The organism is Phaeacidiphilus oryzae TH49 (genome assembly GCF_000744815.1).
GTDB classification, from domain to species: domain Bacteria; phylum Actinomycetota; class Actinomycetes; order Streptomycetales; family Streptomycetaceae; genus Phaeacidiphilus; species Phaeacidiphilus oryzae.
This window is the reverse complement of sequence record NZ_JQMQ01000004.1, coordinates 1-455,379: the sequence shown is the minus strand read 5'-3', so window position 1 is coordinate 455,379 and position 455,379 is coordinate 1. Positions and strand designations below refer to the sequence as shown.

Sequence of the window (455,379 nt, the reverse complement as noted above, 5' to 3'; positions counted from 1 at the left end):
GCAAGCGGCTCCCCTCCGCCTACGACAACAACCTCTCCTCGTGGACGATGAGCCACGAGTACGTGCTGAAGCTGGAGCGCGACCGGCGCTACAGCCTGGGGCAGTTCGTCTGGACCGGCACCGACTACATCGGCGAGCCCACCCCGTACGGGCAGTTCCCGGTGAAGACCTCGGCCTTCGGCTTCGTGGACACGGCCGGCTTCGCCAAGGACGCCTACTACGCCTTCCAGTCCCAGTGGACCTCGCCGCCGATGGTCCACCTGGTGCCGATGAAGTGGACCGGCCACCGCAGCGGCGAGGAGGTCCAGGTCTGGGCGTACTCCAACGTCCGCAGCGTCGAACTGCAGCTCAACGGCCGCTCGTTGGGCGTCAAGCGGTACGACGTCAAGGTCGGCACCGACGGCACCCGCTATCTGGAGACCACCGAGCCGACCGGGGACGACAAGAACTTCCCCTCCGGCAGCTACACCAGCCCGAACGGCAGCACCGGCAAGCTCCATCTGACCTGGAACGTGCCGTTCGAGCCGGGCACCCTGGTGGCGATCGCCCGGGACGGCAGCGGCCGGGTGGTGGCACGGGACCGGATCAGCACCGCCGGGCAGCCGCACGCGCTGCGGCTCACCCCCGACCGGCCGCTGCTGGCCGCGGACGGCAGGGCGCTGTGCTACGTCACCGTGGAGATGGTCGACCGGAACGGCGTGGTCGTACCGGACGCCGCCGACGCGATCACCTTCCGGGTCTCCGGCGCCGGACGGTTCGCCGGGGCCGACAACGGCAAGGAGGACGACGGCGAAGGCTACCAGTCCGCCACCCACAGCGCCTTCAACGGCAAGGCGGTGGCCATCGTCCAGGCCGGCTCGGCCGGCGGGCCGATCCGCATCACCGCGACCGCCCCCGGTCTCGCCCCCGGGGCCACCGCCGTCTTCGCCGTCGACGCCTCGGCCCGCGGGCTGGTGGGGGCGCAGCCGGTGTACCTCCGCACCCCCGCCGGACAGCGGCCCGCCCTGCCCTCGACGGTGACCGGCGTCTACGCGGACGGCTCGACCAAGGAGCTGGCCGTCCGCTGGGGGCGGGCGGGGGCCGCCGGCACCGGCAGCCGCACGGTCAGCGGCAGCGTGCCCGGCACCTCGGTCACCGCGGTGGCCACCGTCAGCGGCTACACCGCGGCGGGCGCCGAGCCCTTCGCGACGGTGACCCCGACCGGCGCCCCGCCGTATCTCCCCGCCGTGGCCACCGTCCACGACACGGACGGGGTGACCCGCCTCGAACCCGTGAGCTGGGAGTCCTTCCCCGCGAGCCGCTACGCCTCGGCCGGGACGTTCACCGTCCGGGGCACGGCCGCCGGGCAGGCGGTCACGGCCACCGTCCGGGTCACCGACGCGTTCACCCCGAACCGGAACATCGCCCTGGCCACCAGCCCGGCCAAGCCGACCGCGGACGCCGGCTACTCCGGCGGCCCGGACGAGGTGCCGGCCGGGATGCTGGACGGCGACACCGGCTCCGGCGGCTGGTCGAACTACTACGACAAGTCGGCCACCAACGTCCTCCCGGCGGTGAGCAAGGCGCACGCCTCCGAGTGGGTCTCGGTGAGCTGGCCGGACGGCCAGCGGGTGGACACCGTGGTCGCCTACTTCACCATCGGCTCCGCGCGGGTGCTGCCCAAGACGCTGACCGTCTCGTACTGGGACGGGACGCGCTGGACCGCGGCCGCCGGACAGCAGGTGGCCTGGGCGACCCGGTCCAACCAGCCGACCACCGTCACCTTCCGGCCGGTCAGCACCACGGCGATCCGGCTGGACATGACCAGCCCGGCGCCGGACACCTCGACCGGCTTCCTCCAGATCACCCAACTCCAGGTGCCGGCACCGGAGATCAGCGTCTGAACGGAACGGCCGGTCAGCCCGGCGCCCGGTCCGGCCGGCCGCCCTCCCCCTCCGCGGGCGGGCGGTCGGGCGGCGGCTCCCACCGGGCACCGGTCTCCGCCCGGTAGGCCGCGACCGCGGCCTCGACGGTCGGATGGAACCGGTCCGGGGGAAGGCGGCGGGTCATCCCGTAGTGCTCGATCTTCTCCCGAACCAGGTGCTTGAGCTCCGCGAACTCCAACCGCACGCCCTGGGCGGCGAGTTCCTCGTCCAGGTCCTGGAGGACGTCGGCGGCGGTGGTGTCGATGTCCGTGACCGGCTCGGCGGCGATCACCACCCGCCGGGCCGCCGGCCCGGTCCGGGTGCTGCGCAGCACCTCGCCGCGGAAGGACTTGGCGTTGGCGAAGAAGAGCGGGGCGTCGAAGCGCAGCAGCACCAGGCCCGGCAGCCGCTCCGCGTTCGGGTGGATCCGCACGTCGTGGTAACCCTGCACCCCCGGAACCCGCCCGAGCACCGTGCTGTACGGCCACCAGGCGCGGCGGAAGACGTTGAGGATGGACAGCCCCACGGCCACCGCGATCCCGGGCAGCACCCCGAGGACGGCCACGCCGACGAAGGCGGTCATGGTGAGGACGAACTCGGCCCTCCGCCGGCGCCACAGCCGTGCCGCGCCCACCGGATCGGCCAGCGAGAAGGCCGCGGTGACGACCACCGCGGCCAGTGCCGGCTGCGGCAGCGAGCGGAACAGGCCCGGCAGCAGCACCAGCATCAGCACGATCAGCACCGCCCCCACCACCCCGGTGAGCTGGGACTTGGCGCCGGCCCGCTCGGCCACCGCGGTCCGGGTCCCGCTGGTGCTCATCGGGAACCCCTGGAAGAGCCCGGCGGCCAGGCCGGCCGCGCCGATCGCGATCATCTCCTCGTTCCCCCGCACCTGGTCGCCGGTCCGGGCGGCGAAGGCGGTGGCGTTCGAGATGCTGTCGGCCAGCGAGACGACGGCGATGCCCAGGGCCCCGGCGATCAGCGGCCCGAAGTCCTTCAGCTCCACCTGCGGCAGGGTGAGCGGGGGGAACCCGCGGGGCAGGGTGCCCACCGTCTTGACGCCGTGCTGGTCGAGGTGGAAGACCGAGGAGACGGTGATCGCCAGCACCACCATGATCAGGACGGCCGGCACCTTCGGCAGGAAGGCCTGCAGCAGGAGGATCAGCGCGATGCACCCGAGGCCGACCCCGAGGGCGGCCGGGACGGTCTTCCCGTCGGCCAGCCCCTTGACGAACGCCTCGGTCTCCTGGATCAGGCCGCTGGCCTCGGTGGAGAAGCCGAAGAGCTTGGGCAGTTGGCCGACGAGGATGGTCAGGGCGAGGCCGTTGAGATAGCCGATCATGGTGGGCTTGGAGATCAGATCGGCGATGAAGCCGAGCCGGGCCACGCCGGCCAGCAGGGTGATCGCCCCGACCAGCAAAGCCAGCATGGACGCCAGCGCGACCGCCCGCTCGGGGTCGCCGCCCGCCCCGGCCAGCGGCAGGATGGTGGCCGCGATCATCGGCCCGAGCGAGGAGTCGGGCCCCAGCACCAGATACCGGGACGGCCCGAAGACGGCATAGGCGAGGAGGCACAGCACCGAGGTGTAGAGCCCGGTGATGGCCGGCAGCCCGGCCAGTTCCGCGTAGGCCATGCCCTGCGGCACCAGGAGGGTGCTCAGCACGAAGCCGGCGATCAGGTCCTTGGCGAGCCAGGAGCGCCGGTAGTCGCGCAGCCTCCGCAGACCGGGGAGGAAGCGGAGCACCGCCGCCACGCGCGGGCGGGCGAGTCGGCGGCCACCGTGCTCCGGGCCCGCCGCCTCGTCCGCCGTCCGCGCGCCGTCAGTCACCGCGGCGGCTAGGGCATGTCATCCCGACGGACCACGCACAGGCCCCAGATGATCAAGGCGTCCAGGGCGATCACGGTGATCGACCAGAACGGGTAGTACGGGATCGACAGGAAGTTGGCGATGATCAGCAGCCCGGCGATGATGATCGCCAGGATCCGCGCCCACTTCATCCCGGCCAGCAGGCCGGCGCCGACCACGACCCCGATCACCCCCAGGATCAGATGGATCCAGCCCCACGCGGTCAGGTCGAACTCGAACGCATAGCCGCGCGTGGTCAGGAAGACCTTGTCCTCGAGAATCCCCATCAGGCCCCGGAAGAAGTCCAAGGTTCCAGAGATGAAGAGCATGATCGCCGCGAAGAGCGTCAGGCCGACGGCTGCCGTCTGGGCGCCTTCCGAGCGGCCACCGGTAGAGATCATGACAGGACCTCCTAGCTCGGTCGGGGTGCCGTTGCACCACCGCGTAGCTGAGTCTGGTCCGGCGGGGAGGGGTGCGGTCGTCACCCTCCTAGGGTGACGCCGGTGGCGGCGCCGGTCGGAAGGCTGTTCTCGCCCAGGCCGTCGATCGGAGGCGAAGCGATGACCCCACCGTCCACTCCGGCCGGAGGAGACGCGCGGCACGGCGGCGTCCCGCATCGGCGGCGGGTGCTGCTGCCCCTCGCCCTCGCCCAGTTCATCTGCAGCTTCGCCGGCTCCAACATGAACGTGATGATCGACGACATCAGCAAGGACCTCCACACCACCGTGCAGGGGGTGCAGACCGCCATCACCGTGTTCCTGCTGGTGATGGCGGCACTGATGATCCCGGGCGGCATCCTGAGCGACCGCTACGGGCGGAAGCGCTGCCTGGTCGCCGGCCTGTCGGTGTACGGCGTCGGCGCGCTGCTGAGCGCCGCGGCGCCCGGGCTCGGCGTCCTGATCCTGGGCAACTCGATCCTGGAGGGCATCGGCACCGCCCTCCTCATCCCGCCGGTCTACATCCTCACCACCCTCCTCTTCACCGAGGTCACCGACCGCGCCCGGGCCTTCGGGGCGATCATGGCGATGGGCGGCATCGGGGCCGCCGCCGGCCCGCTGCTGGGCGGGCTGATCACCTCGGCGCTCAGCTGGCGGGCGGCCTTCGTCTTCCAGGCCCTGGTCGTCCTGGCGATCGTGCTGCTCAGCCGGCAGCTGGTGGACCCGCTGCCGGCCGACCCCGAGCAGGAGTTCGACACGGTGGGCGCGGTCCTCTCCGCCTGCGGGCTCACACTGGTGGTGCTGGGCATCCTGGCGGCCGACAACAACCTGTGGCTGATGCTGGCACTGCTGGTCGCCGGCGTGCTGGTACTGGTCTGGTTCTTCGCCTGGGTGCGCGCCCGGGAGCGCTCCGGCGCCCGGCCGCTGCTGACCACCTCGCTGTTCCGCAACCGGACGTCCAACCTCGGGCTGATCACCCAGCACGTCCAGTGGCTCGTGCTGATGGGGCTGTCCTTCGTGGTGGCGGCGTACCTCCAGGTGGTGCGGCACTACGACGCCATCAAGACCGGGGTGATCTTCAGCGCGTCCACCTTCGGGCTGCTGGTCACCTCGCTGGGCGCACGGCGCTTCGCCGAGCGGCGCTCGCCGCGGACGCTGATCATGGCCGGCTTCGCCACCACCGTCGGCGGCCTGGCGATCCTGATCGGCTTCGCCCACGCCTCGCCGAGCGTGTGGAGCTTCGTGCCCGGTCTGCTGCTGATCGGCCTGGGCATCGGGGTGATGCTCACCCCGGCGGTGAACGTGGTGCAGTCCAGCTTCGGCGAGGAGCTCCAGGGGGAGATCTCCGGGCTCTCGCGCAGCGTCTCCAACCTGGGCTCCTCGGTGGGTACGGCGATCGCGGGGACCATCCTGGTGGCCGATCCGGCGATCGGGCCGTACGGGGTGGCGCTGGTCGTCCTCGGAGCGATCGGCCTCGGCGGTCTGGTCGCCGCGTCCCGGCTGCCACGGGGCCACCCGGGGCAGCGCAGCTGACCCGGGGGCGGGGTGGGCGCGGGCCGGGGCCGTCAGCGGCGGTCGTAGCGCACCTCACTGCGGACCAGGAGGTCCTGCAACGAGGCCCGGCGGCGGCTGAACGGACTCCACAGCAGGCCCATCGGGAACGACACGCACAGCCCGGCGCGAAGCAGGGCGCGCAGCACGGGCAGCCGCTCCCCCCGCCTGCCGGTGACCCGCAGGCCCATGAACCGCCCTCCCACCGAGTACCCGGCCCCGGCCCAGCACCCGCCGAGATAGCCCACGGCGACCGCCCAGCCACCGAGTCCGGCCACCCAGCCGGGCAACTCGGGCGCCCGGAACGGCGGGCCGTCGACCACCATCCGCACATACCCCGCCACCGCCTGGAGGAGCAGCGCGCTCCCGGAGAGCACCAGACTGTCCAGCACCGCGGCCACCACCCGGCTGACCACCCCGGCGACCTCCCCCTCGGCCCGCGCCCCCACGAACCCGCCGCCGCCCCCCGCCCTCACCGCACGAACCCAGCCGCGCCCCCGGGCCCAGCCCCAAACGAGGCCACGCCCGAGCCCCTGCCGCCGAGCCCGGGCGGGGGCCCGCCCGGGGGCCCTGCCGAGTACGCGGGTCTGGGCACGGGGGCGGGCGCGGCCGCGGGGCCAGGCGTGGGCATGGACCCGGGCGCAGGCCCGTCCGCGGGCTTGGCGGACAACCCCGGCGGCGAGCCGGTCGGGGGGCCGGGCGTGGGCTCGGGGGCGGGTGGGGGTGTGGGGTGGGTTCGGTGGAGGAGGCGGTCGGTGAGGCGGTTTACGGTGCGGTCGCCTCGGGCGGCGAGGAGGCGGACGCTGTCCGCGGTATCGATCGCCATGCCGCCGCTGGTGTCGCGGACGATCCGGCCCAGGTCGATCTCGACCAGCACCTCGCGGGTGAGGCCGACCAGGTCGATCCGGTCGATCACGGCGTCGATGCCCACCCGCTCGGCGATCCGGTCCACGTCCACCCGGTCGGCGATCCCGTTGACGTCCACCCGGTCCGCGATGCGGTGGACGTCGACCCGCTCGGCGATCCGGTTGACGTCCACCCGGTCGGCGATCCGGTCCAGGTCCAGCCGGTCGGCGAGGGCGTTCAGGTCCAGCCGGTCGACGACCGCCGAGACCAGCCCGCGGACCAGCGCGCCCGCCGCGTCGTCCAGGGCTCCGGCCACCGCTCGCGCCGGCCGGGTGACGAGGCCGGCCATTCTGCCCGCCACGCTTGCTGCCGTCATTCGTCGACCGCAGCACCACCCGGGGCCCGCGCGCCTCATCCCCCCGGGGTGAACGGCCGGTCCTGCCGTCACCCGGCATGGGCGACGTGGGCCGGCCCGCGGCGGCCGACGCTGCCGGGAGGACGCCGAGCGCCAGGGAGGGACCCCGCCATGTCGATCGCCGATACGGCCCGGCTGCTCGCGGGCCGCATCGCCCAGCAGCTGGTCCGCGTCAGCCTGCTGGAGATGGCGACCCGGCTGGCCGCCCAGGCCTTCCTCGCCGTGCTGCCGATGCTCATCGCCATCGCCTCGTTCAGCCCTGAGGCCATCCGCCGCCAGCTGCTGAGCTCCCTCCACACCCTGATCGGGACCGGCGGCCCGGTGGTGTCGGAGACCGACCGGCTGACCGCCGGCGGGGACGCGGCGCTCCACCAGTGGGGGGCCGCAGGCGTACTGGTCGCGGTCCTCTCCGCGACCGCCTTCACCCGCGCGCTGCAGCGGATGTGCGAGCGGGCCTGGGAGCTGCCGCACGCCAGCCTGCTGAAGGCGGCCTGGCGGTGGGCGGTGTGGCTGGTGGTCTGGATCACCGTGCTCATCCTCCAGGGCATCCTCCACCGGGCCTTCGGCGCGGGCCCCGGGCTGGGGGTGCCGCTGCAACTGGCAGCGGCGGTGCTGATGTGGTGGTGGACCCAGCACCTGCTGCTCATCGCCCGGGTGGGATGGCGGCCACTGCTCCCCGGGGCGCTGCTGACCGGCAGTGGCGTGATCGGCTTCTGCTCCCTCTCGGCGGTCTGGCTGCCCCGGACGCTGCGGATGAGCCAGGCCCGGTACGGGGCGCTCGGCTCGGTGTTCAGCCTGCTCTCCTGGCTCATCCTGCTGTTCACGGTGGTGGTCTTCGGGATCGCCGTGGGGCGGGTGCTGGTCAAGGGCGGCGTTCCGGGCGGCGCTCGGGCCGATGTTCCGGGCGACGCCGGGAAGGAGTCCGAGTGATCCGCCGCCTCGGCGGGGGCGGACGTCACTCCGACTTCGCGGCCACCCGCCCGGTCCGCACCGCCTCGGCCAGCGTCCGGTGGTCCCGCTCGTTCTGGTCCGCGTAGGCCTCCGCGAAGCGGGCCACCGCCCGGTCGAAGGGATCGGAGCGGCCCAGGTAGGCGGCGATGGCGATGCGGTCGCCGGAGCGCGCGTGGGCGCGGGCCAGGGTCACTCCGCAGAGCTCGCCGAAGAGCCGCATCACGCCGGGCGTCATCAGCTCCGGCTGCGGGATCGCCTTCCAGTCGTACAACTGCCGGATGTAGAAGTCCCGTTCGCGCCCGTCGAGTCCCGTGGCGCGCTCCCAGCCGAGGAAGACGTCGCTGGTGGCCTGCATCAGCCGCTGCCCGACGACCACCCGCTCCCCCTGGTTCTGCTGGGCGGCGGCCCCCGCGTACTCCTCCAGCACGGAGGGCTCGGCCTGCTTGGCCTGGAGCACCAGCGGGTCGGCGTCGTCCCGGCCGAGGAGCAGCAGGACCCAGCAGCGGGTGCCCACACTGCCCACGCCGACCACCTTGCGGGCCATGTCCACCACCCGGTACTGGTCGAGGAGGGCCCGGCGGTCCGCCGGCAGCGAGCGGGCGTAGCCGTCGATCAGCACGGTCAACTGCTTCTCCAGGTAGTCCTGGTGGCTGCCCGGCTCCAGGTCCCCGAGCGGCGTCAGCAGCGGGGGGTCGGGGACCAGCCGCAGCCCGCCGTCCCCCACCCGGGCCAGTTTGCGCACGGCCCGCAGGTGGTCGCGGCTGCGGGCCTTCTTCATGGCCTTGGTGAAGCGCCGCCTGGCCCCCGGCTCCAGCCGGGCGGAGAGCGCCGCGTACGCCTCGTCGGCGTCGATCCGCAGGTACCAGACGTCGAGGGTGCGCATCGCGGCCAGCCGGGCCATCGTCTCCCGGTAGGAGCGGACGGTCGCGGCAACGACGGCGGACCGCTCCTGGCGGTCGAAGCCGTTGCCGCGGCCCGCGACCACCAGGCTCACCGCCAGCCGCTTGACGTCCCACTCCCACGGACCGGGAAGGGTCTCGTCGAAGTCGTTGACGTCGAACATCAGATGCCGCTCCGGGGAGGCCAGCAGCCGGAAGTTCATCATGTGGGCGTCCCCGCACAGCTGGGCCCGGATGCCGCTGTCCGGGGTCGCGGCCAGGTCCCCGGCCATGATCGCGGCCGCGCCCCGGTAGAAGCGGAAGGGGGATTCGAGCATTCGGCCGTAGCGGATCGGCACCAGTTCCGGCAGCCGGGTGCCGGACTGGCGCTCGATCACGTCGACCGGGTCCGGGCGGTCGGCGCCGGGCGCGAACTCGGCATGGCTGGACCGCGGCACCCGGGAGCGGGCTTCCCTGCCCCGCTCCGCCCGCTCCCGGGGCGTGAGGTGGCGGCTGCTGGTCTCGATCATGGCGCACTCCCTCCGTCCTCTGCGGACAGTGCGGGCGGGCGGGCGGTCCTGCGTCACCCGGCCGGTGTGAACCGCCGGCCGGCCGGGCCGGACGGGATCGGTCGCGGAGCGGACGGGGGGCAGCACGCAGGTCGGGGCAACGGGCCTGGCGGGAACCGGCGTTCACGGGCGGCCGGTGCGCCACCCCGGCCGCCCGGGGAGGCCACCGGGAGCCCGCCCGGGTCCCGTCCGGCGGGTGAGGCCGGCTGTCCGGTCCGAGGACCAGACTGAGCCGCATGGAACCGATGACGCGAAGCCGACTGCGGCAGGAGCGGTGGCTGGCGCGGGGAGCGCTGCTCGCCGCCGCCGCGGCCGCCGCGGTCCTCGGTGTGTTCGCCGGGCCGCGGACGTTCGCCCTCCTCGCGATCGGGCTCGGCGGCCTGGCGGTGACCGCCGCCGCGATGTGGTGGGTGCTGAGCCGGCGCGGGCTGGTCCGCCTGCTGACCGCCGTGCTGGCGGTGGCGGTGCCGGTCACGGTGATCGTGGTGTTCGCCTGGGCCCATCTGTTCTGGGTCGTCGTGACGGCGTGGGTGCTGTGGCTGCTGGCGGCCCTTGCCGGGCGCACGGCCCTGGCCCTGCGGACGCCCGAGGCCGCCATGCCGGAGTTCCCCCGGACGCCGTGCGCCCACCCCGTCCTGATCATGAACCCGCGCTCCGGCGGCGGAAAGGTGGGCCGCTTCGGCCTCCGCGAGCGGGCAGAGGAGCTGGGCGCCCGGGTGGTGCTGCTGGAGCCGGCCGGCGGGGCCGCGATCGACGTGGCCGCGCTGGCCCGCGCGGAGGCCGGGGCCGGGCCGACCTCCTCGGCGTCGCGGGCGGCGACGGCACCCAGGCACTGGTCGCGGACGTGGCCGCGGAACTGGGGCTGCCGTTCCTGGTGATACCGGCCGGCACCCGCAACCACTTCGCCCTCGACCTCGGGCTGGACCGCGCGGATCCGGCGAAGGCGCTGGAGGCGCTGCGGGACGGGGTCGAGCTGCGGGTCGACCTCGGCCGGGCGGGCGGGCGGCCGTTCGTCAACAACGTCTCCTTCGGCGCCTACGCCGCGGTGGTGCAGAGCCCCGCCTACCGGGACGGCAAGACCAGGACCGTGCTGGAGCTGCTGCCGGACTTCCTGGTCGGCCACCGGGGGCCCCGGTTGACCGCCCGGGCCGGCGAGCGGGTCTTCGATGAGCCGCAGGCCCTGCTGGTGAGCAACAACCCCTACGGCTACCGCGACATCGTCGGCCTGGGACGGCGGTCGAGGCTCGACGGCGGTGTCCTCGGCTGCGTCGGGGTGACCGTCGACAGCGCCGCCCAGGCCGCCGGGCTGCTCCGGGGGCGGCACTCCACGGGCCTGGCCCGGGCGGCCGCCCCCAGTGTGCGGGTCGATGCCGACCAGGAGACGGTCCCGGCCGGTATCGACGGCGAGGCGGTGCGGCTGCCGGTACCGGTGCACTGCGAGGTACTGCCGGGAGCGCTCCGGGTGCTCGTGCCGCGGCTGCGGCCGGGGATGTACCGGGAGCGCCCGGAGCTGGACTGGCGGCTGCTGTTCCGGCTGGGGCTGACCTCGGCGCACTGAGGCCCGGGGCCCGGGGCCCCGGCCGCCCGGCTATCTCAGCGGGGCACCGTAGACCTTGTGCGCCTCCCGGTGCCCGTACACCGCCAGCGACCAGATCACCACGATGTCCAGGACGATCAGGATCGCCGACCACACCGGGTAGTAGGGCGTGAAGAAGAAGTTCTCCAGCGCGCTCACCACCGCGGCCGCCATGCCGACCGCCCGGGCCCAGGTCTTGCCGCTGAAGATGTTGAACGCCGCCGCCGCCACCACGATGCCGGTGACCAGCTCCACCCAGCCGCGGGCGGTGACGCTGAAGTCGAAGGCGTAGTCCCCCTGCGCCCGTGAGTAGTTGTGGTTGAGGATGGTGGCCAGCCCCGCGATCGCGTGGAAGCCGCCGACGATCGCCAGCACGAACACGGCGAAGACCACGCCGCCGATGGAGAGCGGGCGGACGTGCGGCTCCGGCTCGGGCCCTCCGGGGCGGCCGGGAACGGCGCCGGGTGAACTCTGCTCGGCCATTCTGGGAACCTCCTGATCTGCGGATTCATCAGGATGGCGGGGGGCGCTCGGCGCCGGTTCACCCACCGGGGATGAAACCCCGGCCGGGCCGCCGACCGCCGACCCCCACCCACTGCCCATCGACCGCCGCCCGCCCGCCGCTCACCCGCCCGAGGTGATGCCGCCGCCACCGGTCCGGCCGCGAGAATGAGCGCGATGTGCCAGGCGGTCGCAGAGGAGGTGCCGTCATGGGTGGACCGCAGGCGGGCTCCCCGGAGCGCGAGCCGGCCGGTTCCCCGACCGGCGATGCCGACTTCGAGATCCGGATCCGGGGCAGAATGGGCGAGTCCTACCAGTCGGCCTTCGCGGAGCTGACGGTGGTCACCCGTCCCGCCGAGACCGCTCTCCTCGGCCGCGGCCTGGACCAGGCCGCCCTGTACGCCGTCATCGACCGCATCCAGGCCCTCGGCCTTGAGCTCCTCGAGGTGCGCAGACTCACCAGCCCCTCCGACGCCGGGAGTTGACGGGTCCAGGCCGCTGGGAGGCCGTTGGGCCCCTTCCTCCGCCCCCCGCCCGCGTCCCACTGTGGACGCGGGACGGGACGCGCGGGGGAAGGAGACGCGTTGACCGCAACACTGTGCATCGAGCCGGACACCGGCGACGCGCGCACCGGCGAGGTGTCCGTCCTGTACGACCGGCTCCGCAGGCTGGACAGCGCGACCGCCGACGCGGCGCTCACCAGCTGCCTGGTGGGGCTCGCCGACGCCCTGATGCGGATCGCCCAGGAGATGGCGGATCCGCGTTGCACGGGCGCGCTGGTCGAGGAGGCCTCGGCGGTGCTGGCCCGCCTGCCGGAGCCGGCGGACCGGCAGCGGCCGGGATCGTCCGGCGGGGGCCGCGTCCGGCTGACGGACCGCCAGCTGGCCGTACTGCGCCGGCTGCCGGAGGAGCTGTCGCTGCGCCAGATCGCCAACGGGATGTACGTCTCGCACAACACCGTCAAGAGCCACACCCGGGCGGTGTACCGCAAGCTCGGGGCCGGTTCCCGGACCGAGGCCGTGGACCGGGCCCGGGAGCTGGGCCTGGTCTGAGCCCGGGAGCCGGCCGGGTCCGAGGCCGACCGCCTCGGCCGCGCGGCCGCACGGCCTCACAGGAGGTTCAGCGAGCGCGCCCGGCGGACGGCGGCCGAGCGCCGGGAGACCGCCAGCTTCCGGTAGACGCTCTTCAGATGCGTCTTCACGGTGTTGACGGAGAGGCACAGCTCCTCGGCGATCTCCTCGGTGGTCATCATCTGGGCCAGCCGGTCCAGCACGTCCTGCTCCCGGGGGCTGAGCCGCTCCGCGAACGGCGGCTGCTCCGCCTCCGGCCGCGGCTCCCCGGCCGCCGTCCCCGCCTGGACGCCCCCGGCGCCGCCGCCCTCCGCGCCCTGGGGCCGGCGGGCGAGGAGCGCGGCGGAGACCGCCTGCGCCGTCTGGAGCACCGCTCCGGGCAGCCGCCGACCGGCCGCCGGCCCGCCGCCGGGTCCCGCCTCCCCGCCGCGGACCGCCATCCGGGCAACCTCCCCGACCAGTGCGCCCACGTCCGAGAGGAACGGGTCGGGCCGGGCGGCGAGCACCGCCTCGGCCCGGGCCAGCTCGCGCCGGGCGGCCGGCGGGACACCGTGCGCCAGAGCGAGCCAGGCCCGTACCAGATGGAGGGACGCCCGAGCCGGGCCGCCCGCCGGGCCGGACGGCAGTGGCGGCTGTGCGGCGTGCGAGACCAGTTCCTCGGCGGCCCGGAAGCGCCCGCGCAGCGCCTCCACCAGTGCCAGCTCGATCAGGCTGTCGCGGCGCAGCGCGGGGCTCCCGGCGGCCACCGCGGCCTTGAGCGCCTTGGTCAGGGAGGTCTCGGCGGCCTTGAGGCCGCCCGCCCGCAGCTCGCCCCCGCCGCGCAGGGCGAGGGTGAGCGCCGCGATCTCGGGGCGTTCCGCCGTCGCCCCCGGCGGCAGCTGGGCGGCGGCCCGCTCGGCGTCGGCCGCGGCGGCCCTGGCCTCCTCCGGGGCGCGCAGCCGCAGCCGCTCCATGCGGATCACCGCATGGGCCAGCCGGCAGCGGGCGATCCGGTCGCGCTCCTCCTCCGCGGGCGACTCGTCGAGGAGCCCCTCGGCGGCCGCCAGGTCCCGGACGACCGCTTGCTCCTCCCCTCTGGCGTGCGCCGCCGCGGCGGCGAGCAGCAGCCCCTCCGGGCTCTCGGCGCTGGGCTCGACCGCGGAACGCGGGGTCGGCTCGGCGGGCAGCCGGGCCGGGCCGAGGCCCAGGACCTGGCCGATCGCCAGCCGGTGGACGATCAGCCGGGCGGCCCGGTCGTGCTCCCCGGCGGCGAGGAGGTGCCGGACCGCGTCGGCGAGCAGCCCATGCGCGCCGAGCCAGGCCGCGGCCCGGTCGTGGAGCGGACCGACGAGGCCCGGGGCCTCGTGGCGGAGGCACATCCGCAGGACGTCGGCGAACATCTGGTGGCAGCGATACCAGCCCTGTCCCACCGGCTGGAGGAAGGAGTTCTCCCGGACCAGCGCGCCGAAGTGCGCCCCGGCCTCCTCCCCGGCCAGCTCGGCGGCGAGCTCGGCGTTCATCCGCTCCAGCACGCTCGTCCTCAGCAGCAGCCGGCGCATCCCCGGCGGCTGGACGTCCAGCACCTCCTCGATCAGATAGCTGGCGATCGCCTCGTCGTCCCCGGCGAACTGGGCCACGAACCCGGCCGGGTCGCTCTGCCGCTCCATGGACATCGCGGCCAGCCGCAGCCCGGCGGCCCAGCCGTCGGTCCGTCGGCGAAGGGTGCTCACCGCCTGCCGGGGCAGCTCGATGCCGTGCTGCGCGAGGAGCGCCGCGGCCTCCTGGTCGTCGAAGGCGAGGTCGGCGGTGCGGAGTTCGGCCAGGCCGCTGGTGAGGCGCTCCCGGTGGAGATGGAGCGGGGGGTCCCGGCGGGCCAGCACGACCAGCCGCAGCACATCGGGTGCGGTGTGCCGGAGGAGGCAGGAGACCCCCTCGGCGAGCGGCGAGCCGGGCGCGGGCTGGAAGTCGTCCAGGACCAGCACCACCGGTCCACCGTGCCGGTCCAGGTCGGCGGCCAGCCCGGCCACCAGGAGCTGGGCGGGACCGGCCGGGTCGGCGTCCGAGACCGCCACTCCGGCCTGCCGCAGTGCGGCGGTGAGCCGGCCCCAGAAGACGGCCGGGTCCTCCACCCGTCCGTCGCAGGCCACCCAGGCCACCGGGCCCGGCAGCCGTCCGGTGTGCACCCAGTCCAGGGCCAGTGCGGTCTTCCCGGCGCCCACCGGGCCGACCACCACGGTCAGCGGCCCGAGGGCGCCCCGGGCCAGACGCTCCGTCAGACGTGGCCGCGGGACCAGCCAGGAGGGCAGTCCGGGCGGATGACCGGCGGGCGCCCCCGGCGGACCCGCGGACCGCGGATTCGATGCCTCGGCCATGAGCGGCACCTCGCTCTCGGGGAACGGGAGTGGTGCTGCGCAGCCAAGTATGGACGCCCGGGCACGGCGGAGGCGCGGCCTCCGCCGGTCTCACCCGGGTGAATTCCGCTCCCGGGCGGGGGCCCGCTCAGGACCGCCCGCCCGACCTGCCGGGCTCACCCGCCCTGCAGCGCCTGGACCAGTTCCTCTTCGCGGTCCTTGGTGAGCGAGGTGCGGATGACGGAGGGACCGAACGGCCGCAGCGCCTCCCGCACACGGTCCGGGGTGCTCCGCCGGACCAGAGCGAAGACGGCGGCGCGGCCCGGCTCAAGGGCGGCCGCGGTCTCCTTCACGAAGGCGTCGTTGACGCCCACGTCGGTGAGCCGGCCGGCGACCGCGCCGGTGGCCGCCCCCACCGCCGCACCGAAGACCGGCATCAGGAACAGCATGCCGAAGAGCGTCCCCCACAGCGCGCCGCCGACCGCTCCCGTCTTGGTGGTGCTGAAGGTCTGCCGGACATGCAGCTTGCCGTCCATGGTCCGCCAGGCGAGCGCCGAGTCCTCCAGGTCGAGCAGCTCCTGGCGGGACAGGTCCTTGGCGAGCCGCAGCACGGCCTCCGCCTTCTCCTTGTCGGAGAATCCGAGCACAACCAGATCGGCCATCAGTGCCTCCTCTTCCGCTTGTCGCCGGTCTCCCGGCCCTTCTCCGGTCCTTCGCGCCGCACGGCCGCCGCGGCGACCTCTGCGAGCACCGGCTCCAGCGCCTCACGCGTCAGGAAGCCCTCGGCGACCGGCACGCCTCCGGTGTCCCGGATCGCGGAGCGCAGCCTGCGCGCCCAGACGTGCTCCAGCAGGACGTACGCCGCCGAGGTCCCCTCGTCGAGGGAGTCGGCCATCGCCCTGATCGCCTCGATGCCCAGCCCGAAGGCGTGGCCCTCGGCCAGGCTCGGCACCTCCGCCTCGGCGGCCCGGACTCGCTCCCTGGGGATCCCGAGCAGTGCCGCCACCGTGTCGCCCATCCCCTCGGCCTGGTAGTCCAGGGTGTAGAGCTCACCGGCTCGGCCCTTGCCGACGAAGAGGATGTCGAGGACGAGGAGCTGCCTGCTCTCCTCCAGCGCCACCAGCTCGTCGATGACCCGGCCCTCGAACTTGGCGTCCGGGCCGAATCCCACGACCAGCAGCTGCACCGGTCCGATCTCTGTCATCGCGCCTCCCATCGACGGTCGCCCCGCCCCCTGGCGTGATTCCAGCAGGAGGCCGCCGGCGGCACGTCACCCGCCGGAGGTGAGGGAGGCCGGCGCGGTCGCGGCCACAGTGGCCGCGGAGGTGGAACTCCCATGGGCGAAGAGGACACTCCCCTGCCGGCCGGCGGCGCTCCGGAACCCGCCGAGTCGACCGACGCAGAGGTCCTGAGGCTGCGGGCGGAGGTCGCCGAGCTGCGCGCCCGGGCCGGGACCGCGCAGCGCCGCCGGTTGCGGCTGCTGACCGCCCGGCGGATCATCGCGGCGGTGCTGATCGCGCTGGTGGCGGTCCTCTCGGTGACCTCGGTGGTCGGGGTGTGGGGGGCCAGGACCACCTTCGACACCGACCGCTGGGTGGCCACGGTGGGCCCGCTGCCGAAGGACCCCGCGGTGAACACGGCGGTCTCCAGCTATCTCGCGGACCAGATCTACGACCGGCTGAACGTGGAGCAGCGGCTCGCCCAGTCCCTGCCCCCGAAGGCCTCCTTCCTGGCCGGCCCGGCGTCCGACCAGGTGCACACCCTGCTGCGGACCTCGCTCTCCAGGCTGCTCGCGACCGAGCGGTTCCAGTCCCTGTGGCGGGCGGCCAACCGGTTCACCCAGGAGCGGATCGTCGCCGTGCTGGAGAACCGCTCGGAGGGGGTGACGGTGCAGGGCGGCACGGTCACGCTGAACCTGCTGCCGCTGGTGAACAACGCGCTCAACGCGCTGCAGGAGCAACTCCCCACCCTGTTCGGCAAGAAGATCGACCTGCCCACCCTCACCTCGGGCGAGGTCCCGCCGGGCCTCCACGACCGGATCCAGCAGGCCCTCGGGGTCAGCCTGCCGCAGGACTTCGGGCAGATCACCCTCTACAACCGGCACCGACTCGGGCAGTTGCAGGACGCCGTGCTGCTCTTCAAGCGCGCCCTGGTCGGGCTGCTGATCGCCGTGGTGGTGCTCCTCGGGGTGGCGCTGTGGGTCTCCCCCGGACGCCGGAGAACGCTGCTCCAGCTCGGACTGTGGCTGATCGTCTCGGTCACGGTGCTCAGCAGCGTGCTCCGGGCGGTGCGGGGCGAACTGCTGGGGCAGGTGCCGGCCGGGATCTACCGGGACGGCATGCGGGCGGCCATGTCGATCGTCTTCACCACCCTGCGGGACCGCGGCGACCAGCTGCTGTGGCTGGGCATCGCGCTGGCCGTGATCGCCTATCTGGTGGGCCCTGGACGCCTGCCGAAGTGGCTGCGCCGCCAGGCCGGCTCCGGCCTGCGGTGGGCCGGGGCCCGCGGGTCCCGGATCGGCGACCGCCTCTTCCGGGAACACGGGCTGCGCCCCTGGCTGTCCCGCCACGCGGACGTCCTGCGGGTCGGCGGCGCCGTCCTCGCGGCGCTGATCGCCCTGCTGCTCTCGTCCTGGACCTCGCTCATCGTCATCGCGGTGCTGCTGGCCTGCTACGAGATCGCGATCACCGCCGCGGGGGGCCGGCGGCCCTCACCCCCCGCAGGTGAGGTGCCCACGGAGGCCGCGGCCGAGACTGACGTCCCCACCGGGCAAGGCCGGTGAGCAGGCCCGGAAGACGGGTCGGCACGGTGGCCTGCCGCCAGAACGAGGAGGATCCGGATGAACACGCGGACGCGCTCCGGGCGGGTCGGCCCGACGGCCGACGGAAGCCCACGGTCCCGGCTGTGGGGCCCGTACCTGAGCGAACGGCAGTGGGGGACGGTCCGCGAGGACTACAGCCCCGGCGGCGACGCCTGGAGCTACTTCCCCCACGACCACGCGCGCTCCCGGGCCTACCGCTGGGGCGAGGACGGCCTCGGCGGCATCTGCGACGACAGGCAGCGGCTGTGCCTCGCGGTCGCGCTGTGGAACGGTCGCGACCCGATCCTCAAGGAGCGCGCCTTCGGCCTGACCAACTTCGAGGGCAACCACGGCGAGGACGTCAAGGAGTACTACTTCTACCTGGACAGCACCCCCAGCCACTCCTACCTGCGCTACCTCTACAAGTACCCGCAGGCCGAGTTCCCGTACAACGACCTGGTGGCGGTCAACGGCCGGCGCTCCCGGCAGGAGTTCGAGTACGAGCTCCTGGACACCGGCGTCTTCGAGGAGAGCCGGTACTTCGACGTGACGGTGGAGTACGCCAAGGCCGACCACGACGACATCCTGATGCGGATCACGGTGGGCAACCGCGGTCCCGAGGAGGCCACCCTCCACGTCCTGCCGACCCTGTGGTTCCGCAACACCTGGTCCTGGGACGGCGCCCACGACGCCGAGAGGCCCCGGCTGTCGGCGGTCGGCGGGGCCGGCTCGACCACCTCGGTCCGGGCCGAGCACCCCGCGCTCGGCAGCTACGAACTCCACCTGGCCGACCGGGTGCCGGTCCTCTTCACCGAGAACGAGACCAACAACGAGCGGCTGTTCGGCACCCCCAACGCCTCCCCCTACGTCAAGGACGGCATCGGCCGGTACGTCGTCGACGGCGAGGAGGGGGCCGTCAACCCGGCGCGGGAGGGCACCAAGGCGGCCGCCCACTACACCCTCACACTGCCCCCCGGCGGTTCCGCCGCACTGCGGCTGCGACTGGCGCCGGTCGGCTCCCGGCACTCCTGGACCCGGGGCTTCGACTCGGTCTTCGAGACGCGCGCCGCCGAGGCCGACGAGTTCTACCGGCAGCTGACCCCGGAGGGGGCGAGCGAGGACGAGGCCCGGGTGCTCCGCCAGGCGCTGGCCGGGATGCTCTGGTCGAAGCAGTACTACGCCTTCGACCTGGAGGCCTGGCTGGCCGAGCACGGCATGAGCCCGTGGAGCCCGCCCCGGCCCGGGGTGCGCAACCGCGACTGGTTCCACATGTACAGCGACGACGTCATCTCGATGCCGGACACCTGGGAGTATCCCTGGTTCGCCGCCTGGGACCTGGCCTTCCACGCGGTGGCGCTGGCGGCCGTGGACATCGACTTCGCCAAGCAGCAGCTGGAGCTGCTGCTCCGGGACACCTTCGAGCACCCCAACGGGCAGATCCCGGCCTACGAGTGGAACTTCTCGGACGTCAACCCGCCGGTGCACGCCTGGGCGGTCTACTTCGTCCACCTGCTGGAGCAGCGCACCACCGGACGCACCGACCACGAGTTCCTGGCCCGCAGCTTCCAGAAGCTGCTGGCCAACTTCACCTGGTGGGTCAACCGCAAGGACCCGGACGGCCGGAACGTCTTTCAGGGCGGCTTCCTCGGCCTGGACAACATCGGCGTCTTCGACCGCAGCGCCCCGCTGCCCACCGGGGGCACCCTGGAGCAGGCCGACGGCACCGCCTGGATGGCCCTCTACTGCCAGTCGATGCTGCAGATCGCGCTGGAGCTGGTGGTCCACGACCCCTCGTACGAGGAGATGGTGCTGAAGTTCGTCGAGCACTACCTGTGGATCGCCGCCTCCCTGGACCGGCTCGGCGATCTCGACGACGAGCTGTGGGACGAGGAGGACGGCTTCTTCTACGACGTGCTGAAGCTCCCCGACGGGCGTTCGGTGCGGCTGAAGGTGCGCTCCATGGTGGGCCTGCTGCCGCTCTGCGCGTCCACCGTCTTCCGGCCCGAGCAGCTGGAGGTGCTGCCGCATCTGGCCGACCGGGTGCGCCGGTTCGCGGACCGCCACCCCTCGCTCTCGGTGGCGCTGACCTCGCTGCAGGCCGGCTCGGCCGGCGGCCCCAGGCTGCTCTCCGTGGTGGACGAGAAGAAGCTGGTGCGGGTGCTCGCCCGGCTGCTGTCCGAGGACGAGTTCCTGAGCCCGTACGGGATCAGGGCGCTCTCCCGCTTCCACGCCGAGCACCCCTACACGTTCTGGGTGGACGGCCAGGAGTACCGGGTCGGCTACCAGCCCGCGGAGTCCGACTCCGGCATGTTCGGCGGCAACTCCAACTGGCGCGGCCCCGTGTGGCTGCCGATGAACGCCCTGATCATCCGGGCACTGATGAACCTCTACGGGTTCTACGGCGACGACCTGACCGTCGAGTGCCCGACCGGCTCCGGCGTCCGGATGACCCTCTTCGAGGTGGCCCGGGACATCTCCGACCGGCTGACCAGGATCTTCCTGCGTGACGAGGACGGCAGGCGGCCGGTCTACGGAGGCCAGACCATCTTCCGAGACGACCCCCACTGGCGGGACCTGATCTCCTTCCACGAGTACTTCCACGGCGACGACGGCGCCGGCCTTGGGGCCTCCCACCAGACCGGGTGGACCGGCCTGGTGGCCGTCATGATGGAGCTCTTCGGCCGGCTCGGGCCGACCGACTTCCGCCCCACCCCCCGGAGGGAGCACCGATGACCGGCATTCCCGCCCAGCCTGTCGTCCACGAGGTGAACACCCGGGTGTGGCTGCGCGAACTGGCCCGCCGCACCGGCCGCCCCACCGGGCTCGGGGACGTGCCCAAGGACGCCTGGGACGAGATCGCGGTGCCGGGCGTGGACGCGGTGTGGCTGATGGGGGTGTGGGACCGCAGCCCGGAGGGGCGGTCCATCGCCCTGCGGGACAGCGCGCTGCGCGCCTCCTTCGCCGCGGCCCTGCCGGACGTCCGGGAGGAGGACATCGCCGGCTCCCCGTACTGCATCCGGCGCTACGAGGTGGACGAGGGGATCGGCGGGGCCGCCGGTCTGGCCGCCGCCCGGGCCGAGCTGGACGGCCGGGGCGTCGGGCTGCTGCTCGACTACGTGCCCAACCACGTGGCCCCGGACAGCCCCTGGGTGAGCGAGCACCCCGAGTACTTCGTCCACGGCGACGCCGACGACCTCCGGCGCGATCCGGCGGCCTTCCTGGACACCGGGAGCGCCGTGCTGGCCCGCGGCCGGGACCCGTTCTTCCCGCCCTGGCCGGACGTGGTGCAGCTGAACGCCTTCGCCCCCGAGCTGCGGGCGGCGACCGCGGCGGTGCTGCGGGACATCGGGCGGATCTGCGACGGGGTGCGCTGCGACATGGCGATGCTGCTGCTCAACGACGTCTTCGCGCGGACCTGGGGCGCGCGGGCGGGGCAGCCGCCCGCAGCGGACTTCTGGTCCGAGGTGGTCGCGGCCGTCCGGGCCGAGCGCCCGCGGATGCTCTTCATGGCCGAGGCGTACTGGGACCTCGAATGGGCGCTCCAGCAGCAGGGCTTCGACTTCTGCTACGACAAGCGCCTCTACGACCGGATCCTCCACGAGGGAGCCGACTCGGTCCGGGCGCACCTCGGCGCCGACGAGCAGTACCAGCGGCGGCTGGTCCGCTTCCTGGAGAACCACGACGAGCCGCGGGCGGCCGCGACCATGCCGCAGGACAAGGAGCGGGCCGCGGCCGTCCTGATCGCCACCCTGCCCGGGGCGACGCTGTGGCACGAGGGGCAGTTCACCGGACGGCGGGTGCATCTGCCGGTCTTCCTGGACCGGCGTCCGGACGAGCCGGCCGACGCCGGGCTGCGGGAGTTCCACGAGGGGCTGCTGGCGAAGGTCCACCGTAGCGGGATGCGGACCGGCGGCTGGCGGCGGCTGGACTGCACCGGCTGGCCGGACAACCAGAGCTGCCGGAACCTGGTGGCCTCCTGCTGGTCCGGCGACGCGGGCCGGTTCCTCACCGTGGTGAACCTCTCGGAGCGCCCGGCGCAGGGCAGGGTCCGGCTGCCCTGGAGCGAACTCGGGCGCGGTGACTGGGAGTTGACCGGAGTCCTGGACGGCGTCCGGTACCGGCGCGCGGGCGGGGAGGCGCTGGAGAGCGGGCTGTTCGTGGACCTGCCGGCCTGGGGCGCCCACGTCTTCGCGGTCGGCGCGGCCGGCTGAGCCGCTCGGGCTCAGCCGCTCGGGCTCAGCCGCGGCCGATGAAGTGGCCGAAGGCGAAGACCAGCACCGCCGCACCGCCTCCCACCAGGAGCTGACGGGCGCCCGAGCGGACCACCGGGCGCCCGTTGACCAGCCCCAGCGCGGCCCCGACGGTGAACAGCGCCAGCGCGGTCAGCAGCACCGCGGCGACCAGTGCGGGAGCCCCGCCGCCGAACAGGAACGGCAGGACGACCACCACCGCGCCGAGGGCGAAGGAGACCAGGCTGGAGAGGGCCGCGGCCCACGGGGAGCCCAGCTCGTCCGGGTCGAGGCCGAGCTCCTCGCGGGCCATCGTCCGCAGCGCGGTGTCGTGGTTCCCCATGATGGTCGCCGCGACCTCCCCCGCCTGGTCCGGGGTCAGCCCCTTGGCCCGGTAGATGAGCGCCAGCTCCTCCGCCTCGGCCTCCGGGTCCTCGACCAGCTCGGCCTCCTCCAGGGCGAGTTCGCGCTCGTAGGCCTCGCGCTGGCTGCGCATGGAGACGTACTCCCCGGCCGCCATCGAGAAGGCGCCGGCGAGGAGGCCGGCCAGGCCGGCGAAGAGCACCGTGGAGGCCGCCGCGCCCGAACCGGCGAAGCCCATCACCAGCGAGCCGTTGGAGACCAGCCCGTCGTTGACGCCGAAGACGGCGGCCCGCAGGGCGCCCGAGCGGTCGCTGCGGTGCCAGCGCTCGCCGTGGAGGATGCCGAGCACGCCGGCCGCCTCGGGCGCGGCGCGGTCCTCGCGCAGACGGGTCAGCACCCGGGCGTGGGAGCGCTCGTCGGCGGCCATCCCGGGGGCCGCGTCCGGGTCGCCCCGGTAGAGGCCGGAGTCGGCCCGCTCGGCGCGCTCGACGAGCGGCAGCACCAGGTCCACCGAGAACCGGCGCGCCAGCCAGGAGAGGGTGCGGACGCGCAGCCCGGAGCGGCTGCCGCCGGGCACCTCGGCGCCGAGCTCGGAGAGCTTCCGCTCCCAGTGGGCGGCGTGCCGCTGCTCGATCCTGGACAGCTCCAGCAGGATCTCCCGGCGCTCGCCCTCGGCGCCGTCCGCGAGGGCGCGGTAGAGCTGGGCGCTGCGGCGTTCGGACTCGAGGGCGGAGCGGAAGCGGGCGACGGCGGCCCGCCGGGCGGCGGGGTCGAGGGGGCGGGTCGGAGGGGCCGCCTCGGCGGCCATGACCTCGGGGTTCTCCGGCTGCATGGCTAGATTGGACATAGTCCAAGTATAGACCTTGTCTCCAGAAATGGGGGCGGAGGAGGCGTCTCATTGACACCCGGCAGGCCGCCGCGCAGGCTCGGAGCGTCGAGCGAACCGTCCCGGCCGCCCGGCCGCCCGGTTCCCGGCCGGCCCGAAGGAGGACGCATGGCACGGTCCAACCCCGAGTTCCAGCTCGGCGGCATCAACCACCTCGCCCTGGTCTGCTCGGACATGCGGCGCACCATCGACTTCTACTCGGGCGTGCTGGGGATGCCGCTGATCAAGACCATCGAGCTGGCCGGCGGCCTGGGCCAGCACTTCTTCTTCGACTGCGGCAACGGCGACTGCCTCGCCTTCTTCTGGTTCACCGACACCCCCGACGGCGTGCCGGGCGTCTCGGCGCCCCGGGGGCTGCCCGGCAGCGGCGAGCTGCTCAGCGCCGTCGGCTCGATGAACCACGTGGCCTTCGACGTCCCCGCTGAGCGCTTCGACGAGTACCGGCAGCGGCTGATCGACAAGGGCATCGCGGTCAGCCCGGTGATGAACCACGACGACAGCCCGCTCGGCGTGGCCCCCAAGCTGCAGGACGGCGTCTTCGTCCGCTCGGTCTACTTCCAGGACCCGGACGGGATCCTGCTGGAGTTCGCCTGCTGGACGCGCGAGATGACCGAGGACGACGTCCGCCACGAGCCGCGCACCGGCGCCGACCGCCGGGCCGCCGCCACTCCGGCCTGACCCCGCGCCGGCCTGACTCCCCCCGCGGTACGAGCTCCCCCAGCCCCGCCCGCCCGGGATGCGATCATTGATCCGCAGCAGGCAGCAGGCAGCAACGAGGACGCCGATCGGGAGGGGACCGCGGGTGGCGACTCCCCCGGGCCGGGTACGGGCCGTGCGGCCGGACGCGCTGGCGTCCGAGACCGCCGAGCGGATCGCCGCCCTGGCCGCGGGCGCCGACGGCGGCGCCCGGATCCGGGTGGCGGTGGACGGGGCCGACGCCGCCGAGCCCTGGCGGCTCGCGGACGCGCTGGTGGACCCGCTGCGCACGCTGGGCCGCCCGGTACTGCGGGCCTCCGCCCGGGACTTCCTCCAACCCGCCTCGCAGCGCTACGAGTTCGGGCGCCGGGAGCCGGACTCCTACCTCGGGCGCTGGCTCAACACCGGCGCCCTGTTCCGCGAGGTCTTCGACCCGCTGGAGCCGGGCGGAAGCGGCCTGGTGCTGCCCGCCCTCTGGGACCCGGCGACCGACCGGGCCGTCCGCGCCGACCGCGTCCCGCTGCCGCCCGGCGGCGTACTGCTGCTGGACGGCCCCCTGCTGCTCGGCCGGTGGTTCCCCCTGGACCTGACGGTCCATCTGCATCTCTCCCCCGGCGCCCTGGCCCGCCGCACGCCCGAGGAGGAGCGCTGGACGCTGCCCGCGGTGGCCTGCTACGAGTCGGAGACCCGCCCGGACGACGCCGCCGATCTGGTCGTCCGGGCCGACGATCCGCGCCGCCCGGCGATCGTCGCGGCAGACGGCGACTGACAGCGGCTGACGGCGGCTGACAGCGACTGACCCCCGCGGGTGACGGCGACCGGCGTTCGGCCCACTCCCGCCTGCGCCGAACGGGCTGCTCGTTTCTGCTCGCAGGTGTGTCGCTTCACGCAGCATTGACAAGGCCCTCGGGCGGTGGTCTAGTCCCTTCTGCACGTTCCGGCTCCATGCCCCCTCGGGTCCCTCCAGGAGGTTCCATGCCGCACGCGTCAGTACTCCGCCGTACCGCGGCGGCCATCGCCGTCTCCGCCGGGCTGGTCGCCGGCGCCCTCACCACCACCGGAGCGGCCTCCGCCACCGCACCCGCCGGCGGCCCGCGGCCCGCCGCGCAGCAGCTCCCGCAGATCTTCCCGACGCCCCGTCAGATCACCGCCGGGGGCGACCGCCTGACGGTCACCCCCGAGGTGGCCGTGGTGGCCGGCTCCGACGCCGACGCCTCCGCGCTGTCGGTCGCCGAGGCCGCACTGAAGGCCTCCGGCGCGCAGCGCTTCGTCCGCACCACCGCCGACCGCGCCCGGGCACTCCCCGGCGACCTCGCGCTCTTCCTCGGCGGCGCCGACCAGGACGGCGCGCTGTCCGCGATCGGCCTCCCCGGCACCGGCGGCCTGCCCGCCCAGGGCTACGAGCTGGGCGCGGCCCGGAACCGGGTCGTGCTGGCCGGCTCCGACCCGGACGGGCAGTTCTACGCCGCCCAGACGCTCCGTCAGGTCCTGCACAGCAGCCGCGAGTTCGCCGGTCTCTCGGTGCGGGACTGGCCGTCCACGCCGCTGCGCGGCACCATCGAGGGCTTCTACGGCACCCCGTGGTCCGACCAGGCCCGGCTCGACCAGCTGGACTTCTACGCCGCGCACAAGATGAACGTCTACGTGTACTCCCCCAAGGACGACCCGTATCTGCGCGCGCAGTGGCGGGACCCGTACCCGGCGGACAAGCTGGCCGCCATCAAGAAGCTGGTGGACCGGGCCACCGCGGACCACGTCGCGTTCACCTACGCCCTCTCCCCCGGTCTCTCGGTCTGCTACAGCTCCGCCGCCGACGAGCAGGCGCTCACCGGCAAGCTCCAGTCGCTGTGGGACATCGGCGTGCGCTCCTTCGCCATCCCGCTGGACGACATCTCGTACACCACCTGGAACTGCGACGCCGACAAGGCCAGGTGGGGCACCGGCGGCGGGGCGGCCGGCCAGGCCCAGGCCTATCTCCTCAACCAGGTGCAGAAGGACTTCATCGACACCCACCCGGGGGCGCAGCCGCTGGAGATGGTGCCGACGGAGTACTCCAACACCACCCCGAGCCCCTACAAGTCGGCGATCGCCGGGCAGCTCGACCCCCGGGTGCTGGTGGAGTGGACCGGCGAGGCCGTGGTGCCGGGCAGCATCACCACCGCGCAGACCCAGCAGGCCGCGCAGGTCTTCGGGCACCGCATCCTGATCTGGGACAACTACCCGGTCAACGACTACACCACCAGCCGGCTGCTGCTCGCCCCGTACACCGGGCGGGAGCCGGGGGTGACCGGGGCGATCGCCGGGCTGACGGCCAATCCGATGATCCAGCCCTACGCCTCGAAGATCGCCCTCTTCACCGCCGCCGACTATCTGTGGAACTCCACCGGCTACGACCCGCAGCGCTCCTGGACCGCCTCGCTCTCCGAGCTGGCCGGCGGCGACCCGGCGACCACGGCGGCCCTGCGCACCTTCGCCGACCTGGAGTACACCTCCGTCCTCGACCGGCGCCAGGCGCCGGAACTGGCCGCCGCCATCGCCCGGTTCTGGGCGGACTGGCAGAGCAGGCCCGCGCAGGCCGTGGCCGCGCTGTACCCGCACCTCGCCGCGGTGGCGCAGGCGCCGGCGCGGCTGCGGGCCGGGCTGCCGAAGGCCGGCGAGAGCGGCTTCCTGACCGACGCCGCGCCCTGGCTGGACGCCACCCGGGACTGGGGCAACGCCCTCACCACGGCGCTGGACCTCCTCGCCCGGCAGCGGGCCGGCGACACCCGCGGCGCCTGGGCGGACCGCCAGCGGCTCCCGGGGCTGGTCTCCGCGGCCCGCTCGCACACCTACACCGGGCTCTCCGGCAGCAGCGTCAAGGTGGAGGTCGGCGACGGGGTGGTGGACGCCTTCGTCGACCGGGCGATATCCGGCTACGACTCGTCCCTCGGCGTGGTGCCGCAGCAGGCGCTGCCGACCACCTCGCTCTCCCCGTACCAGACCTATGCCGCCGCGAACTACACCGACGGCGACCCCGCCACCTACTTCTGGTCCGACGCGGCCCCGGCCGTGGGCGACTACGTCGGTGTGGACCTGGGCACCGCCCGGCCGATCAGCGACGTGGACGTCACCATGGCGAAGTCGGGCAGCCCGAACGACTACATCCACCACGGCACCCTGGAGTACTCCGCCGACGGCACCGGCTGGCACCCGCTGGGCGACTTCACCGACGCGCCCGAGGTCAAGGCGACCGCCCCGGCCGGCACCACCGCCCGCTACGTCCGGCTGCGGGTGACCGCGGCCCAGGACTACTGGGTGGTGGTGGACGAGTTCGCGGTGCACTCCACCCTCGCGGCGCCCGTGGTCTCCGGATCCCCGGCAGCGGCCGCCGGCTCCTCCCTGGCGGCGGCCGGGGACGGCGACCTGGACACCGCCTACCGAGCCGCCTCGGCGCCCGCGCCCGGTGACGCGCTGACCATGACCCTCCCCCAGGGCCGGCCGCTGGACTCGCTGACGGTCCTGCAGCCGGGGAACGGGGGCGCGCGGGCCGCCGTGGAGATCCAGCTCGCCGACGGCGGCTGGCGGACCGTCGGGCAGCTGGGCGGCCCGGTCAGCACCCTGCCCGCGGGCGGCGCCGCCGCCACCGCGGTGCGGCTGGTCTGGGACGCGGGCAGCCCGGCGCCGTCCGTCTCCGAGATCCTTCCGCGGTATCAGGGCTGAGGCCAGGAGGCCAGGAGGCCGGGCAGCGGGCCTGCGCCTTCCCGCCTACGCCTCCCCGCCTCCCGTGACGACGGCGTGGGCGGTGGCCGCCGCCGCGACGTCCAGGGCGGCGTGGCCGGTGGACTTGAAGACGGTGAGCCGCTCCGGATCCGTGCGGCCCGGGCGGCCGCCGTCCAGCACCTCGCCCAGGAGGGTGATCCGCTCGGCCGGGACGCCCTGCAGCTCATGGGCGCCGGCCGGCGGCGGGGAGGCGGCGGCCCCCGGCCACTCGGCGAACAGATCCGCCGCGCGGACGGTCGCCGGGTCGAGTTCGGGGCCCTCGGAGCCGCCCACCGAGCCGACATGGGTGCCGGGCGCCAGCCACTCCCGCCGCAGCAGGGGCTCGCTGGCGCCGGTGCAGCACAGGACCGCGTCGGCGGCCCGGACCGCCGCCTCGATGGAGGGCGCCGCCGCCGCGCCGTGCCGCTCGGCCAGGGCGCGGACCCGCCGCTCGTCGCGACCGGCGACGGTGACCGAGAGGCCGTCCCCGGCCTGGGTGTTCAGCAGGGCGAGATGGGCGTCGGCCTGGGCGCCGGTGCCGAGGACGGCGATCCGGCGGGCGTCCGGACGGGCCAGGGCGCGCAGCGCCAGCACCGAGACGGCGGCGGTGCGCGCGGCGGTCAGCGGCTCGGCGTCCAGCAGCGCCAGCAGCCTGCCGGTCCGCTCGTCGAAGTGGGCGACCAGGCCCCGGTGGGCGCTGCGGCCCGGGCGCGCCGGGTCCGCGAAGACGGTGATCAGCTTGGCGGCCAGGCCCAGGCCGGGGACGTGGCCGGGCATCGCGCCGAGCAGTCCGTGCGGGCTGCGGGCGGCTATCCGGGGCGGGCTGGAGACCGCGTCCCGGGCTATCGCGATCAGCGCGCGCTCGACCGACCGGATCAGGCGGCCGGGCTCCAGGGCGGCCTCGGTGCCGGCCCGGTCCAGGATCAGCGCTTCGGCCAGGGCGTCCTCACTCATGTGCCGCTCCCAGGGGTGTGGTGGGGCCGCCGCGGGTTCGGCCGCCCGCGGTCCATTCGGCCAGTACGCCGCGGAGTTCGTCGGCGGCCAGGCGCAACTCCCGCTCCAGGTCCGGCAGTCGCTCGTCGCCGAACTCGGCCGCCGGGCCGACCAGGGTCAGCGCGCAGACCGGCGGGGCGCCCTCGGCCGGGAGCACCGCGCGGCTGAGCGAGCCGACCAGCTGCTGGATCCGGCCGCGCTGGAGGGCGAAGCCGGTACGGGCGGTGCGGTCGAGCGCGGCCCGCAGGCCGTCCGGGCCGTCCAGCGGACGGCCGTCCGCCTCGGCGGGGCGCAGATACGGGGCGCGGGCCTCCGCGTCGAGGGCGGCGACCAGGGCGAGCGGGCCGGAGAAGCGGTGGACGGGCAGCAGTTCGTCCCGCAGGTCGCTGATCATCGCCAGCCGCTCGGGGCGGACCACGTCCACCACCCGGGCCCGGTCGGCGGCCAGGGTCTGGAGGTTGACCATCATCGCGGTCCTGGCGGAGAGGGCCTCCAGCACCGGGCGGGCGATTCCGGCCAGTGAGACGGCGGCCGCCGTCCGGGACAGCCGCAGGACGGCGGCGCCCGGCAGGTAGTGGTCGCCCAGGCGCAGCACCCAGCCGCGCCGGACCAGGTCGGCCAGCACCCGGTAGGCCGTGGCGCGGTGCATGCCGAGCCGCTCGGCGAGCTCGGTGAGCCGCAGCGGCCGGTCGGAGCCGGCCACCGCCTCGATCAGGTCCAGCGCCTTGTCGACGGCGGAGGTAGCGGATGCGGGCACGTGATCCTCGATGGTCCCGGACGAGGGTGGACAGGACGGCGGGCTGGGCTAGGGTTGTCTCACTCATTGAAGCATGTGTTGCAACAGTTGTAACAGAGTGTCGACTGTTGCCGCGCACCCGGTCTCCGAAGGGGAGGATCTGCCGATGGCGGTGCCGATGGCGGTGGCGTACCGAGGAGCGACGCTGATCGACGGGACGGGCGGGCCGCCGCGCCCGCGGACCACCGTGCTGGTCGAGGGCGAGCGGATCGCCCGCGTGCTGCCCGACGCCGAGCTGTCCTCGGCCGAGCTCTCCGAGTCCGGCGTCGAGGAGATCGATCTGACGGGCTGTCACCTGATACCCGGTCTGATCGACGCCCACCAGCACATCGCCACCCCGCCGGACCGCCGGCTGGCCGAGACCACCCTGCGCCGGGACCTCTACGGCGGCGTCACCGCCACCCGGGACATGGCCGACGACCTGCGCCAGGTCTCCGACATCGCCAGGGCCGCCCTGGTCGGCGAGATCGAGGCGCCGGACGTCCACTACGCGGCCCTGATGGCCGGGCCGACCTTCTTCGACGACCCGCGCACCTGGCAGGTCTCGCAGGGCGCGACGCCGGGCGAGGTGCCCTGGATGCAGGCGATCCGGGAGGACACCGACCTGCCGCTCGCCGTCGCCATGGCCCGCGGCACCTTCGCCACCGCGATCAAGATCTACGCCGACCTCCCGGGCCGCACGGTGGCCGCGATCACCGAGGAGGCGCACCGCCAGGGGATCGCCGCCTGGGCGCACGCCGCCGTCTTCCCGGCCTCGCCCGGGGAGGTGATCGCCGCCGGGGTGGACTCGGTCTCGCACGTCCAGCTGATGGCCCACCAGCTCGCCGAGCGGCCGCTGACCACCTACCGGGACAAGCCGCCGATCGACTACCCGCGGCTGACGGCAGGTCAGGACCCGGAGCTGGCGCGGCTCTTCGAGGAGATGCGGGAGCGCGGCACGGTACTGGACGCGACGGCCTCCCTGTGGGGCCGGATCGCCCGCGAGCTGGCGGAGGACCCGGCAGCGGACGCCGAGGCGCTGAGCCGGGCCCGGGCCAATGACGCCCTCTCCGCGGCGCTCACCGCCCAGGCCCACCGGGCCGGAGTCACCGTCTGCGCGGGCACCGACCGCGATCCGGAGCCGGCGGAGCCCTGGCCGGCCGTCTTCGACGAGCTGGAGTTCCTGGTCGAGCGCTGCGGGCTGAGCCCCGTCGAGGCGCTGCGCTGCGCGAGCTGGGCGGGCGCGGTGAGCATCGGCGCCCAGGAGCGGATGGGCACCGTCGAGCCGGGGAAGCTGGCCAACCTGGTCGTCCTCGCCGAGGACCCGACCGCCGACATCCGGCGGCTGCGCAGCGTCCGACTGGTCGTCAAGCGCGGCCGGCGGCACGAGCGCTCGGAGTTCCGGGCCATGGCCGGGGCGAACGGGGAGGTCGGGGCATGAGCGCCCGGAGCACCCCGGCCCTCCCCTACCCGGTGGTCAACGCCCTCGGCTGCCTGGACAACCCGAACCCGGCCGGGGACGCCCTCGGCAACCTCGACCAGACCAGCGAGGAGATGGTGATCGACGCCCGCGCCCTGGCCGACGCCAGGGCGGCCGGCCTCACCGCGGTCAACATCACCCTGGGCTACACCCTGGGCGACCACCCGCCGTTCGAGCACACGCTGCACGAACTGGACGTCTGGGACGGCCATCTGGCCCGCAACCCCGAGGCGCTGCTGCACGTGCGCGGCGCGGGGGACATCCGGCGGGCCCACGCGGAGGGCCGGATCGGCGTCGTCTACGGGTTCCAGAACGCCGTCGCGCTCGGCGAGGACGCCGCCACCGCCACCGAGCGGACCGCGCTCTTCGCCGAACGCGGCGTCCGGGTCGTGCAGTTGACCTACAACCCGGCCAACGCGCTGGGCGACGGCGCGATGGCCCCGGAGAACCGGGGCTGACCGGCCTCGGCCGGGAGGTGGTGGGGCTGCTCAACGAGCACCGCCTGATGGTCGACCTCTCGCACAGCGGCGAGCGCACCTGCCTGGAGGCCGCCCGGGTCTCCGCGCGGCCGGTCTCCGTCAACCACACCGGCTGCCGGGCGCTGACCGACCTTCCGCGCAACAAGACGGACGAGGAGCTGCGGCTGGTCGCCGAGCGCGGCGGCTTCGTCGGCATCTACTTCATGCCGTTCCTCAGCGCCTCCGGGCACGCCACCCCGGCGGACGTGGTCGAGCACATCGCCCACGCGGTCGACGTCTGCGGCGAGGACGCCGTCGGCATCGGCACCGACGGCACCGTCACCCCCATCGACGACCTGGACGCCTACCGCGCCCAGATCGCCCGGCAGGTCGCCGAGCGGGCGCGGACCGGGACCGGGGCGACGGGCGAGCGCGCCGACACCCTCCCCTTCGTCCTGGAGCTGCGCGGGGTCGACCAGTTCCGGGAACTGGCCCGGCTGCTGGAGCGCCGGGGCTTCGGCGAGGAGCAGATCGCCAAGATCATGGGCGGCAACTTCATCGCCTACGCGGAACGGATCTGGGGCTGACGGCGCTGCCGGCCGGGGTGCCGGCGGCAGCCGCGGCGGCGGCCCGGCGGGCGGCTCCTCCGGCGGCCCGTAGCCCCCGCCGCCGGGCGTCTCGACCACCAGGACGTCGCCCGGGCCGACCTCTGCCGAGGCGGAGCCGGCCAGCTGCTCGGTGCCGCCGCCGGCGCGTTCGACGCGGTTGGCGCCCAGGGCGCCCGGCTCCCCGCCGGCCATCCCGTAGGGCGGGACGCGGCGGTGGCCGGAGAGGATGCTGACCCGCATCGGCTCGCGGAAGCGGATCCGGCGGACGGCGCCGTCGCCGCCGCGCCACCGGCCCGCGCCGCCGCTTCCGGCCCGCACCCGGAACTCCTCGACCAGCACCGGGAAGCGCCACTCCAGCACCTCGGGGTCGGTGAGCCGGGAGTTGGTCATATGGGTCTGCACGACCGGCGCTCCGTCGAAGCCGGGACCGGCCCCGGAGCCCGAGGCGACCGTCTCGTAGTACTGGTGGCGGGCGTTGCCGAAGGTGACGTTGTTCATCGTGCCGGACCCCTCGGCCTGGGCGCCGAGGGCGGCGTAGAGGGCGCCCGTGACGGCCTGCGAGGTCTCGACGTTGCCCGCGACCACCGCGGCCGGATGCCGGGGGGCGAGCATCGAACCGGCCGGGACGAGGATCCGCAGCGGTCGCAGGCAGCCGTCGTTCAGCGGGATGTCCTCGGCGACCAGGGTCCGGAAGACGTAGAGGACGGCGGCGGTGACCACCGAGGAGGGGGCGTTGAAGTTGGAGGGCAGCTGGGCGGAGCTGCCGGTGAAGTCCAGGGTGGCGGTGCGCCCGGCGCGGTCGGCGGCGACTCGGACGGCGATCACGGCACCGGAGTCGGTCCGGTAGCGGTACTCGCCGTCGGCGAGGGAGTCCACCACTCGGCGCACCGCCTCCTCGGCGTTGTCCTGCACGTGCCGCATATAGGCGTGCACCACGTCCAGTCCGAACTCCTCGACCAGCCGCCCCACCTCGTCGACGCCCTTGCGGTTGGCGGCGATCTGGGCGCGGAGGTCGGCCAGGTTGGTGTCCGGGGCGCGGGACGGGTAGCGGCCCGAGGTCAGCAGGGCGCGGGTGGCCGCCTCCCGGAAGCGGCCGTTCTCCACCAGCAGCCAGTCGTCGAAGAGGACGCCCTCCTCCTCGATGCGGCGGCTGTCCGCGGGCATCGAGCCGGGGGCGATGCCGCCGATCTCGGCGTGGTGGCCGCGGGAGGCGACCAGGAAGAGCAGTTCCCTCCCCGGCTCGTCGAAGACCGGGGTGACCACGGTGACGTCGGGCAGGTGGGTGCCGCCGTGGTAGGGGTCGTTGACGGCGTAGGCGTCGCCGGGGCGCAGCCGGCCGGCCGCGCGCCGGACGACCTCCTTGACCGCCGAGCCCATCGAGCCCAGGTGGACGGGCATGTGCGGGGCGTTGGCGATCAGGTTGCCGGCCGGGTCGTAGAGGGCGCAGGAGAAGTCCAGCCGCTCCTTGATGTTGACCGACTGCGCGGTCGCCGCGAGCCGGGCGCCCATCTGCTCGGCGACCGACATGAAGGCGTTGTTGAAGACCTCGAGCAGCACCGGGTCGGCCTCGGTGCCGACGGCGGCGTCCGGGCGGGCGGCGACCCGGTTGATCCGCAGCTGCCCGGCCGGGTCCAGGACGGCCCGCCAGCCCTCGTCCACCACGGTGGTGGCGTTCGCCTCGGTGATCACGGCGGGGCCGGTCACCTCGCGGCCGCCGGGGAGGAGTTCGCGGCGGAGCAGGGGGACCTCGCGCCAGGCGCCGCCGCTGTACAACCGGGCGGTGCCGGCCTCCCCGGGGGCGCGGTCCCCCGGCGCCGGGGCGGGCGGGGCCAGCGCCGAGAGGTCGACCGCCGAGGCGGTGCCGACCGCCTCCACGGCGACGGCCTCGACCACGATCGCCCGGTCCAGCACGAAGGAGTACAGCCTGCGGTGCCCGTCCTCGAAGGCCGCCCGCATGGACTCAGGGTCGGCGAGCTCCACCGGGACGGCGGTGTCGGTGCCGTCGTAGCGCAGATGCGCGCGGCGCAGCACCCGGATCCTCTCCTCCGGCACCTCCTCCGCCAGGAGTTCGGCGCGCGCGGACTCGGCCAGCCGGTCGGCGGCCGCCACCACTTGCCGGATCGCCTCGGGGCCGCCGTCCAGCGGCGCCTCCACCGACTGCTCGCGCAGCGCGGTGGTGTCGGCGAGCCCCATCCCGAGCGCGGAGAGCACCCCGGCCAGCGGCGGGACCAGGACCGTACGGATGCCGAGCGAGTCGGCGACCGCGCAGGCGTGCTGCCCGCCCGCGCCGCCGAAGCAGGTCAGCGCGTAGCGGGTGATGTCGTGCCCGCGCTGGACCGAGATCCGCTTCACCGCGTTGGCGATGTTGGCGACGGCGATCCGCAGATAGCCCTCGGCGACATCCTCCGGAGTGCGGTCGTCCCCGGTCCGCTCGCGGATCCCGGCGGCCAGCTCGGCGAAGCGGCGGCGGACCAGCCCGGCGTCCAGCGGCTGGTCGCCGCCGGGCCCGAACACCCGGGGGAAGTGGGCCGGTTGGACCCGTCCGAGGAGGAGGTTGGCGTCCGTGACGGTGAGCGGCCCGCCCGCGCGGTAGCAGGCGGGGCCGGGCGAGGCGCCGGCCGAGTCGGGGCCGACCCGGTAGCGGCTGCCGTCGAAGTGCAGCACCGAGCCGCCGCCGGCGGCCACGGTGTGGATGTCCAGCATGGGCGCGCGCAGCCGGACGCCGGCGACCTGGTTGTCGTAGCTGCGCTGGTAGCTCCCGGCGAAGTGGGAGACATCGGTGGAGGTCCCGCCCATGTCGAAGCCGATCACCCGCTCGAAGCCGGCCAGCCGGGACATCCGGGCCATCCCGACGATGCCCCCGGCCGGCCCGGACAGCACCGCGTCCTTGCCGCGGAACCGGCCGGCTTCCGTGAGCCCGCCGTTGGACTGCATGAACATCAGCCGCACGCCCGGCAGCCGGTCGGCGACCCCGGCGACGTAGCGGCGGAGGATCGGCGAGAGGTACGCGTCCACCACGGCGGTGTCCCCGCGCGGCACCAGCTTCTGCAGCGGGCTGGCCTCGCTGGAGAGCGAGACCTGCGAGAACCCGGCCTCGGCGGCCAGCTCGCCGACCGCCTCCTCGTGGCCCGGATGGAGGTAACTGTGCATCAGGACCACGGCCACCGAGTCGAATCCGTCCGCCCGCAGCCGCCGCAGGTCGGCGGCCAGCCGGTCGCGGTCCAGCGGGCGGAGGACGGCGCCGTCCGCGGCGATCCGCTCGTCCACCTCGACGACGCGGGAGTACAGCTGCTCGGGGAGGACGATCTCCCGGGCGAAGATCCGCGGCCGGTTCTGGTAGCCGATCCGCAGGGCGTCCGCGAAGCCGCGGGTGATCAGCAGCGCGGTGCGCTCGCCGGTGCGCTCCAGCAGGGCGTTGGTGGCCACCGTGGTGCCCATCCGGACCGAGTCGATCTCGCCGGGCTCCTCCGCCAGCAGGGCGCAGATCCCCGCCACCGCGGAGTCCTCGTACCGCTCCGGGTCCTCGGAGAGCAGCTTGCGGGTGCGGATCCGCCCGTCCGGTGCGCGGCCGACCACGTCGGTGAAGGTGCCGCCCCGATCCACCCAGAACTGCCAGCCCCCACCCGTGCCTTCGCGCGCGCCCGGCCTACGAGACATACGATCGGTTCTACCACGGAGCCGGTCCCGGCCAGTGCCGGTCGGCCGGACGACGAACTAGGGAAGGATCGCCTCAAGTGCCTGAAGCAAGCGGCGGGGACGTGGAGTTCAGCCCGACCGAGTGGGTGCGCGAGCAGACGCAGAAGGTGCTGGCCACCGGCACCACCGAGGGCATCGAGATCCAGGGCTCGCCGATCGTCCTGCTCACCCTGCGCGGGGCGCGGACCGGGAAGCGGCGGTACACGCCCGTGATGCGCGTGGAGCACGGCGGCCGGTACGCCGTGGTCGCCTCCAAGGGCGGCGCGGACGAGCACCCCGTCTGGTACCACAACATCGTGGCCCACCCCGAGATCTCCCTCCAGGACGGCGAGGTCACCCGGGACTTCACCGCCCGCATCGCCGAGGGCGCCGAACGCGAGGAGTGGTGGGAGCGAGCCGTCGCCGCCTTCCCCGCCTACGCCGAGTACCAGAAGAAGACCACCCGCACCATCCCCCTCTTCGTCCTCGACCCCCGCTAGCGCCCGCCGTCGGCCGGCCCGCCCGGAGCCCCGGCTCCGGGCGGGCCCGGGGCGGGGGCGGGACGGAGTCACTCCTTGACGGCGCCAGCGAGCATGCCGTTGATGAAGTGGCGCTGCAGGAAGAGGTAGAGGAGGACCACCGGGAGGGCCACGATGATGGCCGCCGCGGCGAGGAGGGAGAACTGGGTGGTGTGGGCGCCCTGGAAGAAGGCCAGGCCGAGGGGCGCGGTGCGGAGGTCCTCGGACTGCACCATCACCAGGGGGATCAGGAAGGCGTTCCAGGTCCACATGAAGACCAGCATGGCCAGCGTGGTCAGGGCCGGCCGGGTGGTCGGGACCAGGATCCGCCACAGCACCCGCCAGTCCCCCGCACCGTCGATCCGCGCCGCCTCGACCACGCTGCGCGGTACCGCCCGGAACGCGTTCCGCAGCCAGAAGACCGCGAACCCCAGCGACTGGGCGACCTGGGGCAGGATCAGCGCCGCGTAGGTGTCGGTGAGTCCGTCGTTCCGCAGGTCGAAGTAGAGCGGGATGACGAAGGCCTCCTCCGGCACCATCAGGCCGATCAGCATCAGGTAGAAGAGCGCCGACCGCCCCGGGAAGTCGAACGCGGCGAAGGCGAACCCGGCCAGGATGCCGAGCACCGAGCTGAGCAGCACGGTGCTGACCGCGACCACGGCGGAGGCGAGGAGGTAGTGGGAGAAGTGCCCCCGGCTCCACGCCTCGGCGAAGTTCGACCAGTGGAGGGAGTCCGGCCAGCTGAAGGTGGCGCTGCCGGTGCTGCCCCCGGAGAGCGCCGAGACCGCCACCCCGGCCAGCGGGAACACCGACAGGGCGGCGAACAGCCACAGCACGGCGTAGTTGACGGCCTTCTCACGGCGGGTGATCACGCGCGGTCATCCTCCTTCGGCTGCAGCCGGGCGATCAGCACCGTGACGCCCAGGATCAGCAGGGTCATCACCACACCGAGGGCGCAGGCGTCGCCCACCTGCCCGGTGTTGAAGGCCCGGTCGTAGATCTCGTACGAGGGGACGGCGGTGGCGTTGCCCGGGCCGCCCCGGGTGGCGACGTAGACCAGGTCGAAGGCCTTCAGGGCGGCGATCACGGTGAGGGTCAGCGCCACCGCGATCTGCCCGCGCAGACCGGGCAGGGTGACCGCGAAGAACTCCCGTACCGCGCCCGCGCCGTCGACCTTGGCCGCCTCGTACAGCTCGCGCGGGATCTGCCCGATCCCGGCCAGGAAGAGCACCAGGCAGAGGCCGAGCTCCAGCCAGCTGCCGATCAGCCCGACCGCGGGCAGCGCGGTGGAGAAGTCGCCCAGCCAGGGCCGGGTGACCGCGTGCAGTCCCACCGCGTCCAGCACCGAGTTGAGCACCCCGTCCGGGGCGTACACGGCGGTCCACGCGGTGGCCACCACCACCGTGGCGACCACCTGCGGCAGGAAGAGGAGGACGCGGAGGACGGTGGCCCCGCGCAGCCGCGCCGCCCGGGTCATCGCCCCCGCCAGCACCAGCGCGACCCCCACCGGGATCACCGCGTAGAAGCCGATCAGCACCAGCGCGTGGAGGAAGCCGGAACGCAGCACCGGATCGCGGCCGAGGTCGAGGTAGTCGCCGAAGCCGGCCCAGGTGGACGGGGAGAGGCCGTCCCAGCGGTACAGCGAGATCTGCACCGCTTGGCCGAGCGGCACCAGCAGCAGGACGGCGACCACCGCGAGCGCCGGCAGCAGATACAGATAGGCCCGCCAGGGCACGCGGCGGAGGCGGGACCGCCCAGGCCGGGCGGGGGCCGGGGCTCCGCCGCCGGCCTGGCGCGCGCCGGCGCGGCCGCCGGTGCCGGGCGTGACGAGGGTCATCGCGCTCCTCCCCTTCCGCTACCGGCTCTGCTGGAACGCGGAGTCGTCGGTCTGCAGGGACCGGGTGAACTGCTGCGGGGTCTGCCGCCCGCCCAGCAGCTCCTGGAGTCCCGCGGTGAGGGTGTCGTAGAAGGTGGGCGTGGTGTAGTCGAGGTAGGGCAGCAGACCGTCCCGGGTGCTGACGGAGTGCCAGGCGGTCAGCACGTCGGCGGCGACCGTGCCGGCGGCCGGGCGGAAGGAGGGCGGCGGCAGCGCGGGGAGCCCGCCTGCGGAGGCCAGCTTCGCCATTCCGCCCTCGTCGTTGAGGAAGTTCAGATACGCGGCGGCCACGTCCGGGTGCCTGGACTTGCTGGTGATCGACCAGGCCAGTCCCTCGCCGCCCTCGGTGAGGGGGCTCGCGCCGGGGCTCGGGGAGAGCGCGGTGAAGCCGGCCCTGCCGGCGCCCATCGCCGAGGCGATCCGCTGCGCCTCCCAGGTGCCGTCCAGATAGAAGACGGACTTCCCGGCGCCGAACTCGGTGGCGGCCTGGTCGCTGGTCTGCCCGGCCCAGCCCGGGGAGAGGTAGCCGGCCTTGGCCCAGTCGCCGATGGTGGTGGCGGCGCGGACGGTGCCGCTGTCGGTCCAGCTCGCGCCCTTGGCGCCGAAGACCAGGTGGCGGACGTCCACCTTGCCCGCGGTCAGCGCCTGCACCACGCCGAAGAGGTGGATGGCGCCGGTCTTGTCCGAGTCGCCGAAGGAGAGCGGCAGCTTTCCGGCCGCCTTGGCCTTGGCCAGATCGGCGCCCAGGTCGGCGAGCGTCCTCGGCGGCTGGAGCCCGAGGGCGGCCAGCTCCGTCTTGTCGTAGTAGACGCCGACCACCTCGCCGGTCTGCGAGATGCCGTAGAGGCTTCCGGTGGTCCAGCTGCGGCCGTCGGTGGAGAACCGGTTGAGGTCGAGCAGTTGCTTCGGGTACGCGGTCCGCCAGCCGTAGGCGTCGGCGTACCGGTCCAGCGGGGTGAGCATCCCGGCCTTCACGAAGGCCCCCATGTCCGGGTAGCCCTGGTTGGCCTGCACGACGTCCGGCGGGTTGGCGGAGGAGAGCGCGAGTTTGAGGGTGGTCTTGAGGTCGTTGAAGGAGCGGGAGACCCGGACGATGCGGACGTTGGGGTACCTCCGCTCGAAGGCCGCGTTCAGGGCCCGGGTGGAGGCGTCGGTGGCCGGGTCGGTGTTCTGGTCCCACTCGGTGAGGGTGACCTTGCCGGCGGTGGCCGGGTCGGTGGAGACCGGCCCACTGGGCCGGGCCGTGGCGGCGGAGGGGGCACTGCCGCCGGGGGCGCCGCAGCCGGCGAGGGCGGGCAGCGCCAGGAGGCCGGCGGCGACGGCGACAGTGGTGGTCACCGGGCGGGACGTCCGGCGGACGGGCCTGTCGGGGCCGGGCGTCCGGGGTCGCGGTCTGCGGATCAGCACGGGTGGTCCTTTCCGGAGGGAAGGGCGGAGGGGGCGGCCGGGGGGACGACGGCGTCGGCCGCGGCCGTACCGCTCAGGAAGCCGTAGCCCTCGGGTCGGGCGGAGTCCAGGTAGGCGCGGATCGCCTGCCAGGTGGGCGCGGAGGAGCTGCCGCCGAGGCGGCACACCGAGAGACCCGCGCAGAGCACGGCGAAGCGCAGCCGCTCGGTCAGCGACCACTCCTCGCGCAGCGCGGCGTAGAGGAAGGAGGCGATGAAGACGTCGCCGGCCCCGGTGGGGTCGACGGCCGGCATCCGCAGTCCGTCGACCTCGGCCCGCTCGCCGGCCGCCGAGTCGATCGCCAGCACTCCGCGCTCGCCCCTGGTGACCAGCACCAGGGGGACGCGGGCGGCGAGGGCGCGGGCCGCCTCCTCGGCGCTGCCGGTGCGGGTGTACCGCATCGCCTCCCCCTCGTTCGGGCAGAAGGCGTCGATCTCGGCGAGCCGCTCCAGCACCTCGGCCGACCAGCGGCCGCTGGCGTCCCAGCCCACCCCGCCGACCAGCCTGGTGCCGCGGGCGCGCACCGCCGCGGCCCAGTTCGGCAGCCGGTCGGCGATGCCGAGGTGGCACAGCCGGGCGTCGGGCAGGGGCGGGGCGTCCGGGCACTCGCTGCCGCAGGGCGAGCCGTCGTGGTAGCTGATGAAGCTGCGGTCGTCCCGGTCCGTGACGGCCACCGTGATCGGGGTGTGCCGGCGCGGGTCGCGGCGGAGCCAGCGGAGGTCGAGACGGGGCTCGGCGCCGAGGTCGCGGTGCAGCCGCTCGCCGAACATGTCGGTGCCGACACTGGCCAGCACCGCGGTGGGGGCGCCCAGCCGGGCCGCCGCGACGCAGCGGGTGGCGGTGCCGCCGGGGACGGCGGCGAAGCTCTCCGCGAAGACCTCGCGGCCGGGGGCGGGGAGCCCCGGCAGCCCGGCGAAGACCAGGTCGTAGTAGAGCTCGCCGGCGAAGAGGAGGTCGACGCGCGGGCGCGTGGCCGCGGGCGCCGGCGGCGGGGTCGCGGACGGGCCTTCGGAAGCGGACATGGGCGGTGACTCCGGGCACTGGATCGATCAGCTCGCTGCGCTGCTGCGCGGGAGATCGCATCACTATGGCCAACTTCAGCCACGGGTGGCAATAGTCAGTCAGATGACGGTGGAACTCGGTCAACCGCGTGCTAGTGTCCCGGCCGTGACCACCCCCACCCGTCATGAGCGCATCGTCGCCGCCCTCCGCGACCTGGGCGCGGCGTCCGTCCGGGAGTTGTCCGAGCGGCTCGGGGTCAGCGAGTCCACCGTCCGCCGCGACCTCAAGGCGCTGGACCGGGACGGGGCCCTGGTGCGCACCTACGGCGGCGCCGCCCCGGCGCCCGCGGCGGCGAGCGCGGCGGCCCACGAGCACCCCTTCGCCGTCGAGGCCGACGTGGACGCCGAGGCCAAGGAGGCGATGGCGGAGGCCGCCGCGGCACTGGTTCCGGACCACGGCGTGGTGCTGCTCGACATCGGCACCACCACCATGCGGATCGCCCGCCGCCTGCGCGGCCGCCCGGTCACCGTCCTCACCAGCAGCCTCGCGGTCCTGGACGTGCTGCGCGAGGACCCGGAGGTGCGGCTGGTGCTGCTGGGCGGAGCGGTGCGGCGGAACTACGAGTCGCTGGTGGGCTCACTGACCCTCAACGCCCTCCAGCAGGTCAGTGCCGACCTCGCCTTCATCGGCTGTACGGGGGTGCGGCCGAACGGGCACGTACTGGACGACATGGCGGTGGAGGCGCCGATCAAGCAGGCGATGATCGAGTCGGCGCAGCACGCCGTGCTCCTCGCGCCGCCGTCCAAGTTCCCCGGCACCGGCTCGCTTCGGGTGTGCACCCTGGAGCGGGTGGACACCGTGGTCACCACGGCCGCTGCCCCCGAAGAGACCCTGCGACTGTGCGAGAGCACCGGCGGAAAGGTGATCCTGGCATGAAACTCTGCATCCTCGGCGGCGGCGGATTCCGCGTCCCGTACGTCTACCGCGCCCTGCTGGGCGACGGAGGCGAGCCCCGGGTCGACGACGTCTGGCTCTACGACACCGACTCCGAGCGGCTGGAGGCGGTGCAGCGGATCCTGGCCGAGCTGGCCGAGGGGCACCCGGACGCCCCCCGGGTCTCCGCCACCACCGTCCTCGACGACGCCCTGGAGGGCGCGGACTTCGTCTTCTGCGCGGTCCGGGTCGGCGGCCTGGCCGGGCGCACCCAGGACGAGCGGGTCGCGCTGGAACTCGGCGTCCTCGGCCAGGAGACCACCGGCCCGGGCGGGCTGGCGTACGGGCTGCGCACCCTCCCGGTGATGCGCCGGTTCGCCGAGCGGGTGCGGGCGGTGGCGCCGGGGGCCTTCGTCATCAACTTCACCAACCCGGCCGGAATGATCACCGAGGCGATGCAGTCGGTACTCGGCGACCGGGTGGTCGGCATCTGCGACACGCCGTCCGGCCTGGGCCGCCGGGTGGCCCGGGCGCTCGGCGCCGACCCGGCCGCCGCCCGGCTGGACTACATCGGCCTCAACCACCTCGGCTGGCTGCGCCGGCTGGAGCTGGACGGCCGCGACCGGCTGCCCGAACTCCTCGCCGACGACGAGAAGTTGGGCTCGCTGGAGGAGACCGAGGTGTTCGGCCCGGAGTGGATCAGGACGATGGGGCTACTGCCCAACGAGTATCTGTACTACTACTACTTCAACCGGGACGCGGTGCGCGCCATCCTGGACGCCCCGCGCACCCGGGGCGAGTTCCTGGTCGAGCAGCAGACCGCGTTCTTCCGGCAGGCCCGCGGGCTCTCCTGCGGCGCCGAGCGGCTGTGGCGGCGGACCATCGCCGAGCGCAGCGCGAGCTACATGGCCGAGGCCAAGGACGGTGTGGAGCACGGCGAGGCGCCGGCGGCGGGCGCCGGATCGCCCACCGACGAGGCCCCCGAGCCGGAGATCGACGGCTACGCCGGGGTCGCCCTCGCCCTGATGAACGCGATCGCCCGGGACGAACCGGCCTCCATGGTGCTCAACGTCCGCAACGGCCCGATCGTCCCCTCGCTGCCCGCGGACGCGGTCATCGAGGTGCCCTGCACGGTGGACGCCAAGGGCCCGCGCCCCCAGCCGGTGACCGCCCCCGACCTCTCCCAACTCGGCCTGATGCAGCAGGTGAAGGCCTGCGAGCGGCTCACCGTCCGGGCCGCCTTCGAGCAGGACCCGGACGCCGCTCTGCAGGCCTTCGCCCTCCACCCGCTGGTGGACTCGGTGAGCGTCGCCCGGCGGCTGCTGGACGGCTATCGCACCCGCATCCCGGAGGTGGCCGAGGCGCTGGGCGGGCGCTGAGCCGCCGGCCGCCGGGTGCGCAGCAGCACGGCGCATCCGGCGGCCGCCGCGACGACCGCGGCGGCCAGCAGGAGGGCCTGGTGGTAGCCGTGCCGCAGCAGCGGCGCGGCGGCCAGCGGGCCGACGATCTGGCCGACCGAGTAACCCGCCGTCAGAACCGCCACCGCGCGCGGGAACCGCAGCCGGGTTCCGGCCTCCAGGCTGAGGGTGGAGACGCCGACGAAGGTGCCGCCGAAGAGCACCGCGGAGGCCAGCGCGGCCGCCACCCCGCCGAACAGCGCGGGCAGCGCGACGCCGACCGCCTGCACCAGCAGCGCGGCGGGCAGCATCAGCGCGGCGGACCACCGCACGGCCAGTCGTCCCCAGAGCGCCGCGGAGGGCACGACCGCGAGGCCGACCAGCACCCAGGCGCCGCTGCCGACCCATCCGGGCGAGCTCTGCCCGACCGCCGCGACCAGGAAGGTGCCGGCGATGATGTAGCCGACGCCCTCCAGGGTGTAGGAGGCGAACAGGGCGGCGAAGGCGCGGCGGGCGGGGGCCGGCGTCCGGGGCGGAGCGGGGGCGGCGTCCGCAGCGGCGGCCCCGGCAGGGGCGGTCTCCGCAGGGGCGGTCTCCGCGGGGGCGGTCTCCGTGCCGCCGGCGCGCGGCTCGGGCGGCGCCGAGCGCAGGCCCCAGGCCGGGACGGTGAGGACGGCGGCGAGCGCGGCGGAGGCCCACCAGGCCACCCGCCAGTCGGCGATCCCGCGGAGCGCCAGCACCAGCAGCCCGGAGAGGGCGATACCGGCCCCGACCCCGCCGAACCCCCAGCCGGTGAGCCGGGCCGAGGGCCCGCGCAGCCGCCCGAGCAGCGCGTTCACCGCGACGACGAAGGCCAGCGCGCTGGCCGCGCCGGCCAGCAGCCGCAGCACCAGCCACAGCGGGTAGGAGCGGGTCTCCGGCATCGCCGCCAGGTCCGCCACCAGCAGCACCAGGCAGCAGCGCAGCACCGGCCCGGAGCCGGCCGCGCGCGGCAGCAGCATCCCGGCCACCGCGCCGACCAGGTAGCCCGCGTAGTTCGCGGTGGCCAGCGCGGCCCCGGCACCGTCGGAGAGCCCCGCCTGGGTGTGCATCAGGGGCAGGATCGGCGTGTAGACGAACCGGCCGATCCCCATCGCCACCGCCAGCGCGGCGGCCACCTGGGCGACCAGCACCCAGGGGGCGCGATCCCCGGGGGGTGCCGCGGGCACGGTGCTCCGCGTCGGGACGAGGGTGTCGGGTGCGCCTGCTGCGACGCTGCGATCGGACATACGCCCAGCCTGCGCCCACCGCCCGCGCGGACTCCACGACCGCCTCCCTCCCATCTGGGAGGCTGCGGCTAACAGCGCCGGCGGGGCGTCAGTCGCGGGGGCTCCAGGCATCGGCGCCGGGGCCGTCGAGGGCGAGGTCACCGACGTCCGCGGTGAGGGCCTGGACGGCGTCCAGGACGGCGGGGCGGGTCTCCGTCCGGCGCCAGACGAGGAGCCAGGGCCAGTAGACCCGCGGCTCTGCCACCGCGTAGCGGGCCAGGTCCGGTGGGACCGGAGTGCGCCGGCCCTTGGGCGAGTTGAGGATCGGCCGGCGCAGCCGTCGGACGTGGTCGAAGAAGGCCGGGCCGGTGATCCCGCCGTCGTGGAAGCGGGCCGTCCTGGCCCCGGTGTCCTGCGCCAGCCGCTCGGCGTAGGCGTTCCAGGCGGACCAGGCGGTGACGTCGTCGTCCAGCGGGACCACCGTCTCGCGGGCGCGCACCACCCCCGCCTCGCCCGTCTCGCCCCGTCTCCGGCTCTCGGGAGCCGGGCCGACGGCGTGGAGGCGGTCGGCGCCGAGCAGCCGGCCGCGCAGTCCCCGTTCGGCCAGCTCGGCGCGCGGGATCCAGCAGATGGCCAGGTCCAGGCCGCCGTCGGCGACCCGGGCGGCCTGGGTGTGCGAGGGGGCGACCCAGGCGTCGACGTGCACCAGGGCGGCGCCGGAGGTGCGCGCGGACAGGTCGGGCGGCAGCCAGTCGACGTAGCCGAGCCGGACCGGTTCCGAGCCGCCGATCCTGGCCGCCCGGTCGCGCAGGCTCTGCGCGCGCTCCAGCAGGTCCCGGGCGAGTGGGAGGAGGTCGGCCCCGGCCGGGGTGAGCCGCACCGAGCGGCGGTCGCGGTCGAAGAGCCGGACGCCGAGGTCGCGCTCCAGCACCTTGATCTGCTGGGAGAGCGACGGTCCGGCGATCAGCAGCCGCTCGGCCGCCCGGCCGAAGTTCAGCTCCTCGGCGACCGCGACGAAGTACCGCAGCTGGCGAAGGTCCACGGGGCCGATGCTACCCGCGCTGGGAGGCTGGGCCTCCCAGCCGGTTTCAGCGGGCGACGGTGGTGGCGGGCTCCTCTCCGCCGCCCGCCGCCCCGGCTCCGGGGGCCGGAGCGTCCCCGTCCCCGGGGAGTCCCACCCGGCCGCGCAGCAGCACGTAGTACAGGACTGCGGAGACGGCCAGGCCGAGCAGCCAGGAGACGTCGGCGCCGCCGAGCCTGGCCACCATCGGCCCGGTGTAGAAGGAGGTGCTCACGAAGGGGACCTCCACCAGCACACCGATCGCGTAGGCGGCCAGCGCCCGCAGGTTGACCCGCCCGTAGACGCCCCGCGGGTCGAAGAGCGCCGGGACGTCGTAGCGCTCCTTGCGGAGGGCGTAGAAGTCCACCAGGTTGATCGAGGTCCAGGGCACCAGGAAGTAGGTGAGGAGCAGGATGAAGTTCTCGAAGGTGGTGAGGAAGCCGTCCCGGCCGAGGAGGGCCAGCGCGCTGCCCGCCGCGGCAGCGCAGACGATGAAGACGGCCCGGGACACGCCGCCGACCCGCAGCCTGAGCAGGGCGGAGACGGTGGTGGTCGCGGACATGAAGGCGCCGTAGAGGTTGAGGACGTTGATCGCCAGCACGCCGAGGACGACGACCAGGAAGAACACCGCGGAGGCGGAGGCCGGTCCGAGGTGGACGACATAGGCGACCGGGTCGGCCTCGAAGCCCTTGGGCGAGATCGCGGCGGCGAGGCAGCCGAAGCACATCATCCAGCTGCCGGCGACCACCGATCCGGCGTAGGTCCACCAGAAGGGCGCGGCGGTGGAGGTCCGGGTCGGCAGATAGCGCGAGTAGTCGGCGACATAGGGCGCGTAGGTGATCTGCCAGGTGCCGGCGATGGAGAGGGCGAGGAGGAAGGTGCCCGGCTGGAAGGGGCCGGCGTGCAGCAGCCCGGCCGGGTGGGCGCCGGTGAGGAGCCGGTAGCTGAGGTAGAGGAAGACCGCCCCGCCGGCCACGCTGATCCACCGCTCGACCTGGTGGATCAGCCGGTAGCCGATCACCGCGAGCACCGTGCACACCACGGCGATCAGCACGATGCCGCCGCCCGAGGGCATCCCCGTCCAGGCCGACAGAGCCGAGCCGCCGAGCGCCGCGCTGCTGGCGAAGAAGCCCAGGTACATCGCGATGACCAGGAGCAGTGGCAGGACCGCGCCGAGGAAGCCGAACTGCGCCCGGCTCTGGATCATCTGCGGGACGCCGAGCTTGGGCCCCTGGGCGGAGTGGAGGGCCATGAACACTCCCCCGACCAGGTTGCCGAGGAGCACCGCCAGGCAGGCCCAGGGCAGGCTCAGGCCGACCACGACGGCGAGGGCCCCGGTCACGATGGTGGTGATCTGGGTGTTGGCGGCGAACCAGACCGCGAAGAGCGAGCGCGCGCTGCCGTGGCGCTCGTTCTCCGGGACGAACTCGAGCGCGTGGCGCTCCATCATCGGCTACCTCGGGCGTTCGTTGACGGTGGGCGCCTCCCATCTTGCTGTATGACTTCAGGCAGAGGTCAAGACCATGAATGATTACATTCACGTTGCGGGGAGGTCGGCTCACCGGCCGTCGAGGTGGGCGGGGAGGCTCTGGTGGCCGTTGGAGATGAAGCTGGCGAGGGGGGTCAGCCGGTCCGGGGGGACGGCCAGGGCCAGGTGGGGGAAGCGGGCGAAGAGCGCGGGCAGGGCGATCTCGGCCTCCAGGCGGGCGAGCGGGGCGCCGAGGCAGAGGTGGACGCCGTAGCCGAAGGCCAGGTGGTCCTTGTCGGGGCGGGTGGCGTCGAACTCCTCGGCCGTGGCGCCGTGGACGCGCGGGTCGCGGCCGGCGGCGTCGTAGACCGCCAGGATGGCCTCGCCGGCGCGGATCACGGCGCCGGCCGCCGCGTCGGTGCGGGGGTCGGCGTGGGCGTCGGCGTGGGCGCCGGCTTCGGTCTCGGCCTCGGCCTCGCGGGCGATGTCGATGTCCTGGACGGCGTAGCGCAGCGGCAGGCTGGCCACCGGGGCCTCCACCCGCAGGGTCTCCTCGATGAAGTCGGCCCAGCCGACGCGCCCGGAGGCGACCAGGGCGAGCTGGTCGGGACGGGCCAGCGCGGTGGTGATGGACTGGTCGAGGAGGTTGACCGTGGTCTCGTAGCCGGCGCTGATCACCAGGACGCAGGTGTCCACCAGCTCCTGCTCGGAGAGCGGGCCGCCACCGGCCTCGTCCCGCCCGGCCAGGAGCCGGCTGACCAGGTCCTCGCCGGGCTCGGCGCGCTTCCGCGCGATCAGTTCGGCGATCAGGTCCTGCATCTCCGCCGCGACGGCCTGCGCCTGGGCAGGGGTGATGGTGGTGTCGAAGAACCCGTCCGCGCAGCGCCCGAGGCCGGCCCGCAACTCCTCGGGGACGCCCATGAGTTCGCAGATCACCCGGATAGGCAGCGGGTAGGCGTAGCGGGCCCGCAGGTCCACCGGCTCGCCGGGCGGGGCCGCCGCGAGATCGTCCAGCAGGGACTTCACGATCCCCTCGATCCCCGGGCGGAGGTCCCTGATCCGGCGGGCGGTGAAGGCCGGCTGGACCAGCCTGCGTAAGCGGGAGTGGTCCGCGCCGTAGGCGGTGAACATGTTCCGCACCGCCACCCACACATAGAGCGGCCATTCCGGGCCGATCCGGCCGTCCTGGAAGGCCGGTCAGTGCCGCGAGGCGTCCTTGGAGACCCGGGGGTCCGTCAGCAGCCGCTTGAGGAGGGCGGTGTCGGTGATCGCCCAGGCGGTCACCCCGCCGGGCAGCTCCACCAGCGCGGCCGGGCCGCGGCGGCGCAGTTCGGCGGAGTCGGCATGGATGGAGCGGCCGTTGACGTCCAGCACGAGGGGCGGGAACCGGTCCATGCGCTCGCGTCCTTTCCTGACGAGGGGGAGGACTCTCGGGAGGTGCGGCTGGTGCGGCGGGGATCCGGCAGGCTGGTCCGAGGATATCGGCCGGCCGGCCCCCGGCAGAGGTCGCGATCCGGACTTCGCGCGGTCATTCCGGCCAGTCGGAGCCCTTGACGACCTCGACGAAGTCGCCGCGTACGAAGCCGGGCAGGAAGTGCGCCAGGACGTCCGCCTTGACGTTGCCGAAGGTGGTCGCGGGGCGGTCCCTGAGGCCCTCGGTGAAGGCCGCCAGGATCCGGTTCTTGAAGTCCGGGCGGGGGTGGGCGGCCAGCACGGCGGCGCGCTGCCCCTCGGTCACCGCGTGGTAGCCGATGCCGAGGACGTCCAGCTCCACGCCCCGGGTGACGAGGGCGATCTCCGGCGCCATGTGCAGCGGGATCTCCGGCGTGGTGTGGAGGGCGATGGCCGTCCAGACCCGGTCCGCCGGCTCCCCCGTGATGCCGTGGGCGCGGAGGAAGCGGCGGGCCTCGTCGGCGCCGTCCAGTTCGAAGCGCTGGTCGGTGCGGCGGTAGTGCTCGGTCAGGCCCAGGTCGTGGAAGAGCGCGCCGACGTAGAGCAGCTCCGGGTCGAAGTCGAGGCCCTCCTCGCGGCCGCGCAGCGCGCCCCAGACGAAGACCCGCCGGGAGTGGTCGAAGAGGAGGGGCGGGGCGGACTCCCGCACCAGCTCGGTGGCCTCGCGCGCCAGGGCGCTGTCCGGGATCCGCACGCCGGCGATCTGCTCGCTCACGCTTCGGCTGGTCATGGCTCCTCCTGCGGGGGTTCGTCGTACCGGACGGCTCCGAGTGGGCCCTGGTGGGGCCCGGGTACGTCCGGGCTGTGACTTCACCGTCCCGCGGAGGCGTAGGGTGGGGCCATGTCCTTGCAGCCAGGAAACCCACAGATCCGGACATGAGGCCGGGCACGGGGTCGGGGGCGAAGCCGGAGCTGGAGTCGGAGTCGGAGTCGGCGGCGGACCGGAGGCGCCGGGTGGGCTTCGTGGTGTTCGACGGCGTCACCATGCTCGACGTCAGCGGCCCCACCGAGGTGCTCCATCTGTCCGGTCGGGTCGCCGCGCCCTACGAACTCGTGCTGGTCTCGCCCGGCGGCCGGCCGGTCGCCACCTCCAGCGGACTGGCCCTGACCGGCGCGGTGCGCCCGGCCGAGGCGGGGCCGCTGCACACCCTCGTGGTGGCCGGCGGAGACCGCCTCGCCGAGCAGCCGATCGAGGCCGAACTCCTGGATGCCGTACGGTCGTTGGCCGCCGGCGCGGATCGGGTCGCGTCCGTCTGCACCGGCGCCTTCGTCCTGGCCGGGCTCGGTCTGCTGGACGGGCGCCGGGCGACCACCCACTGGCGGCACGCCGGGGAGCTGGCCCGCCGCCACCCCCGGGTCCGGGTCGCACCGGACGCCATCCATGTGCGCGACGGGCGCTATCTCAGCTCCGCCGGGATCAGCGCCGGGATCGATCTGGCCCTGGCCCTGGTGGAGGAGGACCACGGAGCGGACGCGGCCCGGGCGGTGGCCCGGGAGCTGGTGGTGTTCATGCAACGGCCCGGCGGGCAGTCGCAGTTCTCCACCGCCACCGCGCCGCCGGCCCGCAGCGGGCCGCTGCGCGCCCTGGTCGCCGCCGTCCTCGCAGACCCGGCCGCCGACCACAGTCTCTCCGCGATGGCGGACCGGTTGGCGGTCAGTCCGCGGCACCTCTCCCGGATCTTCCACGCCGAGCTGGGCACCACCCCGGCCCGGTGGCTGGAACGGGTGCGCCTGGACCGCGCCCAGCGGCTCCTTCTGGAGGGCCGCAGCGTCACCGCGGCCGCCGCGGAGAGCGGCATCGGCAGCGACGAGACCCTCCGCCGGGCCTTCGCCCGCGACCTGGGCACCACCCCGACCGAGTACCGGGCCCGCTTCCGCACCACCGGCCCGCCCCCGGCGGCTACCGCTCCGCGGGGCGGGTGAAGCCGTAGGCCCGCTCGACGACGCCGAGGAACCCCGGCTGGTCGGCGGCGAGCTTCATCATTCGCTCGTCGGTCTCCGCGTAGCCGTCGTCCCCCGGGGTCCGCACCGCCGTGACCACGGCGTAGTACGGCGGGGCAGGCAGCGCGGCGGGCGCGGGTTCGGTCACGGAGGGCCTCCAGGAAGTGGCACCGGCGGGGTGGCAGCGGCGGTTTCCCCCGAACGGTCCCGCATGGCCGGCCGGCACACCACAAGGCCCGCCCCCGGCGGGGTTCCGGCCGCGCCGGTGTTCAGCCGCCCCGGGGGGCGAGGAGGAGGCGGGGGTCGCTGATCACCCGGTCGATGATGTGGGTGGCGGCACCGCGCGCGGCGGCGCTGAAGCCGAGGGCGGAGACGGCCAGTCCGCCGGCCGCGGCGGGCGGCCCGGGGGCGGCGAGGAGCCGGTCGCGGTAGGCGGTCCGGGCGCTGGGCATGATCCAGGGGGCCACCGCGGTGAAGTAGCCGCCGAGGACGATCACCTCGGGGTCGAAGAGGGCGGCGACGTTGGCGCAGCCGGTGCCGATGTCCTCGCCCAGCCGGGACAGCGCGGCCAGGACCGCCGGATCGCCCCGCCCGGCCCGCCGGGCCACCCGGCCGACGCTCTCCTCGGAGGACGAGGCCGCTCCCGCCGGGGGCTCGCCCACCGCCGCCAGCAGCGCCTGCAGGCCGACCAGCGCCTCCCAGCAGCCGCGCCGACCGCAGCCGCAGGCCGGCCCCGCCGGGTCGACGAGCATATGGCCGACCTCGCCGCTGTAGCCGCGGGCGCCGAGCAGCGGGCGGCCGTCGACGATCAGGCCGCCGCCGATGCCCACGTCCCCGGTGATGTACACCAGATGCGGGGTCCCGGCGTGGCTGCCGACCCGGTACTCGGCCAGGGCCGCGCGGTTCGCCTCGTTGCCCACGGTCACCGGGCCGACCCGGTCGCCGAGCCGTGCCGCGAGGAGCCCGGAGAGGAGTTCCGCGACCGGCACCCCGTCCCAGCCGAGGTTGGGGGCGCGGCCGACGATCCCGCGCCGCTCGTCCACCAGCCCGGGGATCGCCACCCCCAGCCCGGCCACCAGCGGATCCCGCCCGGAGCCGGGCGCGGCGGGGAGCGAGTCCAGCCAGGCCGCGCAGGCCTCCGCGAGGGCGCGCAGGGCCGCTTCCGCGCCGGCCCGGGGGGTGTCGAACGGCCGGTGCCATCGGTGCACCTGACGGTTGGCCAGGTCGGCCACCAGCATGGTCAGGTAGTCCACGTTGATCTCGGCGCCGATCGCCAGCACATGCCGGCCGGCCAGCCGCAGCTCGGTGCCCGGCCGGCCGTGGCCGCTGCGGGCGGTGGCGGCTCCGGTCTCCTCGACCAGGCCGAGCCCGATCAGCTCCCCCACCAGCCGGGAGACGGTCGCCCGGGTGAGCCCGGCGCGGGCGGCGAGGCCGGCCCGCGAGTCGGGGCCGGTCGCCCAGAGATGGCGCAGCACCACCTCCAGGTTGTTGCGCCGGATGTCCGTGTGCCCGGCGCGGGCCGGCACCCCGGATGGACGTTCGGAGAGCAAGGAGCCTCCTGGGTCGGCACGGACGGATGGTTCGCGGGGGCTTGACAGGGACATTGGTGAGCCTATGTTTTGGACCGAAGCAAAACCACCGGACCGGCGCCATTGATCCGCGCAACGTCCTTCTCCCGCACACGATGTGACGGTACGTCAGAGTTCGGCACGGTACCTATTCCACCCCACTCCAGGAGGCGATATGGGCTGGAGATCCGCCCATCTCCGCTCCACGGCCCTCGCGGCCGCCTGCTCCCTCGGCATGCTGGGCGCGGGCCTCACCACCGCCGCCGCGCATCCCGTCCATGCGGCCGCGGCCGCCGCCGCGGTCACGACGGCCGGCGGCGGCACCGGCACGACGCCGATCTACCTCGACACCCGGTACTCCTTCCAGGAGCGGGCCGCCGACCTCGTCTCCCGGATGACGCTGGACGAGAAGGTCCAGCAGCTCCACACCAACAACGCCCCGGCGATCCCCCGGCTGGGCCTCCAGCAGTACACCTACTGGAACGAGGGCCAGCACGGCGTCAACACCCTCGGCGCGGACACCGACTCGGGCAGTGCGAGCGGCGGAGTGCACGCCACCAGCTTCCCGACCAACTTCGCCGCCGCCATGACCTGGGACAAGCAGCTGATGTACCGGGAGACCCAGGCCATCTCGGACGAGGCCCGCGGCTTCCTGGACAAGTCGCTGTGGGGCACCGGCCAGAACAACCTGGGGCCCTCGGCGGACGACTACGGCTCGCTGACCTACTGGGCGCCCAATGTGAACCTGGACCGGGACCCCCGCTGGGGCCGCACCGACGAGGCCTTCGGCGAGGACCCCTACCTGGTCTCGCAGATGGCCGGGGCGTTCGTGGACGGCTACCAGGGCCAGAACCCGGACGGCAGCCGGCAGACCAGGTATCTGAAGGTGGCCGCCACTGCCAAGCACTACGCGCTCAACAATGTGGAGCAGAACCGCACCGGGATCAGCTCCCAGGTCACCGACACCGACCTGTACGACTACTACACCGCGCAGTTCAAGAGCCTCATCGAGAAGGCCCACGTCTCCGGCCTGATGACCTCCTACAACGCGATCAACGGGACCCCGTCGGTGGCCGACACCTACACCACCGACCAGATCGCCCAGCGCACCTACGGCTTCCAGGGGTACATCACCTCGGACTGCGGGGCGGTCGGCACCACCTACCGCTCCTTCCCGTCCGGCCACGACTGGGCGCCGCCCGGCTGGACCACCGACGGCAAGGACGCCAACGCCACCTGGACCGAGACCGCCACCGGCCGGAAGATCCCGGGCGCGGCCGGCGGCCAGGCGTACGCGCTGCGCGCCGGGACCGACGCCAACTGCACCGGCGCGGAGGCCACCCCGCAGAACCTGGAGGAGGCGATCCAGGCCGGGATCATCAGCGAGGGCGTCATCGACACCGCACTGGTCCACCTCTTCACCGTGCGGATGGAGACCGGCGAGTTCGACCCCGCCTCGGGCAACCCGTACACCAGGATCTCCAAGAGCGTGATCGAGTCCCCCGCCCACCAGGCGCTGGCCACCGAGGTCGCCGACAACGCCCTGGTACTGCTGAAGAACGACCGGCTGGCGGCGACGGGCAAGCCCCTGCTGCCCGCCGACGCCGCCGCCCAGAGCAAGGTGGTGATCCTGGGCGACCAGGCGGGCAGGACCACGCTGGGCGACTACTCGGGCGATCCGACCCACCAGACGGACGCCGTGCAGGGGATCACCGCCGCGGTGAAGGCCGCCAACCCGAACGCGGACGTGGTCTACGACCCGGCCGGCACCTCCACCACCGCCACCGGCGGAGCGGTGCTCAGCGCCCAGACCCAGGCCGACGTCAAGGACGCCGACCTGGTGGTGGTCGCCGTCGGCACCGACACCAGTGTGGCCACCGAGGGCAAGGACCGCAGCACCCTGGCACTGCCCGGCAACTACGCCGACCTGGTGGACCAGGTGGCGGCGCTGGGCAACCCGCGGACGGTGCTGGACATCCAGTCGGACGGCCCGGTGGACATCGAGGGGCTCAAGGACAAGGTGCCCGCGATCGTCTTCGCCGGCTACAACGGGCAGAGCCAGGGAACCGCCCTGGCCGACGTCCTCTTCGGCCGCCAGAACCCCAGCGGGCACCTGGACTTCACCTGGTACAAGGACGACTCGCAGCTGCCGCCCATGGCCGACTACGGTCTCGCGCCGAGCGCCACCGGCGGTCTCGGCAGGACCTACCAGTACTTCACCGGGACGCCCAGCTATCCGTTCGGGTACGGCCTCAGCTACACCTCGTTCCGGTACTCCCACGTCCGGGCCGACAGGAGCGCGGTCGACGCGAACGGCAGCGTGGACGTCTCCTTCGACGTCACCAACACCGGCGGCACCGCCGGGGCGACCGTCGCCCAGCTGTACGCGGCGACGCCGTTCGCCGTCCGCGGCGCCGAGCTCCCCAAGGAGCGCCTGGAGGGCTTCCAGAAGACGCGGGTGCTGAGGCCCGGCGAGACCCAGCACCTCACCCTCCGGGTGAACGTCCCCGACCTGGCCTTCCGGGACGCGGCGGCGGCCAGGTCGGTCGTGTACGACGGGACCTACCGCTTCATGGTCGGACCGGACTCGGCGAGCCCGGCGGGCGCCGCCGAGGTGCGGGTCGGCGGCAGCCTCACCCCGCACGTCCAGTACGTCACCGTGCAGCCGGAGTCGGTGGTCTACCAGGCCGGCGACACCATCGACCTGACCGGCAGCAACCGCTGGATCAAGGACGACACCGACCCGGCCCAGCAGCCCGGCCGGAACATGTCGGTCAAGGCCGACCATGTGGTGGAGGCGGTCGCGGACGACGGCTCCTTCCTCAACCTGGCGCATGCCCGGGTCCGGTACTCCAGCAGCGATCCCGCGGTGGCCACCGTCTCCCCCAAGGGGATCGTCACCGCGGTCGGCAACGGCGCGGCCACCATCCGGGCCACCGTCGACGGGGTCACCGGCAGCGCCGTGGTCCGGGTCGGCCACCCGCTGGCCGTCAGCGGCGGCGGTGTGGACGCGACCGGCGGGGCCGTCACCCTGACCACGACCTACACCAACAGCGGGCCGACCGCCCTGACCGGCGTCCAGGTCTCGTTGACCCCGCCGTCCGGCTGGACCGCGACGGCCACCACCCCGTCCACCTTCGGCACCCTGGCACCGGGGGCCAAGGGCGTTACCAGCTGGCGGCTGGCGCCGGGTTCCGGCTCCGCCGGCACCGGCACCTACCCGGTCGCGGCCTCCGCCACCTACCAGGGCGCGCGCAGCGACGACGAGGCCTCGACCCGGATCCTGGTGCCGTACACCAGCTTCGCCGCGGCCCGGAACAACGTCGCCGTCGCCGACGACTCCTCGCCCGGCTCCGCGAACCTGGACGGCGGTCACGCCGGCCTCTCCCAGCAGGCGCTGGCCGCGGCCGGAATCACCTCCGGCGGGACCGTCAGCAGCGGCGGGCTGACCTACTCCTGGCCGACCACCGGCACCGGCGCCGCGGACAACGTCGCCGCCCTCGGCCAGACCATCCCGCTGACCGGGGTGCCGTCCGGCGCGACCAGGCTGGGACTGCTCGGCACCAGCGCGTACGGGGAGGGCTCCGGCTCCGGGGTGATCACCTACACCGACGGCAGCAGCCAGCAGATCTCGCTGGACTTCCCGGACTGGTGGTCCAACACCCCACCGCCCGGCGGCTCGATCCTGGTCTCCACCCCCTACCTGGACCAGCCGGCCGGGAAGCAGACCCAGCAGGTCAGCGTGTACGCCGAGACCGTGAGCCTGGAACCCGGCAAGACCCCGGCCTATCTCACCCTGCCCGACATGGGAGCGCCGGTGGCGATGAACCAGGTCTCCCTGCACATCTTCGCGGTGGCCACCGGCTGACCCCCGGAGGCCGGGCCGCAGCCGGCTGCCGGTTGCGGCCAATGCCGGGCCGAATCGATTGACAGGCCAAATCGTCCGCTCCTAGGGTCCCTTCGCACCGCCCACGAACCTCCGGTCGGCGCGGCCGGGACCCGAAAGGCAGACGACCACCGCAGCAGGGGCGGAGGCCGCCGAGGAGACCCTCCTCGGCGGCCTCCGCGATCCGGCGCCGCCTCTCCGCCCTCGGCCTCGCGACCCGGCTTCACCGCCGGGCGCGTCTGGCGGGACCGCACCGAGCAGGAAGAGAAGAGCACGCCATGACCGAGAAGCAGGCCCTGGTCGTCCGCGGCGGCTGGGAGGGCCACAGCCCGGTCCGGGCGAGCGACCGGTACGCCGGGGCGCTCAAGGAGGACGGCTACGCGGTGACCGTCTCCGACACCCTGGACAGCTACCTGGACGCCGAACTGCTGGCCGGCACCGACCTGATCGTGCAGTGCTGGACGATGGGCACGATCACCGGCGAGCAGTCCGCCGCCCTGTCCGCCGCGGTCCGGGCCGGCACCGGGCTGGCCGGCTGGCACGGCGGGATCATCGACGCCTTCCGCTCCGACACCCGCTACCAGCTGATGACGGGCGGTCAGTTCGTCCACCACCCGCGCGAGTTCAGCACCTACCGGGTGCGCCCGCGGGCCGAGCGGGCGGACCACCCGGTGCTGGCCGGGATCGGGCCGTTCACCGTGACCAGCGAGCAGTACTACCTCCACCTCGACCCCACCGTGGAGGTCCTCGCCGACTCGGTCTACGAACCCGATCCCGACCACCCCGAACTGGCCGGAACGGTCGTCCCGGTCACCTGGACCCGCCGCTGGGGCGCCGGCCGCGTCTTCGTCACCGCCATCGGCCACCACCTCGCCGACCTCGAGATCCCCGAGGTCGACTCGATGATCCGGAGGGGCATGCGATGGGCGACCCGCTGACTTCCGGTCAGAAACCGCTGCGGATAGGCCTGGTGGGGGCCGGCCAGATCAGCGCCGCCTATCTGGACACCCTCCCCCGGCTGGACGGCCTCGAACTGACCGCCGTGGCCGACCTGGACCCGGAGCGCGCGCGGGCCACCGCGTCCACCGTCCCCGGCGCCCGCGCCCTCACCCTGTCCGAGCTGTACGCCGCGGACGAGGTCGACCTGGTGCTCAACCTGACCGTGCCGGCCGCCCACGCCGAGGTCGCGCACTCCGCCATCGCCGCGGGCAAGCACGTCTACGGCGAGAAGCCGCTGGCCGCCACCGCCGCCGAGGGGCGGGAACTGCTCGCCGCCGCCGAGCGGGCCGGGGTCAGGGTCGGCTGCGCCCCCGACACCGTCCTCGGCACCGGCGTGCAGACCGCGAGGGCGAGCCTGGACGCCGGGGAGATCGGCACACCGGTCGCCGCCACCGCCTTCATGACCACCCCGGGCCACGAACGCTGGCACCCCGCCCCGGAGTTCTACTACCGCCCGGGCGGCGGCCCGCTGCTCGACATGGGCCCGTACTACCTGACCGCACTGGTCACCCTCCTCGGTCCGGTCCGCCGGGTCACCGGCCTCTCCTCCACGGCCCGCGCGACCCGCACCGTCGGCAGCGGACCGCGGGCCGGCACCGAGTTCCCGGTCGAGGTCGCCACCCACGTCACCGGCGTGCTGGAGCACGCGGGCGGCGCCCTCTCCACCCTGGTGATGAGCTTCGAGGTGTGGGCGGCGCAGCTGCCCCGGATCGAGGTCTACGGCACCGGCGGCTCGCTCTCCGTCCCGGACCCCAACGGCTTCGACGGCCGGGTCCGCCTCTTCCGCGCCGGGGAGGAGGGCTGGCGGGACCTGCCGGTGAGCGGCGGCTACCAGGACGCCTCCCGCGGCTACGGGGTCGCCGACCTGGCCGGCGCCCTGGCCGGGGGCACCGCCCACCGCGCCTCCGGCGAACTCGCCCTCCACGTCCTGGAGGTGATGGAGGCCCTGCTCGCCTCCGGCGAGACCGGCCGCGCCGTCGAGACCACCACCGACTGCGCACGCCCGGCGGCCGTCCCGCTCGGCGCCCGCCCCGGGGAGAGCTGACGGCCGCAGGCCTGCCGGAGGCGTTGACCGGGCGGCTGATAACGTCGTATGGCGTTCGCGGCGCGTCCGCCTCGAGCACAGGAATGAGCCGACCGGCCACAGAGAGCTCAGGAAGTGCAGGAAGTGTCAGCAGCCAATCGGACCGCGCTGGTCGAGGACCTGATGGAACGGTTCTCGCACGTGCCGCGGGAAGCCGTGATCAAGGAAGACCTGCTGCGCGGCGGGATCGCCTTCGACGACTCCGCGCTCAGCGGCAACGAGGACGGCGACGTCAAGCCGAAGTCCTACTTCATCTTCTCCTTCGACCACCGCACCCTTCCGGAGCTGGGCGCCGCCGCCCTCAACCGCCCGCCGGAGGAGATCGTGCTGACCGGCGGCCCCTACGGGCTGCGGCGGACGGTGGTGTCGGTGCGGGTCAACCCCGCCTCCCCCTACCTGGTCAAGCCGGGTGAGGACGGGATGCTCGGGCTGTACCTGGACGGGCGGCGGATCGCGGACGTCGGCCTGCCGCCGATGCCGGAGTACTACCGGCACACCCTGGCCAACGGGAAGTCGGTGATGGAGGTCGCCCCGACCATCCAGTGGGGCTACCTCATCTATCTGACCGCCTTCCGGGTCTGCCAGTACTTCGGCGCCAAGGAGGAGTGCCAGTACTGCGACATCAACCACAACTGGCGCCAGCACAAGGCCGCCGGCCGCCCCTACACCGGGGTCAAGCCGGTCGAGGAGGTGCTGGAGGCGCTGGAGATCATCGACCGCTACGACACCGCCAGGACCTCCACCGCGTACACCCTCACCGGCGGCGCGATCACCTCGCACGTGGGCGGCAAGGACGAGGCCGACTTCTACGGCGAGTACGCCCGCGCCATCGAGGAGCGCTTCCCCGGCCGCTGGATCGGCAAGGTCGTCGCCCAGGCCCTGCCCAAGGCCGACGTCCAGCGCTTCAAGGACTACGGGGTGCAGATCTACCACCCCAACTACGAGGTCTGGGACGAGCGGCTGTTCCAGCTCTACTGCCCGGGCAAGGAGCGGTACGTCGGCCGCGCCGAGTGGCACCGCCGGATCCTGGACTCCGCCGAGGTCTTCGGGCCGCGCAACGTCATCCCCAACTTCGTGGCGGGCGTGGAGATGGCCGAGCCCTTCGGCTTCACCACGGTCGACGAGGCGATCGCCTCCACCGCCGAGGGGCTGCACTACTTCATGTCCCGGGGGATCACCCCACGGTTCACCACCTGGTGCCCGGAGCCCACCACCCCGCTGGGCAAGGCCAATCCGCAGGGCGCGCCGCTGGAGTACCACATCCGGCTGCTGGACGTGTACCGCTCGACGCTGGCGGAGCACGGCCTGTCCTCCCCGCCCGGCTACGGCCCGCCCGGTCCGGGCAACGCCGTCTTCTCCGTCAGCTCCTTCATGGACAGCCTTCCGGCGGAGGACGGCGCGGCCGAGGAGGGCGCGGCGGTCAGCGGGGCCTGACACCGCGAGCGGCGCGGTCGCGGACGGCGCGGTCGCGACCGGCGCGGTCGCGGAGGACGAACTTCTGGATCTTGCCGGTGGAGGTCTTCGGGAGCGGGCCGAAGCACACCGACTCGGGTGCCTTGAAGTGGGCGAGCCGCTCGCGGACGAACGCGATCAGCTCGTCCGCGGTGGCCGCCGCGCCCTCGTGGAGGGCCACGTAGGCGACGGGGACCTCCCCCCACTTCTCGTGGGGGGCGGCGACCACGGCGGCCTCCAGGACGGCCGGGTGCTCGGCGAGGGCCTGCTCGACCTCGACGGAGGCGATGTTCTCGCCGCCCGAGACGATGATGTCCTTGCTGCGGTCGCGGAGTTCGATGTACCCGTCGGGATGCCGCACCCCCAGGTCGCCGGTGCGGAACCAGCCGTCGGGGGCCGCCTGCGCGGTGGCCTCCGGGTCCTTGAAGTAGCCGAGCATGACGTTGTTGCCGCGCAGCGCGATCTCGCCGACGGCCGTGCCGTCGGCGGGCACCTCGCCGCCGTCCTTCGCGACCACCCGGGCCTGGCAGGCGATCATGTTGCCCACGCCCTGCCGGGCCTTCAGGCGGGCCTGGGCGCCGGCGTCCAGGCCGTCCCACTCCGGGCGCCAGTCGCAGAGCATGGCGGGCCCGAAGGTCTCGGTCAGGCCGTAGAGGTGGGTGACCTCGAAGCCCAACTCGCCCATCCGGCGCAGGATCGCCGGGGACGGCGGGGCCCCGCCAGTCGCCACCCGCACGGGGTGCGGCAGCGGCCCGGCCTCGGGGGCGTAGGCCAGCATGGAGAGCACCGTCGGCGCGCCGTTGAGGTGGGTGACGCCCTCCTCCCGGATCAGCCGCCACACCTCGGCGGGTTCGACCCTGGGCAGGCAGACGTGGGTGGCGGCCGCCGCGGTCACCGCCCAGGGGAAGCACCAGCCGTTGCAGTGGAACATCGGCAGCGTCCAGAGGTGGACCGCCGAGGGCGAGAGACCCGTGTGCCCGACCATGGCCAGGGCCTGGAGATAGGCCCCGCGGTGGTGGTACATCACGCCCTTGGGGCGGCCGGTGGTGCCGGAGGTGTAGTTGAGGGAGAGCAGCGCCCGCTCGTCGGCGGGGGTGCGCGCGCCCGGCTCGGCTCCGGCGAGCAGCCGCTCGTACCCCTCCCCCGCCCGCACGAGCACCGGCGGGGCGTCGAGCCGGGCCAGGGCGTCCGCGACCACCTCGTCGAAGGCCGGGTCGTGGATCAGGACGGCGGCCTCGGAGTGCTCCAGGATGCGGGCCACCTCGCCGGCCGCCAGCCGGGTGTTGACGGGCACCAGCGGCACCCCCGCCCAGGGCACGCCGAAGTGCGCCTCCAGCATCACATGGGTGTTGGGCGCCAGGACGGCCACCGGCCTGTTCCGCGCCAGCGGGGCCAGTGCGCCGGCCAGGCGGCGGCAGCGGTCGTGGAGTTGGGCGTAGGTCCAGCGCCGGCCGCCGTCCACCACGGCGGTCCGATCGCCGTGCGCGGCGGCCGCGCGGTCCAGGTACGAGACCGGGGTCAGCGGCTCGAAGGAGAGCGAGTCGAGGCGGTCGGGCCCGCCGCTCACCGCTTCTCCTCGCGCGGCCGGGTCTCCCCCCACCGGTTCCAGTGGACGACCTCCTCCACCGGGCGGCGCCTGGGCTGCGCCCAGGCGCCGCGGGCCGGATAGCCCATCGGGATCAGCGCCATGGTCAGCGCGTCCTCCGGCAAGCCGAGGAGGGCGCGGAGCTCGTCCTCGTGGCCGCCGTAGAGGGTGGTGAGGGAGGTGCCGATGCCGCGGACCCGGGCGGCCAGGCAGAGCTGCTGGACGGCGCCGTAGATGGAGGCGCCCACCCGGGGGCTGTCGGCGTCGGCGGCGTGCCGCAGCACCGGGAAGACCCAGACCGGGGCCTCCTGGATGTGCTGCGCCAGGTGCTCGGCGCCGAGGAAGCCGCGCGGGCTCAGACCGCCGGCGTCCGGTGGTGCGTTGAGGATCTCCTCTCGGTGCCGTCCGTACGCGGCCTGCCAGTTCGCCCGGTACCACTCGGCGACCCGGTCCTTGGTCCGCCGGTCGGTGACCACCACCCAGCCCCACTGCTGGCGGTTGCCGCCGGAGGGGCCGCGGATCGCCGCGTCCAGGATCTCCCAGAGGACGGGCTCGGGGATGGGGTCCGGGGCGAGGTAGCGCCGGGCGGGGGTGGAGTGCAGAGCCTCCCAGGCGGTCAGGTCGTCCGGCGCCACTCGTCCTCCAGCTCCGGCCGGGTCGCCGCCCGGCCGATCGGGGTCTTCGCCCGGTCATCATGGCCGCGCGGGCGTGCGCGGGCAACAGCCCCCCGGCCCGGACTCCCCGTGGCGGCGGATCAGCCGCCGTTGCGCTCCCGCAGGGCCGGCATCACCTCGCGGGCGAAGAGGCGGGTCTCCTCCAGGGTGAAGGTCTCCACCAGGAGGCGGCGGGCGCCGGTGCGGTCGACGGTCTGCTGGAGCGCCTCGACGACCTGCTCGGGGGTGCCGGAGACGGCGATCGCCGGGCGGGTGGGGTGCGCGGCGGAGTGGTCCACCTGGAACTCGCCGTCGGTGGCCGGTATCGGCCGCCTGCCGCCGGCGGCGTAGAAGGCGCGGAAGGCGCCGAAGGCCCGGGAGAGGTCGACCAGGTTGCGCTCGGCCTCCTCCTCGGTGGCGGCGACGCCGACGAAGCGCTCCACCATGAGGTTGGCGCCGGAGCGGGTGTGCCCGTGCTCGGCGGCGGTCTTGACGTAGGCGTCCAGGGCGTCCCGGTGCTCCTGGTCGCTGCCGAAGTTGCGCATGATGTTCCAGCCGCGGGCGGCGGCGAAGCCCATCGTCTCGGCGCTGGATCCGCCCAGCCAGACCGGCAGCCGGTCCTGGAGGGGACGGGTGGCGAGGGTGGTGGGCCGGGTGACCGGGAAGAACTCGCCGTCGAAGGTGAACTCCCGCTGGGTCAGCGCGAGGTCCACCAGTTCCAGGCCCTCGATCCAGGCCCGCTTGAGCTCCGCCTCGCCCAGCTCCCGGCCCATGGCGACCTGCGCCTCGCCGGGGATGCCGCGGCCGAGGCCGAGCTCGAAGCGGCCGCCGCTGAGGAGGTCGAGGAGGCCGGCCTCCTCGGCGACGCGGAGCGGGCTGTAGAGCGGCAGCACGGTCACGGCGGTGCCCAGCCGGATGCGGCTGGTCCGGACGGCCGCGGCGGCCAGCAGGAGGTGCGGCGAGGGGCAGGTCATCAGCGGGGCGTGGTGCTCGGTGACGGTCACCCCGTCGAAGCCCAACTCCTCGGCCAGCACGGTGAACTCGATGAAGTCATCGACCTGCCGCCGCTGCCAGCGGGGGTCGTGGACGTCCGGATCCCGCTCCCGGGAGTGGAGGCCGGCTCCGTAGGTGTGGACGAACTTGAGGGTGTCGGTCCCGTCGCTGAGCGCGCCCATGAGCTCTGACCTCCAGCACGAGGAGAGGAAGACCCGGGCCAACCCTAGGGCGAACTCCCCCGCCTGTGACCACCCCTGACGGCCCGTCAGCGTCCGGGCCGGTCAGCCGCGGCTCAGTAGGCCACCGTGAAGCGGGCCTTGTGGTGGGCCGGGCGGTCGATCTCGTCGAGGAAGGCGATGGCGTAGTCGGCCCCGGAGATGAAGGACCGGCCCTCGGCGTCGGCGACCAGCACGTCGTCGCCGAGCCGGAAGGCGCCGGTGCGCTCGCCGGGCACCCAGGCGCCGAACTCGGCGGCCGGGCTGACGTAGAACCAGTCCACGTCGGTGTCGGCGGCCAGCAGGGCGTCCAGCACCTGGGCGTGCGAGCCGGCCTCGGCCTTGTAGGCGTCCGGGAAGTCGGGGGTGTCGATCAGCCGCGGCCCGCCGTCGGCGACCCGCAGGCTGCCGGCCCCGCCGACCACGCCGATCCGGGCGCCGCCCGCGCTCGCGGCCGCCAGCAGCGAGGGCACCAGCGGCAGCAGGAACGGCTTGCCGTCCGCACTGCCGTGGACGGCCACGACCAGCACGTCGGACTTGGCCGCCAGGTCGCGCACCAGCTTCTCGTCGGCCACCGAGCCGGCGACCGGAGTGACGCCGGGCCGGGCCTCGGCGCTGCCGGTGCGGTTGACCGCGATGACCTCGTGGCCGCGGCGGAGGGCCTCGTCGGTGAGGTGACCGCCGGCGTAGCCGGTGGCGCCGAAGACGGTGATGACGGCCATGGGGTACTCCTTCGAAGCAGATGGGGAATTCGCAACTGCGATGGTTACGGATTACCCGGCCAACTGTAACAGCCATGCGCACGGTTTCCGGCGAAGGCCGTAGCATGAGGTCATGGCCCAACCCACGAACACCCGGTTCGCGGTGGCCGTCCATCTGCTCACGCTGCTGGCCGGCTCGCCCGGCGCATGGCTGGACTCGCAGTCCCTGGCCGGCAGTCCCGCGACCAACGCCGCCCATGTCCGGCGGATCCTCGGCCGGCTGCGGTCGGCCGGGCTGGTGCGCTCCCAGCCGGGCCCGCACGGCGGCTGGACGCTGGAGCGCGAGCCCGGCGCGATCGACCTCTCGCTGGTCTGGCTGGCGGTCAACGGCGAGGACCCGGTGCTCGGCGTCCACGTGCCGCAGCCGGACTGCCCGGTCGGCCGGCGGGTGCACCGCAACCTCCTCGCCCTGGACCGCCGCGCCCTCGACGCCCTCCTCACCGATCTCCGCCGCACCACCGTGGCGGACATGCTGGAGGCGGAAGCGGACAGGGACGCGGACGCGGAGCCGGCCCGGGCGGGATGACGGGTCAGGACCAGCTGATCAGGGCGTCCAGCGCCTCGATCACGTCCCCGCGCACCAGCAGCGGGTTCACCTCCAGCGCGGAGAGCCCCGGCCCCAGGGAGGCGGCCGCCTCCCCGATGGCGGTCACGACCTCGGCGAGCCGGTCGAGGTCGGCCGGCTCTCCGCCGCGGACGCCCGTCAGCAGGCGATAGCCGCGGAGTTCCCGGAGGGCCTCGCGGACCTCGGACGGGGTGACCGGGAGGAGGCGCAGGGCGCTGTCCCGCAGGACCTCGACCCAGACGCCGCCGAGGCCCACCGCCAGGGTCAGCCCCCAGGCCGGGTCGCGCACGATGCCCACCAGGAGTTCCACCCCGCCGGTGCGCTGGGGCTGGACCAGCGTCCCGGCGCCTGGGAGTCCGCGGTCGGCCAGGATGGACGCCAACTCCCGGTGGGCGGCCCGGACCTGGTCGGGACCGGCCAGGCCGAGACGGACGCCGCCGATGTCGGACTTGTGGCCGAGGCCGTCGGCCGCCGCCTTGAGGACGACGGGATAGCCGAACTCCTCGGCCGCGCGCACCGCCTCCGCCTCGTCGGCGGCCAGGCGGGACGGGACCACGGGGACGCCGTGCTCGGCCAGCAGGGCGGCCGCCCGGTGCTCGGCCCACAGCTCGCCGGGCGCGCCGGGGGTCACCGCCGCCGGTGACGGCGATGGGCCGGTTCGCGCCTCCGCGCCCGTCCGCGCCTCCGCCGACGCCCGGCCCACCGCCCTCGACCAGCGGACGAGGTGGCCGATCGCGGTCATCCCGTGCTCGATCCCGCCGGCCACGTACGGGAAGCCGGTGCGCGCCTGCACCTGGCGGCCGAACTCGGTGACGTCGGTGAGGACGTTGCCGACCACCATCACCGGCACCCGCGCCCGCCGGATCCGCTCGGCGTTGGCCTCGGCCACCCGGATCGCCGCCTCCGGGGCGGCCGGCGCCGTCCGCGGCAGGTCGGAGAGGAGCAGCACCGCGTCGATGCCGGGATCGTCGGCGACCACGTCCAGCGCCCGGCCGAGGAGCGTGCGGTCCACCACCACGTAGCCGGTGACGTCCAGCGGGTTGGCCGGGGTGGCGAACTCCGGCAGCAGTCCCTTGAGCCGGGCCACCGTCTCCGGGGTGAACTCCGGGAGTTCCAGGCCCTCCTGCTCGGCCCGGTCGGCAATGATCTCGGAGGCGCCGCCGGACGGGGTGACCACGCCGATCCGGCGGCCGTCCACCCGGCCCACCTCGGCCAGCAGTCCGGCCGTGATGATCAGGTCCTCCAGCGAGTGCACCCGGACCACGCCGAGTCGCCGGAAGGCCGCGTCGATCACCCGGTCGTCACCGACCAGTGCCCCGGTGTGCGCCTGGGCGGTGTGCGAGGCGATCGCGCTGGTGCCGATCTTCAGTGCCACCACCGGCTTCCCGGCCCGCGCCGCCGCCCGGCAGACCCGGGCGAACTCCTCGGGATGCCGTACCGACTCCAGGAAGAGCGCGATCACCCGGGTGTCCGGGTCGTCCACCAGGTAGGACATCACGTCCGTGGTGGAGACCAGGGCCTCGTTGCCCATCGAGGTGAGGAGGCTGAGGCCGAGGTTGCGGGCCTGGGCGAAGGCCAGCACCGAGCTGGCCAGTGCCCCGCTCTGCAGCACCACCCCGACCGGCCCGGACCGCAGCGGGGCCGGGATCGGCAGGCCGTACGGGGTGGTCCCGGCGGCGGCGTTGATGTAGCCGTTGCCGTTGGGGCCGAGGAGGGTCAGTCCGTTCTCGGCGGCGAAGCGGCTGATCTCCTCCTCCCGCAGGCGGCCCTCCTCGCCGGTCTCGCCGAAGCCCGCGGTGAGGACGACGTAGTGCCGGACGCCGGCCGCCGCGCCCTCGCGGAGCACCGGCAGCACGGCCGGGGTCGGGACCATCACATACGCCAGGTCCACCGGTTCGCCGATCTCGGCCAGCCCGCGGTGGGCGGGCTCGCCGTGCACCACCTCGGTGCGCGGGTTGACCAGGTGGACCTTGCCGGCGAAGCCGTGCCGGCGGAGGTTGTCGAAGGTGGAGAGGGACCAGCCGGACTTGTCGGTGGCGCCGACCAGCGCGATGGAGCTCGGCCGGAAGAGCGCCCGCAGGTCGTCCGGGGAGGGCACGGTACGTGTGGTGGTCAAGCCCGCTCCTCCCCCGGTCACTCGCCGATGCCGCCGAGCCGGACGTGTCCCTTGAGGAGGTTGCGGGCGATGGTGCGGCGCTGGATCTCGTCGGTGCCCTCAAAGATCCGCAGCAGCCGCAGCTCGCGGTACCAGCGCTCGATCGGCAGCTCCTTGGTGTAGCCCATGCCGCCGTGGATCTGCAGCACCCGGTCCACCACCTGGTTGGCCATCACGGCCCCGTCCAGCTTGGCGAGGGAGGAGGCGTGCCGGGCGTCCAGCCCCTGCTGCACCCGCCAGGCCGCGTACAGGGTCAGCCACTTGGTGGACTCGATGTCGATCGCGGAGTCCGCGATCTGCCACTGGATGGCCTGGTAGTCGGCGATCGGATGGCCCATGGACTGCCGGATCTTGGCGTAGTCGACGGCCATCTGGAGCAGCCGCTCTGCGGAGCCGATCGCGCGGGCCGGGATCATGTACCGGCCCTGGCCGATCCAGCGCATGGCCAGGTTGAAGCCCTGGCCCAGCTCGCCCAGGACGTTGGCCGCCGGCACCCGGACGTCGTCGAAGACCAGCGAGGCCGGTCCCCACTGGCCCATGGTCGGGATGGGCTCGGACTTCCAGCCCATGTCCCGGTCGACCAGGAAGCAGGTCACCCCGCCGTCGGCACCCTTCTCGGGGTCGGTGACCGCGAAGACCATCACGAAGTCGGCCTCGTTGCCGTTGGTGATGAAGGTCTTCTCGCCGTTGATCACCCAGTCCCCGCCGTCCCGGACGGCCCGGGTGCGGATGTTGCGCGCGTCGGAGCCGGCGCCCGGCTCGGTGATGGCGAAGCAGGAGCGGCGCTCGCCCTCGATGGTGGGCAGCAGGTAGCGCTGCTTCTGCTCCTCGTCGCAGCCGTAGAGGATGTTGTCGGCGCTGCCGCCGAAGCTGAACGGCACGAAGGTGCGGCCGGTCTCCATGGCGAGGATCGCGCTCATCACCGCGCCCAGGTTCATCCCGCCGTACTCCTCGGGCGTGTTGACGCCCCAGAAGCCGGCGCCGCGGGCCTTGGCCCGCAGGTCGGCGAGGACGTCCGGCTCCAGCCCCGGGCGGCCGGCGCGCTCGTTGCGCAGCACCTCGGGTTCGAGCGGGACGACCTCGCGGGTGATGAACGTCCGCACGGTGTCGCGGATCTGACGTTCCTCGTCGTTGAGGGAGAAGTCGACCATCGAGGCGGGCCCCCTTGCCAGTTTTAGAATGAAGCTCTAGGAATCAGACTCAGACTGCGGCCCGTCCGGAGCGGTGTCAAGGTGCCGGATTCCAGAATGCCGCTCGGTACACTCCGTGCGAACGGCCCAGCGGCACCCCGGGAGGACCGATGGCGGGCAGGACCGGCAGGACGGGCGGCGCCTGGCAGTGGAGCCGCACCGCGGAGACCCGGCGGGTGCTGCTTGACGCGGCCCGCGAGGTCTTCTGCGAGCAGGGCTTCGCCGAGGCGAGCGTGGCCGAGGTGGTGCGCCGGGCGGGGTCCAGTGTGGGCAGCCTCTACCACCACTTCGGCGGGAAGGCGGAACTCTTCCTCGCCCTGTGGGAGGACCACCAGCAGGCCCTGGAGCACGCCGCCTCGGCGGCCGTGGCCAAGGCCAGGACGGCCGGCGAGGCGGACCCGCTGGCACTCTTCATCCTCGGCGCCCGGGCCTTCCTCGAGGGCTCCTGGCAGCGCCGCGACCTGGCCCGGCTCTTCATGGACGGGGACGGGCCGCCCGGCTTCGAGCTGGTCCGGCGCACCCGGGGGCGGGAATGGGTCCGGCAGAACGCCGTGCTCCTCGGCGTCGGGACCGAGGCGGTCGACCGGATGACGGTCGCCGTGCTGACCACGGTCATCGGCGAGGCGGGCCGGGAGATCGCCACCTCGGCCGGCCGGCGCGAGGCCGACCGGATCGCGGACGCCGCCATCCTCCTCATCCGCCGGCTCGCCCCGGCGGAGGACGACGCGGCACAGGACTGACGGACCGACAGAAGGAGCCGGCGTGGCCCAGACCGAGCAGCAGGACCCGTACTTCACCGTCCGCGACGGCCACGAGCTGATCCCCGCCCCGCACGCCCGCAGCTGGTGGTCCGCGGACATGCTGCACGGCCGGCTGCTCGGCGGCCTGATGGCCCGCGCCATGGAGGCCGGGCACGGCGAGGAGGGGCTGCACTTCACCCGGCTGACCGTGGACCTGTTCCGCAACGCCCCGCTGGAGCCGCTGCGGGTGCGCACCGAGCGGGTGCGGGACGGGCGGCGGATCCGGGTGGTGGACGCGGAGGTGGAGAGCGGCGGCGGGGCGATCGCCCGCGCCTCCGCCGTACTGCTGCGCCGCACCGAGCAGCCGGCCGGGAGGGTGCCGAGCACGCCCCCGTGGGACGCCCCGCCGCCGGAGGAGCTGCCCGGGCCGGCCGGCAGCCTGCTGCCGATCCGGCTCTTCGACGCCGGGAACCGCCCGATCACCCTCTGGCACGAGGCCGGCGACCAGCCGCGCCGGATGTGGCTGCGGGAGGCCCGGCCGCTGGTGGCCGGCGAGTCGCTGAGCCCGTTCGTACGGGCCGCGCTGGCCGCGGACACCGCGAGCCCGCTGGTGCACGCCGGGGAGGACGGGCTGGAGTTCATCAACGCGGACTACACCCTCACCCTCAGCCGGCTGCCGCTCTCCGAGGCGGTGGGGATGGAGTCCGGCGGCCACAGCAGCGAGGACGGCATCGCGGTCGGCTGCTGCACGCTGCACGACGCCACCGGGCCGATCGGCTACTGCGTCACCACGGCGGTCGCCAACCCCCGCTGACTTGGCGGGCCCCAGGCCGTCTCCCGGACCGAACCGGATTCCAGTATTGTCCGCTGCATGCCCGACTCCCCCGCGCCGCCCACCGAGCGGGAGCAGCTGCGGTACGCCTGGCGGGCGCTGTCCGTGGTCGGCCTGGCCAGCATCCTCACCGCACTGGGCAGCAGCTCGCTGAACGTCGCACTGCCCGACGTGGTACGGCACTTCCACGCCGGAGCCGCGGCCGCGGACTGGATGCTGCTCTCCTTCATGCTGGCCAACACCGTGCTGATGGTGGTCTTCGGCCGGCTCGCGGACCTGTTCGGCCGGCGGGCGCTGTACCTCTGGGGCCTCGCCACCTACACCGGGACCAGCATGCTCCTCGGCTTCGCCCCCGGCGCCTGGTGGGTGGTCGGGCTGCGGGTGGTGCAGGCGGCCGGCGGGGCGATGCTGCTGACCAACAGCGCGGCACTGCTCACCGACGCCTTCCCGCGCCGGCATCTGGGCCGCGGGATGGGGATCTACATCGCCTCCTTCTCGGTCGCCCAGCTGGTCGGGCCGACGCTGGGCGGCTTCCTCACCCACCGGTTCGGCTGGCAGTGGGTGTTCTGGTTCAACGTCCCGGTCGGCGTCCTCGCCCTGCTCTGGGGAGCGGTGGTGCTGCGCCGCACCGGCGGCACCGGTCGGCAGCGCGGGATCGATCTGCCGGGGAACCTGCTGGTGCTGGCCTCGCTCGGCGGCCTGCTCTTCGGCCTGACCCAGGTCGGGGAGCGCGGCTGGAGCGACCCGGTGGTCCTGGTCGGGCTGGGGCTCTTCGCGGCACTGCTGCCGGTCTTCGCCGTGGTGGAGCGGCGTACCGCGCATCCGGTGGTGGACGTCCGGCTGTTCGCCGACCGGACCTTCGGGTTCGGCCTGCTGGCGGCGTTCCTGAACGCGGCGGCGCGGATGGCCGTACTGCTGCTGGTCGCGCTCTTCTACCAGGCCGCCCACGGCCAGGACCCGGTCTCCGCCGGGGTGCGGGTGCTGCCGGTCCCGGTGGCCGCGATGACCGCCTCGGCCTGCTCGGGGCCGCTGGCGGCGCGGCTGGGGGCGCGGCGGGTGGCGGCGCTGGGCAGCGCGGCCGCGACCCTCGGCCTGGTCCTGCTGCTGCTCTTCCTCACCCCCGGGTCCGGCTATCCGCCGGTGGGCCTGGCACTGGTGGTGCTGGGCGCCGGTTCCGGCCTCTTCATGCCGGCCAACACCACCGGCATGCTGGACGGGCTGCCGCCGGACCGGGTCGGCATCGTCAACGCGATGCGGCTGATGGTGCAGAACACCGGGGTGGTGGTGAGCAACGCGCTGGCGCTCTCGCTGGTCACCAGCCTGCTGCCGGTGGCGCTGCGCGCGCAGGTGTTCGCCGGCACACTGTCCCGGCTCTCCCCCGCCGCGGTCGGCCGGCTGACCGACGGCTACCGCCTCACCCTCGGCGTGCTGACCGCGATCGCGGTGCTCGGACTGCTGGCCTGCCTGCCGGACCGGGCGGGCGCGGGCGCCCCGGCCGCGGTCAGTCCACCGTCTGCAGGGGCTGCCGCGCCTCGGCCGCCGGCGCCCGCCCCCGGTTCGGCCGCCATGGGCCGCGGAAGAGGAACACCGCGGGCACGAAGGCGGCCAGGCACACCACGCCGATGAACATCCAGCCGTCCCAGCCGATCGCCGACACCGCGCGCGGGACGACGAAGAGCACCACCACCGCCATCCCCTTGGACAGTCCGCCGAAGAGCCCCCAGGCACTGCCCTGCAGCCGCGGGTCGATGTCCTCCGCGTCCTCGGAGAAGTTCGCCATCCACGGGCTGTAGGCGAGGGCGAGGGCGCCGCCCAGCAGTGCACCGGTGACCATCAGCTGGAGGTGGGACACCCGGCCGGGGTCGTGGAGGAGCGAGGCCAGGTACCCGGCGATCCCCAGCCCGAGGACGGTGCCGATCACACAGAGCGGTTTGCGCAGCTGGAGCCGGTCCGACAGCCGTCCGACCACCACCAGCACGATCAGGTCCAGGGACCAGAAGGCGGACATGATGGCGGAGGCGGTCGCCGCCGAGAGGTGGAAGCCCTCGGCCAGCATGGTCTGCCCGAGCAGCGACAGCGTCAGGTAGATCACCAGCCACAGCGCGATGCCGACCACATGCGCCCAGACGTTGCGGTGCCGGAACAGCTCGCGGAAGCGCGCCGGCCGCTCCTGGTCGGCGGTGGCGATGGCGTGCTGCTCGGTCTGCCGGATGCGGGCCCGCAGCTCCGGCGAGAGGTCGGCGATGTTGAACGCGATGACGACGCTGACGACCAGGGAGAAGACGCCCATGATGACGAACTGCGAGCGCCAGGAGTCGTCGAACAACGGCAGGGTGGCCCCGGCGATCGCGGCGGCCAGGAAGTTGGCCCCGACCGGCCCCCAGGTCCAGAAGCCGAAGGCCTGGGCGCGGCCCAGCCGGGGCGAGAAGTCGCGGACCAGTGGGGCCGTCCCGGCCATCGCCATCCCGTCCACGACGGCCAGCACGATGCGGGCCAGCAGCAGCTGGGTGGGGCTGTGCACCAGCACCATCAGGAAGCAGCACAGCGCGGTGCAGCCCATCAGCGGGACCAGCAGCCGGGCCCGGCCGAGGTTGTCGACCAGCCGTCCGCCGACCACCGAGGCCACCGCGCCGGCCAGCACTCCGGTGGCCGAGACCAGTCCGTAGGTGGCCAGCGTCATGTGGAGGTCGGTCAGCATCAGCGGGACGACCGGGGCGATGACGCCCTCGTAGGAGCCGATCAGGATGGCGAGGACGGCCATCGCCAGAATGCGCATCCGGCGGCCGCCGGTCGGATACTCGTGCAGTTCTCGGACCCGGAGCAGTCCCATGGCCTCGACTCCTCTTTGAGTCAGTGCGGGCGTGGTGCGGGAGTGGTGCGGGAGTGGCACGGGGGGCGGAAATCCTAGAATTCTGTTCAGTCATGAGACCGGCGGCGCCAGGGGCTGTCAATACATCGAGCCGATACCGCCGGGTCACCTCCCGGCCCTCGCGGCCCCCTTGACACCGGCCCCGCACGGACCAAGGCTCTTTCCGGAACAGCGTTCTAGAAGTCACCGAACTCAGGGGCGGTACGCGGATGGGTCGCTTGGACGGACGGGTGGCGCTGGTGACCGGGGCCAGCAGGGGGATCGGCACGGCGATCGCGGCGCGCTTCGCCGCCGAGGGCGCGGCGGTGGCGGTGAGCGCCCGTACCGTGGAGCCGGTGGCCGGGCGGCTGCCCGGGACGCTGGGCGAGACGGTGCGCTGCATCCGCGCGGCAGGCGGCACGGCGGAGGCGTTCCCCGCGGACCTGTCCCGCCCCGAGGAGCGGGAGGCGCTCGCGGCCGGGGTGCGGGAGCGGCTGGGCCCGGTCGACGTCCTGGTCAACAACGCGGCCGTGACCTTCTTCTCGCCGGTCCGGGAGTTCACTGCCCGCCGCGCGGCGCTGATGTTCGAGGTGCAGGTCCACGCGCCGATGCAGCTGGCGCAGCTGGTGGTGCCGGAGATGGCGGAGCGCGGACGGGGCTGGATCCTGAACGTCTCCTCCGGGGCGGCCCGCCACCCGGCGCTGCCGCCGACGGCGTTCGCCAGGCGCGGTGGAACGGTCTACGGGATGTGCAAGGCCGCGCTGGAGCGCTTCAGCACCGGGCTGGCCGCCGAGCTGTACGAGGACGGGATCGCCGTCAACGCCCTCGCCCCGAACCGGGTGGTGCCCACCCCGGGGACGGTCTTCCACCACCTCACCACGATGGACGACCCGGACGCCGAGCCGCCCGCGGTGATGGCCGAGGCCGCGCTCGCGCTGTGCTGCGCCCCGGTCGCCGAGCGGCCCGAGCTCTCCGGTCGGATCGCTTACTCCCAGGACCTGCTGACCGAGCTGGGCCTTGCCGTGCCCGCTTCTTGACACTGCGTCAGCCGCTGGGAAATGCTGATTTCAGAGGGACATTCTAATTTTGGAACGGCGGTGGCACCGTGGCCGACATGTCGGCGGAGAAGGTCGCCCAGGTCGAGGAGTCCGATCTCGGCGGGATCCGGGACGTGGACATCGACGACGTCCTGGACTACGTGCACAAGGACCTCAAGAGACTGCCGGACTACGAGGACCTCTACCGCCGCTATCTGCGGCAGCGCTGGGACGTCTACGAGATCGACTTCGGCCCCGACGTCCGGGACTGGAACGAGCGGATGACGCCGGAGGAGCGGGAGGCCTTCATCGCCGTCTCCTCCGGGTTCCACCACGGCGAGCGCCAGGTGGAGGTGGAGCTGCCGGTCTTCATGCTGGGCGGCAGCGAGGAGTCCAAGATCTTCATGTCCAGCCAGATCGAGGACGAGGCCCGGCACACGGTCTTCTTCGACCGCTTCTACCGCGAGGTGGTCGGACTCCCCGGCGAGAGCGTGCAGGACGTGCTGGACAACTCGTTCCAGTACGTCTCGGAGACCTTCGTCGGCCCCTTCGGCCTCCTCGCTTACCAGGCCGACGACCTGCGCGCGGACCCCGAGGACGAGGCGGCCCGGGTGCGCTACGCCACCACCTACTTCCTGTGGATCGAGGGCGTGCTGGCGCTCTCGGTCATGAAGATCACCCTCAGTTACTGCCGCAACCGCGGCCTCCTGCCCGGCTACTACGCCGGTTTCACCGCCACCTGCCGGGACGAGGCCCGGCACGTCCAGGCGGGGATGCGCTACCTGCGGGACGCCGTGCGGCAGGACCCGCGGCTGCTCACCCAGATCCACGACACCCTGCGCACCATCCTCTTCATCAACGGCGCGACCAGCCGCCGCCTCGCCCTGGACGCGCTGGGCTGGACCCCTGAGGAGGTGCGGCAGCTGATGATCCGCCAGCTCACCATGAAGCTCTCCGACGTCGGCATCGGGCTGCCGCCGGACCTCCAGGAGATGATCGCCGCCCTGGAACCCGAGATCGCCGGAGGCTGACCGATGCCCGCCCCCCTCTTCAGCAAGGAGTGGGCCGCCGCGGTCCGCGAGGCCGTCGACCGGCGGCCCGACGAGGAACTGCGCGCCACCAAGCTCCCGATGTACTGGGACTGGATCGAGGCCGTCCGCTCCCGCTACACCGCCTCCTGGGCGCTCGGCGTCCACGACCTGCCCGGCGGGCCCCGCTATCTGCGGCTCGACTGGACCGACGGCGCCTGCACGGACGCGGCGATCGTCGGCCCCGACGAACCGCTCACCGCCACCTACCTCCTGACGGCCGATCAGCAGACCTGGCGGGAGCTGCTGGCCGGAGCCGACCCCGGGAAGACCGTGATGTACCGGCGGCTGCGCCTCCAGGAGGGCGATGTGCTGGCCTTCTTCCGCGGGATCTACTTCTTCGTGGAGGCGGTGGCGGCGCTGGCGCGGGTGCCGGCGGGGGCGGTGGAGCTTCACTGGGCGCCGTAGGCGCGAGTCAGGGGCGCGGGGAACTGCGCGGCCCGCCGCTTACGGTCCGCGCTCGGCAGCGGAGTTCGGGTGGCAACCCGGTGTCCGTTGCCGAGTGCGGCACCGTAGTGGGCTGGGCGCGCAGTTCCCTGCGCCCCTTACTCGCGCCTACGGCGCTGCGCAGGGGACGCGGGATCACGCCGCACCACCTCCAGCAGGCCGTTGGTGGCGTCCAGGCGCAGCCAGTCGCCGGTGGCGATCGCCGCCACCGGGTCGCGGTCCAGGTCGCTCAGCGCCGGGGTGCGGGTGACCACGGCGCCCAGCGCGGCCTTGGTGGTGGTCACGGTGAAGACCATGCCGAGCGGGGCGGTGCCGAGCAGCCGGGTGGTCTGGAAGAACCCTGACCACCCCGAGGAGCCCTTGGCGCCGGGGAAGACCAGGATCCTCCCGGTGAAGCAGACGCCGAAGAGCTCGTGCCGGCGCTCGATGACGGTGCCGGTGGCCGGGTCGATCCCGCCCCAGCCGGAGATCGTCTCGTGCGAGACCAGCGCCTCGCCCTCGACGCAGCCGGGGACGACGGTGCGGCCGCGGAGGACCAGTCGCTCTGCGGAGGCGGTCACCGCAGGTCTCCCTTCCAGCGGCCGGTGACGGCCGCGTCGACGCAGTCCTGGAGCGAGCCGAACCAGGCCTCGATGCCGAGGATGGCCGGCAGGTAGTGCGCCTGCTTGGCCGAGTCGGTGGCGAAGACCCTGGTGCCGGGCGGCGCCGTACGGGACATCGCCGGGCAGGAGTCGGCGAGGATCCGGCCGCCGGCCGCCTCGATCACGGCGGTGTAGCCGCTGCGGTCGGCCACCTCCTTCAGCGCCCTCGGCGCCATGATCCAGAGCTGGGTGCCGGAGTTCAGCCGCCTGCCCTCCAGCGCCCGGGCGGCGGCCCGGATCTGGTCCACCGAGGCGTGCGGGCAGCCGAGGAGGACGAAGTCCACGTCGGTGCTGCGGCCCTGGTCGTTGAGGGTCTCGTAGGCGGCCCGGCGCTCGGCGGCGCCGAAGTGCAGCGCCTCGGGCAGGCGGCGGCCGCCGCCCGGCCCGAACGCGGCCTCGGTGTCCGGGGCCTCCGGGGTGATCCCGGGGAGGTGGTAGAGCTCCACCCCGCCGGAGGAGGCGGCCGCCGCGCCGAAGTGCTTGAGGTCGACCAGGTCGGGGTGGGCGAACTCGCCGACCACCACCGGCCGGCCCTCCTGGACCAGGTCGCCGACGTGGTAGCCGAGCAGCCCCCAGTCCATGAAGTCCCTGACCGGGCCGTCCACCTGGACCAGGTGGGTGCCGTAGCGGTGCTCGGTCAGATGGTTGCCCCAGCAGGGGATCCGACCGGTGAGGCTCGCCGCTCCGGTCGAGGCGCCGCCCTCGCAGTTGGTGCGGGCGCCGAGCACCGAGTTGGCGTAGATCACCGCGGAGGACTCCATCCAGGCCACATGCTCCCCCCGCACCGGCAGGTTGCCGACCTGGTACGGCGTGCAGGTGGCCAGGATGTTGACGCCGCGGCGGCCGTAGAAGGCCTCGGCGTCGGTCTGCAGTTCCACGAACTCCCGCGGGTAGGGGGCGACGCCCACCGAGTCCGGGCCGAAGCCGTGCTGCAACTGGCAGGTCGGCACCCGCATCTCGGGAACGTCCACCACCTCGTCGGAGTCCAGGCTGATCACCGAGAAGGCCTTGTTCCAGCCGCCCTCGGCGACCAGCCTGGCCTTGGCCGGGGAGGGCTGGGTGGTGGTGCCGGCCACGTTCCGGGTCTCGCAGAGCCGTTCGGCGCCCAGCGCCTCCCCGTAGCGGACCAGCAGGTCCATCGCGGCGGCGACGGCCGGGCCCTCGGCGCCGTCCCGCATCGCCTTCTCCTCGTCGGTGAGGTGGAGGGTCATCGAAGGGCTCCCTTCGCCGGTTCCGCGGCCGCCGCCGGTGCCGCCGCCGGGGCGCCGGCGGGGCCGCTGGTCTCCGGGCCACGCCGGACGGCGGCGAACATCAGCAGCCCGCCGAAGGCGATCAGCACCACGGGGGCGGCCTGATAGGGCATCAGGTGGCCGAGCCAGAGCAGCCAGAAGCTGTAGAGGCCGGGCAGGATCAGGCCGAACATATAGCCGATGCCGTAGCCGCTGGCCCGGACCGAGGCCGGGAAGCGCTCGTTGAGATAGGCGAGGATGACGCCGAGCGGCGCGGACGGGATCACCTTCGCGACCACGTAGATCACGCCGATCAGCCAGCTCGGCGCCCCGGCGTGCGCCGCCACCCCGAGCAGCAGGAACGAGGCGGAGACCAGCACCGCGGTGAGCAGCGCCCAGAACATCAGCACCCGGCGCCGTCCGGCCCGCTGGCCCCACGCGGCCACCAGCACGATGGCCACGCAGGTGAGGGCGGCCGAGACCAGCTCCAGGGTGGTCTCCAACCGCGGCTTCTGGCCGAGCACCTGCACCAGCAGGGTGGGCAGGAAGGAGACCGACATCTGCGCGGAGAACCAGTAGCCGCAGGTGAACAGGAAGACCCCGGCGATCAGGCCGCGATGCTCGGTGAACAGCTCGGCCACCGGCTGGCGCCGGCCGCGGGCCCGCCGCTCGGCGTAGACGCTCTCGTCCTCGACGACTCCCCGGTACTGCCAGAGGTAGACCAGGCCGAGGAGGAAGCCGATCAGGAACGGCAGCCGCCAGCCCCAGTGGAGGAAGCCCCCGTCGGGGAGGGTGTCCAGGAGGACCAGCAGCAGCGCGTTGATGACCAGGAAGGCGCCGGGCGCGCCGGCCCCGATCAGTCCCCCGACGCGGCCCCGGCCCCGCTCCCCCGCCTGCTCCAGCGCGAGCGGGATGGGGGCCGCGTAGCCGCCGGCCAGGAAGATCCCGCTGACCAGGCGGAGCAGCGCGAAGACGACCACGGCTCCGTAACCCCAGGCGCCGTAGCCGGGCAGCAGGCCCATCAGCAGGGTGGCGACGGTGAAGCCCCAGCCGCTGATCAGGGTGGTGCGGCGGCGGCCGATCCGGTCGGAGACGTTCCCGAAGATCACGCTGCCGATCGGCCGGGCCAGCAGGCCGATGGTGAAGAGGAGGGTGGTGAGGGTGGCCCGGGTCGCGGCGGGCAGCCCGTCGGGCATGAAGTAGCCCATCGCGGCCGGGAGGACGAGGGCCGGGAGGTAGACGTCGAAGCTGTCGACGAACATCGAGAAGACGCCGCCGCGGGCCGAGCGTCCGGCGTCGGCCTCGGTGGGCGCGCTCGCGGGTCTGCTGGGGGAGAGCGTCATCGCTCGTCTCCTGGTGGTGAGGTGGGAGGGGTGGGATCGCCGGGGGCCGGTCAGGAGCCCGGGCGCAGGACGGCGCCGTCCGCGAGCGGCTGGACGGTACGGCGGTAGACCGAGAGCCAGCCGCGCTCCCCGTACTCCGGCAGGGTGGGCCGCTCGGCCCTGCGGCGCTCCAGTTCGGCGGGCTCGACGTCCAGTTCGCAGCCGCGCCCGGGCACGTCGACGCGAATCCGGTCGCCGTCCCTGACCAGTGCGAGGGGTCCGCCGTCCGCGGCCTCCGGGCGCACCTCCCCCACCACGATGCCGCGGTTGACCAGACCGGAGAGCTGACCGTCCGTCACCACCGCCACCCGGCCGGTGAGTCCGGCCCGGTCCAGGGCGAAGACGATCTGCGAGGCCATCCCCATCCCGGGGCGCCCGCGCGGGCCCAGGCCGCGCAGCACCACCACGTCCCCGGCGCCGATCGCCCCGGCGGCCAGCGCGGCCACCGCGTCCTCCTGGCGCTCGAAGCAGCGGGCCGGGCCGCTGAAGCCGGTCGGGCGCTCGTGGTCGACGGAGAGCTTGACGATCCCGCCCAGCGGGCAGAGGCTGCCGCGCAGGATGACGATCAGCGGCTCGCGGGAGAACGGCCGGTCGGCGGGGCGGATCACCTCGGCGTGGGCGTCGGCCTCGGTGTCGGTGTCGCGGTCGGTGGCCGGGTCGGTGGCCTCCGCGCCCGCGAGGTTCTCCCCCACGATGTGGCCGCTGACGGTCGGTGCGTCCAGGTCGAGCAGCCCGTCCAGCGCCGCCAGTCGGCGCATCACCGCGCGGGCGCCGCCCGCCGCGTCGAACTGCTCGATGGTGTGCGGTCCGTTGGGGCGTACCGCGGAGAGGAGCGGGGTGACGGCACCGTACTCGGCGAACAGCCCGAGGACGTCGAGGTCGACCTCGGCCTCGGCGGCCACCGCCTGGAGGTGCTTGACGGTGTTGATCGAGGCGCCCACCGACAGCGCCACCCGCACCGCGTTGCGGAACGCGGCGGCGGTCAGCACGGCACGCGGCCGCACGTCCTCGCGGACCAGCTCGACGATCCGGGCGGCCGCCCGGTCCGCCTCCCGCCACATGGCCGGGGAGTCGGCGGCAACCGGGGTGCTGCCGGGCAGCGCCATGCCCAGCGCCTCGGCGACGATGTGCATCGAGTTGGCGGTGCCCATCCCCGCGCAGACGCCGGGGCCGCGCACGGCGTCCTCGCTCATCTCGGTGAGCTCGGCGGTGAGTTCGGCACCGGGGGTGCCGCAGGCATGGAGGAAGACGTCCTCGATGTCGCAGTGCTCGCCCCGGTAGCTGCCGCTGGGCTGGTAGCCGCAGGCGAGGAGGAGGGTGGGGATGTCCAGCCGGCCCGCGGCCATCAGCTGGCCGGGGGCCGTCTTGTCGCAGCTGGCCAGGCAGATCATGCCGTCCAGCTGGGCGCCCTCCACCCCCACCTCGATGTCGTTCACGATCAGGTCGCGGGCGGAGAGGATGTAGCCGCCGCCGTGGCCCGCGGAGTGGATGAAGTCGCTGGGCGCGGTGGTGCGCACCTCGAAGGGCAGGCCGCCGGCCGCCCGGACGCCCTCCTTGACCCTGGCCGCCACGCCGTCCAGATGGCTGAAGCAGACGGCCAGTTCGGAGGAGGTGTTCACCACCGCGATCTTGGGCTTGAGCATGTCCTCGTCGCTGAGGCCGAGCGCCCGCCACTGGGACCTGCGGGTGGCCCAGCGGACGGAGCCGGGCGGGTAGTTGCTGCGCAGCATCGATGCTCCTCGGTCGTCCATCGGTCGTCCTCGGTCCTCCTCGGTCGTCCTCAGTCGTCCAGATTGGCGGTGAGCCGGGCGGCCAGCGCCGAGTGGTCGATCCGGTGGAGGCTCTCCTTCGCCTCGGCGGCCAGGTCCAGCGCGTGGGCGGCGGCGAAGCCCATCGCCGCGCACGGGCCCATCACCCGGACGCTGGAGAGCGCCGCCGCGTCCCCGTCCACGCAGCGCCCGGCCGCCAGCAGGTTGTCCGCCTCGGCGGGGAGCATGCTGCGCAGCGGCACGTAGTGGAGGTGGTCGGGGCCGAAGGTCTCCCAGACGTAGCCCTGCTCGGTGTCGTGGAGCTCGATCGGCCAGGCGGTCCTGGCGACCGCGTCCGGGAAGCGGGTCCCGGCCCGTACCTCGTCCACGGTCAGCTGGTGGACGGCCTGCATCCAGCGGGTCTGCCGGCGGCCGGGGAAGCCGTAGCTGCGCACCCGGGCCGAGCCGAAGGCGGCGGGGAACTCGGTGCGCAGGAACTCCACCACCCGGTCGGCCTGCCGCTTGCCCTCGATCTGGGCGCGGGTGGCGGCGAGCGGTTCGAGCGGGGCCTCGATATGCGTCATGTTGAGGACGGCGGTGCCCCGGCGAGGGAAGTAGAAGGCCAGTCCGTCGCGCCGGCGCAGCCCGTACTCCTGGGCCTTCTCCCGGACCCGGGCGGTCAGTTCCTCGATCTCCGGCCGGCCCTCCTCGGCCACCCGCTCGACCACCAGCTGCTGGGAGCCGTAGATCTCGCGGTCCGGGAGCCGGCAGGGCAGTCCGGCCTCCCAGGCGAGGGCGGCGTCGCCGGTGGCGTCCACGAAGCCGGTGGCGGAGACCTCCACAGAGCCGTAGCGGGTGGCGAAGCGCACCGAGTCGAGGCGTTCGCCGTCCCGGTCCACGGCCGTGATCACGGCTCCGGTCAGGGCCTCCACACCGCTGTCGTGGACGGCGTTCTCCACCCACCGGCCGAGCGCCACCTCGTCATAGCCGACGGTGGTGGTGTGGGTGCGCCGGTAGAAGAGGTCGCCGGTGGCTTCGAGGTCGCGGAACATGTCGTCGAAGATGCCGTGGGTGAGCCGGCGGTGCCGCGGGGCGTTGCCGTAGACCCCGCAGAAGAGGCCGATCAGCGAGTTGACCATCTGTCCGCCGAGCACCGGCAGCGAGTCCACCAGGACGACTCTGCGTCCGAGGGCGGCGGACTCCAGGGCGGCGGAGAGGCCGGCGATGCCGGCGCCGACGACGCAGACGTCGGCGGTGATCCGATGGGCCGCGGCCGCCGAGGCTCCGCCGGAGCGGGCGGCCTCGCGGCGGACGGTGTGGACCGGGAGGTCGGTGAGTGGATGGGGCATGCGCCACAAGCTAGGGAGCGGCCTGGTGGCCGGGGAAGAGTCCGGCTGATAGACAAACCACCTGCCAGCCCATCAATCACATTGATAGTCGCAGCTCAGAGCTGCTTCCCCAGCGAGACCAGGAGGTCCTTCAGCCAGCGGTGGCCCTGGTCGGCGTCATGGTCGCCGTGCCACCACAGGCGCTCCGACACCGGCTCGGGCTCCCCCGGGCAGGGCAGCACCGCGAGCCCGAGCGCCGGGGCGAACCGCCTGGCCAGCCGCTCCTGGAGGAGCGCCACCCGGTCGGTGCCGGCCACCAGGTACGGCACCGCGAGATAGCTCTCCACCCGGGTGCGGATCTCCGGTTCGATGCCGAACAGGGCGAGTTGGCGGCCCATCGGCGCGGAGCTGCTCAGCCCGCGGTCCGGCTGGTAGGGCGCGACCCAGTGCATCGCGGCCAGCCGCGCAAGGGTCAACTCCCCCTGCGCGGCGACCGGATTGGCCGCGTCCACCACGCATACCCAGCGGTCGGTGAAGAGCTCCTCCGAGCGCACCCCCGGGAGCTCGTACCGGCCGGCCGGCGGGCTGACGATGCCGTCGATGAAGCGGATGGTGCGGGCCGCGTCGGCGGTGAAGGCCTCCCGGACCATCCGGATGTGGAGGTCCACCCCGGGGGCCTCGGCGGCGACCGCCGCGGAGAGCCGCCGGCCGAGGACGGCGATCGTGTAGTCCGCCATCAGCAGGGTGAACTCCCGCCGCGAGGTGGCCGGGTCGAACCGGTTGTCCGTGTCGAAGAGCCGCTCGATCTCCGCGTACACCGTCTCGACCTGCTCGGCGAGCTGCATGGCCAGCGGGGAGAGGGTGTAGCCGCTGCCGCCGCGCACCAGCAGCTCGTCGTCGAAGTGCCGGCGCAGCCGGGCCAGCGCGGCGGAGGCCGCGGGCTGGGTGACGCCGATCCGGGCGGCGGCCCTGGTCACGTTCCGCTCCCGGATCAGCTCCCGCAGGGCGACCAGCAGATTGAGATCCAGATTCGCCAGATGAACCACCGAGTGCCGCGCCATCCCTGGACGATATGCCCTCCGGCCCGGCGGCGGCGCCGACCCCGGCCGCGGTCCTCGCCGGGCCTGGGCGGCTTCGCCGGGCCCAGGCGGCTCCGCTGGGCCTAGGCGGCTCGCCCGGCGCCGGCGGAGCGGGCGGCCTCGAACAGGTTGACCGTCATAAGACCGCGGGTCAGCGGGCGGAGAGCGCGGAGCGCCAGTCGGCGGCCGGCGGAGAGGCGGCCGCGGATCTCGGCCGGCGGGTCGGTGACCGGGCGGGAGTCCAGCACGGTCAGGCCGAGCGGCCCCAGGGCGCGCGGGTCGTCGCAGGCCCAGGCCCAGCGGGCGGCGATGCCGCGCCGCTCTGCCGCCTTGTGCTGACGCTCCACGGAGGCGCGGGTGTAGGTGTCGAAGGCGATCCGCGCCCCGGGGAAGCGCCGGGCCAGCCGGGCCAGCGCCACCGTCACCTCCGGCTCGGGGAGGTAGACCAGCACGCCGTCGGCGACGAAGAAGTACGGGCCGGGGGCGGCGCCGACCGCCTCCAGCCACTCCTCGTCCAGGAAGGAGGCCGCGACCGTCCGGCGCCGCTCGGTGTCGGCGAAGAAGCGGCGGCGCAGCGCGACGGCGTCCGGCAGGTCCAGGTCGATCCAGTGCACCCGCCCGTCGTCGACCCGCTCGAAGCGGGTGTTGAGGCCGGTTCCGATCTCCACCACCGTGCCGCCAGGGTGCTCGCCCAGGAACTCCCGCACCCAGCCGTCGTAGACGGCGGTGCGCAGCACGGTGAGCGCGCCGCCCCAGTCACGGCCGTAGGTGGCGAGGTCGAAGTCGGCGGACTCCAGGATCTCCACCGCCTTGGGGTCCCGCAGCAGCGGCCGCTTCTCCCGGCTCTCCCGCGCCCGCGCGGCCAGGGGGATGATCAGGGTTCGCTGGACCTCGCCCAGATCCACTTCGCGCTCATCGGCCATGACGCCATTCCTTACCGCCCACCGCCCCCGGGCGCCAGGCGCCAGGCGCCGCAAAGGAAGGAATGCCCGAAGGAGCGCCGTCCGTACACAGGAAGATCGTGGCGTATTAACAGTAGCTTCATGATATAACCGAGCGCGGTCGCACTGCGGGCCCGATGACCACGATCCTTCCGGGGGGAAGATCACGTGAGCGGAACCGGCACCCATGCGGATGAAGCCGACACACCGCCGTTCAAGCGCCGCGCCTCCGTTCCGGCGGATTCCGGGAATTGCCCCGTCCTTCCGAGCAGCCTTCGCCGCGGCACAGCTTCAACGTCACAGACGTCATGTCCGGGCAGCCGACCACTGGCCCGCAGACGGCACCCGCCCCCGCCTGTCCCGCCGGCCCATAGGTGATCTCACCGTCTTCATCGAACCAGGCACACAACGAGAGGAAACCGGTCTTATGCACCCTTCCGCCTACGCCCATATGAAACTCTGCGTCGAGGAGTACCTCCCCGACCACGGCCGGCTCCGCGTCGTCGATCTGGGCGCGCGGATCTCCGACAAGCAGACCCTCACCCACCGCTCACTGCTGGAGGGGCGCGACATCGACTACGTGGGCGTCGACGTGCGCGACGGCCGCAATGTGGACCGCGTGATGACCAAGCCGTATCGCATCCCCCTGAAGTCCGGAAGCGCCGATTTCGTCATCTCGGGACAGGCCTTCGAGCACATTCCCTTCTTCTGGGCGACCATGCTGGAGATCGCCCGGGTCCTGAAGCCGGGCGGCACCGCCTTCGTCACCGCCCCCTCCCGCGGCCATGCCCACGACGTACAGGACTGCTGGCGCTACTACCCGGACGGGATGCGGGCCCTTGCCGCGTACACCGGGCTCGAACTGCGCGAGGTCCACACGGACTTCCCACCCTTCCAGGGCATTCGCCACCACTACGCGGGAATCGACGCCAAGAACGCCTACTGGGGCGACACGGTCGGCGTCTTCCGCCGCCCCCAGAGGTACCCGGCACTGAGGATGCGCCTGGTGCGCGGGGTGACCTGCTGGTGGGCCAACCGCGTCGGCGGAGTGGAGGGCATACCGGTGCCGACTCCGCTGGCCGCCCGCGAGCAGTGCGCGCGGCCCAAGGAGGTGCCGACGCAGAGGGGCTGACCCGAGTGCCGGGGCCGGTCGGGTCCTGCCCGGACGGAGGCTCGACGGCACCGGTTAGCGCATACTCTCCCTGTGGATGGACTTCCGGGGAAAGGCGAGGCGACGCGCGATCAGCAGGAGATCAACCTGGAGGAGCGCGCGGCCCAACTGCAGGAACGCCAGACGGCGCTGAGGCGGAGGGAAGAGGCGCAGGCCGAGCGGGAGCAGAGTGCCGACGAGTGGGAGCTCCTCGCGGCGGCCCGCCAGCAGGCCGCCGATGAGCGTGAACGGATCGCCGACGAGCGGGAGAGCCGCGCCGACGAGCGGGAGAGGATCGCCGACCGGCGGGAGCTGGAGGCCGATGAGCGCGAGCAGAGACTGAACGCTCTGGAGAAACGCCTCGACGAACGCGCCCGGCGCACGAACAATCACGCGGTCCCCCAGCAGGCGCGTGCCTTCCAGGATCTGGATCGGAGCCGTGCCCTCCTCAAGGCGAGCATGGCGCGCCTGGACCGCAGTGCGGCCGCCCTCCACCGGGACAATGCTCGCGCCCGCCGCGAACAGGGGGAGATCAGCCGGGAGCAGGCGCAGGCGGAACGCGTCCAGGGGAAGCAACGACAGGTGGCGGCCGGCGGCCTGCCCATGGATGCGACGCTGGTGAACCTGCGACGGCAACTCGTCAGTGTGGCCTCGCAGCTCGCCGAGGTGGAGGAGGAGTACGCCGGCAACCTGGACGAAGCGGTCAAGCTGCGCCCCAACGGCGACGGGTTGGCAGAGGCCGCGAAGCACGCCCGCGCGACGGCGCAACGCGCGCGGGACATCGCGAACAGGTACCTGACCCCCGAGTTCGACGAGGACGGGATGAAGCCGAGTCAGGGATCCCCGAAGGACGAGGCCGGCACGAGCTGAGCCCGTACCGGCATCGAGGCGCCGTCGTGATCGACCCGTGACGAAACCCGATGCAACCGGGCCACCGGCTCAGGCGTATCTCCTGCGGCAGCGGCGCGGATGACACGCCGCGCTCAACTGACGGACAGCGCGGGGCGGGCGGGCAGGGGGCACGGTGGCGGACGATCCTGGAGACGGGCGCGAGCCCGGACGGGGGCCTGGGCAAGGGCATGGAGACGAGCGGGGGCATGGGCAGGACTTCGACGCCTTCTACGCGGCCGCGTACCGGCGGCTGGTCGGCCAGGTCTACGCGGTCACCGGCAGCCTGGCGGAGGCCGAGGACGCGGTGCAGGAGGCGTTCGCCCGGGCCTGGCAGCGCTGGAGCCGGCTGAACCGGGGTGACGGCGAGCCTGAGGCGTGGGTACGCACGGTCGCCTGCCGGCTGGCGGTCTCCTCCTGGCGGAAGTCGGTGAATCGTTCCTTCGCGCACCAGCGCGACTACCAGCGCTCGGGCGAGGTACCGGGCCTGTCGCCGGACCACCTCGCGCTGGTGGAGGCGCTCCGCCGGATATCCCCCGACCAGCGGCTGGCGATCGTGCTCCATCACTTCGCCGAGCTGTCGGTGGAGGAGATCGCCGCCGAGACGGGAGCGCGGCCGGGATCGGTCAAGTCCCGGCTGGCGCGCGGCCGGCGGGCGCTGGAGCCGTACCTGCGCGAGCAGGCCGACGACCGGGGCGGCGGAGCGAGCGAGGGCGTGAAGGTCAGGGGCAACGGCAGGACGCGAAGGGTGGAGCAGCCGTGAGCAGGGATCTGGACAGCATCCTCGCCGAGGTGGTCGAGCACGCGGCCGCCGCGGCCCGTCCGGCCGGCGCCGCCGCGGCCCGGCGGCGCGGCCGCCGGCGGACGGTCGTGCGTACGGCGGTGGCCGGGGCGACCGCGATGGTGGCGGCGGGCACGGCGACCGCGATCGTCCTCGCCGCGGACCCGGCGCCGGCCGGCCGCGGTTCCACGGTCGTGGTGACCACACCGAACACCTCTCCTTCCGGGGCGCCGCCGCCGTCCGCGAGTCCGTCGGGCTCTCCGTCGTCCGGCGCCTCGGCCTCGTCGACGCCGACGACCGCGAGCGGCGGCACCGGCGGCCGGGCCTCGGTCTCCCTGAGCCTGCCCGCCGCCTTCGCCGCGGGCGCCCCCACCCCGTTCTCCTACACGGTGGCCAACCGGGGCCCCGGCAGGACCGCGCGGGTCACCCTGGATCTGGGGGCGCCCACCTCGAACACCCCCGGCTCCGCACCGAACGAGACCGCGGTACTGGAACGCCGTGCCACGGACGGGAGTTGGCAGCCGGTCACGGTCTCCTACGACGCGGCCCTCGGGCAGGACACCGCCCGTTACGGCCTCCCGCTGCCGGCGCACGGCACCGCCACCGAACAGCTGCGGCTGATCCCCCCGGGCGTCGCGACCGCCACGGTGCGGGTGGCGGTGGACGGCGGCGGATCGGCCTCGGCGTCGGCGCCGCTCAAGACCCCGGCCCTCACCGCGACCGGCCCGGCCTCCGCCTCCCCCGGCAGCGCCCCCGAGTTCGACTTCACCCTCACCGACCCGACGCCCGCCGCCTACTCCGGCATCCGGCTGCACCTGGACGCCTACGGCGCCAGCCCAGCCTGCGCCGTGGCCGTCTTTCCCAGCGCGAGCTGGTCGGTCGGCGGCGGCTGGTCCACCGTCTCCCTCGGCGCCGGAGCCTCGGGCGGCGGCTGGCCACTGCTCGGCACGGTGGCCCTCGCCCCGGGGCAGGACGTCCACCTGCGGGTGCGGCTGCGGATGCCGAGTTCGCCGCCGTCCTGTCTGACCAGGGGCCAGGTGGCGGTGATCGCCGAGCTCCCGGGCGCCTCGGCGGTGCTCTCCGAGGACCGCACCGGGCCGACCCCGGGCTTCGACACCCGGGGGGAATCGCCCTTCTTCGCCATCGGCTGAGCCGGCGTCAGTAGCCGTAACCGCCGCTGCCGCCGCTCCCGCTGCTGCTTCCACTGCCGCCGGCGCTGGTGATCGCCTGGCCGTTCGGGCCCATCACGTACCAGAGGGCGCCGAAGGCGTTCACCGCCTGGCCCTTGGTGTCGCCGGACTTGGCGTCGCCGGAGAAGTAGTAGAGCGGGTGGCCTCCGTAGGTGACCTCGGTCTTACCGTCCGAGCGGGTGGTGGTGCCGAGCATCCCCGCACTGACCCCGCCGGCCTGCGGCTTGCCGTTGGTGGTCAGCGGCGGCCAGGCCTGCGCACAGGCGCCGTTGCAGGTGGAGGTGGTGCCGGTGTCGGCCTTGAAGAGGTAGAGCGTCCGGCCGGACCCGTCCACCAGGATCTGGCCCAGCGACGAGTTCTGCGCCTTGACCACGGCTCCACCGGAGGAGGAGCCGCCCCCGCCGCCCGAAGAGGACGAAGAGGACGAAGAGGAGGAGGACGACGGGCCGGAGGCCGAGGAGGTCGTGCCGGAGCTGCAGCCCGCGGCCAGACCGGCGACCGCGGCCGCGCCGATGACAATCGCAGTGAGACGTTTCATGACGCGCTTCTTCCACTGGCTTCCCACCCGCCCGCAGCGGGCTTCCACCCGCGGTTACGCCGCCGGCCTCCCCCCGGTTCACCTGGAGCCGGCGGTTCTCCCCCGCTCTTCTCGGTTGTCCACAGGTTCCGCGAGGGGCGGCCGGTTCGTCGGTGGGGCCGGATACCCTCGTGTTCGTCCCCGGATTCGTGAGGTCCATGGGGCTGCGGGAGGGGGATGCGGTGAAGCGCCTGCTGATCGTCGTGCTGGCGGTGGTCTGCGCCGCCGCGCTGCTCTGGGGGGCGCGGGCGTACCTCGGTTACTTCCACCGGGTCCAGCGGGTGACCGCGGACGGGGCGGCCTCGCCCTCGGCGTCGCCGTCGGGCCCGCCCTCGCCGTCGGGCCCGGCCTCGCCCTCCGCCTCGCGGGCGCCGAGGGCGGCCGTCACCGCGCGGGCCTCTCCCCCGCCCAGCCGGCCGCCCGCGGACGCCCTCTTCGACGACGAGTTCTCCGGCCCGGCGGGCGCCGCGCCCTCCTCCCGCTGGGACTACGACACGGGGTACGGCTGGGACGACGGCAGGACCCGGCAGACCTACACCTCCTCGCGGCAGAACAGCGCGCTGGACGGCGAGGGCCATCTGGTGATCACCGCCCGCGCCGACGCCTCGGTCCGCGGCGGCCACACCAGCGCCCGCCTGCAGACGGCCGGCACGCCCTTCCGCCGCGGCACCGAGATACAGATACGGGCCAGGACCAGCCCGGTCGAGGTGGGCGCCTGGCCGGCCGCCTGGACGCTGGGCGAGCCGGAGTCCGACTGGCCGGCCGTGGGCGAGGTCGACGTCCTGGAGAACTGGCCGTCCGACCCCGTGCACCCGAGCTTCACCCCGCACTTCGCCTACCACACCGGGAGCTCCAAGGACGGCGGCCAGTACGCGGGCGTCGACCCCACCCGGTGGCACGTCTACCAGGCCCGCTGGACCGGCGGCAGGATGGAGTTCCTGGTGGACGGCCGACCGGTGGCCACCGAGCCGTACGCGGCCACCGCGCGTGCGACGGTGGTGCTGAACGTGGCCGTGGGCTATGTCGGCGGCCCGCCGGCAGTGCCGTGGAAGGACTTCCGGATGGAGGTGGACTACGTCCGGGTGGTCCCGGCGGGCTGACCGGCGCAGACGGGCTGATCGGCGCAGGCGGCCCGCACCGGGCTACCAGATGAAGTCGAGCGGTCGGGCGGCCCGGCCCGCCCTCGGCACCGGGCCGGTGTGCCGGAGGAAGCCCCGGCAGGGGATGCCCACCTCCTCCTCCAGCCAGTTGGCGGTGTCGACCAGGGCGGACAGGTCGATACCGGTACCCACCCCGGAGAGTTCGAGGAGCTGGACGGCGTCCTCCGTGCACAGTCCGCCGCCCTGGCTGCCCGGCATCGCCGGATGCCCGCCGCTGCCCGCGAGGGAGGCGTCGATCCGGCGCACCCCGAGTTCGAGCAGCGGGAGCAGCGCGGCGAGCCCCATCCCGCGGGCGTCGTGGATCTGGACGGTGAGGTTGTCCGCCGGGACGTGCTCCAGCGCCCAGCGGGCCAGCTCCCGGATCTGCGGCGGGGCGGCGTAGCCCGCGGAGTCGGCGAGGATCCAGTGGTCCACGCCGATCTCCAGCAGCCGCCGGGCCAGCGGTTCCAGGTCCGCGGGGCCGCGCGGCGGGCCGCCAGGACCGCCCCAGGCGAAGATCAGGTAGCTGCCGAACCCGATGCCCCTGTCGGCCGCGAGCGCCGCCGTCCGCTCCAGCTCGGCCAGTGACTCTTCGGTGGAGAGACCGGTGTTGGCGCGGGCGAACTCCTCGTCGGCGGAGAGGAGGTAGCAGGCACTGTCCGCGCCTGCGTCCAGGGCCCGCTGGAGCCCCCGGCGGTTGCCCACGCAGCAGCCGAACTCGGCGCCGGGCGGCCGCGGGACGCGGGCGAACAGCTCCTCGGCGTCGGCCAGACCCGGCACCAGGTCGGGCCGGACGAAGGAGGTGAGCTCGAACGAGCGCAGCCCGGCCGCCAGCAGCCGCCGGAGGAACTCGGTCTTCACCTCGGTGGGCACCATATGGTCCTGGAAGGTCAGCCGGGGGGCGACCTCCCGGATGAGCACGCCGTCGGTCATCCTGACACTCCCTCAGACGATCCGGGTGGGCTTGAGGCCGGCGGACTGCGCGTCCCAGGCTTCCCCGCGTCCGCTCTCCCGCAGGGCGGACTTGCGGACCTTGCCGGTCGGGGTCAACGGAAGCGCGTCCACGACCCGGTAGTAGCGGGGCACCATGAAGTGCGGCATGGACCGGTCGCAGTGGGCGAACACCTCGGCGAGGTCCAACCGCCTTCCGGTGTCCGGCTGGAGGACCGCCAGCACCTCGTCCTCGCCGAGCTCGGAGGGGGTGGCCACGGCCGCCGCGGCCACCACCCCGGGGTAGGCGAGGAGCACCGACTCGACCTCGTGGGAGGAGATGTTCTCGCCGCGCCGGCGCAGCGCGTCCTTCTTGCGGTCGACGAAGTAGAAGTAGCCGTCCTCGTCGGTGCGGCCCAGGTCGCCGGTGTGCCACCAGAGGTCCTTCATGGTGGCCAGCGTCGCTTCGGGGTCGCCGCGGTAGCCGGAGAACATGATGTCCGGCCGGCGCGGCCGGTAGACGATCTCGCCCACCCGGCCGGGCTCCACACGGTCGCCCGCCTCGTCGTGGACCTCCAACTCGGTGGAGGGGGTGGGCAGTCCGAGGGAGCCGACCCGGCGGGCGCCGAGCGGGTTGTAGAGGACGTTCTTGATCTCGGTGAGCCCGTACCCCTCGACCAGATGGACGCCGAAGCGCTCCTCGAAGGGGTGGAGCACCTGCGGCGGAGCCGGCGCCGCGAAGGCCTTGCGGGCCCGGTGCTCGCGGTCGCGCGGGGACGGCGGCTGGGCCAGCAGCATGGGCAGGATCGAGCCGAGGGCGTTGAACTGGGTGACCTCGTGGCGGCGCAGCTCGTCCCAGAACCGGCTGGCGCTGAACCGCCGGCCGAGCACCAGGGCGGCCCCGGCGGCGAGGGCGTGGAGGGAGAGGTTGACCTGGGCGGCGCCGTGGAACAGCGGCAGGCAGGTGTAGAGGCGCTCCTCCGGCCCGGTGGCCATCCGCAGGGCCGCCTCGGCGGCGGCCACCACCTGCATCCGGTGGGGGTAGACCACCCCCTTGCTGCGCCCGGTGGTCCCGGAGGTCAGCATCACCGCGACCGGGTCGGCGGGCCCGACCCGCGGGAGTTCCGCGGGCGACCCGCCGGCCAGCATCCTCTCCCAGCCGAGGAGGCGTACCCGCGAGGGCAGCCGACCGCGCCCCCCGGCCGGGCCGCCGCCGGCGGCCTCGCCGTCCAGCAGCACGACCTGCGCCAGCGAGGGCGGGAGCGAGGGCAGCCCGGCCACCAGGTCGAGCAGCGCCGGCTCGGTGACCAGCACCCGCACATCGGCGACGCGCAGCGCGTGGTCCAGGAAGGCGCCCTTGTACGAGGCGTTGACCGGGACCTCGACCAGGCCTGCCCGGGCCGCGCCGAACCAGCTGAGGAGGTATTCGAGACGGTTGGGGAGGAGGATGCCGACCGAGTCCCCGGGGACGGCGCCGAGCGCCGCGAAGCCCCGGGCCACCTCGGTGACCGCCTGGTCGAGCTCGCGGTAGGTCAGCCGCGCGTCCCCGCAGATCAGTGCGGGCCGGTCCGGGTGCGCCGCCGCGCGTGCCGCGATCAGCCCGCCGACCGTGCCGTCGGCCTCGTCCGGACCGGGGCTGCCGAGGCTGCCGGGAGTGTCGTGCGCCGTCATGCCAGCTCCTTCTTCGCCCGGGCCAGGAAGCCCTCCAGGGCGGGGTCCCAGGCCGCCTCGGCGCCGGTGGTGAAGAGGAAGGCGTCCACGCCCAGCTCCCGGTACCTGCCCAGAGCGTCCAGGATGCGCTCCTCGGAGCCGACCAGGGCCTGCGAGTTGGCGAACCCGCCGAGCAGTCTCGTCAGTCCGGTCCAGAAGCAGTCGTCGTGCAGCTCCTCGTCGGTGAGGGCGAGGGCGCGCTGCCGGCCGGTGGAGGTGTCGGTGGACGAGGAGCGGAGGAAGGCGCCGCTGCCGGAGGCCTCGGCGATCCGCCGCTCCACCTCGCGGGCCCGCGCCCAGGCCTCCTCGTCGGTGTCGCCGACGAAGAGCCGCAGGCTGAGGGAGAAGCGCATGGCGCGGCCGTACCGCTCGGCGGCCCGGCTGACCCGCTCGATGCGCTCCTCGGTGCCGGCGAGCGGTTCGCCCCAGAGCATGTAGAGGTCGGCGTGGCGGGCGCCGAAGTCGACGGCCTCGGCGCTCTCCCCGCCCATGAAGATCGGCACCTGCCCCCGCACGGGCCTGGTCTGCAGCCGCACCGCCTCCGCGGTGTAGTACGCGCCGCGGTGGTCGAAGGGCTCGGGTTCGGTCCAGGCCCGGCGGACCAGGTCCAGGTACTCCACCGCCCGGCGGTACCGCTCGGCCTTCGGGAGGCCGTCGGACTCCCTGCGGAGGTCCTTGTCCGAACCGCCGACCACCACGTTGATCGCGAGCCGGCCGCGGGCCAGCACGTCCAGGGTGGCGAAGTAGCGGGCGGCGGCGACCGGGGCCATCACCCCGGGCCGGTGGGCGACGATCGGCGAGAAGCGCTCGCTCGCGGCCAGCGCGAAGGGGGCGGTGGCGTGGTTGTGCGGCCAGGTGGACGAGTAGCCGACGAGTACCCGGTCGATCACCTGGGAGCGGTCCAGCTCGCGGACCCGGTCGAGCAGGGCGTCCGGGGTGGTCTCCCCGGCCTGCAGGGGCTGAAGCCCGGTGAAGAACTCAAGCATGGTGCGATCTCCGTTCACGAGGGCGCCGGCCGCCGCGGCCGGTGCCGGGTCGGCTAGTTGACGAACCGTCAGGGGCCACGGCGGGCGGCGCCGCGGCCGCCTGGTCACGGTCGGCGCCGGAGGGCCGAGACGACCTCCTCCGGCACATCGACGGTGCCGCGGCGGAGCGCCTCGGCGCGGCCGGCCGCGGACCGGTCGAAGGGCACCCGCACCGGCTCGCCGCCCTCCACCGGGCGGGTGGCGCGGACCGCCTCCGCCAGTGCCTCCGTCCGGCGGCGGTAGTCCTCGGCGTCGGTGAGGTGCGCGGGGTCGAAGAGGACGACCAGGAAGCCGCAGTCGGAGATGCCGGGCGGATCGGCCGCCGCGCCGGTCATCATCCCGAGCAGCTGGACGACCAGGGCGAGCCCCGAGCCCTTGTGACCGCCCCAGGCCCCGAGGGCCCCGCCGAGCGCCTCGGCCGGGTCGAGGGTGGGCGCGCCGGAGGCGTCGTACGCCTGGCCCGGGGACAGCTTCCGGCCCAGCCGGGACTTCAGCACCGCCTCGCCGTGCATCACCGCGGAGGTGCCGATGTCCCAGATGACGGGGTGGGGTTCGGCGGGGAAGCCGAAGGCGATCGGGTTGGTGCCGTAGCGGCCCTCGGTGCCGCCGTGCGGGGCGACCACGGCCGGGCCGCTGCCGGCGATCAGGCCGGCCAGTCCGGCCGCGGCGGCCTTCTCCAGGTAGTAGGAGAACATCCCGGTGTACCAGGTGTTGCGGGCGCCCACCAGGGCGATGCCCTGGGCGCGGGCCTTGGCCACGGCGGTCTCCAGGGCGCGCAGGCCGACCAGGTAGCCGACCTGGTCGCCGCCGTCCAGGGTGGCCGACACCGGGGTCTCGGCGACCGTCCGGATCTCCGTTCGCGGGGTGGCGGTCGTCTGGATCCGCTCGGCTATGGAGAGCGCCCGGGCGAGGCCGCCGAAGGGCAGTCCGCGCAGCTCGCAGTCGAGGAGGTGGTCGGCGATGGCGCCGGCCTCGGCGGCGGTGTGCCCGCAGGCGGCCATCGCGTCGGTGACCAGCGCGCGGGCTTCGGAGAGTGGCAGGGTCAGGGTCGTCATCGACCGGCCTCCGGTAGGGGGGTACGGGGTGGGGACAGTGCCCGGCGGCAGCGGCAGTGCCGCGCGGCGGTCGCCGCGACAGCGGCAGCACTCAGGCTGCGACCTGGTGGTAGGCACTGCGGAAGAAGAGGAGGGGGCTGGCGGCGGTGTCGGCGGCCAGTCCGTCCACCCGGCCGAGCACGATGTGGTGGTCGCCGGCGTCGTGCACCGACTCGATGGTGCAGCCGATCCAGGCCACCACCCCGTCCAGCACCGGGTCGCCGTGCGGCCCGGGCCGCCAGTCGAGTCCGGCGAACTTGTCGCCGCCGCGCGCCGACAGCCGCCGGCAGACCTCCTCCTGGCCGTCCGCCAGGACGTTGACGCAGAAGGTGCCGTGCTCGGCGATCAGCGGGAAGGTCGTCGAGCTCCGGCCGGGCAGGAAGGCCACCAGCGGCGGTTCGAGTGAGACGGAGGTGAACGAGGACACCGCCATGCCGACCGGCCGGCCCTCCGGGTCGCGGGCGGTGACCGCCGCGACGCCGCTCGGGAAGTGCCCCAGGACCGACCGGAACCGCAGGGGGTCGGGGCGGGAGTAAGATGTAAGCATGCTGATACCTTATAAGCATGCGAACACAACAGCAAGCATGCTGATGAATTCGCCCCCGCAGGGCCGATACGCTGCGGGAATGACGAGCAACCCCTCCGAGTCCTCCGCGTCCTCCGAGGTGGCGGAGCTGGACGACGCCTCGCTGATGATCGACGCGGTGTTCCGGTTCGAGCGGGCGGTCAGCCGGATCGGCAACCTGCGGCTGCGCCCCTGGAACCTGACCCTCTCCAGCTACACCGCCCTGCGGATCCTGGACCGCGAGCCCAGCCTCACGCTGGCTCAACTGGCCCGCCGCTGCTACGTCCGGCCGCAGACGATGACCCGGATGGTCACCCAGCTCGAGGAGCGCGGCTGGGTGGCGCGCCGCCCGCACCCGGAGAGCGAGCGGGCGCTGTGCCTGGGCCTCACCGGCGAGGGCCGGGCGGCGCTCCGCGAGATGGGCACCGAGGTGCTGCGGATCAGCGACACCCTCAACTCCGTCCTCGGGCCGGAGGACATCACCGGCACCGACCGGCGGCTGCGGCAGGCCGCGCTGGCGGTGGAGCGGGAGCTCCGCGAGGCGGACCGAGGAGAGGACCGATGACCGCGGCGGAGAACGCGCGGGCGGCGGCGGTGCCCGCATGGGTGCTGGGCTTCATGTCGGCCATCGACACCCTGGACTTCGAGCCGGGCTTCGAGGTGCTCACCGAGGACACCGTGATGCACTTCGGCACCGAGCGGGTCGACGGGCGGCGGGCCATCCAGGACTTCTTCGTCAGGATCGACGAGCCGCTGGAGATCAGCCACCGGGTGCTGGAGTACTGGGTCGCCGACGGCGGCGTACGGCTGCTGCGCGGGGAGGCGACGATGGCCCGGAAGGACGCGCCGGAGCGGGTGGTCAGCGCCCCGTTCATCCACATCTTCTACCTGGCCGACGAGGAGCCGGTGCGGGTACGGGAGATCCGGATCACCGCCGGGCCGCTGGAGACCGACGCGGTGATGTGAGCGAAGGCGGCGGGGCCCGCCGCCTCGGCCTCAGATGGGGCGCAGGTCGGAGATCAGCCAACTCCCGTGCACCCGGGTCATGGTGACGCGGATCCGGCTGGAGTCGGTGCTGCTCTTCCGGGTCTTCTGGCTGGTGGTGGTCTGGTCGACGAAGAGGAGGGTGACCACCTGGCTGCGGGTCGCGCTGACCACGCCGGCGGCGGCGACCTTGGCGGTGGTGCTCACCTGGGTCTGGGTCACGGCGGGGCCGATCAGCTGGGAGGCCAGGGTGTCGAAGTCGTCGCGGAAGGCGCCGGTGGTGCCGGCCCTGGCACGGGCCAGCTGGGCGCCGAGCTGGTCGCCGGCGCGATAGGTGAGGAGCTCGGCGGTGCGGGCGCGGGCGGCGGCGACGGCTGCCGTACCGGCGTCGGCGGTGGCGGCCTCGGCCCGCGTCCGCTGGACGGCCAGCAGGCTGCCGGCGATCGCGGCGGCGACCAGCAGGGTGAGCGCGGCCGCCACCGACCAGCGGAGGGGGCGGGACAGCCGGGCGGCGGCGCGGCAGAGCCGCAGTGCGGGGTTCCTCGTGCTCGGCGTGCTCGGCGTGCTCGGCATGGTCGGCTGCTCCTCAGGAGACGAAGTCCATGTCCGACACCAGCCAACGGCCCTGGGAGGGCACGGTGGTGACGGCGATGCGGTAGAGGCGGGTCTCGTTCTTCGCGGCCGTGTTGCTGACCACTGCCTTCGCCGCGACCAGCACCCGGATCGCGCCGGGGGCGGTGGCGGCCACGGCGGCCTGGGTGATCTGGCCCCTGGACTCCACCTGGCCGCTGATCAGCACCGTGCGGAAACCCGCTTCGGTACTGGAGAACTGCTGCCGGAACGAACCGGTGGCCAGGCCGAGGATGGCGTCCACGCCGTCGCCGGCGTGCCGGTAGTCGAGGTCGGTCAGGTTCGCCACCTCCTGCCGGGCGGCCGCCACCGCGGCCCGCTGCCGAGCCTGCGCGGCGTCCGCGCCGCGCGCCTGCAGGTAGTACCGCCCGCCGACGACCAGCGCGGCCACCAGCAGCAGACAGAGCCCGGCGACTCCCCCCGTCCAGAGATGGGCGGTCGGGACGGCGTCCGGTGCCTCCGACCCCGCGACCGGGTCGGCCGCGGCCTCGGGGGCGGGATCGGGGGCGGCCTCGGGGGCGGGATCGGAAGGCGCTTCGGGGGCGGCGCCGGGGCCCGCTTCGGGGCCGGGCGCGGCTCGTCGTCGTGGGCGGTGTTCGGGTTCGTCGCGGTGTCCGGGTGCGGCATGAGGGCGCTCCGTCTCAGATGGGGGTGACCGCGGAGATGAGCCAGCGGGGGCCTACCGGGACCAGGGTCACCAGGGCCCGGGAGGAGTCGAGTCTCGGGGTGGCGCCGCCGCCGTCGGTGGTCGTCTGGTCGATGAAGACCAGCGTCACCACCTGCCGCTCGCTCGCCCGTACCACGGAGGTCCCGACCACGTCCGCGTTGGTCACCACGCCCTCTTTCCTCGCCGCCGGCTCGATCCGCCGGGTGAACAGGTCGTGGTAGCGCGCGGTGAACCCGCCCGTCGTCGCCCCCTCGCCGGTGGCCAGGTCCTGGGCAAGGGTGTGGTAGTTGTACGAGAGGATCTGCGGCACCAGCTGGGAGGCCGCCGAGACCGCCGCCCCCCGCGCCGACTCCACCCGCTCGGCGGCCGCCGCCTGACGGCTCGTCACCACCGTCCAGGCCGCCACCGCGACCAGCAGCACCGCGAGCGCCGCGCTCAGCGCCACCGGCGCGCGGCCGAAGAGGAGGGCGCGGCCGACTCGCCGGGCGTGGGAGAGGACGGCCGACTCTGCGCTCATGACACCATCTCCACCGTGCTGACGAGCCACTTGCCCTGGATCTTCCGAAGGGTCACGGACAGCCGGTAGAGGCGGTTCTCCCCCTTGGCGTTCGTCTTGTTGCTCACCTTCGCCTCCGCGGCGACCAGCACCGTCGCCGAGCCGCCGGACACCGACTTCACGCCGATACCGTCGATCGTTCCGGTGGAGACCACCTTGTCGCCGGAGACCACGCTCTTGAACGCGGCCGCCGAGCTCTGCATCTGGCTCTTGAAGGACCCGGTCGCCCCGGCGATCGCGCGGTCGAGCTGGGACTGCGCGGTCTCGCCGTCCAGGCCGGTGAGCGCCAGCACCTCCTGCCTGGCCGCGGACAGCACCGCCTGGTCGGTCCGCTCCGCCTGCTCCCGCGTCTGCGCGGAATGCCGCTCCCCGAGACCGAGCCGGCCGACGGCCAGCACGGCGAGCATTAGCAGCACGGCCGCCGCGGGCGAGCGAAGCGCCGCGCGCAGCACGGGACGCGACCGGCCAAGAGGCATACAGGCCGCCTGGGTTGACGGTTCGTCAGTGCCCGTTTCGCGGGACGCCGGCGCCTCCTCCGCTTCGGTGGTCGGGTCGGCGGCAGCCGTCTCGGTGTCGCTCACCGCGGCTCCCTTCTACTGGTTCTGGGCGAGGGTGTTCAGCAGCAGGTCCCGCCAGTCCGACGGCGGCGGCCCGAGGATGCCCGGGCCGAGCTGGTAGGTCTTGCCGTCCGGCGAGAACATCAGGCCGGTGGAGGCGTCGTAGGTGGCGGTGGGCGACGCGGAGGAGGAGCCCGCGCTCCCCGTGAAGTCGAGGCCGCAGCCGGCCGCCGTCGCCGAGCGGAGGCTCGGGTCGTTCGGGCAGGGGTTGTTGCGGCTGCCGCGGACGTCGCTGGCGGAGTCGTGGGCGATCTTGCAGTACGAGTCCTGGGGGACGGCGCCCTTGGAGGTGTCGGTGGGGTCGCGCTGCGGGCCGCCGGTGAAGCCGGTGGTGCAGCTCGGCGGCTTGTTGACGCCGGTGAGGAAGTCCATGTGCGACCAGCCCGGCGGGGCGTTGAGGCTGACCGCCGAGATGATGTCGATGTCCGCCGGGAGGATGGACAGGGTGGTGGTGACCGAGGGGATGTAGACGTCCAGCACCTGCCCCAGCGAGGTGAGGTTGGCCAGCAGCGTGGGCAGGGTCGGCGCGAGCCGGCCGATCAGGCCGTCGGCGGCCTGCGCGAAGGCCGGCCCCTGGTCGAGGGTGCCCCGGAGGTCCGCGTCGCTCAGCTTGAGCTGGGTGGTGAACGAGGAGAGGTTGCGGGAGAAGCCGGTGATGTCCGGGGCCGCGTTCTGCTGGGTCCGGAGCACCGGCGCCAGCTCGGCGATCAGCGCCGCCGTCGGGCCGACGTTGGCCTGCGCGTTGTTCAGCAGCGGGCCGAGGGCGTCCAGCATCCGTTGGAGGTCGCCGCTGCTGCCCGCGAACGCCCGGTACGCCTCGTCCACGGTGATCCGCAGCTTGTCGAGGGGTACCGAGGCGGCGAGCTGGGAGGCGCTGCCCAGCACCCGGTCCACCGGGGTCGGCAGGCTGACGGCGCTCTTCGGCACCGTCTGACCCGCCGTCAGATACGGCGGGCCGCTGTGCGCGGGGACGAAGTCCACGTACTGCTCGCCGATCGCCGAGGTGACCCGGATCCGGGCGGTGGAGGAGGCCGGGATCCGCGTCCCGTCGTCGATGGACAGGTCGGCCCGGGCCCCGGTCGGGGTGAGGTGGACGTCGTCCACCCGGCCGATCTGCACCCCGCGCAGGGTGACGATGGCGTTGGCGTAGAGCTGGCCGCTGTCCGGCAGGTCGACGGACATCCGGTACCGGCCGATGCCGACCAGTTGCGGCAGCCGCACGTAGTTCACCGAGGCGAAGACCACGCCGACCACGGTGAGGAGGACGAAGGCGACCAGCTGGAAGCGGACCAGGCGACTGATCAATTGTTCCCCCCTAGTCCGAGGAGCCCGCCGAGGAGGCCGCCGCCGCTGCCGCTGCCCCCGCTCGAACCGCCGCCGGAACCGGTGGAGCCGCCGGAACCGCCGGAACCGGTGGACCCGGTGGCTCCGGTGCCCGTTCCCCCGGAGGAATCCGTCCCCGAGTAGCCCGACCCGGACGAGCCGGCCCCCGTTCCCAGCAGCCCCCCGAGGAGGCCGCCGCCCGGCTTCAGCGGCTGGGTCAGCGGGTTGACCTTCTGCTGCGAGCCCGTCCTGTTCAGCAGGTCGCCCAGCACCGGCAGCCCGGTGAGCCAGTTCCGGCTGAGGGTGCTGGTCCGGAGGTCCAGCTTGACGAACAGGTTCATATAGTCGCCCTTGATCATCCTGGGTACGGCCTCGCCCGGGAACGGGTAGGTCAGCAGCTCGGAGAGGGACTCCGGCAGGTTCTGCCCGGCGTCCGCCAACCTGCCCACCACCGGCTGGAGTTGCTTGAGGTCGAGCTCCAGGTTCTGCCGGCTCCGGTCGATCACCGTGCCCGCCGTCCGGCCGAGTTCGGCGACGTCCCCGAGCATGCCGACCAGCTGCCCGTGCTCCTGGTCCAGCACCGAGATGCCCTGCGGCACCTCCGCGACGGCGCCGGCCAGGGCGCGGTTCTGCCGGGAGAGGGCGCCCCCGAGCTGGTCCAGGCGGTCGATCGAGCTGACGATGTTCGCCCGCTCGCCGTTCAGTGTGCCGACGAAGGTGTCGAGGTGCGCCAGCAGCTGGCGGGTCTGGTCCTCGTGGCCGCCGAGGATGTGGTTCAGCTCGGTGGTGATGGTCCGCAGCTGGTTGAGCCCCCCGCCGTTGAGCAGCAGGGAGAGGGCGCTCAGCAGGTCCTCGGTGGAGGGGTACTGGCCGGTCCGGGAGAGCGGGATGTCGTCGCCGGCCTCCAGCACGCCGGCGGCCGGTGCGTCGGCGGCCGGCGCGTCGGCGGGCCCGGCCAGCTGGATGTACTCCGCGCCCAGCACGCTCTTCTGACCGAGCGTCGCCACCGCGTTGCCCGGCAGGTGGACGCCGTCCTTGAGCGAGAGGGTGAGCCGGGCGTGCCAGTCGTCGAAGGCGATCTTCCGGACCGTGCCCACGGTCACGTCGCCCACCTTGACCTCGGCGTTCGGGACCAGGTTGTCGACGTCGGCCATCTCCGCGGTGACGGTGTAGGAGTGGGCGCCGGTGCCGGCGGAGAGCGGCAGCCGCCAGGAGCCGACCCCGTCGAACTGGCAGCCGCAGAGCGCGAGGAGGCCGCCCACCACCCCGCCGGCCAGCAGCGCACGCCGCCGCGTCGGCCCTGAACCGGCGCCGCCGCCGGCCCCCGTCACTTTCCGCCTCCCAGCAGACCGAGCAGCCCGGACCCCGACCCGCTCCCGGAACCCGAGCCGGAACCCGAGCCGGAGCCCGAGGCCGAGCCGGAGCCCGAAGAACCCGCACCCGACCCCGCACCCGATCCCGATCCCGAGGACAGCGACTTGCTGTTCGGATTTGCCTGGTTCGGGGTCCCGTCCCGGTTCAGCAGGTCCAGGCCGACCGGCAGGTTGTCCATCTTCAGCAGGTCGGCCAGCGGGGCGACCGCCTGCTGGCAGGCCTTCGGCGTGCCGCCGAGGGAGAGGACGGTGGAGCAGATGAAGACCGCCGGGTCCTGCAGCCAGGTGGTGGCGAAGGCGCCGTCCATGCCGCCGTCCACCGGGTTGTAGATGTTCTGGAAGTTCCCCAGCGCGGCCGGCGCCACCTGGAGGATGTCCGCCAGCTGCTGCCGCTTGGCGGACAGCGCGGAGGTCTCGGTGTCCAGGTCCTGGAGGGTCCTGCCGATCCGGTCCTTGTTGCCGTCGATGAACTCCCGTACGGCGGACAGCGACTGGTCGAGGGTGGAGAGGGTGGCCGCCAGGTCGGCCCGGTCGCCGTCCAGCACCCCGGAGACCGAGTCGAGTCGCCTGAGGAAGGCGGCCACCTCGGTGTCGTTCTCGGCCAGCGCCGCGGTCAGCCTCTGCAGGTTGCCGACGGTGGCGAAGAAGTCCCCGCTGCCCTGGGAGAGGGTGCTCACCGCCGCCGACAGCCGCTGGATCGAGCGGTGCAGTTCGGCCCCGTTCCCGTTCAGGTTGCCTGCGGTGGCGTCCAGCAGCCGGCTGACCGAGCCGTCCCGGTTGGCGCCCTTCGGCCCGAGGTCCGTGGCCAGCTTGGTGATCTGCTGCTCGATGTCGTCCCATTCCACCGGTACGGCCGTGCGGGACTCCGGGATGACGGCCCCGTCGGCGAGTTGGGCGCCTCCGGTGTACGCGGGGGTGAGCTGCACATAGCGGCCGGAGACCAGGGTGGGGGCGACGATCACCGCGCGGGCGCCGGGCGGCAGCGGGTCGGCGGCGTGGTAGCTGAGGTCCACCCGGACCCGGTCGCCCTCCGAGGTCACCCGGTCCACCCGGCCGATCGGCACGCCGAGCACCCGCACCCCGTCGCCCGGGTAGAGGCCGATGGTCTGGCTGAAGTACGCGGTGAGGTGCCGCTCCTGCGGCCCGGGCCAGAAGGCGCCGACCAGGGCGGCGACCAGGAGCAGCCCCAGCACGGTGGCGATCACCCGCAGCCGGCGGGGCCCGCGGGCCGGGCGGCCGCCGCCGCGCGGGGCCAGGGAGACCGGTCCGGCCGGCAGCCGGAGTCGGCGCAGGGCGGCCCGGTCGGGCTTCGGGACTCTCACTTGCCGCTCCCCCCGGTGAGTCCCCCGCCCGCGGCGAGCTTTCGGACGACCGGCAGGCCGCTGGTGGGGATGATGTCCTGGATGTAGCCGTAGAAGAACGGCCCCGACCCCACCGCCTCGCCCAGACCGGTGGCGTAGGAGCGGAGACCGTCGATGGCCGCGTCGATGTTGCCCTTGTTGCGGTTGAGCAGCCGGACCACCGAGTCCAGGTGGTCCAGCGCGGGGCCGAGCCGCCGCTGGTTGTCGCTGACGAGCCCGCGCAGCTGCCGGACCATCGCGGTGGCGTTGACCAGTACCGCCTGGATGTCCTGCCGCCGCTGGTAGAGCTCGTCGAGCAGCAGGTTCCCGTCGTCGAAGAGGGCGTTGAGGTTGCCGGTGCGCTGGGCGAGGATGCCGGTCACGCTCCTGGCCCGGGCGAGGAGCCGGCGCAGCGCCTGGTCACGGGTGGCGATGGTGGCGGAGAGCGCGGAGACCCCCTGGAGGGCGGCGCGGGTCTGGGCGGGGGTGTTCTGGAAGGTCTGCGCGGTGGTGTCGAAGGCCTTGGCCAGCTGCCCGGTGTCGATCCTGCCGACGGTGTCTGTGGCGTCGTCGAGCACCTGCTGGATGTCGTACGGCGCGGTGGTCCTGGCCAGCGGTATCTCCCCGCCGGAGGCCAGCACGCCGCCGCCGGCCGAGGTGAGGCCGAGGAACTTGTGGCCGAGCGGGGACTCGGTGCTGATCGCGGCCCGGGTGGCGGCGCCCAGGTGGACGCCGTGGCGGACGGTGAAGGCGACCTCGACGTGGCCGCGGTCCAGGCCGATCCCGGTGACCTCGCCGACCTTGACGCCGGCCACCTCCACGTCGTCGCCCTTGCCGAGGTTCCCGGCCTCGCTGAACTGCGCCCGGTAGCCGTCGCTGGTCAGGTCGCGGTAGATGGTCCCCGACTCCAGGGCGAGCGCCACCACCAGGGCCAGCACGACCAGGCCGACCAGGCCGACCCGCCTCCGGTTCATCTCCTGAAAGCTCTTCATGTCCGCGCCCCGCCCCTCAGCCGTTCGCCTTGCAGCGCGAGATCTCGCTGTTCAGAGCCGGCAGCGTGACCGGCTTCCCGTCCGGTCCCGTGACCATGATCTGGACCTGGCACAGGTAGAAGTTGAAGAACTGCCCGTAGGCGCCGAGCCGGGAGAGCAGTCGGTAGTCGACCGGAAGCCGGGTCAGGTCCTTCTGCAGCAGACCCGAGTTCGCCTCCAGCAGGGCGGCCAGGCGGTCGGTCTGGCCGACCGTCCCGGTGATGTCCGGACGGGTCTCCTGGAGCAGTCCGCCGACCGAGGTGGTGAGCCGGCTGACCCCGGAGAGCGAGTCGCCGATCTGCTTGCGGTCCTGGGAGAGCCCGCTGACCAGGTGCTGCAACCGGCTGATCAGGTCGGAGAGCTGGCCGCGGTGGGCGTCCAGGTTGCCGAGCGCGGAGTCGAACTCGCTCACCAGCTCTCCGATCACCCGGTCCCGGTCGGCCAGCGTGGAGGTGAGCGAGCCGATGTCGCCGAGCAGCTGCTGCACGCTGCCGCCCTCCCCCTGGAGGACCTCGATCAGCTCGCCGGAGAGCTGGTTGACCTGTTGCGGGGCCAGTCCCTGGAGCAGTGGGGTGAAGCCGTTGTAGAGCTCGTCGAGGTCGAGGGCGGGAGCGGTGCGGTCGAGCGGGATGAGGGCGCCGGGGGCCAGCGCGGCCGGGCGGCGGCCGTCCGCCGCCGCGCCCGGGGAGAGCTGCAGATAGCGGTCGCCGACCAGGTTCTGGTAGCGGATGGAGGCCTGGGTGGTGGTGGTCATCGGCACCGTGCGGTCCACGGTGAAGGTGACCTCGGCCCGGTCGTCCGAGCGCAGGGCCACCTTCTCCACCTGGCCGACCGAGACCCCGGCGGCCCGTACGTCCTGCCCGGCGACCAGCCCGGAGGCGCTGCTGAAGACCGCATGGTAGGTGTGGGTGCTCTCCTGCCGGAAGCCGCCGAGGACGGCGGCGATCCCGGCCGTGAGGACGCCCCCGATCACCACGATCACCAGCACCTTCACGCCGACCCCGGCCCGAGGCCCGCTCACTTCGACCCCGCCCCCTTCGCCTTCGCCCTGGCGTCCGCCAGCGACTTGGCGATCGCCCTGCCGGCGTCCTCGCCGAAGAGCTGGACGGCGAGCGGCGGGACGCCGACGGTCTCCGCGTTGCTGGTGTTGTCGTTGACCGACCCCGAGCCGTCGTCGAACTTGATGTGCGGATACGGGAGTTGGGCCTTGGTGATCGGACCGCCGTCGCAGCCGGGCCCGACGTCCACGGTCTTCGGCAGGTCGCCGGGGTAGGTGTACGGGTCGCGACCGGGGAGGATGGTGACGATGCCGTTCAGCCCGGGATTGCCGGTCAGTGAGGGCAGCGACTGGATCCGCAGCTGGTTCGCGGAGGCGAAGAGGCAGGGGAACTCGGAGGAGTAGCGGGCCATGGTGGCGGTGATCGGCTGGACCATGGCGAGGGCGTTGGGCAGCGCCTGCTCGTTGTCGGTGAGGAACCGGTTCGCGTGTCCGGAGAGTCCGCCCATGTCCAGCAGGAAGGCGTCCAGCTGGGCCTGCCGGGTGACCAGGGTGCGGCTGGTGGTGCGGAGGTTGTCCAGGGTGCGGGCCAGGTCGGGGACGGCCTTGGCGTATGCGCCGGCGACCGCCGGGAGCCGGGCCAGGTCGGTGCGGAGCGGGGCCAGGCCGGGGTCGAGGTCGGTGAGGTAGGTGTTCAGCTGGTCGATGTAGCCGCCCAGCCGGTAGCCGCGGCCGTCGAGGGCGCCGGCCAGCGCGCCCAGGGTGGCACTGACCTTGGCCGGCTGGACGGCGGTCAGCAGCTGGTAGAGGTTCTGGAACAGGGTGTTGATCTCGGTGCCCACCCGGGCCGAGGTGAGGACGGCTCCCGCGCTGATCCGCGGACCGCCGCCGGAGCCGCCGGCCGGCGCCTCCAGGTCGACGTACTTGGTGCCGAAGACGGTGGGGGCGACGACCTCGGCGGTGACGTCGGCGGGGATGAACCGGACCTGGCGGGGGCTCAGGGCCAGAGTGAGCCGGGCTCCCCCGTCCACCGCCTGGACCGAGCGCACCTGGCCCACGGTGACCCCGCGCAGGGTGACGTCGGAGCCGGGAGCGGTCAGCAGACCCGAGCGGTCGGCCTCCACCGTCACCCGCACCGCCGGGGTGAAGACCTGGAGGTAGTCGGCGACCACCAGGCCGACCACGCCCAGCACCAGGACCGTGCCGAGCACGCCGAGCAGCCGGTTGCGCAGCCGCAGTGCCCGCTCGGTCCTGGGGGCGGCCCGGCGGGCGGCCCTGGGGCCCGGCCCGGGCGGGCGGGGCGAGCCGGGAGCGACGGTCAGCGCCATGTCACCACCTCACCTGGAGACGTGGAGGGTGTCGGAGTGGCCGTACAGGATCAGGCTCATGGCCAGGGCGACGAACATGATGCCGACCAGGGAGAGCCGCACCGCGCGGCCGACCGCCCGGCCGACCCCGGCCGGGCCGCCGCCGGCCGTGTAGCCGTAGTAGCAGTGCACCCCCATCACCACGACCGACATCACCAGCACTTCCAGGAAGGAGCTGAGGATGTCCCTGGGCACCAGGAAGGTGCCGAAGTAGTGGTCGTAGGAGCCGGAGGACTGGCCGTAGAAGTCGACCACGGTCAGCCGGGTGAGGGCGTAGGACATGAAGAGGGAGACCGCGTACAGCGGGGTGACCGCGACGAAGCCGGCGATCAGCCTGGTGGTGACCAGGTACGGCAGGGTGGGCACCGCCATCACCTCCAGGGCGTCCACCTCGTCGCTGATCCGCATCGCGCCGATCTCGGCGGTGAAGCCCGAGCCCACGGTGGCGATCAGCGCCACGCCGGCGATCAGGGGGGCGGAGATCCGGGTGTTCACATAGGCCGACACGAATCCACTGATCGCCTCCACACCGATGTTGGCGAGCTGCGAGTAGCCCTCCAGTGCGATCTCGACCCCGGCACTGCCGGTGAGGAAGGCGACGATCACCGCAGTGCCGCCGACCATGGCCAGCGCCCCGGTGCCGAAGGTGACGCCGGCCAGCTGGCGGACGATCTCCCGGTGGTAGCGGCCGAGCGCCCGGTACACCCACAGCAGGGACCTGGTGTAGAAGGAGAGTTGGTCGCCGATCGTCTCCAGGGTGCGGAGCACCGCCGAGTCCGCGCCTCGGCGCCGCCGGGGAATCGTGTTCGCCACCGCGCCGCCCCCTATGCCCCGCCGCCGAGTTGCAGATAGACCGCGGTGATCAGCACGTTGAAGACGAACAGCAGGACGATGGCCAGGATGACGGTCTGGTTGACGGAGTCGCCGACGCCCTTGGCGCCGCCCGCGGTGGTGAGCCCGCGGTAGCAGGCGACCAGACCGGCGCAGAGCCCGAAGGACGCCGCCTTGATCTGGCTGACCACGAAGTCGGAGAGGTGGGTGAGGAGGGTCAGGTTGGCCGCGAACTGCCCCGGACTGGCGCCCTGCAGGGCCACAGAGAGGACATAGCCGGTGCCGATGGCGACCGCCGAGACGACGGCGTTCAGCAGCACCGCCACCAGAGTGGAGGCCAGCACCCGGGGCACCACCAGCCGGTGAACGGGGTCCACACCGAGCACCTGGAGGGCGTCGATCTCCTCGCGGATCTTCCGGGAGCCGAGGTCGGCGCAGATCGCCGTGGCCCCGGCTCCGGCCACCACCAGGACGCTGGCCATCGGCCCGATCTCCCGGATCACCGCCAGGCCGACGCCCGCGCCGGCCAGGTCGATCGCGCCGATCTGCATCAGCAGCTGGTTGACCAGGTAGATGACCACCCCGAGGAAGGGCACCGTGAGCATGATCGCCGGGAAGATCGAGACCCCGGCGATGAACACCGTCTGCTCCAGGAACTCCCGCAGCTGGAACGGGCGCCGGAACATCGCCCGGAAGGTGTCCAGGGACATCGCGAAGAAGCCGCCGATGGGCGCCAGCGGCCGGGTGATCAGGTCTCTCTCCGCCATCACACCCGCCTCTGGCGAGCGGACGCATCGCAAGGCATCATGCGGTCCTCCGGTTGGGGCGGAGTCTGGTCCCTGGCAGGCGCGTACTCGGCGATGGCGCAGGTCCTCCCGAGATCGAAGCTCTCGGGACTCTAGTAACCGGAATCTACTGAAACAAGAGTCATGCCGGAGAAATTTGACGACCCGTCAGTAACTCGCCAGAGGGGCTGTGACCTCACAAGACGTCAGAACGGGACTCCGCAGCGGAGCAGGACGTTGGCGTACGGGCGCGCCTCGCCGGTGCGCACCACGAGGCGCGCGCCGGCCGTGCGCGCCTTGAGCTCCGCATGCGGGATCAGCTCCAGCGCCGGACCCGGGAAGGCCGCGGAGAGCCGGCGGAGCACCTCGGGGTTGGCCTCCTCGGCCTCGGCGGCGGCCACCGCCCCCTCGAAGACCAGCTCCGCCAGCAGCCCCTCCAGCACCTCGGCGAAGGACGGCACCCCGAAGCGGAAGGCCAGGTCCACCACCCGCGGTCCGTCCGGGATGGGCAGTCCGGCGTCGCAGACCACCACCTGGTCCGTGTGGCCGAGCGCGGCCAACCGGCCGGCCAGCGCCCGGTTGATGATCCCGGAGCGCTTCACCGGAACTCCCCACCCTCTACACTGTCTGCACTGTCGAGCGCCGTCAGCTCCGCCGGGGTCGGATACGAGGCCTGCGCGCCGGGCTTGGTGACCGCGGCCGCCCCGACCCGGGCGGCGAAGGCCGCCGCCCCGGCGAGGGACTCCCCCGCCCGAGCCGCCAGGCGAGCGCCGCGGTGAAGGCGTCCCCCGCGCCGGTGGTGTCCACCGCCTTCACCCGGGGGCTGGGCACCCGGGTGGTGGCCACCGTACCGCTCCCGTCGGCCTCCGCGATCACCGCGCCCGCCGCGCCCAGGGTCACCACCACCGACCGGCAGCCGGCCTCGCCGACCAGGGCCCGCGCCCAGTCCTCCGGGGCGTCCCGCCGGTCCGGAACCTCCTTCTCCGACGTGTCCGATCCGGCTTCTGACGGGCCGTCACCCAGCAGTACGGCCGCCTCGTGCTCGTTGACCACCAGCGGGTCGCAGACGGCCAGCACCTCGGCGGGCAGCCGGGCCGGCGGCGAGGGGTTGAGGACCACCCGGGTGCCGTTCCGCCGGGCGACGGCCGCGGCCTCGGCGACCGTCTCCAGCGGGATCTCCAGCTGCAGGGAGATCACCCGGGCCCCGGCCAGCAGCGGCTCGGCCGCCCGGACGTCCGCCGGGGTGAGCCGGGCGTTGGCGCCGGGCGAGACCACGATGCTGTTGTCCCCGTCCGGGTCGACGGTGATCAGCGCCACCCCGGTGGCCGCGCCGCCCGTGAGGAGGGCGCCGGTGTCCACCCCGGCGTCCCGCAGCGAGGTGGTGAGCAGCTGCCCGTGGGCGTCCTCGCCGACCCGGCCGAGGAGCGCGGTGGCGGCCCCCAGCCGTGCCGCGGCCACCGCCTGGTTGGCGCCCTTCCCGCCCGGGTGGACGACCAGGTCGGAGCCGAGGACGGTCTCCCCCGCCCCCGGCCGGCGCTCCACCCCGACCACCAGATCGGCGTTGGCCGAGCCCACGACCACCAGTTCCCAGTCGCGCGTGTCCACTCTCTGCCCTTCTGCTTCCTGTGCTGCCACCGGCTCCCCGACTCCCGTCAGGGCTTGAACGCGGCGACGTTCCCCTTGGTGACGACCTCAACCGCCACCTTGACATTCGACGGGACGCTCTGCCCCTTGATCGCCCGAACGGCGTTCAGCACGGCCAGCTGCCCGAGCTGGGAGGGCCGCTGGGCGACGTCCGCCGCCTCGGTGCCGGCCCGCACCGCGGCCAGCCCCTCGGCCTCCCCGTCGAAGCCCACCACCTTGACCTTTCCGGCCTTGGCGCCGAGCGCCTTGATCGCGCCCAGGGCCATCTCGTCGTTGGCGGCGAAGACCCCCGCCACGTCCGGGTGCGCCTGGAGGAGGTTGCTCATCACGTCCAGGCCCTTGGTGCGGTCGAAGTCCGCGGGCTGCTCGGCGACGATCCTGATCCCCGGGTAGGCGGCGATCCCGGCCTTGAAGCCCTGTTCGCGCTCCTGCGCGGCGGAGGTGCCCGCGGTGCCCTGCAGCACCACGATGCTGCCCTGCCCGCCGAGCTGCTCGGCCAGCGCCCGGGCGGCGAGCCGGCCGCCGGTGACGTTGTCCGAGGCGACCAGGCTGGTGATCGGCGCGCCGGTGACGCCCCGGTCCACCGCGATCACCGGCACCTTGGACTTCGCCGCGAGCTTCGCCGAGGGGGCGGCGGCGTTGGAGTCCACCGGGTTGAGGACGACCGCCTGGTCGTTCTGGCTGAGGAAGTTGGAGACCTGGTCGGCCTGGGCCGAGGCGTCGTTGTCCGCGTTGGTGATGGTCAGGTCCACCCCCAGCTTCCTGGCCTCGGCCTGGGCGCCGGAGCGCACCGAGACGAAGAAGGGGTCGTTCAGGGTGGACAGCGTCAGCCCCACCTTGGGCTTCGAACTGCCGCCCGAGCGGTACGCGTTGACCCCGATCACCAGGCCGAGGACGACCACCACGGCGGCCGCGCCGAGCAGCCCGTCCCGCATCCGGCGTCCGCCGCCGGAGCCGCCCGCGACCGCGCCGGCGCCCGCGCTGGTCCCGGCCGCGGAGGCCCGGGCACTGCGCCGCCGCAGCGTGTCCAGCAGCACGGCCAGCGCGATCACCACGCCGATCACCACCTGCTGCCAGAACGAGGAGACGTTCAGCAGGTTGAGCCCGTTCCGCAGGACGGCCAGGATCAGCGCGCCGATGAAGGTGCCGGAGGCCTTGCCCTTGCCGCCGGAGAGGCTGGCCCCGCCGATCACCACGGCGGCGATGGCGTCCAGCTCGTAGCCGTTGGCGGCGTCCGGCTGCGCGGAGGCGAGCCTGGAGGCGAGGACGATGCCGGCGATCGCGGCGAAGAGGCCGGAGAGGCCGTAGATCACCAGCTTCTGCTTCTTGACCCGGATCCCGGAGAGCCGGGCCGCCTCCTCGTTGCCGCCGATCGCGTACATGGTGCGGCCGATGTAGGTGCGGCCCAGGATGACCGCGGTGACCGCGCCCATCACCAGCATCACCAGCACGGGCACCGGCAGCCAGCCGCCGAGGGTCTCGCCGAGGCCGGAGACCGAGGACGGGAAGGCGATCGGGCTGCCCTGGGAGATCACCATGGCGAGGCCGCGGCCGACCGAGAGCATCGCCAGGGTGGCGATGAACGGCGGCAGCTTGCCGAAGGAGATCAGCACGCCGTTGAGCAGTCCACCGGCCACGCCCGTGACCAGCGACACGATCACCGCCAGCCAGACCGGCAGACCGCCGCTGGAGGCCAGCCAGGCGAGGACGATCGCGGAGAGCGCGGCCATCGAGCCGACCGAGAGGTCGATCCCGGCCGAGACGATGACGAAGGTGACGCCGAAGGCGAGCACCGCGTCCACCGCCGCCTGCACACCGACGTTCAGCAGGTTGCTGGTCGTCAGGAAGCTGCCGGAGAGCACCGACAGCACCACCACCAGCAGCAGAAGGGCGACCAGTGCCCCGTTCTCCAGCAGGAGCCGGCGCAGTCCGCCGTCTCTGCCGCGGCCGCCCGCGGCCTGGCGCTCCATCACCTCAGTGGCCATGGGAGATTCCCACCTTTCCCTCCGCCGGCTCCGTTGCCGACGAGCCCGTTTCCCACGATTCGGTTACCGCCAGAGCCATCACGTCGTCCTGGCTCGCCCGCGCGGGGTCCAGTTCCCCCGCGATCCGCCCCTGCGCCATCACCAGCACCCGGTCGCTCATCCCGAGCACCTCGGGCAGGTCGCTGGAGACCATCAGCACCGCGTGCCCCGACGCGGTGAGCTCGTTGACGAGCTGGTAGATCTCGACCTTGGCGCCGACGTCGATGCCGCGGGTCGGCTCGTCCAGGATCAGCACCCGGGAGCCGGCCAGCAGCCACTTGCCGATCACCAGCTTCTGCTGGTTGCCGCCGGAGAGGGTGCCGGCCGGCTGGTCGAGCCCGGCCATCCGGACCCTGAGCCGCTCGGCGATGCCGGCCGCGGAGGCGCGCTGCCCGGAGCGGTCCACGAAGCCGTAGCGGGCCGTGCGGCCCAGCGTCACCAGGCCGAGGTTCTCCTCGATCGGGGCGTCCAGCACCAGGCCCTGCGCCTTGCGGTCCTCCGGGACCAGGCCGATCCCGGCCGCCATCGCCGCGTTGACGTCGCCCGGCCGCACTGGCCGGCCCTCGACCTCGACACTCCCGGAGTCGTAGGGGTCCGCGCCGAACACCGCCCGCACCACCTCGGTGCGGCCGGCGCCGACCAGACCGGCCAGGCCGACCACCTCGCCGGCCCGCACCTCGAAGTCCACGTCCCGGAAGACGCCGGCACTGGTGAGGCCGCGCACCCGGAGCAGCGGTTCGCCCAACTCCGGGCGCTCGCGCGGATACTGGGCCTCGATCTCGCGGCCGACCATCAGCCGCACCAGCTCGTCCTGGTCGGTGTCGGCCGGCACCTGGTCGACGCTGCGGCCGTCCCGCAGGACGGTGACCCGGTCGCCGAGGGCGGCGATCTCCTCCAGGTGGTGGGTGATGAAGACGACGCCGACACCGTCCGCGCGCAGCGCCCGGACGATGGCGAAGAGCTTCTCCACCTCCTCGGTGGTGAGCACCGCGGTCGGCTCGTCCATGATCAGTACCCGGGCGCGAAGGCTGAGCGCCTTGGCGATCTCCACCATCTGCCGCCCGGCTATCCCGAGTTCGGCGACCCGGGTGCGCGGCGGCACGTCCAGGCCGACCCGCTTCAGCAGCTCGGCGGCCTCCTCCTGCATCCGGCGCCGGTCCACGAAGCCGTACCGCCGGGGCTGGCGGCCGAGGAAGATGTTCTCCGCCACGCTGAGCTCGGGCACCAGGTTGAACTCCTGGTAGATGGTGGCGATGCCGAGCCGCTCGGCGTCCTGGGCGCCGTTGATCCGCACCTCCGCGCCGTCCACCAGGACGCGGCCGCGGTCCGGCCGGTGCGCCCCGGAGAGGACCTTGATCAGGGTGCTCTTGCCGGCGCCGTTCTCGCCGAGGAGGACGTGCACCTCGCCCCGGCGGAGGTCGAAGTCCACCCGGTCCAGGGCGACCACACCGGGGAAGGTCTTGCGCACGCCCTCCAGGCGCAGCAGTTCGGCGGAGCCGGCCGGGGGTTCCGGCGGATCCGGCGGGGTGCTCGATGGAGCCACGCTGCTCATCGACTACTCCTTGTCGGGGACACTCTTGGCGGGGTCGGGTTCAGGTTCTCTCGGGCTCTCCGCAGGAGCGGCGGGCGACCAGCCGCGCGGAGAGGGTGACCGAGGAGGCGGTGCGCCCCTCGATCCGGTCGGCCAGCGCACGCACCGCGGCCCGCCCGAGCTCCCGGGTGGGCTGCGCGATCGCGGTGATCGGCGGCGCGGTGTGCGGGAACCAGGGGATGTCGTCGAAGGCGGCCAGCGCGATGTCCTCGGGGACGCGCAGGCCGCGGCCGCGGAACTCGTCCAGGGCGCCCAGCGCCATCAGGTTGTCCGCGGCGAAGACCGCGTCCGGCGGCTCCGGCAGCTCCAGGAAGCCGGCGGCCGAGCGGCGGCCGCTGTCCGCCTGGAAGTCCCCCTGCCCGATGTACTCCTGAGGGAGCGTCAGGCCGAGTTCCGCGAGCGCCGCGCGGAAGGCGCCGATCCGCTCGCGGCCGGTGGTGGTGGCCGCGGGCCCCGCGATGATGGCCAGCCGGCGGCGGCCGAGCGCGTGGAGGTGGCGGACCAGGTCGCGGATCGCGGCGCAGCCGTCGGCGCGGACCACCGGGACGCCGTCCAGGCCGGGGATCCACCGGTCCACGAAGACCAGCGGCACGGAGCCCTCCCGGACGGTCTCCCGCAGCAGCGGGGACGCTCCGTCGGCCGGGCTGAGCAGCAGTCCGTCGATCCGTCGGTCCAGGAGGGTGGCGATGTGGTGGTCCTGGAGCCGCGGCTGCTCGTCGGCGTTGCCGATGACCACGCTGTAGCCGAGCGCCCTGGCCTCGTCCTCGACCGCCCGGGCCAGCTCGGTGAAGAAGGGGTTGAGGACGTCGCTGACGACCAGGCCGATGGTCCGGGTCTGGGCCGTGCGCAGCGAGCGGGCCAGGGCGTTCGGCCGGTACTCCAGCTCGGCGACGGCCGCGAGCACCCGGGCGCGGGTGTCCGGGCTGACCGCGGGGTGCTCGTTGAGCACGCGGGAGACGGTGGCCGCGGAGACGCCCGCGCGGGCGGCGACGTCCTTGATGCTCGCCATCGAGCGCCCTCCTCCGACTGATCCACCCATGGAATCGATTACACGAGAGATTGGAATCGATTCCACACTCCCTTGGCAAGAGCCGAGTCCGGATTGTGATCTACCGCGCCGCCGGGCGACTCGCCGCCGCAGGGATCCGCAGGTTGCACCGGTTCGCGCCAGAATGGTGGGTAGCCGAGCATCAAGAGCCGCCACCCCCCCTTCTGGAGGCGTCGAAGCATGCCGATCGCCACGATCAACCCCGCCACCGCCGAGACCCTGGAGACGTTCGAGCCGTTCACGGACGAGCAGATCGAGGAGCGGATCGCCCGCTCCGAGGCCGCCTTCGCCGGCTACCACGCGATGGACCCGGACTCCCGGGCCAAACTGCTGCGCTCCGCCGCCGACGTCCTGGACGACCAGCTGGACGAGCTGGCCCGCACGGTCACCCTGGAGATGGGCAAGCCGCTCGCCCAGGCCCGGGCCGAGGTCCAGAAGTGCGCCAAGGCGCTCCGCTGGTACGCCGCCCACGCCCGCGCGCTGCTCGCCGACGAGCGCCCCACCCCGGAGGACATCGCCGACACCGGCGCCCGCGACGCCTACGTACGACTGCGCCCGCTCGGCCCGGTGCTGGCCGTGATGCCGTGGAACTTCCCGCTGTGGCAGGTGATCAGGTTCGCCGCCCCCGCCCTGCTGGCCGGGAACACCGCGCTGCTGAAGCACGCCTCCAACGTCCCGCGGACGGCGCTGGCCCTGGAGAAGGTCTTCGACCGGGCGGGCTTCCCGGTCGGCGCCTTCCAGACGCTGCTGGTCCCGTCGAGCGCCATCGAGGGCGTGCTGCGCGACCCGCGGGTGGCCGCGGTGACCCTCACCGGCAGCGAGGGCGCCGGGCGCGCGGTCGCCGAGATCGCCGGCAGCGAGGCCAAGAAGTCGGTGCTCGAACTCGGCGGCAGCGACCCCTTCCTGGTGCTGCCCTCGGCGGACGTGGCGAAGGCGGCCGAGGTGGCGGTGACCGCCCGGGTGCAGAACAACGGGCAGTCCTGCATCGCGGCCAAGCGCTTCATCGTCCACGAGGCCGTCTTCGACGAGTTCTCCCGGGCCTTCGTCGAGGCGATGCGGGCGCTGCGGGTCGGCGACCCGATGGCCGAGGAGACCAAGGTCGGCCCGCTGGCCACCGAGTCCGGGCTGACGGAGGTCGAGGAGCAGGTCGCGGACGCCAGGGAGAAGGGCGCGACGGTGCTCTGCGGCGGCGAGCGGCCGAACGGCCTCGGCGCGGGGTGGTACTACTCCCCCACCGTGGTCACCGACCTCACCCCGGAGACGCGGATGCACACCGAGGAGGTCTTCGGGCCGGTCGCCTCGCTCTACCGGGTGGGCTCCCTGGACGAGGCGATCGCCCTGGCCAACGACACCCGCTACGGCCTCAGCTCCAACGCCTGGACCCAGGACGCCGAGGAGCAGCGCCGGCTGATCGCCGAGCTGCGCGCGGGCGCGGTCTACCTCAACGGCATGACCGCCTCCCACCCGGCGCTTCCCTTCGGCGGCATCAAGCGCTCCGGCTACGGCCGGGAGCTCGCCGGCCACGGCCTGCGCGAGTTCTGCAACGTCACCACGGTGTGGGTCGGCTGACGCCGGCCTTCTCAGCCGGCCGCGGGGGTGGGCTCTGGCTCTGGCCGGACGTTCGATCGTCGAGCAGCTCCGCCCCGCACGATCATCCGGCACCGGCACCGGAGAGGTGAAGAATCTGCGAACCCGTCCGCTTCCGCGGACCGCGCCCCTCCGCTCACTGGAGACTGGTGGGGTGCGAACTCTGTACGGCGGGGGCGCGGCGGGGGCGCCGTTCGCGGGGACCACCGCCACCGCGACCGCGACCGCGACCGCCACGGCCACGGCCACCGGCCGCCTTGAGGTGGCGCGCGTGGCCGGGATATGGCGGGCGCGGCCGGTCTGGCATCCGGGCCTGCGCCCGTACCTCCTCGACTACGCCGGCTACTGGGAGGCCGTGCCGTCCCCGTACCAGGTGCGGATGGTGCCGAGCGCCCGCGCGGTGCTGGTGATCAGCCTCGGGGAGCCGTTCTCCGACGTCCGGCGGCTGGGCGCGACCGGGGCCGGCAGCGGGCGGATCGGCTCCCTGGTAGTGGGGCTGGCCGACGGGCCAGCCCAGTGCGTCCATCCCGGCGGTCAGGAGGCGATCCGGCTGGAGTTCACGCCGCTCGGCGCCTACCGCCTCCTCGGCCTGCCCATGCGGGAGCTGACCGGCCAGGTCATCGAGCTCCGGGACCTGCTGGGCCGGCAGGCCGGCGAGCTGGTGGAGCGGCTGGCGGCCACCAGGGACTGGGAGCGCCGCTTCGACCTGCTGGACGCGGCCCTGCTGGCCCGGCTGGCGGACGGGCCCTCCCCCGCGCCCGAGGTGGTCCGCGCCTGGCAGCTCCTCGCGGGCAGCGCGGGCACCCTGCCGATCGGCCGGATCGCGGCCGAGGTCGGGTGGAGCCAGCGGTATCTGGGCCGGCGCTTCGCCGAGCAGATCGGGCTGACGCCCAAGGTCTCCGCGCGCGTCCTGCGCTTCGGCCGGGCCGTGGCGCTGCTCGACCGCGGTGCGACCGCAACCGAGACCGCGACCGCCGCCGGCTACTTCGACCAGGCCCACCTCACCCGAGAGTTCCGCGCCCTCTCTGGCACCACCCCCCGCCGCATGCTCACCACCCGCCGCAGCGAGGGCGCTTTGGAACTGTGAACGCCGGGCGCGGAAGCGCAGAGCGGGGAAGCGCAGGGCGGGGCCCCACGCGGGCGCGGAACGCGCGGGGTGGCGGGCGCCGCACCCGGCGGTGGCTGCCCGGGGTGGTTCGGGCTTCGTTGCCGGGTGCGGTGGATCTCGCGGCTGGGCGCGGGTTTCCGCGGCCCTCGGGCGCTGGCCGGCCCTGCGGAGCGGTCAGCCCGCCGCGGCGGCGGTCAGTGCCTCCAGGGCGCTGGCCTGGGTGCGCCAGGAGGTGGCGTTGGGGGTGGTGCCGGCCCAGCGCTCACCGAGGTTGTTGAGGGAGTCCCGGTCCGTGGACCAGATGGAGTCGGCCTGGGTCCGGATGTAGTCGCGGTAGGCCGGCGCGCCTGTCGCCCGCGCCAGATCGGCGAAGTTGCGGATGAAGATGCCCTTGAACTGCCGCTGGTTGTCGTCGCAGGAGCCCTGGCCGAGGTCGCAGGACTCGGTGAGGATGCCGTTCACGGTCAGCTGGCCGCTGCTCATCGCGGTGTCCGCGAGGCGGCGCGCGGTGGCCAGCGCGGTCGCGTCGCCGGTGTCCTTCCAGAGCTCGGTCAGGCCGCCGATGGCGAGGCCCTGGTTGTAGCTCCAGACGGTCTGGCCGTTGTTCTGGCAGGTGTCGGTCAGGCCGTCGTTGACCAGCCCCTGGGAGTCGATCAGCCCGCTGGACATGTACCAGGCCCCGGCCGTCCTGGCCCGGTCGAGCCACTGGGTGTCGCCCGGGATCGCCTGGTGCAGCTCAGCCGTGAAGAGCAGGTACAGCCCGCTGGTGACGGCGTTCTTGTAGGTCTTCTCGATGCTCCACCACTCGCCGCCCCCGCAGGTGCCCGGGTCCCAGTACTGGTTGAGGAAGTCCCCGATGGTCTGCGTGGTGGCCAGGTAGCGCGCCTGGTGGGTGTAGTCGTACGCGGTGAGCCAGGCCAGGCCCCACCAGCCCGTGTCGTCGACCGCGCGGGAGATGAAGTTCCCCTGGATCGCGTCCGAGCTGCGCACTCCGGCCGGGAACGCCTGGTGGTTCTCGTCGAAGGTGCGGGCGACCACCCAGTCGTAGTCGTGGGTGCCGGCGGTCCGCTCGTAGTCGATCAGGGCGGTCAGGGTGGCCGCCGAGTTCCACCAACTGCTGGGCCACCAGCCGCTGTAGGGGTCGTAGGACCACATCAGGGCGTCCGCCGCGGCGGCCGCCTTCGAGGGCGCGGGCCGCGACCACTCCGTGCAGCTCGCGGCCGACTGGCCGGCGGGCCGGAGGCAGGCGCGGAGGGCGCCGCCGTAGAGGAGGCCGCGCGGATCGCGGGAGGCGAACATCGAGGTGGCGGCGGTGGACGCACCGGCGCGTGCGGCGGTGAGGCCGAGCTGCCCGCCGTCCGGTGTGCTCGCGCCGCCGTCCCAGGAGCGCTCGATCCAGATCCGGTCGCCGGGGCGGGCGGCGGCCAGGCCGGCCCAGCCCATCCGGTCGCGCTGGTCGGCGTGGAGGGCGAGGGTGCGTCCGTCGACCGCGACCTCGGGCACCGGTACGGCGTCGCCCGCCGCCTGGGAGGAGGGGGTCCCGTCGCAGAGGGTGTCGCAGTCCTTGGGGTACGCCCAGCCGGTGCAGGACTGCCGGCCGGCGGTGGCGGCGCAGGCGCGGACCCAGCCGCGGCGGTGGCCGCGTGGGTCAGTGATGTTGTATAGCGCCGTGGCGGCCGTGCCGCCGGTGCCGGACAGCGCGGTGGTGCCCAGCGTCTCGTGGTCGGTGCCGGCGTTCCAGGTGCGCTCGACCCAGACGGTGTCGGACGCGCTGCCGCCCGCCAGGACTCCCCAGGCCATGTCGTCCTTGGCGGAGACGTGCAGTGTCAGCAGCCCGGCGCCGACGCGGCGGGCGGGAACCGGCGCACTGTCGCCCTGCGCCTGCGCGGCGCCGACACCGTCGCAGGACAGGACGCAGACCGCGGTGCCGTCGGCGGAAGCGGCGCCGGCGGCGGGAGCGGCGCCAGAAGCGGCGGCACCGGCGTCCACCGCCGTCGGCGCGGACGCCCGCGCCTGCGCGGCCGGAGTCGCGAGGGCGAGGCCGACGGCGGTGAGCAGGGCCAGCCCGAAGGCGAGCAGCCGGCCGGCGGCGCCACCGCCGCGGATGCCGGGCGAGAGAGCAGGGGGTCTCACATCAACCTCCACGACAACGTTGTCAGGAGCGCCAACGGCCTTACCGGCGTTGGTTTCTGACGGGTCGCCGGAAGATTACCCGGGGCCGCGGACGGTGTAAACGAGGCGGCAGTCCCCCGCCGGTACGGCAGTCGCGGACGGGAACGGCGGCCGCAGGCGGGGCGGGACCGGCCGAGGGGCCGCCGCCGGCGGCGGCCATCGCGCCGGCGCCGGCGAGCGGGTCCCCTCGGTACCCGGACCCTCCTCCCTCAGGAGAGGCGGTGGCTCTCCGGCGGGCCCAGGTAGGACCAGCGGAGGCCGCCGGTGTCGATGACGAGCTTGTGGAGGATCACCGTCGGGTCGACCATCCAGAACCGCAGGGTGTGGTTGCCGGCCGCGGCGATGCTGTGGCTGGTGGTGGTCGCGTTGACGTTGTTGGACGTGTTGCGGGCCCAGGCGTCGTTCAGGGTGGCGTCCACCGAGCCGGTCGCGGTGACGATGTCCACGCTCTGCGGCGCGGCGCCGTCGAAGGAGACGGCGTAGGCCAGGCTGCCCGAGGCCAGCGCGTGGTTGCGCGGGGAGAGGTAGGCGGTGACCCGCACCTCGCCCGGCGCCAGGAGCACCACGTCGTACTCCAGCCGCGGCGAGTCCGCCGCCCCCGGGGTCTGGCGGGCCGCGGTGACCGGGAAGGGCGTCACCACCGAGCCGTCCCGGCCGAGGTCGGCGAGGGTGGTCCAGTCGATCCCGGCGCTGCCGCCGAACGCGCGCGAGTAGTGCGGCGCGAGGATCGAGACATGGCCGTCGGCCTCGACGTGGCCGCGGGCCCCCGCGGGCAGCGACGGGTTCTCCACCAGCGCCGTGACCACCACCTCGGTGCCCTCGCTTCCGCTCACGGTGAGCGGAACGCGGGTGGTGCCGCGGGGCGCCCGCGCCCAGTCGGCGCGCAGTTCGAGCCGGGTCTCGGTGTCGATCCGTCCGCTCGGAGAGCCGACCGTCAGCCAGGACGCGCCGGAGCGGACGGTGTAGTCGAAGGGCTGCGAGCCGCGGTTGAAGATCTCGATGTACGGCGGCGGAGCGGCCGACCAGCGGCTCAGCGCGGGCAGCACCGCGTCGGCCGCCGGGGACTGCGGCCACCACGCGGTCTCGGTGCCGTCCAGCGCCACCCCCATCTCGGCGCCCGGGGCGAGGGTGATCCGCTGAACCGCCGGGAAGACCATGTCCGGCAGCGGCGGCTGCTGCCAGGAGGCGTCCGAGCCGTATCGGGCGACATCGCCGTAGTCCAGGTGCGGCTGGATCATGAACCCGGCCCACTTGCCGTTCGCCACCTGGGAGTTGTAGGCCTGCTGGAGGTCCTGGTCGGTGGCGAAGCAGGCGGCCGTCCGGTCGGCGAGCGCATTGGTGGCGGCCCGGCCCTGGGCGGCGTAGCGGAGGTTGGTGAACTCGGCCTGGCGGAGCGCGTAGACGTTGGCGGTGGCCCGCACCGGGTAGCCGACGAGCTCGGTGAAGGCGTCCTGGGCGGAGGCCGGGAGGGCGCGGGCGATCCGCTCGGCCTCGTCGGCCAGCTCCTGCCAGTCGGCGGTGACCCGTTCCAGCTCGCGGTAGTTGGCGGGGGCGAAAGGGGTGGCCGCGTCGTCGTTGTGGACGGTGCCGTCGGCGGCGGTGGTGATCCGCCGGTTGAGCAGCTCGGGCTTGCGGCGGGCCTGGAGGACGCCGTACCGGTGGAGCACCGCGCCGATCGCGGCGGCCTGCTCCGCGCCCAGGTTCTGCCGGGCGAACCGGACCTGCCACTCGGTCAGCCGCTCCAGCGGCCAGCGGTCCGGGTTCCAGGAGTAGTCCAGGAAGAACTGGACGGCCGCCTCGTGCTTCTTGAAGACGCCGGCGTTGAGCATCCAGAGGCTGCTGTCGCCGTAGGCGGTGACCTGGTGGAGCTGCTCCCACATGTTGGCCAGGTTGGAGGTCGACAGCCACATGTAGTTGCGGCCGGCGCCCACGTAGTCGTCGTGGTAGTAGATCCCGTAGCCGCCGGAGCGCGCGGGCTCCGCCGGATCCGGGAGCATCCGCATGTTGCCCCAGTTGTCGTCGCAGAGGTTGATGATGACGTCGCTCGGGGCGCGCAGGCCCTCGGCCCAGTAGCGCTGCACCTCCTTGTAGAGGGTCCAGCACTGCGGGGTGAGGGCCGCGTCCTTGCCGGTGACCTCGGCGATGATCTGCCGCTGGGCGTCGATGATCTGCTGCATCAGGTCGATGCCGGCGCCGTCGGTGAGCGCGGTGTCGCCGTTCCCGCGCATGCCGATGGTGACCACGCCCTCGATCTTCTGGTCCACCATCCGCTGGATGCCCTCGCGCCAGTAGGCCTTCAGGGCGTCGGAGTTGTAGCGGAAGGACCATTCGCCTGTGCCGCCGTAGGGGTCGTGGCCCGGGGTGGTGATGTTGCCCTGGGCGTCCCGTACGGCCGGGACGGCGAAGCGGTTCCACTCCTCGATCCCGCGCAGCATCGGCGCCTCGTGGGAGGTGCCCATCACCACTCCGTAGGCGGTGGCGGTGGCGTGGTTCTGCGGGTCGTCCAGGGCGAAGGCGCGGCCCCAGACCGCCGGCCAGAGGTAGTTGGCCTTCAGCCGCAGCATCACCTCGAAGATCCGGGCGTAGAAGAAGTGGTTGAGCCCGCCGGGGTAGCCGGCCGCGAGGCCCTTGCCGAAGTAGGAGACGGCCCAGCTGTCCAGTACAGGGTTGTCGTCGTTGATGAAGAAGCCGCGGTAGCGGACGGCCGGGGTGCCCTGGGTGTGCCGGCCGGGGAGGATCCACAGCTGCTCGCGCGGGGTCGGGGCGGCGTCCGCCCACCAGTACCAGGGAGAGACGCCGATGCCGTAACTCACGTCGTACAGGCCGTAGATGGTGCCGCGCTGGTCGCTGCCGGCGATCACCAGGGCCCGGTCGACGCCGGGCAGCGGGCGGTCCACCACCTGCTGGAGGGAGGTCTCCCAGCGACCTGCGACGCCGCTGGTGTCGATCTTTCCTTCGGCGGCCAGCCGGTCGATGACCGGGCTGCGGCCGAGGGTGCCGATCAGCACGGCGGTGCGGGCCGCGGGCGGGGCCCCGGCGGCGGTGCTGAGCGCGGGGCGGTGCCGGTCACCCGCTTGAGGTCGTCGCGGAGGTCGCCGGCCGCGCGGACCACTCCGGGGTGGTCGGCACTGCCGTCCACCCACAGCGGCACCGGGCTGCCGCCGACGGCGAGCGGGAATCCGCCGGGCACCGGCTGGAAGCGGACGTAGGCGCCGGGGTCGGTCGGCTCGGCGGAGCCGGATCCGCCGCTCGCGCCGGCGCCGGCAGCCGCCGCGTCCGCCCAGGCCGTACCGGGCAGCAGCGCCGGCGCGGCCAGCGCGCCGAGCCCCAGAGCACCCATGGCGACCACCGAGCGGCGGCTCGGGCTGAAGGTGCCCCCGGGGCCGGGGGTCTCGCGTGATTCATCCATGCCGGCGGGTCCTCTTTCGAAAGTTTCTGACACCTACTCGCTTGCCAGCGGAGACCATAAGGTGACCACCGCCCGGCGTCAACGGATCTCGCAGCGTCAACTTCAGGCTCTGTACCTGCGGTTGGTGACCATGGAAAACATCCGCCCCAGTGGATTGACCGCGGCGCGGGGCCGCTCTATGGTCACGCGGCACGGGAAGTTTCGACCTGCCAAGCACAAGTTTCGAAACACCGCCACCCACCCAGAGGGGAACCACTTCGCATGTTCGCCCTGCCTTCGCCCTCGACTCTCTCCAGAGCCGCCCGACGGGCACTCGCCGGCTGCGCGGTCGTCGCGGCGGTCGCCGCGGGCGGCCTGGCCGGCGCCGGGTCCGCCTCCGCGGCCGGCTCCGCCGCCCCCGCGGGCTCGGCCCAGACCACCGGCGCGACCGCGCAGACGCTGCGTCAGCTCGCCGCCGCCGACGGCAAATACGTCGGCACCGCGGTGGACCCGATCTCCTACCTCGACACCGACCAGACCTTCCGGCAGATCACCGGCTCGCAGTTCAGCGCGGTCACCCCCGGGAACGCGATGAAGTGGGAGGTGGTGGAGCCGCAGCGGGGCACCTTCGACTGGAGCGGCGCCGACGAGCTGGTCTCCTTCGCCGAGGCCCACCACCAGCTGGTCCGGGGCCACAACCTGGTCTGGGACAGCCAGCTGCCGACCTGGCTGACCGGCGGGTCCTTCACCGACGCCCAGCTGAAGGCGATCCTCAGGCAGCACATCATCACCGAGGTCAGCCACTTCAAGGGCCGGATCTACGCCTGGGACGTGGTCAACGAGCCGTTCAACGAGGACGGCACCCTCAAGCAGACGATCTGGGAGAAGGCCCTCGGCCCCGGCTACATCGCCGACGCGATCCGCTGGGCCCACGAGGCCGACCCGCACGCCAAGCTGTACGTCAACGACTACAACATCGAGGGCGTCAACGCGAAGAGCGACGCCGCCTACGCGATGGCCAAGCGCTTCAAGGCGGAGGGCGTGCCGCTGGGCGGCATCGGCCTCGAGTCGCACTTCATCCTCGGCGAGCTGCCCACCGACATCAAGGCGAACATGCAGCGGTTCGCCGCGATCGGGGTGGACACCGCCGTCACCGAGCTCGACGACCGGATCCTCCTCCCGGCCACCGACGCCGACCTCCAGCAGCAGGCCGCCGACTTCGGCTCGGTCGCCGACGCCTGCCTGGCCGTCCGGCGCTGCGTCGGGGTCACGGTCTGGGGCTTCGACGACGGCGACTCCTGGATCCCCGGCTTCTTCACCGGCTACGGCGCGGCCACCCCGTACGACGCCGACTACCAGCCGAAGCCGGCGTACTACGCCCTGGCGAACGCCTTCGCCGCGGCGGCCGGCCGGCACTGAGCCGCGGTGCCCGCGCGGCGCGGTGAGGCCCCCGCCTCGCGCGGGCACCGGCTGGTTCCGCCGGGCCGGCCGGTCAGTTGAAGCCGAATCCGGGCGGCAGCGGCTGCTGCAGGAAAAGCCGGTCCGGTACGGCGGCGGCCAGCGCCCCGTATCCGGCCGGGTTCAAATGCAGGTGATCGCCGGAATCGTATTGCGGAAGAATGTTCCGGGGGTTCTGCGGATCCCGCGCAGCCTTGTCGAAATCGACCACCGCGTCGAATCGGCCGCTGTTCCTTATCCAGTCGTTGATCGCCTCGCGGGACTTCTCCCGATATCCCTGCGGATCGTCGTAGCCGGTGTTTCCGCCGAAGGGCGTCAGCGTCGCGCCGTACACCCGGATCCCCTGGGCGTGCGCCCGCCTGATGCTCTGGTCGTACGCGGCGATGACGTCCGCGGTGACCTGCTGCTGCGCCTGCGGGGTGGCGTCGGCGGTGCCGATGTCGTTGACGCCCTCGAAGACCAGCAGCCACTGGACGCCGCTCTGCGCCAGTACGTCGCGGTCCACCCGGGACAGCGCGTTGGGGCCCAGGCCGTCGTTGAGCAGCCGGTTGCCGCCGGCCGCCTGGTTGTCGACGGCGACCCGGGCAGTGCCGGGGTCGCGGCGCAGCCGGGCGGCGAGCTGGTCCGGCCAGCGGTCGTTCTGGTTGGTGGTCGACCCCCGGCCGTCGGAGAGGGAGTCGCCGAGGACGATGGCGGCCGCGCTGTCCCGGCCCGACCAGGACTCCACACCGCTGATGAAGTACCAGTGGTCGGCGGTGGCGGCGCCGCTCAGGTCGGTGTCGTCCAGATGGTCGCCGGCCTCCATGTAGGAGGTGGTCCGGGAGCCCGGGTGGGAGGTGAGGGCGGTCGACGCCTGACCCTGCGCCAGGTACATCGTGACGGTGAGGTTCGCTCCGGCCGGCACATGGAAGCCGACCGGGTCGGAGACCACCTGGGAGCCGGTCGGCACCACGGCGGAGGGCCGGCCGTCGAAGGTCAGCGCGTGCGAGCTGCCCGGCTGGATGCCGCTGACCCCGGCGGCGCCGCCGGCCGGCAGGGCGATCGAGGCGGCGGTGATCGGCAGCGCGGCCCCGCCGAAGGCGTTGGAGAACCGCAGCCGCAGCTGGTCGCCGCCCTGGGTGACGTGCACGGTCTGCCGGACGGTGCTGTTCACGAACACCGAGTCGGTGCCGGTGAAGGGCGCCGGCGGCATGTTCCCGGGCTCGGTCAGCTGCGGCATCGCGGTCCAGGTGTCCACCCAGTGGTCGCCGGACCCGGCCTGGGTGGCTCCCCCCACCGCGGCGACCGGCGAGGAGAAGGCGACCGTTCCGGCCAGCACGGCCGCCACCGCCCAACCCGCATAGGCGGATTTTCGATTCAATCCCACAGTGGGACACCTCCACTGAAATCCGATGGGGAACGCGGGCGACGCTAAACCGGCGGCCAGGGGGTGTCAATATCGGGGGCGAAGCCCGAAAATTTCGGCCCGGGAAGGGCTCGGCCGGTCCGTGATTCGGTATTTCGGGCGGGACTCGGCGAATGCCGGCCAGGACCGTTTTCCTGGCCGGTTCAGGACACGGCTGGGCGGCGCCTCCCATTCGGAGGCGCCGCCCATTCTCTCGGCCGGCGCGCCAGCGCGTCGTCCTCGCGGTGGCGCCGTCGGCGGCCGCTCAGTGGCTGCCCGCGGCCTGCTGGTGCTGCTGCTGCTGCTCGGCGAACTCCTGGAACGCGGCCAGGGCACGCGGACCGTACACCGTGCCCGGGCCGCCGTTCATCAGGATGGCCACGCCCATGGCCTCCGCGACCTCCTGCTCGCCGACCCCGTGCGCCACCGCGGCGTGGGCGTGGGCGGCGATGCAGCCGTCGCACTCCCGGGTGACCGCGATCGCCAGCGCGATCAGCTCCTTGGTCCGCGCGTCCAGTGCCCCCGGGGCCAGCGCGCTGTCGTGGAGTTCGTGGTAGCCCCGGTACACCTCGGGGATCAGATGACGCAGCTCCCGCGACGGGCGCCGCAGTTCCTCGCGGACGGTGGTGCCGTATCCCATGGCCCGCTCCTCCTTCGTCCGGCCTGCCGCCTGATGGCCCGTCCAGTGCAGCCCCGCCCCTGGCGCGGCGGCTAGGGCGGTGCGGGCCGGGGCGGTGGACCGATTGGCCCGGATCCCTGCCGCCGTGGTCAGGAGGCCGTGGCGGCGGCCAGCCGGCGGTGGACCTCGTCCATGTCCAGCGCCCGGGTCTGCTCGACGACCTGCTCTAGCGCCTTCTCCGGGAGTGCGCCGGCCTGCGAGAAGACCACCACCTTGTCCCGGACGACCATCAGGGTGGGAATCGAGGTGATGCCGAAGACCGCCGAGAGCTCCTGCTGCGCCTCGGTGTCGACCTTGGCGAAGGCGAGGTCCGGGTGCCGTTCCGAGACCCGCTCGAAGACCGGGCCGAACATCCGGCAGGGGCCGCACCAGGACGCCCAGAAGTCCACCAGCACGATGTCGTGGTCGGTCACCGTCTGCTCGAAGTTGCCGGCGGTGAGTTCGATGGTCGCCATGTCGCCTCCAGGGCTCGCTCGGGGCTGTCACATACCCCCATGGGTATGTAACCCCGAGGTGGCCGCGGGCATTCCCGACCGTCCGGACGACAGTGGTCCCGTGCGCCTCACCAGATGCGGAAGCCCTCGGTCACCGCGGCCTCCTCCAGGAAGGCGACGAAGCGGTCCCACACCTCGGGCGCCGGATCGTCCTCGTCCTCCCCCGCGGCGGATTGCGGGCGGCGGTTGCGCCAGCGCTTGAGGGCGGCCTGGGTCTCGTCGGCGGTCACCTCCCAGCCGGTGCCGCCGAACTCCAGTGCCTCGGCGGGCAGCACCCGGCGGCCAGGTTCGTCCTGCGGCGCCGTCATCCCGTACCGGTGCGCCCAGTGACGGATCGTCTCCAGGTCGGCCTTGTCCAACTCGATCTGCCCCGGCCGCTCCCGCAGCGGCATCGGATGCAGCGTCATCGCCGTGAACAGCATCGCCTCTCCTCTCGCCGACTCGCCCTGACTCCAGCATGCGGCGGAAGCCGCCGCCCGCGCAGTGCGACGCGCGGGGATCGGCTGGGCCGTTCGGGGGCGATCGCCCCAGCCGCGCCAGGCATCCCTGACGAAACGTCAGCGACTACCCAGACGGCGGCGGTCGAGCCCGACGGCGTCAGGAAAGCGTCAAGAGGGGAGCCGCCGGCGTATACGGACCGTCAAGGGGCCGCCCGCCGGGGGCCGGAGCGAGGGAGGGTGGAATCGACGGCCGCAGGCCGCGGCCGGGCGCAGACGAGCGAACGGAGGACGAGCCGTGTTCCTCCTCGATCCGCGAACCACCCCGAAGCAGCCGTATCGGCCGCCGCAGCCGCAGCGGCCCCCGCGGTCCCGGCGGCCCACTCCGGCGCCGGACACCTTTCTGGCCGACCTGGCCCTGCCGCTGGCGTACGCCTCCGCCGCAGTGCTGTCGGTGGTCCTGCTGCTCGCGCTGGGCCATCGCTACGCCCTGGTGGCGATCGTGCTGTTCGGCTGCCTGGCGGCGATCGCCGCCGTGCCCGCACGGCTCGTCTGGTCGCCGGTGATCGGCCTGGTCTGCTGGCTCTTCGTGGACGGCTTCCTCCTCGGCAGCGGCGGGGCGCTGGCCCTGCGCACCGGGTACGACCGGCTGGCGCTGATCGTCATCCCGGCAGCCTGCGCGGGCTCGGCGGTCGGCGCGCTGCTGCGGCGGCGAAGCCGGCGGTGACCCCGCCGGCCGCGCCACCGCGTCAGCCGAGGGTCTTGAAGCCCGGCCAGAGCGCCGGCCAGGAGGCGCGGCGGCCGGTGCAGATCCACAGCGGCGTGTGCTGCTCGTCGTTGTCGAGGTGCAGCCCGTTCTCCAGCCGGGCCACCTGGCGGCAGTCGCCGAAGGCCCCCCGGAGCAGCCCGGGCTGATGCTGGAAGCCGATCACCACCGCGGTGCGGGCGGAGTCCGGCGGCGGGCCCCAGTCGTAGAAGCCGTTGTGGCCGCTGTAGGCGGGCGGCAGGCCGAGCGCGGGACCGAAGTAGTCCACGGCTCCGGCCTCCCCGTAGTTGCGGGTCAGCACGATCGCCCCGGACCGCTCGGCGACCGGCAGCGCACGGTAGACCGCGGCGACCTGGCGTACGTAGACGGGCCAGCCCACGGTCTCGCCGGCCGGCTCGTCCAGGGCCGTGATCGGGGTGGCGTGCAGCATCGCGGCCGGCACCACCGGCAGCGAGACCACCACGTCGACGAGGCTCAGCAGCACGGCGGCCGCCAGCAGCGCCCGCCGCCGGCCGGCCCGCTCCGGTCGGCGCCGCACCCAGTCCAGCGTGGGCTGGGCGCCCGCCGCCAGCAGCACCGGGTAGAGGGCGACCAGGTAGTACGTCTTGCCGGCCAGCGCCGTGAAGAGCACCACCAGCACCAGGTACGCCCAGCCGAGCGACCGGAAGACGCGCAGCTCGCGGGCGCGCAGCAACCGCACCAGCCCGGCGATCCAGACCGGCGTCAGGAACGCCGAGACCACCACGGCCTGCATCGGCGGGAAGAGCCCGCGCGGCAGCGAGGTCCCGGATCCGCCGGCCGCGATCGACCGGCTGACCGCAAGCTCCGGCCAGCCGTGCCGGGCCTGCCACAGCAGGTACGGCAGCCACAGCCCGGCCGCGACGGCCGCGCCCAGCGCCGGCCAGGGCGACCACAGCACCCGGCGCGGGCCGGAGACCAGGATCCCCACCCCGGCCCCCAGCAGGATCGCGCCCACCAGCGGGTCCGCCATCAGCCCGATCCCCGCGAGCACTCCGATCAGCGGCCACCAGCGGCCGTCCCCGGAGCGGAGCAGCCGGACCAGCATCCAGAGCAGCAGGACCTCGGCGAGCAGCGCGAAGGTGGCCGTCGACAGGGTGTGCCCCAGCGCGAGGACGATCGCGGAGACCGCCGTGCCGCCCGCCGCCAGCGTCTGGCCGCCGCGCCGCGCCCCGAACTCCCGGGCCAGCAGCCCCGTCATCACCACCACGGCCGCCACCGCCGACGCCATCGGGGCGCGCAACGCGACCAGCGAGTGCGGGAAGGCGGCCGACATCGCCCGCGCCACGGCCGGGACCAGCGGCGGCTGGTCCGGGTAGCCCCAAGCCAGGTGCTGCCCGGCGACCAGGAAGTACAGCTCGTCCCGGTGGTAGCCGTAGCGGCCGGAGAAGCCGAGCTCCAGCGCGAGGAGGGCCGCCGCGACGGCCCCCACCGGCAGCGCCGCGAACGGCGCCCGGGCCGGCGGCGGCGAGCCGGCGTCGGGCGCGGCGGCCGGACGGGCGACGGGGCCGGACGGGCCCTCGTCGACCGGCGGACCGGACGGACCGAATCGACCGGACGGACCGGACGCACTGGACGGACCGGATGGACTGCTCATCCTGCGGCACCCCCAACTCACGCGCAGGGCAGGCGAGTTCCCGTCAAGAATAGGCGCCGGGCGGCCGCCGCCCGGTCAGATCCAGTCGCGCCGGCGGAAGACCAGGTAGAGGCCGACCGAGATGCCGACGGTGACCAGGCAGGAGGCCAGGAAGCCCCAGTGGGTGCCGAATCCGGGGTACGGCACGTTCTGGCCGTAGAAGCCGGTCACGGCGGTGGGGACGGCTACGATGGACGCCCAGCCGGCCAGCTTCTTCATGATCAGGTTCATCCGGTTGCCCTGGATGGTGAGGTTGGTCTCCATCACCGAGCCGACCATGTCCCGCAGCGAGTCCGTCCATTCGGCGACCCGCAGCACATGGTCGTAGACGTCCTGGTAGTACGGCACCATCGGGTCCGCGACCAGGTGGAGGTCGCGGCGGATCAGGGTGTTGACCATCTCGCGCATCGGCAGCGCGACCCGGCGCAGCCGCACCAGGCTCTTACGCAGGGCGAAGGAGTGCCGCTGGACGTCCCTGGCCTCCCGGGAGTCCTCGGAGAAGAGGAGGTCCTCCAGGTCCTCTATCCGGTCGTCGAGTTCCCGGACCGCCACGAAGTGGCCGTCGACCAGGACGTCGAGGAGGCCGTGCAGCAGGAAGCCGACGCCGTGCTCGGCGAGCTCGCGGGAGTCGTCCCAGCGGGCGACCACCTCGTCGATGTCGAAGCGGTCGCTGGCGCGGACGGTGATCAGCGCGTTGGGGGTGACGAAGACCGAGAGGGCGCAGGTCTCCAGCCGGTCCTCCACCCCGCAGACGGCGTACATGCTCAGGAAGCAGTGCGTCGGGTAGCGGTCCAGCTTGGGGCGCTGGTGCTGGTGCCTGGCGTCCTCGACGGCCAGCTCGTGCAGCCCGAACTCCTCCTCGATCCTGACGAAGTCCTCGTCGGTGGGATCGCAGAGGTCGAGCCAGACGACCACGTCCGATTGAGGAAGGTATTCCGATATGTCCTCGACGGGGAAGTCCTCCAGGTCGAGCTTCCCCGCGCGGTAGAGCCTTGTCCGAGCCATCGCGCCACCATAGAGGGTCCGCCCCGCCCCTCCGTCCCCGGTTGCCGCGGGCTCCTCACCGAAGTCTCACCTGCGGCGGAGGACGGCGGGGGCGGAGGAGGGCGCCGGGAGCGGCGGCCGGCGCTAGCCCTCGCCCCTCCGCAGCCGGAGGGTGAGGATCTGGAACGGCCGGAGGGAGAGCGGGATCCCGCCGTCCGCGTCGAGCGGCCCCGCGGCCCCGGAGGCGTCCGTCAGCGGGCGCTCCAGCAGGTCGGTCTCCCAGGCGGAGGAGACCGGGAAGCCGGTCGCCAGCACCGCCCGCGCCCGCACGCCGTGCGCCTCGTAGAGGCGGACCACCACGTCGCCCGACCGGTCGTCGGCGAGCTTGACCGCCTCGATCACCACCCCGTCCGGGTCCACCCCCACCAGCGGGCCCACCTCGGCGACCGCCGCCGCGTCGGGGACGGCGACGGTCCGCTCCGGCAGGTTGAGCCGGTAGCCCTCGCGGATCGCGTCCGGCACCTCGGCGCCGACCAGGAAGGTGTAGCGCAGCCGGTGCCGCCCCCGGTCGGTGTCCGGGTCGGGGAAGCGCGGGGCCCGGAGGAGGGACAGCCGGACGGTCGTCGTGGTGCCGCCGTCCGGGCGGACGTCCCGGGTGACGTCGTGGCCGTAGGTGGAGTCGTTGACCAGGGCCGCGCCCCAGTCCTTCTCCCCCACGTGGAGGAAGCGGTGGGCGCAGACCTCGAACTTGGCCGCGTCCCAGCTGGTGTTGGCGTGGGTGGGGCGCTCGATGTGGCCGAACGGGATCTCCGCGGTGGAGTGGGCGGCCCGGACGTCCAGCGGGAAGGCGGCCTTGAGGAGCTTCTCGCACTCCTGCCAGTCGACGGTGGTGTCGACCTCCAGCCCGCGCGACCCCTCGCGCAGCGAGAGCAGCTGCTCGACCCGCGAGTCGCCGAAGCTGCGGACCACCCGTACCGCGTCGCCGTCCTCGGTCGCGGCGACCTCGTCGGCGCCGGTGAGGTCGCGGACGGAGTTGCGGTAGAAGGCGTCGATGTCCCAGGCGTCGTAGGTGTTCGGGTAGTCCTGGTGGAGCTGGAGGAGGTTGGCGGCGGAGCCGGGCGGCAGCGCCTCCCGGCCGGTGGTCAGGTCGCGGGCGGAGACCACCAGTCCGCGCCCGTCGATCACGAACCGGACCAGCTCGTTCTCCAGGACCAGGCCCTCCGGCCGGGACTCGGCGCGGACCGCGGCCGGCTCCTCGCGCCGGGCGGCGCCCAGCGCGGCCACCCCGTGGCGGGCGTGCGGGGCCGCGTTGAAGACCAGTTCGGCGTCGCCGGAGCCGGCGCCCTCGCCGGCCAGCGCCCGCTGCGCCGCGCCGATCAGCTCCTCCAGCTCGGCGGCCACCCGGGCGTGGGTCTCCTCGGCCTCGCGGTGCACCCAGGCGATCGAGGTGCCAGGGAGGATGTCGTGGAACTGGTGGAGCAGCACCGTCTTCCACAACCGGTCCAGCTGCTCGTACGGGTAGTCGGCGCCGGTGCGCACGGCCGCGGTGGCCGCCCACAGCTCGGCCTCGCGCAGCAGGTGCTCGCTCCGGCGGTTGCCCTGCTTGGTGGCCAACTGGCTGGTCAGGGTGCCGCGGTGGAACTCCAGATAGAGCTCGCCGACCCAGACCGGGGCGTCGTTGTACTCGGCCTGGGCGGCGGTGAAGAACTCCGCCGGGCTCTCGATCGCCACCCGGGGCGAGCCCTCCAGGTCGCCCAGTCGGCGGGCCCTGGCGAGCATCTCGCGGGTGGGGCCGCCACCGCCGTCGCCGTAGCCGAACGGCACCAGGGAGCGGCCGGAGAGCTTCTTGTCCTGGAAGTTGCGGACGCTGTGCGCGAGTTCGGCACCGGAGAGCTCGCTGTTGTAGCTGTCCACCGGCGGGAAGTGGCTGAAGATCCGGGTGCCGTCGATCCCCTCCCACCAGAAGGTGTGGTGGGGGAACTTGTTGGTGGTGTTCCAGGAGATCTTCTGGGTGAGGAACCAGCGCACCCCGGCGAGCTTCATCAGCTGCGGGAGGGCGGCGTTGTAACCGAAGGTGTCCGGCAGCCACATCTCCTCGGTCTCGACCCCGAACTCGTCCAGGTAGAAACGCTTTCCGTGGACGAACTGGCGGACCAGCGCCTCGCCGCCGCTGATGTTGGTGTCCGGCTCCACCCACAGGCTGCCGGTCGGCAGGAACTGCCCGGTCTTGGCCTTCTCCTGGGCCCGCGCCCACACCTCCGGACGGTGCTCCTTGAGCCAGGCCAGCTGCTGGGCCTGGGACATCACGAAGCGGAACTCGGGGTGGTCGTCCATCAGCTGGGTGACGTTGGAGACGGTGCGGGCCACCTTGCGCACGGTCTCGCGGAGCGGCCAGAGCCAGGCGGAGTCGATATGGGCGTGGCCGACCGCGGAGATCCGGTGGGCGCTGCCGGCCGCCGGGGAGGCGAGCGCCGGGGCCAGCCGGGCCCGGGCGGCCTCGGCGCTGCCGCCGATGTCCTGGAGGTCGACCGCGTCCAGCGCGAGCTCCACCGCCCGCAGGATCTGCCAGCGGCGCGGGGACTCCTCCGGGAGCTCGTGCATCAGCTGGCCGAGGACCTCCAGGTCCTGCGTCAGCTCCCAGACGGCGGTGTCCAGTACGGCCAGCTCCATCCGGCGCAGCCGGTAGATCGGCTCGCCGGGCCCCTCGCCGCCCTCCCCCAGCCAGGGCGCGACCCCGCCGAGCGCGGTCGGCGCGTGGGGGTCGCTGTCCGGTCCTGAGACCATCACCTTGGGGTTGGCCGCGGCCTCGACGAAGACCGCGAACTCCTCTCCCCCGGCGGCCCGTTCGGTCACCGGCACCCACAGGTTGCGCGGGTTGAGGGCCTTCACCGCGGTGCCGTCCGGCCGGTAGACCAGGCCCTCGGCGGAGAAGCCGGCCCCGTCCCGGTCGAAGCCGAGGTCCAGGACGGCCTCCACCCGGCTGCCCGCCCACTCGGCGGGGACGGTACCGCGGACCCGGAACCAGCTGGTGGTCCAGGGGGGTCCCCACGGCTCGCCGACCGCCGTCGGGCGGTAGTCGGCGGCGAGTCCCTCGCGGACCGGCACCGGCTCGCCGGGGACGGCCCACACCTCCACGTCCAGCGGGACGGACCGGGGGTGCACGGCCGGGCGCAGACGCTGGCTCAATACCCGTTCGAGCCGGCGCTCGGTCAGTTCGCGGTCGCTGTGCATTCTTTCTGTGCCTCTCGCGTCAGTGGGGTGCGGGGGTGCGCTCAGCCCTTGAGCGCGCCGCCCAGGGCGAATCCGCCGCCGAACCGGCGCGCGAGCACCAGGTAGAGGACGACGACGGGGATCGAGTAGAGGATGGAGAACGCCGACAGCTGCCCGTACTGGGTCTGGTCGTGGGCGCTGAGGAAGTTGAAGACGCTGACCGAGGCGGGCAGCTTCTCCGGGGAGAGCAGCAGGATGAAGGGGACGAAGAAGTTCCCCCACATCCCGATGAAGGTGAAGATCGTCACCACCGTCACGCCGGAGCGCATCAGCGGCAGCACCACCCGCCACAGCACCTGGAACCAGCCGGCCCCGTCGATCCGGGCGGCCTCCTCCAGCACCAGCGGCACGCCGTCCATGAAGTTCTTCATCAGCCAGATGCCGAACGGCAGCGCCGAGGCGCCCAGGAAGAGGGTCGTCCCGAGCATCGAGTCGATCAGGTTGACCTGGACGAACATGCTGTACACCGGGATCATCACGGCGGTGATCGGCAGCCCGGTGCTGAACAGCACGGTGTAGAGGAACGGCCGGCGCAGCCGCGAGCGGTAGCGGGAGAGCGGGTACGCGGCCAGGATCGAGCAGACCACGCAGATCAGGGTGCCGCCGCCGCACAGCAGCAGCCCGTTGAGCATCGGCTGGAAGGTGGTCGTGGTGTTCAGCACCGCCCCGAAGTTGTGGAACGTGGGCGGCGAGGGCACCGAGAGGGTGAAGTCGGCGTGGGCGTTGAGCGAGGCCAGCAGCATCCACAGCAGCGGCAGCAGGAAGGCCAGCGAGACCAGCAGCAGCACGCCGTTCACCGCGAGCCGGGAGGCCAGGTGCCTCCGCAGCCCGGAGAGTCCCCCGGTGGCCGCGGGCGACCGGCCGGGCTTGGGCTTGGACCTGGGCTGGCGGAGGCTCAGTCTCCGGGTCGAGTCGGTGAGGGCCATCAGTCGTCCTCCAGCTTCAGCAGCCGGAGGTACACCGCCGAGAAGACGGCGCCCACCAGCAGCAGCACCAGCGCGATCGCGGTCCCGTAGCCGATCAGGCTGTTCTGGAAGGCCTGCTGGTACATGAAGATGGGCAGCGTCTCGGTGCGGTTCCCGGGGCCGCCGTGGGTCATGGTGTAGATCAGCCCGAAGACGGCCAGCGTCTGCAGGGTGATCAGCATCAGGTTGGTGGTGATGGTCCGCCGGATCACCGGCAGGGTGACCCGCCACAGCCGCTGCCACGGCCCGGCGCCGTCCACCATCGCCGCCTCCACCAGCTCCTGCGGCACCTCGTCCAGCGCGGCCGAGTAGACCATCATCGAGAAGGCCGTCCCGCGCCAGACGTTGGCCAGGCAGACCGCCAGGATCGGCATGGTGTACAGCCAGTTCTGCCGCGGCAGGCCGAGCCCGCCGAGGATCGCGTTGAGCGAGCCCTGCTGGAAGAAGAAGGCGTACATCAGGTATCCGGCGACCACCTCGGGCAGCACCCAGGCGGCCACCACCACGCCGGTGGTGATCTGCCGGACCGGCTTGGACGCCTTGGCCATCAGCACGGCCAGGGCGAGGCCGAAGGTGTTCTGCCCGATCACCGCGGAGCCGACCACGAACACCACGGTCAGCACGACCGAGTTGATGAACTGCGGGTCGTGCAGCGCCTTGGTGAAGTTGGCGAGGCCCACGAAGTGGGTCACGGCCGAGCCGGTGAGCTGCATGTCGGTGAAGGCGTAGTAGACGCAGTACGCGATCGGCCCGGCCAGGAAGAGCACCAGCAGCAGGACGGCCGGCAGCAGCGGCATTCCCCGGAAGAGCGCGCGCAGCGGCGCCTGCGCTCTTCCGGCCGTGCCGTTCACCGTGCTCACGGGTTGCCGCCGGTCTCGGTGTTCCCGGCGCCCACGGCGGCCTTGACCGCGCTGTCATAGGTGCTCGCCGCGGCCGCCACCGAGCTCTGGCCGGTGGTCACCGACTCCATGGCGTCCTGGATGGCGGTGGACACCTGGGTGTAGACCGGCAGCGCGGGACGGTAGTAGGTGTGCTTGACCAGACCGGTGAAGAAGGCGTTGGTGGGCACCGACTTCAGGTACTTCGGGTCGGCCGCGACGTCGCTCCGCACCGCGATGGTGTTGTTGACGACGTTCCACTGGGTCGCGGCCTGCTCGGTGTTGAGGTACTGGACGAACTTCCAGGCCAGACTGGAGTTCCGGGCCTTGGCCGGGATCGACCAGGCCCAGCCGCCGGACATGCTGACCTGGCCGGGCGCCTGGCCGTTCTGGGTCGGCATGGGGGCGGTGGCCATCGTCGAGGACCACTGCGGCCACGGCTTGTCGCCGCTGGCTATCCAGTGCTGCGGCATCCAGGAGCCGTCGATGTCCATCGCCAGCTTGCCGGAGGGCAGCAGGTCGTCCGAGATGGTGTTGGAGAAGTTGGCGCTCAGCGCCTGGGACGGGGTGGGGCCCAGGCCCTGGCTGTAGACCGTCTTGACGAACTGCAGCGCGTCCTTGAACTGTTGGCTGCCCACCACCCACTTCTTGGTCCTGGCGTCGTACAGCGAGTTGGAGCCGGCCGGGGTGCCGTAGAGGAGCATCTCCAGGCCCTGCATCGAGGAGGCCTCGCCGCCCGCCTTCCCGGTGTAGATGTTCAGCGGCACCGCGCCGGGGACCTTGGCCTTGATGGCCCGGGCGGCGCTCAGGACGTCCGCCCAGCTCTTGGGCTGCCACGGGACGGGCAGGCCGGCCTTGGCGAAGAGCTGCTTGTTGTACCAGATGCCGCGGGTGTCGGTCTCGTCCGGGACGGCGTAGGTCTTGCCGTCGGTGCCGCGGACCGCGGCCTTCGCGGCGGGGGCGAACTTCTGCCACTCCGACCAGGAGGACAGGTCCTGGTCCAGCGGGGCCAGATAGCCGCTGGCGACGTCGGAGTTGAGGGTGGCGGTGTCCTCGTAGACCAGGTCCGGGGTGGTGGACGGGGCCCGCATCATCAGGTCGATCTTGGTGTAGAAGTCGTTCTCCGAGGCGGTGACCGGGACCAGTTGGACCGAGGTGCCGGGGTTGGCCTTCTCGAAGGCCGCGGCCTGGGTCTTGAGGTAGTTCGCCTGGATCTTGTTGGCGCTGTTGAGCTGCTGCCAGTAGATCACCTTGATCGACTTGCTGCTGCCACCGCCGGCGGTGCCGCCGCAGCCGGCGAGGGTGGCGGACAGTGCCGCGGCGACGGCGGCGGTGGCGAGCAATCTGGTACGCACGTTGGGCCTCCCACAGACGGTGCAGATGAATGCCTGGTTGTGCCGGGGAACGGACGTGGCTTCAGGGGGTCTTGACGAGGCGATAGCTAAATCCATTGGATGGACGAAGTCAATGTTCCGTACGTGTAAACTCCGGGGTCGTTCCGAGGGCCCGGGAGGCGCGCGGTTGCGCTCGGGCGCACGGCAGGAGGAGGTCGAGGCGTGGCTGCGACGGGCGGTACCAACCTCCCCCGGGTGGGGGGCTACAACCAGGCGGTGGTGCTGGACGCGATCCGGGTCCGCGGCCCGGTCAGCCGGGTCGAGCTGGCCGAGCTCACCGGGCTCACCAACCAGACCGTCTCCAACGTGGTGCGGCGGCTGCTGGACGCCGGCCTGGTGTCCGAATCCGGACACGCCCCCTCCAGCGGCGGCAAGCGCCGCACCCTCCTCTCCCCGCGCGCGGACGGCGCCTACGCGGTCGGCATCCACCTGGACCGGGACGCCGGCCAGGTGGTGCTGGTGGACCTCGCGGGGTCCACGGTGGCCGGGCGGCGGTTCGCCGTCTCGGCGCCGGGCGAGCCGTCAGCGGTGGTCGAGCAGGCGGCGCGGACGGCGAGGCGGCTGGTCGGGCGCACCGAGGTGGACCCCGCGCGGCTGCTGGGCGCGGGGATCGCGGCACCCGGGCCGATCGACGGGACGGCGGGCGAGGTGGTCTCGCCGCCGAACCTCTCCGGCTGGGGCCGGGTGCCGCTGCTGTCCATGTTCGGCACCGCGCTGGACATGCCGGTGGCGCTGGACAACGACGCCACCGCGGCGGCCATCGGCGAGCGCTGGATCGGCGGGCAGAAGCGGGCCGGCAGCTTCCTCTTCATCTACTTCGGGGCCGGGATCGGCGGCGGGATCGTCCTCAACGACACGGTGCTGCACGGGGATTCGGGCAACGCCGGGGAGTTCGGCCACATGGCGGTGGAGCCGGGCGACCGGCTCTGCAGCTGCGGCAGCAACCGCTGCGTGGGGCCGTACTGCAGCCCGCGGGCGCTGATCGAGGAGGTCTTCCACCGGCACGGCGAGGCCGCCGCCGAGCGGATCGGGCTGAGCGGCGCGGCCGAGGCGCTGACCGAGGACTGGAAGCGCCTGCGCCGGGCCGCCCGGCGCGGCGACCCGGCCGCCGACGAGGTGGCCCGCCGGGCCGCGCGGCTGCTGGGCCAGGCGGCGCGGGGGGCGGTCGCGCTGCTGGACGTCAGCCGGGTGGTGCTGGGCGGGGAGGGGATGCGCGGCCTCGAGACCATCATGTGCGAGGAGATCGACGCGGCCGTCAACGGCAACTCGATCGCCCGCGCGCTGGACTCCGTCTCCGTCGAGACCAGCGTCATCGGCGACACCGCGGGCGCGGTCGGCGCCGCCGCCCTGATCCTCCACGGCCACTACGCCCCTGGGCTCCGCCTCCTCACCACCGAATCCACCCCGGCCTGACCCGCGAAGGAGAACCCGACCACCCTCAGGCGCGGAGCTCGCGCTCGAACCACAGGCCGGACTTGCCCCCCAGATCCGCCGGACCCGCAGGGCCCACCGCGACGAACCCCGCCTTCGCCAGCACCCGCCGCGACGCCGCGTTCCCGTCCGACACCGCCGCCCGCAGCACCCGCACCCCGTGCCGGGCCGCGGCGATCCCGCACAGCTCCCGCACCGCCCCGGTGGCGACCCCACGCCCGGCGGCCCGCTCGGCGACCCGGTAGCCCAGGTCCGCCGTGCCGTCCGCCAGGCCGTACAGGTTGAACCGCCCCAGCACCGATCCGTCGTCCTCCGCGACCAGCAGATAGCAGGCGCAGCCGCCCGCCTCCTGCTCGGCCAGCAACTCGCCGAACCCCTCCGCGAAGCGCTCGAAGAACTCGTCACCCCGGTCCGAGATGAACCCCGCGAAGTACGCGCGGTTCACCCGCTCGAACTCCAGGACCGCCGAAGCGTGTTCGGCGCACAGCAACTCAAGTCCGGCCACCGGCCCACCCTATCCGCCGGCCGGGGCCGCGACGCACCCTCCGCGCCCCGGCCCCCGCCCTTCGGCCCCGAGGGGCGGCATCCGGCGGCGGGTCAGCTCCCGCTCGGCGGCGGTTCGATGACCTCGTCCGGGCCGAGCCGCGGGGTGGCCTGGCCGACCGGACCGTAGCCGAGCCGGACCAGCATCTGCACATGGCCGGGGCCGGTCGACGGGTCGCGCAGCGCCCAGCGCAGGTCCGGCCACTCCAGCGCCTGGTGGAGCAGCGAACTGCGCAGCCCGCCCATGGTGGCCAGCAGCAGCACCCGCTGCAGCGCCTGCCCGGCGCGCAGCCAGTCCGCCCGGCGGTCGTGGGCGGTGGACAGGACGGCGATGGTCGGGTGCGCCTCGAAGGCGGCGGAGGGCAGCTGCAGCGGAATCCGCAGCGCGGTGAAGTCCCGCACCGGCACCCGCCCGTGGGCGTCCTGCGGGCCGAGGGCGTCCGGCGGCAGGCCGACCCGGCCGTCCTGCGGCGGGCGGATCCAGCGCCGGCTCTCGCCGCGCCGGTCCGGGTCGGCGGTGTTGCGCCGCTCGGCCTCGGCGGTGAGGAGCATCAGTCGGCGGGTCTCCTCCGGGTCGGGGACGATCAGCAGGGCGCCCTCGGCGTGGGCGCCCTCGGTCAGCGCGGTCAGTTCGCCGGGCGGCACGGGCCGGTTGGAGTACGGCAGCCGGCTGGTGTGCCGGAGCCAGATGGCGTCGTAGAGCGCGCCGTCCGGAGTGCGGCCGCCCCGGCTGGGCCCGGCCAGCCGGACGGAGGCCAGCAGGTCGGGCTCGGCGGGCCTGGGCAGCAGTCGGACGACCGGCTCCCAGCCGAAGGCGCGGACGGCGGTGCGGAGGTTGAAGACGGCCGCGCCGACGGAGATGTGGAGGGCGCGCCCGGTCGGGTCGGTGTGCCGCAGGGAGCGCTGCGGGACGGCCCGCACCTCCAGGGTGCGGCTCTCCGGCAGCAGGCGGAAGCGCCACGGCTGGGTGTTGTGGATGGAGGGGGCGGCGACCGCCGCGGAGACCAGTTTCTCCACCGCGGCTGCCGACAGTTCGTCCGACACGTCGGGAAGGCTCGTGGTCCTGTCCATGGCGCACTCCGATCAGCCTGCCCGGTGGGCCGCGGGCTGCCGCCCGCCGGACTGCTACCAGGGTGCACACCGGCCGGGTACCCGAGGCAGGGCCGAAGGGTACCGGCGTCCCGGACGTTGGACTCACCCGCGCGGCGGGCCGCGATCAGGCCGACCCGGGCCCGCCGCCGCCCTCCGGGCGCTGCGGGCGGCCGTTCTCGGCCTCGGCCTTGCGGTGCCACTCCCCGGCCAGCACCGCGGCCTGGATCCGGCGCTCCACGCCCAGCTTGGCGAGCAGCCGGGAGATGTGGTTCTTCACGGTCTTCTCGGCGAGGTAGAGCTGCTTGCCGATCTGCCGGTTGGTCATCCCCTGCTCGACCAGCTCCAGGATCTGGCGCTCGCGCGGGGTGAGGGCGTTCAGCGCGGAGACCGTGCCGTCCTCCTCGACCGGCTCCTCGCGGGCGCGCAGGCTCTGCATCAGCCGGGCGGTGGTGGCCGGGTCCAGCATGGAGCGGCCGGAGGCGACCGTCCGCACGGCGGTGACCAGGTCGCTGCCCTTGATCTGCTTGAGGACGTAACCGGACGCACCGGCCAGGATGGCGTCCAGCAGCGCCTCGTCGTCGTCGAAGGAGGTCAGCATCAGGCAGGCCATCTCGGGCAGCCGGTCGCGCAGTTCGCGGCAGACGGTGACGCCGTTGCCGTCCGGCAGCCGGACGTCGAGCACCGCCACGTCCGGGCGGACGGCGGGTATCCGGGCCAGCGCCTCGGCCGCGCCTGAGCCCTCGCCCACCACGGAGATGTCGTCCTCCGCCTCCAGGAGGTCGCGCACTCCACGGCGGACCACCTCGTGGTCGTCCAGGAGGAAGACCCTGATCTGCTTGCTGTCGCCGTCCTGCGCGCTCAACTCGTCCTCCTGCCGTGTGGCCTGACGCGGTGTCACCGCGGAGCGTTCATCGTTCACCCGTCCAGGATGCACGCCCCGAGGGTCCCGCCCCAGGGGCCGCTGGACCCAAGCCCCACGACGGGTTGACGGGGCCGCCCGGCGGGCGTAGAAACGGTGTTACCCCACAGAAACGGTGTTTCCATGGCGAGGGCGGCGGGGGCGGGTGCCTATCGGAAGGCCCAGGAGGCCGGGCAGGCGGCGCTGCGCACGGCCGTCCTCGACGCGGCCTCCGGGCTGCTCGGGAGCGAGGGCGCGGCGGCGCTGAGCATGCGCCGGGTGGCGGGGAGCGTGGGGGCCTCCACCAAGGTGCTGTACACCATGTTCGGCAGCAAGGAGGGCCTGGTCGAGGCACTCTGCGAGGAGGGCTTCGCCCGCTTCGAGGGCGCGCTGCGGGCGGCCGTGCGGTCCGCGGACCCGCGGACCCGGCTGGTCGAACTCGGCCACGCCTACCGGGACTACGCGCTCTCCGAACCCCACTACTACCAGGTGATGTTCGGCGCCCGGGCCGTCTCCGGCCGCCGGACCGACCCAGGGACCCACCGCTCGCACATCACCTTCGACTTCCCGGTACGGGCCGTCCGCGCCGCCATGGAGGCCGGAGTGCTCAAGCCGGGCGACCCGCAGCAGGTAGCCGAGACGCTGTGGGCCGCGCTGCACGGGCTGGTCAGCCTCGAACTGGCCGGCCATCTCGACCCGGACAACGGCGCCCGGCGCCTGGAGGCGATGCTCAGCGCGCTCAGCGGCGACCTCCTCGCCTGAGCCGCCGGTCGGCCACGGGCGGCGACGTCGCAGCCCACCAAGGGAGGGGACCACCCATGTCCACCGATATCCGCGCCGTGGAAGGCGCCTTCGCACCCGTGCGGGAGGAGGTCACCGCCTTCGACCTGCCGGTGACCGGCCGCATCCCGGACCAGCTGAACGGACGCTACCTGCGCAACGGCCCGAACCCCCTGGGCCTTGAGGACCCCGCCGGCCACCACCTCTTCGTCGGGGACGGCATGGTGCACGGCGTGCGGCTGCGCGACGGCCGGGCCGAGTGGTACCGCAACCGCTGGGTGCGCTCGCAGCGCGTGGCCGAGCGGCTCGGCGAGGTCTGGAAGGGCGGCCCGGTGCACGCGGGGATGGACTTCGCCCCCAACACCCATGTGATCGGGCACGCCGGCCGGACCTTCGCGATCGTGGAGGCCGGCTCCCGGCCGTACGAGCTGGGCTACGAGCTGGACACCCTCGGGCCCTGCGACTTCGACGGCGGGCTCCCCGGCGGCTACACCGCGCACACCAAGCTGGACCCGGTCACCGGCGAACTGCACGCCGTGGCCTACTTCTTCGGCTGGCAGTACCTCCAGCACATCGTGATCGACGCGGCCGGCCGGGTGGTGCGCACCACCGACGTACCGGTGGCGGACGGGCCGATGGTCCACGACTTCGCCCTCACCGAGAGGTACGTGGTCCTCTACGACCTGCCGGTCACCTTCAGCATGGACGCGGCGGCGGCCGGCGAGCGGCTGCCGTACCAGTGGAACGACGACCACCCGCCCCGGGTCGGGCTGCTGCCAAGGGACGGTTCCGCGGCCGACGTCCGCTGGCTGGAGGTGGAGCCCTGCTTCGTCTTCCACACCCTCAACGCCTACGACGAGGGCGGCCGGGTGGTGGTCGACACCGTGCGCTACCCGGGCCGGTTCGACGCCCTGCGGCTGCACTCGGCGGAGCAGCCGGTGCTGGACCGCTGGACGCTGGACCCGGCCGGCGGCTCGGTGCGCACCGACCGGATCGGCGGCGCCTCCGAGGAGTTCCCCCGGGTGGACGAGCGGACCGTGTCCCGCCCGCACCGCTACGGCTACACCGCCCTGATCCCCGACCTGGTCGACCTTTTCACCCCCGGCACCGCCGACGAGGGGCCGAGCGCGCTGGCCACCCCCGACCTCGGCAACGAGCTGGTCAAGTACGACCTCCTGCGCGGCACCCGCGAGGTGCACCGCCTCGGCCGGGAGGCCTATGTGGGCGAGGGGGTCTTCGCGCCGCGGTCACCGGACGCCGCCGAGGACGACGGCTACGTCCTGGCCTTCGCCCACAACCCCGAGCGGGACGCCGCCGACCTGCTGATCCTCTCCGCCCAGGACTTCACCGGCGCCCCGGTCGCCCGGGTCCACCTGCCCCGGCGGATCCCGCTGGGCTTCCACGGCAGCTGGATACCGGACCAGCCGGACGACCGGGCCTGAACCGGCCCGAGCCCGGCCTCCCTGAACATCACCAGGCCGGGCTCACAGCGCGGACAGCGCCGCGCGCAACCGCCGTTCCGCCTCGTCGGCCACCGGCTTCAGCTCCGCCCGCCCGCTGACGGCGACCATCGCCTGCGGGTCCAGGGCCTCGACGACGGTGGCCGAGGAGGACTCCGGGTCGGCGCGGACCACGACGTTGCAGGGCAGCAGCAGGCCGATCCGCCGGTCGGCCTCCAGCGCCCGGTGGGCGAGCGGCGGGTTGCAGGCGCCCAGGATCAGATAGGGCTCGGTGCCGACGTCCAGCTTGGCGCGCAGGGTGGCCTGCACGTCGATCTCGGTGAGGACGCCGAAGCCCTGGTCGGCCAGGGCGGCCCGGACGCGCGGCACGGCCTCCTCGAAGGGCTGGTCGATACGGGCGGCGATGGCGTACTCCATGGTGCGGGGCCTTCCTCTGCCGGCGGGATCTCCACGGTCATGGTGCGTCAGGGCGGGGCGTTCCGCCTCCGCGCGGCGCCGGGCCGGCGGAGGCGGAACCCGGCTCACCACGCGACCTTGGTGTCGGCCGGGCCGGTGCCGATGTCGTCCAGCTCCCAGCGCAGCTGGTCGCGGACGTCGACCACGCCCTCGACCGTCAGCGCCCGCTGCCGCAGCCGCTCGGCCTGGCTGCGCCGGACGGTGCGCCCGTCCAGGATCACCCGGCCGTGCTCGCAGCGGACGTCGAGGGTGGCCGAGATCAGCCCACTGTCCGGGGCCAGCGCCACCTCGCGGACCTCCGCCGCGATCTCCTCGTCGCTCCGGCGCTCCACGTCCAGCAGGTCGCAGAGGCAGACCATGCCGGTCAGCCGGCGCTTCTCGTCGACCACCGGCAGGTGGTGCACCCGGTGCCGGACCGCGACCAGGGCGGCGTCGGCGACCGTGGTGGAGACGCCGACGGTGATCGCCGGACGAGTCATCAACTCCCCGGTCTCCACCGCCCGGGCGCGCCGGCGGATGCCGCGCACATCGCGCGACTCGAAGACCCGCGAGCGCGGCGGCAGCGCCTGCACGGCCAGCTTGGCCAGCAGGTCGGAGGCGCAGACCACGCCCATCACGTGCTGCTGCTCGTCGATCACCGGCAGCACGTCGTGGTGGTGCCGGTGGGCGGCGGCGACCGCGGTGGCGTAGTCCACCCTCGGGTCGACGGCCACCACCGGCTGCTTCATCACCTCGCCGACCGTGGTGTGGTGCGGGCCCGCCGGCCTGCGCGGGGCGGTGTCGGACTCGGGCAGGATGACGCCCGACTCGACCCTCTCCACCTTCTCCGGGCGCGGCCGGTCCGCGGCTGGCTGCTCTTTCCGCACGGGGTCGCCGGGGACGGGTACGGCCATCGTCGGCTCCTCTCCTCGGTCCTCAGGTTCCTGGGACCACCGTCCCGCTCGGCGACCCTGCCGCGCTGGTGCCCACCGGGCACGGGCGGTGGGCCGGTCGGCCCGCACCGCCCGCCCGGGCGGGCGGGCGGACGGGCGGACGGGGGCGGACGGTCGATCGCGCGAACAGCGCTCAGTCGAGGTGGCCCAGCGCCGCCCGGCCGGCCTCGAGACGGGCCACCGGCACCCGCTGCGGGCGGCAGGAGACGTGGTCGACACCGGTGGTGTGGAAGAACCGGATCGAGGCGGCGTCCGAGCCGTGGCTGCCGTAGACCCCGGCCCGCAGCCCCGGGTCGACCCGGCGGGCGGCCCGCAGCGCGCGGCTGATCAGGTGGCCGACCCCGGCCCCGTCCAGCGACTCGAACGGGGAGGCGGCGAGGATGCCGCGCTCCAGGTACTCCGGCAGGATCCCGGCCTCGGCGTCCTCCCGGGACAGGCCCCAGACGGTCTGGGTGAGGTCGTCGGTGCCGAAGGCGAAGAAGTCCGCGGTGCCGGCGATCCGGTCGGCGGTGACGGTGGCCCGCGGCAGTTCCAGCACCGCGCCGATCCGCAGGTCGACGGTGCCGCCCGACTCCCCCGCGGTGGCGTCCAGGATCCGCCGCACCCGGTCCCGGATCAGCTCCGTCTCCACCGACGAGGCGACCAGCGGCACCAGCAGCTCCGGCCTGGGCTCGCCGCCCGCGGCCCGGCACTCGGCGACCGCCCCGGCCAGCGCCCGCACCTGGACCTCCAGCAGCTCCGGCCAGGTCAGCGCGAGACGGGCGCCGCGCAGCCCGAGCATCGGGTTGTGCTCGTGCACCCGATCGGCGGCGGCGAGCTGGGCGACCTCGTGCGGGTCCTGCGGGCTCCCGGCGGCGGCCAGGGTGGCCAGGTGGACGGCGAGGGCGGTGCGGTCCGGCAGGAACCGGCCGAGGGGCGCGTCGAACAGCCGGACGGCCACAGGTCTGCGGTCCATCTCGCCGAGCACACCGGCGAGTTGGGCCCGCTGCACGGGGAGGAGCTCGGCCAGGGCGCGCCGGCGGGCCTCGTCGGAGCCGGCCAGCACGGCCTCCTCGACCAGGGTGCGGGCCGGGCCGCGGAAGGCCCGCTCGGTACGGCAGAGCCCGACCCCGTCGGCGCCGAGCAGCCGGGCCTGGCGGGCCTCGGCGGCGGTGTCGGCGTCGGCGCGGACGCCGAGCCGGCGCACCCGGTCCGCGTGGGTGAGCAGCTGGCTGACCGCGGAGACCAGCGGGACGTCGGCCGGGTGGGTCTCGCCGGTGGCCAGGTAGTGGGCGACCGGGGAGGGCGCCAGCGGTTCGGCGCCGAGCCGCAGCTCCCCCGTTCCGCCGTCCACGGACACCTGGTCGCCCTCCACCAGTACCCGGCCGTCCGGCAGCAGCGCCCGGCGGGCGGCCGGGTCGATCCTCAGGTCGGCGGCGCCGGCCACGCAGGGGGTGCCCAGGCCGCGGGCGAGGGCGGCGGCGGAGCCGGCCAGGCGGTCGGCGCCGGTGATGACCACGGCGTCGGCGACCAGGATGCCCGGCAGGTCGGCCGCGGTGGTCCGGGCCCGGATCAGCACCACCCGCTCGCCGGCGGCGGCCTGGTCGACGGCGGCGACCGGGTCGAAGACCGCGGTGCCGGTGGCCGCCCCGGGCGCGGCCGGGACGCCCCGGGTGAGCAGCGGCCGCCGCCCCCGCCCGGGCTCCGGCGGACCGAAGCGGGGCAGCAGCAGCTCGCCCAGCTGGGCGCCGGTGACCCGGCGGAGGGCGTCGTCCAGGCCGATGGTCTTGGCGTCGACGAGCCCGGCCGCCTTGCGGAAGGCGTCCGCGCTCGTCCCCTGACCGGCGGCGCGGGGTCCCGGAACGGCGGTGCGTACCTGGTACGGGGTGCTGTGGGACATGGCTTGACCAATCGTCAGCAGATGCGGGGAAGCTGCTCGCCGGTCGGCATCTCGACCGTGCGGCGGGAGCCGAGGAGGGTGTGCAGCACCACCCGCCCGGCGTCGGTGACCCGGCCGATCCTGGCCGCGCCGGCACCCGCGCCGCCGGGCGCGGAGCGGAGCGCGGCGAGGGCGTCCGCCGCCCTGTCCGGGCGGACGAAGGCCAGCAGGCAGCCCTCGTTGGCGACGTGGAGCACGTCCAGGCCGAGGATCTCGCAGGCGGCGGCGACCGGGGCGGGCACCGGCAGGGCGGACTCGTCGAGTTCGATGCCGACCGGCCGCCCGGCGGCGGCGCTCGAGTCCCGGGCGATCTCGTTGAGCGAGGCCGCTACTCCCCCGCGGGTGGGGTCGCGGAGGGTGCGGACGGCGTCTGGGACGGCCTCCGCGAGGGCCTTGACCAGGGTGTGGAGGGGGCGGCTGTCGGAGGCGATGTCGGCCTCGAAGCCGAGGCCCTCGCGGGTGCTGAGGACGGTGGTGCCGTGCAGCCCGATCGGTCCGGAGATCAGCACCTCGTCCCCGGGTCGGGCGGCGGCCGCCGAGGGCCGGATCCCGGGCAGCCGTCGGCCCAGGCCGGTGGTGGTGAGGTAGAGGCCGTCCGCGGAGCCGCGGCCGACCACCTTGGTGTCCCCGGTGACCACCCGCACCCCGGCGGCCCGGGCCGCGCGGCCCACGGAGCGGGCCACCCGGTCGAGCACCGGGATCGGCAGCCCCTCCTCCACGATCAGTGCCAGCGCCAGCGCGAACGGCTCGGCGCCCATCATCGCCACGTCGTTGACGGTGCCGTGGACGGCGAGCGAACCGATGTCGCCGCCGGGGAAGAAGAGCGGGTCGACGACGAACGCGTCGGTGCTGAAGACCAGTTCGGCGGGCCCGCCGGGCAGCACGGCGGCGTCCTCCAGGATCGGGGCGGCGGTCGCCGGCTCGCCGCCGTCCGCCATCGCGGGCAGCAGGACGCCCCGCAGCAGCTCCTCGCTGAGCCGCCCGCCGGCGCCGTGCCCGAGGAGCACCACGGCGTCCTCGCCGAGGCCCCGGCGGGCGTCGGCGGGCGCGGGGCAGGCGAGGCCCGCGCCGGGGGCGAGCGCGCCGGGGGTGAGCGCGCCGGAGGCGAGCAGGCCCGGGGTGTCTCCGTCGGTCATCGCGAGGTCCTCTCCTTGCCGGCGGCGTGGTAGGCGGCGCAGGTGCCCTCTCCGGAGACCATCGGCGCCCCCAGCGGGCTGCGCGGGGTGCAGCGGGTGCCGTAGGCGGGGCAGTCGGTGGGGACGCGGGCGCCGGTGAGGATCTGCCCGGCGATGCACTCCGGGTCCTCCCGGGTCGCGGTCTCGGTCGCCTGGAACCGCTCGGCGGCGTCGAACCGGGCGTACGCCGGGGCCAGGACGAGCCCGGAGGCCGGGATCGGGCCGAGACCGCGCCAGGGCCGGTCGGCGACCCGGAAGACCTCGGCCACCGCCCGCTGGGCCGCGGTGTTGCCGTCCCTGCGGACCGCCCGGGTGTACTGGTTCTCCACCTCGGCGCGGCCCTCCTCCAGCTGACGGACCGTCATCAGGATGCCCTCCAGCAGGTCCAGCGGTTCGAAGCCGGTGACCGTGATCGGCACCCGGTAGCGGGCGGCGATCGGCTCGTAGGCCCGCCAGCCCATCACCGCGCAGACGTGCCCGGCGGCCAGGAAGCCCTGCACCTCGCAGTCCGGGTCCTGGAGCAGCGCGGTCATCGCGGGCGGCACCAGCACATGGCTGACCAGCACCGAGAAGTTCTCCAGGCCCAGCCGGCCGGCGAGCTGGACGGCCAGCGCGTTGGCCGGGGCGGTGGTCTCGAAGCCGACGGCGAGGAAGACCACCTGGCGGTCCGGCTCGGCGGCGGCGATCCGCACCGCGTCCATCGGGGAGTAGACGGGGCGGACGTCGGCGCCCCGGGCCCGCAGGGCGAGGAGGTCGGTGTGCGAGCCGGGCACCCGCAGCATGTCGCCGAAGCTGGTGAGGACGGTGCCGGGGCGGGCCGCGATGGCGTGGGCGCGGTCCAGCACCTCGAGCGGGGTGACGCAGACCGGGCAGCCCGGGCCGTGGATCATCCGGATCCCGGCCGGCAGGAGGTCGTCGATGCCCTGGCGGACCAGGGTGTGGGTCTGGCCGCCGCAGACCTCCATGATCCGCCAGGGGCGGGTGGCGGTCGCGGTCAGCTCGGCCAGCAGGCGGCGGGCGAGCCGTGGGTCGCGGTACTCGTCGAGGTACTTCACGCCGCGTCGCCTCCCGCGTCCGCGAGGTCCCGCGGTTCGCGCGGCGGTTCGGCCGGCGGTTCGGCCGGCGGTTCGGCCGCCTCGCCCAGCTCGGTCCGCAGCGAGCCGTCCGTGGCGTCGATGGCCCGCAGCACCTCCAGCGTCCGCCTGGCCTCGGCCTCGTCGACCATGGTGATCGCGAAGCCGACGTGGACGATGACGTAGTCGCCGACCGCCGCCTCCGGGGTGCAGGAGAGGCAGGCCGAACGGCGCAGGCCGCCGAAGTCGACGGTGCCGACCGGCAGTCCGGCCTCCTGGTGGATCTCGGTGATCAAGCCCGGTACACCCAGGCACATGGCGGTCATCCCTTCATCCTGGCCGCGGCCACCGCCGCCTGGCCGTAGCTGATTCCGCCGTCCCCGCAGGGGACCTGACGGGGGCTCAGAACGCGCAGGCCCTCCCGGGCGAGCGAGTCCGAGACGCCCTGGAGGAGGCGGCCGTTGGCGAAGCAGCCGCCGGAGAGGCAGACGGTGTCCAGTCCGGTCTCCCGCACGGCCTCGCCGACCAGGGCGCAGGTGGCCTCGACGAGCGCGGAGTGGAAGGCCGCGGCCAGCGGCCCGGCCGGGCGCCCGGTGGCGACCCCGTCCAGCAGGGCGGCCAGCGTCGGGGCCGGGTCGTACACCCACAGGCCGTCCGGTCTGCCGTCCGGCGCCAGGCCGGTGCGGCTGAGCCGCCAGGGCAGCGCGGCGACGGAGGCCGGCTGGGAGCGGGCGGCCTCCTCGACGGCGATCGCCGCCTCGCCCTCGTAGCCGACGGTCTCCCCGGCCAGTCCGAGGAGGGCGGCGGCCGTGTCGAAGAGCCGGCCCGCGCTGGAGGCCTGGGGGCAGTTGACGCCCCGCCGGATCATCCGCATCAGGGCCGGTCCGGACCCGCCGTCCAGCAGCCGGGCGCCGGCCTCGGCGAGTGCCTCCGGCAGCAGGGCCGGACCGCCGAGCGGTTCCAGGCCGAGGAGGTGGCCCAGCGCGGTCCGGCCCGGACGCCGGACCGCGGACTCGCCGCCGGGCAGCGGCGCCCGGGCGAACCGGCCGAGGCGCCGGTACCCGCCCAGGTCGGCGAGGAGGATCTCCCCGCCCCAGAGCGTCCCGTCGTCCCCGTAGCCCAGGCCGTCGTAGGCCACGCCGATGAAGCGGCCGGTCAGGCCGTGCTCGGCGGCGCAGGCGGCGAGGTGGGCGTGGTGGTGCTGCACGGGGACGCGGGCCGAGGCCGGCCGGCCGGCGACGGCGATCGAGGTGGAGGTGTAGCCGGGGTGGAGGTCGTGGGCGGCGATCCGCGGCGGCGGGCAGCCGAGGAGGGCGCCGAGTCGACGCCGGGTCAGCCGGAACGCCTCCCGGGTGTCCTCGTCGGCGAGGTCGCCCAGATGGGGGGAGAGCACCGCGGCCGGTCCGTGGGCCACCGCGAAGGTGTGCTTGAGCTGCGCGCCCATCGCCAGCACCGGTTCGGCCGCGGGCACCGGGAGCGGCAGCGGGGCGGGGGCGTAGCCGCGGGCCCGGCGGAGCACCGCGGGCGCTCCGGCGGCCAGCTGGACCACCGAGTCGTCGTAGCGGGCGCGGATCGGCCGGTCGTGGCCGAGGAAGCCGTCGGCGATTCCGGAGAGCCGCTCCAGGGCGTCCTGGTCGTCGATCGCGATCGGCTCGTCGGCGCGGTTGCCGCTGGTCACCACGAGCGGCCGGGCGAGGTCGCGGAGGAGGAGGTGGTGCAGCGGGGTGGCCGGGAGGAACAGCCCGACCCGGGAGACCCCCGGGTGGACGCCCGCCGCCAGCGCGGTGCCCGGCCGGCGGGGCACCAGGACGATCGGCCGCGCCGGTGAGGCGAGCAGCGTCCGCGCCTCCGGGGGGAGAAGGGCGGAGAGCGCGGACGCCGCGTCCAGATCGCGGACCATCACCGCGAACGGCTTGGCCGGCCGGTGCTTGAGCGCCCGCAGCCGGCGCACCGCCGCGGGCCGGCCGGCGTCGCAGACCAACTGGTAGCCGCCGAGGCCCTTGAGGGCGACGATCGCCCCGGCCGCGATCGCGTCCTCGGCGGCGGCCAGCGCGGCCTCCCGGTACGCCCGTCCGGCGGGCGCGAAGGGGCCGCCCTCGGCCCGCCACTCCAGGCGGGGGCCGCAGGCCGGGCAGGCGACGGGCTCGGCGTGGAAGCGGCGGTCGGCCGGGTCGGCGTACTCGGCGGCGCAGGCGTCGCAGAGCGGGAAGCCGTGCATGGCGGTGCGCGCCCGGTCGTAGGGCAGGTCGTCGATGATGGTGGCGCGGGGGCCGCAGGCGGTGCAGTTGACGAAGGGGTAGCGGTACCGCCGGTCGGCCGGGTCGAGGAGTTCGCGGAGGCAGTCCGGGCAGGTCGCGGTGTCCGGCGGGATCTCCCGCAGCGCCGGGGCGCCGCCGGGCTGCGGGCGTGCGGCGCGCGGGACGCTGGGCAGCACGCTGAAACCCGCTCCGGCCGTCGAGGGCATCGGGAACCGGCCGCCGGAGCGGGAGCCCGCGCGGGCGGGTTCGGTGCAGTGCACCCGGTCCACCCGGGCCAGCGGCGGCGCCTGGCTGCGCAGCCCGTCCGCGAACCGCCGCACGGCCTCCGGCGGACCGGCCACCAGGCCGACCAGGTGGCCGTCCTCGTTGCGCACCCAGCCGTCCAGTCCGAGCTCGGTGGCCAGCCTGTGGACGAACGGGCGGTAGCCGACGCCCTGCACGGTGCCGAAGACCTCCACCAGCCGTACCGCCCGCTCCTCGCGGGAGACCTCCCGGGAGGGCGGTCGACGGTTCGTCATGACGCCGATCCCCCCGCCCGGCCGGCCCGGTGATGGTCGAGGAGGAGGCGGCGGATCCGGCCGGCGGCCGCCGGAACGGCCGCGGCGACCGGCGGGCTCAGGCCGGGGCCGAGGTCGAAGTCCTGGCCCTCGACGCCGATCACCACCAGTCGCTCGGGCATCAGCCCGAGGGCCGCACCGAGGGCGGCGGCGTCGCCCAGCCCGAGGCCGTGGGTGCCGGCCGCGTTGGCACCGCCGGTTGCGGCCGCACCGGTCGAGGCCGCACCGGTCGAGGCCGCGCCCGTCGAGGCCGCGCCCTCCTGCTCCGGGGCCCAGCCGTTCTCCGCCCCCGGCTGGGGGGTGAAGGCGAGCTGGTGGATCCGGCCGGGCTCGCCGGGGTGGGCGTGGACGGCGTCGACCACGACCGCGAGTCCGGCGTCCTGCCAGGCCTCGATCACCCGGGTCGGCTCGCCGTCGCAGAGCACCACCCGGTCGAAGGCCGGGTCGCCCGGCTCGCCGTCGTCCGTGATCGCGGCCAGTACCGCCATCGCGACCCCGTCGTCCCTGCGGAACTCGCTGCCGATCCCGATCAGCACCGCCTCCGCGCGCTCCGGCCCGGCCACGCCGCTCACCCCCGGTCCACGGTGAGGTCGAGGAAGTGCGCGGCGCAGGAGATGCACGGGTCGTAGTTGCGGATCGCCTGCTCGCACTGCCGGGTCAGCTCGGCGTCGTCGAGATCCAGCCGGGCCTGGACGAAGTCGCGGAGGTCGGACTCGACGGCGCGCTGGTTCTGCGCGGTCGGCGGGACGATCACCGCGGAGCGGACGCCGCCCTCGGCGTCCAGCTCGTAGCGGTGGTAGAGGGTGCCCCGGGGTGCCTCGGTGGCCGCGTACCCGATCCCGGCCCGCGGCGGGACCTCCAGGTGCGGGCGGCTCGGCGGGCGGTAGTCGGCGATGATCCGCAGCGACTCGTCCACCGCCCACAGCACCTCGGCGGCCCTGACCACGATGGAGCGGAAGGGGTTGGTGCAGCGGCCGCCGAGGCCGGCGCCGGCGGCCGCGGCCTGGACGGCCGCCGGCAGTCTGCGGTGGTTGAGGTTCCAGCGGGCGAGCGGCCCGCACAGGTGGCGGCGGCCGTCCAGGTCCGCCTGGAGGGCGGTGGAGTGGGCGACCTGGTGCTCCGTCACATGCCGCTCGAAGTCGCGGACCGGGAAGGCGCCGCCGGGCTCGGCGAGCGGGGTGCCGGTGTCGATCGCGTAGCGGTCCGGCTCGCTGAGGGCGAGCAGCGCGTGTTCGATCTCCAGCTCGGGGAAGTCGAAGCCGCCGACCCACTCCAGGGCCTCCTCGGCGTCCCGCCGGGCCTGCGTCAACTGACGTTCCAAACGGGCGAGTTCGGCACCGGTGGGCAGCCGGTGGAAGCCGCCGAGGCGGACGTTGACCGGGTGGATGGCGCGCCCGCCGAGGGTCTCCAGCAGGTCGTTGCCTGCCTTCTTCAGCCGCAGTCCGCGCTCCACGGTGGCCCGTTCGGTGCGGGCCAGGGTGAGGGCGTCCGGCAGACCGAGGAAGTCGGGGGCGTGCAGCAGGTAGACGTGGAGGGTGTGGCTCTCGATCCATTCGCCGCAGTAGAGCAGCCGGCGCAGGGCGGCGATCCCGGGCTCCTCCCGGTGCACCGCCACCCCGCAGGCGTCCTCGATCGCCGCGCAGGCGGTGAGCTGGTAGGCGACCGGGCAGATGCCGCAGATCCGGGCGGTGATGTCGGGCGGTTCCGTCCAGGCCCGGCCGCGCAGGAAGGCCTCGAAGAAGCGCGGCGGCTCGTAGATGCTCAGCCGCACGTCCTCCACCCGGCCGTCGCGGACGGTGACCCGCATCGCCCCCTCGCCCTCCACCCGCGCCAGTGCGCTGACGCCGAGCAGTCGCTCGCTGCGGTGCGTCATGCGGCTCCGCCCTCCCCTTCGCTCTCCTCGTGCTCCGATGCGCTGTCTTCTTCGCCGGCCCTGTCCCGCTCGCCGGCCCTGTCCCGCTCGCCGGCCTCGTCCTGACCGCCGGCCCGGCGGGCCGCGGCGGCGAAGGCCGGGGCCTCGGCGTTGAAGGTGCGGTAGAACCGGACGATCTCCCGTTCGCCGAGCCCGTCCCGGCGCAGCAGCGGCAGCAGCGCGTCGGTACGCGCGCCGGTCACCGGACCGAAGCAGCCGTAGCAGCCCCGCCCGTACGCCGGGCAGATGGCGCCGCAGCCGGCGTGGGTGACCGGCCCGAGGCAGGGGATCCCGTGGGCGGTGGTGACGCACACCGTGCCGCGCGCCTTGCAGGCGAAGCAGACGCTCTGGTCCGGGATGTCCGGCCGCCGTCCGGCGAGGAACGCGCAGACCACCTCAAGGAGCTGGCCCTTGTCGATCGGACAGCCGCGCAGCTCGAAGTCGACCGGGACGTAGTCGGAGACCGGACGCGAGCGGTCCAGGGTGCGGATGTAGTCCGGCCGGGCGTACACCGTCCGCGCGTACTCCTTCACGTCGGCGAGGTTGCGCAGCGCCTGGATGCCGCCGGCGGTTGCGCAGGCGCCGATCACCACCAGGTACCGGGAGTCGGCGCGGACCCGGCGGATCCGCTCCTCGTCCTCCGGCGTCGCGATCGACCCCTCGACCAGCGACAGGTCGTAGGGCCCCGGCTCCTGGTGCCGGCTCGCCTCCAGGAAGTAGGCGATCTCCACCCGGCCGGCCAGCGGCAGCAGCTCGTCCTCGGCGTCCAGCAGGGTGAGCTGGCAGCCGTCGCAGGAGGAGAACTTCCACACGGCGAGCCGCGGTGCGCGGTGTCCGGCGTCCGGCTCCGGCCGGGGCGCGGTGACAGGGGTGCTGGTGGTCATCTGACGGCTCCTCAGCGTTCCCGTACGGCGAGCAGTCCTGCGGCCTCGTGCCAGTCGAAGACCGGGCCGTCCCGGCAGATCAGCACCTCGCCGAGCTGGCAGTGCCCGCACCAGCCGGTGCCGCAGCGCATGTTGCGCTCCAGCGAGACCCTGATCCGCCCGGCGTCCATCCCGCGCTCCAGCAGCGCCGAGGCGGTGCCGCGCATCATCGGCTCCGGGCCGCAGACGAAGGCCGTGGTGGCGTCGGGCCGCAGCCGCACCGTGTCGAGGAGGGTGGTGACCAGGCCGGTCCGGCCGGTCCACTCCTCCCCCGCCTCGTCGACGGTGACCCGCACCTCGGCCCCGGTGCCCCAGCGCAGCAGTTCCTCGTGGTAGATGAGGCCCCCCGGGTCGCGCGCCCCGAAGAGCACCGCCAGCTGCCCGTAGTGCTCGGGCTCGGCGAGCGCGGCCTCGATCACCGGGCGGACCGGGGCCAGGCCCAGACCCCCGGCGACGACCAGCAGGTCGGCGCCGGGCTCGGTGCCGAGCGGGGTGCGCTCGGCACCGGTGGCGCCGAGCGTCCAGTCGTTGCCGAACGGGCCGCGCACCCCGACCACCGAGCCGGGGCCGGTGGCGCAGAGCGCCCGGCTGACCGCGCCGACCGCCCGCACGGTGTGATGCTGGAGCCCGCCGTCGGTCGGGTCCGGAAGCCCGCTGACGGACATCGCGATCTCGCCGACCCCGAAGGCGTAGAGCATCGCGAACTGGCCGGGCCGGAAGGGCAGCGGCTCGCCGTCGGCCGGCTGCACGCCCAGGGTGACCGTCTCCGCGTTCTCCTCCAGCCGCTCCACCACCTGGAAGGGCGCCGGCACCAGCGCCGGGCGTGCGGCGGGGCCGCGTGCGGCGGTGAGGGTGGCGGCCTGGCTCAGGCCGTACGGCATGGGTCCTCCTCGCTCGGTTCCTTGCTCGCTTCCCCGCTCGGTCGGTCGTGCTCCGCCCTCAGCGCCGCGACCTCGGCGGTGAGGTCGATCCCGGCGGGGCACCAGGCGATGCAGCGGCCGCAGCCGACGCAGCCGGAGGAGCCGAACTGGTCGTGCCAGGTGCCGAGTTTGTGGGTCAGCCACTGGCGGTACCGGCTGCGCACGGAGCCCCGGACCGGTCCGGCGCCGGCCAGGTGGGTGGACTCCAGGTCGAAGCAGGAGTCCCAGCGCTGCCAGCGCTCGGCGTGCTCGCCGGTGAGGTCGGTGACCTCCTCGGTGGTGGTGCAGAAGCAGGTGGGGCAGACCAGGGTGCAGTTGGCGCAGGCCAGGCAGCGGGAGGCGACCTCGTCCCAGTGCGGCGAGTCCAGCGAGCCGGCCAGCAGGCCGCGCAGCCCGTCGGTCTCCATCGCCCGGCCCATCCGCTCGGCCGCGCGGTCCACCGTCTCGGCGGCTGCGGTGAGGGTGGCCTCGGCGGCGGCCCGCCGCTCGCCGATCTCGTCCAGCAGCTCCTGGCCCTCCTCGCTGCCGGCCCGGGCCAGATAGGTCAACTCACCGTCCGGACCGCCGATCTCGGTCAGCGCCAGGTCGTATCCGGCGGCGTCGCCGGGCAGACCGGGGCCGGTGCCCATGGAGGCGCAGAAGCAGACCGCGCCGGGCTCGCCGCACTCCACGACGACCACGAACGCCCCCGAGCGGCGGTCGCGGTAGGACGGCTGCTCGTACCGGCCGCCGACCAGCACCCGGTCCAGTACGGCGATCGCCCGCAGATCGCAGGGGCGGACGCCGAGGAACGCGTACCGCGGGGCCGGCTCCTCGTCCGGACGGACGGTGAACCCGCCGTCCTCCGCCCGGTCCGCGCTCCACAACCGCTCCCGGGCCGGGTGGAGGTAGTTCTTCCAGGACTGCGGTCCCGCGCTGTGGGCGAAGGCCCGCCGGTCCCCCTCCGGCAGCGGCCGCAGCCGGTACCGCCCGGCCTCCACCGCCACCCCGGTACCGAACGGCAGCTCGTCGGCCGAGGCCAGCTCGCCGAGGACGACGGCCCCGTCCCTGACGGTGGGCCCGACCACGGTCAGCCCGCGCTCGCGCAGGGCGGCGACCAGCTGCCGCAGCCCGTCGAGTCCGAACTCCACCGGGGCGTCGTTCATGACTGCGCTTCCTCCGTGCGGTGCCCGCGGGGCTGGTGGCCGAGCACACCGTGGATCGCGGACTGGCCGAGGTCGGCCTTGCTATCGTCGAACTCGAACTCGATCAGGTTGTGGACGGCGACCACGCCGTCCACCGCCCGCACCAGCCGCTCGACGATGCCGACCGTGGACTTCTCCTGGACCTCGCCGCGCAGCGTCACCACGCCCTCCGCGACCTGCACCGCGACCTGCTCCTGGCTGAGGAAGAGGGTCTCGCCGAGCACCTCGCGGACGATCTCCTCGCGGATCCCGGTGTCGGTGCGCAGGAAGATCCGCAGCAGGTCGGCCCGGGAGACGACGCCGACCATCCGGCCCGCCTCGTCCACCACCACCAGCCGCTTCACGCCGCGGCGGACCAGCTCCCTGGTGGCCTGGACGATGTTCCACTCGGGGCGGGCGGTGAAGACCGGCCGGCTCATCACCTCGCCGGCCTCGTCGCCCTCGGCGCGGGCGCGCAGATGGGCGGCCATCCGCACCGGCGGGAGGTGCCCCTCGGGGTCCGCCTTGGCGACCTCCTTGCGCAGCAGGTCGGCCTCGGAGACCAGGCCCACCGGCCGGCCCTGGTCGTCCACCACGGGGACGGCGGAGACGTCGTTGCGCGCGAGCAGCTCGGCGATCTCCTTGAACGGGGTGTCGATGCGGGCGGTGACCACCTCATGGGTCATCACGTCGCCTACGGTGCGGTGTCGCGTCATGGCGCTCGTCACTCCTGACCGGCGCCGTCCGGGGCGCCGTAGTGGGTCGGTTCTTCGGGCGGCTCGGGGAGTTCCCGCAGCCGGCGCAGATAGGGGTCGAAGGGCCGGACCGGCAGCAGCCGCAGCCGGGCGTCCACGCACACCGCCCCGTCGGGGCCGGCGATCACCGGGTTGAGGTCGGCCTCCGCCAGCTGCGGGAGGTCGGTGGCCAGCCGGGACAGCCGGGCCAGCAGATGTTCGAGGGCGGCCAGGTCGGGCTTGGGGGTGCCGCGGTAGCCGAAGAGCAGCGGGGTGGCGTGCACCCCGGTGAGCATCGCGTCGACGTCGGTGTCGGTGAGCGGGGCCAGCCGGGCGGCCCGGTCGTCCAGCAGGTCGGCCGCGGTGCCACCGAGGCCGAAGAGCACCAGCGGGCCGAAGACCCGGTCCTGGGCCACGCCGGCGAAGAGCTCGATGCCGGGGGCGGCGGTCGGCTGCAGCACCACCCCGTCCAGCCGGCCGGCGAAGCGGGTGCGGAAGTCCCGTACCGCGGCCCGGACCTGGGCGATCCCTTCGAGGTCGGTGCGGACCGCACCGAACTCGCTCTTGTGCACCTGGCCCGGCCAGTACGCCTTGGCCACCAGCCGCCCGCGGTGGGCCAGCGGCGTGAGCCGGGCGACCGCGTCGGCGAGGGCGCCGCCGAGCACCGCGCCGTCCTCGGCCTCGCCGAGCTCGTCGGCCCGCAGCCAGACCGAGGGCCCGGTCGGGATGCCGTAGCAGCCCAGCAGGGAGGCGGTGGCCGCCGGGTCGAGGAGGCCGCCCTCCGGGTGGGCGGCCAGGAAGGCGCTCGCCTCGGCCGCCGCCCGTCCGGGCTGGACGTCCGGCAGCTCGGGCTCCACGCCCTCGGGTTCGGCCAGGTGCCGGGCCCGGGCGGCGGCGTGCGCCAGCGCCCGGGCGGCCTGCTGCGGATCGGCGTACACCGGGACGTGGCCGCCGTCGTCGGTGGGCAGCAGCTCGACGGACTCGCTCTGCCCGAGCACCACGGCGGCCACCGGATGCCGCCGCCGGGCCGGTCCGGAGCGCAGCGCCCGCCCGGGGGCCCCGCCGAGGGCGGTGGGGGCCAGGCAGACCAGCACCGAGTCGATCAGCGGGCTGCGGTTCAGCACGGCGAGCGCCGCGTCCAGTTCGGCGGCGTCCGCCTCCGCGGTGATGTCCACCGGGTTGGCCGCGTGGGCGCCCTCGGGCAGCACCGCGAGGAGTTCGCCGACCAGGTCCGGGGGCAGCTCGGGGACGGTCAGTCCGGCCTCCGCGCAGGCGTCGGCGGCCAGCACGGCCACTCCGCCGGCGTTGCTCACGACGGCCACCCGGCCGGAGCCGGCGGGCAGCGGCTGGCTGGCGAACAGGGCCGCGGTCTCGACCAGTTCGGCGATCGAGTCGGTGGCGGTGATCCCGGCCTGGGTGAACAGCGCCCGGCGGGTGACGGTCGCGGTGGCGGCGGCCGCGCTGTGCGAGGCGGCGGCCCGCCGCCCGGCGTTCGAGCGCCCGGCGTCCACGGTCAGCACGGGCATCCTGCGGGAGACCCGGCGGGCGGTACGGGAGAAGGCCCGCGGGTTGCCGAAGGACTCCAGGTGGAGCAGGGCCAGCTTGGTCCGCCCGTCGCTCTCCCACCACTGGAGGAGGTCGTTGCCGGAGACGTCGTACTTGTCGCCGAGCGAGACGAAGCTGGAGACGCCGACGCCGAGCCGGGAGAGCAGCTGGAGGAGGGCGATCCCCACCCCTCCGGACTGCACCGCGATCCCCGCCTCGCCGGCCGCCGGATAGGTACCGGCGAAGTTCGCGGCGAGCCTGACCTCCGGATCGGTCTGCGCGATGCCCAGGCAGTTCGGGCCGACCAGCCGCATGCTGTAACGGCGGCAGATCTGCAGCAGCCGCCGCGCCTGCGCGTCCTCGAGCCCGGCGGTCAGCACCACCAGTGCCCTGGTCCCGGCGCGCCCGCACTCCTCGGCGGCGCTGGGCACCACGACCGGCGGGACGGCCAGCAGTGCGAGGTCGCAGACCACCGGCAGGGTGCCCACCGACGGGTAGGTGTCGGTGTCCGCGATCCGCTCCGCGTAGGGGTTGACCGCGTACAGCGCGCCGGCGAAGCCGCCGTCCCGGATCCGCCGCAGCACGCTCTGCCCCACCGAGCCCGGCCGCCGCGAGGCCCCCACCACCGCCACCGAGCGCGGGCGCAGCAGCGGCATCAGGCTGGCCACGTCGGCCGTCCGGCCGCGCTCGTCCACGGCCCGCCGGTAGTCCTCGTCCTGCTGCTCCTCCAGGTCGACGCTGATCCGCACCTGCCCGTGCTCCCAGCGGCGGTGGACGTGCAAGCCGAGGTCGGCGAAGACCTTGTGGACGGCGTGGTTGTCGGCCAGCGCCTCGGCCTCGATGACCCGCAGCCCGCGCTCCCGGGCGGCGTGCAGCAGATGCTCGATCAGCAGCGTGCCGACGCCCCGGTGGTGCCACTCCTCGGCCACCGCGACGGCCAGTTCGGCGGCCGTGCCGGGGGTCTCGCCGGGACGCAGCGGCGCCGCCTGCCCGTCGTACACCGAGTACTCGACGACCCCCACCAGTTCCTCGCCCACCCAGGCGCCCAGCGCCAGGAAGCCGGGGCGCGGCGGCGCGCACAGCCGGCGGGCGGCCTCCTCGGGGGCGCGCCGGCTGGCGCCGAAGAACCGGAGCCGCCGGCTCTCCTCGGACATGTGGACGGAGTGCAGCTCCCGGACGGCCTCGCGGTCGCCGGAGGCCAGCGGGCGGATCAGCGCGGTGGAGCCGTCGGCGAGCAACGCCTCGACAGGCCTGGGTGCCTCGGGTACAGGGGGCGCCGAAGACATGGACACGCACACTCCTCACACTGCGTATGCCGGGAAGAGGGCCCGGCCCGGGCGGGGACGGCCAGCCGGGAACACGGGGCGCCCGGCTTCGACGGGCCCGGCCCTCCATGCCCAATCTCCCCGCTGCCCCTGCTCCGGCACAGGGCCTATCGGACCCCCGTTCCGGGGCGGGGCGGCCCCTGCTGCCGGGCCCCCGCGCGGGCCCAGCATGGCGACAGCGCAAGCAGAGACCCGCAGGAGGACCGACCCATGACCGCATTCCTGACCGTGCGAGACGTGATGACCACGGAGGTCGTCACGGTGTTCCGCGGCACCACCTTCAAGCAGGCGGTGACGCTGCTCGCCGGCCGCCGGATCAGCGCCGCCCCGGTGCTGGACGGCGAGGGCCGGGTGATCGGCGTGGTCTCGACGGCCGACCTGGTGCCCAAGGAGGCGTACCAGGGCCGGCCCCCGAAGCTGCGGCGGCTGATGCTCCATCCGGAGGCGCTGGCCGAGATCGAGAAGTCGGCGGGCAGCACGGTCGGCGAGCTGATGACCGCACCCGCGGTCACCGTCGGCCCGGAGGCCTCGCTCAGCGAGGCGGCCCGGCTGATGCTCCGTCACCACGTCAAGCGGCTGCCGGTGGTGGCCAGGTCCGGGCGGCCGATCGGGATCGTCAGCCGCAGCGACCTGCTGACCGCCTTCCTGCGCTCGGACGAGGACATCGCCGCCGCGATCGAGGCCGAGCTGGCCGAGCACCTGCCGGTGCTGCGGGAGGGCGAGATCGAGGTCAGCGTCGAGCAGGGGATGGCCGTCCTGGACGGGCGCGCGCCGGACGCCGCCACGGCGGCCATCGCCACCCGGCTGGCCCGCGGGGTGGACGGGGTGGTCTCGGTCGTCGACCACCTCTCCGCCCCGGACCGGCCGGGGGCGCCGCAACCGCCGCAGGTCGGCCCGCAGTTCTGAAGCTCCCTCCGGAAGCCGGAGGGTCCGGAGGTTGGAGCGGAACCGGCGGAGGCCGGGCCCCGGTCGTCGGGGCCCGGCCTCCGGCCGTTCTGCGGCGGTCACCCGCGGGCGAGCACCCGGCCGGCGCCCGCCGCCTCGGCGTGGTCCGCCTGGACGAGCAGCGCGCGGGCGAGCCGGCGGGCCTCACCGGGGGTGAGGCCGGCCCGCAGCACTCCGCCGTGCTCGTCGAGTGCCAGGACCACGTCGAGGAGCACTCCCCCGGGGATGCCGCCCTCGGGGTCGCCGGGGACGTGCCCGACGCCGAGCTCGCGGCCGGCCCGGGTGCGCATCCGCTCCGGCGCCGCGCTGAGCACGGCGGAGAGCGGGGTGGGCGCGGGCGCCGGCGCCGGTGCCTGCCGTGGCACCAGCGGCCGCGGCCGCGGCCGAATCGTTCGGGCGGTCCCCGGCATCCGGGGTCACCTCCTCCTGCTTCGAACGGATCGCTCCCGGTTCAGTCCAGGTGCTCGACCTTGATCGTGCGGGCGGCCTCCTTCGGCTTCACCGGCATCGGCACGGTGAGGGTGAGGATGCCCGCCCGGTACTCGGCCTTGACGCCCTTCTCGGGGATCTGCGCGGGAAGCCTGAGCACCCGCTGGAAGGAGCCGTAGCGGAACTCGGAGCGGCCCTTCTCGGTGCGGCTGTCGGTGTGGGTGGCCCGTATCGCCAGCAGGTCGCCGTCCACCGTGATCTCTATGTCGTGCTGCGGGTCCAGCCCGGGGAGCTCGGCGCGGACCACGAAGGCGCCCGCCTTCTCGTCCTCGTCGACCTCGATCGGGATGGCGTGCGCCTCGGCGCCGCCGCCCGTCACCGGCAGGGTCGGGAAGCCGGGGAACCCGGTCTCCAGCCACTGCATCAGGTCGGGGAAGAGCGTCCGGTGGCGCGGGATCAGCGAATCGGCCATGGCTCTCGCTCCTTGTCCTTCTTCTCGGTTCCACTGGGGTCGGGCCGGCGCGGGGCGCCGGTCCTGGCGCCGGTACTGGCGCCGATCCTGCGGGCGTCCGCCGGGCGGAAGGTGCCCAGCAGCTCGCCGTCCGGTCCGGTGACGTACAGCAGCGCCAGCCCGTGCCTGGCCGCCACCCGGGCGGCGACCGGGACCGCGGTCCCGGGCCGGACGGTGACGGCGGGGCGGGTCATGACGGCGCCGACGGGCTGCCCGGGGGCGGCCAGCGCCTGGGACAGCACCTCGACGACGTGGGCCGTGCCGAGCACCCGCCCGCGCCCGTCCACCACCGGGACGTGCTGCAGCCGGTGCTGGATCATGATCCGCAGGACCGCCGCCGTGGTGGTGCTCTCCAGCACCGGGTGGGCGTCCGGGCGCATCACCTCGCGCACCCGCGGCACCTCCGGCGGGACGGCGTCCCGCCACTCCCCCCGGTCGGCCCCCACTCGGTGTCCATCGCTGCCCCCCTCCGGGGGTGGCCCGCTGCCGGTCCTCGGGCTCAGTGCCAGCTTGGCCAGCGCACCCGGCCCGGGGCAGGGGCCGGGGGGCACCTCGCGGGTCCGACCGGCCCATGGCCGCCGGCCGGGTGGTCTGCGCACGGTGGCTGGAGGGGGAACCGCGGAGCACGGCAGGGCGCCCCAGAGCGCCCCAGAGCGCACGCGGAGCACCGCACAGCGCCACGAGGAGGTCGATGGTCATGCGTTCGGCACCGGTGGTCGCCGGCTTCGACGGGTCTCCGGAGAGCCTCGCGGCCGCCGAACGGGCGGCCCGCGAGGCCCTGGAGCGCGGCACTCCGCTGCGCCTCCTCCACGCCCGGCCGCTGCTGCCCCATCTGCTGCCGGCCTCCGCCTTCCGCCGGGAGGAGGGGGAGCGGGGCCGAGGCCTCCACGAGGTGGTGAGCGAGCTCGTCCGCCGGCACCGCGGCCTGGAGGTGAGCGGCGTGGAGGTGGTGGACACCGCCGGCAGCGCGCTGGTGGCGGCCAGCGAGGAGGCGGAGCTGGTGGTCGTCGGCAGCTCCGTGCGGGCCTCCGCGCCGCCGGGACTGCTGCCCGGACGGGTCGGCCTCCACACCGTCGCCCGTGCCTACAGCCCCGTCCTGCTGGTCCGGCCGCTTCCGCCGGCTCCCGCCCTGCTGAAGGACGACGGGGCCGGGCCGCCGGTGCCGGAGATCGTGGTCGGCGTGGACTCCCGCGCCCCCGCCGAGGCGGCACTGGAGTACGCCTTCGCGGCGGCCGCCCGCCGGCAGGGGACGCTGCGCGCGGTGGACGCCCGGCCGGCCTCGGCGGACCCGGAGGACGATCCGCTGGCCGGGCCGCTGGCGCTGCTCCGCAAGCGCTATCCGGAGGTGCGGGTGGTCAAGGAGGTGCGCTCGGACCGTCCGGGGCGGGCGCTGGTCGCCGCCGCCACCCGGGCCGGCCTGCTGGTCGTCGGCCGCCGGGCGGCGCCCTGCTCCCCGTCCGAGCTCGGCCCGGTGGTCCGCGCCGTCCTGCGCTACTCCCGCACGACGGTGGCCGTGGTCCCGGAGCCGGCCCCGCTGCCCGTCCGGGTGCCCGGCCCCTGGCAGCCTCTGAGCCGACCCTCGTCCGGCGCGGCCTGACCCTCCGGCGCGCCTGACCGGTGGCCCGGCCCGATCCGCGGGCCGGACGGCGGTTCAGCGGCGGCGGGTCCAGGTCGGCTCGACGCGGGACCACTCGCGGGCCCAGGCGTCCGCGGCGCGGCGATCGATGCGGAGGCCGGCCAGGGCCGCCCCGCCCAGCACCGCGGAGCCGGTGATCGCGAAGGTCACGAAGCCGGTCAGCGTCCCGTCGGCGACCACGGTGGAGGCGCTGGTGGGGGCCGGTACGGCGACGCCCCGCCGGTCGGTCCAGACGGTCAGCCGGCTGCCCGCGGCGGTGCCGGAGGGCACCGTGATCCGCCCGGAGTGCCGGCGTCCGTCGGGGCCGGTCCAGACCCCGTACGCCGTCGTGGTGTTCTGGCTCCCGGCATTGCCCCCGTCGGAGATCTCGGTACCGGAGTTGTGCCCGGCACTGCTCACCGAGGTGACAAGCGCGGTGGTGCGCTGCCGCTGAGCCACCTGGCGGTCCGCCAGCCCCTGCTCCAGACGGGAGCCGATCAGCCCGGCGAGCACCCCCGCGGCCACCGCGCCGCACAGCAGTACGGCGGTCAGCAGCGCCAGCGCGCTGCGCCTGCGGTCGAAGGTGCGCAGCAGCGGGTTGTGCTCGGCGCCGGCGAACCGGCGCAGGGTCCGCACGGGACCGGGGCGGGAGCGCGGCATCCGCGGCGAGGACCGGCCGCGGCCCTTGCGGCCGGGCAGGCGGAGCCCGGGGCGGCGCGGCTGGGCGCCGCTCCGGTGGTGGGCACCCCGGTGGTGGGCGCTCCGACGGGACTGGCGGTTCCGGTCTCTGGGGCGATCGGCGGCTTCAGGCATGATGGTGGTGCCTCCCTTCCCGGTCCCATGCTGGACATGGCCACCCGGTCCGATGAGGTGCCGTGCGGGGTCCCGCGGCGGGCCGAAGGGCCCTGATGGGGCCGCTCCTGACTGGCCGTGCGAAACCGGCTAGCGTGTGTCGGGACGAATGTCAGCTGCGTGTGGATCCTGTGGGGGATTCTCGATGGGAAGCGAAGGCGAAGTACCGCTGGCACCGTCCGGCGGACCGTCACAGCTCCGTCTGGACGAGCTTCTGATGGAGCTCCAGGACCGGCTGACGATGGTGCGGGAGACCCGCGACCGGGTGCACACCCTGCTGGAGGCGGTGCTCGGGATCGGTCGCGACCTCGAACTCGGCGAGGTGCTGCGGCATATCGTCGAGGCCGCGGTCAGCCTGGTGGACGCCGAGTACGGGGCGCTCGGGGTGATCGGCGAGGACGGCAAGCGGCTGGCCCAGTTCCTCACCGTCGGGGTGAGCGAGGCCGAGATCGAGCGGATCGGCCCGCTCCCCACCGGCCACGGCCTCCTCGGCGAGCTGATCCGCAACCCGCAGCCGCTGCGGATACCGGAGATCGCCCAGCACCCGGCCTCCTACGGCTTCCCGGCCAACCACCCCCCGATGAAGACCTTCCTCGGCGTCCCGATCCGGGTCCGCGACCAGGTCTTCGGCAACCTCTACCTCACCGACAAGCACGGCGGCGCCGAGTTCGACGCGGAGGACGAGGCGGTGGTCTCCACCCTGGCCGTGGCCGCGGGCATCGCGGTGGACAACGCCCGCCTCTACGCGGCGGCCCGGCTGCGCGAGCGCTGGCTGCGGGCCGGCGCGGAGGTCACCGCGGCCCTCCTCTCCGGGCGGGACGAGGCAGAGGTGCTCACCATGATCCTGGAACGCGGCCGGGTGATCACCTCCGCCGATCTCGCCGTGGTCGCACTGCGGCTTCCGGACGGCGACGAGTTGACCGTCGCCGGAGCCCAGGGCGTCCAGGCCGACACCCACCGCGGGCTGGTACTGCCCTTCGAGGGATCGCTCAGCGGCGCCGCGATCCGCGCCCGCCGGGCGATCATCAGCGGCGATCTGATGAACGACGAGCGGATCACGGCCGGCCCGCCCCGATTCGAGGGGCTGGGCCCGGGGGTGGCGGTGCCGCTCGGCAGCCGGGGGGCGGAGGAGGAGGACGAGCCGCGCGGGGTGCTGCTGCTGGCCCGCCGCCGGGGCGGCGCGGAGTTCACGGCCGAGGAGGTGGAGCCGCTGGTCGGCTACGCCGGCCAGGCCGCGCTGGCGCTCGAACTGGCCGAGCGGCGCCGCGAGGGCGAGCAGATCACGCTGCTGGAGGAGCGCGACCGGATCGCCCGGGACCTCCACGACCTCGCGATCCAGCGGATCTTCGCCTCCGGGATGACCCTCCAGGGGATGGCCCGGCTGGTCGGCAACCCGGGCGCCTCGGAGCGCCTCCAGCAGGTCATCGACGATCTGGACGAGACCGTGCGGATCATCCGCACCACCATCTTCGGGCTGCGCGCCCACGAGGCCACCGGCCGCCGGCCGGGCCTGCGCACCCGGGCCGTGCAGACCGTCGAGCGGATGGTCCCGGCGCTGGGGTTCACCCCGGCGCTGCGTCTGGAGGGGCTGCTGGACAGCGAGGTGCCCGCGGAGATCGCGGAGGAGGCGCTGGCGGCGCTGGGCGAGGCGCTGACCAACATCGCGCGGCACGCCCGGGCCTCCGGCGCCCAGGTGGCGCTCACCGCCGGCGGGGAGCAGCTGCGGCTGACCGTCACCGACAACGGGATCGGCCTGGGCGACCAGGCCCGCCGCAGCGGCCTGCGCAACCTCACCGACCGCGCGGAGCACCTCGGCGGCCGGCTCGACCTCACCGCGGGACAGAACGGCGAGGGCACCCGGCTGGACTGGCGGGTTCCGCTCGACGGCAAGGGCTGAGGCCGGGTGGGCCACCCGGCCCACGAGCGGTCCGGTAGGCCCATGGCGGGGGTTGGGGCACTCGCGCAGGGTGGGAGGCGGACGCGTCCCCGCCGCGCCCGCAGAGCGCTCCCGACAAGGACGTTGAGGAACCGCCATGCCCTGGCCCACCGTTCGCAAGAGCACCCCGCGCGTGCCGCCCAACCTCGCCGACTACGAGGCCGCCCGGTCCACCTTCAGCTGGCGCGAGGCGCGCGCCCGGCTGGCCGGGCTGCCCGAGGGCCGCGGCCTGAACATCGCCCACGAGGCCGCGGACCGCCAGGTCGCCGCCGGGCACGGCGACCGCGTGGCCCTCCGCTTCGTCCCGGCCGGCGAGGCGACCCTCCCCACCGTGGATCTGACGTACGCCCAACTCACCGCGCTGAGCAGCCGGTTCGCCCATGTGCTGGCGGGCCTCGGGGTGGCCCGCGGCGAGCGGGTGGCCACGCTGCTGGGCCGCTGCCCCGAGCTGTACACGGCGGCGCTCGGCACCTGGAAGCGGGCGGCGGTGCTCTGCCCGCTCTTCTCCGCCTTCGGGCCGCGGCCCATCCTCGACCGGCTGCGACTCGGCGACGTGTCGGTCCTGGTCACCACGGCCGAGCTGCACCGGCGCCGGGTGGCCGCGCTGCGGTCGGAACTGCCCGCGCTGCGGCACGTCCTCCTCATCGACCCGCCGGCGGACGCGGATCCGGCCGGCGCGCCCCCGGACACCCTCGGGCTGCCCGCCCTGATGGCCGCCGCGCCGGACCGCCCCTACCCGATCCCGCCGACCGACCCGGAGGACATGGCGCTGCTCCACTTCACCAGCGGCACCACCGGCACCCCGAAGGCCGCCGTCCACGTCCACGCCGCCGTGGTGGCCCATCGCGAGACGGCGGCCAGCGCGCTGGACCTCCACCCCGGCGACGTGTACTGGTGCACCGCCGACCCCGGCTGGGTGACCGGCACCTCCTACGGGGTGATCGCCCCGCTGGCCCACGGCGTCACCAGCGTGGTGGACACCGGGGAGTTCGGTGCCCGCCGCTGGTACCGGATCCTGGCCGAGCAGCGGGTCAGCGTCTGGTACACCGCCCCCACGGCGCTGCGGATGCTGATGCGCACCCCGCCCGCGGTGGCCGACGAGTACGACCTCTCCGCGCTGCGGCACATCGCCTCGGTGGGCGAGCCACTCAACCCGGAGGTGGTGCTGTGGGCCGAGCGGACCCTCGGGGTGCCGGTCCACGACACCTGGTGGCAGACCGAGACCGGGGCGATCATGATCGGCAACCTGGCCTCGGCCGAGATCCGGCCGGGCTCGATGGGCCGGCCGCTGCCCGGGGTGGAGGCCACCGTCCTGCGGCGCGGGCGGGACGGCCGGGCCCGGGTGGACGACCACGGCAAGGTCACACCGGTCCATGTGCCGGGCGCGGAGGGCGAGTTGGCGCTGCGGGCCGGCCGGCCCGCCATCCCCTCGATGTTCCGCGGCTACCTCCACGACGACAAGCGGTACGCGGACTGCTTCGCCGACGGCTGGTACCTCACCGGCGACCTGGTGCGGCGGGACGCGGACGGCTGGTTCTGGTTCGTCGGCCGGGCCGACGACGTGATCAAGACCGCCGGGCACCTGATCGGGCCGTTCGAGGTGGAGAGCGTGCTGATGGAGCACCCGGCGGTGGCCGAGGCCGGAGTGATCGGCAAACCGGACCCGGTGGCCGGGAACATCGTCAAGGCCTTCGTCAGCCTGCGGGACGGGTTCACCCCCGGCCCCGAACTCACCCGCGACCTCACCGCGTTCGCCCGGGCACGGCTCGGCTCCACCGCGGCGCCGCGGGAGTTCGACTACGACCAGCACCTCCCCCACACCCGGAGCGGAAAGGTGATGCGCCGCCTCCTCCGCGCCCGCGAACTCGGCGCGCCGGAGGGCGACGTCTCCACCCTGGAGACCGCTCCCGAGACCGCCCCCGAGGCAGAGAGCACGATCCCATGACCCCGACCCGGAAGTCAGCCGGCTCCCCGCCGCCCCGGAAGGGGCGCGGGCGTACGGACCAGAGCCACGAGGCGAAGGCGTCCGCAGCGCAGCCCGGAGGCGGCGAGGCGGGCAAGCACCGGATGCTGCTGCTCCACGAGATGCTGCGGATCCGCCGGTTCGAGGAGCGCTGCGTGGAGCTCTACAGCGCGGCCGAGATCCGCGGGTTCGTCCACCTCTGCATCGGCGAGGAGGCCGTCGCGGTGGGCGTCGCCCAGGCGCTCACCGAGGACGACGCGATCGTCTCCACCTACCGCGACCACGGCCACGCCCTGGCCCGCGGCACCCCCGCCGAGTCGGTGATGGCCGAGATGTACGGCAGGGCCACCGGCTGCAGCCGGGGCCGGGGCGGCTCGATGCACCTCTTCGACACCTCCCGCCGCTTCTACGGGGGCAACGCCATCGTCGGCGGCGGCCTGCCGCTCGCGGCCGGCCTGGCCCTCGCCGACCGGATGACCGGCCGGCCGCGGGTGACCTGCTGCTTCTTCGGCGACGGTGCCGTGGCGGAGGGCGAGTTCCACGAGACGGCCAACCTGGCCGCGCTGTGGGAGCTGCCGCTCCTCCTCGTCTGCGAGAACAACCTCTACGCCATGGGCACCGCCCTGGACCGCGCCCAGGCCGAGACCGACCTCGCGCTGCGCGCCTCCGGCTACGGCATGGCCGCCTGGAGCGCCGACGGCATGGACGTCCTCGCCGTCGAGCACGCCGCCCGGATGGCGGCCGAGTCCATCCGGGCCGGCTCCGGCCCGCACTTCCTCGAACTCCGTACGTACCGCTTCCGGGCCCACTCGATGTACGACCCGGACCGCTACCGCAGCAAGGAGGAGATCGCCCGCTGGAAGGAGCGCGATCCGATCGACCTGCTGGCCGGCCGGCTGCGCGCCGACGGCCGACTGACCGACGAGGGCTGGACGGACCTCGAACGGGCCGTCGCCGCCGAGCTGGACGCGGCGGTGGCGGCCGCCCGGGAGGCGCCCGCGGAGCCGGTCGGCGACCTGCTGCGGTTCGTCACCACGCCGTCGAACGGAGCGGGGGAAGGGGCCTCCGGATGACCGTCGAGTGCACCTACCGCGAGGCCATGCGCGAGGCGATGCGCGAGGCGCTCCGCGCGGACGAGCGGGTCTTCCTGATGGGCGAGGACGTCGGCCGCTACGGCGGCTGCTTCGGCGTCAGCCTCGGGCTGCTGGAGGAGTTCGGCCCCGAGCGGATCCGGGACACCCCGCTCTCCGAGTCGGCCTTCGTCGGCGCGGGGATCGGCGCGGCGATCAACGGCCTGCGGCCGATCGTCGAGATCATGACGGTCAACTTCAGCCTTCTCGCGCTGGACCAGATCCTCAACAACGCGGCCACTCTCCAGCACATGTCCGGCGGCCAGATCCAGGTGCCGCTGGTGATCCGGATGACCACCGGAGCCGGCCGCCAGCTCGCGGCCCAGCACTCGCACAGCCTGGAGGGGTGGTACGCCCACATCCCCGGGCTGCGGGTGCTGGCGCCGGCGACGCTGCCCGACGCGCGGCACATGCTGGCCGCCGCGCTGGCCGACCCCGATCCGGTCATCGTCTTCGAGCACGGCTCGCTCTACAACACGGCCGGCGCCCTCGACCCGGGCTCGCCCGCCGACTCCGCCGCAGCCGACATCACCCACGCGGCCGTGCGCCGCCCCGGCACGGACGTCTCACTGGTCGCCTACGGCGGCTCGCTGCCCAAGGCACTGGAGGCGGCGGAGCGGCTGGCCGCCGACGGGATCTCGGCGGAGGTGCTGGACCTGCGCACTCTGCGCCCGCTGGACCAGCCGGCGCTGACCGCCACCGTCGGGCGCACCCACCGGGTGGTGGTGGTCGACGAGGGCTGGCGCAGCGTCGGACTCTCGGCGGAGGTGGCGGCGCGGATCGCGGAGTCCGCCTTCTACGAGCTGGACGCGCCGATCGAGCGGGTCTGCACGGCCGAGGTGCCGATCCCCTACGCCCGCGGTCTGGAGGAGGCCGCGCTTCCCCAGGCCGCGGACATCGTCGCGGCGGCGCGGCGGACGGTGGGCTGAGCGATGGCCGAGTTCCGCATGCCGGCGCTGGGCGCGGACATGACCGAGGGGATGGTCACCGAGTGGCTGGCCCGCCCCGGCGAGCGCGTCACCCGCGGCGACGTGATCGCGGTGGTCGACACCGACAAGTCCACCATCGAGGTCGAGTGCTTCACCACCGGCGTCCTCACCCGGATCCTCATCCCGGAGGGCACCCGCGTCCCCGTGGGCACGCCCCTGGCCCTGATCACCGAACCGGCCCCGGCGGACGCGGGGGCCCCGGCGCCTCCTTCGGAGACGCCCACGCCCCCGCCCGCCCCGGTCCCTCCGCAGGAACCGCCGGTCCCCCACCCGCCGTCGGGGGACGGGCAGCGGCGGTACTACTCACCGCTGGTGCGGCGGCTGGCCGAGCAGTACGGGGTCGACCTCTCCGCGCTGGGCGCGGACGGCTCTCCGGTGACCGCGCAGGACGTCGAACGCGCCGCCGGGGTCGGGGAGTTCACCTCAGAACGGGAGGGGCTTCCGCGCCCGCGGATCACGCCGTACGCCCGCCGGCTGGCCGCCGAGCTCGGGGTGCCGCCGGAGGCGGTCGCGCCCGCCGGTCCCGGGCTGCCGGTCCGGGCCACGGACGTCCGCCGCTCGGTCGGTGCCCGCCTGCGGCGGCCCCCGCCGAGCCCGCCCGGCCGCCCGCGGCCCCCAGGCGCCCGTCCCGCCCCGCCGCGCCGGGACCCCAGGCGCGCCGTGGCCGAGCTGATGACCCACTCCTGGCACCAGATCCCCCACTACCACCTCGCCACCACCGTCGACCTGGCCGGCGCACTGGACTGGCTGCACCGCCGCAACCGCGAACTGCCGGTGAGCCGGCGGATGCTGCCCGCAGCGCTGCTGCTCAAGGCCGCGGCGCGGGCCGCCCGCGAGGTGCCCGAGCTCAACGGGCACTGGATCGAGGACCGGTTCTCCCCCGCCCCGCGGGTGGACCTCGGGGTCATCGTCTCGCTGCGCGGCGGCGGCCTCCTGGCCCCCGTCATCCGGGACGCCGACCGGCTGCCCCTCGATCAGCTGATGGAGGCGCTGCGCGGGGTCGTGGAGCGGGCCCGGCGCGGCCGGCTGCGCGGCAGCGAGTCCGCCGGCGCCTCGATCACCGTGACCAACCTCGGCGACAACGGCGTGGAGACCGTCCTCGGCATCATCCATCCGCCCCAGGTCGCCCTGGTCGGCTTCGGCACCATCGGCGAACGGGCGCTCGCCGCGGACGGGCAGGTCTTCGCCCACCCCGCGGTGACCGCCTCGCTCGCCGCCGACCACCGCGCCAGCGACGGCGCCATCGGCGCCCGCTACCTGACCCGCCTCGCGGAACTGCTCCAGCATCCCGAGCAGCTCTGAGCACGGGGCGCCCGCTCCGGCGCGGAGACGACCGAGGCACAGCAGCACAGCGAGCGGCAGAGTGCCAACGCAGAGAGACAACGCAGAGAGACAACGCAGAGAGAGCGGCAGAGAGACAGGAGCCGGCCATGACCCGTGAAGAGGCAACCGCCGCCGTCCGGTCCGCGATCCTCCGGGTGGCCCCGGACGCGGACCTGGACTCCCTCGCCCCGGACGCCCCGTACCGCGAGGCCCTCGATCTGGACTCGCTGGACTTCCTCGGCATCGTCGAGCTCCTCTCCGAGCGGACCGGCGTCCGCCTGGACGAGGACGACTATCCGAAGCTGGCCACCGTGGACTCGGCGGCGACCCTGCTGGCCGAACGCCGCCCGGCGCACCGCGGCTGACCCGGATTCGCCCGCCGAGGCACCGGTGCCCCATAATCCGCGTGTGCACGAGCCCGAGACGCCCCACCCCCCACCGGCGAGGACCTCGTCCTCGCCCTGGAGTGCCTGGTCCGGTACGTCAGGGTGATCGCCACCGCCGGCGGCCTGAGCGCCCCGGCCTCCGCCGCGCTCAGCCGGCTGAGCCGCGAGGGCCCGCTGCGGATCACCGAGCTGGCCCGGGCCGAGCAGTCCACCCAGCCGGGGATGACCCAGCTGATCGCCCGCATGGAGCGGGACGGACTGGTCAGGCGCCGGGCCTGCCGGGCGGACGGCCGCGGCGTCGAGGTCGAGCCCACCGAGGCCGGCCTCGAGGTCTTCCACGCCCGGCGCGCCGAGCGGGTGGCCGAGCTCTACCGGCTGCTGGACCGCCTCGGCCCGGAGGAGCGCCGTGCGGTCGAGACGGCGCTCCCGGCCCTGTCCCGGGCGATCGACGGTTCGGTCAGGGGCGCCTGAGCCTGCCGCGCCCGCTGCGGCTAGGCGCCCGCGCCCGCCCCCGCGGGGACCTCGGCGGATGCGGCGGAGGAGGCGGAGGAGGCGGCAGGCGTCGCCAGCCCGAGGTGGTCGCGGAGGGTCGTGCCCTCGTACTCGGTGCGGAAGACCCCGCGCTCCTGGAGGATCGGGACCACGGTGTCCGCGAACTCGTCCAGACCGCCGGGGGTGATGTGCGGGACCAGGATGAACCCGTCGGCGGCGTCCGCCTGGACGAGCTCGTCGATGGCGTCGGCGACGGTCGCCGCCGAGCCGACGAAGGTCTGCCGCGCGGTCATCGCGATCACCAGCTCACGGATCGTCAGCTTCTCCGCCTCGGCCCGCTCCCGCCAGGCGCGGACGGTGGCCGCCCGGTCCCGGTGCGCCCGGTCGGCGGCGCGGCCCTGGGAGATGGCCGGCGCGCCCTCGGCCGGCTCGACCTCCGGCAGCGGACCGTCCGGGTCGTAGGCGGAGAGGTCGCGGTTCCACACCTGCTCCAGGAAGCGGATCGCGGTCTGCCCGCTGACCTGCTGCCGCCGGACCTCGCGGGCGATCTCCCCGGCCTCGGCGTCGGTGCCGCCCAGGACGAAGGTGGCCGCGGGGAGGATCAGCAGCTGGTCCGGGCGGCGGCCGTAGCGGGCCAGGCGCCGTTTGACGTCGGCGTAGAACGGGCGGCCGGTCTCCAGCGTGCCGTGCCGGCTGAAGATGGCGTCGGCCGAGGAGGCGGCGAACTCCCGGCCCTCCTCCGAGTCCCCGGCCTGGAAGATCACCGGCCGGCCCTGCGGGCTGCGCGGGACGTCGAACCGCCCGGCGATGTCGAACTGCTCGCCGCGGTGGACGAACGCGCCGGCCCGGGCGTCCCGCAGGAAGACGCCGGAGGCGGGGTCGGCGGCGATCTCGTCGCCGCGCCAGGAGTCGAAGAGCTCGTTGGCGGTGGCGAGGAACTCCTTGGCGCGGGAGTAGCGCTGGGACTCCGGGAGGAAGCCGCCGCGGCGGAAGTTCTCGCCGGTGAAGGCGTCCCAGGAGGTGACCACGTTCCAGGCGGCCCGGCCGGCCGAGAGGTGGTCGAGGCTGGCGAACTGCCGGGCCACCTCGTAGGGCTCGTTGAAGGTGGAGTTGATGGTTCCGGCCAGGCCGAGCCGGTCGGTGACGGCGGCCAGCGCGGCCAGGATGCCGAAGGTGTCCGGACGGCCGACCACGTCCAGGTCGTAGATCCGGCCGCCCTGTTCGCGCAGCCGCAGGCCCTCGGCGAGGAAGAGGAAGTCGAACCTGGCGCGCTCGGCGGCGCGGGCGAAGTGGGCGAAGGAGGCGAACTCGATATGGCTGCCGGCCCGCGGATCGCTCCAGACGGTGGTGTTGTTCACCCCTGGGAAGTGCGCCGCGAGATGGATCTGCTTGCGGGGCTTGCCGGTTCGGTCGGTCATGGCTGCTGGACTCCCCATCCGGAGGTCGGAGGTTCGTGGATCTGCTGAGGGGCGGGGGCGGGGGCGGTGGTCACGCGGAGGCCTCGACGGCGTAGCGGTCGGCCGGGCGCGGCAGGCCGAGCAGCCCGCGCAGGGTGTCCGCCTCGTACCGGCGGCGGAAGGCGCCCCTCCGCTGCAGCTCGGGGACCAGGCCCCGGGTGATCGCGGGCAGGTCCTGCGCCAGCGCGGCCGGGCGCAGCCGGAAGCCGCTGAGTCCGGCCTCGCCCCACTCCAGGAGGAGGTCGGCCAGTTGGACCGGTGTCCCGGTGAAGACGCGGGCGTCGCTGCGGTACGCCTCGCCGGCCGTCTCGTCCAGCCGGGCCAGCCGGTCGGCCGCCGCGCCCGGGGTCTCGTCCAGCAGGACGACCAGCTCGCCGAAGAGGTGCAGCGGCTCGGCCGGTGCGTCCGGCGGGGCGGCCTGCTCGCGGAGCGAGCGGACGGTGGTGACCAGTGCGCGCGCCTGGTCGGCGTCGTGCGGGGTCAGATAGCCGACGTCGGCCGAGCGGGCGACCAGCCAGAACGGGTCGACGGTGTGGGCCAGGGCGGTGACCAGTGGCTGCCCCTGCGGCGGGCGGGGGGTGATGGACGGGCCGCGGACCTTGAAGAAGCGGCCCTCGAAGTCGATGTAGTGGAGCTTCTCCCGGTCGACGAAGCGCCCGGTGGCGGCGTCGCGGATCTCCGCGTCGTCCTCCCAGCTGTCCCAGAGCCGGCGCAGCACCTCGATGTAGTCGGCGGCCTCGTCGAGGAGTTCGGTGGGGTCGGCCGGCAGCGTGCGGCGGCCGAAGTGCGCCGCCTCCTGCGGGGAGTTGGAGATCCGGATCCGGACCCCGGCCCGGCCCGAGCTCACGTAGTCCAGGGTGGCGATGGCCTTGGAGAGGTGGAAGGGCTCGGTGTGGGTGGCCACGACGGTCGGCACCAGGCCGATGCGCCGGGTCAGCGGGGCGATCCGGGAGGCGGTGAGCACCGCGTCCAGCCGGCCGCGTACCCGGTCGGTGCGGTCGGCTGTTCCGCCTTTTCCGCCGCCCGGCCCCGGGCCGGACTCAGACTCGGACTCGGACTGCAGGGACAGGCCGTCCTCCAGGGTGACGAAGTCCAGCAGTCCGCGCTCGGCCTCGGCCACCTGGTCGGCCCAGTAGCCGGCGGTGAGCAGCTGGTCGGCGCGGGAACCGGGCTCCCGCCAGGAGGCGGGGTGCCAGCCGGTGCCGTCCAGGGCGACGGCGAGGTGCAGCGGTTCGGTCATCGGTAGCGGTCTCTCCGTGGGAGCGGGTGTGCGGGCGCCGCGGTGGCGGGGCCGGCGGAAGCCGGCGGCGGCTGCGGCCAGTTCGGTGAGCAGGGTCCGGGCAGCGGCGTCGTTCTGCCGGAACGCCGGGGCGTAGGTCCGGGGGCGGGCGAAGGCCGCCACCGCGCGCGAGTCGGTGGGCGCGCCGAGCGCGAAGCGGCGCGGATGGGGCTCGCCGTCCGGGCCGAGCACCGCCCCGTCACCGGGGCGGGTGCGCAGCAGCCCGGACCGGTGGAGGTACGGGGGCAGTCCGGCGAAGGCGTCCGCCCGCACCTCCTCGGTCAACTCCCCCTCCGCGTGGAGGGCGCGGAGCAGCGGGGAGCCGGTGCGGACCAGGGTCGCGCCGGGCAGCCGGGCCTCGATCAGGGTGGTCGCGGCGGTGACCGCGCCGGGGACGGCGGGGCTGGAAGCGAGGAAGCGGCCGCCGCCGTCGGGCGCGATGTCAGTGCCCACGGATATGTTCGGCCCCACGAAGCGGACCAGCCCCGCCTCGGAGAGCGCCAGGAGTTCGCGCAGCCGGCGCCCGGGCGGGCCGCTGGCCAGGAAGGAGAAGAAACCGCGCCACCAGCCGTCCAGGTCCCGGGCGAGCGAGCGGGCGCTCAGCCGGCCGGCGGCGGCCAGCCGCGGCAGCTGGCCGTAGACGGAGAGGAGGGCGTAGAAGGCGCCCAGGTCGGCGGTGTGCGGTGAGTCGGCCGCGGCCCGGCGGTCCAGGTCCGCGCGGATGTGCCGGCGGAGGTGGTCGCGGAGGGCGTCCGGGCCGTCGAAGACGAGTCCGGCCAGCGGGCGGTCCAGCGCCTCGAAGTCGATCCGGTCGGCCGGATCGGGCACGGCCCGGGCGATCACCGCCTCGGACCGCGGGTCGCCCCACGGCCATCGGGCGTACTCGGCGAGGAACTCGGCCCAGGGCAGCGCGGTGCGCTCGGGGTGCCCGTGGAAGAGCTCGTGGTAGTGGCCGTAGCCGACCTCCTTGGCGACCAGCGGCCAGACGTCGGCGCGGAAGTCGAGCGGTCGGGCGTGCGGCGACGGGGAGGCGAGGAGGCCGTCGATCTCCTCCGGCCCGAAGAACCGCGGCAGCGGCGGCACCGGCCCGCGCAGCCGGTAGCCGGTCTTGGCGTGGTACGGCACCCCGCGCCGGGACCCGACGTGGAGCACGGGCTCGCGCCCGGAGGGGAGATAGCGGAGGCTCCCGTCCGGCCGGCTGCTGAAGCGGCCTCCCCGGCCCTCGGTGAGCATCGCCATCAGGTCGACGAAGGCCAGACCGAAGCCGCGCAGCAGCACGTCCTCGCTGGGGGCGATGAGCGCCAACTCGGCGTCCAGGTCCGCGGAGTAGGCCGGCGGGAGGTAGCGCAGCCCGTGCTCTCCGGCGAACCGGGCCAGTTCCGCCTGTTCGGGCTCGGGCTCGGCATCCAGATGGCCGAGGGCCAGCACGACCAGGTCGGCGCTGAGGGTGCGGCCGGAGGCGAGGCCGACCCGCTGCGGGCCGTCCGCCGGCCCGGTGAGGGAGACGGCGGTGTCGGCGTGCACCAGCAGCCGCACGCCGGGCGGGAGCGCCGCCCGGGCGCGGTCGAAGGCCCAGGCGAGGTAGGCGCTCTGGACCCGCCGGGTGGCGAAGTCGGTGGGCCCCAGGGCGCGGATCTCGGCGAGCACCGCCGGGTCGAGGCCGTCCGGCGCGGCCCGGACGCCGTCCCTGATCCCGGCCGCCCAGTCGGCCAGCGAGGGGCCGGTGCGGACGGGGCCCGCCACGGTCGAGGACTCGTCGGTGAAGACGGTGACGTCCTCGGCCATCGAGTTCATCCGCAGCAGCGGCGACTGCCGCTCCCGCCAGACCCGGCCGCCGCCCGGCGGATACGGGTCCACCAGATGGATCGTCAACTCGGCCTGTGGCGGCAGCAGTTCGGGCGCGTTGGCGGCGATCCGCTCCAGCAGCCCGGTACCCCGCGGCCCGGCGCCGACGATCACCAGTGCGGCGGTCATCGGGCGGCCCCCCTGGCGGAGGCGGCCGCCGAGGAGGCGGCCGCCGCCGCAGCGCGCAGCAGGGCGCGCGCCCGCTGCGGCGGCGTCGGCGGCAGCTCGCGCTGCGAGCCGCGGGCGTAGTACCGCTCGACGTAGTACTGACCCGCCGTCAGCACGCTGGTCACCGCCACGTACCAGAGGGTGGCGACCAGCAGCAGCGGAATCACCTGGTAGGTGCGGTTGTAGACGATCTCCACCGAGTAGAGGAGGTCGACGACCGCCAGGACGCTCACGATCGAGGTGCCCTTCAGCGTGCCGATCAGCATGTTCCCGGCGGCCGGCACGATGGTCCGCATGGCCTGCGGCAGGACGATCCGCAGCAGCGTCCGCCGGCGGCCGAGCCCGAGCGCCCCCGCCGCCTCGCTCTGCCCGGCGTCCACGGAGAGGATCCCGCCGCGCACGATCTCGGCCGCGAACGCCGCCTCGTGGAGGGTCAGACCGATCACCGCGGTCGCGGTGCCGCCCAGCAGGTCGACCGTCCGGACCGAGACGAACGCGGGCCCGAACGGCACGCCGAGGCTGAGCGTCGGGTAGAGCAGCCCGATGTTGTACCAGAGCAGCAGCTGCACCAGCAGCGGTGTCGAGCGGAAGATCCAGACGTATCCCCAGGCGAGGGTGCGCAGCACCGGGTTCGGCGACAGCCGGGCGGCGGCCAGCACCGTGCCCAGCACCAGGCTCAGCGCGGTCACCAGCAACGTCAGCCAGACGGTCAGCCCGAGCCCGTCGAGCACCCCGGCACTGCCGAAGTACCGCGAGACGATGCCCCACTGGAAGCGCGGGTTGACCGCCACCGACCGCACCACCCAGGCCAGCGCCAGCAGTGCGAGCACAGCGGTCGCCCACCGCCAGGGGTGCCGGCGCGGATACACCCGCGACGGCGGTGGGGGCGGTGCTGACGCCGCCGCGGCGGAGGGCAGGGCGTGTGCCGGGACACCGTCCGAGACGGGGGTGACGGGGACCAGTTCGGGAGGGACGGGGGCCATGGGGGCTCCAGGACGGGAGGCGCGGCACGGGGTCGGTCTCGTCGATCGCGTCGGTCGACCGCACAGCGCGCGAAGGCGGGAAAGAATTCCGGCGGCGAGCCGGTCGCGGGCCCACGGGGGGCCGGTCGTGCCATCCATCCGTCCGCCACGTCCCTCAACACGGCGGTCGTCCGATCGTACGTTCCCGCAGGTGCCCCGCGTCAAGCAGGCGTCCCGGGCAACGTCCCAGCAGTTGGACACAGTTGACGAACCGGCGTGCCCGCTGCTCAACTGTGCTCGTGAATACCGAGCAGCCTCTGGTGATCCGGGGCCACATCGACTTCGGTCGGGTGTGGTCCGCGGCGTGTTGCCGCTGACCCCAGCTGACTCGGTGGCGGGCCGCTCTGTCCGGCCCCTCCCTCCCTCGGCCCCACTCTCCGTCCGCGGCCCGTCGCGGGCCGGACGCCCTGGGTCGCTCGCTGCCGTTCCCCGCATCCGTGCCATCCGCCTGACCGGCGTCGGCGTCGGCGCCTGACCGCTACGCCGTCGGTCCGCCGGGCCCGCTTCCCGCACCCTGCGTTCCGCAGCCCGCACCCCGCGTCCCGCGTCCCGCGTCCCGCAGCGCATTCCGCACCGCCGATCCGCCGCCGGGCGGTCCGGCCTGCCCGCGTGCGCCCCGGCCGCACTCACCCAAGAGAGGGCGTCAGCCATCATGCCCGTCGAGTTCCTCGGCATCGCCGCCACCCACAACGGCTCAGAGACCACCCCCCGAACCGGCCCGGCGTTCGACAAGGAGTACACCCTCCGCCTCGCCCGGGCCCACGAGGACTTCGGCTGGGACCGGATCCTCTTCGCCTACGGCTCCGGCTCGCCCGAGCCCGGCACCGCCGCCGCGTACGTCGCCGCCCACACCTCCACGCTGGGGCTCCTCCTCGCCCACCGGCCGAACGTCTCCTACCCGACCTTCGCGGCCAAGGAGTTCGCCACCCTGGACCAGATCAGCGACGGCCGCCTCGCCGTCCACTTCATCACCGGCGGCGACGACCGCGAGCAGGCCCGCGAGGGCGACCGGCTGCCCAAGGACGAGCGCTACGCGCGCACCCGGGAGTACATCGAGATCGTCAAGCGGGCCTGGACCGAGGAGCGCCCCTTCGACCACCAGGGCGCCCACTACCGCTTCGAGGACTTCGTCTCCGACGTCCGCCCGGTCCAGCGGCCGCGTCCGAACGTCTCCTTCGGCGGCTCCTCCCCCGCCGCCTACGCCGCCGGCGGCGCGGTGGCCGACATCTACGCGCTGTGGGGCGAGCCGCTGGCGCAGACCGCGGCCCAGATCGAGTCGGTACGGGCGGCGGCCCGCGCCGCCGGGCGCCGCGACCACCCCCGGATCCAGGTGGCCTTCCGCCCGATCATCGCCCCCAGGGAGGACCTCGCCTGGGAGAAGGCCCACCGCACGGTGGAGGCCATCCGCGCCCGGGTGGCGGCGGGGGCGTGGACCCGGCGGCGCACCACCGGCGCCCCGCAGAACGCCGGCTCCCAGCGGCTGATCGCGGTCGCCGAGGCGGGCGAGCGCTACGACCGCGCGCTGTGGACGCCGACCGCCGCCGCCACCGGTGGGGCGGGCAACTCCACCGCCCTGGTCGGCACCCCCGAGACCGTCGCCGAGGCCCTCCTCGACTACTACGACCTCGGCGTGGACATCCTCTCCGCCCGCGGCTACGACCTCCTCGGCGACGCCGTCGACTTCGGCCGGCACGTCATTCCGCTGGTCCGCGCCGGGGTGGCGGAGCGCGACGACCGCCATCCGACTCCGGAGGCCCGCGAGGCGGCCACCGCCGAGGCGCGCCGGCGCGCTCTCGCACGGACGGGGGCGGAAGGGCGGCCGGCCGCCCCCGCCGAGGCGGTCTGAGCCGATGACCACCGCCCCCGGCCTCGAACTCCGCGAGATCCACCTCTCCGACCCGCTGGTACGCCCGCTGCTCGACGAGCTCGCGACCGAGTACCGCACCCGCTACCCGGAGCTCCGCCGAGCCGGCGTGAACGAGCTGGACCGCTACCCCGCCGAGGAGTTCGCGCCCCCGCACGGCGCTCTCCTGCTGCTTCTGGAGCACGGCGAGCCGGTGGCCGGCGGCGCCTACCGCCGCTATGACGCCCACACCGCCGAGCTCAAGCGGATCTGGACGCACTCCGCCCACCGCCGCCGCGGCCTGGCCCGCAGGATCGTCGGCGAGCTGGAGGCGTCCGCCGCGCGGCGCGGCTACACCCGGATCCACCTCACCACCGGTCCGCGCCAGCCGGAGGCCCGGGCGCTCTACCTGGCCGCCGGCTACACCGCGCTCTTCGACCTGGCGGCCGACCCGGAGACCATCGGCCCGCTGCCCTTCGGCAAGTCCCTCACCACCACCGTCCGCAAAGGCTGATCACCGTGCACATCCTCCCCGGCCCGCTCCGCAGAGCCGGCCGCCGTACCGCCGCACTCGGCGCGGCACTGCCGCTGCTCGCCCTGGCACTGACCGGCTGCGGCTCCGGCCCGCGGGCCGGTGGCGGCCCGCCCGCCGCCGCGAACCCGATCGCGAGCGTCCACGAAGTGCCCTCGGTGGCGGCCCTGCTGCCCGCCTCGGTGCGCTCCTCCGGCGTCCTCGACCTGGTCTCCTCGGTCGGCGCACCGCCTTCCGCCTACTACCCGAACGGCGACAGCGGGACGGTGGCAGGCCAGGACATCGACTTCGGCAACGCCGTCGCCGCCGTGCTCGGGCTGCGGGTGCAGCGGCAGGAAGGCGCCTTCGACACCGTGCTGCCCGGCCTCCAGAGCGGCAAGTGGCAGGTGGGCACGGGCAACTTCGGGGTCACCGAGACCCGCGAGAAGACCGTCGACTTCGTCACCTACATCGACGACGGCCAGGGCTTCGCGGTGGCCGGCGGCAGCCCGATCAAGAAGATCACCAAGCTGACCGACCTCTGCGGCCTGACCGTGGGCACCGGCCAGGGCACCACGTTCCAGGCCACCCTGGAGCAGAACGCGGACGTCTGCGCGAAGGCGGGCCGGAAACCGTTCCAGGTGAAGGTCTACTCCGACACGGCCGCCGTGCTCCTCGGCCTCCAGCAGGGCCGGTTCGACGTCCTCTTCAGCACCATCAACGGACTGCGTTACCAGCAGCAGGCGACCGGCGGAGCGGTGCGGTTCCTCAACGGGTTCCACCGGCTGGACGTCGGCTTCGCCTTCGCCAAGGGCTCCCCGCTGACCCGCGCCTTCCAGGCGGCCGTCAACGAACTGATCAAGGACGGCACCTACCAGAGAATCCTCCGGAAGTGGGGCACCACCGCCTCCGCGATCACCCGCTCCCGGATCAGCCCACCCGAACTCACCGACTGAGGACCCCGCCGATGAGCATCGCCGCCGACGACGCCGCGAGACGCGGCCACGCGCCCCCCGGACAACCGGGCCTCCCCACGCCCGCACCTCGGGCCACCACCCCACCGACGCCTCCACCCCGGGCCGCGGCGCCGCAGCCCCCGGCACCGCCGGCCGCCCCGATAACCGGCGACGCCGCCGGGCCGAAGGCCGTGCCCGTCCGGCATCGTGGACGATGGGTGGCTGTGGCCGTCGCACTCGTGCTGGTCGCGCAGTTGGCGCACGCACTGGCCACCAACCCCGGGCTGGACTGGGCCACCTTCGGCCAGTACGTCTTCGATCCGAGTGTGCTGCACGGCCTGTGGGTGACGGTCCAGCTCACCCTCCTCGCCGCCGTCGCCGGCGGCGCCGGCGGACTGCTGCTCGCCGGGATGCGGCTCTCCGGCAGCCCGCCGCTGCGGGCGGTGGCGTACGGCTACGTCTGGGTGGTCCGCTCGGTGCCGCTGCTGGTGCAGGTGCTGTTCTGGTTCAACATCTCCTACCTCTACCAGCGGCTGAGCATCGGCGTCCCGTTCGGCCCCGCGTTCTTCTCCTTCCCGACCAGGGACCTGCTGAGCTCGATGAGCGCCGCGGTGATCGCCCTCTCCGTCCACGAGGCCGCCTTCGCCTCGGAGATCTTCCGGGCGGGGGTGGAGGCGGTGGACCGCGGGCAGTTGGAGGCGGCGGCCTCGCTCGGCATACCGAGGGGGCGTCAGATCCGGCGGATCCTGCTGCCGCAGGCCATGCGGACGATCGCACCCAACGCGGCCAACCAGCTGATCGGCCTCTTCAAGAACACCTCGATCGTCTCCGTGATGGCGATCATGGAGCTCTTCTACACCGTCCAGGTCATCTACGGCCGCACCTCCCGCGTGGTCCCGATGCTCCTCGTCGCCACCGCCTGGTACGTGCTGCTGACCACCCTGCTGTCGGTCCTCCAGCACTACGTAGAGCGTCACTTCCGAAAGGGTGAGCAACGTTGACCACCGCCACGACCGCCGCAGTGGAGGTCCGCGGACTCCACAAGAGCTTCGGCCGGAACGAGGTGCTCAAGGGCGTCGACCTGGACGTCCGCGCCGGAGAGGTGACCGTGGTCCTCGGCCCGTCCGGCTCCGGCAAGTCCACACTGCTCCGCTGCATCAACCACCTGGAGAAGCTGGACCGGGGCACCGTGACCATCGGCGGCGAGCTGATCGGCTACCGCCGCCGCGGCGACCGGCTGCACGAGCTGCGCGAGCGCGAGGTGCTCAGGCAGCGCACCCACATCGGCTTCGTCTTCCAGAACTTCAACCTCTTCCCGCACCTCACGGTCCTGGAGAACATCACCGAGGCCCCGGTCCACGCCCTCGGCCGCAGCCGGGAGGCGGCGCGCGAGCCGGCGCTTCGGCTGCTCGACCGGGTCGGGCTGCGGGAGAAGGCGGACGCGTACCCTCGGCAGCTTTCCGGCGGGCAGCAGCAGCGGATCGCGATCGCCCGGGCCCTCGCCCTGGAGCCGGAGGTGCTCCTCTTCGACGAGCCGACCTCGGCGCTCGACCCCGAGTTGGTGGGCGAGGTGCTGGCGGTGCTCAAGGACCTGGCCAGGTCCGGCCGCACGATGATCGTCGTCACCCACGAGATCGGCTTCGCCCGCGAGGTGGCGGACACCGTCGTCTTCATGGACGAGGGACGCATCGTCGAACAGGGCAGCCCCGCGGACGTCCTGGACCGTCCCGCCCACCCACGCACCCGCGCCTTCCTCTCCAAGGTCCTCTGACCTCCGCCGACCCCCAACCCCCGAAAGGCGGCACCCCGATGCCACGCCCCACCGCCCGCGCCCACCGCCCTCTTCTCGCCCTCGCCGCCGCAGCGGCGGTGGCCCTCCCCCTGGCCGGCTGCGCCTCGGCCGCGAAGAACGCCGGCCAGGCCGCCCCGGCCGCCGACACGGTCCGCTTCAACACCAGCCCGGACCAGCACAGATACACGTCGCCCGAAGTGGCCTCGATAGCCTCCGAGGTACCGGCCGCCATCCGTGCCAAGGGAACCCTCGACATCGTCGACTCCTCCGGCAGCGCGGCCCCGCTGGACTTCTACGCCACCGACGACAGGACCGTGATCGGCGTCGAGCCGGACATCGCCTACGCGGTGGCCGGCGTCCTCGGCCTCAAGCCCGTCTACCACCCGGTGGCCTGGGCGCAGATCTTCGTCGGTCTGGACAGCGGGAAGTACGACGTCGGCTTCTCCAACATCACGGACACCGAACTGCGCAAGCAGAAGTACGACTTCGCCACCTACCGCAAGGACGACATCGCCTTCGAGGCGCTGCGGACCGCCACCTGGCGGGTGCGCGGGCCGAAGGACGTGGCGGGCAGGACCATTGCCGTCGACAGCGGCACCAACCAGGAGAAGCTGCTGGTGGAGTGGAGCGCCGAGGACGTCAAGGCGGGGCTCAAGCCGGTCGACATCAAGTACTACCAGGACAATTCGGCGGTCTACCTGGCCCTGCAGTCCGGCCAGATCGACGCCTATCTGCAGCCCAATCCGACCGCCGCCTACCACGTCTCGACCTCCGGGCAGACCAAGGTGGTGGGCACCCTCTCCGGTGCGGGCGCCCGGCTCCAGGGGCTGATCGCGGCCACCACCAAGAAGGGCGACGGCCTGGTGAAGCCGCTCGGCGACGCCCTCAACGAGCTGATCAGGACCGGCGTCTACGGCGAGATCCTCAAGCGCTGGGGGCTGAGCGACGAGGCCGTGACCGCCTCGCGGATCAACCCGCCCGGGCTGCCCCTGGATGACAGGTGAGCCGGCCGGCGCCGCTCAGCCGCGTGCGGAGGGGAACTCCGGGGGGCGCTTCTCGCGCAGCGCGGTGTACCCCTCGACCACGTCCGGGCCGAGGAAGGTGAGCATCTCGTAGGCCGCGGACTGATCGAAGACCGGGCCGGCCTGGCGCAGCCAGTTGCTGAGCGCCCGCTTGGTGAGGCGGATGGCCGGCTGGGCGCCGGTGGCCAGCGCGTCCGCGATCCGCAGCGCCTCCGGCAGCACCTCGTCCCGGGGCAGGGCCTTGGCCACCATGCCGATCCGCTCGGCCTCCTCGCCGGTGATCATCTCGCCGGTGAGGAGGTGGTAGCGGGCCTTCGCCATCCCCGCCAGCAGCGGCCAGACCAGCGCCGCGTGGTCGCCGGCGGCCACCCCGAGCCGGACGTGGCCGTCACCGATCCGGGCGTCCCGGGCGGCGATCGCGATGTCCGCCAGCAGCGCGACGACCGTGCCGGCGCCGACCGCCACGCCGTTGATCGCGGAGACGATCGGCTTCTCGCAGTCGACCATGTGGTAGACCAGCTCGCTCATCTCGCGGAGCATGTGCTGGACCCGGTCGTAGTCGCCGGCCATCCGCTCGACCATGGCGAGGTCGCCGCCGGCGCTGAAGGCCTTGCCCGCGCCGGTCACCACGGCCACCCGGGTGTCGGGATCGGCGTGGACGTCCCGCCAGACCCGGGCCAGCTCGCCGTGCATCTCCTCGTCGGCCGCGTTGTACTTCTCCGGCCGATCGAGGGTGATCAGCAGAACCCCGTTGCCCCGCCGCTCGAAGGCCAACTGCTTGTAGTCCTCGAATAGCACCGCCCCAGCACACCACAACCCCGCCCCACCGACCAGAGGGCACGCCCCGCCCCCCTCGCAGGTCCGTTGTTGGATGCGGTAGAGGCGGCCGGCTGCTACCGCCGGCCGGCGAGGCCGTCGGCGAGGCGGTCGACCTCGGCGGTGAAGCGCGGGGAGTCCTGGAAGAGGAACGCGTGCCCGGCGTCCGGGTAGAGCTCGACCCGCGACCTGCGCAGGTCCCGCCCGAGGTCGGCGGCGTTGGCCGAGGGGTTCAGCGCGTCCTCGGCGCCGTCCGCCACCAGCGCGGGGACCTGGACCCGCCCGAGTTCCCGGCCGGCGGCGTCCTGGCCGGCCATCCACTCCGCGATGGCGGCGGACTGCTCCGTCCTGACCTCCGCGGGCACCTGGTAGGGGGCCGGGTACTGGGAGAGCTCCGCCACGAAGGCCTTCATGGCGGCGGTCTGGTCGGCCGGGAAGAGGACGGAGAGCACCTCCGCCGGGTTTCCGCTCTCCAGCGCGGCCGCCGCGCCCGGCGGGATCGGCAGCGCCCGGCCGTCCCCGGACTGCGTGGCGGCCAGCACCAGCCGTCCGACGTCCGCCGGATGACGGACCGCCAGCGCCTGGGCGACCATCCCGCCCAGGGACCAGCCCAGGACGGTCGGCCGGTGCAGGCGCAGCGCGCCGACCAGGGCCGCGGTCTGGTCCGCCATCGCGGGGACGGTGAGCGGCGCGGGCAGCGCGCTGGTCTGCCCGATCCCGGCGTTGTCGAAGACGACCACCCGGTGGTGGACGGCGAGGGCGTCCACGAAGTCCGGCGGCCATTCGTCCATCGTCCCGTTGTGCCCCATGATCAGCAGGATCGGGCTGCCGCTGCCGATCTCGCGATAGCCGACCGCGCCGTCCGCGGTCTGCGCGACCCGGGTGGGCGCCGCGAGGATCCCGCCGTCGCCCGCCCCTCCCGCCGTGGCCGCTGCATCCGCCGCGCCGGCCGCGCCCGCCGCCGACGCCGGCCCCGCCGCACCCACCGCGCCCAGCGCAGTGGCGCAGACCGCGGTGGCCACCGCCGCCCCCAGCAGCCGACCGCGCACGCCCGCACGCCCCCTGAAACGCATGTTCCGCCCCCCACTGCCTGTCCGAGAAGTGACTCGACGGGGAGACGGTACCCCCGACCGCCCGGGCGGTACCCGCGTTTCATCCGCCTCCTACCCGGCCCTCCTGAGCCGTTCGGGTCATCCCGCCACTCCCGCGGCGCGTGCCGCCAGGCCCCGCCCGGGCCTCCGGGGTGTACTGATGCCCCGCCACGCCCCGCCCCGCCCGGCGCAGGCCCACCGCACCCAATCGCACCGAATCGCATTGCACCGCGAGAGGACTCCCCAGCCAGATGCCCCAGGCCGACACCCCGCCGCGCGCGGACGCGCTGGTGCTCTTCGGGATCACCGGCGACCTCGCCCGCAAGAGCCTCCTCCCCGCCCTCTACCGGCTGGTGCTGCGCGGCGAGTCGACGGCCAGAGTGGTGGGCGTGACCCGCGGCGGCTGGACCCTGGACCAGCTCCTCCAGCACGCCCACGACGCGGTCGCCGCCCGCGGCCCGGTGGACGAGGAGGCCTTCGCCCGCTTCGTCGACCTCCTCCGGCTGGCCACCGTCGACTACGAGGACCCGGACAGCTTCCGCTCCATCGCCGAGGCCACCGATGGCTGCGGCTACCTCGCCCACTACCTGGCCATCCCCCCGGTCCGCTACGCCACCACCGCCCGGCGGCTGGCCCAGGCGGGGCTGAACCGGGACGCCCGGCTGGTGGTGGAGAAGCCGTTCGGCGACGACCTGCGCTCGGCCCGTGCCCTTCAGGACGAACTCCTCGCGAGCTTCCCCGAGGACCGGCTGCGCCGGGTCGACCACTTCCTCGGCAAGGACGTCATCGAGAACCTCCTCACCGTCCGCAGCGCCAACACCCTGCTGGACGGCATCCTCCACCGCCCGTACGTCCGCAGCGTGCAGATCACCCTCGCCGAGGACTTCGACGTCGCCGACCGCGGCGGCTTCTACGACGCCACCGGCTGCCTCCGCGACGTGGTGCAGAACCATCTGCTGCAGACCCTCGCCTACCTGATCATGGAGGCCCCGCGCGGCGGCAGCGCCGAGGACCTCCTGAACGAGAAGGTCCGGGCCCTGCGCGCGGTCCGCACGGTGCGTCAGGAGGACTACGTCCGAGGCCAGTTCGCCGGCTACCCGGACACCCAGGGGGTCAAGCCGGACTCCCGCACCGAGACCTACTCGGCTCTGCGCACCTATGTGGACACCGACCGCTGGAACGGGGTGCCGTTCACCATCCGGGCGGGCAAGTGCCTGGCGGCGACCGCCACCGAGATCATCGTGGAGCTGGAGCGGCCGGCCCCCGGCTACTTCCACACCCAGTGCGCCCAGGCGGCCTGCCCGGACCTGATCCGGCTGCGGATCAGCCCGCAGGCCGGCCTCACCTTCGACCTCCTCGCCCAGCGCAGCGGCGACCCGACCGCCGTGCGGCAGCTCGCGGCCACCCTCGACTTCACCGAGCTGAGCGGGGACGACGTGGTCGCCTACGAGCACATCCTGGCCGACGCGGTGAGCGGGGATCCGCGCCGGTTCTCCCGGATGGACGTGGTGGAGGAGTGCTGGCGCATCGTCGGCGACATCCTCGACCCCGGCGACCGGCCGCTGCCCTACCCGCGCGGCGGCTGGGGGCCGGAGCAGGCGGATGCCCTGACGCCGGACGGCCGGTGGCTGGCCCTCACCCCGCCCGAGCCGCGCTGAGGCCCCACCACCGAGCCACCGCCGTTCGCCCTGCCTGATTCGGCGTCAACTCCGTTTCTCCGCGCCGTTGACGACCACTCTCGGCCGCAGCGCCGTGAGGTCCCGCCCGCGCAGGACGGAGAGCCAGACCCCGCCGCCGTAGGCGATGTCGTCCAGCCGGCGGGCCACCGCGTAGCGGACCGGGTCGAGGCCGCGCATCCGGCCCGGCCGGTACTCGAGGGCCACGTCGGCGACCGCGGCGAGCGCCGCCGCCCGCCGCACCCGGCGCGAACCGAGGGCGCAGCCGACGGCGGTGGCCGGCCACCAGTGCCTGGTCAGCAGGGCTCCGCCCTGGGCGAGGGCGGACACCGTCCCGGCCGTGGAGAGCCGGACGGCCTCCCGTACGGGGTGGTCGAGCGGGCGCAGCCGCCGGGCGATCCGCCAGGTGGCCACCGCCCACAGGCCGGCCGCGGCCGGGGCGGACCAGCGCCGCTGGGCGAAGAGGGCCAGCACCAGCCCGGCCGTCCAGGGCGACATGGCGGCCGGGGCGATATGCCCGCCGTGCCGGGCGCCCAGCGGCTGGGCGCCGGTCCCGTAGTAGGCCTTGCGGGCGAACCAGGCGGAGAGGGCGGCCCGGTGGTCGTGCCCGGCCCGCGCGGCCGGCTCGTAGCGGATCCGGCCGCCGGCGGCGTCCACCCGCCAGCACAGGTCGACGTCCTCGCCCACCCGCATCTCGGCCGCGAAGCCGCCGAGCCCGCGCAGCGCCTCCACCCGCGCCACCAGGCAGGCGCTCGGCACCCAGGAGACGGGGGTGCCCGGCCGCACGGCGGCCGCGCGCGGCCCCAGGTCGAGCGAGGAGCGGGCCGACTCGTACCGCACCAACCAGCCGCTGTAAGCGGCTTTCCGATGTGGCATCAGTTCGTCCAGCCCGACGATCCGGGGGGCCGCGAGCACCACCTTCGGGTCGGCGAAGTGCCGCAGCAGAATGCCCACGGCGGCGGGATCGAGCACCACGTCCGAGTCGACGAAGGCCGCGTACGGCGTGGCCACCTCGCGCAGCCCGGCGTTGCGGGCGCCCGCAGGGCCGAGGTTGGCCGGCAGCCTGAGCAGCCGCGCCCCGTGCTTCTCGGCCACCGCGGCGAGGAGTTCGGGACGCTCGGAGTCGTCGTCCACCACGATCGCCGGCGCCCCGGGCGGCAGCGAGCCGAGCAGCCGTTCGAGGGAGCGCGACCGGTCGCGGACCGGGACGACCACGGTGCACTCCTCCGGCCCCGGCGCGTCCACGGCCGCGCCGGCCCCGCACACCTCCGGGTTGGCCAGCCCGGAGGCGAGGAGGTGCTCGGCGAGCGCGGCCCCGGCGGCGTCCGCGACCCGCAGCGTCCGGCTGCCCGGCCCGAGCAGCCTCCGCGCCCGCGGCCGCAGCCGGAGCAGCCTGGTGGGCCGCCCCCCGAGCAGCGCGCGGCCGCCGTCGACGAACCGGGTGGACCGGTCGAGGGCGACGGTGAAGCCCGGGGGCAGGCCGGCGGGCAGACCGCGGGACCGGCGGACAGGACTCACCGCTGCGCCCCCGCCCGGCGCCCGGCGCCTTCCGCAACCCGTTCCGCCACCCGCTCCGCCACCCGCTCGGCCATCGCCGCCAGGACCGCCCGGCCCTCCTCCGCCCCGGCCCCCGCCGGATCGCCCAGCACCCCGTTGGCGGTGACCGCGCGCACCCCCTGGGCCCGCAGCAGCGGCAGCAGTTCGCCTATCGGCCGGGTGTCCCCCGCCTCCGCCGCCTCGGTGCGGACCAGTTCGGGTGCCAGATGGAGCATCAGCGAGGTCTCGGTACGGCCGGCATGCGCGTCCGCGCCCGGCAGTTCGCAGCCGGCCCAGTCCACGGCGTGGCCCTCCCCGCGCATCCGGCGCACCACGGCCGCGAGGGTCCCGGTGTTGCCGCCGTGGCCGTTGACGAAGAGCACCCCGCCGGCCCACAGCGCCAGCGAGCGGACCAGCTCCACCAGTACCGCGGCGAGCGCCTCGTGGCCGATGGAGACGGTGCCGGGGAACCCGGCGTGCTCCCCGCTCGCCCCGAAGGGGACGGCGGGGGCGACCAGCACCTCCACCCCAGGCTCCCGCTCGGCCAGCCGGCGGGCGGCCAGCCGCGCGACCGCCTCCGCCACCACCGTGTCGGTGTGGAGGGGCAGATGCGGCCCGTGCTGCTCGGTGGACCCGACCGGAACCAGGACGAGGGCCCCCGCCCCGGGCACCTCCGGCCAGGCCCTCTCACTCAACTCCGCTCCAGCGCGCGGACCCTGACGTCCCGTCACCACGGCCTGGCCGCTCAGCCGTCCGCGCCCAGCCGGCGCGCGAACCCCTCGGGGACGTACAGGTCCTCCGGGCCGAGCTCGTGCACCGAGGAGTGGCCGAGGCCGAGGACCGCGGAGTCCAGCCCGCCGCGCAGGATGTCCAGCACGTTCTCGACCCCCGCCTGGCCGTTGGCCGCCAGCCCCCAGAGGTACGCCCGGCCGATCAGCACCGCCCGGGCGCCCAGCGCGACCGCCTTGGCCACGTCGCCGCCGCGCCGGACCCCGCCGTCGAGCAGCACCTCGATCTGGTCCCCGACGGCCTCCGCGATGCCCGGCAGCACCCGGATGGTGGCGGGGGTGGTGTCCAGGTTGTTGCCGCCGTGGTTGGAGACCGAGACGGCGTCCACCCCGGCGTCCACCGCCCGCCTGGCGTCGTCGATCCGGGTGACGCCCTTGAGGAGGAAGGGGCCGCCCCACTCCTCGCGCAGCCACTTGACGTCCTCCCAGCTGGGCGGCGGGGTCTGCATCCACTCCCCGTAGGCGCCGAAGAAGGTCGGTCCGGCGGCTCCCCGCTCCGGGGCGAGGTTGGGCACCGTGAGGTCGGGCAGCCGCCGGTCCTTGGCGAAGGCCCAGAGCCAGCGCGGGTGCGGCAGCACGTCCGGGGCGAAGCGGACGGCGGTCCGCAGGTCGAGCCGCTCCGGGATGGGCGGGCTGCCCCAGTCCCGGCCGTTGGAGAAGGACCAGTCCAGCGTGGCGATCAGCGCCTTGGCCCCGGCCTCCCGGGCCCGCGCCATCCGCTGGACCATCTGCTCGCGGCTGCCGCTCCAGTACATCTGGAAGAAGGTGTTCCCGTTGGCCTCCACCACCTCCTCCACCGGTTTGGAGGCGAAGGAGCTGAGTCCCATCGGGATCCCCCGGTTGGCCGCCGCCCTGGCCACGGCCACCTCGCCGTCCGGGTGGACGGCCTGCACGCCGGTCGGCGAGATCACCACCGGCATCGCGCAGTCCACGCCGAGGACCGTGGTGGACAGCTCGCGCTGGGCGTGGTGGCCCACCACCCTGGGCGCGAAGCCGAGTTCGGCGAAGGCCTGTTGGTTGTCCGAGACGGTCCGGCCCCGCTCGGACCCGGCCACCAGGGCGCCGTAGACCGAGCCGGGGAGGCGGCGCCTGGCCCGCCGCTGGGCCTCGGCGACCGTCTCGAACCAGGGATTGCGCTTCTGCAGCAGCACGGTCACCTCGTGGGGGTGTTCGATGCGGGGATCGGTGGGGTGAAGCCGGCCAGCGGGCTCTCGTCGCAGTCCGACACCGGTGGCCGGGCCGGCTCCGGCTCCGGCGGCCGTCGGGTCAGCGCGACCGGCACCGGGCCGCCGGCCGGGCCGCCCCGGTGCGAGTGGTCCACCGCGGGACGCGGGACCACCACATCGGCGCGGCCGGCCAGCGCGCGCTCCCCGTGGCCCTGGACGCACTCCGGGTCGGGCCCGTCCAGCGGCAGCCCGGTGAAGAACTTCGCCGCCATGCAGCCGCCCTTGCAGCTGTCGTAGTGGCCGCAGGAGGCGCAGGCCCCGCCGGTCTGCGGCGCGCGCAGCCGCTCGAACAGCGGCGACTCCCGCCACACCCGCGCGAAGCCGCCCGGGTCCCGGACGTTCCCGGCCAGGAACTCCTGGTGGATCGCGAACGGGCAGGCGTAGACCTCGCCCACCGGGTCGATCAGGCAGACCACCCGCCCGGCGCCGCACAGGTTCAGCCCCGGCAGGCTCTGCCCGTAACCGGAGAGGTGGAAGAACGAGTCCCCGGTCAGCACCTCCTCGCCGTGGGCCAGCAGCCAGTCGTAGAGCTGCCGCTGCTGTTCGGCGGTGGGGTGGAGCTCGTCCCAGACGTCCGCCCCGCGGCCGGACGGGCGCAGCCGGGTGAGCCGCAGCTGGGCGCCGTAGCGGTCGGCCAGCGCCTTGAACTCGTCCATCTGCGGGATGTTGTGCCGGGTGCAGACCACGGAGATCTTGAAGTTCCGCATCCCGGCGTCCGAGAGCCGCCGCAGCGCGCGCAGCGCGGTGTCGTACGAACCGGCCCCCCGGACCGCGTCGTTGACCTCGCGGGTGGCGCCGTCCAGGGAGATCTGGACGTCCAGGTAGTCGTTGGCGGCCAGCCGGCGGGCGGCCTCCTCGGTGATCCGCACGCCGTTGGTGGAGAACTTCACCCCGACGTGGTGGCCGGTGGCGTAGTCCAGCAGCTCCCAGAAGTCGGGGCGGACGGTGGGCTCGCCACCGCCGATGTTCACATAGAAGACCTGCATCGCCTCCAGCTCGTCGATGACGGCCTTGGCCTCGGCGGTGGACAGCTCGCGCGGATCGCGCCGTCCGGAGCTGGAGAGGCAGTGGGAGCAGGAGAGGTTGCAGGCGTAGGTGAGCTCCCAGGTGAGGCAGATCGGGGAGTTCAGTCCGCGCTCGAAGAGGTCCACCAGGCGGGTGGCGGAGGCCGTCCCGGTGCCGGCGGTCACGGTGCTTGCGGTCACGGTGCCGAGGTCCTTTCGACGGCCCTCCGGTTGAGCATGTCGGAGTCGGCCAGGGTCGCCAACGCCCGTGCATAGCGCGGGAGTTCGGCTTCGGTGACACCGGCGGCGGCGCACGCCGCCCGTGCCGTCGGGGCTTCGGCCAGCCCCTCCACCACCGACAGCAGCGTCCGGTCCTTGAGGAAGGACAGCCGCCGGGTGCCGAAGTGGTAGAGCAGTGCGCCGAAGGGCTCCGGCCGCACCGAGACCCGCGGGTGCAGGTCCCAGGCGCGGTCCAGGTCGAACGCGGTCACTGCCGGCATGGTCTGCGGGGCCGCCGGCCTAGTAGACGCCGCACATGCCGTCGATGGAGACCTCCTCGACGAGGTCGTCCGATTCGACGAGGTCGGCGACGGGGGCGTCCTGTTGCTCCAACTCGGCCTCGGACTGCGGTACCTGAGCGGCCGTCAGAGTCGCGGAGTCGTTCATCGGCACGTTCCTCCTTCTCGCGCTCGGCTGGGCGCAGGGGCAGACTATTGGCATGGAGTGCCAAAATGAAAGGGTCCCGGACGTCCTCGTCGTCGGCGCCGGAGCGGCCGGATGCGCGCTCGCGGCCCGGCTGAGCGAGGACCCCGGCATCCGGGTGCTCCTGCTGGAGGCCGGGCCGGCGAGGCCCGCCGGCCGTCCCGACCTGCTGGACGCCCGGCTGGTGCCCGGCGCCCGGCCGGACAGCCCGGCGGTGGCCTGGTTCCCGGTGGCGCTGACCGCCTCCCGCCCCTGGTCCGTACCGCGCGGCCGGGCGCTCGGCGGGTCCACCGCCGTCAACGGCGGCTACTTCGTCCGCGCCCGCCGGGCCGACTTCGACCGCTGGTCGGCGGCCGGCAACCCGGCCTGGGCGTATCCGTCGGTGCTCCCCCTCCTCCGCGGGCTGGAGCACGACCAGGACCTGGGCCCGTCCCCACTCCACGGCGGCCACGGCCCCATGACGGTCCGCCGGACCGACCTGGACGCCCACCCCTCCTCCGCCGCCTTCCGCGACGCCGCCCTGGCCGCAGGACACCCGCCGGACCCGGACAAGAACGACCCCGAGGCCCCGCCCGGCATCGGCCCGGTCCCCACCAACACGGCCGACGGCGTCCGGCGCGACGCCGCGCTGAGCTACCTCACCCCGGAGGTCCTGTCCCGCCCCAACCTCACCGTGCTGACCGGCCACCGGGTGGTGCGGGTGCTCGTCGCCCACGGCATCGCCCGCGGCGTCGAGGTCCGGCGGCAGAGCACCGGCGCCGGTCCGCGGAGCGGCGGTCTGCGGATCCCCGCGGGGGAGGTCGTCCTCAGCGCCGGCGCCCTCGCCACCCCCCACCTCCTCCAGCTCTCCGGGATCGGCCCGCGCGAGGTGCTTGAGCCCCTCGGCATCCCGGTGCTGCTCCACTCCCCCGCCGTCGGCGCCCGGCTGGCCGACCATCCGCAGCTCGTCCTCCCCGGCCCGCCCGCCCCGGCCGGCTGCCCGCCGCCGGCCGCCGGCTGGCTCGGCGGCTGCCTCCATCTGGCCGCCCCGGACGGGGAGGTGGAACTCCTCCAGTCGCTGCTGCCGATGGACGCCCTGATGTCCGGACGGGTCCCGCCCGGCGGCTCGGGACCGCTCCCCTACCTCCTCTCCGCCTCCGCGGCCATCCCGCCGAGCGGCGGCCTGGCCGCCGTCTCCGCCGACCCGGACGTCCCGCCGCGCGTCCGCTACGGCTACCTCGCCCACCCCAGGCAGCGCCGCCTCCTCCGGTACGGCGTCCGCGCCGCCGCCGAGGTCCTCGGCAAGCTCGGCCCACCGCCCGCCCCGGCGCCGAACGCCCCGGGCCCGAACGCCCAGGCCCCCGGCACCCCGGGCCCTGAGGTCCTGGCCGACGACGGACTGCTCGACCGCTGGATCGCCGCGCACCTCTCCACCGCCCAGCACACCTGCGGCACCGTTCCGATCGGCCCGGCGGTCGACCAGTACGGCCGCGTCCACGGCCTGCGCGGCCTGCGCGTCGCCGACACCTCGATCCTCCCGGACGTGCCCGCCCGCGGCCCCGCCGCCACCGCCGTGCTGATCGGCGAGCTCATCGCGGAGGCCATCCGGGCCGGCACCCGCTCAGCCCCCGGAACGTAGAGTTGGGCCGTGCCGACCGCCGCCCGGATCACCACCCCCCGGATCGCCGCCCCCCGAACCGGCCGCCCGCGCGCGACCACCCGGGCCGAGCTGGAGCGGATCGGCTTCGCCCGCTTCGCCGAGCAGGGCTTCGAGCAGACCACGGTGGAGGACATCGCCCGCGCGGCCGGCATCGCCCGCCGCACCTTCTTCCGCTACTTCGCCTCCAAGGCCGACCTGGTCTGGGGTGACTTCGAGGCCCAGCTCTCCCGCCTCCGCGAGCTGTTGGAGGGCGCCCCCGCCGAGGTGCCGGCGATGGACGCGCTGCGTACCGCGGTCGTCGAGTTCAACCGCTTCGACGACGCCGACGTCCCCTGGCACCGCCAGCGGATGGACCTGATCCTCAACGTCCCCACGCTGCAGGCCGACGCCACCCTCCGCTACGCCTCCTGGCGCGCCGTGGTCGCCGAGTTCGCCGCCCGCCGGGCAGGCCTGCCGGTGGACAGCCTCCTGCCCCGCCTCGTCGGCAACGCCGCGCTGGGCGCCGCCATGGCCGCCTACGAGCACTGGCTGAGCACCCCGGGCTCCGAACTGGCCGACCTCCTCCACACCGCCCTCGCCCGCCTGGCCCCCGCCTTCCCGGACCTCGACCGCGCGTAGACCTGGCGCAGGCGGGCTCAGGCGGGCGCAGGCAGGCGCAGGCGGACATCCGCCGGGCGGAGGCGAGCGCCCGCCCGGCGCAGGCCGCGCCCGGGCAGAGCCGTCAGCGCCGATGCGCCCTCCGGGCGAGCGCCGTCCCCGCCGCCGCGAGCACCGCGGAGACCAGCACCACCACCGCCATCGGCACCGCGGTCGCCGCCCCGCCCAGGCCGACCAGCGGGGAGACCAGCGCGCCCAGACCGAACTGGGCGGCGCCCATCAGCGCCGAGGCCGTGCCGGCGATCCGCCGGGCCTCGCCCACCGCGAGCGCGCTGGCGTTGCTCATCACCAGCCCGACCCCGAAGAGCATCACCACCAGGGTGCCCTCGACGGTCCACAGCGTCACGGCGCCGCTCAGCACCAGCACCGCCAGCGCGGCGGCGGCGACCAGCACCACCCCCTGCGCGACCACCTCCACGGACCCCGGCTCGAACCGCGACACCAGCCGGTGGTTGACCACACTGGCCAGGATCAGCACGCAGGAGTTCACCGCGAAGGTGACCGAGTACGCCCCGGTGGAGAGCCCGATCACGTTCTGGAAGACCCACGGCGAGGCCGAGATGTACGCCATCAGGCAGCCGAAGGTGAGGGCGAAGGCCAGCCCGTAGCCGACGTACGCCCGGTTGCCGACCAGCGTGCCGAGGTGCCGCCCGGTCGCCGCCAGTCCCCCGCCGTGCCGCCGCTCCGGCGGCAGCGACTCGCCGACCACCAGCAGCGAGCCCAGGAACATCAGGGCCGATATCCCGGTGAGCACCCACATCACCCCGCGCCAGCCGACCGAGCCGGCCAGCGCCCCGCCGATCAGCGGTGCGACCACCGGGGCCACTCCGTTGATGCTCATCAGCACGCTCATCGCCCGGGCCGCCGCCCGACCGCGGGCCCGGTCGGCCACCACCGCCCGCCCGATGACCACCCCGGCGGCCCCCGCGAACCCCTGCACGAAACGGAACCCGATCAGGAACCACACCGAGGGCGCCAGCGCGCAGAGCACCGCGGCCGCCACCGCGAGGGCGGAGAAGAGGAGCAGCGGCCGCCGCCGCCCGAGCCGGTCCGAGACCGGCCCGATCACCAACTGGCCGGCGGCCAGCCCGATCAGAAAGGCCGTCAGGGTCAGCTGGACGTCGGCCGCGGAGGTACGGAAGTCGTGCGCCATCGCCGTGAACGAGGGCAGGTACATGTCCGTGGCGAAGGGTGCCACCGCGGAGAGCAGCGCCAGCACGCTGAGCAGCAGCAGGCTGATCCGGCCCTCGCCGCCGGCGTCCACGCGACCGGCGCGGCCGGCGCCCTCGGCGCCCTCCGCGGCGCCCAGTCCGCCCCGGCTCCGGGTGTCCGACATGGTGACCTGCTCTCCCGCTCTGGGCCGCGGCGCCGCGGCCCGGGCCCTTCATCGCCATTGATCGCCATTCATTTATGGGATCATAAATAAGTTAGCATGGCCGCATGCCGCACAACTCCGAGGGGCTGGCCGGGCTCGCCCCGGCCGTCCAGGCCGCCTCGCGCGCGCTGCACCGGGTCGCCCCCACGTTCCCCGGGGTCCAGCACCTCCCGCCCGGAGAGCGGGACGTGCTGAAGCTCGCCATCCAGGAGCCCGGCGTCGGCGCCGGCCGGGTCGCCCGCGAGCTCACCATGAAGCCGAGCAACGTCAGCGCGGCGGTCCGCGCCCTGGAGGCGCGGGGCCTGCTGCTCCGCCGCTCCGACCCGGCCGACGGCAGGGCCGTCCAGCTCTTCCCCACCGAGCAGGCCGAGGTCAACCTCCGCCGGGTCGAGGAGGGCTGGGCCCGGGTCGTCCGGGAGGCGCTGGCCCAGCTCCCGGAGGCGGACGCGCGGATCCTGGCCGAGGCGGCCCCCGCCCTGGACCGGCTGGCGGCGGCGCTGGCGGCGCTCCGCGGCCGCGCCTGAACACCCGCGCGGATACGCCGGCGGGCGGCCGAGTCCCCCGCGCTCGACCGCCCGCCGGCGCACCGTCCGGGCCCGCGGGCCCGGACTCCGCCGCCCAGCCTCAGGCCAGCGGCCCGGTGACCGCCTCGGCCGCGGCCAGCGCCCGTCCGCTCGCCACGTACTGGACGGCCGCCTCGATCTCCGGCGCCAGGAAGCGGTCGGTGCCGGGGCCGGCCACGCCCGCCGCCCGCAGTCCGGCGACCACCGCGCCGGTGGCCGGCGAGGGCTCCAGCGGAGCCCGCAGGTCCAGGGCCCGGGCGGCGGTGAGGAGTTCGACCGCGACCACGCGGGTCAGCCCGTCCAGCGCCCGGCGCAGCTTGCGGGCCGCGGACCAGCCCATCGAGACGTGGTCCTCCTGCATCGCGCTGGACGGGATGGAGTCCACCGACGCCGGGGCGGCCAGCCGCTTCAGCTCGGAGACGATCGCCGCCTGGGTGTACTGGGCGATCATGTGGCCGGAGTCCACCCCGGGGTCGTCGGCGAGGAAGGCGTTCAGCCCGTGGCTGCGCGCGGTGTCCAGCATCCGGTCGGTGCGCCGCTCGGCGATGGAGGCCACGTCGGCCACCGAGATCGCCAGGAAGTCCAGCACCGCGGCGACCGGGGCGCCGTGGAAGTTGCCGTTGCTCTCCACCGTGCCGTCCAGCGTGACCACCGGGTTGTCGATGGCGCTGGCCAGCTCGCGCTCGGCGACGGTGGCGGCATGCCCGGCGGTGTCCCGCGCGGCGCCGTGCACCTGCGGGGAGCAGCGCAGCGAGTAGGCGTCCTGGACGCGGGTGCAGTCCGGACCGCGGTGGCTGGCCACGATCGGCGAGTCGGCGAGCAGCGCGCGGAGGTTGGCAGCGCTGTCGGCCTGGCCCGGGTGCGGGCGCAGGGCCTGCAGGTGCTCGGCGAAGACCCGGTCGGTGCCGAGCTGGGCCTCGACGCTCATCGCCGCGCTGATGTCCGCGGTGCGGAGCAGCCGGCGGAGGTCGTCCAGCGCCAGCAGCAGCATGCCGAGCATCCCGTCGGTGCCGTTGATCAGCGCGAGGCCCTCCTTCTCGCGCAGCTCGACCGGGGTGATCCCGGCGGCGGCGAGCGCCTCGGCGGCCGGCTTCGCGACGCCGTCGGCGTCCCGCACGGTCCCCTCGCCCATGACGGCCAGCGCGCAGTGCGCCAGCGGGGCCAGGTCGCCGGAGCAGCCGAGCGAGCCGTACTCGTGGACGACCGGGGTGATGCCGGCGTTCAGCACGTCCGCGTAGGCCTGGGCGACCTCGGGGCGGACACCGGTGCGGCCGGTGGCCAGGGTGGAGAGCCGGAGGAGCATGAGGGCGCGGACCACCTCGCGCTCGACCTCCGGTCCCGAGCCGGCCGCGTGCGAGCGGACCAGGCTGCGCTGCAGCTGGGCCCGGAGCTCGGTGGGGATGTGCCGGGTGGCCAGCGCGCCGAAGCCGGTGGACACGCCGTAGTGCGGCTGCACGTCGCCGGCCAGGTCCTCGATGACCTTCCGCCCGCGGGAGATCTCCTCCAGCGCCTCGGGCGCCAGCGCCACCTTCGCGCCCTCCCGGGCGACAGCGACCACATCGGCCGGGGCGAGCGGGCCGACAGAAATCGAAATTTCGCTCATGGCTCTATGGAACACCTGGTCAAAGCTGTTTCTTTCGCATCCCGACGATCATCTGTCTGGGATCCCAGACGTTTCCCCGGCCCCCGTCCGGTATCCCAGACTACGGCCGGCCGGCGCTCAGGACCGCTCGGAACCGGCGATCCGGCGGGTCAACTCCCGTGCGGTGCGCACCACTTCGTCGGCCAGCCGGGTCTGCTCGTCGGCGCTGAGCCGGCCGGTCTCGTAGGTGACGGCGATCCCCGCGGCCGGCAGCCCGTGGTGGTCGCGGGCCGCGGCGGCGACGGAGGAGAAGCCGAGGGTCACCTCGCCCTCCTCCAGGGCGTAGCCGCGCCGCCGGGTGGCGACCAGATCGCCGCGCAGCGCGGTCAGCGAGCGCGGCCCGGCGGCCTCGGTGCGGGCCACGAAGGCGGAGGGGTGCGGATACAGCGCCCGCAGCTGCGGCCCGGGCAGCAGCGCCAGCATCGCCCGGCCGCTGGCCGGCAGATGGGCGGGCAGCCGCACGCCGACCTCGGTCACCAGGGAGGGCCGGCCGGGGGCGCGCTCCTCGATGACGTAGAGCACCTCGCGCCCGTGCAGCACGGTGAGATGGGCGTTGTGGCCGGTGCGGTCGACCAGCCGGGTCAGCGGCCCGCGGGCCAGCCGCTGGAAGGGGGCCTGCCGGGCGTAGCCGGAGCCGAGCTCGAAGGCGCTCACGCCGAGCCCGTACCGCCGCTCCTCGGGCAGGTGGACCACGAAGCCGTCCTCGGCCAGCGTGTTGAGGAGGTGGTACGTGGTCGAGCGGGGCAGCCCGACGTCCCGGCTGATCGCCGCCGCCGGCACCGGGGCGGCCTGGCGGGCCAGATAACGCAGGATGGCCAGCACCTGGGCGGCGGCCGGAACGGTGGTCATGGCCCGAGGGTATGCACAACGTGATCGGTTTCCGGCCGACCGGCCGGTCAGCGCTCCTCGAACTGCTCCGCCTCCGGTGGCCGGCGGGACATCAGACTGGAGCCGATCACCGCGTAGATGACGGCCGCCACGGCTATCGCGGTGAGCACCGCCAGCGCTATCAAGTCCCCCCGCGACACGACCTCCACGCCTGCCACGTCCCGATCACCTCTCGTGCCGCATGTCCCCATACCGTCAGGCCTCGCCTGCCCACGCGGAACGTTTACACACCCCCCACACCGCGATTTCTTTCACGAGTTTTTCGCGGCCCGGTCACGGCGCCTCACCCGGGTCCACCCGCTGCTTGGACGGGCCCCGGGCGCGCGGCGCGTGCCAGTGGTAGTGCAGCGCGAGCAGCCGGACGACCAGCGCGGCCGCGGCCGCGAAGAAGCTCAGCTCCACCCGGTACCAGCCGAAGTGCAGCATCAGCGCCGTCAGCGAGGCCCCGACCAGCGCCGGCACCGCGTACAGGTCGCGGTCCCAGCGCAGCACCCCGGGCTGCTCCCCGGCGAGCATGTCGCGGATCACCCCGCCGCCGATCGCGGTGACCATCCCGAGCAGCGCGGAGGGCACCGCGCCCAGCCCGCTGTGGTACGCCTTCACCGTGCCGGTCACACAGAAGAGGCCTAGGCCGACCGCGTCGGTGATGTCCAGCGGCCAGCCGGTGAGCCGGGTGGGCGGATGCCAGACGAAGATCAGGGCCGCCGCGGCCACCGAGATCCAGAAGTAGCTCTGGTCCACGAAGGCGATCGGCGGCCCCTGGGCGATGATCAGGTCCCGGATCACCCCGCCGCCGACGGCGGCCGCGCAGGCGAGCACGGCCAGGCCGAAGACGTCGTAGTTCTTGCGCACCGCCAGCAGCGCGCCGGAGACCGCGAAGGCGAAGGTGGCGATGTGGTCGACCACCTTCTGGGCAGTGGTGATCGTGTCGGTGGCGAGCTCCATCACCGGGGTCGGGCTCCTCCACTGCCGTGCCTTGCCGTGTTGCCGTGTTGCCGTGTTGCCGTGTTGCCGTGTCGCGGTATCGCCGGGTGGCCGGCACCGCGGGTGCGGCGTGCGCTGCCGCGCCGAAGTCTATCCCCCGTGATCGATCTCCCCGTCGATCTCCCGGGCGAGCTCGACGGCGCGTCCCAGCGTGTCCAGCCGCTGCGCCAGGCTGTCGCCCGCCGGATAGAAGCGGACGGTGTCGACCCCGGCGTCCCGCCACACCCGGAGCCGTTCGCGGACCATCCGCTCGGTCCCGATCAGCGTGGTGGCCAGCACCATCTCGTCGGTGACCAGCGCGGCGGCGCCGTCCCGGTCGCCGGCCTGCCAGCGCTCGCGGACCTCGGCGGCCACCTCGGCCCAGCCCTGGCGGCTGTAGGCCGCGTTGTAGAAGTTGGTCCGGGCCGAGCCCATCCCGCCGAGACTGAAGGCCAGTTCCCTTCTGCGGCCGGCGACCATCGCCGACAGCGCCTCCTCGTCCTCGGCGAAGGCGACCTCGGCGCCCTGGCAGACGTCCAGCTCGGCGCGCTTGCGGCCGGCGGCGGCGAGGCCCGCGTCGAGGTGGTCGAAGTAGGCGGCGCGGGAGCCTTCCGGCACGAAGCTGGTGCCGAGCCAGCCGTCGGCCACCTCACCGGTGAGCCGGAGCATCCTCGGCGAGAGGGCGGCCAGGTAGACCGGGATCGGCTGCTCGGCGCGGGCGGAGAGCCGCATCGGACGGCCCTCCCCGCCCGGGCGGGGGATGGTGAACTCCCGTCCCCGGTAGTCGATCCGCTCTCCCGAGGCGGCCAGCCGGACGATCTCCACGGTCTCCCGCATCCGGGTCAGCGGCCGGTCGAAGGGGACCCCGTGGAGGCCCTCGATCACCTGCGGACCGGAGGGCCCGAGGCCCAGCAGGAACCGCCCGCCGCTCATCGCGGAGAGGGTGATCGCGGCCTGCGCGAGGGCGACCGGGGTGCGGGTGGCGAGCTGGATCGCGGCGGAGCCGAGGAGGATCCGCTCGGTGCGGGCGGCCAGGTAGCCGAGCGGCGAGACCGCGTCGGAGCCCCAGGCCTCGGCCACCCAGCAGACGTCCAGGCCGAGCCGCTCGGCCTCCAGGACGAAGTCGGCGGTCTCCCGCCAGTCACCGCCGGAGGCCTCGACGGTGGTGGAGGTGCGCAGCCGTCCCGGCTGACGGGCCGTCAACGCCCCTCCTCCGCTTCCCGCTTGATGAGGGCCAGGGTGCGGTTGATGGACTCCTCGAACTCCCGCAGCCGAACGAAGACGATCTTCTGCTCCTTCTCCGGCATCCGCTCGATGGCGAGCGAGAGGCCCGAGCGACCGGGCCCGAGCTGGGCCCACTGGACGAGCTCGGTGCCCCCGTCCCCGGTCGGCCGGAGGGTGAACCGCCAGCGGGCGCCGGGCTCTTCACCGTCCCGCTGCACCGCCCAGGCGAAGCAGTGCTCGGGCTCGCAGCTCTCCACCCGGGAGACGGTGGACCACTCCCCCAGGGCCGGATGGGCGCTGCTCCCCTCGAAGCGGGCGCCCGGCGCGGCCTCCCGCGCCCCGTCCAGCCAGCGCACCGCGCGCAGCTCCGCGGACCAGCGGGGCATCGCCGTCGGATCGGAGACCAGCCGCCAGACCCGGCCCGGCGGGGCGTCGACCACGACGGCCGCCTGAACGGTGGGACAGTCCGCGTAACGAGCACCAGTCCATTCCATGACCAGCAGAGTTTCGTATTAGGACTTAGCCGTCAAGAGATCCCTCCCGCGCTTCCTCCGCGAACCGCGCCCGGACCTCGGGACGCTCCGCCAACCGCGGCGGGTAGCCGGGGCCCATCCGGGAGACGGTGTTCTCCGCCGTCATCGGCTTGCCGCAGTGGCCGCAGACCACGGCGGCCTCGGCCTCCTGCCCGCAGGCGGCGTGATAGTGGACGATCGGCGGCCCCTGCTCCCCGCTCAGCCAGCGATCGCCCCACCCGCTCATCGCCAGCAGCACCGGATAGAAGTCCCGGCCCTTCTCGGTGAGGAGGTAGTCGTGCCGCACCGGATCGGTCTGGTACGGGCTCCGCTCCAGCAGCCCCTGCTCCACCAGCCGGGCGAGCCGGTCCGCCAGGGTGTTGCGGGCGATGCCCAGCGACTCCTGGAACCCGTCGAACCGGGTGATCCCGTAGAAGGCCTCCCGCAGCACCAGCGGGGACCACGGATCGCCGAGCAGATCGATGGTGCGCGCGATCGAGCAGGGCCAATGCGCGAAGGAGGTCCGTCTCATGCGCGCCAGGATAGGTCGCCGCCACGTCACTCGACGCAGCGCGCAGCGCTCATCCCGGGCGCCCGGAGCAACCCGCGCGCCTCCCGAAGCGGCCCCGCGAGGACGCCCCGGCGGTGCGGTGTCCCGCGCCCCCGGCCATCCGCGACGCCCCCGCCCGGCGGCGGCCGGCCTGCGGTGGCCCGGAGACCCCGCCGCCCGCGCCCCGCCGGCGGTTGTCCGGGCCGTTCCCTCGCGCCCCCTCAGAGCCCGTGCTTGCGTGCGACCACCCGCAGCACCGCCGCCCGCGGCAGCATCCGCCGCAACGGGAACACCAACCGCGCGTTGCTGCCCACCGCGTACAGCGGGCGCGGCCGTGCCGCCTCCACCGCCCGCAGGATCGTCGAGGCCACCCGCTCCGCGGACACCCCCGCCGCCTCGTTGGCGTTCAGGGCCCGCAGCATCCGCCCGTACTCCTCGGCGAACGGCGATCCCTCCGCCAGGTACTCGGTCCGCCGCTCACTGATCCCGGTGGCGATCGACCCCGGCTCGACCGTGGTCAACCACACGCCCCAGGGCGAGAGTTCGCGCCGCGCCGCGTCCGCGAACCCCTTCACCGCCGCCTTCGAGGCGACGTACGAGGACCGGTACGCCAGCGGGAAGCTGGCCAGCATCGACCCGACCATCACCACCCGGCCCCGGCGCCGCTCCCGCATCCCCGGCGTCAGCAGCTGGGTGAGCCGGACGGCGCCCAGCACGTTGGTCTGGAAGAGCCGCCGCAGCGCCTCCGCCGGCAGCTCCTCCAGCGGCCCGCTCTGGCTCTCCCCGGCGTTGTTGACCAGCACGTCGACGTCCCCGGCCGCGGCCGCGCAGCGCTCGATCGACCGATCGTCCGTCAGGTCGAGCGCCAGGTAGCGGACTCCGGGGATCGGGTCGGCCACCCGCTCCGGACTCCGGCTGGTGCCCAGCACCTCGTACCCGCGCTCCAGCAGCGCCCGCGCGGTGGCCGCCCCGATCCCCGAGGAGGCCCCCGTCACCAGCGCCCGCCCGCGGCCGGCCGCGGCCGCGTCGGCCGCCCCCGGCTCCGCCGCCGTCCCCGTTCCCGTCCCCGTCCCCGTCACGACAGCCTCCCCGCCAGCGCGCGGCCGGCCGCCCGCCCGGAGAAGATGCAGCCGCCGAGGAACGTCCCCTCCAGCGCGTTGTACCCGTGCACCCCGCCGCCGCCGAACCCGGCGACCTCGCCGGCCGCGTAGAGCCCCTCGAAGACGCTCCCGTCCGGCCGCACCACCTGCGAGTCCAGGGTGGTCTCGAGTCCGCCCAGGGTCTTGCGGGTCAGCAGATGCAGCCGCACCGCGATCAGCGGCCCGTGCGCCGGGTCGAGCAGCCGGTGCGGTTTGACCACCCGGGTGATCCGGTCCGGCCAGTACGCCCGCGCGTTGCGGATCGACATCAACTGGAGGTCCTTGCCGTAGCCGTGGTCCACCTGCCGGTCCCGCGCGGTGACCTCGCGCTCGATCCGCTGGTAGGAGAGCTCGGGCCCGTCCGGGGTGAGCGCGTTCATCCCGTCCACGAGCTGACGCAGCGTCGGGCGGACCACGAAGTCCTCGCCGTGGTCGAGGAAGGCCTGGATCGGGCCGGGCGCGCCCTTCTTCACCCGGGAGAGCACCTGCCGCAGGTCCTTCCCGGTGACGTCCGGGTTCTGCTCGGAGCCGGAGAGCGCGAACTCCTTCTCCACGATGGTCCTGGTGAGGAGGAACCAGGTGTGGTCGTGCCCGGTCCCGATGATGTGCCTGAGGGTGCCGAGGGTGTCGTGCCCGGGGAAGTACGGGGCGGGCAGCCGCCGCCCCTCGGCGTCCAGCCAGAGCGAGGACGGGCCCGGGATGATCCGGATGGCGTGGTCCGGCCAGATCGGGTCCCAGTTCTTGATGCCCTCTGTGTAGTGCCACATCCGGTCGCGGTTGACCACGGAGGCGCCCGCCTCCTCGGCGATGCCGAGCATCCGGCCGTCGACGTGCGCCGGCACACCGGTGATCATCGAGCGGGGCGCCGGGCCGAGCCGGTCGGCCGGCCAGTTCTTCCGCACCAGCTCGGGGTTGCCGCCGATGCCGCCGCTGGTCACCACCACCGCCTGGGCCCGGAGCTCGAACTCCCCCGCCTCGCCGCGCGAGGAGGCCACTCCGCGGGCGGCGTCCGAGGGCTCGAGGACCGTGCCCCGCACGCCGACCGCGGCGCCGTTCTCCACGATGACGCCGTCCACCCGGTGCCGGTGCCGGAACTCCACCAGGCCGCGCTCGGCCGCGGCCAGCACCGGCTCCCGGAAGACCCGCACCACCTCGGGACCGGTCCCCCAGGTGATGTGGAAGCGCGGCACCGAGTTGCCGTGCCCGCCGGCCACCCCCGCGCCCCGCTCGGCCCAGCCGACCTGCGGGGTCACCCGGAGCCCCAGCTCGTGGAGGTACGCGCGCTTCTCGCCCGCGGCGAAGGCCACGTACGCCTCCGCCCAGCGGCGCGGCCAGTGGTCCTCGCGCTCCCGGTCGAAGCCGGCCGAGGAGAGCCAGTCGTCGAGGGCGAGCTCGTAGGAGTCGCGGATGCCGACCCGGCGCTGCTCGGGGGTGTCGACCATGAACAGCCCGCCGAGCGACCAGAAGGCCTGGCCGCCGAGGTTGGCCTCGTTCTCCTGGTCGAGGACCAGCACCCGCCGTCCGGCGCGGGTGAGTTCGTAGGTGGCGACCAGGCCGGCCAGGCCGGCCCCCACCACGATGACATCGGCCGTGTCAGACATCCGCTGTGTCCTCACTCGGGTTCGGGTCGGTTTCGAAGAGGGCGCCGCCACCGCCGCCGCCGTCGTCGCCGCCGCGGCTGTAGGCGTAGAGGACGTGGAGGAAGAGCTGCTCGCGGCGCTGCTCGGCGAGTCGCGCCGCCGGCCCGTCGGGCCCGTCCGGCGCCAGCAGCACCTGGCCCATCGTGCCGTCGTGCACGGCGACCAGCGCCTGGCCGAGCGCCTGCCGGTCCGGGACGGTCCGCCCGACCCGCCGCAGCGCGCCGACGACCAGCGGCATCAGCGCGTTGGCGATGGACTCCTCACGGGCGGCGACCACCTCGCGCAGGTCGGGCTGCCGCAGCGCGTGGGCGGTGAACTCGGCGGTGACCCGGTACCAGGGGCCGTCCACCGGGGTGGCCCGCAGGGCGGCCCGGAGCACCTCCAACGGCTCGGCGGAGTCCGGGAGTTCGGACAGTCGCGCGCGCAGCTCCTGGACCATGTGCCGGGAACGCTCGGCCCACATCTCCAGGAAGAGCTCCTCCAGGGAGGTGAAGTTGGAGTAGAAGGCGCCGCGGGTGAAGCCGGCCCGCTCGCAGACCTGCTCGACGGTGGAGCGGCCGAAGCCCTCCTCGGCGAAGACGTGCAGCGCGGCGTCGAGCAGCAGGCGGCGCGTGCGGGCGCGCCGCGCGGTGAGCGTCATCGCTCGCACCTCCCTCGGGCTCCGACGGACCGGCGTTCGATACGCGAACGTATCGGATACACGAATGCATCGACAAGGGGGGCGGGGCCTCCGGACCCCGCCTACCGTGGGGCGCATGAGCACCCTCGCGCATCCGACCCGCTATCTCGTCGAGCTGCTGCCCGAGTACACCGACGGCGACGTCCCCACCCCGATCCGCACCGCCACGGTGGAGGACACCGGCCGACTGGGCGCCTCCGGCTACCCGCGCTACGCCGGCCACGGCGTGGTCGCCGACATCGACCCCGCGACCGGCGCGGTGGAGGCGGTCACCGTCGACGACGCGGAGCTGGAGTACGGGCTCACCGCCCGCGCGCGGCAGGCCGGTTAGCGGACGCAAGAGGCCCCGGCCTGTCGTACCCCCTCGCTAGAGTTGCCGCATGGGGCGACGGGGGACGGTGTCGCGGGCGGTCGCGACGAGATTCGGATGGCCGGGCCTGGCCGGGCTCGGCTGCGCGGCGGGCCTGCTGCCCGCGCTCCTCTGGCGGCTCCCCGCACGGGGCCCGGTCGCGCTGCCCCTGCTCACCCTGCTGCTCACCGCGGTGGGCGGCCTCCTCGCGGCCGGCGCCGCGGGGCTGGCCATGCTGCTGGCACCGCGACTCCGGGCCTGGTGGCAGCGGTTCGGGCGAGCTCGCGTCCGGCGCTCGGCCCGGATCGCGGTTCCCGTCCTGACCGGCCTGCTGATACTGGTGCTGGCCTGCTGGGTCGCGCTGGACAACTGGCCCGGCTCGGCGGCCGCGACCGGGGCCGGCTGGGTGCTGCGCAGCCTGGCCGCCATAGCCGCGGCCTGGGTGCCGGTGCTGGCGGCCCTCTGGCCCGAGCTCCTCGGCCGCCCCCGGCGCCGCCGGGCGGGGCCCGCCTGCGCGGCCGGCGCAACCGCCGGGCCGGGGGTGGCGCCGGCCTGGGGCCGAACCCTGTGGCCGATCCGGCGGCGGGCCCAGGGCCCGGCCGAGGAGTCCGTCAAGGGGCCGCACAATCTGCACAAGCCGCACAAGGAGCAGCTCAGAGGCCTGTTCAAGAGGCCGCCCGAGAGGCCGACCGAGAGGCCGTCCGCGCGGCCGGCCGCCGCCGGATCGCCTGGGTCCTGGCCGCCGTCCCCGCCGGATATCTGACGGCCGCTCTGCTGCTGCTCCTCCTCCCCCGCACCGGCGACGTCGGGCAGCGGCTGACCAGCGGTGCGCTGGTCGTACTGTGCGTGTGGTTCCTGATCCTGCTGATCCCCAGCCGCACCAGCGTCTTCGCCGTGGCCCACGTGGCGGGCGCGATACCGGCGGCCGTCTGGCTGATCCTGCTGATCCAGCTCGGTCGGGACACCCCCGACCGGCTGGCCCAGAACCTCGGCGGTGCCCTCCACTGGCTGGGCGGGACGGCCGCCGCCCTGGTCTTCGCCATCGGCACCGCCCACGGGCTGCGCACCCGCATCGACCGCCTGGCCGCCGCCTCCCCGCAGGCTCTCGCGGTACGCGCCCGCGCCACCATCGAACTCCCCGCGGTGGCCTTCCCGGCGTTCCTCCTCTTCGCCGGCCAGATCCTCGGCGGCGTCTGGGAGGCGCCGCTCTTCCTGCTGATGGTCTGGTACAGCGTCGCGCTCTGGCGCCGACTCGCCGCCTCGGAGCGGGCGGCCCTCTCCGCCGCCGCGGACGTGGTGCTGGCCCTGCTGCTCGGCGCGGTGCTGGTGCTGCTGCTGGTCTGGCTCGGCAACCTGCTGGACCTCGCCCCCGCCGAGATGACCCTGGTGCACGGGGTCGCCGAGCACGCGGCGGCGCTGGCCGACCTGCCCTGGTGGGCCTGGGCGCTCTGCTACGCCCTGCTGGCCGCCGGATATCTGACGGCCCTTCTGCTGCCGGGCCGGGCACTCGGCCGCGCGGCCCTGCGCGCCCTGACCGGCCGCCGCACCCGACGGGTCACCCCCGCGGTCAACGCCCTCCACCGCGGCCTCACCGTGACCCGGATCGCCCTGGTCCTGGTGGTCTTCGTGGGACTGGCCGCGCCGCCGGCCGTCGGCGGGCTCCTCGCCCGCCAGGCCCGCGCCCACTACACGGTCTCCCTGCGCAAGGAGCTCCAGGCCGAGGGCGAGTCCGCGTTCTACCGCTCGGTCATCGCCCGCTTCGCCCCCCGCGCGCCCCGGCCCGCCGTCCTGGCCCAGATGGTGCTGGAGATCCACGAGACGGAGCCGGCCCCCGACCACGGCCGGGACGGCGCCGCCCCGGCCGAGCTGCTGCTCGCCCATCGGCTGGGCCTCCTCGCCGCCCGGGCCGCCGACCCGACGGCGTACGACCAGCTGCCGGAGAGCATCACCAACCGCCCCCCGGCCCCGCAGGAGCCGGCCTCGGACGCCGTCCTCCGCCAGGAGACCGCCCCCTACGCCGACCCCCCGCCCGGCGTCGGCCAGCTGGACACCCGGCTGGCCGGGGACCGGGCCGAGCAGCGCCGGGCCGCACAGCAGGAGCACGAGCGGGACGAACTACGCGACCTCGCCGCCGAGTTGACCGCGACGGCGGTCACCAGCGCGCTGGACTCCCTCCCGCTCGGCCGCAGCGAGGCGCTCGGCGTGGTCCGCGAGTATCTGGACGGGCTGGCCGAGTCGCCGCTGCGGGACCGCTTCCTGGCCTGGACCGCCCGGGTCGAGCGGGCGGTCCGCGCGAGTGGGATCCGCCGCCCGCCGGCCGCGGACACCCTGGTCGATCCCGACCCGACCGCGCTGCGCCTGGCCGCCGACGCCCAGCTGACCGACGACCTGATGGCCGCCCACGACCTGACCGGCACCGACCCCGAGCAGAAGCGCGCCGACGGCGAGGCGCCGCTGGCCGGGGCGGTCCACCTGGCGCAGCAGTCGCAGGGGGTGGAGACCGGCAGCCACCCCTGCACCGGCTGCGTCCACCTCCCGCAGCCCGGCGAGGGGGAGCACGGCGGCATCGGCGGCGAGGAGGGCGGCTTCCACGGCGAGTGACCCGCCGTCAGGGCACTTGTCCGGCGGCTGCTCCCGGGGCAGGGTGGCGGGCATGGTTGAGACGAATGGATCATCCGCCGCTTCCGCCCAGCCCGCCGGTACGCCCTCCGCCCGGCCGCCGTTCCGCGCCGACCACGTCGGCAGCCTGCTGCGACCGGCCGAGCTCAAACGCGCCCGCGAGGAGTACGCCGCGGGCAAGCTGGACGCGGCAGGGCTGCGCGCCGCCGAGGACACCGCCATCCGCGAGGTGGTGGCGATGCAGCGGGAGGCCGGACTGCGCACCGCGACCGACGGCGAGTTCCGGCGCGCCAGCTGGCACATGGACTTCATCTACTCCCTCGGCGGCATCGAACGCGTCGAGGAGGAGGGGCTGCACGTCACCTTCCACAACCCGGAGGGAGACATCGAGTTCAACCCGCCGGCCGCCCACGTCACCGAACGGATCTCGCTGCCGAGGACGGTCTTCGCGGAGGCCTTCGAGTTCCTCCGGGACACCGCGGGCAGCGGCGTCACGCCCAAGCTGACCATCCCCTCGCCGAGCATGGTGCACTACCGCGGCGGACGTACCGCCATCTCCGCCGACGTCTACCCCGAGCTGGAGGGCTTCTGGGCCGACCTGTCCGCCGCCTACGCCGCGCAGATCCAGGGGGTCCACCGCCTCGGCTGCCGCTACCTCCAGCTGGACGACACCAGCCTGGCCTACCTCAACGACCCCGAGCAGCGGCAGTACGTCGCCGGACTGGGCGGCGACGCCGAGCACCAGCACGAGACCTACATCGCCACCATCAACCGCGCGCTGGCCGGCCGGCCCTCGGACCTGACCGTCACCACCCACATGTGCCGGGGCAACTTCGCCTCCTCCTGGGTGGCCAGCGGCGGCTACGACTTCGTCGCCGAGGCCCTCTTCGGCGGGCTGGACGTGGACGGCTTCTTCCTGGAGTACGACGACGAGCGGTCCGGCGACTTCGCCCCGCTGCGGTTCGTGCCCAAGGGCAAGCGGGTGGTGCTGGGCCTGGTCACCACGAAGCGACCGGAGCTGGAGAGCAAGGACGCCCTGAAGCGGCGGATCGACGAGGCCGCCCGCTACGTCGACCTCGACCAGCTGTGCATCTCCCCGCAGTGCGGCTTCTCCTCGACCGTCGAGGGCAACAAGCTCACCGCGGACGACCAGCGCCGCAAGCTGGAGCTGATCGTGGAGACCGCCACGGAGGTCTGGGGCGCGCTCTGAGCACCGTCTGCCCGCCGCGGCCGCCCGCGTTCGGCCCCCGCGCCCCCGCCTCGGAGGTTAGCCTTCCCAGTGGGGGAGCGGCGCGGTGCGGCATGGTGCGGGAGGCGCGCGGCGATGACGGTGCATCAGGTGACCCAGAACGACACCGAGGTGACGGCGGCGGCCGGGGACGAGATCGTGGTGCGGGTTCCGGAGAACTCCGGTACCGGCTACCGCTGGGCGGTCACCTCGGTCGGGCGCGGCCTCGAGGTCCTGGAGGAGTTCTTCACTCCGCCCGCGGCCCTGCCGGGCGGCGGCGCCCCGCGGCCGGGCCCGCCCACCGGTGAGCGGGCGGTCCGGCTGCGGGTGCTGCCGGACAGCCGGGCCCCCTCGGAACTGCTCCTCCAGTACCGCCGCCCCTGGGAGGCCTCCCCCGCCCGCGCCTTCACCCTGCGGGTGGTGCCCGGCTGACGGCGTACGGCGCACCTGACGGCGCGCCAGAAGCGGAGCGGTGCGGGTGGTTCCGCATGATGGGGTGGTGATCTGTGTCGTCTTCGCCCTGCTCACCGCCGTGGCCAACGGGACCGCCTCGGTGCTCCAGCGCCGTGCCGCGGCGAACACACCGAGCTCGGACGCGATGCGGCTGTCGCTGATCCGGGACCTGCTGCGGCAGCGGGTCTGGCTGGGCGGGATCGCGATGACCATCCTGGCCGCGATCTGCCAGGCGGTGGCGCTGGCCACCGGACCGATCGCGGTGGTACAGCCGATCTTCGTGGTGGAACTGCCCGCCACCCTGCTGCTGGCCGGCTTCGTCTTCCACCGCCGCGTCTCCCGGCGCACCTGGACCGGGGTGGTGCTGATCGCCGGCGGACTGGCCGCGGCGATGGCGATGGCGGCGCCCGGCGGCGGCAGCGAGTCGGTGAGCAGCGGGTGGATCTGGATCCCCACCCTGGTGGTCACCCTCGGCTTCGAGTTCCTGGTGGTGTCGGCGGCGATGCGCGGAAGCTCCCGCTCCCGGGCGGCCCTCCTCGCCCTAGGCGCCGCCTGCGGCTACGCCCTGACCGCCGCGCTGATGAAGGACGCGATGGCCCTGCTGGACGAGGGCCGTGGGCCGGCCGCCCTCTTCTCCGCCTGGCAGCTCTACGCCACCGCGGCGGCCGGCGTGGGGGCGCTCTTCCTGCTGCAGAACGCGCTGCAGGCAGGATCGCTGGCGGTCTCCCAGCCGGTGCTCTCCCTGGGCGACCCGGTGATCAGCGTGGCCTACGGCGTCACCCTCTTCGGGGAGACCGTCCGCACCGGCTGGTGGCTGCTGCCGATCGTGGTCGCGCTGGGGGTGATCGCGGTCGGCTGCGTCATCCTCTCCCGCTCCCCGCTCGCCTCGGTGATCTCCCCCGACGCCGACGCGAGCGCCGAGGCCACCACCGACGCGCCCACCGAAGCGAACCCGGGAGCGAGCGCCCGCGCGAAGGCCTCGGGGCCGGACGCTCCGGGGGAGTCCGGCCCCGAGGAGCGCTGGGCGCCCTGACAGCAGACGCCCCGACGCCCCGACGCCTGACGGCCTGACGTCTGACGCCCGGCTGCCTGACGCCTCGCCCCCCGCTACATGTTGATCAGGTGGCCGGCCAGCCCGTGGATGGCCTCCTTCACCGCCTCGCCCAGGGTGGGGTGGGCGTGGATGTTCCGGCCGACCTCGTGGACCGTCAGGTCCCACTGCTGGGCCAGGGTCAACTCCGGCAGCAGCTCGGTGACCTCGGGCCCGATCAGATGGGCGCCCAGCAGCTCGCCGTACTTCCCGTCGGCGATCACCTTGACGAAGCCCACCGTGTCGCCCAGCCCGTTGGACTTGCCGTTGGCGCTGAACGGGAACTTCTGCACCCGGACGTCGTAGCCCGCCTCGCGGGCCTGCGCCTCGGTGAAGCCGAAGGAGGCGATCTGCGGCTGGCAGTAGGTGGCCCGCGGCACCATCCGGTAGTCGATCTCCATGGTCTCGGCGTCGCCGATGGTCTCGGCCGCCACCATGGCCATCGCCTCGGCGGTGTGCGCCAGCATCAGCTTCGCGGTGACGTCACCGATCGCGAAGATGTGCGGGACGCTGGTGCGCATCCGCCCGTCCACGTCGATCGCCCCGCGCTCGGTGAGCCGCACCCCGGTGTTCTCCAGGCCGTAGCCCTCCACCCGGGGCTGGAAGCCGATCGCCTGCAGGACCTTGTCGGCCTCCAGCACCTGCCGCTGCCCGCCGGTGGTGACGTGCACCTGCACCTTCTGCGAGCGGTCCTCCGGGTCGATGATCGACTCGACCCGGGTGGAGGTGAGGACGTCGACCCCGAGCTTGCGGTAGCGCTTGAGGAGCTCGGCGGAGACCTCCTCGTCCTCGGTGGGCACGATCCGGTCGAGGAACTCGACCAGGGTGACCCGCACTCCGTAGTTCCGCAGCACATACGCGAACTCGACGCCGATCGCCCCGGCCCCGGCGATCACGATCGACTCGGGCAGCTCGTCGGAGAGGATCTGCTCCTCGTAGGTGACGACCCGCTCGCTGAGCGAGGTGCCGGGCAGCAGCTTGGTGGTGGCGCCGGCGGCGATGATGCAGTGGTCGAAGGTGACGCTCTGGGTGCCCCCGTCGAGAAGGCTGACGGAGAGGGTGTGGGGGTCGGTGAACGAGCCGCGGCCGTGGATCTCCTGGATCTTGTTCTTCTTCATCAGGTAGTGGATGCCGCGCACCCGCCCGTCGGCCACCTTGCGGCTCCGGGTGAACGCCTCGCGGTAGTCGAAGCCGACCTTGCCCTCGATCCGGATGCCGAAGGTCTCGGCCTCGTGGCCGACCAGATAGGCGAGTTCGGCATTGCGCAGCAGCGCCTTGGACGGGATGCAGCCGACGTTGAGGCAGACCCCTCCCCAGTACTTCTCCTCGACCACGGCGACCGACATCCCCAGCTGGGCGCAGCGTACGGCCGCGGTGTAACCGCCCGGTCCGGCTCCCAGTACGACCACGTCGAAGTGTTCACTCATACCCCGCACGATACGGCCCCCGGGCCGGGCCCGCCGCGAGCGGCACGGCCCCTCCCCGACGCGATCACCGCGCCGCCGGACGTACCGCCGGACGTACCGCCCGACGTGCCGCATGACCTACGGTCCGACGTACCGTCGGACGCACCGCCGAGCTCCCGCCGAGCCACCGCCGACGTACCGTCAACCGGCCTCCTCCGCCGCGCGCTTGAGCAGCGCGAGCCGGGCGTCCCAGGCCTCCGCCCGGGCGGCGAGCCACTGCGCGGAGGCGGTGAGCCGCTCCGGCAGCACCCGGTAGCGGACCTCACGTCCGCTCTTCCGCGCCTCGACCAGACCGGCCGCCTCCAGCGCGACCAGGTGCTTGACCACGGCCTGCCGGGAGACCGGCAGCCGCTCGGCCAGCCGGGTCGCGCTCGCCTCGCCCAGGGTCGCGATGAAGTCGAGCAGCCGGCGCCGGGTCGGATCGGCCAGCGCCGAGAAGACGGCTCCTATCCCGTCCTCGCCGGTCGACTCGGTCACTCCGCGTCCTCCCCCACCCCCGAGAGGGCCCGCTTTCGCAGCACGTCCATCATGATCCGCCAGCCCTCGGCATTGCCCTCGACGGCCTTCCGCCGCTCCTCGTCGGAGAGGTCCAGCTCCTCGAAGCCGGTCTCCAGGACCCGGACGGTGGTGCCCTCGCCGCTCTCCTCCACCCAGAATTCCACGAGGGTTCCCTTGCTCCGGTCCAGCGCCTCGCCGGGCTTGAGGGCCGCCCAGCGGTAGGCGAGGTACCTGGGCGGGTCCGAGGCCTCCAGCCGGCCCCCGAACCGCCCGTAGCGGGGGTCCTCGACGATGTCCAGACCGCCCTCGCGGGAGCGCTTCTGACCGGCGGTGCCGCCGTCCGGCCCGCCGATGAACCAGCCGGGCTGGGAGACCAGCTCCCACACCCGGTCCAGCGGGGCCCCGATCGTGATCTCCCGCTCGATCCCGTCCCGTCGGCCGCCCTGGTCAGCCATCACGACCACACCCCTTCACAGTCAGGTCGTCCATTCGCAACCTCATGGTTGCACATCACCTCGCCGAAACGCAACCCCGAGGTTGCACATCCCTTCTCCCCGACCGCCCCGGCAGAGGGTGCACCCTGGACCGCGCGGCCCCCGGCCGCATAGCCTCCCGGAATGGTCGAGCAAGCGTTCCCCACCCAAGCGCCGCCGGCCTCCGAACCGGAGGCCGGCACCCGATTCGTCCCGGTGGACGGCTGTTTCAACTTCCGTGACCTGGGCGGCTACCAGACCCGCGACGGACGAACCGTCGCCTGGCGCACCCTCTTCCGCTCGGACGGCCTCCACCGGATCACCGACGACGGCGCCCCCTCCTTCCTCTCCCTGGAGATCGCCACCGTCGTCGACCTCCGCAGCGTCGCCGAGGTGGAGCAGCGCGCCTGGTCCCCGCCCCCGGCCTGGACCGGCCGCCGCCACCACCTCCCGGTCTTCACCGTCCTGCCGGACTGGTCGGCCCTCAGCCCCGAGGAGATGGACGGCGAGGACGTCGCCGCCGACCACTACTACGACCTGGTGCACAGCGAGGAGGGCGCGACCGCCTTCCGCTCGGCGATCGAGCTGCTCTCCTCCCCGCACAACCTCCCGGCCCTCTTCCACTGCGCGGCCGGCAAGGACCGCACCGGCATCCTGGCCGCCCTGGTCCTCGGTCTCCTCGGGGTGCCCAACCGGGACCTGATCGAGGACTACGCGCTCAGCGACGAGGCCACCGCCCGCTGGGCCGCGAGCATCCGCGCCGGCCAGTCCGGCGACGACACGGGCGACGACACCGGCAACGGCCACTGGGACCGCATCCCCCGCTCCATCCGCGAGGCCAAACGCCACACCATGACCCGCTTCCTGAACCGACTGGACACCGACTACGGCTCCCTCCACGGATTCGCCGAACGACTCGGCGTCCCCGCGAGCACCGTCGACGACCTCCGCACCCGGCTGCTGGTCTGACGGCCCGCCGGCCCCGAACCTGCGGGCCCGGCGGCCGACCCGACGGCCCGACAGTCCAGCGGTCCAGCGGTCCGGCGCCCCGTCAGTCCGGCGCTCACTCGCCCCCGGCAGGCACCGTCACTCGTCCGAAGCACCGTCGCCCGGTGAGGCGTCGACCTCCTCGGGGATCTCCCGCCCCTGCTCGTCGACCCGCACCCCGCGGCGGCTCAGCCGCTCCCCCACCAGTGCCCCGCCGTACACCACGAAGCCGACTCCGACCAGCCAGGACTGCACCACCAGCAGCACCCCCGCGGCCCCGTACGTCACCGCGTTGGAGACCAGCAGCGGGGAGAAGACCAGTACCGAGAACCCCCGCAGCCCGATCAGCCCCAGCACGGTGGCGACCGCCCCCCACCACAGCGAGCGCCACGGCACCCGGCCGCCCAGCAGGAAGTGCGGCCCCCACCAGAAGAACAGCACCCCCGTGCCCACAGTGGAGAGGAAGCGCAGGCTCTCCTCCCAGTTCGAGTTGCCGAGGAGGTTCCAGCTCTGCGCCGTGGCGTCCAGGTAGAGGGTGACCAGGACCAGCCAGAGCGCCTGCCGCCACACCTTGTGCCAGGGCCCGCTCGGCAGCCCCCAGATCTTCTCGTAGCCGGTCTGCACGCTGCCCGCGAAGGACAGACCGAAGAACCAGAGCACCACCAGCGAGAGGACACTGGTGGTGCCCAGCACCCGGCCCGGGGAGGCGAAGAGGCTCCGGACCGACTCCGCCGGCTGCCCCTCAAGGCCCATTCCGTCGATCAGCCACTGCGCGAAACTGGCGTGCTCGGTGGGGATCGCGTCCGCGACCAGTACCAGCAGCGGCATCATGGTCACCACGCCGAGCGCCGCGAAGCCCATGCCCCGGTGGAGCAGTTCCAGCTGCTGGCCGCGCTGCCACAGCCCGGCGCCCCAGCGCAGGACCGGCCCCATGCGCCCTCCGTCGCGCACTCCGCGCCTCCCGCTTTCGCCGCCTCCCGCTTCGGCCGCCTCCGCACCGAGGCTAACCCCCGGCACCTGGCCGGACCCGCTGCCCCGCGCGGGACCGTACGCCCCGTCACCCGCTGGGCGCAGCCGCAGCCCTCAGCCGGGTGCCCGCCCCCGCCCCGCCCACACCGACGACCCGCCACCCGCCACCCGCCACCCGCACGATCCCCGCCTCGGCCGCCCCACTGGCCGCCGCCCGCCCCTCCGGCGGCGCCGGGGCTGGGCAACGGCCGTCCCGGGTGTTTCCCTGGAGACCTGGACCCGGCGGTGCGGGGAGGCGCCACCGGAGCCCGGGGGGAGGGCGGGGACGGCATGACCGCGCTGGAACCTGAGGATCCGCCGCAACTGGGCGGCTACCGCCTGCTCCGCCGGCTCGGCGCGGGCGGGATGGGCCGGGTCTATCTGGCCCGCTCGCGCGGCGGCCGCGCGGTCGCGCTCAAGGTCATCCGCCCGGACCTGGCCGAGGACGAGTCCTTCCGGGCCCGCTTCGCCCGTGAGGTCGCCGCCGCCCGCGCGGTGAGCGGGGTCTTCACCGCGGCCGTGGTGGACGCCGACCCGAACGGACCGATCCCCTGGCTGGCCACCGAGTACGTGGCCGGCCCCTCGCTCTCCGCCGCGGTCCGCGGGCAGGGTCCGCTGCCCCCGCAGTCGGTGCGGGCACTGGCGGCGGGGCTCGCCGAGGCACTGGCCGCCATCCACCGCGCCGGGGTGATCCACCGCGACCTCAAGCCCTCCAACGTGCTGCTCGCGATGGACGGCCCGCGGGTGATCGACTTCGGGATCTCCCGGGCGGCCGAGGCCACCGCCCTCTCCCAGGGCGTGACCGGCACCGGCATGGTGGTCGGATCCCCCGGCTTCATGTCCCCGGAGCAGATCGAGGGCGGACCGGTCACTCCGGCCACCGATGTCTTCGCGCTGGGCGCGGTGCTCGCCTTCGCGGCCAGTGGCGCCCCGCCGTTCGGCGAGGGCGCCACTCCCGCGATGCTCTACCGGGTGGTCCACAGCGAACCCCGGCTGGAACAGGTGCCACCGGAGTTGCGCCCGCTGATCGAAGCCTGCCTGGCCAAGGACCCGGCCGCGCGCCCCTCCCCCGACGCCCTCCTCGACCATCTGGAGAACGCCGCGGACGCCGCCCGCACCCAGGCCGGCTGGCTCCCGGTGGCCGTCACCGGAATGATCACCCAGGTCGCGGCCGACCTCCCCGGCTCGCTCGCCTACCCCCGCACCCAGACCGCCGGTCCGGCCGGCCCCACCACCGGCACCCCGCCCACCGCCGCACTGCCCCACCCCGCCCCGACCTGGGCGGACCCGAACGCCACCGGCCCGGCCGGCACCCCCGGCCCTCTCCGGGCGGCCCACCCCCGCCCTGGACCGGCGGAGCCGTCCCCACCGCCACCGGCCCCACCACCGGCCCCGCCACCGGCCCAAGCCCGACCGGCCGCCCTCCGACCGGCCCGCCCGCCACCGGCCCGCCGCCACCACCCGGCACCAGAACCGCCGGATCGCGCTGCTGATCCTGGCCGCACTGCTGCTCCTCGGGCTCCTCGGCTACGCGGTCTACGCCCTGGCGAAGTCCTCCGGCGGGCACTCCCCCAGTCGCACCCCGCCGCCGTCCGCCTCCAGCGGCCCGTCCTCCTCGGCCTCCGCCGCGCGGATCACCGTCCCCGACGTCACCGGCGACTCCGAGGCCACCGCCCGGCAGCGGCTGGTCCGCGCCGGCTTCACCGCCTCGGCGATCAGCGTCCACCGCACCTGCTCCGGCTACTCCGCCGGCCGCAGCGGCGTACTGGACCAGTCGCCCGCCGCCGGCGCCGACGTCGCCGGCGGCTCCTCGATCTCCCTCACCGCGGAGGCCACCGACTGCCTGCGCTACCCCGACGAGACCGGCCGCCCGGCCTCCACCGCCCGCTCGGACCTCGCCGGCCTGGGCTTCACCTCGGTCAGCACCCTTACCGCGAGCGGCTGTTCGGGTTCGGACCCGGCCGGCACGGTCGAGTCGCAGTCCCCCGCACCCGGCGGTTACGCCGCCCTGCGCCCCTTCACCCCGATCACCCTCACCGCCCAGCCCTCCGGCTGCTCCGGGGCCGGCACCCCGCCGACCACCGCGCCGACCACACCGAACTCCCCGCCCCCACCACGGCCACCACCCCGCCGCCGACCGCACCCACCACCGGCACCACCGGTGGTTCGACGGGCGGAGGCACCGGCGGCTCCACCGGCGGAACGGGCGGCCTGCCCAGCGGCACCAACCCCACCGGGCAGCAGCCCTCGTCCGGCCGCTGACGCCGGGTCACCACGTCGCCGCGTCACCGGGTCCGCGCATCACCGTGTCAGCCCGTCACCGCGCCAGCGACCGGACGAGAGCAGGCCTCAGGCCGCCGTGCCGCCGGAGTAGTCGGAGGCGAAGGCGTTCTCGATCACCGAGGCTACGCCGCTGTCCGTGAGGATGATCCCCAACTCCCGGTTGTTGTCCAGCGAGTTGCTGGAGACGTTCATCGAGCCCGCCTCCACCTTCTGGGTGCTCAGTCCGTAGTCCGCGACCAGCGCCTTGGCGTGGATGTAGAAGCCGGTGCTGGAGGAGTAGCCGACCACCTTGGCGCCGGCGGCCTTCACCTCGGACACCTCGCTGGAGTAGCTGGACGGCTTCTCCAGCACCACCCGCACGGCCACCCCGGCCTTGGCCCGGGCCGCGATCGCGGAGACCACACTGCTGTCGCCGAACTCCTCCTCCTCGACGTCCAGGGTCTTGGTCGCCCCGTTGATCACCGAGAGCAGCCGGGACCGGGAGTCGGTGGGCGACCACAGCAGGTTGTCGCCGTCCGAGGGGGTGACCGCACTGTGCGCGTAGTCCGCGTCGAAGACCGCCTCTATCGCCTTGACGTCGGCGCTGTCGTCGTCGAAGACGCCGTAGTCCCGGCTGGTCGGGTAGTACTTCGCGGTCAGGTTCCCGGTCAGGACCAGCGACTTGGCGCCGTCCACCGTGATGGTCTTCTGGTGGGTGTAGACGTACGAGGAGGACGACCAGACGATGCCCACCCCGGCCGACTTGAGGTCGTTGTAGTCGGTGTCGTTGACGGTGGTCCGGGTGCCGTCAAGGATCACCCTGACCTTCACGCCCTTGTTCTTCAGTGCGATCAGGTCGTTCACCACGGTGGAGTCGCTCAGCTCGTACATCGTCATGTCGAGCGAGGTGGTGGCCGAATTGATGAAGGAGTAGATCGTGGGCTCGCTGCTGCCGAGGTCGAAGGCGAAGCCCGTGTAGGTGGCGGCGTGGGCGGGGGCCGCGGCGGTGAACACCGCGGCCCCGGCGGCCACCACCGCGGCGGCGGCCCGGCGTATCGAGGGGGAAGTACGCGACATCGGGTTTCTCCTGTGGGAGTCCTGTGAGTCCGGTGGTTCCTGGAAGTTGACGCTCCGTCAGCCGATCGGGCCGACGGCCGAATCCAGCACACCACGCGCGTAGACCCCGAGGAAGAGACTTCCGGTGAACATGTCATGTACGCCACCCCGGACCCCTGACCTGCCTACCGGCGGACATGTAGCAGGATGAACACCATGAGTGTTGTGAAGATCAACGTCCTGACCGTTCCGACCGAGGCGCGCGAGGTGCTGGAGCAGCGGTTCGCCTCCCGGGCCGGGGCCGTGGAGTCCTCCGACGGCTTCGAGTGGTTCGAGCTGCTGCGCCCCGTCGAGGGCACCGACCAGTACCTCGTGTACACCCGCTGGCGTTCCGAGGAGGATTTCCGCACATGGATGGAGGGCCCGATGCAGGCGGCCCACCAGGGCGGGGGCTCCGGACAGGGCGAGGGGGCAGCGCGCCGGCCGGCCGCCTCCAACTCCACTCTCTGGTCCTTCGAGGTGGTCCAGCAGGCCTCGCCCAAGGCCGGCTGAGCCGACGAAGCGCACACACCACGGGCACAATCACCGCGATCTCACCATCATTCGATGGCACAGTGAACTGTGACGTCCGGATGTGCAGGAAGTGAGTTCGAGGCGTTCTAGGATTCACCCCAGAGGGCCTGCCGTTCCCCCGTGCGGCAGGCCCTCTGTTCGTGTGTCGGGCGCGTGTGCGCGTTCCGGCTGCGCGCGTAGCCTGGAGGACGAGGGCAGGAACAGTCAGGGCAGCCCCGGAACGCCGTCAGGGAGCGCCCACCATGGATCTCCAGTTCACCGACCGCACCGATGCAGGCCGCCGACTCGCCGCCCGCCTGGTGGAGTCCTCCTCCCTGCGGGTCGCGGATCCGCGGCGCGGCCCCGCCCCGGTCGTCCTGGGACTCCCCCGCGGCGGGGTCCCGGTGGCCGCCGAGGTCGCCCGGGCGCTGGGCGCCCCGCTCGACGTCGTCCTGGTGCGCAAACTCGGTCTGCCCGCCCAGCCCGAGCTGGCCATGGGCGCCCTGGGCGAGGGCGGGGTCGAGGTGCTCAACCCCGAGGTGCTGGAACAGGGCGGGGTCTCCGACGAGGAGCTCGCCGCCGTGCGTGAGGCGGAAGCCGCCGAGCTGGCCCGGCGCGCCCGCCGCTACCGCGGTGACCGGCCGCGGGTTCCGCTGGCCGGCCGTACGGCCGTGGTGGTGGACGACGGCATCGCCACCGGAGCGACCGCGAACGCGGCCTGCCGGGTGGTGCGCGCGGCCGGCGCCGCCCGGATCGTGCTGGCCGCTCCCGTCGCTCCGAGCGACTGGACCCGCCGCCTCTCCGAGGCGGCCGACGAGCTGGTCTGCGTCCACGTGGCGGACGAGTTCTACGGGATCGGCCAGTTCTACCAGGACTTCCGGCAGACCGGCGACGGCGAGGTGGTCGCCCTCCTGTCCGAGGCCGCCGGAGCGCCCTCAGCCCCCGGGGCCGCCGGGAGCGCCGGGAGCGCCGGGCACCGTAAGGCGGGCTGACCTCCACCCGAGCGCGACACTGGAGGGAGAGCCCTCAGCACTCTTCGCGTTGCGGGAGGCGACCCCGATGACCACCCCCACCCACGGCAGTCACCGCCTCCGCGAGCGGACGCGGCCCCGCACGCCCTCCCGCGCGGAGGGCCGGCGCTGGTCGCGGACCGGCACGGAACCGGTGACGGCGATGAGCGACCTGCCCCTGCGCCGGGCGCTCTCCCGGCTCTTCGCCCCGCTCTTCCTGGCCGGGACGGTGGCGTTCTCCGTTCTCGCCGCCGACGCCGACGCGCACAGCGGCTACGCCCGGACCGCGTACGTCGCCTTCGCCGCGCTCTGCGCCGCCTTCGCCGTGCTGGCGCTGGCCGACCTGGTCCTGGTCGCGCGTCGGATCCGGGAACGCAGCGCCTGGCGGGGCGCCGGCACCGGAGACGACGGCGGCAACAGGAATGACGGCAACGCCCGCAACGCCCGCAACGACGGCGACGACCGCAACCGGTCGAGGAGGGGCGCTCGCCCCCGCTGATCAGGCGTCCGCCGTCGCCTTGGCGTCCTCGTCCCCCGTCTCCGGCGCGGGCTTCGGCTTCGGCGGCTCCGGGCGGTAGAAGGCGCGGAGCAGCCCGCCGGCCGCCGCCGCGCCGATGCCGGCGGCGGCCAGCGCCGCGAGCGGCCCGGAGGCCAGGCGGCCCCTGCGGCCGATCGCGCGGTCCACCGACAGCCGGCCGGGGCCCAGCGCCGCGGCGGCCAGCGCACCCGCGGCGACCATCCCGGTGTACTCCCAGCCGCCCTTGAAGACGAAGAAGCCCTTGCCCCGGTGGTCGGTCCTGGCCGCCACGGCCATCAGGCCCACCGCCGCGGCCGCGGGCAGCGGGTTGCCCAGGCCGAGGGTGAGCCCGGCGCCCGCGGCCATCTCGGTGCCGGCGGCCATCCGGGCGTGCACCGCGCCCGGCCGCAGCCCGAGCGCGTCGAACCACTTGCCGGTGCCCTCCAGGCCGCCCGGCCCGGTGACCTTGTTCCAGCCGTGCACGAAAAGCATCGGTCCCAGAGTTCCGCGCAGTACCAGCGAGGCCGTCTCCGACATGGTGCGCTCCCCTTCCACCGCCCTGACGCCTGCTTGATATCAGCGCGAGCCCGACGGGACAAGGGGCATCCGGCCGAATCTGACGTATCGTCAGTCCGGGGTGAGGGCGTCCACGAGTGGTCGCGGCCGTTGGCGGCGAACAACCGTTTGAGAGGATGGGGCGAGATCATCCGGAGTCCCGCTCCCCGCCCCCGGCGGCGGACGGGACGGGAGACGGGAGAACCGCACACCCATGCGCCTGCTGCTGATCCGACATGGCCAGACCTCGTCGAACGTGAGCCACTCCCTGGACACCGCCGTGCCGGGCGCGCCCCTGACCGAGCTCGGCCAGGGGCAGGCGGAGGCCCTTCTCGGCACCCTGGCCGACGAGCGGATAGCGGCGGTCTACGCCTCCGACCTGATCCGGACCCAGCAGACGATCGCGCCGCTGGCCGCCGAGCGCGGCCTGGAGACGCGGATCCGCGGCGGCCTGCGGGAGATAGCGGCCGGCGACCTGGAGATGGCCGACGACCCCGAGTCCATCCGGATCTACATGCGGACGGTGCTGGCCTGGGCGAGCGGGGACACCGCGGACCGGATGCCGGGCGCCGAGACCGGCGACGAGTTCCTGGCCCGCTACGACGCGGTGGTGGAGGAGGCCGCGGACCGGGCCGGCGCGGAGGGGGCGGGCGACACCGGCGCGGTGGCGCTGGTCAGCCACGGCGCGGCGATCCGCACCTGGACGGCGGCCCGGGCGGAGAACGTGGACCCGGTCTTCATCGCCGAGCACGGTGTCCCCAACACCGGCGTGGTGGTCCTCGAGGGCAGCCCCGGGGCGGGCTGGAAGGCGCTGTCCTGGGCCGGGGAGCAGCTCGGCGGCTGACGAGCGGCCCGAGCTGACGACGGGTCACCCCGTTGGGCCGGTGCGTTGGCGGACGCGTTCCGCGCGCGCTGAGAATCGGGCATGAGCTCTCAACACCAGGCCAGCGATCCCGACCACCGGGCGGACGCCGGAGCGGGCGCCGGAGCCGGCGCCGGCTCCGCCCCCGGTGCGGACACCGGTCCGCAGTACACCCAGGACTTCGCGCGGGACCAGGAGCAGGCTGCCGGACCGGGCCACGCGCAGGGCGCTCCGCACGGCACCGCGCATGGCACTGCGCACGGCACCGCGCCGGGCTCTGCACACGGCACCGCGCCGGGCTCGGAGCACGAGCGGCGGGAATCCCGGCAGGAACCCCCGGGGCCGATCAACTACCTGGTCCGACGCGGCTGGCAGGGCCTGCTGGTGACCGGTGTGGCGGCGATCGTCCTCGGCAGTCTGGTGCTCGCCTGGCCGGGCGAGACGCTGGTCGTGGTGGGCGTGCTGTTCGGCGTGTACCTGGTGGTCACCGGCGTCTTCCAGCTGTTCACCGCCTTCGGCACGCACGGCGGCGGCGGGATGCGGGCGCTGGCGTTCATCAGCGGCGCCCTCTCCATCGTGCTGGGCCTGTTCTGCTTCCGCGGCACGCTGGAGTCGATCTTCCTGCTGGCGATCTGGATCGGGATCGGCTGGCTCTTCCGGGGCATCTCGCTGGCGATGGCGTCGTTCTCCGACCCGGCGATGCCGGCCCGCGGCTGGCAGGGCTTCGTCGGCGTGGTGAGCGCGCTGGCCGGTGTGGTGCTGATGGTGTCGCCGTTCCGCTCGATCGCGGTGCTGACGCTGGTGGCCGGCATCTGGCTGATCGTCCTCGGGTTCAGCGAGGTGTTCGCCGCCTTCCGGGTGCGGAACCGCGCCAAGGACCTGCCGCACCGGCTCTGACCCGCGCCGCCCGCCGCGGGCCGCGTAGTCCGCGCAGGCCGCGAGCCACTGGCGGCGAGCCGCGAGCCGCAAGCCGCCGGAACCGCTCACGCCGACCGGCCGCCCCACCGACGGAGTCCGCCCCGGAGCCGAGGCTCCCGGGGCGGACTCATGCCGTCTCCGCGCCGGCGTCAGCTTCGGTAGTTCTCCACCTCGTCGGCCGGGCGGACCTGGGCGTCGTCGGGGTTCTCGCCGAACTCCTGGCGGGCCCGCCGCTGGCGGAGGAGGTCCCAGCACTGGTCGAGGCGGACCTCGATGCCGAGCAGCTCCTCGCGGGCGCCTTCCTCGCCGGCGCCGCCGGCCGAGATCTCCGCCCGCAGGGCGCGTTCGCGCTCCACCATGGCGCCGATGTCGGAGATGATGTCCGCGTCGCCGCTGCGGCGCGAGGGAGCGTTCCCGGTCTGGTCATTCTGGCTCATGGGCCCCATTCTCTGCGGGGCCGCGGCCCGCCGCCAGCCGTCGGCCGCCGGGCCGGTCGGCCCGGTCGCGGTCGCGGCGGCGGGCCTGGAAGCCGGCCGAGCCGGCGGCCAGCTTGTTCAACAGGGCGGCCAGGGTGCGGCTTTCGTCCGGGGTGAGGGAGGACGCCCATTCCTGCTCGCGTTCGTTCTGGGCGGCGAAGGCGTCGGTGATGGCGTCGTGGCCCGCGTCGGTGAGGTCGAGGAGGACCGCCCGGCCGTCGTGCGGGGCCCGCCGGCGCTCCACCAGGCCGTCCCGGTCGAGGGTGTTGACCAGGGCGGAGACGGCGGCCCGGCTCATCCCGGTGAGCTCGGCGACCTTGCGGGCCTCGACCGGTCCGGTGTGCCAGATCGCGAAGAGCACCCGGAAGCCCGGCCAGGAGAGGCCGCGCGGCCGGTGGACGCCGGACTCCAGGTCGTAGACGATCATGCTCGCGGCCCGGGTGAGGGTGAGCACCAGTCGCATCGCCAGCGGGTCGAGGCCGGGGAGCTCGCGGCCCGAGCGGCCGATGGCGTAGTCGATGAAGGACCAGAAGTCGAGCTCCTCCGGGTCCCTGCGCTGCTCGTTGGACACGTCCTTGGACACGTCCGGAGTCTAGGCGGTGCGCCGGCCGGACCCGGGAGCCGCGAAACCGCGCACGAGGGGTTCCCAAGGCGCTGCGGCAGGCGTACCGTGCGGAACACGGGCAGATAATCAAAGCTTTGACCATCTTCCCGGCCCGCACCTTCCGAAACAGGTGACCGCCGCGATGCCAGACCCCCTGCCGTCGATGGAGATCCACGCCTCCCAGCCGCCGCCCACCCCCGGCGCCCTCCGCGCCTGCCTCTCCCGGTTCGCGACCGGGGTCACCGTGGTCACCTACGACACCCCCGAGGGCCCGCGCGGGGCGACCATGAACTCCTTCACCTCGGTCTCGGCCGAGCCGCCACTGGTCCTGGTGAGCGTGGCGCGCCGGGCGCGCTGCCACGGTCCGCTCGGTTCCGGCATCCCGTTCTGCGTCAATGTGCTGGGCGCCGAGCAGGAGGCCGTCGCGCGGCGCTTCGCCGGCGCGCCGGTCCCCGGCGAACCGGAGTGGGCGCCGCGGGCCCGGGTGCCGCGCCTGGCGACCCCGCTGGCCTGGGTGGAGTGCGACCCCTGGCGGACGTACGACGGCGGGGACCACACCCTGGTCCTGGGCCTGGTGACGGCCCTGGGCCACCGGGACGGGGACGCCCTCACCTACGCCTGGAGCCGGTTCGGCGGCATCGCCGAGGCGGCCGAGGGCATGGAGTACCTCATCTGAACCGAACCCTCCCAGAGCCCCGCCCCCACAAGGACCGCAGAGCTCTGGCGGCGCTCGTCAACCCACCACCCGCAACAGGAGTCCCAGCATGGCCGCACGTACCGGCAAGCAGTTCCTGGACCGGCTCGCCGACACCCGCACCGTCGTGGAGGTGCAGGGCGAGAGGCTGACCGGCGGCATCGCCGAGCACCCGGCGTACCGCAACGTCGTCCGCAGCTACGCCGAGCTGTACGACCTGCAGCACGCGCCCGAGCACCGCGACGTGCTGACCTACCCCTCCCCCTCCAGCGGTGAGCGCGTCGGCACCTCGTTCCTGGCCCCCGCCACCCCGGAGGACCTCCGCAAGCGCCGCCAGGCGTTCAAGGTCTGGGCCGACCACAGCATGGGGATGCTCGGGCGCACCGGGGACTACCTCAACTCCTCGCTGATGGCGCTGAGTTCGGCCGCCGACTGGTTCGGCCAGGCCAACCCTGCCTTCGGCGAGAACATCCGCCGGTACTACGAGAAGGTCCGCGAGGAGGACCTCCTCACCACCCACACCCTGATCCCGCCGCAGGTCAACCGGGCGCTGTCAGGCACCCAGCAGGCCGGCGGCAAGCTCACCGCCCGGGTGGTGCGGGAGGACGACAACGGGGTGGTGGTGCGCGGGGCGCGGATGCTGGCCACCATCGCGCCCTTCGCCGACGAGCTGCTGGTCTTCCCCTCGACGGTGCTCCGCGGCACCCCCGAGGACAAGCCGTACTCCTTCGCCTTCGCCCTCCCCAGCGACGCCCCCGGGCTGCGCTACCTGGCCCGCGAGCCGCTCGACTACAACCGCCCGTCCTTCGACCACCCGCTCTCCTCCCGCTTCGAGGAGCCGGACGCGGTGGTGGTCTTCGACGACGTCCATGTCCCGTACGAGCGCTGCTTCGTGCTGGGCGAGCCGGAGCTGTGCAACGGCTTCTACAGCGAGACCTCGGCCGTGGTGCACATGACCCACCAGGTGGTCACCCGCACCACCGCCAAGACCGAGTACGTCCTCGGCCTGGTCTCGCTGCTCACCGAGGCGATCGGGATCGAGCAGTTCCAGCACGTCCAGCAGGACGTCGCCGAGATCATCTCCACCCTGGAGACCCTGCGCGCCTTCCTCCGGGCCGCCGAGGCGGACGCCGAGGTCAACGAGTACGGCGTCCTCACCCCCGCCTGGGCGCCGCTGAACGCGGCCCGCAACCTCTACCCCAGGCTCTACCAGCGCTTCCCGGAGATCCTCCGCAAGTTCGGCGCCTCCGGGCTGATGGCCACCCCCACCGAGGCCGACGTCCACGGCCCGGCGGCCCAGGACATCGAGGACTACCTGCAGTCGGCGACCCTCACCGGCCCCGAGCGGCTGCGGCTCTTCCGGCTGGTCTGGGACACCTGCATCTCGGCCTTCTCCTCCCGCCAGGCGCTGTACGAGTACTACTTCTTCGGCGACCCGGTGCGGATGGCCGGCGCCTACGTCAAGTCCTACGACCGCGAGCCCTACAAGGCCCGGGTGCGGGCCTTCCTGGAGCGTGACTGAGGATGACGCATCCGCTGGGGCGCACCCCGTCGAAGATCGTGGCGGTGCACCTCAACTACCGCGGCCGGGCCGCCGAGCGCGGCCGCACCCCGGCCCAGCCCTCCTACTTCCTCAAGCCGCCCTCCTCGCTGGCCGGTTCCGGCGACCCGATCCCCCGCCCGCACGGCTGCGAACTCCTCGGCTTCGAGGGCGAGATCGCGCTCGTCATCGGCGAGCGGGCGCACCGGGTGACGCCCGAGGACGGCTGGCGGCACGTCGGTTTCGTCACCGCGGCCAACGACGCCGGGGTCTACGACCTCCGCTACGCCGACCGCGGCTCCAACCTCCGCTCCAAGGGCGCCGACGGCTTCACCCCGCTCGGCCCGCGGCTGCTGGACGCCCGGCAGGTCGACCCGGCCGGGCTGCGCCTGCGCACCTGGCTCAACGGCGAGCTGGTGCAGGACGACACCACCGACGGCCTCCTCTTCCCGTTCGGCCTGCTGGTCGCGGACCTCTCCCGGCTGATGACCCTGGAGCCGGGGGACGTCGTCCTCACCGGCACCCCGGCCGGCGCCTCGGTGGCCCGGCCCGGCGACCTGGTGGAGGTCGAGGTCTCCGCCGGCGCGGAGTCGACGACCGGCCGGCTGCGCTCCCCGGTGGTCGAGGACGCGCGCGAGCTGGCCGGCTGGGGCGCGGGCCCGCGCGCCGACGAGGCCGAGCGGGCGGCCGCCTGGGGCGCCGGCTACCGCCCCGCCCCGGCCGTCGCCCCCGAGATCGAGGCGGGACTCCGCTCGGTGGCGGTGGCCACCCTCAGCGCGCAGCTGCGCAGGCGCGGCCTGCCGCACATGTCCGTGGACGGCGTCCGCCCGACCCGTCCGGACCTCCGCCTCGTCGGGGCCGCCCACACCCTCCGCTACCTCCCCCTGCGCGAGGACCTGTTCGCCCGTCACGGCAACGGGATGAACGCGCAGAAGCGGGCGATCGAGGAGATCCGGCCGGGCCAGGTGCTGGTGATGGACGCCCGCCGGGACGCCTCGGCCGGGACGCTGGGCGACATCCTGGCGCTCCGCGCCCTCAAGCGCGGGGCGGCCGGCGTGGTCACCGACGGCGGGCTGCGGGACAGCGAGCCGGTGGCCGCCCTGGACCTGCCGGTCTACCACGCGGGGGCGCACCCGTCGGTGCTGGGCCGGCGGCACGTCCCATGGGACTCCGGGGTGCCGATCGCCTGCGGCGGGGCCCTGGTGCAGCCGGGCGACCTGCTGGTCGGGGACGCCGACGGGGTGGTGGTGGTGCCGCCGGAGCTCGCCGAGGAGCTGATCGCGGACTGCCGGGAGCAGGAGCGGCAGGAGCGCTTCATCACCGAGCGGGTGGCGGCCGGCGAGAGCGTCGACGGACTGTACCCGCTCGGGCCCAAGTGGCGTGCCCGGTACGAGAACTGGTGCAAGGGAGAAGGTCAGTGAAGTTCCGCAGTGACCCGTCCGCGATCCGCGGCTCGATCGCCCCCGTCGTCACCCCGTTCGCCGAGGACGGCTCGGTGGACCACGAGTCGCTGCGCCGGCTGATCCGGTTCCAGCTGGAGTCCGGCTCGCACGGCGTCTCGCTGGGCGGCTCCACCGGCGAGCCCAGCGCGCAGAGCGCAGCGGAGCGGATCGCCGCGATCCGGGTGGCCGCCGAGGCCGTCGGCGACCGGGTGCCCTTCCTGCCCGGCACCGGCTCCCACAAGCTGGACGAGACCCTGGAGGTCACGGCGGCGGCCCGGGAGGCGGGCGCGGACGCGGCGCTGGTGATCACGCCGTACTACGCCCGCCCGACCCAGGAGGCGCTGTACCGCTGGTACGCCACGGTGGCGCGGGAGTTCCCCGACCTGCCGATCGTGGCGTACAACGTGCCGTCCCGGACGGCGGTGGACATCGCGCCGGAGACGGTCCGGCGGCTCTTCTCGGACTTCGACAACTTCGTCGGCGTCAAGGAGACCACCAAGGACTTCGAGCACTTCTCCCGCGTCCTCCACGCCTGCGGGCGCGAGCTGCTGGTCTGGTCCGGGATCGAGCTGCTGTGCCTGCCGCTGCTGGCCCTCGGCGGGGCGGGCTTCGTCTCGGCGGTGGCCAACCTGGCCCCGGCGGCGGTGGCCCGGATGTACGAGGCCTGGCAGGCCGGCGACCTCGAGACGGCCCGCGATCTCCACTACCGGCTGCACCCGCTGGTCGACCTCCTCTTCGTGGAGACCAACCCGGCCCCGGCCAAATGGGTGCTCCACCGCCAGGGCCGGATCGCCTCGGACCACGTACGGCCGCCGCTGATCGGACTGACCTCGGAGGGCGAGGGGAAGGTCCGCCGGCTGCTCGCCGCCGGCGGCGATCTGACGGCACAGATCTGACGGCGCGGATCTGACCCGCGGGCCCGGCCCGCCCACCACCAGCGAGAAGATCGGACTGCACGATGAGCGACACGAGCACACGGCCGGAGGGCCTGCCGAAGACCATCCCGCACTGGATCGGCGGGCGCCCGGCGCCCTCCCTCGACGGGGCCGTCTTCGAGGTGTCCGAGCCGGTCGGCAACACCCCGTACGCCACCGCGTCGCGCGGCTCGGCCGCCGATGTGGACGCGGCCGTCCAGGCCGCCAAGGCGGCCTTCCCCGCCTGGTCCGCGCTCGGCGACCGGGCCAGGGCCACCGCGCTGAACCGGATCGCGGACGCCGTCGAGGCCCGCCACGAGCGGCTGTCCGCCTTCGAGACCTTCGACACCGGTCTTCCGGTCACCCAGTCCCGCGGCCAGGCCCGGCGGGCGGCGGAGAACTTCCGGTACTTCGCGGACGTGCTGGTGGCCCTCGGCGGGGAGGCCTTCCGGCAGGGCAGCTCGCAGATCAGCTACACGGTCCGCCGCCCGGCCGGCGTCGCCGGGCTGATCACCCCGTGGAACACCCCCTTCATGCTGGAGAGCTGGAAGCTCGCCCCGGCGCTTGCGGCCGGCTGCACGCTGGTGCTCAAGCCGGCCGAGTGGACCCCGCTCTCCGCCTCCCTGTGGCCGGAGATCTTCGCCGAGGCCGGGCTCCCGGACGGCACGGTCAACATCGTCCACGGGATCGGCGAGGAGGCCGGGCAGGCCCTGGTCGACCATCCGGAGGTGCCGCGGATCTCCTTCACCGGCTCCACTGCGACCGGCCGGCACATCGTCCGCTCCTCCGCCGAGCATCTGAAGACCCTCTCCATGGAGCTCGGCGGCAAGTCCCCGGCCGTCGTCTTCGCCGACGCCGACCTGGACGCGGCCCTGGACTCGGTGGTCTTCGGCGTCTTCTCGCTCAACGGCGAGCGCTGCACCGCCGGTTCGCGGGTGCTGGTGGAGCGCCCGGTGTACGAGGAGTTCACCGCGCGGCTGGCCGAGCGGGCGTCCCGGGTCCGGGTCGGCCCGCCGCAGGACCCCGCCACCGAGGTCGGCGCGCTGGTCCACCCCGAGCACTACGCCCGGGTGCAGGGCTACCTCGAACTCGGCCGCAAGGAGGCGAGGCTGCTGGCCGGGGGCGGCCGCCCGGAGCACCTCCCGGAGGGCAACTACCTCCAGCCGACGGTCTTCGCCGACGTCCCCCGGGACGCCCGGATCTTCCAGGAGGAGATCTTCGGCCCGGTGGTCTGCGCGGCCCCCTTCGACACCGAGGAGGAGGCCGTGGAGCTGGCCAACGCCACCCCGTACGGGCTGGCCGCCTACGTCTGGACCTCCGATCTCGCCCGGGGCCACCGGATCGCCCACGCCGTGGAGTCCGGGATGCTCTGGATCAACTCCCACAACGTCCGCGACCTCCGCACCCCCTTCGGCGGGGTGAAGGCCTCCGGCCTCGGGCGCGAGGGCGGGGCGCACAGCATCGACTTCTACTCCGAGACGAAGATCGTCCACGTGGCCCTGGAGCCGCCGCACACCCCGAGGTTCGGCGAGGGAGGCGAGTCGAAGTGACCGAGCGGACGTTCCCGCCCGCCCCCGACGTGGTGCGCTCGGCGTACGCGCACCTGGTGGTGACCGACCTGGCCCGGGCCCGCTGGTTCTGGGTGGACGTCCTGGGCCTCCACGTCCAGTACGAGGGCGCCGGCGCCCTCTGCCTGCGCGGGACCGACGAACTCACCCACCACAACCTGGTGCTGACCGAGGGTCGGGTCGCCGCCCTCCACCATCTCGCCTACCGGGTGCGGACCCCGGAGGACGTCGACCGGGCCGAGGAGTTCTTCACCGCGCTGCGCCGCCCGGTCCGCCGGGTGCCGGCCGGCCAGGGCGCCCCCGGGGTCGGCGACGCGGTCCGGGTGATCGACCCGCTGGGCTTCCCGGTGGAGTTCTTCCACCGGATCGAGCGCGGCGAGCGACTGATCCAGCGCTACGACCTCCACCGGGGCGCGCAGATCGCCCGGCTTGACCACTTCAACATCTGCACCCCCGACGTGCCGGCCGCCTACGCCCACTACCGCTCGCTCGGCTTCGGCTGCTCGGAGACCATCGAGGGCGACGAGCACCAGCTCTACGCGGCCTGGATGTACCGCAAGCAGACCGTCCACGACGTCGCCTTCACCGGTGCCGCCGGCCCCCGGCTGCACCATCTCGGGGTGGCCACCCACGAGTCCCACCAGGTGCTGCGGATCGCGGACATCCTGGGCGCCCAGCACCTGGAGCGGCACATCGAGCGCGGGCCCGGCCGGCACGGCGTCTCCAACGCCTTCTACGTCTACCTCCGCGACCCGGACGGCCACCGGGTGGAGGTGTACACCTCGGACTACTACACCGGCGACCCCGACCACGAGACCTACCGCTGGAGCGTCCACGACGACCGACGGCGGGACTTCTGGGGCAACGCCGTCATCGAGTCCTGGTACAAGGAGGCGACTCCGGTGCTCGGCCTCGACGGCGAACCGCTGCCCACCTCGAACAGCCTCCTGGACGAGTCCGCGGTGCGGGTCGGCGCGGACGGCCTCGGCTGACCGACCCGGGCCGCCGGCGGCGGATCAGCAGGTCCGGTAGACGTGCCCCGGCTCGCCCGCCGGGGCGACGTCGCGGTCGCGGAGGACGATCGAGATCGCCCGGCCGGCGGCCGAGCGGCAGGCCGCGGCGAGGCCCGCCGGATCGTACTCGACGTCGAAGACCCGGTCGGCGTAGGCCGAGGCGTACGCGGCGCACTCCCCGTACCGCCCGCACTCCTCGGTGACGGCGAAGTCGAAGCCGATCCCGGCCCGGCGGCCGAGGAGTTCGGCGGTGTTCTTCTGGCCGATCGCCAGGCCGTCCGCGTGGGCGCGGGCGGCCAGCAGCCGGGCGAAGGCGGCGTTGTCCGAGGCGCTGAGCCGGCCCTGGGAGCGCTGGTAGGAGTCCAGGTTGTCGGGTTCGACCGCCTGGTAGCCGTCCCTGGCGCAGCCGTCGATCCAGGCGCCGACCACCGCCGCCAGCCGGGTCCGCCTGGCCCGGCTGGAGACGTCCAGCAGCGCCTCGTTCCAGTCCCGGTCGATCACCGGCGTCCCGTCGGCCCCGCGCAGCAGCAGCTCCGGATGGTGGCGCCGCCACCAGCCGAGCTCGTCCGGCTGGGCCTGGAAGGCGTTGACGTAGCAGATCCCGTACCGCCCGGCGGGGGGCGGATCGGAGCGGTCCCGGGAGACCACGCGGACGCCGGCGGCCGGCGGGTAGGCGCCGCCGATCTGGTAGTCGAACCCGGCGTGGGCCGCGGGCAGCCGCACGGCGGCGCGCCCCGACGCCGCCCCGCGCCCCGCCGCCGCCCCGCGCTCCGGCCCCCCGCCGCCCCGTCCGGGCAGCAGCAGCGCCGCCGCCACCGCGCAGAGCACCGCCAGCACCGCCGCGCCGCCGAGCAGCGCCCGGCGCCCGGTCCTGCTCACCGCGGCAGCACCGCGGGGCGGTGCGCGATCTCGTCGATGACCAGCAGGGTCTCGGTGCGGGTGACGCCGGGGATGGACTGCAGCCGGGAGAGGATCACCTCGCGCAACTCCCGGGTGTCCCGCAGCCGCAGCAGCACCACGATGTCCGCGGAGCCGGCCACGAACCAGGCGTACTCGACCTCGGGGAAGGCGCTGATGATCCGCCGGGTGTCCTGCCAGTCCGGCTGCGCCCCGGAGACCAGCACCATGACGGTGAGCCCGAGGCCGGCCCGGGCGTGGTCGATCACCACCGAGTGGCCGCGGATCACGCCGAGTTCGATCAGCCGGTCGATCCGCGCGTACGCCGTCGCCCGGGCGATGTTGCAGGCGGTGGCGACCCGGCTGATCGGCGCCCGGCCGTCCCGGGCCAGCGCGGCCAGGATCCGGCGGTCCGTCTCGTCCAGCTCGGGCACCGGCGGCGGGGCGGGCGGCGCGGGAGCCGCCGGCAGCACCGGTCCGGCGCCCGCCGCCGGGGGCGTCTGACGCGGCTGCACGGGCAGTTGACGACTCGTCCGGTCGGGCATGCCACACTCCCCAGCTGATTCGACACTCTGCCGGGCGATCCTGGGCGGCAGGAGAAAAGCGTCCGAAGATGGATCGCCACGCTAGTCACTGTGTCCAGTTCTGAGCAAGCTTCCGTTCGTGGACACCAACTCTGCCTCGCCCGGGCGCGGGACCCCGCCGGGGCCCCCGGACCCCGGGCTGCTCCGGCGGCTCTACCGCGACCTGGCCCTCACCCGCGCGATCGACCGCGAGTCGCTGGCCCTGCAGCGGCAGGGCGTCTTCCCGGCCTACGTCCAGGTGCTCGGCCAGGAGGCGGCCCAGGTCGGCAGCGCCGCCGCGCTGGAGCGGGGCCGGGACTTCGCCTTCCCCACCTACCGGGAACTGGGCGCCGCGGTCGCCCTGGACGCCGACCTCACCGGCTACCTCGCCTCCCACCGGGCGCTGTGGCACGGCGGCCTGTGGAACCCCCGGGAGTGCGGGCTCGCCCCGCTCAACGCGGTGGTCGGCGGCCCGGTGCCGCACGCCGTCGGCTGGGCGATGGGCGCGCAACTGGACGGCACCGGCGGCTGCGCCCTGGCCTACTTCGGGGACGGCGCCAGCTCGCAGGGCGACATCCACGAGGCGATGAACTTCGCCGGGGTGTTCCGGCTGCCGGTGGTCTTCTTCTGCCAGAACAACCGCTGGGCGCTCTCCGTCCCGCTGCGCGAGCAGGTGGCCGGCGGCTCGGTGGCGGCCCGCGCGGCCGGCTACGGGATGCCCGGCGTCCAGGTGGACGGCAACGACGTGCTGGCCGTCCACACCGCCGTCGCCGAGGCGGTCCGGCGGGGCCGCGAGGGCGGCGGCCCGACCGTCGTCGAGGCGCTCACCTACCGCCGCGCCCCGCACTCCACCTCCGACGACCCCACCCGCTACCGGGGCACCCCCGAGGAGGCCGCGGAGGAGGCGGAGTGGGCCGGGCGGGACCCGCTGGAGCTGGCCCGCCGCCTGCTGCTGGCCGAGGGCGCGGCGGACCCGGAATGGCTGGACCGGACCGACCGGGCGGCCGCGCTGCGCGCCCGCCGGCACGCCGACGAGGTCGCCGCGCTGCCGGAGCCCTCCGGCGAGGAGATGTTCACCCAGGTACTGGAGCACCCCACCGCGGCCCTGCGCGAGCAGCAGGAGGAGTGGCGGGAGTGGCACGGGTACCGCGCCGACTGGGAGGTCGCGGAGAATGGCTGACCTGCTGACCACCGAGCCCGGGGCACTGCCCGGGGAGCCGCCCGCCACCACCGGCCTGACGATGCAGCAGGCGATCAACCGCGCGCTCGCCGAACTGCTGGAGGAGGACCCGCGCACGCTGGTCCTCGGCGAGGACGTCGGCCGGCTCGGCGGCGTCTTCCGGGTCACCGACGGGCTGCAGCAGCGGTTCGGCCGCCGCAGGGTGATGGACACCCCGCTCGCCGAGTCGGCGATCGTCGGGATGTCCGTCGGCCTGGCCATGGCCGGCTGGAAGCCCATCCCCGAGCTGCAGTTCGACGGCTTCGCCTATCCGGCGATCGACCAGATCGTCAACCAGCTGGCCCGGATGCGCTACCGCAGCCGGGGCGCGCTGCCGATGCCGGTGACCCTGCGGGTGCCCAGCTACGGCGGCATCCAGGCCCCGGAGCACCACGGCGAGTCGCTGGAGGCGGTCTTCGCCCACGTCCCCGGCCTCAAGGTGGTCTCCCCCTCGACCCCGGGCGAGGCCTATCGGCTGCTGAAGACCGCGGTGCGGGACCCCGACCCGGTGGTCTTCATGGAGCCCAAGTCCCGCTACTGGGACCGCGGCCCGGTCGACTCCGCCGCCGGCGCCGCCGAGGACGGGCCGGAGGACGAGCCGCGGCTGCGGATCGCCCGCCCCGGCCGGCACGCCACCCTGGTCACCTGGGGCGCGATGGTCCGCCGCTGCCTGCAGGTGGCCGAACTGGCCGCCGCGGACGGCGTGGACCTGGAGGTGGTCGACCTGCGCTGGCTGAAGCCGGTCGACGCGGACGGCCTGGCCGCCGCGGTGCGCCGGACCCGCCGGGCGGTGGTGGTGCACGAGGCCCCGCGCACGGCGGGGCTCGGCGCCGAGATCTCCGCGCTGCTGATGGAGCGCTGCTTCGCCGACCTCCGCTCGCCGGTCCGCCGGGTCACCGGCTACGACGTCCCCACCCCGGCCGGCCCGCTGGAGGAGCACTACCTCCCCGACGCCGACCGCATCCTCCTCGCCGTGCAGAACGTACTGGAGAACTGACCCGCCATGACCGATCCGAACGCATCACGGACCCTGCTGCTGCCCGACCTCGGCGAGGGCCTGGTCGACGCCAAGGTGCTGGACTGGCTGGTCGAGGACGGCGAGACGGTCGAGCGCGGGGACCCGCTGGTGGAGGTGGAGACCGCCAAGTCCGCGGTGGAGATCCCCTCCCCGTGGACCGGGCGGGTCCTCACCCGGCACGCCGAGCCCGGCGAGCGGCTGGACGTCGGCAGGCCGCTGATCACCCTCGCCGTGGAGGGCGCGGCGGCGGACCCCGCCGATGCGGCCGGGACGCCGCAGGCGCCCGAGACGGGGCAGACCGCGGACGCCGCCCCGGCCCCCTCCCCCGGCATCGTCGGCACCGTCCCCGCCGACCGGGCCCCCCGCCGCCGGGTCCGGCTCACCCCGCCGAAGGAGGACTGAGCAGGCCATGCCCGCCCCCACCGCTCTCCACCCCGGCAGCGCACCGGTCCTGGCCGCCGAGCGGCCACCGGTGCTGCTGCTCCACGGGCTCGGCGCGGACCACCGCGCCACCTTCGAGGCCACCGGCTGGATCCGCGCCCTCCACAAGGCCGGCCGCACGGTGATCGCCCCCGACCTGCCCGGCCACGGAGGCGGCCCCGGCCCGGCCCCCCGTGACCCGGAGCGCTACCGGATCCCGCTGCTGGTCGCCGACCTGCTGGCCACCCTCCCCCCGCTGAGCGACCCCGGCGGCGGGCGGGTGGACGTCATCGGGTACTCCCTGGGGGCGCGGCTTGCCTGGGAGTTGGCGGTGCGTCACCCGGCCAGGGTGCGCACCGCGGTGCTGGCCGGCTTCGGCCCGCGCGCCCAGGACGGCGCCGAGGAGGTGCTGCGCGAGCTGGTCCGGCTGTCCGCGCGATCCGCCGCCCTCGGTGCCCCGCCCGCCCACGACGTGGAGGCGCTGAACGCCTGCGTCCGGGGCACCGCGGCCGACCCGTTCCGGGCCGAGCCCGCCCCGGACTGCCCGGTCCTGCTGGCGGCCGGCACCGAGGACGGGCTCGCGGACGGCGTCGAGGAGTTGGCGGAGGGCCTGGCCTCCGCCCGGCTGCTCCGCATCCCCGGCCGCGACCACCGCAACGCGGTCTCCGCCAACACCCTCAAGAAGTCCGCGCTGGCCTTCCTCGACGAGGCGGACCGGCGGGAGGCGGGGAGCGGCCCGGCCGGAGCCTCCGGAACGGCGGGGACGATCAGAGATCGCTGACCGTGCTGCCGCCGTAGCGGCCGCCCAGGCAGATCCAGACCCCGCTGTCGATCCGGCCGATCGAGCCGCCGCCCCCCATACAGGACTGCGCGGTGACCCTGGCGGGAGCGTGCCCGGCCAGTCCCGCCGGGGCCTGGAGGGCACGGAGGGCGGCGGGGCCGGCGGCAGCAGGGCCGGCACCGGCCAGCAGCGCGGCCGGCGCGAGCACGGCGGCACCGGCCAGCAGGCCGAAGCGCCCTCGGGGGTGTCGGAGGTCCATGGCTGTTCTCCTCGTGGATCCCGCCGCGGCTGCTCTGCCGCGAACGCCCCCAGGTCACCACAGGGCCCCGTCCCCGGCACCCGGGAGTCCGCCGATCCGGCGCCCGACCACCGCCTTCGCGAGCCGGTCGCTTCTCCCCCGCGACACGCGCACGCCCGTGCGCCCCGGCCCCGCCGCCGGGTGGAATAGCGTGGACCATCGCGGTGGTTCCCCGACGACCGGCCGGACCTGCCGGATATTGCACGTATCGCACGACAGCGAGGAGCACAGCATGGCCACGATGGAAATGACCGCGGAGAACTTCGAGGATCTCGTGGACAACAACGCGATGGTGCTCATCGACTTCTGGGCCGACTGGTGCGGGCCCTGCAAGCAGTTCGCACCGGTCTTCGAGGCCTCCTCGGAAGAGCACCCCGACATCGTCTTCGCCATGGTCGACACCGAGTCGCAGCAGCAGCTGTCGGCGGCTTTCGAGATCACCTCCATTCCGACACTGATGGTGATCCGCGAGAAGGTCGCCCTCTACGCCCAGCCGGGCGCACTGCCGCCGGCCGCTCTGGAGCAGGTGATCGAGCAGGCCCAGGCGGTCGACATGGACGACGTCCGGGCCCAGATCAACGCCGCGCAGAACGGCCAGACCGGCGAGGCGCCGGAAGAGGCCTGAGACCTCACCGCGCTTCACCGACCGCCACGGGGGCCGAGTGGTCGCCGTAGGGCTGGGCGCCGTCGGCGTCTCGGCCGCACGGCACCACCCGGGTCTCCCGGAGCGGCCGGCAGCGGGCCGGTTCGATCCCGTCCGCCCGCGGGCCGGCGGCGCCGACGCCCGCTCGCGCTCCCGCTCACGCCGGATCGCCCTCCGCGAGCTCCGCGTACTCCGGGTGGCGTTCGAGATAGCCCCGGTAGAAGGAGCAGAGGGGCAGTACCTGGAGCCCTTCCATCCGGGCCTCCTCCAGAGAGGTCCGGGCCAGTGCGGACCCGACCCCGTGGCCCTCGAAGGCCGGGAAGACCTCGGTGTGGACGAAGGTGATCTGCCCTTCGCCGCGCTCGTAGCGGGCGAAGCCGGCCAGCTGACCGGTTCCGGCGACGTGCGCCTCGTAGCGGCCGGCCTGGGCGACGTCCTCGACGGTGACCTTCACTGCGTACTCCTTGCAAGCGGTTCCCCCTGGCATCCTGCGGCCCTGGGGCGTGGTCCGCTATCCGGACACGCCGGTGGAACAAACCCTGTGTATTGAAGGTTCAACCACCTGCACCGCAAGGCAGCCCCGAGAGGAGAACCGGGCATGACGATGTCCGCCGAGCCGCAGACCCTGATGTGGTCCAGGGCTCAGATGTACTTCGACGCCAAGGACTACGCCGGCGCCGCACGGGTGCTGGCCGAACTGCTCGAGCAGGTCCCCGAGCAGCTGTCGGTACGGATGCTGCTGGCCCGCTCCTACTTCCACTCCGCCCAGTTGCGGCGGGCCGAGGAGCAGCTCCGCGAGATCGTGGAGCGCGAGCCGGTCGAGGCCTACGCCCACCTGATGCTGGGCCGGACGCTGCAGCGGCAGAGCCGGGGCGAGGAGGCCGCCCGGCATCTGCGGCTGGCCGCGGTGCTCGACCCCGAGCTGGCCCCGGAGCACGCCCCCGAGTAGGGGGTACGGCCGCTGTGACGCCCCGTGCGGGGCGTCACAGCAGGCCGATCGAACGGGTGAGGTCGAGGGCGAGCGCGCGGTCGAACTGGGCGAAGGCCTCGAACCGCGCGCCGTCCGGAAGCTCGGCGTCCTCCTCGATCCGGCGCAGCACGGCGAGGACGGCGGGCGTGCCGAGCCGCTCCGCGAGAGCCGCGCGGACCTCGGCGGTGAGTGCCACGGGCACCGGCTGGGAAGGACTCTCCGCCCAGCGGGCGACCTTCCGGCGCCAGCGCTCCAGCGTGCCCGAGGCGTCGGCGAGCCGCTCGGGGGTGAGCTCCACCGGCTGCTCGGGCTCGGCGTCCAGCAGCACATAGCGGAGCACCAGGGGGTCCGCCCCGGTCGGCAGCTCGGCGCTGCCCTCCACCGGGCCGACCGGCAGCTCGGCCGGGGCGTCCGCGGAGTCCGACCCGCCGGCCGCCCGCACGTCGGGCGAGGGGCCGATCCGGATGTCCGCGGCCCGCCCGTCGGTACGGCCGTTGGCCTCCTCCCACGGCGGCACCGAGAGGGCCCGGGCCGCCAGCCCGAGAGCCGCGAGCTGGTCCGGGCTCAGGCCGGGAGCGGAGAGGCTGATCATCGCCTGCCCCCGGTGCTCCTCCGCCACCCGGCGCAGGACATCCGCCACCACCAGGGCGCGCAGGCCGGTCGCGCCGGGCGCGCGGTGACGATCGCCCGCGCCCCCCGCGTTGCGGACCTCGACCGCGACCCGGAGCAGCTTGCCCTGCCCCCTACGCAGCAATCCTGGTACGTCCTTCACGTCCGCCATGCCCCCGACGCTACCGCTGCCAGCGCCGATCCGGTGCCCTGGGCCGGGATCCGTTCAGGAACGGGCGGACTCCCCCGGCTGGCAGTCATACAACTCATACGAATCCGCCGCCGCTCCCGACGACCGCCCGTAACGAGCGGGCGGTACGGACTGGCAGGCGGCGCGGACCCACCGGACGATCGCGGCGGTCTGCGCGGACGCCCGGCCCGGTACGCCGTCCAGGAGGACGAAGCGCAGCCGGCCGGTGCCCACCTCCTCGTGGAAGCGGCCGAGCGTCGGGGCGGGCGCGAGGCCGGTGAACCCGCCCATCGGCATCACCGGCGCCCCCGCCGCCAGGATGTACGGGGAGGCCGCGGTCCAGCTGGTGGTCGCGAAGTCGTACCGGGCGGACCGGCCGCGGTGCGCCACGGTGTAGGCGAGGATCGCGCGCTGGTCGGCGGTCAGCCGCTGCCCACCGCCGAAGGCGCCCGCGAAGGCGGCGCCGGGACCGCCGGCGCCGGCTCCCGGGCGGAAGCGGCCGGCCGGCCCGTCCTGGCGGACGAAACCGCCGCCGGCATGGCCGGCCGCCCCGCCGAAGCCGCCGCGGAACCCGCCGCGGAACCCGCCGCCGAGCCCGCCGCCGCGGCCGTAGCCGCCGCCCTGGGCGGTCGGTCCGACCGAGCCCATCATCGCGCCGCGGGCCGAGGCCGCTCCGCCCTCGACGACCGATCCGGCCCAGGCCAGGGACGGGGAGATCAGCGCCAGCGCGCCGGCGACCGCACCGACCGCCGCCGGGCGCAGCGCCGCGCGGCCGATCGGGCCGACCTCCCGCTGGCCGAGCCCGCGTCGGCGCCTGAGCAGCGCCAGCAGCAGCGCCGCCACGGCCGCGAGCGTCGCGACGGCCAGCAGCGGCCGCAGCCACGGCAGGTAGCCCGGGTAGTCGGCGGCCAGCACCTCGCTCCAGACCGCCGTCCCGGCGACGCCGGCCGGCAGCGCCCAGGCGCCGCGCCGCCCGGCCCTGAAGGCGCGCCAGAAGAGCACCGCCCCGGCGCCGGTGAGGCCGGCCAGCGGGGCGGCGACGACGCCCATGTAGTAGATGTGGCCGCCCACGCTTCCGGCGCTGAAGACCAGGAAGAAGACCGCCAGCCAGGTGCTGAACAGGAGGTGGCCGGCCCGGACCCGGTCCGTACGCGGCCGGCGCCGCAGCCAGACCAGGCCGCAGACCGCGGCCAGCCCGGCGAACGGGTACCACCAGCCGGTCTGCGAGGCGAGGGGGGCGCCGAACATCTTCCCCCAGCCGTTCTGGCCGCCGCCACGGGCCGCGCGGACGGCGCCACCGGCCGGAGCCGCGGCGGCGGTATGCGGCGCCGTCCCCTGCACCGTTCCGTGCACCGGCGCCTGAGTGCCCGCCGCAGGCCGCGCCCCGGCACCGGCGGTGCCGCCCCCGAACCCGCCGGTCGGGACGCTGCCGGTGGCGGAGGCGCTGACGCCGAGCGAGGAGAAGCGGGTCAGGAAGTTGTAGCCGACGACCATGCTGAACGGGGAGTTGTCCTTGGTGCCGTCGATCCACGGCCGATCGGCGGCCGGCACCGCGGTGACCGCCAGCATCCAGGAGGCCGACACGGCCACCGCCACCAGCCCGGCCACCAGCGTCCGCCCGAGCCGGCGGCGCACCGGCCCGGGCGCCGCCACCAGGTGGACCAGCGCCAGCGCGGGCAGGATCGCCCAGGCCTCCAGCATCTTGGCCTGGAAGCCGACGCCGACCCACACCGCGGCCGCGAGGAGGGGCCGCAGCCGCCCGCCGTCCGCTGTGGAGCGCAGCGCCGCGTCCGCCGCCAGCAGCATGCACAGGGTGAAGAGGGCGTCCTCGCTCTGTCCCCGGAAGAGTCCGACCACCGCCGGCGTCACCGCGAAGGCCCCCGCCGCCAGCAGCCCGGCCGGCGCACCGGCCCACCGCCGCACCAGCCGGTACAGCGCCAGGACGCTCAGCACGCCCTCGATCACCTGAGGCAGCGTCACCGACCAGGGGTGGAAGCCGAACAGCCGGGCCGACAGCGCCTGCGGCCACAGGAAGCCCGGCAGCTTGTCGATGGTGATGGTGCTGCCCGGGTCGAAGGAGCCGAAGAAGAAGGCCTTCCAGCTCTCGGACATGCTGCGGGCCGCGTCCGCGTAGAACGCGTGGTAGGTGCTGCCGCCGATCCGCCAGGCGTAGAGGACCGCGGCCAGCGCGGCGATGCCGAGCAGCGCCGGGCGCGCGTAGCCGGGCTGCCCGGCCGGGGAGCGCCAGGGGGCGCGCCGCAGGCCCGCGGGCAGCCGGTCGCGCAGCCGCGCCGCGCCGGAGTACGGGGGGTGCGCGGGTCGGGAACCTGGGCCGGGGCCCGCGTCGATGACGGAGGTTGCCATGGCGAACATCATCGGGGCGCCGCTTCCGGCGAAACCCCGGAAACCGCCGCTCTTCAGCTGATTCCCAACCGAACAGGCCGCTTCCTTACGCTCTCCTCATCCGCGGCCCGGCCGACCGGTCAGCTGTGCGGGATGCAGTCGTACAGCTGCTCGCCGTCCCAGGCGGAGCCGCCGTCGCCGTACTCCTGCGGCGGGACGGCGAGGCAGGCGATCCGCACCCAGGAGATGATCCGGCCGGTGTTGTCGGCGGCCCCGGGGGCGGGATCGTCGGGGCCGAGGAGGACGTAGCGCAGTTCCTCGTCCCCGACCAGGTCCTCGAAGTCCGCCAGCCGCGGGGCCGGCGCCTGGCCGGTGACGCCGCCCATCGGCAGCACCGGCGCCCCGGCGGCCAGGATGTACGGCTCGGCGCCGGCCCAGCTGGCGGTGGCGAAGTCGTACCGGGCGCCGTCCGCGTGCTGCCTGGTGTAGTCGAGGAGGCGGTGCTGAGCCGCCGTCAGCTCCCGCTGCCCGGTCTGCCGGTGGGCGCTGTCGCCGGTGGCGGAGCGGGCCGCGGCGCCCGAGGGCGAGCCGGCCGGGGATGCGGCGCCGGCCCCGCCGTCCGTGCGGCCGGAGCCGCCGGCGGCCGCCGTCCGTGCGGCCGCCGGCGCGTTCGCCGCGAACGGGCCCACCCCGCCGACGCCGCTGCGGTGCTCGTACCGCGGCAGCAGCACGCTGGACGCCCAGGCGGTGGGCGCCAGCAGCACCGCGGCCAGCGCGGCGGCCAGCCCGGTGACCGCCACCCGGCGGCCCCGCCCGGGCCGTCCGCCGGACCGGCGGAGCGTCCCCCGGCCCAGCACCAGCAGTCCGAGCGCGACCGCTCCCAGCAGCAGCGCCGCCGGGCCGATCCAGGGCAGGAAGCCGGGGAAGCGGCGGGCCACCACCAGGTCCCAGACCACGGTCGAGCCGAGGGCGACCGGCAGCGCGGCCCAGCTCCAGGCCCGGGTCCGACCGGTGGCCGCAGCGGGTCGGGATCCGGCCCCGCTGCCGCCGAGGGCCCGCCAGAAGAGCATCGCCCCGGCGCCGGTGAGCGCAGCCGGGGCCGCGGCGAGCACCCCGAGGTAGTAGCTGTGCCCGCCGACCGCGCCGAGGCTGAAGGCCGCCGCGAACACCCCCAGCCAGCCCGTCCACAGCAGCCATCCGGCCCGCTCCGGATCGGTGCGCGGGCGCCGCCGCCGGGCGGCCAGCCCGCCGACCGCGGCCAGCCCGGCGAACGGGTACAGCCAGCCGGCCTGGGCGGAGAGCGGGGAGCCGAAGAGCTTCCCCAGCCCGCCTTCGTCCGCCCGGGCGGACGCCCAGGACGAGGACGAGGACGGGAACCAGCCCGAGGCCGGGAACGAGCCCGGGACCGGCGGAGAGTCGACCAGGCCGTGCCCGAGGGCCGTGCTCCCGGCCCCGCCCGCGGTGAAGCGGTTGAGGAAGTCGTTCTGCACCACCAGGCTGACCGGGGAGTCGTCCGTGGTCCCGTCCAGATAGGGCCGGTCCTGCTGCGGTACGGCGGCCACCGCCAGCATCCAGGACGCCGAGACCAGGACGGCCACCGCCCCGGCCGCCAGCACCTGGCGCAGCCGCTGGCCGAACCGTCCCGGAGCGGCCGCCAGGTGGACCGCGGCCAGCACCGGCAGCACCGCCCAGGCCTCCAGCATCTTCGCCTGGAAGGCGAGGCCGACCCACAGCCCGGCGGCGGCGAGCGGCCGCAGCCGCCCCTCCCGGGTGCCCCGCAGCGCGGCCTCCGCGGCGAGCAGCAGGAGCAGGGTGAAGACCGGCTCCTCGGTGGCGCCGCGGAAGAGCCCCACCACGGCGGGGGTGAAGGCGAACGCGGCCGCCGCGATCAGCCCGGCCGCAGGACCGGTCCAGCGCCGCACCGCCCGGTAGAGCACCAGGACGCTGAGGACGCCCTCGGCGATCTGAGGGAGCATCACCGACCAGGGGTGGAAGCCGAAGACGCGGGCGGAGAGCGCCTGCGGCCACAGGAAGCCGGGGAGCTTGTCCAGGGTGATGGTGTTGCCGGGGTCGGAGGAACCGAAGAAGAACGCCTTCCAGCTCTCCGTCATGCTCCGTACGGCGCCCGCGTAGAACGGCTCGTACTGGCTCCGCCCGAGGCCCCAGGCGTAGAGGACGGCCGCCAGCACGGCGATGCCGAGGAGCGCGGGCCGCGCCCAGCGGGGCTCGCCGAGCAGCCGCCGGCCCCGGTCGCCGAGGCGGTCGCCGAGCCCGTCGCCGAACCGGATGCCCCGGCGGATGCCGGTGCGCTGCCGCGACCCCGCCCGCGCCCGGCCGCCGAGGCGCGCGGCGGGGCCTGGTGCGGCGGTCGGCGGGCTGCTGGGCATGGCAGCAAGTCTCGGCCATCCGATGAGGGGTGATTACGGCATATCCTGACAAAGAACCCGGCTCACATGGCTTATTGACCAACCCCCTGCCCTTCTCTTAACTCCACTGACCGTCACCGGCCGGTCGCACCCCGGGAACCCCGGCGCGGTGGCGGGAGTTGACCTCTGAGACAGCCGTCCGGAGGTGCTCGATGTCCCTCGTCCCACCCCTGCGGTCGACACTGCGCCGCGCCGCCGGGGTCGAGCGAAGTCCACTCTGCCGCCCTGTCGACCGGTTGCGGGCGGCCCTGCTGCTCGCGCTGGTGCCACTGCTCCTCGCGGCGGCGGCCGCCGGCTGGCTCATCGGCCTGGTCGCGCTCCACTCGGGGCTGGCGACCGCCGCGCGGGACCGTCCGCACCGCCACCGGATCGAGGCCGTCACGCTGGCCGCGCCGGCCGCCCCGGCCTACATCGCCCCGGACATCGACGGCGGTTCGGACTCCGCGCCGGCCCCGGCGGTCTGGTACTACCCCGGCTCGGTCCGGCACACCGGCACCATCCCGGTCCCCGTCTCCGCCAGCGCGGGCGAGCGCACCGCGATCTGGGTGGACGACGTGGGCCGGACGGCCGAGCCCCCGCGGACCCAGGGCGAGGTCACCGGCTCCGCGGCGCTGGCCGGCGTCGGCACCCTCCTCGGCGGGGCCGCCGCGCTGACCCTCCTCTCCTCCGCCGCGAGCCGCCTGCTGGACCGCAGGGCGCTGAGGGCCTGGACGGCGGACTGGGCCCGCACCGAGCCGGTCTGGTCCGGCCGCCGCAGGTACGGCACCGCCCCCGACGGGCCCTAGGGAGCGCGGGCCGGCCGCGGCGCCGCGGGCTCCCGGGGCCGGGCCGCCGCCCGCGCTCCGGCCCGGTTCGCCCCACGCTGCGAAACCGTCGCACCACGACTCCCTGGCCGGTCGCCGCCAGCTCCCGGGCCGGGCCTTGACGCGGGCCGGTGCGCCTTCTTGACTGATCGCCGACGCCGTCCGAGCGGCGGCCGTGACCGCAGACCTCTGAGGAGAACCGTCCTGTGCCATCCCTCGGCATAGCCATGATCGGGCACGCCTTCATGGGCGCCGCCCACTCGCAGGCCTGGCGCACCGCGCCGCGCGCCTTCGACCTGCCGCTGTCGCCGCGGCTGAGCGTCCTCGCCGGGCGCCGCGCGGACGCCGCCGCCGCGGCCGCAGAGCGGCTCGGCTGGGAGGACTCCACGGACGACTGGCGGAGCGTACTCCACCGCCCCGACGTGCAGTTGGTGGACATCTGCACCCCAGGCGACTCCCATGCCGAGATCGCCATCGCCGCCCTGGACGCCGGCAAGCACGTGCTGTGCGAGAAGCCGCTGGCCAACACCGTGGAGGAGGCCGAGGCGATGGCCGCCGCGGCCCGCCGGGCCCGGGAGCGCGGCGTCCACGCCATGGTCGGCTTCAACTACCGCCGGGTGCCCGCCCTGGCCCTGGCCCGCCGGCTGATCGCGGAGGGCCGCCTCGGCGCGATCCGGCATGTCCGGGCCGCGTACCTGCAGGACTGGCTGGCCGATCCGGCCGCTCCGTACACCTGGCGGATGGACCGGGAGCGGGCGGGCTCAGGCGCCCTCGGCGATCTCGGCGCCCACCTGGTCGATCTGACCCAGTATCTGATCGGCGACGCCATCACCGAGGTCTCCGCCCGCACCGAGACCTTCACCCCGGTGCGCCGCACCGCCGACGGCGAGGAGCGGGAGGTCACCGTGGACGACGCGGTGGCGGCCACCGCCCGGTTCGCCGGCGGGGCCCTCGGCGTCTACGAGGCCAGCCGCTGCGCCACCGGCCGCAAGAACGCCCTGCGGGTCGAGATCAGCGGCGAACTGGGCGCGGTCGCCTTCGATCTGGAGTCGCTCAACGAGCTGAGCTTCCACGACGCCACGCTGCCGGCCGCCGAGGCGGGCTTCCGCCGCATCCTGGCCACCGAGCCCGACCACCCGTACCTGGAGGGCTGGTGGCCGCCGGGCCACGGCCTCGGCTACGAGCACACCTTCAGCCACCAGATCCGCGACCTGGTCACCGATCTGGCGAAGGGGCGCGCACCCAGCCCGAGCTTCGAGGACGGGCTCCAGGTGCAGCGCGTCCTCGCGGCGATCCAGTCCAGCGCCGAGGCCGGCTCCCGGCCGACGGCCGTCCCGACCGGCGCCGCCAGTCCCGTCAACCAGCAGCCCTCGCACAGGAGTTGAAGCCGACGATGCCCCGCCCCGTCACCCTGTTCACCGGCCAGTGGGCCGACCTGCCGTTCGCCGAGGTGGTCCGGCTGGCCGCCGAGTGGGGCTACGACGGCCTGGAGATCGCCTGCTCCGGCGACCATCTGGACGTCGCCCGGGCGCTCTCCGAGCCCGACTACCTGCCGGCCAAGCGCCGCCTGCTGGCCGAGCACGGCCTCCAGGTCTTCGCCATCTCCAACCACCTGACCGGCCAGGCGGTCTGCGACCACCCGATCGACCAGCGGCACCGGGCCATCCTCTCCCCCAGGATCTGGGGCGACGGGGAGGCCGAGGGCGTCCGCCGACGGGCCGCCGAGGAGCTCAAGGACACCGCCCGGGTGGCCGCCGCCCTGGAGGCCACCGTGGTCACCGGCTTCACCGGCTCCTCGATCTGGCACACCGTGGCGATGTTCCCGCCGGCCCCTGCGGCCATGATCGAGGCCGGCTACGCGGACTTCGCCGAGCGCTGGAACCCGATCCTGGACGTCTTCGACGCCGAGGGCGTCCGCTTCGCCCACGAGGTCCACCCGTCCGAGATCGCCTACGACTACTGGACCACGGTCCGCGCGCTGGAGGCGGTGGACCACCGCCCGGCCTTCGCCCTCAACTTCGACCCCAGCCACTTCGTCTGGCAGGACCTCGACTACCTCGGCTTCGCCTGGGACTTCCGGGACCGGATCGCCCACGTCGACTTCAAGGACGCCAAGAAGAACCTCAACGGCCGCAACGGCCGGCTGGGTTCCCACCTGCCCTGGGCCGATCCGCGGCGCGGCTGGGACTTCGTCTCGCTCGGCCACGGCGACATCGACTTCGAGGGCTGCGTCCGGGTCCTCAACTCGATCGGCTACCAGGGCCCGATCTCGGTCGAGTGGGAGGACGCCGGCATGGACCGCCTGATCGGCGCGCCGGACGCGCTGGCCCGGGTCCGGGAACTGGTGCGGATCGAGCCCTCCGAGGCCGCCTTCGACGCGGCCTTCTCCAGCGGCGCGCCGGAGAAGGCCGAGTGAGGCGGACGCGGCTCAGGGCTTGACCGCCACCCCGCCGTACATCTGCACCTGGGCGTCCGGCAGCTCGTCCGAGCCGTCGGCCGGACGCCAGCGGTGGACCAACTGCACGCCGGGCTCGACGAGTTCGAGCCCGGCGCAGGTGAAGAGGCGTTCCACCGCGGCCCGGTCGCGGGCCAGCTCGGGGATGCCCCGCTCGGCGTAGACGGCGAGGCCGTTCGCGACCTCCTCCGGGTTGCTGTCCGCGGTCACCGTGGACAGCGCGAGGAAGCTCCCGGACGGCATGGCGTCCATCAGCGTGCCGATGATCCCGGCCGCCACCGACTCGTCGGTGACGAACTGGAGGATGGCGAAGAGGCTGACCGCGACCGGCCGCGAGCGGTCCAGGGTCTCGGCGAGGGCCGCGGATTCCAGGATCGCCCGCGGCTCGCGGAGGTCCGCGTCCAGATAGCGGGTGACGCCCTCGCGGGTCCCGGTGAGCAGCGCCCGCGCGTGCACCAGCACCATCGGGTCGTTGTCCACGTACAGCACCCGGGCGTCCGGGTGGACGCGCTGGACGACCTGGTGGAGGTTGGGCTCGGTGGGCAGTCCGGTGCCGACGTCCAGGAACTGCCGCACGCCGCGCTCGGCGGCCAGCCAGCGCACCACCCGGGCCAGGAACCGCCGGTTGGCCCGCATCGACACCGGCAGGCTGGGCCACACCCGGTGGATGTCGGCGGCGGCCGCACGGTCCGCGGGGAAGTTGTCCTTGCCGCCGAGCAGGTAGTCGTAGATCCGGGCCGAGTGCGCCACGTCGGTGCGCAGCCGGCTCGTCATCACTTCGTCACGCGCGTCGCTGTCCTCCACGGGCCGATCATCCCACGCCCGCGGAGGACCTCGCTCCGCCCCCGGCTGTTCCGGCCGTCAGAGGATGGCGCCCGGCGTGTACTTGGCGGCCTCCGGGTGCTGCCCGGCGATCTCCTCGATCCGCCGCACCACCTCGGCGACCTGCGCTCCGGCGGCGCCGGTGAAGGAGAGCCGGTCGGCCAGCAGGGCGTCCAGCTCGGCCCGGCCGAGGGGGATCCGCTCGTCGGCGGCCAGCCGGTCCAGCAGCTCGTTGGTCTTGGCGCCCTCGCGCATGGCCAGCGCGGAGGCCACCGCGTGCTCCTTGATGACCTCGTGGGCGGTCTCCCGGCCGACGCCCGCCCGCACCGAGGCCATCAGCACCTTGGTGGTGGCCAGGAACGGCAGGTAGCGGTCGAGCTCGGTCTCGATCACCGCGGGGAAGGCACCGAACTCGTCGAGCACCGTCAGCAGGGTCTCGATCAGTCCGTCGAAGGCGAAGAAGGCGTCCGGCAGGGCCACCCGGCGGACCACCGAGCAGGAGACGTCGCCCTCGTTCCACTGGTCGCCGGCCAGCTCGCCGGTCATCGACAGGTAGCCGCGGAGGATCACGGTCAGGCCGTTGATCCGCTCGGCCGAGCGGGTGTTCATCTTGTGCGGCATCGCCGAGGAGCCGACCTGGCCGGGCTTGAAGCCCTCGGTCACCAGCTCCTGACCGGCCATCAGCCGGATCGTCTTGGCCAGCGAGGAGGGCCCCGCGGCCAGCTGCACCAGCGCCGACAGCACCTCGAAGTCCAGCGAGCGCGGATAGACCTGGCCGACGCTGGTCAGCGTCTCCTCGAAGCCGAGGTGGGCGGAGACCCGGCGCTCCAGCTCGGCCAGCTTCCCCTGGTCCCCGCCGAGGAGGTCCAGCATGTCCTGGGCGGTGCCGACCGGGCCCTTGATCCCGCGCAGCGGATAGCGGGCGAGGAGCTCCTCCAGGCGGTGATAGGCGACCAGCATCTCGTCGGCGGCCGTCGCGAAGCGCTTCCCCAGCGTGGTCGCCTGCGCGGCGACGTTGTGCGAGCGGCCGGCCATCACCTGGTCCGAGTACTGCGCGGCCAGCCGGCCGAGCCGGACCAGGACCGCCACCGTGCGGTCCCGGGCGTGCTCCAGGGACTGCCGGATCTGCAGCTGCTCGACGTTCTCGGTGAGATCGCGGGAGGTCATCCCCTTGTGGATCTGCTCGTGCCCGGCGAGTTCGCTGAACTCCTCGATCCGGGCCTTCACGTCGTGCCGGGTGACCCGCTCGCGGGCGGCGATGGAGGCCAGGTCGACCTGGTCCAGCACACCCTCGTAGGCCTCGACCGCGCCTTCCGGCACGTCGATGCCGAGGTCGGCCTGGGCCTTGAGCACGGCCAGCCAGAGGCGGCGCTCCAGCACCACCTTGTGCTCGGGGGACCAGAGGTGGGCCAGGGCTCCGGAGGCGTACCGGGCGGCCAGGACATCGGGGATGACGGGCTTAGCGCTCACGTTCGGCAAGCCTAACAGCCCGTCGGCCCCGACATTTCCGCAGCTCAGACGCTACGCGCGTTGCGCCTCCGGCGGGCCGGCGGCGATCATCGCCTCGATTCCGAGTACCGCGCAGTCCAGGGCGTGCTCGAAGTCCCGGTCACCGGCGGCCTCGATGCCGACCGCGTCCAGGTCCGGCTCCAACTCCCGGGCCACCGCGATCAGTCCGGGGTCCACCCGTTCGGCGGTGCGGATCGCCAGCGCGTAGAACTCCTGCTGGTCTATGCCGGACTCGGCGGCCCGCTGCCGCCAGCGCGCGTCCACCCCCACCGTGCCGTGGACGAAGTGCACCACCAGCGAGAGCGCCGAGGGGATCCGGTCCGGCGCCAGCCGGCTGAGCAGCATCACCTCGATCGCCCGCTGGGACATCGTCCGGGTGTGGGGACCCAGGCCGAGGTAGGCCCCGCGGAGGAGGACGGCCCATGGGTGGAGACTCAGCACCCGCCTCATCTCCCGTGCCAGAGCGCGGAGTTGCTCCTGCCAGCTGCCCACCGCGGGGTCCGGCAGCCGGAGCTCGCCGTGCACCTCGTCCAGCGCCAGCTCCAGCAGCTCGCCCCGGTTGTCCACGTACCAGTAGACGGACATCGGGGTGACGCCCAGCTCGGCGGCGAGCTTGCGCATCGAGAAGGCGTCCAGTCCCTCGCGGTCTAGCAGCTTCATCGCGGTGCGGACGATCCGCTCCCTGGTCAGCCCGCCGGGCGCCCTGCCGCGCCGGCGAGGGCGCTCGCCCTCCTCCGCCAGCCACACGCTCAGCCGCCGAGCCGACTCCGCCACGCCACGCCTCCCAGCGATGCTCGCCCCCGTCAGATGCTAGTGCCGTATCGGGCGGGAGCTGCGGCCCGCCCCACCGGCGACGGCGGGCGGAAGGGGCGGGCGCGCGGACGGGGCGAGTGGGCGGAAAGGGCGGGCGCGCGGACGAGGCGGGCGCGCGGAAAGGGCGAGCGCGCGGAAGGGGCGGGGGCGCGCGTTCTCAGCCGGCCACGGCCTCCCGCTCTGCGGGCGCGCCTCCTGCCGGGGCCGGCGGCAGCGCCCGGCTCAGCAGCCGGGCCGCGACCAGGCCGCCGAGCAGCACCGCCGCCGCGCCGATCAGCTGGCTGATCGTCAGTCCGTCGGCGAAGGCCCGCCGGGCCTGGCCGGTCAGCGCCGGGTCGCCGTGCGCCACGCCGAGCGCCTCCGCCAGCGAGCCGGAGTGCCCCGCCAGCGGCCCGTGCAGGACGACCGCGAAGCGCGCGGTCAGCACCGCGCCCAGCACCGCCACCCCCAGCGAGTTGCCTAGCTCGCTCAGCGTCCCGAAGAGCCCCGATCCGACGCCCGCCTTCTCCGGCGGGATCGAGCCCATCAGCGCCCCGGCCATGGCCGGCTGCGCCAGCCCCACGCCGACGCCCATCAGCACCAGCCCGCCGGCCGTGCCGGGGTACGAATGGGCGTGCCCGGAGAGGGCGATCGCCGCCAGTCCCGCGGCCATCGCCGCCATCCCGATCGCGATGGCGGCCGGCGTGCCGGTCCTCTGGCCGGCCTTGGCGCCGAGCCCGGTGAGGTTGATCGCCACCACGGTGAGCGCCATCGGCAGGGTCCTGATCCCCGCCTCCAGCGGGTCGTACCGCAGCACGAACTGCAGGTACTGCGTGAGAAGGAACAACGAACCGCCCATTCCGAAGGCGACCAGCACCCCGCCGGAGACCGACCCGCGGAAGGCTGGGTTGCGGAAGAAGCCCATGTCCAGCAGCGGGTGCTCGATCCGCCGCTCCCACAGCACGAACGCGGTCAGCACGAGGAGACCGACGATCCCGGGCAGCAGCGTCCGCCCGCTCCCCCAGCCGTATCCGGGCCCCGAGGTGATCCCGTAGACCACCCCGACCATGCCGACGGTGCAGAGCACCGCGCCGAGGAGGTCCGGCCGGTCGCCACGGGGGTCACTGGACTCCGGCACCAGCCAGGCCACCGCCACCAGCGCGAGCAGCGAGACGGGGATGTTGACCACGAAGACCGACCCCCACCAGAAGGAGTCCAGCAGCGCGCCGCCGATCAGCGGCCCGAGGGCGAAGCCGAGCATCATCACGCCGCTCAGCGCGCCGATCGCCTTGGCCTGGTCGGGCCCGGTGAAGGTGCGCACCAGCACCGCCATGGCGGTGGCGAGGATCATGCTGCCGCCGACGCCCATCCCGGCACGCGCGGCGATCAGCTCGGCCGGGCCGCCGGCCAGCGCGGCGCCGGCCGAGCCGATGCCGAACAGCGCGAGACCGATCAGCAGCACCTTCCGCCGTCCATACCTGTCTGCCAGCCCACCGGCTGTGACCAGCAGCCCCGCCTGCGCGAGCGAGTACGCCCCGACGATCCACTGCACGTCGGCGGTGGTCGCCCCCAGCCGCTCGGTGAGGGTCGGGATCGCGACGTTCAGCACCGTGTTGTCCAACACGACGGTGAGCTGCGCCAGGCAGAGCACGCCCAGCACCCACCATCGCGACCCGGCCCGGCTACTCATCCATGACTCCTCTACGCCGTACAAGTAATCGCTACCTGTACACCGTAGAGGAGCTGTCCGTCCCCCCGCACACGGTTTTTTCGCCCCGGACCAAGGGTGATCTGGGGGCGCGGGGAACTGCGCGGCCAGCCACCCACCGACGCCGCAGCGGCCCACGGCAGGCCGGCCCCACCCTCCCCAGGCCCGAAGGGCCACCTGAGGGGCGCGGGGAACTGCGCGCCCAGCCCGCTACGGTCCCGCAGTCGCCGTCGTCCGCAGGACGGGAAGGGTGGGTGGGCGGGTGGCGGCGAGAAGCGTCGCTGTCTCAGCGCACCAGCAGTGCGAACAAGCGCTCTGCCTCGGCCTCGTGATCGGACGTCAGGCCGGAATGCACGGGCCCGGCCCGCACCACCGTGCTCCGTGGCGCGGTCAACCAGCGGAACCGCTGCCCGGCGGACTCCTTCGCCGCCTGCCCCGCCGCCGCGCCCCCCGCGCAGATCCCCTCGATCGCCCGCAGCGCCCGCCGCACCCCGTCCGCGTCGGCCTGCGGGTCCAGCGCCCGCAGCCGGTCCGCGTCCAGATGGGTCAGCGCCCGCACCCAGGACGCGGTGTGGCAGTACACCAGCACGCCCACGTTGATCTGCTCCTCGCGCTCGGCCCGCGGCACCGCCCGCAGCACCGCGTACTCGAAGACCCGCCGCTCCACGTTCTCCTCGCAGCCGCTCGTCGCGCTCATCGCGGCACCTCCGGCAGCCAGTCCCGCGGACCGCGCATCCGCTCGGCCAGTTGTCCGACGTACGCGGCGCGCACGTCCTCGGGGCTCTCGAAGCCCGGCTCGTCCGCCAGCCAGGCGTCCGGCACCAGCGCCAGCACCTCGTTCAGCAGCTCCTCGGTGACCAGCGGGGCCAGCACCGCGTCCGCCGCCGCCAGGTCCGGCCGGAAGGAGAGCAGCGCGTGGTCCGACGCGTCGTACCCCTTGCGCGCCGACGCGGCCGCCCGCGGCCAGTTGTGGTGCCAGATCAGCGAGGCGCCGTGGTCGATCAGCCACAGGTCGCCGTGCCACATCAGCATGTTGGGGTTCCGCCAGGACCGGTCCACGTTGCCGATCAGCGCGTCGAACCAGAGGACCCGCCCGGCCAGCTCCGCGTCCACCTCGAAGGCCAGCGGGTCGAAGCCGAGCGAGCGCGGCAGGAAGTCCATGCCGAGGTTGACCCCGCCGGACGCCTTGACCAGCTCCTGCACCTCCTGGTCCGGCTCGGCCAGACCCAGCACCGGGTCCACGTCGAGCAGCACCAGCTCCGGCACCCGCAGGCCGAGACGCCGGCCCAGCTCGCCGGAGACGATCTCCGCGACCAGCGCCTTCCGTCCCTGCCCGGCACCGGTGAACTTGGCGACGTACGTCCCGAGGTCGCAGGCCTCCATCAGGCCGGGCAGCGACCCGCCTTCCCGAAACGGCGTCACATACCGGACGGCCGTCACCTCTCGCAGCATGCGGCACAGCCTACCGGCGCCATGATCCGCACCGCTCCGCCGCCCGTCCGGCCGTCCTCCGCCGCCCGCCCGGCCGTCCTCCGCCGCTCTCGTCCGCCCCACCCGGTTCCCCTCCGCCTCACCCGGCACTTCCCGACCGCAGGGCTTCAGCCGCGTAGGAGCGGGTAGGCGGACGGATCTCAGCGGTGGCGGGCCTCCCGGGCCCATGCCAGGGTGGCGGACAAGGTCGCCGGGCGCCCTCACGCGCCCGGTTGCCGGCCGACAGCAGAGCGCCCGACAGCCGACCGCTCGACAGCGAACTGCCAGAACCGAACAGCAAGCTCTGAGGGATGGCCATTCATGGGACGACCCCGGATCCTCGTCGTCGGCGGCGGCTTCGCCGGCGTCGAATGCGTGCGCCGGCTGGAGCAGCAGCTCACCCCAGCCGAGGCAGAGATCGTTCTGATCACCCCGTTCAGCTACCAGCTCTACCTCCCGCTGCTGCCACAGGTGGCGGCCGGCGTGGTGACCCCGCAGTCGGTGGCCATCTCGCTGCGTCGGGCCCTCGGCCGGGCGCTGATCATCCCCGGCGGAGCCGTGGGCGTGGACACCAAGGCCAAGGCCGTGGTGGTCCGCAAGATCACCGATGAGTTGAGCGTGGAACGCTACGACTACCTGGTGCTCGCCCCCGGCAGCGTGACCCGGACCTTCGACATCCCCGGCCTGCCGGACTACGCGCGAGGCGTCAAGACCCTCGCCGAGGCCGCGTACATCCGGGACCATGTGATCGCCCAGCTCGACCTGGCCTCGGAGAGCCAGGACCCGGTGGAGCGCGAGGCGCGGCTGCGCTTCGTGGTGGTCGGCGGCGGCTACGCGGGCACCGAGACGGCGGCCTCGCTGCAGCTGGTCACCAAGGCCGCCTGCAAGCGCTACCCGAACCTCAACCCCGACGACATCCACTGGCACCTGATCGACATCGCGCCGAAGCTGATGCCGGAGCTGGGCGACAAGCTCGGCAAGGACGCCATGGAGCTGCTGCAGAAGCGCGGCATCGAGATCTCGCTCGGGGTGTCGGTGGCCGAGGTCGGCGAGGACAGCGTGAAGTTCACCGACGGCCGGGTCCTCCCCTGCCGGACGCTGATCTGGACCGCCGGCGTCGCCGCCAGCCCGCTGATCGGCACCATGGACGCGGAGACGGTCAAGGGCCGGCTGGTCGTCGACGCCGACATGTCCGTGCCCCGGATGGACGGCGTCTTCGGGCTCGGCGACGCCGCCGCGGTCCCCGACCTGGCCAAGGGCGACGGCGCGATCTGCCCGCCCACCGCCCAGCACTCGATGCGCCAGGGCAAGGCGGTGGCCCGCAACGTGGTCGCGGCGCTGCGCGGCCAGCCGCTGACCCCGTACCGGCACAAGGACCTGGGCCTGGTGGTGGACCTGGGCGGCGCGGACGCGGTGTCCAAGCCGATGGGCGTGGAGCTGACCGGCTTCCCGGCCCAGCTGGTCGCCCGCGGCTACCACCTGATGGCGATGCGGACGCTGACCGCGCGCTTCCGCACCGCCGCGAACTGGATGCTGAACGCCACCGCGGGCGACGACTTCGTGCGGATCGGCTTCCAGTACCGCCGGCCCGCCAGCCTGCGGGACTTCGAGTACACCGACCGGTATCTGTCGGCGGACCAGGTCAAGCAGTACACCGGGCATCTGGTCGCCACCCCGAAGAGCTAGCAGCCGGGCGGGCCGCGTCCACCGGGCGGGCCGCGTCCGCCGGGCGGGCGGCGCGCGCCGGGCGGGCGGCGCGCGTCCGGGGCGGCCTATCAGCCGCCCGGCACCAGCCCGTGTTTCGGGAATCCGGAGGTCCACCAGGCCCGGCCGGAGGGGAGCATCGCGAACCCCTCCAGGCCGGGCCTCTCCTCGATCCAGGCGCGGGCCCGCGCCTGGTCGCCCGCGGCCATCGCGTACGCCGTGGTCGCCGCGATGTCCACCTCGGTGAGCTCGGCGCCCACCACCGTGAGCGAGGCCAGCGCGCGGGCCGGGCGCCCGGTGTGCGGATCGATGACGTGGCCGCCGCGCTCGGCGCTGCCCGAGGTGGCCACGGCGAGCGGCGCCGCACCGTCCCCGGTGACCACGGTGGCGATGCCGCCGGGGTGCAGTGGATGGGCGACCGCCACGCTCCAGCCGCGCCCGGGCTCCGGGCGTCCGTAGGCCTGGACGTCGCCGCCGCCGTTGACCAGGCAGTCACCGCCGATCAGCTCCGCCGCCCGCTGCACCGCCCAGCCCTTGACCGCCCCGGACGGGTCGAGGCCGCCGCCGGCCCGGGCGCTGAACCAGCCGGCGCCCTCCCGCTCGGCCAGCTCGCACAGCGCGAGCACCTCGCGGACCTCCGGCACGCACTGATCCGGCGTCAGCTCGCCGCGGCCGAGCCGGGAGATCTCACTCTCCGGGCGGTAGGTGGAGAACACCTCGTCCACCCGGTGCAGCCACTCCACCGCACGGGCCGTGTCCGCCGCCGCGGCGTGCGGCGCCTCGATGGACACCACCGTCCCCATGACCTGCTCGACCACGCGCATCCGGCCATTGTCGCCGGGATTCCTGTGTCTTCCGGCCGACCCGCTCAGAGGATTGCGGTGGTTCCGTGCCCGGCCCGGTCAGACGCCGAGGCCCGGCCGGTCACAGGCACCGGTCCACCGGGGGCCGGCCGGTCACAGGCCCCGGTGGGCCGGGGGCCGGCCGGTCAGACGCCGCGGCCCACCGAGGTCCGGCCGGTCAGACGCCGCGGCTTACCGGCGCCCGGCCGGTCAGCACCGCCACCAGGTCCGCGGCCAGCCGGGCCGCCTCCGGCTCCGCGAGTTCGGCCGTGGTGACCCGGATGCCGGGACCGGAGGAGAGCCGGAAACGGGCCCCGGCCGCCACCGCCCAGCCGCGCTGCAGCAGCCCGGTCACCGCCCGGGTCTCGTCCGCCACCGGGATCCAGACGTTGAGCCCGCTCCGCCCGTGCGCCCGCACGCCCGCCGCGGCCAGCGGATCGAGCAGTCCGGCCGCCCTCCGCCGGTACTCGGCGGCCACGGCGGCCGGATCGGAGGCCGCCCACAGTTCGGCGGTGGCGCGCTGGAGGAGGTGGCTGACCCAGCCAGGACCGAGGCGCTGCCGTCCGCGCAGCCGCTCCACCGTGTCGGCGTCCCCGGTGATCACCGCCACCCGGAGGTCGGGCCCGAGCGCCTTGGCCGCCGAGCGGGCCACCGCCCAGTGCCGTACGAGCGGGCCGCCGTCCTCTCCCGGCGCCCAGGCGAGGGGGTGGAAGGGCAGGTCGACGATCCCGTGCCCGTGGTCGTCCTCGAGCAGCAGCAGCTCGCCGCCGGAGCGCTGATGCTCCCTCAGCAGGGCGCGGAGCTCCTCCGCGCGCTCCGCGCTCAGCGCCGCGCTGGTCGGGTTCTGCGCCCGCGAGGTGACGATCAGCGCGCGGGCCCGCCCGGGGCCCAGTGCCTGCCCGACCGCCTCCGGCAGCGGCCCCTGGTCGTCCACGGCGACCGGTACGGTGCGCAGGCCGAGGGCGGGCAGCAGGTCGAGGAGGCTGGCCCAGCCGGGGTCCTCGACCGCGACCGCGTCGCCGGGGCGGAGCCGGGCGGCGAGGATCCGCTCGATCCCGTCCAGGGTGCCGGAGGCGACCGCGATCGGCGGGCCCTTGGGGCCGCCGGGGGGCGTGCCCGGGGCGGCGTCGGGGCCCGCTTCGGAGCCCGCGTCCGGGCGGGAGTTCGGGTGGGCGTCCGCGCGGGCGGCCGAGTCGGCGTTCGGGATGCCGTCGGCGCGGAAGGACTCGCGGGCGAGCTGGACCAGACGCGGATCAGCGGCCGGCGCCCCGTACCGCACCGGCGCCCCGGCCTGCGCGGCCGCCGCCGCGGCGAGCGCGGGGGCCGGATCCGGCAGCAGGTCGACGGCGGGGTTCCCGGTGGAGAGGTCGCGGACGCCCTCGGGGACCGGCATCGCCGGCTCGTCCCGCGAGGTGACCGCCGGCTTGGGCCGCACCCGGGTGCCCCGGCGCCCGGCGGTCTCGATCACACCGCGGTCGCGCAGCAGGCGGTAGGCGGCGGCCACGGTGTTGGGGTTGACGCCGAGCTCACCGGCCAGCTCGCGCAGCGGCGGCAGCGCGGCGCCCGGTGCCAGCTCCCCCGCGCCGACCGCGCGCTCGACGTCGGCGGCGATGTCGGCCGCCCGCCGGCCCCGGATCGGCGTGCCGGCGCCGGCGGGGCCGGCCTGGCCCCCGCGCTCGCTCGGCTCGTTCGGCCTGTTCGGCTCACTCGGCCCGTTCGGCTCACTCGGCTCGTTCCGCACGGGCGCCATCCTCTCACGGCCGCACGGTTGCACTAGTACAACCAGTAGCAGCGGGGAGCGGTGGACGGAGGGGCGGACCGCGGCCGGCGGACGGTCGGGCACCCCTCCCCCGGCTTCTCGCCCCGCCCCGTACCCCGAGCGCCGGTCCCGGCCACCCGCCGTCCCCCGCCCGGGCGCAGCGCTCACTCTGACGGGTCATCACCTCCCGTCGCTGACCGGCGGAACGGGGTCCGCCTCCCTAGCCTGGGGCCAGGACCCGGCGAAGATCCATCCGGGTCCGCGATCCCGTCCGCCACAACCCGGGAGCCTCCCCTGTCCAGGACCAATCCCACCCCGCAGCACACCGCAGAGGGCAGCCTCGGGCATGTCGTCTTCATCGCGGCGGCGGCCGCGATGGGCGGTTTCCTCTTCGGGTACGACAGTTCCGTCATCAACGGCGCGGTCACCGGCATCCAGAAGCACTTCAATGTCGGCAGCGGAACCACCGCCACCATCGTCGCCTCGGCGCTGCTCGGCTCCGCACTCGGCGCGCTCATCGCCGGCTGGCTCTCCGACCGGCTGGGCCGGATCCGGGTGATGCAGATCGCCGCGATCCTCTTCGCCATCAGCGGCGTCGGCTCGATGTTCCCGCCCAACGACGCCGTGCTGGCGCTCTGGCGCGTGGTCGGCGGCATCGCCATCGGTATCGCCTCGGTGGTCGCGCCCGCCTACATCGCGGAGGTCTCCCCGCCGGCCTACCGCGGCCGGCTGGCATCCTTCCAGCAGGGCGCGATCGTCCTCGGGATCTTCATCTCACAGCTCGTCAACTACGCGGTGAACCAGGGCGCGGGCGGCAATCCCAACGACCACATCGCCGGCATCCAGGCCTGGCAGTGGATGCTCGGCATCGAGACCATTCCGGCCATCATCTACGGGCTGATGTCCTTCATGATCCCGGAGTCGCCGCGGTTCCTCATCGCCTCGGGCCACGAGGACCGGGCCCGCCGCGTCCTCGCCGACGTCGAGCCGACCGGCACCAACCTGGACGCCCGCATCACCGAGATCCGCAACGTGCTGGCGACCGAGTACAAGCCCAGCCTCAAGGACCTATGGGGTGGAAGGGCCGGCTTCATCCCGATCGTCTGGATCGGTATCGGCGCCTCTGTCTTCCAGCAGTTCGTCGGCATCAACGTGATCTTCTACTACTCCTCCTTCCTCTGGCAGTCGGTCGGCATCAACGCCAGCAACTCGCTGCTGATCAGCGTCTCCACCTCACTGGTCAACATCATCGGTACGGTGATCGCGATGGTGCTGGTCGACCGGGTCGGACGGCGGCCCCTGGCGCTGGTCGGCTCGGCCGGCATGGCGGTGTCGCTGGCCCTGGCCGCGGTGGCCTTCGCCCAGCGGACCGGCAGCGGCAGCAACGCCTCGCTCAGCAGCGGCTGGGCCACGCTGGCGCTGGTCGCCGCGCACATCTTCGTCCTCTGCTTCGCCTTCTCCTGGGGCGTGGTGGTCTGGGTGCTGCTCGGCGAGATGTTCCCCAACCACATCCGGGCCCTGGCCCTGTCGGTCGCGGCCTGCGCCCAGTGGATCGCCAACTGGGCGATCACCGAGTCCTTCCCGACCATGTCGGACTGGAACCTCTCGGCGACGTACGTCATCTACGCCTGCTTCGCCCTCCTCTCCATCCCCTTCGTCTACTTCTTCGTCAAGGAGACGAAGGGCAAGGCACTGGAGGAGATGGGCTGAGCCGGAGCGGTCGACGCCGGGATCGTTCCCCCAGCTCAGAACCGCTCCGCGCACCAACACCGCCGGAGGGGCGAGCAGCAGTCCACTGCTCGCCCCTCCGGCGTTTCCCCCTCTGGGCCGTCTCTGGGCCGTCTCAGCTTCCGGCGACCTTCCGATAGAGCCGATCCATCGCCGAGCGCGCCCGCCCCTCGCTACTCGGCATCAGGTGCGCGTACACCCGGAGCGTGAGCCCGGGGTCACTGTGCCCGAGGTACTGACTCAACGCCTTGACGTTCTCGCCGGCATCGAGCAGCACCGAAGCGTAGAAGTGCCGCAGCGCGTGCATGCCATGCTCGCGCGCCGCGGCGTAGCGCTTCCCCTTCTCCCGGGACGGGATGACGCCAGCCGCAGCCAGAGCCGGCTTCCATACGTACCCGTTGAAGTCGCTGCGCCAGAGCGCATCACCGCACGACCGCGTGAAGAGCAGCCGCTTGGTAATCAGCGCTCCACCAGCACGCTCCCAAGGAAGCGTGACATCCACCGGCGGGAACACCGCCATGTGCAGCTTGAGCGCCGCAGCCACGCTGTCCGAGAGCGGTACATCACGCTCCTTGCCCCGCTTCGGCGGCGCGAAGACCTGCCCGACCCCGGGCACCATCTTGACCTGCACCCCGACGTGCAACCACCCCGCGTCTAAGGCGATTTCGTCCACCGGCAAGCCGAAGATCTCACCTTGTCGAAGACCGCAACCGCCGCCCACATCGATCATCGCGCGGTACCGCTCCGGCAAGGCAGCCCGCATGGCGAACGTCCGCTCCGGTGTCCACGGCTTCACCCGAGCGGGCGCAGGACTCGGCGCCTTCACCGACTTGGCCCGACACGGATTCGACGTGCGTAGCCCGTCATCCATCGCGGCAGCGAAGATGCCCGAGACGTTCCCGAAGATGATCCGCCGGTAGGACGAAGCCGGCAGCACCTTCTCCAACTCGGTCAGCCACTCTCGGATGTGGGTCGGGGTGAAGGCAGCCATGGAGCGCGGGCCGAGGTACGGGATCACGTGCCGCCGCATCTGCGACGCGATGTTGGCCTGCGTCTTCTTATCCGTGGTCTGCGCCGCCATCCACTGCTCCGCGTACTGACGGAACGTCACACGCCCGCTCCGCGGATCGACGTACCGACCGCTTTCCATGTCAGCCGCGATCTTCACCAACCAGGCGTCCGCCTCCCGCTTCTTGCGGTCCGGGAATGACTGGCTCTTCTCCGTCCCATCCGGCCCGACATAGCGCGCGCGGTAGCGCATGCCGGTGCCGTAGCGGTCGGTCTTCACTCGCCGCGGTTTGCCGTCCGGCCCGGTCTCGGTCTTGTACCAGCGATCTTGGACGTGTCCGGCCATCAGGCCACCTCGCCCGTGTCTGCGGCCTTGAGACCGGCGATCCACTGTTGCAGGTCGGCAGGGTCGTACCGTAGGTGACGGCCGACTCGGAAGGCCGGCGGTCCGGTGCGCTTGCGACGCCACTGGTACAGCGTCTGGACAGGAATGTCCCCGAGCAGTTCGGCAACCTCCTCCGCAGTGAGGTAGCGGGTGGGAAGCTCCGCTGAGGTCACAGCCATGCCTTCTCCTCCTCTTGGTCGGCTCGTAGTTGTGCTCTGATCTCTCGTCCGAACTCCCGCTCCCGCGCGACCGTCGCGGCGAACACCGACTCCCCCGGGCTGAGCCCCTGTCCGGCGTAGATCCAGTGGGCGAGCGTGAGCGTGGTGTCGTCCTCGTCGGGGTCGGGCAGTCCGAGTGCGGCCCGCTGCTCTGCGGCCCGGTAGGCAGCTCGTTCGTCCCGGATCGAGGTGAGGGTGACGGAGTAGCGGCGAGACTTGGAGGCGAAGTGCCCGCGGAAGCCGAGCATGTGGGCCCAGGCCCCCAGGCGGCGCCCGGGGTAGGCGGCATCCAGGTCGAGGCAGGTTTCGATCAGTCGGCGGGCGTGTGCGGGCACCTTGAGCAGGTCAAGTGCTTCCCGGTTGCCGATCGGGCGGTCCACGGTGCCGGTGGTCTCGGCCGCCTTGGTGGCGTATTTGGCGACGTAGGAGGCCACGGCCTGTTCGGTGAGCTCGGAGCCGTCGCCGAAGGCCCGCACGGGCCGGATGTCGAGCTGCCGGCCCCAGCGCGCGAGCGTGCCCGGCTGGTCGGCGGTGCCGGGGATGGTGATGTGCGCCCGGGGCGCGGCCGTGAGGATCGCCTCGGTCAGCAGCTCCGGGGTGGCCCAGGCCGGCGGCGGATCGTCGGTGCCCTCTGGCCCGTCTAGTCGGATGATCGCGTGGAAGTGGACGGCCCCGCGGCGCTGGAACTCGGCGACCTTGGCGTAGGAGATCCGCAGGTGCTCGCGCAGCCGGGAGCGGGGCAGGCCGACGCGCTCAGCGATGCTGCGGCCGAGTTGGACCGTGAAGCGGTTCCACAGGTCGCCAGCGTGGTTATTCCACAGCACCGCCCCGGGGTAGTCGTAGCGGTCCGGATCCAGCGGCGTGCCCAACTCAACAGCGTCTTCGGCGTGCTGGCGTCCGCAACGGCAGCGCCCGCTAACGGGACGGTTGTGCACTGGCCCGAACGAGGGGGCGGTGAAGGTGGCGAACACCCGCGGGTGATCCCGCACTTCCGCTCGCACGCCTTTGGTGTTGTCGCCGACCAGGCCGGCCCGCACCAGGTGGTAGGTGTCCGCGGCGTAGGTGGCGGCGCAGGAGGGGCAGCGCGAGGCGCGGCGGTTGCCGCAGGCCAGCCGGAGTACCCCGCCGGGTTCGGTGTCGGTGGCGTAGCTGTGCAGAACTTGCCGTGTGGTGCGGTCGAGGATCTTGGACCAGCCGCGCAGCCGGATCGGGGCAGAGCATCCGCCGGTTGCGCGGATCTGCCGGAGCCAGCGTTCATGGTTGGGGGCGGAGGCCACCTTCACCAGGTCGGCGAGGGTGGCCTCATCCAGGGCCGGCAGGGTCACCGGCGCTCTCCCTTCTTCTCGTCACTCGGGGTGTGGGCGTCGGTCCACTGCTCGGCACAGACCTTGTGGACGGGCCGTCCGCGGTCGGAGCGCAGGTGGGTCGGGTTCGCGCACAGCACGCAGTCCGCTTCCCTCTCGTTCCAGTGGGAGTGGTCGCGCCAGTTCAGGAGGGACACCGCGGGTCACCTCCGGGCGCCGGCCAGCGCGGCCGACCGGTTCGGGGTGGTGGTGCCGGTGCCGTGGCAGACCGGGCAGGTCACCCGCAGGGTGGGCAGGGTGCCGTCCGGGCGGCGGGGGCCGGTGCTGATGGCCACGGTCGGGTGACCGTCGCAGTGTCCGCAGACACGGGCCGGGGTGGTGGCGGGCATGATGGGGTCCTCTCGGTGTCGTCTTGGTGCGGGATCGAGGGCCCGGGGCGGCCGGGTGTTCCTTGGCCGGGATGGCGGTCGCCCCGGGGCGAAGTCACGCTTGAGCGGCGCGGCGGCGGGCCATGAGCGCGGCCAGTCCGGCGCGGTCGATGCTCTGGGCGCCCGCACGTAGGGCGGCGGCGCGCTTGCTGGGGGTCACGTCGTAGTGCCACCGGTAGTCGTGGGCGTGCTGGAACCAAGCGCGGCGCAGTCCGATCCGGGCGGCGAAGGCGTGCAGTTCCTCGCGGGTGTCGGCGGTCAGGTGCGCCCACTTGGTGGTGCGCAGGCCAACGGCCCGGGCAATGGCGCCATAGTCGGTGATCTCGTCCACGTAGACCGTCACGACTCTCACCGCCGGTGGTCGCGCTGGTAGTCGGCGAGCAGGGAGCGCAGGACGACCGCGGCCACGGTGACCGAGATGGCGGTCACAGCGATGGCCAGGAACAGCGCGGTCACCGCGATGGCGAGCGCGACCGTGCCGGCGACGGCCCCGACGCCCACGGCGAGGTACAGGCCGATCGGACGGCCGGTCTGCGCCGGCGCCGGGGCCTGGTACTGCGGTGCGGCCGGGGTCTGGTGCCCGCACGAGCACGGGGCGACCGGGGCCGCGTTCGGGGCCGGCGGGGTGGGTTGGGTGATGACGTACACGGGCTCGGGGTACTTCGGGCGGATCATCGGTGGTGCTCCCTTCGGGTTCAGTGGCCGTTGACGATTTGTGTTCCGGAATTGGTCCCGTCGTTGATGGCGGGGCCGAGGAAGGTGTGTGCGAGCAGGAAGCCGAACAGGACCAGGGCGATCACGCCCCACCAGCGCACCCGGTGGAACTTGATGAACGCGAAGGCGAGCGCTCCCAGGACAAAAATCAGCGGAAGGTGCACGCTCACAGCGGGTCAGTCCTTTCAGGTCAGTTGGGCGGCGATCGCGTCGGCCATGGCCGGCGGGACGCCCAGAGCGGAGCGCAGGGCTTCGATCGGCAGCTCGGTGCCGGTGCGGGCCCGGTGGGCGGCGGTGAGCTTGCGGGCGTGGTCCACCAGCGCCGGTGGCACGGCCACGGGCGCGGCCGGCGGCTCAGGTTCGGGGGCGGGCAGTTCGGCCGGGCCGTCCTCCGGTGCCGCGGCAGGTTCGGGGGAGCGGTCGAGGTAGACCGAGCCCTGTTCACCGGCCGGGCTCTGCGGGCTGTGCTCGGTCGGCTCGCTCACGGTCGGCGCCGGGGTGGCGTGCGCGAGGAGAGTGCCGCCGAGGAAGGCGACGGCGGGCCAGCCGGCGACCACGATCCGCAGCAGCGCCGGAACGTGGCCCAAGTCGAGCAGTCCGGCGGTTGCCACGTTGGCCCCGAGCGAGGCGGTCAGCGCCACGGCGAACCACACCCAGGCGGCCCGGGCCGGGGCCCCCGACCGGCGCAGGGTCCGCAGTCGGCGCCATGCGGCGACCAGGAGCAGGTCCACGCTGACGGGGTAGGCCCAGCCTTTCCAGCCGTGCTGGCCGGCTGCGTCGGCGATGTCGTGCAGGTGGGCGAAGGACAGTGCCCCGGCGATCACGGCCTGCACCAGCACCAGGTCCAGGCGTGGGAGTAGGTTGCGGCGCATGGCTCAGTCCTGCCGCGGGTAGCCGTGGCCGGCCGGCGGGTAGGCGCCGTGACCGCGGGCGATGAACTCCGCCTCGAACGCGCTGTGCAGGACCGAAGCGAACCGTCCCCCGACGGCGCCGTCATACAGCTCGTGGTGCAGGGTCTCGTACAAGACACCGAGCCGATTCGCGTCGTCGCGGCGCGGGTCATCCTCTGCCAGGTACTCGGGCTCCATCGTTCCTCTCCCTTCTCGAGGCCGGCCCGGGTGGTTGGTGCTGTGGCCCGGGCCGGCGGGTGGGTTACTCGGTGGGTTCGGTGCCGGTGCCCCAGCAGCGCAGACAGATGCCTTCCTGCGCGCCGACGACGCGTTGCCGGCGGCCGACCCGGACGGACTTGGCGACAGCGCCCGTGCCCTTGCACGCGGTGCATGCAGGTGGCTCGGGGGCCGGGGCAGTGCGGCGTTGGCGGGGCGCCATGGCCTTCACCGGCTCTTGCTCGGGTAGCTGTGGCCCTTGGGCGGGTACTTGCCGCGCCGGCTCTGGCGCTCCTCGGTGTTCAAGGCGCCCTTGACGACGCTGTGGAAGCGGTCGGGCAGGTTGTCCAGCTCGCGGATCTGCTCGATCTGCTCCCAGCGCCGGCAGTCGTTGTCCCACTCCTCATCGGTGGGGTCGTAGGTGTGGCGGCCGAACATGGCATTCCTCCTTCGATCTGGCCCCGGCACCAGGCATGGGCGGGGTAGGGACGTGGCGTGAGGCGGTCACGCCGACCGTGGGGGGCGCTGGTCCTTAGACGACGGCGGGCGTGCCGTCAGCGATCTCCTCCGGCGTCGCGGGGATGCCGGTGATCGGGCGGAAGGGGGCCAGGGCGGGCAGCTCCGGGACCAGGTGCGCGTATCGGGCGCACGCGGCGGCGGCATCGGCCAGCTTCAACTCCGGGGTGCGGATACGCGACCAGGCCCCGGAGGTGTCCCCGGCGACCGCGGTGCCGGGCCGATCGGCCTTAATGCCCACGGCGGACATCACGGCCTGCGGGGCGATCTCGCCGAACGTCATCCCCGCCGTGCCCAGGTCGTTGACCCGGTGCGCGATCCGGTTGGTCAACTGCGCGCGCAGCATGGTCGCGCCCTTGCCCAACTCCGAGCTGAAGCGCTGCCCCATCACCTCGATGAACATCCCCGCCGCGCGGGCGAGTTGGGCATAGCGGATCAACAGGGTCACCAGCTCCATCCGCCGGGCCTCCTCCGCCTTGGAGCCGGCGAGGAACAGTTCGGCGATCTCATCGATCACCATCACCACCGGGGCCGGGCGGATCTCCTCGGGCAGTGACCAGATGTCGGAGGTGATGTCTTCCTTGTCCACCCGCCCGGAGATGCTGTTCTGCGCGCAGATCAGGTCGTAGCGCTCCTCCATCACCTCGCCGACCAGCACCCGCAGCAGGTCCAACGCGGTATCCGGATCGGTGGCCAGGGCGGAGAGCCGGGGTGCGAAGGGCCCCTGTTCCACCCCGCGCTTGCAGTCGATGCCCACCAGGGCCACCGGTTGCGGAGCCAGACCCACCACGAGGTTGCGCCCGTACATGGATTTGCCGGTGCCCAGCGCGCCGACCGTGAGCCCGTTGGGCCGCTTGCGGAAGTCGCGCACGTAGATCGAGCCGTCCTCGCACAGCGCCACCGGCACCCGCAGCAGGCCCGACACCTTGGCCACCTGGCGGGCCGGCAGGTGCACCCGGCGCAGCAGGTCGAAGCCCGTCAGGCGCAGTTCCACGGTCCGCGGGGCCAGCTCGACCACCCGCACCGCGTGCACGGACCAGGCGTGCTGAAGCCGCTCGGCCGCCTCCGTCACGTCCGCGGGGGACTGCCCCGGACGCAGCCGCAGCCGGACCCGCAGCCCGGTGGTAGTGGGCGTGACCCGGGTGATGCGCGGCGGGGCCGGCTTGAGCTGGCGCATGTCGCCACCCATCCGCGCGGCCATGGCCTTCCACAGCGGCGGTTCCACCGTCAGCCCGCAGGCCTCCATGTCCTCCGCGTAGGAGTGCATGATCCGACCCAGCGTGACCGGCAGGCCGATCGCGGCCCAATGCGCCCGGGGCACCTTGACCTTGGCGTAGGCCGCACCCGCGCCACCCGCAGCCAGCGGGCCGGCCACCTCCAGCAGTGAGGCCAGTTCGGACACGGCGATCAGGCCTTCCCGTTCACCGCGGACTGCGCGGTCACCGCGACGGCGCGGAAGGAGATCCCGTGCCGCTTCTGCCCGTTGAACTCGTTCTCCCAGTCCCGCGCCCGCAGGCCGGTGACCATCACCGGCATCCCCGGCTGAAGCTCCCCCGCGATCCCGGTCTCCGGAACGGAAACGGTCAGCAGGTTAGCCTCTCCCTCATCGGCCACGGTCAGGCCAAGGGTCATCAGCTTGGCGCCGGTCTCCCGGTCGGTTGCGATCTCTCCGGTCTGCCGGTTGGCAACCTTCGGCGCCGGCGGAACCGCCACGAAGACAACGGCCGTAGTGGTGTCGATCTTGAAGGACGGCATCCCGTCTACTCCCTTGTTGCTAGGGGAAGTTGATGTCGAGTGATCCCGACAGAACAAGGGAACCGCCTAGGGCCTTGGACCTATCACGGCCGCCATGGACGTTTAGGGACGTCTGATGTACCGTCAAAACGTCCCCTGCGTCCCGGGAGGCACCGATGCCGAATGAGCGACTGCGCGCGACGATCTCTGCCAAGGGCCAGACCATCCAATCCGTAGCCGATCACGTCACGGTGGACCCGAAGACGGTCGAACGCTGGATCACCAAGGACCGAACGCCTCATCGCACGCACCGCTGGAAGACCGCCCAGTTGCTTGGAGTGGACGAGCTCTACCTCTGGCCTGCGGTGGACACCGAGACCAACACCACGAGCGGTGCAGAGCTCGTGACCTTCTACCCGCACCGCGGAGCAGTGCCTGCCGCCCTCTGGTCATCCCTGATCGACAACGCGGTGAGCCAGATCGATATCCTCGTCTACGCAGGGCTCTTCCTGTTCGACAGCCACCCCGACCTGGCCGAGCAACTCGCAGACAAGGCCGCGGCCGGCGCCCAGGTCCGGATCCTGCTTGGCGACCCGACCTCAGAAGCTGTGGCCCAGCGGGGCGAAGAGGAAGGGATCGGGGAGGACCTTGCCGCCCGAGCACGACTCAGCCTGAGGTACCTGCGGCCGGCGGCGGAGACCCCGGGCGTAGAGATCAGACAGCACACCACTCCGCTGTACAACTCGATCTACCGGTTCGACGACGACGTGTTGGTCAACCCGCACGTCTTTGGTGCGCCGGCCGGTCAGAACCCCGTGATGCACCTCCGCTACGTGCCCGGCGGTCGAACCTTCCGGCACTACATGAAGAGCGTCGACCTCGTTTGGGAGCAGGCTGTACCCGTGCCCGCTTAGACGCGATCGTGCGAGGCTTGCACCATGGCTCGCATCGACTACTTCAACGACCCGAACGCCCCGGCTGCGAACAGCATCGTTCCCTCGGTCACCGCGATTGCATGCAACGAGGCGGGAGAACTCCTTCTCGTCCACAAGACCGACAACGACCTGTGGGCACTGCCCGGGGGTGGCATCGACGTAGGCGAGTCCGCGCCGGATGCTGCGGTACGTGAGACGAAGGAAGAGACCGGCATCGACGTCGAGGTCACCGGTCTCGTGGGGATCTACACGAACCCCCACCACGTCATGAAGTACGACGACGGCGAGGTCCGTCAGCAGTTCTCGATCTGCTTCACCACCCGGGTAACCGGTGGTCAACTGCGCACGAGCAGCGAGACGAAGGAAGTAGCGTTCGTCCACCCGGACAAGCTGGACCAGCTCAACATCCATCCGTCCATGCGACTGCGCATCGAACACGGCCTGACCAGGCGGGACCACCCCTACATCGGCTGAGGCAACATCCGCTCTTGCGCGCGAGCGATCGCAGCACCGAGATAGGGACGAGCCTTCGAGATGGCGGTGTGCACCTCGCTCCCCGGCTCGTACCGTGTCAGGATCTCGTCCATCCTCTGGTCGAAGTCGAATGACTGGCCGGCCGGCCCCGTCGTCATATCTGCCCAGATCAACGCATCGAGGACCGGCCCATCCTCACGCGCGTACGCTGCCAGCTCAGCCGTCAATCCGCGTTGTGCAGCCTCGTACTCGGCTCCTGAATGATGGGCCACGAGGCGGACCAGGCGCTCAGGGGCACCGAGCGACTCCAGATGCCGCGCGCCATCGAGGGGATGGAAGCCTGTCCGCCGTAGCTCGGCCGCGTAGCCCAGATCATGTAGCCAGGCCGCCGACACCAGCAGGTCCCGATCTTCCTTAGGTACCGCAGTTGCGATCTCCTGTGCACGCCGTGCCACAGCCTGCGTGTGCAACCAGCGGTCTCCGAGCGGGGGCAACAACGACTCGGCGAGTTCAGCCGCAGCGCTCGGCGCATCCAGGTCAGAGGACATGCGGTCCACCGTAAGCCATCCGTTGCACAACGGCCCAGGCCAGGATCAGTCAAGCTCTCGATGAGCGGAGGCTCCTCAACCGGTTGGATTAGAGTTTCTCTGCTTCATCAAGGCACCCGGCGTCGCTACGCTCCGCCGGGCGGGCTCACGGCCTCTTGGCGCGCCCGCGCTCCTGCCTTCGGCCCGCTCGGCGCGCCGCCGGCCTACGCCCGCCCGCTGGATAGGCCCGAGGGCATGAAGGTAGAGCCCGACCCCGCGGGCCGGCGATTGGGATGCCTCCGGCGGGGATCTCCGGCTCCAGGATGGCCAAGATCGTGCACACGTGACCGTCGATCAGTGGTCAGGGGTGGGGTGTCTGCCATCCCGCCTGCCGACGACCCAGGACAAGCCGTATCAGCCGTGGCCTTCCCGGTCCAGATCGTTCGTACAGTGGCGCGCTCCATCTGGACCGGGAAGGCCACGCCCGATACCACTGCGTGTGGGTCGACGGCAGACGGGATGGCAGACGGCGGAAGGTGCGGCATTCGCCCAGCTCAGGGCCGATTGTCGGAACAGCCCGCTAGACTGAAAGATTTGACGCCACGTCAGAGGCGATCACAAGATGTTGTGCCCATGCGGATGTACACGTACCACATGTTGTGGTTAGGGATTTGCCCATGGGCCATACGTGGTGCTCTACTTTTTCCGTTCGAAGACGAAGGCCCCACACCGGGGCTTCGAGTTGAGATCGAGCACCCCGGCGGGGGCCAGTGCGTTGCTACCGCCCTGCGACCCTACTGCGAGACGTGGACTTACCCAAGCCTGCGTCCATCGGGGTGCTCGTCCCAGAAGGAGATGAGCACCTTGCCGTACAAGACGCACATGATCGGCTACGACCTGGACCAGCCCGGTCAGAACTACACGTCCCTCCACGAGGCGATCAAGAGCCTTTCGGGCGGGCGGTGGTGGCACAACCTGGACTCCACGTGGTTCATCCAGAGCACTCAGGCCGCGGGCGCCATCCGCGACAAGCTCAAGCAGCACATCGACCAGGATGACAAGCTGCTCGTCATGGAGGTCACGGGCATGGACTGGGCGTCCGCCGGCCTGAAGCCCTCGGGGAATGACTGGCTCAAGAATCACGTGTAGCCGCACCCGCATCCGGCTCTCGTATCCATCAGGCTCGAACCGGACCACCTAAGAGGTCGACGTCTCGGCGTGCCCCCCGCGTGCCCCAACGGGCGGTAATTCACGGAAAGCCACGGCCACTCACGGACGATCGACATACCAAGGGCCCTTGACCTTTTGTGCTGGTCAAGGGCCCTTGGCCTTGCTGTGGCGGGTGCAGGGTTCAAACCTGCGTAGGCGTAAGCCGACAGATTTACAGCCTATCGGTGCGCTTGCCAGCCCAGGGCGAACGACTCTCGAACCCGAGCGCTTCGATGACCGCGGGGATGTCAGCCTGCCGGCACTTGGACAGTGCCTTCCTGCCGATGAGCAGCCGACTCAGTTCACGCCCGAGGGGGGCTATGCGCCAAGCGAACAGGCCCAAGCATCCAACCAGAAGCAGCAACGACGTCAACACGTGGTGAACCTCCGGGCAGCACAAAGCCGCCCTAGCGAAGTCCACCCGAGATCAAAGGATGCTCACGCACACGCGATGGTGTGCTCCCGAAGCTGGGCGCAGCGGGTGGTAGGAAAACCAATCATACGGACTGACTCAACAGGGTGGGGACCGGATCCCGCGCGTTGGGAAACCGGTCGCCGAGAGTGATCTCGTCGGGGGCACTCGGGCCGTCTCTGGGCCGTGCAAGGTGGATCAGCGTTGACGAATGGTGACAGCCGCTGACTTCTCCTCCGCTGGTCAACGCGTTAAGCGACCACGAAGACGCAGGCCAGAAACCGCAGGTATCACTTCTTCGTCAAGGAGACGAAGGGCAAGGCACTGGAGGAGATGGGCTAGCGCATACCAGCGTTTTCCGCAGCTCAGGCCCCGTGAAGCCTGCATTGGTTGGGATGGATTCTTCTGGCAACCATTGCAGTCTCCCGGGGCCTCTTGCCCACCCATTGCTGACGCTTCCGGCGGCCCGTCGGCTATGTGGATCGCGACCTGCCGGGGAGGGGGAACGGTGCAGACCTCAAGCATGGCCGGCACTCCGTTCTCCGGGCCGCCGCTCATCCGGTCCGGGCTCCTACGCCCGCGCGGGCCTGCTGCTGCGAGAGCTCAGCGAGCCGTCCAGCCTCCGTCGACGTAGAGCTCGGAGCCCGTCGCAAAGCTCGCGTCCGATGACGCGAGAAAGGCCACCGCTCCCGCGACCTCCTCTGGGGTGCCCAGTCTGCCCATCGGGGTGCCCTCGACCATCGCGGAGTGCCGGGGGGTGCCCCGCCACAGCCGGCGCGAGTGGGCTGTCTCGATGAATCCCGGGTGGATCGAGTTGACCCGGACCCCACGCTGTGCCCAGTGCAGTGCGGCGTTCTTCGTCATCAGCCGCACGGCGCCCTTCGCCGCGTGGTAGGAGAACTGGCTGCCGAAGCCGCCGACCGTGCCGAAGATCGAGGCGATGTTGACTATTGAGCCGCCGCCCTCGACCTTCCCCGCCGAGCGCTCGATCGCCGGGCCACCGTACTTCATCCCGAGCCACACCCCGGTCTGGGTGACGGCGATGACCTCGTCCCAGGATTCCCGGGTCTCCGTCTCCACTGTCCGCGTCTCAGCGATGCCGGCGTTGTTCACCAGTATGGTCAGGCCGCCCAGTTCGGCCACCACCCGGTCCACGGCCGCGCGCCAGGCCCGCTCGTCGGCGACGTCCAGCGCCAGGCCGATCGCCTGCGCGGCACCGCCGCCGTCCGCGAGTTCCTTCGCCAGTGCCTCGCAACGTCCGGCGTTCAGGTCGGTCACCGCCACCGCGGCGCCCTCGGCCGCCAGCCGTCGCACCACTGCCTCCCCGATACCGCCGGTGGCACCGGTCACCAGCGCGACCCGCCCGGACAGCCGATCCCTCATGAGCCCTCCTTGGTCTTCTCCAGCAGTTCGAGTCCCGAGCACAGCAGCTCCGGCACGGCCGAGCCGACCCGTTCGCGCGCTCGCCGAGCGGTACGCGGCCGGCTCCATCGACCTCAAGGCTGGTCGGCAACTCGACTCCCGATCTGGTTCTGATGACCCTCAGCGGACCCGGCAGTACCGATCCACGCCGACCACATGGGCCACAGTGGCCAGCCCCTCCAGTACGAGGACGTCCAGATGCGCCGCGGTCTCGTTGATCGCCAGCATCTGGTTGAAGGCGCTGAGCTCGCCGAAGGGCACCGCCCGCCGCGTCCAGGCCAACCGCCGCGCCACCGCGTGCGCGTCCAGGGCCTCATCGCCCAGCGCGGCCAGGCTCCTGGCCAACCGGTCGTCGTGGTGGGCTAGCAGTTCGGCGACCCGGGTGTGCGCGCTGTCGGCGACCGGGCCGTGCGCGGGCAGCAGCCGGGTGTCGGCGTAACGGGTCATGAGGCGCAGTGAGTCCAGGTAGTCGGCGAGCGGCCGGCCGCCGGCCTCGGCCAGTTCGAAGCCGATGGACGGGGTGATGTGCGGCAGTACGTGGTCGCCGGCGAAGAGCAGCCCGCGCCGCTCGTCCAGGAAGACCACATGTCCCTTGGTGTGACCGGGGGTCGGCACCACCTTCAGCTCGCCCGCTCCGAAGCCGACGTTCCCCGCCCCGAGCCAGCGGTCCGGCGCCTCCCACACCTCCGGGTCGTAGCCCCCGTGGTCCATCTTCCCGATCCGGTCGGCCAGTTCGTCGGCACCCGCCCTGCGCAGAACGTCCAGCGAGCCGGCCGGCTCGTCGCTGCCGAGCTGGTGCAGCAGCTCCAGCCCCGGCCGCTCGCCCGCCCCCAGATAAACCCGGGAACCCAGCAGTCGGCGCAGTTCCACGGCGTGGGTGTAGTGGTCGCGGTGGATGTGGGTGACCAGGATGTGGCTGATCTCCCCCAGCTCGCGGCCGATTCCGGCGAGGCCCGCCTCCAGCGCCTCGCGCGCCTCGGGAACGGCCCAGCCGCCGTCGATCATGACGAGCCTGCCGTCCTCGGCGAGGCCCTCCAACAGATAGACGTTGACGGCGTGCAGGCCGTCGTCGGGCAACGGCAGCGGGACCCTGTGCACCCCCGGGTGTACGGTCTCCACCACCCCGGGCGCGGCCCACGCCCCTTGGTCGAGTCGAGCGATCTGCTCCGCCATGGTCCCGCCTCTCAGGCCGGCTCAGAGGTACGGGCGCGCAGTGCGACGGCCAGTTCGCGGGCGCCGGCCCGGTCCAGCTTGCCGACCTTGGTCTGCGGCAACTCCCCTACCTGGTAGACGAACTCGGGCCATTTGCCCTTGGAGAGACCGAGCTTCTCCAGATGCCCGGTGATCTCGGCCAGGTCGATGTCGCGGCCGTCCTCGGTGACGACCAGCAGCGCCACCCGCTCGCCCAGTACCTCGTCCGGGACGGCTGCCACGCAGGCCCGCGCGACCCGCGGGCAGCGAGCGACCGCGCGCTCGATCTCGGTGATGTCGATGTTGCGGCCGCCTCGGATGATGACGTCCTTCTCCCGGCCCATGATCGTCACGGTGCCGTCCCCATGGCTGGTCAGCAGGTCGCCGGTGGAGAGGTAGCCGTCCGAGGTCAGGACCGCCGGGTCGACCCGGCCCTCGCGGGCGTACCCGAGGAAGAGCGAGGGCCCGCGCACCTGCGCCCGTCCGACCGTACCCGGCGGCGCCACCTGGCCGTCGGCGGTCAGCGCGCGGACATCCGTCCCGGGGAAGGGGCGGCCGTCCCGGCCGAGCCGGATCTCCTCGGGCTCGTCCGGTCGGGGCGAGGTGTGGCCGAGGCATTCGGACATGCCGAAGACCCGGAGGATCGTGGTCCCGAGCGAGCGCTCGGCCCGCGCCAGCGCGCCCCGGTCCATCGGCCCTCCGCCCACCGTGATCGACCTGACCCCGGAGAGCACCCCGCTGCCCGCCGCCTCCGCACCCATCTGCAGCGCCATGGTGGGCACGCACATGGTCCAGCGGACCTCGGCCTCGGCCATGCGTCGGAGCGCCCCGGCCCGGTCCCACCTGCCCTGCAGCACCAGCGGCCCGCCGAGCAACAGGGAGAGGTAGACCCCGAAGCAGTAGGCCGCGGTCGAGGAGAGCGGCACGATGGCGGCGACCGCGTCCCCGCGGCCCAGGCCGTTGATCTCGATCGTGCTGGAGCAGGCGTAGCGCAGGGACCGTTCTGACTGGACCACGCCCTTGGGGCGACCGGTCGAGCCGGAGGTGAGGCCGATCAGGGCGCCGCCGGACCAGCGGGAGACCTCGTACGGACCATCGGCCGCCAGGCAGGCCCAGCCGTCGAGCACGCGCCGCTCCGGGGCGCCCGCCAGCAGCTCGCGCACCCTCCACTCCTCGATCGCCGAGGGCTCGGCCACCACCGCGTCGGGCCGGATGTCCTCCCAGGCGGCGGCGAACTCGAGGCGGGTGGTGTGCCGGTTGACCACGGCCAGGACGCCGCCGCAGAGTCCGGCGGCCAGGCTGGCCGCCACGGTCCGCCAGGAGTTGTCGGCCTGGACCATGAGGGTGGCTCCGGACGCCCCCTCGTCATCCGCGGACACCGCCCACACCAGACGGGCTGCCTCCTCCAGCAGACCGCGGGCGGTATGGCCGCCGGCGTCGTCGATCACTGCGACGAAGTCGCCCTCGCCCGCTCTCCGCTGGAACTCCCGCGCTACCTGTCGCATCTGCTTCCTCGCTGCGCTGTGGTCGAACTCCGTACGTACCGTGCTGACTTGCGGATGGTTCGTGGCATTGGCCGGGGCAGTGCGATCAGGTCGGGAAGAGCTCCGCCTCGTGGCCCATCACGGCGATCCGCCTGCCCTTCATGTCGCCGACCTGGGCGACGGCCTCCGCCCACTCCGCGCTGGCCAGCGCCTTCCTCAGGTCCTCCGGGGAGTCGAAGCCGAGCACCGAGAGCCCGTCCCAGCCCTCTGAGCGCTGCTCCAGCGCGGCGTCGATCTCGGTGTGCCGCCAGGAGCGCAACCCGGGGAGCCGCCGAGTCAGCTCGGCGTGGTCGTTGCGCCACCAGTCGATGAAGCGCTGGTGGCTCCACTCCGGGGGGCGTGCGGCCAGCAGGACGAGGTTGTACATGATGGTCCTCTCTGGGGGCCGAGTGACGGTCAGCTGAAGCGGATCTCCGAGGAGCGGCCGATCAGCAGCCGCTGCAGCCTGCCCTCCCCGTCGATCCGGCCGGCGGCGACGAAGCTCGCCTCGGGGACTCCCGAGCGCCGGACCTCGCCGAGGAAGACCTCGTCCCGGCCGAGGGTCGTCGCCGACAGCCGGTGGTGGGTCCGGGTGCCCCGCTCCCGCTGCTTGAGGTAGCCGACCAGCGCCTCGCGGCCGCCGGCGAAGTCGGTGGCACCGCCGTCCCCGGTGGAGAACAGGATGGAGAGCGAGAAGTCGTCACTGATCAGATCGAGGATCCGGTCCGGCTCGTCGCTGTCGAGGATCGCGAACCAAGCGCCGAGAAAGGGCGCGGTCTCGGGTTCCGGCCCGGGGCGGCTGTCGGCGCCCTGCCCTCCGTCCCAGTCCACGAGCTCGAAAGAGGTGGTGAAGAAGGACTGGTAGCGGGCGAGCCGCCCACTGGGGGCGACCACCGCGGAGGACTGGAACGAGCCGGAGTACTTCCCGGCCTCGGTCACCACCCCGTACACCGTCTCGACGTCGCCGTCCCGGCTGTGTCGGAGCACGCGGTGCCTTCTGTCCACCGGATTGCGCCCGGCGATGTACGCGGCGAAGTCCGTCCGGGAGGAGCCGGAGTGCTCCCTGCCGGGAACGGAGATGAAGAAGCGGAAGTCGGGTTCGAGCAGTTCCAGCGTCTGCTCCGGATCCGAGGCGTCCATGCTGGCCAGATAGGCGCGCAGCGACATGTGCCTGCCCCTCAACCTGAGTTAAATTCAATTCAGTTTGAATGGTAATCCGCGGTCAACACCACTGGCAAGGGCCCGTCACGACTTCTCTCCCCCGCCGAAACGACGCTAAGGCCCCCGGCGGAGATCCACCAGGGGCCTTGGGAGCAGACGGCGTCAGCTGCCGGCGACCATCCGCACGCAGGCGCCCTCGATCAGCTCGCTGATCTCGGAGAGCGGGGTCGGCCCGGACGGCCGGTACCAGCGCCAGACCCCGACGATCAGCCCGAGCACGCTCACCCCGAGCAGCTGGGCGTCGCGCAGCGGGAACGCCCCCTGGGACATCCCCCGGACGATCAGGTTGGTCCAGTCCCGCTCGACCAGCTGGACCAGCTGGCGGGCCGCGATCCGCTCGGCCTCCTCGCGCTTGGACTTGCGCGGGCCGGCGAGCAGGTCCATGTGGTTCTGCAGGATGCGCATCTGCAGTACCTCCTGCTCGGAGACGTCGTAGGCCGCGCGGACGGCCGCCCGCAGGGCCTCGACCGGGTCCTCGACCTCCGCCGTGGCCTCGGTGAACTTGTCGTGCGAGCGCTGGAGTTCGAGCCGCATGATGGTGAGCAGGCAGTGCGTCTTGGACTCGAAGTAGTGGTAGAGCGCGGTCTGGCCGATACCGACCCGCTCCGCCACGGTGGACCACTTGGTGGCCTCGAAGCCGGTGTCGCCGAAGCAGTCCACGGCGGCCTCGAGGATGGCGGCGCGCTTGGAGCGCGGCCCCGCCTCTGGTTCAACGATCCGTGGCATGATCCCTCTCCCGGCCATCTGCTGCGCCCGCCGTGTCCGTGCCTGAGCCTAACCTCAAGTTGAACTCAGTTGCCAATCACTCGCGGGGATCAGCCACGCTCGATGATCGTCGCGTTGGCCATCCCTCCGCCCTCGCACATCGTCTGCAGCCCGTAGCGGGCGCCGGTCCTGCGCCGCTGGTGGACGAGGGTGGTCATCAGCCAGGCGCCGGTGGCGCCGAGCGGATGGCCCAGGGCGATCGCCCCGCCGAAGGCGTTGACCCGCGCGGGGTCCGCGGCGATTTCCCGCTGCCGGGCCAGCACGACCGGCGCGAAGGCCTCGTTGACCTCCACGAGATCGATGTCAGGGATCGTCAGACCGGCCCTGGCCAGCACCTTCTCGGTGGCCGGGATCGGCCCGGAGAGCATCGGCACCGGATCGGAGCCGACCTCGGCCGTGCTGTGCACCCGGGCCAGCGGGGTCAGCCCATGCCGGCGCACCGCCGCCTCCGAGGCGACCAGCAGGGCGGCGGAGCCGTCCGAGATCTGGCTGGAGACGGCGGCGGTCAACCGCCCGCCCTCGATGAGGGCCCGGAGCCCGGCCATCTTCTCCAGGCTGGCGTCGGCTCGCGGCCCCTCGTCCGCCTCCAGGCCGAAGGACGGCACGATCTCCTCCCGGAAGGCCCCGTCGGTCTGGGCGACCAGCGCACGGCGGTGGCTGGAGAGAGCGAAGGCCTCCATCTCCCCACGCGAGACGCCCCACTTCCCGGCGATCAGCTGGGCACCACGGAACTGGGAGATCTCCTGCTCCCCGAACCGCTCCCGCCAGCCCTCCCCCGCGTACGGGGAACCGAACCCGGCCTACTCGCCCGAGGTCATCGGACTGCCGATCGGCACCAGGCTCATCACCTCCACCCCGCCGGCGACCACCAGGTCCGCGTGGCCGGAGCCGACCGCCTGGGCGGCGAAGTGCACCGCCTGCTGGGAGGAGCCGCACTGGCGGTCGATGGTGGTGCCGGGCACATGCTCCGGCAGCCCTGCCGAGAGCCAGGCGGTGCGGGCCAGGTTGCCGGTCTGCGCACCGATCTGGCTGACGCAGCCGAAGTAGACGTCGTCCACCGCGCCGGGGTCGACACCGGTGCGCTCCAGCAGCGCCCGCAGCACATGGGCGCCCAGGTCGGCGGGGTGGACCGCGCTCAGCGTGCCGTTGCGGCGGCCGCCCGGGCTGCGGACGGCTCCGACGATGAACGCTTGCGGCACGGTGCTCTCCTACATGTCGGCGGGGACGCTGAACTCCCCTGTCAGGGGGGTGAATCGAGGTGCGCGCTTGCCGAGGAAGGCGGCGACCCCCTCGCGTCCCTCCCTGCCCGAGGCCGCGACGGCCAGCGCGCGGGCCTCGCGGTCGAGGTGCGGGCCGAGCTCGGAGTCCAGCCCGGCGGCCACGAGCCGGCGGGTGGCGCCGAAGGCGGCCGTCGGTCCACCGCGCAGGGCTTCGGCGGTGCGCTCGGCCTCGGCCGATAGCTCGCCGACGGGAACGGTCCGGCTGACCAGCCCGAGCCCGGCGGCCTCGGCGGCGCTGAGCCTACGGTTCGTCAGCAGCAGCTCCAGCGCCCGCTTGGGGCCCAGCAGCCGGGGCAGGAACCAGCTCACCCCGGCGTCCGGGGAGTAGCCGATGGCGGTGTACGCGGCGGTGAACGTGGCGTCCTCGGCGGCCAGGGTCAAGTCCGCGGCGGCGGCCAGACCGATCCCCGCGCCCGCGACGGCGCCCTGCACGGCGGCGACCAGCGGGGCGTCCAGCGCGGCGAGGAGACGCAGGGCCTTGTGCAGCGCATCGGTCACCTCGATCAGGTGCCGCTCCAGTTCCGGGCCCTGGTAGCGGGCGAACTCCCGCAGATCGCCGCCGACGCAGAAGGACCTGCCCTCGGCGGTGAGGAGCACCGCTCGGACGGGCTCGCGGACGCAGGCGCGGGCCGCGTCCAGCAGTCCGCGGGCGGTCTCCAGACCGATGGCGTTGCCTGCCTCGGGCCGGGTGAGGGTGATCCGCACCAACCCGTCCTGGCGGAGCTCGGTGCGGACGCTCATCGGGCCGTCCAGCCGCCGTCGACGGTCAGCACCTGTCCGGTGCAGTAGGAGGAGGCGTCCGAGGCCAGGAAGAGCAGGGCGCCGTCCAGTTCATGGGCGCCGCCGCCGCGGCGCAGCATGGAGTTGCGCTCCACCCAACCGCTGGAGCGCTCGTCGGAGAAGAGTCCCTCGGTCATCTCGGTGCGGAACCACCCCGGCGCCAGCGCGTTGACCCGGACCCCGCGGCGGCCCCACTGTCCGGCCAGCTCGCGGGTGAGCCCGATCAGCCCGGCCTTGGAAGCCGAGTACGCGGCACCGCCGAGGGGGGCGGCGGAGACCAGGCCGAGGATGGAGGAGATGTTGACGATGCTGACGCCCGCCGTCGGCGCGGCGGCCTCCGCGGCCTCCGCGGCCTCGGCGACCAGCCGGGCCAGGTGGAACGGCGCCGTGAGGTTGACCCCGAGCACTCCGGCGAAGGCCTCCGCGGTCTCGTCCTGGGCGCGCGTCTCGCCCGGCACGGCCGCGTTGTTGACCAGGACGTCGATCCGGCCGGTCGCCTCCAGCGCGGTCTCCGCCAACCGCACCCGGTCGGCCTCGACGGACACGTCGCAGGCGACCGGGTGGATCAGGGAATGGGTGTCGGCCAGCTCCTTGAGCCGGTCGATCCGCCGGGCCGCCGCGAAGACGGTGGCGCCGGCCCGCGCCAGCACGGTGGCGAAGCGGGCGCCGAGACCGGCCGAGGCGCCGGTGACCACGGCGGTCCGGCCGGCCAGGGAGAAGAGCTCGGCGGCGGTACCGACCGCGTCGGCGGCGGTCATCCCTCGACCCCGATCGGCAGCGCGGTGGCTCCGCCGTCCAGCACCAGCGCCTGCCCGGTCATCCATGACGAGGCGTCAGAGGCCAGGAAGAGCGCGGCGTTCGCCACGTCCTCCACCGTCCCGAGGCGGCGCAGCGGAAGCTTCTCGGTGAGGATCGGCTCGCGCACCTCCCAGACCGCCCGGGCCAGCTCGGTCTTGATCAGGCCGGGGGCGATCGCGTTGACCCGGGCTTTCGGGCCCAGCTCGTACGCGAGTTGGCGGGTCATGTGCAGCATGGCCGCCTTGGTCGCGTTGTAGTAGCCGATATGCGGGTCGACGATCAGCCCGCCCACGCTGGCGATGTTGACCACCGCTCCCCCGTGCTCGGCCATCCAGGCCCGCCAGGCGCAGCGGGTCCAGGCGATCATCCCGTACTGGTTGACCCGGACGGTCTTCTCCGCCCGCGGCAGGTCCAGGTCGAGGAGGTCGCCGTTGTAGGGGTTGGTGGCCGCGTTGTTGACCAGGACGTCGATCCGTCCGAAGCGGTCCATCGCCTCGGCGGTGCAGGCCTCGGCCTGGTCCGGCTCGCCGGCGTTGGCGACCACGGTCAGCACGTCGCCGTCGCCCTTGGTGCGCAGCAGTTCCTCGCGCGCCTCGGCGAGCCCGGCCGCCTTGCGCGCGGCGATCACCACATTCGCTCCGGCCGCCCGGTACGCGGTGGCGATGCCGAGGCCGATGCCCCGGGACCCGCCGGTGATCAGGGCGGTCCTCCCCGCCAGGATGTCGCTGCTCATGCCTCTGCTCCCGCCTTCTCGGCCCCCGCCTTCTCGTCTTCCGCCTTCTTGTACGGGGCCAGCTCCTGGCGGGCGACCGTGCGCAGATGCACCTCGTCCGGGCCGTCGGCGATCCGCAGCGCCCGGGTGATCGCGTAGAGCCGGGCCAGTACGGTGTCGTCGCTGACGCCCGCCGCGCCGAAGGCCTGGACGGCCCTGTCCACCACCCGGTGGGCCACCTCCAGCGCGGCCACCTTGATCGCGGCCACCTCCATCCGGGCGGCCGCGTTGCCCCTGGTGTCCATCAGCCAGGAGGACTTGAGCACCAGCAGGCGCAGCTGCTCGATCTCGATCCGGCTGCGGGCGATCCACTCCCGCACCACCCCGCGCTCGGCCAGCGGCCCGCCGAAGGCGGTGCGCTCGGTGACCCGCTCGCACATCAGCCGCAGGGCCCGCTCGGCGAAGCCGACCGCGCGCATCGCGTAGTGCATCCGACCCGGGCCCAACCGCCCCTGCGCCAGGGCGAATCCCTCCCCCTCGCCGCCGAGGATGTTCTCCGCCGGCACCCGGACGTCCTCGAAGAGCACCTCGCCGTGGCCGCAGCGGTCGGTGTAGCCGAACATCGGCAGATCGCGGACGACGGTGACGCCGGGGGTGTCCCGGGGGACGAGGAGCATGCTCTGCTGCCGGTAGGTGGGCGCGTCCGGGTCGGTCTTGCCCATCACGATGATCAGCCGGCAGTCCGGGTCGAGGATCCCGGAGGTGTACCACTTGCGGCCATTGACCACGTAGTCGCCGCCGTCCCGGGCGATCCGGGTACGGATGTTGCGGGCGTCGGAGCTGGCCACCTCCGGCTCCGTCATCGCGAAGCAGGAACGGATCCCGGCGGTCAGCAGCGGCTTCAGCCAGCGCTCCTGCTGGGCCCTGGTGCCGAAGAGGGCGAGCAGCTCCATGTTCCCGGTGTCCGGCGCCGAGCAGTTGAAGACCTCGTTGCCGATGATGGAGCGGCCCATCTCCTCGGCCAATGGGGCGTATTCGAGGTTGCTGAGCCCCGCGCCCCAGTCGCCGTGTGTCATGAAGAGGTTCCACAGGCCCTCGGCCCGCGCCTGCTCCTTGAGCTCGGTCATCACCGGCGGCAGCGCGTGCGGGTCCGCCGCCGCGGCGATCTGCCGGTCGTAGACCGCTTCGGCCGGGATGACCCGCTCGTCCATGAACGCCCTGATGCGTCCCCGGAGTTCGCTCGCCCGTGGGGATAGTCCGAAATCCACGATTACCTCTCCTGCTGGTGCCTCGGCTGCGTCAGCCGAGGATGTCGCGCGCCGTGCGGATCATCGCGGCGATGGTCGGCGGCAGCCGTTCCTGGTCCGGGTCGTGGTGCTTGCCCTCGCGGTGCCTGCGCAGGTTGTGGCCCATGATCGCGGCCATCTTCATCCGGCCGAGGGCCCGGAACCACTCCATCTCCGGCGGGTCGTCACCGCCGTCGGCGTACGCCGCCAGCAGCTCGGCCTCGCTCGGCAGTCCAGGGACCGCCCGGCCCAGCCGGGGGAAGTTCCGGTGGTCGGCGAAGAGGAGGAACCAGCCCAGGTCGATGCGGGGATCGCCGAGGCTCCAGATCTCCCAGTCCACCACCGCCGTCGCCCGCTCCCCCGCGCACAGCACATTGCCGAGCCGGAAGTCGCCGTGCAGGAGCACCGGCGGCAGCGCCCCGGCGGGCACCTCATCGGCGAGCCGTTTCAGCAACTCCTCGCCGCCCGGACGCAGTTCCTCCGGCACGGCGTGCATGGTGCGGCTCCACCGCTCCAACTCGTCCGCCGTGTCCAGGGGTTCTGGCGTGCCGAGCTCCGGGGTGCGCACGTCCACGGCGTGCAGCCGGCGGAGCACCCGGGCGATCTCCAGCATCCGGACCCCGGCCGTCGCCCCCGGCACCGCGGGCTCGTCGAGCACCGGCTCGACAGCCTCGCCTGGCGCGAACTCCATGGCGAACCAAGCGGGTTGCCTTTCGTCCCGGCAGATCAGCCCCGGTACCGGCACCCCGCTGCCGGCCAGCGCCGCCAGCACCCGGGCCTGCCGCAGTACGTCGTTGCGGCCGACCGGCCGCTGCCCGGGCGGCACCGCCTTGACCACGTACCGGTCGTCCCCCGCCGCGACCGAGTAGGTCAGCCCGGAGTGCCCGCCGGGAAGCGCCCGCGGCTCCCCGATCTCAGCGCCCGGATGCAGCCCGGCGAGCCGGTCCCGGATCCTGCCGAAGAGTTCCGCGCTCATCGGACCGGCTCCTTCGGCAGGCCGAGCACCCGCTCGGCGACGATGTTGTGCTGGATCTCGTCGGTGCCGCCCGCGATGCTGTAGCCGGGGGCGCCGAGCAGGTGCTCGGTCCAGGAGTAGCTGCCCCACTCCCCGGTGTCCGCGACCAGGCTCGGTCCGAGCAGTTCGGCGACCAGGTCGCTCGTGCGCCGCATGGTCTCGGTGGCGTAGAGCTTGCCGACCGAGGCCTCCGCCCCCGGCTCCCGCCCGGCGACCAGCGCCGCCGTCACCCGGAGACCGATCAGCCGCTGGACCAGGGTGCGGACGTAGAGGTCCGCGGCCCGCACCCGCTCGGCGCCGGTGAGCGGCCTTGGCAGGTGCCGGGCGAGTTCGAGCGCCCGGTCGGCGTTGTCCAGGCCGAGGCCGCCGGAGTCCAGCCGCTCGGCGGCCAGCACGCTGAGCGTCACCCGCCAGCCCTCGCCGACCGGACCGAGCCGGTCCGCGTCCGATACCAGCACCCCGTCCAGATAGACCTCGTTGAAGCTGGCGCCCCCGGTCATCTGGCGGATGGGCCGCACGCTCACCCCGGGGGCGTCCATCCGCACCAGGAAGACGGTGATCCCGGCGTGCTTGCGCGCCTCGGGGTCGGTCCGGCAGACGGCCACGCCCCAGGTGGCGACGCGCGCCCCGGAGGTCCACACCTTGTGCCCGTCCAGCACCCAGTGGTCACCGTCCCGCACCGCCCTGGTGCGCACGGCGGCCAGGTCGGAGCCGGCCTCGGTCTCGGAGAAGAGCTGGCAGGCCAGCTCGTCGGTGCGGAGCATCGGACGGAGCCAGCGCTCCTTCTGCTCCTCCGTCCCCCAGATCCCGATCGCCGGAGCGACCAGGTGCTGGGTCACCGGGAAGATCTCCGTCCGGTGCGGTACGTCGAAGGCCGCCTCCTCGGCCCGGTACAGCTGCTCGTAGTACGCCGGAAGGCCGCGCCCGCCGTACTCCGCCGCCCAGTTGAGGGCGCCCCAGCCCTGGTCGTAGCGGGTGCGCTCCCACTCCTGGGTGCGGGCGGTGTGCTCGCGCTCCTGCTCCTCCGTCCAGTTCTCGAAGACGGCCGCCGAGTCGGGGCCGCTGCCCCACTCCCCCTCGGCCGGGCGCGGCCGGGCCGCGCCCGCCAGCCAGCGCCGGGCCTCGGCACCGAACTCCTCGGGTTCCGGGATTCCAGGCATCCTCTCCTCCACCTCCGTTCAGCGAGCCAGCGGGTCAGCAGGTCAGCGGATCAGTACGGTGCAGGCGCTGACGCCCGGCGCGCCGTACACATGGGTGAAGCCGACCCGAGGCTCCCCTGGGACCTGCCGTTCTCCGGCCGCGCCGCGCAACTGCTGCACGACTTCGTAGACCTGGCGCAGCCCGGAGGCCCCGATCGGCTCCCCGTTGGCGATGCAGCCGCCGTCGGTGTTGACCGGCAGCCGGCCGCCGATCGCGGTGCCGCCGGAGGCGATCAACCCACCCTGTTCGCCGTCCTCGCAGAAGCCGCACTCGGCCAGGTGCATCACCTCGGCACCGCTCTCGGTGTCCTGCAACTGGCAGACCTCGACGTCCTCCGGGCCGATCCCGGCCTCCTCGAAGGCGGCAGCCGAGGCGTCCCGGCTGACGCTGGTGAGTTCGCCGCCGGGGATCCACGGGCTGAACACCTCGAAGGAGCCGAACCGCCGGGTACGCACGGCCGCCGCGCGCAGAGCCACCGGCGACCCCGCCATCTCCCGGGCCGCCGCCGGCGAGCAGAGCACCAGCGCCGCCGCGCCCGCCGCCGGAGAGCAGAACATGAAGCGGGTCAGCGGATCGCTGACCATCCCGGAGTCCAGCACCTCGGCCGCGGTCACCGGCTTGCGCCGCCAGGCCTCGGGCGTCAACTCGCCGTTCCGGTAGGCCTTCTCCGCGACCTGCGCCAGGGTCTCGGAGGTGATCCCGTGATCGTGGATATAGCGGCGGATCTTCATGCCGAAGAACTGCGTGGTGACCATCAACCCGTCCCGGCCGTACTCCTCGCCCAGGCCCCAGTCCTCGGGGCGCGGGTCGAAGGCCCCGCGCGGGTGCTTGTCGAAGCCGACCGCGAGGACCACGTCCGCCATCCCCGCGCGGATCGCGTTGACCGCGGAGACCAGGGCGCTGCCGCCGGTGGCACAGCCGTTCTTGACGTTGACGAACGGGATTCCGGTGAGGCCGAGCCGGGAGACCAGGGTGTCCGCGAGCCCGGCGCTGTCGCTGCCGCCGAAGGCGGCCCGCACCCGGGACCAGCCGATCCCGGCGTCCGCGAGCGCGGCGCCGGCCGCCCGCACGGCCAGCTGCCGGCCGCTCTCCTCGGTGCGACCGAAGGGGGTCCGCCCGGCGCCGCAGACCAGTACCTCGGCGCTCATCCGCCCTCCTTCCGTGCGTCGCCTGCCGCGAGCGCCCTGGCCCGTGGGACGCCGCCGTCCTCGCCCGGTCCGAGTTCCAGCGGCATCCCGATCCGGATCGCCTCCAGGTCCACGTCCAGAACGGCCGCCACCCGGACGCCCTCGGGCAGCTCGACGTAGCCGACTCCGAACGGCCGGAAGCCGCCCGAAGGCGCCTGGTACGGCGGGGATTTGGGCGCGTACCGCTGCACCGTCCAGGTCCACAGGGTGCCCGCGCCGCTCAGCGCGACGGGCTCGGCCGGCCCCCCGCAGCGCGGGCAGGACTCCTCCGCGGGGCAGGCGGTCACCGAGCAGGCGCCGGCGCAGCGTGAGCCCCGGAGCCGCGCCTGCGAGGCCGCCTCCATCGGCCTCAGCGCCCCTGCCACTTGGGCTCGCGCTTCTCCAGGAAGGCCGAGACGCCCTCGTTGGCGTCCTCGGAGTTGAGCGCCACCCCGACCGCAAGGTGCTCCATCACCATCAGCGACTGGGTGTCGGCGTCCAGGCTCCGGTCGATGGTCATCTTGGTGAGCCACATGGTGAACGGGCTCTTGTCGGTGAGGTTCGCGATGAAGGCCTCGACCGTCTCGTCCAGCTTCTCGGCGGGGGCGTGGTCGTTGATCAGCCCGAACTCGGTGGCCTCGATGCCGGAGAGTAGCTTGCCGGTGAGCATCAGTTCCTTGGTCTTGCGGATGCCGATCATGCGCGGCACGCGGTAGATCGGGCCTGCCCCGCCGAAGAGCGCGCGGCGGATGTGGAAGTCGCCGATCTTGGCGTCGTCCGCGGCTATCGCGAAGTCGCAGGAGATCATGATCTCGAAGCCGCCCGCGGTGACGTGCCCCTCCAGCACCGCGACCGACGGGGTCTTCATCGAGTACAGCCGGTCGCAGACCTTGGCGGACTTCACCGCGACGTCAATGGCGTTCGACTTGCCGACGAACTCCGACTTCAGGCTGTCCAGGTCGAAGCCGGAGCAGAAGGTGCCGCCCCTTCCGCGGAAGACCAGGACGCGCAGCTCCGGGTCGGCGTCGACCTCGGTGATGATCTCGTCCAGCCGGTCCAGGATCGGCACCGTCACGCAGTTCTTCTTCCACGGCCGGTTGAGCCAGATCCGCGCGATGTGACCGTCGCGCTCGAACTGGATCTCGTCTTCCACTGCCATCTCCCGACCTCCATGTTGAACTGAACTGAATTCACTATGAGCCTGAAGGATGTAGAGGGGACTGTCAAGACCCATGAACATCAAACCGAATCTAATTCAAAGTCTTCCCTGCGAAGGACGCTGGACGTGGCCAGGACAGGCGTGACCCGCGCCCCGCCCACGGCGCAGCGGCCGGGAGTGCACATCCCCGCCGGCGACACCGGCGCGGCGCGGGGCTACCGCGCGCCACTCGTCCGCTTCGCCATCGCGTCCAGCCTCTTCGACGGGCGCGACGCCTCGATCGACATCGTTCGCAGGATCCTCCGCCCCCAGGGCGCGAAGGTGATCCGCGGCCGGAGTCCATCCGGGCCGCGGCCGGGCGGCCGCCGGACGGCGAAGGTCGGATGTCGGTGGGCGTCGCGGCCCCGTCCTGCGTAGCCCTCGGCCCGCAGGCGAACTGCCAGATCGCCGTGCGCGTACACGCAGCCTTGTGCTCGCCGCAATGGCGCTTGTTCCTGACGGGGCCGGCCATCACCAGAAGTGGCTGCCGGCCCTGGACGTCCTCGACAACTTACTCGCCCGTCGCGCAACTCGCAGGCACCGGACGAGGACGGCAGCGAAGGGTGCGACGGCTGATGGCGGCTGGACCGGTGAGGCGGGCAGAAGAGCCTGAAAGGGGTTTGCCCGCCTCCTCGCCCCGTTGCCTACGGCGGGGTGTCAGGCCGCCTGGCGGAAGGCCGGGCGAGGTCTCAGTCCACGCGGACATGACGCCTGTTCCGCCGGATCCGGTCGATCAGATTCTGCGGATCGAGTTCCTCGCGCAGTCCCAGGAGGTAACCCGCAGGCGAACGGCGAGAGGCAGCGACGCGAGTGCCCGCACGCCAGCCCGCACTCACGAAGCAGGCGGCGATCGCACCGGCTTCAAGAGCGCTCTCCGAGAGGCTGCTGTGGCCCGAAAACGTCGTCCCCAGGACGGACAGCACGATCGGCACCTCAGGAGTCTTCAGAGAGAAGACCGCCCGAACCGGTTCGAGACGCTGCGAGCGCAGACCTCGTTCAAGGTCACCGAGCAGGGTACGGATGTCTCGGTCCGCCGCCATTTCCATCCGCGCGCGCAGAACTGCCGGATCCTGGCCTGCGGCCGACTCGGCGAATGAATCCGCCAGTTCGGTGACATGCCGGCGGAATGCGTCGAACTCGTCCGCCAAGGCCCGGCGGGCCTCCACGATGTGCTGGACCGGGACGTCTTCCAGGCCGCGCGGCAGCACGGCCCGCAGCGCCACCACCGCGTACATCGCCTGCGGGTCCATGCCGGTGCGGTCGTACGGTGCCGGCTCGCTCCCCCACCCATGGGGGTGCCCGGGGAGGCCCTGCTGATCCGTCACCATCGCCATGTTGTTGGCATCGGCAACCTTGCGGGCGAGCGCGGTCATGTAGACGTGTGCGAGGCGGCGCTCCAACCGCACCCACGGCTTTCCGGCTTCATCGGCAGAAACCACCGCGATGCCCCGGTCCAGTACCCATCCCGGGAGGTGAAAGTCGCCGCTGCACTCGGACTCGATCCATCGATAGGGCCAGGTGAGCGGCATCCCCGGGACCTGAGGGTACGGAGGACCGTCCAGTAGGTATTCCTCGGTGGTCTCTCGTGACGGCGCCTCCTGCGGGCGGCGCGCCGGATCTTCCCACGTGCCCAACCAGCGGACGAAGTCCTCCACGACGCGACGGCCGTACGGTTCGGGGTCCACGTCGACGAAGAAGTCCAACTCGTCATGAAGCACCCGGGCTGTTCGTGAGTCGCCGGCGGGGTAGTCCGACGTCATCAGGCGCGCGATCCTGGGCCAGTACAGTGCGGCGGCCTTCAACCATGTCTCGTCCTGGACGAACACGTCCGGGTAGTAGAGAGCGATGTCGGACACGATCAGCCTCCCCTGTGGCCTACGGACTGCGTGCGCGGACGCCGGCTGGTACGGACCGCAACGTCATCACCCTGGCAGGTGCACGCGGCGCACGGAATGGGCCCTGCCCTCCCGAAGCCGCCTCGAAGCGACAAGTGGCTCCGTGTCATGCCTGTCGCTCTCTCCGCTCGGTGGCACATGGTTCGTCGTCGCAACGCCTGTCTCCACCGCCGACCGGAACCCCCGACCACCAGATCGACGCTCCCCTGGGCGCCGGCGTCGACCTGGATCACATCCACGTCGAAAAGGCCGGCCGCGCGAAGGCGTCTAGGCCCGGACTGGATCTGGTCCTGCAACTGCTATGCGAGGGCGACCAGGTCACCCGACTCGACCGGCTCTCCCGGCCCCGTGGTACACCTGATCAGCCTCGGCGCCCGGCTGTACCGGCGCGGCATCAGCCGGCACCTCACCGAGCAGGCCCTGGAGCCTGCCCCCGGCAGCCCAAGAAGCCCGCGTCGGCGAAGCCGTGACAGACGCCGGGCGCTGCCGCTCATTTTCCGTTCCGATTCTCCCCGAGGGCCGTGATGGGCAGTCGGAGCGGGAGGCCGGCGTGTTCGAGCATTCGGTGGACTGCGGGGCTGGCGGCGCTCAGGGTCAGGCTGCGGTTGCTCGCGCGCAAGGCGTGGCCGTAGCCAAGGATGGCGTCCAGGCCCGCTTGGTCGCACCAGGTGACCTCGGAGAGATCCAATTGCAGGTGCCGGTGTCCCTGTTCGATCAAGTCGGTGAGCGCGTCGCTGAGTTTGGCCACGTTGACCGCGTCCAGCTCCCCGTGCAGGGCGAGCCTGGCATTGCGCGGGTCGAGGTGGATGAGCAAACGATCCATGCGAACCTGCTCCCGCTAGACGCTCCTAGGCCCAACGCGGGTGCAACTGGGTCCGGTTGACTCTATGGCGTGACCCGAGAGGGGGCAAAGTGGGTGTTGACGGCGGGGTGCGGAGCCTCGTCGTGGTCCCTGTCCGGGCCATCAATACGGGGGGCCGGGCCGGACAGGGGCCGAACATCAGGGCGCGGTTTGGCCCACTTCGCAGAGATCGTCGGCTGCCGACGATTCCGGTTCCGCCGCCGCGGCATGGTCTCTCGCGGGGCTCGCGGACGGGGAAACGGATGCAGGGGCGGACCGGTCCGTCCCCGCAGGGAGTGTCCCGAAACGCTCCCCTGGCCTGCCCCTGCACTCGCCCGGCCCCTCAGGCAGTTGATCTTGTTCCGAGACGGGTAACAGCCTGCGCCGCGGAAATCGACCAGGGTGCGGTGTTCACGGTAGGCGGTGGCCGCCTCGCCGGGGGCCGCTTGAGCTAGCCGATCCAGGGTCCAGGACAGGAGCTTGTCCACGGTCCGGGGCGTCAGGAAGTCGTGGTTGAACCAGACCAGGCCGGCCTGCCGGTGGCGAGCGCCGTCTTGGCCAGGGCCCAGGCGTCGACGTCGCCCAGGAAGGCCTGGACCGTCGGGCGGGAAGGTCATGGATCGCTTTGGGAATCTGTCCGCCTCCGCCTCTGGTCGCAGTACGGTCGAAGCCGGTTGCTGGGCTGGGGGGTCGGGATGTTGGCCGAGGAGTTCGAGGCGTTGGCCGGTGCCGGGGCTGAGACGGTGGTTCGGGCGGCGGGCACAAGGGAGTGGCCGACGGTGCGCGCGCAGGTGGCGGCGTGGTTCGGCCGCAGCGACCGGCACCGGCACACGGTGGCCCTGGAGCGCTTGGACGCCACGGCCACGGCGCTGGGGCAGACGGATCCTGCCGGGCCCGCCCCGGAAGAAGAGGCCCTGCAGGTGTGGCGTCTTCGCTTCCACGACGCTCTTGAGGAACTGGAGGACGCGGCGCAACGCATCGCAGTCGCCGATCTGGGGGCGCTCCTATCCACCCGCCGCGTCACGGAGACCTCAGGCGACCCGGGCGCCTCGGGGGCGTGAGGGCAGGCTCGGGGATCCGCCGTTCATGGGTCACCTCACACGCTGCGCGGGTCTGGCGCGGGAGTCGCCTCGGTGATCAGGGGGAGTGCTGGGTGGTGCCGTCGGCACGGGCGCGCAGCTCTTCCAGGACGACGGAAGGCAGTCGCCATCCCCGTCAGCGACCCCCTCCCCGCGCGGTGCGGCGACGCATGGCAAGGAGTGTGCCACCGAGGGCGGTAAGCATCACCGCGCCGAGGGCCGCAGGAATGGTCGCGGTCGCACCTGTTGCGGCGAGCGCCGGGCGCCGCGGTCGGCCGGCCAGCGGTGGCCGGAGGTTGTGCGCGGAGGGTCGGCGAGCCGGCGCGGGTGCGGGCGCCTGCTTCGGCTTCACCCGGAGCGAGGTGGCGGCGGCGACGGTGGTGGGGTTGCCGTCGTTGATCAGGCGACCGGTGACATGCAGCTCCCCGGCGGGCAGGCCGGGTGCCAGCGTGAGCCGGAAGGGCACCGTCGCCGTCTCGCCCGGATTCAGGGTGCCGCCGGGCAGCGGGAGTTCGGTGTAGAGCGTGCCGTCGGCGGCGCGTCGGACCGGGTAGGTCTTTCCGCCCGCGGACACCGTGAGGTCGGACGGGGTCAGCTGGGAGATGCCGGAGAAGGTGACACGGGCGGTCGCGTGGATCACCCGGATTCCGTCTTGGGGCGAGGTGAAGGACAGGGCCACCGGCCCGCCGGTGCCGGCCTGAACGCTGGAGGGAGCGGTGATCTCCGCCGAGGCGCGGCCGGTCACCGCGAAGTTGTAGGTCGTGCCGTCGATGGTGACGTCGTCCACGTTGGCGCGCAGCGTCTGGCTGGTGTCGGCGAAGGTCCCGATGTTCAAGAAGGTGCGCCCCACAAGGGTGTCGCTGCCGAGAGCCTGGAGGTAGTCGTCGAGGGTGTGGTCGCTTCCTGCGGTGAAACCGCCGACCGCCCGCGAGGTGCGCCATAGGGACTGGGGGGTGTTGGTGTAGGTCTGCCAGGTGTCCTCCCTCGGTGTCCCGTTGAGCTGGGGCTGGTAGCTGAGGGTGGTGAGGAAGCCCCCGGCGCTGGTGTAGAGCTCCAGCTGCAGGTTGACGCCGAACGGGGCGGATGCGGGGCTCGTGCCGCTGCTGTCCACGCGCACCATGTAGCCGAGCGCGTCGTGGGCGACGGTGCGCAGGAGTACGCCGGCCGGGGCGAACACGTGCACCAGCTGGGCCCGCGGCCCGGAACCGTCGACCGCAAGCAGGGCACTGCCGTCCGAGTGCACCGGATCGGCGAGGGCGTCGATCCGGGCGGTCCCGCTGCTGTCGCTGGAGATGTCCCAGGATTCTCCCGCGCCCAGGGAGGTGACCGTGGTCGAGGTGGCGGCCTGGGTGGAGGCTGCGGCCGGGAAGAGGAGGAGCAGCGCTGCTGCACCTGCTCCGACTGCGATTCTGAAGGGCACCACGGGCTACGGCCTCTCATGGATTCGGGTGGCGAGGACCAGGAAGACCCCAGAGGGATACCCGCGGATGACGCACCATCAGATGAAAAGACAGGTAATCACCCAAGTGACACGTTCGTCCGTGACCGAGACGCCATACGTCTCGGACGCAGTCGCACCCGTAGGGGTGATGCCGCCGCGAGATCGCCGTCGTGGGCGGCCGGCGGCAGAGTTCGTACCGGCACCCCAGATCACCGAAGCATTCTTCGAGGTCGGCGGCCAGTACCGGCGCAAGGCCTGAGCGCCTCAACGCCTGACGGTCAGGGTCGTGCGAGCGCCGCCGCCCGTCCCTCCCCGACGGCGTGGGCGATCCGGCGGGGGACGAGGCAGTCGCCGATCGCATGGACGGTCTGGTGGGGCTCCGGGGCCCACTCCGGCCTGCGGGCGAGGCGCTCGCCGACCGTCACCAGCAGGTCGGCCGCGGCCTCCACCGTCCTGCCGTCCAGCTCATGACGCAGGTGCAGCCCGCCGACGGCCGACTCGACGGCCGTCCACAGCGCGCGGACCCGCAACGGGGCACCGGCCAGCCTGTGCAGCAACTGGGTGCGGTTCTCCGCCGACAGGCCGGTGGCGAAGCCGTTGCCGGGAGTGATCAAGGTGACCTCGGCCGCACCGGCCGCGATCGCGCACTCCACCGCGCTGATCCCCTGCCACCATCCGAACCCGTCGTCCAGCACGGCGATCCTCGGTGCCCCGGCCACCAACTCCCGGTGCCGCCGGAGGAAGTCGGTGCTGGTGACGGTCGGCAGCTCGCCCGGTATCGGGACGACCGCCTCCTCGGCACCCGTGGCCAGCACAACCCGGCCGTACCCAGCGAGTTCGCCCGCGTCCGGCGAGACCCCGAGGAGCATCCGCACCCCCAGGTCGGCCAACCGCTCCCGCTGGTAGTCGACGAAGGTCTGCCAGCCGGGACGGTGCGGAGCAAGCGAGGCCAGGCGGGCCTGGCCGCCCGCCTCCGGCGCGGGATCGTAGACGGTCACCACGACTCCGGCGCCGGCCGCCGTCATCGCGTATTCCATCCCGGCGGGCCCGGCTCCCAGCACCGCGACCGCGTCGCTGCCGGTCCTGGCGCGCGTACCCGGACGGGCGACCAGCAACGGTAGAGCGGGGCGGCGCTCGGCCCCGGGTGGCGCGAGGTCGGGGTTGACCGCGCAGGACCCGGTCGGTTCGAACGTGCGGCAACCCTCGTTGCAGCCGGTGCAGGGGCGGATGGACCGCTCCTCTCCGGAAATCGCCTTACGGGCGAAGTCGGGGTCGGCGATGAACGGACGGGCCATCCCGACCAGGTCGGCCCCTGCCACGAGTGCGGCTTCGATGTCGGTCGCCGAGCGGAAACCCTGGCTGATCAGCAGCGGCGCCCGGACGGCAGCCCGCAGCCGCCGCACGGAGTCCAGCAGTGGGGGGCGCGTGGTGGCCATTCCGGGGACATAGGTGTTGCGGACGCCGGTGGTGATGTTGGCGTAGCTGAAAGGCGCGGCCGCGTACAACCGGGGCAGCAGCTCCAGCAGGTCGTCCAGGCCGAGCCCGGAGTCCGCTCCCGGCTCCACGGAGACCCGTACGCCAAGGACGGCTCCCTCCCCCGTCTCGTCCCGAATCGCCTCGATCACCTGAGCGAGCAGGGCGATCCGGTCACCGTACTCGTCGGTCCGCCTGTTGTTCGTCCGCGAGAGGAACTGCGCCAGCAGATAGCCGTGGCCCGCATGAAGCTCCACCCCGTGGAATCCGGCCTCGACGCTGTGACCGGCGGAGATCCGGAAGGCCTCCACGACACCGCGCGCCTCTGCCGTGCTCAGCGGGCGCGGGGCGGCGGCCTCCCGGGGCGAGCGCACGGCCGCCGCGGACACCGGAGGGTAGTAGGTCCCGGCGCCCAGGGTCTCCCGGCCGAGGTGGACGAGCTGGGCGACGGCCAGGGCGCCGCGCCCGCTGATCGCCTCGGCCCGCCGGCGGACCGCGTCCACGGTCTCGGGGCGCCAGGCCTCGGTGAGATAGCGCATCGGCAGCGTTGATTCGGGCGCCACGGCGGTCCCCCCGGTGACCACCATCCCTGCGCCGCCCTCGGCGAGGCGCCGCCAGTAGGCCACGTCCTCCGCCGTGGGAGCGCCGTCCGCGACCGCGGCGGTGGCGTGCGCGGTGGCGACCAGGCGGTTGCGAAGGACGTGGCCGCCGAGAGTGAACGGCTCGGCGAAGGTGCGGTGGGCGCCCGATGCCATCCCGGTCTCCTCGCTCATGCGGCGGACGGACCGGACTCGGCACCCAGGCCGATCAGTTCGGCCAGCTCGGCCCGATTGCGGTCGGCGGTGCCGAACAGCGCCTCGGCGCTGCGCGCCCGCCGGACGTAAAGGTGCGCCGGATGCTCCCAGGTGAATCCGATGCCGCCGTGCAGTTGGACGTACTCGGCGACGGCCCGGCGGAAGGTCGCGGAGCACACCACGGCGGCGGCCCGGGCAGCCAGCGGCAGTTCGGTCGAGGCGCCGGCGGCGCAGGCGGTGGCGAAGGCCGAGGCCGAGCGCGCCGCCTCCAGCTCCACCAGGACGTCCGCCAGTCGATGCTTGACCGCCTGGAAGGAGCCGATGGGCCGTCCGAACTGCTGCCGCTGCCGGACGAATTCGACGGTGGCGCCCAAGGCGTGGCCGCTTCCGCCCACCTGCTCCGCGGCCAGCCCGGCCCGCCCGGCGTCCAGTGCCGCCGCGACGGCCGCCCGCGTCTCTTCCGCCGTCCCCACGGCCAGCGCGGGGGCCCCGCGGAACTCCACCCGAGCCTGCCGGCGCGTCTCGTCCAGGACCCGCAGCGGAGTGCGGGCGGAGGTGCCGGCCGACGGCTCGCAGGCGAACAGCGCGGGGCCGGCCGGGGTCGCGGCGCGGACCAGGATCAGTCCGGCCTCAGCTCCGTCCAGCACGAAGTCCGCGTAGCCGCGCAGCAGCGGCCCGGACGCGCCCTGTTCGGCGGTCACGCCGGTCGCCCTGCCCTCGAAACCCGCTACGGTCGCGGTGAGCGAGCCGTCCGTGATCCGCGGCAGATAGCGGGCGCAGGCCGACCGGTCCCCGGCCGCCAGCAGCGCCTGCCCGGCCAGCACCACGGTGGAGAGCAGCGGTCCCCCGTAGAGGACGCGCCCCGACTCCTCCAGGGCGACCGCGAGTTCGGCGAAGGTGTACCCGGCCCCGCCGTACTCCTCCGGCACGGCCAGACCATGCACGCCGATCTCACCGGCGAGCCGCGCCCATCGCTTCTCGTCGTAGCCGCGCCGGCTCCCGGCCTGTGCGCGGGCCTCCTCGGGCCCGCCGGCCTCGGCGAAGAACTCCCGTAGCACGGCCCGGAGTTCACCCTGCTCAGCACTCTCAGCGAGCAACCGCGGATCGATCTGGGGGCGTCGTGGGTCGGTGGCTTGCATGGGTTTCCGTTCCCCTTTCAGAGTTCGGCGGCGCTCGCCGCCGCGGTCAGCCCGAAGACCAGGGCGGAGGCGAGGCCGCCCGCGTACGCCCGGTGCCAGAGCCCACCCGTGTCGGAGCCGGCCGCGAGAAGGCCGGGGATCGGCCGCCCGTCCGCACCGAGCGCCCGCGCCCGGTCGTCGATGCGCACTCCGTGGAACGGGAAGGTGATCGCCGGCTCAGTCTCGATCACGTAGTACGGCGGCTCGTCGAGCGGGAGCCGGTCGAACTCGCGGCCGGGGGTGAGAGAACCGCTGCCCGCCGCCTGCTTGTTGAACCGCCGGACGGCGTCCCGGACCGCCTCCCCGCGGTAGCCCCACTCCTCGGGCAGCCAGGCGAGCTCGTCCAGGTCCTCGGCCAGCCCGACCCGGCCGCCGCGCTTGCTCGCCAGGGCGAACTTGTCCACGGCCACGGCGCCCTCCACGTAGGAGCCGCCGATCCAGTCGCGGAATACCCGGGCGTCGGCGATCAGCAGGCCTCGGCTCTCCGGCTGGTCGAGCAGGGCCATCGCGGTGAGGTGGTCGCCCAGCGTCTCGTCGGTGAACCGCTCGTTGCGGAGGTTGAGCAGCAGGGCGTGCTCGCTGTAGTAGAGCGTCAGATCGACGAAGTCGACGGGGTCGGCGAAGGGGATGCCGGTCGGCACGAGATGGCCGTAGAAGCCGGCGTCGGCCGGGCCGGCGGCCGCGCCCGCCGCCGTGGCGAGTCGGTAACCGGCGCCCCGGCTGTGCGGGTTGGCGCGCAGCCGCATCCGGTCGGCGTACGGGTGGACGTGCTCGGTGCGGAGGCCGAGGTCGCCCTGGAAGCCGCCGGTCGCCAGAAGGGTGGCGCCGGCCGAAATCCTCCGCCGACCGCCGCCGGCCGAGCAGAGCTCTGCACCGACCACCGCGCCGCCCTCGACGAGCAGCCGCTCGGTCTCCGTCTCCAGCAGCAGTTCGCCGCCGCCCTCCAGGACCAGCCGGCGGCAGGTGTCCGCATAGTGATTGGTGTCGAACTGATGGCCCCGGCCGAAGCCCAGAATGGGCTGGGCGTCCTTGGCCTCCACCCCGATCGAGCGGATCCAGGCGATGCCCGCGTCGAACCGGTCCACCAGCGCCCGCTTGAGCGCGGTGTCCCCGCGCGGATTCTGCCGGTCCATCACCTCGTGGCTCGGGGCCGTCCAAGCGTAGCCCGCGAACCGGGCGGAGCCGCCGACATCCGGACCGACCTCGGCGACCGCCACGCTCAGCCCGGCCCTGACGGCGCGGGCCGCCGCGGTCAGTCCCGCCATTCCCGCTCCGATGACCAGCAGATCGACCCGTTCCGCCTCCGCGCGCATGCGACTCCCTTCGTCGACCGGTCCGACCCGAAAAGCTAAACCGAATTTGGTTCATATCACAAGAGGGCGGTGAGACCGCTGCGCCCTCAGCGCCGGCACAGTCCCCCACTCAGGTCGCGGTGAACCGCCCGCCATTGGCCAGCAGCACCGCCCCGACCAGATTCGCCGCCGCCTCGCTCGCCAGGAAGAGCGCGATGTCCGCGATCTCCTCCGCCGTCGCGTACGGCCGCACCCGCGGATCCGCGAAACCGGCCCGCAGCGCCGCCGGAGTGCGCGCGGCCATCCCCGTGTCGGTCGGCCCCGGCGCGACCACGTTCACCCGAATCCCGGAGGCGATGACCTCCTTGGCCACCGCCTGACTCATCGCGTGGACGCCTGCCTTGGAGGCGGCGTAGTGGGGATAGCCGACGGGGGTGTCGAAGACCGAGGAGGACCCGATCACCACGATCGCGCCCGCCCCGGCCGGCCGCATCGCCCGGACGGCCGCCCGCAGCAGATGGAAGGTGCCGTCCAGATTGATCCGCATGACACGCCGCCAGGCCGCGTCGTCCAGTAGATGGGTCACCTCCGGCGGACGGCCGGAGGTGACCGCCTCCGCGATCAGCCGCTTGGCCGCCGGGTCGTCCACCCCGGCCGCGTGCACCAGCACATCAAGCCGTCCATAGCGGCCCAGCACCTCTTCGACGGCCGCGTCCACGGCCGCCGCGTCGGCCACGTCCAGAGCGACCGCCTCCCCCGCGGGCAACCCCTCGGCGACCGCCCGCGCACTGTCGCCGTCCACATCAGCGAGGACGACGCACCGCGCCCCCTCGGCGGCGAGTCCGCGGGCGACCGCCGCGCCCATCCCGGAACCTGCGCCGGTCACCATCGCGACCGCGCCTTGAAACCGCTCACCCACGCCTCTCGAACCCATGCGACCGATCCCTCCTCCTGCTGTACTGAACTGACTTCATCTCTGTTATGGTCCGAACTAAACTCGCTGGGAAGACCACTGACAAGACCCGGGAGGGTGCGGCATGAGGGCGCTGCGACTGCTGGAGTGGGGCAGGCGACCGGAACTCACCGAAGTGGAACGACCGGTACCGAAGGGCACCGAGGTGCTGGTGCGCGTGGAGGCTGCCGGCCTCTGCCGTTCCGACCTCCATGTGGCGGACAGCGCACCGGGGGACCTCCCCTACCGAACGCCGTTCACCCTCGGGCACGAGGTCGCCGGACGCATCACCGAACTCGGCCCCGACGCCGCCCCGGGCGGCGCTGCCGTCGCCGGCGAACGGGTGGTGCTCTACGGCCCGTGGGGCTGCGCCGAATGCGAGCGCTGCGCGGCCGGCCGGGACAACTACTGCGATCGCCGGAACACCCTCGACTGGCACGGAGTCGGGCTCGGCCGGGACGGAGGGATGGCCGAGTACGTCCTCGTCCCCTCCACCCGCTACCTGGTCCCGATCGGCGGACTGCCGGCCAGCCAGGCGGCACCGCTCTCGGACGCCGGGCTGACCTCCTACCACGCTGTGGCCGGGCTGAGCCGATCGCTCAGGGAAGGCGGCGGCAGCGTCCTGGTGATCGGCGTCGGCGGTCTCGGCCACCTGGCCGTCCAGGTCCTCAGCGCGACCACCCCGTGCCGGGTGCTGGCGGTCGACGTTCGGGAGGCGGCGCTCGCCCTCGCCCAGCGCTCTGGCGCGGACTTCGCCACCTTGATCCGACCGGACACCGCCGATGAGCTCCGGGCGCGCGCCGGCCACGCCCGCGCCCTGGACGCGGTGCTCGACTTCGCCGGCACCGAAGAGACGGTGGAACTGGCGACCCGGGTCCTGCGGCCCGGCGGCGAACTGGCACTCGTCGGCAGCGGCGGCGGGCAGCTGACGGTCCGGAAGCCCGGCTTCCTCCCGCCCGGCTTCCGGCTCTCGCTGCCGTTCTGGGGCTCCCGTGCCGAGCTCGCCGAGGTGGTCGCGCTGGCGCGGTCGGGGGCGATCCGCGTGGAGACTGAGGAGTTCCCGCTCTCCGCCGCGGCCGAGGCCTTCGGCCGGCTGCGCGCCGGCCGCGGGCGAGGCCGAGCCGTACTCGTCCCCGACGACGCCGCTTCCTGAAGCACCGTGCGTCCGCGCGCACCGGCGCGCGCACCCTGCGCACGCATCCGCAGAGCCGACGAAGGGAACCTCAATGCGTTTCGACGGAAGAGTCGCGCTCGTCTCCGGCGGAGCCAACGGCATGGGCGCCTCCCATGCGCGCGGGCTGGCGGCCGAGGGCGCCCGCGTGGTCGTCGGCGATATCGCCGATGCGGACGGGAGGGCCCTGGCCGCCGACCTCCCCGACGCGCTCTACCAGCACCTAGACGTGACCAGCGAAGAGTCCTGGCAGGCGGCGATCGGCGCGGCCGAGGAGGCCTTCGGGCCGGTCGACGTCCTGGTGAACAACGCGGGGATCTTCCACCCCGGCGGTGTCGAGGACCAGGCCCCGGAGCAGTTCCGGCGGATGCTGGACGTCAATCTGATGGGCTCCTTCCTCGGCATGCACGCCGTCCTGCCGGGCATGCGCGGGCGCGGGCGCGGATCCGTGGTCAACATCTCCTCGGCCGCCGGCATGACCGGCTTCGCCGGGGGCATCGGCTACGGCGCCGGCAAGTGGGGCGTACGCGGAATGACCAAGGCCGCAGCCCTGGACATGGCCGGGACCGGGGTACGCGTCAACTCGGTGCACCCCGGCGTGATCCGTACCAGCATGGGCCGGAGCGTCTCGGCCGAGCTCTTCGCCCATCAGCCGGTGCCTCGGATCGGCGAGCCGGAGGAGGTCACCCGCATGGTGCTCTTCCTGGCGAGCGACGACGCCTCGTACACCACCGGCGGCGAGTTCCTGATCGACGGCGGCCAGACCATCGGCCACGGCCGCGCGGGCTGAACACCGGTGGCAGCGGCCGGCGGGTCGGGCCCGTCGGCCGCCCGCGGGCCGCTAGAGATCCTTGCGCACGGTCAGCAGCGCCCCGATCCCTATCACACAGACCACCATCACGAAGAACGCCGGCGAGAGCTCGTTCCCCGTGTGCTGCACCAGCCAGGTCGCGATGTACGGAGCGGTGCCGCCGGCCAGCACCGTGCCGACGTTGTAGCCGAGCGCCATGCCGGTGTAGCGGACCCGACGCTCGAAGAGGTGCGGCCACAGGCTGGCCGCCGGGACCTGCACGACGGCACTGCTCAGCATGAAGAGCAGATAGGCCACCGCGGTCAGAGCGAGACTGTGCAGACCCATCAGCAGCATCGCCGGGTACGCGGTCACCAGGAATCCGCACAGTCCGACCAGCAGCACCCTCCGACAGCCGAACCTCGCGGCCAGCCGGCCGGCCGGTGCCATCAGCAGCACAGTGACCAGCGTGACGCCCGCCGTCAGCCAGAACACCGCTGTGGTCCCGTAGCCCAGATCGGTGGTCAGGTGGATCCCGATGTAGGTGAGGCCGAGGAAGACCGCGCCACCCTGCGCCATCGACAACCCCACGGACTGCAGCAGCGCCCTCCGGTGAGTGGCCAGCACCTCCCGGATCGGGGCAGCGGGGATGTCGGCCCGCTCGGCCGCCACCTTGAACTCCGGTGTGTCCTCGATCCGCATCCTGGCCCACAGGCAGAGCACGGTGAGCGGTACGGCGGCCAGGAACGGCAGCCGCCAGCCCCAGGCGGCCATCTGCCCGCCGGTGGTGAAGGCCGAGATGGCGCCGGCCGAGGCGGCGGCGAGCACGAAGCCGAAGTTGGAGGCGATGGGCGTGACCGAGCCGAGGAACGCTCTGCGCTCGGGCGGGGCCGACTCGTAGATGTAGGTGTAGGCACCGACCGACTCGCCCCCCGAGGAGATCCCCTGGGCCACTCTTGTCACGAAGAGCAGGATCGCCGCCGCCACACCGATCTGGCCGTAGGTGGGCAGCAGTCCGGTGAGGCTGCTGGCCACCCCCATGCACAACACCGAGGAGACCAGGGCCTTCCGCCGGCCCCACCGGTCGCCGATCCACCCGAAGAAGACGCCGCCGATCGGCCGGACCACCAGGCCGGTGGCGAAGACCGCCAGCGCGGCCAGCACCGAGGCCGTCGGATCGCTGCCGGGGAAGAACTGCGGGGCGATCGTCACCGCCAGATATCCGTAGACACTGAAGTCGAAGTACTCGATCAGGGTGCCGATGCTGCCCGCGAGCAGCGCCCGGCGCATGGTGCGCGGATCGTACGGCACCGCCCCCGCCCCGGGAGTGCTCGACCGCTCCGTCAAACTCATCGTCCCGATCTCCTTCCAGCGACACGGGCCGGTTCCCGGCCCACGCTCGGGAAGGTACAGAACTGAACTCAGTACAGCTAGCCCTTAGGCAAAAATCCGTGGTCAGAACTGAGTCTATCGAAGAGGATTCGATTCAGAATCGCGCCCATCGGCCCGGTCAGCACGCGGCTCACCGAGCTCCTCAAGGACCTCGTCGCCCTTGCGCGCCGCAGGCACCCAACCCCCGAGCGTCGACCGCGCCCGCAGGACTGAGGGCTTCCGGGGCGGGGGCTTCTTCGGTATCCCAAGAACATGCAGCTCAACGGCGCCCTAGTCCGACTCATAGCGAAGTACGAGATGACCCCCGTCGCAGCCGGAACCAGCGCATATTGTGAAAGTGATGCTCGCCGGAAAAGCGGTTGACGCCCGTCCGCGTCCGCCGGTCGGATGACACCCCATGAGCACAGGCCACATGCATCCCGGCGCACATCCCATCGACGACGATCTTGTGCGGCGGCTGATCGCCGGGCAGTTCCCTCAGTGGGCAGGGCTGGCGGTGGAGCGGTTTCCGTCCGGCGGGACGGTCAACGCTATGTACCGGCTGGGCAATGACATGGTCGTACGGCTTCCGATGGTGAAGGGCGGAGCCAACGACGTAGTACTGGAACGGACGTGGTTGCCCCGGCTCGCACTCCACCTGCCCACACCCATCCCCGAGGTGCTCGGGAATGGGCAGCCCGCCGAGGGGTATCCCTGGCCGTGGTCGGTGTACCGGTGGCTCAAGGGAAAGAATCCCGAGGCGGGGAGCCTGAGCCGACCTGTCCTGCTGGCCAAGGATCTGGCCCTTTTTGTGACAGCGATGCGGAGCATCACCCTGCCGGGTGCACCGCAGGCCCATCGCGGCGGACCGGTCGCCTCCCTCGATGCGGATACTCGGGCTGCGATCGAGGAGCTGCGTGGGCTCCCGCAGGAGGGTATCGACTGCGGCGCTGCCGCCGCCGTTTGGGAGGAGGCACTGCGGGCCCCGGGCTGGGACGGCCCGCCGGTGTGGCTGCATGCCGACCTCATGCCGGGCAACTTGCTGGTGGACGGGGGCAGGCTGACCTCGGTAATCGACTTCGGGTGCCTGGGCATAGGCGATCCGGCGTGCGATCTGTTCCCGGCGTGGAATCTGCTGCCGGCCGATGCGAGGGAGATCTTCCGCGAGGCGCTGGGCGCGGACGACGCGACCTGGATTCGAGGACGGGGACGGACGCTCTCGCAAGCGCTGATCGCGCTGCCGTACTACCGGAGGACGAATCCGGCGATGGCGCGCAATGCCCGGCACGTGATCCGGGCGGTGCTCGACGAAGGCTGAACGGTGAGCAGCCCGAACTTGACCGAGGCATTCCGGGGGCTCCATCACCCGACCCCACCATATGATTCCTTAGGGCGACGACAAGGCCGTTGGGAGCACGGAGGGTCTCCTGAAGACGCTGGAGTGCCTCTTCGGCCACAGCCAACAGGTGTGCGGCAACGGCGATCCAACGCAATCGTTGCGAATCAAGTAGCCGCAACAGGTCCGCGGGGGGCCACTGGACGGCTTTCTCAGTCGGCCTCGGGGCGGGCGGTGGCGAGGGCCTTGAGGACGTTCGAGGCCTCAAGTCACTCGTCGTGCGGGGCCATGTTGCCGAAGTACCGCGACGGATGCGGCTGGCCAGGGGTCATCTGGACCAGGGATGGGCCGAGTTGGGAGGCCTGGCGGTACGGCTCCTTTGCTCTTCGCCGACGCCGTATCCATACTGCTCAGCACCGTAGCGACCCGAACGCTTTCGATCGGGTAGTCGGCCTCAAGGAGCATGCGCACCGAGATGCGGAGTAACAATCGGAGAGCCGTCACTGCTCGGCAACGGATGCGCCCCGAAGGGCGCGGCACTTCGATTACTTGAACAATAGCGTTCTCGATATGAAATCAGAGAGCCGGGCTGCGGTCTCCTGCGTGCTGGCGAGAGCTGTGGCGCCGGTCAGCAGTAGTGCCAAGCGTACGGCACGTTATGAGGGATCAAACGGGGTCCAGGGAGTGCCGCTCCGAGGGCGAGAAGGACGAATCCGGACAGGAGGCGAGCGACCAGTCCTGGCAGCTTACCCGCTGCTCTCTCGATTTCCTCATGCGTGGCGAGTCCCGACAAGTCGCCGCGGGCCACCAAGACCCTCATGCGTACGAGTTCATCGGCAACACGAGCCACATCGTCAGGCGAAGTGGCGCGAGCTACTCGGAGCTTCATGCTCCGGATTTCGTCCGCCGCCACCAATGCATCAGCGCGCAACGCCCGGCGGACGGCTCGATCAGCGATGGCGAGATCGATCCTGCCGCGGGCCGCCTCCTGGAAAGCGCCGTAGTCGGCCGTGCGGTCGATGCGCCACATCTTGCTGCCGCTCTGGCACAGGAAGCGACGGGGCAGGCTGCATCGGCACCCCGAGCGCCCGCCCGATCAAGCTGAACGACTGCCCCTCGCGCCAGCGTCTCCAGAGGTGGCGAAAGCCCCCTCCCATGGACCTGTGCCTCCACGGTGACATGATCACCCGGGGATGGTGCGTTGATCATTTGAGGGTGCCATGGCTTCTTGAAGCCTCGGGTTGCCGCGAAGGTCGTGGCGCCTGCCGGCGGTCGCCCCCGGACCGATCGGCGGTCGAGGAAGGGCCGGCCCGCTCCTCGCGCACGCTCGGTGCGGCGGTCGGCAGCAACTCGAGGACCACCCGCCCACTGCGCCCCGGGCCGCAAATCCGTCCGCGGGTCGCCGGCGGACGGCGCGCCAGGTCCAACGGGACGAACCCACGAGCAGACATGAGCCCGCCCGAATCTAACTGCCAGCTCGCCCAAAGCGCAGGTGACGCCCTATTAGGTCACGGCGGGATGGCGGCCATGTCTCCGGTTTATAACAGTAGGTTTGAGGCCCCGGGGCGGGTTTCGCGCGCCCTGGGGCGCTTGATAAAACTGCGCTGCGAGCCTCTCGATTCGATCCGAAAACCGAAGGTCGCTCCTCCTCGTTTTACCCCCTCACCCTCCTTCGTGCGTCTGACCTTCGTGGTTCGAGAGGACTGCCGATGCGCGTCGCCACGCGTGTCCCCGTCGCCTTGCCCGCCCTCTTCTCCGCGGGCTATCTGGCCGCCTACCTGCTACCCACACTCACCGGTCGGCTGGCTGCCGACTTCCACCTGACGACCACTCAATCCGGCGCCTCCGGAAGCCTTCTGCTTCTCGGGTCGGCCTCCGCCGGCCTGCTGCTCGCCGCACGCGGCGGCACCCTCGGCACGGTGCTCGGCAGGCGTCGCCGACCGATCGGCGCGATCGGCACCGCGCGGCTCGGACTGGTGCTCGTCGCCCTTGGCTTCGGTCTCGTCGCGGCGCTGCCGGGCTCCGGCTCCGGAGCGGACCGCGGCGGGTGGCTCACTGCCGCGGCGCTCCTTGGTTGCGTGCTCGGCGGCGTCGGCTCCGGTACGGCCGTCGCCATCGCCGGGGTCCGCACGGCCGGCAGTGGAGACCCCCACCGAGCCTCCGTCCTCGGCCTGTTGACTACCTGCGGCCTCGCCGCGACCCTCTACGTCGCCCTGCCCCGGATCCCGGGCGGCCACCACACCGCCTTCGCGGCCGTCGCACTGTGGGCGCTGGCGGTGCTCCCGCTTACCACCCGCCTCGCCTCCGTGCCCGGTAACACAATCCCGGTCACTGTCCCCGCCCGTCACCCTGCCCCCGACTCACGTCTGCCGCACCGGATCTGGGGCGGCGTCCTCACTGGGGCGATGCTGTGCTGGTCCCTGGCGCAGAACGCGCTATGGGGGGTCAGCGATCGGATCGGCGGCGAGCGCGCCGGACTCGACGATGCCCAGCTCGGCCTGGTCTTTGCGGTCGCCCTGCTGGCCGGACTGATCGGAGTGGTGGCGGCAGCGGCGATCGGCCCGCGCTTGGGCCACGCGGCGCCTGTCGGTGTCGGCACGGCGGTCATCGCCGGCTCTGTCCTCCTCACCGCGACCGCGCGTGGGGCCGACACCTTCACCGTCGGCGAGGTGCTCTGGAACGCCGTCTATCCGGCGGTGCTGAGCTATCTGATGGGACTTGCGGCCTCCTTCGACGCACGCGGCCGGTGGGCGGTACTGGTCGGCTCCGCGTCCTCGCTCGGCACGGCCTGCGGGCCGCTGGCCGGCACGACGCTGGCCGCGGCGGCGGGCTTCCCCGGGATGGGCGCGGCGCTTGCCGCGCTGCTCCTTGTCCTCGCCGCGCCGCTCGCCCTGACGGCGACCCGAGTCCACGCCTCCACCACCTTCACCCTCGTCAGCCTCTCCGACACACCCACCCCCGCCCCTGAGCTCGCCCCCCAAGACACGACAGAAGCCTGCTAACCCACCTACGGCGAGCCAGCCCACTTGGCGTGGCGGGCCCCGTGTCCCATCAGGGGCATGCCCGGATCGACGCATCGAGGACCGGCCCATCCTCGCGCGCGTACGCTGCCAGCTCAGCCGTCGATCCGCGTTGTGCAGCCTCGTACTCGGCTCCTGAATGATGAGCCACGAGACGGAGCAGACAGGGGCACCGAGCGGCTCCGGATGCCGCGCACCGTCGAGGGGATGGAAGCCTGTCCGCCGTAGCTCGGTCCGGGTGACGATGGCCGGTTTCGACCTGGCGGAGAGCCGTCAGGCGGCCGTGCCCTTCAGCGCCAGCAGGCTCTCGGCCGTGTCGACGATGGTGTCCTCGATCGGCCGTGGGGACCAGCCCAGCATCCGCTGCGCCTTCTCCGAGGTGGCGTCGAAGTTTCTGCCCAGCTGCGGGCGCAGAATGCGCAGCCCCGGGCTGACCCGCGCGAGCGCTCGTGCCGTCCATACCGGTAGCTCGCGGGTGGGTACCTTGGCTGCGCGATCGCCTAGGCGGTGGCGCAGGATCGCCGCGATCTCGCGGACCCACAGGCTGTGCCCGGAGATCGCGAGGAACCGTTCTCCGGCCGCGGCCGGATCGACCATGGCGCGCAGGTGCAGGTCGGCCACGTCGCGCACGTCCACGTACCCCATCGCGAATTTCGGCAGGGCGGGGAGATCCCCGTCCAGCATCCGCTGGACCAGGCCCAGCGACGGCGAGTAGTCGGAGCCGAGGACCGGCCCGAACACGCCGACGGGGTTCACCACCGCCAGTTCGATACCGCCGTGCTCGGCGACGAACTCCCAGGCCGCCTTCTCCGCGAGGGTCTTGGACTTCTGGTACGGCGCGATACCGGCGTCCACGTTGCTCCAGTCCTCCTCGGTGAACACCCGCGACTTCTCGGGGTGTCCCATCCCGACCGCCCCGAACGCCGAGGTCAGAACAACCCGTTTGACTCCGGCCTCGCGAGCGGCCCGCAGAACGCGCAACACGCCGTCCCGAGCGGGCACGACCATCTCGTCGTCGTTGCGGGGCAGGCTGGTCAGGGTGGGCGAGGCGACGTGGAGCACGTAGTCGCAGCCCTCGACCGCTTCGCGCCAGCCGGCGTCCTGCTGCAGGTCCGCTTGCAACACGGTCAGCGGCGCGTCCTCGGACGCACCTCCGGCGCGCAGCATGGCCCGCACCGCAGGCTCCTTCCTCAGATCGCGCACGGTGGTGCGTACGGTGTGACCGTTCGCCAGCAGTGCGAGGACGCACCAGCTGCCGATGTATCCCGAGCCGCCCGTGACCAGTACTTCAGGCATGAATTGACCTCACAAACATCTCAACGGCGAAAAACGTGACAGTGGACCGGTATCGGCGTCGGCCCTGCCCGGGACTGTCAGCCGACGGCGACCGGCCGGCGGGGTGACGTCGACGTCTGCCGACCGGCCATCAGGCCGCTGCCGAGCAGAACGTGGCCGACCATGATCGGGTAGATCACGGCGCGTTCGAACATCCCGATGTTCCAGGCCCAGCCGGTGAGCACGTCGGCCATGAACACCGGGAACGCGACCAGGCCGGCGATGCCCAGCACGATGCTCGCGATCCGGCGGCCGCGCCCGAGACCGATTCGGGCGCCACCTGCGCCGACGACGATGGCCATGGCGTTGCCGGCGAGCATCACGCCCTGAGCGCCGAACTCGTGGAACGCGATCAGGCCGTTCGCGACGTCCGCGTTGGAGCCCTGGAAGATTCCCACGAGGGACACGCCGATGCCGGACACGGTCGCCAGCACGACGATCGCGATCGGCCGCGCGCCCTGGCGGAGATCGAAGGTCAGCAGCGCGCCGACGATCAGCAGGCTGCCGTAGAGCACCCAGCCGATGTCCATGACCGCGCCGAGCGGGGAGTTTCCCACCTGCCCGAACGCGACCTGGCTCGGGCCGGTCAAGCCGAGGTGGCTGACCCAGTTGTAGAACGGCGAGTAGTGCGGGTGCTGCCAGGCCACCGCCGTGACGAGTTCGGCAGTCCACGACACCAGCGGGCCGACGAATATCAGGACCGCTCCGAGTCCGGCGGCCGCACCGGAACGGATGATCGACCTCACTTCAGTGCCATTCCCGGCACACGGGCGCGGATCGCGTCCAGTTCGGCCTCGTCGGAGACACCCTGCCAGTCATATCGCGGCGTGTACGGTGCGATCAGCGCGCGCACCTGCTCGTCGGTGAGCTCGATGTGCAAGGAGGCGATCGCGTCATCGATCTGCTCGATCGACCCGGCGCCGACCAGCGGGGCGGCGACCACCGGTTGGCGATGCAGCCAGGCCAGAGCGATCTGGGCGCGGCTGACGCCGTGCGCGTCGGCGACCTGCCCGACCGCGTCGATGATGGCGCGGTTGGACGCCTCTTCGGTGGGTGAGTAGAGGATGTCGGCGAATGCGCCGTCGGTCGCGGCCCGGGCGGTGGACTTCGCGTCGTCCCAGGCGCGGGCCAGGCGACCGCGGGCCAGCGGGCTCCAGATGATCGTGCCCACGCCCTCGTCCAGGCACAGCGGGATCATCTCGCGTTCTTCCTCGCGGGCGAGCAGGTTGTAGTGGTTCTGCATGGACACGAACCGCGCCCAGCCGTGCCGGCGTTGCAGGTGCAGGGCCTTGGCGAACTCCCACGCCGGCATCGACGAGGCGCCGAGGTAGCGCACCTTGCCCGCCTTGACCAGGTCGCTGAGGGCTTCGAGGGTCTCCTCCAGCGGAGTCGCGTGGTCGTTGCGGTGCACCTGGTACAGGTCGATGTAGTCGGTGCCCAGCCGGCGCAGCGAGTGCTCCACCTCGGTCATGATCGCCTTGCGGGACAGGCCCCGGCCGTTGGGGCCGGGACGCATCGGGTGCCGCAGCTTGGTGGCGATCACCACGGCGTCGCGGTCGGCGAAGTCCCTCAGCGCGCGGCCGAGGATCTCCTCGCTGGAGCCGTTGGAGTACATGTTCGCGGTGTCGAAGAAGTTGATGCCGACCTCGAGGGCGTGCTTGATCAGCGGACGCGCCTCGGCTTCGCCGAGGGACCAGACGGGGTGACCGCGGTCGGGTTCGCCGTAGGTCATCGCACCGATCGCGATGGGCGAGACGTCCAGGCCGGTGGTGCCGAGCTTCACGTAGCGCACGGGGGTTCTCCTGCGAGAAGATACTTGCGGAGGATTCTCCGCAAGTACTCGCCAAACTAGCGGAGGATTGTCCGCAAGTCAAAGGTGGGGCATCATCGAGACATGACCGACGAGACCCCGAGCACCTACGGCACCCAGCGCAAGGCCGCCGCGCGCAACCGGGTCGCGATCATCGAGGCCGCCCACGAGCTGTTCGCGGACAACCCGCTCGTGCCGCTGAGCGAGGTCGCCAAGCGCGCCGGCGTGGGCGCCGGCACGCTCTACCGCCACTTCCCCACGCGTGACGACCTGATCCTGGCCGCCTACGAGCACGACATCGAGCGGCTGACCATCACCGCCGACGAGGTGCTCGCCCGGCACACGTCGGCCAAGGCCGCGTTCGTGGAGTGGTTCGAGACGTTGTCGGCCTACATACGGATCAAGCACGGACTCGGCGACGCGCTGCACAGCGCCGCGGCGCAGGACGTGATCAGCGCCTCGTGGGCGCCGACCACGGCCGCGGTGGCGAAACTGGTCGACGCCTGCGTGGCCGAAGGCACCATCGCGCCCGGACACGACCCCGCCGACATCATCATGCTGATGAGCTTCCTGTGGCGCGTCGCGAACAACGACGACGGCGTGGCGCAGGGACGGCGGTTGATCGCGGCCGTGTTCTCCGGGCTGAAGGACGCGCCCCAGCCGATGTGAGCGCCGATCCGACCGGGGCCCCACGCGAGCCCCGGCCGTGGCGCGCCATGGGATCCCCGACCGGCACGGGTGCCGATGTGACCGCCCCGGGGCCGAGACGGAAATGCAGCGTGCGATCCCTGTTCGCCGGTCAACGCGCCGTCGTGCTGACCGCGATCGCCTCGATCCAGCGATGAAACCGCACCGCGTGCTCGAACGTCGCGGTCAGGAGTCGAGGGTATTGGGGAGGGCTTGCCAAGCGGGGGCGAAGCGGGCGGCGGTCAGGTGCTCGCGGAGTCGCCCTGCAGGGCCTGCGTCATGTGATCGAAGTCTTCCAGGAGCGCGGTCAGGCGGTGGTCGGGGATGGCCTGGATCATGCGGGCTTCGATGGCGTAGACATCGGCCTGGGCCGCGTGCAGGCGGCGTCGGCCCTCGTCGGTGAGGGTGGCCGGGCGGGCGCGTCCGGTGGCGACGGTGTCCGGGCGGGTGAGCAGGCCGTCGTCCTGGAGGGTGCGCAGGACCACGTTCATGGACTGGCGGGTGACGAAGGTGGCACGGGCGAGCTCGGCGTTGGACAGGCCGGGGCGCGCGGCGAGTACCTCCAGACAGGAGTACTGCGGCACGGTCAGCGCGTGGGTGCGCAGCGCCCGGTCCATCGCGCCACGCAGAGCGGCGTGGGTCTGCTTGAGCCGGTAGCCCACATGGCCGAGTACGTCTTCGGCCGGGTGGGGCGGTTCGGCTGGCACGCTGTCCTTCTTGTCCATACTTTGATACCTCCGGGGGGTGGGCCTACCGTAAGTATGTCAAGGTATTGACATCAGGTTGAGGAGCACCCCATGTCTGCCGGCATCGACGGGCCCGACTTCGTGGCCCTGCAGGTCCGTGACGTAGAAGCCGCCGCCGAGTTCTTCGAGAAGCACCTCGGCCTCACCCGTAACTCCGCCTCGCCTCCCGGCGCGGTCGTCTTCGACACCAAGCCCTGCCCGTTCGCGGTGCGCCCGCCGCTGCCGGGCACCGACCTGGACACCGGCCGCCCCGGCCTCGGCGTCGCCCTGTGGTTCTCCACCCCCGACGCCCAGGTCCTGCACGACCAGCTCTCCGCAGCCGGGATCGCCATCCTCACCCCTGTCACCGCCAGCCCGTTCGGCCCGATGTTCTCCTTCACCGGCCCCGAGGGCTACGTCCTGACCGCCCACGGAGGCTGAGCCGTGCCGACCGCCTCCTTCACCCCCCGAGGGCCGTTCTCGCTGGCCGCGTCCATCCGGTATCTGGAGGGCTTCACCCCGGCCTCCTACGACCACGCGGGCGACGACGTGCTCCGCATGGCCTTCCCCGCCGACGACGCCCACCACGTCATCGGCTGCGCCCTGCGCCAGAAGGCGGCGGCCGGCCGACCCGCGGCAGTCCACGCGGAGTTCACCCTCCACTCCGATGACAGCCCGGCGCCCACCGCGGCCACCGCGGCCCAGGACGCTGCGCGGGCCCAGATCGCGCGCATCCTGTCCCTGGACGTCGACGGCACCGGCTTCCCGGCCCTCGCCGAACACGACCGTGTCGTGGCGAGCCTGCAGGCGGACTACCCCGGCCTGAGGCCCGTCTGCTTCTACTCGCCCTACGAAGCTGCTGCCTGGACCGTCATCGGCAACCGCATCCGCAGGACCCAGGCCGCCGCCATCAAGGCGCGCATCGCTCGCGACCACGGCCAGGCGATCGACGTCGCGGGCCAGAACGTCAGCGCGTTCCCGACCCCGGCCGTGCTGCGAACCCTGGAGCACATACCGGGGCTGACCGAGATCAAGATCGAACGCCTGCACGCGATCGCCGAAGCCGCGCCGGAGGGACGCCTGGACGCCGCCGCACTGCGCGCACAGGAACCCGAGCAAGCCCTCCAGGACCTGCAACAACTGCCGGGCATCGGTCCCTTCTCCGCCGAACTCATCCTCATCCGCGGCGCCGGACACCCCGACGTCTTCCCCACGGCGGAACCCCGCGTGCACCGCGCCATGGCCACCGAGTACCGCCTCGGCGACGAGGCCGCCGACGATCACGGCAGGCTCGCTGGGATCGCCGAGGACTGGTGCCCGTACCGCAGTTGGGTCGCGCTCCTCCTCCGCGTCCGCGCACAGGACCAAGTCACGGAGCATCACGGCCGCTCCTCGCATCGCGAACACCACGGAGAGCAGCCTCACTCCGCGTAGACGATCCGGCCGCGATCGGGGAAACCAGGTGGTCGTGGCGGGAGGGCTTGCCAGGCGTGTCGCGGCCCCGGGCAAGCAGCGGCACCGCTGCCGCGGGCTCCCTCGCGGCCGGAGTATCCGTGTCCGGCGATGCGTGCGGCGCCGGCCCCGAGTTCGTCGGCATTGTCGAGGACCCGCCTCTAGCCGGTGTAGCTGTCCTGCGGCGGGGTTGGACGCGTCGCGGCCCGCCGAGGGTGAACACCGTGCCGCTTACCACGACACCGACGCGCCGCGCTCGCTATGCGCTCAACTGCGAAGATCCGTCAAGCCCTCGACCAGGCCGGTCGTTGGTCGGCCGATGAGCCGGGAAAGATCGTCGCCGACGCGGGCGAATGCGCCGGCGGCGATGGTCTCGTCGAGGCCCACGAGGAAGCTCGCCAGCTCGTCGTTCATGCCGGCACTGGTGAGTATCACCCGCAACTCGCCTGGAGTGACAGGGCGGTAGGCGACAGGGCGCTCCAGTACGACAGACATCGCTTCGGCAACATCGTCGTAGGTGAAGTCGGTGTCGCCCGAGAGGCTGTAGGTGACGTTGTCGTGCCCGTTGGTGGTGAGAACGACGGCCAATGCCTCGGCCAGGTCCTTCCGGCCGGCTGCCGCGACGACGGCGTCACCGGTCGCCGCGGCAAGAACGCCGGAGTGGCGGGGGCCTTCCAGTGCCTGGAGGTAGTTCTCGATGTACCAGGTGTTCCGCAGGATCGTGTAGGTCACGCCGGATGCGACGAGAGCGTGCTCTGTCGCCCTGTGGTCCCGGTTGATCTCGAACCGGTCGTCGTCGGCTCGGACTCCGCTGGTGTAGTAGACGTGTCGGACATTCGCCTGCTTCGCAGCGGCGATGACCGACTCGTGCTGGGCAAGGCGATTCGGGTCCCTGCCCGATATCAACACGATGTCGGAGTGTCCAGCAACCAGTGCTGCGGCGGCTGCCGAATCCGACAGATCGACGGCAGCCGTCCCGAACCCGGCAGAGGCGAGTTCCTTGAGCCGCGATCGATTCCTGCCGACCGCAGTGATCGTTCCGGGAGCGACTCCGCGGGCGACGAGCCCGTCCAGGACGTGACCACCGAGGGATCCGGTGGCCCCGAAGACGAGGATCGTCGCTTCAGACACGGTCATGGAGAGTCACCTGGTAGCCGTCGAGGTCGGCGAAGGTGAACGTCCGGCCGAAGGGGCCGTCGATCGGCGCGGAGACGATGGTGTGACCGTCGGCCACGAGAGCATCGTGAATGGCCTGGACGTCGGTGGCGTGGAGCCAGACCGCGACGCCGATGCCGGGCTGTGCGACCGATGCGAGATCGGTGCCGGGAACGATGTCGCGCAGTGCGAACGCGATCGGCTTCGTCTCGAAGACGACCGCGTGAGGAGGTCCGGCCGGTGAGCGGACCAGGCCGAGGTACTGCTCGTAGAACGCCTGCGAAGCGTCGAGATCACGTACTTGCAGCGAGACGAAGTCGGGACCGGTGACGGACATGGTGATACTCCTTCTCTTCATGTCAGCTTCCTGACACCATCCAGTATGTCAGAATACTGACATGGGTCAAAACGGTGGCGGCGTCGACTTGGACATGTCGCTGGGCTACCTACCGAAAGAGGCGCCGAGCGCCCTGCGCGCGGCGATGGAGGAAGTGCTGCGGCCGCACGGTGTTGCGCTTGTCGCCGCGGGGCAGCAGGCGTGAGTCGCGGCGCAGACCGAGCGCGAGGGGCGTGGCGGGGACCGTGCAGGACAGGGCCAGCGCGGGGAAGCCCCGGAGGGGGCCGGCGGCGAACCGTGAGGCGACCCGTACCCCGAGCAGTACGCCGATGTAGATGCCGGCTCGGCCGAGCGCGGAGAACACACCGCGCCGCTCCACGGGCGTGCGGTCGGCGATGATCGCGGTGAGCGGCGCGGCGAACATCGAGTAGAAGATCTGCACCCCGCAGCAGGCGGGCAGAATCAGCGGAAAGCGCCGGCGAGGATCCATGCCGCGCCGGACGCGATCCCCACCAGGATGGTGAAGATCATCGAGGATTGGGGGAAGGTCAAGGATGTCGCGCCGGCGCTCCCCGCAGCACCGGTCACGGCAGCGATCGGCGGCGCGGGGCTCAGTAGCGCGCCGCGATCTGGCGGAGGGGGCGGCCCGCGGCTCTTTGGAGGGTGGCCATCTCCTCCTCGTCGGCGTAGGTCTTGTCGAGTTCCCGGACCTCGATGACGTAGCGGGCGAAGCCGGCGGGGAGCCGGTAGACCAGATCGTTCAGGGTGGTCGCTACGCCGCAGCACTCGGTCCGCACCGAGAGATCGGTGAAGCCGGTCTCGGCGGCGGCGTCCATGCGGTCCTGCCACCAGGAGTCGTCGATCGGCGCGCCGCAGCCGGGGCAGGAGACGCTCTCGAACCAGGCGCCCTGGTCCACGAATCCGACCTCGCCCCGGTCGCCGGCGGTGACCTCGGAGCTTCGTTTCGCGAACAACTCGCCGGCGATGAGCGCGAGTTGTTCCGCGGTCGACTCGTCCGGCACCCAGTCCGGAATATCCGGGATGATCCGCAGGTAATTCGAGCTCATGCAGGTCCCCATCTCTCGCGGGTCTTCGACGGCCGTGGGGATCGCCGGTGGCGGCGGACGGCGCGCGTCCGCCGCCACCGGCGATCCGGCTCTGCTAGGGCTTCACAACCCAGTCAATCATGTTCCTCCCGGCCACGTTGTTCGTCTGAAGGAGGTTCTTCATGGCGTCCACGAAGTCCTGGCTGGCCGAGGTCCAGCGCAGGTTGAGGCCGTATTTCTGAGCGACGGCGATCTGGCTCTTGGCCTCGTTCAGCAGCGCCGTCTTGCCCTGCCACCAGGACTTGAACTGGCCGTCCTTGACGAACTGCGCGTACTGGTCCTTGGCCTCCAGGATGGTCTGGCTCTGGCTGTCCCAGCCGTCCACCTGCACGCCGTCGATCTCGTACTCGCGATCGCGGGTGACGCCGGTGACCTTCTCCTGGTACTCCCAGGAGCTGTTGCTGCCGCCGCCGCGGTTCACCTGGACCCACTCGCCCGGGCCGTTGTCCGTGTCGCCCACCCGCGGGGTGCGCAGGTTGTTCCCTCCGGAGGAGGAGCCGCCCCCGCCTCCGCCCGAGGAGCCGCCGCCCGAGGTCCCGCCGGTCGCGACCGAGTACAGCAGGCCCCACAGGCCGCCGGCGGCCGCCCCGCCGGCCGCGGCCGAGCCGATGCTGACCCCGCCGCCGGCCGCCAGCGCTCCGCCGCCGGCGATGGCGAGTTCACCGGCGCCGCAGGGTTCAGCGATGACACACGCGACGGTGCCCACCACGGCCGCGCCCATGAGGGCGCCCGCGCCGATGTTCTTCCAGGTGTCGCTGGACCAGGAGACCGGGTTCCACCAGGAGTGGCCGTCCAGCTCGATGTTGGAGACGGGGTTGCCCGCGGCGAAGGCGTAGCGGTTGCCGGTGTAGGGGTCGGTGGTCATCGCCGTGTCGGCGAGCGCTCCCTCGTACATGTCGCGGGTGAGGAAGCTGTTGAGGTTCGGGGCGTAGTTCCGGAACCCCATGTCGTAGTTGCCGGTGGTGCCGTCGATCCGGTCGGCGTTGTACCGGTAGACGTTGTACGGGTCGGCCGCGGTGGTGCCGGTGGCGCCGGAGCCGGTGTTCTTGTCGACGCCGGTGTCCTGGCTGGTGTCGTCCTGGCCGTAGGCGGTGTACCCGTAGGTGGCCTTGGTGTCGCCGTTGGCCGAGGTGATGGCCTGGACGTTGGAGTGCGGGTCGTAGCTGTAGTAGCTGGGGGTCTCGGTGCCGTCGGTGTTGTGGACGATCTGGTCGAGCCGCTCACCGGTCGGCGCGTACTGGTAGGTCTTCTTGACCGTCCCGCCGACCGACTCGCTCACCATCGAGTTGGAGGTGGCCAGGTACTCGTAGTCGGTGGTCTTGGCGCCGCTGGTGCCGGCGTTGGCGGTCTGGGAGGTGGTGCGGCCGAACGGGTCGTAGGTGTAGTCCGTGGTCACCTGGCCGGAGCCGGTGTCCTTCATCTCCGAGGAGACCTTGTCGAACCCGTCGTAGGTGTAGCGGTCGAGGACGGTCCCGAGCGCGGTGACCGTGTCGGTGCGGCCGAAGGGGTCGTAGTTGTAGTCCTCGGTCACGCCGCCGCTGGTGGCGGAGAGCAGCCGGTCGCGGTCGTAGACCTTGGTGGTCGTGGTTCCGCCGACGGTCTGCGAGGTGGTGTTGCCGGCCAGGTCGTAGGTGTAGCTCTGGTTGTCGTGGCCGTCGGAGTTGGTGACGGTCTGGACCTGGTCGCGCGGGGTGTAGGTGTAGTCGGCGGTGCGGTTGAGGTCGGTGCTGCTGTCGTCGGCGCTCTGGGTGACCGAGACGTCCTTGGTGCGGTTGCCGTTGGGGTCGTAGGTCAGGGCGTGCGAGGCGACCAGGGTGCCGCCCGAGGTCTTCTCGACCTGGGAGGCCAGGGAGTCGTCCAGGTTGTACCCGTAGGTGACGACGTTTCCGTTGCCCTCGGTCTCCGTCTTGATCTTGCCGCTGGGCGTGTAGGTGTAGCCGGTGGTCTTCCCGGTGTCCCCGGAGGTCTCCTTGTTGACCGCCTGGGTGAGGAGGTTGCGCGCGTCGTAGCTGTAGGAGGCCGTGGAGGCGTCGTACGCCATGGTCAGCGCGTCGGAGTCGGCGTTGTAGGTGAACGCCGTGGTGTGCTTGACCGCGCCGGACGCCTCCTCCTGGAGCTGCTTCTCCCGGCCGTCCTGGTCCCAGGTGTAGGCGTAGGTGTCGTACTGCGCGTTCGGCGAGGCGTCGTCGACCTGGGCGGTGTGCCCGTCGGGGTCGTAGGTGTAGCTGAAGGACTGCGGCTTGGGCTGGGTGTCCGCCGAGTTGTCGCGGACGATCTTGACGGCGTCCGCGGTGACGGCGCCGCCGGAGTTCTCCGCCAGGCTCACCTTCTGCCCGGAGCCGTTCTGGGTGAAGGAGTACGAGCCGAGCGAGACCCAGGTCCCGGTGTTGGCGGTCTGGTCGGCGGTCTTGGTCGCCGAGCCGCCGCTGGAGTCGATCGTGTAGGACGCGTTGGTGGCCGCGCCGCTCACCTTGGGGTACTCGACGTAGACGGTGTAGTCGCCGTCCTCGGGGATGGTCAGGTTCCAGGTGAAGGCGTCGGTCCCGGAGCCGGCGGCGTGGGTCTGGTAGTCGTAGCCCTCGTAGCCGGTGCCGGCGGCGCTGGAGGAGCTCCAGGTTCCGGTGGCCGCGGTGCTCTGGGTGTCGGAGTCGTCGACCAGCTCGACGTCCAGGCCGACCGGGATGCCGTTGTCGGTGTGCGACTCGAGGGTGCCGTCGGGGTAGTAGGTCCAGGCCTGGGTCCGGGAGGAGGAGCCGCCGGCGGAGGTCAGGGTGCGGGCGGTCTGCAGACCCAGCGCGTCGTAGTCGTAGGAGGTGGTGATGGACCAGGGGTCGGTGGACTGCTTGGTCCACCCGTTGTCGAAGTAGGAGTACTTGGTGACCGCCTTGGCGGTGCTGCCCCCGGAGGGGGGCGCGGTGACCTGCTGGAGGCGGCCGGCCGGGTCGTAGGCGTAGTCGGTCTCGGGGGCGGTGCCGTAGGTGGAGTCGTTGGGGTTGTCCGCGCCGAAGACCTTCGACTTGCGGTTGTCCGCGTCGTAGGCGGTCGTGGTGGTGTAGGCGCCGCTGATGCCGGAGGCCACGCCGCGCGGGGTGATCACCGAGGTCTGGTTGCCGACCTGGTCGTAGGTGTACTGCGTGGTGTCGTAGACGACCGACCCGGAAGAGTCGGTGGTGTGCGGCACCTGCTGCTGGACCAGCTTGCCGTTCTGGTCGTAGCCGTACTCGGTGGTGTTGCCGTTGGCGTCCGTGGTCGAGGACTTCAGGCCGTCCACGTCGTAGGCGGTCTTGACCACGGCGCCGGTCGCGTCCGTGGTGGAGATCCGCCGGTGGTCCACGTCGTAGCCGTACTTGGCCAGGAAGCCGGTGGTGTTCTGCTGGAGCGGGTCGATCGTCTCGGCGACGTTGCCGACGTTGTCGTAGGCGGTGGTGGTGACGTTGCCCAGCGGGTCGGTGACGGTGGTCTTCTCGTTGTCCGCGTCGTAGCCGAACTTCGTGGTGTAGCTGCCCGCCGCGGCGCCGGAGACGTTGCCGTCCGGCGAGGTCTGCGCGGTCAGGTTCCCCACGTCGTCATAGCTGTAGGTGAGGGTGCGGGCCGGCGGGGTCGACGCGGAGCTGTTGGCCGGCAGCGTCTTCGAGGCCACCTCGTCGTTCTCGTCGTACGAGGTCGTGGTGACCGCGCCGTTGGGGGCGGTGGACTGGGTGACGTTGTCGTTGGCGTCGTACACCGGGGCGGGGGTGGTGATGTACACCCCGCTCGCCTGGTCCTTGGGCACCTTCTTCGTCGTCGGACGGCCGAAGGTGTCGTAGCCGTAGGTCGAGGTGTGCTGCAACGGGTCCGTGGTGGAGGTGACGTTGCCGCGCACGTCGTAGACCGTGGCGGTGGCGTTGCCCAGCGGGTCCGTGGTGGTCTTCGGATAGCCGGTGGGGTCGTAGTCCGCGTACTGGGTGGTGTGCTGGTTCGCGTCGGTGACGGAGGTCAGCTCGCCGAGGGAGTCGTAGCCGTAGGCGGTGGTGTAGCCGGAGCCGGCGGCCACGCCGGCGGGCTTCTGGACGCTGGTCAGGTTGCCGTCGGCGTCGTAGCCGAACTTCCACTGCCGCCCGGCCGGGGTGACCTTGCTGGTCAGGTCGGCGATATGGCCGCCCAGCGAGGTCTGGTAGCCGTAGGTCGTCGCCGCGGTGCCGTTCTGGTTCGCTACGGCGTCCTTGTAGGTGAGCGGGTCACCGGTGTTCTGGTCGTAGGTCCAGGTCGCCTCGGACCCGTTGTTCCCCACCAGGCTCGTGACGTTGTCGTCGGCGTCCCAGCCGAGCTGGGTCTTGCGTCCGAGCGGGTCCACGGCCTGCAGCAGCCGGCCGTAGCCGTCCAACTGGTAGGTGTAGGCGTGGCTGTTGGCGTCGGTGACCGTGGTCTGGACGGTGGCGCCGGTGACGGTTCCGGGCTCGGTGTACGCGAAGCCGGTGGTCTTGCCGCGGCGGTCGGTGACCGACTCGGTCCACCAGTGGACCTTGGGGTCGGTGACCGGGTCGTAGTAGGTCAGCTGGGTGGGGTGCCCGCGCGGGTCGGTGACCTTGACCAGCTTGACGTTCTTCATCCCCTGGGTGGCGTCGTAGGAGAACGTGAACGTCTTGGCGGCGGTACTGCCCGCGCCGTCGACCAGTTGGGCGAGGAGGCCGTTGCTGGTGTAGAGGAAGTCGATGGTGCGGCCGGAGATGTCGGTGACCGACTTGACGTGGTCGATGATGTTCGGGTCGGTCAGATTGGTGCCGGTCTGCACCGCTCCGGTGGAGTCGACGTACTGGTAGGTGTCGCCCTTCTGGAAGTAGGCGACGTTCAGGGTCTGCCGGCCGGCCGCGTCGGTGATGTAGGTGAGGAACTCCTCCGGCTTGTTCTCCGACTTCCGCGAGGTGTAGGTGAAGTCGGTCTCGTTGCCGTTCCTGTCCACCACCGAGGTCGGGAAGCCCTCGCAGTCGTAGAAGAACTGCGTGCGGTCGGGCTTGGTCATCACCCAGGCGCGGGCGTTGGTCACCTGCGGCCCGCAACTGGCCAGCTGCTGGAGGTACAGGTGGACGCCGGCCGGGGCGTCCCACACGCCCGCGCTCGAGTCCCAGCTGAAGGTGTGGCTGGTGCCGTCACCGTCGGTGAAGGTCACCTCGGTGGGGTTGGGGTTGGGATGGAAGTCCAGCGGGGTGCCCAGCCGCGTCGGCGTGGACAGCTGCACCGACCAGCCGAAGCCCGTCGTGGAGTCGGTGGTGTCCAGCGAGTTGTAGGACATCCGGGCGAAGGTGGCGAACCCGCGGGACGGGTTGGAGAAGGCGTTGTAGTTCCACACCGTGTTGCCCGAGGAGGCGTTGGTGTAGAGCGCCGAACCGGCACCGGTCGCGGTGGTCGTGTACTGGTAGAAGCTCTCCAGGCCCAGCTGGTTGTTGCCGGCGGTGTTCACGTGGACCGCCTGCGCCAGCGAGCCCACCCCGTTGGCGGCCTGCGACAGATAGGTGCCGGTGGAGGTGTTCTCCATGTCCCAGGAGAGGGTGTAGGCCTCCTTGGCGTTGTTGTCACTCGGGGTGGGCGGCGTCACCTGCGCCTGCAGGGTCTGCTGTCCGCCCGGCGCCAGGTCCGAGGAGAGGGCCGTGGTGTCCTGGTTGCCCGCGGAGGTGACGTCCGTGCCGTCCGGCAGCGTCCAGTGGTAGGTCAGCTTCTCGTTCGAGGCGGACCACGCGGTCGAGGTGGTGTTGTTGACCGTCACCGGCACCGTGTACGTGCTGCCCGGCACCATCTTGGCCGGGGTGGTCGGCGCGTAGTAGGTGTCCGCGGCCGACGGGTCGGTGTAGGTGACCACCAGGGTCGGCGACAACCGCGGCTCGGCGGTGGCGGTCCCCGCGAAGATCGTGCGCTCCTGGGGGCTGCCGGCGGACTCGGCGGCCAGCTTCACCTCCAGGCCGTCGTTCGCCGCCGTCCCGTTGATCCAGGACTGCACGATCGAGGTGGTGTCGAAGGAGCGCCGGTTGGGGTCGTCGGTGAAGCCCGAGAGGGTGCCGTCCGCGCTGGACTGGATGTCGCCTCCGGGCGCGGTCCAGGCCGTGGAGGAGGCGGCGTTGTTCCAGGTGGCCTGGGACTGGGTGAAGGGCCGGGTCAGCGCGTGCACCTCGTAGGAGGCGCCGCTGCTGCCGGTGGTGGTCTCCATCTCCCAGAGGTGCAGCTCCGCGTCCACCACCTTCGCCCCGGACGGGACGGAGGAGGGCAGCGCACCGAAGTTCACCACCGCCCGGGTGGTTCCGTACGTCCCCGAGTCGTCACCGACCTCCAGCCACGGCTGCTGCAACCCCGAGTCGCTCAGGGTGTTCAGCACCGTGGTGGGCTCGGCCGAGGACAGGGTCGTCGCCGCGCCGCCGCGCTGGACGACCGTGGTCTGGCCCGCCTGGGGCAGCGCCACCAGCTGCACCTGACCGGGGATCACGGCCCCGTTCTTGGTCTTGACCGCGACCATGTAGTAGTACGCGTGCGGGCTGCCCGCCCCCGCCGGCGTGGGCTGCGCGGTGGTGTCGGTGAAGCTGGTGGTGCCCGCCGCCACCGGGGCGATCTCGGTGTTCGGGGACGGCAGGAAGTCCTGGTACCAGCAGCGGTACACCTGGTACTCGGCGATGTCGTTGCCCGGGTCGCCGGTGGTGTTCGCATACGCGGGCCAGGACAGCTCCGCCCCCGTGCCGTGGATCACCGTCGGCGGGTTCACGCTCACGCCGGGGACGCCGTAGGTCAGCGTGAGCTGCGGGTAGTTAGCGGTCTCGCCGGAGTAGGCGTAGATGCTGCCCTCGTACCGCGGGCCGCCCTGACCGAGGGTGGACTCGTCCTTCGCCTTGACCACGAACCCGTTGTCGGCAGTGGTGCCGTTCAGCCAGCTCTGCACCGTCGAGGTCACCGGGAAGGAGTTCCACACTCCTCGTACCCCGGCCTTCTTGGTGGCGGAGCCGGCCAGTGCCCCGGTCAGGCCGCTGGCGCTGTTCCACGTCGCGGTGGTGGGGTCCCACGCACCGGTGGCCGCATGCGCCTCCAGGGACACATTGTTCAGCCCGGTGGTGAAGTACTGGTCGTAGTACAGGTTCAGGGAGGCCGAGGTCAGCGTGGTGCCCGAGGGAAGGGCGGGCATCGGGAACCTGATCAGCGCCCGCGAGGCGCCGGTGGTCGTGGTGCCGACCGACAGCCGCCAGCTGGAGACGAGGTTGGTGGTCGGCTCGTCGGCGCCGATCATCACGTTCGCGGCGGTCGACGGCGTCGGGGCGTCCACGATCGTCGGATCGATCCGCACCGGGTACTGCCGGGCCGGTGAGCGCAGCCAGGAGGCGTCAGGACGCACCGTCAGATGCACGGTCCCGGTGCGCGGGTCCCAGCGCATGACCTGGGAGACCTTGGCGGAGAACGCCGTGCCGTAGGGGGAGGACGCCTGCGCCCTGGAGTCGCTCATGTAGGGGGCGGGGATCACGAACACCGGCTGGTGCGCCTCGGGGGTGACGAAGGCGATCGCCCCGTCCTTGCGCTGCACCGGCAGGTACCCGTCGGCCTTCACCGTGAAGTCGAAGACCGGGCTCGCGCCCGGGGCGGGGGCCCGGGTGAGGGTGATGTCCTCACGCACCCCGCCCGCGCCGACACGGTAGGACAGGCCCGCGCCGCCCGGCAGTGCCCCGGGGTAACTCACCGTGTCGCCGTCGACCTTGGGCGCGACGGACTTGGCCCCCGGCGCGCCCATCTCCACAGAGCCGGAGCCCTGCTCAAGGCGCAGCAGCGAAGAGGGGGTGCGGGAGAAGTAGGTGCGGAAGGTGTTGTGCACCGCGCCCAGCGAGTATCCGTCGTGCGAGGCGGGGGCCACCGCGGTGGAGATGTCCTGCCAGGCGCCGTGGGCGTCGCGGTAGTGCACCGGGCCGGCGGAGACGACCTGCTGGGTGCGTCCGTCCGACAGCCGGTAGAGGGAGGTGTTCGCGGTGCGTCGCGAGGTCAGCTCCGCTGTCCGATGGGCGTGCGGGTCCGTCTTCGGCGGATGCGTCGTCGCTCTGCCGCTCGGCGGGTGCCACCCGACCTGGGTGGTCTTCGCCGCGGGGCGTTTCGAGGTCCCGAACCAGCCGAACGGGTCCCACCAGTCATGGCCGCCCGAACCGTGCATGGTGTCGGCGCTCAGCGGCGCCCGGGTATGCGCTGCGGCGAACGCCGCACTGGGGGTCCCGACCAGCACCAGCGCCACGACCGACAAGAGCGCTGCCCACCGCCGCAGTCGACGCATCACACGACACCCTTCGCTCCGCTCGAACGGACACGGGAGCTCAACCTCCCGCCACCCTCTACAACGGGATCGGGTGCGAAAGCATCACGCAGCCCCCGCGAGCGCTCCAGACACAGGCGTGACACAGCTCACAAAGAGGAGGCACATTGGCCGGATTCGCGCACGAATGCCCACCGGTTCGGCCGCCACCGCGTCGACGGCCGACTGAATACCCCTACTGGCAGCGGGATCTGACGCTGTATAACTCGATGCCGTCCACCTCTGCGCGACCCCCGCCCGGCCTCCGCCGCAGGAGCGCACGGGCCGCGCGACTCGACCCGAAGGGTGACCGCCATGCTCAGCCACCCGGCAAGACGATTAGCCTGCGCAGCGTCGGTCGCCGTGGTCGGCAGGGCACGTGGCATCGCATTCGGCATCGGAGACCGGCGACTCACCGGCTGCCACGCGCAAGGCGCGAACGGCCGAGCCGAGCGCGGGGTCCCGGCCGGCACCGCGGACACCGGTCGATGACCCGCCGGACGCCCGCCGCCGTCCCGGCTGCCGTTCCCGCCGCCGTCCCGGCTGCCGTTCCCGCCGCCGTCTCCTCCGACCTTCTCCTCACCACGGCCATCCACCAGGCCCAGCACGGGGACGAAGCCGCCTTCACCGCGGTCTACCGCACCTTGCAGCCGCGCATCCTCAACTACGTCCGCGCGCTGGTCGGCGAGACCGACGCCGAAGACGTCGCCGCCGAGGCCTGGGCGGCCATCATCCGCGCACTCCCCCGCTTCCGCGGTGAAGCGGACGGCTTCCGCGGCTGGACGGCGACCATCGCCCGCAACCACGCCACCGACCACATCCGCCGGCGCCGCCCGGCCCTCCTCATGCCCCCGGAGGACCTGCCGCATCGGCACGCCGCGGACGCCCCCGACACCGAGGCCCTCGACCGACTGGCCACCACCGCGGCCCTCGGCCACCTCGCCCGGCTGCCCGCCGACCAGGCACAGGCCGTCCTGCTGCGGGTGGTCATGGGCCTCGACGCCGCGACCGCCGGCCGCGTGCTGAACAAGACCCCCAACGCCGTGCGCAACTGCGCCCACCGGGGCCTGCGCAGCCTCTCCCGCCTCCTCGGACCGGCGCCGGGGCTCGCGGCAGCGGGGGCGGGGGCGGGGGCGGACTCGGACTCGGGCGCGGGCGCCAGTCAACCGGCTCTCGTCAACGCCTCTTCTGGCAACGCCGGATGAGCCCCTGCGGCCGCGGCCCCGATCGACGACGGCGGTGGCCGGCGGTGGCGGTGGCCGACGGTGGCGGGCCAGATCAGCCGCGCGCCCCCGAAGGAGGGGTCGTCCTTCGGGGCGCGCGGTGGGGGTTCCGGCTCAGGCGTTGTAGCCGCCGTGGGCGTCCAGGACGGCGCCCGTGACGTACGACGCGGCGGGGCTCGCGAGAAAGGCGATCGCCGCGGCGATCTCGTCGGGGTGGCCCACGCGCCGCAGGGACAGCGAGCTCACCAGGGCCTTGAGAGTCTCGGGGTCCGGCGGTTGCATGCCGCCCTCCATCAGTCCGGCCTCCACGACGTTGGCCGTGATGTCCCGGGGCCCGAGGTCCCGGGCGACGCCCATGGTGTATCGCTCGATTCCTGATTTGGTCGCCGCGTAGTCGGCGAGACCGGGGGCGCCGACCCTGGAGCCCAGCCCGGAACTCACCGTGATGATCCGCCCGCTGGCGCGCAGCACTCGGGAGGCGGCCCTGATGAGGGCGATCACGCCGAGGTAGTTGGTGGCGTGCATCCGGTCCAGCGCGGCGGTGTCGGCGTCCGGGTCGTCCACCCTGCGGCCCTGCTCCACCGAGATCGCCGCGTTGTTGACCAGGATGTCCAGGCCGCCGAAGTGCGCGACCACGTCGCCGACCAAGGCAGCCGCCCGCGTCGTGTCGGCCTGGTCGGACCTGAGGGCGACGACGTTCCCGCCCTTGCCGCGCACCTCCTCGACGACGGCCTGCGCCTGGTCCTCGGAGCTGACATAGGTGAAGGCGACGTCGGCGCCCTGCTCGGCCAGCAGCCTTACGGTCGCCGCCCCCAGTCCGCGCGATCCGCCGGTGACCAGGGCGACCTTGCCCGTCAGTGGCTTGCTCATTCTTCTCTCCTCGCCGGTCGGCGCTGTTCAACGGTCGAAACCATAATGGTTACGACAGTGCAGTCGCAACTATAGCTGTTACGACCGCACTGTCGTAACATGGAGCGTTGCGACCGGGAGGAGGAGTACGTGAGCGCCAACAGCAGATTGACCATCGCCGCCCACGCGCTGGCCTGGATCGGTCTCTACCAGCGCCAGGGCCACGAGGTCGCCACCTCCGAGCAGATCGCGGCCAGCGCGAACACCAACCCGGTCGTGATCAGACGACTCCTCGGCGAACTGCGCAGGGCCGGGCTCGTGGAGTCCCGGCGGGGCGCGGGCGCGGGCTGGTCGCTCGCACGCGAGCTGGAGTCGATGACCCTGCTCGACGTGTACCAGGCGGTGGAACCCGGCCCGCTGTTCGCGATGCACCGCACCGTCCCGGACCATGAATGCGTGGTGGGCCACGGCATCCAGCCGGCGATGCAGAAGATCTACGAGGGCATCGAGGAGACCCTGAGAAACGAACTGGCCCGCGTCACGCTCGAGAACGTACTCCAGGACGTCCTCGCGGCACGTCGCTAGCCTGTCCGCGACGCCCTGACGTCAGCAGTACATCCGTCCATATCCAGGCCATGGACGGAGGCCGAGAGCCCGTCGGGCCGAAAGCGGCCGCACCGTCCGACGCGGAGCTAGGCTCCCGGCGTGGACATCATCAAGGGTGCGGGCGTGTGGATGCGGCCCGGCGAAGCGGGCAACGACTGGGTCGAGCAGTTGCGGACGTCGGACTTGTCGGTGGGGACGTACTGCATCCCGGCCGGCGGGCGGGACGCGCAGAGTCCGCACACCGAGGACGAGATCTATATCGTCACGGCCGGGCGTGCCAAGCTCGAAACACCAGGCCGGACCGAGGAGGTCGGTCCTGGGATGGTGATCTTCGTGCCGGCGGGTGAGGAGCATCGATTCACGGAGGTGGCGGAGGACCTGGCGCTCCTCGTGGTGTTCGGACCCGCGTTCGGCTCGCGCGCCTGAATCTCAACGATCAAAGGGGTGGCTGTCCTCAACCGCCGCCGGCGCATCGGGCTGCGCACCAACATAGGGCAGGCGTCGTTGAGTTCAGGCGCGCGCTCGTGGCTCCCGGCAGGGGGCGGGCCCGCGCGGGTCGCTCGCGGAATGCGGGGCCGCCCGCTTCCCGCATGGGACCCGAATGACCATCATGGCTGTGGTCTTCTGGGGGTGCGGTCGGGTGCGGTCGGGTGCGGTCGGGTGCGGCCGGCGACGGAATCGTCCTGCCGGCTCGGGGCCGCTCCCCGCCACCAATGACGCCGGAGGGGCGAGCAGCTACCGACTGCTCGCCCCTCCGGGATGTGGTCGTCAGCCCTGGCCCGCGGTGGCCTTGCTGGTGGCCGTGATGCCGTCGGCGAAGGCGAGGATCTGCTGCGCCGTCAGGCCGAGCTTGTCCGGCACCTGCACCAGGAGGTGGTGGCCCGCGGCGTCGGACCAGGTCAGCCACCTGGCCTTGCCGTCCTGGGTGGCGCCCAGCTCTCCGGGCCGCCCCTGGACGTCCACCTTCTCGGGCTGCTCGGTCGCCGGGAACCGCGAGTCCCCCTGGAGCATCACCGCGATTCCGCGCTCGAACCCGCCCACGGCCCCCTTCGCGGCGGCGCCGTGACGGACGGTGGTGGTCAGGTCCGTACCGGGCGGGACGGCCAGGAAGGCGTACGGCGTGGACGAGACCACCTTCCAGCCTTGCGGCACCGTGCGGACCTCGAAGCCTGCCGGCTGGGCGCCGTGGTACGCGGTCAGATCCACGCCGACCGTCGTCTGGTGCACCCCCTCCAGCGCCGCCGAGCCCGGCCGGCTCCCCGTCGGCACCGCCACCGCGACGGCGGCAGCGGCGGCCACCGCCACCACACCGGAACCCATCAACCTGCGCCGCCGGCCGGCCAGCGCCCGCCGCCCGCGGGCGACGTCCGCCTCGACGGTCGCCGGGTGGACGGGCAGTGCGCCCGAAGCGTCGGCGTCCCGCAGGTCGCTCAGCATCTCTGCCATGTCACGCATGACTCTTCTCCTCAATCTCCTGATAGATCTCGCGTAGGCGTTCCAGGCCACGGGCGGTCTGGCTCTTGACGTTGCCCTCGCTGCACCCCATGGCCGCGGCGGCCTCCGCCGTGCTGAGCCCTTCGACGCAGCGCAGCACGACCGCGGCCCGCATCCGCTCCGGCAGCCTGGCCAGCAGCGCCGTCATCGACGACGCATCGCGGTACTGGGCCTCGACCGCCGCCACGTCGGGCAGCTCGGCGGACACCCGTTCCCGACGGCGGAACAGACTGCGCCGGTCGTCGATCACGGCGTTCACCACGCAGCGCCGGGCGTAGGCCTTCACGCCGTCCGCACGCAGTTTCGGCCACCGCAGGTACAGACGCGTCAACGCCGTCTGCACGGCGTCCTCCGCCTGGGCCCGATCGCCACCCAGCAGCAGCGTCGCCACCCGCAGCAGCGCGGCACGCTGCCCGACGACGAACTCGGTGAACTCACGGTCCCGCTCGGCAGCACCTTTCACAGACATCCACACCCTTCGCTCTGGATCCGGCCGGCCGGACGCCCCTTATACGAGGGGGAGGGATCTCGGCGTTGCATGCCGACCAAGATTTTTTCGATCGAACGGTGGCGGACGGAGCCGTTTGTTTTTGCTGAGGTGTCGATGAGAGACGCCTTCTGTGCCTATTGTGTGAAGGCATGTCATGGATCGGGTACCCGGTCCCCCCGCGTGCGATGGGGAGTCGCGCGCGAGGCGGGCCGTGACCGGTCGTCAATCCACTCCGGGGGGAGGGCCATGCGGCGATCGCACGGCTCCGGTTCACCGACGCCCACGCCTATGCCTGTGCCGGTACCTACGCGGGCTTCGCCGCGGCTGCGGGATCTGGGACGCGAGGACTCCGAACTTCACGCGCTCGTGGAACGGCTCCTCGGCCTGGCCGAGCGGGGGCTGCCCGCGATGTACCGGCCGCAGGAGGAGATGTTCGCCTTCGGCCGGATCGCCGAGTCCGGGTCGGGGTCCGGTCCCGGGCCCGACTCCAAGTCCGGGTCCGGGCCCGGGGGAACCGTTCCGCGGCTGGTTCTGCGCGGGCGCAGCCTGCGGTATTCGGCGATCGTCGCGCTCGGCGCCCGGCTGCTGGACGGCAGGGGGCAGCGCGCCGTCCTCGGGGGCCGCAGTGCACGGGAGTTCACCGGTCTGCTGATCGAGCGGCTGCCTTCGGTACGGAACCTCGGCGACGCGGCACTGGTCGCCTGGGCGGCCGCGGAGACCGGGCACCCCAGGCTCGCGGACGCCCTGGAGCGGGTCGCCCTGCTCGACCGGGACGACCGGCCCCGGTACACGGTGGAGGCCGCCTGGGTGCTCTCCGCGCTCGCGGCGGCCCGGGACTCCGCCGGCGTGGCAGTGGACGTCGAGGAGCCGCTGGCCGCCGCGCGGGAGCGGCTGCTGCGCTCCCGGATCGGGGGCGGTCCGCTCTTCCCGCACGCCACCGGGCCGGGCCTGGTGCCGTGGTACCGGGCCCACATCGGCTGCTTCGCCGATCAGACCTATCCGCTTCAGGCGCTGGCGCGGGTCCACGCGGGGGCCCCGAACGGCGATCCCGCCGCGCTCGCCGCCGCGGCGGCCTGCGCCACCCGGATCTGCGAGCTCCAGGGCCCGGACGGGCAGTGGTGGTGGCACTACGACGTCCGCCGGGGAAGCGTTGTGGAGGGCTATCCGGTCTACAGCGTCCACCAGCACGCGATGGCGCCGACCGCGCTCCTCGACCTCGTCGAGGCGGAGGCCGGGACCGCGGGCGGGGCCGGGACCGGGGGTGGTAGCTACGGCCACTACGACTACGGCGCCGCGATCCGGAACGGGCTGCGCTGGTTGCTGCGAGCGCCCGAACTCGCCGACTCAGGCGTCGAGTTGATCCAGGACGAGCTGGGCGTCACCTGGCGGAAGGCGTACCGGGGCGATCCCGCCAAGGCGGTGCGCGCGGTGCGCGGACTCGCCAGCCTGGCCCTGCCACAGCCGCGCCGGTCGCCCGGACGCCCGGGGTCGCGGTCGGCCCCACTGGACCGGCTGTTCCGGCCGGACGCGGTGGACCGGGAGTGCCGGCCGTACGAGTTCGGCTGGCTGCTCTACGCCTGGCTGGGCGGTGGGCGGAGCCGATGACGGACGCGAAGACGGAGGCGGCGCGCACGGCAGCCGCGGCCGCGCCCCGGCGGCTGTTCGGTGTCGTGGTGGACCCGCTGACGATGGACGAGACGGTGGCCCGCTGCCTGACCGCGGTGCGCGACCGGGAGCGGCTGGAGATCGGGGTGGTGAACGCCGCGAAGCTGGTGCGGATGCAGCGGGATCCGCAGCTCGCGGCGGCGGTGACGGGCTGCGGGCTGGTGCTCGCGGACGGCGCCGCCGTGGTGTGGGCCGCTCGCTTGCTGGGGACGCCGCTGCCGGAGCGGGTGGCGGGGATCGACCTCTTCATGCGGCTGCTCGGCGAGGCGGAGGCGGCCGGCCTCTCCGTGTACTTCCTCGGAGCGCGGCCCGCCGTACTGGAGTTGATGCTCCATCAGGTCGCCCGCCGCTTCCCGGCGCTGCGGGTGGCCGGCAGCCGGGACGGCTACTTCGCCGACGCCGAGCGGGGGGCGATCGCGGACGAGATCGCGGCGAGCGGTGCGCAGCTCCTCTTCCTCGGCATGACCTCCCCGCGCAAGGAGCTGTTCACCGGCGGCTATGCCGAGCGCTCCGGGGCACTGCTGGTGCACGGGGTGGGCGGCTCCTTCGACATCCTCGCCGGGATCACCCGGCGGGCGCCGGAGCGCTGGCAGCGGCTCGGCCTGGAGTGGCTCTACCGCGCCTTGCAGGAGCCCCGCCGCCTGGGCGGGCGCTACCTCCGCACCAACACCCGCTTCATCGTGATGACGGGGCAGGAACTGGTCCGGCGCCGAGCGGCCGGGCACGCCACCAGGGGGCAGGGGTGACAGTGGCAGGGATGACAGTGGACGGGACGCGCGTCGTCGTACTGGGACAGGGGTATGTGGGGCTGCCGCTCGCCGTGCGGGCCGCCGAGGCCGGCCACCGGGTGGTCGGCTACGACGTGGACGCCGAGCGGGTCAAGCGGCTGCGCGAGGGCGAGTCCTATGTGGAGGACGTCTCCTCGGAGCGGATCAGGACCGTGCTGGACAGCGGCGCCTACCGGGCCACCGACGCGGCGCGGGACTGCGCGGGGTTCGACGTGGCGGTGGTGACCGTGCCGACCCCGCTGCGCGAGGGCGTGCCCGATCTGAGCTTCATCGAGGAGTCGGCCCGTACCCTCGCCCGCTATCTGCGTCCGGGGGCCACGGTGGTGCTGGAGTCCACCACCTATCCGGGCACCACCGAGCAGCTCTTCGCGCCGATCCTGGAGGAGGGCTCCGGGCTCACCGCCGGGGCCGACTTCCATCTGGGCTACAGCCCGGAGCGGATCGACCCGGGCAACCCGGTGTGGGGCTTCCAGCAGACCCCCAAGGTCGTCTCCGGCATCGACCCGGACTCCCTGCGGGCCGTCCAGGGCTTCTACGCCGGGCTGGTGGACACCACCGTGCCGGTGGACTCGCCGCGGGCCGCGGAGCTGGCGAAGCTGCTGGAGAACACCTTCCGGCACGTCAACATCGCGCTGGTGAACGAGATCGCGATGTTCGCCCGGCATCTGGACATCGACGTCTGGCAGGCGATCGACGCCGCCTCCAGCAAGCCCTTCGGCTTCATGCGGTTCACCCCGGGGCCGGGGGTCGGCGGGCACTGCCTGCCCATCGACCCCTCGTACCTGTCCTGGCGGGTGCAGCGCGAACTCGGCCAGAACTTCCGCTTCGTGGAGCTGGCGAACGACATCAACAACCACATGCCCGAGTACGTGGCCCGGCGGGTCGCGGACGCCTTCAACGCGCGGCGGCGCTCGGTGAACGGCTCCCGGGTGCTGCTGCTCGGGCTCGCCTACAAGAAGAACACCGGGGACGCCCGCGAGTCGCCCGCCGTACGGGTCGCCCGGCTGCTCCTGGACATGGGGGCGGAGGTGCGGGCCGCCGATCCCCACGTGGTCGAGTGCGGGGGCGTGGACGCACGGCTGGTCCGGGTCGAGGCGACGGCGGAGGAACTGGCCGCGGCGGACGCGGTCGTCCTGCTCACCGACCACGACTCCTTCGACTACCCCCTCGTCCAGGAGCGTGCCGCGTTCGTCCTCGACTGCCGACGCCGCCTGTCCGGACCGACGATCGAGGTGCTGTGACCGTGCCGAGCGAGCCGACTGTGCCGAGCGAGCCGAGCGTGGTGTGCGTCGCGGGGGCGCGGCCCAACTACATGAAGATCAAGCCGGTGATGGACGCGCTGGAGCGGGCCGGCGCCCGGGTCGACCTCGTCCACACCGGGCAGCACTACGACGAGGCCATGAACGACGTGTTCTTCCGGGACCTCGGGATCAGACCGCCGGACCACTTCCTCGGCGCCGGGTCCGGCAGCCACGCCGAGCAGACCGCACGGATCATGACCGCCTTCGAGCCGCTCCTCGCGGAGCTCGACCCGCAGGTCGTGGTGGTGGTCGGGGACACCAACTCGACCCTGGCCTGCGCGCTGGTCGCGGCCAAGTCCGGTGCGCTGCTGGCGCATGTGGAGGCCGGGCTGCGCAGCCGGGACTGGTCCATGCCGGAGGAGGTCAACCGGGTGGCCACCGACCGGATCAGCGACTACCTCTTCGCCCCCTCCCCCGACGCGGTGCGGAACCTGCGCGCCGAGGGGTACCGGGCGGACCAGGTCCATCTGGTCGGCAACGTCATGATCGACACCCTGCGCGCCAATCTGGACCGGGCCCGGCGCTCCGGCGCGCTGGACCGGTACGGCCTCGAACCCGGCGGCTACGGCCTGGTGACCCTCCACCGGCCGGCGAACGTGGACGATCCGCAGGTGCTGGGCGGTCTGCTGAAGGCACTGGGCGAGGTGGCGGCGGACTGCCCGCTGGTGCTGCCCGCTCATCCCCGGGCAGCCGGGCGGCTGGCCGAGCTGGGCGTCCCGGGCGGGGTGCGGGTGATCCCGCCCGCCGGATACCTGGACTTCCTCGCCCTCCAGGCCTCGGCGCGGCTGGTGCTCACCGACTCGGGCGGGGTGCAGGAGGAGACCACCGCGCTCGGGGTGCCCTGCGTGACGCTGCGGGAGAACACCGAGCGGCCGATCACCGTAGAGGAGGGCACCAACGTGCTGGCCGGACGCGAACCGGACCGGATCGTGCGGATCGTCCGCCGGGTGCTGGACGATCCCCCGGAGCCGCGCCGGCCCGCGCTGTGGGACGGACGGGCCGGCGAGCGGATCGCCCGGGTACTGGGCGAGGGCGGGACGGCCCGGGAACGGCTGCGGCCGACGGGGGTCGCGGTGGCGGTGGCGGAGCCGGCTGCGACGGCGATGGTGGCCCCAGCAACGGTGGCGGATCCGGCTGCGACGGCGGATCCCACGGGGCCGGAGACGCCGGGCGCGGCGGGGAGCGCGCGCGGGTGACTGCGATGTCAGTGGTTGTGGGTAGGCTCGATTGTCACGGCCGGTGTGGGGCGGGGCGCAAGGGGGGATGCCATGGATCTCGCGGAGATCTGGCGGGTGATGCGCCGGCGCTGGTACGTCCTGGTGCCGGGGCTGCTGCTCACCGCGGTGCTGGCGGTGGGGCTGCAGGTGCTGCTGCCCGCGAAGTACCAGTCGCAGAGTACGGTGGAACTGCTCAACTCGCAGAAGGCGACGGCCGCTTTCGACGGCAATCCCTTCCTCAGCACGCAGGTCTCGCTCACCGGGATGGCCGACAGCCTGGCTCGGGCGCTGGGCTCCGACGGCTCGGCGGCCGAGCTCAAGTCCCGTGGACTGACCGGGGGTTACCAGGCGAAGATCGCGGACAACGCGCAGGGGCCGCTGCTCTGGCTCACCACCAGCGGTTCCGACCGGAGCCGGGTGCTGAGCGCGGACCGGCTGCTCACCGACTACGCGGCCGAGCGCCTGCGGGAGTTCCAGACCCAGCAGTCGGTGCCGCCCGCCGCGATGATACGGATGACCGTCATCGTCCCGCCGCAGGCACCGGTGGCGCAGACCAAGACCCGGATCGAGTACCTGGTGCTGGCGGCGCTGGCCGGGCTGGTGCTGAGCCTGGTGGCGACGTTCTTCGTCGAGGCGAGGCGGCGGTCGGCGGCGGGACCGCCGCGGGGCCGGCATGTCGTCGGCTCCCGTCCCCGGCGGGAGCCGGTTCCGGTCGACGCGGACGCCTGACGATCCGTCAGCCGGGAGCCGCCCGGTGAGCGGGCCCGAGGCCGCGACGACGCTGCGGAGCCGGGTGCGGGTCGCCGCGCGGTGGAGCCTGGTCAACACCGTGGTGATCCGGCTGGGGAACTTCGCCGCCGGGATCGTGCTGGCCCGGTTCGCGCTCGGGCCCGCCGCCTGGGGCGTCTACGGGATGGCGCAGACGGTGCTGCTGGTGCTGCTCTCCGCCAACGAGCTCGGCGTCAGCCTGGCGATCGTCCGCTGGGAGGGGGACGTGCGGCGGTTCGCGCCGACCGTGCTGACCCTGTGCACCCTCTCCAGCTGCCTGCTGTACGCCGGGGTGTTCGCCGTCTCCCCGCTGGTGGCCCGGACGATGGGCTCGCCGGACGCCTCCGGTGTGCTGCGGGTGATGTGCCTGTGCGTGGTGCTGGACGGGCTGGCGCAGGTGCCCGCGGGCTGCCTGACCCGGGAGTTCGCGCAGGGGCGGCGGATGGCCGTGGACGCCCTCAACTTCGTGGTGAGCACCGGCGTCACGCTGCTGCTGGCCTTCCGCGGGCATGGCGCGATGAGCTTCGCCTGGGGGTCGGTCGCGGGCAACCTCGCCGCCCTGGGCGGCTGCTGCCTGGCCGCCCCGGGGACCCTGCGGTTCGGCTGGGACGGGGCGCAGGCACGGGAGTTGCTGAAGTTCGGCCTCCCGCTGGCCGGGGCCAGCCTGCTGGCCCTCGGCGTGGTGAACGTGGACACCATGGTGGTCGGCGCGACCATGGGCAAGGTCGCCCTCGGGTTCTACGTCCTCGCCTTCAACATCTCCGGCTGGCCGGTGCGGATCATCTCGGAGGCGGCCCGCCGGGTCTCCTTCGCGGGCTTCTCCCGGCTGGCGGCCACCCCGCAGGCGCTCTCCGCCGGCTTCGGGCGGGCGCTCGGGGTGCTGATGGCGGGGACGGTCCCGCTGTGCGTCCTCCTCGCGGTGCTGGCCGGGCCGGTGGTCGGCACGGTGTATGGGGTGCGCTGGCTGCCCGCCGCCCGGGCGCTGCCCTGGCTGATGGCCCTCGGCCTGGTCCGGATCGGCGCCGAGCTCGCGTACGACTGCCTGGTCGCGGCCGGGCGGCGGCGCTCGCTGCTTGCGGTGCAGGGGCTGTGGCTGATCGCGCTGGTCCCGGTGCTGGTGGCCGGGGCCAGGACGCACGGGATCGTCGGGGTGGCGGCGGGTCATGTGCTGGTCGCCGGAGGCCTGGTGGTCCCGGCGTTCCTGCTGGCGCTGCGCCGGGGCGGGATCGGCCTGGGCGCGGTGGCGCGGGCGTGCGCACGCCCGTTCCTCGCGGGGGCGCTGATGGCGGCGGTGGTGTTCGGTCTCGAACACGGCCTGGGCGAGGGGAACGTGACGCTGGCCGCGATCGGGGGGCTGGCGACGGCCGGGTACGCGGCGGGCGTACTGCCGTGGCGTCGGTCGCGGGGCTGGTCGCGGAGCTGGTCGCGGCGATTGCGTCCGTCGCGGCGGCGGATCGCCGAGGAGGAGGGGTGAGCTGGCGCGGGGGCCGGGCCCGCGGCCGGGCCCACGCACTGGCCGTGTTCCTGCTGGTGGCGCTTGCCGCCTGTGGCGCGCCGGGTGGCGGCGGGCCGGGCCCGGCCGCGCGCGCCGGGAGCGCGCCGCCCGGGGCGTCCAGCAGCGCGGGCTCGCCGGCGGAGCCGGGGCGCACGCCCGCCGCGCCGGGACGCACACCCGCGGCCTCGGCCACCCACGCGGCCCGCGCGCCGCCTCGCACGCGTCCGCGCCGCCCCCGCCCTGCGGCTCCCCCGGGGTCTGCGGGTTCCCCGACGCGCGCAGCACCGGCCCGCGTGCGACCCCGCTCGTCCGCCGGTCCGGAAACCTCGAGATCCGGCAGAACGGCGTGGTGATCCGGGGCTGGGACCTGACCGGCTCGCTGGACGTCTACGCCGACGACGTCACCGTCGTGGACAGCCGGATCACCTCGGCCAACTGGTGGGGCGTCAACCTCCGCGCCGGGCACCGGAACCTGCGGGTGCTCCACGACACCGTCACCGCCCTCCCTGGTCGGGGCCCGGACAACGGCGGCGAGGACTACGCGGTCTCGAACATGGGCGACGGCCCGATCGAGGTCGGCTGGAGCGACGTCTCGGTCTTCGGCAACGCCCTCTCCACCGGTCAGGGCGACCTCCACGACGACTACGTCCACGACCTGGTGCCGTTCCGCAACCAGAGCGGCCAGTGGCAGCACACCGACGCGGTGATCAGCGACGGCGGCGGCTCGGGCCGGCTGACCGTCCGCCACAACACCCTCCTCAACCCGACCCCCCTCGACCAGGGCGCCTCGGCGAGCGTCGGCCTCTTCGCCGACTCCGCCCCGGTGACGGACACCGTGGTCGCCGACAACTGGCTGGCCGGCGGGGCCTACGCGCTGTACGGGGGCGGGCCCGGCGCGACCCGCGTCCAGGTCACCGGCAACGTCTTCTCCGAGCAGTACCACCCCGGCGTGGGCGGCTACGGGCCGGTGGCCGCCTGGAACGGCTCCGGCGCGGGCAACGCCTGGTACGGCAACCGCCGTCCGGACGGCACACCGGTCCTTCCCGAACCCCCGCCCTGAGAGAGCGCTATGACGATACGTCGACTGATCGACCGACCCCTCCGCGCGCTCTGGGAACCGCTGAAGCGCCGCTTCGGCTGGCTGGTGCTCTTCGAGGCCAGGAACAAGCTGCTGCTGGCCCCCTCGGCGCTGCGGCTGCTGCGCGTGGAGAACGCCGAGACGCGGCGGTGCGCGGCGCTGGTGGGCCGGCCGTCCGCGCGGGTGGCCACGGTGATCGCCACCCACCGCCGCCCGGAGCAGCTGCTGCGGGCGGTCCGCTCCGCGCTGGGGCAGACCGTCCGCGACCAGGTGGTGATGGTCGTCGACGACGGCGCCGGGCTGCCCGAACTCCCCGCCGACGACCGGCTCTTCGCCGTGCGGCTGAGCCGCAACACCGGGGTGGCGGGGGTGGTCAGGAACGTCGGCATCCGGCTGACCGACTCCCGGTACGTGGCCTTCCTGGACGACGACAACCTCTGGGAGCCGGACCACCTGGAGCGGGCGCTCGCCGTGCTGGACGCCCCGGGCGGGCCGGACGCCGTCTACACCGCGCTGCGCCGGATCCGCCCGGACGGCAGCGCGCTGGACGTCCTCTCCGTCCCCTTCGACCGGCGTCGGGCGGCACACGAGTCATTCCTGGACACCAACGCCTTCGTGGCCCGCCGCGACCGGGCCCTCCGCTTCAGCCGGCTGCGCCGCACGCCCTCCGTGCTGCCGCGCGAGGACTGGGAGTTGATCCGCCGCTACAGCCGCCGGCGCACGGTCGGCCACCTGCCCCGGGTGACCGTCCGCTATCTGGTCAACCCCGAGAGCTTCTTCACCGACTGGCGGCCGGCGGGCTGAGTCTCCGCGCCCCCAGGTGGTGCAGGCCCAGCAGCGCCGTCGCCGCGGCCCGGCTGGGCGCCCGGCCGAGGAGCGCGCGGGAGAGCTCGCGCAGCAGGACCGCGCCCCGGAACGCGGTCGTGGCCGCGGGGCCGTGCCGGCGGCCGTAGAGAAGCACCCGGTTGAGGGTGAGGAGGGTCCACAGCCGGGGGGAGGTCCGCGATTCGCCGCCCAGATGCCGGGCCGAGGCGGCGGGTTCGAAGACGGTGGCGTAGCCGGCGTCCCGGGCCCGCAGGCAGTACTCGGTCTCCTCGGAGTAGAGGAAGAAGGACTCGTCCCACCGGCCGCAGGCGTCCAGGCAGTCCCTGGAGATGGCGAGCAGCGCCCCGGTGGCCCAGTCGGCGCGGCCCCGCCGGGTGTACGCGGCGGGGTCGGTGACCAGCTCGCCCCAGCGCGGGAAGCGGCCCGCCCGGCGGTTGCCGATCAGCGCCTCGCCGAGGGCCCGGCCGAGGCTGGGCTCCCGGCGCAGCGAGTGGACCAGGGTACGGCCGTCCGCCTCGCGCAGCAGCGGCGCGGTGATCCCGACCCCGGGGCCGAGGGCGCCGACCAGGGCCGCCCCGCAGCCGGGGGCCATCCGGATGTCGGGGTTGCAGACCAGGACCGCGTCCAAGCCGCCCGGCGGTCTCTCGGCGGCGTCCAGGGCCGCGTTGATCCCGGCCGCGTAGCCGGCGTTGCGGCCGGTCCGCACCACGACCGCCTCCGGGGCCAGCCGGCGGACCAGCTCGGCGCTGCCGTCGGCGGAGTCGTTGTCGGCCACCACCAGCCGCCAGTCCAGCCCGGCCATCCCCTCCGGGAGCGCGGCCAGGAAGCCGGGGAGCACGGTGGCGCTGTTCCAGCTGACCACCAGGACGGCCACCCGGGCGGGTGCGACGGAGTCGGCGGGGGCGGTGGCGGGGGCGGGGGCAAGGTCGGCGGGCTCTATGGGCGCGGGCATCAGGCCTCCAGCAGGACGGATCGGTCGGGCACGGCCGGCACGGTGTCGGCGCCGGCCGCCGCCGCGCGCCGGGCGAAGCCGAGGTAGCCGCCGCCCGCGCCCAGGATCAGGAAGAAGACCCCGGCGAACATCGGGAAGCTGAGCGCGTCGAAGGTCGCGCTGATCACCATCGCGACCAGCGCGGAGGCGAAGAAGGCCTGCCCGAGCTCGCGGTCCCGCTCGGTCCGGGCGAGCCGGCGCAGCGCACCCCCGCTGTGGATGCCGGAGGCGAAGAGCACCAGCAGCGCCAGCACCCCGACCGCGCCGAGCTCGACCGCGCTCAGCATGTACTGGTTGTCGGTGAAGAAGTACAGGTCGGGGGTGAAGGTGCCGAACCCCCGCCCGAAGAGCGGCCGTTGGGCCAGGTACGGCAGCACCTCGGCGTACTTCACGGTGCGCGCCTGGGTGCTGCTGTCGGAGTTGGAGAGGAAGCTGGAGAAGAGGGTGCCGATGGTGCCGAGCAGCCCGGGCACCAGCACCTTGAAGCCCGCCAGGGAGCCCGCGATCAGCCCGAGCGCGGTCCACCGCCGCTGCGGCTTCCAGCGCGGCACCATGACCAGCACGACCACGGCGGCGCCGATGATCGAGGTCCGGGAGACGGTCAGCGGCAGCGCCCCGCCCATCACCGCGGCCGGCGCCCAGCGGCGCAGCACGTGCTGGTGCCGGCGGACCGGGTCGAGGGCCTGCTGAATCGCGAAGGGCAGCAGGATCGCCAGCATCCCGCCGAACTCCAGCGGCTGGGCGGTGGTGGAGCGCGGGCGGGTGAACGAGCCGCGGTCCATCGCCTCGATGCCGGTGACGCTGGTGTGGAGGCCGGGGATGTGGATCGAGTCGGCGATGTTGGAGGCGCTGAAGAAGTCGTAGTAGCCGATGGCCGCGACCACCGTGCCGAGCAGCACCAGCCGGCGCATCAGCAGGTCCAGCCGATCGCGGCGCTGGACGCCCGCCGAGCTGAGGACGATCAGCCCGACCCAGACCAGCAGCCCGATCAACCCCCGGTCGGCGCCCAGGAGTTCCTCGTGGGAGCTGCCCCGGGCGGCGTCCGCGACATAGCCCAGCAGCACGGCTCCGGCCAGCACGCAGACCGCGATCCGGGGGCCCCGGGTGCCGGGCGGCGGGGTGATCCGCCCGGCGAGCCAGGTGGCGAGGTACCAGAGCAGCCCGAGCAGCGCGAAGACGTTGGCCGGGGTGCCGACCCCGCCGAGGGCGGGCAGGGCGAGGTTGGAGGGGATGAAGAGGGCCAGCGCGAGGTAGCCGGTGAGTACCGTCGTGGCGTCGATCCGCCGGCCCGAGGGCGGCTGCGGCCCGGGAGCCGCCCCGCCCCGCCCCTCGCCCCGCCGCCGGCCCCGCGCGAGGGCGATCGCCTCCGCGACGAAGGTGAGGAGGAAGCCTGCCACCGCGCCGAGGATCACCGCCCCCGCGACGTCCTGGTACCTGCTCTTGGACTGCGGCACCGGCTGCTGCGGCAGCACCACCGGCGCCGACCGGACCGCGTAGCCGGTCGGGACCCCGCTCGCGGTCTGCAGGGCCGTCAACTGCTGGGCGGCGAAGCCGGTGAGGGCGTCCGTCTCGCGGAGCACCCGGGAGCGGTCGGCGCCGGTCACGGTCAGGGTGAGCAGCGGTCCCGAGGTGTCGGCGGCGAACCCGGCGGTGTACCGGTCGGTGACGCCCAGGTTGTGGAGGGCGCGGGCGGCGTCGTCCGAGTCGATCGTCCTGATCAGCACGTCGGCGGTGACCACCAGGGCGCCGCCGGCGTTGGAGATCGGGTTGCCGAAGGTCGGCGCCAGCCCGGCCACCCCGGTGGAGTCCAGCAGCGCGACAGAGCTCTGCGACTGGTAGGAGACCGGGACCGTCCGGTAGAGGTACCCGCCCGCCAGCAGGCCGAGGAGGGTGAACGGCAGCACGAGGTACCAGCGCCTGCGCAGGACCGCGCAGATCTCCCCCAGGCTCAACGCCCCGCCCCCTCACGCTTTCTGCACGTTCTGGGCAAACCATCGGCACAGAACGGCTTCCGCTGAGAGTATCGGTTCCGACGGAAGGAGGCACCGTGTCGCCCGAGGCCCTCGTCGCCGCCCTGCTCCGCCGCTGGTACGTGCTGCTGATCGCGCTGCTGCTGACCGCCGCCGGGGCGTACCACGTGCTCCGGCCCTCCGGGCGCTACCAGAGCTCGGCGGTGATCGTGGTGGAGCCGCCGGCCACCGGCGGCCAGCCGAACCGGCTGGCCAACCTCCAGCCCTCGCTGGCCACGGTCTCCTACTCGATCGTCCAGCAGCTCCAGTCCCCCGCCGGTCAGGCGGAGCTGCGGGCGGCCGGGGTGTCCGGCTCCTACCGGCTGACTCCGCGCAACAGCGGGACCAGCGCCACGCCGAAGTACCTCATCCCCTCCCTGGAGGTGGCCTCGGAGCTGCCGGATCCGAGTGCGGCGAACACCATGGTGCGCCGGATCGTCACCGTCTTCCAGCGGCATCTGACGCTGCTTCAGGACGCCCAGCGGATACCGGCGTCCGCCCGGATGAGCAGCTCGGTGGTGGTGACGCCGAGCGCGGCGCTGGTCGTCGGCAGCCGCAGCCGCGGGCTGATCGGCGTCGGGCTCCTCGGCGCGGTGGGCGGGGTGCTGGCCGCGTTGTGGACGGACCGGCTGCTGCTCCGCCGCCGGAGCCGATGACCCCCCTGCGGACCTCACAGCCCGCGCCGCTTCCAGGACTGCCACCACAGCCACTCCCGGGCCCGGTCCCGCACCGGCGAGAGCAGCAGCGGCTGGAGGTACGGCATCGCCCGCGGGCCGATCCGCCTGCGCAGCCGCAGCGCGCGGTACTCGGGGAGCCGTTCCACCGCCCCGGTCAGCGGGAGGCAGTCCCGGGCGAAGGCGACCAGCTCGTCCACCGGCACCTCGGCCGTGCGGCCCCGGTCGTACGCGCGGTACGCCCGGCGCAGCGCGTACCGGGCCAGCCGGGTGTGCGCCAGGAGGGCCAGGCCGCCCGCCCCGGGCAGCCGTTCGGCGCAGCGGTCGAGCACCGCGTCGTACGCGGCCCGGCGCTGCCGCAGGTCGTCGAGCTGCCCGCCGAAGTCCGTGCGGGACATGTTGGCGCCGTGCACCCGGTAGTACGCCTGGTCGGCGCCGCGCACATAGCCGACGTCGGCGTGGGCGGCGAGCCGCATCCACATCTCGATGTCGCCGGCGTGCGGCAGCGCGGGGTCGTAGCCGCCGACCGCCCGCTGAAGGCTGGTGCGGACCACCACCTCGGGTGAGGTGATGCAGCCGGTGCCCTCCCGGAAGCGCCGCTCCAGCCACCAGCGCCCCGGGTAGACCCGGGAGCCGCTGCTCCTGGTGCGGGCCGGGGGCAGCGGGCCGCCGTGCCGGAAGTGCAGTGGGCGGCCGTAGCAGAAGCCCACCTCGGGGTGGGCGTCGAGGAGCGCGGCGGCCCGCAGCAGGGCGCCCGGGACCAGCCGGTCGTCGGCCGAGAGGAGGACCGTGTAGTCGCCCTTCGCCCAGTCCAGCAAGCCCTCGTTGTAGGTGGCGATATGGCCGCGGTTGGCGTCGTGCACCCGGACCTCGATCCGCGGGTCCTCGGCGGCCAGCCGGCGGGCGACGGCGGCCGAGTCGTCCGGGGAGGCGTCGTCGATGATCAGCACCCGGACGTCCAGGCCCGGTTGCTCGTCCAGCACGCTGCGGACGCAGTCGGGCAGGAATCGCCCGTAGCGGTAGCAGGGGATCACGACGCTGACGCTGCTCTTGCTGACGGCGCTGCTCATGCTGAGGGCGCTGCTCATGGACCGGCCTCCATCGGCTCGGAGGTGGCGCCGGCGGTCGGCGCCGCGGCGGGGGCGCTGGTGCTGAAGACCGGGCCCACCCAGTAGTTGGTCGACTCCGAGCTGCTGGTCGGGAAGGCCGAGGCGGTCCCGTAGGCGTACACCCCGTTGGCTCCCCCGCTGCCGTCCGCGGTCGCGGTGAGCGGATAGGCCGTGTGCGAGCTCGCGAAGTACCCGGTGTCGGCCGCGTAGTTGCCGTTCGGGGCGTGGTACGAGACCACGTAGGGGGTGCCGGCGCTGATCGCGACCGGGGTGGCGAAGGTCAGCGTCTGCCAGCCGTAGGAGGTCTCGTTGGTGAAGGTCCCGGTGGCCAGCCGGGTGCCGTCGGCCGACCAGAGGCTGCCGGTGTGGGTGCCGGTGTCGCCGGTCCCCTTGTAGAAGGTGACCCCGGTGACGTAGCCGCTGACGGCCGACTGGAAGCGGGTGCCCAGCTCCACCGGGTTGGCATCGTCCGCGATGTCAGTGGCGGTCGGTACGGTGGTCGAGTTCCACAGCCCGCAGGGGCAGCTGACCGCCGGCGGGGTCGCGCTGGTGGTGAACGTCCAGGTGGTGGGCGCGGACATGGTGTTGCCCCACAGGTCGGTGGCCTGGACGGAGGCCGTGTACGAGGTTTTCAGGGCGAGTTGGGTGGAGGGGGTGAAGACGGCGGAGTTCCCGGTGCCGCCGAGCGCGACGCTCCCGGGGACGGCGGCCCCGTTGGCGTCCTTGAGGGTGAAGGTGAGCGAGCCGCTGTCCACGGCCTCGCTGAAGTTCGCGGTGAGCGGGGCGGTGATCGCCACCCCGGTCGCCCCGGCGGCCGGGGAGGTCGAGGTGACCGCGGGCGGGACGGTGCTGCTGGTCGAGGTGTCCAGCACGGCGTCCACCCAGTAGTTGCTGCCCTCGGCGGAGCCGGTGCCGGGGAAGCCGCCGCCGCTGCCGTAGTGGTAGACGCCGTCGGCTCCGTCGGTGCCGCTCTGCAGGGCGGTGAGCGGGGCCAGGCCGGCGGACTTGCCGGTGAAGTACCCGCTGTCGTAGGAGTATCCGCCGTTCGGCGCGTAGTAGGAGGCGATATAGGTGGTGTTGGCCTTGACCGGCACCGGCGAGGCGAAGTTCAGCTGCTGCCAGCCGGAGGCGGTCTCGTTGGTGAAGGTGCCGGTGGCCAGGCGCTGGCCGCTGCCGGACCAGAGGCTGCCGGTGTGGGTGCCGGTGTTGGCGGCGTCCTTGTAGAAGCGGATGCCGGTGATCGTGCCGGGCACGCTGCTGCGGATCTTGACGCCGAGCTCCACCGCGCTGCCGTCCCCGGAGTTGGAGGTTCCGGGGGTGGCGGTGGCCGGAAAGACCGTGCACGGGCACTGCTGCGGGCCGACGGTGAGCGGGACCGTGGTGACGGCGCCGATGTTGACGCTGTCGTCGACCGCCCGCACCTCGATCTGCTGGGCCCCGGTGCTGGTCGGCGCCCAGGTGTAGGTCCAGGAGGCCAGCCCGGTGGCGGCGTGCCAGGTGCTGCCGCCGTCCGTGGAGACCTCGACCCGGGCCACCGTGCCGCCGCCGGTGTCGGCGGCCGTGCCGGTGACGGTGATCTGACGCAGCGCGGGGACGGTGCTGTTCGCGCTCGGACTGGTCACCGTGACGGTCGGCCCGGTGGTGTCGGTGGACGCGGTCGTGGCGACCAGCCCCGACTGCAGGGTCAGCGGCTGGACGCCCATGTCCGCCAGGATGTTGACGGTGGCCTGCTGCATCCGGGAGTCCGCGGTGACCACCGCCGAGGACGGGTCGGCGGTCGGCACGTTGGTCAGCCCCCAGGACCACTGGACGGTTCCGGTGCCGAAGACCAGCGCGTGCGAGCTCTGGTCGCGGAACTCCACCAGGTTGTGGGTGGCGGTGCCGTTGCCGTAGGTGTTCCCCCAGTCCAGGCGGTACTTGCCGTCCGTGATGTCCAGCGTGGTGGAGGAGAGGTCGATCTCGCCGGTGGGTCTGGTCGCGTCGGCGAGGTCGCTGTCCCATTCGTAGCCGAGCGTCCCGGCCGGGAAGGTGGCGGTCTGACCCGCCGTCAGCCTGGCCACCGAGGTGTTCCGCCACAGCCGCATCGGGGCGTAGACCGCGGGGACCGTGATGGAGTCGCTGCGGTAGCCGTTCACCTGGAACATCGAGCCGGTGAGGAGGTTCTGCGGCTGGTAGGGCAGCTTCCCGCCCTCGGTGCTGGCCGGGTCCATCCAGGTCCCGGTCCAGATCCCGCTGGGGTCGGGCACCCCGTCCGGCTGGGAGAGTTCCAGCTTGGTCTCCTTGTAGCAGACCAGCGTCCGGTCGGCGGTGGAGGTGCCGTCGATGCTGGGCGCGAAGCGGGTCTTCCAGGAGACCTCGTTGCCGCTGAAGAAGCCCTCCTCCACACCGGCCTTGCGGGCGGCCAGGACGTTGTTGTACTGGTCCTGGGTCCAGTACTCGTCATGGCCCTGGGACATGTACATCCTGTGGTTCAGCAGCAGGGAACCCCGGGCCGAGACGTCCTCCCCGGACAGGTAGCTGACGTCGTATCCGTTCCGCTCCAGCCAGGAGATCATCTCGAACTCGGAGCCGTAGACGCCGTTGTCGCCGCCGATGTCCAGCGGCCGGTTGTAGCTGACCGCGTAGGCCCGCCCGTCCGGGGCCGGTCCGTCGCCCTGGTAGAGGCTGGCCCCGCCCCACTGGTTGTACGCCTGCCAGGTCTGGTCGGAGGTCTGCACCACGATGTCGGAGTGGCTGCCGTCGTTCCGCACCACGAAGGGGTACGGCATCACGCCGTTGCCGTCGGTCTGGTCCAGGTTGGCGATGTACAGGCCGGAGACGGCGTCCGCGGGCACCGTCCAGGTCGCGGTGACCGGCCAGTTCCCGCAGTCCACCAGTCCGGTGGAGGTGTCCTTGTCGCAGCTGAGCGCCTTGCCGTCGGGCACCCCGTCGGTGACCTTGTCGTCCGGGGTGCCGTTGACCGTGCCGTCCTTGGTGAAGTTGGCCGGGTAGGTGGCGGAGGCCTGGGCCGCCGTGGACATCTCCCGGGCGCCGTCCCCGCCGTACCAGCCGAGGCGGTAGACCTCCACGTGGTACGGGATCGGCGACTGGACCTTGAACTGCACGGTGTCCCCGGGCCGCACGCTCTGCTGGGTGGTGAAGCCCTCGACGTTCCCGTAGGCGTTGGGCGAGAACCAGTCCGACATCGGCGTGCCGGCCTTCGAGTTCTCGCACACCACCGGGTTGGAGCCGGAGCCGCAGGGGTCGGTGGCCGCGCGGGCGGTCCCGAGGGAGGGCAGCACGGCCGCGGCGAGCGCGAGGACGAGGAGGGTCAGCAGGGTGCGCGGCGACCGGGTCGGGCGCCGGCCTCGGCGGGGTGTCGTCATCGTGGCCGCCTCCGTCAACCCAGGGCTTCGGTGAGCGCGCGGACGACCTGCTCCTGCTGGTCCGCGCGGATCTGCGGGAAGAGCGGCAGCGACAGGATCTCCCCCGCCGCCCGCTCGGCATGCGGGAACGCGCCCGGCCCGTACCCGAGTTCGGCGAAGGCGGGGGTGCGGTGGATCGGCACCGGGTAGTGGACGGCCGCGCCCAGCCCGGCCGCGTTGAGCTTGCCGACCACCGCGTCCCGGTCCGCGCCCGGCACGCGCAGCACATAGAGGTGCCAGACGTGGACGTTGCCCTCGGCCGCGACCGGCCGCACCACCCTTCCGGCCTCGGCGAGTTCGGCGAGCAGCAGGTGGTAGCGGGCGGCGGCGTCCCGGCGGGCCGCGTTCCCCTCGGCCAGCCGCTCCAGCTTGGCCCGCAGCACGACCGCCTGCAGGGCGTCCAGCCGGCTGTTGAAGCCGGCCGCCTCATGGAGGTACTTGCTGCGGCTGCCGTGGTTGGCCAGCAGCCGTACCCGGTCGGCGAGTTCGGCGTCGTCGGTGAGCACCGCCCCGGCGTCGCCGTAGGCGCCCAGGTTCTTGCCCGGGTAGAAGCTGGTGGCCGCGATCCCGCCGCGGCCCGGCGGGCGGCCGTCCCGGCTGGCGCCCTGGCTCTGCGCCGCGTCCTCCACCACCCGTACCCGCTGCGGGAGCCGGGCGGCGAGCTCGGCCGCGGCGGCGCACTGCCCGTAGAGGTGGACCGGGACCACCGCGCGGGTGGCCGGCCCGACCGCGTCCAGCGCCTGCTGGGGGTCGATCAGATAGCTGTCCGGCAGGCAGTCCACCAGCACCGGGCGGGCGCCCGCCCGGGCCGCCGCGCCCGCGGTGGCGATGAAGGTGTTCGCGGGCAGCACCACCTCGTCCCCCGGCCGCACTCCGCTCGCCCGGAGGGCCAGTTCGACGGCGTCGGTGCCGTTCGCCACGCCCACGCAGTGCGCCAGGCCGGAGAAGCGCGCGTACTCGCGCTCGAACTCCCGTACCTCCTCGCCGCCGATGAAGGCGGTGCCGTCCAGAACCCGGTCGAACCCGGCGCGTACCGCCTCGGCCACCTCGGCGTGTGCCGCGGCCAGGTCCACCAGTGGAACCCCCTCGGCCGTCCCGCTCCTCCGGCCTGCCCGATCCATCGCATCCATACGGTCTCCCCCGTTCGTTCGCCCCCGGTGGGCCGGCTCAGACATGTCCGGCCGCCAGTTCCCGCAGTTCGCCGGCGGCCGCCGCGCGCAGCCGGCGCGCCGGGCTGCCGACCCAGACCTCGCCCGGTGGCACGTCGCCCAGCACCGCGCTCCCGGTACCGACCAGCGACCAGTCGCCGATCGTCGTGTACTCCCGGACCAGCGCGCCGGCGCCCAGATAGGCGCCGCGCCCGATCCGCACCCCGCCGCCGAGCCGCACGCCGGAGGCCAGGGTGGCGTACTCGCCCACCACGTCGTCATGGGTGAGGACGGTGTGCGGCATCACCGCGGTGTGCCGCCCTAGGCGCACCGCCGCGGTCAGCACGCAGTGCGCGAGGAGGACCGAGCCCGCGCCGACGGTGCTGCTCGCGGACACCGCCGCGCTCGGATGCAGCACCGTCGCATACCGCGACTCGGGCAGGTCAAGCCGCCGGACCAGCCGGGCCCGGGACGCGTACGCCCGGGGGCTGCCCACGCAGACCACTACCTGACTCTCCGTCAGATCATGTACCAGCTCCGGCGGTCCCAGCACCGGGACGCCGTCCACCTCGCGGCCGTGCAGCGCGGGATCGTCGTCCAGGTGCCCGAGCAGGGTGTGGCTCCCGTGGCTCCCATGGCTCCCGGCGGCGAGCACCGCCTGGGCCGCCTCCCGGGCGAAGCCCCCGGCGCCGACGATCAGCAGCGGGGTCATCGGCCGGCCTCCCGGCGGAGCACCTCGACCACCCGGTCCTGCTCCTCGCCGGTCATGGTGTGGAAGAGCGGAAGGATCAGCGAGTCCCGGGTGATCCGCTCGGTGACCGGCAGCGGCACGGAGGGGTGCCCGGCGTAGGCCGGCTCCAGATGGGCGGCCATGATCCCGCGCCGGGCGGAGATCCCGGCCTCGGCCAGCGCCGCCAGCAGCCGGTCCCGGCCGCCCGGCCGGCCCTCCTCCGGCAGCACCCAGTAGGACTGGAAGTTGGACTCCCCGTACGGCGGGTCGTCGATCGCGACCAGGCCGGGCAGCGCGCGCAGGCGCTCCCGGTACCCGGCCGCCAGCTCCCGGCGCCGGGCCACCATGGCGTCCAGCTTGGCGAGTTGGACCAGGCCGACGGCGGCCTGGATGTCCGTCATCCGGTAGTTGAAACCCAGTTCGGTATAGCGCTCCAGGACGGGCGTGCGGCTCAGATGCCGTTGCGCGGCCGAGACGTCCATCCCGTGCTCGCGCAGCCGGCGCAGCCGCTCGGCGCACGCCGGGTCGTCCGTGGTGAGCATCCCGCCCTCACCGGTGGTCAGCAGCTTGCGGGGGTGGAAGGACCAGGCGGCCAGGGCCGCACCGGCCCCGACCGGGCGGCCGCGCAGGGTGGAGCCGGCCGCGCAGGCGGCGTCTTCCAGGAGCAGCAGGCCGTGCCGGGCGCAGTAGGCCCGCAAGGCCTCCGCGTCCGCGGGCACGCCGCCCTGGTGGACCAGGATCACCGCCCGGGTCCTGGCGGTGCGCACGGCCTCGGCGGTCTCCGCGGTCAGGTTGCCGGTGGCCGCCTCGACCTCGGCGAAGACCGGCCGGGCGCCGACGTAGCGGACCACGTTCGCGGTGGCGATGAAGGAGAGCGAGGGCACCACCACCTCGTCCCCCGGGCCGATCCCGAGCGCGACCAGGCCGAGGTGGAGGGCGGCGGTGCAGGAACTCACCGCGATCCCGTGGGCGGCGCCGACCCGGGCGGCGAAGGCCCGCTCGAACTCGGCGACCCGCGGCCCCTGGGCGACCCAGCCGGAGGCCACCGCCTCGGCCGCCGCGGCGGCCTCCTCCTCGCCCAGCCAGGGCTTCATCACGGGGATGCGGCCCAGCTGCGCGGGCACGGGGGCGGCGCTCACCGCGCGGCCCCGGCGACCCGCTCGGCGGGCTCGGCCGGCTCAAGCGGCTCGGCCCGCCCGGCGTCCTCCGCCCGTTCGGCGCGCCACCAGTCCACCAGGTCCCGCAGCCCCCGCCGCAGGTCGATCTCCGCCCGGAAGCCCAGGCGTTCGGCCGCCCGGCGGGTGTCCGCGAGCCGCCGGGTCACCCCGTTCACCGCCCGCGCCGGGCCGTGCACCGGCTCCAGGCCCTCCGCCCCCATCGTGGCCAGCAGGGCCAGGGCGAGTTCGCGCAGACTGGTCTCGACCCCGCAGGCGACGTTGAAGACCTCGTCGGTCAGCCCGGACTCGGCGGCCAGCAGATTGGCCCGCGCGATGTCCCGGACGTCGACGAAGTCCATGGTCTGGGTGCCGTCGCCGAGGATCAGCGGCGGCTCGCCGGCCTCGATCCGCTCCATCCAGCGGATCAGCACCTCGGTGTAGAGGCCGTGGATGTCCATCCGGGGGCCGTAGACGTTGAAGTAGCGCAGCGCCAGGTAGTCCAGCCCGTACATGGCGTGGAAGCTGCGCAGCATCCCCTCGTTGAAGGCCTTCGCGGCCCCGTAGAAGGTGTCGTTCCGGTACGGGTGGTGGTCCTCGTCGGTCGGGAAGGTGTCCGCGAGGCCGTAGACCGAGGCCGAGGACGAGGCCACGACCTTTCCGACGCCCGCCTCCGCCGCCGCCTCCAGGACGTTGAAGGTGCCGTCCACCAGCACCTCGTTGGCCAGCCGGGGCTCCTCCGCGCACTGCGTGATCCGGATCGCCGCCAGGTGGAAGACCAGGTCCGCGCCCTCGGTGGCGGCGCGCACCGTGTCCCGGTCCCGGATGTCGCCCTCGATCAGCCGGGCGGCGCCGCTCGCCAGCGCCGCCTCCAGGTTCCGCCGCCGCCCGCGCACCAGGTTGTCCAGGACCCGGATCTCCCCCGCCCCGTGCTCCGCCAGCAGGTCGACCAGGGTGGAGCCGATGGTGCCCGCTCCCCCGGTGACCAGGATCCGCTTGCCCCGTACGCTGCTACCGCTACCGCTCAACGTTCAGCCCCTGCCGGTTCGTCGTGCCGATCGGTGCGCAGTCCGACGACCGCGCCGTGGAAGGCGAGGCTGCGCGAGGCCGCCTCCAGGATGTCCAGCACCCGCAGTCCGGACCAGCCGTCGGTGAGCGGCGCCCGCCGCTCCCGGATCGCCCCGGCGAACTCCTCGACCATGCCGCGCAGGGCCTCCTTCTCGCCCAGCGCGGGCGCGACCATGTCGCCGCTGCGGTACGAGACCAGCGCGTCCCGCCGCTCCTCGGCGCCGAGTTCGGCCGGCGAGGCCAGGTCGACGCCGCGGTCGAAGACGGCCACCCGCTGGGCCGGGTTGAGGTCGTCCCAGAGCAGGGTGCGCTTGGCGCCGCCGACCAGCGTGGTCCGCACCTTGGTCGGCGAGAGCCAGTTGACGTGGACGTGGGCGATCGCGCCGGTGCTCAACTGCAGGGTGAGGTAGGCGACGCAGGCCTGCCCGGCGCCGATCGGGTCGGCGCCGTGCGCGGCCACCGCGACCGGCTCGACGTTCGCGGGCAGGATGAAGTCCAGGATGGACAGGTCGTGCGGGGCCAGGTCCCACAGGACGTCGATGTCCTTCTGGACCAGCCCCAGGTTGATCCGGACCGAGTCCACGAAGTGCACCTCGCCCAGCTCCCCGGAGTGGACGAGCTCCCGGATCCGGCCCACCGCCGGGGTGTAGCAGTAGGTGTGGTCGCACATCAGCACCAGCCCGCGGGCCTCCGCCTCGGCCACCAGGCGGCGCCCGTCGGCGTAGGTGGCCGCGAGCGGCTTCTCCACCAGGACGTGCTTGCCGGCCCGGAGCGCCGCCAGGGCGACGTCCAGATGGGTGCCGGCCGGCGTGGCCACCGCCACCGCGTGGACCGAGGGGTCGGCCAGCACCGCCGGGTAGTCCGCGGTCGCGCCGACCGTGGAGTAGCCGCCCAGCGCCCGGCGAGCGCGCTCCTCGTCCAGGTCGCAGACCCACTTCAGGCGGAAGGCGGGCGAGGACTGGAAGTTGCGGACCAGGTTGGGTCCCCAGTACCCGGCCCCGATCACGGCCACCCCGAGCGGCCCCTTCTCCCCGCCCGCGTCCTTCGCCGTCCCGACCGCTCTCCTGACCGTTCTCTCGACCGCTCTCTCGGCCGCGCTCCCGACCGCTCCCTCGACTCGGTTGCCGGGCATCTCAGTAGGCCCCCCTTCCGCGTGCCACGGCTGGGCCCGTGCGCAGCAGGATGGTCAGGTCGAGCACCAGCGACCAGTTGTCCACATAGCTCAGATCGAGGCGGACGGCCTCGTCCCAGGGGAGATCCGAACGGCCGCTGACCTGCCATAACCCGGTGAGCCCGGGTTTGACCAGCAGTCGGCGCCGGATCTCGTGGGTGTACGCGTCCGCCTCCTCAGGTAAGGAGGGGCGGGGACCGACCAGCGACATATGGCCGCCGAGGACGTTGAGGAGCTGCGGCAGCTCGTCGATGGAGTACCGCCGCAGCGCGGAGCCCACCCGCGTGATCCGCGGGTCCTGCCGCACCTTGAAGAGCAGCCCGTCGGCGTTCTGGTTGAGGGCGTCGAGCTCCGCCCGGTGCTCGGTCGCGTCCTCCCGCATGGTCCGGAACTTGAGCATGGTGAACTGCTCGCCGTACCGGCCGACCCGCCGCTGCCGGAACAGCGCCGGCCCCGCGCTGTCGAGCCTGACCACCAGCGCCACCACCAGCATCAGCGGGGCGAACACCAGCAGCAGCACGGCGGCCAGCAGTCGTTCCGCCAACTCCTTGGGCAGCCGCGGGATGTTGGACAGCCGGGGCGCCCGGACGTGCAGCAGGGGCACCCCGTTGTGCGGCCGCACCACCAGCCGCGAGGCGGCCACCTCGGCCGCCGCCGGCATCAGCAGGAAGTCGGCCCCCTCGGCCGCCGCGCTCCAGGAGAGCCGGATCAGCGCCGCGGCGTCGATCTCCGGGGCCGGAAGCACCACGACGACGCTGCTCCCGGTGGCGCCGATGGCGTCCGCCACCTCGGCGACGCCGCCCACACCGCCGACCACCGGAACGCCGAGCTCGGTGACCGCCGCGGCGTTGTGCGGATCGGTGAGGCAGGCCCCGGCCACGGTCAACTCCTGGGCTCCGCCCCGCCGCAGCACGGTCATCAGCTCGACCACGCTGCCGGATGGACCGACCAGGAGGGTCGGGTTCCGGTCCCGGCCGCGCCCCCACCGCCAGTGCAGCCGACGCCGGATCAGAAACCGCACCAGCAGGGCGATCCCGGCCGTCGGCGCCGCCGCCAGCATCATGTCGTGGAGCAGCCGGGAGTCGTGCAGCAGTGTCCAGTAGGCCAGCGCCGACAGCGCGGGCAGTGCGACGGCGCCGCGCAGCACCCGGCGGTACTCCTCGCTGCCGAGACCCAGCGCCGCCCGGTCGTAGGCCCGATAGCCGTACAGCACCGCGATCCAGGCCGGCGGCAGTCCCAGGACCACCGCCCAGCGGCCGTAGGCGGCGTGGATGGCGAGCGCGGCCAGCAGCGCGGCGGTTCCGTCCGCAGCCAGCAGGTGGAACCGGTAACTCCGCTCCCAGCGCCGGCGGCGGCTCCCCGCCCGCCCCTGTGCCACGGTGTGGCGCACATGCGTGACCGGCCCAACGGCCATGCCTTCCCCCCAGGGTGTTCGAAGTGCGCGAACCCCGTCGGCAGTTCCCCCCGCCGCCGGCCCCGCCCCATCGCACTCGCACATCTCGCACGTACCGCCCCGGCCGATGCGGACGGCATGTGTATGTTCTTCACACACCATCCACAGCAGGCGGGCGGCAACAATCTAGACCACGGAAGTCAATCGTGGGAACTACCGAGCGAAGTATTCGATGATGTGACGGAAGTCCGCGCGATACTGCTGCCGTGACGAGTATGGTGATTCCGGCGCACAACGAGGCACAGGTCATCGGACCGCTTCTTGATTCACTTCTGGCCGCTGACGGCCCGGGCGCCGAAATACCCGGCGACCCGGAGCCGCTGGAGATCGTGGTCGTGTGCAACGGCTGCACGGACGGAACAGCGCAGGTCGCAGCCGCCCGAGGGGCTCGGGTGCGGGTGGTGGAGATACCGGTTCCTTCCAAGCACGAGGCGCTCAGGGCGGGCGACGCGGAGGTGAAATCCTTTCCCCGGTTGTACGTGGACGCAGATGTCCTGCTGTCCCCCTCGGATGTCCGATCCCTGACGCAGGTTCTTTCCGATCATTCGCCCGCCGTTCTGGCCGTCGCGCCGGAACGTGATATTCCGTTGAACGGCTGCGGCTGGCCGGTGCGCGCGTATTACCGCGTGTGGCAGCGCCTGCCCGAGGTCCGGCGGGGCCTCTTCGGCCGCGGGGTCATCGCGGTCACGGAGGCCGGGCACGCGCGCCTCGCCGCGCTGCCCCCGCTGATGGCCGACGACCTCGCCGCCTCGCTGGCCTTCGCCCCGGAGGAGCGGCGGGTGGTGCCGGCGGCCCGCGTCCGGATCCAGCCACCGCGCACCTGGCGGGACCTGATCAACCGCCGGGTCCGCGCCGCCACCTCCACCGCGCAGTTGGAGCAGCTGGAGCAGTTGGAGCAGCGCACCGAAGCGCCCTCCGCGCGGACCCGGCCGGCGGACCTGTTCGCCCTGCTCCGCGCCGATCCGGCCCTCCTCCCCGGCGTCCTGGTCTTCCTCGCCGCCGCGGCGGTCGCCCGCCGCCGAGCCCGACAGCCCATCCGCAGCGGGGACTTCGGTACCTGGCTGCGGGACGAGAGCAGCCGTAGCCGGCGGGACCGGCTCCCGAACTGACGGAGGAACCCGTGGAGGCACAGCCCGTGGAGGCACAACCCATAAAGGCACAGCCCGTGGAGGCACAACCCATAAAGGCACGGCCCGTTCAGGAAGACCCCCGCCAGACCGGCCAACCCGCCGCGGCCCGGATCCAGCCCACCGCCCAGGTCGACCCGACCGCCCGCCTCGGCGAGGGCACCGCGATCTGGGATCTGGCCCAGATCCGCGAGCGGGCCACCCTCGGCCGGGGCTGCAATGTCGGCCGGGGCGCCTACGTCGGGCCCGGCGTCCGCATCGGACACCACGTCAAACTGCAGAACTACGCGCTGGTCTACGAGCCCGCCGAGCTCGGGGACGGCGTCTTCGTGGGCCCGGCCGCCGTCCTCACCAACGACCACCACCCCCGCGCGGTCTCCCCCGACGGGAGCCGCAAGGGCGAGGGCGACTGGCAGCCGGTGGCCGTCCTGGTCGGCGAGGGCGCCGCGCTGGGCGCGCGCTCGGTCTGCGTGGCCCCGGTGCGGGTGGGCCGCTGGGCACTGGTCGCCGCGGGCGCGGTGGTCACCCGGGACGTCCCGGACTTCGCACTGGTCGCGGGGGTGCCCGCACGCCGGATCGGCTGGGTCGGCCGGGCCGGCGTCCGCCTAGCGGAACTCCCCGGGGAGCCGGGCACCTGGCAGTGCCCGGCCACCGGCGCCCGCTATCACGAGCGGAACGGCGTACTGACGGAGGCGGGCGGGACCACCGACGGCTGAGCTCAGCGCAGCAGCGACGGCGAGGCCCCGCCCCGGGCGAGCAGCCGGGGCGCGCCCCGCCCGTCCGCCGGGACGGCCCACAGGTCGGTGCGGTCGGTGGTGCCCTGCCCCGGCAGGGCGTAGGCGATCGTCGCGTCGTCCAGCCACTCCGCCTGGTCGTCCACGCTCCGCCGCTCCGCGAGCGGGGTCTCCCGCAGGGTGCGCAGGTCGAGGACGTACTCGTGCCACAGCGAGGCCCCCGGCAGCACCCGCTTCTTGAACGCGATCCGGGTGCCGTCCGGCGACAGCGACGGGCATTCCACGTTCTCGGCGAGCGTCCTGACGGTCCGTCGGGAGAGCGAGCCGCGCACCAGGTAGGTCCGGTTCCGGGTGCCGAGGGTCGCGTAGAAGGTGTCGTCGTCGCGGGCGAAGGTCACGCCCCAGAAGTTGGCGTCCGCCGCGTGGTACGGCCTGCCGTCCAGCTCGATGCCGAACCCCTCCAGGCTCGGAGCCTGCCGGCCGGTCCTGGTGTCCAGGATGGACGTACGCGTGGAGAAGGCCCCCACGGCGTAGGAGTCGCCGGAGACGAAGACCGTCCAGGCGACGAGGTGCCCGCTCGGCGAGACCCGGGCCCGGCTGGGGATGCCGGAGTACGGCAGGCTGCGCCGCACCCGCAGCGCGGAGTCCAGGATCAGCACCCGGCCCCCGGACTGCAGCAGCCCCGTGTCCGCCCGGAGGCAGATCCCGGTGCCGGCCGCCGCGTAGAACCGCAGGCAGCGCAGCCCGGAGCCGGTGCGTACGGCCCCCGGGTCCGCGGCCGGCACGGAGACGATCTCGTCGCTGTGCGGGCCCGGCTCCATCGAGCGGAAGAACAGGCGGCCGGACCGGCCGAGCGTGACCCCGCCCTCCCGGACCACCGGGGCGCCCGGATCGGCCCGGTCCCGGCCCGCCGCCCGCGAGGCCGCGTGCACCACCAGCCCCGTGCCCACCCCCGCCAGCAGCAGTACCCCGACCGCCAGCACCAGCAGCCGGCCCCGCGCGCTCAACTCCGTAGGCGACCTCACGGCTCCCCGCCCCCTCCCCCTGCTTCCCCGTTCCCGTCGGCCTTCTCGACCCCGATCCCGCTCCCGCGCCCGGCCCCGTTCCCGCTCCCGAGCCCAGCCCCGTTCCCGCTCCCCTTCCCGCGCCCGTCTCCGCGCAGCACCACCCCCGCAACGGCCGCACAGACCGCCAGGCCGATCGCCGAGACTCCCAGCGCGACACCGTCCCCCCAGGCCGTCCAGAGCGCACCGAAGCCCAGCGAGCAGCCGAACCGGGCCAGCGCCTGCCCGCTTCCGACCAGCGCCAGCCCACTGGCCCGCAGCCGCTCCGGGGCCACGTCCGCGACCGCCGCGGGGAGCACCCCGTCGGTGGCGGCGTAGAACCCGCCGTGCAGCGCCAGTACCAGCGCGGGCAGCACCGGCCGGGCCAGGCCGGCGCCCGTGCCGCCGGGCGCCCACAGCAGCAGCCCGTACGCGCACAGCAGTCCGGCGTGCCCGGCGAGGAACACCCCCCGGCGCCCCCACCGGTCCGCCAGCGCCCCGAAGGGCATCGCGAGCAGCAGGAAGACCGCCGCAGTGCCGAGCGGGAGGAGGGTGAACCACTGCTGGCCGATCCCGGTCCTGCGCTGCAGCAGCAGATACACGAAGGCGTCGCTCACCGTGGTCAGCCCCAGCAGCGCCGCGCAGACCGCCAGCGCCCGCAGCCGCCGGACCCTCAACAGCCCTGGCACATCCCGCAGTTGAATGCGCTCACCCGGCCCCGGGGCCGCCCCGCCGCGGCTCCGGCCCGGGACGAAGAGCACCAGCACCAGCACGCCCAGCACGGCGACACAGCCGCTCACCCCGAAGACCGCGTCATAGCCCCCGGTCGCGGCCCGCAGGATCAGAAAGGCGGACAGCGGGCCGAGGAGCGCGCCCGTGGTGTCCATCGCGCGGTGCAGCCCGAAGGCCCGCCCCCGGCGCTCGGGCGGCACGGAGAGCGAGATCAGCGCGTCCCGGGGAGCGGTGCGCAGCCCCTTTCCGGTGCGTTCCAGGGCCAGCACGGCCCCGATCGGGCCGAGGCTGTGCACCAGCAGGAGCAGCGGCTTGCAGAGCGCGGAGAGCCCGTACCCGACCCCGGCCACCAGCTTGTGGCTGCGCACCCGGTCGGCGAGGTGACCGCCCGTCAACTGCACCAGTGCGCCGACCCCGTTGTACACCCCGTCCAGCACACCGAACCCGAGCGGACTCACTCCCAGCCCGACGACCAGGTACAGCGGAAGAACGGCGGTCACCATCTCCGAGGAGACATCGGTGACCAGACTGACCGCGCCCAGCGCGAACACGGTCGCAGCGCCGCTGCCCAGCGCCCCCCGCCGCTCGCGTCCGCCCCCACCCGGCAGCCCGGGCCCCCGGGCCGCCGCCCGGTCTGCGAGATACACGGCCGAACCTCCACTCACCGCCCCACCCGCCCCCCCGGCGGGCACCGGCCGACCGAACCCACGCAGTCCCCCCGACCACGCCGCACCACTCTAATCCCCGCCCTCCCTCCCCGAACGAGCTTGCCGAAGAATCCAGCGGCGAAGAATCCGGCGGCGAAGAATCCAGCGGCCAGGAACCCCGGCCACCCCGGAGTCGCGGTGCCTCCTGGCCGCGAGCCCGCGATCTTGTCTTCGGCGGCGGCTTCGAGTAGAACCGAACGGGGTTCCAGTATCTCCGCCGGGCCCCTCGCCCTCCCTCCCCGCGAGAAGGAGCGTCAGACCCCATGTCCGACACCACCGCCGTGGGCCCCGCCGCCAAGGGCCCGGCCCCCGTGGACGTCAGCATCCCCAGGCCGCCCGTCTTCGACTCGATCGAGGCGGAACGGCGCTACCGCAAGGAGCAACTCGCCGCCGGCTTCCGGCTGTTCGGCAGGTTCGGCTTCTCCGAGGGGGTCGCGGGCCACATCACCGCGCGCGATCCGGAGAACCCCCGGTGGTTCTGGGTGAACCCGTTCGGGATGAGCTTCAGCCAGATCAAGGCCTCGGACCTGATCCTGGTCGACCACGAGGGCAATCTGCTGCACGGCGACCGCCCGGTGAACCGGGCCGCCTTCGTCATCCACTCCCAGGTGCACGCGGCCCGCCCGGACGCGATCGCCGCCGCCCACGCCCACTCCGTCCACGGAAAGGCCTTCTCCAGCCTCGGCATCCTGCTGGACCCGCTCACCCAGGACGCCTGCGCCTTCTTCGAGGACCACTCCCTCTACAGCGACTACCGAGGCGTCGTCAACGACCTGGAGGAGGGCCGGCGGATCGGGGCGGCGCTCGGCGGCAACAAGGCCGTGATCCTCCAGAACCACGGCCTGCTGACGGTCGGCCACTCCGTCGCCGAGGCGGTCTGGTGGTTCGTCACCATGGAACGCTCCTGCCAGGCCCAGCTGCTGGCGATGGCCGCCGGTACGCCGAAGTCGATCGACCGGGAGACCGCGCTGATCACCCGGGGCCAGGTCGGCACCCACCAGGCAGGCTGGTTCCAGGCCCAACCGCTCTGGGACCAGATAACCGCGTCGGACCCCGACCTCTTCGACTGATCCCCGCGCCGGATCCGCGTCCGCACCTTCCGATCACCCGGCCTAGCCTGGAGGGGTGAGCACCCAGAGCGACATCCGCGAGTTCCTCGCCTCCCGCCGCGCCCGGATCAGCCCCCAGCAGGCCGGGCTGCCCGCCTACGGCGGCAACCGGCGCGTCCCCGGACTGCGCCGCGAGGAGGTCGCCCTGCTCGCCGGCGTCAGCATCGACTACTACATCCGCCTGGAGCGCGGCCGGCTCGCCGGTGCCTCCGAGGAGGTGCTGGACGCCGTCGCCAACGCCCTCCAGCTCGACGACGCCGAGCGCGCCCACCTCTACGACCTGGCCCGCGCCGCCGCCCGCCGCCCCACCCGGCGCCCGCGGCAGCCCGGCCCCGTCCCGGACAGCGTCCTGCGGGTCCTGGCGTCCATGACGGATTCCCCCGCCTTCATCCGCAACGGCCGGCTGGACGTCCTGGCCACCAACGAGCTCGGCCGCGCCCTCTACGAGCCGCTCTTCCCGAGCCCCGACGCGACGACCACGAACCTGGCCCGCGCCCAGTTCCTCACCCCGGAGGGCCGCGACTTCTACCCGGAGTGGGAGACCGCCGTCCACACCACCGTCTCCCTGCTCCGCACCGAGGCGGGGCGGGCCCCGCAGGACGCCGAACTGGCCGGCCTGATCGGCGAGTTGGTCACCCGCAGCGAGGAGTTCCGGATCGCCTGGGCCAAGCACGACGTGCGGCTCCACCACACCGGCCGCAAGTCCTTCCGGCACCCCGCCGTCGGCGAGCTCACCCTCGACTTCGACGCCATGGAGCTGCCCGCCCAGCCCGGCCTCACCCTGACCGCCTACAGCGCGGCCCCCGGCGCCCCGGAGCACGACTCCCTCCGCCTCCTCACCGCATGGGCCGCCACCCAGCGGGCCGAACGGGCCGGAGAGCGAGGGGATGCGACCGCCCCGGAGCGGTGAGCGCGCCCACCCGCGCCGGGCTCAGCGCGCCCGGGCGCGCAGGGTGACGAAGAGAACGGCCCCGGCCACCGCCACCGCGACGCCGGCCGCGAGCCAGGGCCACGGGCTCCACTCGTCCAGGCAGTCGGTCCCGCCCGCGGTCGCGGTGCAGACCGTCCCCGGCCCGCCGCGGTTCAGATAGGCGACATAGAGGAGCGCGAGCCCCGCCCCGGAGAGGGCGCCGGGCGCACCGGCGGTCGCCCGCCGCCACAGCAGCAGCGCCGTGCCGAGCGCCGCGAGCGGCAGGACGAGAAGCCCGATCGAGAGGACCCCCAGCAGCCCGGTCACCCATGCCGCCCCGACCACCACCCAGGCCGCGAACTGCGGCCAGCCCCGCAGACGATCCCGCATCACCACCACACCCCCAGGAGGAACGGCCGGCGCGCTCACTCTGGCACAGCCCCCGCCCCAGGTCCATCGTCATCGCGACGGCCGGCCCGCCGCTCAGCCGCCGCTCAGCCGCCGCTCCCGCCGCCGTCCCCGCCGCCGCCGAGGACGCTCTCCAGGTCGTAGCCGACCGGCTCCTCCAGCTGGGCATAGGTGCAGCTCTGCGGGTCCCGGTCGGGCCGCCAGCGCCGGAAGCGGGTGGTGTGCCGGAAGCGGTCGCCCTGCATGTGGTCGTAGGCGACCTCGCAGACCCGCTCGGGCCGCAGCGGAGTCCACTCCAGGTTGCGGTCGCCGGTCCAGCGGCTCGGCCCGCCGGGCAGCCGGTCGCCGGCGTGGGCCTCCTCGTTGCGCCAGTCGGACCACGGGTGGCCGCTCGGATCGGTCATCCGCAGCGGCGCCAGCTCCGCCATCAGCTCCCGGCGGCGGCTCATCGGGAACGCGGCGCACACCCCCACGTGCTGGAGCCGGCCGTCCGCGTCGTACAGCCCGAGCAGCAGGGAGCCGATCACCGGTCCGCTCTTGTGCTCGCGGTAGCCGGCGAGGACGCAGTCGGCGGTCCGCTCGTGCTTGATCTTGACCATCAGCCGCTGGTCGGGGCGGTAGGGCAGATCCAGCGCCTTGGCCACGATCCCGTCCAGACCGGCGCCCTCGAAGCGGTCGAACCAGTCCTCGGCCACCGAGCGGTCGGTGGTCACCGGCCCCAGGTGGACCGGTGGTTCGACGCCGGCCAGGGCCTCCTCCAGCTGGGCCCGGCGTTCGGCCATCGGGGTGTCCAGCAGCGCCGCGTCCCCCAGGGCCAGCAGGTCGAAGGCGACGAAGGAGGCCGGGGTCCGCTCGGCCAGCAGTCGCACCCGCGACGCCGCGGGGTGGATCCGCTCCTGGAGGGCGTCGAAGTCGAGCCGCTCCCCCAGGGCGATGATGATCTCGCCGTCCAGCACGCAGCGCTGCGGCAGCCGGTCCAGCAGCGCGGCCTCCAGCTCGGGGAAGTAGCGGTTGAGCGGCTTGCCGTTGCGGCTGCCGATCACGATCTCCGGCCCGTCCCGGTGGACGATCGCCCGGAAACCGTCCCACTTGGCCTCGTACTGCATGCCGGGCGGGATCCGTGCCGCGGTCTTGGCCAGCATCGGCTTCACGGGTGGCATCACGGGAAGGTCCATGATCCGAGTGTCGGACGGGACGCGGCGACCCGCCTCCGGCGGTCCATCGAAGGCGGGGTTCCGGTCGCGGCCCTAGCGTGAGGACATGGCAGACGCCCTTGAGCTGCAGGCCGGTGCGCGGACCGTTCGGCTGACCCACCCGGACAAGGTGTACTTCCCCGAGCGCGGCCTGACCAAGCTGGACATCGCCCGCTACTACCTGGCGGTCGCGGACGGCGCGCTGCGCGCCCTGCGGGATCGCCCCACCACGTTGCAGCGCTTCCCGGAGGGGATCGCCGGCGAGTCCTTCTACCAGAAGCGCGCGCCCAAGGACCTGCCGGAGTGGATCCCGACCGCGCGGATCGGCTTCCCCAGCGGCCGGCACGCCGACGAGATGTGCCCGACCGAGCCGGCGGCCCTGCTGTGGGCGGCCAACCGCGGCTGCCTGACCTTCCACCCCTGGCCGGTCCGCCGGGAGGACACCGACCATCCGGACGAGCTGCGGATCGACCTCGACCCGCAGCCCGGCACCGGCTTCGCCGAGGCCGTCAGCGCTGCGGGCGAGCTGCACGGTGTGCTGACCGAGCTCGGCCTGCGGGGCTGGCCCAAGACGTCCGGTGGCCGCGGCCTCCACGTCTTCGTGCCGATCACCCCGGACTGGACCTTCGTGCAGGTCCGGCGGGCGGCCATCGCCATCGGCCGCGAGCTGGAGCGCCGGCGCCCGAACGAGGTCACCACCGCGTGGTGGAAGGAGGAGCGCGGCCGGAGGATCTTCGTCGACTACAACCAGACCGCGCGGGACCGCACCATCGCGTCCGCCTACTCGGTGCGGCCCTTCCCCGACGCGCCCGTCTCGGCCCCGCTGCGCTGGGAGGAGCTGGAGCGGGTGGAGCCCGCCGACTTCACCGTCCTCACCATGCCGGACCGCTACGCCGAGCTCGGCGACGTCCACGCCGACATGGACCGGCAGCCGGGCGACCTGACCGCCGCGCTGGAGCTGGCCGCCCGCGACGAGGCCGAGCACGGGCTCGGCGATCTCCCGTATCCGCCGGAGCACCCCAAGATGCCGGGCGAGCCGCTGCGGGTGCAGCCCAGCCGCGCGGCCAAGCCGGCCGGAAGGCGGGACGGCTGATGGACCCGCGGCAGGCGCTGGACCGGATCGCCTTCCTGCTGGAGCGCGCCGCCGGGGACGCCCACCGGGTCCGCGCCTTCCGCCGGGCCTCGGCCGCGCTCGCCGCCCTCGGCCCGGAGGAGGTGAGGCGCCTGGCCTCCTCGGGACGGCTCACCGACCTGCCGGGGGTGGGGGCCAAGACCGCCAAGGTGGTCCAGGAGGCTCTGGCCGGTGAGACCCCGGGCTATCTGGCCGACCTGGAGGAGCGGTACGGGGACGCGGCCGGGGCTGCGGCCGGGGACCGCCCGGGCGCGGCGCTGCGGGCCGCCCTCCTGGGCGACTGCCATGTCCACTCGGACTGGTCGGACGGCGGCAGCCCGATCGAGGAGATGGCCCGCGCCGCCGAGGGCCTCGGGCACCGCTGGATGGTGCTCACCGACCACTCCCCGCGGCTGAAGGTGGCCCGCGGGCTCTCCCCGGACCGGCTCCGCGCCCAGCTTGAGGTGGTGGCCGAGCTCAACGCCCGGGCCGCGGCCGCCGGATCGGAGTTCCGCATCCTCACCGGGATCGAGTGCGACATCCTCGCCGACGGTTCCCTCGATCAGGAGGACGCACTGCTGCGCCGGCTGGACGTGGTGGTCGCCTCGGCGCATTCGTTGCTCCGGATGGAGCGGGAGGGGATGACCCGCCGTCTGGTGGCGGCCGCCGCCGACCCCCGGGTGAACGTGCTGGGGCACTGCACCGGCCGGCTGCTGGGCGGCCGGCGGGTCCGGCCGCCGTCCGAGTTCGACTTCGCGGAGGTGGCCGCGGCCTGCGCGGAGCACGGCACCGCACTGGAGATCAACTCCGCCCCGGACCGCCTGGACCCGCCCCGCGCCCTCCTCCGCGAGGCGGCCGCGGTTCCCGGGCTGCGCTTCTCCATCGACAGCGACGCCCACGCGCCCGGCCAGCTGGACTGGCAGATCAACGGCTGCGCCCGGGCCGAGGAGTGCGGGATCACCGCGGACCGCGTCGTCACCACCTGGCCGGCGGACCGGCTGCTGGGCTGGGCGGCCGAGGGCCGGGACTGACCCGGGCCGCTCGGGAGGGCGCACCCGCCGCTAGGCGTGGCAGGCGGGCAGGCCCCCGTGGAGCTCCACCATCTCGGCGAAGAGCCGGTCCACCGGGGCCCGGGACGGACCGCCGGCGCCTCCCGGGGGGCCGGACAGGTCCTCGTAGGCGCGGTGGAGGTTGGGGACGAGGCGTTCGCCGTCCAGGAGGGCGGCGAAGTCGGCCGGATCGGCCCGGCGGGCGGCGGCCAGCGGCGGCAGCCCGGCGGCGAGGCCGGCCCGCGCGGTGTCCGTCAGCCAGTCCAGGTAGCGCTCGGTCTCGTCGAGGAGTTCCGGCCCGCCCACCGGCCCGTGGCCCGGGACGACGGTCAGCGGGTCGAGGGAGCGCAGCTCGCCCACGGCGGCCCGGAGGCCGCTCACCGAGCCGGTGAGGACGAACGGGGTCACCCCCGACATCACCAGGTCACCGGTGAAGAGCACCCGCTCCCGGGGCAGCCAGACGACGGTGTCGCAACCGCTGTGGGCGGGCCCGAAGGAGTGGAGTTCGGCCTGGTGCCGGCCGAGCCGCAGGGTGATTGGCCCGGTGAAGGTCAGCTGGGGCAGGACCAGCTCCACCCGGCCCCACTCCACCTCCGGCCACAGCCCGGTGAGGTGGAGTCCGACCGCCTCGGCCTCCTGGCGGGTCCGCTCGTGGCCGGCCACCAGCGCCTCGGGGAAGGCCGCGTTGCCGAAGGTGTGGTCGCCGTGGGCGTGGGTGTTGACGAGCAGCGCCGGCGGCACCCCGCCGGTGGCGTCGAGGACGAGCCGGCGCAGCAGCCCGGCCCTGGCCTCGGTGGCGGCGGTGTCGATGAGCACCGGGCCGGTCTCGGCGGCGATCAGTCCCGCGTTGTTCAGGCACCAGCCCCCGTCCGGCTGGAGGAACGCGTGCACCCCGTCGGCTACCTCCGCCAGCCGGGGTTCCCCGGTGAATGTGCGCATGCGGCGACCCTGGCGTTCTCCACTCGATCCCCGCTCAAGCGCGCATCGAGCCGGTGCGGTCCAAGGACGCCCGAGGACCGCGGAAAGTTCCCGGAAAAAATGTCTTGGAATTGAAATAAACCGAGAGGCGAATCGGAATGAAAAATTCCGGTTAACGCATCGGACAATCCCGGCAAGTCGCTTTGAATCGCGCACATGCGACCCATCCGCCCCGGGGTTTGCAAAGCGACCGGCTTCGGGTAGCGTTCACAACCAGAGTGCAGCACACCACGGGGAGATCAGGAATGATCAGCGACCAGATCAGGATCAGCCTTCTCGGACCATTAGAAATAACTCCCCCGCTCGGCAGACCCGCAGAAGATCCGCCCTTCCAGGTGACCGCGGTGAAACTTCGCCAGGTCCTCGCCATGCTCGCCGTGAACGCCAATACGATGGTCAGCACCGAGCAGTTGATAGACGAACTCTGGCCCTATGGTCCGCCGCGTACCGTGAAGACAATCGTGCAGACCTATGTATATCAGCTGCGCAAGCTTTTCCGGCGCACTTTCCACGGCCCGCAGCGTCCCCAGCCGCTCACCACCCGGCCGGGCGGCTACCTCCTCGCGGTCCCGCGTGACAACGTTGACGTGTTCACCTTTCAGCGCCTTCTGGAACAGGGGCGGAGCAGTCTGGACCAGGGCGAGCCGGCGGTCGCCGCCGAGCAGCTCCGGGCCTCCCTGGAGCTGTGGCGCGGCCCGCTCCCGGCGGACATCGTCCACGGCCCCTTCCTGCAGGGCCTCTCCGTCTTCCTTGAGGAGCAGCGGCTGGAGGCGGTCTCGCTGCGGATCGAGGCCGACCTCGCCAACAACCGCCACCGCGAGCTGGTCGGCGAGCTCCGGGCGCTGGTGGCCACCCACCACCTCCACGAGTCCTTCCACGTCCGGCTGATGCAGGCGCTGCACCGCTCCGGCCGGCGCAGCGAGGCGCTGAACGTGTACCACCAGCTGCGCCGGGTGCTGGACGAGGAACTCGGCCTCGAGCCCTCTCCCGAGGCCAGGCGGATTCACCAGGAGATCCTGGTCAGCAGTTAGCCGGCCTCGAGTCCGCCTGGAGAGCCGCGGGGACACTGGAAAAGCGCCCGAAGCGCGATTCCGCGATCCCGTGGCCGCACGGAAAGTCCCGAGGAGAGAGAATGATGACGAGCGCACTGCGTCTGGCGATCCTGGTCTCCTGTTCCTCGACCAGCAGGACCGGGGCCGCGATCGCCGACTGGTTCCAGCGGACCGCGGCCGACGCGAGCCCATTCGAGGTGGACAGGATCGATCTCTCGGATTGGCAGCTCCCGCCGGTTCCGGAACTGTCCCCGGCACCCCCGGTACGGGAGACCGCGGAACTCCTGGGCGCCCGGCTCGACCGCGCGGACGCCTTCGTCGTCGTGACTCCGGAATACAACCACAGTTTCCCCGCCCTGCTGAAAATCGCCATCGACTGGAATCATCGGCAATGGCAGGCGAAGCCGGTGGCCTTCGTGACCTACGGCGGGCGGTCGGGCGGCATCCGCGCGGCCGAGCAGCTCCGGCAGGTCTTCGCCGAGCTCCACGCGGTCTCGATGCGGGACGGGCTGAGCTTCCACGGCCCGCGGGACCGCTTCGGCCCGGACGGCAGCCCGGCGGACGCAGCGGGCTGCCGCACCGCCGCCAAGCTGATGCTCGACCAGCTCGCCTGGTGGGCCCGCGCGCTCGCGGACGCCCGGGCGAGGCAGCCGTACGCGGGATGAGGGAGCCGCACGGGGGTGAGGGCACCGGCGCGGGATGAGGGCGCCGGCCCGCCCCAGGACACGCCACCGACCCCCTGGCCCGAGCCGGCGACGACCGGCTCGGGCCAGGGGGTCGGATCGTGTGCCGCGGGCGCTCAGGCCGCCTCGGCCAGCAGCGGGTCGGCGAACAGCCCCGCGAGCCCCTCGGCGATCTCGTCGGCCTGGGCGAGGGTGAGCCGCACGTCTCCGTCGAAGAGCCCGTCCGCCGCCCAGTACCCCCGCCGCAGGCTCACCGCGTACGGATTGACCGGCACCTCGGGCCCCGGGCGGTCGGCGAGGTTGCGGGCCGCCCGGTGGAAGAGCCCCACCGCCATCGCCTCGGCCACCTCCACATTGCGCGCGATGGCCGCCCTGAGCTCCTCGTCGGTGTACTTCCCGACCAGCGCGGTGGCGCTGTCCCGGACCGCCTTGGCGGTGGCGTGGGCGGGGCCGGGCCGGGGGCGGCCGCCCGCTCCAGCAGGTTCCAGTCCCGGAAGAGCTGCTGCACCCGGTCGTTGAGGGCGTACAGCTTCTCCAGGTCCGGCCGGACGGTCCGGAGGAAGTCGTGGTCGAACCGGTTCTGCACGAAGAGCAGCACGATGCCGAAGTGGTTGAGCGTCCGGTCCCAGCCCAGCTTGGGCACCATGACGACCGGGTTGCCGAAGGCCGGGTAGTGGTCCTCCACCTTGGCCAGCACGAACTCGAAGGTCCGCAGGTGGAAGTCGTTGTAGAAGTCCAGCCGTTCGGCGATGTCCTCCCCGGCCAGGTCGCGGGTGACCAGGTCGGTGGTGGCGGTGTTGCCGTAGCCGATCAGGTCCGAGCCCGGCGAGTAGAAGGCGTCCGCGAACGCGCCCGCCTCGCCGACCAGGGCCCAGCGGTCCGGCGAGTAGACCCGCTCGACGCCGAAGGCGAAGTCGCGGACGCTGAGGAAGTCCGCGACGTCCCCGGTCCGCCCGGCCACCGCCTCGGCCAGCTGCGGTTCGTGCCGGCGCAGCCAGTCCAGCGCCCGGTCGAAGTCGCTGATCTCCTGGTAGGGGTGGAGGCGGGGGTCGGCGCAGATGCCGATGCTGATGTGGTCCGAGCCGAGGGGGATGAGCCAGACCCAGTACCCGTCCCCCATCAGGTGGTTGGTGCTGAACTGCCGGATGCCGGGCCGGCGCATCCGGGACAGCCACTCCGGGTTGTCCGCGCCCCACTCCTCCAGGTCGATGCCGCCGGCCAGCCGGAACCAGGAGGCGTTGATGGTGTGGGCGACCTCCCGGCCGATGCCCAGGCGGCGCTTGACCACCCCGGCCCTGCCGGCGGCGTCCACCAGCCAGCGGGCCTCCAGGCCGTGCTCCCGGCCGCCCTGGGCGTAGGTGATCGAGTGGCCTCCGCCGGGCCGCAGTTCGACCTCCCGCACCTCGCAGCCCTGCCGCAGGTCGGCGCCCAGGTCGAGGGCGGTGCGGGTGAGCTCGTTCTCGAACCGGCCGCGGTCGATCTGGTAGTTGACGTGCACCGGGAAGTCGACCGAGCCCAGCTCGATGCGGTGGGTGAGGTCGCGGTTGTCCCCCGCGGGCTGGAAGAACCGCAGCCCGTTCTTCTGCAGATGGCAGGCGTCCAGGTGGTCCTTCATCCCGACCACCTCGGCCAGGTAGTGCGCCCCTGTGGGCACGGTCGACTCGCCGACCTTGAACGCGGCCTCGGGGGCGAGCCCGGAGCGCTTGTCCAGGACGACCACCTCGGTGCCGGGGCGCGCCCTGCGGAGCTGGATGGCGAGGGTCAGGCCGGCGAGGCCGCCGCCGAGGACGGCCACATCGCAGCTGTGCCGGTCGAGCATTCTTCCTCCCAGAGGGATGACAGGGTCAGAGGGACAGCGATGCCGGTTCCGCCGGGTCCCCGGTCCGCTCCGGGGGACGACGGCTCTCCGGCGGCCGGTGCCGGACGAAAAGGCCGGTGGCGGCGGTGGTCGCCAGGGCCATCAGCACCATGAGGGTGTAGAGCCGGTCGTCCAGGACGCCCAGCGCGGCGCCCACCTGGAGGACGATCAGCTCGGTGAGGCCGCGCATGTTCATCAGCGCGCCCAGCCGCCCGGCCTCCCGCCAGCCCAGGCCGGTGAGCCGGGCCGGGAGCACGGCCCCCAGCAGCTTCCCGGCGCAGGCCACCGCGGTGATCGCGGCCCCCGCCAGCAGGTCGCCGCCGCTCAGCGAGCGGATGTCCACCGAGAGGCCGACCTGGATGAAGAAGACCGGCAGCAGCAGCCGGCTGACCTGCTCCAGCGGCACCCGTACCTGCCGGATGAGCGGCTCCAGCGGCTCGCGCGGCATCACGCAGCCGAAGAGGAAGGCGCCGAAGATGGCGTGGATCCCCAGCCAGGAGGTGGCGGCGGCGGAGAGGAGCACCCCCGCCGCGACCGGCGCGGCCAGGGCCGCCTGCCGTGGCCGCCCGTCCCACCGCCGGACGAGGGCCCGCAGGGCCGGCCGGACCGCGAGGAGGACGACCAGCAGATAGCCGGCCAGCTCCGCGGCGGTCCGCAGCAGCCCGGCCGGACCCGCCGCCTGGGCCACCGCCACCACCGCGGCCAGCAGCAGCCAGGACAGGGCGTCGCAGACCGCCGCACTGGCCAGGGCCAGTCCGCCGACCCTGGTCCCGCCGAGCCCCGAGTCCACCAGGAACCGGGCCAGCACCGGGAAGGCGGTGATGGACACCGCCGTCCCGACGTACAGCACGAAGGCGGTCCGCCCGACGTGCTGCCCGCCGACCCGGTCGTGCTGCCCGTACAGCGCCAGTGCCAGCGCGACCCCGCCGGCGAACGGCAGTGCCAGCGAGGAGAGCGACACCGACAGGACGGTCCCCCGCAGCCGCCCGCGCAGCATGTCCCGGTTGAACTCCCAGCCGATCAGGAACATGAAGAGCAGAATGCCGAGCTGGGAGAGGACGGAGAGGAAGGGGCGTCCCGCCTCCGGGAAGAGGCGGCTGCTCAGGTGTCCGGGCAGCAGCCCCAGCAGGCTGGGGCCGAGGGCGACGCCGGCCAGCAGCTCGGCCACCACGGGCGGCTGCCGCACCCGTCTGGCCAGCCCGGCGAGGAGCACGCCCGCCAGGAGGATGACCGCGACGTCGGCGATCACCACGGTCGTGGTCCAGTCCAGCTGACGGGCATTCATCTCCGCTCCCGGTCCGGGTCAGTGGAGGCTCTCGGCCGCGAAGGCGCCGGCCTTGGCCAGGGTGGCCCGGGTGTTGCCGCCGAGGGCCGCGCGCAGGTGCTCGCGGACCTCGTCCAGGCCGCGCTCCCCGCCCAGCGCCTCGCGGGCGGCGGCGGGGTCGATCGCCACGGTGTGGGTCGCGGTGACCCGGGCGCCGGCGTCCACCGCGGTGAACGTCCAGCGGCCGCTGTGGCCGAGCAGCATGGTGGGCGGCAGCAGCTGCTTGTAGGCGATCTCCGAGGGGCCCCGGCAGATCCGGACGGACCTGGTGGTGTGCGCGGCGCCGTCGCCGGTGACGGTGTCCATCTCCATCCGCTGCACCCCGGCGGCGTCCTCGACGAGGTCGACCCTGGCCACATGGGGCAGCCGGCCCGGCCACAGGTCGCTGCGCCGGATGAACTCGTATGCCTCCTCGGGGGAGCCCTTGACCAGCACGGTGTCCGAGAAGGTGTCGACCACCCGGTCGACGGGGTGGCCGAGCTCGGCGATCCGCCCCAGCGCGGCCAGCTCCTCGGCGCTGTTGCGGTCCACCGCCGCCCTGATCGTCGCCTCGGCCCCGGCGTCCGCCACCGAGAAGGCGTGGTCGAGCCGTACCTCGGTGCGGCCGTCCCGCAGGGGCTGCAGGGACCACCGGCCGGCCATCGCGGTGATCGGCGGATGGGTGCGCTCCTGCCGGAACTCCACCGTGCGGGCCACCGGATCGAGCTCCCGCCGGGAGATCCAGGTGTTCACCTCTCCGCCGACCACCGCCCACAGCTGGAACCGCTCGGAGCGCTCGGAGCGCGCCAGGTGCCGTACGTCCACGGTCGGGCCGAAGACCACCGGCCAGAGGGTCACGTCGGCGATGATCCGGTAGATGTCCTCGGCCGGTGCCGCCACCAGCCGGGTGTGGGTCATCGAGATGGGCATGGTCAGGCCGCGATCCGCTCGTTGACCAGCTTCAGCAGCTCGGCGGGCGTGCCGACCTCGGTGATCAGCTCGTCCGGGATGTCCACCCCGTGGTCCAGCTTCAGCCGGGCCGCGGTCTCGATCAGGGCCAGCGAGTCGTAGCCGAGGTCCTCGAAGGAGAGGTCGGCGATCTCGCCGTGCAGCGCCTCGTTGTCCTCCCCGCCCGCGCAGGCGATCAGTATTCCGCGCAGCTGGTCGATGTCCATGCCGTCACCCTTCCGCTCGCTCGTCGTCCGGTTGCCGCTCACAGTCGCTCTCCTCCTCCGCCGGGCCGCGCGCCCTTGAGGACTACGGCCGAGTTGAAGCCCCAGCGCCCCCGGGCCAGCACCAGGGCGGTCTCCACCCGGGCCTCCCGCGGCTCGCCGGTCACCAGGTCGATCCCGTACGCGTCGGGTACCGAGGCGGTGCCGAAGGTCGGCGGGATCACCCGCTCCCGCATGCTCATCAGGGCGCACACCACGTCCAGCGGCCCGCCGCCGGAGAACAGCCGGCCGGTGAGCGCCTTGGGCGCGGTGACCGGCACCCGCCGGTTCCCGAAGACCTCCCGGATCGCCTGGGCCTCGGCCCGGTCCAGCTCGGGGACGCCGGCCGCGTCGGCGTAGACCACGTCCACCTCCTCCGCCGCGACCCCGGCGTCCGCCAGGGCGAGTTCGGCGGCCCGGCGGAGCCCCGGCGGGCGCCCGCTGTCCGGCGGGGGGTCGAAGGTGGCGGCGTACCCGGCGAGTTCGCCGTAGCCGGTGGCGCCCCGGGCGCGGGCCGCCGCGGCGTCCTCCAGTACGCAGATCGCGCCCCCCTCACCGGGGACGTAGCCGCCGGCCCGGCCGTCGAAGGGCCGGTACGCGGTGCGGGGGTCGGGGTCGGTGCTGACCCGGCCGCTGGAGAGGTGGGAGACCCAGCCCCAGGGGTCGAGGGCCGAGTCCACACCGCCGGCCACCATCACCGGCGTGCCGGCCCGGAGGCCGCGCCGGGCCTGGCCGAGCGCGTCGAGCCCCCCGGCCTGCTCCGCGACCAGCGCGCAGCCCGGGCCCCGCATCCCGTGCCGGATGGAGATCTGGCCGGTGTTGACCGCGTAGAACCAGGCGAACGACTCGTAGGCGCTGACGTGCTGGGAGCCGCGCGACCACAGCTTGTTGAACTCGCGGTGGGTGAACGCGAAGCCGCCGGAGGCGTTGGCGGTCACCACGCCCATGTCGTAGTCGGTGGTGGCCTCGGTGTCCAGCTCGGCGTCCTCGATCGCGGCCTGTGCGGCGATCAGTGCCATCCTGGTGGACACGTCGGTCTGCGGCAGCAGCCGGCTGGGCAGGTACTGCGCCGCCTCCAGGGCGACCTGCCCGGCCAGCCGGGCGGGCAGCCCCGCGGTGTCGAAGCGGTCGAGCTCGCCGATGCCACCCCGGCCGGACAGTGTCGCGGCCCAGAACTCCTTGACGCCCACACCGTTCGGCGCGACCACGCCCACACCGGTGATCACACTCATGCCGCCCGCTCCTTCACCCTGCCGAGCACCATCGCGCTCTGGAAGCCTCCGAAGCCGCTGCCGACCGTCAGCACGGTGTCGGTGCGGTGCTCCCTGGCCTCCCTCGGCACATAGTCCAGATCGCACTCGGGGTCCCTGACCTGATGGTTGGCGGTCGGCGGCACGAGCTGCCGCTCGATCGCCAGCAGCGAGGCGGCGATCTCCACCGAGCCGATCGCCCCCAGCGAGTGGCCGACCATGGACTTGATCGAGCTGACCGGGGTGCGGTAGGCGTGCTCGCCCAGGCTGCGCTTGAAGGCCGCGGTCTCGTGCCGGTCGTTCTGCTTGGTGCCGGAGCCGTGGGCGTTGACGTAGTCCACCGCGGTGGGGTCCAGCCTGGCCTGGTCCAGGGCGGCCCTGATCGCCTCGGTCATCTCCCGGCCGTCCGCCTTGAGGCCGGTCATGTGGTAGGCGTTGCAGCGGGTGGCGTACCCGCCGATCTCGGCGTAGACATGCGCCCCCCGCCGCTGGGCGGCCGCCAGGTCCTCCAGGACGAACATCGCCGCGCCCTCGGCCAGGACGAAGCCGTTGCGGGTGCCGTCGAAGGGCCGGGAGGCGTGCTCCGGGTCGTCGTTGTAGGTCGTGGTGGCCTTGATCGCGTCGAAGCTGGCCACCACGATCGGGGTGATCGGGGTGTCCGCGGCGCCCGCCACCATGACGTCCGCGCTGCCCTCCCGGATCAGCGCGGCGGCGTGGCCGACCGAGTCCAGCCCCGAGGTGCAGCCGTTGGACACCATCGCCACCGGCCCCTCGGCGCCGACCGCCCAGGCGATCTCGGCCGGCATGATGCTGGGGATCATGTAGTCGAACATGTGCGGGGAGAGGTGCTCAGGCGTCATCTCCCAGCGCCTGCCGGAGTCCGAGAGCACCAGGTACTCCTGCTCCAGGCTGGTGGCGGCGGCGACCGCACTGCCCAGGCTCACCCCGACCCGGTGCGGCGGCAGTGCCGCCGGGTCGAGCCCGCTGTCGGCCACCGCCTCCCGGGCGCAGACCACCGCGAACTGGGTGGCCCGGTCCATCCGCCGGACCTCCCGGGGCGTCAGGCCCTCCGCGGCGGCGTCGAAGTCCACCTCGGCGGCCACCTGGGAGCGGTACGGGGAGGGGTCGAAGAAGGAGATCCGCCGGGTCGCCGTGCGTCCCTCGGAGAGGAGCCGCCAGAACGCGTCCCGGCCCGCTCCCCCGGGCGCCCGTACGCCCAGTCCGGTGATCGCCACCCGGCGGCTCACCTGCCGCCCCCGGTGGTCTCGAAGCCGTTCCTCTGCATGGTCCTCTCCTCACCAGCCATCGCGGCCGCGGCCGGTTCGGCCCGCCGCCACTCCAGTACCAGGTACCGGCCCGCGCCCAGGCTCTCGCGCAGGGTCAGCCGGTCCCCCTCCAGCCGGGCCTCCCGGATCTGCTCGGTGCCCACCACCCGGGCGTGGGAGCCGACGGCGACGCGGTGGACGAGCCGGTCGCCGGCCACCCGCCAGCGCCCGGAGTAGCCCAGGTACGGCACCGCGGCCCGGAGCCGGCCCCGGAGCCGGCGCCGGCCATCAGCGCGGCGGACATGTATCCGTGCGCCTCGTAGATCAGTAGTCCCTCGGCCCGCTCTCCGCACGGGCCGGGCCCGGTCGAGCCGTCCGGCTCGAGGAAGTAGTGCGACGTCAGCCGCCAGGGACCGAGCAGTTCCCGGTCGCCGATGCCCTGCTGGGCCTGCATGTGCGCTCCCTCGCTCGCCCGGCTACGCCTGCCCGAGCCGGTCGGCGACCCAGTCGGCCGCGTCGGTGCTCCACAGGTTGACCAGGTTCGGGCAGATGTGGGCCTCGCCCTCGTGGACCACGAGCCGGTGCCGCTCCCCCCAGGCCCGGTCCAGCTCCCGCATCCCGGCGAGCGGGAAGATGTCGTCCCGGTCGCCGTGGACGCTCAGCACGGGGGCCCCGGGCCGGTCGGCCGGGTCCAGTTCCAGCGCGTCGAAGCGGGCCTGCATGTCCACCGGCTCCCCGCAGGCGAGGACGAACCGGAAGTCGTCCTTCAGCCGGCGCGGCAGCCCGTCGAAGGGGGCGACCCGCGGACCTCCGGACAGGTTCACCAGGCAGCGGAAGAGCGAGCCCAGCCGCTGGGCGATCCGCAGGGTGAAGTAGCCACCGAAGCTGATCCCGAAGAAGGCCAGCCGGTCGGCCGCGATCCCCGGCTCCCGGCGCAGCACCTCGACCAGCTCGGCGACCACCGTCTCCAGCTCCAGCAGCAGCGGGGTCTGGCCGACCTGGATGCCCTGGCCGGGGGCCTCGAAGAGGAGCGCCGCGATCCCGCGCTCCAGATAGGGCTCGGCCAGCGCGAGCACCTCCACCTCGGTCATCGAGTCCAGGCCGTTGGACATCAGGACGCAGGGCACCGGGCCGTCCCCGGCGCCCCGCGCGGGCGGCCGGATCAGCCAGTACGGTGCCTGGAGGCCGCCGTCCAGCCGCACCTCCCCGTGGGCGAGGTCGAGGCCGGCGCCGTCCAGGCTGCGCAGGAAGTGCTCGCGGACCTCGCCGCGCAGCCGGAGCTTGCGCCGCCGGTCGCCGAAGTCCATGAACTCGGACCAGTGGTAGCTGACCGACGCCCCGCGCTCGGCGCGGATCCGCCCGGCCGCGGTGGTCGAGCGGGCGGCCTGGGCGGCGTACCGCTCGCCCTGGGCGATCCAGCCGGCCTGCCAGGCCGCCCAGAACTCCGGGGTGCCGACGTCCCCACTGCCCTCCGGGAAGGAGCGCAGCACCATGGCGACGTCGCCCCAGTGGGTCTGCGGGGCATAGCGGGTGTTGAGGAACATCAGACGCGGGAGGTAGTAGAGGCACTGGGCCATCAGCGATCCGGCGCCGGTGGCCGGCGGTGCGATGCTCGGCATCTCGGGAGCCGCCCTTCTCAGTAGTTTCCGAGGCCGCCGCAGACGTTGAGCGCCTGCGCGGTGACGGCCGCCGCTCCGGGGCCGATCAGGTACTCCACCATGGCGGCCACCTCGCCGGGCTCCACATAGCGGCCGATCGGGACGCGGGCGGTGATCCGGGCGTGCGCCTCGGCCTCGTCCACCCCCCAGATGCCGGCGTAGTGCCCGCGTACCTGCTCGGCCATGGGCGTCTCGACGAAGCCCGGGCAGACCGCGTTCACGGTGATCCCGGTCCTGGCCAGTTCCAGGCCCAGGGCCTTGGTGAAGCCCACCACCCCGTGCTTGGACGCCGAGTACGGGGTGGCGTGCACCACGCCCTGCTTCCCGCCGGTGGAGGCGATGTTGACGATCCGGCCGCTGCCCCGGCCGAGCATCCCGCCGGTGGTCAGTGCCTCCCTGGTGACGCGGAAGACACTGTTGAGGTTGGTCTCGATGACATCGCACCAGAGCTCGTCGTCGATCCGCGCGGTCTCCCCGCCGCCCGGCCGGCCGGCGTTGTTGACCAGGATGTCCAGCGGGCCGAACCGGGCCACCGCCCCCTCGACCAGCCGGCGGATCTGCTCCGGCGACCGCACGTCGCAGCCGCACCCGTCGGCGGTGCCGCCCTGCCGCCGGAGCTCCTTGGCGGTCGCCACCGCCTCCTCGTGGTCGCGCGAGCAGAGGTACACCGCGGTACCGCGCCCGGCCAGCATCCGGGCGATCTCCAGCCCGATCCCGCGGGTGGCGCCGGTGACGAGGGCGACCGGCTGTGCGTCTGCGGCCGTGGTCATCCGCTTCCCCTTCCTGACTGTCCTGGATCGCGATCAACGTAACCAGGCCACCTAGAAGGCACCTCAAGACGCGCTCGGCCGCCGCGCCGGGCGGCCGCTCTCGACCGATGTTCTAGCGGCGGCGCCGAGACTGGGCCGGCGACGAGACCGCGCCGGCCACGAACCGAACGGAGGCGCCGATGACCACAGTTCCGGCCCGAATCGACCTCGACACCGCCTACCCCCGCGTCCAGCGCTTCTACGCGGCGCAGATGCAGCTGCTGGACGGCCGCGACATCCGCGGCTACGCCGACACCTTCACCGAGGACGCGGAGTTCGCCCACACCCCCGACCGCACCCCGGCCCGCACCCGGGAGGGGATCGTCGAGGACCTCACCGACTTCCACCGCCGGTTCGCCGACGACCCCATGCAGCGGCGGCACTTCGTCAACATGATCGACCTGCGCCAGGCGGACGGCGGCGGCCTGCGGGCGACGGCGTACTGCCTGGTGGTCAAGGTCCGCCCGGGCGAGCCGCCGGTCTTCGTCAGCTGCGTGATGCACGACCTCCTGGTCGAGGAGGCGGACGGCCGCCTCCTCACCCGCTCGCGCCGGGTCGAGTACGACTGACCGGCGGCCTCGCGGGCCCATCCGGCGAGGCCGGAAACGCAAGGGGCGCCCGGCCGGATCACTCCGGCCGGGCGCCCCACTGCCCTCGGCGCTGCCGACTCAGCTCAGGAAGGCGGGCTTGAGCACCTCCTCGCACCACTGCCGGAAGGTGGTGGGGGTGGTGTTCTCCGGAGTGCGGGGCTCGGCGTTGTAGATGTTCTGCTCCTCGACCGCGGTGGCCATGTCGACCAGCCCGCGGGCCCAGCCGGGGGCGATGCCGTTCCGGGTCAGGTTGGCCAGATAGCCGTCACTGGGCACCCGCTGGGCGCGGACCGGGCGGCCGAGCACCTCGGTCATGATCCGGGCCTGGTCCTCGGGCGAGAGGTCCTCGGGGCCGAGCACCGGCACACTGCCCTGCCCGCTCCAGGAGTCGTCCAGCAGCAGCCCTGCCGCCTTGCCGGCGATGTCCCGGGTGGCGCAGGTGGGCAGCTTGTGGTCGAGGGCCACGGTGGTGAAGAACATCCCCTGGGCCTTCAGCGGCATCACCTGCTGGAGCATGTTCTCCATGAAGCCGGGCATCCGGAGCGCCCGGTAGGCCACACCGGTCGCCTCGATCAGGTCGTCCATGGCCAGTGCGGCGGACACCTGGCCGGCGTTCTTGGCCAGGCCGCGGCCCAGGGTGGAGATCCCCACCACGCGCCGGACGCCCTGGTCCTTGATCGCGTCGCAGGCCGGGCGGGTGAAGCCCAGCACATGGCCCTCCACGCTCTCGGCGCGGACGTCCGGCGGCACCAGCCAGAAGACCGTGTCGGCGCCGGCGAAGGCCTCGGACAGCACCGCCGGGTCGGAGTGCGTCCCCTGGACCACCTCGACCCGCTCACGGACCGGCTGCGGCAGTCTGCCGGGGTCGCGGACCACCACCCGGACCGGCTGGTTTCCTTCGAGCACCTTCTCCAGGACCTGCCGGCCGATCTGGCCGGTGGGAGCGGTGATGACGAGCACGGAGACCTCCAGGCAGAAGCCAATAGGAAGCGGAAGTCCGCTTCCGTCTTGTCTCCAGGACGATAGTGAACTAAGGTTCCGTTTGTCAATCCGCCCCGGATCCGATTGCCGAGCGATGCCTGAGACCGAACGACCGCTGCGCGCCGACGCCCGCCGCAACCGCGCGCGGATCATGGCCTCCGCGCGGGAGCTGTTCGCCCTCCGCGGCCGCGAGGCCCAGATGGAGGAGATCGCCGCGCACTGCGGCCTGGGGATCGGCACCCTCTACCGGCACTTCCCGAGCAAGCAGGCGCTCTTCACCGCGATGGTCCGGGAGCGCTACGAGGGGATGGCCGACCTGGCCCGCGCCGCCGAGCGGATCGAGGACCCGGGAGAGGCCTTCGAGACCGCCCTGCGCAGCTATCTGGAGGCGGCCGACGGCGACGCCAGCTTCCAGCTCGCCCTGATGGGCGCCGGGGACATCGAGTGGGAGGGCCTGGAGCGGCAGAAGGCCGAGTTCGGCGAGATCGTCACCCGGATCATCGAGCGCGCCGTCGCCGCCGGGGCGCTCCGCGCGGACTTCGGCTACGCCGACTTCCCGCTGCTCACCCGCGGGGTGATGGCCACCATGTACTTCCGGCCGGTGGGCGGCTCCGACTGGCGCCGCCACCTGGAGCTGGCGCTCGACGGGGTACGCGGCGAGGCCGGGCGGAGGCCGGCCGGCTGAGACGCGGGCGACGCCTCCGCCGACCGCACCTCCGCCGACCGCGCCTCCGCCGGGCCGTGCTCAGCCGGGGCGGACCGCCCCGGTCAGCGGATGTTGTGGTTGATCCGGAACAGGTTCGCCGGGTCGTAGGCCTGCTTGAGCTGCCGCAGCCGCGACCAGTCGGTCGCCGTGTACGCGGTGCTCACCTCCTGGGCGGTGGTGTCCAGCGTGCCCAGGAAGGTCGGCACGGTCTTCCCGGTCAGCACCGGCGCCAGCCGGGCCAGCGCGTCCTGCTGCCACTGCTCGATCGCGGCGGCCTGGGCCGGCGTGGGCACCGGGTTGTTGAGGAAGAGCAGGAAGTCCGCGTCCCGGTTGCCGACGGCGCTGGGCGCGGCCGGCTGCCTCCCGAAGGCCCCGCCCAGCTGGCGCACCTCCAGCACCCCGGACGGGACGGTGGAGTCCTGGAAGCCCAGGGTGCCGAAGACCAGATCGATCCCGGAGGGGTCCAGAGCCCCGATCAGGGCCCCGGAGGCGACGCTGGCACTGGGGGTGGCCGGCACGTTGAAGATGCTGTCCATCAGCGCGATCGGCACCTCGGCGACGGAGTCGGTGGCCGGGCCCAGAGCCCGCAGCGGGGCGATCTCGGCCGCGCCGTCGGCCGCCGAGCCCAGGTAGACCACCTCGATGCTCAGCGCCTCCACGGTGGGCCGGTGGACGAAGGAGGCGACCGAGGTGATCCGGTCCGAGGCGGTGGCGGTCCAGGCCACGTACTGCTGGTAGGCCTGGGCCGCGGTCGCGGCCGGGAAGACCAGCCCGCCGGCGTACACCGTGGTGGCCGGCAGCAGGTCGATCTCGAAGGAGGTGACGGCGCCGAAGTTGCTGCCGCCGCCGCGCACCGCCCAGAACAGGTCGGCGTGCTGGTAGGGGGACAGGCACAGCTGCCGCCCGTCCGGGGCGACCAGCTCGATCGAGCGCACCCGGTCCGAGGCGAAGCCGTAGGTCCGGCCGATGACCGGCACCCCTCCCCCGCCGATGTAGCCGGTGGCGCCCACGTCCGAGGTGGAGCCGACCGGCGGGAGCAGCCCCAGCGGCGCCGAGACGGCGAGGACGTCCTTCCACTTGGCGCCGCCCGAGATCCGCGCGGTCCGGGCCGCGGAGTTCACCGTGACGCCGTTCAGCTCGCGCATGTTGATCAGCAGGGCGCCGTCGGCGGGCACGCAGATGCCGTGCCCGGTCGCCTGCACCGCGATCGGCCAGCCGAGCCCGCCGGCGCCGATCCGCACCGCCGTCGCCACGTCCTGCGCGGTCTGCGCGAGGACGATGGCGTTGGGGCTCTGGGTGATCAGGGTGTTGAAGGCGGCCCGCTCGGCGTCGTAGTCCGGATCGCCCGGGAACAGCACCTTGGAGCCGAGCGCCGCGCGCAGGTCGCCGGCGGTGGTTCCGCCGGCAGCGCGGGCCGCGCCGACGGCCGGGCCGCCGCCGATCGCCAGCGCGGCGGCCCCCGCGCCCAGGGCCTTGAGAGCCGACCGGCGGCTCAGGTGTACGGACGACATGGTGTCCTCCCCCAGTTCACACGGTTCCCACTCGGGAACGGCCGCAACTCTGGCAGGGGGCACTCAAGGATCGGTCGAATCCGGAACCGCCGTTCCGGACCCGCCGTTCCCGCCCGCGAAACGGGCCACCAGTGCCCGCTTCAGCACCTTGCCGCTGGCGCCGACCGGGAAGGCGTCGACGAACTCCACCCGGCGCGGGTACTTGTACGCCGCCATCCGCTGCCGCGCCCAGGCGGTGATGTCGGCGCCCAGCTCGGGCCCGCCCGTCGCACCGGACGCGGCCCGGACCACCGCGCAGACCTCCTCCCCGTACCGGGGGTCGGGCAGGCCGATCACCGAGGCCTCGGCCACCGCCGGATGCCGCAGCAGGACCTCCTCGATCTCCCGTGGATAGACGTTGTAGCCGCCCCGCAGCACCATGTCCTTCTTCCGGTCCACGATGCGGAGGTAGCCGTCCTCCTCCTTGACGCCCAGGTCGCCGGAGCGGAACCAGCCGTCCACCACGGCCGCCGCGGTGGCCTCCGGCCGGCCCAGGTAGCCGGCCATCAGATTGTGCCCGCGGATCACCACCTCGCCGATCTCCCCCGCCGGCAGCAGCTCGACGCGGTCCTCGAGGTCCGCCCGGGCGATCTCCGCCGCCACCCCCCAGACCGGGAGGCCCACGGTGCCGGGGCGGCGGACCGCCCCGGGCTGGTTGTAGGCGATCACCGGCGAGGTCTCGGTCATCCCGTAGCCCTCGTAGACCGGGCAGCCGAACTCCCGCTCGAAGTCCTCCAGGACCCTGACCGGCAGCGCGGAGCCGCCGGAGTAGGCGCGGAGCAGCCGGGGGCGCGGGGAGCCGCGGGTCTCCAGCAGCGCGTGGTACATCGTCGGCACCCCCATGAAGACCGTGCAGCGCTGCTCGGCCATCAGCCGCACCGCCCGCTGCGCCTCGAAGGAGGGCATCAGCACCAGGGTGCCGCCGGCCCGGAAGCAGACCCCCATCCCGCAGATCTGGCCGAAGGTGTGGGACAGCGGAAGCGCCCCGAGGAGGACGTCCTCCGGGCCGAAGGCGAACGGCGACTCCCTGGTGACGGTGATGTTCAGGACCAGCCCCAGATGGGTGAGCATGGCCCCCTTCGGCCGGCCCGTGGTGCCCGAGGTGTAGAGCACCACCGCGATGTCCTCCGGCGCCCGCGGCAGCCAGTGCCCGATCGGCACGGCCTCCCGGGCGCGCGCGGCGAGCTCGCCCAACGGCAGCACCGCGGTGCCGGCCGCCCGGGCGGCCTCTCCGCCCGCCGCCAGCAGCCGGTCCTCGCAGAGCAGCAGTGCCGCCCCGGAGTCGCCCAGCAGATAGCCGATCTCCTCGGCCTTCAGCCGGGTGTTGACCGGCACCACGGTGGCCCCCAGAGCCAGTGCCCCGTAGTAGGCCATCGGGAAGTGCGGGGAGTCGGCCAGCAGCAGGGCCACCCGGTCCCCCGCGGTGATCCCGCGGCCGGCCAGCACGGCGGCGTACCGCCGGGCCGCCTCCCAGAGCCGGCGGTAGGTCAGCACCTCGGAACCGAAGACCACCGCAGGATGCTCGGGACGCCGTGCCGCCGTCTCGGCGAGCACGGCGGCCAGCGAGATCACGGGCGCCCGGGGACGTCGACCGGCAGGCCGAGCTCCTGCCAGATGCCGTCCAGCGCACCGGCGAACTTCTCGATGTCGGTGGTGGTGTGGGTCGCCGAGGGCGCCACCCGGAGGATCTCCTCGCCCTCCCGGACGCTCGGCGCGTTGATCGGCTGGACGTAGATCCCGTGCCGCTCCATCAGCAGCGCCGAGGCCCGGCGGCACTTCCGGTCGTCGCCCACGAAGACCGAGACGATGTGGGTGTCGGCCGAGATGAACGGGATGCCGCGCTCCCTGAGCAGCCGGTGCAGCAGCCGGGCGTTCTCGGCGAGCCGGTTCCGCTCGTACTCAGAGGAGCGGAGGTGCTGGAGGGCGGCCAGCGCGCCGGCCGCGGTGGACGGCGGCAGCGAGGTGGTGAAGATGAACGAGCGGGAGAACGCCCGGACCGCGTCCACCAGCGCCGCCGGTCCCGCGATGTAGCCGCCGGCCGTGCCCAGGCCCTTGGCCATCGTCCCCATGATGACGGTGAACTCCCCGTCCAGGCCCTCGCGGGCGGCGATTCCGGCGCCCTGCGGGCCGTACATGCCGATCGCGTGCACCTCGTCCAGGTAGGTGGTGGCACCGTGGCGGGCGGCCAGCTCGGCCACCTCGGCCAGCGGGGCGACGTCCCCGGACATGGAGTACACCGACTCCAGCACCACCAGCTTCGGCCGGTCCGGGTCGGCGGCCGCGAGGAGCTCCGCCAGATGCCCGGTGTCGCTGTGCCGGAAGATCTTCTTCTCCGCACGGCTGTGCCGCAGCCCGTCGATGATCGAGGCGTGGTTGAGCTCGTCGGAGAGGACCAGGGTGCCGGGTGCCCGGCCGGCCAGCACCGAGAGCGCCCCGTCGTTGGCGGTGTACCCGGAGGGGAAGACGATGGCCGCCTCCTTGCCGTGCAGCGCCGCCAACTCCCGCTCCAGCAGGACGTGGTAGTGGTTGGTGCCGCCGATGTTGCGGGAGCCGCCGGAGCCGGCGCCGAAGGCGTCCACCGCGTCCTTGACCGCCTCAAGGACCACCGGGTGCTGGCCCATGCCGAGGTAGTCGTTGCTGCACCAGACGCTGATCTCCTTGTCGGCGGTCTCCTCCCCGCCCAGCCTGGCGATGGCACTGGGGAAGCGCCCGGCCCGGCGGCCGATCTCCAGGAACTCCCGCCGCCGGTCGCCGAACCGGTCCATCTCGCGGGCGAAGTGCTCAAGGTGCTGGTTCTGCTGGGTACTCATGTCTGGGACCACCTTCCGGACGCGGTTCCGACCAGGGCACTGCTCTTCCGGCGCAGCAGGCTGCGGTCCGGCTTGCCCGAGGTGCTGAGCGGCATCGCGTCCAGCAGCAGCACCTCCTCGGGCGCGTGCAGCCCGGACAGCGCCGCGCCGACCCGGTCGCGGACTTCCTCGGCGGTGACGCGCGCGCCCGCTCGGGGCACGACCGCCGCATGGACGTGTTCGATGTCGCTCTCGTCGCGGACCCCGTAGACCGCCGCCTGGGCGACCGCGGGCATCCGGAGGATCTCCCGCTCGACGATCGCCGGATAGACCTTGATCCCCTCGGTCTTCACCACGTCGGCGATCCGGCCGAGGAGGTGCAGCCTGCCCTGGGCGTCCAGATGGCCGAGGTCGCCGGTGTGGTACCAGCCCCCGCGCAGGGTCCGCGCGGTACGCGCCGGGTCGCCCCAGTACCCCTCCATCAGGTGCGGGGAGCTGACGCAGACCTCACCGGTCTCGCCGGCCGGCGCCTCCTGGTCGGTGCCCGGTCGGCAGACCTTGATCCGTACGCCGGGGAAGGGGCGGCCCACGGTGCCGGCGGTCTCCGGGTCCAGGTGGTCGTGGGGGCCGAGGAAGGTCATCCGGCCGCTCTCGCTGGCGCCGTAGCCCTGGACCAGGACGGGTCCCAGCAGCTCGGCCGCCTCGACGATCCGGGTGGGCGAGGCCGGGCAGCCGCCGTAGACCACCTGCCGCAGCGAGGACAGGTCGCCGCCGTCCGCCCGATAGCGGTCGGCCAGCTCGTAGACGTGCGGGGTGGCCAGGTAGGTGCGGGTGACGCGGTGCTCCTCGACGGCCCGCAGCACCTCCTCCGGGCGCATCCGCTCATGGAGCAGCACGCTGCCGCCGGAGGCGAGCACCGCGTCGGCCATCGGGCCGACGGTGTGGCTGAGCGGGGTGACCACCAGGATCCGGACCTCCTCGCCCGGGGTGCTGGAGGCCATCGCCGCCTCGACCCGGCTGGTCCAGCCGCGCGCGGAGAGCAGGATGCCCTTGGGACGGCCGGTGCTTCCACTGGTCAGGCCGATCACGGCGGGCGCCGGCGGGTCCCAGGCGGCCGCCGGGCCCGGCTCCTCCCGGACGCTTCGCGCCTCGGCGGCGCCGAGCAGCGCGATCCGGCCGCGGGCCCGCTCCACCAGGGTCCGCGCCCGCTCCTCGTTCTCGGCGTCGGCCAGCAGGGCGGCGGCGCCGGTGTCGAGGAGGATCCGCAGCTGCTCGTCCGCCGAGAGCACCGGGCCGGTGGAGCCGGCGTTGGTGGAGCGGAGATAGCAGACCGCCGCGCCCACCAGATGGGCGGCGTAGCGGGCGGAGAGCATGTCCGGGCTGTTCGGGGCGACCAGTACGCCGAGCACCCGGCCCGGGCCCACCCCGTGCTCGCGGAGGGTCCGGGCGGTGCCGGTGACCGCCCCGGCGAAGTCGGCGGCGCCGACCGCCCGGCCGCGCCAGTGGACGGCCGTCCGGTCCGGCTCCGCCGCCAGTGCCGACATGATCCGGGCGGCATAGCCGCCGTGCCCGGACCACCAGGGGTCAGTGCGGGCCATCGTCTCCTCCGTTCGGCCGGCTGCCGCCGGTCTCTTCACCGGAGGCCAGGGTGAGCGGAAGCTCGGCCAGGCCCCGGATGGTGTTGTTGAGGTGCCAGCGCGGCGGTCCGCCGGCCCGCAGGACGGGCGCCCACCGGATCAGCGCCCGGAGCATGACCTCCGCCTCCAGATAGGCGACGATCCGCCCGACGCAGGCGTGGATGCCCACCCCGAAGCCCAGATGGCCGCCGGACCTGCGGGTGATGTCGAACTCCTCCGGCCGGTCCCAGCGGCGCGGGTCCCGGTTGGCCGCCCCGAAGAGGAGCAGCAGCCGGCTGCCCGCGGGCAGCTCCACCCCGTCCAGGACGGTGTCCGCGGTGACCGAGCGGAAGAACATCCGGGTCGGCGACTCCAGGCGCACCGCCTCGTCGAAGGCCGGCCGGATCAGCTCCGGCCGGGCGCGCAGCTCCGCGTACTGCTCGGGGTGGGTGGCCAGCAGCCACAGCACCGTGCCGAGGGACCGTACCGTGGTGTCGATCCCGGCGGCCAGCAGCGAGCGCACCAGCACCGCGCCCTCGTCCCGGCTGTACCCCTCGCGGAGGGCCAGGGCGTGGATCCGCGCGCCCCAGCCGTCCGGGTCCAGCCGGTCGGGGTAGCAGTGCCGGACCACCCAGGGCAGTGCGGTGTTCCCCGAGGAGACCGACTTGCGGAAGAGCTCGTTGGGCGGGCCGAAGGCGTTGAAGGCGAAGTCCGCGAAGGGCAGCAGGTGCTCCGCCCTGCCCTCCCGGGGCAGCCCGACGGCGTCCGCGAAGAGCCGCAGCGGGAACTCCTGGGCCAGCCTGCTCACCGCGTCGAACTCGCCGGTGCCGACCAGCGCGCGGACCATGGTCTCGGCCTCCGCCGCCCACGCGTCGGCCTTGGCCCGGACCGCGCTCGGCGAGAGGACGGAGCCGACCACCCGGCGGGCCCTGGTGTGGTCCGGCGGGTCCTGCTCCAGCAGCAGGCTGGGGGTACGCCAGCCGGCCTCCCGGTCGCCGCCCGCCATTCCGGCGTCCCGGTCCGAGGCGGGCTGCCGGCGGGACAGGTCCGCGAGCCCGACCCCGGTCGCGGAGCTGAAGGTGTCGTGGTCGAGGACGGCCGCCCGCACGGTGGCGTACCGCGCGGAGGCCCAGACCCCGTAGCGCTCCAGCCAGACGAGCGGGCCGGCCTCGCGCAGGCTCGTGTACATCGGGTAGGGATCGGCGAGGACCTCGGGAGCGAACGGGTCGACGTCACTCGCCGGCACGGTCTGGTTCATCGTCGGGATCTGCCAGCCTTTCGTGGACGAGGGGCGGGTCGGGGCCGGGAGGATGTCCGCCTCCCCTAGGCGAGCTCCCAGCCCTCGACCGCCTTGGCCAGCCCGGAGACCAGGACGATGAAGTCCTCCCGGGCCTTCCGCAGGTCCGCCGGGTCGATCAGGTCGCGGGCCTTCTCGAAGTACTCCTCGACCTCCTTGTTCTGGTCGTAGAAGAACCGGACGAAGTCGATCACCACGTCCAGGACCGCGTGGTACTCCTTCTCGTAGGACTCCAGCAGCCGGGACTCCGAGTCCCGGTCGTCGAGGACGCGGTGCGCCGCGTGCGCCGCCAGCGAGCCGCCCTTGAGGGCGAGCATCACCCCGGTGGAGAACAGCGGGTCGATGAACGCCGCCGCGTCGCCGACCTGGAGGAAGCCGGGGCCGCTCATCCGCTCGCAGGTGTACGACCAGTCCTTGGCCGTGCGCACCTGGGAGACCTCCACCGCGCCGGAGAGGAGCTTGCTGATCTGCGCGGTCTCGCCGATCTGGCGGTAGAGGAGGTCCGCCGGGAGCAGTTCCGAGGTGGCGAACCTCTCGCTGGGCGCGACATAGCCCACACTGCAGGTGCCGTCGCTGAACGGGATCATCCAGAGCCAGCCCGGCGGGCAGGCCTCCACCACGATGTTCCCGGCGTCGTCCCCGTCGAGCCGGCTGCCGCCCTGGTAGTAGGTCCACACCGCGAGGTTCTTCAGGTCCGAGTGCCAGTCCACGCTGCCGAAGCGCCGGCCCATCAGCTTGGCCTGTCCCGAGGCGTCGATCACCAGCGGGGCCCGGACGTCGACCGCCTCGTCCGAGCTGCCGGTGGTGTACCGGACGCCGACGCACCGCTCGCCCTCGAAGATCGGCTGGCGGACGTGGGCCTCCTCGATCACCGTGGTGCCGGCCCGGCGGGAGTGGGTCAGCAGCATGTTGTCGAAGTCGGCCCGCTTCACCTCGTAGGCGTACGGGCGGGCGCCGGCCTCCCGGACGGGGGCGTCCGAGGCGATCTCGTCGAAGCGGATGGTCCACGGCTCGGGGCTGGGGCCCCAGATCAGCGTGACGCCGTTCTTCCGCTGGGCGCCCAGGGGCTCCAGGGCCTCCAGGGCGCTGGTGGCGCCCAGCTCCTGGATGACCGGGGTGATCCCGGGGATCAGCGACTCGCCGATGTGGTAGCGGGGGAACTTCTCCTTCTCCAGCAGCAGCACCCGCCGGCCCCACATGGACAGCAGCGCCGAGGCAGTGGCGCCGCTGGGGCCTCCGCCCACCACGACGACGTCGTACTCACCGCGCATCGTTCGTCCTCCTGTCAGTGCCTGGTTCCCTGGTTCCTGGTTCCTGGTTCCTCACAGCGTGGTCCGGGCCCACAGGTCAGCGGTGTGCTCGTGGTACCGCCCGGACTGGAGCACCACCATCAGGTCGAGCAGCTTGGCCTTGTCACCGGTCACCGCGAACCGGCCGGTGACGAAGGCGGTGGCGGCGTGGAGGCTGCCCTCCTGGAACTCCGCCAGGTCGCGGTAGGCCGCGGTGATCTCCAGGTCCGCGCCCGCGGGCAGGCCGCGAGCGGTCCCCGCCACCAGGCCCTCCTCGACCAGCAGCGAGAACTCGGCCGGCCCCTCGGGGGCGTCCGGCACCCGGAAGCCGACCCGGGCGCCCACCCCGGGCACCGGCCGCCCCCGCTGCGGGGGGAGCCCCGCCAGCTCCGCCAGATACGCCTCGGAGAGGAAGCGGAGTGCCGTGGCGGTGGTCATCGGACCTCCCCCGCGTCCGGGCCCAGCCGTACCCGGAGGGCCTCCAGGCCGGGCAGGGTGACCCGCGGCTGCGGGCGCGGCGGCTCGGTGATCTCCAGCTGCGGGAAGCGGCGCAGCAGGGTGCCGAAGACGGCCTCCGCCTGCAGTCGCGCCAGCCGCCAGCCGGGGCAGCCGTGGATGCCGGCGCCGAAGGAGATGGACATCCCCTGGTCCCGGGTGACGTCGAAGACGTCCGGGTCGGTGAACCGCTCGGGGTCCCGGTTGGCCGCCGCGATCAGCAGCATCAGCCGGGAGCCCGCCGGGATCCGCAGGCCGTTCACCTCCAGCGGCTCGCTGACCGTCCGGGGCAGGATGTGCACCGGCGGGTCGTAGCGGAGCACCTCCTCGATCGCCCTGGTCAGCAGGGCGGGGTCGCGGCGGACCAGCTCCGCCTGGTCCGGGTGCTCGATGAACAGCCGGATGCCGTTGTCGAGGAAGTGGGTGGCGGTCTCCGAGCCGGCCGCGATGAGCATATGGCACATGACGGCCAACTCGCCGTCGTCCAGCGGGTCGTCGTCCTCGGCGGCGATCAGCGCGGAGAGGAGGTCGTCGCCGGGTTCCCGCCGCTTCCGGGCCACCAGGGCGCGGAAGTAGTCGTCGAGGTACTCCGCCGCCTCGTCCGCCACCCGCAGTTCCAGCGCGGTCATCCCCAGCTCGAAGGTCCGCTGGAAGTCCCGGATCGGCGCCCGCAGCCCCGGCGCCTCCTCCTGCGGGACGCCGACCAGGCCGGCGACCACGCTGATCGGCAGCAGATAGCAGAAGTCGTTGCAGATGTCCCCGCCGCCGGCCTCGATGAAGGGCTGGAGCAGTTCCGCCACCCGCCGCTCGACGAACGCGCGGTGCCGCAGCACCCGTTCCTTGGTGAAGGCGGCATTGACGATCCGGCGCATCCGGGTGTGCTCGGGCGGATTCGCCCAGAGCATGGTGGAGGCCAGCCTGCGGAGGGCCGCGTGCTGCTCCCACTCCCCGCTGAACCGGCCGGCCAGGAAGGCGTGGACGTCCTTGCCGACCCGCTTGTCCCGCAGCGCCTCGAAGACGTCCTGGTAGCGGGTGAGCGCCCACATCCCCATCGGACTGCGGTGGACGGGCGCTGCGGCCCGCAGCCGGTGGTAGCGCGCGTACGGGTCGATCCTGCCCTCGGGCGAGAAGAGGATCTCCGCCAGCGCCTCGTTGGCGTCGTGCTCGGCTCCGGCCCCGGGCGGGGCCGTGGTCTGGGTGGTCATCCTGGCCTCCTCGGTCAGCGGCGGACGGCGGCCTCGACCACGTGGAGGAGGGGGCGGACCGCGCTGACCCCCTCGACCCGCAGGCCGGCCCGCTCCACCAGCCCGGTGATGCCGCTCCTGGTGTGCCGGCGGCCGTTGGTGTTCAGCAGGAAGAGGAGGTCGATGCCGGTGGCGTAGCGGATCTCCGGGCTGTCGTCGACCAGGTTGGTGGCGACCAGGATCCGGCTGTCCGGACGGGCGGCCTCGGCGGCGTTCCGCAGCGCGGTGACGGTCCGCTCGTCGTCCCACTCCAGGATGCTCTTGAAGAGGTAGACGTCGGCCTCGACCGGGATCCGCCGCAGGCAGTCGCCCTCCACCACGCGGGAGCGGGAGGCCAGCGCGCCACCGGGACGGAGCCGCGGGTCCGGGTGGGCGACGGCGGCCGGCAGGTCGACCAGGGTGCCGTGCAGCCCCGGGTTCGCCTCCAGCAGGGTGGACAGCGTGTAGCCGCGGCCGCCCCCGACGTCCGCCAGGGTCCGCACCCCGGACAGGTCCAGCGCCTCGGCCAGTGCCGCCGAGGTGAGCCGGCTCAGCTCGGTCTGGGACCGGTTGAAGATCTCCGTGGAATCCGGCCATTCCTTGTGCAGGTAGGCGAAGAATTCGGCGCCGTATTTCTCCTCGAAGAGGTTTTTCCCGGTGTTGCGGACGGCCTCGTCGAGATGCGGCCACAATTCCCAGGCCCACGGCTCGGTGACCCACAGGACCCAGTACTTCAGGCTGTGCGGGTCGTCCTCGCGTAGCAGCCGGGAGGTCGCGGTGTGGGTGTAGCCGTCCGGAGTGCGGGCGAAGACGCCGTACTGCTCCAGGTTGAGCAGCAGCCGCCCGAGGACTCCGGCGTCCACCGCCAGCTCCTTGGCCAGCCGGTCCAGCGGGACGGGGGCGTCCCCGACCGCGTCGGCGACGCCCGTCCGGATGGCGGCCCGCAGTGCCGCGGGCGCGGCGGCGGCCAACGCGATCTCGCGCAGTGTGGTGATCGCCGCGGTGCTCGTGTCCTCGAATTCACTCGGCGGAGTACTGCTGACAATGGTCATCTGCATCCCTTTGCGGCCGCAATTCCGATGGCGCGGGTCTTCCGTTCTGGGAACCGATGCTGGCCGGGCGGCCTAGAGCGGTGCTCAAATCCGGCTGGGCGGACGGCGCGCGCACCGGGCCTGAGTGCCGTTCGAGTCGGCCTCAAGACCGCGGCGGTAGAGACGGAGGGTGCGGAGGCCGTCCGCGGCGGAACACCGAGCGACGAGGAGCCGGATGCTGACCGAGCAGGTCGAGGAACTCGGCCGGATCAGGGACCAGGTTGTGGCGGGTCCGAGTGAGAGGGCGACCGAGGCGCAGCATGCCAAGGGCAAGCTGACGGCGCGGGAGCGGATCGCGTTGTTGCTGGACGAGGGGTCCTTCAACGAGGTGGAGCCGTTGCGGCGGCATCGGGCCTCGGGGTTCGGGCTGGAGAACAAGAAGCCCTACACCGACGGGGTGATCACCGGCTGGGGGACCGTGCACGGGCGGACGGTGTTCGTCTACGCCCATGACTTCCGGATCTTCGGCGGGGCGCTGGGCGAGGCCCACGCCACCAAGATCCACAAGATCATGGACATGGCCATCGCCGCGGGCGCGCCGCTGATCTCCCTCAACGACGGGGCCGGCGCCCGGATCCAGGAGGGCGTGACCGCGCTGGCCGGCTACGGCGGGATCTTCCAGCGCAACACCAGGGCCTCCGGGGTCATCCCGCAGATCTCGGTGATGCTGGGCCCGTGCGCGGGCGGCGCGGCCTACTCCCCAGCGCTCACCGACTTCGTCTTCATGGTCCGCGAGACCAGCCAGATGTTCATCACCGGCCCGGACGTGGTCCAGGCCGTCACCGGCGAGCAGGTCTCCCAGAACGGCCTGGGCGGCGCGGACGTGCATGCCGAGGTCTCTGGGGTGTGCCACTTCGCCTACGACGATGAGGAGTCCTGCCTGGAGGAGGTGCGCTACCTCCTGTCGCTGCTGCCGGCCAACAACCGGGAGATGCCGCCCGCGCAGGTCACCGAGGACCCCGCGAGCCGGCGCTGCGAGGACCTGCTGGACCTGGTGCCCGCGGACGGCAACCGGCCCTATGACATGCGCGCGGTGATCGAGTCCCTGGTGGACGAGGGCGAGTACCTGGAGATCCACGAGCGCTGGGCGACCAACGTGATCGTGGCCCTGGCCCGGATGGACGGCCAGGTGGTGGGGATCGTGGCCAACCAGCCGCAGGCCCTGGCCGGGGTGCTGGACATCAACGCCAGCGAGAAGGCCGCCCGCTTCGTGCAGATGTGCGACGCCTTCAACATCCCCATCCTCACCCTGCTGGACGTGCCCGGCTTCCTGCCCGGGGTGGACCAGGAGCACGGCGGCATCATCCGGCACGGCGCCAAGCTGCTGTACGCCTACTGCAACGCCACCGTCCCGCGGATCTCGCTGATCCTGCGCAAGGCCTACGGCGGCGCCTACATCGTGATGGACTCCCGCTCGGTGGGCGCGGACCTGTCCTACGCCTGGCCCACCAACGAGATCGCGGTGATGGGCGCCGAGGGCGCCGCCAACGTCATCTTCCGCCGCCAGATCGCCGCCGCCGACGCTGAGAGTCCGGAGGCGGGCTCGGCCATGCGCCGGCGCATGGTCAAGGAGTACAAGGCCGAGCTCATCCACCCCTACTACGCGGCCGAACGCGGACTGGTCGACGACGTCATCGACCCCGCCGAGACCCGCGAGGTCCTCATCCGCTCCCTGCACATGCTGCGCACCAAGCACGCCGACCTGCCCCAGCGCAAGCACGGCAACCCACCGCAGTGAGGAGCCCAGCCCATGACCGTGACCATGACAGTGACCGTCGTGCCGGAATCCGGCCCGCTGATCCGTGTCGAGCGCGGCAGCCTCGCCGAGGACGAGCTCGCCGCGCTGACCGCGGTGCTCCTCACCCGCGCGGGCGGGACCGGCCCGGATCCCGGCCGCCCGGCGCCGTCCGGGCCCCGCTGGACCAGGCCCGAGCGCGACGCCCCCTACCACTCCCCCACCAGCTGGCGCCGTTGAGCGGGACGGGCCCCGGGAACCGGTCGCTGTCGACCGGTTCCCGGGGCCCGTCCTCACCCGGCGGTGGGCTCTACAGCATGGTGGTGCCGTTGCCGCCGTCCCGGCCGAGGGTCTGCGGGATGACGTCGGTGGGGTAGCGGGGGTGCTGCCTGACATAGCCTCCGAGGTCGGTGGGCGTGACATTGCAGATCGGGTCGCCGGTCAGGCAGTACCGCTCGACCGGGATGCGGCCGAAGTCGACCGGCCCCGCGCCCGGCGAGGTGATCAGGCCGGGAATGCCCACCCCCTTGGGGAGGAGGGTGCCGAGGCCGGTGCCGGGCTGCATCGGGTCGGCGTAAAGCATGCCGTCCACCTGCGAGCTCGGGATGTCGGTGCCGTGCGCGATGGTCTGCAGCACCTGGTCCGCGACCAGTGCGCCCTGCGAGTAGCCGGTGATCGTGATGCGCGCGTTCGGATGGGCGTGGTAGGTGTCCTCGGCCGCCTTCAGCGTGTTCCGGTAGCCCTGCTGGACGCTGGCGTCGAAGCTCGGCGCCGTCAGTGCGTCCGGGTGCACCTGACCGTTGCCGAGGTCGACCAGCGGACCGCTGGTGCCGATGACCGGTCCGGCGGTGGCCGGGTAGCACACCGGGATCGCGGCGGAGCCGAGTCGGAGTGCCCCGTTCGCGGCGTCGTAGGAGTAGGTGCAGTGCGGCGCCGGCGGCGTGGCCCCAGTGCCGCCGACCTCGATGTAGTAGTGGCCCGGAGCGTCCGCGTGAGCGGTGGCCGGGGCGACGGCGGCGGTCAGTGCGAGCGCCGCCGCCGAGGCGGTGACGGCGGCGGCACGGCGAACCAGGCTGATTGCCTTCACGATGGTCTGTTCCCCCTGTGGCTGGACGGCAGGACTCGGTGCCCTGTCCTGTCCGCGTCACACAGTAGTGTTTGCGAACGCGTATGTACATAGAACCCCGGCTTCCGCCCCAGGGCCCCGAGAACGACTCAGCCGCCTCCCAAATGGCTTGGGGGCGGCTGAGGTTGGCCGGGATTCAGCCGGTGTCACCCGGTCGATCACCCGGTGGTCACGGCTCGACCTCGGTGCGGTCGCCGCCCCAGAGGGTGTGGAAGGTCCCGGAGCGGTCGGTGCGGTGGTAGGTGTGGGCGCCGAAGTAGTCCCGCAGGCCCTGGATCAGGGCGGCCGGCAGGCGGGCCGCGCGCAGCCCGTCGTAGTAGGCCAGGGCGCTGGAGAAGCCCGGGGCCGGAATGCCCAGCCGGGCGGCCTCGGCCACCACCCGGCGCCAGCCGGTCTGCGCGCCGGCCAGCGCGTCCCGGAAGTAGTCCGCGGTCAGCAGCGTGGGCAGCGCCGGGTCCTCGGCGTAGGCCTCGGTGATCCGGTTCAGGAAGCGGGCGCGGATGATGCAGCCGCCCCGCCACAGCCGGGCCACCGCCCCCAGGTCGATGTTCCAGTCGTACTCCGCGGAACCGGCCTGGATCATGTTGAAGCCCTGGGCGTAGGCCACGATCTTGGACGCGAAGAGCGCCTCCTCGATCGCGTCGGCGAAGCCGTCCGCCTCCGCCCCGGTCAGCGCCTTCCGTTCGGGGCCGGGCAGCACCCCCTCGGTCGCCTCGCGCAGCCCGGCGCTGCCGGAGAGCGAACGGGCGAAGGTCGCCTCGGCGATGCCGGTCACCGGGATGCCCAGGTCCAGCGCGGTCTGCACGGTCCAGCGGCCGGTGCCCTTCTGCTCGGCCTGGTCCAGCACGATGTCCACGAAGGGCTTGCCGGTGTCGGCGTCGGTATGGGCGAGGACCTCGGTGGTGATCTCGATCAGATAGGAGTCCAGCCGCCCCTCGTTCCACTTCCGGAAGGTCTCCGCGATCTCCGCCGGCTTCTTGCCCAGCCCGCTGCGCAGCAGGTCGTAGGCCTCGGCGATGAGCTGCATGTCCGAGTACTCGATGCCGTTGTGGACCATCTTGACGAAGTGCCCGGCGCCGTCCGGGCCCAGGTGGCTGCAGCAGGGCTCGCCCTCGGCGACCGCCGCGATGTCGGTCAGCAGCGGTCCGAGCGCCTCCCAGGACTCCGCCGACCCGCCGGGCATGATGCTCGGCCCGTTCAGCGCGCCCTCCTCGCCGCCGGAGATCCCGGTGCCCACGAAGTGGATGCCGCGCTCACGGAGCGCCTTCTCCCGCCGCCGGGTGTCCAGGTAATGGGCGTTGCCGCCGTCCACGATCATGTCCCCGGGCTCCAGCAGCGGGGCGAACTCCTCGATCACCGCGTCCGTGGGCCCGCCGGCCTTGACCATGACGACCAGCCGCCGCGGGCGCTCCAGCGCGTCCACGAACTCCTGGGCGCTGTAGGCCGGGAGGAAGTCGCCCTCCGAGCCGAACTCCTCCACCAGCGACCGCGTGCGCGCCTCGGTCCGGTTGTGCACCGCGACCCGGTGCCCGTGCCGAGCGAGGTTGCGCGCCAGATTCCGTCCCATCACCGCGAGTCCGGTGACACCGATCTCCGCCTTCTCAGCCATAGCGCCGACCCTAGGCGGAATCGTCCGCGCTTTCCCGTTGATCTCGGTATCCGGCCGCCGCCCCGGAGGTCCGCCCACCCGTTCGGCCGCGAGCTAGCCGGCCCGGGCCGGGTCGGCCGCGGCCGGCTCCACGCAGCGGGTCTGCACATGCTCGTAGACCATCGTGGTCTGCACGTCGGCGACCTCGCGCCGCTCGGTGAGCCGGTCGATCACGAAGGCGTAGACGCTGTCCACGTTCGGCACGGCCACATGGATCAGGAAGTCGTGGGTGCCGGAGGTGACGAAGAGGCCGATCACCTCGGGCAGCCTGGCCGCCCACTCCCGGAAGCCCTCGATGACGGCACGGGCCGGCGGGCGGATCCGGACCGAGATCAGCGCCTGGACCGGCCGTCCGGCCGCGTCGAGGTCGAGCACCGCGTGGTAGCCGGTGATCACGCCCCGGCGGCGGAGCAGCCGGACCCGCTCCAGCGAGGTGGACGGCGAGACACCGGTCTTCGCGGCCAGCTCGCGGTTGGTCTGCCGGGCATCGTTCTGCAGCTCCCGCAGCAGGGCCCGGTCCAGCGCATCAAGTTCCACGAAATCCATGGTATGCCGAACGACATACGGCGGTCGCCCCGCAGGCCTGCTGTTCTGCCTAGTCTCCCGGGCCATGGATGCACGAAGGAACGGCACCCCGGCCGGCATGGCCCTGGTGCTCGGCGCGGCAGTGCTGTGGGGCACCGTGGGCCCCGCCCAGCTGCTCGCGGGCGGCGACCTCTCCCCGGTGGCGCTGGGCGGCTGGCGGCTGCTGGTCGGCGGGCTGGCGCTGGCCGCGCTCACCGTCCGCCCGGGCCGGCTGCGGGCCCTCGCGAGCCGGGCCGTGCTGCGGACGGTGCTGCGGCCGCTGCTGGTCTGCGCCCTCTCGACCGGGCTGTACCAGGCGGCCTTCCTCTCCTCGGTGGCCCGCACCGGGGCGGCCCTGGCCACGGTGATCGCGCTGGGCACCGCGCCGGCCGCGACGGGGCTGTGCGCCCGCTGGGTGTCCGGCGAGCGGACCGGCGCGGGCTGGCTCGCCGGGACGGTCGCGGCGGTGGCCGGCTGCGCCCTGCTGCTCGCCCCGGGCGCGGCACGGGTGGACCCGCTGGGCCTCCTCCTCGCCGTGACCGCGGGCGCCTGCTACGGCCTGTACACGGTCTTCGCGAAGCGGCTGGCCACCGCGAACCCCGCCGCCGACCTGCCCGCGCTGTCCGCGATCTCGCTGCTGGCGGGGGCCGTCCCGCTGCTGCCCTGGATGGTCGCGGGCCCGGCGCCGGTCCACGACGGCCGCGGCCTCGCCCTGGTCGGCTGGCTCGGCCTGGTCGCGACCGCGGCGGCGTACCGGCTCTTCACGGCGGGCCTCCGCCGGGTCCGGGCCACCACGGCCGGGACCCTCAGCCTAGCCGAACCGCTGGCCGCGGCGCTGATCGGGGTGCTGGCGCTGCACGAGCGCCTCTCCCCCGCCGCCTGGGCCGGCTGCGGACTGATCCTGGCCGGCACGTGCGCGGCCTGCCTGCCGGGCCGGCCGCAGCGGACCGGCGCCGGGCCCGCCACCGTCACCGAGGCCGCCACCGTCACCGAGGCCGGCGGCGACCCCGGGATCAGCCGAGCTGGTCGAGGCCTTGTCGGACCACGGCGGTGAGCTGCGCGGCCGCCTCGTGGCCGAGCGGGATGGTGGCCATCACCAGGGTCGGCGTGCCCAGCGTGGCCGCCCGGTCGAACTGCACGATCAACCGGGCGCCGGGGCCGACCGTACGGGTGCCGGCCACCTCGGCCCAGAGTTCGAGGGTGTCGGCCAGCTCCCGGGAGACCGCGAACAGCTTGTGCAGCGGTGGGCGGGGTGTCGGGCGGTCGGATGTCATGGCAGCTCCAGCGACGTGCGTCCGGTACCGAGGGCAGGTAGGCCACATACCTGGGGAACGCCGCGACGCGGGCCCGAGGGAACGTTCCTGCTCCCCTCGCGCCGCCTCCGGCCGCCCCAGCGCTATGCCAGCCCTAACGAGCCTCCCCGGCTACGGTTGCGATTCCGGGGGCGTGTGCCATTGGCATGCGCTCGGTGCGTCGAGGGACGGGCGTCAGACGATCCAGCGGGCGGCGAGCAGCCCGGAGCCCGCGGTCAGCGCGGCGGCGGCGATGACGGTCGCGTCCAGCCCGAGGGTGTCGGCCAGCAGACCGGCGACCACGGCGCCCGCGGCGTAGCCGATGTCCCGCCAGAACCGGTACGTGCCGAGGGCGTTGGCCCGGTGGGCGGGATGGGCGTGGTCGGAGACCGAGGCCAGCAGGGCCGGGTAGACCATGGCGGTGCCGAGACCGAGGAGCACCGCCGAGGCGATCCCGGCGAAGAGCGGATGGCCGATCAGCGCGAGGGCGAGGACGAAGCCGGCGGACTGCACCAGCATGCCGGCGACGATCAGGGGCTTGCGGCCGACGCGGTCCGCGAGGTGGCCGGTGGGCACCTGGCCGAGACCCCACAGGATCGGGTACAGGCCCTTGATCAGTCCGACGGCGGCCAGGCCGAGCCCGTGGCCGGTGAAGAGCAGCGGGAAGACGCCCCAGGTGAGGCCGTCGTTGAGGTTGTTGACAAGACCGGCCTGGCTGGCGCCGCGCAGCGAGCGGTCGCGCCAGGAGGTCTCGGCGAAGACGGCGCCGAAGCCGGCCCCGGCACGCCGGGCCGGCGGGCCGCCGTGCCGGGCCAGTTCGAGCGCCGCATGGGCGCCGGTGTCCCGGACCACCAGGGAGAGCCCGAGCCCGGCGGCCAGGAAGAGGACGCCGAGGAGTTCGGGGGCGGGGCGCAGCCCGTAAGCGGTCGCGAGATAGCCGGTGACCAGGGCGGTCGCGCCGACGGCGGTGTAGCCGGCGGCCTCGTTCAGCCCGGTGGCCAGCCCCCGGCGGGCCGGCCCGACCAGGTCGATCTTCATGTTGACCGTCATCGACCAGGCCAGCCCCTGGTTGAGACCGAGCAGCACGTTCGCCGCCACGATCCAGCCCCAGGACGGCGCCCAGGCCAGCACGAAGGGCACCGGGACGCCGGCCAGCCAGCCCGCCAGCAGCAGCCGCCTGCGCCGGAACCTGGCCGTGAGCGCGCCCGCGGCCAGGTTGGTGAGCGCCTTGGTGACGCCGAAGGCGGCGATGAAGGAGAAGACCGCGAGGTCGTCGGCCAGCCGGAACACCTCGGTGCCGATCAGCGGCACGGTGGTCCGTTCCAGGCCGACCAGCCCGCCGACGCAGAGGTTGACCACGACGAGGAGGGTGAACTGCGAACGGTTCGCCCGCAGTCCGAGGCGCACGGCGGGCCGGGCCGCGAGGGAGGCCGCGATCGGCGGTGTGGGCGGTGTCGACATGGTCGACGTGTTCCCCGCTACCTCTTCAGCGCGGCGAGCGTGGTGTCCAGGTCGCAGCTCGCCGTGCCGCGGTTGAAGGGGAGCCGGCCGAGGAGGTTGCCCATCGCGCAGGTGTTGCTCAGGGCGGAGAAGACCAGCCCGCCGCCGACCGCGGCGGAGACCCAGCGCAGGCCCGGGACGGCCAGGTCGAGCAGCACGCCGACGGCGACCAGGGAGCCGGCCACCAGGCGGACCTGACGGTCCATCGCCCACACCCTGCGGGCGCCCGCCGGCCGGTTCACCGGGTTGCCCGCGGCGGTCCAGGCGGAGGTGCCGCCGATCAGGGTAGCGGCCGGGATGCCGGCCTCGGCCAGCTGCTTGCAGGCCGTCTGGGAGCGGGAGCCGGAGGCGCAGACGACGGCGAGCTCACCGCGTCCTGCGGCGTCCCGCAGCGCGGGCAGTGCCTGCTTGAGCCGGTCCAGCGGGATGTTGTGCGCCCCGGGCACATGGCCGGAGGCGTACTCGCCCGGGGAGCGCACGTCGATGACCGTCAGCTGCTCGAGGCGGGACCGGAGTTGATCCGCGGTCAGGGCGGAGGAGACAGCGGTGGCGGTGTTGGGCGTGGGCATGGAAGAGGTGTTCCTTTCGAAGGGGTGGAGAGGGTGCCGGCCGGGCGTCCTCAGGCGAGGACGCTGACCAGCATCAGGGCCGCGACCACCAGCAGCGCGACGGCGAAGATCCGCTGCAGGGCGACCCCGGAGAGCTTGTCGGCGAGGCGCTTGCCGTCCCAGGCGCCGAGCACCGCCGCGGCGGTGAACGGCCCGACGACGGCCCAGTCGATGCTCGCGGCACTGCCCAGCCGGGGGATCAGCGCGGCGGTGCTGTTGGCGGTGATGACCAGCAGACTGGTGCCGATCGCCTCGGTCATCGGCAGGGCCAGCACGGAGACCAGGGCGGGGACCGCCAGGAAGCCGCCGCCGACCCCCAGGAAGCCGGTGACCAGGCCGAGTCCGGCGCCGCTCGCGGCGGTCCTGCCGATTCCGGCCGGAGCCCCCGGGCCCGCGGGGCCGCGCCGCCGGGCGATCATCCGCCAGGCCGCGAAGCCGGCCAGCAGGGCGAAGGCCGCGGTCAGCACCGCTCCCGGCACCGCCGAGGAGGCCAGTCCGGCCAGCGCCGCGAACGGCAGCCCGGCCAGGGTGAACGGCAGCGCGGTGCGCCACCGCACCCGTCCGGCCCGGGCATGGGCGAGGAGTCCGGTGAGGGAGGTGATGGTGACGATGATCAGGCTGGCGGTGGTGGCCTGCTTGGCACTGAAGCCCAGCAGGTAGATCAGCGCGGGGACGGTGAGCATGCTTCCGCCGCCGCCGAGTCCGCCGAGGGCCAGGCCCACCACGGCGCCGGCGATCAGTGCGAGGACGATCGTGGTCATATGACCTGCCCGTCCCCTCCGGCGTTGTCGACCACCGGGAGGCCGGCGGCGGCCCAGGCGCGCATCCCGCCGGAGACGTTGAGCGCCGCCACCCCGCGGGCGGCCAGCACCTCGGCGGCCCGCTGCGAGCGGTTGCCGGAGCGGCAGACGACCAGCACCGGGCGGCCGTCCGCGGCCGGCCCGGGCAGGTCGGCCCCGGCGGCCACCACGACCAGCGGCTGCCAGGCGGCGGCGGGGGCGTGGCCCGCGGCGTACTCGTCGGCCTCGCGGACGTCCAGCAGCACGGCCTCGCCGGAGCGGACGCGCCGGTCCGCGTCGGCCGCGCTGATCTGCTCCGGGCCCTGGTGACAGGCGAAGTTCGGCATGGGGGATCCTCCTGGGGGCGGTGGTGGGGGCGTGCTCGCCCGAGGGGTTCAGCCGGCGGTCGGGGTGACCAGGCCGAGCTGAATCGCGGTGTCGAAGGAGTCGTCGACCGCGACCACAGCGCGGCCGACCGCGTCCAGCAGCGAGGCGGCGATGCCGGCCCGCATCCCGCCGGCGCAGTGCACCCACACCGTCCCGGCCGGTACCTCGCCGAGCCGGTCGCGGAGTTCGTGGAGGGGGATGTGCGCCGAGCCGGGGATGGAGGCCGCGGCCCGCTCGGAGTCCCGGCGGACGTCCAGGACCACCGGCGGCTCCTCGCCGCGCTCGCGGGCCTCGGCGAGGCCGGCGAAGTCGGAGCGGCGGAAGGAGCCGAGCTCGGACTCGTCCCGGGCCCAGTCCCGCGGCTCGCCGGTGGCGGCCGCGGCGGGCCGGTCGATGCCGACCCGGGCCAGTTCGCGCTGGGCGGCGGCGATCCGCTCGGGGGTCTCGGCCAGCAGCGTCACCGGCTTGCCCCACGGGATCAGCCAGGCCAGGTAGGTGGCCAACTGCCCGTCCAGCTCGAAGTTGTAGCTGCCGGCCAGGTGGCCCTCGGCGAAGGCGACCCGGTTGCGCAGGTCCACCACCCACTCGCCGGCGGCCAGCCGCTCGGCGATCCCGGCGGCGTCGGCCCGCTTCGGCGCGGTGAGGTCGACCGGGGCCGGGCCGGCGGCGTTGGCCGGGCCCATGTGGGTGTAGTACGCGGGCACGTCGTCCAGGCCGGCCAGCAGGTCGGCGACGAACGCGTCCACGTCCTTCAGAAGGGCCGCGTTCCGCGTCTTCTCGGCGCCGATGGTGCTGGACTCGCCCGCGGCCTGGGCGGAGGAGCAGAAGCTGCCGAACCCGTGGGTGGGCAGCACCGTGACCTCGTCGGGGAGCTCGGCGAGCCGGTGGGCGGAGGCGTGCTGGGCGCGGGCGAGCTGCTCGGTGAGCCGGGGCTCGACCAGGTCGGGCCGGCCGACGGTGCCGATCAGCAGCGAGCCGCCGGTGAAGGCGGCCACCGGCTCCCCGCCGTCGAGCAGCACGTACGAGGTGTGGTGGGGGGTGTGGCCGGGGGTGGCGACCGCGCGCAGCATCAGCTCCGCCTCCACCTCGGCGGTGTCCCCGTCGGCGACCGGCACCCGGTCGAAGCCGACCTGGGCGCCGGCCGGGACCAGGTAGGCCGCCCCGGTCAGCCGGGCCAGTTCGAGGCCGCCGGTGACGTAGTCGTTGTGGAGGTGGGTCTCGGCGACGTGGGTGATGCGGACCCCGCGGCGGGCCGCGGCCGCGAGAACCTGGTCGACGTCTCGCGGCGGGTCGATCACGACCGCGGAGTCCTCTCCGCCGGCCAGGTAGCTGCGGTTGCCCAGCCCGGTCAGGGCCAGCGTCTCCACGAAGTACATGCGCCTCTCCTCAGGATCGCGGATACCGGTGGGGGTATGTCTCCCACCAACGACCATATACCCCCTCGGGTATTCCGGCGAGCCACTGCGGGAATGGAGGGCGAGAGGCCGTCGGTTATACCCACCAGGGTATCGTTGATACCCCGACGGGTATTCGTTGCCCGGCCGTCGCAGCTCGAAGGAGAACCCGTGCAGGTGGACGAGGAAGCAGTGGGCGCGGTGCTCAACCGCCTGCGCCGGGCCCAGGGCCAGCTGGCCGGGGTGATCGCGATGATCGAGGCGGGCCGGGACTGCAAGGACGTGGTCACCCAGCTCGCAGCGGTCTCCCGGGCGCTGGACCGCGCCGGATTCAAGATCGTGGCCAGCGGGATGCGGCAGTGCATGACCGCCGCCGAGGGCGAGGAGGGCGCGCGGACCGCGCCGATGACCGAGGAGGAGCTGGAGAAGCTCTTTCTGGCGCTCGCCTGAGCGGGCTTTTTGCCTCAGAGGCAAAACGTTTGCCTCTGAGGCGAAGCAGCGGTCCACTGGAGGCATGCTCGATGCGTCCACCCCGCAGCCGGATGCAGGGCTCCCCGCGGAGGCCCTGCCCGGGCTAGGCGCCCGGCTCCGCGAACTGCGCCGCTCCGCGGGCCTCGGCCTGGAGTCCGCGGCCGCCCGCGTGGGCCTGTCCCCCGCCCACCTGTCGCGGCTGGAGACCGGCCGGCGCCAGCCGTCCCTGCCCGTACTCCTGGGCCTTTCCAGAGCCTACGGCAAGCCGGTCTCGGCCCTCCTCGGGGAGGGCGAACCGGCCGACGAGCCGGTGATCCGCGCCGCCGCGGCGGCCGCGGACGTGACCGGCCGGGCCGGCGGCTGGATCTACCGCGCGGCCGGACTGCCCGGGCGCGCCATGCAGCCGCTGCGCGTCCACATCCCCCCGGAGGTGCAGGACCACGTGGTCCGCGTCCATCCCGGCGAGGAGTGGCTGTACGTCCTGGACGGCCGGCTGCGGCTGGCCCTCGACGACGAGGAGTACCGGCTCGATCCGGGCGACTCCGCACACTTCGACTCGATGCGGCCGCACCGGCTGGCCGCCGCCACCAGTGCGGGGACCGACCTCCTCTTCGTCCACACCCTGCTCCAGAGCTCAACCGCCGACCTGTGCATCGGAGGACACCGATGACCGCCCCCTCCCACCCCCGCCCCTCCTCCGCCGGCGCGGCCGACGACGGCAGCACCCGTACCGAGCGGCGGGTGGCCGCCCGGGTGTTCATCTACATCTTCGCCCTCCACCTGCTGGTGGCGCTGATCCTGCTGATGTTCACCTTCGCCCCCAAGCACTAGGTGATGATCACGCCCGGCCGGGGCGGGATATCGTGTGCGGATGACGATCTCGGCCGACGCGGATGAGGGAGCCGGGGGCCGCGGCCCGCAGCCCCGGAGCCTCATCGTCACGCTGTACGGGCTGTACGCCCGCGAGGTCGGCGGCTGGGTGAGCGTATCGGCGCTGATCCGGCTGATGGCCGAACTCGGGGTGGACGCCCCGGCGACCCGCTCGGCGGTCTCCCGGCTGAAGCGCCGCGGACTGCTGGAGGCCCGCCGGGTCTCCGGCTCCGCCGGATACGAGCTCTCCGCCGAGGGCCGCGGCGTCCTGGACGAGGGCGACCAGCGGATCTTCGGGCGCTCCCGCGCCGAGGTCGAGGACGGCTGGCTGCTGGCCGTCTTCAGCGTCCCCGAGTCCGAGCGGCAGCAGCGCCACGTCCTGCGCTCGCGGCTGAGCTGGCTGGGCTTCGGCACGGCCGCGCCCGGGGTGTGGATCGCCCCCCGGCACCTGTACCAGGAGACCCGCGAGGTCCTCGACCGCTACGGGCTGACCGGCTACGTCGATCTCTTCGAGGCCCGGCACCTGGCCTTCGGCGAGGTGGCCCAGCTGGTCGGCAGCTGGTGGGACCTGGACGGACTGCGGGGCCTCTACGAGGAGTTCGTCGGGGCCTTCGGCGCGGTGCTCGAGCGCCGGCGGGACGGCCGCACCGACGCCGAGTCCTTCGCCGAGTACCTGCGGGCGCTGACCGCCTGGCGGCGGCTGCCGTTCCTGGACCCCGGACTGCCGCCGGAACTGCTGCCCGAGGACTGGCCCGGCACCCGCGCCGCGGCGCTCTTCGACGAGCTGCGGGAGCGCCTCGCCGAACCCGCCCACCGCTTCGCCCGCTCGGTGATCGAGGCCGGCTGACCCGGCCGGCCGCCCCTGCCCGCGCCGTCGCCCCGCCCGGGTGCCGGCGCCGTCGCCCCGGGCGGCCCGGCCGCCGCCCGGCTCAGGCCGGGCGGACGATCCGCTCCTCCGGGATGACCGCCACGCCCAGGATCTCGATCAGCGCCTCGGGCTGCCAGAGCGCGGTGCAGCCGATCCCGGCCATCGCCGGGTAGACCGGCCCGGCCAGCTCCCGCCAGACCCGTCCGATCTCCCTGCCGTGCGCCTGGTAGTCGGGGATGTCGGTGAGGTAGAGGGTGATGCTGACCAGGTCCTCGGGCCGGCCGCCGGCCGCCGCGAGGGTGGTCAGCAGATTGCCGAAGGCCTGCCGGAACTGCTCGACGATCCCGCCCGGGACGATCCGCATGTCCTTGTCCAGCGCCGTCTGCCCGCCGAGGTGGAGGGTGTTTCCGCTCAGCGTCCCGTGCGAGTAGCCGCTGGGGGCGGGCAGCGTGTCCGGGTTCACGGGGATCGGGTTCATCAGGGCCTCCGTACGATCGAATCGGCTATTGACTTTATATGACGGCCATGAAAAAAACGACACATGGCAAGCCCGTGCCGGCCGAGGAGGAGAGCCCGAGGATGAGGTTCGCGACACTGCGCGAGGCCGACGGCGGCACCACCGCCGCGGTCGACCTGGACTCGGACGGGGTCTGGCGCCGGCTGCCCGCCCCCGACCTGTCGGCCTTTCTCCGCGACGGCGGCGCCTCCACCCCGGCCGGGGAGTCGGCGGCCGAGGCGCTGGCGGCTGCGGACGCCGTGCCGGTGCTGCCGCTGCCCGCCCCCGGCAAGGTGGTCTGCTGCGGCCTCAACTACGCCGACCACATCCGCGAGACCGGCCGGGAGCTGCCGACCCACCCCACCCTCTTCGCCAAGTACGCGGACACCCTCACCGGTCCCGCGGACGAGATCCGGTTGCCGGCCGGCCTCCGGCCGGACTGGGAGGCGGAGCTGGCCGTCGTGGTGGGTCGGGAGCTGCGCGGCGCCGGCCGCGCCGAGGCCGCCGCCGCGGTCTGGGGCTACACCGTCGCCAACGACGTCTCGGTGCGGGACTGGCAGCGCCGCACCCTGCAGTGGTTCCAGGGGAAGGCCTGGGACCGCACCACCCCCGTCGGCCCGGTCGTGGTGAGCGCGGACGCGCTGGATCCGGCGGCCGGGGTCGAGGTGATCTGCCGGGTCGACGGGGTGGAGCGCCAGCGCGGGAACACCCGCACGCTGGTCTTCGACACCGCCGAACTGCTCTCCTACATCTCCACGTTCACCCTGCTCCGCCCCGGTGACCTGGTGCTCACCGGGACTCCCGGCGGGGTCGGAGCGGGTATGACCCCGCCGGCCCACCTCGCCGACGGCGCCCTGCTGGAGACCGAGATCCCCGGCATCGGCGTACTGCGCAACCGGATCGTCCACACCGACGAGCTCGCACGCTAGGAGTCGCTCATGCAACCCACCGAGGGAGACCTCAACCAGGTCCACACCGTCGGGGACAACTCGATGTACGCGAACGAGAGCGGGCTGGTGGTGCCGGTGGTCACCAGGGGCGGGCTGGAGTCCGCGCGCACCGGCCAGTCCGAGGGGGCCTCCCGGATCGCCGGGGTCAGCCCGCAGCACACCCCGGCCACCCGGATCTGGTTCGGCAAGGTCAGCAACGACCCCAGCTACCGCTCCGTACCGCACCACCACGGCGAGGCCGAGACCGGCGGCTACGTCCTCTCCGGGCGGGCCCGGATCTACTTCGGCGAGAAGTACCTGGACTACATCGACATGGCGGAGGGGGACTGGGTCTTCGTCCCGCCGTACATGCCGCACATCGAGTGCAACCTGGACCGCAACCGCCCGCTGACCTGGATGACCACCCGCACCCCGGAGAACATCGTGGTCAACCTCGCGGACGTGGCCGACGCGGCCCTGCGGGACTGGGCGGACCGGGCATGAGCGACGGACCGGGCATGAGCGGCGGAGGCGGCGCCGAGGGAGACGGAGGCGGCGCCGGCGGCGGGCGGGCCGGCACGTCGGCGGTCTTCACCGAGGCGGTCACCCTCAAGGAGACCGAGGCCGAGCACTTCGACCTCGCCTTCAGCGCCGTCACCCAGCCCTGCCCGTGGCCCAAGGCGTACGGCGGCGACCTGGTCGCGGGGGCGGCGGCGGCCGCGATGCGCAGCGCCCCGGAGGGCAAGTCGCTCCACTCGATGCACTCCTACTTCATGCGCCCGGCCGAGATCGGCGCGGCCGTCCGCTACGAGGTCGAGCTGCTGCGCGACGGCCGGGGCTACAGCACCCGCCAGGTCCGCGGCTTCCAGAACGGCAAGCCGGTCTATGTCGCACTGGCCTCCTTCGCGGCCGGCGAGCCGGGCGGGGAGTACCTCCCGGCGGCTCCGGAGGCGCCGGCCCCGGAGACCCTGCCCTCCTCGGCCGCGTACCTGGCGGAACGCTCCGGCGGGACGATGACCGGGCAGTCCAAGGAGTACTGGGGCCACGGCCGCAGCTTCGACATGCGGCACGTCCCCGGGCCGGTCTACCTCACCGTCGACGGGGAGCGCACGCCCCACCAGGCGATCTGGGTGCGGCCGTTCGACGCCCTGCGGCCCGTGGAGGGCCTGGACCGGGCGCAGCGCGACCTGGCCGCCCTGGCGTACGTCTGCGACTACACCATCCTCGAACCGGTGCTGCGGGTCCTCGGCCTGCCGTGGGCCAGGCCCGGGCTGGTGACCGCGAGCCTGGACCACGCGATGTGGTTCCACCGCGTGCCGGACGAGGGCGTCCTGGACGACTGGCTGCTCTACGCCCAGGAGGCCGGCCACGCCGCCGCCGGGCGGGGGGTCGGGCAGGGGAGGTTCTTCACCCGGGACGGTGTCCACCTGGCCACCGTCGTCCAAGAGGGCATGCTCCGCGACTCCCGTCCGCACGGCGCCTCCTGACCGCACTGGAAGGTCCCCGATGCCACCCACGCCACCGACCCGACCGCTGCCCCCGACGCCGCCCGCGGCCCCGGGGGCCCCGGCGGCACCGGCCGCAGCTGTGCGGCTCTCCCCCACCGCCTACCCGGACACCTTCGGCCGCGACCGGCTGCCCCCGTCCGCGCAGTGGCCGCGTCTGGAGTTCGACACCGAGGCGCTCCGCGGACGTCCCGAACGCCTCAATGCGGCCGGGGAGTTGATCGACGCCGCGGTGGCCGCCCACGGCCCCGACCGGCCGGCGATCCGCACCGACACCGGCGAGCTGTGGACCTACGGCGAGCTGCGGCAGCGGGCCAACCAGGTGGCCCGGGTGCTGGTCGAGGACCTGGGTCTGGTGCCCGGCAACCGGGTACTGCTGCGCGCGCCCAACAACCCCTGGGCGGTGGCCTGCTGGCTGGGCATCCTGAAGGCCGGCGGGATCGCGGTGACCACCCTCGCCGCACTGCGGGTGCGCGATCTGGCACCGGTGGTGGCCAAGTGCGAGGTGGCGCTCGCGCTGGTCGACCACCGGTTCACCGCGGAGGTGGCCGAGCTGCGGGACAGCGCGGCGCCGGGGCTGCGGCTGGTCGCCTTCGGCGGCGAGGCCGCGGACGACCTGCTGGCGCTCTGCGCGGCGAAGCCCGGCGAGTTCGCCAACGTGGACACCGCGGCCGACGACATCGCGCTCTTCGGGCCGACATCGGGCTCCACCGGAACCCCGAAGATCACCATCCACTTCCACCGCGACCTGCTGGCCATCGACGACACCTTCGGCCGCCACGTCCTCCGGCTGCGACCCGACGACCTGGTGGCCGGCACCGCGCCGTTCGGGTTCACCTTCGGCCTCGGCATGCTGGTGGTCTTCCCGCTCCGGGCCGGCGCCTGCATGTTCCTGACCGAGAGCGCCACCCCGGCCCGACTCGCCGACCTGGTCGAGGAGTTCGGCGTCACGGTGCTCTCCACGGCGCCCACCGCCTACCGGCAGATCCTCAAGGCGGGCCTGATCGGCCGGCTGCGCGGGCTGCGGACGGCGGTGAGCGCGGGCGAGCACATCCCGCAGGAGGTCTGGCAGCGGATCGAGTCCGAGATCGGGCTGCGGATCATCGACGGGATCGGCGCCACCGAGATGCTCCACATCTTCATCTCCGCGGCCGGCGAGGACATCCGCCCCGGCACGACCGGCCGCCCGGTGCCCGGCTACCGGGCCACCGTGCTGGACGCCGACGGCAACGAACTGCCGCCGGGCGCCGAGGGCAGGCTGGCCGTGATCGGCCCGGTCGGCTGCCGCTACCTGGACGACCACCGGCAGTCGGCGTACGTGGTGAACGGCTGGAACGTCACCGGCGACACCTTCGTCCGGGACGAGGACGGCTACTTCACCTACCGCGCCCGCACCGACAACATGATCGTCTCCTCCGGCTACAACATCGGCGGACCGGAGGTGGAGGCGGCCCTGGACACCCACCCGGACGTGCTGGAGTCCGCGGTCGTGGCCAAGCCGGATCCCGAACGCGGCTCGATCGTCTGCGCGTTCGTGGTGCTCCGCGAGGGCGCGACCGCGGACGAGGGCACCGCACGAGAGCTCCAGGAGCATGTGAAACGGCAGTTGGCGCCGTACAAGTACCCCCGCGAGATCAGGTTCCGGGCGTCGCTCCCGCACAACCCCAGCGGGAAGCTGCAGCACTACATCCTGCGGCGGATCATCGAGGAGGAACAGCGTTGAAGATCGCTATCGCCGGCGGCGGCCCCGCCGGACTCTACTTCGCCGCGCTGATGAAGCAGCTCGACCCGGGCCACCGGATCACCGTCTGGGAGCGCAACGCCCCCGACGACACCTTCGGCTTCGGCGTGGTCTTCTCCGACGAGACCCTGGGCGGCATCGAGAACGCCGACACCGTGATCCACGAGCAGATGGCCGCCCGCTTCGCCCGCTGGACCGACATCGACATCGGGCTGGACGGCCGCTCCTTCACCGTCGGCGGCCAGGGCTTCGCCGCGATGGGCCGCAAGGAGCTCCTCCAGCTCCTCCAGCGGCGGGCCGCCGAGCTCGGCGCCGACGTCCGCTTCCGCACCGAGGCGCCCGACCCGGAGGCGCTGCGCGCCGAATACGACCTGGTGGTCGCCGCGGACGGGCTCAACTCCCGGATCCGGGAGCGGTACGCGGACCACTTCGGGCCCTCCCTGGACCGGCGCCGCAACAAGTACATCTGGCTCGGTACCGACCTGGTCTTCGAGGCGTTCCAGTTCTTCGTCAAGCAGACGGAGTGGGGCACCATGCAGATCCACGGCTACCCCTACGGCGACCACGGCTCCACCTTCATCGTGGAGATGCACGAGGAGGTCTGGCGGCGGGCCGGCTTCGACGCCACCGAGGGCGACGCCTTCCCGCCCGGGGCCTCGGACGAGTACGCCGTCGCCCGGATCTCCGAGATCTTCGCCGGGGAACTCCGCGGCCACCGGGTGCTCGGCAACAACTCCAAGTGGCTGAACTTCACCACCGTGCGCAACCGCAGCTGGCACCACGGCAATGTGGTGCTCCTCGGCGACGCCGCCCACACCGCCCACTTCTCCATCGGCTCCGGCACCAAACTGGCCATGGAGGACGCCCTGGCGCTGGCCGCCTGTCTGCACGAACAGCCTTCGCTGGAGGCGGCGCTGACGGCCTATCAGAGCGAGCGCAAGCCGGTGGTGGAGTCCACCCAGCGGGCCGCCCAGGCCTCCCTGGAGTGGTTCGAGGACATCGGGATGTACGCCGGGCAGGACCCCGAGCTGTTCTGCTTCAACCTGCTGACCCGCTCCCGGCGGATCACCTTCGAGAACCTCAAGGAGCGCGACCCCGAGTTCGCCGCACGCGTCCAGCGGGCCTTCGCCGGGACGGCGGCGGCGGACGCCCGGGGTTCGGTCCCGGCGATGTTCCAGCCGGTCGAGATCGGCCCGCTGCGGCTGAAGAACCGCGTCCTCGTCTCCCCGATGGACATGTACTCCGCCGAGGACGGCCTGGCCGGCGAGTTCCACCTGGTGCACCTCGGCTCCAAGGCCCTGGGCGGCGCCGGGCTGGTGATGACCGAGATGGTCTGCGTCTCCCCGGAGGGCCGGATCACCCCCGGCTGCACCGGGCTGTGGAACGACGACCAGCGCGACGCCTACCGCCGGATCACCGACTTCGTCCACACCCGCTCCACCGCCAAGATCGGCCTCCAGCTCGGCCACGCCGGCCGCAAGGGGTCCACCCGGCTGATGTGGGACGGCATCGACCAGCCGCTGGAGAGCGGGAACTGGGAGGTCATCGGCCCCTCCGCGATCCCCTACGGCGAGGGCTGCCACACCCCACGCGAGGCCGACCGGGCCGATCTGGACAAGGTGGTCGCCGACTTCGTCGCGGCCGCCGAACGGGGGGTCGCGGCCGGCTTCGACCTGATCGAGGTCCATGCCGCCCACGGCTACCTCCTCTCCTCCTTCCTCTCCCCCCTCGCCAACCACCGCACCGACGAGTACGGCGGCTCGCCGGCCAACCGGCTGCGCTTCCCGCTGGAGGTCTTCGACGCGGTACGCGCGGCGGTGCCGGACAGCGTCCCGGTGACCGTCCGCATCTCGGCCACCGACTGGATGCCGGACGGCAACACCGCCGAGGACGCGGTGGAGATCGCCCGCGCCTTCGTCGCACACGGGGCAGCGGCGATCGACGTCTCCACCGGCCAGGTCGCCAAGGAGGAGCGACCCGCCTTCGGCCGCTCGTACCAGACGCCGTTCGCGGACCGGATCCGGCAGACCGTCGCCCGCCCGGCCGGGGTCAAGGTGATCGCGGTGGGCGCGATCTCCTCCTACGACGACGTCAACTCGATCCTGCTGGCCGGCCGCGCCGACCTGTGCGCCCTCGGCCGCACCCACCTCTACAACCCGCAGTGGACCCTGCAGGCCGCGGCCGAGCAGGAGTACCGGGGGGAGGGCGCCGAGTGGCCTGCGCAGTTCGCCGCCGGGTCCCGGCGGCCGCCGTCCTCCCGTACCGACAAGATCCCGCCGCGGCTGGCGCTGCTGCGCGCCTCCGCCGACGGGCAGCCCATCCACCTGCGGTGGAAGCCGAGCCGCGGGGCCGCGCCCGCGGAGGCGGAGGCGGTTGCGGTTACGCCCCCGGCCACGGCTACGGCTTGACGCCCATCCCCGCGTACATGTTGGTGGTGTCGTCGGGGAGCCGCTCCTCGCCGGGGTCCGGCTCCCAGCGGGTCATCGGGACGATGCCGGGGCCGAGCAGCTCGAAGCCCTCGAAGAGCGCCTCGACCTCGGCCCGGCTGCGGAGGTACATCGGGATGCCGTTGGCGGTGTACTCCTCGGCCAGCGCCCGGGACTCCGCGGCGAGTTCGCCGGTGGGGATGGTGAGCGCGAGGTGGCTGCCGGAGGGCAGCCGCTCGGTGAGCGCCCGCACCAGGCCGTGGGCGTCCTCGACGAACTGGAGGACGGCGATCAGGGTCAGCGCGATCGGCCGCCCGAGGTCCAGGATGCCGTTGAGGACGGGGTCGGCGAGCAGGCCGTCGACGTCCCGCATGTCGGCCTGGACGTAGCCGGTGCGGCCCTCCGGCGTGCTGCTGAGCAGCGCGCGGGCGTGGGCGAGGACGATGGGATCGTTGTCCACGTAGGCGATCCTCGCCTCCGGGGCCTCGGCCTGGACCACCTCGTGGAGGTTGGGCGAGGTGGGTATCCCGGTGCCGATGTCCATGAACTGACGGGCCCCGAGTTCGGTCAGCCTGCGGGCGATCCGGCGCATGCAGGCGCGGTTGAGCCGCATCGAGGTGCGCAGGCCCGGCCAGCGCTCCAGGGACTTGGCGGCGGTCTCCCGGTCGGCGGGGAAGTTGGTCTTGCCGCCGATGATGTAGTCGTAGACCCGGGCGGAGTGCGGCTGGTCGGTCCGCAGGTCCACCGGCGGGGCGGGCACCGCCTGCTCGGCCTGGAGCGACCGCTGATGGTCCGCCGGCAGCATCCACCTCGGTGTCTCGGCCATCTCGGGACCAGCCTTTCCACGCTGAACGCCGTTGATCGACACCTACTTTAACGAACCGTCAGTTCCCCGCCGGCCGCTGGGAGGCGTCACTCCGCAACCGGCACGTGATCTCCATCTCCGGCGCGTACTCCGCCGAGGAAGTCCGCGATCCGCCGGTGGGCGCGGTCCGGCAGGGCGGTCGGCAGCGAGAAGTGGGCGAGCCCGGGGAGGGTCTCGATCTCGGCGTCCGGGACGGCCGCTCGGGCCCGGGCGGTGACCTTCGCCACGTCGTGCACCCCGCTCCGGCCGGCCAGCAGGACCAGCAGTGGGACGCTCAGCCGGGAGGGGTCCGGGCGGCGGCCGACCACCAGGCGGCGGTCCGGGAAGCCGGCGGCCGCCAGGGCGTAGACCCGCCTGGCGTCCGGGTCGGGCTGGGTGCCGGTGGTCTCGGTGCCGGCGGTCTCGGTGCCGGCGGTCTCGGCGGTCTCGTGGTCGACCAGGGCGAGTGCCCTCGCCGTGCTGGGGCGCAGCAGTGCGGGCAGCGAGCGGAGGAGGAAGGCCGGGCGGTAGCCGGCGAAGCACTGCGTCGGATCGAGCAGCACCAGCCGGTTCACCCTCCGGGGCGCGTGGAGGGCGTAGTTCAGGGCGATCCAGCCGCCGTAGGAGTGGCCGAGAAGATGCGCGCCGGACAGCTCCAGGCCGTCGAGCAGCGCGTCCAGCCAGCCCATCAGATCGGGGGTGCGGCGCAGCGGGCGGCCGGAGCGGACGCTGCGCCCGGCGTCGCCGAGGACGTCGACGGCCAGCACCCGGTACCGCTCCCCCAGCGCGCGGGCGTTCCGGTACCAGACGCCTCCGGTGGCGCCACCGCCGTGGAGGAGGAGCAGTGGCGGGGCGGACTCGGGCCCGTAGGCGTGCACCCGGGTGCTTCCGTACGGCGTCGGCACGTCGAGCTCGCGGGTGCCGGCGGGCCAGCGGGCGAGGAGTGCCTCGTAGGCGGTGAAGAAGTCCGGTGCGCCGGGCGCTGCGGCCATGGCTACCCCCTGGATCGGATTGACCAGATCTCTCGCTGAGCGAGATACTAGCCGAGTGAGTGAAGACCTCAAGCCCGCCATGCGGCTGGTGCACCTCCTCCGCGCAGTCACCGTGGAGTTCGACCTGCGCGGCGCCGAGTTCGCGGCCCGCAACGGCCTCCACCCCACCGACCTGCGGGCGCTGATCTTCCTGATGGACGCGGGCCGGGCCGGCACGGTCGCCACCCCCGGGCGGCTCGGTGCCGCGCTGCGGCTCAACTCGGCGGGCGTCACCGCGCTGCTCGACCGGCTGGAGCGGCTCGGCCTGGTGTCCCGCACCCGCGACCGGGCCGACCGGCGGCGGGTCCTCCTCTCGGTCGAGGAGCGGGCCGAGGAGCTGGGCTGGTCCTTCTTCGGCCCGCTGATCGGCGGACTGGTGGACGCGGCAGCGGAGTTCACGCCGGCGGAGCTGGAGACCGTGGAGCGGTATCTGACCGCCGCCCGCGAGGCCGCCGCCCGGCACTGACGACCAGGAGCCTTGACAGCTCCGATGGGATCGGTGACTCTGCACTCGTTTGCACGATCGACTGCCCGACGACCACCCGGAAGCCGGTGCTCTGTCATGGGACGAGCGAGTATGGACGATCGAGTAGCCTCCGCCCTGGCCAACTGGGCGCCGCGATTCACCACCAACGGCGTGACCGTCTCCGACTTCGAGCGGGTCACCCGCGACCTCCGGAACTGGTCGGACTGGTGCGCCGCCTGGTGCGAGGCGGCCGCCGAGCACGAGCGGCTCGGCCGCGAGGCCCTGGCCGCCGGGCACGCCCTGACGGCGGGTCAGCACCTCTCCCGGGCCGCGGTCTACTACCACTTCGCCAAGTTCCTCTTCGTACAGGACCCGGACCAGCTGCGGGCGGCCCACCGCCGCGCGGTGGCCTGCCGTAACGACGCCCTGCCGTACCTGGACCCGCCCGGCCGTCGGGTGGAGATCCCCTTCGAGGGCGGCAGGATGGCCGGCATCCTGCGGCTGCCGCGCGGAGCGGGCGGCGAGGGCCCGCACCACGGCGCGGTCCTGCTGCTCTCCGGCCTGGACTCGGCAAAGGAGGAGCAGCACCTGGTCGAACAGGCCTTCCTGGAGCGCGGGGTGGCCACCTTCAGCGTGGACGGACCGGGCCAGGGCGAGGCCGAGTACGACCTGCCGATCCGCGCCGACTGGTCCGCGCCCGGCACCGCGATGCTGGACGCGCTGGCCGCCCAGCCGGGGGTGGACCCGCGCCGGCTCGCGGTCTGGGGGGTCAGCCTGGGCGGGTACTACGCCCCTCGGGTCGCGGCCGCCGCCGGGCGCCGGATCCGCGCCTGCGTCGCCCTGGCCGGGCCGTTCAACCTCGGCGAATGCTGGGAGGGGCTACCGCCGCTGACCCAGGACGCCTTCCGGGTCCGGTCCCGCTCCGGCTCCGCCAAGGAGGCCCGCGACCTGGCGCTCGGCCTGGACCTGGCCGGTCACGCCGAGCGGATCACCGCCCCGCTGCTGGTGGTCTTCGGCCGGCAGGACCGGCTCTTCCCCTGGCAGCAGGCCCAGCGGCTGGCGGACAGCGCCCCGCACGGCGAGCTGCTGATGCTGGAGCGCGGCAACCACGGCTGCGCGAACGTCGCGCCCTGGCACCGGCCGTACACCGCGGACTGGGTGGCGGAACGGCTGAACGCCGACGGGTGAGATACCGTCAGCCGCAGGCAATCGTTTGCGAGTTACCCCTACCGGAATCCCCCGGTACCCCCACCGGAAGAGGAGAGCCGGACGAGGAGAGGGTGTCAGATGGCGGACTCGGCTTCAGCGCGGAACACCGACCGGGAACGGCTGCGCGTCGGCTGGATCGGTACGGGCCGGATGGGCGCGGCGATGGCCGAGCGCCTGGCCCGGGCCGGCCACGACCTCGCGGTGTGGAACCGCACCCGCGCCAAGGCCGAGCCGCTGCGCCGGTTCGGCGCCGAGGTCCGCGACTCCATCGCCGAACTGCGGGACCGGGACGTCGTCTTCACGACGGTGGCCGGCTCGGAGGACCTCAAGGAGGTGCTGCTCGGCGAGGACGGCCTGATCCACTCCGACGGCCAGGCGCCGGCCGGCCCGGTGCCGGCGGTCGTCGTGGACTGCTCCACGGTCTCCGCCGAGGCCTCGGCGGCGGTCCGGGAGGCCTGCGCGGCGGCCGGCGCGGACTTCCTGGCCGCACCGGTCAGCGGCAACGCCAAGGTGGTCGAGGCCGGGAAGCTGAGCCTGGTGGTCTCCGGCCCGCAGAAGGCGTACGAGCGAGTCTCCCCGCTGCTCCACACCATCGGACGCGCGGCCACCTACGCCGGCGAGGGGGACACCGCCCGGCTGGTGAAGATCGCCCACAACGTCTTCCTCGGGGTGGTCACCCAGTCCCTGGCGGAGATCACCGTGCTGGCCGAGAAGGGCGGGGTCCCGCGCCACGCCTTCCTGGAGTTCCTCAACGACAGCGTGCTGGGCTCGGCGTTCACCCGCTACAAGTCGCCGGCCTTCGTCAACCTCGACTACTCCCCGACCTTCACCCCGCCGCTGCTCCGCAAGGACCTGGACCTCGGTCTGGACGCGGCCCGGGAGCTCGGCGTGCCGATGCCGCTGGCCGCCGCCACCGCGCAGCTGGTCCAGGCGACCATCGGCGGCGGGCGCACCGGCGAGGACTTCGCCGTCCTCCTCGACCAGCAGGCCGCCGCCTCCGGCCTCACCCTCGCCCCGGAGAACGTCGAGGTGGACGACGGCCTCGGCGACGGTCCCGGCGAGGGACCGGGCGACGGCCTCGGCGAGGGACCGGGCGAGGGCGGGGGCTTCGACGCCGGCCCGGAAGACGGCGCCGACCCGGGCGACGGCGAAGGAGACCGGCCGTGACCGCCCCCGCGTCCTCCCGGAGCGCCGCGCGGACCGCGCCGGCCCCGCCCACCGCACCGGTCCCCGCGCCGGGCCACATGGCCGTCGACTACGAGCAGCGGGTGGACTTCGACCGCCTCCGCGACCACCGGCTGGCCCGCGCCCGGGCGGCCCTGGACGCCGGCGAGTGCGGCGCCTTCCTCCTCTTCGACTTCTACAACATCCGCTACACCACCCAGACCTGGATCGGCGGCGCGCTCGGCGACAAGATGACCCGCTACGCCCTCCTCACCCGGGACGGCGGCACGCCCAAGCTCTGGGACTTCGGCTCGGCCGCCCGCCACCACCGGCTGCACAGCCCCTGGCTGGACCCCGCCGACTGCCGGGCCGGGATGCTCGGCCTGCGCGGGGCGATAGCCCCCAGCGCGGGGCTGATGGCGGAGGCCGTCCGTGAGATCAAGGGGCTGCTGCGGGACGCGGGCCTGGCCGGCGCCCCGGTCGGGGTGGACATCGTGGAACCGCCGTTCCTCTTCGAGATGCAGCGGCAGGGGCTGACGGTGGTGGACGCCCAGCAACTGATGCTGGACGCCCGCGAGATCAAGTCCCAGGACGAGATCACGCTGCTCAACCAGGCGGCGGCGATGGTGGACGGGGTCTACCAGGACGTGCTGGAGGCGCTGAAGCCCGGAGTCCGCGAGAACGAGATCGTCGCCCTGGTCAACCAGCGGCTGTACGCGGGCGGTTCGGACCAGGTAGAGGCGGTGAACGCGGTCAGCGGCGAACGCTGCAACCCGCATCCCCACAACTTCTCCGATCGCCTGATCCGCCCCGGCGACCAGGCCTTCTTCGATATCATCCACTCCTACAACGGCTACCGCACCTGCTACTACCGCACCTTCGGGGTGGGCAGCGCGACCCCCTCCCAGCGCGACGCCTACACCAGGGCGCGGGAGTGGATGGACGCCGCGATCGACGCCGTCCGGCCGGGGGTGACCACCGACCGGATCGCCCGGCTGTGGCCGGCGGCCACCGAGTTCGGATTCGAGGACGAGATGGCCGCGTTCGGCCTGCAGTTCGGTCACGGGCTGGGCCTCGGCCTCCATGAGCGGCCGATCATCTCCCGGCTGAACAGCATGCGGGAACCGGTGGAGCTGCGCGCGGGGATGGTCTTCGCGCTGGAGACCTACTGCCCGGCCGACGACGGCTTCTCGGCCGCCCGGATCGAGGAGGAGGTCGTGGTGACCCCCGAGGGCGCCCGGGTCCTCACCCTCTTCCCGGCGCAGGACCTGGTCGTCGCGAACGCCTACTGAGCCGCCGTCGGACACCGCCAGAGGGAGAGATGCAGACCGACCACCACCCGGCCCTGCCCCGGCAGCAGGGCCCCCGCGGACGCTCCGGCGACCGCTCCCGCGACCGCTCCGCCACGGCCTCCGCCGAGCGCTCCGCCGCGGTCTCCGCCGATCGCTCCTCCGGGCCCTCCGCCGACCGTTCCCCCGAGCGCTCCCCCGACCGTCCCGCGCGGGCCGAGCCCGTCGCCCCCGGCCGCCCGCCGACCCTCCGGGACGTGGCCGAGGCCGCCGGCGTCCACGCGGCCACCGCCTCCCGGGCGCTGAACCCGGAGACCCGGCGGATGGTCCGCGGCGAGACCGCCCGCCGGGTCCGCCGGGCCGCCGAGGCCCTCGGCTACCAGCCGAACCCGATCGCGCGCAGCCTCAAGACGGCCCGCACCGCGACCGTCGGGCTGGTCGTCCCGGACCTGACGAACCCCCTCTTCCCGCCGATCGTGCGGGGCATCGAGAGCGTCCTCGACCCGGCCGGGTACAGCGCCTGGGTGGTCAACACCGACAACGTCCCCGAGCGGGAGCAGGCGCGGATCGAGGCGCTGCGCTCCCGCCAGGTCGAGGGCCTGATCGTGGCCACCGCCCGGCTCGACCACCCGCTGCTGCACGCCCTCCACACCCAGGGCGTCACCATGGTGCTGGTCAACCGCCGCACCGAGGGCCTGCCGGTGCCGCTGGTCACCGGGGACGACGCCGGCGGGGTGGCGCTCGCCGTGCGGCATCTGGTCGAGCTGGGGCACACCCGGATCGCCCACCTCTCCGGTCCCCGGGACACGTCCACCGGCGTGGCCAGGGCGCGGGCCTTCCGGCACGCGCTGCGCGACCACGGGCTGCCGGACGCCCCGGAGCTGATCGCCGAGTGCGCCGCCTGGACCGAACCGGACGGGGCCCGCGCGCTGCGCGGACTGCTGGACGCCGGACGGGAGTTCACCGCCGTGGTGGCCGGGAACGACCTGATCGCGCTGGGCTGCTACGACGTGCTGGCCGAACGCGGACTGGAGTGCCCGCGGGACGTCAGCGTGGTCGGCTTCAACGACATGCCGTTCCTGGACAAGATGCACCCGCCGCTGACCACGGTCCGCGTCCCCCATCACGAGCTGGGCGCGGAGGCCGCCCGGATGCTGCTGGACAGCCTCACCGCCGGTCCGGCCGCGGCGGGCCGGCACCCGGCGAGCGGCCCGCGTTCGCTGCTCCTCCCGGCGACGCTGGTGGTCCGGGGGTCGACGGACCGGCCGGGCGGCGGGGGTCCGCGGCCCGCGGGCGGGCGCTGAGTCAGGGCGCCGGGGAGGTGGCCCCGCCCAGGTAGAGGTGGGCCACCCGGGCGTCGGCGAGGAGCGCGGCGCCGGTCCCGGTCAGCCGGACCCGGCCGCTCTCCAGCACCACGGCCCGGGCCGCCAGGGACAGCCCGGCCCGGACGTTCTGCTCGACCAGCAGCACCGTCCGGCCCGCCTCTGCCATGTCCCGCACCCGGCCGAGAACAACCCGCAGGGTACGCGGGTCCAGGCCCATGGACGGCTCGTCCAGCACCACCAGCTCCGGGTCCAGCATCAGGCAGCGGGCGAACTCCACCAGCCGCCGCTGCCCGCCGGAGAGCGCGCCGGCCCGCTCCCCGGCCCGCTCCCGGACGATCGGGAAGGCCTCCTCGACCTCGGCCAGCCGCCGGGCCACGGCGGCCCGGTCGCGCAGCAGGAAGGCCCCCGCCCGGACGTTCTCCCGGACCGACATCTCCGGGAAGAGGGTGTGGTTCTGGGCCACCTGCACGATCCCCTCCCGCAGCACCCGCCGCGGGCTCAGCCCGGTGATGTCCCGCCCCTTGAAGAGCACCTGGCCGCGCCGGGGGGCGAGCTGCCCGGAGAGCACCCGCAGCACGGTCGACTTCCCGGCGCCGTTGGGTCCGACCACGCAGGTCACCCCGCCGCGCGGGACGGCGAGCGACAGGTCGCGCAGCACGTCGCTGCCGCCGTAGCCGGCCGAGACCCCGCGGAACTCCAGCAGCGGCTCCGCCGCCTCCCCGCCGCTCACCCCTCCTCCCCCGGCTCCGCCTCCGCGCCGAACGGCTCGTCGTCCAGGCCGCCGCCCAGGTACGCGTCCAGCACCCGCGGGTCGGTCCGGATCGCCTCGGGCTCGCCCTGCGCGATCACCTCTCCGCGCTCCATCACGGCGACCGTGTCGCACACCCCCATCACGAACTCCATGTTGTGCTCGACCACCAGGAACGTCGTCCCCGAGCGGTTGAGCTCGCGGATCAGGCCGCCGATCCGGGCGATCAGGCCCGGGTTGACCCCGCCGGCCGGCTCGTCCAGCAGCACGATCCGCGGCTGCTGCGCCAGCACCGTCGCCAGCTCCACCAACTTCCGTTGCCCGTAGGAGAGTTCACCGGCCCGGCGATCGGCGTGGTCGACCAGCCCGACCACGTCGAGCAGTTCAAGGCAGCGCGACTCGCGGTAGAGCGCCTGCCGCCGCGCCCGCGGCACCGCGGCGGCCCCCACCCGCAGGTTGTCCAGCAGGCTGAGCCGGTCGAAGACCCTGGTCAGCTGGAAGGTCCTGGCCAGGCCGAGCCGGCCGACGGCGTCCGGCGCGGCGCCGGTGATCTCCTGGCCGTCCAGCCGGACCCGGCCGGAGTCCGGGCGGTCGTAGCCGGTGACCACGTTGAAGAGGGTGGTCTTCCCGGAGCCGTTGGGGCCGATCAGCCCGGTCACCGTGCCGGTCTCCACGGCCAGTGAGCAGCCCGCGAGGGCGCGCAGCCCGCCGAAGTCGCGGTGGACGTCCTCGATCCGCAGCAGCGGCCGCGCCGGCGTCCCCGTCACCCCCCTCACCTCCCGGCCCGGCCGCGCGCCCAGCGTGCCGCCCGGCCGAGCGAGGGCACGATCCCCTCCGGCAGCACCCCGATGACCAGCAGGAAGAGCGCGCCGAAGAGGATCAGCGCCACTCCCGCGTCGCTCAACTGCACGGTCAGGTACTGCTGAATCGGCTCCAGGACCAGGGCCCCCACCACCGGTCCGCTGACCGTGCCGAGTCCGCCCAGGAAGGACATCAGCGCCACTGTCAGGTCGAAGATCGCGTCGAAGGCGAAGGGCGGGTAGATGCTGCCCAGGTAGTAGGCGTAGACCGCGCCGCACATCCCGGTGAGGGTGCCGGCCAGGACGAAGGCCGCCAGCTTCAGCCGCCCGGTGCGGACGCCGAGCCCGCGCGCCCGGTCCTCGTCGTCCCGGACGGCCAGCAGTTCCAGCCCCGTCCGCGACCGGCGGACCAGCCAGGCGCAGGCCGTGCTGACCACCGCGAGCACCAGCGCGGCGGCGTAGAACCAGTCGTTGTAGGTGGCCGCGGGCCAAGGGGCGAACGGCAGTTGAAGGCCGGCCGAGCCGTTGGTGAGGGAGTGGAGGTTGTAGGCGAGGAGCTGGAAGATGAAGAAGATCGCGATGGTGATCACCACGAAGGTGTGCCGTCTGGTCCGCAGCGCCAGCCAGCCGACCGGCACCGCCACCACCCCCGCGAACAGCCCCGCCAGCGGAACGAACGCGAACACCCCGGCCCCGCCCCGGACATGGAGACGGGCGGTGACGTCGGCCAGGAAGTAGGCGCCGCTGCCGAAGAAGACCGCGTTGCCCAGCGCGATGTATCCGGTGAAGCCGGAGAAGAGGTTCCAGGCGGACGCGGCCGCCGCGTAGAGCAGGGTGAACATGGCGACCGAGGTGGTCGCCGGATTGCCGAAGACCAGCGGGAAGCAGACCGCCGCCGCGAGCACCGCGAGCACCCCGCCCATCCGCAGCCGGCGGCTGCGGGCCAGCGGCTCGAAGCGGTCCATCAGCGCCGCGGTGGCCGCCGCCGTCGCCGCCGTCGCGGCCGCCGTCCTGGTCCGGTGGGGGGTCTGGGCGGTGGTCACGCGGTCCTCGCCTCCGGCCGGCCGAAGAGGCCGTTGGGTCGCAGCAGCAGCACGGCGATCAGCACCGCGAAGAAGACCGTGCTCGCCCACACCGGCGACCACAGCACGGCGGTGACGTCCTCGATCACCAGCGCCGCCACGGCCGCGACCAGCGCGCCGCCGATGCTGCCCAGCCCGCCGAGGACGACGATCACCAGCAGCCGGGAGATCAGGTCGTAGCCGGAGTTGGGGTCGAAGGTGTTGGTCGCCCCGAAGACCGCGCCGCCGGCCGCGGTCACCGCGGTCCCCAGGCCGAAGGTGAGGGCGCACACCCGGTCGATCTCGACGCCGATCAGTTCGGCGCCGTCCCGGTTCTCCATGGACGCCCGGAGGCTGAACCCGCCCCTGGTCCGGTAGAGGAAGAGGTAGAGCGCCGCCAGCAGGACGACGGCCAGCCCGAACCCGAAGAGGTACACATACGGCAGCCGCAGCCCGGCGACCTGCCAGGAGCGGCGGACGTACCAGGCGTTCAGGGTGCGCAGGTCGGCGGAGAAGACGACGGTCAGCACGCCCTCGATCACGATCGCCACCGCGAAGGTGACCAGCACCGACAGCGCCGCCCGGTCCCGCCCGGCACGCCCGCGCCGCCGCAGCCGCCGGACGAACCCCCACTCGATGCCCATCCCGAGGAGGAACATCGCCGGCACGGTGACCACCAGGCCGACGAACGGGTCGATCCCGGCGTGGACCTGCAGCACATAGGCGAGATACGCGCCCAGCACCACCATGATCCCCTGGGCGATGTTGATGATGTCCATCACCCCGAAGACCAGCGTCAGACCGGCGGCCATCAGGGCGTAGACACCGCCGGTCAGCACCCCCTCGACGACCGCGCGAACCAGTTCGCTCCCCATCGGCGGCCCGCCCTCACCAGGCCGGCTTGGGGTAGAGCACCGCGGCCTTCTCCGGCGGCACCGGGGTCAGCGCCTTGGCGGCGTTCGGCTGGTACGGCACCAGCCGGCCGTTCTGCCACTGGAAGACATAGGCGAAGGCCTTGGTGTTCTGCCCGGTGGCGTCGAACTTCACCGCTCCCTGGACGGTCTGGTAGCTGCCGCTGTGCAGTTCCGAGATCAGCCTGCCCTGGTCGAGGGAGCCGTTGCGGGTCACCGCCTGGGCGGTCACCTGGCCGACCGAGTAGGCCTCGGCGACGTCCGCGCTGATGTCCTGGGCACTGCCCCCGTAGGTGTGGAGATAGGAGGCCACCATGGCGGCATTGCCCGGAGCCGGATCGGTCGGATACCACTCGTTGGGCACCATCACGCCCTGCGCGCGCTTGGCGCCGCCGATGTTCTTGAGGAACTGGGCGCCCTGGTCCGGTCCCGCGGTGGCGATGAAGGCCTTGGGATCGTAGTTCTGCTGGACGAACTGCTGGATGAAGGCGGTCACGTCCGGCAGCAGTGTGCCGACCAGCACCACGTCCGCCTTGGCGCCGATCATCCCGGCGGCGATGGGGCCGTAGTCGGTGGTCTCGGAGGGGTAGATCTTGTTGTAGACCGTCTTCACCCCGGCCGCTTCGAGGATCGACCGCGCCCGGTCCAGCTGCGGGGAGGTGAACGGGTCGTCCTCGCTCGCGTAGGCCGCCGTCGCCGGCCGCTGCCCGGGCGGCATGGCCGCGAGCCACTCGGCGAAGCTGACCAGGTTGTTCGCCACCGGCAGGCTGACGTCGAAGACGTCGTGCAGCCCGCTGGTGAAGACCGAGGGGCCGCCGCCCGCGCCCTCCACCAGGGCGTAGCCGTAGCGGGCGACCACCTGCGAGGCCGCCTTGGTCAGCAGGGTGGAGAACGGACCGAAGACCAGGTCGACGTGGTCGACACTGATCAGCTTCTGGTAGTTGGTGGAGACCTGCACGGGGTTGCTGGCGTCGTTGACGATGTCCAGGGTGACCTGGCGCCCGAGCAGCCCGCCGGCGGCGTTCACGTTCTTCGCCCAGAGCTGGTACCCCTGCTGGAAGGCCTTGCCGTCGGCGGAGAAGTCCCCGGTGAGGGAGAGCGAGACGCCGACCTTGATCGGCCCCTTGGCCGCACCGCCCCGCCCCCGCCCCCACCGCCGCTGCCGCCTCCGCTGGAGCACGCCGCGGCCAGGAGCACCAAGGCGCCCACCCCGCCCAGCACGGCGGCCCCCCGCGCCCGCCTGGCCAACCGTCGCTCAGTCCGCTGCGTCACCCTGCTCACCCCTCTGCGGGAAGCGTGCGCCGTGCCGGCATGGTGCTGCGATCGATTGCATGAGGGAGTGTCACCATCCCCGGCACGAACGTCAATAGGTCCCGCGACAGTCGATCAGCGGACGTCATCGGACGCAGGCAAACGATTGCCGGACGAGCGGCCCGCTATCGCCGCGAGAGGGGATGGACATTGGCGCCGAACCGGCCGACGACGTTACCGCGGGCCTCGAACTCGGCGACGATGTACGTCTCCACGTAGCGCGCCCCGCGCCGGCGCTGGATCCGGCGGGCCAGGCCGACCCTTCGGCTGCCCGCCCAGACCAGCTGGGTGAAGTGCAGCGCCTTGAGGTTCAGCCGCCCCGGATGCCGGTAGTCGTAGTGCCGGCCCTCCTGGTACCAGGCGTCGACCGCGGCGTCCCCGTCCGCGTCCGAATCGGCCGCCGGGTCAGGCGCGGCCTCCCAGTAGAGGTTCTCGCCGGTGCGCGCCCGCAGTCCGGCGTGCCCGGCCTCGAGCCCGGGGCACCGGGCGACCGTCCGCGCCCGGCCCTCGGCGTAGGCGGTCAGCCCCGGGTCCAGGACGAGGGGGCGCGCGCCGTGCCGGGCGCGCAGGGCGTTGATCTCCCGCAGGGTCCGCACCGCGAAGCTCCCGCCGTCCCCGGCCCGCGCCGCCGCACCCACCTCCGGCGCCGCCACCGACCGGGCCGGCGCGGCGCCCGCGACCACCCCCGCCAGCGCCATCCCGACCACCAGACTCCTCCGCTGCCGCTTTCGCATCCCGGCCTCCCGGACCACTCGGTTTCAGAGATCGACTTCTCGCCGGAGCCTGTCCGGCCGAGCTGCCCCGAGCCCCCGCCCGCCCTTCAGGAAAACGCTTCCCACCTGCGGTTTCACCCCGCCCCCTTAGCCCACTCCGGGTACCCGCCCGCAGGGGTGACAGCCGCCCCGGGTGACTCCGGCCCACGCCCCGCGACGGGCCCTAACGAGTGAAGAGCCCGGCCCGGCCCCCGCCCTGGCCACGCCGCACGCCGCACGCCGCACGCCGGACATGCGAAGGCGCCGGCCAGGGATACGGGGGGCTCCCTGGTCGGCGCCGGTCAGATGGCGGATGGCCGCGGTGGCGGTCGCCTACGCGGCGAAAGGCACCGTGGGGCTTCAGCCGAACGATCTTCCCCACGGGCTATGGGTGAGGCCCGGGGACACTGTCCCACCGGCGACCACCCGCACGGTTCTCTCAACCACGCATCTCCCCGGCCCATTCCCGGGGCCTCAGCCCTTCTCGACCGGGGGGCAGTAGCCGGTGTCCGCGCCGATCGAGTTGATCTGCGCGTTGGACCGCGGGTCGCCCGCGTAGTCCAGCTGGTCGGTGCACTTCATCCCCGCCTTCTCCGGTATCCCGGACGGGGTGCTGCCGCTCTTCTCCGGCGCCGGGCAGTGCCCGGTCTCGTCGCCGATGGAGTTGATCTGCGCGTTGGAGCGCGGGTCCCCTGCGTAGTCGATCTGATCCGTGCACTTCACCCCCGACCGGGCCGGCGTACCGGCGGCGGCCGGGGTCGCCGGAGCCGCCGGGGCCGCGGGCGCCGACTGGCCGGTGGCCGCCGTGCCCGCGGCCGGCGCGGAGGACGCGGAGGAACCGCCAGACACCGCCGACCCGACGCTGGCGGATGGGGCGGACGAGGCCGTCGTCCCGTTGCCGTCGCAGGCGGTGAGCGACAGGCCGGCGGCCACTGCGGCCAGGGTCAGCACCGAGATCTTCCGCACGCGCATGGTGTCTCCTTCGAACCGGGTATCTGTCCGAAGCCGACTCCATCGGCGCCTCCCGCGGTTGCGCACCGGGGGGCCGCAGGACACGCCTGTGACACGGAGGCCGATGATCCGTGAAATCCGTCGCGGAACCTCCGCGATCTAGCGGCTGACCCGGCCGCGGCGGAACGAGGTCCACAACCCGCTGCCCAGGGCCACGATCACGATGGCGCACCCGACCTGCAGGCCGTGCCGGATCCAGTCCACCCCGGAGGTGTGCCGGACCCCGATCCAGCCTGCCAGGGCATTGCCCAGCCAGGCGCCGAGGATGCCGAAGATGATGGTCAGCCACCACGGGATGGGTTGCCTGCCCGGGAGGATCAGCCGGGCGATGATGCCGAGGACGGCACCGACGATGATGATCCAGATCAGCTGGAACACGACGACCTCCGGTCGCGGCCCCGGCTCGGGATCGGCCGAATGGGCGCGACCGGGGCGCTGCCATCGATCCTGGGCGCTTCCCGCCGCCTCCGCATCCCGAGACCCGCCCGCTCTACGGTTTCCGGCCGAGCGAGCGTCCACCCACCGTGCGCCCGGCCGTACGGTCAGTCGTCCACCAGGTGGCAGGCCACCTCGTGCCGGGTCGGCGTGGCCAGCGGGCGGAAGGCCGGCGCCTCGGTCCGGCAGCGGTCCACGGCCACCGGGCAGCGGGTGTGGAACCGGCAGCCCGGTGGCGGTGCCAGCGGGCTGGGCAGCTCCCCGGAGAGGACGATCCGCTCCCTGCTCCGCTGCTGGACGGGGTCCGGCACCGGCGCCGCGGAGAGGAGCGCCTTGGTGTACGGATGCCTCGGCCCGGCGAAGAGCGCGTCGGCGTCCGCGAGCTCGACGATCTGGCCGAGGTACATCACCGCGATGCGGTCCGCCAGGAACTCCACCGCGGCCAGGTCGTGGGTGATGAACAGGCAGCCGAAGCCCCGGTCCCGCTGCAGGTCCCGGAGCAGGTTGAGGACGGCGGCCTGGACCGAGACGTCCAGCGCGGAGGTCGGCTCGTCGGCCACCAGCAGATCCGGGTCCACCGAGAGCGCCCGGGCCAGCGAGACCCGCTGCCGCTGTCCGCCGGAGAGCTCGTGCGGGTGCCGGTCGGCGAAGTCCGGCCGCAGCCCGACCTGCTGGAGCAGCCGCTGGACGCGGGGCCGCAGCTCCGCGCTGGAGCAGAGCCGGTGCAGCCGGAGCGGCTCGCCGATCAGGTCGCCGACCGTCTGCCGGGGGTCGAGGGAGGAGGAGGGGTCCTGGAAGACGATGTGGAAGTGCCTGCGCAGCGGGCGCAGCCGCCGGGCGGACAGCTTGGTGATGTCCTGCCCGTTCAGCCTGACCGCACCGCCGGTGGGGGTGTCCAGGCGGACCGCGAGCCGGCCCACCGTGGACTTGCCGCTGCCGGACTCCCCCACCAGGCCGACCACTTCACCGCGGCCGATGCTCAACGAGACCTCGTCGGCGGCTCGCACGGTGCCCCGCGGGCTGCTGAAGTGCCGGGTGAGCCGGTCGAGTTCGAGTACCGGAGGGGCGTCCTCGGCGGTGGCGGCGGTGCCGCTGGACTCTGCTGCTGTGCCGGCCGTGGAGGTCATGCGGTGGGCTCCGGGTCCGAGGGCGAGGGGGACTCTTGCGGTACGGGCTGGTTCTGCGCGGGCTGGTGCTGCGCGGGCCGGTTCTGCGCGGGCAGGTTCTGCGCGGGCAGGTCCGGGGCCGCCGGCCCCGGCGCGCCGAGCGGGTGCCAGCAGGCGACGGCGTGGTCGGCGGCCGCCGTCCGGCCGAGGCGCGGCCGGGACTCGCCGCAGCGCGCGGTGGCGTGCCCGCAGCGGGCGGCGAAGGTGCAGGCGTCCGGGGAGCCGGAGAGCCGGGGCACCATCCCCGGGATCTCCCGCAGCCGCCCGTCGGCCGGCCCCCGGCCGGGGCTGAGGACGGCGTCCAGCAGGCCGCGGGTGTACGGGTGGCGGGGCTCGGCGAAGACCTCCTCGATCCCGCCCTGCTCCACCACCCGTCCGGCGTACATCACCAGCACCCGGTCGGCGATGTCCGCGACCACCCCGAGGTCGTGGGTGATCAGCACGATCGCCGTGCCCAGCCGCTCGCGGAGGTTCCGCAGGACGTCGAGGATGCCGGCCTGGACGGTGACGTCCAGCGCCGTGGTCGGCTCGTCCGCGATCAGCACCCGCGGGTCGCAGGCGACCGCGACCGCGATCATCACCCGCTGCCGCATCCCGCCGGAGAGCTGGTGCGGATACTCGTCGATCCGCCGGTCCGGGGCCGGGATGCCGACCAGGTCGAGGAGTTCGACCGCCCGGGCGCGCGCCTCGCGGCGGCGCATCCCCTGGTGGCGGCGGAGCACCTCGGTGATCTGCCGGCCGACGGTCAGCACCGGGTTGAGCGAGGTCATCGGCTCCTGGAAGATCATCGCGATCTCGCTGCCGCGGACCGCCCCCAGCGCCCGTTCGTCGGCGGAGAGGAGATCGGTCGCCGCGCCCGAGTCCGGATTGAGGGTCACCGCCCCGCTGGTGCGGGCGTTGGCCGGGAGGAGGCCGAGCGAGGCGGTGGAGGTCACCGACTTGCCGCAGCCGGACTCGCCGACGATGGCCAGCACCTCCCCCGGCGCCAGCGAGAAGGAGACGCCGTCCACCGCCTGGACGGGGGCGTCCTGCGGATCGCGCGGCCGGAAGACCACCGACAGGTCGTCGACGACCAGCACCGGCGCGGTGGTGGTTGCAGTGGGCATCAGCGGCCTCCGCGGGGATCGAGGACGTCGCGCAGGCCGTCGCCGAGCAGGTTGAAGGCGAGGGTGGCGGCCACGATCACCAGACCGGGGAAGACCGCCATCCAGGGCGCCTGCGCGATATAGGTCTGCGCCGAGGAGAGCATCACGCCCAGCGAGGGCTGCGGCGGCTGCACGCCGAGGCCGAGGAAGCTGAGCAGCGCCTCGCCGATCACGGCGTTCGGGATGCCCACGGTGGCCTGGACGATCAGCGCCGGCGAGGCGTTCGGCAGGATGCGGCGGAACAGCACCGTGCCGTCCCCGCCCCCGTTGGCCACCGTGGCGGCCACATAGTCCAGGTGCTTGAGGCGGAGGGTCTCGGCCCGGGTGATCCGGACCACCGCCGGGATCTGCGAGATGCCGATCGCGATGGTCGCGTTGGTCAGCGAGGGCCCCAGGATCGCGGCCAGGCCGACCGCCAGCACCAGGAACGGGAAGGAGAGCATGGTGTCGGTCAGCCGGGAGACCACGGTGTCCGCGAACCGCCCGTAGTAGCCGGCGGCCAGCCCCAGCGGCACCCCGACCACGAAGGCCAGCAGTACCGCGAGCACCCCGACCTGCATCGAGGCCCGCACCCCGTAGAACACCCGGGAGAGCTGGTCCCGCCCCAGGTCGTCGGTGCCCAGCCAGTGGGCGAGCGAGGGCGGGGCGAGGACATGCCCGAAGTCCGCCCCGGCCGGGTCGTAGGGGCTGATCAGCGGGGCGAGGACGGCGACCAGCACCAGCAGCACGGCCAGCACCAGCCCGGTCATCGCCAGCGGGCTGCGCCGGAGTGCCCGCCAGCGGGCCCGGCCGCGCGGGAGGGCGGCGGTGGCGGCCTCGGGCGCCGCGGCGGCCGGGGTCAGCGGGGTCGTCGCGCTCATGCGGCACCTCCGAGCCGGATCCGCGGGTCGATGACCGAGTAGAGGAGGTCGACCACCAGGTTGACGGCGATGTACGCGGCGGCGGTGCACAGCACCACGCCCTGGACCATCGCGTAGTCGCGGTTGGTGACCGCGTCCAGGGTGAGCTTGCCGAAGCCGGGCAGGACGAAGATCTGCTCGGTGACCACGGCGCCGGAGATCAGCTGCCCCAGCTGGAGGCCGAGCACCGTCACCACGGTGATCAGCGAGTTCCGCAGGGCGTGGCCGTAGACCACCTGACGGCGGCTCAGCCCCTTGGCCCGGGCGGTGCGGACGTAGTCCGCGGAGAGCGACTCCAGCATCGCCGAGCGGGTCTGCCGCATCACCACCGCGGCGATCGCCGAGCCGAGCACCACCGCGGGCAGCACCATCCGGTGGAGGTTGTCCAGCGGATCGGTGGCGATCGGCACGAAGCCGGAGGCGGAGAAGAGCGGCAGCGCGATGGCGAAGGCCAGCACCAGCATGATGCCCAGCCAGAACGACGGCACGGAGAGCCCCACCAGGGCGGCCGCGTTGGCCATCCACTCGATCGGCCCGCCCCTGCGCACGGCCGCGAGCACCCCCGCGCCCATCCCCAGCACGATCGCGAACAGCAGGCTGAGGAGGGCGAGTTCGACGGTGATCGGGGCCGCCTGGGCGATCGCGTGGGCGACCGGGACACCGGTCTGGGAGGAGGTGCCGAGGTTGCCCTCGGCGGCGTTCTCCAGGAACTTCCAGTACTGCACGGGCAGCGAGCGGTCGAAGCCGTAGGCGTGGCGGATCTGGGCCACCACCGCCGGGTCCGGGGTCTCGCCGGCCATGGCGAGCGCGGGGTCGCCGGGGAGGGCCCGGACCCCGGCGAAGACCGCGAGGCTGGCCAGGAAGAGGGTGACCACGGACTGGCCGAGGCGGCGTAGCAGGTATCTGGTCATCGGATGAACCCCGCGTCGGTGACTCGGATCAGGCCGTCGCCGTAGACCTTCAGCCCGGCGACGGACTTGCTGGCGACGACGTAGTTCTTCTGCCGGTAGAGGACGATCACCGCGTAGCTGTCGTTGACCCGCTGGATGAGCTGGTCGTAGACGGCCTGCCGGGCGGGGCGCGCGGCGGTCGAGCGGCCCTCGGCGACCAGCCGGTCGACGACCGGGTCGGACAGGCCGTAGATGTTGAGCGCGCCGCCGGTCTTGACGAAGCCCGCGATGTTGCCGTCCGGGTCGAGCCGTCCCGACCAGGCGTCGGTGGTGAGCTGGAACTTGCCGGCGTCCTCGGTGGCGAGCTGGGTGGTGTAGTCGGTGGCCCGCAGCGAGACGTCGAACCCGGCCTGCTTGGCCATCGCCTGGATGACCTGCGCCAGTCTGCTGTCCTGCTGGGTGTCGGCGATCAGCATCTCCACCTTGACGGGGGTCTTCACCCCGGCCTGCCGGAGCAGCTGCCTGGCCTTGGCGAGGTTCCGCCCGGGGCAGCTGGTCGGCCCGGCCGGCAGGGCCGCGATCGGCGAGACCGGGCTGCAGGCCGGCTGGTACATCCCCTCGAAGACCACCTTGTTGATGGTGTCGCGGTCGAGGGAGAGGGCGAAAGCCTCGCGGACCCGGACGTCCTTGGCGAACGGCGTGTCGACTCGGCCGACCGGCCGGCCGATCCCGGCGCTGTCGCCGATGTTGAAGCCGATCCCGCTCCAGCCCAGCGAGGGCGAGTTGAAGAGCTGCAGCTTGGGCTCGGTGAGCGAGCTCTGCACGTCCACCGGCTGCATCTGGTCGCCGACCTGGATGTCCCCGGAGCGGAGGTTGGCCAGCCGGATCGAGCTGTCCGTGATGGTCTTGAAGACCACCCCGTCCAGATGGACGCCGCTCGCGCCGTAGTAGTCCGGATCGCGGGTGAGGACGATGCGGTCCCCGGCGACCCGGTCGACGAACTTGAACGGCCCCACGCAGGAGGGGTGGTTGGTGAAGTCCTTGCCGTACTTGGCCAGCGCGGTCGGCGACATCACCATCCCGGACCGGTCGGCCAGCACCGGCAGCAGCGGTACATAGCGCTTGGAGAGACTGAGCCGCACGGTGTACGGACCGGTGGCGGCGGCCCCGGTGACCGAACTCAGCTCGGTGGCGCGGGCGGAGCCGGGCAGGGTGCGGTCCCGGTCGATGGAGGTCACGACGGCCTGGGCGGTGAGCGGGGTGCCGTCACTGAACCGGGCGCCCCGCCTGATCGGGATGGTGACGGTGCGCCCGTCGGCCGAGGTGGTGGGCAGTGCCGCGGCCAGTTGGGGAACGATCCGGTCGGAGGCGTCGATGTCGTAGAGCTTCTGACACATCGCGGCGAAGACGGTGCGCGAGACCAGGGTGTTGGCGAGCGTCGGATCGAGCTTGTCGGGGTCGCTCTGCAGGGCGACGGTCAGCACTCCGCCGTCGCGCACCGCACGGTCGTCGGTCATCCGGACCGGTCCGACGGTGGTGGTGGAGGTGTTGAGCGCGGCACAGCCGTCCAGCGCGAGCAGCGCGACCAGGGCGGTGAGCGTGGCGGTCAGCGTTCTGACCAGCGGACTGAGCAAGGGTGGCCTCGGCCGGCGGGGCACGGGGGACGCACCTCCAGTGATCATGGCGGACTGGGGTGTGCGGGAAGCTACGTGTGGAGCCCGCCCCCGGCAAGACCCCGCGCATGCCGGAGTGGTGGTTAACGCAGAAGTGACACAGCGCTTCTGACGGTGCCTCAGCGCTGGTGGAGGCGAACCGACACGTCAGAGCCCGGACGGCTGCCGGAAGCAACCGATTACCGATCGGTCGGTGATCGCGATCCGCGATAACAGTCACTACGGGCGACGAACCGGCGACACCCCAGGGGAAGCAGGACGGCTGTCGGCACTATTGAGTCCGCTTAGTCCGGGTATAGGGATGAAAGCGACGAAAGAGGTGAAGGTCATGATTCTGCTGGGTCTCCTCCTGATGGCGGCCACCGCTGCGTTCACCGGGCTCGTGATCGCCGACAACTTCTCCGGCGGACCGTCGTACAGCGTGACGATCCTCGGCAACCACATCGCGACCCTCAACATGCTGGCGATCTTCTGCGCCGGTCTTGCCCTGGCCCTGATCTTCGGCCTGGGCTTCATGATGATGTCCGGCGGCGGGGCCCTGGCCCACCGGCGCCACCGCAAGCTGCGCCACGCCCGCGCCGAGCGGGACCGGGTGGCCGACGAGCGGGACGCCGTCGCCCAGCACGCCCAGGCGCAGCCGGCCCAGCCGGCCCAGCCGGCGGCTCGAACGCGGACCGGGGACGCCACCGCACCGCTGGTCGGCTCCGGCTCCTCGTTCTCCCAGTCCGCGACCGCACAGAAGGGCCGCCGCCGGCACAGCCTCCACCTGTTCGGCCACTGAGCCGCGCCCGGCGGCCGCCACGGCCGCCGCGGCCGCGCAGGCCCGCCGCGAGGAAAGGAAGAGCGTGTCCGACGAAGGCGTCGACAGCACCGTCGCCGAGCGGCTGGTCGAGGACCTCCTCGCGCGGGCCCCCGGAGTCCCGCCGACCGAGCTCACCGCCCTGGTGAACGAGTACGCCAGGGCGCTGGGCCTCCGGGGGGTGGAGGTCTTCCTGATCGACCTCCAGCAGCGCCGGTTGGTCCCGCTGGACGGGGACCAGCCGGCGCTGGACGTCGACACCTCCCCGCCCGGGTGGGTCTACCGGACCCTCACCCAGCGGGTGGACGAGAGCGGAGACGAGATCCACGCCTGGTTCCCGCTGGTCGACGGGGTAGAGCGGCTCGGCGTGGTGGGGGTGCGGACGGCCCGGCTGGACGCGGCCGCGCTGCGCCGCTGCCGAGCGCTGGTCTCCCTCCTCGCCCTGCTGGTCACCTCCAAGCGGATGTACAGCGACAGCTATGTGAAGCGCACCCGCGCGGAGCCGATGCAGCTCCCCTCCGAGATGCTGCGGGCCTTTCTGCCGCCCAGGACCGTCAGCGACGGGCACGCGGTGTCCACCGCGATCCTGGAACCCGCCTACGAGTTGGGCGGCGACGCCTTCGACCACGCCCTTACCGGCGACTGCCTGTACGCCACGATCCTGGACTCGATGGGCCACGACCTGGCCTCCGGGCTGACCACCGCGGTGGCCACGGCCGGTTGCCGCAACGCCCGCCGGGTCGGCGCCGAACTGCCGGAACTGGCCGAGAGCGTGGACAGCGCCCTGGACGAATGGCTGCCCGACCGCTTCTGCACCGGGATCTTCATGCAGCTCAGCCTCGCCGACGGCAGGTTCCGCTGGTGCAACTGCGGCCATCCGACGCCCGTGCTGATCCGGGACGAGAAGGTGGTGGAGGGGGCCTTCGAGCGGACGCCCCAGCCCCCGATGGGGATGCCGGCCCGCCTGGCGGAGATCGTCCGCGAGGTCCACGAGGTCCAACTGCTGCCCGGGGACCGGGTGTTCTGCTTCACCGACGGGGTCACCGAGGGGCGGGTCAGGGACGGGGCGGAGTTCGGCCTCACCCGGTTCACCGAGTCCGTCATCCGGGCCACCGCGGCCGGGGAGCCCGCTCCGGAGACCCTGCGCCGGCTGATGCACGCCATCCTCGACCGCGACCACAACCAGCTCCAGGACGACGCGACGATCATGCTGGTCGAGTGGCGGCCCCGGCAGAGCCCCGCGCAGGCCCAGGCCCAGGGGCCGGACGCGCAGAGGCCGGAGGCGCAGGGCCCGCTGGGCGAACCGTAAGGCGATTGGGCCCGTCGGCGTGGCGGGCCGGGCGGATCGGGGTTGGGCTGGACCGAGGGATGGCCGCAGCGGCCGCCCCGGGATCCAGTCCTCGTCCGAGAGGGAGAAGTCCGATGCCGGCAGGAGCCAACCGCAAGCGCGAGCGGCAGTACGAGCACATCAAGGAGAGCTCCAAGAAGCGGGGCGCCTCCGAGGGGCGGGCCAAGGAGATCGCGTCCCGTACCGTCAACAAGCAGCGCGCCCGGAGCGGGGAGTCCAGGACCGCCAGCCGCACCTCCACCCGCGACCCCAAGTCCGCCTCGCAGCGCGGCGGCGAGCGCTCGCACAGCGGTTCGCAGGGCCCGACCAAGGACCAGCTCTACGCCGAGGCCAGGAAGAAGCACATCGAAGGCCGCTCCAAGATGAACAAGCAGGAGCTGCTGCACGCCCTCGGGCGCTGAACCGGCCGGGGCGGGCCGGGCGCGCGGCGCTTCTTATGCGGCGCTCCGGGGAGCATGCTGGAGGCAGGAGAACCGGAGGAGAGGAGGTGAGGGCGATGGCTCCGCTGCCCCTGATGTGTCCGCGCTGCGGCCGGCCCCAGCGCGTGGTGCCCGGCGGTCCTCGCAAGCACGACAGCACCGACAGGCCCATCCGGGTCGTCCACACCGACACGGGCCTCGAGGAGTGCGAGCAGCCCCCGCAAGCTCCGCCGTCACCGACGGCAGGAGCGCACTCGCCGACGGACCCCCCTGCCCCGGCCTGAGGCCCGGGCCTCAGGCCCTGACCCGCGCGGGCGACGCCGAACGGCGGGCCCGCCCGCGGGACCGGGCGGCGGCCTGGCGGCGCTGCTAGCCGGCCAGGCCGCCGCCCGTTCCGTCCTCGGCCGCGGCCGGCTCCAGCTCCGCGAGGCGGCAGCCGGAGACGACCGCGACCGGATCGATCCCGGCCGCCCGGAGGATCTCCACCGCCCTGCTGCCCGGATCCGAGGCCAGCTCGGCCAGCAGGTCCATGCCGTCCGCCTCGTCCACCCCCCGGCTCCGCGCACGCTCCCGGGCGCGCTCCAGCGCGCGGGCCGCGGTACGGCTCCAGCCGGAGGGCCAGTCCCAGTCGGCGGCCTCGGCTGAGCTCTCGCTGACCGACTGCCAGCGCCGGCCGAAGCCGATGCTGCGCTGGGCCAGGTACCCCATCAGCCGCCCGGCCTGCGCCGGCGCCGGGGCGGCCGCCAGCAGCGCCGCCGGATCCGCCTCGAGGATCGAGTGCAGCAGGTGACCGGTGTCCACCTCGCGATCACCGGCCCGCACCGCCCGGCGTCTGGCGGCGGAGGCGACCAGTCTCAAGGAGGAGCGGGCGGTCTCTGGGCGGAATCCGGACATGCTGTCCACCACATCACTAGGCTCGGGGGGAGGGCATCCCCGGCTGGGGCGGTTCACGGCCTCCACAAGAAGGAACATTTCGGGAGGTGCCTCATCCGTATGGATGAGAGCCGTCCTCCCCGCAGGCCACGGCAGAGGTCTCGCGGGCAGTCTGCTGCGCTTGGTGACCCTCCGTCAACCCGTCCATACGATGAGTGGAGGGAGCCCCCGGATCGCCCGTATCGGTGCGCTCGTCAGAGCTGGGAGAACCGGCCTTCCGGTGACGGATGGGGGATTTCCGAAGCGGCGCGTTCCAGACCTGCGCGCCCCCGGCCGCGCGCAACCGCACACCCGCGCTGCGGCGTCGAACTCCCCGAGAACCCCGCTCTTCCCCCCGCCGTCCACCGGCCACGCCCTCCGGCCCGATCCCTGGACACCCCCATGACCCCCGTGCCCCCGATGCCCCGCTCGCTGCCCCCACCCACCGCGGCGGCCCCCGCGGCCGCGCCCAGCACGCCGCCAAGCCCCTCCTCTACCTGGACGTGGACGGCGTCCTCAACCCCGTCCGCCCGGCGCCGGACGCGGGCTTCACCGTCCACTCGCTGCTCGGCACCCGGGTGCTGCTGTGCGAGCGGCACGGCCGCTGGCTCCGCGAGCTCTCCGCGGTCTACGAACTGGTCTGGGCCACCACCTGGCAGGAGCGGGCGAACACCCTGATCGGCCCGCTGCTCGGCCTCCCGGAGCTCCCGGTGGTCCCAGTCCAGCAGCAGGGACCGGCCCTGGGCCCCGGCGACGGCGCCGACCTCGGCCCAGGCCTCGGCCCCGGCGGCCGCGGAGGTCGCGGAGGTCGCCGAGCGGCGCGCTCCGGCCCGGAACAGCAGTCGCTCCGGGAGGGCTGGGCCTCCCGGAGCGACTGGCTCCCCATCCTCCGGCACTCGGCAGGACGGCCGTTCGCCTGGATCGACGACGTCATCCCGGACCGGCTGCTGCGCGACTGCGCGAGCCGCACCGACCGACTGCTGCTGCGGGTCGACCCCGGCGACGGGCTGCGCCGCCGGGACGTCGACCGACTGCTGCGGCGCCCGCCCGAGTGGCGGTGAGGACTCAGGCGTCCTCGGGGCCGTCCTCCGGGACCTCGTCCTCCGGGGTCTCGGCGGCCCCGGAGCCCTCGGCCTCGGCGAGCAGCAGGTAGATCCTGCGCCGGGCCTCGTCCAGGATGCCCAGCGCCTTGGTGCGCTGCTCCTGAGTGCCGCCGCCCATCACCTGCCAGACGGCGCCCATCAGGCCGCCGATGGTCTGCTTGGCGTCGCGCAGCGCGCTGAGGTCCGGCTGGTCGGGCCCGTCCTGGCGCCAGGGCTCGCCCGGGCCGGCCTCGGCCTCACGGCGTCCGCTCTCGGTGAGCCGGAACAGCCGCTTGCCGCCCTCCTCCTGACTGGCGATCAGCCCTTCCTCCTCCAGCAACTGGAGGGTCGGGTAGACCGAGCCGGGGCTGGGGCGCCAGGCGCCCTCGGTGAGCTCGCCGATCCGCTGGATCATCTCGTAGCCGTGCATCGGCCGCTCCTTGAGCAGCGCGAGGAGGGAGGCGCGCACATTGCCCCTGCGGGCTCGTGCCCGACCGCCGCGCCCGCGCCCGCCGTGGCCGAAGCCCCATGGACCGAAGGGTCCGCCGGGTCCTCCGGGCCCGCCCGGGCCGCCGAAGCCTCCGGGACCGAACGGTCCGAAGGCCGCACGGCCCTCGAAGCGCTGGCCCATCGGCCCCGTCGGGCCGCCCGCGCGCATGCCGCGTCCACCGCGGCCACCGTGGCCGCCTCGCCCGCGGCCGAAGGGGCCGGGGCCGTTGAAGTCACGCTCGAAGTTCGTTCCGGGTCGCATGATGGCGACTCCTTTCGTCGAGTGGTCGTCGGGAACCGATCGGCTCCCGATAGCTCAACGATATATCGGTGACTGTCGCTCGACAAGCGCCGTCGGCAAGATCTTTCGCGGGCGGTAGCGTCTGCGCCATGAGGATCCGAACCGTCGACGCCTTCACCGACCGCCCCTTCGCCGGAAACCCGGCCGGGGTCTGCCTCCTCCCCGAGGGCCCCTGGCCCGAGGACGAGGTACTCGCCTCGATCGCGATGGAGATGAACCTCGCCGAGACCGCCTTCACCCGCCCGCGGCCGTCCGGCGGCTGGGAGCTGCGCTGGTTCACCCCGGCCGTCGAGGTCCGGCTCTGCGGCCACGCCACCCTGGCCACCGCCCACGCGCTGCGCGAGGACGGCCTGCTGGCGCCCGGGGCGACGGCCGAGTTCGACACGCTGAGCGGACGGCTCACCGCCGAGGCGGGCCAGACCGGGGCGATCACCCTGGACTTCCCGGCCAACCCGCCCACCGAGGTGCCGGTCCCGGAGGGCCTGGTCGAGGCGCTCGGCTCCCCGGTGGTCGCCGCCTACGAGACGGGAGAGCTGGGCGATCTGCTGGTCGAGCTGGCCGACGAGTCGACGGTCCGCGGACTCGTCCCGGATCTCGGCCTGGTGGTCGCCCTGGCCACCCGCGGCGTGATCACCACCGCCGCGGCCGGCGCGGACGGCCCCGGCGGCTATGACTACGTGTCCAGGTTCTTCGGGCCTGCCGTCGGCGTCCCGGAGGACCCGGTGACCGGCAGCGCCCACACCGCGCTTGCCCCGTTCTGGTCGGACCGCCTCGGCCGGACCGCGCTGACGGGCTACCAGGCCTCCCGGCGCGGTGGCCTGGTGCGCACCGAGGCGGCCGGCGCCCGGGTCCGCCTCACCGGCCACGCCGTCACCACCCTGGAAGGCGATCTGCGGCTGTGACAGGGGCGGCGCGCGGGGTACGCCTCCGCGCCCCGCGCGCCGCCTCCCGTCGCGCTTGCCCCTTGCTCTCTGCTCCCCGCTCCCTGCTTCCGGCTCCCTGCTTCCGGCTCCCTGCTTTTCGCTACGCGGCTACGCGTCCGGGCCGTGCCGGCGGACGTCCTGCACCCGGCGTACCGCCTCGCGCAGCTCACCCAGCCAGCCGTCGGCGTTCCTGCCCACCTGGTGGACGCACCAGGCGAGCGCCTCCGAGCGGCTGCGCGCCACCCCGGCGGCGACCAGGGTGTCCAGGATCTGCCGCTCCGGCTGGCGCAGCCTGGTCATCGCGGGCACCGACAGGCTGGTGAACATCACCCGCCGCCCGCCGCACTCGACCCCCCAGGAGACCTTGCGGCCGAACCGCTGCTCCGCCTCCCGCGCGAGCTGGATCCGCTGCTCGCGGGTCCGCTCCCGGAAGGCGGCCACGGCCTCCTCGATCCGGGCCAGCCGCGCACCCGGCGTGTCCTCGGACTCCTCCGAGCCCTCCGGCTCCTCCGGTCCCTCCGGCTCCGGAATCACCCCGACGACCGTGATCTCCTCGCGGTCGACGACGACCTCCGGCGCCCCTTCGAACAATCCTTCGGGAACCCGCTCCGCAAACCAGCCTGCGAGCGTCGTTCCGGTATCACTCGCTGTCATGTAATCAGGATTACACCCTTACAAGGCGCCCGGAAGTCCCCGGCGGCCCTCCCTTGCGCCCCTCAGGTGGGCAGCCAGCTCACATGCCCCGCCAGCAGCGCGTAGCCCACGAAAGCGACCGTGTCGATCAGCCCGTGGGCCACCGCCAGCGGGGCCGCCCGGCGCCAACGCCGGTAGAGCCAGCAGAAGATGAGTCCCATCACCAGGTTGCCGAAGAAGCCGCCCACGCCCTGGTAGAGGTGGTACGAGCCGCGCAGCAGCGAGCTCGCGGCCACCGCGCCCGGCCAGGACCAGCCCAGCCCCTCCAGCCTGCGCAGCAGGTAGCCGAGCACGATCACCTCTTCGACCACCGCGTTCTGCGCGGCCGAGAGGACCAGGATGGGCACCCGCCACCACACGTCCGGCAGGGTGGTCGGCACCACGGTGAGGTTGAACCCGGCCGCCCGCGCGGCCAGGTAGAGCCCCAGACCGCTGCCGCCGATCACCGCGGCGACCAGGGCGCCCCGGCCGAGGTCCCGCCACCGCTGCGTCAGGTCGAAGCCGATCACCCGCAGCGAGGTCCCCTCGCGCAGCAGCAGATGCGCGACCAGCGCCACCGGCACCAGCGCGGTGGCGATGTCGAACACCTGCCAGGCGAGATCCAGCCACGGCCGCCCCGGCGCCATCGACCCGACCAGCGTCGCGGTCTGCGCGGACAGGCTCTTCTTGGCGGTCAGCGAGCCGATGAAGCTGATGATCGCGCTGACCCCGCTCGCGCCCAGCGAGAGCGCCAGCACCAGCAGCGTCTCCTGGCCGAGCAGCCTGCGGCTCAGGGATTCCCTGTCGTCGGACACGGTCGGGGAGGTGGTCACCGCGCGATCATCGCATGGGTCCCCGGTCCGCCCCCGACACGGGCCAGGTGTGGACCGGAGCGCCGGTGCGCATCCGGGCCATGTAACGGCGGGTCATCTCGGCCAGCGCGGCGTCCCGTTCGAGCCCGTCGCCGCGCAGGCGGTGGTAGACCGCGCTCTGCCAGGACGCCCCGTTGGCGCCCCGCCGGCAGCGCTCCTCGACGATGCCCAGGTAGTGGTCCCGGTCGGCGGGCTCCACCTGCCAGGCGTCCAGGCCGCGCCGGGCCAGCGGCAGCAGCTCCTCGGCGATCAGCCGGGCGGCCGGCACCCGGCGCAGTCCGCTCCGGCCGGTGCTCCGGCCGGGCTTGCCGCGCATCCCCGGGATCCTGTTCGGCGCCGGCCACCACAGCTCGGCGTCGAGCCCGTAGCGGGCGGCGGTGTGGAAGTTCTCCGCGGCCAGCTCGAACGGCAGCCGGGTCCAGACCGGCCGGGACTGCTCGGCGAGGCTGCGCACCGCCCCGTAGTAGAAGGCGGCGTTGGCGAGGATGTCCGCGACCGTGGGCCCGGCCGGCAGCACCCGGTTCTCCACCCGCAGATGCGGAACCCCGCCGGCCACGTCGTAGACCGGCCGGTTCCAGCGGTAGATGGTGCCGTTGTGCAGCCGCAGCTCCCGCAGCGCGGGGATGCCGCCGACGTCGAGCACCCGGTCCGGGTCCTCCTCGTCGCAGATCGGCAGGAGCGAGGGGAAGTAGGCCAGGTTCTCCTCGTACAGATCGAGGACGGAGTCGATCCAGCGCTCGCCGAACCAGGTGATCGGGCGGACGCCCTGGGCCTTCAGCTCGGTCGGCCGGGTGTCGCAGGCCTGCTCGAAGAGGATCGGCCGGGTCTCCCGCCACAGCTCCTTGCCGAAGAGGAAGGGCGAGTTGGCGCCGAGCGCCAGCTGCGGGCCGGCCAGCGCCTGGGCCGCGTTCCACACCGCGGGGAAGAGCTCCGGGGTGACCTGGAGGTGCAGCTGGAGCGAGGTGCAGGCGGCCTCCGCGACGATCGACGCCCGGTCCAGCCGGAGCCGCTCGACGCCCTGGATGTCCAGGGCGATGTCCTCCCCGCGGGCGGCCAGGATCTGCTCGCTCAGCATGGTGTAGCGGTTGTCCGCGGAGATGTTGTGCAGCCCGGCGTGCGCCTGGGTGAGGGTGGGGAGGGTGCCGACCATCATGATCCCGGCGCCGGCCTCCCGGGCCTTGCGGTCGGCGTACCGGAGGGCGGTGTCCACCTCCTCCCGCAGCTCCTCGAAGACCCGGCCGCCGAGCCGGTGCGGGGCGATGTTCACCTCGATGTTGAACCGGGCCAGCTCGGTCTGGAAGTCGCTGCTCGCGATGGCGCGCAGCACCTCCTCGTTGCGCATCGCGGGCTGCCCGTCCTCCCCCACCAGGTTGAGCTCCAGCTCCAGGCCGAGCACCGCCCGGGGACGGTCGAACCGCTGCTCGTCCAGCAGTCTGCGCAGCGCGTCCACGCACTGGCGCAGCTTCTGCCGGTAGATCTGACGGTCTGACAGGTCGGAACCGCCGGCTGCGACCTTCTCCCCCATGGGTGCCTACTCTCTGGGACTCTCGTCGGGTTCCTCGTACGGGTGCCCCGGGGCCGCGCCGGTATCGCGCCCGGCATGGCCCGGGTCTCGTCCAGGCCTACCCGGTCGGCGCGGTTCGACCGCGCCTGGATCCTTCCCATGCAGCGAGATCGGTATGTTTCCACGAGCTTGTCCGGGTTGCCCCTTGCCGAAAGCCACGGACCGTAGTAGAAGTGTCACACCGTGCGAACGTTCGGCTAGAATTCGCGCACAGGCATGCAGGCCTGGCCGGAGCAAGGCACGCCCCGCGGCACGGGTCTTCGCAGCCGCGCGGACGCGCCCCGGCGGAGCCCGCCACCGACCGGCGGCCCCTCCTGCGCCCCGACCCTCGGCGATGCCGAACGAACCAGCAGTACCTCCACCACCCCACGCCCGGCGCCGCCGGGCGCCCGCACCATCGACGCGTCGCCCGACGCACCGTCACCCCTCCGGCGCTGCAACACAGTTGAAGCCCTCGTAGAACGAGCCGAGCCCCCGTCACGGCGGGCGCTCGCGGCCGGTCGTGCGACGGCGCGCCGGCGGCCCGAACGCCGCCCCTGCACCGTCCGTCTCTGCCCTGTGAGGCGAACCGCCATGTCGCTCCAGCTCCCTCAGCCCCCCGCCGCAGCTCTGCGCGCCGTGCGCGCCGCTCTGGACACCCCGAGCGCCGTGCGCGGGTCGCATACGCCGTCGCTGCGCGACGCTCCCGGGCCGCTCCAGCTCGTCCATCCCCTGCCCGTGCACAGGCTGGATCCGGCCCCTTCCGGGCTCTCCCCCGCGCCCTCGCTGCCCTCGGCGGCCGGGGACCGCAGCGGCTGGCGCTTCCTGGTGCGCTGCGGGGGCGAGGTGCTCGCGGCGGCCGAGACCATCGAGACCCCGGACGGACCGGCCTTCTCCCACTTCGCCGAGGGCCCCTATCCGGTGTCCACGCTGCGTGCCCTGCATCAGGCCCAACTCCACTGCGCGGACAGCGCCGTGGTCTACCAGCCGCGGCTGCTCTGCGTGCCGGGGCACTACATGACCGCGCTGTGGCTGCATCCGCTGCTCGGCCCGGCCCCGGCCGCGGACGTACTGGTTCCGCTCGCGCCCTCGCCCTGCGGGGTGACGGCCCACCACCCGTACGCGGCGACCGAGTTGCTGCCCGTGCTGACGCGTCCGGTGCAGGGCGTCCGGAGCGCCGGGATCCTCGCCGGTCAGTGAGACCACGCTCGGGCTAGTCATTCCGGGTGGGTGCGGCACCGGCCACACCTGCCCGAACGGGTGATCTATCCCGAGCCGGAGTGATCCATGTCACCAAATGGCTGCGGCAGGGTTGCGGCGTGCCCACACTGGGAACCGACGCGCACGGCCCCGTCGTGAGTCCCGGTAATGCGGCGGGTCCGCACCGGTGGGGCCGCCGCGGGGGACATGGAAACTTCCGAAGGGTACGAGCAATGTGCCAGCACCGACCTGAGTGCCCGTCAGCGGACTCGCCGGACCGCGAGGCCGCGGCCGTCTTGGCCACCCACCCGGAGCAGGGCTGGAGCCTGCTCTGCAACGGCGTCCTCCTCTTCGAGGACACCGGAGAACTCCTCCCCGACGGCAAGGTCATCAGCCCCCGCCGGGTCTACGCGCCCGCCGCCTAGCGCCTCACAGCGAGCGTCGGCACCTGCCGAAAACCCGCGCCCCGCCTGCGTGTCCACACGCAAGCGGGGCGCTTGTCGGTCCGGCCCCCGGCCGGACCGGGGTCACTCGGCGTAGGCCTCCACCGGCGGGCAGGAGCAGACCAGGTTCCGGTCCCCGTAGGCCCCGTCGATCCGGCGCACCGGCGGCCAGTACTTGTCCGCCGGGTTCACCCCCGCAGGGAAGACCGCGGTCTCCCGGGAGTACGGGTGCTCCCACTCCCCCGCCGCGATCATCGCGGCCGTGTGCGGGGCGTTCCGCAGCGGGTTGTCCTCGGCCGGCCACTCGCCGGAGCCGACCCGGTCGGCCTCCCCGCGGATGGCGATCATCGCCTCGCAGAAGCGGTCCAGCTCGGCCAGGTCCTCGCTCTCGGTGGGCTCGATCATCAGCGTCCCGGCCACCGGGAAGGACATCGTGGGGGCGTGGAAGCCGTAGTCGATCAGGCGCTTGGCGATGTCGTCGACGCTCACCCCCAGCTCCTTGGTCAGCGGCCGCACGTCGACGATGCACTCGTGCCCGACCAGCCCGCCCGGGCCGGTGTACAGCACCGGGAAGTACGGGGCCAGCCGCTTCGCCACGTAGTTGGCGTTGAGCACGGCCACCTGGGTGGCCGCCTTGAGCCCCTCCGCCCCCATCATCCGCACATAGGCCCAGCTGATCGGCAGGATCGAGGCCGAGCCGTAGGGCGCCGCCGAGATCGGCCCCACACCGGTCTCCGGCCCCGCGCCGGACTGCAGCGGGTGGTTGGGGAGGTACGGCGCCAGGTGCTCGCGCACCGCCACCGGGCCGACGCCGGGTCCGCCGCCGCCGTGCGGGATGCAGAAGGTCTTGTGGAGGTTGAGGTGGGAGACGTCGCCGCCGAACTCGCCCGGCTTGGCGAGGCCCACCAGCGCGTTGAGGTTGGCGCCGTCCACGTAGACCTGGCCGCCGGCCTCGTGGACCGCCGCGCAGACCTCGGTGATGGTCTCCTCGAACACTCCGTGGGTGGACGGGTAGGTCACCATCAGCACCGACAGCCGCTCGCGGTGCTCCTCGACCTTGGCCCGCAGGTCGGCCACGTCGATGTCGCCGTTCTCGCCGGTCTTGACCACCACCACGCGCATCCCGGCCATCGCGGCGCTGGCCGCGTTGGTGCCGTGGGCGGAGGACGGGATCAGGCAGACGTCCCGCTGCTCGTCCCCGTTGGCCCGGTGGTAGGCGCGGACCGCGAGGAGGCCGGCCAGCTCGCCCTGGGAGCCGGCGTTCGGCTGCAGGCTGACCTTGGCGTAGCCGGTCACCTCGGCCAGCCAGTCCTCCAGCTGGTGGATCAGGGTCAGGTAGCCCTCGGTCTGCCCGGCCGGCGCGAAGGGGTGCAGCCCGGCGAACTCCGGCCAGGTCACCGCCTCCATCTCGGCGGTGGCGTTGAGCTTCATGGTGCAGGAGCCGAGCGGGATCATCCCGCGGTCCAGTGCGTAGTCCCGATCGGAGAGCCGGCGCAGGTAGCGCAGCATCGCGGTCTCCGAGCGGTGGCTGTGGAAGACCGGGTGGGTCAGGTACTCGTCAGAGCGCAGCAGGGCGGCCGGCAGCGAGTCCGCGGCCGCCTCCGCGCCCCCTCCGCGCCGGTCACGCCGAAGGCGCCCCAGACCTTGGCCAGGTCCTCGGCCGTGGTGGTCTCGTCGCAGGCGATTCCGACCAGGTCCGCGCCGGCCTCGCGCAGGTTGACCCCGGCCTTCCGGGCCGCGGCGACGACCTCGGCGGCCTTTCCGGGCACCCGGGCCAGCACGGTGTCGAAGAACGCGTCGTGCACCAGCTCGACCCCGCCGGCCCGCAGGCCCTCGGCCAGCCGTACGGCCTGCCGGTGCGTCCGGCGCGCGATCGCGGCCAGTCCCTCGGGACCGTGGTAGACGGCGTACATCGAGGCCATCACGGCCAGCAGCACCTGCGCGGTACAGATGTTGCTGGTCGCCTTCTCCCGGCGGATGTGCTGCTCCCGGGTCTGCAGCGCCAGCCGGTACGCCGGGGCCCCGTCCGCGTCCTTGGAGACGCCGACCAGACGGCCGGGGAGGCTGCGGGCGTAGTCCTGGCGGACGGACATGTAGCCGGCGTGCGGGCCGCCGAAGCCCATCGGCACGCCGAACCGCTGGGTGGTGCCGACCGCGATGTCCGCGCCCAGCTCACCCGGCGACTTCAGCAGCGTCAGCGCCAGCAGGTCGGCGGCGACCGCCACCACCGCGCCGGCCGCGTGCGCCTCCTCGATCACCGGCGTCAGGTCCCGCACGGCCCCGGAGGCGCCCGGGTACTGCACCAGCACCCCGACCACCCCGCGCTCGGCGATCCCCTCCGGCAGGCCCTCGCTGAGGTCCGCCGTGACCACCTCGACGCCCTGCGACACGGCGCGGGTCTCGATCACCGCGCGGGTCTGCGGGAAGGCGTCCTGGTCGACCACGAAGACCGCGTCCGCCGCGGCCTTCCGGTTCACCCGGCGGGCCAGGGCCATCGCCTCGGCCGCCGCGGTGCCCTCGTCGAGGAGGGAGGCCCCGGCGGTGGGCAGGCCGGTCAGGTCGGACACCACGGTCTGGAAGTTCAGCAGCGCCTCCAGCCGGCCCTGCGAGATCTCCGGCTGGTACGGGGTGTACGCCGTGTACCAGGCGGGGTTCTCCATCACGTTGCGGAGGACCACGGGCGGGGTGAAGGTGTCGTAGTAGCCGAGGCCGATCATCGAACGGAGCACCTGGTTCCGTCCGGCCAGCGAGCGCAGTTCGGCCAGCGTCTCCGCCTCGCCGGCGGCGGCGGGGAGCCCCAGCCGCTCCAGGCTGCGGATCGCGGCCGGGACCGCGGCGGTGGTCAGCTCGTCCAGAGAGCCGAAGCCCACCGAGGCGAGCATCTTGGACCGCTCGCCCTCGTCTGGCCCGATGTGCCGCTGCTCGAACAGGGTGGTGCGATCGGTGTGATCAGTCATGGTGGCTGAGGCCTCCTGGTCAGCGTGACCCGCGGGGACGGCCTCCCCCTCTGTCATCTGCACCTGAGAGCTTCACCGTCCGCCGGTTCGACCGGCGTCGGCTTGCACCGTCGGCGAGGACTCCGGTGGTCCACCGAAGGAGCCCTGCTTTCCAGAGTGACCTCGCCCGGACGGTACGTCTGCCTGAGAGATTCCGGGGAGGAGTTGCTCCTTCGGCGCCGAGCGCTCGCGCGTTCGGACTCTCCCGTCCGGGCTCGACGGTCACCCTCACCCTACCAGTGCGGATCACCTCGGACGTGGCTCCTGAAGCAGTCCGGGATTGGGCCAACTGGTCCAGCGACACGCCCCATTGGGGCCCGAATGTTCGACAACACACCAAATCATGACGTTTCGTATGTTTTCGTACGACGTCAACCGAGTCATGTGATCCCGGTGCCAGCCGGGTCGCCACCCGTGGAGGGCCCCGTGCAGACCGACATCGACCCAAGGGACCTCATCGGCCACAAGGCCGTGGACCGCAACGGCGACAAGATCGGCACCGTGGACGAGGTGTACCTCGACGACGCCACGGGCGAGCCGGAATGGGCCGCCGTCCGGACCGGGATCTTCGGCCGGGACGCCTTCGTTCCGCTGGCCACCAGCGAGTTCGTCAGCGAGGAGCTGCGCGTGCCCTACGACAAGTCCCAGGTCAAGGATTCCCCCGACTTCGGAGCCGGCCAGCATCTGTCGCCGGCTCAGGAACTCCAGCTGTACCGCTACTACGGTCTGGACGTGCCCAGCGAGTCCGGCTCCCGGGCGAACGGCCAGGCCGCCCCCTCGGACGCCTCCGACGCCTCCGACACGGCGGCCACTCCGGCCGCCGCCGCCGCGGTGGGCGGCAGCGCCGCGCACACCGCCCCGGCCGCCGCCGGCGACGCGACCGCCCGGACCCAGGCCGCCGCGGTCCCGGACACCGCGAGCTCGGGGACCGCGAGCTCGGGGACCGCGGGCTCGGACACCGCAGCTACGGACACCGCGCGGTCCGCCGAGCGCACCGACGGCCTGACGGGCGAGCACACCTCGGCAAGCGCTCCCGAGCAGGGCCTGGCGGCGGGTGCGGCCGGCGGAGCGGCGGGCGCCGCCGCCGGATACGCCGCGGCCTCCTCGAAGCCGGCCGAGCACTCCTCCCCCGCCGGCGGCCGGACCTCCGCGTTCTTCACCGGCTCCGCCGGCACCACCACCCCGGAGCCGTCGACGACCGCCCAGACCCCCACCCCGGTCAAGGAGGAGGAGACCCGCGCGGTCCCGCACCTCACCGACCGCGACTCCACCGCCGCCGCGGGCACCGCCAAGCCGGCGGGGGCGGCCGGGACGGGCGCCCCGGAACAGATCGAGGTGGTCTGCCGCGAGGAGCGGCTGGACATCACCACCGAATGGCACGAGCTCGGCCGCGCCCGGCTGCGCAAGTACGTCACCACCGAGAACGTGGAGCGCCGGGTTCCGGTCGTCCGCGAGCGGGTCCGGATCGAGCGGGTCCGGCTGAGCGACGACGAGCGGGCGCAGATCTCCGACCAGGAGATCGAGGAGGCCACTCAGGAGGTCCCGGTCCACGAGGAGCGGGTGGTGGTACGCAAGCACGTGGTCCCGGTCGAGCGGATCCGGCTGATCACCGAGCGGGTCACCGAGGAGGAGGTGGTCCGCGACCAGCTCCGCCGCGAGCAGGTCGAGGTCCACGACGCCGGCCAGGGCAGCCAGGCCGGGCAGTCCGGCCAGTCCGAACGGTCCGGGCAGGGCCAGGCCGCACAGGGCGGGCGCAACGGCGCGGCGCCCTCGGCCGGCACCTCCACCACCCCGTACTCCCCCGGCGCCCGCTACCCCGGCCGTCCGGCCTACGGTCACTGACCCACCCCGCTCCCCACCTCGGCGCCGCACCGGACCACCGGTCGCGGCGCCGAGGCCTGCTGGCTACGCCGAGCCGTCCGACGGGTCCCCGTCCGAGACCAGGCTCAGCGGCGGCGCGGCGGCCAGCGCCGGATCGTCCTCCCGGAAGGTGCGCACCCGCCCGGGCTCGGACTCCGGGGTCTCGAAGCGGACGGTGACCCGCCCGACGCCGCTGCCCTGCACCCAGCCGGGACCGAACTCCTCGTGCCGCACATCCTCGCCGGGCAGCCAGCGGCGGCGCGTCCCAGGCTCGGAACCCGGCTCCCGGCCGGGATGGAAGGCCCGCGGCTGCCCGAACCCCCCGTAGGCCGGGTCCTCGGCCTCGTTCACGGTCTCGGTCACGGCCTCGCCCGCCGGCTTCACGCCCTCGCCCGCCGGCTTCACGGCCCCGGCCGCCGGTTCCGGCGTCGACTCCGATTCCGGACTCGCAGCGGGTTCCCCGGCCCCACCGGCCGGCGCGGCCCCCTCCCCGGGGTCGCCGAGCTGCGCCTCGCCCGCCTCCCGGGCGGCCTGGGCGAACAGGTCCTCCTGGGTGAAGTCCGCGAGCCCGGAGACGCCGACCCCGAGCAGCCGCACCCCGCCGGCCAGCTCCCCCGACCCGAGCTGGTCCAGCATCCGCAGCGCCGTGCCGGTCACCACCCCCGGGTCGTCGGTCGGCCCGCGCAGGGTCTCGGAGCGGGTGAGGGTGGAGAAGTCGTAGCGGCGGACCTTGAGCACCACCGTCCGCCCGGACCGGCCGGCCGCCCGCAGCCGCCCCACGCAGCGCTCGGCCAGCCGCTCCACCTCGGCCACGATCCGGTCGCGGTCCCGCAGGTCCACCTCGAAGGTGTCCTCCACGGAGATGGACTTGGCGTCCCGCTCCGCCACCACGGGGCGGTCGTCGATCCCCTGGGCGAGGGCGTGCACCCCGGCGCCGTGCGCCTTCCCCAGCAGCCGGATCAGCTCCACCTCCTCGGCCGCGGCTATCTCGCCGACCGTGTTCAGCCCCGCCCGCCGCAGGGTCTCGGCCGTGGCCGGGCCCACCCCCGGCAGCACCCGCACCGACAGCGGGTCCAGCAGCTCCCGCTCGGTGCCCGGCTCGATCAGCACCAGCCCGTCCGGCTTGGCCCGCTCGGAGGCGATCTTCGCCAGGAACTTGGCACCCGCCAGACCGACGGAGCCGGTCAGTCCGGTGGCCGCGGTGATGTCCGCCCGCAGGTCCTCGCCCAGCGCCTGCACCAGCTCCCGCGCCGCCTCGGGGCCGGCCGAGGCGATCAGCTCCCCGTACGGGCCCGCGGCGAGGTCCACGAAGGCCTCGTCCAGGCTGAGCGGCTCCACCAGCGGGGACATCGCCCGGAGCAGCCCCATCACGGTCTCGCTGACCTCGCGGTAGAGCGCGAATCTGGGTACCAGATAGGCCGCGTTCGGCGCCAGCCGGCGGGCGTGCGCCATCGCCATGGCCGAGTGCACCCCGAACACCCGCGCCTCGTAGGAGGCCGTGGAGACCACCCCGCGCGCCCCCAGCCCGCCGACGATCACCGGCTTTCCGCGCAGGCTCGGCTTGGACGCCTGCTCCACCGAGGCGAAGAAGGCGTCCATGTCGAGGTGGAGGATGGACGGAACCGGGCGCATACAGCGATGATCCCGCACACCACTGACAATTCGCCGCGCCCCCGCCGCCGCGCCCTGCTCCCACCGCCCCGCGCGGGCCCCGGGCTCAGCTCATGGCGCGGGCCGGGCCTCAGACCGCCCGGTTGCGCCGCCGGCGTGCCGCCAGCTCGTCCTCGGGGTCGTTCCCTGGCAGCGTCTCGCCGGTGTCCGCGCGCTCGGCGTGCAGCCGGGTGAGGGAGCCCTCCAGCTCGCGCCAGACGGCCCCGACGGCGATCCCGAAGACGCCCTGCCCGCCCTGCAGGAGGTCCACCACCTCGTGCGGGGAGGTGCACTGATAGACCGTGGCACCGTCGCTCATCAGCGTCACCTGCGCCAGATCCGCCCCGCCGGTCTCGGCCAGATGGGCCGCGGCGATCCGGATGTTCTGCAGGGAGACCCCGGCGTCCAGCAGCCGCTTGACGATCTTCAGCACCAGGATGTCCCGGAAGCTGTAGAGGCGCTGGGTCCCGGAGCCGTGGGCCGGCCGGACGCTCGGTTCGACCAGCCCGGTCCGCGCCCAGTAGTCGAGCTGGCGGTAGGTGATCCCGGCCGCCGCGCAGGCCGTCGGGCCGCGGTAGCCGATCATCTCCGATCCCGTGGGATCCTCCGATCGCATCGGCCGGGCCTCCGGCTGCCAGGCCCCCACGTCGTTGAGACGGGGAGCGGGCGGGGCGTGCACCTCGTGGAGGGGGTGCGCGCCGTGTGCGGCCATGCCGTCGCCGGTACTGCTCACGCGACCCTCCATCCGGCCCACCCGTCGTCTTCCGGGACCGCTCGCCGGCCGCCGTCCCTGATGGGGTGGCTCACCGGGGACGTCCACCATCGACGGTAGGCAGTCGCCAGGGGCGCGTCAACGATCGCCACGCTCGGCACGCCGAGTGACCTCAACCTCAAGAGCGGTTTGGGCAAGGAGGCCTGCGGGTACGCGAGTTCGTTCGCCCCGCGCCCCGCGGCCGCCGCTCACTGGCTGCTGGTGCCGAAGTCCTCCGGAGAGATCTGGTCCAGGAACTCCCGGAACTTCTCGACCTCGTCCTCCTGTTCGTCCGGGATCGCGATCCCGGCCTCGTCCAGTACGCCCTCCGCACCGTAGATCGGAGTGCCGGTCCGCAGCGCAAGCGCTATGGCGTCGGACGGCCGGGCGCTGACCTCCACCCCGCTGGCGAACACCAGCTCCGCGTAGAAGACGCCTTCGCGCAGGTCGGTGATGCGCACCGCGGTGAGCTGCTGGCCGACGGCCTCCAAGACGTTCTTGAAGAGGTCATGGGTCAACGGCCGAACGGGCGTCATCCCCTGCTGGGCGAAGGCGATCGCGGTGGCTTCGCCCGGCCCGATCCAGATCGGCAGATACCGGTCGCCGCCGACCTCGCGCAGGAGGACGATCGGCTGGTTGGAGGGCATCTCCACCCTGACGCCCACGACGTCGAGCTCATTCACAAGAGCCACCCTAGGGCGCCACTCGCGGATATTAAAGTCCGGTCGTGGCCATCGGGGCATATGGTGCAGACGACTCCGCCCGCACCGCCCCCGATCCGGGGGCGACGGGGCGGGCGCGGCTCAGACCGGCCGCTCGCGCAGGCCCGACTGGACCAGGGCGGCGTGCAGCCGCACCGAGAGGGTCGCCAACTCACGGGCGGTGGCGGCGGCATGCGCCCTGGTCTGCGGGTTGCGATGCCGCCTCAGCGGCGCCACCACCTGCTCCACCAGGCCGATCTCCCGATCGGCGGCCGCCTTCACGGCGCGCAGATGCCGCGCCTCCAGGCCGAACCGGCCCAGTTCGGCGACCAGCTTGGACACATGCACCATGTCCGCGTCGTAGCCGCCGTCGGGGCCGGGCAGCACCAGCCCGTACGACTCCCACTCCTGGAGCTGGGGCTCGCCGATGCCCGCCTCGGCCAGCAGTTCCTCGCGGTTGAGCCGGCCGGCGGCCGGCCCTCCCAGACCGCCCTCGCCGCCGGCGCCGGCCTGGCCGAGCGCCTCGGCCAGCGCGGTGGCCTCCCGCTCGGCCTCGGCCACCGGGCCCGTCCCGGTCGAGGCGGAGGCCGGCAGCGCGGGCGGGGCCTCGCCCCGGTCGATGGCGTCCAGGTGCTCGCGGATCACCCGCAGCGGCAGATAGTGGTCGCGCTGCATCCGCAGCACATACGCCAGCCGCTCGACGTCCGCCTCGCTGAACTTCCGGTAGCCCGAGGGGGTGCGCTGGGGCTCCACCAGCCCCTCCGCCTCAAGGAAGCGGATCTTCGAGATGGTGACCTCGGGGAAGGCGTCTCGGAGCACCCCGAGCACCGCTCCGATACTGAGCAGCTGCGGCCGCCCTCCGGTCCGGTCCATCGCCCCTCGGCCCCGGGGGACCAGGCCCGACGTCCGCTGCGGTTCCGGGCGCGGCCCGGCCTCAGTACCCGCCACTGCTCACGTGCTCCTCACGACGCTCCGCCCCGGGCCGCGCCCCGCCCCGCAACCGGGACGGGACCGCCCTGGGCAGCGTCAGTACGCTCGGGGGCCGGCGTAGAACACCAGCCGGTACTTTCCGATCTGCACCTCGTCCCCGTTCTGCAACGCGACCTGGTCGATCCGCTCGCGGTTCACATAGGTGCCGTTGAGCGAGCCGACGTCGGCGACCGTGAAGCCCTCCGGGGTCCGGCGGAACTCCACGTGCACGCGCGAGACGGTGACGTCGTCCAGGAAGATGTCGCTCTCCGGGTGCCGGCCGGCCGTGGTCAGGTCCGAGTCCAGCAGGAACCGGCTGCCCGAGTTCGGCCCGCGCCGCACGATCAGCAGCGCGGAACCCGGCGGCAGCGCCTCCACCGCGGCCATCGCCTCCGGCGAGAGGGGCGGGGCGCCCTGGCCCTGCACCTCGGCCTCATAGGCCTCGAGGCCGGAGATCGAGATGGTCGAAGTGGTCTCGGAGGGGCGCTCGGCGGCGGCCCGGCCGTGCAGGGGTGCACCGCAGTTCGAGCAGAACCGGCTCGCCTCGGGGTTCTGGTTTCCACACCGGGTGCACACCGTCACGGATGCTGCCTCCTGCCGCGGTTCGCCCGCGTGTCCCTGAGACGCGTACGGGGAGTTCGGAGAGGGCACAAACCCTCCACCGGTGGTTGAGGCTACCCCCTCGGCACCTATCCGTCCCGCACCCACGCCGCCGGTCTGGTCGCGGAAGAGCGGGCGCTCCCCGGCCGGCGCGTACTCCCCGCCGTCGGCGGAGCCGCGCATCCCCGGCACACTCGCGTCGTCGGCTCGGCGGTGCCGCGCGGTCGGCGCCTCCACCGCGCCCCGGCGCTGGCCTCTGCCGAACAGCTTCGAGAAAAAACTCACGGGCGATTCCCCTTGCGTGCCACGAACCCGCCCGTGGGGCAGGATGAAGCGTCTTTATGGACGGTGCGGCACCCGGACGGTGCCGACCTGGTGTCGCGGTGGGCCCTGCGGTCTCGCATGGCCTCCCCTGATCCCCCTGTTCACGTGGACAGCAGCATATCCATCCGCGCTGGTGCGGAGGGGCCGCACAGGTCCTTTGCGACGACCGGTCACCCCCAGAGGTCATCCTGCCATCCGCCACCGACAACCCGTGCACCGGGCGCGCTCCCTGCGGGGCTCTCCGCACACGGAAACGGGTACGGTGCACTGCCGCACCGTACCCGTCCGGTTCACGCTCTGGCCACTGCCGTGACACGGACTGCCATCACCCGTCCGCACACGGCCCGACCGCGGTGCTCCGCTAGCGGCCCGCCGCCTCGACCACGGCGGTCCACTCGTCCAGCAGGGCGCGCGTCGACTCGTCGTCGGGGCCCTCCGCCCACACATGGGTGACGGCCTCGCCCGGGTCCGGCAGCACCAGGGTCCACCGGCCGTCCGGCTCGACCACCCGCACCCCGTCCGTGGTGTCCACGTGCCGGTCGCCGGCCGCCTCCACCACCGAGCGCATCACCTTCCCCTTGACTGCCCACGGAGTGGCCATGTCCCGCCGCTCCACGTGCGCCCGCGGGATCCGCGCGTCGATCTGGCTGAGCGTCAGCTGGGTCCTGGCCACCAGGCCCACCAGCCGCACGAAGGCCGCCGTGCCGTCGAAGACCTCGCTGCACTCCGGCACCACGAAGCCGCCCTTGCCGTCGCCGCCGAAGATCGCGTCCTCGGCCGCGATGGTGCGGGTCAGGTCGTCCGGCGAGGTGGTCGTCCACTGCACCTGCGTGCCGTGGTACGCCGCCACCTGCTCGGCGATCCGGGTGGTGGTCACCGGCAGCGCCACATGCCCGCTCCGCCGCTCGGCCGCGACCAGGTCGAGGAGGACCAGGAGGGCCCGGTCGTCCTCGATGATCCGGCCGCGCTCGTCCACGAAGGACACCCGCTCGCCGACGGGGTCGAACCGCACCCCGAAGGCCGCCCTGGAGGAGGCCACCACCTCGCCGAGTCGCTGCAGGCCCTGCCGACGCGCCTCCGCAGTCTCCGTCGGAAAGGCCTCGCCCACACCCGGGTTGAGGGTCAGCGCCTCCACCGGCAGCCGGCCCAGGATCGACGGGAGCACCAGTCCAGCCGAGCCGTGGGCGGCGTCCACCACGATCTTCAGCTCGGCCTCGGCGACCCCGCTGGTGTCGATCCGCCGCAGCAGCGATCCGGCGTAGGTGTCGAACACCGCGTTGGGGTGCCCGAGATCGCCGATCTCACCGGGGAACGCGCGCCGGTACTCCTGCCTCGCGTAGACCCGGTCCAGCTTCCGCTGCCCGCCCTGCGAGAGGTCGGCCCCGCGCTCGTCGAAGAAGAGGATGTCCAGCGAGTCCGGCACCCCGGGGGTGGTCCGCAGCATGATCCCGCCGGCGCTGCCCCGGGCGGTCTGCTGCCGCGCCACCGGCATCGGGACGTTCTCCAGGTCGCGGACGTCGATCGCGCTGGCCTGCAGCGCCGAGATCATCGCCCGCTTCAGCGCCCGGGCGCCCCGCGAGTGGTCACGGGCGATCGTCACCGTGTCGCCCTTCTTCAGGGTGGTGGCGTACGCCCCCGCCAGCCGCACCGCGAGCTCCGGGGTGATCTCCACGTTCAGCACGCCGGAGACCCCGCGGGCGCCGAAGAGGTGCTCCTGCCCGCGCGACTCCCAGATCACCGAGGTGTTGACGAAGGCACCGGCCTCGATGGTCTTGAAGGGGTACACCCGGACGTTGCCGGCGATGATCGACTCTTCCTCGATCAGGCACTCGTCGCCGATCACCGCCCCGTCCTCGATCCGCGCGGCCCGCATGACGTCCGTGTTCCGGCCCACCACGCAGCCCCGCAGATTGCACTGCGAGCCGATGTAGACGTTGTCGTGGATCACCGCCCGGTGGAGGAAGGCGCCGCGCTTCACCACCACGTTCGAGCCCAGCACGGTGTGCTCGCGCAGCTCGACGCCGGCCTCGACCTTGGCGTAGTCCCCGATGAACAGCGGCCCGCGGAGGACGGCCTCCGGATCGACCTCGGCGCCTTCGGCCACCCATACCCCGGGCGAGATCTCGAAGCCGTCGATGTCGACGTCGACCTTCCGCTCCAGCACGTCGGCCTGGGCCTTCACATAGGAGTCGTGGGTGCCCACGTCCTCCCAGTAGCCCTCGGCGACGTAGCCGTAGATCGGCTTGCCCTCCTTCATCAACTGCGGGAAGACGTCGCCTGACCAGTCGACGCTCTCGTTGGCGGCGACGTAGTCGAAGACCTCCGGCTCCATCACGTAGATGCCGGTGTTGACGGTGTCCGAGAAGACCTGCCCCCAGGTCGGCTTCTCCAGGAAGCGTTCGACCTTGCCCTCGTCGTCGACGATGGTGATGCCGAACTCGAGGGGGTTGGGTACCCGCGTCAGGCAGACGGTGACCATCGCGCCCTTGGCGCGGTGGAACTCGATCAGCGAGGTGAGGTCGAAGTCGGTGAGCGCGTCCCCGGAGATCACCAGGAACGAGTCGTCCTTCAACGCCTCCTCGGCGTTCTTCACGCTGCCCGCGGTACCGAGCGGCACTTCCTCGTTGGCATAGGTCAGGTGCATGCCCAACTCTTCGCCGTCGCCGAAGTAGTTACGTACCAGCGACGCGAGGAACTGCACGGTCACCACGGTCTCGGTGAGTCCGTGGCGCTTGAGCAGCCGGAGCACATGCTCCATGATCGGGCGGTTCACCACTGGAAGCAGCGGCTTCGGCATGCTCGAGGTCATCGGGCGGAGGCGGGTGCCCTCGCCTCCGGCCATCACGACGGCCTTCATGTCTGGCGGATCCTCCTTCAGGCCTCAGGGACGTCCCCCGTGCTCGGACCGAACCCGCGCGGCGGACCCCGAGCGAAGGCCCGGGCCATGAACCATCAATCCGCCGTACTACGGACTCAGTCGAGAGCGGTGTCCGGCTCCGCCTTCACCAGTCGGCGGGCCTGCACCGCGTACAGGATCCCTGCCCACCAGTACAGCGTCGTACCCCAACCAGCGAACGCCCATCCGAAGATTGATGCAACATTACCGAGCCAATCCGAACGATCGCTCAGCAGCAGCAGCGGGAATGCGTACATCAGGCAGAAGGTCGCGGCCTTCCCCAGGAAGTTGGTCTGCAGCGGGCCATATCCGTGCCGGCGCAGAATCGGCAGAAGAGACGCGATGAAGGCCTCGCGGGCCAGCAGAATCGCCGTCAGCCACCAGGGCATGATGCCCCGCCAGGTCAGCCCGACCAGGGTCGACAGCACGTACGCCCGGTCGGCGGCCGGGTCCAGCAGCTGACCCAACCGGCTGATCTGGCCCCAACGGCGCGCGAGTTTCCCGTCGAGGTAGTCGCTGATCCCGCTCAGCGCCAGGATCAGCAGAGCCCATCCGTCGTTCTTCGGCCCCCCGAACACCGGCCACAGGATCAGCCAGAGGAACACGGGCACGCCCACCAGCCGCGCCATGCTCAGCAGATTGGGGATGGTGAGCACGCGGTCTGTCTGGACACGCGTCTCCTGGACCTCCACCCGAGGGCCTCCTGTCGGTACTCACAACGGTGCAGGCAGACTTTACCCGGCGCCGAACCGGGCCCGGCCGGCCGGTGGGCATGAAGAAGGGCCGTGTCCCTGACAGAAGCCAGGGGCACGGCCCTTCTCATCTCAATGTTTGTTCGGCGGCGTCCTACTCTCCCACACCCTCCCGAGTGCAGTACCATCGGCGCTGGCCAGCTTAGCTTCCGGGTTCGGAATGTAACCGGGCGTACCCTGACCGCCATGACCACCGAAACACTATGAAGAAATCTGCCTGTGGCAGGCTGTTTCTTCAGAACAACACAGTGGACGCGGAGCAACTATGGACAAGCCCTCGGCCTATTAGTACCGGTCACCTCCACCCCTCACAGGGCTTCCAGACCCGGCCTATCAACCCAGTCGTCTACTGGGAGCCTTACCCCAACAAGTGGGTGGGAGTCCTCATCTCGAAGCAGGCTTCCCGCTTAGATGCCTTCAGCGGTTATCCCTCCCGAACGTAGCCAACCAGCCATGCCCTTGGCAGAACAACTGGCACACCAGAGGTTCGTCCGTCCCGGTCCTCTCGTACTAGGGACAGCCCTTCTCAAGACTCCAACGCGCACAGCGGATAGGGACCGAACTGTCTCACGACGTTCTAAACCCAGCTCGCGTACCGCTTTAATGGGCGAACAGCCCAACCCTTGGGACCTACTCCAGCCCCAGGATGCGACGAGCCGACATCGAGGTGCCAAACCATCCCGTCGATATGGACTCTTGGGGAAGATCAGCCTGTTATCCCCGGGGTACCTTTTATCCGTTGAGCGACGGCGCTTCCACAAGCCACCGCCGGATCACTAGTCCCTACTTTCGTACCTGCTCGACCCGTCAGTCTCACAGTCAAGCTCCCTTGTGCACTTACACTCACCACCTGATTGCCAACCAGGCTGAGGGAACCTTTGGGCGCCTCCGTTACCCTTTAGGAGGCAACCGCCCCAGTTAAACTACCCACCAGACACTGTCCCTGATCCGGATCACGGACCCAGGTTAGACATCCAGCACGACCAGACTGGTATTTCAAGATTGACTCCACCACCACTGGCGTGGCGACTTCACCGTCTCCCAGCTATCCTACACAAGCCGAACCGAACACCAATATCAAGCTATAGTAAAGGTCCCGGGGTCTTTCCGTCCTGCTGCGCGAAACGAGCATCTTTACTCGTAGTGCAATTTCACCGGGCCTGTGGTCGAGACAGTCAGGAAGTCGTTACGCCATTCGTGCAGGTCGGAACTTACCCGACAAGGAATTTCGCTACCTTAGGATGGTTATAGTTACCACCGCCGTTTACTGGCGCTTAAGTTCTCAGCCTCGCCCAGACGAATCCAGGCTAACCGGTCCCCTTAACGTTCCAGCACCGGGCAGGCGTCAGTCCGTATACCTCGCCTTACGGCTTCGCACGGACCTGTGTTTTTAGTAAACAGTCGCTTCCCGCTGGTCTCTGCGGCCACCACCAGCTCACACCGCAAGGGTGATCACCAGCAATGGCCCCCCTTCTCCCGAAGTTACGGGGGCATTTTGCCGAGTTCCTTAACCACAGTTCACCCGAACGCCTCGGTATTCTCTACCAGACCACCTGAGTCGGTTTAGGGTACGGGCCGCAACAGCACTCGCTAGAGGCTTTTCTCGACAGCATAGGATCATCCACTTCACCACAACGGCTCGGCATCAGGTCTCAGGCACATGTCGCGCGGATTTGCCTACGCAACGCCCTACACCCTTACCCCGGGACAACCACCGCCCGGGCTGGACTACCTTCCTGCGTCACCCCATCGCTCACCTACTACAAGCTTGGTCCGCCGGCTCCACCACTCCCCTTGGTCCGAAGACCTCCGGGCGGCTTCACGGGCTTAGCATCACCTGGTTCAGCGCTGGCGCACTGCCACGGGTACCGGAATATCAACCGGTTGTCCATCGACTACGCCTGTCGGCCTCGCCTTAGGTCCCGACTTACCCTGGGCAGATCAGCTTGACCCAGGAACCCTTGGTCAATCGGCGCAGGAGTTTCCCACTCCTGAATCGCTACTCATGCCTGCATTCTCACTCGTGAACCGTCCACCCCTCGCTTCCGCGGAGGCTTCACCCGGCACACGACGCTCCCCTACCCATCCCAGCGGGCGTTGGCCCTCATGCTGGAACGACACGACTTCGGCGGTGCGCTTGAGCCCCGCTACATTGTCGGCGCGGAATCACTTGACCAGTGAGCTATTACGCACTCTTTCAAGGGTGGCTGCTTCTAAGCCAACCTCCTGGTTGTCTCTGCGACTCCACATCCTTTCCCACTTAGCACACGCTTAGGGGCCTTAGTCGATGCTCTGGGCTGTTTCCCTCTCGACCATGGAGCTTATCCCCCACAGTCTCACTGCCGCGCTTCACTTACCGGCATTCGGAGTTTGGCTAAGGTCAGTAACCCGGTCAGGCCCATCGCCTATCCAGTGCTCTACCTCCGGCAAGAAACACACGACGCTGCACCTAAATGCATTTCGGGGAGAACCAGCTATCACGGAGTTTGATTGGCCTTTCACCCCTAACCACAGGTCATCCCCCAGGTTTTCAACCCTGGTGGGTTCGGGCCTCCACACGGTCTTACCCGCGCTTCACCCTGCCCATGGCTAGATCACTCCGCTTCGGGTCTTGAGCGTGCTACTCCGGCGCCCTCTTCGGACTCGCTTTCGCTACGGCTACCCCACCCGGGTTAACCTCGCAACACACCGCAAACTCGCAGGCTCATTCTTCAAAAGGCACGCAGTCACGAGGATGTGCAAGCACACCCCGACGCTCCCACGGCTTGTAGGCACACGGTTTCAGGTACTATTTCACTCCGCTCCCGCGGTACTTTTCACCATTCCCTCACGGTACTATCCGCTATCGGTCACCAGGGAATATTTAGGCTTAGCGGGTGGTCCCGCCAGATTCACACCAGATTCCTCGAGCCCGGTGCTACTTGGGAAACAAGCAAGCAAGTCGCTGACGTTTCAGCTACGGGGGTCTTACCCTCTACGCCGGGCCTTTCACATGCCCTTCGCCTACACCAACGATTTCTGACTCACCCAGCCTCCGGCAGAAGACTGAAGCTCGCTCCCACAACCCCGCCTGCGCAACCCCTGCCGGGTCTCACACACAAACGGTTTAGCCTCATCCGGTTTCGCTCGCCACTACTCCCGGAATCACGGTTGTTTTCTCTTCCTGCGGGTACTGAGATGTTTCACTTCCCCGCGTTCCCTCCACACTGCCTATGCGTTCAGCAGCGGGTGACGACCCATGACGATCGCCGGGTTTCCCCATTCGGACACCCCCCGGATCAAAGCTCGGTTGACAGCTCCCCGGGGCCTATCGCGGCCTCCCACGTCCTTCATCGGTTCCTGGTGCCAAGGCATCCACCGTGCGCCCTTAAATACTTGGCCACAGATGCTCGCGTCCACTGTGCAGTTCTCAAGCAACAACCAACCACCCACCTAGTCCAAGCATGAGGTCGGCACTGAGAACGAGCGGCCAACGGCCGTGCCCTCAGGACCCAACAGCGCGCCCAGCACCCCAGACCGGAGACCCGTCACGTTCCACGCCCCGAAGAGCAGTACTAGCGAGGTCCCCATCCCTGAGGCACTGAATAGTCAACGTTCCACCCATGAGCTGACCACCGCCGGACATTCGCCGGCGTCGTGGCTCTGGACCGCCGTAGCGGCCAAGATGCTCCTTAGAAAGGAGGTGATCCAGCCGCACCTTCCGGTACGGCTACCTTGTTACGACTTCGTCCCAATCGCTGGTCCCACCTTCGACGGCTCCCCCCACAAGGGTTGGGCCACCGGCTTCGGGTGTTACCGACTTTCGTGACGTGACGGGCGGTGTGTACAAGGCCCGGGAACGTATTCACCGCAGCATGCTGATCTGCGATTACTAGCGACTCCGACTTCATGGGGTCGAGTTGCAGACCCCAATCCGAACTGAGGCCGGTTTTTTGAGATTCGCTCCACCTTGCGGTATCGCAGCTCATTGTGCCGGCCATTGTAGCACGTGTGCAGCCCAAGACATAAGGGGCATGATGATTTGACGTCGTCCCCACCTTCCTCCGAGTTGACCCCGGCAGTCTCCCGTGAGTCCCCGGCATAACCCGCTGGCAACACAGGACAAGGGTTGCGCTCGTTGCGGGACTTAACCCAACATCTCACGACACGAGCTGACGACAACCATGCACCACCTGTACACCGACCACAAGGGGGCGCCCATCTCTGGACGTTTCCGGTGTATGTCAAGCCTTGGTAAGTTCTTCGCGTTGCGTCGAATTAAGCCACATGCTCCGCCGCTTGTGCGGGCCCCCCGTCAATTCCTTTGAGTTTTAGCCTTGCGGCCGTACTCCCCAGGCGGGGAACTTAATGCGTTAGCTGCGGCACCGACGACGTGGAATGTCGCCAAACACCTAGTTCCCAACGTTTACGGCGTGGACTACCAGGGTATCTAATCCTGTTCGCTCCCCACGCTTTCGCTCCTCAGCGTCAGTAATGGCCCAGAGATCCGCCTTCGCCACCGGTGTTCCTCCTGATATCTGCGCATTTCACCGCTACACCAGGAATTCCGATCTCCCCTACCACACTCCAGCCTGCCCGTATCGAATGCAGACCCGGGGTTAAGCCCCGGGCTTTCACATCCGACGCGACAGGCCGCCTACGAGCCTTTACGCCCAATAATTCCGGACAACGCTCGCACCCCTACCCGCGGCTGCTGGCACGTTGTTACGTCACTTGCGTCTTCCCTGCTGAAAGAGGTTTACAACCCGAAGCCGTTCACCCCACGCGGCGTCCGCTGCATCAGGCTTGCGCCCATTGTGCAATATTCCCCACTGCTGCCTCCCGTAGGAGTCTGGGCCGTGTCTCAGTCCCAGTGTGGCCGGTCGCCCTCTCAGGCCGGCTACCCGTCGTCGCCTTGGTAGGCCATCACCCCACCAACAAGCTGATAGGCCGCGGGCTCATCCTGGATCGCCGGAGCTTTCCACCCCCCACCATGCGGAGGAGGGTCATATCCGGTATTA

402 protein-coding genes, 3 rRNA genes, 14 pseudogenes and 2 riboswitches (1 of these 421 only partly in view) are annotated in these 455,379 nt (G+C 73.3%); of the genes and pseudogenes, 152 read left to right on the top strand and 267 right to left on the bottom strand.

Going from position 1 to position 455,379, the window contains the following annotated elements:
- Positions 1-1,883: the 3' portion of a glycoside hydrolase family 2 TIM barrel-domain containing protein gene (locus tag BS73_RS02235; RefSeq protein ID WP_161789621.1), read on the top strand. It extends 1,681 nt beyond the left edge of the window; 1,883 of the gene's 3,564 nt are visible here — the last part of the coding sequence; its start codon lies off the left edge, out of view; it ends in the stop codon at positions 1,881-1,883.
- Between the two features lie 13 nt (positions 1,884-1,896).
- Here BS73_RS02235 and BS73_RS02230 read toward each other — a convergent pair whose 3' ends face one another.
- Entirely contained in the window at positions 1,897-3,657 is a 1,761-nt protein-coding gene (locus BS73_RS02230) for a SulP family inorganic anion transporter (RefSeq protein ID WP_037569546.1), read from the bottom strand.
- Positions 3,658-3,740: 83 nt separating this feature from the next.
- Positions 3,741-4,151, bottom strand: coding sequence for a DUF7144 family membrane protein (locus tag BS73_RS02225; protein ID WP_037568776.1), 411 nt, complete (start codon positions 4,149-4,151; stop codon positions 3,741-3,743).
- 159 nt (positions 4,152-4,310) lie between these two features.
- Here BS73_RS02225 and BS73_RS02220 point away from each other — a divergent pair, with 159 nt between their 5' ends.
- Positions 4,311-5,720: an MFS transporter gene (locus BS73_RS02220; RefSeq protein WP_037568774.1), complete on the top strand. Its 1,410-nt coding sequence runs from the start codon at positions 4,311-4,313 to the stop codon at positions 5,718-5,720.
- Positions 5,721-5,752: 32 nt separating this feature from the next.
- On the opposite strand, the gene BS73_RS02215 is transcribed toward BS73_RS02220, so the two are convergent.
- Together BS73_RS02215 and BS73_RS38605 are read right to left on the bottom strand one after the other, a co-directional pair.
- Positions 5,753-6,214 (bottom strand): RDD family protein, encoded by a 462-nt coding sequence (locus tag BS73_RS02215; protein ID WP_235215245.1) that lies wholly within the window; start codon positions 6,212-6,214, stop codon positions 5,753-5,755.
- A complete protein-coding gene (locus BS73_RS38605; protein ID WP_200886613.1) occupies positions 6,211-6,960 on the bottom strand; it encodes a hypothetical protein in 750 nt (249 codons plus the stop codon). Before BS73_RS38605 ends, BS73_RS02215 begins: the two co-directional genes overlap by 4 nt.
- Positions 6,961-7,110: 150 nt before the next feature.
- Between BS73_RS38605 and BS73_RS02205 the strand changes: the two genes are divergently transcribed.
- Positions 7,111-7,929 (top strand): YhjD/YihY/BrkB family envelope integrity protein, encoded by an 819-nt coding sequence (locus tag BS73_RS02205; RefSeq protein WP_063836891.1) that lies wholly within the window; start codon positions 7,111-7,113, stop codon positions 7,927-7,929.
- A 25-nt stretch (positions 7,930-7,954) separates the two neighbouring features.
- Here the strand turns inward: BS73_RS02205 and BS73_RS02200 are convergent, their stop codons facing one another.
- A complete protein-coding gene (locus BS73_RS02200; protein WP_037568771.1) occupies positions 7,955-9,358 on the bottom strand; it encodes a DUF2252 domain-containing protein in 1,404 nt (467 codons plus the stop codon).
- 275 nt (positions 9,359-9,633) lie between these two features.
- Here BS73_RS02200 and BS73_RS41080 point away from each other — a divergent pair.
- Positions 9,634-10,955: pseudogene (locus tag BS73_RS41080) on the top strand (diacylglycerol/lipid kinase family protein).
- 30 nt (positions 10,956-10,985) lie between these two features.
- Here BS73_RS41080 and BS73_RS02190 read toward each other — a convergent pair.
- Positions 10,986-11,456, bottom strand: coding sequence for a DUF7144 family membrane protein (locus tag BS73_RS02190; protein ID WP_037568769.1), 471 nt, complete (start codon positions 11,454-11,456; stop codon positions 10,986-10,988).
- 227 nt (positions 11,457-11,683) lie between these two features.
- Between BS73_RS02190 and BS73_RS02185 the strand changes: the two genes are divergently transcribed.
- Both BS73_RS02185 and BS73_RS34360 read left to right on the top strand, forming a co-directional pair.
- Positions 11,684-11,959, top strand: coding sequence for a hypothetical protein (locus BS73_RS02185; RefSeq protein ID WP_235215244.1), 276 nt, complete (start codon positions 11,684-11,686; stop codon positions 11,957-11,959).
- 99 nt (positions 11,960-12,058) lie between these two features.
- Entirely contained in the window at positions 12,059-12,526 is a 468-nt protein-coding gene (locus BS73_RS34360) for a response regulator transcription factor (protein ID WP_051939108.1), read from the top strand.
- A gap of 56 nt (positions 12,527-12,582) precedes the next feature.
- On the opposite strand, the gene BS73_RS02175 is transcribed toward BS73_RS34360, so the two are convergent.
- The 3 genes from BS73_RS02175 to BS73_RS02165 all read right to left on the bottom strand — a co-directional run bounded on the left by BS73_RS02175 (position 12,583) and on the right by BS73_RS02165 (position 16,078).
- Positions 12,583-14,895, bottom strand: coding sequence for a LuxR family transcriptional regulator (locus BS73_RS02175; protein WP_037568768.1), 2,313 nt, complete (start codon positions 14,893-14,895; stop codon positions 12,583-12,585).
- A 155-nt stretch (positions 14,896-15,050) separates the two neighbouring features.
- Positions 15,051-15,536 carry a DUF1269 domain-containing protein gene (locus BS73_RS02170; protein WP_037568766.1) on the bottom strand — a complete coding sequence of 162 codons (486 nt, stop codon included), beginning with the start codon at positions 15,534-15,536 and terminating at the stop codon, positions 15,051-15,053.
- A complete protein-coding gene (locus BS73_RS02165) occupies positions 15,536-16,078 on the bottom strand; it encodes a hypothetical protein (protein ID WP_037568764.1) in 543 nt (180 codons plus the stop codon). The genes BS73_RS02170 and BS73_RS02165 overlap by 1 nt, the downstream gene beginning before the upstream one ends.
- A 132-nt stretch (positions 16,079-16,210) precedes the next feature.
- On the opposite strand from BS73_RS02165, the gene BS73_RS02160 reads away from it, so the two are divergent.
- From BS73_RS02160 to BS73_RS02150, 3 genes are read left to right on the top strand one after another with little or no spacing between them, the layout of a single operon-like run.
- Positions 16,211-17,656 carry a hypothetical protein gene (locus BS73_RS02160; protein WP_051939104.1) on the top strand — a complete coding sequence of 482 codons (1,446 nt, stop codon included), beginning with the start codon at positions 16,211-16,213 and terminating at the stop codon, positions 17,654-17,656.
- A 57-nt stretch (positions 17,657-17,713) separates the two neighbouring features.
- Positions 17,714-20,407: an MGH1-like glycoside hydrolase domain-containing protein gene (locus BS73_RS02155; RefSeq protein WP_037568762.1), complete on the top strand. Its 2,694-nt coding sequence runs from the start codon at positions 17,714-17,716 to the stop codon at positions 20,405-20,407.
- A complete protein-coding gene (locus tag BS73_RS02150) occupies positions 20,404-21,885 on the top strand; it encodes an alpha-amylase family protein (protein WP_037568760.1) in 1,482 nt (493 codons plus the stop codon). Before BS73_RS02155 ends, BS73_RS02150 begins: the two co-directional genes overlap by 4 nt.
- Before the next feature lie 25 nt (positions 21,886-21,910).
- Here BS73_RS02150 and BS73_RS40855 read toward each other — a convergent pair whose 3' ends face one another.
- Positions 21,911-22,615 carry a VIT1/CCC1 transporter family protein gene (locus tag BS73_RS40855; protein WP_407674956.1) on the bottom strand — a complete coding sequence of 235 codons (705 nt, stop codon included), beginning with the start codon at positions 22,613-22,615 and terminating at the stop codon, positions 21,911-21,913.
- Positions 22,616-23,260: 645 nt separating this feature from the next.
- On the opposite strand from BS73_RS40855, the gene BS73_RS02140 reads away from it, so the two are divergent.
- From BS73_RS02140 to BS73_RS02130, 3 genes are all read left to right on the top strand, one after another.
- Entirely contained in the window at positions 23,261-23,830 is a 570-nt protein-coding gene (locus BS73_RS02140; protein ID WP_037568759.1) for a VOC family protein, read from the top strand.
- A 124-nt stretch (positions 23,831-23,954) separates the two neighbouring features.
- The gene (locus BS73_RS02135) at positions 23,955-24,617 is read left to right on the top strand and encodes a nucleoside/nucleotide kinase family protein (protein ID WP_051939102.1); all 663 of its coding nucleotides are present in this window, start codon (positions 23,955-23,957) and stop codon (positions 24,615-24,617) included.
- A 206-nt stretch (positions 24,618-24,823) separates the two neighbouring features.
- Positions 24,824-27,547, top strand: a complete 2,724-nt coding sequence (locus BS73_RS02130; protein ID WP_037568757.1) for a beta-N-acetylglucosaminidase domain-containing protein — start codon at positions 24,824-24,826, stop codon at positions 27,545-27,547.
- A gap of 45 nt (positions 27,548-27,592) precedes the next feature.
- Here the strand turns inward: BS73_RS02130 and BS73_RS02125 are convergent, their stop codons facing one another.
- Positions 27,593-28,540 (bottom strand): ornithine cyclodeaminase family protein, encoded by a 948-nt coding sequence (locus BS73_RS02125; protein ID WP_235215242.1) that lies wholly within the window; start codon positions 28,538-28,540, stop codon positions 27,593-27,595.
- Entirely contained in the window at positions 28,533-29,336 is an 804-nt protein-coding gene (locus tag BS73_RS02120) for an IclR family transcriptional regulator (RefSeq protein ID WP_063836890.1), read from the bottom strand. The genes BS73_RS02125 and BS73_RS02120 overlap by 8 nt, the downstream gene beginning before the upstream one ends.
- A gap of 145 nt (positions 29,337-29,481) precedes the next feature.
- Between BS73_RS02120 and BS73_RS02115 the strand changes: the two genes are divergently transcribed.
- Positions 29,482-30,795, top strand: a complete 1,314-nt coding sequence (locus BS73_RS02115) for an amidohydrolase family protein (RefSeq protein WP_051939100.1) — start codon at positions 29,482-29,484, stop codon at positions 30,793-30,795.
- Positions 30,792-31,879, top strand: a pseudogene (locus tag BS73_RS40610) (dipeptidase). The gene BS73_RS02115 and the pseudogene BS73_RS40610 overlap by 4 nt, the downstream one beginning before the upstream one ends.
- Positions 31,880-31,927: 48 nt before the next feature.
- On the opposite strand, the pseudogene BS73_RS02105 reads toward BS73_RS40610, so the two are convergent.
- A pseudogene (locus BS73_RS02105) lies at positions 31,928-35,557 on the bottom strand (hydantoinase B/oxoprolinase family protein); the annotation flags it as partial.
- Positions 35,558-35,634: 77 nt separating this feature from the next.
- Between BS73_RS02105 and BS73_RS02100 the strand changes: the two are divergent.
- A complete protein-coding gene (locus tag BS73_RS02100; protein WP_037568755.1) occupies positions 35,635-36,075 on the top strand; it encodes a nitroreductase family deazaflavin-dependent oxidoreductase in 441 nt (146 codons plus the stop codon).
- 68 nt (positions 36,076-36,143) lie between these two features.
- On the opposite strand, the gene BS73_RS02095 is transcribed toward BS73_RS02100, so the two are convergent.
- The 4 genes from BS73_RS02095 to BS73_RS02080 form a co-directional block, all read right to left on the bottom strand.
- Positions 36,144-36,965 carry a carbohydrate ABC transporter permease gene (locus BS73_RS02095; RefSeq protein ID WP_037568753.1) on the bottom strand — a complete coding sequence of 274 codons (822 nt, stop codon included), beginning with the start codon at positions 36,963-36,965 and terminating at the stop codon, positions 36,144-36,146.
- Complete coding sequence (locus BS73_RS02090) at positions 36,962-37,930, bottom strand: carbohydrate ABC transporter permease (RefSeq protein ID WP_037568752.1); 969 nt, start codon at positions 37,928-37,930, stop codon at positions 36,962-36,964. Before BS73_RS02090 ends, BS73_RS02095 begins: the two co-directional genes overlap by 4 nt.
- Before the next feature lie 18 nt (positions 37,931-37,948).
- On the bottom strand, positions 37,949-39,307 hold the full coding sequence (locus BS73_RS02085) for an extracellular solute-binding protein (protein ID WP_037568751.1): 1,359 nt from the start codon (positions 39,305-39,307) through the stop codon (positions 37,949-37,951).
- A 62-nt stretch (positions 39,308-39,369) separates the two neighbouring features.
- Positions 39,370-40,437, bottom strand: a complete 1,068-nt coding sequence (locus BS73_RS02080) for a carbohydrate kinase family protein (RefSeq protein WP_051939095.1) — start codon at positions 40,435-40,437, stop codon at positions 39,370-39,372.
- Between the two features lie 145 nt (positions 40,438-40,582).
- Between BS73_RS02080 and BS73_RS02075 the strand changes: the two genes are divergently transcribed.
- Positions 40,583-41,353, top strand: a complete 771-nt coding sequence (locus tag BS73_RS02075) for a DeoR/GlpR family DNA-binding transcription regulator (protein ID WP_037568750.1) — start codon at positions 40,583-40,585, stop codon at positions 41,351-41,353.
- The gene (locus tag BS73_RS02070) at positions 41,350-42,729 is read left to right on the top strand and encodes a 6-phospho-beta-glucosidase (RefSeq protein WP_037568748.1); all 1,380 of its coding nucleotides are present in this window, start codon (positions 41,350-41,352) and stop codon (positions 42,727-42,729) included. Before BS73_RS02075 ends, BS73_RS02070 begins: the two co-directional genes overlap by 4 nt.
- Here BS73_RS02070 and BS73_RS02065 read toward each other — a convergent pair.
- From BS73_RS02065 to BS73_RS02045, 6 genes are all read right to left on the bottom strand, one after another.
- A complete protein-coding gene (locus BS73_RS02065; protein WP_456153922.1) occupies positions 42,681-44,015 on the bottom strand; it encodes a YbfB/YjiJ family MFS transporter in 1,335 nt (444 codons plus the stop codon). The genes BS73_RS02070 and BS73_RS02065 overlap by 49 nt on opposite strands.
- 88 nt (positions 44,016-44,103) lie before the next feature.
- Entirely contained in the window at positions 44,104-45,045 is a 942-nt protein-coding gene (locus BS73_RS02060; RefSeq protein WP_152617478.1) for a LysR family transcriptional regulator, read from the bottom strand.
- A 37-nt stretch (positions 45,046-45,082) separates the two neighbouring features.
- Entirely contained in the window at positions 45,083-46,501 is a 1,419-nt protein-coding gene (locus BS73_RS02055) for a purine-cytosine permease family protein (RefSeq protein ID WP_235215241.1), read from the bottom strand.
- A gap of 111 nt (positions 46,502-46,612) precedes the next feature.
- The gene (locus BS73_RS02050; protein WP_322987237.1) at positions 46,613-47,668 is read right to left on the bottom strand and encodes a cytochrome P450 family protein; all 1,056 of its coding nucleotides are present in this window, start codon (positions 47,666-47,668) and stop codon (positions 46,613-46,615) included.
- A 51-nt stretch (positions 47,669-47,719) separates the two neighbouring features.
- The gene (locus BS73_RS40605) at positions 47,720-47,917 is read right to left on the bottom strand and encodes a hypothetical protein (protein ID WP_322987236.1); all 198 of its coding nucleotides are present in this window, start codon (positions 47,915-47,917) and stop codon (positions 47,720-47,722) included.
- A gap of 133 nt (positions 47,918-48,050) precedes the next feature.
- On the bottom strand, positions 48,051-48,704 hold the full coding sequence (locus tag BS73_RS02045; RefSeq protein WP_200886612.1) for an HD domain-containing protein: 654 nt from the start codon (positions 48,702-48,704) through the stop codon (positions 48,051-48,053).
- 146 nt (positions 48,705-48,850) lie between these two features.
- Between BS73_RS02045 and BS73_RS02040 the strand changes: the two genes are divergently transcribed.
- Complete coding sequence (locus BS73_RS02040) at positions 48,851-49,897, top strand: GlxA family transcriptional regulator (RefSeq protein ID WP_084703695.1); 1,047 nt, start codon at positions 48,851-48,853, stop codon at positions 49,895-49,897.
- Here the strand turns inward: BS73_RS02040 and BS73_RS02035 are convergent.
- Both BS73_RS02035 and BS73_RS02030 read right to left on the bottom strand, forming a co-directional pair.
- On the bottom strand, positions 49,875-50,063 hold the full coding sequence (locus BS73_RS02035; protein ID WP_037568745.1) for a hypothetical protein: 189 nt from the start codon (positions 50,061-50,063) through the stop codon (positions 49,875-49,877). The two genes, BS73_RS02040 and BS73_RS02035, sit on opposite strands and share 23 nt — an antisense overlap.
- Before the next feature lie 121 nt (positions 50,064-50,184).
- A complete protein-coding gene (locus tag BS73_RS02030) occupies positions 50,185-51,465 on the bottom strand; it encodes an ROK family transcriptional regulator (protein ID WP_063836888.1) in 1,281 nt (426 codons plus the stop codon).
- A gap of 193 nt (positions 51,466-51,658) precedes the next feature.
- On the opposite strand from BS73_RS02030, the gene BS73_RS02025 reads away from it, so the two are divergent.
- The 4 genes from BS73_RS02025 (at position 51,659) to BS73_RS02010 (ending at position 58,886) form a co-directional block, all read left to right on the top strand.
- The gene (locus BS73_RS02025; protein WP_051939089.1) at positions 51,659-55,351 is read left to right on the top strand and encodes a glycoside hydrolase family 3 C-terminal domain-containing protein; all 3,693 of its coding nucleotides are present in this window, start codon (positions 51,659-51,661) and stop codon (positions 55,349-55,351) included.
- 296 nt (positions 55,352-55,647) lie between these two features.
- Complete coding sequence (locus tag BS73_RS02020) at positions 55,648-56,307, top strand: ThuA domain-containing protein (protein WP_037568743.1); 660 nt, start codon at positions 55,648-55,650, stop codon at positions 56,305-56,307.
- Complete coding sequence (locus BS73_RS02015) at positions 56,292-57,413, top strand: Gfo/Idh/MocA family protein (protein ID WP_037568742.1); 1,122 nt, start codon at positions 56,292-56,294, stop codon at positions 57,411-57,413. The genes BS73_RS02020 and BS73_RS02015 overlap by 16 nt, the downstream gene beginning before the upstream one ends.
- Before the next feature lie 162 nt (positions 57,414-57,575).
- On the top strand, positions 57,576-58,886 hold the full coding sequence (locus BS73_RS02010; protein ID WP_235215293.1) for a radical SAM protein: 1,311 nt from the start codon (positions 57,576-57,578) through the stop codon (positions 58,884-58,886).
- On the opposite strand, the gene BS73_RS02005 is transcribed toward BS73_RS02010, so the two are convergent.
- The 4 genes from BS73_RS02005 to BS73_RS01990 form a co-directional block, all read right to left on the bottom strand.
- Positions 58,873-60,471, bottom strand: a complete 1,599-nt coding sequence (locus BS73_RS02005) for an AMP-binding protein (RefSeq protein WP_037568740.1) — start codon at positions 60,469-60,471, stop codon at positions 58,873-58,875. The genes BS73_RS02010 and BS73_RS02005 overlap by 14 nt on opposite strands.
- Positions 60,468-61,124 (bottom strand): nitroreductase family protein, encoded by a 657-nt coding sequence (locus tag BS73_RS02000; RefSeq protein ID WP_037568739.1) that lies wholly within the window; start codon positions 61,122-61,124, stop codon positions 60,468-60,470. The genes BS73_RS02005 and BS73_RS02000 overlap by 4 nt, the downstream gene beginning before the upstream one ends.
- Positions 61,125-61,243: 119 nt before the next feature.
- A complete protein-coding gene (locus tag BS73_RS34350; RefSeq protein WP_051939087.1) occupies positions 61,244-62,317 on the bottom strand; it encodes an LLM class flavin-dependent oxidoreductase in 1,074 nt (357 codons plus the stop codon).
- Positions 62,318-62,430: 113 nt separating this feature from the next.
- Entirely contained in the window at positions 62,431-63,075 is a 645-nt protein-coding gene (locus tag BS73_RS01990) for an NAD(P)-dependent oxidoreductase (RefSeq protein WP_037568738.1), read from the bottom strand.
- A gap of 112 nt (positions 63,076-63,187) precedes the next feature.
- Here BS73_RS01990 and BS73_RS01985 point away from each other — a divergent pair, with 112 nt between their 5' ends.
- Complete coding sequence (locus BS73_RS01985) at positions 63,188-63,640, top strand: Rrf2 family transcriptional regulator (RefSeq protein ID WP_037568737.1); 453 nt, start codon at positions 63,188-63,190, stop codon at positions 63,638-63,640.
- A 4-nt stretch (positions 63,641-63,644) separates the two neighbouring features.
- On the opposite strand, the gene BS73_RS01980 is transcribed toward BS73_RS01985, so the two are convergent.
- On the bottom strand, positions 63,645-65,795 hold the full coding sequence (locus BS73_RS01980; protein ID WP_051939085.1) for an acetate--CoA ligase family protein: 2,151 nt from the start codon (positions 65,793-65,795) through the stop codon (positions 63,645-63,647).
- A 17-nt stretch (positions 65,796-65,812) separates the two neighbouring features.
- Positions 65,813-66,985, bottom strand: a complete 1,173-nt coding sequence (locus tag BS73_RS01975; protein WP_037568736.1) for an acyl-CoA dehydrogenase family protein — start codon at positions 66,983-66,985, stop codon at positions 65,813-65,815.
- Between the two features lie 149 nt (positions 66,986-67,134).
- Between BS73_RS01975 and BS73_RS01970 the strand changes: the two genes are divergently transcribed.
- The 3 genes and pseudogenes from BS73_RS01970 to BS73_RS35740 all read left to right on the top strand — a co-directional run.
- The gene (locus BS73_RS01970; RefSeq protein ID WP_037568735.1) at positions 67,135-67,764 is read left to right on the top strand and encodes a TetR/AcrR family transcriptional regulator; all 630 of its coding nucleotides are present in this window, start codon (positions 67,135-67,137) and stop codon (positions 67,762-67,764) included.
- A gap of 22 nt (positions 67,765-67,786) precedes the next feature.
- Positions 67,787-68,578 (top strand): thioesterase family protein, encoded by a 792-nt coding sequence (locus tag BS73_RS01965; RefSeq protein WP_037568734.1) that lies wholly within the window; start codon positions 67,787-67,789, stop codon positions 68,576-68,578.
- A 57-nt stretch (positions 68,579-68,635) separates the two neighbouring features.
- Positions 68,636-70,042: pseudogene (locus tag BS73_RS35740) on the top strand (MFS transporter); the annotation flags it as partial.
- 55 nt (positions 70,043-70,097) lie between these two features.
- Here BS73_RS35740 and BS73_RS39080 read toward each other — a convergent pair.
- Complete coding sequence (locus BS73_RS39080) at positions 70,098-71,426, bottom strand: MFS transporter (RefSeq protein ID WP_037568733.1); 1,329 nt, start codon at positions 71,424-71,426, stop codon at positions 70,098-70,100.
- Positions 71,427-71,674: 248 nt separating this feature from the next.
- Here BS73_RS39080 and BS73_RS01950 point away from each other — a divergent pair, with 248 nt between their 5' ends.
- From BS73_RS01950 to BS73_RS01940, 3 genes are all read left to right on the top strand, one after another.
- Entirely contained in the window at positions 71,675-72,481 is an 807-nt protein-coding gene (locus BS73_RS01950) for an SDR family NAD(P)-dependent oxidoreductase (RefSeq protein WP_037568731.1), read from the top strand.
- 77 nt (positions 72,482-72,558) lie between these two features.
- Positions 72,559-73,512, top strand: a complete 954-nt coding sequence (locus tag BS73_RS01945) for a ribonucleotide-diphosphate reductase subunit beta (protein WP_084703767.1) — start codon at positions 72,559-72,561, stop codon at positions 73,510-73,512.
- 3 nt (positions 73,513-73,515) lie between these two features.
- Positions 73,516-73,977, top strand: coding sequence for a hypothetical protein (locus BS73_RS01940; RefSeq protein ID WP_037568727.1), 462 nt, complete (start codon positions 73,516-73,518; stop codon positions 73,975-73,977).
- Between the two features lie 137 nt (positions 73,978-74,114).
- On the opposite strand, the gene BS73_RS01935 is transcribed toward BS73_RS01940, so the two are convergent.
- The 7 genes from BS73_RS01935 to BS73_RS01905 form a co-directional block, all read right to left on the bottom strand.
- Entirely contained in the window at positions 74,115-74,576 is a 462-nt protein-coding gene (locus BS73_RS01935) for an aconitase X swivel domain-containing protein (RefSeq protein ID WP_037568726.1), read from the bottom strand.
- Complete coding sequence (locus BS73_RS01930) at positions 74,573-75,868, bottom strand: aconitase X (protein ID WP_037568724.1); 1,296 nt, start codon at positions 75,866-75,868, stop codon at positions 74,573-74,575. Before BS73_RS01930 ends, BS73_RS01935 begins: the two co-directional genes overlap by 4 nt.
- Positions 75,865-77,229: an MFS transporter gene (locus BS73_RS01925; protein WP_051939083.1), complete on the bottom strand. Its 1,365-nt coding sequence runs from the start codon at positions 77,227-77,229 to the stop codon at positions 75,865-75,867. Before BS73_RS01925 ends, BS73_RS01930 begins: the two co-directional genes overlap by 4 nt.
- Positions 77,230-77,279: 50 nt before the next feature.
- Entirely contained in the window at positions 77,280-78,998 is a 1,719-nt protein-coding gene (locus tag BS73_RS01920; RefSeq protein WP_152617477.1) for a dihydroxy-acid dehydratase, read from the bottom strand.
- A gap of 50 nt (positions 78,999-79,048) precedes the next feature.
- A complete protein-coding gene (locus BS73_RS01915) occupies positions 79,049-80,365 on the bottom strand; it encodes an FAD-dependent oxidoreductase (protein ID WP_037568721.1) in 1,317 nt (438 codons plus the stop codon).
- Positions 80,366-80,460: 95 nt separating this feature from the next.
- The gene (locus tag BS73_RS01910) at positions 80,461-81,405 is read right to left on the bottom strand and encodes a LysR family transcriptional regulator (RefSeq protein ID WP_037568719.1); all 945 of its coding nucleotides are present in this window, start codon (positions 81,403-81,405) and stop codon (positions 80,461-80,463) included.
- A 101-nt stretch (positions 81,406-81,506) separates the two neighbouring features.
- Positions 81,507-82,346, bottom strand: a complete 840-nt coding sequence (locus BS73_RS01905) for a class I SAM-dependent methyltransferase (RefSeq protein ID WP_037568718.1) — start codon at positions 82,344-82,346, stop codon at positions 81,507-81,509.
- Between the two features lie 445 nt (positions 82,347-82,791).
- On the opposite strand from BS73_RS01905, the gene BS73_RS01900 reads away from it, so the two are divergent.
- The 4 genes from BS73_RS01900 (at position 82,792) to BS73_RS01885 (ending at position 86,334) form a co-directional block, all read left to right on the top strand.
- Positions 82,792-83,496 carry a methyltransferase domain-containing protein gene (locus BS73_RS01900; protein ID WP_037568716.1) on the top strand — a complete coding sequence of 235 codons (705 nt, stop codon included), beginning with the start codon at positions 82,792-82,794 and terminating at the stop codon, positions 83,494-83,496.
- 72 nt (positions 83,497-83,568) lie between these two features.
- Positions 83,569-84,384, top strand: a complete 816-nt coding sequence (locus BS73_RS38600; protein ID WP_051939081.1) for a coiled-coil domain-containing protein — start codon at positions 83,569-83,571, stop codon at positions 84,382-84,384.
- Positions 84,385-84,538: 154 nt separating this feature from the next.
- A complete protein-coding gene (locus BS73_RS01890; RefSeq protein ID WP_063836887.1) occupies positions 84,539-85,165 on the top strand; it encodes a SigE family RNA polymerase sigma factor in 627 nt (208 codons plus the stop codon).
- On the top strand, positions 85,162-86,334 hold the full coding sequence (locus BS73_RS01885; protein WP_037568714.1) for a hypothetical protein: 1,173 nt from the start codon (positions 85,162-85,164) through the stop codon (positions 86,332-86,334). Before BS73_RS01890 ends, BS73_RS01885 begins: the two co-directional genes overlap by 4 nt.
- Before the next feature lie 7 nt (positions 86,335-86,341).
- Here BS73_RS01885 and BS73_RS01880 read toward each other — a convergent pair whose 3' ends face one another.
- Positions 86,342-86,911: a COG4315 family predicted lipoprotein gene (locus BS73_RS01880; protein ID WP_037568712.1), complete on the bottom strand. Its 570-nt coding sequence runs from the start codon at positions 86,909-86,911 to the stop codon at positions 86,342-86,344.
- 221 nt (positions 86,912-87,132) lie between these two features.
- On the opposite strand from BS73_RS01880, the gene BS73_RS34340 reads away from it, so the two are divergent.
- On the top strand, positions 87,133-88,050 hold the full coding sequence (locus tag BS73_RS34340) for a glycoside hydrolase family 16 protein (RefSeq protein WP_152617475.1): 918 nt from the start codon (positions 87,133-87,135) through the stop codon (positions 88,048-88,050).
- 42 nt (positions 88,051-88,092) lie between these two features.
- Here BS73_RS34340 and BS73_RS01870 read toward each other — a convergent pair whose 3' ends face one another.
- The 5 genes from BS73_RS01870 to BS73_RS01850 all read right to left on the bottom strand — a co-directional run bounded on the left by BS73_RS01870 (position 88,093) and on the right by BS73_RS01850 (position 93,395).
- Complete coding sequence (locus BS73_RS01870) at positions 88,093-89,022, bottom strand: beta/alpha barrel domain-containing protein (RefSeq protein ID WP_037568711.1); 930 nt, start codon at positions 89,020-89,022, stop codon at positions 88,093-88,095.
- Positions 89,023-89,034: 12 nt separating this feature from the next.
- Positions 89,035-90,690: an AMP-binding protein gene (locus BS73_RS01865; protein WP_037568709.1), complete on the bottom strand. Its 1,656-nt coding sequence runs from the start codon at positions 90,688-90,690 to the stop codon at positions 89,035-89,037.
- A complete protein-coding gene (locus tag BS73_RS01860) occupies positions 90,687-91,715 on the bottom strand; it encodes an LLM class flavin-dependent oxidoreductase (protein WP_037568707.1) in 1,029 nt (342 codons plus the stop codon). Before BS73_RS01860 ends, BS73_RS01865 begins: the two co-directional genes overlap by 4 nt.
- A gap of 104 nt (positions 91,716-91,819) precedes the next feature.
- Positions 91,820-92,809 (bottom strand): Ldh family oxidoreductase, encoded by a 990-nt coding sequence (locus BS73_RS01855; protein WP_037568705.1) that lies wholly within the window; start codon positions 92,807-92,809, stop codon positions 91,820-91,822.
- A 91-nt stretch (positions 92,810-92,900) separates the two neighbouring features.
- Positions 92,901-93,395 (bottom strand): flavin reductase family protein, encoded by a 495-nt coding sequence (locus tag BS73_RS01850; protein WP_037568703.1) that lies wholly within the window; start codon positions 93,393-93,395, stop codon positions 92,901-92,903.
- 79 nt (positions 93,396-93,474) lie between these two features.
- Between BS73_RS01850 and BS73_RS01845 the strand changes: the two genes are divergently transcribed.
- On the top strand, positions 93,475-93,978 hold the full coding sequence (locus BS73_RS01845) for a MarR family winged helix-turn-helix transcriptional regulator (protein ID WP_051939076.1): 504 nt from the start codon (positions 93,475-93,477) through the stop codon (positions 93,976-93,978).
- Positions 93,975-94,379, top strand: a complete 405-nt coding sequence (locus tag BS73_RS01840; protein ID WP_037568701.1) for a nuclear transport factor 2 family protein — start codon at positions 93,975-93,977, stop codon at positions 94,377-94,379. Before BS73_RS01845 ends, BS73_RS01840 begins: the two co-directional genes overlap by 4 nt.
- Positions 94,380-94,409: 30 nt before the next feature.
- On the opposite strand, the gene BS73_RS34335 is transcribed toward BS73_RS01840, so the two are convergent.
- The 17 genes and pseudogenes from BS73_RS34335 to BS73_RS01750 all read right to left on the bottom strand — a co-directional run bounded on the left by BS73_RS34335 (position 94,410) and on the right by BS73_RS01750 (position 112,182).
- Entirely contained in the window at positions 94,410-94,970 is a 561-nt protein-coding gene (locus BS73_RS34335) for a hypothetical protein (RefSeq protein WP_051939074.1), read from the bottom strand.
- Between the two features lie 13 nt (positions 94,971-94,983).
- The gene (locus tag BS73_RS01830; RefSeq protein ID WP_051939072.1) at positions 94,984-95,418 is read right to left on the bottom strand and encodes a hypothetical protein; all 435 of its coding nucleotides are present in this window, start codon (positions 95,416-95,418) and stop codon (positions 94,984-94,986) included.
- 250 nt (positions 95,419-95,668) lie between these two features.
- The gene (locus tag BS73_RS01820; RefSeq protein ID WP_051939070.1) at positions 95,669-96,211 is read right to left on the bottom strand and encodes a hypothetical protein; all 543 of its coding nucleotides are present in this window, start codon (positions 96,209-96,211) and stop codon (positions 95,669-95,671) included.
- The gene (locus BS73_RS34330; protein WP_152617474.1) at positions 96,208-96,726 is read right to left on the bottom strand and encodes a hypothetical protein; all 519 of its coding nucleotides are present in this window, start codon (positions 96,724-96,726) and stop codon (positions 96,208-96,210) included. The genes BS73_RS01820 and BS73_RS34330 overlap by 4 nt, the downstream gene beginning before the upstream one ends.
- A 117-nt stretch (positions 96,727-96,843) precedes the next feature.
- Positions 96,844-98,172: an MCE family protein gene (locus BS73_RS01810; protein WP_051939066.1), complete on the bottom strand. Its 1,329-nt coding sequence runs from the start codon at positions 98,170-98,172 to the stop codon at positions 96,844-96,846.
- Complete coding sequence (locus BS73_RS01805; RefSeq protein ID WP_051939064.1) at positions 98,169-99,521, bottom strand: MCE family protein; 1,353 nt, start codon at positions 99,519-99,521, stop codon at positions 98,169-98,171. The genes BS73_RS01810 and BS73_RS01805 overlap by 4 nt, the downstream gene beginning before the upstream one ends.
- Entirely contained in the window at positions 99,518-100,885 is a 1,368-nt protein-coding gene (locus BS73_RS01800) for an MCE family protein (protein WP_051939062.1), read from the bottom strand. Before BS73_RS01800 ends, BS73_RS01805 begins: the two co-directional genes overlap by 4 nt.
- Positions 100,882-101,895, bottom strand: a complete 1,014-nt coding sequence (locus BS73_RS01795) for an MCE family protein (RefSeq protein ID WP_063836886.1) — start codon at positions 101,893-101,895, stop codon at positions 100,882-100,884. Before BS73_RS01795 ends, BS73_RS01800 begins: the two co-directional genes overlap by 4 nt.
- A gap of 16 nt (positions 101,896-101,911) precedes the next feature.
- Positions 101,912-102,955 carry an MCE family protein gene (locus tag BS73_RS01790; protein WP_063836885.1) on the bottom strand — a complete coding sequence of 348 codons (1,044 nt, stop codon included), beginning with the start codon at positions 102,953-102,955 and terminating at the stop codon, positions 101,912-101,914.
- Positions 102,952-104,259 (bottom strand): MCE family protein, encoded by a 1,308-nt coding sequence (locus BS73_RS01785; protein ID WP_051939056.1) that lies wholly within the window; start codon positions 104,257-104,259, stop codon positions 102,952-102,954. Before BS73_RS01785 ends, BS73_RS01790 begins: the two co-directional genes overlap by 4 nt.
- 9 nt (positions 104,260-104,268) lie before the next feature.
- Positions 104,269-105,111, bottom strand: coding sequence for an MlaE family ABC transporter permease (locus BS73_RS01780; RefSeq protein ID WP_037568697.1), 843 nt, complete (start codon positions 105,109-105,111; stop codon positions 104,269-104,271).
- Between the two features lie 11 nt (positions 105,112-105,122).
- On the bottom strand, positions 105,123-105,896 hold the full coding sequence (locus BS73_RS01775) for an MlaE family ABC transporter permease (RefSeq protein WP_037569489.1): 774 nt from the start codon (positions 105,894-105,896) through the stop codon (positions 105,123-105,125).
- A gap of 224 nt (positions 105,897-106,120) precedes the next feature.
- Entirely contained in the window at positions 106,121-106,516 is a 396-nt protein-coding gene (gene rbsD, locus BS73_RS01770; RefSeq protein ID WP_037568695.1) for a D-ribose pyranase, read from the bottom strand.
- Positions 106,513-107,519: pseudogene (locus BS73_RS01765) on the bottom strand (ribokinase). Before BS73_RS01765 ends, rbsD begins: the two are co-directional and overlap by 4 nt.
- 47 nt (positions 107,520-107,566) lie before the next feature.
- Complete coding sequence (locus tag BS73_RS01760) at positions 107,567-109,543, bottom strand: ABC transporter permease/substrate-binding protein (RefSeq protein ID WP_037568693.1); 1,977 nt, start codon at positions 109,541-109,543, stop codon at positions 107,567-107,569.
- Positions 109,533-111,134, bottom strand: coding sequence for a sugar ABC transporter ATP-binding protein (locus tag BS73_RS01755; RefSeq protein WP_084703690.1), 1,602 nt, complete (start codon positions 111,132-111,134; stop codon positions 109,533-109,535). Before BS73_RS01755 ends, BS73_RS01760 begins: the two co-directional genes overlap by 11 nt.
- Before the next feature lie 40 nt (positions 111,135-111,174).
- Positions 111,175-112,182: a LacI family DNA-binding transcriptional regulator gene (locus BS73_RS01750; protein ID WP_037568691.1), complete on the bottom strand. Its 1,008-nt coding sequence runs from the start codon at positions 112,180-112,182 to the stop codon at positions 111,175-111,177.
- Positions 112,183-112,401: 219 nt separating this feature from the next.
- On the opposite strand from BS73_RS01750, the gene BS73_RS01745 reads away from it, so the two are divergent.
- Complete coding sequence (locus tag BS73_RS01745) at positions 112,402-113,790, top strand: NADP-dependent succinic semialdehyde dehydrogenase (protein WP_037568690.1); 1,389 nt, start codon at positions 112,402-112,404, stop codon at positions 113,788-113,790.
- A gap of 172 nt (positions 113,791-113,962) precedes the next feature.
- A complete protein-coding gene (locus BS73_RS01740) occupies positions 113,963-114,895 on the top strand; it encodes a helix-turn-helix domain-containing protein (RefSeq protein ID WP_235215240.1) in 933 nt (310 codons plus the stop codon).
- Between the two features lie 195 nt (positions 114,896-115,090).
- Here BS73_RS01740 and BS73_RS01735 read toward each other — a convergent pair whose 3' ends face one another.
- The gene (locus BS73_RS01735; RefSeq protein WP_235215239.1) at positions 115,091-117,049 is read right to left on the bottom strand and encodes a glycoside hydrolase family 76 protein; all 1,959 of its coding nucleotides are present in this window, start codon (positions 117,047-117,049) and stop codon (positions 115,091-115,093) included.
- A gap of 248 nt (positions 117,050-117,297) precedes the next feature.
- Positions 117,298-120,497, bottom strand: a pseudogene (locus BS73_RS01730) (glycosyl hydrolase 115 family protein).
- Between the two features lie 261 nt (positions 120,498-120,758).
- Between BS73_RS01730 and BS73_RS01725 the strand changes: the two are divergent.
- Positions 120,759-121,895 carry an endo-1,4-beta-xylanase gene (locus BS73_RS01725; protein WP_051939054.1) on the top strand — a complete coding sequence of 379 codons (1,137 nt, stop codon included), beginning with the start codon at positions 120,759-120,761 and terminating at the stop codon, positions 121,893-121,895.
- A 73-nt stretch (positions 121,896-121,968) separates the two neighbouring features.
- Here the strand turns inward: BS73_RS01725 and BS73_RS01720 are convergent, their stop codons facing one another.
- The 4 genes from BS73_RS01720 to BS73_RS01705 all read right to left on the bottom strand — a co-directional run bounded on the left by BS73_RS01720 (position 121,969) and on the right by BS73_RS01705 (position 124,913).
- Complete coding sequence (locus tag BS73_RS01720) at positions 121,969-123,294, bottom strand: SGNH/GDSL hydrolase family protein (RefSeq protein WP_407674955.1); 1,326 nt, start codon at positions 123,292-123,294, stop codon at positions 121,969-121,971.
- A 289-nt stretch (positions 123,295-123,583) separates the two neighbouring features.
- The gene (locus tag BS73_RS01715; RefSeq protein WP_037568685.1) at positions 123,584-123,958 is read right to left on the bottom strand and encodes a carboxymuconolactone decarboxylase family protein; all 375 of its coding nucleotides are present in this window, start codon (positions 123,956-123,958) and stop codon (positions 123,584-123,586) included.
- Positions 123,959-124,086: 128 nt separating this feature from the next.
- A complete protein-coding gene (gene trxA, locus BS73_RS01710) occupies positions 124,087-124,452 on the bottom strand; it encodes a thioredoxin (RefSeq protein WP_037568683.1) in 366 nt (121 codons plus the stop codon).
- A gap of 107 nt (positions 124,453-124,559) precedes the next feature.
- Complete coding sequence (locus tag BS73_RS01705; protein WP_037568681.1) at positions 124,560-124,913, bottom strand: hypothetical protein; 354 nt, start codon at positions 124,911-124,913, stop codon at positions 124,560-124,562.
- Positions 124,914-125,226: 313 nt separating this feature from the next.
- Here BS73_RS01705 and BS73_RS01700 point away from each other — a divergent pair, with 313 nt between their 5' ends.
- On the top strand, positions 125,227-125,655 hold the full coding sequence (locus BS73_RS01700) for a hypothetical protein (protein WP_051939052.1): 429 nt from the start codon (positions 125,227-125,229) through the stop codon (positions 125,653-125,655).
- Positions 125,656-125,677: 22 nt separating this feature from the next.
- Here the strand turns inward: BS73_RS01700 and BS73_RS01695 are convergent, their stop codons facing one another.
- The 6 genes from BS73_RS01695 to BS73_RS01670 form a co-directional block, all read right to left on the bottom strand.
- Positions 125,678-127,309, bottom strand: a complete 1,632-nt coding sequence (locus BS73_RS01695; protein WP_084703689.1) for an ArnT family glycosyltransferase — start codon at positions 127,307-127,309, stop codon at positions 125,678-125,680.
- A gap of 75 nt (positions 127,310-127,384) precedes the next feature.
- Complete coding sequence (locus BS73_RS01690; protein WP_037568680.1) at positions 127,385-128,353, bottom strand: magnesium transporter CorA family protein; 969 nt, start codon at positions 128,351-128,353, stop codon at positions 127,385-127,387.
- Positions 128,354-128,476: 123 nt separating this feature from the next.
- The gene (locus BS73_RS01685) at positions 128,477-131,563 is read right to left on the bottom strand and encodes an alpha-mannosidase (RefSeq protein WP_037568678.1); all 3,087 of its coding nucleotides are present in this window, start codon (positions 131,561-131,563) and stop codon (positions 128,477-128,479) included.
- A gap of 41 nt (positions 131,564-131,604) precedes the next feature.
- Entirely contained in the window at positions 131,605-132,528 is a 924-nt protein-coding gene (locus BS73_RS01680) for a carbohydrate ABC transporter permease (protein ID WP_084703688.1), read from the bottom strand.
- Positions 132,528-133,364, bottom strand: coding sequence for a carbohydrate ABC transporter permease (locus BS73_RS01675; protein ID WP_084703764.1), 837 nt, complete (start codon positions 133,362-133,364; stop codon positions 132,528-132,530). The genes BS73_RS01680 and BS73_RS01675 overlap by 1 nt, the downstream gene beginning before the upstream one ends.
- 59 nt (positions 133,365-133,423) lie before the next feature.
- The gene (locus BS73_RS01670; RefSeq protein WP_037568674.1) at positions 133,424-134,800 is read right to left on the bottom strand and encodes an extracellular solute-binding protein; all 1,377 of its coding nucleotides are present in this window, start codon (positions 134,798-134,800) and stop codon (positions 133,424-133,426) included.
- Between the two features lie 201 nt (positions 134,801-135,001).
- Between BS73_RS01670 and BS73_RS01665 the strand changes: the two genes are divergently transcribed.
- Positions 135,002-136,252, top strand: a complete 1,251-nt coding sequence (locus BS73_RS01665) for an ROK family transcriptional regulator (RefSeq protein WP_037568672.1) — start codon at positions 135,002-135,004, stop codon at positions 136,250-136,252.
- 25 nt (positions 136,253-136,277) lie between these two features.
- Here the strand turns inward: BS73_RS01665 and BS73_RS01660 are convergent, their stop codons facing one another.
- From BS73_RS01660 to BS73_RS01650, 3 genes are all read right to left on the bottom strand, one after another.
- Complete coding sequence (locus BS73_RS01660) at positions 136,278-136,775, bottom strand: GNAT family N-acetyltransferase (protein ID WP_037568670.1); 498 nt, start codon at positions 136,773-136,775, stop codon at positions 136,278-136,280.
- Between the two features lie 92 nt (positions 136,776-136,867).
- Positions 136,868-137,884 (bottom strand): Acg family FMN-binding oxidoreductase, encoded by a 1,017-nt coding sequence (locus BS73_RS01655; protein WP_051939050.1) that lies wholly within the window; start codon positions 137,882-137,884, stop codon positions 136,868-136,870.
- A gap of 145 nt (positions 137,885-138,029) precedes the next feature.
- Positions 138,030-138,767, bottom strand: coding sequence for a response regulator (locus tag BS73_RS01650; protein WP_037568668.1), 738 nt, complete (start codon positions 138,765-138,767; stop codon positions 138,030-138,032).
- A 180-nt stretch (positions 138,768-138,947) separates the two neighbouring features.
- Between BS73_RS01650 and BS73_RS01645 the strand changes: the two genes are divergently transcribed.
- Positions 138,948-139,565, top strand: a complete 618-nt coding sequence (locus tag BS73_RS01645; RefSeq protein ID WP_037568666.1) for a TetR/AcrR family transcriptional regulator — start codon at positions 138,948-138,950, stop codon at positions 139,563-139,565.
- A gap of 56 nt (positions 139,566-139,621) precedes the next feature.
- The gene (locus BS73_RS01640; protein ID WP_037568665.1) at positions 139,622-141,025 is read left to right on the top strand and encodes a carotenoid oxygenase family protein; all 1,404 of its coding nucleotides are present in this window, start codon (positions 139,622-139,624) and stop codon (positions 141,023-141,025) included.
- Between the two features lie 42 nt (positions 141,026-141,067).
- On the opposite strand, the gene BS73_RS01635 is transcribed toward BS73_RS01640, so the two are convergent.
- From BS73_RS01635 to BS73_RS01570, 14 genes are all read right to left on the bottom strand, one after another.
- The gene (locus BS73_RS01635; protein ID WP_037568663.1) at positions 141,068-141,460 is read right to left on the bottom strand and encodes a DUF302 domain-containing protein; all 393 of its coding nucleotides are present in this window, start codon (positions 141,458-141,460) and stop codon (positions 141,068-141,070) included.
- Positions 141,461-141,564: 104 nt separating this feature from the next.
- Positions 141,565-142,392: a CBS domain-containing protein gene (locus BS73_RS01630; protein WP_051939048.1), complete on the bottom strand. Its 828-nt coding sequence runs from the start codon at positions 142,390-142,392 to the stop codon at positions 141,565-141,567.
- 172 nt (positions 142,393-142,564) lie between these two features.
- Entirely contained in the window at positions 142,565-144,310 is a 1,746-nt protein-coding gene (locus BS73_RS01625; RefSeq protein WP_051939045.1) for a putative PEP-binding protein, read from the bottom strand.
- Positions 144,311-144,324: 14 nt separating this feature from the next.
- Positions 144,325-145,485 carry a hydrogenase expression/formation protein HypE gene (gene hypE / locus BS73_RS01620; RefSeq protein ID WP_084703687.1) on the bottom strand — a complete coding sequence of 387 codons (1,161 nt, stop codon included), beginning with the start codon at positions 145,483-145,485 and terminating at the stop codon, positions 144,325-144,327.
- Complete coding sequence (hypD, locus tag BS73_RS01615; RefSeq protein ID WP_037568661.1) at positions 145,482-146,579, bottom strand: hydrogenase formation protein HypD; 1,098 nt, start codon at positions 146,577-146,579, stop codon at positions 145,482-145,484. The genes hypE and hypD overlap by 4 nt, the downstream gene beginning before the upstream one ends.
- The gene (locus BS73_RS01610) at positions 146,576-146,923 is read right to left on the bottom strand and encodes a HypC/HybG/HupF family hydrogenase formation chaperone (protein WP_235215237.1); all 348 of its coding nucleotides are present in this window, start codon (positions 146,921-146,923) and stop codon (positions 146,576-146,578) included. Before BS73_RS01610 ends, hypD begins: the two co-directional genes overlap by 4 nt.
- A complete protein-coding gene (gene hypF / locus BS73_RS01605) occupies positions 146,920-149,373 on the bottom strand; it encodes a carbamoyltransferase HypF (protein ID WP_051939043.1) in 2,454 nt (817 codons plus the stop codon). Before hypF ends, BS73_RS01610 begins: the two co-directional genes overlap by 4 nt.
- The gene (locus BS73_RS01600; protein WP_051939041.1) at positions 149,370-149,984 is read right to left on the bottom strand and encodes a hypothetical protein; all 615 of its coding nucleotides are present in this window, start codon (positions 149,982-149,984) and stop codon (positions 149,370-149,372) included. The genes hypF and BS73_RS01600 overlap by 4 nt, the downstream gene beginning before the upstream one ends.
- The gene (locus BS73_RS01595; protein WP_037568660.1) at positions 149,981-151,285 is read right to left on the bottom strand and encodes a Ni/Fe hydrogenase subunit alpha; all 1,305 of its coding nucleotides are present in this window, start codon (positions 151,283-151,285) and stop codon (positions 149,981-149,983) included. Before BS73_RS01595 ends, BS73_RS01600 begins: the two co-directional genes overlap by 4 nt.
- The gene (locus BS73_RS01590) at positions 151,282-152,208 is read right to left on the bottom strand and encodes an NADH-quinone oxidoreductase subunit B family protein (RefSeq protein WP_084703686.1); all 927 of its coding nucleotides are present in this window, start codon (positions 152,206-152,208) and stop codon (positions 151,282-151,284) included. Before BS73_RS01590 ends, BS73_RS01595 begins: the two co-directional genes overlap by 4 nt.
- 11 nt (positions 152,209-152,219) lie before the next feature.
- A complete protein-coding gene (locus BS73_RS01585) occupies positions 152,220-153,128 on the bottom strand; it encodes an FAD/NAD(P)-binding protein (RefSeq protein WP_084703685.1) in 909 nt (302 codons plus the stop codon).
- The gene (locus tag BS73_RS01580) at positions 153,113-154,312 is read right to left on the bottom strand and encodes a 4Fe-4S dicluster domain-containing protein (protein WP_037568658.1); all 1,200 of its coding nucleotides are present in this window, start codon (positions 154,310-154,312) and stop codon (positions 153,113-153,115) included. The genes BS73_RS01585 and BS73_RS01580 overlap by 16 nt, the downstream gene beginning before the upstream one ends.
- Positions 154,309-155,046: a CBS domain-containing protein gene (locus tag BS73_RS01575; protein WP_051939039.1), complete on the bottom strand. Its 738-nt coding sequence runs from the start codon at positions 155,044-155,046 to the stop codon at positions 154,309-154,311. Before BS73_RS01575 ends, BS73_RS01580 begins: the two co-directional genes overlap by 4 nt.
- Before the next feature lie 8 nt (positions 155,047-155,054).
- Positions 155,055-157,895, bottom strand: a complete 2,841-nt coding sequence (locus tag BS73_RS01570) for a bifunctional acetate--CoA ligase family protein/GNAT family N-acetyltransferase (protein ID WP_084703684.1) — start codon at positions 157,893-157,895, stop codon at positions 155,055-155,057.
- Between the two features lie 249 nt (positions 157,896-158,144).
- Between BS73_RS01570 and BS73_RS01565 the strand changes: the two genes are divergently transcribed.
- The gene (locus BS73_RS01565) at positions 158,145-158,840 is read left to right on the top strand and encodes a CBS domain-containing protein (protein WP_037568657.1); all 696 of its coding nucleotides are present in this window, start codon (positions 158,145-158,147) and stop codon (positions 158,838-158,840) included.
- Between the two features lie 98 nt (positions 158,841-158,938).
- Here the strand turns inward: BS73_RS01565 and BS73_RS01560 are convergent, their stop codons facing one another.
- From BS73_RS01560 to BS73_RS01550, 3 genes are read right to left on the bottom strand one after another with little or no spacing between them, the layout of a single operon-like run.
- Complete coding sequence (locus tag BS73_RS01560) at positions 158,939-159,289, bottom strand: hypothetical protein (protein ID WP_037568655.1); 351 nt, start codon at positions 159,287-159,289, stop codon at positions 158,939-158,941.
- Positions 159,290-159,330: 41 nt separating this feature from the next.
- Positions 159,331-159,780, bottom strand: coding sequence for an Hsp20/alpha crystallin family protein (locus BS73_RS01555; protein WP_037568653.1), 450 nt, complete (start codon positions 159,778-159,780; stop codon positions 159,331-159,333).
- A complete protein-coding gene (locus BS73_RS01550) occupies positions 159,765-160,265 on the bottom strand; it encodes a CBS domain-containing protein (protein WP_037568652.1) in 501 nt (166 codons plus the stop codon). Before BS73_RS01550 ends, BS73_RS01555 begins: the two co-directional genes overlap by 16 nt.
- A 251-nt stretch (positions 160,266-160,516) precedes the next feature.
- Here BS73_RS01550 and BS73_RS01545 point away from each other — a divergent pair, with 251 nt between their 5' ends.
- Positions 160,517-161,416: a universal stress protein gene (locus BS73_RS01545; protein ID WP_161789619.1), complete on the top strand. Its 900-nt coding sequence runs from the start codon at positions 160,517-160,519 to the stop codon at positions 161,414-161,416.
- Between the two features lie 54 nt (positions 161,417-161,470).
- On the opposite strand, the gene BS73_RS01540 is transcribed toward BS73_RS01545, so the two are convergent.
- A complete protein-coding gene (locus tag BS73_RS01540; protein ID WP_152617473.1) occupies positions 161,471-162,247 on the bottom strand; it encodes an Rv1733c family protein in 777 nt (258 codons plus the stop codon).
- Between the two features lie 256 nt (positions 162,248-162,503).
- Here BS73_RS01540 and BS73_RS01535 point away from each other — a divergent pair, with 256 nt between their 5' ends.
- From BS73_RS01535 to BS73_RS01505, 7 genes are all read left to right on the top strand, one after another.
- A complete protein-coding gene (locus tag BS73_RS01535; protein WP_322987233.1) occupies positions 162,504-164,183 on the top strand; it encodes a sensor histidine kinase in 1,680 nt (559 codons plus the stop codon).
- 136 nt (positions 164,184-164,319) lie between these two features.
- The gene (gene acsA, locus BS73_RS01530) at positions 164,320-166,167 is read left to right on the top strand and encodes an acetate--CoA ligase (RefSeq protein ID WP_037568646.1); all 1,848 of its coding nucleotides are present in this window, start codon (positions 164,320-164,322) and stop codon (positions 166,165-166,167) included.
- Entirely contained in the window at positions 166,164-167,258 is a 1,095-nt protein-coding gene (pdhA, locus tag BS73_RS01525) for a pyruvate dehydrogenase (acetyl-transferring) E1 component subunit alpha (protein WP_235215236.1), read from the top strand. Before acsA ends, pdhA begins: the two co-directional genes overlap by 4 nt.
- Entirely contained in the window at positions 167,255-168,244 is a 990-nt protein-coding gene (locus BS73_RS01520; RefSeq protein ID WP_037568644.1) for an alpha-ketoacid dehydrogenase subunit beta, read from the top strand. Before pdhA ends, BS73_RS01520 begins: the two co-directional genes overlap by 4 nt.
- Positions 168,245-168,247: 3 nt before the next feature.
- Entirely contained in the window at positions 168,248-169,606 is a 1,359-nt protein-coding gene (locus BS73_RS01515) for a dihydrolipoamide acetyltransferase family protein (protein ID WP_037568643.1), read from the top strand.
- Between the two features lie 128 nt (positions 169,607-169,734).
- Entirely contained in the window at positions 169,735-169,992 is a 258-nt protein-coding gene (locus BS73_RS01510; protein WP_037568641.1) for an acyl carrier protein, read from the top strand.
- A 123-nt stretch (positions 169,993-170,115) separates the two neighbouring features.
- On the top strand, positions 170,116-170,484 hold the full coding sequence (locus BS73_RS01505) for a MarR family winged helix-turn-helix transcriptional regulator (RefSeq protein WP_235215235.1): 369 nt from the start codon (positions 170,116-170,118) through the stop codon (positions 170,482-170,484).
- A gap of 20 nt (positions 170,485-170,504) precedes the next feature.
- Here the strand turns inward: BS73_RS01505 and BS73_RS01500 are convergent, their stop codons facing one another.
- The 4 genes and pseudogenes from BS73_RS01500 to BS73_RS01490 form a co-directional block, all read right to left on the bottom strand.
- Positions 170,505-171,923 carry an NtaA/DmoA family FMN-dependent monooxygenase gene (locus BS73_RS01500; protein WP_037568640.1) on the bottom strand — a complete coding sequence of 473 codons (1,419 nt, stop codon included), beginning with the start codon at positions 171,921-171,923 and terminating at the stop codon, positions 170,505-170,507.
- 70 nt (positions 171,924-171,993) lie between these two features.
- Positions 171,994-172,881: pseudogene (locus BS73_RS38595) on the bottom strand (LLM class flavin-dependent oxidoreductase); the annotation flags it as partial.
- A 396-nt stretch (positions 172,882-173,277) separates the two neighbouring features.
- Positions 173,278-175,215 (bottom strand): annotated as a pseudogene (locus BS73_RS38590) (FAD/NAD(P)-binding protein); the annotation flags it as partial.
- Positions 175,212-176,237 carry an amino acid ABC transporter permease gene (locus tag BS73_RS01490; RefSeq protein ID WP_051939032.1) on the bottom strand — a complete coding sequence of 342 codons (1,026 nt, stop codon included), beginning with the start codon at positions 176,235-176,237 and terminating at the stop codon, positions 175,212-175,214. The pseudogene BS73_RS38590 and the gene BS73_RS01490, both read right to left, overlap by 4 nt.
- A gap of 691 nt (positions 176,238-176,928) precedes the next feature.
- On the opposite strand from BS73_RS01490, the gene BS73_RS01485 reads away from it, so the two are divergent.
- The 6 genes from BS73_RS01485 to BS73_RS01460 all read left to right on the top strand — a co-directional run bounded on the left by BS73_RS01485 (position 176,929) and on the right by BS73_RS01460 (position 182,382).
- Positions 176,929-178,122, top strand: a complete 1,194-nt coding sequence (locus BS73_RS01485; RefSeq protein WP_051939030.1) for an LLM class flavin-dependent oxidoreductase — start codon at positions 176,929-176,931, stop codon at positions 178,120-178,122.
- Positions 178,123-178,126: 4 nt separating this feature from the next.
- Positions 178,127-178,633 (top strand): GNAT family N-acetyltransferase, encoded by a 507-nt coding sequence (locus tag BS73_RS01480; protein ID WP_037568638.1) that lies wholly within the window; start codon positions 178,127-178,129, stop codon positions 178,631-178,633.
- Between the two features lie 5 nt (positions 178,634-178,638).
- Entirely contained in the window at positions 178,639-179,586 is a 948-nt protein-coding gene (locus BS73_RS01475) for an ABC transporter substrate-binding protein (RefSeq protein WP_235215234.1), read from the top strand.
- 224 nt (positions 179,587-179,810) lie between these two features.
- Positions 179,811-180,587, top strand: coding sequence for an amino acid ABC transporter permease (locus BS73_RS01470; RefSeq protein ID WP_407674948.1), 777 nt, complete (start codon positions 179,811-179,813; stop codon positions 180,585-180,587).
- Positions 180,584-181,357, top strand: coding sequence for an amino acid ABC transporter ATP-binding protein (locus BS73_RS01465; RefSeq protein WP_235215233.1), 774 nt, complete (start codon positions 180,584-180,586; stop codon positions 181,355-181,357). The genes BS73_RS01470 and BS73_RS01465 overlap by 4 nt, the downstream gene beginning before the upstream one ends.
- Positions 181,358-181,395: 38 nt before the next feature.
- Positions 181,396-182,382 carry an ABC transporter substrate-binding protein gene (locus BS73_RS01460; protein WP_084703682.1) on the top strand — a complete coding sequence of 329 codons (987 nt, stop codon included), beginning with the start codon at positions 181,396-181,398 and terminating at the stop codon, positions 182,380-182,382.
- 15 nt (positions 182,383-182,397) lie between these two features.
- Here the strand turns inward: BS73_RS01460 and BS73_RS01455 are convergent, their stop codons facing one another.
- Together BS73_RS01455 and BS73_RS01450 are read right to left on the bottom strand one after the other, a co-directional pair.
- On the bottom strand, positions 182,398-183,198 hold the full coding sequence (locus tag BS73_RS01455; RefSeq protein WP_037568635.1) for an enoyl-CoA hydratase/isomerase family protein: 801 nt from the start codon (positions 183,196-183,198) through the stop codon (positions 182,398-182,400).
- Between the two features lie 95 nt (positions 183,199-183,293).
- On the bottom strand, positions 183,294-184,289 hold the full coding sequence (locus tag BS73_RS01450; protein WP_152617472.1) for an alpha/beta fold hydrolase: 996 nt from the start codon (positions 184,287-184,289) through the stop codon (positions 183,294-183,296).
- A 269-nt stretch (positions 184,290-184,558) separates the two neighbouring features.
- Here BS73_RS01450 and BS73_RS01445 point away from each other — a divergent pair, with 269 nt between their 5' ends.
- Entirely contained in the window at positions 184,559-185,965 is a 1,407-nt protein-coding gene (locus BS73_RS01445) for a hypothetical protein (protein WP_037568631.1), read from the top strand.
- 45 nt (positions 185,966-186,010) lie between these two features.
- Here the strand turns inward: BS73_RS01445 and mftF are convergent, their stop codons facing one another.
- Genes mftF through mftA form a run of 6 tightly spaced genes read right to left on the bottom strand, consistent with a single transcriptional unit; the run spans position 186,011 to position 191,203 of the window.
- A complete protein-coding gene (gene mftF / locus BS73_RS01440) occupies positions 186,011-187,501 on the bottom strand; it encodes a mycofactocin biosynthesis glycosyltransferase MftF (protein ID WP_235215232.1) in 1,491 nt (496 codons plus the stop codon).
- Positions 187,498-188,214, bottom strand: coding sequence for a mycofactocin biosynthesis peptidyl-dipeptidase MftE (mftE, locus tag BS73_RS01435; protein ID WP_037568629.1), 717 nt, complete (start codon positions 188,212-188,214; stop codon positions 187,498-187,500). Before mftE ends, mftF begins: the two co-directional genes overlap by 4 nt.
- A gap of 50 nt (positions 188,215-188,264) precedes the next feature.
- Positions 188,265-189,464, bottom strand: coding sequence for a pre-mycofactocin synthase MftD (gene mftD / locus BS73_RS01430; protein ID WP_235215231.1), 1,200 nt, complete (start codon positions 189,462-189,464; stop codon positions 188,265-188,267).
- Positions 189,461-190,738, bottom strand: coding sequence for a mycofactocin radical SAM maturase (gene mftC / locus BS73_RS01425; protein WP_235215230.1), 1,278 nt, complete (start codon positions 190,736-190,738; stop codon positions 189,461-189,463). The genes mftD and mftC overlap by 4 nt, the downstream gene beginning before the upstream one ends.
- Positions 190,735-191,028, bottom strand: a complete 294-nt coding sequence (mftB, locus tag BS73_RS01420) for a mycofactocin biosynthesis chaperone MftB (protein ID WP_235215229.1) — start codon at positions 191,026-191,028, stop codon at positions 190,735-190,737. The genes mftC and mftB overlap by 4 nt, the downstream gene beginning before the upstream one ends.
- A 28-nt stretch (positions 191,029-191,056) precedes the next feature.
- On the bottom strand, positions 191,057-191,203 hold the full coding sequence (gene mftA, locus BS73_RS36970; RefSeq protein WP_063836882.1) for a mycofactocin precursor MftA: 147 nt from the start codon (positions 191,201-191,203) through the stop codon (positions 191,057-191,059).
- A gap of 52 nt (positions 191,204-191,255) precedes the next feature.
- Between mftA and BS73_RS01415 the strand changes: the two genes are divergently transcribed.
- Positions 191,256-192,857: a GMC family oxidoreductase gene (locus BS73_RS01415; protein ID WP_037568626.1), complete on the top strand. Its 1,602-nt coding sequence runs from the start codon at positions 191,256-191,258 to the stop codon at positions 192,855-192,857.
- A 9-nt stretch (positions 192,858-192,866) separates the two neighbouring features.
- Positions 192,867-193,496, top strand: a complete 630-nt coding sequence (gene mftR, locus BS73_RS01410) for a mycofactocin system transcriptional regulator (RefSeq protein WP_200886610.1) — start codon at positions 192,867-192,869, stop codon at positions 193,494-193,496.
- 103 nt (positions 193,497-193,599) lie between these two features.
- Here mftR and BS73_RS01405 read toward each other — a convergent pair whose 3' ends face one another.
- Positions 193,600-194,871, bottom strand: coding sequence for a Bcr/CflA family efflux MFS transporter (locus BS73_RS01405; protein WP_200886609.1), 1,272 nt, complete (start codon positions 194,869-194,871; stop codon positions 193,600-193,602).
- 104 nt (positions 194,872-194,975) lie between these two features.
- Here BS73_RS01405 and BS73_RS01400 point away from each other — a divergent pair, with 104 nt between their 5' ends.
- Positions 194,976-195,434: a MarR family winged helix-turn-helix transcriptional regulator gene (locus tag BS73_RS01400; RefSeq protein ID WP_037568624.1), complete on the top strand. Its 459-nt coding sequence runs from the start codon at positions 194,976-194,978 to the stop codon at positions 195,432-195,434.
- Between the two features lie 100 nt (positions 195,435-195,534).
- On the opposite strand, the gene hutH is transcribed toward BS73_RS01400, so the two are convergent.
- The 10 genes from hutH to BS73_RS01355 all read right to left on the bottom strand — a co-directional run bounded on the left by hutH (position 195,535) and on the right by BS73_RS01355 (position 204,671).
- Positions 195,535-197,076 (bottom strand): histidine ammonia-lyase, encoded by a 1,542-nt coding sequence (hutH, locus tag BS73_RS01395; RefSeq protein ID WP_037568623.1) that lies wholly within the window; start codon positions 197,074-197,076, stop codon positions 195,535-195,537.
- Between the two features lie 117 nt (positions 197,077-197,193).
- A complete protein-coding gene (locus tag BS73_RS01390) occupies positions 197,194-197,964 on the bottom strand; it encodes an IclR family transcriptional regulator (protein ID WP_037568621.1) in 771 nt (256 codons plus the stop codon).
- A 47-nt stretch (positions 197,965-198,011) separates the two neighbouring features.
- Positions 198,012-198,161: a hypothetical protein gene (locus BS73_RS38050; protein WP_161789617.1), complete on the bottom strand. Its 150-nt coding sequence runs from the start codon at positions 198,159-198,161 to the stop codon at positions 198,012-198,014.
- Between the two features lie 115 nt (positions 198,162-198,276).
- Positions 198,277-198,948 carry a trimeric intracellular cation channel family protein gene (locus BS73_RS01385; protein ID WP_051939028.1) on the bottom strand — a complete coding sequence of 224 codons (672 nt, stop codon included), beginning with the start codon at positions 198,946-198,948 and terminating at the stop codon, positions 198,277-198,279.
- 129 nt (positions 198,949-199,077) lie between these two features.
- Positions 199,078-200,145, bottom strand: coding sequence for an LLM class flavin-dependent oxidoreductase (locus BS73_RS01380; RefSeq protein ID WP_037569432.1), 1,068 nt, complete (start codon positions 200,143-200,145; stop codon positions 199,078-199,080).
- A gap of 20 nt (positions 200,146-200,165) precedes the next feature.
- On the bottom strand, positions 200,166-200,684 hold the full coding sequence (locus BS73_RS01375; RefSeq protein WP_037568619.1) for an SRPBCC family protein: 519 nt from the start codon (positions 200,682-200,684) through the stop codon (positions 200,166-200,168).
- A 25-nt stretch (positions 200,685-200,709) separates the two neighbouring features.
- Positions 200,710-201,234 carry a winged helix-turn-helix transcriptional regulator gene (locus tag BS73_RS01370; protein ID WP_037568617.1) on the bottom strand — a complete coding sequence of 175 codons (525 nt, stop codon included), beginning with the start codon at positions 201,232-201,234 and terminating at the stop codon, positions 200,710-200,712.
- Positions 201,235-201,473: 239 nt separating this feature from the next.
- Complete coding sequence (locus BS73_RS01365; protein ID WP_037569431.1) at positions 201,474-202,250, bottom strand: SDR family oxidoreductase; 777 nt, start codon at positions 202,248-202,250, stop codon at positions 201,474-201,476.
- Positions 202,251-202,327: 77 nt separating this feature from the next.
- Positions 202,328-203,992, bottom strand: a complete 1,665-nt coding sequence (locus tag BS73_RS01360; protein ID WP_037568615.1) for an FAD-binding dehydrogenase — start codon at positions 203,990-203,992, stop codon at positions 202,328-202,330.
- Positions 203,985-204,671 carry a TetR/AcrR family transcriptional regulator gene (locus tag BS73_RS01355; protein WP_063836881.1) on the bottom strand — a complete coding sequence of 229 codons (687 nt, stop codon included), beginning with the start codon at positions 204,669-204,671 and terminating at the stop codon, positions 203,985-203,987. Before BS73_RS01355 ends, BS73_RS01360 begins: the two co-directional genes overlap by 8 nt.
- Positions 204,672-204,786: 115 nt before the next feature.
- On the opposite strand from BS73_RS01355, the gene BS73_RS01350 reads away from it, so the two are divergent.
- The 6 genes from BS73_RS01350 to BS73_RS01325 all read left to right on the top strand — a co-directional run bounded on the left by BS73_RS01350 (position 204,787) and on the right by BS73_RS01325 (position 210,392).
- Entirely contained in the window at positions 204,787-205,041 is a 255-nt protein-coding gene (locus BS73_RS01350; protein ID WP_037568614.1) for a hypothetical protein, read from the top strand.
- A 49-nt stretch (positions 205,042-205,090) separates the two neighbouring features.
- Complete coding sequence (locus BS73_RS01345) at positions 205,091-205,822, top strand: hypothetical protein (RefSeq protein ID WP_152617471.1); 732 nt, start codon at positions 205,091-205,093, stop codon at positions 205,820-205,822.
- 83 nt (positions 205,823-205,905) lie between these two features.
- A complete protein-coding gene (locus BS73_RS01340) occupies positions 205,906-207,660 on the top strand; it encodes a hypothetical protein (RefSeq protein WP_037568610.1) in 1,755 nt (584 codons plus the stop codon).
- Between the two features lie 52 nt (positions 207,661-207,712).
- Positions 207,713-208,888 carry a 5-methyltetrahydropteroyltriglutamate--homocysteine S-methyltransferase gene (locus BS73_RS01335; protein ID WP_051939026.1) on the top strand — a complete coding sequence of 392 codons (1,176 nt, stop codon included), beginning with the start codon at positions 207,713-207,715 and terminating at the stop codon, positions 208,886-208,888.
- A 114-nt stretch (positions 208,889-209,002) separates the two neighbouring features.
- Positions 209,003-209,338, top strand: coding sequence for a protease inhibitor I42 family protein (locus tag BS73_RS01330; RefSeq protein WP_051939024.1), 336 nt, complete (start codon positions 209,003-209,005; stop codon positions 209,336-209,338).
- Between the two features lie 67 nt (positions 209,339-209,405).
- Positions 209,406-210,392 (top strand): DMT family transporter, encoded by a 987-nt coding sequence (locus tag BS73_RS01325; protein WP_200886629.1) that lies wholly within the window; start codon positions 209,406-209,408, stop codon positions 210,390-210,392.
- Between the two features lie 74 nt (positions 210,393-210,466).
- On the opposite strand, the gene lpdA is transcribed toward BS73_RS01325, so the two are convergent.
- The 3 genes from lpdA to BS73_RS01310 all read right to left on the bottom strand — a co-directional run bounded on the left by lpdA (position 210,467) and on the right by BS73_RS01310 (position 212,868).
- Positions 210,467-211,876 carry a dihydrolipoyl dehydrogenase gene (gene lpdA / locus BS73_RS01320; RefSeq protein WP_037568609.1) on the bottom strand — a complete coding sequence of 470 codons (1,410 nt, stop codon included), beginning with the start codon at positions 211,874-211,876 and terminating at the stop codon, positions 210,467-210,469.
- A 180-nt stretch (positions 211,877-212,056) separates the two neighbouring features.
- Positions 212,057-212,392, bottom strand: a complete 336-nt coding sequence (locus tag BS73_RS01315; protein WP_051939020.1) for an ArsR/SmtB family transcription factor — start codon at positions 212,390-212,392, stop codon at positions 212,057-212,059.
- Positions 212,389-212,868, bottom strand: a complete 480-nt coding sequence (locus BS73_RS01310; RefSeq protein ID WP_037569425.1) for an SRPBCC domain-containing protein — start codon at positions 212,866-212,868, stop codon at positions 212,389-212,391. The genes BS73_RS01315 and BS73_RS01310 overlap by 4 nt, the downstream gene beginning before the upstream one ends.
- Positions 212,869-213,030: 162 nt before the next feature.
- Between BS73_RS01310 and BS73_RS01305 the strand changes: the two genes are divergently transcribed.
- Positions 213,031-213,855 carry a tyrosine-protein phosphatase gene (locus BS73_RS01305; RefSeq protein ID WP_051939016.1) on the top strand — a complete coding sequence of 275 codons (825 nt, stop codon included), beginning with the start codon at positions 213,031-213,033 and terminating at the stop codon, positions 213,853-213,855.
- Between the two features lie 117 nt (positions 213,856-213,972).
- Here the strand turns inward: BS73_RS01305 and BS73_RS01300 are convergent, their stop codons facing one another.
- Complete coding sequence (locus tag BS73_RS01300; protein ID WP_063836879.1) at positions 213,973-214,806, bottom strand: YhjD/YihY/BrkB family envelope integrity protein; 834 nt, start codon at positions 214,804-214,806, stop codon at positions 213,973-213,975.
- Positions 214,807-215,172: 366 nt separating this feature from the next.
- Between BS73_RS01300 and BS73_RS40850 the strand changes: the two are divergent.
- Positions 215,173-215,958: pseudogene (locus BS73_RS40850) on the top strand (serine/threonine-protein kinase); the annotation flags it as partial.
- Positions 215,959-216,226: 268 nt separating this feature from the next.
- Positions 216,227-217,255: a PASTA domain-containing protein gene (locus tag BS73_RS40845; RefSeq protein WP_407674954.1), complete on the top strand. Its 1,029-nt coding sequence runs from the start codon at positions 216,227-216,229 to the stop codon at positions 217,253-217,255.
- Here BS73_RS40845 and BS73_RS01290 read toward each other — a convergent pair.
- On the bottom strand, positions 217,231-218,220 hold the full coding sequence (locus BS73_RS01290) for a phospholipase D-like domain-containing protein (protein ID WP_037568608.1): 990 nt from the start codon (positions 218,218-218,220) through the stop codon (positions 217,231-217,233). The genes BS73_RS40845 and BS73_RS01290 overlap by 25 nt on opposite strands.
- A 195-nt stretch (positions 218,221-218,415) precedes the next feature.
- Here BS73_RS01290 and BS73_RS01285 point away from each other — a divergent pair, with 195 nt between their 5' ends.
- From BS73_RS01285 to BS73_RS34320, 3 genes and pseudogenes are all read left to right on the top strand, one after another.
- Positions 218,416-218,751: an antibiotic biosynthesis monooxygenase family protein gene (locus tag BS73_RS01285; protein WP_037568607.1), complete on the top strand. Its 336-nt coding sequence runs from the start codon at positions 218,416-218,418 to the stop codon at positions 218,749-218,751.
- A gap of 263 nt (positions 218,752-219,014) precedes the next feature.
- A pseudogene (locus BS73_RS01280) lies at positions 219,015-219,710 on the top strand (phosphoribosyltransferase); the annotation flags it as partial.
- 100 nt (positions 219,711-219,810) lie between these two features.
- On the top strand, positions 219,811-220,260 hold the full coding sequence (locus BS73_RS34320; RefSeq protein WP_063836878.1) for a DUF6343 family protein: 450 nt from the start codon (positions 219,811-219,813) through the stop codon (positions 220,258-220,260).
- Here the strand turns inward: BS73_RS34320 and BS73_RS01270 are convergent, their stop codons facing one another.
- The gene (locus tag BS73_RS01270) at positions 220,261-220,815 is read right to left on the bottom strand and encodes a DoxX family protein (RefSeq protein ID WP_051939009.1); all 555 of its coding nucleotides are present in this window, start codon (positions 220,813-220,815) and stop codon (positions 220,261-220,263) included.
- A gap of 232 nt (positions 220,816-221,047) precedes the next feature.
- Between BS73_RS01270 and BS73_RS01265 the strand changes: the two genes are divergently transcribed.
- Positions 221,048-221,677: a histidine phosphatase family protein gene (locus BS73_RS01265; RefSeq protein ID WP_037568606.1), complete on the top strand. Its 630-nt coding sequence runs from the start codon at positions 221,048-221,050 to the stop codon at positions 221,675-221,677.
- Between the two features lie 81 nt (positions 221,678-221,758).
- Complete coding sequence (locus BS73_RS01260) at positions 221,759-222,592, top strand: HdeD family acid-resistance protein (RefSeq protein WP_084703678.1); 834 nt, start codon at positions 221,759-221,761, stop codon at positions 222,590-222,592.
- A gap of 170 nt (positions 222,593-222,762) precedes the next feature.
- Here BS73_RS01260 and BS73_RS01255 read toward each other — a convergent pair whose 3' ends face one another.
- Both BS73_RS01255 and BS73_RS01250 read right to left on the bottom strand, forming a co-directional pair.
- Positions 222,763-223,050, bottom strand: a complete 288-nt coding sequence (locus BS73_RS01255; RefSeq protein WP_051939007.1) for a DUF2630 family protein — start codon at positions 223,048-223,050, stop codon at positions 222,763-222,765.
- On the bottom strand, positions 223,037-223,672 hold the full coding sequence (locus tag BS73_RS01250) for a MarR family winged helix-turn-helix transcriptional regulator (protein WP_063836877.1): 636 nt from the start codon (positions 223,670-223,672) through the stop codon (positions 223,037-223,039). Before BS73_RS01250 ends, BS73_RS01255 begins: the two co-directional genes overlap by 14 nt.
- 163 nt (positions 223,673-223,835) lie before the next feature.
- Between BS73_RS01250 and BS73_RS01245 the strand changes: the two genes are divergently transcribed.
- The 6 genes from BS73_RS01245 to hpaD all read left to right on the top strand — a co-directional run bounded on the left by BS73_RS01245 (position 223,836) and on the right by hpaD (position 230,843).
- A complete protein-coding gene (locus tag BS73_RS01245; protein WP_037568605.1) occupies positions 223,836-224,369 on the top strand; it encodes a flavin reductase family protein in 534 nt (177 codons plus the stop codon).
- A gap of 88 nt (positions 224,370-224,457) precedes the next feature.
- A complete protein-coding gene (hpaB, locus tag BS73_RS01240) occupies positions 224,458-225,909 on the top strand; it encodes a 4-hydroxyphenylacetate 3-monooxygenase, oxygenase component (RefSeq protein ID WP_037568603.1) in 1,452 nt (483 codons plus the stop codon).
- Between the two features lie 2 nt (positions 225,910-225,911).
- Entirely contained in the window at positions 225,912-227,348 is a 1,437-nt protein-coding gene (locus tag BS73_RS01235) for a fumarylacetoacetate hydrolase family protein (RefSeq protein WP_037568602.1), read from the top strand.
- Complete coding sequence (gene dapA / locus BS73_RS01230; RefSeq protein ID WP_037568601.1) at positions 227,345-228,265, top strand: 4-hydroxy-tetrahydrodipicolinate synthase; 921 nt, start codon at positions 227,345-227,347, stop codon at positions 228,263-228,265. The genes BS73_RS01235 and dapA overlap by 4 nt, the downstream gene beginning before the upstream one ends.
- Positions 228,266-228,327: 62 nt before the next feature.
- Positions 228,328-229,833, top strand: coding sequence for a 5-carboxymethyl-2-hydroxymuconate semialdehyde dehydrogenase (hpaE, locus tag BS73_RS01225; RefSeq protein ID WP_037568600.1), 1,506 nt, complete (start codon positions 228,328-228,330; stop codon positions 229,831-229,833).
- Complete coding sequence (gene hpaD, locus BS73_RS01220; protein WP_037568599.1) at positions 229,830-230,843, top strand: 3,4-dihydroxyphenylacetate 2,3-dioxygenase; 1,014 nt, start codon at positions 229,830-229,832, stop codon at positions 230,841-230,843. Before hpaE ends, hpaD begins: the two co-directional genes overlap by 4 nt.
- Positions 230,844-230,867: 24 nt before the next feature.
- Here hpaD and BS73_RS01215 read toward each other — a convergent pair whose 3' ends face one another.
- Positions 230,868-231,743, bottom strand: coding sequence for an endo alpha-1,4 polygalactosaminidase (locus BS73_RS01215; RefSeq protein ID WP_037568598.1), 876 nt, complete (start codon positions 231,741-231,743; stop codon positions 230,868-230,870).
- Positions 231,740-232,306 (bottom strand): Lrp/AsnC family transcriptional regulator, encoded by a 567-nt coding sequence (locus BS73_RS01210; RefSeq protein WP_084703677.1) that lies wholly within the window; start codon positions 232,304-232,306, stop codon positions 231,740-231,742. Before BS73_RS01210 ends, BS73_RS01215 begins: the two co-directional genes overlap by 4 nt.
- A gap of 118 nt (positions 232,307-232,424) precedes the next feature.
- On the opposite strand from BS73_RS01210, the gene BS73_RS01205 reads away from it, so the two are divergent.
- Genes BS73_RS01205 through BS73_RS01190 form a run of 4 tightly spaced genes read left to right on the top strand, consistent with a single transcriptional unit; the run spans position 232,425 to position 235,762 of the window.
- Positions 232,425-233,504, top strand: coding sequence for a thiamine pyrophosphate-dependent dehydrogenase E1 component subunit alpha (locus BS73_RS01205; RefSeq protein WP_051939002.1), 1,080 nt, complete (start codon positions 232,425-232,427; stop codon positions 233,502-233,504).
- Positions 233,497-234,540 (top strand): alpha-ketoacid dehydrogenase subunit beta, encoded by a 1,044-nt coding sequence (locus BS73_RS01200; RefSeq protein ID WP_037568597.1) that lies wholly within the window; start codon positions 233,497-233,499, stop codon positions 234,538-234,540. Before BS73_RS01205 ends, BS73_RS01200 begins: the two co-directional genes overlap by 8 nt.
- Positions 234,541-234,546: 6 nt before the next feature.
- Positions 234,547-234,963, top strand: a complete 417-nt coding sequence (locus tag BS73_RS01195) for a biotin/lipoyl-containing protein (protein ID WP_037568595.1) — start codon at positions 234,547-234,549, stop codon at positions 234,961-234,963.
- Positions 234,964-234,970: 7 nt separating this feature from the next.
- Positions 234,971-235,762 (top strand): alpha/beta fold hydrolase, encoded by a 792-nt coding sequence (locus BS73_RS01190; protein WP_051939000.1) that lies wholly within the window; start codon positions 234,971-234,973, stop codon positions 235,760-235,762.
- Here BS73_RS01190 and BS73_RS01185 read toward each other — a convergent pair.
- Positions 235,749-236,021 (bottom strand): hypothetical protein, encoded by a 273-nt coding sequence (locus BS73_RS01185; protein WP_037568593.1) that lies wholly within the window; start codon positions 236,019-236,021, stop codon positions 235,749-235,751. The genes BS73_RS01190 and BS73_RS01185 overlap by 14 nt on opposite strands.
- A 271-nt stretch (positions 236,022-236,292) precedes the next feature.
- Here BS73_RS01185 and trxA (BS73_RS01180) point away from each other — a divergent pair, with 271 nt between their 5' ends.
- Positions 236,293-236,685 (top strand): thioredoxin, encoded by a 393-nt coding sequence (gene trxA / locus BS73_RS01180; protein WP_037568591.1) that lies wholly within the window; start codon positions 236,293-236,295, stop codon positions 236,683-236,685.
- 175 nt (positions 236,686-236,860) lie between these two features.
- On the opposite strand, the gene BS73_RS01175 is transcribed toward trxA (BS73_RS01180), so the two are convergent.
- On the bottom strand, positions 236,861-237,157 hold the full coding sequence (locus BS73_RS01175) for a GNAT family N-acetyltransferase (protein WP_037568589.1): 297 nt from the start codon (positions 237,155-237,157) through the stop codon (positions 236,861-236,863).
- 144 nt (positions 237,158-237,301) lie between these two features.
- On the opposite strand from BS73_RS01175, the gene BS73_RS01170 reads away from it, so the two are divergent.
- Positions 237,302-237,652: a tetratricopeptide repeat protein gene (locus tag BS73_RS01170; protein WP_037568587.1), complete on the top strand. Its 351-nt coding sequence runs from the start codon at positions 237,302-237,304 to the stop codon at positions 237,650-237,652.
- A gap of 34 nt (positions 237,653-237,686) precedes the next feature.
- On the opposite strand, the gene BS73_RS38045 is transcribed toward BS73_RS01170, so the two are convergent.
- The 3 genes from BS73_RS38045 to BS73_RS01155 all read right to left on the bottom strand — a co-directional run bounded on the left by BS73_RS38045 (position 237,687) and on the right by BS73_RS01155 (position 243,202).
- Positions 237,687-238,454, bottom strand: coding sequence for a hypothetical protein (locus BS73_RS38045; protein WP_161789614.1), 768 nt, complete (start codon positions 238,452-238,454; stop codon positions 237,687-237,689).
- A gap of 54 nt (positions 238,455-238,508) precedes the next feature.
- A complete protein-coding gene (locus BS73_RS01160) occupies positions 238,509-240,836 on the bottom strand; it encodes an ArnT family glycosyltransferase (RefSeq protein WP_084703760.1) in 2,328 nt (775 codons plus the stop codon).
- 119 nt (positions 240,837-240,955) lie between these two features.
- Positions 240,956-243,202 carry an ArnT family glycosyltransferase gene (locus BS73_RS01155; protein WP_051938996.1) on the bottom strand — a complete coding sequence of 749 codons (2,247 nt, stop codon included), beginning with the start codon at positions 243,200-243,202 and terminating at the stop codon, positions 240,956-240,958.
- Between the two features lie 191 nt (positions 243,203-243,393).
- On the opposite strand from BS73_RS01155, the gene BS73_RS34315 reads away from it, so the two are divergent.
- From BS73_RS34315 to BS73_RS01140, 3 genes are all read left to right on the top strand, one after another.
- Positions 243,394-244,026 (top strand): Rv1733c family protein, encoded by a 633-nt coding sequence (locus tag BS73_RS34315; protein WP_152617470.1) that lies wholly within the window; start codon positions 243,394-243,396, stop codon positions 244,024-244,026.
- A gap of 245 nt (positions 244,027-244,271) precedes the next feature.
- Positions 244,272-245,429 (top strand): Gfo/Idh/MocA family protein, encoded by a 1,158-nt coding sequence (locus BS73_RS01145; protein ID WP_084703675.1) that lies wholly within the window; start codon positions 244,272-244,274, stop codon positions 245,427-245,429.
- 8 nt (positions 245,430-245,437) lie between these two features.
- Positions 245,438-246,460 (top strand): sugar phosphate isomerase/epimerase family protein, encoded by a 1,023-nt coding sequence (locus tag BS73_RS01140; RefSeq protein ID WP_037568585.1) that lies wholly within the window; start codon positions 245,438-245,440, stop codon positions 246,458-246,460.
- Between the two features lie 12 nt (positions 246,461-246,472).
- Here the strand turns inward: BS73_RS01140 and BS73_RS01135 are convergent, their stop codons facing one another.
- From BS73_RS01135 to BS73_RS01110, 6 genes are all read right to left on the bottom strand, one after another.
- Positions 246,473-247,303 (bottom strand): SAM-dependent methyltransferase, encoded by an 831-nt coding sequence (locus BS73_RS01135; protein WP_322987232.1) that lies wholly within the window; start codon positions 247,301-247,303, stop codon positions 246,473-246,475.
- A 57-nt stretch (positions 247,304-247,360) separates the two neighbouring features.
- Positions 247,361-248,791 (bottom strand): adenylosuccinate lyase, encoded by a 1,431-nt coding sequence (gene purB, locus BS73_RS01130; RefSeq protein WP_037569390.1) that lies wholly within the window; start codon positions 248,789-248,791, stop codon positions 247,361-247,363.
- A 51-nt stretch (positions 248,792-248,842) separates the two neighbouring features.
- On the bottom strand, positions 248,843-249,604 hold the full coding sequence (locus BS73_RS01125) for a TetR/AcrR family transcriptional regulator (RefSeq protein ID WP_037568583.1): 762 nt from the start codon (positions 249,602-249,604) through the stop codon (positions 248,843-248,845).
- 196 nt (positions 249,605-249,800) lie between these two features.
- Positions 249,801-251,312, bottom strand: coding sequence for an MFS transporter (locus BS73_RS01120; protein WP_037568581.1), 1,512 nt, complete (start codon positions 251,310-251,312; stop codon positions 249,801-249,803).
- A gap of 304 nt (positions 251,313-251,616) precedes the next feature.
- Positions 251,617-252,027 carry a DUF3037 domain-containing protein gene (locus BS73_RS01115; RefSeq protein ID WP_037568579.1) on the bottom strand — a complete coding sequence of 137 codons (411 nt, stop codon included), beginning with the start codon at positions 252,025-252,027 and terminating at the stop codon, positions 251,617-251,619.
- Complete coding sequence (locus BS73_RS01110) at positions 252,024-252,782, bottom strand: HipA family kinase (protein WP_084703674.1); 759 nt, start codon at positions 252,780-252,782, stop codon at positions 252,024-252,026. Before BS73_RS01110 ends, BS73_RS01115 begins: the two co-directional genes overlap by 4 nt.
- A gap of 339 nt (positions 252,783-253,121) precedes the next feature.
- Between BS73_RS01110 and BS73_RS01105 the strand changes: the two genes are divergently transcribed.
- Entirely contained in the window at positions 253,122-254,486 is a 1,365-nt protein-coding gene (locus BS73_RS01105; protein WP_037568577.1) for an NAD(P)/FAD-dependent oxidoreductase, read from the top strand.
- Positions 254,487-254,575: 89 nt separating this feature from the next.
- On the opposite strand, the gene BS73_RS01100 is transcribed toward BS73_RS01105, so the two are convergent.
- Together BS73_RS01100 and BS73_RS01095 are read right to left on the bottom strand one after the other, a co-directional pair.
- Entirely contained in the window at positions 254,576-255,328 is a 753-nt protein-coding gene (locus BS73_RS01100) for an FAD:protein FMN transferase (RefSeq protein ID WP_152617469.1), read from the bottom strand.
- A 196-nt stretch (positions 255,329-255,524) separates the two neighbouring features.
- Positions 255,525-256,982, bottom strand: a complete 1,458-nt coding sequence (locus BS73_RS01095; RefSeq protein WP_037569385.1) for an aminotransferase class I/II-fold pyridoxal phosphate-dependent enzyme — start codon at positions 256,980-256,982, stop codon at positions 255,525-255,527.
- Between the two features lie 417 nt (positions 256,983-257,399).
- Here BS73_RS01095 and BS73_RS01090 point away from each other — a divergent pair, with 417 nt between their 5' ends.
- Positions 257,400-258,815 (top strand): sugar porter family MFS transporter, encoded by a 1,416-nt coding sequence (locus BS73_RS01090; RefSeq protein WP_037569383.1) that lies wholly within the window; start codon positions 257,400-257,402, stop codon positions 258,813-258,815.
- Positions 258,816-258,948: 133 nt separating this feature from the next.
- Here BS73_RS01090 and BS73_RS01085 read toward each other — a convergent pair whose 3' ends face one another.
- The 13 genes from BS73_RS01085 to BS73_RS01025 form a co-directional block, all read right to left on the bottom strand.
- Complete coding sequence (locus tag BS73_RS01085; protein ID WP_037568575.1) at positions 258,949-260,187, bottom strand: tyrosine-type recombinase/integrase; 1,239 nt, start codon at positions 260,185-260,187, stop codon at positions 258,949-258,951.
- Positions 260,187-260,405: a helix-turn-helix transcriptional regulator gene (locus BS73_RS01080; protein ID WP_037568572.1), complete on the bottom strand. Its 219-nt coding sequence runs from the start codon at positions 260,403-260,405 to the stop codon at positions 260,187-260,189. Before BS73_RS01080 ends, BS73_RS01085 begins: the two co-directional genes overlap by 1 nt.
- Positions 260,396-261,769, bottom strand: a complete 1,374-nt coding sequence (gene repSA, locus BS73_RS01075) for a replication initiator protein RepSA (protein WP_037568570.1) — start codon at positions 261,767-261,769, stop codon at positions 260,396-260,398. Before repSA ends, BS73_RS01080 begins: the two co-directional genes overlap by 10 nt.
- The gene (locus BS73_RS01070; RefSeq protein ID WP_037568568.1) at positions 261,766-261,945 is read right to left on the bottom strand and encodes a hypothetical protein; all 180 of its coding nucleotides are present in this window, start codon (positions 261,943-261,945) and stop codon (positions 261,766-261,768) included. The genes repSA and BS73_RS01070 overlap by 4 nt, the downstream gene beginning before the upstream one ends.
- A gap of 6 nt (positions 261,946-261,951) precedes the next feature.
- Positions 261,952-262,137, bottom strand: a complete 186-nt coding sequence (locus BS73_RS01065) for a hypothetical protein (RefSeq protein ID WP_037568566.1) — start codon at positions 262,135-262,137, stop codon at positions 261,952-261,954.
- Between the two features lie 94 nt (positions 262,138-262,231).
- Complete coding sequence (locus BS73_RS01060; RefSeq protein WP_037568564.1) at positions 262,232-262,519, bottom strand: DUF4031 domain-containing protein; 288 nt, start codon at positions 262,517-262,519, stop codon at positions 262,232-262,234.
- A 5-nt stretch (positions 262,520-262,524) separates the two neighbouring features.
- Positions 262,525-262,851: a hypothetical protein gene (locus BS73_RS35725; protein WP_037568562.1), complete on the bottom strand. Its 327-nt coding sequence runs from the start codon at positions 262,849-262,851 to the stop codon at positions 262,525-262,527.
- Positions 262,852-262,871: 20 nt separating this feature from the next.
- Entirely contained in the window at positions 262,872-263,060 is a 189-nt protein-coding gene (locus BS73_RS01050) for a hypothetical protein (RefSeq protein ID WP_037568560.1), read from the bottom strand.
- A 15-nt stretch (positions 263,061-263,075) separates the two neighbouring features.
- A complete protein-coding gene (locus tag BS73_RS01045; RefSeq protein WP_037568559.1) occupies positions 263,076-263,762 on the bottom strand; it encodes a DUF2637 domain-containing protein in 687 nt (228 codons plus the stop codon).
- 3 nt (positions 263,763-263,765) lie between these two features.
- Positions 263,766-263,978: a hypothetical protein gene (locus tag BS73_RS01040; RefSeq protein ID WP_037568557.1), complete on the bottom strand. Its 213-nt coding sequence runs from the start codon at positions 263,976-263,978 to the stop codon at positions 263,766-263,768.
- Positions 263,979-264,224: 246 nt separating this feature from the next.
- Positions 264,225-264,434, bottom strand: a complete 210-nt coding sequence (locus BS73_RS01035) for a hypothetical protein (protein WP_037568555.1) — start codon at positions 264,432-264,434, stop codon at positions 264,225-264,227.
- Positions 264,435-264,528: 94 nt separating this feature from the next.
- Positions 264,529-265,914, bottom strand: a complete 1,386-nt coding sequence (locus tag BS73_RS01030; protein ID WP_037568553.1) for an FtsK/SpoIIIE domain-containing protein — start codon at positions 265,912-265,914, stop codon at positions 264,529-264,531.
- Positions 265,915-265,919: 5 nt separating this feature from the next.
- Positions 265,920-266,267: an SCO3933 family regulatory protein gene (locus tag BS73_RS01025; protein ID WP_037568551.1), complete on the bottom strand. Its 348-nt coding sequence runs from the start codon at positions 266,265-266,267 to the stop codon at positions 265,920-265,922.
- 155 nt (positions 266,268-266,422) lie between these two features.
- Here BS73_RS01025 and BS73_RS01020 point away from each other — a divergent pair, with 155 nt between their 5' ends.
- Positions 266,423-267,160 (top strand): phospholipase D-like domain-containing protein, encoded by a 738-nt coding sequence (locus tag BS73_RS01020; protein WP_037568549.1) that lies wholly within the window; start codon positions 266,423-266,425, stop codon positions 267,158-267,160.
- A gap of 24 nt (positions 267,161-267,184) precedes the next feature.
- Positions 267,185-267,655 (top strand): NUDIX hydrolase, encoded by a 471-nt coding sequence (locus BS73_RS01015; protein ID WP_037568547.1) that lies wholly within the window; start codon positions 267,185-267,187, stop codon positions 267,653-267,655.
- Here the strand turns inward: BS73_RS01015 and BS73_RS01010 are convergent.
- Positions 267,643-268,203: an HDIG domain-containing metalloprotein gene (locus BS73_RS01010; protein ID WP_037569381.1), complete on the bottom strand. Its 561-nt coding sequence runs from the start codon at positions 268,201-268,203 to the stop codon at positions 267,643-267,645. The two genes, BS73_RS01015 and BS73_RS01010, sit on opposite strands and share 13 nt — an antisense overlap.
- A gap of 834 nt (positions 268,204-269,037) precedes the next feature.
- Here BS73_RS01010 and BS73_RS01005 point away from each other — a divergent pair.
- Complete coding sequence (locus tag BS73_RS01005) at positions 269,038-269,331, top strand: hypothetical protein (RefSeq protein ID WP_037568545.1); 294 nt, start codon at positions 269,038-269,040, stop codon at positions 269,329-269,331.
- 1,075 nt (positions 269,332-270,406) lie between these two features.
- Here the strand turns inward: BS73_RS01005 and BS73_RS00995 are convergent.
- From BS73_RS00995 to BS73_RS00900, 18 genes and pseudogenes are all read right to left on the bottom strand, one after another.
- Positions 270,407-271,186 (bottom strand): SDR family NAD(P)-dependent oxidoreductase, encoded by a 780-nt coding sequence (locus tag BS73_RS00995; RefSeq protein WP_037568542.1) that lies wholly within the window; start codon positions 271,184-271,186, stop codon positions 270,407-270,409.
- A 159-nt stretch (positions 271,187-271,345) separates the two neighbouring features.
- Positions 271,346-272,398 carry an MBL fold metallo-hydrolase gene (locus BS73_RS00990; protein ID WP_037568540.1) on the bottom strand — a complete coding sequence of 351 codons (1,053 nt, stop codon included), beginning with the start codon at positions 272,396-272,398 and terminating at the stop codon, positions 271,346-271,348.
- Between the two features lie 11 nt (positions 272,399-272,409).
- The gene (locus tag BS73_RS00985; protein WP_037568538.1) at positions 272,410-273,921 is read right to left on the bottom strand and encodes a class I adenylate-forming enzyme family protein; all 1,512 of its coding nucleotides are present in this window, start codon (positions 273,919-273,921) and stop codon (positions 272,410-272,412) included.
- A gap of 85 nt (positions 273,922-274,006) precedes the next feature.
- On the bottom strand, positions 274,007-274,327 hold the full coding sequence (locus BS73_RS00980) for an EthD family reductase (protein WP_037568536.1): 321 nt from the start codon (positions 274,325-274,327) through the stop codon (positions 274,007-274,009).
- 29 nt (positions 274,328-274,356) lie between these two features.
- On the bottom strand, positions 274,357-275,106 hold the full coding sequence (locus BS73_RS39070; RefSeq protein ID WP_235215228.1) for a nuclear transport factor 2-like protein: 750 nt from the start codon (positions 275,104-275,106) through the stop codon (positions 274,357-274,359).
- A 156-nt stretch (positions 275,107-275,262) separates the two neighbouring features.
- Complete coding sequence (locus BS73_RS00965; protein ID WP_235215227.1) at positions 275,263-275,886, bottom strand: TetR/AcrR family transcriptional regulator; 624 nt, start codon at positions 275,884-275,886, stop codon at positions 275,263-275,265.
- A gap of 89 nt (positions 275,887-275,975) precedes the next feature.
- Positions 275,976-277,124, bottom strand: a pseudogene (locus BS73_RS00960) (acetyl-CoA C-acetyltransferase).
- A 9-nt stretch (positions 277,125-277,133) separates the two neighbouring features.
- Positions 277,134-277,946 (bottom strand): enoyl-CoA hydratase/isomerase family protein, encoded by an 813-nt coding sequence (locus BS73_RS00955; protein ID WP_037568533.1) that lies wholly within the window; start codon positions 277,944-277,946, stop codon positions 277,134-277,136.
- Positions 277,943-278,743, bottom strand: a complete 801-nt coding sequence (locus BS73_RS00950) for an SDR family NAD(P)-dependent oxidoreductase (protein WP_037568531.1) — start codon at positions 278,741-278,743, stop codon at positions 277,943-277,945. Before BS73_RS00950 ends, BS73_RS00955 begins: the two co-directional genes overlap by 4 nt.
- Positions 278,740-279,516, bottom strand: coding sequence for an SDR family oxidoreductase (locus BS73_RS00945; RefSeq protein WP_037568529.1), 777 nt, complete (start codon positions 279,514-279,516; stop codon positions 278,740-278,742). The genes BS73_RS00950 and BS73_RS00945 overlap by 4 nt, the downstream gene beginning before the upstream one ends.
- Positions 279,513-280,763 carry an acyl-CoA dehydrogenase family protein gene (locus tag BS73_RS00940; RefSeq protein ID WP_037568527.1) on the bottom strand — a complete coding sequence of 417 codons (1,251 nt, stop codon included), beginning with the start codon at positions 280,761-280,763 and terminating at the stop codon, positions 279,513-279,515. The genes BS73_RS00945 and BS73_RS00940 overlap by 4 nt, the downstream gene beginning before the upstream one ends.
- A gap of 31 nt (positions 280,764-280,794) precedes the next feature.
- A complete protein-coding gene (locus BS73_RS00935) occupies positions 280,795-281,757 on the bottom strand; it encodes a phosphotransferase family protein (RefSeq protein WP_037568526.1) in 963 nt (320 codons plus the stop codon).
- On the bottom strand, positions 281,754-282,956 hold the full coding sequence (locus tag BS73_RS00930; protein WP_037568524.1) for an acyl-CoA dehydrogenase family protein: 1,203 nt from the start codon (positions 282,954-282,956) through the stop codon (positions 281,754-281,756). The genes BS73_RS00935 and BS73_RS00930 overlap by 4 nt, the downstream gene beginning before the upstream one ends.
- A 42-nt stretch (positions 282,957-282,998) precedes the next feature.
- Complete coding sequence (locus BS73_RS00925) at positions 282,999-284,144, bottom strand: thiolase family protein (protein ID WP_037568522.1); 1,146 nt, start codon at positions 284,142-284,144, stop codon at positions 282,999-283,001.
- Positions 284,141-284,548, bottom strand: coding sequence for a Zn-ribbon domain-containing OB-fold protein (locus BS73_RS00920; protein WP_322987231.1), 408 nt, complete (start codon positions 284,546-284,548; stop codon positions 284,141-284,143). The genes BS73_RS00925 and BS73_RS00920 overlap by 4 nt, the downstream gene beginning before the upstream one ends.
- Positions 284,533-285,321 (bottom strand): enoyl-CoA hydratase/isomerase family protein, encoded by a 789-nt coding sequence (locus BS73_RS00915; RefSeq protein ID WP_037568518.1) that lies wholly within the window; start codon positions 285,319-285,321, stop codon positions 284,533-284,535. Before BS73_RS00915 ends, BS73_RS00920 begins: the two co-directional genes overlap by 16 nt.
- Before the next feature lie 728 nt (positions 285,322-286,049).
- Positions 286,050-287,216: a DUF6236 family protein gene (locus BS73_RS00905; protein WP_037568514.1), complete on the bottom strand. Its 1,167-nt coding sequence runs from the start codon at positions 287,214-287,216 to the stop codon at positions 286,050-286,052.
- Positions 287,217-287,745: 529 nt separating this feature from the next.
- Entirely contained in the window at positions 287,746-288,078 is a 333-nt protein-coding gene (locus BS73_RS00900; RefSeq protein ID WP_037568512.1) for an STAS domain-containing protein, read from the bottom strand.
- 713 nt (positions 288,079-288,791) lie between these two features.
- Here BS73_RS00900 and BS73_RS34300 point away from each other — a divergent pair.
- Complete coding sequence (locus tag BS73_RS34300) at positions 288,792-289,157, top strand: hypothetical protein (protein ID WP_152617468.1); 366 nt, start codon at positions 288,792-288,794, stop codon at positions 289,155-289,157.
- Positions 289,158-289,311: 154 nt separating this feature from the next.
- Here the strand turns inward: BS73_RS34300 and BS73_RS00890 are convergent, their stop codons facing one another.
- The 5 genes from BS73_RS00890 to BS73_RS00870 all read right to left on the bottom strand — a co-directional run bounded on the left by BS73_RS00890 (position 289,312) and on the right by BS73_RS00870 (position 296,242).
- Entirely contained in the window at positions 289,312-290,598 is a 1,287-nt protein-coding gene (locus BS73_RS00890) for a hypothetical protein (protein ID WP_037568511.1), read from the bottom strand.
- A 296-nt stretch (positions 290,599-290,894) separates the two neighbouring features.
- Entirely contained in the window at positions 290,895-292,862 is a 1,968-nt protein-coding gene (locus tag BS73_RS00885; protein WP_200886608.1) for an oxidoreductase, read from the bottom strand.
- Entirely contained in the window at positions 292,859-294,022 is a 1,164-nt protein-coding gene (locus BS73_RS00880) for an acyl-CoA dehydrogenase family protein (RefSeq protein WP_037568507.1), read from the bottom strand. The genes BS73_RS00885 and BS73_RS00880 overlap by 4 nt, the downstream gene beginning before the upstream one ends.
- Before the next feature lie 17 nt (positions 294,023-294,039).
- Complete coding sequence (locus tag BS73_RS00875; protein WP_037568506.1) at positions 294,040-295,374, bottom strand: FAD-binding protein; 1,335 nt, start codon at positions 295,372-295,374, stop codon at positions 294,040-294,042.
- Positions 295,375-295,483: 109 nt separating this feature from the next.
- Positions 295,484-296,242, bottom strand: coding sequence for an SDR family NAD(P)-dependent oxidoreductase (locus tag BS73_RS00870; RefSeq protein WP_235215225.1), 759 nt, complete (start codon positions 296,240-296,242; stop codon positions 295,484-295,486).
- A 148-nt stretch (positions 296,243-296,390) separates the two neighbouring features.
- Between BS73_RS00870 and BS73_RS00865 the strand changes: the two genes are divergently transcribed.
- Both BS73_RS00865 and BS73_RS00860 read left to right on the top strand, forming a co-directional pair.
- Positions 296,391-297,458: an NAD(P)-dependent alcohol dehydrogenase gene (locus BS73_RS00865; protein WP_037568503.1), complete on the top strand. Its 1,068-nt coding sequence runs from the start codon at positions 296,391-296,393 to the stop codon at positions 297,456-297,458.
- Between the two features lie 73 nt (positions 297,459-297,531).
- Complete coding sequence (locus BS73_RS00860; RefSeq protein WP_037568501.1) at positions 297,532-298,266, top strand: SDR family oxidoreductase; 735 nt, start codon at positions 297,532-297,534, stop codon at positions 298,264-298,266.
- Positions 298,267-298,317: 51 nt separating this feature from the next.
- Here the strand turns inward: BS73_RS00860 and BS73_RS00855 are convergent, their stop codons facing one another.
- Complete coding sequence (locus BS73_RS00855) at positions 298,318-299,619, bottom strand: MFS transporter (RefSeq protein ID WP_051938984.1); 1,302 nt, start codon at positions 299,617-299,619, stop codon at positions 298,318-298,320.
- 436 nt (positions 299,620-300,055) lie between these two features.
- Between BS73_RS00855 and BS73_RS00850 the strand changes: the two genes are divergently transcribed.
- Together BS73_RS00850 and BS73_RS00845 are read left to right on the top strand one after the other, a co-directional pair.
- The gene (locus tag BS73_RS00850; protein ID WP_200886607.1) at positions 300,056-300,955 is read left to right on the top strand and encodes an aminoglycoside phosphotransferase family protein; all 900 of its coding nucleotides are present in this window, start codon (positions 300,056-300,058) and stop codon (positions 300,953-300,955) included.
- A 1,727-nt stretch (positions 300,956-302,682) separates the two neighbouring features.
- Complete coding sequence (locus tag BS73_RS00845; RefSeq protein WP_037568497.1) at positions 302,683-303,975, top strand: hypothetical protein; 1,293 nt, start codon at positions 302,683-302,685, stop codon at positions 303,973-303,975.
- Between the two features lie 291 nt (positions 303,976-304,266).
- On the opposite strand, the gene BS73_RS00840 is transcribed toward BS73_RS00845, so the two are convergent.
- From BS73_RS00840 to BS73_RS00830, 3 genes are all read right to left on the bottom strand, one after another.
- A complete protein-coding gene (locus tag BS73_RS00840) occupies positions 304,267-305,289 on the bottom strand; it encodes an SDR family oxidoreductase (protein WP_037568495.1) in 1,023 nt (340 codons plus the stop codon).
- A gap of 77 nt (positions 305,290-305,366) precedes the next feature.
- The gene (locus BS73_RS35700) at positions 305,367-306,074 is read right to left on the bottom strand and encodes a DUF998 domain-containing protein (RefSeq protein WP_084703669.1); all 708 of its coding nucleotides are present in this window, start codon (positions 306,072-306,074) and stop codon (positions 305,367-305,369) included.
- Positions 306,071-307,120 carry an aldo/keto reductase gene (locus BS73_RS00830; protein WP_037568494.1) on the bottom strand — a complete coding sequence of 350 codons (1,050 nt, stop codon included), beginning with the start codon at positions 307,118-307,120 and terminating at the stop codon, positions 306,071-306,073. The genes BS73_RS35700 and BS73_RS00830 overlap by 4 nt, the downstream gene beginning before the upstream one ends.
- Positions 307,121-307,222: 102 nt before the next feature.
- Between BS73_RS00830 and BS73_RS00825 the strand changes: the two genes are divergently transcribed.
- Complete coding sequence (locus BS73_RS00825; RefSeq protein WP_037568492.1) at positions 307,223-307,807, top strand: TetR/AcrR family transcriptional regulator; 585 nt, start codon at positions 307,223-307,225, stop codon at positions 307,805-307,807.
- A gap of 260 nt (positions 307,808-308,067) precedes the next feature.
- On the opposite strand, the gene BS73_RS00820 is transcribed toward BS73_RS00825, so the two are convergent.
- Positions 308,068-308,550 (bottom strand): MarR family winged helix-turn-helix transcriptional regulator, encoded by a 483-nt coding sequence (locus BS73_RS00820; protein WP_037568490.1) that lies wholly within the window; start codon positions 308,548-308,550, stop codon positions 308,068-308,070.
- Between the two features lie 72 nt (positions 308,551-308,622).
- Here BS73_RS00820 and BS73_RS00815 point away from each other — a divergent pair, with 72 nt between their 5' ends.
- Both BS73_RS00815 and BS73_RS00810 read left to right on the top strand, forming a co-directional pair.
- Positions 308,623-308,991, top strand: a complete 369-nt coding sequence (locus BS73_RS00815) for a VOC family protein (protein WP_037568488.1) — start codon at positions 308,623-308,625, stop codon at positions 308,989-308,991.
- 3 nt (positions 308,992-308,994) lie between these two features.
- Entirely contained in the window at positions 308,995-309,984 is a 990-nt protein-coding gene (locus tag BS73_RS00810) for a DNA-3-methyladenine glycosylase family protein (protein ID WP_051938982.1), read from the top strand.
- A 285-nt stretch (positions 309,985-310,269) separates the two neighbouring features.
- On the opposite strand, the gene BS73_RS00805 is transcribed toward BS73_RS00810, so the two are convergent.
- Both BS73_RS00805 and BS73_RS00800 read right to left on the bottom strand, forming a co-directional pair.
- Positions 310,270-311,139, bottom strand: a complete 870-nt coding sequence (locus BS73_RS00805) for an NAD(P)H-binding protein (protein WP_037568487.1) — start codon at positions 311,137-311,139, stop codon at positions 310,270-310,272.
- A complete protein-coding gene (locus BS73_RS00800) occupies positions 311,126-311,494 on the bottom strand; it encodes a VOC family protein (protein ID WP_037568486.1) in 369 nt (122 codons plus the stop codon). Before BS73_RS00800 ends, BS73_RS00805 begins: the two co-directional genes overlap by 14 nt.
- Before the next feature lie 61 nt (positions 311,495-311,555).
- Between BS73_RS00800 and BS73_RS39060 the strand changes: the two are divergent.
- Positions 311,556-311,675 (top strand): annotated as a pseudogene (locus BS73_RS39060) (MarR family transcriptional regulator); the annotation flags it as partial.
- A 430-nt stretch (positions 311,676-312,105) separates the two neighbouring features.
- Here the strand turns inward: BS73_RS39060 and BS73_RS00790 are convergent.
- Entirely contained in the window at positions 312,106-312,561 is a 456-nt protein-coding gene (locus BS73_RS00790; protein WP_152617466.1) for a hypothetical protein, read from the bottom strand.
- A gap of 94 nt (positions 312,562-312,655) precedes the next feature.
- The gene (locus tag BS73_RS40235; protein ID WP_265736847.1) at positions 312,656-320,824 is read right to left on the bottom strand and encodes a DNRLRE domain-containing protein; all 8,169 of its coding nucleotides are present in this window, start codon (positions 320,822-320,824) and stop codon (positions 312,656-312,658) included.
- Positions 320,825-321,369: 545 nt separating this feature from the next.
- Between BS73_RS40235 and BS73_RS00780 the strand changes: the two genes are divergently transcribed.
- Complete coding sequence (locus BS73_RS00780) at positions 321,370-322,086, top strand: RNA polymerase sigma factor (protein ID WP_051938975.1); 717 nt, start codon at positions 321,370-321,372, stop codon at positions 322,084-322,086.
- A gap of 132 nt (positions 322,087-322,218) precedes the next feature.
- Here the strand turns inward: BS73_RS00780 and BS73_RS00775 are convergent, their stop codons facing one another.
- The gene (locus BS73_RS00775) at positions 322,219-322,974 is read right to left on the bottom strand and encodes an SDR family NAD(P)-dependent oxidoreductase (protein ID WP_037568484.1); all 756 of its coding nucleotides are present in this window, start codon (positions 322,972-322,974) and stop codon (positions 322,219-322,221) included.
- 129 nt (positions 322,975-323,103) lie between these two features.
- On the opposite strand from BS73_RS00775, the gene BS73_RS00770 reads away from it, so the two are divergent.
- A complete protein-coding gene (locus tag BS73_RS00770) occupies positions 323,104-323,538 on the top strand; it encodes an Rrf2 family transcriptional regulator (RefSeq protein WP_037568483.1) in 435 nt (144 codons plus the stop codon).
- A gap of 120 nt (positions 323,539-323,658) precedes the next feature.
- Positions 323,659-323,985: a cupin domain-containing protein gene (locus BS73_RS00765; RefSeq protein ID WP_084703668.1), complete on the top strand. Its 327-nt coding sequence runs from the start codon at positions 323,659-323,661 to the stop codon at positions 323,983-323,985.
- Positions 323,986-324,327: 342 nt separating this feature from the next.
- On the opposite strand, the gene BS73_RS00760 is transcribed toward BS73_RS00765, so the two are convergent.
- Both BS73_RS00760 and BS73_RS00755 read right to left on the bottom strand, forming a co-directional pair.
- Positions 324,328-325,014: a hypothetical protein gene (locus BS73_RS00760; RefSeq protein WP_152617464.1), complete on the bottom strand. Its 687-nt coding sequence runs from the start codon at positions 325,012-325,014 to the stop codon at positions 324,328-324,330.
- Positions 325,007-325,522 (bottom strand): sigma-70 family RNA polymerase sigma factor, encoded by a 516-nt coding sequence (locus BS73_RS00755; RefSeq protein ID WP_037569363.1) that lies wholly within the window; start codon positions 325,520-325,522, stop codon positions 325,007-325,009. Before BS73_RS00755 ends, BS73_RS00760 begins: the two co-directional genes overlap by 8 nt.
- Before the next feature lie 387 nt (positions 325,523-325,909).
- Here BS73_RS00755 and BS73_RS00750 point away from each other — a divergent pair, with 387 nt between their 5' ends.
- The 8 genes from BS73_RS00750 (at position 325,910) to BS73_RS34295 (ending at position 334,659) form a co-directional block, all read left to right on the top strand.
- A complete protein-coding gene (locus BS73_RS00750; protein ID WP_235215224.1) occupies positions 325,910-327,148 on the top strand; it encodes a hypothetical protein in 1,239 nt (412 codons plus the stop codon).
- The gene (locus BS73_RS00745; RefSeq protein WP_051938974.1) at positions 327,145-327,954 is read left to right on the top strand and encodes a WecB/TagA/CpsF family glycosyltransferase; all 810 of its coding nucleotides are present in this window, start codon (positions 327,145-327,147) and stop codon (positions 327,952-327,954) included. The genes BS73_RS00750 and BS73_RS00745 overlap by 4 nt, the downstream gene beginning before the upstream one ends.
- Before the next feature lie 11 nt (positions 327,955-327,965).
- Entirely contained in the window at positions 327,966-329,237 is a 1,272-nt protein-coding gene (locus BS73_RS00740; protein WP_037568480.1) for a nucleotide sugar dehydrogenase, read from the top strand.
- Between the two features lie 2 nt (positions 329,238-329,239).
- Positions 329,240-330,493 carry a non-hydrolyzing UDP-N-acetylglucosamine 2-epimerase gene (gene wecB / locus BS73_RS00735; RefSeq protein WP_084703758.1) on the top strand — a complete coding sequence of 418 codons (1,254 nt, stop codon included), beginning with the start codon at positions 329,240-329,242 and terminating at the stop codon, positions 330,491-330,493.
- Between the two features lie 72 nt (positions 330,494-330,565).
- Positions 330,566-331,243 carry a YveK family protein gene (locus tag BS73_RS00730; RefSeq protein WP_200886605.1) on the top strand — a complete coding sequence of 226 codons (678 nt, stop codon included), beginning with the start codon at positions 330,566-330,568 and terminating at the stop codon, positions 331,241-331,243.
- A 25-nt stretch (positions 331,244-331,268) separates the two neighbouring features.
- Positions 331,269-332,756 (top strand): oligosaccharide flippase family protein, encoded by a 1,488-nt coding sequence (locus tag BS73_RS00725; protein WP_063836876.1) that lies wholly within the window; start codon positions 331,269-331,271, stop codon positions 332,754-332,756.
- Between the two features lie 370 nt (positions 332,757-333,126).
- Positions 333,127-333,837, top strand: coding sequence for a hypothetical protein (locus tag BS73_RS36950; RefSeq protein WP_161789613.1), 711 nt, complete (start codon positions 333,127-333,129; stop codon positions 333,835-333,837).
- Positions 333,838-333,846: 9 nt separating this feature from the next.
- The gene (locus BS73_RS34295) at positions 333,847-334,659 is read left to right on the top strand and encodes a glycosyltransferase family 2 protein (RefSeq protein WP_051938971.1); all 813 of its coding nucleotides are present in this window, start codon (positions 333,847-333,849) and stop codon (positions 334,657-334,659) included.
- Here BS73_RS34295 and BS73_RS00710 read toward each other — a convergent pair.
- Both BS73_RS00710 and BS73_RS00705 read right to left on the bottom strand, forming a co-directional pair.
- Positions 334,634-335,632, bottom strand: a complete 999-nt coding sequence (locus BS73_RS00710) for a glycosyltransferase family 2 protein (protein WP_084703667.1) — start codon at positions 335,630-335,632, stop codon at positions 334,634-334,636. The genes BS73_RS34295 and BS73_RS00710 overlap by 26 nt on opposite strands.
- Entirely contained in the window at positions 335,632-337,623 is a 1,992-nt protein-coding gene (locus BS73_RS00705) for an O-antigen ligase family protein (RefSeq protein ID WP_051938969.1), read from the bottom strand. Before BS73_RS00705 ends, BS73_RS00710 begins: the two co-directional genes overlap by 1 nt.
- 95 nt (positions 337,624-337,718) lie before the next feature.
- On the opposite strand from BS73_RS00705, the gene BS73_RS00700 reads away from it, so the two are divergent.
- Positions 337,719-338,336: a hypothetical protein gene (locus BS73_RS00700; RefSeq protein ID WP_037569347.1), complete on the top strand. Its 618-nt coding sequence runs from the start codon at positions 337,719-337,721 to the stop codon at positions 338,334-338,336.
- Positions 338,337-338,350: 14 nt separating this feature from the next.
- On the opposite strand, the gene BS73_RS00695 is transcribed toward BS73_RS00700, so the two are convergent.
- From BS73_RS00695 to BS73_RS00660, 8 genes are read right to left on the bottom strand one after another with little or no spacing between them, the layout of a single operon-like run.
- Entirely contained in the window at positions 338,351-339,442 is a 1,092-nt protein-coding gene (locus BS73_RS00695) for a glycosyltransferase family 2 protein (protein ID WP_235215223.1), read from the bottom strand.
- Positions 339,439-342,828 (bottom strand): DUF4082 domain-containing protein, encoded by a 3,390-nt coding sequence (locus BS73_RS00690; RefSeq protein ID WP_051939324.1) that lies wholly within the window; start codon positions 342,826-342,828, stop codon positions 339,439-339,441. The genes BS73_RS00695 and BS73_RS00690 overlap by 4 nt, the downstream gene beginning before the upstream one ends.
- A 14-nt stretch (positions 342,829-342,842) precedes the next feature.
- Positions 342,843-343,997 (bottom strand): DegT/DnrJ/EryC1/StrS family aminotransferase, encoded by a 1,155-nt coding sequence (locus BS73_RS00685; RefSeq protein WP_235215222.1) that lies wholly within the window; start codon positions 343,995-343,997, stop codon positions 342,843-342,845.
- 37 nt (positions 343,998-344,034) lie between these two features.
- Positions 344,035-344,727 (bottom strand): acetyltransferase, encoded by a 693-nt coding sequence (locus BS73_RS00680; protein ID WP_037568478.1) that lies wholly within the window; start codon positions 344,725-344,727, stop codon positions 344,035-344,037.
- A complete protein-coding gene (locus BS73_RS00675) occupies positions 344,724-345,869 on the bottom strand; it encodes a DegT/DnrJ/EryC1/StrS family aminotransferase (RefSeq protein WP_235215221.1) in 1,146 nt (381 codons plus the stop codon). Before BS73_RS00675 ends, BS73_RS00680 begins: the two co-directional genes overlap by 4 nt.
- An 11-nt stretch (positions 345,870-345,880) precedes the next feature.
- Positions 345,881-346,927: an NAD-dependent epimerase/dehydratase family protein gene (locus tag BS73_RS00670; protein WP_051938968.1), complete on the bottom strand. Its 1,047-nt coding sequence runs from the start codon at positions 346,925-346,927 to the stop codon at positions 345,881-345,883.
- Positions 346,924-348,099: a Gfo/Idh/MocA family protein gene (locus tag BS73_RS00665; protein ID WP_084703666.1), complete on the bottom strand. Its 1,176-nt coding sequence runs from the start codon at positions 348,097-348,099 to the stop codon at positions 346,924-346,926. Before BS73_RS00665 ends, BS73_RS00670 begins: the two co-directional genes overlap by 4 nt.
- 1 nt (position 348,100) lies before the next feature.
- Positions 348,101-349,552 (bottom strand): sugar transferase, encoded by a 1,452-nt coding sequence (locus tag BS73_RS00660; RefSeq protein WP_051938966.1) that lies wholly within the window; start codon positions 349,550-349,552, stop codon positions 348,101-348,103.
- Between the two features lie 254 nt (positions 349,553-349,806).
- Between BS73_RS00660 and BS73_RS00655 the strand changes: the two genes are divergently transcribed.
- The gene (locus tag BS73_RS00655; protein WP_235215290.1) at positions 349,807-350,700 is read left to right on the top strand and encodes a glycosyltransferase; all 894 of its coding nucleotides are present in this window, start codon (positions 349,807-349,809) and stop codon (positions 350,698-350,700) included.
- A gap of 71 nt (positions 350,701-350,771) precedes the next feature.
- Positions 350,772-351,434, top strand: a complete 663-nt coding sequence (locus tag BS73_RS00650) for an acyltransferase (protein ID WP_051939318.1) — start codon at positions 350,772-350,774, stop codon at positions 351,432-351,434.
- A 2-nt stretch (positions 351,435-351,436) separates the two neighbouring features.
- On the opposite strand, the gene BS73_RS00645 is transcribed toward BS73_RS00650, so the two are convergent.
- Both BS73_RS00645 and BS73_RS00640 read right to left on the bottom strand, forming a co-directional pair.
- Complete coding sequence (locus BS73_RS00645) at positions 351,437-352,459, bottom strand: TolB family protein (RefSeq protein WP_037568476.1); 1,023 nt, start codon at positions 352,457-352,459, stop codon at positions 351,437-351,439.
- 14 nt (positions 352,460-352,473) lie between these two features.
- Positions 352,474-353,874 carry an MFS transporter gene (locus BS73_RS00640; protein WP_407674947.1) on the bottom strand — a complete coding sequence of 467 codons (1,401 nt, stop codon included), beginning with the start codon at positions 353,872-353,874 and terminating at the stop codon, positions 352,474-352,476.
- A 323-nt stretch (positions 353,875-354,197) separates the two neighbouring features.
- On the opposite strand from BS73_RS00640, the gene BS73_RS00635 reads away from it, so the two are divergent.
- Both BS73_RS00635 and BS73_RS00630 read left to right on the top strand, forming a co-directional pair.
- Positions 354,198-355,004: a class II aldolase/adducin family protein gene (locus tag BS73_RS00635; protein ID WP_037568474.1), complete on the top strand. Its 807-nt coding sequence runs from the start codon at positions 354,198-354,200 to the stop codon at positions 355,002-355,004.
- Between the two features lie 55 nt (positions 355,005-355,059).
- Entirely contained in the window at positions 355,060-355,953 is an 894-nt protein-coding gene (locus BS73_RS00630; protein ID WP_037568472.1) for a helix-turn-helix transcriptional regulator, read from the top strand.
- A gap of 21 nt (positions 355,954-355,974) precedes the next feature.
- Here BS73_RS00630 and BS73_RS00625 read toward each other — a convergent pair whose 3' ends face one another.
- Positions 355,975-356,343: a hypothetical protein gene (locus BS73_RS00625; protein WP_037569332.1), complete on the bottom strand. Its 369-nt coding sequence runs from the start codon at positions 356,341-356,343 to the stop codon at positions 355,975-355,977.
- A gap of 104 nt (positions 356,344-356,447) precedes the next feature.
- A complete protein-coding gene (locus BS73_RS00620) occupies positions 356,448-357,536 on the bottom strand; it encodes an ATP-dependent DNA ligase (protein WP_037568470.1) in 1,089 nt (362 codons plus the stop codon).
- Between the two features lie 85 nt (positions 357,537-357,621).
- On the opposite strand from BS73_RS00620, the gene ligD reads away from it, so the two are divergent.
- On the top strand, positions 357,622-358,647 hold the full coding sequence (ligD, locus tag BS73_RS00615) for a non-homologous end-joining DNA ligase (RefSeq protein WP_037568468.1): 1,026 nt from the start codon (positions 357,622-357,624) through the stop codon (positions 358,645-358,647).
- Positions 358,647-359,696 carry a PHP domain-containing protein gene (locus tag BS73_RS00610; protein ID WP_037568466.1) on the top strand — a complete coding sequence of 350 codons (1,050 nt, stop codon included), beginning with the start codon at positions 358,647-358,649 and terminating at the stop codon, positions 359,694-359,696. Before ligD ends, BS73_RS00610 begins: the two co-directional genes overlap by 1 nt.
- A gap of 30 nt (positions 359,697-359,726) precedes the next feature.
- Here the strand turns inward: BS73_RS00610 and BS73_RS00605 are convergent, their stop codons facing one another.
- Positions 359,727-360,653, bottom strand: coding sequence for an MBL fold metallo-hydrolase (locus BS73_RS00605; protein WP_037568464.1), 927 nt, complete (start codon positions 360,651-360,653; stop codon positions 359,727-359,729).
- Between the two features lie 284 nt (positions 360,654-360,937).
- Between BS73_RS00605 and BS73_RS00600 the strand changes: the two genes are divergently transcribed.
- Both BS73_RS00600 and BS73_RS00595 read left to right on the top strand, forming a co-directional pair.
- Positions 360,938-361,723, top strand: coding sequence for an AfsR/SARP family transcriptional regulator (locus BS73_RS00600; RefSeq protein WP_037568462.1), 786 nt, complete (start codon positions 360,938-360,940; stop codon positions 361,721-361,723).
- Positions 361,724-361,827: 104 nt separating this feature from the next.
- Complete coding sequence (locus tag BS73_RS00595; protein ID WP_322987230.1) at positions 361,828-362,409, top strand: NADPH-dependent FMN reductase; 582 nt, start codon at positions 361,828-361,830, stop codon at positions 362,407-362,409.
- 134 nt (positions 362,410-362,543) lie between these two features.
- Here the strand turns inward: BS73_RS00595 and BS73_RS38575 are convergent, their stop codons facing one another.
- From BS73_RS38575 to BS73_RS00545, 11 genes and pseudogenes are all read right to left on the bottom strand, one after another.
- Positions 362,544-362,702, bottom strand: a complete 159-nt coding sequence (locus BS73_RS38575) for a hypothetical protein (RefSeq protein ID WP_200886604.1) — start codon at positions 362,700-362,702, stop codon at positions 362,544-362,546.
- The gene (locus BS73_RS00585; RefSeq protein ID WP_200886603.1) at positions 362,678-364,246 is read right to left on the bottom strand and encodes an NAD(P)/FAD-dependent oxidoreductase; all 1,569 of its coding nucleotides are present in this window, start codon (positions 364,244-364,246) and stop codon (positions 362,678-362,680) included. The genes BS73_RS38575 and BS73_RS00585 overlap by 25 nt, the downstream gene beginning before the upstream one ends.
- Positions 364,247-364,271: 25 nt before the next feature.
- A complete protein-coding gene (locus BS73_RS00580; RefSeq protein ID WP_051938963.1) occupies positions 364,272-365,570 on the bottom strand; it encodes a cation:proton antiporter in 1,299 nt (432 codons plus the stop codon).
- An 18-nt stretch (positions 365,571-365,588) separates the two neighbouring features.
- Positions 365,589-366,518, bottom strand: coding sequence for an aromatase/cyclase (locus tag BS73_RS00575; RefSeq protein WP_037568456.1), 930 nt, complete (start codon positions 366,516-366,518; stop codon positions 365,589-365,591).
- A 2-nt stretch (positions 366,519-366,520) separates the two neighbouring features.
- Positions 366,521-366,763, bottom strand: a complete 243-nt coding sequence (locus BS73_RS00570) for an acyl carrier protein (RefSeq protein WP_037569326.1) — start codon at positions 366,761-366,763, stop codon at positions 366,521-366,523.
- Between the two features lie 38 nt (positions 366,764-366,801).
- Positions 366,802-368,031: a ketosynthase chain-length factor gene (locus tag BS73_RS00565; RefSeq protein ID WP_037568454.1), complete on the bottom strand. Its 1,230-nt coding sequence runs from the start codon at positions 368,029-368,031 to the stop codon at positions 366,802-366,804.
- The gene (locus BS73_RS00560; protein ID WP_037568452.1) at positions 368,028-369,296 is read right to left on the bottom strand and encodes a beta-ketoacyl-[acyl-carrier-protein] synthase family protein; all 1,269 of its coding nucleotides are present in this window, start codon (positions 369,294-369,296) and stop codon (positions 368,028-368,030) included. Before BS73_RS00560 ends, BS73_RS00565 begins: the two co-directional genes overlap by 4 nt.
- Positions 369,293-369,565 carry a lipocalin-like domain-containing protein gene (locus tag BS73_RS40230; protein ID WP_037568450.1) on the bottom strand — a complete coding sequence of 91 codons (273 nt, stop codon included), beginning with the start codon at positions 369,563-369,565 and terminating at the stop codon, positions 369,293-369,295. Before BS73_RS40230 ends, BS73_RS00560 begins: the two co-directional genes overlap by 4 nt.
- A 44-nt stretch (positions 369,566-369,609) precedes the next feature.
- Positions 369,610-369,768 (bottom strand): annotated as a pseudogene (locus tag BS73_RS40840) (lipocalin-like domain-containing protein); the annotation flags it as partial.
- 22 nt (positions 369,769-369,790) lie between these two features.
- Positions 369,791-370,933: an alpha/beta hydrolase family protein gene (locus BS73_RS00550; RefSeq protein WP_051938961.1), complete on the bottom strand. Its 1,143-nt coding sequence runs from the start codon at positions 370,931-370,933 to the stop codon at positions 369,791-369,793.
- Between the two features lie 17 nt (positions 370,934-370,950).
- The gene (locus BS73_RS00545; protein ID WP_037568448.1) at positions 370,951-371,742 is read right to left on the bottom strand and encodes an SDR family NAD(P)-dependent oxidoreductase; all 792 of its coding nucleotides are present in this window, start codon (positions 371,740-371,742) and stop codon (positions 370,951-370,953) included.
- Between the two features lie 179 nt (positions 371,743-371,921).
- On the opposite strand from BS73_RS00545, the gene BS73_RS00540 reads away from it, so the two are divergent.
- A complete protein-coding gene (locus tag BS73_RS00540) occupies positions 371,922-372,350 on the top strand; it encodes a nuclear transport factor 2 family protein (RefSeq protein ID WP_037568446.1) in 429 nt (142 codons plus the stop codon).
- Positions 372,351-372,449: 99 nt separating this feature from the next.
- On the opposite strand, the gene BS73_RS00535 is transcribed toward BS73_RS00540, so the two are convergent.
- Positions 372,450-373,331 (bottom strand): NAD(P)H-binding protein, encoded by an 882-nt coding sequence (locus BS73_RS00535; protein ID WP_037568443.1) that lies wholly within the window; start codon positions 373,329-373,331, stop codon positions 372,450-372,452.
- A 115-nt stretch (positions 373,332-373,446) separates the two neighbouring features.
- Here BS73_RS00535 and BS73_RS00530 point away from each other — a divergent pair, with 115 nt between their 5' ends.
- Positions 373,447-374,037 (top strand): TetR/AcrR family transcriptional regulator, encoded by a 591-nt coding sequence (locus BS73_RS00530; protein WP_037568441.1) that lies wholly within the window; start codon positions 373,447-373,449, stop codon positions 374,035-374,037.
- Positions 374,038-374,120: 83 nt separating this feature from the next.
- Here the strand turns inward: BS73_RS00530 and BS73_RS00525 are convergent, their stop codons facing one another.
- The 9 genes from BS73_RS00525 to BS73_RS00485 all read right to left on the bottom strand — a co-directional run bounded on the left by BS73_RS00525 (position 374,121) and on the right by BS73_RS00485 (position 385,369).
- On the bottom strand, positions 374,121-375,569 hold the full coding sequence (locus BS73_RS00525) for an FAD-binding oxidoreductase (protein ID WP_051938959.1): 1,449 nt from the start codon (positions 375,567-375,569) through the stop codon (positions 374,121-374,123).
- A gap of 63 nt (positions 375,570-375,632) precedes the next feature.
- Entirely contained in the window at positions 375,633-377,180 is a 1,548-nt protein-coding gene (locus BS73_RS00520; RefSeq protein ID WP_051938957.1) for a long-chain-fatty-acid--CoA ligase, read from the bottom strand.
- Positions 377,177-378,418, bottom strand: coding sequence for a 5-aminolevulinate synthase (gene hemA, locus BS73_RS00515; RefSeq protein ID WP_037568439.1), 1,242 nt, complete (start codon positions 378,416-378,418; stop codon positions 377,177-377,179). Before hemA ends, BS73_RS00520 begins: the two co-directional genes overlap by 4 nt.
- Positions 378,415-379,995 (bottom strand): class I adenylate-forming enzyme family protein, encoded by a 1,581-nt coding sequence (locus BS73_RS00510; RefSeq protein WP_051938955.1) that lies wholly within the window; start codon positions 379,993-379,995, stop codon positions 378,415-378,417. The genes hemA and BS73_RS00510 overlap by 4 nt, the downstream gene beginning before the upstream one ends.
- The gene (locus BS73_RS00505) at positions 379,982-381,271 is read right to left on the bottom strand and encodes a cytochrome P450 (protein ID WP_051938953.1); all 1,290 of its coding nucleotides are present in this window, start codon (positions 381,269-381,271) and stop codon (positions 379,982-379,984) included. The genes BS73_RS00510 and BS73_RS00505 overlap by 14 nt, the downstream gene beginning before the upstream one ends.
- Before the next feature lie 65 nt (positions 381,272-381,336).
- Complete coding sequence (locus BS73_RS00500) at positions 381,337-382,581, bottom strand: NAD(P)/FAD-dependent oxidoreductase (RefSeq protein WP_037568437.1); 1,245 nt, start codon at positions 382,579-382,581, stop codon at positions 381,337-381,339.
- A gap of 51 nt (positions 382,582-382,632) precedes the next feature.
- Positions 382,633-383,037, bottom strand: coding sequence for an SCP2 sterol-binding domain-containing protein (locus tag BS73_RS00495; protein ID WP_037568435.1), 405 nt, complete (start codon positions 383,035-383,037; stop codon positions 382,633-382,635).
- Positions 383,034-384,299 (bottom strand): cytochrome P450, encoded by a 1,266-nt coding sequence (locus BS73_RS00490; protein ID WP_051938951.1) that lies wholly within the window; start codon positions 384,297-384,299, stop codon positions 383,034-383,036. Before BS73_RS00490 ends, BS73_RS00495 begins: the two co-directional genes overlap by 4 nt.
- A gap of 14 nt (positions 384,300-384,313) precedes the next feature.
- A complete protein-coding gene (locus BS73_RS00485) occupies positions 384,314-385,369 on the bottom strand; it encodes a methyltransferase (protein WP_037569314.1) in 1,056 nt (351 codons plus the stop codon).
- 214 nt (positions 385,370-385,583) lie between these two features.
- Here BS73_RS00485 and BS73_RS00480 point away from each other — a divergent pair, with 214 nt between their 5' ends.
- Together BS73_RS00480 and BS73_RS00475 are read left to right on the top strand one after the other, a co-directional pair.
- Positions 385,584-387,146 carry an acyl-CoA carboxylase subunit beta gene (locus BS73_RS00480; RefSeq protein WP_037568433.1) on the top strand — a complete coding sequence of 521 codons (1,563 nt, stop codon included), beginning with the start codon at positions 385,584-385,586 and terminating at the stop codon, positions 387,144-387,146.
- Between the two features lie 12 nt (positions 387,147-387,158).
- On the top strand, positions 387,159-387,383 hold the full coding sequence (locus BS73_RS00475) for an acyl-CoA carboxylase subunit epsilon (protein WP_235215220.1): 225 nt from the start codon (positions 387,159-387,161) through the stop codon (positions 387,381-387,383).
- Between the two features lie 70 nt (positions 387,384-387,453).
- On the opposite strand, the gene BS73_RS00470 is transcribed toward BS73_RS00475, so the two are convergent.
- The 3 genes from BS73_RS00470 to BS73_RS00460 all read right to left on the bottom strand — a co-directional run bounded on the left by BS73_RS00470 (position 387,454) and on the right by BS73_RS00460 (position 390,454).
- Positions 387,454-388,230 carry a cutinase family protein gene (locus BS73_RS00470; protein WP_235215219.1) on the bottom strand — a complete coding sequence of 259 codons (777 nt, stop codon included), beginning with the start codon at positions 388,228-388,230 and terminating at the stop codon, positions 387,454-387,456.
- Between the two features lie 208 nt (positions 388,231-388,438).
- A complete protein-coding gene (gene gndA / locus BS73_RS00465; protein WP_037568431.1) occupies positions 388,439-389,878 on the bottom strand; it encodes an NADP-dependent phosphogluconate dehydrogenase in 1,440 nt (479 codons plus the stop codon).
- 93 nt (positions 389,879-389,971) lie between these two features.
- Complete coding sequence (locus BS73_RS00460) at positions 389,972-390,454, bottom strand: Lrp/AsnC family transcriptional regulator (RefSeq protein ID WP_152617461.1); 483 nt, start codon at positions 390,452-390,454, stop codon at positions 389,972-389,974.
- A 73-nt stretch (positions 390,455-390,527) separates the two neighbouring features.
- On the opposite strand from BS73_RS00460, the gene BS73_RS00455 reads away from it, so the two are divergent.
- A complete protein-coding gene (locus tag BS73_RS00455) occupies positions 390,528-391,535 on the top strand; it encodes a DMT family transporter (protein ID WP_084703663.1) in 1,008 nt (335 codons plus the stop codon).
- Here the strand turns inward: BS73_RS00455 and BS73_RS00450 are convergent.
- From BS73_RS00450 to BS73_RS00425, 6 genes are all read right to left on the bottom strand, one after another.
- Entirely contained in the window at positions 391,495-391,755 is a 261-nt protein-coding gene (locus tag BS73_RS00450; RefSeq protein WP_037568427.1) for a hypothetical protein, read from the bottom strand. The genes BS73_RS00455 and BS73_RS00450 overlap by 41 nt on opposite strands.
- Before the next feature lie 213 nt (positions 391,756-391,968).
- Positions 391,969-393,234 (bottom strand): MFS transporter, encoded by a 1,266-nt coding sequence (locus BS73_RS00445; RefSeq protein ID WP_051938948.1) that lies wholly within the window; start codon positions 393,232-393,234, stop codon positions 391,969-391,971.
- Between the two features lie 17 nt (positions 393,235-393,251).
- Positions 393,252-393,842, bottom strand: a complete 591-nt coding sequence (locus BS73_RS00440; RefSeq protein ID WP_037568426.1) for a rhodanese-like domain-containing protein — start codon at positions 393,840-393,842, stop codon at positions 393,252-393,254.
- A 50-nt stretch (positions 393,843-393,892) separates the two neighbouring features.
- On the bottom strand, positions 393,893-394,642 hold the full coding sequence (locus tag BS73_RS00435; RefSeq protein WP_037568424.1) for a sulfite exporter TauE/SafE family protein: 750 nt from the start codon (positions 394,640-394,642) through the stop codon (positions 393,893-393,895).
- Positions 394,639-395,007, bottom strand: a complete 369-nt coding sequence (locus BS73_RS00430) for a rhodanese-like domain-containing protein (protein WP_037568422.1) — start codon at positions 395,005-395,007, stop codon at positions 394,639-394,641. Before BS73_RS00430 ends, BS73_RS00435 begins: the two co-directional genes overlap by 4 nt.
- 48 nt (positions 395,008-395,055) lie before the next feature.
- On the bottom strand, positions 395,056-396,423 hold the full coding sequence (locus BS73_RS00425; protein ID WP_037568421.1) for an MBL fold metallo-hydrolase: 1,368 nt from the start codon (positions 396,421-396,423) through the stop codon (positions 395,056-395,058).
- Between the two features lie 189 nt (positions 396,424-396,612).
- Here BS73_RS00425 and BS73_RS00420 point away from each other — a divergent pair, with 189 nt between their 5' ends.
- The 4 genes from BS73_RS00420 to BS73_RS00410 all read left to right on the top strand — a co-directional run bounded on the left by BS73_RS00420 (position 396,613) and on the right by BS73_RS00410 (position 398,629).
- A complete protein-coding gene (locus BS73_RS00420; protein WP_037568419.1) occupies positions 396,613-396,891 on the top strand; it encodes a metal-sensitive transcriptional regulator in 279 nt (92 codons plus the stop codon).
- A 64-nt stretch (positions 396,892-396,955) separates the two neighbouring features.
- Positions 396,956-397,582, top strand: coding sequence for a helix-turn-helix domain-containing protein (locus BS73_RS00415; protein ID WP_037568417.1), 627 nt, complete (start codon positions 396,956-396,958; stop codon positions 397,580-397,582).
- Positions 397,579-397,743 (top strand): DUF6126 family protein, encoded by a 165-nt coding sequence (locus BS73_RS38040; protein ID WP_161789612.1) that lies wholly within the window; start codon positions 397,579-397,581, stop codon positions 397,741-397,743. Before BS73_RS00415 ends, BS73_RS38040 begins: the two co-directional genes overlap by 4 nt.
- A 40-nt stretch (positions 397,744-397,783) precedes the next feature.
- Positions 397,784-398,629 (top strand): PaaX family transcriptional regulator, encoded by an 846-nt coding sequence (locus BS73_RS00410; RefSeq protein WP_037568415.1) that lies wholly within the window; start codon positions 397,784-397,786, stop codon positions 398,627-398,629.
- Between the two features lie 82 nt (positions 398,630-398,711).
- On the opposite strand, the gene BS73_RS00405 is transcribed toward BS73_RS00410, so the two are convergent.
- Positions 398,712-399,128 carry a RidA family protein gene (locus BS73_RS00405; RefSeq protein WP_037568413.1) on the bottom strand — a complete coding sequence of 139 codons (417 nt, stop codon included), beginning with the start codon at positions 399,126-399,128 and terminating at the stop codon, positions 398,712-398,714.
- A 101-nt stretch (positions 399,129-399,229) separates the two neighbouring features.
- Here BS73_RS00405 and BS73_RS00400 point away from each other — a divergent pair, with 101 nt between their 5' ends.
- The 5 genes from BS73_RS00400 to BS73_RS00380 all read left to right on the top strand — a co-directional run bounded on the left by BS73_RS00400 (position 399,230) and on the right by BS73_RS00380 (position 405,729).
- Positions 399,230-400,075, top strand: coding sequence for a fumarylacetoacetate hydrolase family protein (locus BS73_RS00400; RefSeq protein WP_037568411.1), 846 nt, complete (start codon positions 399,230-399,232; stop codon positions 400,073-400,075).
- Positions 400,076-400,084: 9 nt separating this feature from the next.
- The gene (locus BS73_RS00395; protein WP_037568409.1) at positions 400,085-400,579 is read left to right on the top strand and encodes a cupin domain-containing protein; all 495 of its coding nucleotides are present in this window, start codon (positions 400,085-400,087) and stop codon (positions 400,577-400,579) included.
- Positions 400,580-400,593: 14 nt separating this feature from the next.
- Positions 400,594-401,562, top strand: a complete 969-nt coding sequence (locus BS73_RS00390) for an acyl-CoA thioesterase (RefSeq protein WP_037568407.1) — start codon at positions 400,594-400,596, stop codon at positions 401,560-401,562.
- 100 nt (positions 401,563-401,662) lie between these two features.
- The gene (locus BS73_RS00385; protein WP_037568405.1) at positions 401,663-403,303 is read left to right on the top strand and encodes an AMP-binding protein; all 1,641 of its coding nucleotides are present in this window, start codon (positions 401,663-401,665) and stop codon (positions 403,301-403,303) included.
- A complete protein-coding gene (locus BS73_RS00380) occupies positions 403,300-405,729 on the top strand; it encodes a bifunctional salicylyl-CoA 5-hydroxylase/oxidoreductase (protein WP_051938946.1) in 2,430 nt (809 codons plus the stop codon). The genes BS73_RS00385 and BS73_RS00380 overlap by 4 nt, the downstream gene beginning before the upstream one ends.
- Here the strand turns inward: BS73_RS00380 and BS73_RS00375 are convergent.
- Complete coding sequence (locus tag BS73_RS00375; protein ID WP_235215218.1) at positions 405,719-406,573, bottom strand: SAM-dependent methyltransferase; 855 nt, start codon at positions 406,571-406,573, stop codon at positions 405,719-405,721. The two genes, BS73_RS00380 and BS73_RS00375, sit on opposite strands and share 11 nt — an antisense overlap.
- A gap of 86 nt (positions 406,574-406,659) precedes the next feature.
- Positions 406,660-407,583 carry an alpha/beta fold hydrolase gene (locus BS73_RS00370; protein ID WP_051938944.1) on the bottom strand — a complete coding sequence of 308 codons (924 nt, stop codon included), beginning with the start codon at positions 407,581-407,583 and terminating at the stop codon, positions 406,660-406,662.
- 79 nt (positions 407,584-407,662) lie between these two features.
- Between BS73_RS00370 and BS73_RS00365 the strand changes: the two genes are divergently transcribed.
- The 5 genes from BS73_RS00365 (at position 407,663) to BS73_RS00345 (ending at position 413,054) form a co-directional block, all read left to right on the top strand.
- Positions 407,663-408,088, top strand: coding sequence for a MarR family winged helix-turn-helix transcriptional regulator (locus BS73_RS00365; RefSeq protein WP_037568403.1), 426 nt, complete (start codon positions 407,663-407,665; stop codon positions 408,086-408,088).
- A gap of 111 nt (positions 408,089-408,199) precedes the next feature.
- Positions 408,200-409,276, top strand: a complete 1,077-nt coding sequence (locus BS73_RS00360) for an alpha/beta hydrolase family protein (RefSeq protein WP_051938941.1) — start codon at positions 408,200-408,202, stop codon at positions 409,274-409,276.
- Between the two features lie 99 nt (positions 409,277-409,375).
- Positions 409,376-410,464, top strand: a complete 1,089-nt coding sequence (locus BS73_RS00355) for an NAD(P)-dependent oxidoreductase (RefSeq protein WP_063836874.1) — start codon at positions 409,376-409,378, stop codon at positions 410,462-410,464.
- Positions 410,461-411,753, top strand: a complete 1,293-nt coding sequence (locus BS73_RS00350; RefSeq protein WP_235215217.1) for a M24 family metallopeptidase — start codon at positions 410,461-410,463, stop codon at positions 411,751-411,753. The genes BS73_RS00355 and BS73_RS00350 overlap by 4 nt, the downstream gene beginning before the upstream one ends.
- 29 nt (positions 411,754-411,782) lie before the next feature.
- Positions 411,783-413,054, top strand: a complete 1,272-nt coding sequence (locus BS73_RS00345) for a LacI family DNA-binding transcriptional regulator (RefSeq protein WP_084703660.1) — start codon at positions 411,783-411,785, stop codon at positions 413,052-413,054.
- Position 413,055: 1 nt separating this feature from the next.
- Here BS73_RS00345 and BS73_RS00340 read toward each other — a convergent pair whose 3' ends face one another.
- The 13 genes from BS73_RS00340 to BS73_RS00280 all read right to left on the bottom strand — a co-directional run bounded on the left by BS73_RS00340 (position 413,056) and on the right by BS73_RS00280 (position 425,838).
- The gene (locus BS73_RS00340) at positions 413,056-413,805 is read right to left on the bottom strand and encodes an ABC transporter ATP-binding protein (RefSeq protein WP_037568401.1); all 750 of its coding nucleotides are present in this window, start codon (positions 413,803-413,805) and stop codon (positions 413,056-413,058) included.
- Positions 413,802-414,590: an ABC transporter ATP-binding protein gene (locus tag BS73_RS00335; protein ID WP_051938939.1), complete on the bottom strand. Its 789-nt coding sequence runs from the start codon at positions 414,588-414,590 to the stop codon at positions 413,802-413,804. Before BS73_RS00335 ends, BS73_RS00340 begins: the two co-directional genes overlap by 4 nt.
- Before the next feature lie 5 nt (positions 414,591-414,595).
- Positions 414,596-415,666, bottom strand: coding sequence for a branched-chain amino acid ABC transporter permease (locus BS73_RS00330; protein WP_037568400.1), 1,071 nt, complete (start codon positions 415,664-415,666; stop codon positions 414,596-414,598).
- A complete protein-coding gene (locus BS73_RS00325; protein ID WP_037568398.1) occupies positions 415,663-416,559 on the bottom strand; it encodes a branched-chain amino acid ABC transporter permease in 897 nt (298 codons plus the stop codon). The genes BS73_RS00330 and BS73_RS00325 overlap by 4 nt, the downstream gene beginning before the upstream one ends.
- Before the next feature lie 13 nt (positions 416,560-416,572).
- Positions 416,573-417,775 carry an amino acid ABC transporter substrate-binding protein gene (locus tag BS73_RS00320; RefSeq protein WP_051938937.1) on the bottom strand — a complete coding sequence of 401 codons (1,203 nt, stop codon included), beginning with the start codon at positions 417,773-417,775 and terminating at the stop codon, positions 416,573-416,575.
- Between the two features lie 256 nt (positions 417,776-418,031).
- A complete protein-coding gene (locus BS73_RS00315; protein WP_152617459.1) occupies positions 418,032-418,640 on the bottom strand; it encodes a CAP domain-containing protein in 609 nt (202 codons plus the stop codon).
- A gap of 492 nt (positions 418,641-419,132) precedes the next feature.
- Complete coding sequence (locus tag BS73_RS00310) at positions 419,133-419,630, bottom strand: hypothetical protein (protein ID WP_037568394.1); 498 nt, start codon at positions 419,628-419,630, stop codon at positions 419,133-419,135.
- A gap of 138 nt (positions 419,631-419,768) precedes the next feature.
- A complete protein-coding gene (locus tag BS73_RS00305) occupies positions 419,769-420,047 on the bottom strand; it encodes a GlsB/YeaQ/YmgE family stress response membrane protein (protein WP_037568392.1) in 279 nt (92 codons plus the stop codon).
- Positions 420,048-420,211: 164 nt separating this feature from the next.
- Positions 420,212-421,231 carry an ABC transporter ATP-binding protein gene (locus BS73_RS00300; protein ID WP_037568390.1) on the bottom strand — a complete coding sequence of 340 codons (1,020 nt, stop codon included), beginning with the start codon at positions 421,229-421,231 and terminating at the stop codon, positions 420,212-420,214.
- On the bottom strand, positions 421,228-422,376 hold the full coding sequence (locus tag BS73_RS00295; protein ID WP_084703658.1) for an ABC transporter ATP-binding protein: 1,149 nt from the start codon (positions 422,374-422,376) through the stop codon (positions 421,228-421,230). Before BS73_RS00295 ends, BS73_RS00300 begins: the two co-directional genes overlap by 4 nt.
- Positions 422,376-423,275, bottom strand: a complete 900-nt coding sequence (locus tag BS73_RS00290) for an ABC transporter permease (RefSeq protein ID WP_051938935.1) — start codon at positions 423,273-423,275, stop codon at positions 422,376-422,378. The genes BS73_RS00295 and BS73_RS00290 overlap by 1 nt, the downstream gene beginning before the upstream one ends.
- On the bottom strand, positions 423,272-424,225 hold the full coding sequence (locus tag BS73_RS00285) for an ABC transporter permease (protein ID WP_037568388.1): 954 nt from the start codon (positions 424,223-424,225) through the stop codon (positions 423,272-423,274). The genes BS73_RS00290 and BS73_RS00285 overlap by 4 nt, the downstream gene beginning before the upstream one ends.
- Entirely contained in the window at positions 424,222-425,838 is a 1,617-nt protein-coding gene (locus tag BS73_RS00280; RefSeq protein ID WP_235215216.1) for an ABC transporter substrate-binding protein, read from the bottom strand. The genes BS73_RS00285 and BS73_RS00280 overlap by 4 nt, the downstream gene beginning before the upstream one ends.
- Positions 425,839-426,205: 367 nt before the next feature.
- On the opposite strand from BS73_RS00280, the gene BS73_RS38570 reads away from it, so the two are divergent.
- The 3 genes from BS73_RS38570 to BS73_RS00265 all read left to right on the top strand — a co-directional run bounded on the left by BS73_RS38570 (position 426,206) and on the right by BS73_RS00265 (position 428,425).
- Positions 426,206-426,658: a hypothetical protein gene (locus BS73_RS38570; protein WP_152617457.1), complete on the top strand. Its 453-nt coding sequence runs from the start codon at positions 426,206-426,208 to the stop codon at positions 426,656-426,658.
- A 64-nt stretch (positions 426,659-426,722) separates the two neighbouring features.
- Entirely contained in the window at positions 426,723-427,985 is a 1,263-nt protein-coding gene (locus BS73_RS00270) for a PP2C family protein-serine/threonine phosphatase (RefSeq protein ID WP_051938933.1), read from the top strand.
- Between the two features lie 113 nt (positions 427,986-428,098).
- Positions 428,099-428,425 (top strand): hypothetical protein, encoded by a 327-nt coding sequence (locus tag BS73_RS00265; protein ID WP_037568386.1) that lies wholly within the window; start codon positions 428,099-428,101, stop codon positions 428,423-428,425.
- Between the two features lie 387 nt (positions 428,426-428,812).
- Here the strand turns inward: BS73_RS00265 and BS73_RS40225 are convergent, their stop codons facing one another.
- Positions 428,813-429,349 carry a Clp protease N-terminal domain-containing protein gene (locus BS73_RS40225; RefSeq protein ID WP_063836873.1) on the bottom strand — a complete coding sequence of 179 codons (537 nt, stop codon included), beginning with the start codon at positions 429,347-429,349 and terminating at the stop codon, positions 428,813-428,815.
- A gap of 509 nt (positions 429,350-429,858) precedes the next feature.
- On the opposite strand from BS73_RS40225, the gene BS73_RS00255 reads away from it, so the two are divergent.
- Positions 429,859-430,416, top strand: coding sequence for a hypothetical protein (locus BS73_RS00255; protein ID WP_235215215.1), 558 nt, complete (start codon positions 429,859-429,861; stop codon positions 430,414-430,416).
- Positions 430,417-430,420: 4 nt separating this feature from the next.
- On the opposite strand, the gene BS73_RS35685 is transcribed toward BS73_RS00255, so the two are convergent.
- Positions 430,421-431,095 carry a PadR family transcriptional regulator gene (locus tag BS73_RS35685; RefSeq protein ID WP_235215286.1) on the bottom strand — a complete coding sequence of 225 codons (675 nt, stop codon included), beginning with the start codon at positions 431,093-431,095 and terminating at the stop codon, positions 430,421-430,423.
- A 221-nt stretch (positions 431,096-431,316) separates the two neighbouring features.
- Between BS73_RS35685 and BS73_RS00245 the strand changes: the two genes are divergently transcribed.
- Positions 431,317-432,129, top strand: a complete 813-nt coding sequence (locus tag BS73_RS00245; protein ID WP_037568385.1) for a PhzF family phenazine biosynthesis protein — start codon at positions 431,317-431,319, stop codon at positions 432,127-432,129.
- A gap of 129 nt (positions 432,130-432,258) precedes the next feature.
- On the opposite strand, the gene BS73_RS00240 is transcribed toward BS73_RS00245, so the two are convergent.
- From BS73_RS00240 to BS73_RS00230, 3 genes are all read right to left on the bottom strand, one after another.
- Positions 432,259-432,804, bottom strand: a complete 546-nt coding sequence (locus tag BS73_RS00240; protein WP_037568383.1) for a hypothetical protein — start codon at positions 432,802-432,804, stop codon at positions 432,259-432,261.
- 62 nt (positions 432,805-432,866) lie between these two features.
- On the bottom strand, positions 432,867-433,655 hold the full coding sequence (locus tag BS73_RS00235; protein WP_235215214.1) for a CPBP family intramembrane glutamic endopeptidase: 789 nt from the start codon (positions 433,653-433,655) through the stop codon (positions 432,867-432,869).
- 7 nt (positions 433,656-433,662) lie between these two features.
- Positions 433,663-435,219 (bottom strand): glutamate--cysteine ligase family protein, encoded by a 1,557-nt coding sequence (locus BS73_RS00230; RefSeq protein WP_037568381.1) that lies wholly within the window; start codon positions 435,217-435,219, stop codon positions 433,663-433,665.
- A gap of 756 nt (positions 435,220-435,975) precedes the next feature.
- On the opposite strand from BS73_RS00230, the gene BS73_RS00225 reads away from it, so the two are divergent.
- Complete coding sequence (locus BS73_RS00225; protein WP_322987229.1) at positions 435,976-436,437, top strand: hypothetical protein; 462 nt, start codon at positions 435,976-435,978, stop codon at positions 436,435-436,437.
- Between the two features lie 233 nt (positions 436,438-436,670).
- Positions 436,671-436,862, top strand: a complete 192-nt coding sequence (locus BS73_RS00220; protein WP_037568377.1) for a DUF5999 family protein — start codon at positions 436,671-436,673, stop codon at positions 436,860-436,862.
- Between the two features lie 102 nt (positions 436,863-436,964).
- Here the strand turns inward: BS73_RS00220 and gcvP are convergent.
- A pseudogene (gcvP, locus tag BS73_RS00215) lies at positions 436,965-439,837 on the bottom strand (aminomethyl-transferring glycine dehydrogenase).
- A gap of 40 nt (positions 439,838-439,877) precedes the next feature.
- Positions 439,878-439,998: riboswitch (glycine riboswitch) on the bottom strand.
- Positions 439,999-440,094, bottom strand: a riboswitch (glycine riboswitch).
- Positions 440,095-440,302: 208 nt separating this feature from the next.
- Here gcvP and BS73_RS35680 point away from each other — a divergent pair.
- Complete coding sequence (locus BS73_RS35680) at positions 440,303-441,718, top strand: PRC and DUF2382 domain-containing protein (RefSeq protein WP_161789610.1); 1,416 nt, start codon at positions 440,303-440,305, stop codon at positions 441,716-441,718.
- A 63-nt stretch (positions 441,719-441,781) separates the two neighbouring features.
- Here the strand turns inward: BS73_RS35680 and BS73_RS00205 are convergent, their stop codons facing one another.
- From BS73_RS00205 to BS73_RS00160, 10 genes are all read right to left on the bottom strand, one after another.
- Positions 441,782-443,368 (bottom strand): DNA polymerase IV, encoded by a 1,587-nt coding sequence (locus BS73_RS00205; protein WP_037568375.1) that lies wholly within the window; start codon positions 443,366-443,368, stop codon positions 441,782-441,784.
- Between the two features lie 109 nt (positions 443,369-443,477).
- A complete protein-coding gene (locus BS73_RS00200; RefSeq protein ID WP_037568374.1) occupies positions 443,478-444,119 on the bottom strand; it encodes a MerR family transcriptional regulator in 642 nt (213 codons plus the stop codon).
- A 227-nt stretch (positions 444,120-444,346) separates the two neighbouring features.
- Entirely contained in the window at positions 444,347-444,820 is a 474-nt protein-coding gene (locus tag BS73_RS00195) for a bifunctional nuclease family protein (protein WP_037568372.1), read from the bottom strand.
- A gap of 120 nt (positions 444,821-444,940) precedes the next feature.
- Positions 444,941-445,711, bottom strand: coding sequence for a transcriptional regulator FtsR (gene ftsR, locus BS73_RS00190; protein ID WP_037568370.1), 771 nt, complete (start codon positions 445,709-445,711; stop codon positions 444,941-444,943).
- Between the two features lie 153 nt (positions 445,712-445,864).
- Positions 445,865-446,389, bottom strand: a complete 525-nt coding sequence (locus BS73_RS40595; RefSeq protein WP_037568368.1) for an FHA domain-containing protein — start codon at positions 446,387-446,389, stop codon at positions 445,865-445,867.
- Positions 446,390-447,092: 703 nt separating this feature from the next.
- Positions 447,093-449,588, bottom strand: coding sequence for a mannose-1-phosphate guanyltransferase (locus tag BS73_RS00180; RefSeq protein WP_037568366.1), 2,496 nt, complete (start codon positions 449,586-449,588; stop codon positions 447,093-447,095).
- A gap of 116 nt (positions 449,589-449,704) precedes the next feature.
- Entirely contained in the window at positions 449,705-450,319 is a 615-nt protein-coding gene (locus BS73_RS00175; RefSeq protein WP_037568365.1) for a CDP-alcohol phosphatidyltransferase family protein, read from the bottom strand.
- Positions 450,320-450,460: 141 nt separating this feature from the next.
- Positions 450,461-450,577: ribosomal RNA gene (rrf, locus tag BS73_RS00170) — 5S ribosomal RNA — on the bottom strand.
- 67 nt (positions 450,578-450,644) lie between these two features.
- A 23S ribosomal RNA gene (locus BS73_RS00165) occupies positions 450,645-453,760 on the bottom strand.
- Between the two features lie 294 nt (positions 453,761-454,054).
- A 16S ribosomal RNA gene (locus BS73_RS00160) occupies positions 454,055-455,379 on the bottom strand; the annotation flags it as partial.

Excerpts from the sequence above, each read along its gene's own strand:
- BS73_RS02225 (WP_037568776.1), bottom strand. The coding sequence starts at position 4,151 with ATGATCTCTACCGGTGGCCGCTCGGAAGGCGCCCAGACGGCAGCCGTC.
- BS73_RS02220 (WP_037568774.1), top strand. The coding sequence starts at position 4,311 with ATGACCCCACCGTCCACTCCGGCCGGAGGAGACGCGCGGCACGGCGGC.
- BS73_RS38605 (WP_200886613.1), bottom strand. The coding sequence starts at position 6,960 with ATGACGGCAGCAAGCGTGGCGGGCAGAATGGCCGGCCTCGTCACCCGG.
- BS73_RS02205 (WP_063836891.1), top strand. The coding sequence starts at position 7,111 with ATGTCGATCGCCGATACGGCCCGGCTGCTCGCGGGCCGCATCGCCCAG.
- BS73_RS02200 (WP_037568771.1), bottom strand. The coding sequence starts at position 9,358 with ATGATCGAGACCAGCAGCCGCCACCTCACGCCCCGGGAGCGGGCGGAG.
- BS73_RS02190 (WP_037568769.1), bottom strand. The coding sequence starts at position 11,456 with ATGGCCGAGCAGAGTTCACCCGGCGCCGTTCCCGGCCGCCCCGGAGGG.
- BS73_RS02185 (WP_235215244.1), top strand. The coding sequence starts at position 11,684 with ATGGGTGGACCGCAGGCGGGCTCCCCGGAGCGCGAGCCGGCCGGTTCC.
- BS73_RS02175 (WP_037568768.1), bottom strand. The coding sequence starts at position 14,895 with ATGGCCGAGGCATCGAATCCGCGGTCCGCGGGTCCGCCGGGGGCGCCC.
- BS73_RS02170 (WP_037568766.1), bottom strand. The coding sequence starts at position 15,536 with ATGGCCGATCTGGTTGTGCTCGGATTCTCCGACAAGGAGAAGGCGGAG.
- BS73_RS02165 (WP_037568764.1), bottom strand. The coding sequence starts at position 16,078 with ATGACAGAGATCGGACCGGTGCAGCTGCTGGTCGTGGGATTCGGCCCG.
- BS73_RS02160 (WP_051939104.1), top strand. The coding sequence starts at position 16,211 with ATGGGCGAAGAGGACACTCCCCTGCCGGCCGGCGGCGCTCCGGAACCC.
- BS73_RS02155 (WP_037568762.1), top strand. The coding sequence starts at position 17,714 with ATGAACACGCGGACGCGCTCCGGGCGGGTCGGCCCGACGGCCGACGGA.
- BS73_RS02150 (WP_037568760.1), top strand. The coding sequence starts at position 20,404 with ATGACCGGCATTCCCGCCCAGCCTGTCGTCCACGAGGTGAACACCCGG.
- BS73_RS02140 (WP_037568759.1), top strand. The coding sequence starts at position 23,261 with ATGGCACGGTCCAACCCCGAGTTCCAGCTCGGCGGCATCAACCACCTC.
- BS73_RS02130 (WP_037568757.1), top strand. The coding sequence starts at position 24,824 with ATGCCGCACGCGTCAGTACTCCGCCGTACCGCGGCGGCCATCGCCGTC.
- BS73_RS02125 (WP_235215242.1), bottom strand. The coding sequence starts at position 28,540 with ATGAGTGAGGACGCCCTGGCCGAAGCGCTGATCCTGGACCGGGCCGGC.
- BS73_RS02115 (WP_051939100.1), top strand. The coding sequence starts at position 29,482 with ATGGCGGTGCCGATGGCGGTGGCGTACCGAGGAGCGACGCTGATCGAC.
- BS73_RS02090 (WP_037568752.1), bottom strand. The coding sequence starts at position 37,930 with ATGACCCTCGTCACGCCCGGCACCGGCGGCCGCGCCGGCGCGCGCCAG.
- BS73_RS02080 (WP_051939095.1), bottom strand. The coding sequence starts at position 40,437 with ATGTCCGCTTCCGAAGGCCCGTCCGCGACCCCGCCGCCGGCGCCCGCG.
- BS73_RS02070 (WP_037568748.1), top strand. The coding sequence starts at position 41,350 with ATGAAACTCTGCATCCTCGGCGGCGGCGGATTCCGCGTCCCGTACGTC.
- BS73_RS02065 (WP_456153922.1), bottom strand. The coding sequence starts at position 44,015 with ATGTCCGATCGCAGCGTCGCAGCAGGCGCACCCGACACCCTCGTCCCG.
- BS73_RS02055 (WP_235215241.1), bottom strand. The coding sequence starts at position 46,501 with ATGGAGCGCCACGCGCTCGAGTTCGTCCCGGAGAACGAGCGCCACGGC.
- BS73_RS40605 (WP_322987236.1), bottom strand. The coding sequence starts at position 47,917 with ATGGACCGGTTCCCGCCCCTCGTGCTGGACGTCAACGGCCGCTCCATC.
- BS73_RS02045 (WP_200886612.1), bottom strand. The coding sequence starts at position 48,704 with ATGACCAGCCGAAGCGTGAGCGAGCAGATCGCCGGCGTGCGGATCCCG.
- BS73_RS02040 (WP_084703695.1), top strand. The coding sequence starts at position 48,851 with ATGAGGCCGGGCACGGGGTCGGGGGCGAAGCCGGAGCTGGAGTCGGAG.
- BS73_RS02025 (WP_051939089.1), top strand. The coding sequence starts at position 51,659 with ATGGGCTGGAGATCCGCCCATCTCCGCTCCACGGCCCTCGCGGCCGCC.
- BS73_RS02020 (WP_037568743.1), top strand. The coding sequence starts at position 55,648 with ATGACCGAGAAGCAGGCCCTGGTCGTCCGCGGCGGCTGGGAGGGCCAC.
- BS73_RS02015 (WP_037568742.1), top strand. The coding sequence starts at position 56,292 with ATGGGCGACCCGCTGACTTCCGGTCAGAAACCGCTGCGGATAGGCCTG.
- BS73_RS02010 (WP_235215293.1), top strand. The coding sequence starts at position 57,576 with ATGGAACGGTTCTCGCACGTGCCGCGGGAAGCCGTGATCAAGGAAGAC.
- BS73_RS34350 (WP_051939087.1), bottom strand. The coding sequence starts at position 62,317 with ATGGGCGCGCTCAGCGACGGGACCGACACCCTCAAGTTCGTCCACACC.
- BS73_RS01990 (WP_037568738.1), bottom strand. The coding sequence starts at position 63,075 with ATGGCCGTCATCACCGTCTTCGGCGCCACCGGCTACGCCGGCGGTCAC.
- BS73_RS01985 (WP_037568737.1), top strand. The coding sequence starts at position 63,188 with ATGGCCCAACCCACGAACACCCGGTTCGCGGTGGCCGTCCATCTGCTC.
- BS73_RS01975 (WP_037568736.1), bottom strand. The coding sequence starts at position 66,985 with ATGGTCGACTTCTCCCTCAACGACGAGGAACGTCAGATCCGCGACACC.
- BS73_RS01970 (WP_037568735.1), top strand. The coding sequence starts at position 67,135 with ATGGCGGGCAGGACCGGCAGGACGGGCGGCGCCTGGCAGTGGAGCCGC.
- BS73_RS39080 (WP_037568733.1), bottom strand. The coding sequence starts at position 71,426 with ATGGGACTGCTCCGGGTCCGAGAACTGCACGAGTATCCGACCGGCGGC.
- BS73_RS01950 (WP_037568731.1), top strand. The coding sequence starts at position 71,675 with ATGGGTCGCTTGGACGGACGGGTGGCGCTGGTGACCGGGGCCAGCAGG.
- BS73_RS01945 (WP_084703767.1), top strand. The coding sequence starts at position 72,559 with ATGTCGGCGGAGAAGGTCGCCCAGGTCGAGGAGTCCGATCTCGGCGGG.
- BS73_RS01940 (WP_037568727.1), top strand. The coding sequence starts at position 73,516 with ATGCCCGCCCCCCTCTTCAGCAAGGAGTGGGCCGCCGCGGTCCGCGAG.
- BS73_RS01930 (WP_037568724.1), bottom strand. The coding sequence starts at position 75,868 with ATGACCCTCCACCTCACCGACGAGGAGAAGGCGATGCGGGACGGCGCC.
- BS73_RS01925 (WP_051939083.1), bottom strand. The coding sequence starts at position 77,229 with ATGACGCTCTCCCCCAGCAGACCCGCGAGCGCGCCCACCGAGGCCGAC.
- BS73_RS01920 (WP_152617477.1), bottom strand. The coding sequence starts at position 78,998 with ATGCTGCGCAGCAACTACCCGCCCGGCTCCGTCCGCTGGGCCACCCGC.
- BS73_RS01915 (WP_037568721.1), bottom strand. The coding sequence starts at position 80,365 with ATGCCCCATCCACTCACCGACCTCCCGGTCCACACCGTCCGCCGCGAG.
- BS73_RS01910 (WP_037568719.1), bottom strand. The coding sequence starts at position 81,405 with ATGGCGCGGCACTCGGTGGTTCATCTGGCGAATCTGGATCTCAATCTG.
- BS73_RS01905 (WP_037568718.1), bottom strand. The coding sequence starts at position 82,346 with ATGGCCGATGAGCGCGAAGTGGATCTGGGCGAGGTCCAGCGAACCCTG.
- BS73_RS01900 (WP_037568716.1), top strand. The coding sequence starts at position 82,792 with ATGCACCCTTCCGCCTACGCCCATATGAAACTCTGCGTCGAGGAGTAC.
- BS73_RS01880 (WP_037568712.1), bottom strand. The coding sequence starts at position 86,911 with ATGAAACGTCTCACTGCGATTGTCATCGGCGCGGCCGCGGTCGCCGGT.
- BS73_RS01870 (WP_037568711.1), bottom strand. The coding sequence starts at position 89,022 with ATGACCGACGGCGTGCTCATCCGGGAGGTCGCCCCCCGGCTGACCTTC.
- BS73_RS01865 (WP_037568709.1), bottom strand. The coding sequence starts at position 90,690 with ATGACGGCGCACGACACTCCCGGCAGCCTCGGCAGCCCCGGTCCGGAC.
- BS73_RS01860 (WP_037568707.1), bottom strand. The coding sequence starts at position 91,715 with ATGCTTGAGTTCTTCACCGGGCTTCAGCCCCTGCAGGCCGGGGAGACC.
- BS73_RS01855 (WP_037568705.1), bottom strand. The coding sequence starts at position 92,809 with ATGACGACCCTGACCCTGCCACTCTCCGAAGCCCGCGCGCTGGTCACC.
- BS73_RS01850 (WP_037568703.1), bottom strand. The coding sequence starts at position 93,395 with ATGCTTACATCTTACTCCCGCCCCGACCCCCTGCGGTTCCGGTCGGTC.
- BS73_RS01845 (WP_051939076.1), top strand. The coding sequence starts at position 93,475 with ATGACGAGCAACCCCTCCGAGTCCTCCGCGTCCTCCGAGGTGGCGGAG.
- BS73_RS01840 (WP_037568701.1), top strand. The coding sequence starts at position 93,975 with ATGACCGCGGCGGAGAACGCGCGGGCGGCGGCGGTGCCCGCATGGGTG.
- BS73_RS34335 (WP_051939074.1), bottom strand. The coding sequence starts at position 94,970 with ATGCCGAGCACGCCGAGCACGCCGAGCACGAGGAACCCCGCACTGCGG.
- BS73_RS01820 (WP_051939070.1), bottom strand. The coding sequence starts at position 96,211 with ATGAGCGCAGAGTCGGCCGTCCTCTCCCACGCCCGGCGAGTCGGCCGC.
- BS73_RS34330 (WP_152617474.1), bottom strand. The coding sequence starts at position 96,726 with ATGCCTCTTGGCCGGTCGCGTCCCGTGCTGCGCGCGGCGCTTCGCTCG.
- BS73_RS01795 (WP_063836886.1), bottom strand. The coding sequence starts at position 101,895 with ATGAAGAGCTTTCAGGAGATGAACCGGAGGCGGGTCGGCCTGGTCGGC.
- BS73_RS01785 (WP_051939056.1), bottom strand. The coding sequence starts at position 104,259 with ATGGCGCTGACCGTCGCTCCCGGCTCGCCCCGCCCGCCCGGGCCGGGC.
- BS73_RS01775 (WP_037569489.1), bottom strand. The coding sequence starts at position 105,896 with ATGGCGGAGAGAGACCTGATCACCCGGCCGCTGGCGCCCATCGGCGGC.
- BS73_RS01760 (WP_037568693.1), bottom strand. The coding sequence starts at position 109,543 with ATGGCCACTGAGGTGATGGAGCGCCAGGCCGCGGGCGGCCGCGGCAGA.
- BS73_RS01755 (WP_084703690.1), bottom strand. The coding sequence starts at position 111,134 with ATGAGCAGCGTGGCTCCATCGAGCACCCCGCCGGATCCGCCGGAACCC.
- BS73_RS01750 (WP_037568691.1), bottom strand. The coding sequence starts at position 112,182 with ATGGCGAGCATCAAGGACGTCGCCGCCCGCGCGGGCGTCTCCGCGGCC.
- BS73_RS01745 (WP_037568690.1), top strand. The coding sequence starts at position 112,402 with ATGCCGATCGCCACGATCAACCCCGCCACCGCCGAGACCCTGGAGACG.
- BS73_RS01725 (WP_051939054.1), top strand. The coding sequence starts at position 120,759 with ATGTTCGCCCTGCCTTCGCCCTCGACTCTCTCCAGAGCCGCCCGACGG.
- BS73_RS01715 (WP_037568685.1), bottom strand. The coding sequence starts at position 123,958 with ATGGGATACGGCACCACCGTCCGCGAGGAACTGCGGCGCCCGTCGCGG.
- trxA (WP_037568683.1), bottom strand. The coding sequence starts at position 124,452 with ATGGCGACCATCGAACTCACCGCCGGCAACTTCGAGCAGACGGTGACC.
- BS73_RS01705 (WP_037568681.1), bottom strand. The coding sequence starts at position 124,913 with ATGCTGTTCACGGCGATGACGCTGCATCCGATGCCGCTGCGGGAGCGG.
- BS73_RS01695 (WP_084703689.1), bottom strand. The coding sequence starts at position 127,309 with ATGAGCAGTCCATCCGGTCCGTCCAGTGCGTCCGGTCCGTCCGGTCGA.
- BS73_RS01690 (WP_037568680.1), bottom strand. The coding sequence starts at position 128,353 with ATGGCTCGGACAAGGCTCTACCGCGCGGGGAAGCTCGACCTGGAGGAC.
- BS73_RS01685 (WP_037568678.1), bottom strand. The coding sequence starts at position 131,563 with ATGCACAGCGACCGCGAACTGACCGAGCGCCGGCTCGAACGGGTATTG.
- BS73_RS01680 (WP_084703688.1), bottom strand. The coding sequence starts at position 132,528 with ATGGCCCTCACCGACTCGACCCGGAGACTGAGCCTCCGCCAGCCCAGG.
- BS73_RS01675 (WP_084703764.1), bottom strand. The coding sequence starts at position 133,364 with ATGCCGCTGCTGCCGGCCGTCCTGCTGCTGGTGCTCTTCCTGGCCGGG.
- BS73_RS01655 (WP_051939050.1), bottom strand. The coding sequence starts at position 137,884 with ATGGACAGGACCACGAGCCTTCCCGACGTGTCGGACGAACTGTCGGCA.
- BS73_RS01645 (WP_037568666.1), top strand. The coding sequence starts at position 138,948 with ATGGCGAGGGCGGCGGGGGCGGGTGCCTATCGGAAGGCCCAGGAGGCC.
- BS73_RS01640 (WP_037568665.1), top strand. The coding sequence starts at position 139,622 with ATGTCCACCGATATCCGCGCCGTGGAAGGCGCCTTCGCACCCGTGCGG.
- BS73_RS01635 (WP_037568663.1), bottom strand. The coding sequence starts at position 141,460 with ATGGAGTACGCCATCGCCGCCCGTATCGACCAGCCCTTCGAGGAGGCC.
- BS73_RS01630 (WP_051939048.1), bottom strand. The coding sequence starts at position 142,392 with ATGGCCGTACCCGTCCCCGGCGACCCCGTGCGGAAAGAGCAGCCAGCC.
- BS73_RS01625 (WP_051939045.1), bottom strand. The coding sequence starts at position 144,310 with ATGTCCCACAGCACCCCGTACCAGGTACGCACCGCCGTTCCGGGACCC.
- hypE (WP_084703687.1), bottom strand. The coding sequence starts at position 145,485 with ATGACCGACGGAGACACCCCGGGCCTGCTCGCCTCCGGCGCGCTCACC.
- BS73_RS01610 (WP_235215237.1), bottom strand. The coding sequence starts at position 146,923 with ATGACCGCCATGTGCCTGGGTGTACCGGGCTTGATCACCGAGATCCAC.
- hypF (WP_051939043.1), bottom strand. The coding sequence starts at position 149,373 with ATGACGAACCGTCGACCGCCCTCCCGGGAGGTCTCCCGCGAGGAGCGG.
- BS73_RS01595 (WP_037568660.1), bottom strand. The coding sequence starts at position 151,285 with ATGACGCACCGCAGCGAGCGACTGCTCGGCGTCAGCGCACTGGCGCGG.
- BS73_RS01590 (WP_084703686.1), bottom strand. The coding sequence starts at position 152,208 with ATGACCACCAGCACCCCTGTCACCGCGCCCCGGCCGGAGCCGGACGCC.
- BS73_RS01585 (WP_084703685.1), bottom strand. The coding sequence starts at position 153,128 with ATGCCGTACGGCCTGAGCCAGGCCGCCACCCTCACCGCCGCACGCGGC.
- BS73_RS01580 (WP_037568658.1), bottom strand. The coding sequence starts at position 154,312 with ATGAACGACGCCCCGGTGGAGTTCGGACTCGACGGGCTGCGGCAGCTG.
- BS73_RS01575 (WP_051939039.1), bottom strand. The coding sequence starts at position 155,046 with ATGACGCGACACCGCACCGTAGGCGACGTGATGACCCATGAGGTGGTC.
- BS73_RS01570 (WP_084703684.1), bottom strand. The coding sequence starts at position 157,895 with ATGTCTTCGGCGCCCCCTGTACCCGAGGCACCCAGGCCTGTCGAGGCG.
- BS73_RS01565 (WP_037568657.1), top strand. The coding sequence starts at position 158,145 with ATGACCGCATTCCTGACCGTGCGAGACGTGATGACCACGGAGGTCGTC.
- BS73_RS01560 (WP_037568655.1), bottom strand. The coding sequence starts at position 159,289 with ATGCCGGGGACCGCCCGAACGATTCGGCCGCGGCCGCGGCCGCTGGTG.
- BS73_RS01555 (WP_037568653.1), bottom strand. The coding sequence starts at position 159,780 with ATGGCCGATTCGCTGATCCCGCGCCACCGGACGCTCTTCCCCGACCTG.
- BS73_RS01545 (WP_161789619.1), top strand. The coding sequence starts at position 160,517 with ATGCGTTCGGCACCGGTGGTCGCCGGCTTCGACGGGTCTCCGGAGAGC.
- BS73_RS01540 (WP_152617473.1), bottom strand. The coding sequence starts at position 162,247 with ATGCCTGAAGCCGCCGATCGCCCCAGAGACCGGAACCGCCAGTCCCGT.
- BS73_RS01535 (WP_322987233.1), top strand. The coding sequence starts at position 162,504 with ATGGAGCTCCAGGACCGGCTGACGATGGTGCGGGAGACCCGCGACCGG.
- acsA (WP_037568646.1), top strand. The coding sequence starts at position 164,320 with ATGCCCTGGCCCACCGTTCGCAAGAGCACCCCGCGCGTGCCGCCCAAC.
- pdhA (WP_235215236.1), top strand. The coding sequence starts at position 166,164 with ATGACCCCGACCCGGAAGTCAGCCGGCTCCCCGCCGCCCCGGAAGGGG.
- BS73_RS01520 (WP_037568644.1), top strand. The coding sequence starts at position 167,255 with ATGACCGTCGAGTGCACCTACCGCGAGGCCATGCGCGAGGCGATGCGC.
- BS73_RS01515 (WP_037568643.1), top strand. The coding sequence starts at position 168,248 with ATGGCCGAGTTCCGCATGCCGGCGCTGGGCGCGGACATGACCGAGGGG.
- BS73_RS01510 (WP_037568641.1), top strand. The coding sequence starts at position 169,735 with ATGACCCGTGAAGAGGCAACCGCCGCCGTCCGGTCCGCGATCCTCCGG.
- BS73_RS01500 (WP_037568640.1), bottom strand. The coding sequence starts at position 171,923 with ATGACCGACCGAACCGGCAAGCCCCGCAAGCAGATCCATCTCGCGGCG.
- BS73_RS01490 (WP_051939032.1), bottom strand. The coding sequence starts at position 176,237 with ATGGCCCCCGTCCCTCCCGAACTGGTCCCCGTCACCCCCGTCTCGGAC.
- BS73_RS01485 (WP_051939030.1), top strand. The coding sequence starts at position 176,929 with ATGCCCGTCGAGTTCCTCGGCATCGCCGCCACCCACAACGGCTCAGAG.
- BS73_RS01480 (WP_037568638.1), top strand. The coding sequence starts at position 178,127 with ATGACCACCGCCCCCGGCCTCGAACTCCGCGAGATCCACCTCTCCGAC.
- BS73_RS01460 (WP_084703682.1), top strand. The coding sequence starts at position 181,396 with ATGCCACGCCCCACCGCCCGCGCCCACCGCCCTCTTCTCGCCCTCGCC.
- BS73_RS01450 (WP_152617472.1), bottom strand. The coding sequence starts at position 184,289 with ATGCGTTTCAGGGGGCGTGCGGGCGTGCGCGGTCGGCTGCTGGGGGCG.
- BS73_RS01445 (WP_037568631.1), top strand. The coding sequence starts at position 184,559 with ATGCCCCAGGCCGACACCCCGCCGCGCGCGGACGCGCTGGTGCTCTTC.
- mftA (WP_063836882.1), bottom strand. The coding sequence starts at position 191,203 with ATGAACGACTCCGCGACTCTGACGGCCGCTCAGGTACCGCAGTCCGAG.
- BS73_RS01415 (WP_037568626.1), top strand. The coding sequence starts at position 191,256 with ATGGAGTGCCAAAATGAAAGGGTCCCGGACGTCCTCGTCGTCGGCGCC.
- BS73_RS01405 (WP_200886609.1), bottom strand. The coding sequence starts at position 194,871 with ATGTCGGACACCCGGAGCCGGGGCGGACTGGGCGCCGCGGAGGGCGCC.
- BS73_RS01400 (WP_037568624.1), top strand. The coding sequence starts at position 194,976 with ATGCCGCACAACTCCGAGGGGCTGGCCGGGCTCGCCCCGGCCGTCCAG.
- hutH (WP_037568623.1), bottom strand. The coding sequence starts at position 197,076 with ATGAGCGAAATTTCGATTTCTGTCGGCCCGCTCGCCCCGGCCGATGTG.
- BS73_RS01390 (WP_037568621.1), bottom strand. The coding sequence starts at position 197,964 with ATGACCACCGTTCCGGCCGCCGCCCAGGTGCTGGCCATCCTGCGTTAT.
- BS73_RS01385 (WP_051939028.1), bottom strand. The coding sequence starts at position 198,948 with ATGGAGCTCGCCACCGACACGATCACCACTGCCCAGAAGGTGGTCGAC.
- BS73_RS01375 (WP_037568619.1), bottom strand. The coding sequence starts at position 200,684 with ATGGAATGGACTGGTGCTCGTTACGCGGACTGTCCCACCGTTCAGGCG.
- BS73_RS01370 (WP_037568617.1), bottom strand. The coding sequence starts at position 201,234 with ATGAGACGGACCTCCTTCGCGCATTGGCCCTGCTCGATCGCGCGCACC.
- BS73_RS01360 (WP_037568615.1), bottom strand. The coding sequence starts at position 203,992 with ATGTCTGACACGGCCGATGTCATCGTGGTGGGGGCCGGCCTGGCCGGC.
- BS73_RS01355 (WP_063836881.1), bottom strand. The coding sequence starts at position 204,671 with ATGACGCTCACCGCGCGGCGCGCCCGCACGCGCCGCCTGCTGCTCGAC.
- BS73_RS01350 (WP_037568614.1), top strand. The coding sequence starts at position 204,787 with ATGAGCACCCTCGCGCATCCGACCCGCTATCTCGTCGAGCTGCTGCCC.
- BS73_RS01345 (WP_152617471.1), top strand. The coding sequence starts at position 205,091 with ATGGGGCGACGGGGGACGGTGTCGCGGGCGGTCGCGACGAGATTCGGA.
- BS73_RS01335 (WP_051939026.1), top strand. The coding sequence starts at position 207,713 with ATGGTTGAGACGAATGGATCATCCGCCGCTTCCGCCCAGCCCGCCGGT.
- BS73_RS01330 (WP_051939024.1), top strand. The coding sequence starts at position 209,003 with ATGACGGTGCATCAGGTGACCCAGAACGACACCGAGGTGACGGCGGCG.
- lpdA (WP_037568609.1), bottom strand. The coding sequence starts at position 211,876 with ATGAGTGAACACTTCGACGTGGTCGTACTGGGAGCCGGACCGGGCGGT.
- BS73_RS01310 (WP_037569425.1), bottom strand. The coding sequence starts at position 212,868 with ATGGCTGACCAGGGCGGCCGACGGGACGGGATCGAGCGGGAGATCACG.
- BS73_RS01305 (WP_051939016.1), top strand. The coding sequence starts at position 213,031 with ATGGTCGAGCAAGCGTTCCCCACCCAAGCGCCGCCGGCCTCCGAACCG.
- BS73_RS01300 (WP_063836879.1), bottom strand. The coding sequence starts at position 214,806 with ATGGGGCCGGTCCTGCGCTGGGGCGCCGGGCTGTGGCAGCGCGGCCAG.
- BS73_RS01290 (WP_037568608.1), bottom strand. The coding sequence starts at position 218,220 with ATGTCGCGTACTTCCCCCTCGATACGCCGGGCCGCCGCCGCGGTGGTG.
- BS73_RS01285 (WP_037568607.1), top strand. The coding sequence starts at position 218,416 with ATGAGTGTTGTGAAGATCAACGTCCTGACCGTTCCGACCGAGGCGCGC.
- BS73_RS34320 (WP_063836878.1), top strand. The coding sequence starts at position 219,811 with ATGACCACCCCCACCCACGGCAGTCACCGCCTCCGCGAGCGGACGCGG.
- BS73_RS01270 (WP_051939009.1), bottom strand. The coding sequence starts at position 220,815 with ATGTCGGAGACGGCCTCGCTGGTACTGCGCGGAACTCTGGGACCGATG.
- BS73_RS01265 (WP_037568606.1), top strand. The coding sequence starts at position 221,048 with ATGCGCCTGCTGCTGATCCGACATGGCCAGACCTCGTCGAACGTGAGC.
- BS73_RS01260 (WP_084703678.1), top strand. The coding sequence starts at position 221,759 with ATGAGCTCTCAACACCAGGCCAGCGATCCCGACCACCGGGCGGACGCC.
- BS73_RS01255 (WP_051939007.1), bottom strand. The coding sequence starts at position 223,050 with ATGAGCCAGAATGACCAGACCGGGAACGCTCCCTCGCGCCGCAGCGGC.
- BS73_RS01245 (WP_037568605.1), top strand. The coding sequence starts at position 223,836 with ATGCCAGACCCCCTGCCGTCGATGGAGATCCACGCCTCCCAGCCGCCG.
- hpaB (WP_037568603.1), top strand. The coding sequence starts at position 224,458 with ATGGCCGCACGTACCGGCAAGCAGTTCCTGGACCGGCTCGCCGACACC.
- BS73_RS01235 (WP_037568602.1), top strand. The coding sequence starts at position 225,912 with ATGACGCATCCGCTGGGGCGCACCCCGTCGAAGATCGTGGCGGTGCAC.
- hpaE (WP_037568600.1), top strand. The coding sequence starts at position 228,328 with ATGAGCGACACGAGCACACGGCCGGAGGGCCTGCCGAAGACCATCCCG.
- BS73_RS01210 (WP_084703677.1), bottom strand. The coding sequence starts at position 232,306 with ATGCCCGACCGGACGAGTCGTCAACTGCCCGTGCAGCCGCGTCAGACG.
- BS73_RS01200 (WP_037568597.1), top strand. The coding sequence starts at position 233,497 with ATGGCTGACCTGCTGACCACCGAGCCCGGGGCACTGCCCGGGGAGCCG.
- BS73_RS01195 (WP_037568595.1), top strand. The coding sequence starts at position 234,547 with ATGACCGATCCGAACGCATCACGGACCCTGCTGCTGCCCGACCTCGGC.
- BS73_RS01190 (WP_051939000.1), top strand. The coding sequence starts at position 234,971 with ATGCCCGCCCCCACCGCTCTCCACCCCGGCAGCGCACCGGTCCTGGCC.
- BS73_RS01185 (WP_037568593.1), bottom strand. The coding sequence starts at position 236,021 with ATGGACCTCCGACACCCCCGAGGGCGCTTCGGCCTGCTGGCCGGTGCC.
- trxA (WP_037568591.1), top strand. The coding sequence starts at position 236,293 with ATGGCCACGATGGAAATGACCGCGGAGAACTTCGAGGATCTCGTGGAC.
- BS73_RS01170 (WP_037568587.1), top strand. The coding sequence starts at position 237,302 with ATGACGATGTCCGCCGAGCCGCAGACCCTGATGTGGTCCAGGGCTCAG.
- BS73_RS38045 (WP_161789614.1), bottom strand. The coding sequence starts at position 238,454 with ATGGCGGACGTGAAGGACGTACCAGGATTGCTGCGTAGGGGGCAGGGC.
- BS73_RS01160 (WP_084703760.1), bottom strand. The coding sequence starts at position 240,836 with ATGGCAACCTCCGTCATCGACGCGGGCCCCGGCCCAGGTTCCCGACCC.
- BS73_RS01155 (WP_051938996.1), bottom strand. The coding sequence starts at position 243,202 with ATGCCCAGCAGCCCGCCGACCGCCGCACCAGGCCCCGCCGCGCGCCTC.
- BS73_RS34315 (WP_152617470.1), top strand. The coding sequence starts at position 243,394 with ATGTCCCTCGTCCCACCCCTGCGGTCGACACTGCGCCGCGCCGCCGGG.
- BS73_RS01145 (WP_084703675.1), top strand. The coding sequence starts at position 244,272 with ATGATCGGGCACGCCTTCATGGGCGCCGCCCACTCGCAGGCCTGGCGC.
- BS73_RS01140 (WP_037568585.1), top strand. The coding sequence starts at position 245,438 with ATGCCCCGCCCCGTCACCCTGTTCACCGGCCAGTGGGCCGACCTGCCG.
- BS73_RS01120 (WP_037568581.1), bottom strand. The coding sequence starts at position 251,312 with ATGAGTAGCCGGGCCGGGTCGCGATGGTGGGTGCTGGGCGTGCTCTGC.
- BS73_RS01115 (WP_037568579.1), bottom strand. The coding sequence starts at position 252,027 with ATGAGCGCGACGAGCGGCTGCGAGGAGAACGTGGAGCGGCGGGTCTTC.
- BS73_RS01110 (WP_084703674.1), bottom strand. The coding sequence starts at position 252,782 with ATGCTGCGAGAGGTGACGGCCGTCCGGTATGTGACGCCGTTTCGGGAA.
- BS73_RS01105 (WP_037568577.1), top strand. The coding sequence starts at position 253,122 with ATGGGACGACCCCGGATCCTCGTCGTCGGCGGCGGCTTCGCCGGCGTC.
- BS73_RS01100 (WP_152617469.1), bottom strand. The coding sequence starts at position 255,328 with ATGCGCGTGGTCGAGCAGGTCATGGGGACGGTGGTGTCCATCGAGGCG.
- BS73_RS01085 (WP_037568575.1), bottom strand. The coding sequence starts at position 260,187 with ATGGCCGGACACGTCCAAGATCGCTGGTACAAGACCGAGACCGGGCCG.
- BS73_RS01080 (WP_037568572.1), bottom strand. The coding sequence starts at position 260,405 with ATGGCTGTGACCTCAGCGGAGCTTCCCACCCGCTACCTCACTGCGGAG.
- BS73_RS01065 (WP_037568566.1), bottom strand. The coding sequence starts at position 262,137 with ATGCCCGCCACCACCCCGGCCCGTGTCTGCGGACACTGCGACGGTCAC.
- BS73_RS35725 (WP_037568562.1), bottom strand. The coding sequence starts at position 262,851 with ATGATCCGCCCGAAGTACCCCGAGCCCGTGTACGTCATCACCCAACCC.
- BS73_RS01045 (WP_037568559.1), bottom strand. The coding sequence starts at position 263,762 with ATGCGCCGCAACCTACTCCCACGCCTGGACCTGGTGCTGGTGCAGGCC.
- BS73_RS01040 (WP_037568557.1), bottom strand. The coding sequence starts at position 263,978 with ATGGAGCCCGAGTACCTGGCAGAGGATGACCCGCGCCGCGACGACGCG.
- BS73_RS01035 (WP_037568555.1), bottom strand. The coding sequence starts at position 264,434 with ATGTTCGGCCGCCACACCTACGACCCCACCGATGAGGAGTGGGACAAC.
- BS73_RS01025 (WP_037568551.1), bottom strand. The coding sequence starts at position 266,267 with ATGCCGTCCTTCAAGATCGACACCACTACGGCCGTTGTCTTCGTGGCG.
- BS73_RS01020 (WP_037568549.1), top strand. The coding sequence starts at position 266,423 with ATGCCGAATGAGCGACTGCGCGCGACGATCTCTGCCAAGGGCCAGACC.
- BS73_RS01015 (WP_037568547.1), top strand. The coding sequence starts at position 267,185 with ATGGCTCGCATCGACTACTTCAACGACCCGAACGCCCCGGCTGCGAAC.
- BS73_RS01010 (WP_037569381.1), bottom strand. The coding sequence starts at position 268,203 with ATGTCCTCTGACCTGGATGCGCCGAGCGCTGCGGCTGAACTCGCCGAG.
- BS73_RS01005 (WP_037568545.1), top strand. The coding sequence starts at position 269,038 with ATGAGCACCTTGCCGTACAAGACGCACATGATCGGCTACGACCTGGAC.
- BS73_RS00995 (WP_037568542.1), bottom strand. The coding sequence starts at position 271,186 with ATGAGGGATCGGCTGTCCGGGCGGGTCGCGCTGGTGACCGGTGCCACC.
- BS73_RS00990 (WP_037568540.1), bottom strand. The coding sequence starts at position 272,398 with ATGGCGGAGCAGATCGCTCGACTCGACCAAGGGGCGTGGGCCGCGCCC.
- BS73_RS00985 (WP_037568538.1), bottom strand. The coding sequence starts at position 273,921 with ATGCGACAGGTAGCGCGGGAGTTCCAGCGGAGAGCGGGCGAGGGCGAC.
- BS73_RS00980 (WP_037568536.1), bottom strand. The coding sequence starts at position 274,327 with ATGTACAACCTCGTCCTGCTGGCCGCACGCCCCCCGGAGTGGAGCCAC.
- BS73_RS39070 (WP_235215228.1), bottom strand. The coding sequence starts at position 275,106 with ATGTCGCTGCGCGCCTATCTGGCCAGCATGGACGCCTCGGATCCGGAG.
- BS73_RS00965 (WP_235215227.1), bottom strand. The coding sequence starts at position 275,886 with ATGCCACGGATCGTTGAACCAGAGGCGGGGCCGCGCTCCAAGCGCGCC.
- BS73_RS00955 (WP_037568533.1), bottom strand. The coding sequence starts at position 277,946 with ATGAGCGTCCGCACCGAGCTCCGCCAGGACGGGTTGGTGCGGATCACC.
- BS73_RS00950 (WP_037568531.1), bottom strand. The coding sequence starts at position 278,743 with ATGACCGCCGCCGACGCGGTCGGTACCGCCGCCGAGCTCTTCTCCCTG.
- BS73_RS00945 (WP_037568529.1), bottom strand. The coding sequence starts at position 279,516 with ATGAGCAGCGACATCCTGGCGGGGAGGACCGCCCTGATCACCGGCGGG.
- BS73_RS00935 (WP_037568526.1), bottom strand. The coding sequence starts at position 281,757 with ATGAGCGCGGAACTCTTCGGCAGGATCCGGGACCGGCTCGCCGGGCTG.
- BS73_RS00930 (WP_037568524.1), bottom strand. The coding sequence starts at position 282,956 with ATGCCTGGAATCCCGGAACCCGAGGAGTTCGGTGCCGAGGCCCGGCGC.
- BS73_RS00925 (WP_037568522.1), bottom strand. The coding sequence starts at position 284,144 with ATGAGCGCCGAGGTACTGGTCTGCGGCGCCGGGCGGACCCCCTTCGGT.
- BS73_RS00915 (WP_037568518.1), bottom strand. The coding sequence starts at position 285,321 with ATGGCAGTGGAAGACGAGATCCAGTTCGAGCGCGACGGTCACATCGCG.
- BS73_RS00900 (WP_037568512.1), bottom strand. The coding sequence starts at position 288,078 with ATGGATCGTTTGCTCATCCACCTCGACCCGCGCAATGCCAGGCTCGCC.
- BS73_RS34300 (WP_152617468.1), top strand. The coding sequence starts at position 288,792 with ATGTTGGCCGAGGAGTTCGAGGCGTTGGCCGGTGCCGGGGCTGAGACG.
- BS73_RS00885 (WP_200886608.1), bottom strand. The coding sequence starts at position 292,862 with ATGAGCGAGGAGACCGGGATGGCATCGGGCGCCCACCGCACCTTCGCC.
- BS73_RS00880 (WP_037568507.1), bottom strand. The coding sequence starts at position 294,022 with ATGCAAGCCACCGACCCACGACGCCCCCAGATCGATCCGCGGTTGCTC.
- BS73_RS00875 (WP_037568506.1), bottom strand. The coding sequence starts at position 295,374 with ATGCGCGCGGAGGCGGAACGGGTCGATCTGCTGGTCATCGGAGCGGGA.
- BS73_RS00870 (WP_235215225.1), bottom strand. The coding sequence starts at position 296,242 with ATGGTGACCGGCGCAGGTTCCGGGATGGGCGCGGCGGTCGCCCGCGGA.
- BS73_RS00865 (WP_037568503.1), top strand. The coding sequence starts at position 296,391 with ATGAGGGCGCTGCGACTGCTGGAGTGGGGCAGGCGACCGGAACTCACC.
- BS73_RS00860 (WP_037568501.1), top strand. The coding sequence starts at position 297,532 with ATGCGTTTCGACGGAAGAGTCGCGCTCGTCTCCGGCGGAGCCAACGGC.
- BS73_RS00855 (WP_051938984.1), bottom strand. The coding sequence starts at position 299,619 with ATGAGTTTGACGGAGCGGTCGAGCACTCCCGGGGCGGGGGCGGTGCCG.
- BS73_RS00850 (WP_200886607.1), top strand. The coding sequence starts at position 300,056 with ATGAGCACAGGCCACATGCATCCCGGCGCACATCCCATCGACGACGAT.
- BS73_RS00845 (WP_037568497.1), top strand. The coding sequence starts at position 302,683 with ATGCGCGTCGCCACGCGTGTCCCCGTCGCCTTGCCCGCCCTCTTCTCC.
- BS73_RS00840 (WP_037568495.1), bottom strand. The coding sequence starts at position 305,289 with ATGCCTGAAGTACTGGTCACGGGCGGCTCGGGATACATCGGCAGCTGG.
- BS73_RS00825 (WP_037568492.1), top strand. The coding sequence starts at position 307,223 with ATGACCGACGAGACCCCGAGCACCTACGGCACCCAGCGCAAGGCCGCC.
- BS73_RS00820 (WP_037568490.1), bottom strand. The coding sequence starts at position 308,550 with ATGGACAAGAAGGACAGCGTGCCAGCCGAACCGCCCCACCCGGCCGAA.
- BS73_RS00815 (WP_037568488.1), top strand. The coding sequence starts at position 308,623 with ATGTCTGCCGGCATCGACGGGCCCGACTTCGTGGCCCTGCAGGTCCGT.
- BS73_RS00805 (WP_037568487.1), bottom strand. The coding sequence starts at position 311,139 with ATGACCGTGTCTGAAGCGACGATCCTCGTCTTCGGGGCCACCGGATCC.
- BS73_RS00800 (WP_037568486.1), bottom strand. The coding sequence starts at position 311,494 with ATGTCCGTCACCGGTCCCGACTTCGTCTCGCTGCAAGTACGTGATCTC.
- BS73_RS00790 (WP_152617466.1), bottom strand. The coding sequence starts at position 312,561 with ATGAGCTCGAATTACCTGCGGATCATCCCGGATATTCCGGACTGGGTG.
- BS73_RS00780 (WP_051938975.1), top strand. The coding sequence starts at position 321,370 with ATGACCCGCCGGACGCCCGCCGCCGTCCCGGCTGCCGTTCCCGCCGCC.
- BS73_RS00775 (WP_037568484.1), bottom strand. The coding sequence starts at position 322,974 with ATGAGCAAGCCACTGACGGGCAAGGTCGCCCTGGTCACCGGCGGATCG.
- BS73_RS00760 (WP_152617464.1), bottom strand. The coding sequence starts at position 325,014 with ATGCGTGACATGGCAGAGATGCTGAGCGACCTGCGGGACGCCGACGCT.
- BS73_RS00755 (WP_037569363.1), bottom strand. The coding sequence starts at position 325,522 with ATGTCTGTGAAAGGTGCTGCCGAGCGGGACCGTGAGTTCACCGAGTTC.
- BS73_RS00745 (WP_051938974.1), top strand. The coding sequence starts at position 327,145 with ATGACGGACGCGAAGACGGAGGCGGCGCGCACGGCAGCCGCGGCCGCG.
- BS73_RS00740 (WP_037568480.1), top strand. The coding sequence starts at position 327,966 with ATGACAGTGGACGGGACGCGCGTCGTCGTACTGGGACAGGGGTATGTG.
- BS73_RS00730 (WP_200886605.1), top strand. The coding sequence starts at position 330,566 with ATGGATCTCGCGGAGATCTGGCGGGTGATGCGCCGGCGCTGGTACGTC.
- BS73_RS34295 (WP_051938971.1), top strand. The coding sequence starts at position 333,847 with ATGACGATACGTCGACTGATCGACCGACCCCTCCGCGCGCTCTGGGAA.
- BS73_RS00710 (WP_084703667.1), bottom strand. The coding sequence starts at position 335,632 with ATGCCCGCGCCCATAGAGCCCGCCGACCTTGCCCCCGCCCCCGCCACC.
- BS73_RS00695 (WP_235215223.1), bottom strand. The coding sequence starts at position 339,442 with ATGAGCAGCGCCCTCAGCATGAGCAGCGCCGTCAGCAAGAGCAGCGTC.
- BS73_RS00690 (WP_051939324.1), bottom strand. The coding sequence starts at position 342,828 with ATGACGACACCCCGCCGAGGCCGGCGCCCGACCCGGTCGCCGCGCACC.
- BS73_RS00685 (WP_235215222.1), bottom strand. The coding sequence starts at position 343,997 with ATGGATGCGATGGATCGGGCAGGCCGGAGGAGCGGGACGGCCGAGGGG.
- BS73_RS00680 (WP_037568478.1), bottom strand. The coding sequence starts at position 344,727 with ATGACCCCGCTGCTGATCGTCGGCGCCGGGGGCTTCGCCCGGGAGGCG.
- BS73_RS00665 (WP_084703666.1), bottom strand. The coding sequence starts at position 348,099 with ATGCCCGGCAACCGAGTCGAGGGAGCGGTCGGGAGCGCGGCCGAGAGA.
- BS73_RS00660 (WP_051938966.1), bottom strand. The coding sequence starts at position 349,552 with ATGGCCGTTGGGCCGGTCACGCATGTGCGCCACACCGTGGCACAGGGG.
- BS73_RS00655 (WP_235215290.1), top strand. The coding sequence starts at position 349,807 with ATGGTGATTCCGGCGCACAACGAGGCACAGGTCATCGGACCGCTTCTT.
- BS73_RS00635 (WP_037568474.1), top strand. The coding sequence starts at position 354,198 with ATGTCCGACACCACCGCCGTGGGCCCCGCCGCCAAGGGCCCGGCCCCC.
- BS73_RS00625 (WP_037569332.1), bottom strand. The coding sequence starts at position 356,343 with ATGCGGGATCGTCTGCGGGGCTGGCCGCAGTTCGCGGCCTGGGTGGTG.
- BS73_RS00620 (WP_037568470.1), bottom strand. The coding sequence starts at position 357,536 with ATGGACCTTCCCGTGATGCCACCCGTGAAGCCGATGCTGGCCAAGACC.
- ligD (WP_037568468.1), top strand. The coding sequence starts at position 357,622 with ATGGCAGACGCCCTTGAGCTGCAGGCCGGTGCGCGGACCGTTCGGCTG.
- BS73_RS00610 (WP_037568466.1), top strand. The coding sequence starts at position 358,647 with ATGGACCCGCGGCAGGCGCTGGACCGGATCGCCTTCCTGCTGGAGCGC.
- BS73_RS00605 (WP_037568464.1), bottom strand. The coding sequence starts at position 360,653 with ATGCGCACATTCACCGGGGAACCCCGGCTGGCGGAGGTAGCCGACGGG.
- BS73_RS00600 (WP_037568462.1), top strand. The coding sequence starts at position 360,938 with ATGATCAGCGACCAGATCAGGATCAGCCTTCTCGGACCATTAGAAATA.
- BS73_RS00595 (WP_322987230.1), top strand. The coding sequence starts at position 361,828 with ATGACGAGCGCACTGCGTCTGGCGATCCTGGTCTCCTGTTCCTCGACC.
- BS73_RS00585 (WP_200886603.1), bottom strand. The coding sequence starts at position 364,246 with ATGCTCGACCGGCACAGCTGCGATGTGGCCGTCCTCGGCGGCGGCCTC.
- BS73_RS00580 (WP_051938963.1), bottom strand. The coding sequence starts at position 365,570 with ATGAATGCCCGTCAGCTGGACTGGACCACGACCGTGGTGATCGCCGAC.
- BS73_RS00575 (WP_037568456.1), bottom strand. The coding sequence starts at position 366,518 with ATGCCCATCTCGATGACCCACACCCGGCTGGTGGCGGCACCGGCCGAG.
- BS73_RS00570 (WP_037569326.1), bottom strand. The coding sequence starts at position 366,763 with ATGGACATCGACCAGCTGCGCGGAATACTGATCGCCTGCGCGGGCGGG.
- BS73_RS00565 (WP_037568454.1), bottom strand. The coding sequence starts at position 368,031 with ATGAGTGTGATCACCGGTGTGGGCGTGGTCGCGCCGAACGGTGTGGGC.
- BS73_RS00550 (WP_051938961.1), bottom strand. The coding sequence starts at position 370,933 with ATGCCGAGCATCGCACCGCCGGCCACCGGCGCCGGATCGCTGATGGCC.
- BS73_RS00545 (WP_037568448.1), bottom strand. The coding sequence starts at position 371,742 with ATGACCACGGCCGCAGACGCACAGCCGGTCGCCCTCGTCACCGGCGCC.
- BS73_RS00540 (WP_037568446.1), top strand. The coding sequence starts at position 371,922 with ATGACCACAGTTCCGGCCCGAATCGACCTCGACACCGCCTACCCCCGC.
- BS73_RS00530 (WP_037568441.1), top strand. The coding sequence starts at position 373,447 with ATGCCTGAGACCGAACGACCGCTGCGCGCCGACGCCCGCCGCAACCGC.
- BS73_RS00525 (WP_051938959.1), bottom strand. The coding sequence starts at position 375,569 with ATGTCGTCCGTACACCTGAGCCGCCGGTCGGCTCTCAAGGCCCTGGGC.
- hemA (WP_037568439.1), bottom strand. The coding sequence starts at position 378,418 with ATGAGTACCCAGCAGAACCAGCACCTTGAGCACTTCGCCCGCGAGATG.
- BS73_RS00510 (WP_051938955.1), bottom strand. The coding sequence starts at position 379,995 with ATGGCCCGCACTGACCCCTGGTGGTCCGGGCACGGCGGCTATGCCGCC.
- BS73_RS00505 (WP_051938953.1), bottom strand. The coding sequence starts at position 381,271 with ATGAACCAGACCGTGCCGGCGAGTGACGTCGACCCGTTCGCTCCCGAG.
- BS73_RS00500 (WP_037568437.1), bottom strand. The coding sequence starts at position 382,581 with ATGCGCGGTGAGTACGACGTCGTCGTGGTGGGCGGAGGCCCCAGCGGC.
- BS73_RS00495 (WP_037568435.1), bottom strand. The coding sequence starts at position 383,037 with ATGACCACCGCCACGGCACTCCGCTTCCTCTCCGAGGCGTATCTGGCG.
- BS73_RS00490 (WP_051938951.1), bottom strand. The coding sequence starts at position 384,299 with ATGACCACCCAGACCACGGCCCCGCCCGGGGCCGGAGCCGAGCACGAC.
- BS73_RS00485 (WP_037569314.1), bottom strand. The coding sequence starts at position 385,369 with ATGACCATTGTCAGCAGTACTCCGCCGAGTGAATTCGAGGACACGAGC.
- BS73_RS00480 (WP_037568433.1), top strand. The coding sequence starts at position 385,584 with ATGCTGACCGAGCAGGTCGAGGAACTCGGCCGGATCAGGGACCAGGTT.
- BS73_RS00475 (WP_235215220.1), top strand. The coding sequence starts at position 387,159 with ATGACCGTGACCATGACAGTGACCGTCGTGCCGGAATCCGGCCCGCTG.
- gndA (WP_037568431.1), bottom strand. The coding sequence starts at position 389,878 with ATGGCTGAGAAGGCGGAGATCGGTGTCACCGGACTCGCGGTGATGGGA.
- BS73_RS00455 (WP_084703663.1), top strand. The coding sequence starts at position 390,528 with ATGGATGCACGAAGGAACGGCACCCCGGCCGGCATGGCCCTGGTGCTC.
- BS73_RS00450 (WP_037568427.1), bottom strand. The coding sequence starts at position 391,755 with ATGACATCCGACCGCCCGACACCCCGCCCACCGCTGCACAAGCTGTTC.
- BS73_RS00445 (WP_051938948.1), bottom strand. The coding sequence starts at position 393,234 with ATGTCGACACCGCCCACACCGCCGATCGCGGCCTCCCTCGCGGCCCGG.
- BS73_RS00440 (WP_037568426.1), bottom strand. The coding sequence starts at position 393,842 with ATGCCCACGCCCAACACCGCCACCGCTGTCTCCTCCGCCCTGACCGCG.
- BS73_RS00435 (WP_037568424.1), bottom strand. The coding sequence starts at position 394,642 with ATGACCACGATCGTCCTCGCACTGATCGCCGGCGCCGTGGTGGGCCTG.
- BS73_RS00430 (WP_037568422.1), bottom strand. The coding sequence starts at position 395,007 with ATGCCGAACTTCGCCTGTCACCAGGGCCCGGAGCAGATCAGCGCGGCC.
- BS73_RS00425 (WP_037568421.1), bottom strand. The coding sequence starts at position 396,423 with ATGTACTTCGTGGAGACGCTGGCCCTGACCGGGCTGGGCAACCGCAGC.
- BS73_RS00415 (WP_037568417.1), top strand. The coding sequence starts at position 396,956 with ATGCTCGATGCGTCCACCCCGCAGCCGGATGCAGGGCTCCCCGCGGAG.
- BS73_RS38040 (WP_161789612.1), top strand. The coding sequence starts at position 397,579 with ATGACCGCCCCCTCCCACCCCCGCCCCTCCTCCGCCGGCGCGGCCGAC.
- BS73_RS00410 (WP_037568415.1), top strand. The coding sequence starts at position 397,784 with ATGACGATCTCGGCCGACGCGGATGAGGGAGCCGGGGGCCGCGGCCCG.
- BS73_RS00405 (WP_037568413.1), bottom strand. The coding sequence starts at position 399,128 with ATGAACCCGATCCCCGTGAACCCGGACACGCTGCCCGCCCCCAGCGGC.
- BS73_RS00400 (WP_037568411.1), top strand. The coding sequence starts at position 399,230 with ATGAGGTTCGCGACACTGCGCGAGGCCGACGGCGGCACCACCGCCGCG.
- BS73_RS00395 (WP_037568409.1), top strand. The coding sequence starts at position 400,085 with ATGCAACCCACCGAGGGAGACCTCAACCAGGTCCACACCGTCGGGGAC.
- BS73_RS00390 (WP_037568407.1), top strand. The coding sequence starts at position 400,594 with ATGAGCGGCGGAGGCGGCGCCGAGGGAGACGGAGGCGGCGCCGGCGGC.
- BS73_RS00375 (WP_235215218.1), bottom strand. The coding sequence starts at position 406,573 with ATGGCCGAGACACCGAGGTGGATGCTGCCGGCGGACCATCAGCGGTCG.
- BS73_RS00370 (WP_051938944.1), bottom strand. The coding sequence starts at position 407,583 with ATGGCCGCAGCGCCCGGCGCACCGGACTTCTTCACCGCCTACGAGGCA.
- BS73_RS00365 (WP_037568403.1), top strand. The coding sequence starts at position 407,663 with ATGCGGCTGGTGCACCTCCTCCGCGCAGTCACCGTGGAGTTCGACCTG.
- BS73_RS00360 (WP_051938941.1), top strand. The coding sequence starts at position 408,200 with ATGGACGATCGAGTAGCCTCCGCCCTGGCCAACTGGGCGCCGCGATTC.
- BS73_RS00355 (WP_063836874.1), top strand. The coding sequence starts at position 409,376 with ATGGCGGACTCGGCTTCAGCGCGGAACACCGACCGGGAACGGCTGCGC.
- BS73_RS00345 (WP_084703660.1), top strand. The coding sequence starts at position 411,783 with ATGCAGACCGACCACCACCCGGCCCTGCCCCGGCAGCAGGGCCCCCGC.
- BS73_RS00325 (WP_037568398.1), bottom strand. The coding sequence starts at position 416,559 with ATGGGGAGCGAACTGGTTCGCGCGGTCGTCGAGGGGGTGCTGACCGGC.
- BS73_RS00315 (WP_152617459.1), bottom strand. The coding sequence starts at position 418,640 with ATGCGAAAGCGGCAGCGGAGGAGTCTGGTGGTCGGGATGGCGCTGGCG.
- BS73_RS00310 (WP_037568394.1), bottom strand. The coding sequence starts at position 419,630 with ATGCGCGTGCGGAAGATCTCGGTGCTGACCCTGGCCGCAGTGGCCGCC.
- BS73_RS00300 (WP_037568390.1), bottom strand. The coding sequence starts at position 421,231 with ATGACCTCCACGGCCGGCACAGCAGCAGAGTCCAGCGGCACCGCCGCC.
- BS73_RS00295 (WP_084703658.1), bottom strand. The coding sequence starts at position 422,376 with ATGCCCACTGCAACCACCACCGCGCCGGTGCTGGTCGTCGACGACCTG.
- BS73_RS00290 (WP_051938935.1), bottom strand. The coding sequence starts at position 423,275 with ATGAGCGCGACGACCCCGCTGACCCCGGCCGCCGCGGCGCCCGAGGCC.
- BS73_RS00285 (WP_037568388.1), bottom strand. The coding sequence starts at position 424,225 with ATGACCAGATACCTGCTACGCCGCCTCGGCCAGTCCGTGGTCACCCTC.
- BS73_RS38570 (WP_152617457.1), top strand. The coding sequence starts at position 426,206 with ATGATTCTGCTGGGTCTCCTCCTGATGGCGGCCACCGCTGCGTTCACC.
- BS73_RS00265 (WP_037568386.1), top strand. The coding sequence starts at position 428,099 with ATGCCGGCAGGAGCCAACCGCAAGCGCGAGCGGCAGTACGAGCACATC.
- BS73_RS35685 (WP_235215286.1), bottom strand. The coding sequence starts at position 431,095 with ATGCGCGCGGGCGGCCCGACGGGGCCGATGGGCCAGCGCTTCGAGGGC.
- BS73_RS00245 (WP_037568385.1), top strand. The coding sequence starts at position 431,317 with ATGAGGATCCGAACCGTCGACGCCTTCACCGACCGCCCCTTCGCCGGA.
- BS73_RS00240 (WP_037568383.1), bottom strand. The coding sequence starts at position 432,804 with ATGACAGCGAGTGATACCGGAACGACGCTCGCAGGCTGGTTTGCGGAG.
- BS73_RS00230 (WP_037568381.1), bottom strand. The coding sequence starts at position 435,219 with ATGGGGGAGAAGGTCGCAGCCGGCGGTTCCGACCTGTCAGACCGTCAG.
- BS73_RS00220 (WP_037568377.1), top strand. The coding sequence starts at position 436,671 with ATGTGCCAGCACCGACCTGAGTGCCCGTCAGCGGACTCGCCGGACCGC.
- BS73_RS00205 (WP_037568375.1), bottom strand. The coding sequence starts at position 443,368 with ATGCGCCCGGTTCCGTCCATCCTCCACCTCGACATGGACGCCTTCTTC.
- ftsR (WP_037568370.1), bottom strand. The coding sequence starts at position 445,711 with ATGGACCGGACCGGAGGGCGGCCGCAGCTGCTCAGTATCGGAGCGGTG.
- BS73_RS00180 (WP_037568366.1), bottom strand. The coding sequence starts at position 449,588 with ATGAAGGCCGTCGTGATGGCCGGAGGCGAGGGCACCCGCCTCCGCCCG.